We start from the raw sequence: 461373 nt of genomic DNA on the forward strand, positions 1-461373 counted from the left end.
CGGCGAGAGGCTGGTCGGGGACCAGCCGCGGTTGCCGGTGATCGAGACGGTGGAGAAGGACCGGCCGTGGTAGCTGTTGCGCATCGCCAGGATCTGGTTGGAGCGGCGGTACGTCGTCGCGAGCAGCAGGGCGGTGTCGTTGGCCTCGGTGCCGGAGGTGGTGAAGAAGACCCGGGCGTCGGGGATGCCGGAGAGGGCGGCGACCCGCTCGGCCAGCTCGATCATCGGCCGGTTGAGGTAGAGGGTGGAGGAGTGGATGATCCGCCCGGCCTGCTCGGACACGGCCTTGGTGACCTCGGGCAGGGCGTGGGCGGTCATCGTGGTGAGGATGCCGCCGAAGAAGTCGAGGTAGCGGTTGCCGTCGGCGTCCCAGACGTGGCGGCCCTCGCCGTGGGTGAGCTCGATGGGGTGCTTGTAGTAGAGCGCGAGCCAGTCGGGCAGGACGGTGCGGTGGCGGCTGTGGAGCGGGGTCGGGTTGGTCACGGCTGTACGAGCCCTCCGTAGGCGTCGGGACGGCGGTCGCGGTAGAAGGCCCACTGGTCGCGGACCTGCTTGATCAGGTCGAAGTCGAGGTCGCGGACGACGAGCTCCTCGTCCTTGTCGCTGGCGACCTCCCCGACGAACTGACCGCGCGGGTCGACGAAGTAGCTGGTGCCGTAGAAGTCGTTGTCGCCGTACTCCTCCTGGCCCACCCGGTTGATGGCGGCGATGAAGTACTCGTTGGCGACGGCGGAGGCGGGCTGCTCCAGCTGCCACAGGTACGCGGACAGCCCTCGGGAGGTGGCGGAGGGGTTGTAGACCAGCTGGGCTCCGGCCAGGCCCAGTTGGCGCCATCCCTCGGGGAAGTGGCGGTCGTAGCAGATGTAGACGCCGATCCGGCCGACGGCGGTGTCGAAGACGGGCCAGCCGAGGTTGCCCGGACGGAAGTAGTACTTCTCCCAGAAGCCTTTGACCTGGGGGATGTGGTGCTTGCGGTACTTGCCGAGGTAGCTGCCGTCTGCGTCGATGACGGCGGCGGTGTTGTAGTAGAAGCCCTCGCTCTCCAGCTCGAAGACCGGTACGACGATCACCATGCCGGTCTCGCGGGCGAGGTCCTGCATACGGCGTACGGTCGGGCCGTCGGGGACGGCCTCGGCCCAGCGGTAGTGCTCGGGCTCCTGGACCTGACAGAAGTAGGGGGCGTTGAAGACTTCTTGGAAGCCGATGATCTGCGCGCCCTCGGCGGCTGCCCGGCGGGCGTACACCTCGTGTTTGGCGATCATCGAATCGGTGTCTCCGGTCCAGGTGGCCTGGACCAGCGCGGCGCGGACGACTTGGGCCATGAGCTGCTCCTCGCGACGGGAACGCCGAGTTCTACGCACGTAGACGATATGCGTAGGGAGTAGAACGTAGGCCTCGTCACAGCGTGGGGCAAGACCGCCGTGCGCGGTTGGAGTAGTCGATCAAGTTACGTCACCACGCGGTCGTTTACCGTCACGGGTCGGCCCGTTATCGGGCGGTTGACATGCGTGGGGACCGCACGGGGAGCACGATGGAGCTATCCGACGCGCCGAGCAGGAGAAGGCCGTGGTCCTGATGCCCCACAGAGACACTGCGCCGGGCGGCAAGCGACGACTGGTTCGGGCGGCGGCGGCTGTCGTGCTGGCCGTTGGCGTGCTGGTACCGGCCGGTGGTTCCGCGACGGCCGCGACGGGGGCGCCCCCTGGCGCGGCCCCGTCCCTCACGCGGTACGACACGATCGCCGTGCAGACCCTCGACTCCATCGTGAACGGCGACTTCACCGCCGCCACGGCCAGGTTCGACCCGACCGTACGCAAGCTCCTGCCCCCGGACGCCCTCGCGCGGGCCTGGGTGGTCTACCAGGACCAGATGGGGCGCTACCGGTCGCACGGCGGCCCGATGGACACCTCCTCGGGCACGTTCACCGTGGTCAGCGTGCCGCTGAGCATGGAGCGCCGGGCCGGGGAGTTCCGCGTGACCTTCCACGAGGACATGAGCATCGCCGGCCTGTTCTTCCTCCCGGCAGGATTCCCGATCGCCTAGGTGTATCGACCCGCCGCGATGCCCGCCACCCGCAGGGCGTGGAGCAGGTCGCGGTGCCGGGGTCCGGGGAGCACCCGGGCCGCCCGGAGCAGCCGCGGCACGAACCACGGCGGATCGTGCCGGGCCAGGCCCGCCGCCTCCTCGGCGGTGCGCACGCGGACGAAGGCGCCGAGCAGGGCGTCCGCCTCACGGATCCGGCCGGCCCCGCCGAGGACCAGCGCCGCGGCCGCGACCTCGGCCGCCGGGCGGGCGACGCCCTGGCGCAGCAGGGCGTCGCAGTCGGCCTCCCGGCCGGCGGCGCCGAGGGCGGCCGCGGCCGCGGCGAGCCGCTCGGGCGGGAGCGAGGCCGCCTCCCAGAGCAGAGTGGCCCAGTCGGCCGCGAGGCCGGCCCGGGTCAGCTCGTCGGCCAGCGCGGGCAGCTGCTCGGCGGGCCGCGCCGCGGCCTCGCACAGCAGGGCGTGGGCCTCACCGCTGCGGCCCTGGGCGCGCAGGGCGAGCAGCGCGGCGGCGACGGCCCCCGGGGCGCCCGACGAAGCCCCCGCCGGGGGCACGCGCCGGGGCTCGGCCGCGCCGCCCGGGGCGTGCCCCCGGTCGGGGGCGGGCTCCGGGACCCCGAAGCGGGCCCCGCGCGGCGCGGGGAGTGCGGCGGCGGGACCGGAGCCCGGCGCGCCGTCCCCGCCGGGATGCCCCGGCGGCGGTGTGAAGGCAGGGGCCGCGGGAGCCGCCGAGCCGGCGTACCGCGCGCCCCCGGAGCGCCGCGCACCGCGCAGCCAGCGCCCCTCGGCCCGCCCGACGGGCGCCTCGCCCCGCACGACGTCCTCCCGGCCGCGGCCCGTTCCGGTCGCGCCACCCGCTGCGGAGCCCGGTCCGGCGCCCGGTCCGGCACTCGGCCCGACGTCCGGCGCCGCGCTCGACCCCGCGCCCGGTGCCGGATGGGGTTCCCGTTGGCCGGGTACTCCGGGCAGGGGGTCCGCGGGATCCTGGCCCCCGGGGGCCGCCCGCAGGGCTCGGAGGCGGGCCGCCAGGTCCTCGTGGCGGGCCGCGGCGCGGGCCACGTCGTCCTGGGCCCAGGAGAGTTCCCGGGCGAGGGCGTCCGTCTCGGCCCGGTCGGCGGTCCTGCCGAGCCGTACGGTCAGGCTCCTCAGGGCCGTCTGCGACTCGGCCCGCTGCGCGACCGCCGCCGCGAGCAGGGTCCGCAGCTCCCCCTCGCCGCCCGGCAGCCGGTCCCACACCGTGACGGCCGCCGCCCGCAGCTGGGCCGCGTACACGGTCTCCCGTGCCGCGAACTCCGCGCCGCGCGCCCCGGCCAGGTCCCGCAGCAGGGATTCCACCACGTCCCACGGGGGTATCGCCGCCCCGTCGAGACACGCCTTCAGACCCTGTGGATCCCGTCGCAGGAACTCCCCGTACCAGCCTGCCCCGGGATCCAGTCTCTGCGTCAATCCTGTTAAGTATCCAGAGAGTTGACTGATCGCCAGCGAAGTCGCGGTCTCCATGACCGCATTGGATCCCGCCTGTGTTACGGGCGGGCTACGGGCATCTCAAAGCTTGACGGCGATCGCGGTGTGCGGACGCTTCCCCCGGCGCGCCAGGGCGGCGGGCACGTCCACCACCCAGAACTGCCAGGTGTACTTGCGCGACATCAGCTTCCGCACCCGCCGCAGACCCGCCTCGTCGAGGAGCCGGGCCTCGCCCTCCCGGGCCTGCGCCCCCTCCTCGACGCGCCCGCGCATGTCGCAGGCGGTGACGGTGACGCGCCCGTTGTTGCGGATCCGCTTGACCTTCCACGAATCGCTGCGCGTCCACACGTACAGCTCACCCCCGTCGGCGACCGCCCACACCGGCGTCGCCACGGGCGTGCCGTCCTTGCGGAAGGTGGTGAGACTGACGTACCGCGCCCTGCCGAGCTCTTCGAGATCCATGACCGAACCCTAGGCCGTGTCAGGCCGGCGGGGCCTCTCCGTGACTGACCGTTTCCCAGGCCACGAACAGCTCGTCCGTCCCGGCCGGCCGGGTCTTCTCGACCAGGGCGCGGGTGTACGGGAGCTTCGCGCCGGTCCGCGTCTCGTAGTGGTGCAGGGCCACCTCCAGGTCGGGCCCCATGGTCCGCTCCACCTTGCCCCCGCACAGCCACGGCGGGACCTCGGCCCCGAGCTGGTACTTCGCGTGGAACTCCAGCGCGGTGCGCAGCCGGGCCGACTGCTCGCCGTACAGGTCGACGCCCTGGTGCCAGGCGGTCTCGGCGATGTGCGCGGACGCGGCGAGCGCGTAGCCGACGTGCATCAGGTTGCGGCAGGTCTCCTGGGCGATGCCGTCGACGTAGGTGCCCTGGTCGAACCAGTACGCCTTGACCTGGTCGGCGGTCTCGATGGCGGCGTACCGCGGAGCCGTCGGGCGCGGGCCGTCCATCCGGAGGTAGAAGTACGCGGGCACGCGCGCCCGGAAGCGGCCGAGGGACTCGCGGAAGACGTCCTGGTCCTCCAGGAAGACGGCGATGGAGACGGCGGCGTCGGTCATGGCCAGTTCCCAGTTGCCGTTGTAGGCGGGCACCTGGGCGCGGACGGCCGGCAGGTAGGCCCGCCGCAGCATCTCCTTGAACCGCGAAACCCGCGGCTCCTCCCAGTTCGGGTAGCCGGCGTGCATGATGTCGGCGGCCCGCGCCCAGCTGGATCCCGACCAGGCGGCCTGGAGCCGGGCGTTGTCCTCGCGGTGCGTCTTCATCACGGCCGACCAGGCGTCCATGATCTGTACGGCCTTGCGCGCGTGGGCGGTCCTGCCGTTCACCGACCACAGCAGGGCGTGGGTGTAGGCGGCGATCGCGTCCTGCCGTTCGTCGAGGCAGGACTGCGGTCCGCTGTTGAAGGGGCAGGGCACCACGTCGGCCGGGTGCGGGGTGTAGTCGAGCGAGGCGTAGCGGCTGGTCAGGAGCGCCCGGTACGCCGAGATCCAGGGCTCCTTGCCGGCCGCGACCATCTCCTTGGCCTGCCGGAGCTGGGCGTGGCCGACGACGACGCCCGGGTGGTGGAAGACCACGTCGCCGGCGCGGGGGCGGCCTTCGGGGACGGCGCACGCCGCGAGCAGCAGGCCGCTCGCGAGGAGCGCGCCGACGACGGCGAAACCGACTCGCTTGGATGCGTTCATGGCTGACACGCCTTCACGCTTGCCCCGCGGTCCGGACCTCCCACCGCCGATTGGGCCGTCTGGCCGCCGGGCCCGCCCGGAGGAGATCTCAGGCGGGGACGACGGCGCAGCGGCGCAGCAGGTCGTCGAGGGAGAGGCCGAGGGCCGCCGCGAGGGCGGCGACGGTGAAGAAGGCGGGGGTGGGCGCCCGGCCCGTCTCGATCTTGCGCAGGGTCTCCGCGGAGAGCCCGGCGCCGGCCGCGACCTCGACCATGCTCCGGCTGCCGCGGGCCTCGCGCAGCAGCACGCCGAGCCGCTCGCCGCGCTCGCGCTCTTCGGGGGTGAGGGGGGTACGGACCATGCGCCCATCCTACCCCGCCCGCCAATAACTATCCCGTTATTTTTATACCGGTATAGTTATTGGCATGGTGAAACTGAAGACGGACCGAGAGATCGACGAGATGCGTGCCGCGGGCCGGGTGGTCGCGCGCGCCCTGGCCGCCGTACGGGAGGCCGCCGACGTGGGGGTGGCCCTGCTGGACCTGGACCTGGTGGCCCGCGAGGTGCTCCGTGAGGCCGGTGCCACCTCACCCTTCCTGGGCTACCGGCCGCAGTTCGCGCCCGTCCCCTTCCCCGCCGTGGTGTGCGTCTCGGTGAACGACGCGATCGTGCACGGGATCCCCGGCGACTACCGGCTGCGCGGCGGCGACCTGGTGAGCGTCGACTGCGGGGCGGAGCTCGGCGGCTGGGTGGGCGACGCGGCGGTCAGCTTCACCGTCGGTCCGGCCCGCCCCGCCGACCTCCGGCTGATCGAGACCTCCGAGGCGGCGCTCGCCGCCGGGATCGCCGCCGCCGTGCCCGGCAACCGGATCGGCGACATCGCCCACGCGATCGGCGCCACCTGCCGAGCCGCCGGGTACGGCGTCCCCGACGGCTTCGGCGGCCACGGCGTCGGCCGCACCATGCACGAGGACCCGGGCGTGCCCAACGAGGGCCCGCCGGGGCGCGGTATGACACTGCGCCCCGGCCTGGTCCTCGCCATCGAGCCGATGCTGATCGCGGGCGGTACGGACGACTACGCCTGCGACGCGGACGGCTGGACCCTGCGTACCGTCGACGGCAGCCGCGCCGCCCACTCGGAGCACACGGTCGCGATCACCGCCGACGGTCCGCGGATCCTCACCGCCCTCTGAACCGCTCTTTCCTCCGAATCCCTACGGCCTCCCTTGCGGGTGCACCACCATCGCCGAACCGCCGCCCCGGCGGCTGGGCTCCGCCGCCGCCAGCCAGCGCCCGTCGCGCAGCCGCTGCACACCGGTCGCGGCGCCGATCTCCGGGTTCTGCCGGAAGCCCTGGCCGATCGCCTCCAGCTCCGCGCGCAGCGGGCTGTTCCACAGGCCCGGCTCCAGCTCGGTGGTGGTCTGGTTGCGCTGGCTGGCCCGCGGCGCGGCGATCGCGTCGACCAGCGGCAGACCCCGGTCCAGGTGGCCGATCAGGGTCTGCAGCACGGTGGTGATGATGGTGGCCCCGCCCGGGGAGCCCACCGCGAGCACCGGGCGGCCGCCCTCCAGCACGATCGTCGGGGACATGGAGGAGCGCGGCCGCTTGCCGGGGCCGGGCAGGTTCGGGTCCGGGACCCCGGGCGCGGCCGGGGCGAAGGAGAAGTCGGTCAGCTCGTTGTTGAGCAGGAAGCCGCGGCCCGGGACGGTGATGGCGCTGCCGCCGGTGGACTCGATGGTCAGGGTGTAGGAGACCACGTTGCCCCAGCGGTCGGCGGCCGTCAGGTGGGTGGTGTTCTCCCCTTCGTACGTGGTCGGGGCGGCCTGGCCGGTGCCGCCGCAGGCCGCCGGGTGGCGCGGGTCACCGGGGGCGAGCGGGCTGGTCAGCGTGCGGTCCGGCGCGATCAGGCAGCCGCGCGAGTCGGCGAAGCGCTGCGAGAGCAGCTCACGCGTCGGCACGTCCACCGCTGCCGGGTCGCCGACCCAGCGGCCCCGGTCTGCGAAGGAGATCCGGGAGGCCTCGATGAAGCGGTGCAGGTACTGGGTCTCGGACAGTTCGGAGAGGTCGGTCCGCTCCAGGATGTTCAGCGCCTCGCCGACGGTGGTGCCGCCGGAGGAGGAGGGCGCCATGCTGAAGACGTCCAGGCCGCGGTAGCTCACCCGGGTGGGTTCCTGCCGCTTGGTCGCGTACGCGCGCAGGTCGCCGGTGGTCAGGTCGCCGGGGCGGACCTTGCGGGTGGCCGCCGGGTCCACCGGGGGTGTGCGGACGGCCCGGACGATGTCCTCCGCGAGGGGCCCCCGGTAGAGGGCGCCGGTCCCCTTGCGGGCGAGTTCGGCGTAGGTGGCGGCCAGGTCCGGGTTCTTGAAGGTGGAGCCGACCACCGGCAGGGCGCCGCCCGGAAGGAAGAGCTTCGAGGTGGCCGGGAAGTCCTTGAAGCGGTCCTGGTTGAGCTCGGTCTGGGCGCGGAAGGTGCTGTCCACCGTGAAGCCGTCGCGGGCCAGTTTCTCGGCGGGCTTCAGCAGGGAGCCCAGTGGGCGGCTGCCCCAGGCGTCGAGGGCGCTCTTCCAGGTGGCGGGGGTGCCGGGGACACCGACGCCCCGGCCGCTGGTCTGGCCCTCCGCGAAGGGGATCGGCTGGCCGTTCTCCTGGAACAGCGTCTCGGTGGCCGTGGCGGGGGCGGTCTCGCGGCCGTCGATGGTGTGCACCCGGCGCGAGCGGGCGTCGTAGTAGACGAAGTAGCCGCCTCCGCCGATGCCCGCCGAATAGGGTTCGGTCACCCCGAGCGCGGCGGCGGTGGCGATCGCCGCGTCGACGGCGTTGCCGCCGGAGCGCAGGACGGCGATGCCCGCGGCGGAGGCGTCGGCGTCGACGCTGGCGACGGCCCCGCCGTAGCCGACGGCGACCGGCACCTTGGCCGGTGGGGTGGTCGTGGTGGGCGGGGCGGCGGCCCCGGTGGAGACGAGCGCTCCGGCGAGGGCGACGAGCGCTAACTGACGGGTGGCGGGAGCACGCATCCGGTTCCTCCGGTCGACGGCCTGTCAGGTCTGGTCGGCGCAGCGTAACTTCACCGCACCCCCCGCGTCAGGAGCAACGGCCTGCCGCTACCATCCGCCGCATGAACGACGACGTGCGCAACATCGTGCTCGGGGTGATAGCCACCGCCGTCAGCGGCGGGTTCGGCTGGTTCTCCCGGACCTACCTCTTGCGGCGCGCGCTCCGCCGCAAGCAGGCGTTCTTCGGGCTGCCGGCCGGCTCCGACTGCCTGTTCGTGGTCAACCGGCAGATGGGCGGGAAGGAGAACTCGGTGCACCGCAGCGACGCGTTCGCGCTGCTGGAGATCTCCGCACTGATCAAGGACTGCGGGGCGAACGTCCAGATCGTCACGCACGACGAGGCCCGCCAGGGCTTCGGCGAACGGGCCGAGTTCTGCGTCGGCGGACCCGCCTCCAACGCCCGCACCACCGCGCACCTGACCTCCATGCTCCCCGGCGTGCAGGTCGACGTCGGCCTCGCATCGGGCCATCCGGATCGCGGTGCCATCCGCATCGGCGAGGAGAGGTACCGCTGGGAGAAGGGGATGGTCGAGTACGTGCTGCTGGCCCGGCTGACGACCCGGCACGGCTCCCGGCCGGTGTTCCTGATCTCCGGGCAGACCGCCAACAGCAATCAGGCCGCGGCCCGCCATCTGGCCAAACACCATGAGCAGCTGGCCCGCAAGTACGGCCGCGAGTCGTTCTGCATCCTGCTGAAGGTCATCAACTCCGATGCCTACGGACCGGATGTGACGGAGCTGGTGGCGGACGTCACCGGGCCGGCCCGGACACCCGTACCGGCAGCCGTGTGATCCCGTTGATGAAGTTGGACACCAGCCGGCGCGGCGGTCCCGCCAGTTCGGGTACGGGCATGGCCGCGCACCACTCCTCGTAGAGGATGCGCAGCTGGAGCCGGGCGAAATGGGCTCCGAGGCAGACGTGCGGGCCGTCCCCGAAGGAGACGTGCGGATTGGGCGTCCGGGCGAGGTCCAGGCGGCCGGGGTCGGCGAAGACGCGCTCGTCGTGGTTGGCGGAGGCGTGGAAGACCACCACCTTGTCCCCGGCGCGGACGGGCTGCCCCGCCAGTACGGTGTCGACGGCGGCCGTGCGGCGGAAGCTGAGCACCGGCGGGTGGACGCGCAGGAGTTCGTCGACGGCCCGGTCGCGGGGGACGGATCCGTCCGCGAGCCGGCGGTAGGCGTCCGGGTTCCGGGCCAGGGCGAGCAGGCCGCCGGGGGCGGCGCTGCGTACGGTGTCGTTGCCCGCGACGGTGAGCAGGAAGAAGAACATCTCCAGTTCGGCCGGGTCGAGCCCGGCCCCGGCGAGGGCGGTCATCACGTCGTCGCCGGGGTGCGCCCGCTTGCGGTCGGCGAGTTCCCGGGCGTACGCGAACATCTCGCCGAGCAGGGCCGGGGAGCGCGGGTTGAGCGGTGTGCCGTCCGGGCCGAGGAGCGGCGCCGGGGTGTCGTCGGGGTCCTGGTACCCGATGATCCGTACGGTCCACTCCAGCAGCAGGGCCCGGTCGGCGGCCGGGACGCCCAGCAGGTCGGTGAGGTTCAGCAGCGCGTACTCGTCGGTGACGGCGCGTACGAGGTCGATGGCTCCGTCCTCGGCGTTCTCGCGGGCGGCGGCGAGCAGGGCGCGGGCGCGCTCGCGGACCCGACCGGCGAAGGCGTCGACGCGGGCGGGGGTGAAGGCGCGGGACACCAGCCGCCGCAGCCGGCCGTGCTCCGGCGGGTCCTGGTTGAGCATGGTGCGGCGCAGGAAGGGCAGGTCGGCCGGGTCGGGGTCGCGGATCTGGGTGGCGCCCAGCCAGGAGGAGTACGTCCGGTGGTCGCGCAGGACGCGGACGACGTCGGCGTGCCGGGTGACGGCCCAGAAGCCGGGGCCGGCGGGCCAGCCCTGGATCTCCGGCTCCGCCTGCCAGGACACGGGGTGCCGATCGCGCAGCAGCCGGTAGCGCTCGTGCGGGACGCCAGAGGCGTAGATGCGGGGGTCGAAGACGTCGGGGACGTCCGCGGCGTGATCCATGGGGTCACCGTGACGGGTGTGCGGCCCCGGCCGCAAGGGTGCGGTCGTGCGGGCGGTGCCGTGCCCGTCAGCGCTTCAGGTCGCAGTCGGCGGGGGCGAGGGTGGTGTCGGTGCCCTGCAGGGTGACCGGGCTGACGGTGTCCGGCACGGCGGAGAGGCCGACGGTGCACACGAGCTGCATCCGGGCCGGCGCCGGCAGGTTGCCCACGGCGAACGGCAACCGGACCGTCACCCCCTCGTGCGAGTACGGGCTCACCGCCAGCTCCTCGTCCATCCGGTCGGTGATCCTGGGCAGCCCCGTGGTGAGCCCGACCTCGCCGGCCCGGCCGCGGGGACCGTTCAGCAGCAGGCTCACGAGCACCACGGGATTGATGTGGTGGCCCTCGAAGCCGGTGATCGGGGACGGGACGAGGCGGTCGCCCTCCTTGGACAGGAAGTAGAGGACGGTGCTGTTGCCCCCGGGAACCTTGACCGTGGCGGCGTGCCCGCTGTCGATCACCCCGGTGCGTTTGATCCCGCAGCCGGTGAGCAGCAGGGCACAGCCCACCAGCACCGCGGCCGCGGCCGCCCTGGGCCTCGTCCTGCGCCGTGTCATGCGCGGGCCTCCAGCGGCATGTCGAGGGTGAAGACCGCTCCCCCGGCGGGCCCGTTGGCCGCGAGGAGGGTACCGCCGTGCAGGCGGACGTTCTCCAGGGTGATGGCGAGGCCGAGACCGCTGCCGGCGGAGCGGGTCCTGGCGGCGTCCGCCTTGAAGAAGCGGTCGAAGATGTGCGGCAGCACCTCGGGGGCGATGCCGGGGCCGCTGTCGGCGACGTCGATCAGCAGCCGTTCGCCGTCCTCGCCCGGCGCGGTCCGTACCGTGACGCGTACGGGGGCGCCGCCGTGCCGCAGGGCGTTGCCGACGAGGTTGGCGAGGACCACGTCGAAGCGGCGCGGGTCGAGCCGGGCGCGCACCCGCTCCGGCAGCTCGGTGACGATGCGGTCGTCGACCCAGTGGCGGCGCTCCAGGGTCTTGCGCACGGCTTCGGCGACGTCCACGTCGTCGAGGTTGAGCTCGGCGGCCCGGGCGTCGAAGCGGGAGATCTCCATCAGGTCCTCGACGAGGACGGCGAGTTTGCCCGTCTCGGCGCTGACCAGGCGCAGGGCCTTGGCGGTGTCGGCGTCGAGGCGTTCGGCGTCCTCGTCGAGGACCTCGGTGACGGCGAGCATCCCCGCGAGGGGGGTGCGCAGTTCGTGGGAGACGTCGGAGGCGAAGCGGCGGGCGCGGACCTCGGCGTCCTGGAGCTCGCGCACGGACTGTTCCAGGGCCCGGGCGGTCTCGTTGAAGGTGCGGGCGAGTCCGGCGAGTTCGTCGGCGCCCCGGACCTCGATCCGGGTGTCGAGGCGGCCGCTGCCGAGGCGCTGGGCGGCCCGGCGCATGTCGCGGACCGGCCGCAGGACGCTGCGGGCGGCCAGCAGCGCGGGGACTATGGCGATGGCCAGTCCCGGGACGGCGCCCTGCTTGGCGGCGTCGACCATCGCCTCGACGGTCTGCTTCTCGGTGGAGAGCGGGACGCTGGCGTAGAAGACGGCCCCGGTGGACACGGTGGAGCCGTTGTGCTCGAAGAGGGCGGGGACACCGACGGTGAGCCACGGGTTGCCGCGCTGGTCCTCGACCCGCTGGAAGGCGGTGTAGTTGTGGCGGCGGACCTTCTCGCGCAGGTTGTCGGTGATCACGCTGGAGGTCGGCGTGCCGGGGTTGGTGGAGACCCGTACGCCGCCGTACTCGCCGAAGATGATCCACGGGTGCGGTTTGCCGCGTTTGCCGAGCTCGATGACGATGCGCTGGAGCTCCGTCTGGTCGAGCGGGAGCCGGACCTCCTGCTGCTCGACCTGGTCCCGCAGGGTGCTGACGGCGGTGTCCTGGGTCTGCTTGAGGATCGCGTTGCGCGCCTGCTGGTAGGTGAGGGCGGCGGTGGTCACCGCGCTGATCGCGGCGACCAGCAGGAACGCGGCGATCAGTCGGGTGCGCAGGCCCAGCGGGGCTATCCGTCGCACGCGCGCGCCTACAGCGGACCGAAGCGGTAGCCGAAGCCGCGCACGGTCTGTATGTAGCGCGGGCTCGCGTCGGGGTCCTCGACCTTGGTGCGCAGCCGGCGCACACAGGCGTCCACGAGCCGGGCGTCGGCGTGGTAGCTGTGGTCCCAGACGTATTCGAGGAGTTGCTGGCGGGAGAAGACCTGCTCGGGCGAGGCCGACAGGTGCAGCAGGAGCTTGATCTCGCTGGGGGCGAGGGGCACGCGCTCGCCGTTCTTGGCGACGCTGAGCCCCGCGCGGTCGATGGTCAGCTCACCGTGGTGCTCGACCCCGGGGCGGCTGCCGACGGGATCGCTGAGCCGGCGCAGTACGGCCTTGATGCGGGCCTCGATGACCTCGGTGCGGGCGGGTTTGACGATGTAGTCGTCGGCTCCGGCCTCCAGGCCGACGACGATGTCGAAGTCGTCGCCGCGTGCGGTGAGCATGATGATCGGCACCTGACTGGTCTCGCGGATGCGGCGGCAGACCTGCACCCCGTTGATCCCCGGCAGCATCAGGTCGAGGAGGACGAGCTCGGGACGGAAACCGCCCATCAGCGCGAGCCCCTCCTCTCCGGTCCCGGCGGAGCTCACGTCGTGGCCCCGGCGGCGCAGGCCGAGACCGACCCCCTCACGGATGGAAGGGTCGTCCTCGATCAGCAGTACGCGTGGCATCCGGTCAGTATCCCAAAGCTGTGGCGGGGCCTTGCCTCCCGCTAGCGGCCGGTCTTGCGCCGCAGGGAGTCCAGCATGTCGGTGATCTCCGTCAGGCGCAGCGGCCCGGCGAGGACGACGACGACGAGCGCCAGTGCGACGGTTCCCGCCCCGACCGCGGCGAAGTTGCCGAACGGGTCGGCGGCGCGGGCGGCCGCGTACCCGGCGGCGGCCGCCGGCACGCAGGCGGCCAGCAGCCGCAGATGGGTCCGTACGGCGGTGGCGCGCCGCTGCGTACGGGTGCCCTCGCGCGGGCCGAGCCGTCGGGCGAGGGTGTGGGCAGTGACGGCGGCGCCCGCGAGGAAGGCGACGGAGGAGGCCGCGGCCATGCCGGTGACGGCCCAGCGCGGGGACAGCAGGAAGTAGGCGGCGGCCGACAGCCCGGCATTGAGCCCGGCGATGACCAGGTTCAGGAAGAAGGGGGTCCGGGTGTCGGAGAGGGCGTAGAAGCCGCGCGAGAGGACGTACTGCGCGGAGTAGGCGATCAGGCCGGGCGCGAAGGCGATGAGCATGCCCGCCATGACCTCGATGTCGGCGGCGTCGGTGCGGCCGTACTCGAAGACGCTGCCCATCACCCAGGGGGCGAGGGCCGCGAAGAGCGCGGCGGCGGGCACCACGAGGGCGGCGCTGGAGCGCAGGGCGTAGGAGATGTCGCGGCGCACGGCGGCGAGGTCGCCCTCGGTGGCGGCCGCGCTCATCCGCGGCATCAGGGCGGTCACGAGGGAGACGGTGATGATGCCCTGCGGGACGATCCACAGCTGGTAGGCGTTGGTGTAGGCGATGTAGCCGGCGCCGCCCGCGAGTCCGGCGTCCACGGCGTGCTGCCCGGTGGTGGTGGAGAGCCGGGTGACGACCCAGTAGGCGATCTGGTTGGTGAGGACCAGCATGACCAGCCAGCCGGCGTTGCGCAGGGGGCGGCCGAGGCCGCTGCCGCGCCAGTCGAAGCGCGGGCGCCAGCGGAAACGGGCGGCGCGCAGCGAGGGGACGAGGGCGAGGGCCTGGACGACGATGCCGACGGTGGTGCCGAGACCCAGGAGCCGGGTCTCGGCGGCGCTGAGGCCGGACGCTCCGTCGTGGGAGACGAAGAGGAAGAGCCCGAAGACGCCGATGATCACGACGTTGTTGAGGACCGGGGTCCACATCATCGCGCCGAACCGGCCGCGGGCGTTCAGCACTTGGCCGAGCAGGGTGAAGAGCCCGTAAAAAAGGATCTGCGGCAGGCAGTACCGGGCCAGGGCCACGGTGGTGCTCGCCTGAGCGCCGTCGTAGTCGGTGTACACCGAGACGATCAGCGGGGCGGCGAGGACCGCGGCGGCGGTGAGCGCCAGCAGGGCGGCGATGCAGGCGGTGAGCAGCCGGTCGGTGTAGGCGGATCCGCCGTCCGCGTGCTCCTTGGCGGCCCGGACGAGCTCGGGTACGAAGACGGCGTTGAGCGCGCCGCCGATGAGGAGCATGTAGATGATGTTCGGGACCGTGTTGGCGACGGTGTAGCTGTCGCCGAGGAATGCGGCGCCCAGGGCCGCGGCGACGACGGCGGAGCGGAGGAAGCCGGTGGCGCGGGAGACGACGGAGCCGGCCGCCATGAGGGCGCCGCTGCGCAGCACCGAGGTCTTCCCGGACGGCGCGTCGGCGGCTCCCGGGGCGGCGGCTGCCCCGGTGCCGGTCTCGGTGGCGGTTCCGCTCGCCGTCACCGGCGGGCCAGGTACGCCTGGAACGCCTTGTAGAGCGCCGCGTTGGCGACTCCGTCCATCGGTATCTCCCACTCTCCGAGCGTCTCGACGACCTGTCCGCCGGTGCCGAGCTTCCAGCGCAGCAGCCCGAAAGAGCGTTCGTCGGGGTCAAGGGTGGAGGGTACCCCGCGCATGTCGTACTCCTCCGCTCCGAGGGCGTGGGCGTCGCACATCATGCGCCACTGGAGGGCGTTGCTGGGCCGTACCTCGCGGCGGTGGTCGGCGGAGGCGCCGGTCTGGTACCAGACCCGCCTGCCCGCGGTGATCATCGTGTGGGCGGCGAGGATCTCCCCCTGGTGGACGCCCAGGTAGAGCCGCATGCGGCCGGGCGCCTCCTCGTTGAGGACCTGGTACTGCTGTTCGTAGTACGAGAGGGAGCGGCCGAGCCGGAAGCCGTCGCGCTCCTCGGTGATGCGCAGCAGCCGGTAGAACTCGGGCAGGTCGGCGAACGTGCCGATGACCGTCTCCACGCCGGACTTCGTGGCCTTGCGCACGTTGCGCCGCCACTCCTGGTTGAGACCCGACCACACCTCGTCGAGGGTGCGGCCGGCCAGCGGCACGCGGAAGACGTGGCGGGGCTGGGCGTCGCCGTCGTCCTCGCCGCCGCACCGCGTCCAGCCGCGGGTGCGCAGCCGGTCGGCGAGGGCGGCGCCCACCGGGTCGACCTCGGTGGCGAGGACGTCGGATATCTGCCGGCCCGGCCCGGAGGCGGCCTTGGCGGTGGCCGCGTCCCAGCGGCGGTAGGCGGGGGTGGGGCCGATGCGGACGGCGAAGGCGCCGGAGGAGCGCAGGTGGCGCATGAGCGGGGTCAGCCAGCGGTCGATGTGCGGGTCGGCCCAGTCGGCGACAGGCCCCTCGGGGAGATAGGCGAAGTATTTGCGGGTGCCGGGAAATTGCCGATAGAGAACGAGACCGGCACCCTGAATCCGGCCGTCCGGATAGTGCCAGCCGACCCTTTCCGAGCGCCAGAGGTCCTTTACCCGGGCCCAGGACGGGTACTGGAGAAAGCTCGCCCCGCCGTGCCGGGAAAGGAACGCCTGGTATTCCGAGACCGACAGGGCGCGCACCCGGAGCTCCCGGTCCTGGTCATGGTTCTGCTGGGCGGGGGTCACGAGCAGTGCGCACACGGCAGACGGCCTTCCTGTCGTCCTGACGGTCTCTCACAGGACTCTCACAGCCGCCCGTGACCGCCGTGCGCGGCGATTGTGACCGGACGATGACCGTTTCGCTGCGGTCGGTGTCACATAAGAAAGGACGAGGTTTTCCGCAGATCACGGAACCTAAAGTCGCGTCGTTGGCATCTCCTTTTGCGAACGCCACTCACCACCGCTCCTGGAAAGGGCCCTTCGTTGAGCCGTATACGCCGCACCGCCATGGCGGGCACCGCACTTCTGGCCGCCTCGCTCACCGCCTGCACGGGCGCGAGCGACGGTGGCGGCGACGACAAGGGCAAGGCCGAGCCGCCGAAGCCCAAGGCGGCCATGGCGGTCTCGGTGAACCTCACGGGCGATCAGGTCAAGGCGGGCCAGCCGGTGACGCTGACCGTCGCCGAGGGCAAGCTGGCCCAGGTGAAGGTGACCGACGCCAAGGGCACGGAGCTGCCGGGGAAGATATCCGACGACGGGAAGACCTGGACCTCGGAGCGCAACGCCCCGCCCGCCGCGGAGTACAAGGTGGAGGCGCAGAACACCGACAGCCAGACCGCCGCCACGTCGTTCAAGACCAGCGCCGCCGACAAGGTGAACAAGGTCTCGATCAACATCTCCAAGGGCAGCACGGTGGGCGTCGCCATGCCCGTGTCCCTCGTCTTCGACAACCCGGTGACGAACAAGGCCGAGGTCGAGAAGCAGCTCAAGGTCACCGCCTCGGACAACACCGAGGGCTCCTGGGGCTGGCTGAAGGACTACGACGGGAAGGACCGCGTCGACTGGCGGCCGAAGGACTACTGGAAGTCCGGCACGGACGTGAAGGTCGAGATGCACCTGAACGGTGTGGACTCCGGCAAGGGCGGCGGGCTGTTCGCCCGCGACTACAACACCGACTTCAAGATCGGCAAGGACCGCCGGGTCCAGGTCAGCCTGGACACCAAGAAGATGACGGTGACCGAGAACGGTCAGGCGCAGAAGGCGGTCCCGATCTCGGCCGGCACTCCGGGCGGCAAGAAGGCCTCCTGGTCCGGAAAGATGGTGATCATGACGAAGGAGGGCACCATCCGGATGGACTCCCAGACGGTGGGCCTGGACAACGCCTACGACAAGATGGTCGATTACTCGATGCGGCTGACCTGGTCCGGCATGTACGCGCACGCCGCCCCCTGGAACGCCCAGAACTTCGGCCGCGCCAACAGCAGTTCCGGATGCGTGGGGATGAGCGACTCCGACGCCGCCGAGTTCTTCGGACAGTCGCAGGTCGGCGACCTCTTCGAGGTCGTCGGCGAGGGTTCCAAGGGCCGGGCGGAGACCGGCAACGGCTACGGCGAGTGGAACCTGTCGTGGGACGAGTGGAAGGCCAAGAGCGCCCTGTCCGGCGCGCCGCAGAACGGCTGACGGACCCTCAGCGGCCGTCCTGCCCCCGCCCGTTCGGCGGCCGGCCCAGCGCAATCGCCCAATCGTTACCAGTGCGTAACTTACCCACGGGTTACTTTCGGTAACACACTCCCGTTACCGTCGGGTCACTTTGACATTGAACCCGGCGTACGCGAGGAGCGAGAGATGCGACGCACCACCACCGCCGCGGCCGTGGCGACCGTGCTGGCGGCAGTCACCCTGGGCCTGGCCCCCCACCAGGCCCAGGCGGCTCCCGCCAGCACCGCGGCGGCCGCCGCCGACGCCTCGTCGCAGGTGCGCTTCCACGACATCCCGGGCTCCGGCGGAATCACCCTCAAGGGCAACGTCTTCACCCCGGCCGGGGCCCAGAGCGGCCGGAAGTACCCGCTGATCGTGCTGCCCACCAGCTGGGGCCTGCCGCAGATCGAGTACATCGCCCAGGCCAAGAAGCTCGCCGACTCCGGCTACGTCGTGGTCAGTTACACCTCCCGCGGCTTCTGGCTCAGCGGCGGCGAAATCGAGGTGGCGGGCCCGCCGGACATCGCCGACGTCAGCGCCGTCATCGACTGGGCCCTCGCCAACTCCCCCGCCGACGCGGACCGCATCGGCCTCGGCGGGGTCTCCTACGGAGCCGGCATCAGCCTGCTGGCCTCCGCGCACGACCCCCGCGTCAAGGCCGTGGTCGCGATGAGCGGCTGGGCCGACGTCATCGAGTCCATCTACTCCGGCCGCACGCAGCACGTCCAGGCCGCCGGGATGCTCGGCGCCGCCGGATACCTCACCGGTCGCCCCGGACCCGAACTCAAGACCCTCCTCGGCAACTTCTTCGGCTCCCGGCTCGACCAGGAGCAGCCGATGATCGAGTGGGGCAGGAAGCGTTCGGCCTCCGAGCAGGTGGACCGGATCAACGCCAACGGCGCCGCGATCATGCTCGGCAACGCCTGGGGCGACACCATCTTCCCGCCCAACCAGTACGCGAAGTTCTACGAGCGGCTGACCGGCCCCAAGCGTCTGGAGTTCCGGCCGGGGGACCACGCCACCGCCGAGGGCACCGGCCTGCTGGGGCTGCCCAACGACACCTGGACCAACGCGCACCGCTGGTTCGACCGCTACCTCAAGGGCGAGCGCAACGGCGTCGACACCGAGGCCCCGGTCCAGATCAAGTCCCGCAGCAACGACGGGTACGAGGGCTACGCCGACTGGAAGTCGGTCGGCTCCGGAGGCACGGAGCGGCTGGCGCTCTCCGACAGCGAGCACCTCTTCGCCAATGTCGACTCCGGCGCCAACGGCGGCGTCATCCTCCTGTCCAGCGTCCTCGACCAGTTCGTGAAGGCGCCGCCGATCGCCTCCGTCCCGCTCCTCCCCCGGGCCTTCGCGGCCGTCTGGCAGTCGGAGCGCTACGACGAGGCGCGCCGGATCCGTGGCACCGCGAAGCTGCACACCACGGTCACCCCCACCAAGGGCGACGGAACTTTCGTCGCGTACCTCTACGACGTCGGCCCGCTCGGCATCGGCAAACTCGTCAGCAACGCCCCGTACACCTTCCACGGGAAGGCTCCGGGCCAGGCCTTCGGCGTGGACCTGGAGCTGTTCTCCACCGCCTACGACGTCCCCGCCGGCCACCGGCTCGCGCTCGTCGTCGACACCGTCGACCCGCTCTACATCGAGCACAACCCCATCGGGGCGCAGCTGGCCTTCTCCTCGCCGCGCACCGACCCCAGCTACCTGTCGGTGCCGCTGCGCGAACAGTGATCCCGCCCCCGGCCGTCAGTGCTTGAGGATCTTGGAGAGGAAGTCCTTGGCGCGGTCGCTCTCCGGGGCGGTGAAGAACTGCTCCGGAGTGCGGTCCTCGATGATCTGTCCGTCGGCCATGAAGACCACGCGGTTCGCGGCGGACCGGGCGAAGCCCATCTCGTGGGTGACCACGACCATGGTCATGCCCTCACGGGCGAGCTGCTGCATGACCTCCAGCACCTCGTTGATCATCTCCGGGTCGAGCGCGGAGGTGGGCTCGTCGAAGAGCAGGGCCTTGGGGCTCATGGCGAGGGCCCGGGCGATCGCCACGCGCTGCTGCTGGCCGCCGGAGAGCTGCGCCGGGAACTTCCCGGCCTGGTCGGACAGGCCGACCCGCTCCAGGAGCTCCCGGGAGCGCCGGTCCGCCTCTCCCCGCCTGCGGCCGCGTACCTTGACCTGCGCGAGCGAGATGTTGGCGAGGACGGTCTTGTGCGCGAACAGGTTGAAGGACTGGAAGACCATCCCCACCTCGGCCCGCAGCCGGGCCAGCTCCTTGCCTTCGGCGGGCAGCGCCTCCCCGTCGATCAGGATCGTGCCCGACTCGACGCTCTCCAGTCGGTTGATCGCCCGGCACAGGGTGGACTTCCCGGACCCGGAGGGGCCGATGACCACCACCACCTCCCCGCGGCCGACGGTGAGGTTGATGTCCCGCAGTACGTGCAGCGCACCGAAGTGCTTGTTGACGTCCCGCAGCTCGATCAACGGTTCGACGGCCATGTGCTGCCCTGCCCACTAGTCGGTGTCGGCCCCGGAGTGCCGCGGTCAGCGCAAACTATCCGGCCGCGGAAGGGCACTTCGCGCGGGAGGGGCTCCGACACGCCGGGGCGCCGGCCGCGTCAGCCCTCGGAGGCCTCCGCGTAGGCCTGGCTGAGCTCGGGGGATCCGGTCATCGCCCAGGACACGCCCGACTCGATCACGTTCAGCTCCCGGCCCGAGGCCAGCCGGATCACCGGCTGGCCGTTGGGCCACACCCGCCAGGACGCCCCCGGTACGGTCCGGATGATCACGGTCCCGAGGTAGAAGCCCGCGTCGTTGCCGAGCCAGGGCACCGCCTCGGGGTCGCGCCGCCAGCGCGGCATCAGCTGGTCCAGGGCCTCCAACGAGGCCTGGCTCTCGTCGAGTTCGAGCCCGGCCGCCCGTGCCTGGACGCGCAGCATCTCGCACTCCGAGAACAACTCGGCGACGCCCTCGGGGTCGTCCGCGAGGGCGGCGGCGAGACCCGCACCCTGTTCCGTTTCGCTTCGGTTCAGCCAGTTGCCCAGGAAAGGGATGTTCATACCGCCCAGCGTCGCACCAGGTTCCCCCGCTGACCACAGGGCGCGCCTGGATCCGTCGGCCCGGATGGCGGGCGGGCAGGATCCGGAGGGGACGCCTACCGGTCGAGGTCGAGGTCCACGACGACGGGGGCGTGGTCGGAGGCGCCCTTGCCCTTGCGCTCCTCGCGGTCGACGTAGGAGTCGGTGACGGCCTTGGTGAAGGGCTCGTTCCCGTAGACCAGGTCGATGCGCATGCCCTTGTTCTTGGGGAAGGCGAGCATCCGGTAGTCCCAGAAGGTGTAGGGACGGTCGTACTTCAGCGCGCGCGGGAACACGTCGGAGAGCCCGGCGGCGCGCAGCGCCTCCAGGGCGGCCCGCTCGGCGGGGGTGACATGGGTGAGGCCCTCGAAGACGGCCGGGTCGTACACGTCCTCGTCGGTCGGGGCCACGTTGAAGTCGCCGAGCACCGCGAAGGGCCTCGGGCCCGCCGCGTCCTCGGCGACGGCGGCGGCCAGGGAGCGGAACCAGTCCAGCTTGTAGCCGTAGTGGTCGTGCTCGACCTCGCGCCCGTTGGGCACGTACACCGACCAGACCCGGACCCCGCCGCAGGTCGCGGAGATCGCGCGGGGCTCCTGGACGCCCTCGTAGTCGGGTCCGCCGGGCAGCCCGGGGACCACGTCCTCCAGGCCGACCTTGGAGAGCAGGGCCACGCCGTTCCAGCGGCCGGTGGCGTTGACCGCCGATTCGTAGCCCAGCTCGCGCAGCGCGTCGTGGGGGAACTGCTCCGCCGAGCACTTGGTCTCCTGGACGCACAGGACGTCCGTGCCGGAGCTCTCCAGCCAGGCCAGCAGGCGCGGCAGCCGGGCGGTGATGGAGTTGACGTTGAAGGTGGCGATACGCATACGTGCCAACCTACCGCCCGGCACCGACAGTCACAGTTCGGCGGAGTCCCCCGCGGTGAGTCGCCCGTGGTCGGTGCCTCCGAGGGCGCCCAGGGCGTGGTCGTAGATCGGCCGGGCGATGTCGGAGAGGTAGGCGTCGTGGATGTCCAGGGCCCGGCGCGGCTTGACCTCGCGGAGGTAGTCGATCACCTCGGAGACCTTGTTCCAGGGGGCGTGGACGGGGACCATCAGGGTCTCGACGGGTACCCCGGGCACGGTCAGCGCGTCCCCGGGGTGGAACAGGGAACCGTCCACGAGGTAGCCGACGTTCGTGACGCGCGGGACGTCCGGGTGGATCACCGCGTGCAGTTCCCCGTGCACCTGGACCTCGAAGCCGGCCGCGGTGAAGGCGTCGCCGTGGCCGACGGTGTGCACCCGGCCGGGGTAGGCGGGGGCGAGCTTCTCGGCGACGCTGCGCAGGGTCCACAGCTCGACCGCCGGATCGGCGTCGAGGGCGGCCCGCAGCCGGCCCTCCTCGAAGTGGTCGGGGTGTTCGTGCGTGACCAGGAGGGCGTCCGCCCCCAGGCCCGCGTCCGGTTCGCTGAAGGCGCCCGGGTCGATGACGAGCGTGCGCCCGTCCTTCTCCAACTGGACACAGGAGTGCAGCCGCTTGGTGAGCTTCATGATCCCAGGCTAGGGGGTGTCACGGGGTGGTGGAGGAGACCACGTAGACCTTGAAGACCTTGGGATCGGTGAGGTCGACGGTGACGTCCCGGGTGGGCCGCGGGTCGGCCTGTTCGAGGGTGGTCCCCCGCCATTCGGTCTGCGGCTTCCAGTCCCAGCCGGCGATCGCGGTGTCGTGCGCGGAGACCGATACCCCGGGGGTCAGGTCCTCCCGGGCGATGCCGAGGGAGGACAGGAAGCCGTCCAGGTCCGCGGGGGTGACCGCGAACTGGACGTACAGCCTGCTGGTGCGCCAGTTGTTCGTCTCCAGGAACCCGACGCGCCAGGCCTTGTCGGGGACGGGGACCTCGTAGATGCTGCGCTGCACCTTGGAGGGCCAGCCGGGGCGCACCTTGGACGCGCCGACCTTGGCGGCCTTGTCGCGGCCGCTCTCGCGGCTCTGCTGGGTGGAGATCGCCAGGTAGCCCGCGGGGACGCCGACCAGCAGCAGGATGATGATCGCGGTGATCCAGCGGCGCTTGACGACGTGCCTGCGGTCCTCGGCGGTGGGCGTCGGGGTGCCTTCGGCGTCGGGGGCGGAGGCCTGGTGGGGCAGGGTGGGCGGGTTCACTGTTCGTCCTGGTCCTTGGGGACGGCGGCGGAGTCGCGCCGGCCCAGCTGCTGCGCGTAGCGCTCGTACCGTTCGTAGCGCTCGACCCGGCGGCGGGTGGCGCGGCGGAAGCGGCGGGCGACGAGCCGGGCGAGGTCGGCGGCGCCGACCATGCCCGCCTCGGGTCCGAGCTGGGCCTTGGCGATACGGGCCTCGGGGCGGTAGCCGCGGCCGGTGAGGTGGCGGCGGAAGGCGTCCCGGGCCGGGCCGATCAGCAGGTCGTCGGCCGCGCTGACACCGCCGCCGATGACGAAGCACGACGGGTCGAGGGCGGCGGCGAGGTTGGCGATGCCCACGCCCAGCCACTGGCCGATGTCCTGGAGCAGCTCGACGCACATGGCGTCGCCCTCGCGGGCCAGCTCGGTGATCAGCGGCCCGGTGATCTCGTGGACGTTCCCGCCGACCCTGGCGATGATGTTGTACGCGACCGGCGAGTCGGCGGCCGCCAGCTCGCGGGCCTCGCGGACCAGGGCGTTCCCGGAGCTGTACTGCTCCCAGCATCCGCGGTTGCCGCAGGGGCAGCGGTGGCCGCCGGGGACGACCTGCATGTGGCCGAATTCGCCCGCGACCCCGTACCGGCCGCGCTTGACCTGGCCGCCTTCGAGGATGGCCCCGCCGATCCCGGTGCCGAGCGTGATCATGACGAGGTGGTCCTCGCCGCGTCCGGCGCCGAAGCGCCATTCCGCCCAGGCGGCGGTGTTGGCGTCGTTGTCGACCATGACCGGGACCGCGAGCCGGGACTGGAGCGCGTCGCGCAGGGGCTCGTCGCGCCAGGCCAGGTGGGGTGCGAAGAGCACGCGGGAGCGGTCGGCGTCGACCCAGCCGGCGGCTCCGATGCCGACGGCGTGCACGTCGTGCCGGTCGGAGAGGTCCAGCACCAGCTCGACGATGGTGTCCTCGACGACCTTGGGGCTCTTGGACTTGTCCGGGGTCTCCGTGCGGATCTTCTCCAGGATGATCCCGTCGGCGTCGACGACGCCTGCCATCACCTTGGTGCCGCCGATGTCGATGCCGACCGTCGGGACGCGCGGGGCCGTCAGGTGCGACCGGCGCTCCCGGGTCCCGATGGTCCGCAGGACGGTGCCTCGCGCCGACCCCCGGTGGGTGAGCGTGAAGTCCCGGTACGTGCTCATCGAGTGGTGTCGTCCCTCTTGGGTGCGGTGGTTCGGGGGGGCCGGCCGGTCTCGCCGGCCGGACCGCTGCGGCCGGTGGGGCCGTCCGTCGCGGCCGTGGTCGGTGGGGTGCCTGCCCCTGATTCTGCCACTCGCTCCAGTTCGTGGCTCAGTTCGTCGAGCTCGGAGCCGCCCGCCATCTGCCGGGTGAGCTCGTCGAGCGTGATCGAGTCGCGGGTGTGGCTGCCCGCCATGGTGCCGCGCTTGAGCAGGACGAAACGGTCCCCCACCAGGTACGCGTGGTGCGGGTTGTGGGTGATCAGGACCACGCCGAGGCCCGCGTCCCGGGCGGCGGCGACGTACTTGAGGACCACTCCGGACTGCTTGACGCCGAGGGCCGCGGTGGGCTCGTCGAGTACGAGGACCTTCGCCCCGAAGTACACGGCGCGGGCGATGGCCACGCACTGGCGTTCACCGCCGGACAGGGTGCCGATGGGCTGGTCCACGTCGCGCAGGTCGATGCCCATGCGCAGCAGCTCGGTGCGGGTGGTCTCGCGCATGAGGTCCACGTCGAGGCGGCGCAGGGGGCCGCGGCCGCGGGTGGGCTCGGAGCCGAGGAAGAAGTTCCGCCAGACGGGCATCAGCGGGACGACGGCGAGGTCCTGGTAGACGGTGGCGATGCCGTGGTCGAGGGCCGCGCGGGGGTTGGCGAGGACGGTCTCCTCCCCCTCGATCTCGAAGGTGCCGGCGTCGTGCCGGTGCAGCCCCGCGATGATCTTGATGAGGGTGGACTTGCCGGCGCCGTTGTCGCCGAGGACACAGGTGATCTCGCCCGCGGAGACCTCCAGCGAGACCTCCTGGAGGGCGCGGATGTTCCCGTAGAACTTGCTGACGCCGGTCAGCTTCACCAGGGCGGGTGTGTCGGTCACGGTCACTTCGCCTCCGCCCGCTTGCGGACCCATGCGTTGAGCAGCGTGGCCAGCAGGAGCATGGCGCCCAGGAAGAACTTGAACCAGTCCGGGTTCCACTGGGCGTACACGATGCCGTTGCTGGTCATGCCGAAGATGAAGGCGCCGACCGCCGAGCCGATGGCGGAGCCGTAGCCGCCGGTCATCAGGCAGCCGCCGATGACCGCCGCGATGATGTAGAGGAACTCGTTGCCGACGCCCTCGCCGGACTGCACCACGTCGAACGAGAAGAGGATGTGCTGGCCGGAGATCCAGGCGCACAGGGCGACGCCCATGTAGAGCCCGATACGGGTCTTGACGACGGGCACGCCGGTGGCGCGGGCCGCGTCGGCCCCGCCGCCCACGGCGAAGATCCAGTTGCCGGCGCGGGTGCGCAGCAGGATCCAGGTGGCGACGGCGACGATGGCCAGCCACCACAGGACGGTGACCTTGAGGGTGACCGAGCCGATGGTCCACTGCGAGGCGAAGAGGGCGCGGGCGGAGGCGAAGCCCTCCATGTCGGCGATGGTCTTGGTGGAGACCGTGCCGGTGATCAGCTTGGTGAAGCCGAGGTTGAGGCCGGTCAGCATCAGGAAGGTGCCGAGCGTGATGATGAAGCTGGGCAGCTTCGTGCGGGTCAGCATGAACCCGTTGAAGAAGCCGATGGCCAGGGTGACCAGCAGGGACACGCCGACGCCGACCCAGACGTTCGCGGTCATCTGGTAGCTGAACATGGAGCTCACCAGCGCCGAGGTGGTGACCATGACACCGGCGGAGAGGTCGAACTCGCCGCCGATCATCAGCAGGGCCACGGGGGCGGCCATGATCCCGATGGTGGAGGCCGAGTACAGGATCGTGCTGAGGCTGGAGGCCTGCAGGAAGGTGGGGGCGGCGATCGAGAAGAAGACGAAGACGGCGGCGGCGCCGACCACCGAGCCGAGCTCGGGGCGGGCGAGCAGCCTGCGCAGGGCGGAGGTGGGTGCGAGCCGTTCGTCACGCCCGTCGGCGGGGGTCGTGGCCGTGCTCATCGGCTGCCCCGCTTGATGTACTCCTCCAGCTCGGCCGCCTCGGCGGCGGTGACGATCTGCGGGCCGGTGAGCACCGGGCGGCCGCCGCCGAGCACGTTCGCGTTGTAGCGGTAGAGCCAGAGCAGGTCGATGGCCTCGTAGCCCTGGAGGTAGGGCTGCTGGTCGACGGCGAAGCCGAGGGCGCCGGACTTCAGGTCGCGGGCGACCGAGGCGTTGAGGTCGAAGGTGTCGACCTCGGCCTTGCTGCCCGCCGCGTCCTTCGCCTTGACCGCGGTGGGCGCGAAGGGCGCGCCGAGGGTGACGATCGCGTCGATCGAGGGGTCGGCCTGGAGCTTGGCCTGGAGGGACGCCTGGACGGAGGGCATGTTGGTGCCCTCGACGTACAGGTTCTCCATGGTGCCGGAGAAGGTCTTCTTCGCACCGGCGCAGCGCTGCTCGTGGCCGACGTTGCCCTGCTCGTGCAGGACGCAGACGGCCCTCTTCCTACCGCGCTTGTTCAGCTCGGTGCCGACGGCCTCGCCGGCGATCCCCTCGTCCTGGCCGATGTGGGTCAGCGCCCCGTACTCGGCGGACTGGGCGGAGCCGGAATTGACCGTGATCACCGGGATGCCCGCCTTGGCGGCCTTGGCGAGGACGTCCTTGAGGGCCTCGGGCTTGGCCAGGCTGACGACGATCCCGTCGGCCTTCTGGTCGATGGCGTTCTGCACGAACTGCGCCTGCTGCTGTGCCTGGTCGTCGTGGGCGTAGACGAAGTTGATGTTGTCCTTCGCCGCGGCCTCCTTGGCGCCCTTCTGGACGATGTCCCAGAAGGTGTCGCCGTCGCCCGCGTGCGTGACCATCGCGAAGGTCCAGCGCGGTGTGGAGACGGCGGGCCGGCCCGCCTCGGCGGCCCTCGCGCGCTCCTCGGCGCGCTTGCCGCCCGTACTGCTGCAGCCCGCGAGCGAGGCCCCCAGTACCGCCGCGAGCACGGCGCCCACGACGCGTACCCCTGTCCGAACCCTAGCCACGTCGCCGCGCCCTTCCCTCGTCACCAATGCGGTCCGTCGTCGAGCCGGTCACCAATCCGGTCATTCCGGCTCCATTCCGGTCCAGCCGCTCAGTATCCGCCACAGTCGACCATGAAGGGTCATCGGGGCACGCCCGCGCAGGTTGACATGCGCGGGCGGATTGACAGGTTCCGCCGACAGGGTCAGGTTGAGTGCATGCGCATCGGGCTGATCGGAACGGGCCGGATCGGGTCCTTCCACGCGGCGGTACTGGCACGCCACCCGGAGGCGGGCTCGCTCCTGCTCGCGGACGCCGACCCCGCGCGGGCGGCGCGCCTCGCCGACCGGCTCGGGGCCACCGCCGCGCCCTCCGTGGAACAGGTCTTCACCTGGGGCGTGGACGCGGTGGTGGTGGCGTCGGCGACCGAGGCGCACGCGGACCTCGTGGTGCGGGCGGTCCGCGGCGGGCTGCCGGTGTTCTGCGAGAAGCCGCTGGCCCCTGACCTGAACCGGACCCTCGCGGCGCTCCGGGAGGTCACGGCCTCGGGCGGACTGCTGCAGGTGGGCTTCATGCGCCGCTTCGACGCGGGCTACGGCACGGCCCGGGACCTGGTCCGCTCGGGCGCCCTGGGGCGGCTGCACACCGTCCGCACGACGACGGCCGATCCGGCGCCGCCGGAAGCCGCGTACCTGGCGACCTCGGGCGGGCTGTACCGGGACTGCCTGGTGCACGACTTCGACATGGTCCGCTGGGTGACCGGGCGCGAGGTGGTCGAGGTCTACGCGGCCGGGTCGGACGCCGGTCCGGCGCTGTTCCGGGAGACGGGCGACATCGACACGGCGGCCGCCGTGCTGACGCTGGACGACGGGACCCTGGTCACGGCGACCGGCGCCCGGTGCAACGGCGCCGGGTACGACGTGCGGATGGAGCTGGCCGGGGAGCTGGACCAGGTCTCCGTCGGGCTGGACGACCGGACTCCGATCGCCTCCACCGAGCCGCACGGGCCGCCCCCGGCGAGCAAGCCGTGGACGGGCTTCCTGGAACGTTTCGCCCCGGCCTACGAGGCGGAGCTCTCGGCCTTCGTCCAGCTGGTGCGGGGTCAGGGCGCCAACCCGTGTGACGGCCGGGAGGCGCTGGCCGCGTTCCGCATCGCGGAGGCCTGCGAACTCTCGCGGCGGGAGCGGCGCCGGGTGCGGCTGGAGGAACTCCCGGACCTGCCGGCTCTGTAAGGGGGGCACGGGGCCACAGTACGGCGGGTGATCAGCGTCGGCTGCGGCGGTTTCCGGACAGGCTCAGGGCGTCCGCACGGCGCGCCGGCCCCAGGCGGTGCCGACGAGGACCAGGAGGGCTCCCGCGTAGCCGAGGAGCCCCGGCTCCTCCCCTCCGACGGCGATCCCGGCGACGGCGGCCCACAGCGGCTCGGTGCCCAGCAGCAGGCTGACCCGGGAGGGCGAGGTGCGGCGTACGGCCCACATCTGCACGAAGAAGGCGAAGAGGGTGCAGAAGACGGAGAGGAAGGCGAGCCCGGCCCACTGCGCGGCCCCGAAGCCGGCGGCCGCGGCCCAAGGGCTGTCCCCCGTGCCGGGTACGGCGGCCAGCAGGGCGAAGACGAGGACCGCGGCGCCGAGCTGGACGGTGGTCAGGGACAGCGCGTCGGCGTCCTGGACGGCCTCGGTCCGGGCCATCAGCAGCACGTGCAGGGTCCGGGCGAGGGCCGCGCCGAGGATGAGCACGTCGCCGGGGCTGGGGGCGGTGAACCCGGCGCCCTGCGTCAGCGCCACGACCCCGGCGACGGAGACGGCGGCGGCGCCGAGGAATCCGGGGGAGGGCGCCTGCTTCCTGACGGCTGCTTCGGCGAGGGGCGTGAAGATCATCGTCAGGCTGATGATCAGCCCGGCGTTGGTGGCGGAGGTGTGGACGACCCCGTAGGTCTCCAGCAGGAAGATCACACCGAGTACGAGGCCCAGCCCCGCGGCCCCGCGCAGCTGGGCGGGGCGCAGCGCGCGCAGCCGGGCCCACCCGGCGACGGCGAGCACGGGCAGGACGAGCGCGAACCGCAGCACGAGCACGGCGATCACGGTGTGGGTGGTGGTGATGCCCTTGGCGGCGAGATAGCTGCCGCCCCAGACGACGGCGACGGCCAGCACGGGCAGATCGGCGAGCCAGGCCCGGCGGGGGGCCTCGACGGCGGGCGAGAGCACGGTCAACGCGGGTCTCCGAACATCACGGGAGGGGTGGAGACATCGGCGGCTCGCACGGGTGCGGGCACACCGTACCGGAGCCGATCATGCGGGGCGACCCCTTTCCGGGCGGTGGCACGCGGACCCGTAGCATCGGCGGCATGGCTGATCTCTATGCCCTGGACCTGGCCTTCGACCTGCTCGACGGCACTCCGGACGCCGTGCTCGCGGAACTCCGGCGTCAGCTCGCGTCACCGGACGGCCTCCTGTCGACCCGCGGCCCGGCATGGCGCGTGGGCGGCGTGCTCGTCGGCGAGCTCGCACCGGCCGACCGCGGCGGCTGGGCCCTGACCACCCGCCAGGAGGTCCACGAGGAACAGCTCCCGGACGTGGAGGACCTCCTGCTGCTCCTGGCCCCGCACATCCGCCCGCCGGGCCCGGTCGGCCGGCTCCGCCACTACGAACACGAGGCCCCGGACCTGCTGGTCCTGCGCGAGGGCCGCGTGGTCCAGCTGGCACTGGACCCGCGGAGGGGATGACCCGGCCGGGGTTCAGGCGCCGACCGTTCCGAAGGCGGCCCGGCCCGTCGGGCGGTAGGTGTGCAGGGCCGTCCCGGCCGACGTCGTACGGGAGCTCGCCGTCTCGTAGGCCGTCGGCAGCCCGCCGGTCGGGAAGAGCCTGCGCCCGGCGCCGAGGACCACCGGAAAGACCAGCAGGTTCAGCTCGTCCACGAGGTCCCGCGCCAGCAGCCACTGCGCGAGCTGCCCGCTGCCGTGCACCTGCAGCTCACCGTCCAGCGCGTCCTTGACCCGTACCACCTCGCTCTGCAGGTGCTCCCCGTCGAGCACGGTGACCGGACCCCAGGCCGGCTCCGCGAGGGTCGTCGAGGCAACGTACTTGGGCAGCCGGTTGAGCTTGCCCGCGACGGGGTCGGCGGCGTCGTCGTGGTCCGGCCAGTACGAGGCGAAGATCTCGTACGTCTTCCGCCCGAACAGGAACGCCTCGGCCCGGCCGAACACCTCGGTGATGAACTCCCCCATCCCCTCGTCGGCGAACGGCGCGACCCACCCGCCGTACTCGAACCCGCCGCTGCGGTCCTCGTCGGGCCCGCCGGGGGCCTGCATCACACCGTCCAGCGTCACGAAGGTGGTCAGGGTCAGCTTGCCCATGTCTCTGCACTCCCGGCTCGATGGTCTCTACGGGTTCAGACTCCCGTCCGCCCGAAAACTCATCGGCACGCCACGCACCCGACCGCCCGAACGGCCGAGCGGCCGGGCGGCCGGGCGGCCGAGCGCCGCCGCCGGGTGAAGGCCCGGGTCGGATTCCTGCCAGCGGTGCCGGCCCCGCCCGGATTTGATTGAACCAGCAACCAATCGACACGGGAGGAACGACATGGACGGCAACAGCACCGTGGCGCTGGTGACCGGTGGGAGCAGGGGGATCGGGGCGGCCGTCGCGCTGCGGCTCGCCGAGGACGGGGCCGACGTCGCGATCACCTACGTCAGTGACGCGGAGGCGGCGGCCGAGGTCGTCGGGAAGGTCGAGGCGCTCGGGCGGCGGGCCCTCGCCGTACGGGCCGACGCCGCGGAGCCCGGCGCCGCGGGTGCGGCGGTGGAGCGGGTCGTGGCGGAGTTCGGACGGCTCGACGTACTGGTCAACAACGCCGGTGTGGGCGTGCTCGGGCCGCTGGAGGCGCTGACGCCGGCCGAGGTGGACCGCGTACTGGAGGTCAACGTGCGCGGGGTGTTCCACACGACGCGGGCCGCCGCCGCGCACCTCGGCTCCGGCGGGCGGATCATCACCATCGGCAGCTGCATGACCCAGCGGGTGCCGGGCCCGGGCGGGACGCTCTACGCCATGAGCAAGTCGGCGCTGATCGGGTTCAACCGGGCGCTCGCCCGGGAGTTGGGCGAGCGCGGGGTCACCGCGAACATCGTGCACCCGGGTCCGGTGGACACGGACATGAACCCGGCTGACGGACCGTACGCGGGACCGCAGGCGGCCCTGACGGCGCTCGGGCGGTTCGGGGCGCCGCGGGAGGTGGCGGCCGTGGTGTCGTTCCTCGCGGGCGAGGAGGCCGCGTACGTGACGGGCGCGGAATTCGCCGTCGACGGCGGGCACGCCGCCTAGCGAGGAGGCGGGCCCGTCGCACACCACGTGCGGCGGGCCCGTCCGCACGGGGCGCCACAAAACCGGTGGAGCCGCCCCGCTGTGCGCCGTTACCGTGCTGGCGAACACGTCGTCGAGGCAAGGACGCCCCGTTGTACACCCTGTGAGACCCCCCGAGTGCTGATTCGTCGCGCGTCGCGCCTGTGCGCCGCGCTCCTTTCTGCTGCGGTCTTCTCACTGGAACCGGTGTACTTCTGTGCTCAATACCTGGGTGGTCGCTCCCACCTGCCTGCCGCTCGTTCTCCGCCGATGCCACACGTGCGCGTCCGAGCGCTTCCGGGCGAACGGCAAATTTCGCGTCAACGCCCACCACAAGCTCCTCGACGCCTGGCTCCTCGTACTCTGCACCGCTTGCGGGGACACGGCGAAAATCACGGTCCTGGAGCGGGTGCACGTGCGCTCCGTACGACCCGGGCTGCTGGACCGGCTGCACGACAACGACCCCGGCCTGGCAGCCGAACTGCTCCAGGATCCGGTCGTGCGGCGCCGCAATCGCATCGCCCTCGACTGGGACGGCGCCTGGCGCCTCGACACCGGCGGATCGGACCACCTGGACCGCGAGGTGATCGACGTCTCGGTCCGCTTCGCGGCGCGGATCCCGGTCCGGCCGGTGCGATTGATATCCGAGGGGTGCGGTCTTTCACGGGCCGAGGTCGAGAGACTGGTCAAGGACGGGAAGCTCGTCTCGGCGGTCCGGCTGAGCGGCAAGCTCTCCGGGGACTTCACCTTCACGCTCAAGCGCTGACCCCTCCCCGGGGCCCAGCGCCTGCTGTGAAGTGCGACGGGCCGGACCGGGTGATGCCCGGGTCCGGCCCCTCCGCTCGTCTCTACAGGTCGAGCTGATACTGCCGTGTCGTGTGCGTGGGCAGGTAGCCGAGGCTGTCGCTGATGTGTCTCATGTGCGTGTTGCTGTCGGCGGTGTCGGTCAGGAGGCCGCCGAGGTCCGGGTAGTGCCCGCGGGCCTGGCGGATCGACTCGGCCTTCATCCAGCGGCCGAGGCCGTGTCCGCGGTGCTCAGGCAGCACGCCGGTGCCGTAGTGCTGGGCATCACCGGTGCCGCCGCCGGGCACGACGAGTTCGGTGAACCCGGCGATCGAGCCGTTGGAGGTGTCGACGGCGACGACGGTGTGCAGGTGGTCGCCGCGCTGTTCGACGGCCTTCGCCGCGGCCCGGACCCGGTCCACGTCCCAGGCCGTGGTGCCGTGGTCGGTGTCCTCCATGGGCATGTCGTCCATGGCGCGACGTGAGTCGGCGAAGGTCCGGGCGAGATCGTCGGGGACGGTTCCCCGCCAGGACGCCAGCCGGTAGCCGGGATGCGGACGCTCGATGATCTCTGCCAGGCAGGACATGTTCACATCGGCCAGGGGCAGGCGGGAGAACCTCAGGGTGAGGACCTTGCGGAAGCCGCGAGCCGGCAGGAAGTGGTCGCCGGGCGATCCTGCCCCGGCCTGCGCCACGACGCAGCGGCGGGTGTTGTCCCGGGCGGCGGCCACGGCGGTGTCGAGCAGCCGGGAGCCGACGCCCTTGCGGCGCTCCACGGGATGAACGTGGAGGGTCAGTTCGGCCAGGTGCGCTTGACCGCCGTCGAACAGGCGCAGAAAGGCCGTCCCGACGGGGTTGGCATCGGCGTCGGACGCCAACCACGCAAGGCGTCGGCTGTGCGCCCCATGAGCGGGGTCGGTCAGTGGGGTGATGTGGAGCGACAAGGTGTCTCCGTCGTGAGGAGGTGGCAGAGGTCCGTACGCGGGCTCAACTGCTGGGCGCTCCTGCGCATGTGCTCCACACCTCCTCGTCGACAGTGCCGGTCCGGATCGACAGGGACGGCCGGGCGAAAGTAGCCGGTCTGTCGGGGCCTCGGCAAAGGGTTATCCGAAGGCTGCTGCGACCGCGGGTTCACAGCCGCTCGTTCACGGGCGCGACCGGCGTGCCCCTCGCAAGAGCACCGGGAGCCACAGGAGACATGCCAGCAGGGGGACCGCGGCGTAGGCGGCCATGCCCGCACCGGAGCCCAGCCCGTCCATGAGCGCGCCGAGGACGAGATAGCCGGTGCCGATGAACGCCGACTCCACGAACGCGATCATCGACAGCAGGCTCGCCCGGTGGCGCGACGGCACGGCCTCGTTGAACACGTTGTCCACGAGCACGGCGGTGATCTCGGGAATCCCGGCCAGGGCCAGGAACGCGGCGATGGTGACCCAGAGGATGCCGAGGCCGCTGAGGCCGAGTGCCGCGGCGAGCGTCAGGAGGGACACCGGGACGACGACCCGATACCCGATGCGCCGGTCCGCGCGGTCCGACAGCAGCGGAGTGAGCCCGCCGGCGAAGAACCCCGCCGATATGACCACGCTGACCCCTGCGGTGCCCGCTCCCTGATCGGAGAGGGTCTTCTGCGCGAAGATGATGTACGGCGTCAAGGTCGCATGCATCAATCCGGACACCACGACAAGCGTCACGAGCGCCGGCGTGGCGACCCGAAGCACCGCCCGCCACGCTGTGGCGTCGCCGTGCTCCTCGGCTCCGTCCCGCTCGTCCACCGCGTCCGCGCCGCGGATCTCGGGCACCCGTGACATCAGCACCACCACGGCCAGGACGAGGCACGCCGCCGAACCGGCGTAGACGACTCCCCAGGAGAACTGCTGCAGTTGGCCGCCGAGGACGATGGCGACTCCCGAGGTGACCGTACCGAGCATGGTGAACCGGGACTTGATCGTGACGTAGCCGGCCGTTGCGCCACGACGTACGAGCAGGTCGTACAGCAGGGCGGTGTCCGAGCCGGATACGCATGCCATGCCCACGCCCTGGCCGATGAACAGCGCGAGGAACACCCGGTAGTCGGAGGTCGCCACCTGACCGAGGAGGCATCCGGCCACCAGCACCTGGCCGGTCACGATGCCGGCACGCCTGCCGATGCGGTCGGCGATGATTCCCGTCGGCAACTCCGCAAGTCCGCCGACCAGGTAGAGCAGCGTCTGAAGGAGGGCCACCTGCCCGGCGGAGAAGCCCCGCTGCTGCAGGAAAATGACGAACACACCACGCTGGAAGAGCGAGTTGGCGAGCACGGCGTAGACGTAGAACGGGCGCGTGACACTTCGTGCCGCGTCGTCGACCGCAGCCGATCCGCCCGGGGCCTCCGTGGTGCCGGTCACGCCGCGGGCTCCCTGGAGACTCCGGTGGTCATCGGTGTGGGGCCTCCGGCGCCGACCGGAACCTCCCGTCCGTACTGCGCGCAGGATAGGGGGCCGGCCATCCGCTCGTCGAGGACGAACCGGGCGGGCTCGGAAGGGCACGGGCCGGAACGGCGAAGCCCGCCCCGGGGGTGTCGGCCCCCGGGGCGGGCTCCACGCGCATCTCCTAGCCGCCGAGCTCCTGGTGACGGGCGGTCAGCGCGGCCGCGCCGGCTTCCGTCAGGGAGCCGTACAGGCGCAGGCGGGAGAAGCCGCCGTCCGGGAAGATGTCGATCCGGACGTGCGTGCCGACCGCCGGGGCGTCCAGGACGAAGCGGTGGTTGGTGTCGGGCTGCAGGCGGGTGCGCGGCAGGAACTCCGTCCACTCGCCCTCCTCCCCGGTCTTGACCGACAGCGAGGCCCAGCCGGCCGAGTTGCCCTTGAGGTACGCGGTGTCGATCTCGACGGCGCGGATCTCGGACTCGGCGACGAGCTGGTAGCGGATCCAGTCGTTGCCGTTGTCGCGGCGGCGCGCGGTCTCCCAGCCGTCGTCCATCTTGCGGGAGCGGCCCGGGTTGATGGTGTTGGTCGGCGGGGAGTAGAAGCGGTTGGAGGCGTCCTGGACGGAGCCGCCGTTCTCCAGGGCCGCCACGTCGAAGGAGCCGAGCGCGTCGAGCCACTTCGGGTCGGGCAGGACCTCGCCGTAGACGCGCAGGCGGGCGATGCCGCCGTCGGGGTGCTGGTTGACGCGCAGGTGGGTGAAACGCTGCTCCACGTCCACCTCGAAGCCGTTGGCCGCGTGGCCGCCGACCGCCGTGCGGGGCACGACGGTCGTCCACTTCACGTCGTCGCCCTGGAGCTCCTCCGGGGTCGGCGCGAGGGCGCCCGCCCAGTTGGTCGCCTCGACGGAGACGGCCTGCGGCATGTTGCCGCGGAAGTGCGCGGTGTCGACGACGATGCCGCGGATGACGCCGGGGGCGCCCAGGCGTACGAGCGCCCAGTCGTGGTCCTCGGCGGTCGGCCAGGGCTGGGTGGCGGAGACGCCGCGGCGGCGGCGGGTCTCCCAGCCGTCCATGACCTTGCCCTTGTGGCCGAAGTCCTCGGGGTCGAAGTGCGCGGCCTCGGAGATCAGCAGGTTCTCGCGCTGCGCGAAGAACTCGTCGTTGGCGGCGATGACACCGGCGCCCAGCTCACGGGCGGCGAGGTTCGCGTACTGGGTGAACGGGAAGTCCGCGGTGCGGTAGTCCGCGTACGGGTCGCCGCCTCCGTACGGGTTCGCGTTACCGGTGAAGGATTCAATCGCCACTGGTCAGTTCTGCCTTTCGAGGAGGAGGCCCGTGGGCTCGGTCGGGGTGCCGTGGTCGGCGATATGCGTGCCGCGCAGCCAGGCGGACTTCACGACGCCGTGCAGGGTCTTGCCCGCGTACGCCGTGACCTGGTTGCGGTGGTGGAGCTCGGCCGGGTCCACAGTGAACGTTTCTTCAGGGGCCAGGACGGCGAAGTCGGCGTCGCGGCCGACCTCGATCGCGCCCTTTTGGCCGAGGCCGGCGAGGGCGGCCGGGGCGGCGGACATCCAGCGGACGACGTCCTCCAGGGTCCGGCCGCGGCGGCGCGCCTCGGTCCAGATGGCGGGCAGGCCCAGCTGGAGGGAGGAGATGCCGCCCCACGCGGTGGAGAAGTCGCTGGTCTTCAGGTCCGCGGTGGAGGGCGAGTGGTCGGAGACGATGCAGTCGATCGTGCCGTCGGCGAGCGCGTCCCACAGGAGGTCCTGGTTGGCGGCCTCACGGATGGGCGGGCAGCACTTGAACTCGCTGGCGCCGTCCGGCACTTCCTCGGCCGTCAGGGTGAGGTAGTGCGGGCAGGACTCGACGGTGATGCGGACGCCCTCGGCCTTGGCGGCGGCGATCAGCGGCAGCGCGTCGGAGGAGGACAGGTGCAGGACGTGGACGCGGGCGTTCAGCCGCTTGGCCTGGGCGATCAGGTTGCCGATCGCGGTGTTCTCGGCGTCGCGCGGCCGGGAGGCGAGGAAGTCGGCGTACTTGGGGCCCGGGACGACGGGAGCGGCGTCCAGATGGTGCGGGTCCTCGGCGTGCACGATCAGCAGGCCGCCGAAGCCGGTGATCTCGGCGAGGGATGCCGCCAGCTGCTCCTGGTCGAGCTCGGGGAACTCGTCCACGCCCGAGGGCGACAGGAAGCACTTGAAGCCGTAGACGCCGGCGTCGTGCAGCGGGCGCAGGTCCTTGACGTTGTCGGGCAGGGCGCCACCCCAGAAGCCGACGTCCACGTGCGCCTTGGCGCGGGCGACCTCCTGCTTGACGCGCAGGTTGCCGGTCGTCGTGGTCGGCGGCAGGGAGTTCAGCGGCATGTCGAGGATCGTGGTGATCCCGCCGGCGGCCGCGGCGCGGGTGGCCGTCCAGAAGCCCTCCCATTCGGTGCGGCCCGGGTCGTTCACGTGGACGTGGGTGTCGACCAGGCCGGGGAGCAGGACGTCGTCGCCGAAGTCCTCCAGCCGGGCTCCGGCCGGTACCTCGGCGTCGTGCGCCAGCACGGCCGCGATCTTCCCGCCGGCGACGGCCACCGAAGCGGCGCGCGTCCCCTCGGGGGTGATGACGCGCGTCGAGCGCAGTACCAGTTCCACAGCCACGTCGGCCACCGGAACCTCCCCATCTACTTCCACAGAGCGAAATTCAACGTTCTGTTGACGGAGTCTTCCCGGCGATCGTGACCCAGTCAAGAGCGCCCGGACGGACCACTGACACACCGGGACCGCAATTGGAGGTTTCCACAGGATGGAATTAAGATTTCGCTATACAGAATGTAGCTACCACCACCGGGATCGAGCGGATAACTTCCCGAGGACGTCCCCCACCAGGACAAACCCTCTCTGACCGGCGACGACGACCTTGACCCCGACACTGGGGCAGACGCCGACCGCCGGGTAGGCTGCTCCCTTGCCTGCCAGCACCGAAAGGACCGCGCCGTGCCGACGTCCAGCGCCAGCACCACCGACGCTTCCTCGAAGACCCCCGCCGCCAGCGGTGGCGTCCAGTCCCTTGAGCGCGCCTTCGACCTGCTCGAACGTATGGCCGACGCCGGGGGCGAGGTCGGCCTCAGCGAGCTCTCCGCCGCCAGCGGTCTGCCTCTGCCCACGATCCACCGCCTGATGCGCACCCTGGTGGCCTGCGGCTACGTACGCCAGCAGCCCAACCGACGGTACTCCCTCGGCCCCCGTCTGATCCGCCTCGGCGAGTCCGCGTCGCGCCTGCTGGGTACCTGGGCCCGCCCCTACCTCGCCCGTCTGGTCGAGGAGACCGGGGAGACGGCGAACATGGCCCTCCTCGACGGTGACGAGATCGTCTACGTCGCCCAGGTGCCGTCGAAGCACTCCATGCGCATGTTCACCGAGGTCGGCCGCCGCGTGCTGCCGCACTCCACGGGCGTGGGCAAGGCACTGCTCGCCCACACCCCGGCCGACGAGGTACGGGCCCTGCTGGCCCGCACCGGGATGCCGGCGGCGACCGAGAAGACCATCACCACGCCCGAGGGCTTCCTCGACGCGCTGGAGCAGGTCCGCAAGGTGGGCTACGCGGTCGACGACAACGAGCAGGAGATAGGGGTCCGCTGCCTCGCCGTGTCGGTGCCGAACTCGCCGACCGCCGCCGCGATCTCCATCTCCGGTCCGGCGGGCCGGGTCACGGAGGCCGTGGCCGAGTCCTTCGTACCGATCCTGCAGGGCGTGGCCGCCGAGCTGTCGGTGGCCCTGGCCAACCAGAGCCCCGCGTAGGTCCGCGAAGGCCGCGCAGGTCCGCGAAAGGCCCCGGCCGCCCCTTGCTCCAAGGGGCGGCCGGGGCCTTTCCGTACGCCGCTCAGGGCACCGGGGCCGGGCACGGCGTCAGGCTGCCGTCCGTCATCGTCGCCGTACGGTCCATCCGCTCCAGGTGGGCGCGGTCGTGCGTGACCAGCACCGTGGCCGTGGAGCGCTCCCGGGTCAGGGTGACCAGCAGGTCGAGCACCGCCGCCCCGCGCTCGTGGTCGAGCGCGCTGGTCGGCTCGTCGACCAGCAGCACCGCGGGCTCGTTCACCAGGGCGCGGGCGATGTTGATCCGCTGCCGCTGGCCCCCGGAGAGCTGGTGGGGCCGTTTGTCGGCCTTGTCGGCGAGACCCACCGCGTCCAGCAGCTCCAGCGCCCGCCGGCGCAGCGCACGCGCGGGGCGGCCGGAGAGGTGCGCCATGACCTGGAGCTGTTCGGCGGCGGTCAGCGAGGCCAGCAGGTTGGGCTGCTGGAAGACGATGCCGATCTTCTCCCGGCGCAGGGCCGACTTCTCGGCGGGCCCGAGCGCCGTGGTGTCCTGACCCGCGACGACGACCCGCCCGGAGTCCGGGGTGACGAGGGTGGCGGCGACCGCGAGCAGGCTGGACTTGCCGGAGCCGGAGGGGCCGATGACCGCCGTCAGCGTGCCGGCGGGCACCTCCAGGCCGACCGCGTCGAGGGCGGTGAGCCGGCTCTCGCCGTCGGGGTAGGTCAGCGTGACGTCGTGGACGAGCAGGGTCATCGGGCGCTCCCGAGGGCGGTCAGCGGGTCGACGGCGGTGATCCGCCGGATGGACAGGGCGGCGCCCAGCGCGCCCAGCAGGATCATGATCGCGGCGGGGACGAGCACCGTGGCGGGGTCGAGGACGAAGGGCACGGGACCGCCGCTGATCAGCACGCCGAAGCCGGCGGCGAGCGCGGTGCCCAGCCCGGTACCGATGGCGAGCATCACGACGGCCTGGCCGAGGGCGTCCTTCAGGAGGTACGGGGTGGAGGCACCCAGTGCCTTCAGAACGGCGATGTCACCGCTGCGCTGGATCGTCCAGACCGTGAAGAAGGCCCCTATCACCAGGGCGGAGATGACGAACAGGAAGCCCCGCATCAGCTGCAGCGAACCGTTCTCGGCCTGGTACGACCCTATGGCGCCCAGGGCCTCGTCCACGGTCCCCGCCTTGGTCCCGGCGGCCTTGTCCGCCGCCCCGAGGTCCACGCCGCTGCCGCCGGAGACGGCGACGACGGTGGCGAGGGTGTCGATGGAGGTACCGGGGTTTCCGACGCGCTGCCAGTCGTTGAGGTCCATCCAGACGACCGGGGTGTGACTGTAGGAGGCGGTTCCGGACACGCCGGCCACGGTCAGCTCCAGCGGGCCGATCCTGAGCCTGGCCCCGGCGGTCGGGCCGCCCAGTTCCCTGGCCGCCTTCTCGGTGAGGACCACCTGGCCCTGGGTGAGGCCGGCGTTCCGGGGCGCGAGCCCTCCGGCGGGGTCCACCCCGAAGACCGAGACCGCGGCGGTACGCCCGCCCGAGACGGCGTTGGTGGTGCGGATGCCGAGCGGCTGCGCCCCCTTCACCCCGGGCTGCTCACGCCAGGCGAGCCAGGCGGACTCGGGCACCTGGGAGCTGGTGAAGGACACCTTCTGGTCCCCCGTGGGCGCGGCGAAGGCCAGGTGCGTGGCGGGCAGGCCGGTGATGGCCGAGATGTTCTCCCGGGCCAGGCCCGAGGTGAGCCCGGACAGCAGGCCCACCAGCAGCGTGATGAGCAGGACGACCGAACCCATGAGGGCGAATCGGCCCTTGGCGAACCGTAGATCTCTCCATGCGACGAACATGTCCCCCACCTTGGTCTTCCGCGTGGGCACAAGGCATCGCGCCACAGTAGGGATCCTCGTATCGAAGGGTGCGTCCGGACATCAAACTTTCGGTTGACCGGGGTCGGTCCGCCCCCGCTTACGCTGGTCCGGACATGACTGCTCCCGCTCCGCCCGTCTCCCCCGCCTCCCCCTCCCCCGCCACGCGTGCCCTGACGCCCGTGTCGAAGGTGCTGCGGCTGTGCCTGCACGCGCTGCTCCTCGGCCTGCTCGCGCTCGCCGCCGGGCGGGCCGTCGCCGACTCCGCGCCCCGGTCCGGCTGGGTGATCGCCGCCTGCGCGGTGCTCGCCGCCGTCTACGCGGGCGGCGTACGGGCCCCCGCGGTGCACAGCTCGCCGCGCGCCGGGGCGCTGTGGCTGGCCGGCCTCGGCGCGGTCTGGGCGGGCCTGCTCGTGGTCTCCTCCGACGGGCTGTGGATCGCCTTCCCGCTGTACTTCCTGGAGCTGCACCTGCTGCGGCTGCGCTGGGGGGTCGCGGCCGTCGCGGTGACCGCCTGCGCGGCCATCGGCGGGTTCGTCGCGCACAGCGGCGCGGCCACCCCCGGGGCCTTCCTCGGGCCGCTGCTGGGCGGGGCGGTGGCGGTGGCGACCGTACTGGGCTACCAGGCGCTGTACCGCGAGAGCGAGCGCCGCCGGGAGCTGATCGAGGAGCTGATCACCACCCGGGCCGAGCTGGCCGCGGCCGAGCGGGGCGCGGGGATCCTGGCCGAGCGGGAACGGCTGGCCCGGGAGATCCACGACACCCTCGCCCAGGGGCTGTCCTCGATCCAGCTGCTGCTGCGGGCGGCCGAGCGGGCACTGCCGCCGCAGGCTCCGGCGCTGGAGCACATCGCCCGGGCGCGCGGGGCGGCCCAGGAGAACCTCGCCGAGGCGCGCCGCTTCGTACGGGCCCTCACCCCGCCGGACCTGGAGCGCGGGTCGCTCGCGGCCGCGCTGGAGCGGCTGTGCGCGGGGATCCCGGGACCGCGCGTGCGGTTCTCGCTGATCGGCAGCCCGCGGGTGCTGCCCACGCCGTACGAGGTGGCCCTGCTGCGGATCGCCCAGTCGGCGCTGGCCAATGTGGTGCGGCACGCGCGGGCCGGGCGCGCCGAGATCACCCTGACGTTCATGGACGCCTCGGTCACCCTGGACGTCGTCGACGACGGGCACGGCTTCGACCCCGCGTCGGTGTCACCCGGCGCGGCGGGCTCCGGCGACGGGGGCTTCGGGCTGCCCGCGATGCGCTCGCGGGCCGAGACCCTGGGCGGGCTGTTCACCGTGGAGTCCGACCCCGGCCAGGGCACCGCCGTGGCCGTCACCCTGCCGCTGCCCCTGGAGCACCTGGAGCACGCGGACCGCGCGGAACACGCGGACCGTCCGGACGCCGTGGAGGCCCTGTGACCATCCGTCTCCTGCTCGCCGACGACCACCCGGTGGTCCGGGCCGGGCTGCGTGCGGTGCTGGACACCGAACCGGACTTCGCGGTGGTGGCCGAGGCTGCGACCGCCGAGCGGGCGGTGGAGCTGGCCGCCCGTGAACCGGTGGACGTGGTGCTGATGGACCTCCAGTTCGGTCCCGGTCCCGGTATGCACGGCTCCGAGGCGACGGCCCTGATCACAGCCCGCCCGGGCGGACCCCGGGTGCTGGTGCTGACCACGTACGACACGGACGCGGACATCCTGGCGGCGGTGGAGGCGGGCGCCTCCGGCTACCTGCTCAAGGACGCCCCGCCGGAGGAGCTCGCGGCGGCCGTACGGACGGCCGCGGCGGGCCAGTCCGCCCTGGCCCCGGCGGTGGCGCTGCGCCTGATGGACCGGATGCGGACACCGGCGGAGGCACTGACGAAGCGGGAGCTGGAGGTGCTGCAGCTGGTCGCGGACGGCCTGTCGAACCAGCAGATCTCCAAGCAGCTCTTCCTCAGCCAGGCCACCGTCAAGTCCCACCTGGTGCACGTCTACGCCAAGCTCGGCGTCGAGTCCCGCACCGCGGCGGTCGCGGCGGCCGCCACCCGCCGCCTGATCCGCACCCCGTAGGCCCCGTCCCGGTGGGGCTGGCCCCCGTAGCGGGACACCGGTAGGCAGGCGGGCGGAGCGGGGCGCCGCGGCGCGAGCATCGGGGAACCGAGTTCCCGATCCGAGAGCGAGCCTCCGATGCAGACCGCAGTCCTGGCCCGACCGGCCGCGCCGCCCGCCGAAGTCCGTGCGGCCTACGGGCTCTGGCTCACGGCTGTGGCCGCCGGAGCCTTCGAGACCGTGCTCGCGATCGGCCGGATGGCGGCCGACGGGACCGCCTCCGCCGGAGAGATCGGCGTGGGCCTGACCGTGCGGCTACCGTCTTCACCGTCGCCGTGCTCGTCGCGGGGAGGATGCGGGACGGTGCTCGCTGGGCCCGGATCATCCTCGCGGTCGGTCTCGGGGTGCTCGGTACGGCCTCGATGGTGGTGCAGCCGCTCGGGTACCTCGCCGACGGCGGTTCGCTGTCGGCCGCGCTGTCGCGGGCGGGCGCTCTCGACCTGGTGTTCGGCGCGAGCCGGGCCGTGCACGTGGGGGCGGTGCTCGCCGCCGTCGCCCTGATGTTCCGCCCGGCCGCGAACGCGTACTTCCGCGAGCGGCCGTAGCCGCCGGGTCCTACGCCACCCAGTACGGCCGATCCACCGCCGGGGCCAGCGGCACGCCCTCGTGGAAGGCCTGCGCGAGACGGCGTACGCCCTCGTCCAGGCGGTCCTCGGGCAGCGTGTACGGGATCCGCAGCCGGTGTTCGAAGGTGCCCGGGTCCACCCCGAAGCGTGCGCCGCGGCCGATGTGCACCCCGGCCGCGGCGGCCCGCTCGGCGAGGGCGGAGCTGACCGGCTCGCCCAGGTCGACCCAGAGCGAGAGGCCGCCCGGCGGGACCTGCCAGGACCATTCGGGGGTGTGCCGCTGGAGCGCCCCCACCAGGGCCTCGCGCCGGCTCCGCAGCTGCGCCAGCCGCTCGGGAAGGCTCCGTTCCATACCGGCCAGCAGCGGGAGTGCGACCAGCTGGTCGAGCACCGAGCCGGTCATGTCGGCCGAGACCCGCACGGCCGTCAGTTCCGTGATCATTTTCGCGGTGGCCCGGATCCACCCCACCCGCAGGCCGCCCCAGTGCGTCTTGCTCAGCGAGCCGATGGTGATCACGTGGTCCGCGCCGCCGCGCGGGGCGAGGGAGGCCGTCGGCGGGGGCGCGGGCACGTCCAGCGCGATGTCGGCGAGCGTCTCGTCGACGACGAGCCAGGTCCCGGTCGCCCGGGTCGCCGCGAGCAGCCGCAGCCGCTGCTCCGGCGGCATCAGCCGGCCCGTCGGGTTGTGGAAGTCGGGGATCACGTACGCCAGCCGGGGCACGGTCTGACGCAGGGTGGACTCGGCTATCTCCAGATCCCAGCCCCCGTCGGAGACGGCGATGGAACCGGTGCGCAGCCGGGCGTGGCGCAGGGCGTCGAGGGCGTTGGCGTAGGTCGGGTTCTCGGTCACGACCCGGTCCCCGGCCCGGCAGAGCAGGCTGACGACCAGCGAGAGGGCCTGCTGGGCCCCGGCCGTGACCAGGATCTGCTCGGGGCGCGTGGGGAGCCCGCGCCGGGTGAACCGGTCGGCGACGGCCGTGCGGAGCTCGGGCAGGCCGAAGGGGTGGTAGCCGGGGTCCCGGGCGAGCCGGGGCAGCCGGGGCGCGGCCCACGCGAAGGCGTCGGCGAGGCTGCCCTCCGGTGCGCCCATGGCCGCGATGGCGAGGTCGACGCCGGGTTCGCCGTCGGCGCTGTAGCCGCCTGCGCCGAGGAGGGCGTGGGCTCCGACCGGGCGGTGGCCGTCGGGGAGCTCGGTCCAGGTGCCGGAGCCGCGCCGGCTGCGGACGTAGCCGCTTTCGCGCAGCAGGTCGTAGGCGCCGGTGACGGTGGCCCGGCTGGCGCCGACCGCCTCGGCGAGTTCGCGTTCGGCGGGCAGCCGGACGTGCAGGGCGACGCGGCCGTCGAGGATCAGCGTGCGGACGGCGTCGGCGAGCGCCCGGTAGCCGGGGCGGGCCAGGACGTCGGCGGGCAGCAGGGCCGCGAGCTGACGGCTGCCGATGGTTCGGTCCGCTGTCTGGACCACTCGCCCGTTTGCCATGCCAACCTCCCCTGATTGGCTCTGACGGCCAGGCCAATCGAGGACCAGACTCGCTGTATTGGCCCTCGATTGGCAAGGAGATGCCGAGATGCTGACCGACCGTGACGAACGCGCCCTGCTGGCCGCCGCCGAGAACCGGATCGCCCGTCCGCTGCGGATCGGGGCCGCGCTGGCCGCCGTACGGCGCACCCTGGCGGGGCGGTCACCCGATCGCACGCAGGGGCGAGAATCGGTGCCATGTCATCCCACACGCACGCCGATCCACCCCTGATCCCGGATCCTCCGCCGGTCGCGGGCCTGCTCCTGGCGGCCGGCGGCGGCCGGCGGCTCGGCGGGCGGCCCAAGGCCCTGCTCCCCTACCGCGGCCGCCCCCTGGTCGAGAACGCGGTACGGGTCCTGCGCGAGGCGGGCTGCGGCCCGGTGCACGTGGTGCTCGGCGCCTCGGCGGCCGAGGTCCGCGAGCGCGCGGACCTGGCCGGGTGCGTGGTCGTGGACAACCCGGACTGGGCGGAGGGCATGGGCTCCTCGCTGCGGGTCGGCCTCGCCTCCCTCGCCGGTACGGGCGCCGGCGCGGCCCTGGTCTCGCTGGTGGACCAGCCGGGCATCGGTCCGGCGGCCGTGGCCCGGGTACGGGCGGCGTACCGCTCGCCCGCGAGCCTGGTGGCGGCGGCGTACGGCGGGGAGCGCGGCCACCCGGTGCTGTTCGGGGCGGACCGCTGGGCGGACATCGCGGCGACGGCGACGGGCGACAAGGGCGCGCGGGTGCATCTTGCGCGACATGCCGAAGAGCTCATGCTGGTGGAGTGCTCGGACATCGCGGAGGCCTTCGACATCGACACGCCGCCCGACCTGGAACGACTCCTCTGAGCACCGCGTGACGGCAATGGCACTCAGGGCCACCGGTAAGCGGAATCTGTCGACTCAGAGAATCTCGACATCAACAAACCATTGAACTTCCACTATGAGGAAATTACTATCCACTGGTCAGAAGCGCCCTGAACCACAGACGGCGCCCGCGACCGTATTCCGGAACTCTCCACACCCGGCGGCACTGCGTGCCGTCCTGCGCGAGCATTCCCCCGCGGCCGCCAGGCACCGCCGCTGAAGGAGTGACAGATATGTCCGCACCAGCGCCGTCCCCGCTGGCCATCGTCGACGCCGAGCCCCTGCCCCGGCAGGACGAAGTCCTCACCGAAGCGGCCCTCGCCTTCGTGGCCGAGCTCCACCGGCGGTTCGCCCCCCGCCGCGCCGAGCTCCTCGCCCGCCGCGCCGAGCGCCGTGCCGAGATCGCCCGGACCTCCACCCTCGACTTCCTCCCGGACACCGCACAGGTCCGCGAGGGCGACTGGAAGGTGGCGCCGGCCCCGGCCGCGCTGAACGACCGTCGTGTGGAGATCACCGGTCCGACGGACCGCAAGATGACCATCAACGCCCTGAACTCGGGCGCCAAGGTCTGGCTCGCCGACTTCGAGGACGCCTCCGCTCCCACCTGGGAGAACGTCGTCCTCGGCCAGCTCAACCTCATCGACGCCTACGAGCGCCGCATCGACTTCACCGACCCCCGCACGGGCAAGGCGTACGCGCTGAAGCCCGCCGACCAGCTCGCGACCGTCGTCATGCGGCCGCGCGGCTGGCACCTGGAGGAGCGTCACCTGCGCTTCGAGGGCGGCCCCGCCTCCGGCTCGCTCGTGGACTTCGGCCTGTACTTCTTCCACAACGCCAAGCGCCTGATCGACCTCGGCAAGGGCCCGTACTTCTACCTGCCGAAGACGGAGTCGCACCTGGAGGCGCGCCTCTGGAACGAGATCTTCGTCTTCGCCCAGGACTACGTCGGCATCCCCCAGGGCACCGTCCGCGCCACCGTCCTCATCGAGACGATCACCGCCGCGTACGAGATGGAGGAGATCCTCTACGAGCTGCGCGACCACGCGGCCGGCCTGAACGCGGGCCGCTGGGACTACCTCTTCTCCATCGTCAAGAACTTCCGTGACGGCGGCGAGAAGTTCGTCCTGCCGGACCGCAACGCGGTGACGATGACCGCCCCGTTCATGCGGGCGTACACCGAACTGCTGGTCCGCACCTGCCACAAGCGCGGCGCGCACGCCATCGGCGGCATGGCCGCCTTCATCCCGTCCCGCAAGGACGCCGAGGTCAACAAGGTCGCCTTCGAGAAGGTCAAGGCCGACAAGGACCGCGAGGCGGGCGACGGCTTCGACGGCTCCTGGGTCGCCCACCCCGACCTGGTCCCGATCGCGATGGCCTCCTTCGACGCGGTGCTCGGCGAGAAGCCCAACCAGAAGGACCGGCTGCGCGAGGACGTCTCGGTGGCTCCGGGCGAGCTCATCGCGATCGACTCCCTGGACGCCCGGCCGACGTACGAGGGCCTGCGCAACGCGGTCCAGGTCGGCATCCGCTACATCGAGGCGTGGCTGCGCGGCCTCGGCGCCGTCGGCATCTTCGGCCTGATGGAGGACGCGGCCACCGCCGAGATCTCGCGCTCGCAGATCTGGCAGTGGATCAACGCGGGCGTCGTGTTCGAGAACGGCGAGACGGCCACCGCCGAACTGACCCGCAAGATCGCCACCGAGGAACTGGCCGCCATCCGCGCCGAGGTCGGCGAGGAGGCCTTCACGTCCGGCAAGTGGAAGCAGGCCCACGACCTCCTCCTCCAGGTCTCCCTGGACGCGGACTACGCGGACTTCCTGACCCTTCCCGCCTACGACCAGCTGGTCGGCTGATACCCGGATTCGGCTGAAACGCACAGCGGCCGAAGCCTGCCGGCTCCGCCCCCGCCGCCTCACGGCGCGGGGGCGGAGCCGTTTGCGTACCACAACAGGAGGAGCGGACTCCCGAACGACCGGTCGGTCGTTACTCGTTCGTAACGTGACTGTACCTAGCGGTAACAAGTGGGCCCGTGTCACCTTTCCGATGCCACCGGCCGGCGGTACCCCCACTTCCCAGCCACGCGACGCAGTCGTCGCGACTTCGGCGTGGCCGAACGCAGGAGTTCCGCAGTGATCGGATTCCGCAACGTCAGCAAGGACCGGGACCGCAGTCGGGTGCGACGGCTGGCCGGAGCCGGAATGGTCGTGCCGCTCGCCGTCAGCGCGCTGCTGGCCGGCGGAGCAGGCACCTCCGCCGCCAGTCCGGGGACCGGACCCACCGCGGTGGTGTCCATGGGCGACAGCTACATCTCCGGCGAGGCCGGACGCTGGAAGGGCAACAGCCTGACCAACAGCGGCAGCCGCAACGGGACCGACCGGGGCTGGGTCAGCGGCAGCACCTACGACCCCGCCAGGGTCTACGGGACCACCGCCGGCGGCTGCCACCGCTCCGACTCCGCCGAGGTGCGCAGCGCCGGGGCGATCGCCGACGTCGCCGTGAACCTCGCCTGTTCCGGGGCGGTTTCGGACAACGTGTTCCGCGCCTCCAACGGCGGCGTCTCCTACAGGGGCGAGGCCCCGCAGGCCGATCAGCTCGCCGCGGTGGCCGCGAGCCACGACGTCAAGGTCATCGCGCTGTCCATCGGCGGCAACGACCTCGGCTTCGCCGACATCATCACGGACTGCGCGCTCGACTTCGTCCTCTGGAACTCGTACTGCTATGACGACCAGCAGGCCGGCGTCGACCAGAAGATCGACGCGGTCATGGGCAAGGTCGGCAAGTCCGTGGACGAGATCCGGGCCGTGATGCGCGCGGCCGGGTACACCGACTCCTCGTACCGGATCGTGCTGCAGTCCTACCCGTCGCCGATCCCGCGCGGCGCGGAGAACCGGTACACGCAGAGCGACTGGAGCCGGCTCAACTCCGGTGGCTGCCCCTTCTGGAACCGGGACTCCGACTGGGCGCGGGACTCGCTCGTGCCGCAGATCGCGAACCGGATCAAGGGCGTCGCGGCGGCCAAGGGCGTGCAGTTCCTCGACCTGCGGGACATGATGCAGGGCCGTGAGGTGTGCGCGAAGGCGAGCAAGCAGGTGACGTCCACGGTGCCGGCCTCGGCGAAGACGAGCGAGTGGGCGCGCTGGATCGACAACAACGAGACGCAGGGGCTGATCCAGGAGTCCATGCACCCGAACTACTTCGGCCAGCTGGCCGCGGGGCGCTGTCTGGCCCTGGTGGTCGCCCAGCCCGCGAGCTCCGGCTTCGGCTGCAAGAACACGGCGGGCGCGGACCAGACGGGCATGTTCCTCACCCCGGCCTCCTAGGCGGTCCCGGAGGCCCCTTGTACGGGATTCACCGGGCGAGGCGGCGCCCGGTGAAGCCCACCCGGCGCCCGTTCGGGTCAGTGGGACTGCGCGAACGGGCCTTCGGCGCGAGTCTGGGAGCGAGGGACAGGGCGACGGACCGCGGGCCGACGCGGCGCGCCGCGTCCCGAAGGAGCGTGATCGGCGTGGCCCGCAACCGCCGCCTGATCCTGAGCACGCCGTCCGAGGTCTGGCGGCTGCTGGCCGACGGGCACCGCTACGGCGAGTGGGTCACGGGCACCCAGCAGGTGCTCGCCGCGGATCCGCACTGGCCGCAGGTGGGGGCCCGGCTGAAGGTCCGGGTCGGCTCCGGCCCCTTCACCCTCGACGACACGTGTGTCGTCCGCCGCTGCGAACCGGAGCGCCGCCTGGAACTGGAGGCGAGGGCGGAACCGTTCGGCGCGGCACGGATCGCGATGCGCCTGGCCCCCTGGGGCGGGAGCACCCTCTTCACCCTCGACTGGCACCCCCTGCGGGGACCCGGCACCCGGATGCACGGGCTCCCCGTCGACTACATCGTCGCCATCCGCAACGGCATGATGCTCACGAAACTGGCCCGGATCGCGGTGCGCGAGCACGCCGACGCGCGGGCGCCGCATGGGGCGTCCCCCCAGTGACGCTCCCGGCGGGACGCGCGGGGGCGCGGATCGCCCGGATCACGGGCCGGGGGCCGTCAGGACCGACAGGATGTTGCCCGCCGGGTCCTTGAACCAGGCGATGGTGGGCATGCCGCCCTCGCCGTGCACGATGCCCTTGGCGTCCGCCTCGAAGCCCTCGTAGCGCTCGAACGCGACACCGCGCGCGGTGAGCTCGTCCACGACCCGTTCGACGTCGTCCACGGGGAAGTTCAAGATCGTGTAGGTCGCGGGCCGGTAGTCCTCCTTCGGGTAGACCATGACCGTGCTGTCTCCCGCGAGGTCGAGGCGGAGCAGGCCCATCTCCGCGTCCTCGGAGACGCTCAGGCCGAGGGTCGTGCCGTAGAACTCCTTGGCCCTGGCCAGGTCGTCGACCGCGAATCCGCTGAATGCCCTGCTGTTTTCGAACATGGCTGTTCCTTCGCTCCGAGGCACCCCGCTTCCCATGGTCCCTCCGGGACGGCCGGACGGCGATTCCGCACTCCGGCGCCCGGAAAACCGGGTGCTCGGCGGGTGCCCGGCTGGCATGCTCGGGCGCATGGCAGCCCGTGGCACACGTCCCAGTCTCTACATCTCCGTCGACATCGAGGCCGACGGACCCATTCCCGGACCGTATTCGATGATCAGCTTCGGGGCCTCGGTCGCGGGCCGCCAGGACGGCGCCTCGTATACGGCCGCCGACCCCGAGCAGCTCACCTTCTACCGGGAACTGCGGCCGATCAGCGAGGAGTTCGTACCCGAGGCGCTGGCCGTGAGCGGCCTGGACCGCGACCGGCTGGTGCGGGAGGGCGCCGATCCGGCGGAGGCCATGGCCGAGTTCCGCGCCTGGGTGCGGGAGGTGTCCGCGGGCGCGCAGCCGGTGATGTGCGGCTACCCGGCCTCCTTCGACTGGACCTTCCTGTACTGGTACCTGATCCGGTTCGGCGGGGACAGCCCCTTCGGCCACTCCGGCTGCCTGGACATGAAGACCCTCTACGCGACGAAGGCGCGGGTGCCGCTGCGCGCCGCGGTCAAGGGCCGGATGCCCCGCGAACTGCTCTCCCGGCGCCGCCACACGCACCACGCCCTGGACGACGCGATCGAACAGGCCGAGCTGATGAGCAACTTGATGCTGTGGACTCCCCCGGTGCCCGCCCGGGCCGCCGACCGGTCCCCGCTCGTCCGTCCCGCCGCAGGAGGTGCGTGAGTTCCCCGGTCCTCCACTCGGCCTGCCGAGCTAGGCACGACACGGACGCGGCAGCGCGTACGCCACACCCGCAGTGGGTGGCGTACGCGCCGCCGTGGCGTGCAGGGCGTGCGTCAGTGCACCGGTACCGGGTCCGCCGCGGCCCCCGAGGCCGCGGCCTTCCTGGCGCCGAGATGGTTGAAGGCCAGGTTCAGCAGGATGGCCACGACGCAGCCGGTGCTGATGCCGGAGTCGAGGACGACCAGCAGGTCCTTGGGGAAGGCGTGGTAGAACTCCGGCGCGGCGATGGGGATCAGGCCGATGCCCACGGAGGCGGCGACGATCAGGGCGTTCTCGCCCTTCTCCATGGCCGCTCCCGCCAGGGTCTGGATGCCGCTGGCCGCGACCGAGCCGAAGAGGACGATGCCGGCGCCGCCGAGGACCGGCAGCGGGACCACGCCGATGACGGAGGCGGCCATCGGGCACAGGCCCAGCAGGATCAGGATCCCGCCGCCCGCGGCGACGACGAAGCGGCTGCGCACCTTGGTCATGGCGACCAGCCCGATGTTCTGGGCGAAGGCGCTGCACATGAACCCGTTGAACAGCGGGCTGAGCGCGCTGCCGAGGGTGTCGGCGCGCAGACCGCCCTCGATGGTCCTCGCGTCCGCCGGACGGCCGACGATCTTGCCGAGCGCCAGGATGTCGGCGGTGGACTCGGTCATGCAGACCAGCATGACGATGCACATCGAGAGGACGGCGGCGACCTGGAACTGCGGGGCGCCGAAGTGGAAGGGGGTCGGGAAGCCCACGAGCGACGCGTTCTTGACGGCGTCGAAGCTGGTCATGCCGAGCGGGAGGGCGATGAGGGTGCCGGCGACCAGGCCGAGCAGGATGGATATCTGCTGGAGGAAGCCGCGCAGGAACTTGCGCATCAGCAGGACGATCACCAGGGTGACGGCGGCCATGCCGATGTTCCGCATGGAGCCGTAGTCGGTGGCGGTCCGGTTCCCGCCCTGGGACCAGTTGAAGGCGACGGGCAGGAGCGAGACGCCGATGAGGGTGATGACCGTACCCGTCACGACCGGCGGGAAGAAGCGGACGAGTTTGCCGAAGTAGGGGGCGGCGAGGAAGCCGACGATCCCGGCGACGATGATCGCGCCGAAGATGACGGGGATGGCGTTCTCCCCCTCCCCCTTGCCTATCGCGATCATCGGGGTGACACCGGCGAAGGAAACGCCGTTGACGAAGGGGAGTTTGGCGCCGATCTTCCAGAAACCGAGGGTCTGGAGGAGGGTGGCGAGCCCTGCGGTGAAGAGCGAGGCGCCCATCAGGAAGGCGGTCTCGGTGGCCGAGAGCCCGACGGCGGGGCCGACGATCATGGGCGGGGCGACGACACCGGCGTACATGGCGGCCACGTGCTGGAGACCGCTCGTGAACATTTTCAGCGGAGGCAGGGTCTCATCGACCGGATGCTTCTCCTCCGGTACTGCGACTGCATCTTTGCGAAACCTGGGCGCCTGGGCCACGGCTTCCTCCGTTCGGTTGAACACGCCGGCAGGGACGTGGTGTCTTGGAGGTGGTGCGAAAGCGGTGCGAGTCGAGCCTGTATGCGGTTGTGGGTGGTGCGAATACTTGTCCCAAGGGGTGCGGAAACGATTCGCCCGATGATCGGTTCCGCGCTGTGGTGCGGTTGGTGCGGCTCAGGACCCCCGGCGGGAGCCGGACCGGATCGTGAGCTGGAGGTGCCGCGGCAAGGGCGCGATACGCGCGCCGACCGGCTGGTCGCATGAGTCACCGATCCCGGGGCGCCTTCGGATCACCTCAGGCGCTACCCGGGAACGGCTGCCCACGGACCCCGCTCGGGTCCGCGGCTGCCGGCCGGGGGCCGTCCCCCCCGGCCGGACTCCGTGGGTCAGGCCTGCGCGGAGATCCGCGCGAGGCGCTGGGCCTCTTCCCGGGTGGACACCGCGATGGCGTCCTCGTCGGCGAAGAGGAGACGGTTGTTCTCGACGATCTGCTTGCCGCCCACGAACGACGCGGTGACCGGGGCCGCCGCACCGAAGACCAGGGCGGTGACCGGATCGGCGATCGAGGAGTGCAGGAAGGTGTTCAGGTTCCACAGGACCAGGTCGGCGCACTTGCCGACCTCCAGCGAACCGATGTTGTCGGCACGGCCGAGGACCTGGGCACCACCGTACGTACCGAGGCGCAGGGCCTGGCGCGCGTTCAGGGCGCGCTCGCGGTGGACCGGGTTCAGCCGGTTGATCAGCAGCGCGTTGCGCAGCTCGGTGTGCAGCTCACCGGACTCGTTGGAGGCGGTGCCGTCCACGCCGAGGCCGACCGGGACGCCGGCGGCGAGCATGTCCGGGACGCGGGCGATACCGGCGGCCAGACGGGCGTTGGAGGACGGGCAGTGCGCGACACCGGTCTTGGTGCGGGCGAACGCGGCGATGTCGGAGTCGTTCATGTGGACGCTGTGCGCCATCCACACGTCCTCGCCGAGCCAGCCGGTCGACTCGAAGTAGTCGGTCGGGCCCATGCCGAACAGTTCCTTGCAGAACTGCTCTTCCTCGACGGTCTCGGAGCCGTGCGTGTGCATGCGCACACCCAGGCGGCGGGCCAGCTCGGCGCCCTGCCTCAGCAGCTCGGTGGAGACCGAGAAGGGGGAGCAGGGGGCGACGGCGACCTGGGTCATCGAGTCGAAGGAGGCGTCGTGGAACTTCTTTACGGTCGCCTCGGTGTCGGCGAGCGCGCCTTCGAGGGTCTCGACGGCGTGGTCCGGCGGCAGGCCGCCGTCCTTCTCGCTGCGGTCCATCGAGCCGCGGGCGAGGGTGAAGCGGACGCCCATCTCGGACGCGGCGCGGATGATCGAGCCGGACAGGTCGCCGGAGCCCTTGGGGAAGACGTAGTGGTGGTCCATCGCGGTGGTGACACCGCCCTTGGCCATCGCGGCGAGGGAGCCCTGCGCGGCCGTGTACGTCATCTGCTCGTCGATGCGCGCCCACGTCGGGTACAGCGCGACCAGCCAGTTGAAGAGGTTGTGGTCGGTGGCCAGACCACGCGTGATCCACTGGTAGAAGTGGTGGTGGGTGTTGACCAGACCGGGGGTCACGAGGTGCCCGGTGCCGTCGATACGGCGAACGACGTTGTCGAGGTTCTCGGGGGCCTTGCCCGCACCGATGAACTCGATCCTGTTGCCGGCGACGACCACGTGGCCCGAGGCGTACTCGGTGTCGTTGGCGTCGACCGTCGCGATCGCACAATTCTCGATGACGATGCGCTCGACCGCGCTGTCAGGGGCTGCCGATGCTGCCATGGAACTTCCTCGTGCTTTCAGTGGCGATGCGGGCACGGCAAGGCCCAGGAGATTTGAGTGCCGGAGCCGGGGGCCTTGACAGCTGACAGTACTGCCGCCCCGTGTGATACGTCCGGGTGCCGATTCGGGAGGCTGGGACGTGTCGCGCGACCCCGGGGCCACTGCGGGGCCCCGGGACGCGCGGACCGCGTCAGAGGTTGGTCATGTCCACGGGGATGCGAGCGTCGACGCCGTCCCGGAGAACCGTCGCCTCGATCAGACCGTACGGACGGTCCGCGGCGAAGTACACCTCGTTGTCGTTCTTGAGGCCGAAGGGCTCCAGGTCGACGAGGAAGTGGTGCTTGTTCGGGAGCGAGAAGCGAACCTCGTCGATCTCCGAACGGTGGTTGATGATGCGCGAACCCATCTGGTACAGGGTCTGCTGCAGCGACAGGGAGTAGGTCTCAGCGAAGGCCTGCAGCATGTGCTTGCGGACCTCGGCGTAGGACTTCTCCCAGTTGGGCATCCGCTGCTCGTCGTCCGACCAGTTGAAGCGCCAGCGGGCCGACACCTGGGTGGCCAGGATGCGGTCGTAGGCCTCCTTCAGCGTCGTGTACTTGTCCTTCACGTAACCCCAGAACTCGGAGTTCGTGGAGTTCATGACGACGAGGTCCTTGAGGCCGGAGACGACCTCCCAGTTCGTGCCGTCGTACGTGATCTGGGTGACGCGGGTCTCCATGCCCTGGCGGACGAAGGAGTGGTTCACCTCGTCGGAGCCGATGAACTTGGAGTTGGCCTCCGAGGTGGCGATCCGGTCCCAGGCGTACTCCTCGATCCGGATGCGCGCGCGCTTGATCGGCTCCTGGCTGGTGACGAACCAGCGCGCCAGGTGGATGCCGAACTGCTCGGCGGACTCGATGCCGTACTCCTTGGCGAACGCGTACACCGTGTTCTTGGTGGTGTCCGTCGGGAGGCAGTTGGCGTTCGAGCCGTTGTAGTGGACGTCGTCCATGTCGCCGGAGAGGGCGACCGAGACGTTCAGGTCCTTGATGTGGTGGGTGTCGCCGTCCCGCGTGATCTTGACTACGCGGTTCTCTGCTTTGCCGTACTGGTTCTGGCCCAGAATGGTGGCCATGCTAGCTCCCTCGGTAAACGGAGTAGCCGAACGGGTTGAGCAGCAGCGGTACGTGGTAGTGCTCGCCCGGGTTCACCGCGAAGGTGATGGTGACCTCGGGGAAGAACGGACCGCTGTCCCTTACGCGGGGGGCGTCCTGCTGTGCCTCGGCGGCTTGCTTCTTGGAGAAGTACGTCTCGGTCTCGAAGTCGAGACGCACGTGTGTGGTGCCCTCCGGCAGGGCGGGCAGGTCCTTGCAGCGCCCGTCCGCATCGGTGGCGGAGCCGCCCAGGGCCGCCCACGCTCCACCGAGGCCCGTGCGGGCCGACAGGGAGATGGCGACGCCCTCGGCGGGCTTGCCGATGCTGGTGTCCAGGATGTGCGTGGACACCGACGCTGTGGTCTCGGTGCTCATGGTCACGCTCCTTCTGCGAGTTCGACGAGGCGGGTGAGGCGGATCTTGTTGATCTTGACGAGCTCGCCGCGGGCGGTCTCCCGCTCCTGCTCCGGCGAGTTGTCGATCCGGACCTTGACCGCGTCACGCATGAACTCACCGGTCGCACCGGTGGCGCAGATGAGGAAGACGTGGCCGAACTTGTCCTGGTAGGCCAGGTTCAGTTCGAGGAGCTCGTTCTTGAGCTCCTCCGAGGCGCCGGCCATGCCACGCTGCTCGCGGGCGGAGGTCGGGTCTCCCGGCTTCGGCCGGCCGATCGGCGCGTGGCCTCCCATCGCTTCGCCCAGGTCGTCCGCGGTGAGCTCCGCCATGGCGGCTTCGTTCGCGGCGAAAAGGGACTCTGCGGTGGCGAAGGGGCGCTGGGCGAGCATCTTGCTCCCCCACGCCGAACTGGCGCACACCTCGTGCAGCTCGGCCGTGGCCGCGCTGTCGTCCAAGGCGTTGAACCGGGTGAGACCCGGGGTCGGACTCGAAGTCACGGTAGGCCTCCGTGGCCTGTTGTTGCTTTGACGGGCTGCGCATAGCTAACGCCCTCGACAACACGGCGTCAACACTTTGTTGAAACTTCCCGTACACAAAAGCCGCCGCCCGGGTGAATTGGGCGGCGGCTCGTCACCGTGAGTCAGCTGACGCTCACTCCTGGCTGCCCTTGCCGGCCCCCTTCGGAGCGTTCGAATCCCGGTTCAGGTAGTTGTAGACGGTGAAGCGGCTGACGCCCAGGGCGCCCGCGACCGTTTCCACGCCGTGCCGCACGGAGAAGGCGCCCCGCGCCTCCAGTATCCGCACGACGTCCTGCTTGGACTTCCGGTCGAGCTGGGCCAGCGGTACGCCGTACCGGCGCTCCAGGGCCGCCAGGATGTGGTCCAGCGAGTCCGAGAGCTGCGGCAGGCGCACGGCCAGCAGGTCCTGGCCCTCCCAGGCGAGCACGACGTCGTCGGGCTGGGCCAGGGCCGGGTCCATCAGCTCGCCGCCCATGGCGTCCACCAGCGGCTTGACCGCGGCGACGAAGGGGTGGTCGCGGGGCTCGGTCATGACACCTCCTCCCCGATCACATTGACCTGGAGCGAGACACGCGTGGCGCCGGCCTCCAGGGAGTCGCGCAGCAGCGACTCCACCGCGGCCAGCACGCGGTCGGCCTCACCCTCGGCGGTGTTGCCGAACGGCCCGACGTCCACCGCGTCCAGCTGGGCCTTCTGGATGACCTCGCGGGCCGCCACGGCATGGGCAGGAGCCTCTTCCAGATCGAAGGGCTCGGTCGTGAACTCCACTCTCAATCGCACGCCGTCAAGCTACCCGGGCCCGAAGGGGCGGCGCGACAGCGCCCCCGCGAGGGGTGGCGGCCGGGTGACGGGCGGGGAGGAGTTTTCGGGAGTCCGCACTTGACATCCACGCGGAACCCCATGCAGTCTTCCATCAAGCAGAAAATAACTTCCGCAATACGGAAGGAGCGCACACCCCTCATGGGATACACGGACCAGCGCTTCGATGTGAACCTGTCGATCCTCTTCACGGAACTCCCGCTCCTGGAGCGCCCCGCGGCTGCCGCCGCGGCGGGCTTCACGGCGGTCGAGCTGTGGTGGCCCTGGATCGAGACCCCCACCCCCGCACAGGAGGAGCTCGACGCCCTCAAGAAGGCTCTTGAGGACGCCGGCACCCAGCTGGTGGGACTGAACTTCTACGCCGGCCAGCTGCCGGGCCCGGACCGCGGCGCGGTCTCGGTGCCCGGTGCGGAGTCGGAGCGCTTCAACGCCAACATCAACGTGGCCGCGGACTTCGCGGCCTCGGTCGGCTGCAAGGCGCTGAACGCCCTCTACGGCAACCGCGTCGAAGGCGTGGAGCCGGCCGTTCAGGACGAGCTCGCCCTGAAGAACCTGGTCACGGCGGCCCGGGCCGCGGACCGCGTCGGCGCGATCCTCCTGATCGAGACCCTCAACAAGCCCGAGTCGCCGCTCTACCCCCTGGTGAGCGCACCGGCCGGCATCGAGGTCGTGGACAAGGTGAACGAGGCCACCGGCCTCGGCAACGCCAAGTTCCTGCTCGACCTGTACCACCTGGCGATGAACGATGAGGACCTCTCCGAGGTCATCGAAAAGTACGCCGCCAAGACCGGGCACGTCCAGATCGCGGACAAGCCCGGACGCGGTGCCCCCGGCACCGGCGAGCTGCCCCTGGAGGAGCTGCTCGACCAGCTGAAGAAGGCCGGATACGAGGGCTACGTAGGCCTGGAGTACAAGGCCGCCGACGCTGCCGCCTCCTTCGCATGGCTGCCGGCCGAGGCCCGCGCCGCGAAGTAGTCGGACCAAGTCCGGGCGATCAGCCAGGCACTTCACGAACTTTTCGTACAAAGCATTAAGAGAAGGACCCTCATCATGAGCAACCTCCCCAAGATTGCCTGGATCGGTCTCGGAATCATGGGCTCCCCCATGGCCGAGAACCTCCTGAAGGCCGGCTACCCGGTCACCGGCTTCACCCTGGAGCAGGACAAGCTGGACCGCCTGGCGGCCGCCGGCGGCACCGCGGCCGGCTCGATCGCCGAGGCCGTGGCGGACGCCGACGTCATCGTCACGATGGTGCCCGCCTCCCCGCAGGTCGAGGCCATCGCCTACGGCGAGAACGGCATCCTGGAGAACGCGAAGTCGGGCGCGCTGATCATCGACATGTCGTCGATCACCCCGCAGACCTCGATCGACCTCGCGAAGAACGCCGCCGCCAAGGGCATCCGCGTCATCGACGCCCCGGTGTCCGGCGGCGAGGCCGGCGCCATCGAGGCCGTCCTGTCGATCATGGTGGGTGGCGAGCAGGCGGACTTCGACGAGGCCCTGCCGGTCCTCGAAGCCCTCGGCAAGGTCATCGTCCTGTGCGGTCCGCACGGCTCCGGCCAGACGGTGAAGGCCGCGAACCAGCTCATCGTCGCGGTGAACATCCAGGCGTGCGCCGAGGCCGTCGTCTTCCTGGAGAAGTCCGGCGTGAACCTCCAGGCCGCCCTGGACGTCCTCAACGGCGGTCTGGCCGGCTCCACCGTGCTGACCCGCAAGAAGGACAACTTCCTGAACCGCGACTTCAAGCCCGGTTTCCGGATCGACCTGCACCACAAGGACATGGGCATCGTCACCGACGCCGCCCGCAACGTCGGTGCCGCCCTCCCGGTCGGCGCGGTCGTCGCCCAGCTGGTCGCCTCGCTGCGCGCCCAGGGTGACGGCGGCCTGGACCACTCGGCCCTGCTCCGTGCCGTCGAGCGCCTCTCCGGCGCTCAGATCTGAGCACTCCCCCTCTCACGGGGGACCTGAGTTTCCGGATGGCGCCGGTGCTGACACCTGTCCTGTCGCGCCCAAGCGCCGGCGCCGTCCGGATTACCACTCACCCTTCAACTTCGTTCAACAAACTGTTGACGTTTAGTTCGTGCCGAATTTAGGCTGTTCCGCATGACGGAAGACACTTTCCGTCAGCAGTTACCCCGTACGGAAGGTCACCATGTCGAAGCGCACGCTGACGACCGAGTCCGGCGCCCCGGTCGCCGACAATCAGAACTCCGCCACCGCCGGCGTCGGTGGCCCGCTCCTGGTCCAGGACCAGCAGCTCCTGGAGAAGCTCGCCCGCTTCAACCGTGAGCGCATCCCGGAGCGCGTGGTGCACGCCCGCGGCTCGGCCGCGTACGGCTACTTCGAGGTGACCGACGACGTCACCGCGTACACCAGCGCCGCCTTCCTGAACACGGTCGGCAAGAAGACCGAGACCTTCCTGCGCTTCTCCACCGTCGCCGACTCGCTGGGCGGCGCGGACGCGGTCCGCGACCCGCGCGGCTTCGCGCTCAAGTTCTACACCGAAGAGGGTAACTACGACCTCGTCGGCAACAACACCCCGGTGTTCTTCATCAAGGACCCGATCAAGTTCCCCGACTTCATCCACTCCCAGAAGCGCGACCCCTTCACGGGCAAGCAGGAGCCGGACAACGTCTGGGACTTCTGGGCGCACGCCCCCGAGGCGACGCACCAGATCACCTGGCTCATGGGTGACCGCGGTATCCCGGCGTCGTACCGTCACATGAACGGCTACGGCTCCCACACGTACCAGTGGACCAACGAGCAGGGCGAGGCCTTCTTCGTCAAGTACCACTTCAAGACGAACCAGGGCATCCGCAGCCTCTCGGGCGAGCAGGCCGCCGAGCTCGTCGGCAAGGACGCGAACTCGCACCAGACCGACCTGCTGCAGGCCATCGAGCGCGGTGTGAACCCCTCGTGGACCCTGTACGTGCAGATCATGCCCGCCGCCGAGGCCGCGGACTACCGCTTCAACCCGTTCGACCTCACCAAGGTGTGGCCGCACAGCGACTACCCGCTGCAGCGCGTGGGCCGTCTGGTCCTCGACCGCAACCCGGACAACGTCTTCGCCGAGGTCGAGCAGTCCGCCTTCTCCCCGAACAACTTCGTCCCGGGCATCACCGCCTCGCCGGACAAGATGCTCCAGGGCCGCCTCTTCGCGTACGCCGACGCCCAGCGCTACCGCCTCGGTGTGAACCACACCCTGCTGCCGGTCAACGCCCCGAAGGCGACGAAGGCCGACAACTACGGCCGCGACGGCGTCATGGCGCTGCGCAACGGCTCGCGCCACGACAAGAACTACGAGCCCAACTCGTACCAGGGTCCGGCCGAGACCGGTCTGGCGCTGGGCGCCCCGAAGGCCGTCTCCGGCTACACGGGCACCCACGAGGCCCCGGCCCACACCAAGGACGACGACTTCTTCCAGGCCGGTGAGCTCTACCGCCTGATGTCGGAGGCCGAGAAGCAGCGCCTGGTGGCGAACATCGCCGGCGGTCTCTCGCAGGTCACCCTGGAAGACGTCATCGAGAAGAACCTGGCTCACTTCCACGCCGCCGACGCCGACTACGGCAAGCGCGTCGAGGAGGCCGTCCGCGCCCTGCGCGACGCCTGAGCCACCCAGATGTACCGGGGGCCTGACGGGAGGTCAGGCCCCGGGTGCTCAGCCCGACCCGTGGACCCGGATGAGGGGTGGTACACGGTGAGGGCAGGACGAGGACCGTGGCGAGCGTGCGAGCCAGTGCGGTGGTAATGGGTTCCGAGGCCCGTCTCTTGACCTGAGGGAGACGACGCCGGAGTTCTCGTCGCCCGCCCGCCACGGTCCCAGCCAATCCCGTCCTCCGCGTACAGGGGCTACGCACAGAGCCCCCTGCACACGGAGGGACCCACCTCCCCACACACTCCGCCCGGCGGTGCGAACGTCCTGTCGCGCCAGCCTCGCACCGTCGGGCGGTAACAACCAGAGCGCCGAGTCACGGACGGTCCCGTGACTCGGCGCTTTGTCGTGCGGCCAGTGTGCTGCGCCGGGCCGGGCCGGGCAGTCCGGCGCTGCTGGTCCGTTGATTGAATGGCCCCATGGATCTTCAGGTGTTCCGGGCCCTGCTGTCGGATGAGGGGCAGAGCCTGCTGGCGGCCCTGGGGGACGCGGGACCGGTCGGGGAACCGGCGCTGCGGCACGACCGGCCCCCCGCGTTGGTGGCGGCCGCCGAGGAGCAGGTACGGCTGCGCGGACGGGCCGCGGCGAAGCTCGGGGAGTTCGCCGCGCGGATGTACCTCACGCCCGACTTCGTCGAGCTCGCCTCCCCCCTGGCCGTGGCCGAGTACAAGCTGGACCGCGTCCTGGACGAGGTCGGCGTGGTGCTGATCGACGCGATAGGCCTGGGCAGCGGCCTGGACGCCCTCGTACTCAGCTGGTCGCACCACACCACGGCCGTCGACCCGGATCCGCTGACCGTCGAGATAGCCGGAGCCAACGCGCCCGTCGCGAACGCCTCGCTGTTCTTCCCCCACCGCGAGGACCTCGCCCGGTTCGACAGCCAGGGCGAGGCCGTCTTCATCGACCTGATGCGGCGTCCCGGGCCCGACGGCGCCCACGACCCCGAGTCGTACCGTCCGCCGCTCTCCTGGGCACTGGACCGCGTACGCACGACCGGCCTCGGCTGGGTCCGGCTCGCACCCGGCCTCGCGCCCGGGGCCGTACCCGATCTGGGCCGGGCCGACGAGGCCGAGTGGATCTCCCACGCCGGAACCGTCCAGGAGCTGGTCCTGTGGTTCGGCCTGCACCCGGAGCCCGCACCGGTCACCGTGCGCAAGGCCACCCTGCTGCCCGCCGGCGCCTCGCTCACTTCACGCGGTCTGCCCGAGCCGTCCGTGCGCCCCCTGGGCCGCTACGTGTACGTGCCGGATCCGGCGGTGGTCCACGCGGGCCTGGTCGCCGAGCTCGCCGAGGCCGTCGCCGGCGGGCCGCTCGACGGCGGCGGCACCCTCCTCACCTCCGACGAGCCCCGGTGGACGCCGTTCGCCACGGCGTACGAGGTCACGGAGGTGCTGCCGCGAGGCGGCGGCAGGCAGCGGGCGGCCGCCCCGGAGGCACCGGCGGAGTTCGCCGTCGCCGGGGCGGACGGCCCCACGACGGTCGTCGCCGTTCCCGTCCGGTTCCCGCGGGTGCCCTGAAGACCCGCGCCGCGCGCCGCAGGGACCACGCGAACGGCCCCCGCCCCTCCGGAACGGAGGAACGGGGGCCGTCGGGTGACGCGGGGGCGGATCAGACCTGCAGGGCCTTGATCGCGGTCGGGGCGTGGCCCGGCTCGGTCGCGAGCTCTTCGAACTCGGTGACGTCGCTCATGTCGACCGTCTTGCTCATCGCGATGTTGGTGATGCGCTCCAGGATGGCCTCGACGACGACCGGGACCTGGAACTCCTGGGCCAGCTTCTTGGCCTCCTCGAAGGCCTCGCCCAGCTTGTCCGGGTCGGTGACGCGGATCGCCTTGACACCCAGGCCCTCGGCGACCTTGACGTGGTCGACACCGTAGACACCCAGCTCGGGGGTGTTGATGTTCTCGAACTCGAGGTTGACCTCGAAGTTGATGCCCAGGCCGCCCTGCGCCTGACGGATCAGGCCCAGGTAGGCGTTGTTCACGAGGACGTGGACGTAGGGGACCTTGTGCTGGGCGGCGACCGCCAGCTCCTCGATCATGAACTGGAAGTCGTAGTCGCCGGACAGCGCGACGATCGGGGTCTCCGGCTCCGCGGTGGCGGCACCGATGGCGGCCGGGATGGTCCAGCCGAGCGGGCCGGCCTGGCCGCAGTTGATCCAGTTGCGCGGGCGGTAGACGTGCAGGAACTGCGCGGCGGCGATCTGGGAGAGGCCGATGGTGGTGACGTAGCGGGTCTCCGGGCCGAACGCCTTGTTCATCTCCTCGTAGACGCGCTGCGGCTTCAGGGGGATGTTGTCGAAGTGCGTGCGGCGCTGCAGGGTCGCCTTGCGGTCCTGCGCGGAGGCGGCCCAGGCGGAGAAGTCGGGCAGCCTGCCCTCGGCCTTGAGCTCCTTGGCGATCTCGATGAAGAGCTCCAGCGCGGCCTTGGCGTCGGAGGCGATGCCGAAGTCCGGGGCGAAGATCTTGCCCAGCTGGGTCGGCTCGATGTCGACGTGGACGAACTTGCGGCCCTTGGTGTAGGCGTCGAGGTTGTAACCGGTGTGACGGTTGGCCCAGCGGTTGCCGATGCCGAAGACGAAGTCCGACTCCAGGAACGTCGCGTTGCCGTAGCGGTGCGCGGTCTGCACACCGACCATGCCGGCGGCCAGCTCGTGGTCGTCCGGGATGGTGCCCCAGCCCATCAGGGTGGAGATGACGGGGACGCCGACCAGCTCGGCGAACTCGACCAGCAGGTCGGAGGCGTCGGCGTTGATGATGCCGCCGCCGGCGACGATCAGCGGGCGCTCCGACTCCAGCAGGAACTGCAGGGCCTTGGCGGCCTGGGCGCGGGTGGCCTGCGGCTTGTAGACCGGCAGCGGGGAGTAGGTCTCCGGGTCGAACTCGATCTCGGTCAGCTGGACGTCGATCGGGAGGTCGATGAGGACCGGGCCCGGACGGCCGGAGCGCATCAGGTGGAAGGCCTCCTGGAACACGCCCGGGACCTGCGCGGCCTCCAGGACGGTCGTGGCCTTCTTGGTGACCGGCTTGGCGATCGAGGCGATGTCGACGGCCTGGAAGTCCTCCTTGTGGAGCTTCGAGACCGGGGCCTGACCGGTGATGCACAGGATCGGGATGGAGTCCGCGATCGCGGAGTACAGGCCGGTGATCATGTCGGTGCCGGCCGGACCCGAAGTACCGATGCAGACACCGATGTTGCCCGCCTTGGCGCGCGTGTAGCCCTCGGCCATGTGCGAAGCGCCCTCGACGTGGCGGGCGAGGGTGTGCGCGATGCCGCCCACGTTCTTGAGCTCTCGGTAGAACGGGTTGATCGCTGCACCGGGGACACCGAACGCTTGTTCGACACCCTCGATCTTGAGGATCTCCACTGCAGCGGCGGCGGCTGTCATACGAGGCATCGAGTTCTCCTGCGGGTCTGGCGGTCAGGCTTTTCCGTAATCCGGAAGTTTTGTTCTGCTATACGGAACAAGCTAAGCGGCGACTCCTGCGACGTCAAGGCGGTAGGGCACCCCGGAAGACACCAAAAGCCGCATCTCGGTCGACGACTTGTACAAATCACTGATCCGCCGGCGGGAATCCCCCGGAAAAGGCGTGCGGCCTCGCCCCGGCGGTCGCCGGTGGTGGAGCATGGACCTACGCACAGCGACGGAGGGGGTCCAGGTCTCATGGCGGAAGCGGTACCGGTGCGCTGCCCGGCGTGCCTGCGCGAGAACGGTTACACCGCCCCGGTCTTCCCCTGCGCCTGCGGAAGCCCGGTCCATCCCCCGCTGGACCTGGCGGCGCCGCCGATTCCGCTGACCCACCGGACGTGGTCGGACACCTGGGTGAGCGTGCGCTGTACGACGTGCGGCCGGGAGAGCGAATGGCCGCATCCCGAGCTCGGATGCGGTGCGTGCGGGACGGTGGTGCTGATTCCGGTGCATCCGCCGGAGGCGCCGGGGACCCCGGCGGGTCCGACCGGCACGCCCGCTGCGGCCGCCGGTCCGGATCGGGGCAGCGCCGCAGGCGCAGGCGCAGGACGTGCGGGCGGACCCCCCGGTGGACCCTTGGGCGGGCACCCGGCGCACATCCCGCCGCCGCCGACCGCCCCGGTGCCGCGGCCCGCGTTCCGCCCGGTGACCATCCGTACGGCCCGCGACGCGGTGGCCACGGCCGCGCTGTACCTGCGCTGGCTCGGCTTCCGGGACGTGCGGCAGCCCGACGGGCGCCCGATCCCCGCAGCGACCGTGGACCTGCGGGCCCCGGGCCTGGTCGCCCAGGTGGACCCGACCACCGCGCCGGCCGGGCTGCGTGCGGTGGAGTGCGTCTGGCTGAACGGGCTCACCGCCTCGGCGACCAGCGTCTACTTCGCGCTCGCGGGGTACACGGAGGACGCCCGGGCCCGCGCGGACGATCTCGGGATACCGCTGTTCGTCATGGACCTGACGGGCATGCCGCAGCCGGTCAACGACCCGGCGGACGCGCTGGTCGGGCCGGACGCGTAGGCGGCCCCTCGCGCCGATCAGGCCCGCGAGTCCGGCAAGATCGGCATGATCGGCAGGCCACCCCCTAAGCTCGTAGGCATTGCCTGCTTCCTGCCCAGGAGAGTCCGATGAGCCTGTACGACATCCCCCTGACCACCCTGTCCGACGAGCCCACCAGTCTCGCCGCCCACAAGGGCAAGGCGATCCTCCTGGTGAACACGGCCTCGCAGTGCGGGCTCACCCCGCAGTACTCGGGACTGGCCCGCCTGCAGTTCACGTACGAGGAGAAGGGCTTCACGGTCATCGGCGTGCCCTGCAACCAGTTCGGCGAGCAGGAGCCCGGGACCGCCGAGGACATCCAGACCTTCTGCGCCGCCGGTTTCGGCGTCACCTTCCCGATCCTGGAGAAGTCCGAGGTCAACGGCGAGAACCGGCACCCGCTCTACGCGGAGCTGGTGAAGACCCCGGACGCGGAGGGCGAGGCCGGGGACATCCAGTGGAACTTCGAGAAGTTCCTGATCTCCCCCGCCGGCGAGGTCGTGGCCCGCTTCCGCCCGCGCACCGAGCCCGAGGCGCCCGAGGTCATCGCCGCGATCGAGGCGCACCTGCCCGTGTGAGCTCCCCTCAGTCCAGGTCGGCCTCGTGGTACTCCTCGGCCGACCCGGCCGCGGTGAGCTCCCGCAGTTCCACCCGGCGGATCTTGCCGGACACGGTCTTCGGGAGCTCGCCGAACTCGATGCGGCGGATCCTCTTGTACGGGGACAGCACCGCGCGGGAGTGCTCGAACAGCACCCGGGCCGTCTCCGGCCCGGGCTCCCAGCCGCCCGCGAGGGTGACGTACGCCTTCGGGACCGCCAGCCGCAGCGCGTCCGGGGCCGGGACGACGGCCGCCTCGGCCACGGCCTCGTGCTCCAGCAGGGCGCTCTCCAGCTCGAACGGGCTGATCTTGTAGTCCGAGGCCTTGAACACGTCGTCGGAGCGGCCGACGTAGGTGAGGTACCCGTCGGCGTCGCGCGCGGCGATGTCACCCGTGCGGTAGAGCCCGTCCGCCATGGCCTCGGCCGTGCGCTGCGGATCGTCGCGGTAGCCGGTCGTCACCCCGGCGGGCCGGGTGCGCAGGTCCACGCAGAGCTCGCCCTCGTCGGGGGACTCCTTGCCGGTGACCGGGTCCAGCAGGACGATCTCGTAGCCGGGCGCCGGGCGGCCCATGGAGCCGGGCTTGACGGGCACCCCGGGGAAGTTCCCGACCTGGAGGGTGGTCTCGGTCTGGCCGAAGCCGTCGCGGATGGTGATGCCCCAGGCCGCCCGGACCCGCTCGATGACCTCCGGGTTGAGCGGCTCCCCGGCGGCGACCGCCTCGCGCGGGGGCCGGGCCAGCTTGGTGAGGTCGGACTGGATCAGCATCCGCCACACGGTGGGCGGGGCGCAGAAGGTGGTCACGCCGTGCCGGTCCATCTCGGCCATCAGCCGCTCGGCGTCGAAGCGGGTGTAGTTGTGGACGAAGACGGTCGCTCCGGCGTTCCACGGGGCGAAGAGGTTGGACCAGGCGTGCTTGGCCCAGCCGGGCGAGGCGATGTTGAGGTGCACGTCGCCGGGGCGCAGCCCGAGCCAGTACATGGTGGAGAGGTGCCCGATGGGGTACGAGGCGTGCGTGTGCTCGACGAGCTTGGGACGGTCCGTGGTGCCGGAGGTGAAGTAGAGCATCAGCGGGTCGGTGGCGAGGGTCTCGCCGTCCGGCGTGAAATCGCCGTCGGCGGTGGCCGTGTCGGCCAGTCGCAGCCAGCCGTCGGGGACCTGGTCCCCGACGGCGATCCGGGTGTAGCCGCCCGGTACGCCGTCGAACTTGGCCGTGTCCTCCACGCGCACGACGACATGGCGCACCTGCCCGCGCTCGACCCGGTCGCGCAGGTCGGCCGGGCCGAGCAGCGGGGTGGCGGGGATGACGACGGCACGCAGTTTCATCGCGCCGAGCATCACCTCCCACAGCTCGCGCTGGTTGCCGAGCATGACCAGGATCCGGTCGCCGGGCGCGACGCCCTGCTCACGGAGCCAGTTGGCGGCGGCGCCGGACCGCAGGGAGAGCTCGGCGAAGGTGAGGGCCCTGCTGGTGCCGTCCTCCTCGACGATGCGCAGGGCGTCGGAGTCGTTCCCGGCGGCGATGTGGTCGAACCAGTCCAGGGCCCAGTTGAAGCGGTGGGGGCGGGGCCAGGTGAATCCGGCGTGGGCGGCCTCGTAGTCGCCGCGGCGTTCCAGCAGGAAGTCCCGCGCGGCCAGGAACTGGGCGGTGGCATGGTCCCGCGTACTCTCGGTCGTCATGACGGGCATCGTGCCGCCTCCGGTGTACGGACCACCAGTGCGGCGTCAGCCGCGAGTTGACCGTCCGGGGGGCGGTCCCGGGCGCCCGGGGGCCTTGCCGGCCCGTCCGGACGCGCGGGTCAGGGCTTGATCGGTCCGAACCGTACGGACGCGGCGCCGGATCCGCCGGACTCGCCCATCCCCGCCACCATCAGCTCACCCTCGGCGACGATCTCCTCCCGCGCCGCCTTGGGGACCGGCCCGAACAGCTCGACGGTGAGCACCCGCCCCTCCAGCTTCCACAGGCCGGCGAGGAACCCGTCCACGAGCAGGGTGCAGTGGGCCTGGTTCCCGGTCCATGTGCGCCCCTTGATCTCGGGGGCGACCACACGGGTGCGGTCGGCGTGCGAGAGCAGGAGGTTGTCGAACTCCGGGAGGAAGCGGGGCGGCGCCGGGGTGTCCGCGTCGGGGCGGGGGGCGTCGGGGACGTCGAAGAGCTCCACGCCGTTCTCGTCCTGGAAGACGAGGAGGTCCGGGCGCAGCCGCTCGAAGGCCTCGCGCAGCCGGGTCAGACCGGCCCAGGTCTGCATGTCCTTGACGGAGGCGGGCCCGAAGGCGGCGAGGTAGCGCAGCACGGCCTCGTCCACGGACTGCGCGGCACCGGCGGGCTTCCCGAGCCAGCTCTCGACGGTGGTGAGCCGGACCTGGCCGCTGCGCCCCCACACCCCGCGCGGGGTGACCTGGACCAGCGGCAGCAGGCAGCGGGCGGCGACGGACAGCGACTGCGGGTCGGCGTCGGGCCAGTCCCGCAGGAGCTCCTCGCGGATCTCGCCCATGGTGCGCGGCTCGCTCTCGACGAAGGCGCGGGCGCGCCGCGCGAGCCGGTCCAGGTCCACGCCCGCGAGCCCCTTGCGGAAGTAGGTGACCTCGCGGTCGCGGGCGGGCTGGACGAGGGGCCGCAGCGTCAGGGCGTCCTGGGCGGTGTGCGTGTGGATCGTCGACCGCATGGTGACCATCCGGACGACCTCGCGGGACTCCATGGGCCCGGCCAGATCGGCGGGCCGGAAACCGGCGAGCCGGGCGTGCAGCTGGAAGTACGGCGGCTTCACGTTCTGCGCCTGCAGCCCGAGGAGGTGCCCGACGGCGTCCCCCACGGTCGTCTCGGCACGGCTCAGCAGCAACTGGCGGGAGAGCGTGGCACGGTTCAGAGCGCGGGTGCCGAGTACGGGATGGGTCGTCCTGGAAGCCATGACAGCAAACTAACCCCCCTTGCGGACAGGTTCCGTCCGCAACTCGATGCCGGAGTCTCTCCGGCGATCACGCGGGGGCGGGAAGAGCCTGGTGTGCGGGGCCTCCGGAACCGGGTACCGTCGTTGTCATGTTCTTCCAGACGCCGATTCACGAGTGAGAGCGTGACGGGCCGCTGCCGCGCCCGTCCCCCACCGATGAATCCGTAGATCACTTCACATCATGACCCGGGAGAACCCGTGACCGACAGCAAGAACATCAACAACCCCGTGGGCCAGGGCGGCGGGCAGCGCAAGAAGCTGTCCCGCGCCGAACGGCAGAACAACGGCCCGCACCGCAACCTCGACCGCCGCAACGCCGCCGACCAGAAGGCGGAGCTGGTGCGCAAGATGCGCGAGAAGGCCGCCGCGGCCAAGGACGCCGAGCAGGCGGCCGACGACACCACCCAGAACTGACACCACGCCGCAAGACATCCCATCAGCAGGGCCCGGACCCGTCACCACGGTCCGGGCCCGGCCGCGGTACGGGCCCCTGTCGGCGAACAGCGATTATCGGCCACATGTTCGATATTCGTTTCGCTTGGCTCATGCCGTGACAGACGATCTGTCTGTTTCCTATGGGGGTGGGGTGAGCCATGTTCAGATCCGCGCGTCGCGGTGTCGTACTCACACTGGCATCAGCGTTACTGGCCGTATCCGGGGCCGCTGAGGCAGGGGCGGCCCAAGCGGCTCCCCGGGCCGCGCAGCCGCCGCCTTCGGCGGTGACGCGCTCCGCCGGGGACCTGCCGAAGCCGCCCCGGGCGATGTCTCTGGCGGAGCGCCGGGAACAGATGGACCGCGCCAACGGCGATCATTCGCCGATGCGGGGATTCGTACAACCGAAGCCCCCCAACCTCCCGGCCTCTCCGGCCGAGAAACCGGGCACACCGCTCAAGGCGGGGCCCGCCGCCAAGCCGCTGGCCGAGCGCAACAGCACGTCAGGGCTCGCGGCGGCGGGCGTTCCGAACCCCGACTGGGTATCGGCCTACGCGACCGCCTACCCGGCCACGCTGTCGATCGGCGGGCAGACGAAGTTCTCCTCGGTCGCGGCCTCGTCCGTCTCGGGTCTGTGGCTGTACGTCATGGACGAGCAGAAGAACCCGGTCCTCCAACAGGAGATCAAGCGGGCCACCGACGATCCGTCCGGCAAGTACGTGGAGAACGGCGCGTGGTGCTACGGCTGGTGGCCGTCCAGCTCCTACCCGGTGGACCAGTGCTTCTGGTGGAGCTCCAGCCTGCTCGGCGGCCATCTCCAGGACGGCAAGAAGTACTACGCCTGGATCTTCCTCATGGGAGCCGACGGCTCGTCGAGCCCCGGCGGGACCACCTCGCCGCTCGTCGAGGCCTTCTACACCCCTGACATTCCGGGTACCCAGGCCGGGCTGTGCACCTGCTACGGGCAGTCGTACCGGGCGGACCCGGTCAACACGGCGACCGGCATGTTCTACGACCGGAACACCGATGCGGCACTCCCGGGTGCCGGCACGCCCTTCTCCCTGGACCGCACCTACCGCTCCGACTCCACCACCGCCGGACTCCTGGGCCGGGGCTGGTCGACTCGCTTCGACTCCAAGCTGACGATCGCCGCCGGCAGCGGGGCAACGCTGCTGACGGCCGACGGTGCGCAGGTGGTCTTCAAGGAGCAGGCGGGCGGCGCCTACCGAACCCCGGCCGGCTCCACCCTGAAACTGGCCAGAACCGGAACGACCTACGTGGTCACCACCACCGACCACACCCGGCACACGTACAACGCATCGGGCCAGCTCACCTCCCTGACCGACCGCGGCGGTCAGGGTCTCACGCTCACCTACTCCTCGGGCCGCCTCACTTCGGTCACGGACGCGGCGGGCCGGAGCATCCCGTTCACGCTCGATGCGGCGGGACTGCTGACCAAGGTGGCGCTTCCCGACGGGACCGCGGTCTCCTACAGCTACACAGGGGGCCTGCTGACCTCCGCCACCGACCAGGCCGGCAAGGCCGTCACCTACACCTACGGCGCCGACAAGCGGGTGGCCACCGTCACCGGCCGCGGTGGCGGGAAGATCTCGAACACCTACGACGCGGCCGGCCGGGTCGTCTCCCAGACGGACGGCTCGGGCAGGACCACGACGTTCGCCTGGGACAACAAGCGCGAGTCCCACACCACCGACCCGAACGGCGGCGTCTGGACCGACGTGTACTCCGGCAACGTGCTGCTGGAGAGCACCGACCCGTACGGGAAGAGGGTCTCGTACGGCTACGACCGGAACCTGCGCCCCGTGTCGATCACCGATGCGCGCGGCAACACCACGGAGATGACGTACGACGCCGCCGGCCGCATGGCCACGCGGAAGTCTCCCGCCTCCGCCGGGCTCACGGAAAGCTGGACCTACGATGCGGCGGGGAACATCGCGGGCCACACCGACAGCCGGGGCAAGGCCACGGCGTACACCTACGACGCCGCCAACCGCCTCGCGTCGAGCACCGATCCGTCCGGCGGAAAGGTCGTCTACGCCTACACCGGCACGGGCGCGCTCGCGAGCCTGACGTCTCCGCGGGGCAAGGCCACCGCCTACGCCTACGACCCGGCCGGCAACCGTACGTCCGTCACCACACCGGCGGGCGAGAAGACCACGTTCCGCTACGACGCCGCCGGGCGGGTCACCGCGATGACCGACCCGCGGGGCAACGTCGCCGGCGCCGACCCGGACGCCTTCACCACGACGTACGCGTACGACCCGCGTGGTCTGCTCGGCTCCGCGACGGACCCCCTCGGCCGCACCACCACGTACGGCTACGACGACGCGGGCCGACTCACCTCGGTGAAAGACCCGGCGGGCCGGACCACCGCCTACGCCTACGACACGGCCGGACGGCTCACCAAGAGCACGAGTCCCGCGGGCAAGACCGCGACGCGCACCTACGACGCCCACGGCAACCTGACATCCTCCACGGACGCCCTGGGCAACAAGACCACCTACACCTACGACAAGTCGAACCGGCTGCTCAGCGCGGTCTCGCCCCGCGGCAACGCATCGGGGGCCAACGCCGCGGCCTACACGACCAGCTACGGCTATGACGAAAGCGGCAACCGGACCACGGTCACCGACCCGTCGGGCGCCGTCACGACCACCGCCTACGACGCGCTGAACCGTCCCGTCTCCGTCACCGACGCCCTGGGCCAGATCACGAAGACCGCCTACGACGGCAGCGACAACGTCCTGTCCACGACCGACCCGCTGGGGAAGGTCACCCGCCACACCTACACCGACACCGGGCTCGCCGCCTCCTCGACCGATCCGCTGGGCCGGGTCACCTCGTTCGACTACGACGCGGATGGAAACCAGACGAGCGTCACGACGCCGCTGGGACACAGGAGCACGTCGACGTACGACGCCGACGGGCGCCTGGCCACCCAGGTCGAGGCCCGGGGCAACGCCGCCGGGGCGGATCCGGCCAAGTTCACCACCACGTACGCCTACGACCCGGCGGGCAACCTGACCAAGGTCACCAACCCCCTGGGCAAGGCGACCGGCACCTCGTACGACGCGGCCAACCAGGTGGTGGCGTCGACGGACGAGCTGGGCAGGACGACCAGGACCGACTACGACGAGCTCGGGCGGATCGCGAAGGTCACCGGTCCGGACGGCGCGGTCACCAGCTACGCGTACAACGCGGCCGGTGACCTCGCCACGCGCAAGGACCCCAACAACCACACCACCACCTACGGGTACGACGACGCCGGACGGCAGACCTCGGTCACCGACCCGCTCGGCCGCAAGGACACCTTCGGCTACGACCCCGACGGCAACCGCACCACGGTCACGAATGCCCGCGGAGTCACGGCCACGGCGACGTTCGACGCCCGCGGCCTTGCGACGGCGGTCGGCTACGGCGACACCACGCCGCAGGCGTCGGCCACGTACGACGCCCTCGGGCGACGCAAGACGGTCACGGACGCCACGGGTACCCGGACCATGGGCTTCGACGCGGCCGGTCGGCTGACCGGAGTCACTCCGAGCACGGGCAAGGGCTCGTACAGGTACACCTACGACGACGCCGGGCAGCTGACCTCGCGGACCATCGACTACACCGCTCCCCAGCCGCTGGACTGGAGCGGCGCCGCGCAGACCTCCTCCGGGGACCTCAACGGAGACGGCTACACCGATGTCGTCCGTACCGACGCCACCAGCGGCGTCCGCACGTTCCTCGGACGCGCTGACGGCACCTTCACGACCGGGACGACCCGCAGCGGCTCGGGCACCGGCTTCCAGCAGATCCTCGCCCTCGAGTACACCGGAGACGGCAAGCTCGACCTGCTGGCCGTCGACAAGGCGACCGGCCACCTCCTGCGCTTCGACGGCGACGGCAAGGGCGGTTTCGCCGCCGCCGTCGACCTCGGAGCCGGCTGGGGAGCGATGACCCTCACGCCGGGCGATTTCAACAAGGACGGCAAGCAGGACTTCCTCGCCATCAGCTCCACCGCCAATGCCCTGTACTTCTACCCGGGCAACGGCACCGGAGGCTTCGCCGCCCGCACCGACGTCGGTCCCGGCTGGGGTGCCTACCGTGTCGTCCCCATCGAGTACAACGGTGACGGCAAGCTCGACCTCCTCGCCGTGAACCCGGCCGACGGGCACCTGTACTTCTACCCCGGCGACGGGGCGGGCACCTTCGGTACCCGTACCGACCGCGGCGCGGGCTGGGGCGCGATGCAGCTCGTGCCCGGCGAGTTCAACAACGACGGCAAGCAGGACTTCCTCGCCGTCGACACCGCCAACCACAAGCTGCGCTTCTATCCGGGCAACGGCACCGGCGGGTTCGGCACCTACATCGTCCAGTCCGACGACTGGACCCCGTACGGGACTCCGGCGGTGGGACGCTTCGGCTCCTCCACCAACCAGGGCATCGTGGCCCCGGACAACGCCAACCGGCTGCGCAAGTGGAACGGTGACGGCAAGGGCAAGCTGACCGGTGCCGCCGTCGCGACCGGCCCGGCAGGCGGCGCGAAGGTCAGCTACGGCTATGACGCCGACGGACGGCGCACCAGCCAGGCCGGTTCGGCGGGCACCGTCTCCTACGGCTACGACCCGGACGGCAGGCTCACGAGCACCACCCTGCCGACGGCCAACGGCCACGTCGAGAACCGCGCCTACGACAACGCGGGCCGGCTCACCTCCGTCACCAGCAGCAAGGGCGCCGCCGTCCTCGCCGGGTGGCAGCTCACCCTCGATGACGCCGGCCGGGCCACCCGGGTGGCAGCGACTCGTTCGGGCCAGCCGGCGAGCTACCAGTACTACGGATACGACAGCGCCGGCAGACTGCTCACCGACTGCACCTCGACCACGTCGGCCGCGAGCTGCCCGGACCTCACTGCCGCCACCACCTACACGTACGACTCCGTGGGCAACCGCAAGACCCAGACCAGGGCGGGCACCGCCACCACCTACACCTACGACGACGCGGACCAGCTCACGACCGCCGCCACGGGGTCCACTCAGCGCGGCTTCACCTACGACGCCGACGGAAACCAGACGTCGGACGGCACGAACACCTTCGGCTACGACGCGAAGAACCAGCTCACCTCGGTCACCGCCGGTGCGGACACGTACGCCTTCACCTACGACGCCGACGGCTACCGGACCAAGGCCGCCAAGGGCAGCACGGTCCTGCGCACCTCCTCCTGGGACGTCAGCGGATCCCTGCCCGTCATCGGGTCCGAGTACAACGCCGCCGGCAGCCGGACCGCCGAGTACCAGTACAACCCGCTCGGCCAGATCCAGACCGAGACCACCGGCGGCAGCGGCTACTTCCTCCACCACGACCAACTCGGCTCCGTCACCGACGTCACCGACACGAACGGCGCCGCGCGAATCCGCTACGGCTACACCGCGTTCGGTGAAGCCACCAGGACCGATGTGGCGGCCAACCCGCCCGCCACCCCGTTCACCTACACGGGCGCCTACACCGAGCCCGCCACCAGCGCGGCCGGCTACTACCTGAGGGCCCGCAACTACGACCCCACCACCGGCCGCCTCACCGGAACCGACCCGGCGGCCCTTCCCGCCGGCAGGCCGTACACCTCCGCCTACGCGTACGCCGACAACTCGCCCACCCGCTTCACCGACCCGACCGGCCACACTCCGGACGACCCCGGCGACGGCAAGGTCCATTCGGTCGGCGAGGCCGCCGGCATCATCGGCGACGGCCTCGTGGAAGGCGCCAAACTCCCCTTCCAGTTCGTCGCGGACGTCTACCACGCCCTCCGGGGCCAGAACGGCGGGGCCGGCGGGTTCCTCGACAAGTACCTCCCCGTCCGGCCGGCGTACCGGCTCTACAAAGCCGCCGAGATGTTCCGCGACCAAGGCTGCGAGGAGCTCTACGACGTCTACAGCCGGACTGCGGACGAACTGGCCCAGCAGGTCGTGGTCGCGGGCCTCGGTGGTCTGCGCGGCTGGCAGCGTGACGCGGCGATGCCCGTCGGAGGGGCCGGCCGCTACTACGGGCCCACCGCCGAGACACGTTTCGGTGCGCCGTACTACACCCCTCTTCACCCCGAGAGTTCGGCGAGGATCAACCCCGAGGGCGGGCGCAGGAACTGCGGCCTGTGCGCCATCGCCGGTGACGAGCTCATGGCGGGCAAGAACCCCGCGCCCGTCGCCGGGGCTCCCATGCCGCTGACACGCGCCCAGATGAGCGAGAGGACCGGCAAGCCCTGGGTCAAGATGAACGGAGCCACGCCGCTGGTGAATCAGATGCTCCGCTGGGGTCCTGGGGCCCGGGCCATCGTCGGGGCATGGCCCAAGACCGGGACGGGGCACTACTACAACGTCATCAACACAGATGGAAAAATCATCTTCCTCGACTTCCAGACCGGAAAGCCGAGGCCGTTCGCGGAGCGGTACGACGAGTGGTACCTCATGAGGATGAACTGACCGTGCTCACCATCGAAGAAGCCCTCGCGGCGGCGTCGGACTTCCTGACCGAGGACAGCCGGTCCTGGGACTCCACAGACGTGCGGATCATCCCTGAGGCGTGCTTCGTCGAGCAGGGGCGGCTCATCGCCCCGTACGACCACGCGGACTACCTGGACCGCGGGAAGGACGACATGCGCCTCGCAGGGAACCTGCCGATCGCCGTCGACCTGACCACGGGCGCGTGTTCGATCGTCACCTGGGACGAACTCGACGACTTCGCGGAGCGCGGCCTGCTGTAGGCCGGCCGTCACCGCGTACCGGATGTCGCCCCACACCCCGCTTCGCGGGTGTGGGGCGACGTCTGTTCCGGGTGTTACCGGTCCTCGGGGGCGGTCGTGATCTGTTCGATGACCTCCGTGTAGCGGGACCGCCTGTCGGGACGGGCGCGGACGGCGGCGTGTCCGAGGGCGGGGATCGCCGGCGCTCCCATGCCGATGAGCCCCTCGGCCGCGGTCCTGCGCACGACGGGATGGGAGTGCTCCAGCATTCCGGTCAGGGCGGGTATCGCGGGCGCCCAGTGCGCGCGGCAGAGAATCCGGATCGCGGTGCGCACCAGATCCGGCCGGGGGTCGTCCAGCAGGACCGCCGTGTGGTGGAGGTAGCTCTGCCGGTCCAGCACGGCCCGTGAAGTCCGGTGAGCGTGCAGGCGGATCCCGGGCTTGGGATGACGCAGCAACTCGCCGATCAGGTCCTTCAGGCGGGGGTCCTGATCCGGCTCGGGGCCGCTGTGCCCCTCGGCCAGGTGGGCGAGTGCCCGGCGTACCCGCACCGGGTCGCCGGTGCGGGCCTCGTCCAGCAGCTCCTGCCGGGACGGGGGGTGCGGCGCTTCCGGCGACGCGGCCCGCGCCCGGGCGCCGTTGCGGTCGCGGAGCGCCTCCAGCGCGGCGGCGTCCTGCCGTACGGCGTCCGGCCGGCGCAGCGGACCCTCGACGAGGAGCAGTCCGTCCGCGAGGTCGTCGCGTCCTTCGGCGCGCAGCCGCCGACAGGTCCGCGTCAGCGCGGGGGTGCGCAGCAGGGGACGCCCGCGGAGCAGGTCGAGGAATCCCCAGGCGCCGGCGTCGAGCCGGTCGCCGAGGTGCTCCGCCAGCACGTCGGAGGGGACATGGCGCAGCGCCTGCCCGGCGGCGGAGCTGCCGGCCGGCGGGTCGTGCTCCCACCATTCCAGCAGGAGCGGGACCAGCGGTTGCAGGTCCCCCGGGTCGAGCCGGCTCGCCGCCAGGGCGACCCTGCCGTGCAGGATGCCGTCCGCGCGGAGTTCGCTCGCGCCGATGGTGTTCAGGGCGCGGGCCAGGCCGGCATCGACGGGTACGTCGACCCGGCCTCGCAGGAACGCCCGGAGCACGGGAAGCCGGGCCTCGGGTTCGGGCCACTCCAGGAGCGCCAGGGCCGCGGTGTGCCGGTGGTCCGGAGCGGATGCCCGCAGCATGGCCAGCAGGCGCTCCCGCAGTGCGGTCGAACGGGGCTGGTCGAGGTCGTCGGCGTGCACGGTCCGCGGTCGCGGCGCGGGCGCCTGGGCGGTCTCGGCGATGGTCCAGGGCGGTGCGTCGAGCGGCTGGAGGTCCGTCATCCGGTCGACGAGCGCGGCGCGGGTCCCGGGGCCGGCCGAGGCGTAGGCGTCGATCAGCGCGCTCAGGCGCTCCCGGGAGCCGGGGGCGCGGTCAGCGTGCCGGTCCTGCTCCGGGCCGCTCGGCGTCCGCACCGCGGCGTCCGACGAGGCGGCCGCGGGCGGCCGAGGGACGTCGAACGCGTCCCGCAGCACGGCGGTCTCGGCCTGCCAGGGGTCGGCGCCCGACCGGGCCGACGCAAGTGCCTGTTCGAGGTCGGCGCGGACCAGCACCGCGCCGAGGCCGCGGAGCAGCGGCAGCGGGGACCGGCTCCCCGGTACGGGGGGCAGTGCGCGTACGGCATCGGCGACCGTCGGTTTCGCGGCCGCCGGCAGAGTCGGCGCGACCGCTTCGAGCACCGTGACGAGGTCGTTCCGGTCCTCCGCCGAGGCCTCGGCGAGCCCGTCGAGCAGGACCCGGGTGGACCGGGCGAAGGCGGTCAGTTCCCCGGTCGTCCACGGTGCGGGGCACAACCGGAGGACAAGCCTCAGTACGCGGCCCCGCGCGGCGGGTTCGGAGCCGGCCAGCCGCAGCCAGTCCGCCAGCAGGGGGCGCAGCACGCGCAGTTGCGCGGGGTGCGGCTGCTCGGGGCTGTCGGCGAGGCGTAGCGCGACCGAGGGGTTCCAGCCCTCGGCCGTCAGCGACCTGATGGCGCGGTCCGCTCCGGTGTGGGCCGCCGGACGCGGTGCGGCGGGCGGGGTGATGCCGTGCTCGGCCAGGGCCGTCGACAGCTCCTCGACCGTCCCGGAAGCGAGGCCGACCCGGCCTGATGCGACCAGCGCGAGCAGGGTCGGTGCGACCCGTGATCCCTGGGCGTCCAGCGCGAGGACCGAGCGCGCCGACAGGGTGCGGTCGAGGCCTTCCAGCAGCAGTTCGCGGGCGCGGCCGTTCTCACTGTGTTCGGCGGCGGCGAGGACGGTCGCCGGGTACGCGTCGCCGAGGACGGCGCGCAAGGCCTCGACGAGCGCACCGCGCAGGCCCGGATTGTCGTGACGCCCGAGCTCCAGGAGCAGTGCCGGTACCGCCGTGGGCGTGCCCGCGCGGGCCAGGACCCCGGCGGCGGTCTTCTTGATGTTCATGTTCGGATGGCCGAGACACGCGGCGATCGCGGTGGAGGCCCAGCGGGCCCGCGCGTGGCCGAGGGCGAGCAGCGCCTGCCGGACGGTCTGGACGTCCCGGGCCGCGGTCAGCGCGATCAAGGTCGCCGACAGCGCCTGCGCGTCGTCCCCGGTGGTGTCGCGGGCGAGCAGCGCGATCGCATGCTTGCGCACGTGCCGGTCGCGGTGCCGCAGCAGGTGGTGCACCCGCGCACGGGTGCGTGCGGAGGGGGTTCGGAGCAGGAGTTCGAGCAGGATCGCCTGCTCGGCGCTCGACAGTCCCGGCCGGTCCAGCAGATCCAGGCCCATGGTCGCGACGAGTGCGTGTCCGGCCTCGGCCGCGGTCGCCGCGTCGAGCAGGCAGGACGGTCTGATCCGCCCCCGCTCGTGGAGACGACGGCCCAGGCCGCGCACGGCGTCCACGATCTCCTGGGGTACCACCGGCTCCCCGGCCGGCGGTCCGCCTCCCGGTCTCGGGGCGGCTCCGCCCGGTTCCCGGGACGCCGCCAGCTCGGCCACGACGCGCAGGAGCAGGTCCGCGATGACCGGCAGGGTGCCGGCGCCGCCGTGGGCGGCCAGTGTGCACAGGGCCGCCACCGGTGCGTCCGGGTCCGGACGGGAACTCAGAAGGGCCAGTTCCCGCTCGTCCGGGCCACCGAGATCCGTCGCGATGCGAGCCGGCAGATCGGCGGGGTCGAGGCGGACGAGGAGGGCCTGCCGCTGTGCCGGATCGTGGGTCAGATGCCAGAGGATCTCAAGGGCCCGGTGCCGCACCGCGCGCAGATGCGGCGCGATCACACCCGCGCCCCGCGCCGTGGCGAGACCGAGCCCTTCCCTCAGCGCCGTCGCCGTCGGGGGCCCGCCGATGGCCTCCAGAGCGTCCAGGGCCGCGGCGGGAGCGGAGGGCAGGAGAGCGATCACGGCGTCCTCGGCATCCGCGTGGCGCAGCGCACGGATCGCGTCGAGGAACGGCCCCGGCACGGGGGCCGAGGGAAGAGCCCGTGTGATCGCGTCCCCGATCGGCAGCTCCCCCGCCCCCTGTCCGGCCAGGGCGACCAGCAGCGCGAGCCGCCGCGGCCAGCCCGGATCGTCGGCGGGCGCGTCCGTCAGGACCCGGAACACCGTCTGCCGGCAGGTGAACAGGATCGTCGCGACCTCGTGGGGCGCGATCGAGTGATCGGCCAGCGCCAGGCCGATGACGGTCGGGACGTGGGCATCGGCCGGGAAGTGCCCGCGCCGGTGGAGGCCGCGCAGGCAGGTCAGCGCCGGCCCGCCGAACAGCAGGGGGTCCCGTGCGGCGGCGGCCGACAATGCGCCGATGTCACCGCGGTCCGCCAGCTCACCGAGCAGTTCCATCGCGCGCCGTCGAAGGCCGGGCGGCAGCTCCTCGTCGTCGAGGACCTGCCACAGCAGGCCGCGGTGCCCGTGATGGGAGGCCGCCGCGAGCGCGGCATCGGCGACCCCGGGCCGTGCGCTCACCGCATCGGCGGCGAGGAAGGGGGTCAGGAGCCCCGGCGGGAGGGGGTCCAACGCGGCCCACGGCTCGCTTAGTTCACCCAGTACGCCGGCGACGACGTCCGCGCTGTCGGCGCCGAGCAGGCCGATCAGGTACGCGCGCACCCGTACGGGGGCCAGCAGGCCGGCGCGCAGCCCCTGCCGGGCCAGCTGGAGCGCCACGGCCTGCACCACCGGGTCACCGCTGCCCACCAGCTCGTCCACGAGCCGCTCGGGCCGGTACGCGCAGGTGACGGTCATGCCCCGCACGGCCTGGTACAGCAGTTCGCCCCGGGGCTCCTTCCGGATCACCGCCGGCTCGTCGAGGATCTCGGCGCGCAGCCAGGCGGTCTGTACGCGGGCCGGCAGCCCGGCCGTACGCCACGAAGGCCGGCGGTGCCCCCGGATGTACGGCCCCAGGCGTTCGTGGAGCCGCGCCTGGACGAGCGCCGCCTCCGGCGTCTCCTCCACCGATACCGGCAGCAGCTGCGCGAGTTCGGCCAGCTCCCGTTCGCCGACCGTCCGGTCCGGCGTGACGCGTTCGGCGAGGAGGACCAGCCCCAGGTGCCGCAGGCGGGGATCGTCGTGCCGGACCAGGTGTTCGAAGACGGCCGGTGTGCAGAGCCGCGCGTCAAGGCGGCCGGACAGCCGGCCGACGTCAGTTCGACGCACGGCATCGAGGAAGGACTGGTCTGCCTGCGTGATCATCGTCGGATGCTAACGGGGACGTTCCGCGCCCCACCACCGGGTTCCACCCGAGGGGGAGGCTGAGGGAGGGGACCGGTGCCGGGCTCCGGTCCCCTCCCGGGGGGCGGCGCAGGGGTCGCCGCCGGTTCAGCGGGCGATCAGCAGCCGCTCGTGTGCCAGCGGCAGGCGGTGATCAGCGCGGCGGCGTGCTCCTCGCCGCGGGCGTCCTCGGTGCGGACGTCCTCGGGCAGTACCTGGAGGGCATCGATGTCGAACTCCGCCATGGCGGTCTCCTTCTGTGGGATGGGACGGTGGTGAACACCGGCCCCGACGGGGCCGGCAGCCGGTGGCCGGAAGCCACCGGACACTCAGGGGTGGGCGGATCCGCCCTCGGGCAGCCACGCTCTCGGGCCGCCGTAGCGCAGCCGCAGGAGGAGCGACAGGCTCCCGGCGAGGCCGGTGGCGTACTCGGCCAGTACGCCCTTGCGGTTCTCGTCCGGTACCAGCAGCCGGCCGTCGCGCAGCACCGCCTGGGCCGCCATGTGCTCGACCATCAGCTCGGCCGCGGCCCGGTGGCGCGTGTCGCCCGTCAGCTCGGCGGCGTCGAGCAGGAACTCGGCGTTGCCCGCGAGCCCGTGGCAGGTGGCGGGTGAATCGGTCACCCTGCCCGCCGCGACGGCGGCGGCCGCGCCGTCCACCAGGTCGGCCAGACGCGCGTCGCGGGCGCCGGTGGCCGACCGGAGCCGGACCAGGAAGGTGCCCACGCCGGAGGACCCGCTGCACCAGTGCCTGGCCAGGTCCGGGGAGTCCGTCAGGTGCCGGGCCCGGTCGACCGGCCACAAGGTGCCCGCCGGTCCGCGGCGGGCGGCCTCGGCGAGCGTGGCGCCCGCCGCCACGGCGGCGGCGTGCAGCCGTTCGTCGCCCGTCGCCCGCCAGGCGAGGAGCAGGAAGGTGCCGACGCCGGCCACCCCGTGCGCGAACCCGTAGTGCCAGGCGCCCGCCAGACCGGAGTCGAAGTCCTCGGGCACCGGCCAGAAGATGCCCTCGGGCGTACGCCGGGCCGCTGCCAGCAGCCCTTCGGCGGCCTGCGCGGCCCGGTCGAGGAAGCGGCGGTCCCCCGTGGTGCGCCAGAAGTGCAGCTGGGTCAGGCCGGCGCCGGCCGCACCGTGGCAGACGTCCGGGTTGGGCCACTCCACGGGCAGCGCCAGGGCCAGCGCGGCGGCGCGTTCGGTGAGCGCCGCGTCCCGCAGCGCCCGGGCGGCGTCGAGCAGGGCCCAGGCCGTGCCCGAGCGGCCGAAGTGGAGTCCGGGCAGGCTGCCGGGCAGCGCCTCCTGCCGGTCCGCCGTCCAGAGCGCCGCCGTACGCAGCCCCGCGTGCAGGGCCTGCCTGGTGACCGGTGCTCCGTACGGGGAGCCGGCCGCGAGGTCGTCCGCGTGGCACAGGGCCCGGGCGAGCACGCCCACCGCGCCGGCCGAGCCGTGCTGGAGGGCCACCGGGTCGCAGGTCTCGCCGAAGGAGTCGGCGGCCCAGAGCCGGTCGGGGTCCGCCGGGCGCATGGTGGCCAGCAGGTGGGCGATGCCGTCGTGCAGCAGCCGTGCGCGCACCGCCGCGGGCTCCGCGGGCCCGGCCGACCGCGTGGACGCCGTCGCCCTCGCGGCCCCGGTGGCCCCCGTCGTGCGGGCGGGTGCGGCCCGCGTCGGCGGTTCCGCCGCGGCCGGGCCGGCGGTGAGGTACTGCCGGGCCCGCTCCAGGGTCCAGCGGTCCGCGGGCGTGTCCCGCATCAGCCCGCGGACCAGCGGCCCGTAGCGCCGTACGAGCGGCTGGTCGCGGCCCAGCAGATCCAGGAGCCGGGACAGCCGCTCCTCGTCCGGGCGGGCCCCGGCCGCGGGCCGGTCCTCCGCGAAGAGCGTATCCGCGCCGGTCAGGGCGTGCAGGACGGTGGCGCCCAGGGCGTACAGGTCCACGCCGGGACCGAACGCGGGGGCCACCGGGTCGGCGGCGCGCAGTTCGGGGGCGGTGTAGCCGGGGGTGGCGCCGAGCACCCAGCGTTCGCCCTCGCGGGCGGCCATCTCCAGGTCGATCAGCCGCAGCTCGCCGCCGGGGGTGACCATGATGTTGTTGGGGTTGAAGTCGTGCAGGGTGAGGCCGAGTTCGTGGGCGCCGCCGACGAGTTCCAGCAGCTGCCCGACGAGGGAGGCGGCGGTCGGCCCGTCGGGGCAGGCGGCCCCCTCCCGGATCAGCCGCTCGGCGACGGTCCGGCGCAGGGTCGCCCCGGGCACGGACTCGGCGACCAGGAAGGCGCTGCCCTGCTGCTCGAACACCTCGACGAGCCGGGGAACCCGGTCGGGGAACTGCCGGCCGAAACGCTGCAGGAGGGTCGCCTCCCGGCGCAGCAGGTCCCGTACGTCCAGCCCTTCGAGTCCCGCGCCCACATGGGGACGGGCCTGCTTGACGACCACCGGGGCGCCGGTGGCGATGTCCTCCGCCCGGAACACGCCTCCCTTGTTGGAGTGCTGGATCGCTCCGCGTACGAGGTAGCGCTCGTGCAGCAGCACCGGTTTCGCGGTGGCCGTGCTGCGGGCCGGCGCGGCCGGGCGGTCCGGGAACGGGTCGTCCGCCCAGGACGGCGGGCTGTACCAGGCGTTGCGCTCGTCGGGCACCGGGCGTCCCTCGGGGTCCCTCAGGCGGGCGGCGAAGGCGCCGTCGGCCGTGAGTTCGGGCTGCGCCGCGAACACCCCGTAGCGGTAGTAGACCTGACTGTCCGGCAGATAGCGCCGGTCGGAGAGCACGGCGGGTCCGGGCAGCCCCACGGTGGCCCGGTGCAACTCCTCGGCGAGCAGCCGGAACTGGGCGTCGTCGACCGGGTAGACCGTGAGGAACTTGCCGCCTCCGCCCCGGGCGAAGCGCCCCGAGACCAGGGCGGCGACCCGTGCGGGACTCGCCGCGAACTTGAACGGCGCCCGGTGGGCGGTCAGCACCTCGGCGGCCCGCGCCAGCACTAGCGGGGCCGAGAGCGGGGTGGCGGAGACGTGCAGTTTCCACCCCTGGGTGCGGCGGACGGCGTCGCCCGGCCGGACGTGGCACCAGAACTCGCCCGGTTCCACGGCCCAGTCCGGTGTCTCCCCCGCCCGTCCGGCTCCGCCCCGCGCGAGGACGGCGCGTACCAGATCGGGCAGCAGCGCCAGGTCCGCGGGGCCCTCGGCGCGGGTCCGCCGGGGCTCGCCGAGGGGCGGCCGGGACGCGGTCTCGGGCAGTGATGACACGTTCTACGACCTCGCACTTCGGACGGGGTACTTCGCGGGCGGAACCGATGGGACGGACCGGGGTGGGACGAGCGGGCCGGGAAGGATCCGGAAGAGACGGCCTCGGCCCAGGCCGAAAGAGACGGCCTAGTGGAGGGGCCGGATGTAGCCGTCGCCCCAGCTCGTGTCGAGAGGGTCCGCGGCGAGGACCACGGTCGCCCCGTCCCGCGCACGCCGGGCGTCCTGCGCAATCCCGTGGCTCCCGGAGCCCTCCCCCGGTCCGGCCCCCGCTTCGGCGGCGACCTGGGCTCCGCCGGCCAGCAGGACCGCGAGGAGGAGCAGACAGCGGAAGGCTCTGGACATGGGGCAGCTCCTGGATGGGGAGGGCGTGGATCGGGCGGCGTACGCCCGCGCCGGGCGGTTCGCGCCCTGGGCCGGCCTGGCGGGTCGTGGTGTGGCCCGGCCGGAGCTCAAGGCTCATACGGGTGTGCCCCCTTGGTCCAGGCCCGTGAGCTGGCAATAGCCTGCATGGCACGGAAGTAGCACGGCCGCATTGCGGGGGAAAACATGACCATCCATACGAAATCCATCGAACTGCCGCGGTTGGACGCCCGGGCCGTCGCGGTCTTCGAGTACGCGCTGTCGCGGGGCAGCCTCAAGAGATGGCCGCACGACGCACCCGAAAACCTCGGAATGAGCCCGCGGGACGTCGAGGACGCCTGCCGCACCCTGCTGTCGCTCCGACTGCTGCGCCCGGCACCCGACTGCCCCGAGGAGCTGATGCCGGTCAGCCCGGACGCGGCCGCGGCCGAGGCGGTCGGCCCGCTGGAGGCCCAGGTCGCACAGGCCGCCGCGCACGCCCAGTCCGTACGCGAGGACCTGCGCATGCTGATGCCCCACTACCGCGCCGCCCAGCGCGAACGCGACCACCAACAGGGCGTGGACGTACTGCCCGACCTCACGGCCGCCTCGGCGATGCTCACCCAGGAGTCGGCCCGCTGCCGGGAGGAGGTGTTCAGCATCCAGCCGGGCGGCGGCCGCGCCCCGCACCGCCTCGGGGACGCCATCGAACGGGACCTCGCGATGCTCCGCCGCGGGGTCGTGATGCGCACCCTCTACCAGCACTCGGCGCGCGCCAGCCTCTCCACGCAGGGGTACGTGGAGACGCTCACGGAGGCCGGCGCCGAGTACCGCACCGCCGCCGAACTCCCGGACCGGGCCGTGGTGTTCGACCGCTCGGTGGCCTTCCTGCCGCGGCGCGCCGACGGCGGCCCGGGAGAGGGAGCGGTACTGGTCCGGGACCCAGACGTGGTCGCGTACCTGTGCCGGGTCTTCGACCAGGCCTGGTCCGGCGCGACCCCCTTCCACGGCAGCAGCGAGGCCGCGTACAAGGAGGTCGGCCCGAGCATGCGCCGGGCGCTGGTCGGGCTGCTGGCCGAGGGCGCCAAGGACGAGGTGATCGCCCGGCGGATGGGCATGTCCCTGCGTACCTGCCGCCGCCACATCGCCGACCTGATGGAGGAGCTCGGCGCCGAGAGCCGCTTCCAGGGCGGGGCCCTCGCCGAACGCGCCGGACTCACCACGGCGGTGCGGCCCGCGGCCGAGTAGCCCGCCGCGGCCCGGGAGGGACGGCGGCCCGGGGCGCGGACGCGCGGCCGGGTGCGATCATCTTCTCCGAGCAGGTGGCGCCCGGAACGCAGTCCGCGTCGTCCACCCGGAACCGGATGGGTACTGATGACCGCCACCGCACCTTCCCCCGCCCCGGGCGAGGGCACCGCGCGCCCGCGTGCCGCCACGTTCGGCACCGTGACGGCGGCGCTGGCGGTGCCGCTGCTGATCGTGGCCGGTGCGGCGACCTCCCTGCACACGCAGGAGATCGAGTCCGACTGGGCCGAACGGCAGCGGAAGGCCTGCCGGGCCCTGCCCTTCCCGATGGCGGAGTACGCCGCCGGGTGGGCGGGGGCACTCCTCGGCGTGGCGGCGGTGGCGGTGTGCGTGCTGCTCGCGCGGCGGCTGCGCCGCCGGTACGGCCTGCGGCTCGGGGAGAGCTGGCCGGGGCTGCTCGCCGGCACCACCGTGTGGTTCAGCGTCCTCGCGATCCCGATGGAGCTGATCCAGCTGTACGTCGTCCACGCGGCCGCCGCGTCGGGGATCAACCTCGGCGACGGGTGTTAGCCGTCACCGCCACGGGCCCTTCCCGAATGAACGGGATAAACGGCCATTCAGGTTGAATCGGCGACAACGTCCGGCCGATCATTGCCCGCATGACTACCGGATCCGCGGCGCTCGACGTCTCACGCCTGCCCGACCACGCGCACGACTGGGCCCTGGTGGACGTCGAGACGTCCGGACTGATCGCACGGCGCGACCGGATCCTCTCGATCGCGGTGCTGACCTTCGGGGCGGACGGTGCGCCGGCCGGGGAGTTCACCACCCTGGTGAACCCCGGCTGTGATCCGGGCCCCGTCCACATTCACGGGCTCACCGCGGAACGGCTGCGCGGCGCTCCCACCTTCGACCAGGTCGCGGGGCGGATCGGCGCACTCCTGCAGGACCGGGTCCTGGTGGCCCACAACGCGCAGTTCGACTACGACTTCCTGGCCCACGAGTTCGCCCGCGCCCGGCTCCACCTCCCCGTCGCCCGGCGCCTGTGCACCCTGGCCTTGAACCGGCGTGTGGAGCCGCCCACCGCCGACTACAGCCTTGCCTCGCTGGCCGCTCACTACGGCGTGACGCAGACCAGGGCCCATGACGCGCTCGACGACACCCGCGTCCTCGCGGGAATCTTCCGCGCCTCCCTCTCCGAAGCCCTACGGCTGGACCTCCCGCTCCCCCTGGTCCCCTGCCCACCCCGGCAGGACCCGCGGTTCGCACCGAATCCGCCGAAGACCCCGTGCGCCTACCGGAACCCGGGCCGGCTGAAGCCCGGCGGTCCGCTCGTCCAGGGGATGAAGATCGCCGTGACGGGCGAGACGGACGTCGCCCGGGCCGAGCTGGTCGCCCGGTCGGTCGCGAGCGGCCTGAACGTGATGACGTCGGTCAGCCGTCACACCAGCGTCCTCGTCAGCAACGACGCGAACGCGCTCTCGGCGAAGGCCCGGCGCGCGATCGCCGAAGGCGTCACCGTCCTCGACGAGCACACGTTCCTCACCCTGCTGGCGGACGTGCGTCCCGGAACACCCCACGAGAAGCAGGGGTCGCGGGCACCCGTAGCCGCACAGCCTCCTGCCACCGTGCCCACGGCGCCCCGGCCCGCTGCGCCCCAGCCCGTCAGCGCACCCGCCGCCGACGTGCCCGCCGCCGACGTGCCCGCCGCCGGCGTGACCGTGCCCCGGCAGGCCGGGTCCGTGGCCACCCCCAAGCCGTTCGGCCGTCGAAGGGTCCTGGTGCTGGGCGGCTCCCACGAAGAGGCGGCCGCCTCCCGGGCCCGTGTCGTGGAGTTGGGCGGGGCCGCCGCGATCAACCTCTCGGCGAGCGTCACCGACATCGTGCTCCTGCCCGGTGGCGAGGGCGATCGCCGCATGGCCCGTATCACCTCGCTGGGGCTGCCGGTCCGCGAACCCGCATGGCTCGGGGCACCGGCCCCCGAGCCGGTCGGCGCCCACCCCGGCGGGGACGCGTCCACCGAGGTCCTCCCCCGCGGCGGGGTCCTCGACCTCCCTGCCCTCCCCACGGCCGGCCGCTGGCACGTCGGTGCCTCCTGGGCACGGCAGACGGACTGCGAGATCGACATGGTCGCCTTCGTCCTCGACGAGGACGAACAGGTCTCCTGCGACGAGGACTTCGTCTTCTACGGCGCGCCCGAGAGTCCCGACGGAACCGTCCGGCTCCTCTGCGACGGCCCGACCGAGCAGACGATCACCGTCGACCTCGGCTCGCTGCCCCCCGCCGCCCACAGGATCGTGATCGCCGCCGCCATCGACGGCGCCGCCACCTTCGGAGACGTCGGGGCCCTTCAGATCACCGTCACACCGGGCAGTGACGCGCAGGCCGCGGCGCAGGCCGCCCTCGACGGCACCACCAGCGAACGGACCCTTCTGCTCGCCGAGATCTACCGCCGGGGCCCGCGGTGGCGTTTCCGCGCCGTCGGGCAGGGCTACGACCACGGCCTTGAGGCACTCGTTCGCGGGTACGGCATCGAGGTCGCATAGCCCGGCGGGGCGTCCACCCGGGGCACGGCCCTCAGCAGTTCGGGACCCAGACGTGGGAGCGCGGCCGGACCTGACCGCTCAGGTTGGCCCGCGTCCGCACCTTCACGCAGCCCAGCGGCTCCTGCTGCGCGGGCCGGCCGTAGTAGAGGACGTCGACCTTCGTCGCCCCCTCGGTGACGTCGAACCCGTTGTTGAAGACGGAACGGGGCGCGCTGCGTGCCGTCCACGGGCAGGGGGCCGGGCCCTCGATCCAGTCGGCGCCGCCGTCGACCCAGGAGCACATCTCACCCCGGCCGTCCTCCTCCGAGAAGAAGCAGACCGCCCCGCGCCAGCACCGGTCGTATCCCAGCGCCGTTCCCGGGTCCCCGAGGTGGAACAGGCCCGAGCCCCATACGGCGCCCAGCCCCGCGAGCGCCGCCGCGCCGGCCGCGATCAGGGCGGCGCGGCGGCGCCGTCGCGGTCCGGGAACCCGCGGGCTCGGCGGGGCCTGCGGGTCGGGCGCCCGGTCGGCGGCCGCCGCCTCCACCCGGCACAGCAGCGACGCCGCGGTGTGCGCGGCCCGGTCCTCGTGGCTTCGGGCCAGGCAGTCGCGGACGATGCCGTGCCAGCGCTCCGGAAGTCCGGGCGACAGCCGCAGTTCCTCCTCGCCCCTGGCGTAGCGCAGCGCGGCGTCCCGGCGGGCGGCGGCGGTACGGCCGGGCAGGGGCAGCGCGCCGGTCAGGACCACATGGGCCAGTACGCCGAAGGCCCAGATGTCGGCCGTCGGGCGGATCTTCGTACCGCGTTCGCCGACCTCCGACCAGAGCAGGTCCGGCGGGGTGTAGTCGGGCGTGGCGAACGCCGGTGAGTAGGCGTGGGTGCCCTCCAGCTCCGCGGCCATGTTGAAGTCGCCCAGCCGTGCCGTGCCGTCGGCCATCAGCAGGACGTTGCCCGGCTTGAGGTCGCCGTGCACCCAGCCCGCGCGGTGCAGTTGGTCGAGGCCCTCGCAGACCTGCGCGAGCAGGGCGGGCCCGGTCCGCGGCACTCCGTCGGCCAGCAGGGCGTCCAGGGAGCCCCGTGCCTCCTCCAGGACGAGGACGGTGGCGCCGTCGAGTTCGGGCCGGCCGGGGTCGTCGACCGTGAGCACCTCGTACATCCGGATGAGCCGGGGTGTGCGCACGCGGCGCAGTACCTCGGTCTCGCGCTCGGCGAGCTCGCGCAGGTGCCGCAGTTGGCGCGGGGTACGGGTGCCGGTCGGCAGGACCTTGAGCGCGGCCCGGGCGGGCAGGTCCGGGTCGGGGACGGCGCGCCGGGCCGCGTACACGCTGCCGAAGGCGCCGGCCCCCAGCAGGTGTCCGACGATCCAGGGGCCGACGCGGTAGCCGGCCGGGACGGTGAGCGCGCCGGCGTCCCCGGCTCTCCCGGTCAGCGGGCGGTACCGGTCGGGGCGGCCGGCAGGGCCGCCAGGTCCTGCTCGCGGACGAGGTCGAAGCGCAGGGCCAGCGAGACCAGGGTCTCCTTCTTGCCGACCAGCCGCGGCCCCGGATCCACCGTGTCGGGGCCGGGCTTGAGGCGCAGTTTGACCGCGAGGTAGTCGATGTTCCACTGCACGGCGGCGCGGTTGGCCGCGGGCCAGGACGGTTTCAGCCGTTCGACGACCTGCTCGACGGTGGGCAGGGGTGCGTGCGGTTCGCCGCGCAGCCTCGGCTCGCAGAGTGCGGTGAGGACCAGGAAGTACCGGCTGGAGGGGTCGAGCGGGAAGGGGAGTGCGGTCGGCTCCCCGTCGGGCTCGCCCGTGCCGTCGCGGTCGGCGTAGTCGTGGCGCGGCGCCCAGACGTCCAGGGTGAGCAGTTCGGAGCCGGCGGGCAGGACGAGCCGCGAGAATTCGAACGGAACGGGTGCGTCCAGCCGGCCGGGGGCGATCTTGATGTGCTCCCCCGCGCCTTCGGGGTTCTCGACCACGTACGTCGCCGAGCGGGAGAAGTTGCTGAGCGACCAGTACGTGGCCGTGGCCGTGATCTCCCCCGCCGAACGCGAGACGCCGGCGTGGGGGACGTGCAGGGTGTGCGGGATGTGCGGGGTGTGCGGGTCACCGGTGTCGCGGGCGCTGCCGTGACGGACGGGTTCACGGCCCAGCCGGAGGGTCTGCCCCGGTGCCAGGCGGATCTGTCCGGCCGGGGACATGCCGGGCCCCGGAACCACGATGATGCTGTTCACGCTGCTTCCTTCCCCGAAGGTGCAGGGGAAGGTTAGCCAGCGGAATCAATCGTTCCCGCAACGATGGCCTGTCTTCAGCACTCTCCCCGCCACTGGAAGCGCTCGATGGTCCGGCCCCCGGCGGGCAGGTTCCCGCGTCCCTCGTCCCAGCCCCGGTGCAGGCAGGCACTTCCTCCCTCCCGGAAGTACACCTGGACGTGGTCGTAACCGGGCTGCGGTGTGCCGTTGTTGAAGAAGGATGCGCGCTGCCCGCACGTGCTGCGGGGCTCGTCGCCGGCGGACCGGCAGACGGTGCCCGTGCCGTCGGCCCCCGAGTAGAAGCAGACGTAGCCGGGCGGGCAGTCCCGCCAGGCGGGCGGCGGTGTGCCGGTGCAGTTGCGGCTGGTGACGCTCGGCCATTCCTTCGCGGCTCCCGCGTACTCGACCCCGTCGAAGTGGGCCGGGACGCGGTGGCTCTCGTCGGTGAAGTCGCCCGAGGCCAGGTAGCGCTGCTCGTAGTGCAGGTGGGACCAGTCCGAGGCGCCCGAGGTGCCGATCCGGCCGATCTGCGTGGACGGCTGGACGGCGTCGCCCTTCTTGACGTAGGTCGCCGGATCGTCCTTCAGGTGGTAGTAGGCCGTGAACCAGCCGTTGCCGTGGCTGATCTGGATGGTGTTGCCCGAGCCGTCGGTCCAGTACGTGGCGGACACCGTGCCGGCGGCGGACGGCAGGACGGGCAGGCCGTCGGAGCCGGTGTTCCGCTCCACCACGATGTCCAGGGCGGGGTTGTGGCCCCATGTGTTCAACTGCCAGTTGGTCCCGCACGGGAACGGCAGCTGGAACAGCGGCTTCGCCGCGGCGGAGGCCGGCACGGGAACTGGATCAGTGGCCGAGGCCGAGGCCGAGGCGGGCGCGGGCGCACCCCCCAGCACCAGTCCCGCCAGGCACATCAGCACCACCACCCGCAGCCTGCTCACATACCGCAGCACGTCTTCCCCTCCCGGGCCCTGTGGACGGCGCCCGGACGGGCGGTCCCCCGCGTCATGCTGGGGCCGGGCCCCGGGCGGCACCACCTCGTAGCTACGAGGACGGGGTGCGGGCCGCGAGATGCTAGGGCTCGATGAGCCCGACCCGGATCGCGTACCGGGTCAGCTCCAGCCGGTCGCGCATCCCGAGCTTCTGCAGCAGGTTGGCCCGGTGGCGCTCCACGGTCTTGGCGCTGATGACGAGGAGGTCGCCGATCTCCTTCGAGGAGTGGCCTTCCGCGACGAGCTTGAGGATCTCCTCCTCGCGCTCGGTGATCGCCCGGGCGGGCAGCGGATCGCCCTGGCGGGCGCGGTCCAGGTAGTTGCGGATGAGGGTGGTCTCGGCGCCGGGATAGATGAACGGCTCGTCCCGGATCGCCGCCCGGCACGCCTCGACCAGGTCGCGGTCGGCGACCGACTTGGGGACGTAGCCGGCTGCCCCGGCCTTGAGCGCCTCGAAGAAGTACTGCTCGTTGTCGTACATGGTCAGGATGAGGATCCGCAGCTCCGGCCGCAGCCTGGAGAGTTCCCGTGCGGCCTGCAGTCCGGTCATGCGGGGCATCGCCACGTCGAGGACGGCGAGGTCCACCTCTCCGGTACGGGCCAGGGCGACGGCCTCGGCTCCGTCGCCGGCCTCGGCGACCACCGTCAGGTCCGGCTCGGCGTCGAGGATGAGCCGGACCCCGCGCCGTACGAGGGCGTGGTCGTCGGCGAGCAGGACGCGGGTCGGCGCCCGTTCCGGGGTGGTCAAGGGGTCCCCTCCGTGGCCGCGGCGGCGGCCGTGTCGACGGCGGGTACGTCCAGCCGTACGTCGGTGCCGCCCTGCGGGCCGCTCCCGATGGTGAGGTCCGCGCCGATCAGCAGGGCGCGTTCCCGCATGCCCTGGATCCCCGCTCCCTCGGCGGCGGGGCCGATGCCCTTGCCGTCGTCGCGTACCAGCAGCCGGACCGCCCCGCCGGGCCGGGCCGACAGGTGCACCCCGACCTCGCTCGCGCCCGCGTGCCGGGCGGCGTTGGTCAGGGCCTCCTGGGCGACCCGGTAGACGACCAGCTCGGCCGCTTCGTCGAGCGGGGGCACGTGGGGGCCGATGACATGACGCACGGTCAGCGAACCGCTGGTGAACTCGGCCGTCAGCGCGCGCACGGCACTGTGCAGCCCGAGCTCCTCCAGTACTCCCGGGCGCAGCCTGCGGGCGATGCGGCGGATCTCGTCCAGGCTGGTGCGGGTCGTCTCCTGCACCTGGCGGAGCTCCTCCCGCAAGGGGGCCGGGGCGCGGTCGGCGGCGTGCTTGAGCTGGAGCAGGACCGCGGTGAGGGTCTGGCCGACCTCGTCGTGGAGTTCCTGGGCGATGCGCCGCCGTTCGGCTTCCTGCGCGGAGAGGGCGCGGGCGCTGCTGCCGGCCCGTTCGGCCTCCAGCCGGCCCAGCATGGCGTTGAAGGAGGTGGTCAGCTCGGCCACTTCGGCGGGGCCCTCCACCTGTGCCCGGCCGCCGGGGCGCAGCAGGTCGACCGCGCTCATCGCGCGGGTCAGCCGGCCGAGCGGTCCCAGACCGATCCGCAGCAGGACGGCGTTGGCGATCAGCATGGCGGCCAGCCCGGCGAGCAGGACCACGGCCTCCCCGAAGAGGACCGGGGTGGAGACGGTGACCGGGCCGAGCAGCAGCAGGACGGCGGTGACGAGGACGGCCGCGTTGAGCAGGAAGATCCGCCAGTACAGCGACACGGGCGTCCCTCCGCTCGTTCCGGGGTCCGCCGCTCCGGCGGACCGCTCACTTCCACTATCCCCGCCGACAGGTGCCCGCACCTGCGGTGACCTGCGGTGGGAACGGTGTCCCCGCTTCAGACTGTCGTGCGCCGGGGGCCTTGTCCATCCGTGCCGACACCCATATCCCGCCCCCTGTGCGAGGTGGCACCATGAGCCCCCGCGCAGCAGCCGGAACCGGCATCCGCCAGGGACTGCGCCTGCGCCGCACCACAGCCGAACACGAAGCAAGGGGGGACAGAGCCGTGCCCGCTCCACGGATGAGCACCACGCCGCTGCCCGGCATCGGGGTCCAGTACGACCTCACCACCCGCGAGAGGCGCCACCTGTCGGTGATCGCCCACCGCGACGGCACCCGTACGGTGAACGTGTACCGCGCGGACGATCCCGACGCGTGCGCCCAGTCCCTGCACCTGTCCGGGGCGGAGACCACCTCGCTGATCGATGCCCTGATGCCCGCTCACCACAGCCCCAACCTGCTGCACACCACCGACCTCGGGCTGGTCGCGGAACGCATCGAGCTGTCGGCGCACTCGTACTGGAACGGCCGGCTGCTGGGGGAGACCCGGATGCGGACGGAGACCGGGGTCTCGATCGTGGCGGTCCTGAGGCGGGCCGAGGCCCGGCCCTCCCCCGCGCCCGATTTCCGCCTCGCCGGCGGGGACACGCTCATCGTGATCGGCACCCGCGAGGGCGTCGACGCGGCCGCCTCCATACTCGGACGGGAGTGATCGCCTGTGCACTCCGCCGTCTTCCTGATCGAGTTCGGTGCGATCATCCTGGGCCTGGGTCTGCTGGGCAGACTCGCCGGGCGCTTGCGTTTCTCCCCGATACCCCTGTACCTGCTGGCGGGTCTCGCCTTCGGCACGGGCGGACTGCTGCCCATGGGCGCGAGCGAGGAGTTCGTGGCGATCGGCGCCGAGATCGGCGTCATCCTGCTGCTGCTGATGCTGGGTCTGGAGTACACGGCCACCGACCTGGTCTCCAATCTCAAGACCCAGTACCCGGCCGGGCTGGTCGACTTCACCCTCAACGCCGTACCGGGCGCGGTAGCCGCGCTGCTGATGGGCTGGGGGCCGGTGGCGGCCGTGGTCCTGGCGGGGGTCACCTGGATCTCCTCCTCCGGCGTCATCGCCAAGGTGATGGGGGACCTCGGGCGGCTCGGCAACCGCGAGACCCCGGTCGTCCTCAGCGTCCTGGTCCTCGAAGACCTGGCCATGGCCGTCTACCTGCCCATCGTCACCGCCCTGCTGGCCGGGGTCGGTCTCGCGGCGGGCAGCCTCACCCTGGCGATCGCCCTCGGTGTGGCGGGCGCGGTGCTGTTCGTCGCCGTCCGCTACGGCCGGCTCATCTCCCGGTTCGTCTCCAGTGACGACCCGGAGAAGCTGCTGCTGGTCGTCCTCGGTCTGACCCTGCTGGTCGCGGGCATCGCCCAGCAGTTGCAGGTCTCCGCCGCGGTCGGCGCGTTCCTGGTCGGGATCGCCCTGTCCGGTGAGGTGGCCGAGGGTACGCACACCCTGCTCAGCCCGCTCCGGGACCTGTTCGCCGCGGTGTTCTTCGTCTTCTTCGGCCTGCACACCGACCCGGCGAGCATTCCGCCCGTGCTGGTGCCCGCGCTCGCGCTCGCCCTGGTCACGGCGGGCACGAAGATCGCCACCGGGTACTGGGCCGCGAAGCGCGCCGGAGTCGGCGTCAAGGGCCGCTGGCGGGCCGGGGGCACGCTCGTGGCGCGCGGCGAATTCTCCATCGTCATCGCCGGTCTCGCGGTCACCGCGGGCATCGAGCCGGCCCTCGGGCCGCTGGCCACCGCCTACGTGCTGATCCTGGTGGTGATCGGTCCGCTCACCGCCCGCTACACCGAGCCCCTGGCCGCGTGGTGCACCGGGCGCCGTTCCGCGGGCGCCTCGCCGCTCGCCGCCGTACCGCCGCCCGTGAGGTCGCCGGAGGCCGCCGCGCGGACGGCCCCCGACCAGGATCCCGCCGGGCGTCCGTAGCGGTCAGGGCGGTGCCATCGGCTTGGCCCGGCGGGGCGTACGGGGCTCCGCGCCCAGGCGGTTGACCGCCAGCGCGGCCACGACCAGGCCGGCCGCGAGGACGAGCCCGTTGGGCAGGGTGGCCCCGGCCACCGCGGCCCAGAGCCCCAGGGCCACGGCCAGCCAGGCGCCCGCCCTGCGGTAGGGGCGCGGCCGGGGCCCGGTCCGCGGCCGGGGCACGGCCGAAGCCCCGGTGCCGACTCCGGGACGGCCGGTCCCCGCATCGTCGGATCGCGGCATGGCCCCGCTCCTTTCCATCGACCGGGCGAGGGCGCGGGTGGTTCCACGCCGACGCCGCGGGGGCGCAAGGGGTGTTCATCGTCCGGGGCGTGTCCGGGAAGCGGCGGCGCCGTGGGCCCGGGGCCGGGCGGGGCGTCTCCCGGCGGTGGCCGGGAAGGGACGTCGCGGACACCTCGAGCATGGCCCGGCCGGCCGGCCCCGCGCATCGGGGCCGGCACCCATCCTGCGCACCGGTCAGCAGATGCGCGGCAGCTGCTCCCCGATCGGCAGGTCGACCACGCGGGTGCCGCCGAGGGCGGTGCGCGCCACGACCAGGCCCGGGTGGGCGTCGACGGCCTCGCCGATCACCGCCGCGTGGCGGCCCAGCGGATGGGCGCGCATGGCGTCGAGGACGGCGTCGGCGTGCTCGCGGGGCACGAAGGCGACCAGCTTGCCCTCGTTGGCCACGTAGAGCGGGTCGAGTCCGAGGATCGCGCAGGCGTTCGCGACGGCCGCGGGCACCGGGACGCGGCCCTCGTGGATGACGACACCGGTGCCCGAGGCGGCCGCGATCTCGTTCAGGGAGGCCGCCAGGCCTCCCCGGGTGGGGTCGCGCAGGACGTGGAGGTCCGGGGTGACCGCGAGCATGCTCCGTACGAGGCCGCCCAGGGCCGCGCAGTCGCTCTGGATGTCGACGCCGAATTCGAGCCCCTCGCGGACGCTCATGATCGCCACTCCGTGGAGGCCGATCTCTCCGCTGACGATGACGACGTCACCCGGTACGACGCGCTGCGGGCGCAGGTCCACCCCGTCGGGGATGATCCCGATGCCGGCGGTGTTGAGGTAGATGCCGTCACCGTGGCCCGCCTCCACGACCTTGGTGTCGCCGGTCGCCACCTCCACACCGGCCGCCCGCGCGGCCGCGCCCATGGCCTCGGCCACGCGCGCCACGACCGACATCTCGACGCCCTCCTCCAGGATGAACCCGCAGGAGAGGTAGGCGGCTTCGGCCCCGCTCATGGCCAGGTCGTTGACCGTGCCGTTGACGGCGAGGTCGCCGATGGAGCCGCCGGGGAAGAACAGCGGCCGCACCACGTAGGAATCGGTGGAGAAGGCCAGCCGGACCCCGCCCAGGGAGACGGCCGCCGAGTCCCCGAGCTGGGCGAGCACGTCACCGCCGAAGGCGGGGGCGAACAGGTGCTGGACCAGCTCGGCGGAGAGCGCGCCCCCACCGCCGTGGCCCATGACCACCCGGGGGCGGTCGCGCAGCGGGGCCGGGCAGGTCCAGCCGGTGATGTCGAGTGCGGTGTCAGACAACGGGGCTCGCCTCCAGCGGGGCGCTCGCGGCGGTCTTGGCGGTCTTGGCGGCGGGCACGGTCCCCAGTTCCAGCCGCCGGTAGAGGTAGTACGCGGCGCAGGCGCCCTCGCTGGAGACCATCGTGGCGCCGAGCGGGCTGCGCGGGGTGCACAGCGTGCCGAAGGCCTCGCACTCGTGGGGTTTCAGCAGCCCCTGGAGCACCTCGCCGCTGCGGCACTCGGCCGGCTCCCGGGTGTTGATCCCGCTGACCGAGAAGCGGTGTTCGGCGTCGAAGTCCCGGTAGCGGGCGGACAGCCGCCAGCCGCTGTCGGGGATGACACCGATGCCCCGCCAGGCCCGGTCGGTCACCTCGAAGACGTCCTCCAGCATGGCGAGGGCGGCCGGGTTGCCCTCGGGGCGCACGGCGCGCGCGTAGGCGTTGTCGACGGTGTGCTCGCCGCGCTCCAGCTGCCGTACGGCCCGGCGCACGCCCTCCAGGATGTCGAGCGGCTCGAAGCCGGTCACCACGATCGGCACCCGGTGGCGCGCGGCCAGTTCGGGGTACTCGCGCACCCCCATCACGCTGCAGACGTGCCCGGCGGCGAGGAAGCCCTGGACCCGGCAGCTGGGCGACCTCATGATCGCCTCGATCGCCGGGGGCACCCGGACGTGGGAGACGAGCATGCTGAAGTTGGGGATGCCCAGCTTCTTCGCCTGGTGGACCGTCATGGCGTTGGGCGGCGCGGTGGTCTCGAAGCCGATGCCGAAGAAGACCACCTGGCGCTTCGGGTTCTCCTGGGCGATCCGCAGGGCGTCGAGCGGGGAGTAGACCACGCGTACGTCGCCGCCCTCGCTGCGCACCTGGAACAGGTCACGGCCGGTCCCCGGCACGCGGAGCATGTCCCCGAAGGAGCAGAAGACGACATCGGGCCGGGAGGCGATCTCCAGCGCCTTGTCGATGACCTCCAGCGGGGTGACGCACACCGGACAGCCCGGGCCGTGAATCAACTCGACCTGTTCGGGCAGGAGTTGATCGATTCCGTGCCGGATGATGGTGTGGGTCTGGCCTCCGCAGACCTCCATCAGGGCCCAGGGCCGGGTCACGGTGGCGTGGATGTCGTCCAGCAGCCGGCGGGCGAGGTCGGGGTCCTGGAACTCCTCGATGTACTTCACGGCTGGACTTCCTCCTGCGGTGCGGCGAGCGCGGGCGCGGGCGCGGGGTCGGAATCGGGATCGTCGGTGAAGGGCCAGGGATCGCCGCCGACCGCGGCGGCCTGCTCCCACGGGTCCCCGAACTCCTCCTGGAGCATGCCGAGCTGCGCGAACAGTTCGAGCGTCTGCTTGGCCGACTCCTCGTCGAGGCGCTGGAGGGCGAAGCCCACGTGGACGATGGCGTACTCGCCCACCTGGAGGTCGGGCAGGTACTCCAGGCACACCTCCTTCTGCACACCGCCGAAGTCGACGGTGGCCATGCGGGTGCCGTCCTTCTCCCCGATGTCGAGCACTCTGCCGGGCACCGCCAGGCACATGGGTTTCTCCTTGCTGTGGGTGGAGTCAGGGACTGTCAGGGGGTGCGCGGGCGCTCGTGCGACGCGGCGGCCACCATCAGCTGGCCGAGGGCCAGCCCGCCGTCGTTCGGGGGGACCCGGCCGTGCCGCAGGACGGTGAATCCGGCGGCGCCGAGGCGCCGGGCGCAGGCGGAGGAGAGCAGGGTGTTGGCGAAGACCCCGCCGGTCAGGGCGACGGTGTCCAGGCCGTGCCGCTCGCGCGCGAGCGCGCAGAGCGTGGCGACGAGTGCGGCGACGGAGGTGTGGAAGCGGGCGGCGATCAGCGCCGGGTCCGCGCCGGCCCGGACGTCGGCCACGACGGCGGCGAGTACGGGCGCGGGATCCGCGGTGAGCGGCCCGCCGCCCGGGCCGCCCGCCGCGCGGAGGCCGAAGGCGTAGCCGGGTCCGGGATCGGCTTCGCCCGCGGCGAGGGCCGCGCCCTCCAGCTCGATGGCGGCCTGCGCCTCGTAGCCGGCCAGGTGGCAGATGCCGGCCAGGGAGGAGACGGCGTCGAAGAGGCGGCCCATGCTGGAGGTCGGGACACAGTTCAGTCCGCGCTCCAACTGCCGCTCCAGCAGTGTCAGTTCGCCTGGCGGGCAGGCGGCGGTGCAGGGCAGGTCCGGGGTCCGTCCGATGCCCGCGGCCCGCAGATGGGACAGCGCCATGCGGTACGGGCGGTGCACGGCCGCGTCACCGCCGGGCAGTGGGACGTAGGCGAGGTGGGCGAACCGGGTGAACCCCGCGTAGTCGGCGAGGAGGACCTCGCCGCCCCAGACGGCGCCGTCGTCGCCGTAGCCGGTGCCGTCGAAGGCGACCCCGATCACCGGGCGGCCGGGACCCCGGCCGTGCTCCGCCATCGCGGAGGCGATGTGCGCGTGGTGGTGCTGGACCCGGACGAGCGGCCGGGCGCCCGCGGTGCGCTCCGCCCACCGGGTGGAGCGGTAGCCGGGGTGCCGGTCGACGGCGAGGAGCACGGGGGCGACGCCGGTGATGGACTCCAGCTGCCGCTCGGCGCCTTCGAGGGCGTACTGCGTGGCGAGGTCGTCCATGTCGCCGATGTGGGCGGACAGCCAGGCCTGGCGCCCTTCGCCGAGGCAGAAGGTGTTCTTCAGGTCCCCGCCCGCGGCGAGCGTCGCGGGGACCGGCACCGGCAGGGTCAGCGGGAGCGGGGCGTACCCGCGCGAGCGGCGTACGGTCAGCGTCTCGCCGTCGCACACCCGCACCACGGAGTCGTCGCACGGCACGTGGATGGGGCGGTCGTGCGTGAGCCAGCCGTCGGCGAGGCCGGCGAGCCGCTCCAGGGCCTCGTCGTCGTCGGTGACGATGGGCTCCCCCGCGAGGTTCCCGCTGGTCATGACGAGCAGCCGGGGCCCCGGCGGGTCCCCGGGCAGGCCGAGCAGCAGGTGGTGGACGGGGGTGTACGGGAGCATCACGCCGAGGTCGGGACAGCCGGGGGCGACCCCGTCGGGGCCGCCCGTACCGGCGCGTCGGCGCAGCAGCACGATGGGCCGTGCGCCGCCGGTGAGGAGGGCCCGTTCCTCGGGGCCGATGCGCGCGAACCGCTCGACGTCGGCGAGGTCCCGGGCCATCAGGGCGAAGGGCTTGTCCCCGCGCGCCTTGCGCCGGCGCAGCTCGGCCACCGCGCCCGCGTCGGTGGCGTCGCAGGCCAGGTGGTAGCCGCCCAGGCCCTTGACGGCGAGGATCGCCCCGGCGGCCAGGAGGCGCCGGGCTCCGGCCACCGGGTCGGCGCCGGCGCGCTCGCGGGGCGGCTGTCCGGTGAGCAGTCTGAGGCGGGGGCCGCAGGCCGGGCAGGCGACCGGCTGGGCGTGGAAGCGGCGGTCGGCCGGGTCCTCGTACTCGCGGGCGCAGTCGGGGCACAGGGGGAAGCGGGCCATGGTGGTGTGGGCGCGGTCGTACGGCAGCCCGGTGACGATGGTGAACCGCGGCCCGCAGTGGGTGCAGGTGATGAAGGGGTGCCGGTGGCGGCGGTCGGCCGGGTCGGCCAGTTCGGTGAGGCAGTCGGCGCAGGTGGCGACGTCCGGGGAGACGAGCGTGCGGGCGGGGCCGCCGGTCCGGGAGGCGATGATGGTGAATCCGGTGCCGCCCGCGACGGGGACCTCCCAGTGGTCGACGGCGTCGACGACGGCCAGCGGCGGCGCGTCCGCGGCGAGCCGTTCGCAGAACCGCACCACCGCCGCCGGGGCGCCCTCGACCTCCGCGACGACGCCCTCGGGGGTGTTGGTGACGTGCCCGGCCAGGCCCAGCCCGGTGGCGCGGGTGTAGACGTAGGGCCGGAAGCCGACGCCCTGGACCACCCCCCGGACGGTGATCCGGCGCCGCTGCACCGCCTCCATCAGCGGGTCTGCGCGACCGTGTGGACGTGCGGGTGATCGTGATCGTGATCGCGGTCGCGGTCGCGGTCCAGGTCGAGATCGAGGTCCTCGTCGTGATCGTGATCACGGTCGTGCTCGTGCTCGTGCGCGTGGTCGTGCGCGTGGTCGTGCGCGTGGCCGTGGTCGTGTGTGTGGCCCTGCTCGTGCTGCCGGCGGGCCATCACCGGCGTGTGCGTCCCCGTCCCCGCCCCGGCCGCCAGCGCCCGGTCGAGCAGGACGCCCAGGCCCTCACCCGCCCGCGCCGAGGTGAGTACCACCTCCACACCCGGGTTGACCTGCTCGACGTTGGCGCGGAAGGCGGCCTCGTCGAACTCGACGGCCCGCGCGATGTCGGTCTTGGTGACCACGACCAGCTGGGCCAGTCCGAAGGCGGTCGGATACTTCAGCGGCTTGTCCTCGCCCTCGGTCACCGAGGCGAGCACCACCCGCAGCGACTCCCCCAGGTCGTAGCCGGCCGGGCAGACCAGGTTGCCGACGTTCTCCACGAAGAGCAGCCGGGTGTCGCCGGGCAGCCAGCCGTCCAGGTGGCGGCCGAGCATCGCGGCCTCCAGGTGGCACAGCCCGTCGGTGAGGACCTGCTTGACCGGTACGCCCGAACGGGCCAGCCGCAGCGCGTCGTTCTCGGTGGCCAGGTCGGCCGTGAGCGCGGCCACGGGCACGCCCCGTTCCCGCGCGAGGAGCAGTTCGCGCTCCAGCAGCGCCGTCTTGCCGCTGCCGGGGCTGGAGAGCAGGTTGACCACCGTCGTACCGCGGGCGGTGAGTTCGGTGCGCAGGACCTGGGCGGCTTCGTCGTTCTTGGCGAGCACCGCCTGCCGCAGATCGACCACTCGGCACATGGTTCAGGCCTCCTCGGGAATCGGTTCGCGGGTACGGGCGCCGGCGGGGCCGTCTTCCCAGCGCACGCTGAGGATCTCCAGCTCACGGCCCGACAGCAGTTCCACCTCGGTGGCTCTGCCGCATCCGGCGCAGCACAGTTCGGGGGGCATTCCCACCGCCCAGGTGCCGGGGCAGGACCCGCAGCGGGCGCGGGCCGTCACGGACTCCGTGACGAGTTCGGCGCCTTCGAGGAGCGTTCCGGCACAGGCCAGTTCGAAACAGAAGGCCAGGGCGTCGGGGACCACCCCGGCCAGCTCACCGACCCGCAGCCGTACGGAGGTGACGGCCTGTGCGCCGCCCGCCCGGGCGGCCTCTTCCACCTGGCCCACGACGGCCATGGCGATCGACATCTCGTGCATCGGACTCCGTCCTGCCGGGGCTCATTGAACCGGCGGGACGGAGTCCGTGCGGTCGGCACGCCGGTGCGCGGCGCGCCCGTACGCCATTCGGGCGCCCGTGTCCGCACCCGCGTCCACGGCCGCGCCCGCGGCGGTGTCACATCCGGCGCATGCGCAGGTAGCGCCGGAGGTCGGGGAGGACCTGCAGCAGGACGGCGGTGAGGGCGGCGGCCACGGCCCCGCCGACGAAGGCCTTCTTCATGGGGTTCTCCTCAGTTCGCGGCGGGGCCGGCCGGTTTCGTCGCCGGTCCGGCCGTGGATCAGGTCCAGGGCCGTGCGTACGGCCTCCGGTACGGCGGCGGCCACGGGTGCGCTCAGTCCGATGCCCTCCTCGACACCGGCCGGTTCGCAGCCGAGCACCAGCGTGCGCCGCGGCGGGGTGGCGCCCGTCCCGGCGCACAGGGTGTCCAGCAGTGCGAGGACGGCGTCGGGGGACATGTGGTGGCCGTCGAGGACGGGCGTGGGTGCTGCCTCGGTGCCGGCGCCGGCACCGGCACCGGCACCGGCACCGGCGTCGGCATCCGCGTCGGCCTCGATGAGGTAGAGCGTGCCCGGCTCGCCTCCGCGTGCGGTGGCGTCCACCAGCAGGAGCGTGTCGTAGCCGTCGAGGAGCTGGTAGGCCAGGTGGACGCCGCGTACGCCGAAGTCCACCACCTCGACCCCGTCGGGCAGGGGGTGCTCGGCCAGCGCCCGCACGGTCTCGACGCCGAAGCCGTCGTCGCCGAGGAAGACGTTGCCGATGCCCGCGACGAGGACCCGGTCGTTCACGCGTCCTCCAGGGGGGTGACCTCGTCGGGCTGGAAGTAGAGGAACCTGCCCTGTTCCCGGCGGATGTCCGCACCCGGGTCGTCCTCCACGGTGACGGCGAGGTGCACTCCCCCGTCGACGTCGTGCAGCACGGCCTCGACCAGCGCGGTGCGGCCCTGGAGGAACAGGTCCTGGGCGTCGGTGCGGCGCAGTCCGGGGCGCAGCCGGACTCGGCTGCCGGGGCCCACCGAGGCTCCGTCGACCGTGATCCGGTCGCGGGCCGGGTCGGCGGTGTCCGTCCGGGCCGGGTCCCACCAGGGCGTGTCCGGCCTGAAGACCACGTCCTCGGCGGGGAGTTCCGCGAGGAGCGGAGGCTGCTCGGGGCCGGTGACCTCCCGCAGGGCGCGTACGGCGCCGTGCAGCCGCTCCAGCACCTCGGGGGGCATGGAGTCGGCGAGGTCGATCACGGCGGCCGCCCGGGGGTCCGTGCCGCGTGCCTCGCGCTTCTCCTGCTCGGTCAGGGCGGCCGTGCGCAGGGCGAGGATCTCGTCGATCTCGGTGGCGTCGTACATGGCGCCCGCGCTCTCGGGGGCGATGGCCGGATGGTCCTCCAGGATGATCGGGGAGGACAGCACCACGTCGGCGCGGCCGGGTTCACCCGCGAGCACCGGCCACGTGTGGCGGTTCTCGCAGGCGGCCACCGCCTCCCTGGCCCACTCGGGCGGGTCGGTCATGGACAGGAAGGATCCCGGGTCCAGGCCCAGCAGGAGATGGGCGGCGACCAGCGAGTGGGGCAGGGCGGCCTCGCGGTCGACGGCTCCGGACCCGGGGGGCGGGGCCCACGGGCTGGTGTTCTCCACCACCGCGCGGAGTCTGAACACCCGGTAGGCGCCGGGCAGTTCGACGGCGCGCAACCGCAGCACGCCCTCAATCTCCTCGGTACGGCGCACCAGGCGGCCCACGGTGCGCCCGTCCGCGTCCTGGACGGGTTCGGTGTCGACGCGGGCGGGGCGGCGGAAGGGGAAGGTGACGCCGTCGTCGCCCAGCAGCTCGGCGACGGGGACGCTCACCTCCACCCGCTCCTCGGCTCCCTCGTCCCAGGGCACCAGTACCCGGTCGGCCAGGTGCAGCTCGGCGACCTCGGTGAAACCGCCGCCGTCCGCGGCCTGTTCGACCGTACGCCGCTGCGCGTGCAGGAAGCGCAGCTCCAGGGCGAGGTCCGCCGCGCCCCGCGGTTCCATCAGGATCTCGGTCTGCTGGAAGACGTGCTCCTCGTGCGCGCGGCCCCATGCCGGGGGCACGAGGACGCCGAACTGCCAGCGCAGGCGGTTCTTCGCGGCCGAGGCCCGGTACGGGTAGAGCACGTACCCCTCCAGCAGGACCGCGTCGGCGACCTGCCGGGCGGCCTCGAAGCGGGGGTGGGCGGTGGTCGTCGTGGTCACGGGGCCGCCCTCTCGGTGAGGCGCGGCAGGATGGCCCCCAGCCGGACGGGCCCGGCACCGTCCCCGGGCGGGGGCGGCTGCGGCGGGGCGGCCGCGTCCAGCAGGGCCCGTACGGTCGCCTCCCACGAGGCGAGCGCGTGGCGGGAGCGGAAGGCGAGCAGCTCGTCCATGGTGTCGCGGGGCAGCCGGAGCCAGCCGCAGCCGGGGAAGTGCTGTTCGACCATCTCGCGCCAGACGGCCACGGGCATCCGGTACGCGGCTTCGCGGTCCCACGGGACGGGCTCGACGCGGAAGCCGGAGTCGCCGGTGAAGGCGGTGCCGGAGAACAGCATCAGCAGCGGTACCTCGCCTTCCGTCAGGGCTTCGAAGTACCGGGTGGCGCCGATGTCCATGTCGTAGGTGCAGGGCACGACCAGGTCGGTCTCGGTCTCGCCGGTGAAGCTCGGGACCATGACGGAGACCTGGGCGAACTGCACGGGCTGGAGGGTGTTGCCCCAGCGGGAGCGCTCGCCGAACAGGTCGGCGAGTCCTTCCGCCTCGGCCGGGCCGTAGCCGCGCCGGGCCGGTTCGATGCGGATCTGGCAGCGCAGGGCGATGGCGTGCACCCGGGCGCCCCCGGCCGCGGTGATCCGCAGCCGGAAGACGAGGGTCGGACCGGCGGCGAAGGCGTCGGCGCGGACCCCGGTGCAGGTGAAGGCGAATTCCGTCATCGGATCCCGTCCCTCCCGTCCTCCTGCGCCGTCGGGGGCAGGGCCCTGGCCCGCCGTTCCACCTGCTCGAAGAAGGTCTTCAGTGCGGCCCGGGCCTCGGACCCGCCGTCGAAGCCCTGCCACAGCAGCCGCATCCGCCCCACCAGCTCGTAGCAGATGTCGATCGGCACCAGATAGCAGTCGGTGCGGCCCTCCGAGCGGCGCAGCAGCAGCGCCTCGACGTCGGGTTCCAGGAGCGTGGACAGCCGGCCGGCGCCCAGGACGGTCTGCCAGGTCTCGGGGTCGAGTTCGCTCTCGGTGGCTCCGGCCGGACTCGGGTAGAGGGCGACCAGCCGGTCGAGGGCGGCGTTGCGGAAGAAGAACGCGACGCCGACCGGGATCTGGAGGAGTTCCCACGCGCCCTCGTCGAGCCGGTGTGCCGGGTCGGTGAGGTAGCGGTCCGGTACGGCCCGCATCCGTCCGGTGCCGGCGCCGGGCCGGTCGAAGAGCAGGGCGCAGGCGGTGCAGGCGCAGATCAGCGCACGCTGCTCGGTCTGCACCAGGTGGCGGTGGCCGTCCTGGGGCACGGCGACCCCGCACAGTTCGCAGGTCTCGGGCCGGGGCGGGCGCGGGCCCGCGAACCGGCGCAGCCCGCGCGGGGCGCGCGGGCCGTCGTGCAGGAGCCCGGGCCCGCTCACGGCACCCGCGCCGGGCTCGGGGGCCGGGTGCCGATCTGCAGGAGGGCGGGAGCGGGGGCCGCGGCGGGCTCCCGCTCCACGCTCGTCACCTCGGGGGCGAAGCAGGCGAGGGTGTCCTCCAGCGTCCGCGCGGCGCCGCCCTGGCCGCCGGAGCCCGAGCCGCAGCCGCAGCCGGTGGAGGCGGCGGGGCGCAGCCGCAGGACGCCGGTGTCCGCGTCGAAGCCGAGCAGTTCCACCGGTTCGCCGTGGGCGGCCAGGGCGCGGCCGATGCGGGTGTGCACGTCCTCGGGGTGCAGGCCGTGCAGGGAGAGCAGGCTCGCCACGAGTTCGTCGTCGTAGACGGGCTTGAGCGGCCCGGCCCCGACCTTCTCGACGATGCGGGCGAGCCCGGTGCCGTAGAAGTCCATGAGGACGCGCACCAGTTCCTCCGCCGCCGCGCAGGCGGCGCGGTCGCCGGTGGCGGCGAGCCGGTCGAGGACCTCCTCGACCCGGCGCCCGGCCTCGGGGCCGTCGATCGCGGCCCTCATCCGCCCAGTCCGCTCAGGCCGGTGGGCACGTGCATCGTCTTGACCGTCTTGCCGCCGCCGACGTACATGTGGACGCCGCAGGGCAGACAGGGGTCGAAGCTGCGGACCGCGCGCATGATGTCGATGCCCTTGAAGTTCTCCGGGCTGTTCTCCTCGAAGATCGGGGTGTTCTGCACCGCGTCCTCGTAGGGGCCGGGCGTGCCGAAGGTGTCGCGGGTGCTGGCGTTCCACGGGGTCGGCGGGTACGGGTGGTAGTTGGCGATCTTCCCGTCGCGGATCACCATGTGGTGGGACAGGACGCCGCGTACGGCCTCGGTGAAGCCGACACCCAGCCCCTCGTCCGGGACCTCGAACTTCTCCCAGGTCTGGGTGCGTCCGGCGCGGACCTCGGCGAGGCCCTTCTCGGCGCAGTGCAGGGCGATGGCGGCCGCGTAGGCCTGGAAGTAGGTGCGCGCGCGGTTGCGTTCCAGCGCGTTGCTCCACTTCGGGATCTTCCACTCGAAGCGGGTCTCGGGCTTGGTCATCGTGCGCGGCAGGGTGATCACGACGCTGTGACCGGTGGCCTGCACGTAGTCGGTGTGGACCAGGCCCGACAGGGCGGTGGACCACAGGCGGGCGATGGGGCCGCCGCCGGTGTCCAGGGCCAGGTGGTCCTTGCCGTCGAACCAGCGCGGCGACATGACCCAGCTGTACTTGTCGTCGAAGTTCCGCTTCTGCGGGGCCGGGATGGTGTGCTGGTTCCACGGGTGGCGCGGGTCGACCGGGTTGCCGAGCGGGTCGTGGGTGACGAACTGCTCCTGGCCCTGCCAGTCGTCGTAGTACGAGCTGCCGAGCAGGATGCGGATGCCGAGGTTGATCTCGGTGAGGTCGTTGGTGACCAGCTTGCCGTCCACCACCACGCCCGGGGTGACGAACATCTTCCGTCCCCAGTCGGTCATGTTGGCGTAGGTGAAGTCGCAGTACTCGGGGTCGTTGAGGGCGCCCCAGCAGCCGAGGAGGACACGCCGGCGGCCGACCTCCTCGTACCCGGGCAGGGCCGCGTAGAAGAAGTCGAACAGGTCGTCGTGGAGCGGGACGACCTTCTTCATGAACTCGCAGTACCGCATGAGGCGGCTCATGTAGTCCGTGAAGAGCTGGACGGAGGCGATGGTGCCGACGCCGCCCGGGTAGAGGGTGGAGGGGTGCACGTGGCGGCCCTCCATCAGGCAGAACATCTCGCGCGTGTAGCGGGAGACCTGGAGCGCCTCGCGGTAGAACTCGCCCTCGATGGGGTTGAGGGAGCGCATGATGTCGGCGATGGTCTTGTAGCCGTGCTCGCCGGCGTGCGGGGCGGGGGTGCGCTCGGCGAGCTCCAGGACGCCCGGGTTGGTCTCGCGGACCATCTTCTCGCAGTAGTCGACCCCGACCAGGTTCTCCTGGAAGATGTTGTGGTCGAACATGTACTCCGCGGACTCGCCGAGGTTGATGATCCACTCGGCGAGGTGGGGCGGCTTCACCCCGTAGGCCATGTTCTGCGCGTACACCGAGCAGGTGGCGTGGTTGTCACCGCAGATGCCGCAGATGCGGCTGGTGATGAAGTGCGCGTCGCGGGGGTCCTTGCCGCGCATGAAGACGCTGTAGCCGCGGAAGACCGACGAGGTGCTGTAGCACTCCGCGACCCGCTTCTGCTTGAAGTCGATCTTCGTGTGGATTCCGAGACTGCCCACGATCCGGGTGATCGGATCCCAGGCCATCTCCACCAGGCCGCTGCCGTCTGCGGCCGCCTTCGTCTTCGGTGTCATCGTTTCTGCCGTGACCCTTCTTCGGTGCGGGGAGCGGGGTTGGGGGGGTGCTTCCGGGGTGCCGTCACCACGGCGGGCGGTAGCCCGTGGTCAGGGCGCGGCCGGTCTGCCTCCACTTGGGTTCCTCGTCCACGGTGTGGGCGGTGACCGACCGGAGCCTGCGGATCAGCGCGCCGTACGCGCCGCTCGCCTTCGTGGAGACCTTGGCGCCGGGGGGTTCGTCCATGAACGGCATGAACTTGTCGGGGAAGCCGGGCATCGTGCAGGCGATGCAGATGCCGCCGACGTTGGGGCAGCCGCCGATGCCGTTCATCCAGCCGCGCTTGGGGACGTTGCACTTGACCACGGGGCCCCAGCAGCCGAGCTTGACCAGGCAGAGCGGGGAGTCGTAGGTCTCGGCGAACTGGCCCTGCTCGTAGTAGCCGGCGCGGTCGCAGCCCTCGTGGACGGTGGCCCCGAAGAGCCAGGTCGGGCGCAGCTTGTCGTCGAGGGGGATCATCGGGGCGGATCCGGCCGCCTGGTAGAGCAGGTAGGTCAGGGTCTCCGAGAAGTTGTCCGGCTGGATCGGGCAGCCCGGCACGCACACGATCGGGATGCCGGCCTTCGAGGTCCAGTCCCAGCCCAGGTAGTCGGGCACGCCCATGGCGCCGGTCGGGTTGCCCTCCATCGCGTGGATGCCGCCGTACGTGGCGCAGGTGCCGATGGCGACGACCGCGAGGGCTTTGGGGGCGAGGCGGTCGATCCACTCGCTGGTGGTGATGGGCTGTCCGGTCTCCGGGTCGTCGCCGAAGCCGCACCAGTAGCCCTCGGGCTTGATCTTCTCGTTCGGGATCGACCCCTCGACCACCAGGACGAAGGGATCGATCTCGCCCCGCTCGCCCTTGAAGAACCACTCGATGAACGTGTCGGCGCCGCCGACCGGGCCGCACTCGAAGTCGATCAGCGGCCAGTGGACGGCGATCTTCGGCAGACCGGGCAGCACGCCGGTCACGATCTCCTCGATGCTCGGCTGCATCGCGGCCGTCAGGGACACGGAGTCGCCGTCGCAGCTCAGACCCGCGTTGATCCAGAGAATGTGGATCAGCGGGTCCTCGACCGATTCCTTAGTCGCAGTGGCCATGGGACGGCTCCTCTGGGAGGTGATCGGGAAGGGGCGGAGGAGGCGGCCTGCCTCACCCACACCTTTCTTGCTAACAGCAGTCCGGCCCGGGCGCCGCGTCAGGTGCGGCCAGTCCAGTGACATCGCGCGGACTGACGGGCGACCCGCCCGGACGGCCCGGGGTGGACACTGGGCGCTCCTTGCGGACGAAGGCGCGGCGCAGGGCGTGGTAGGGGGCGCCGGGGTCGAAGAAGGTCCGCCGCATCTCGGCCAGCTCGGCCCGGCGGTGGTCGGCCAGCGGCCGCTCGGCCTCGTCGCGCTCACGCGCGGCCTTCTTCGCGGCGATGCGGGAGGCGGTGGCGGGCAGGGCGGCGAGACGGGCCGCGAGGCGATCCGTCTCGCCGGTGAAGGCGCCGGGCGGGCAGCGGAGCGTACGGTCGACCAGTCCGAGCCCGAGGGCGGCGGCGGCGCTCAGCGGGAGGGCCTCGGTGGTGAGGCGGTCCGCGAGGGCGGGCCCGACGCGGCGGGGCAGCGTGTACGTCCAGTACTCGGAGCCGTGCAGGCCCATCAGACGGTAGTGCGGGTTCAGGACGACGCCCGAGCGGCACCAGACCTCGTCGGCGGCGAGGGCCAGCATGACCCCGCCCGCGGCGGCGTTGCCGCCCAGCGCGCTGACCACGAGGCGGTCGGTGGTGGTCAGCACCGCCTCGACCAGGTCGTTCATGGCGTTGATGTTGGCCCAGGACTCCTCGGCCGGGTCGGCCGAAGCCTCGATGACGCCGAGGTGGATGCCGTTGGAGAAGAAGTCGCGGCCACCGCCGAGGACCAGGACGGCCGTGGGGCGGGTGAGGGCCGTCCGGTAGGCGTCCAGCAGACGGCGGCAGTGCGCGGTGCTCATCGCGCCGCCGGGGAAGGAGAACGACAGGAAACCGGCCTGCCCCTCCTCGTGGTAGCCGATGTCGGACCAGGCCCGGTGGTGGGGGCCGTGGGGGCCGCTGTGCGGGGGTGCGGGCACCTCGGGAAGCGGGGGCAGCCGGTCCGCGAGCGCCAGCGTGGCGGGCAGCCTGGGCGTGGCCGGACCGCCGGGCCTGCGCGGGGCGCGCAGCTCCGGGATCCAGACGGCGCCGTCGGTGGTGGCCCGGCAGAGCGCCCCGTCCCGGGTGGCCAGCAGCTCTCCGGGGCGCCCGCGCAGCCGCTCCTCGCGGTGCCCGCCGTGCAGGTACCAGTCGCCGCCGAGCAGTTCGTCGCGTACACCGGGCTGCGAGTCGGCGGCGCGCAGCGCGCGCAGGACCCCCTCGGTGGTGTCGCCCGCCCAGTCGATCCTGCGGTCCTCCTGGCGCAGGAGCGGCCGGGCGCGGCCGCCGGCCTGGGGCCGCGGGGTGTACGTCCCGGAGGCGAAGCGTTCGACCGCGAGCAGGACGGCCTCCAGGGCCGCGTCGGCGATCTCGCCGCGGTAGAGGTCGCTCTTGCCGACGGGCGGTACCGGGCATGCGACGCTCGCCCATACGTCGCCGGCGTCCATCTCCGCGTTGGCCTGCAGGACCGTCACCCCCCACCGGGACTCACCGTCCTGGATGGCCCGGTCGAGGGAGGAGGGGCCGCGGTCACCGACCGGTCCCGGGTGGACGACCAGGCAGGTGTGGGCGGCCCAGACCTCCTCGGGGATGGCGGTGCGCAGCATCGGGGCGATCACGAGGTCGGGGCGGTGGCCGCGGACGGCATCGGCCAGACCGGCACCGGGCAGGGCGAGTTCGACCGCGACCCGGTGGCCGTGGTCGCGCAGCTCGGCGTGGACTCGCTGCGTGAGGCTGTTGAACGCGCTCGCGACGAGCAGGACGTACAAGTGATCTCCCAGCGGCGGTCGGAGCCGCGTGTGCACGGTGTCCGGCCTGGTCGGCGGCCGTGGCCGGAAGATGACCGGCCGCCTGAGATGGTCGGGGAGATCCGGCCACCGACGGCTGAGGCCGCGCGGCGGCGTCACCCGAAAGCGCGGCTTCGGGCGCCCGCTCGGCCCTAGGCCGTGTCCGCATTGCCGGTTGGGGAGCCGTAGTCGCAGGCAGGCGAGGGTGACCAGGGATTTGCAGTGGCGGGCTCTTTTGCCGTAGCGGGTGGCGAGGGCCTTGTTCTGCTTGATCCGGTTGAAGCAGCGTTCGACGACGTTGCGGCTCCGGTAGGCCTTGGGACACCTTCCGCAGCTGTCCGGGCACGGAGCCCGCCGGTCAGCCCGCAATGGCCACCGCCGCCGCCGCGGCTCCTCCCGTTCGGGACCGGCAGTCGGGTGTCCTCACCGGAGCAGCCTCCGCCCGCCGGACCCGCCCCGGACCATCAAGCCGGAACACCATGGGGTCCCGGCCGCTGTTGCAGTGGCCGGGACCCCACGGCGTCAGGTCTCACTCCTTGCCTGACTCGTCTCCGTTGCCGGCTCGGTCGGCCTCGCGGCGGGCACGGCGAACCTCAAGGGCGATGGTCAGCGAGGCGCCGAAGATGGCGAGGACGTCGGCGGCGATGGAGAGGAACTCGTTCATGGTCTGCCCTTTCGGTTGGGTGGTTCGACCGCTGGGTGTTGCGGCGGCCGGGAGCAGACGATGGCCGGAAGTTGTTTTGTACGGACCTCCGGGGGCGGACATCGCAGGTAAGTTCCGGATGAACGGGCTGTTGTCCAGGACGGACTGAACAAACCAGCGGGGAACGACGGGGGCGAATCGATGGCGGAGACGAAGAAGCGCGGGCGCAGGTGGGCGCCGATCCACCCCGTCAACACCCATGCCGGACACCTCGCGCAGTTCCTGCGCCACCAGGTAGACACCTCCGGCAAGACCCTCGCCGTGCTGGCAGGAGAGGTCGGGTATTCGAAAAGCCAGGTGAGCAGTCTGCTGGGCGGGCGGATCCCGCCCCGGCGCTTTGTCATCGCGCTCATCTCCGCGACTGTGCCGAACCCGCTGCACGAGCGCCGGCAGGCCGAAGCCCTGAGGCTCTTGCACGACGCCGAGCACCCGCCCCGCACTTCGGCCTCCACGGTGCCGGCGCAGGCCGGCGCCGTCACTCTCGCGCAGACACAGGCCGATCAGATCCAGGTGTACGAGCGGCTCACACGCGCGCTGGAACAGGAAGGCGAACTACGGAAGGCGGCGGAGAACTCGGCCCGCCTGATCTGGGTGCTCCTGGGCATGGTCAACCGGCTCGACGACCGGGTGCGTGTCCTGTCCGGGGAGCGCGACCGGCTCGCCCGTCAGGTGGCGGGCGGAACCGTCGAAGCCGCCGAAATGCGGTTGATCCGGGCCGAGGAACAGAAGGCCAAGGCGGAGTCGGAACTGAGGCGGGCGGAAGAGAAGAAGAAGCAGGCCGAAAGCCTCGCCGACCGCCTCCGAGAAGAGATCGAGGTGCTCACCGACGAACTCGACCGGCTCCGCGGTGACGGACCCTCACCCCACGACGACCTCCCCCGCCAGGACGTCCGCTTGTATGAAGGACCCACGGGCGATGCGGAGGCCGACGACATCGACACGGCACTCGCCAGGGCTGCCGCGGTCAACGACGAGGACTCCGACACCATCGACCGGATCAGCACCGAGATCACCGGCGGTCCCGCCATGGTCGAGACAGTGCCCGTCATTGTTCCGGACAATGCCCCGACCAGCCCGGACGTGGCGAACAAACCGGCTGCACAGCTCAAGCAGGAAGCAGAAGCAGCCGCCGAAAGCGGCAACGCCGCCGAGGCCGCGTTCCTCTACGGCGCCCTCGCCACGCTCACCTCCGCCTACCTCGGTGCCCGGCACACCGACAGCCTCAACCATCGCGACTTCCACGCCGAGTGGACGGGTGAGGCCGGCGACCCGGCCACCGCACGCGACCTCCACGCCAACCTGATCGAAGACCACACCCACGCCCTCGGACCCGACCACGAACACACCCTGACCAGCCGCAACAACCACGCCTACTGGACGGGTGAGGCCGGCGACCCGGCCACCGCACGCGACCTCCACGCCGCACTCGTCACCGACCGCACCCGCATCCTCGGACCCGACCACGAACACACCCTGATCAGCCGCAACAACCACGCCAACTACACAGGCGAGGCCGGCGACCCGGCCACCGCACGCGACCTCCACGCCGCACTCGTCACCGACCGCACCCGCATCCTCGGACCCGACGACAACGACACCCTGCTCAGCCGCCACAACCACGCCCACTGGACGGGTAGGGCCGGTGCCCCGGCCACCGCACGCGACCTCCACGCCAACCTGATCGAAGACCACACCCACACCCTCGGACCCGACCACAAGGACACCCTGGACAGCCGCCACGAGCACGCCTACTGGACGGGTGAGGCCGGCGACCCGGCCACCGCACGCGACCTCTACGCCGCACTCGTCACCGACCGCACCCGCATCCTCGGGCCCGTCCACAAGGACACCCTGCTCAGCCGCAACAACCACGCCAACTACACGGGTGAGGCCGGCGACCCGGCCACCGCACGCGACCTCCACGCCAACCTGGTCGAAGACCTCACCCACGCCCTCGGACCCGACCACAAAGACACCCTGGACAGCCGCCACGAGCACAGGCGGTGGGAGAAGGAAGCGGGCAAACCGCCCCTGGCTGGCTAGGCTGGCCACAGCGGGTGTCGTCGATGTCCCTCGTGCTGCTGCCGCACTTGCAGGCCGTGGCGATGGGTGCGGCTGGCCGGATGGATCAGAGGCGTTTGCCCTGGTCCTCCGCGGTGAGCACGCCACCATGACGAGGAGAAGCTGCGCCTCGCCCTTGCCCAGGCCGGCCGTGTCCGTGACTGCCCTCAGCCGGCCTCACCGGACGTCGACGACGTCGGTGCGGTCGATGTGCCGGGTCGACGGGGACCATACCGCGGACGCGGGGTCGACGCGGCTGTGACGTTCGTCGAGGGGATCGGACCATCCCCGCAGGCGCGGGGTCGACTGGTCGTACATCGAAAGTATTTTCTGGGAGATCGTCAGGCTGCCCGGCTACGGTGCGGGCATGGTGATTGCCGCTGAGGGCGATGGCCCGGTCGGCGAAGACGTCGACGATCGGTAGGGCGGCGCGTTCGTAGCCGAAGGCGATCGCGGCGCGGCCCCGAACCCCCACCCCAACCGCGAGCGCGACCGCGACGTCGGTCAGGCCGGCGGCGAAGTCGGCCCTCGGCGCCGGGGACGGTCCTCGGTGGCCGAGCGGTCGCGTGGGGCCCGCCGCGGCGGAACCGGAGCTTGGTATGGACCTGACAAAAAGGGTCGGCTAGCGTAGCGCCCGACACTCTGTGAGAGCGCTCTCAAGCGTTCAATCCCCCACACCAGGAGGTCTCGTGAAACACACCACCCCCTTACGCGCCGCCGCCACCGCCCTGCTCCTGACCGTCGGCCTGGGCGCCGCCCCTACCGGCGTGGCGAGCGCCGTCCCGCTTCCGGAGCCCGCCGCGGCATCGTCCGCCGCAGCGCCGTCCGCCTCGGCCGGACTGCTCGACGCGATGCGCCGGGACCTCGGGCTCACCGCTTCCCAGGCCGAGGAACGGCTGGACGCAGAAAGGGCTGCGGCGGCCGTGGAGAAGACCGCACGGCAGGCCGCGGGTGGTGCGTACGGCGGCTCGTGGTACGAGCCTTCCACCGGCCGGCTCGTCGTCGCGGTGACCACCCGCGCGAAGGAGTCCGAGGCGCGGGCACTGGGCGCCGACACCCGCCTCGTCCGGCACAGCGCCGCCGCGCTGGACCGCGCCAAAGCGCGCCTGGACACTCTGCGCGCCCCCACCGGGGTGGCCGGCTGGCACGTCGACCCGCGGACCAACAGCGTCGTCGTCACGGTCGTACGCAGCGAGCGGGAAGCCCCCGCCGTACGGGAGTTCGTCGACCGGGCCCGGACCGGCGGCCCCGTCACCGTCGCCGAGACGGCGCAGGCGCCCCGTACGTACGCCGCGGGCACCGTCGGCGGCGACCCGTACTACACCGGCAACGTCCGCTGCTCGATCGGCTTCTCCGTGCACGGCGGCTTCGTGACGGCTGGGCACTGCGGGCAGGCGGGGGCCGCCGTGCGCGGCTGGGACGGGTCCGCGATGGGCACCTTCCAGGGATCCTCGTTCCCCGGCAACGACTACGCGTACGTCGGCATCCACAGCGGCTGGTGGACCGTACCGGTGGTGCTCGGCTGGGGCACCATCCCGGACCAGCTGGTACGCGGCTCCGCCGAGGCACCCGTGGGCGCCTCGATCTGCCGGTCGGGGTCCACGACGCACTGGCACTGCGGCACCGTCCTCGCCAAGAACGAGACCGTCAACTACAGCCAGGGCGCCGTCCACCAGATGACGAAGACCAGCGTCTGCGCCGAGGGCGGCGACTCCGGCGGCTCGTTCCTCAGCGGGGACCAGGCCCAGGGCGTCACCTCCGGCGGCTGGGGCAACTGCTCGTCCGGCGGCCAGACGTGGTTCCAGCCGATCAACGAAATCCTCGGCCGCTACGGCCTGACGCTGCACACCGCCTGACCCCGCACACGCCTGAGGCCGGCGGCGCCGCTCGTCGACGTGTCCGTGGTGTCGCGGACCAACGCCGGTGCACCGACCGACGGCTGCGCGGCGCCGGACACCAACGCGTGCACGAAGGACCGCGCGGAGTACCCGCGGTGGCCGTCCGGCCGACGATCACGTGCGGCTCCGATTCACCCCTCTGCGCATCAAGCCAGCCTTAAGAGATCGTTAAGCCGAAGACCATAAGAGAAAACCGCAGGTCAGAGGCGTGTGAAGAGTGACGCCTGACGTTGCCATGACGGTTACCCCTCCGTAATACTCGCCGTCACGGGTGCCATTGCGTCACGTGTGGGAGCGCTCTCATACCTCTCCTGTCACTCTTCACGACTCGCCCGGCCCTCCTCCAGACAAGGAACATGCCCATGGCTGCTGCTCATCGCGCACGCCGCCGCTCTCTCGGCGGAGTGGTGCTCCTCGTGGCCACCGCCCTGGTCGCGGCGGTGCTCATGTCCTTCACCCCTTCGGTCGCCCCGCACGCCGGTGCCGCGGTTGTCGCGCAGACCTGGTCCGACGAGTTCGACGGGGCGGCCGGCCGCGCTCCTGACGCCGCCAAGTGGACGCTTGAGACCGGCGGTTCGGGCTTCGGAAACCACGAGCTGCAGTACTACACCAACAGCACCTCGAACGCCGCGCTCGACGGCCAGGGCAACCTGGTCATCACCGCGCGGAAGAACACCGACGCCGGCCTCGGCTGCTGGTACGGGCAGTGCCAGTACACCTCGGCCCGGCTGAACACCGCCAAGACCTTCACCCAGGCGTACGGCCGTTTCGAGGCCCGCATCAAAATCCCCCGCGGCCAGGGCATCTGGCCCGCCTTCTGGATGCTCGGCAACGACCTCGGCAGCGTGGGCTGGCCCAACAGCGGCGAGATCGACATCATGGAGAACATCGGCCGCGAACCCAACACGGTGCACGGTACGGTGCACGGCCCCGGCTACTCCGGAGCGGGCGGCCTCGGCGCCGCGTACAGCCTGCCCGGCGGCCGCGCCTTCGCCGACGACTTCCACGTGTTCGCCGTCGACTGGAGCCCGAACTCCCTCGTCTGGTCGGTGGACGGCACGACGTACAAGACCCTCACGCCGGCCGACACCGGCGGCAACAAGTGGGTCTTCGACCACCCGTTCTTCGTCATCCTCAACCTGGCGGTCGGTGGGGACTGGCCCGGCAGCCCGGACGCCTCCACGTCCTTCCCGCAGACGATGACCGTCGACTATGTCCGCGCCTCCTCCGCCAGCGCCCCCGCCGCACGCCCGATGCGTGGTATCGGCGGCATGTGCGTCGACGTCGCCGGCGGCTCCGACGCCGACCGCACCCCCATCCAGTTGCACGACTGCACCGGCAGCGCGGCCCAGCAGTGGACCATCGGGGGCGACGGCACCGTCCGCGCCCTCGGCAAGTGCCTCGACGTCGCGGGCGGCTCCACCGCCGACGGCGCCGTCGTCCAGCTCTACACCTGCAACGGCACCAACGCCCAGAAGTGGACGTACACCGCCGCTCGCGACCTCACCAACACAGGTGCGGGCAAGTGCCTGGATGCCAAGGGCAACTCCTCCGCCGACGGCACCCGGTTGCAGACCTGGACCTGCACCGGCGCCGCCAACCAGAAGTGGACGGTCGGCTGACCCACCAGCCCCGCCGCCCTCCCTTCTCCCCCCGTCCCTGCGTCACACCGCTCCCCCGCCCGACCTCACGAAGAACGGACCCCACCGTGACGGCTCGCCACCAACGAACCATGCCCCGCAGAAAACTCCTCGCCGTCACGGCGGGCCTGGCTCTCGCCGTGCCCGCCGCGGCAGCCTGGCTCGAGATGAGCGCCAACGCCTCCACCACCGCCACGCTCCCCCTGGACCTGGTGAACGCCACCGGCAACAACACGGTGTACGCCTATGTGCTCGGCCGTGACCCCGAGGCCGGCGGCACCTGGGCCTTCATCCAGGCCAACGGCTCCAGCCTGTACCACCCGCCGGCTCCGGCCGACGATCAGACCCCGCTCGGGGTCGACTGTGCCATCCCGCTCAACGCGCCCGGCGCCGGAGCGCGGAGGGTGACGCTGCCGCGCCTGGACAGCGGCCGTATCTACTTCTCCGTCGGCACGAAGCTCACCTTCCTGGTGAACCGCGGCGGCGGTCTGGCCCTGCCGTCGGTGAGCAACCCCACCGACCCCAACACGAACGTCGCTCACGACTTCTGCGAATTCACCTTCAACAGCGACCAGTTGTACGCCAACATCACGTTCGTCGACATGGTCTCACTGCCGATCGCCTTCCAACTGGAGACCGGGCAGGGCACCCAGACGGTGCGCGGGCTGCCGGCCGACGGACTGTCCCGGGTCGCCGCCGCGCTGCGGGCCCAGTCCGCCGCCGACGGCAGCGACTGGAGCCGGCTGATCGTCACCGCGGGCGGCCGCGACCTGCGCGTACTCAGCCCCAACCTGGCCATCCGCGGCAACGGCGCCTTGTTCCGCGGCTACTTCGACGGCTACGTAGACGAGGTGTGGAACAAGTACCGCTCCACCGACCTGCGCATCGACACCCAGTTCACCTGGGGAACCGTCACCGGCCGGGTGAACGGCGACGTCCTCACCTTCCCCGGAGTCGGCAGCTTCGCCAAGCCGTCCACCCATTCGATCTTCTCCTGCAGCGACGCGCCCTTCACCACGGGCAACGACCTGATGGGCAATCTCAGCGCACGGCTCGCCGCCGCCTTCAACCGCACCACCCTGCTGGACAACCCCCACCAGCCGACCGCCGAGAAGCCCGCCGCCTTCTACACCCGGCCGCGCACCAACCACTACGCCCGCATCCTGCACAACACCACCCCCGACCAACTCGGGTACGCCTTCCCGTACGACGACGTTCACCCGGCCGGAGTCGACTTCGAGGGCAAGGTGCAGTCCGGCACCCCCGGCCGCTGGACCATCACGGTCGGCGGTGTGACCGGCGGCGGTACACCAGCCCCCACGCCGACCGCCACCGCCCCGGGCGGCGGGGTCAGCGCCTTCACCACCATCCAGGCCGAGGCGTTCAACGCCCAGTCCGGAGCACAGGTCGAGGCCTGCTCCGACGGAGGCGGCGGATCCGCCGTCGGCCATCTGTCCAACGGCGACTGGCTCAAGTTCTCGGCCGTCGCCTTCGGCTCCACCGGCGCCACCCGCTTCGACGCCCGCGTCGCTTCCGGAGCAGCCGGTGGAGTCAGCGGCCTGGTCCAGGTCCGCCTCGGCAGCCCCACAGCCACCCCGGTCGGCGGCTTCGCCGTCGCCAACACCGGCGGCTGGCAGGCCTGGCGCACCGTGCCCGCCGACATCCGCCGCACCACCGGAACCCACGACGTCTATCTGACCTTCGACAGCGGCCAGTCCTCCGACTTCGTCAACGTCAACTGGTTCTCCTTCGCCTAGGCCGTCTCGCTGAAGTGGTCCAGGAGCCGCTGCTGGAGACTGCTCAGCACCAGGCTGTGCTGCTTGAGCATCGAGAGGCGGTACGCGGCCGTGGGGGCGTACTCCTCGACCTCCTGCACGGCCGCGGCGATCACATAGCCGTTCAGCGCGTCCATGTTCCCCGCCGCGCCGTAATCCTGACCCGTGGGAAGCAGAGAGCGGTCCAAGGGGGTCTCGTCACTGGTGATCACGTTCGCGACCACCGACGGCTGCCAATCCCTGGCATTGGTGAGGGAGTGGTGCGTGTCGAACCGTACGGTGACCGTTTCACCTGCGGCGATTGCCACGCTGTACCGACCCTCTTCGTCGGTGAAGACGTGATCGATCTCCGAGAGGTCACTGCGATAGACGCTGACCTTGATCATGAAGATCGGACTCTGGTCGGAAACTGCTCGCACTTGCCCGAACATCCGGGTCTCCTCCCCGTCGGACTACCGCTGGAGACCACCCCTGCAATCCAGTCTGTCCGTGCCCCACCGCCGCCGCCAGTCGGACCGGTTCCGGCAGGACAGCCCCGAGTCGTCCCGTGCGGGGGCGTTGAACCGCCCCCGCACGGGACTCGCGGGCACCGGCACCGCGCGCGGCGTGTGCCGTTACGCCGAACGGCGCCGCCGGTTCATGGCGTACAGGGCTCCGCCGAGCGTCAGGGCCACGGCGGCGAGTCCGCCCGCGGCCAGCGCGGCGGATCCGGTGTTGGCCAGGTTGCCGCCGGTGCCGCCGTTCGGGCCCGGGATGTTGCCGGTGCCCGGGGCGGTGCTCGCGGAGGCCGAGGGCGAGGGCGAGGCGGAGGCCGAGCCTGACGGGCTCGGGGAGGCCGAGGCCGAGGCGGACGTCGACGGCTCGGGCTGCTGCCCGCCGGCCGGTGTCACGGTGATGGTGAGCCCGGCCGTGTTGTTGCCGAGGTCACGGTCGATGTCGGCGATCTTGAGATGGCCGGGACCGCGGTCGGCCTTGTACCGGTACTCGCCGTGGTACGTGCCCGGCTTGACCCACGACTCGATCTTGAAGATCCCCTTGACCGAGCCGCCGGTCCCGCCGAACACCCGGCGCCCCTCCGGGCCCGGGCGGCCACTGACGAAGCTGATGCCGGGCGGCAGTGCGAACTCCGCTTCCACCACGCTGTCTTCGAGGGCCGTGGTGGCGACCGAACCGGTGCCCTTGATCTGCCAGCCCGGGTCGAGCAGCACCTGGCCGCCGGCCGGGCCGCTGCCGACCGCCCCGGTCACGGTGAAGTCGGGCTGGTTCGCGGGGTTTGCGACCGGCACCTCGCGACCCCAGAAGCTCCACTCCTTGAACGGCTCGGACGGTGCGACCTTGACAGCGGCAGCGGTTCCCTTGACCCCGCCCTGCTCCGGCTTGTAGATCGGCCGGCCGCCCGGGGTCCAGGAGACGTAGAAGAGGTCCCGCCACAGCTCCGGGGTCGCGGTGACGTTCAGCCCCGTTTCGAGCCGGTAGTACTTACCCGGCTCGAAGGTGCCGGTGAAGCTGCAGAACAGGTATTCGTCACGGTACTCCCGTACGGGGTCGACCTTGAAGTGTTCGCAGTTCGACGGCCGTTCCTGGGCATTCAGTTCCAGGCCCGGCGGCAGGTGGACGCCCAGCTCCGCCCCTTGGACGGGCTTGTCGCCGGTGACCTTGAAGCCCAGACGGAGGCTCTGCTTCTGGCCGTTCTCGACCGTGGTGTCGAGCAGCTCCTCGGAGGTGACGAGACCGTCGAGCTGGGCCGGGTCGCCCGCGGGCCGGTTCGGGCCCTTCTCACCGACCGCGGGGACCGGCGCCCCCGGGCTCGGCACCGGCGCTGCCTGGGCAGTGGTCGCGGGGCCCAACACCACCGTACCGGCGGCCAGAGCCGCTCCGATCCGCCACGCTGAAGTGCTGTACTTGCGGTTCAACCGCATCAAGATGGTCCCCCTCGTGTCACGGGTCGGGCGTTCGAACACGCCCGACTCCTGTACGACCGTCAAGGGGCCTGATCGGTTGCCCGAATGATCAAGAAATCGGCGGGCGGGATCTCGACGACCGTTGCTCCGTAAGGGCGTTGGGCGCGCGCGATGTCCGCGCGGCCCGCCCGAACCGTCCCCGCCCGAGTCCCCGCCCGGCCGGACTCACGGGCGGACAGGGGGCCGGCGCACCGGGGTGGCCCATGCGGTCGCACCCCACAGCAGGCCCCACACCAGGAAATAGGGAGACCAGAGCAGCAGGTCCACGCGGGACAGACTGCGCGCGACCTCCATGTCGGACGGACCTACGTGAACGCTGCCCGTCAACACCATGACGTCACCGATGAAGCCGAACCCCAACACCCCGCACGCCCGCGACACCATGAGGCATCCGATGATCCACATCGGCACGGTCAAGAGCCGGCGTGGCAGCACACGTCCCCAGGGCCGCACCGTGGCGAGCGCCGCCAACGCGCCCACGACGACCAGGCCGACCGAGATCCAGTGGCCGGCGATCGTGCCGGGGGTTTGCGCGACGAGCTCCTCACGCGCCGACCGCGGCAATGGGGCACTGGAGATGAGCGCCGTGCCGCCCAGCGCCCAATAGAGTTTGAGCGTCCCGTAGCCGGCGAGGGTCCAGACACACGTCGCGTAGGCGGCCCATCGCCGTACGGACGGGGTGCGGCGCGTCGCAGGCCGCGTGTCCACCACCTCCTTCATGTCGTGTCCCGCCCCGTGTCCGCCGCGGCTGTGGTGTCCAGTCCCAGGCGACGGGTGCAGATCCAGGCCATGGCCAGCCAGAGGCAGAGGGCGGCGACGCCCTGGACCGCGGCCCACGGCGACCATCCACCGGGACCGGAAGGGAAGAGGACTTCCCGGACCACGTGGATCTGACTGACCGCCGCCAGTGCGCCCGTCGCCCACAGCCCGAGGAGGAGCAGCGGGCGCGGTGCCAGACCGCCCCACGGCCGTACGGCGGCGAGCGCGATCGCGGCGGAGAGCAGACCGAGCAGGGCCAGCGTCCACTGGGTGAGCGCGACGTCCGGCGTCTCGGCGTACTGCGAGGCGCTCACCAGTGGCCCACCGGGAATGCCCAGGCGCCCTCGGGTCGCGTAGTAGCCCTTCTCCACCACGTAGACCAGTTGGGCGAGAACGGACAGGTACGCGGGCCACGCCCATGCAAGGGCCACCGCGGTCGGGCGGCGCGCGGGCCGCCACCGCCGAGCGGCCTCCATCGCCTTCGTGTTCATGCGCCCGTCACCTGCCTTGGGCCAGGGAAGCTCGTCATGCGTTCACGATCACGCCGACACCCGCGTCCGGTCTTCATGCCCGGGAATGAGCCGTCTCCCCCGCGCGAGGGAGACGCGGAGGGAAGGCCCGGCAGGGCTCGGGGACGGGCCTATGCGGTGTAGTCCTCGATGCCGATGGCCTTCGACAGGTCCTTGTGGGCCGGGCCCGGTTCGCCCTGGCGTTCGCCCTGTTCCAGGAGGGCGGCGGCGATGGCGTCGAGTTTGCGCTGGATCGCGTGCTCGGCGCGGCGTTCGGAGTTCTTCAGCAGGGCCAGGAGCAGCAGGGCGACCGCGCCCATCGCGTCGCCGAGCAGGTGCTGCCAGCTCACGTCCAGGTGGGCGAGGTGGACCGCGACGAAACCGGCCACCAGCAGGACGCAGAACACGGAGAAGACGGGCGAGCTGGTGAAGTTCGAGGCCAGCTCCGCCAGCTTCTCGAACCGTCCGAGCCGCCCCTGGCCGCCCTTCTTCGCGGGATGTTCGAAGGCCATGTCCTGCACGTGCCCGCTCATGCCGCGTCCCATCCCCTCCGGGGCGGTCAAGCACCCGGCCGGGCGCTCACTTCGCCCGGACGGACGCCCACAGGCTGACGCTCCACACGTCCCCGTGGCCCGCGTGGCGGCCCCGCCCCTCCTCCTCGTCGTCCACGACGATCACCGAGACGCCGGTCGCCTCCGCCCGGTGCTCCAGGAAGCCGCCCTGGTCGCCGACCTGGAGTTCCGGGGCTCCGGGGACGCGCGCGAGTTCCTCCCGCACGGCCTCCCAGGCGACGTACCGGGGGAACTCGACCTTCATCGTCCGGGCCCATTCCTTCGCCATGGGCCGGCCGGACGCGAGCCGGTGCAGCTCGATGGAGCAGCCGGACATCACCCACTCGTCGCCCGGGTTGAAGTAGAACTCGACGAATCCGTAGTCGCGGCGCAGCGACGCGCCTTCCTCGTCGACCACGTCGACGAAGCGGTGGCGGACGGCCCGGTCGACCTCGCCGAGGGTGGAGCCGATGCCGATCCCGTGCAGGCGGCCGGTCCTGAGGAACGAGGCGAGGAATTCGATGCCGGTCACGGTCGCCTCTCCGTTGTGTCGATCAGTCCGTGCGCGTCCGCCGGCAGGGATCATCGCACGTTCCGTTTCCCGGCTGCCCTTGCACGCCGCGGTCCGGCGGTCGAGAGGCCGGGGCCGAGGACGGCGCCACGGTCCGGGTCCGGCTGTACCGCAGGCCCGGCGAACCGTCGGCGCCCGTGCTCGTGTGCACACCTGCCATGGGTACGAGGGCCGTCTCCTACACGCCCCTGACGGAGGCCCTCGTACGGGCGCAACGCCGAACTCGTCGCGCGTGTGCAGGACTTCGCGGACCTGCTCTGACACCCCCGCCGGATGTCAGCCGAGGCGGGCCGGGGACGCGGCGCCGGGGGCCAGCAGCCGCGGGGTGCCACTGCCGTCGGCGGGCACGGTCCACAGGTCCGTGCTGTCGGCCGCGCCGTCGGTGGGCAGCCCGTAGGCGAGCGTCCGGTCGTCGAGCCAGGCGGCCTGGTCGTCCACGCTGCGCTTCTCCGCGAGCGCGTGCTCGCGCAGCGTCCCGAGGTCCATCACGTGCTCGCGCCAGAGCGAGGCCCCGGCCCGGACCCGCTTCTTGTAGGCGATGCGCGTCTCGTCCGGGGACAGGGAGGGGCATTCGACGTTCTTGGCGAGGGTCTTGACGCTGCGTCCCGAGATCGAGCCCTTGACCAGGTGGGTCTCACCGCCGGTGGAGACGGTGGCGTAGAAGGTGTCGTCGTCCTTGGAGAAGGTGACCCCCCAGAAGTTCACGTCCTGCGCGCGGTGCTCCCGGCCGTCCATGTCGATGGCGAACTCCTCCAGGTTCGCCTCCAGCTTCCCGGTGCGGGTGTCCACGATCGCGGTACGGGTGGAGAAGAAGGCGGCGCCGTACGACTCGCCGGAGACGAAGACGGTCCAGGCGGCGAACCGGCCGCTGGGCGAGACCCGGGCGCGGCTGGGGGTGCCGGCGAGGGGGAAGCTGCGCAGGGTGCGCAGTTCGGAGTCGACGATCAGCGCCTTGTTGTCCTGGGCGAGCGCGCCCGGTGTGGAGCGCAGGCACACGCCGGTGCCCGCGGCGGCGTAGAAGCGCTGGCAGGTGAGTTCGGAGGCCGTGCGCCCGGACTCGGGCGCGTCGGCGGGCACCGAGGCGACGGCCCCGCGGTGCGGGCCCTGGCCGCCGTTGAGGAAGGCCAGGGAGCCGGGCCGGGTGAGCGTGACGGCCCCGGCGGCGACCGTCGGGCCGCCCGCCGACGGCTTGTCGTCGCGGGAGGCCGAGCGCAGCACGAGCGCGGCGGCGAGGCCCCCGAGGAGCAGTACCGCCACCGCGAGTACGAGCAGGCGCCGGGAGTTCGACAGCGTCATCTGGGGGGCCTCACGCGCTTCGGGTCGGTTCGGTTCGAGTCGGTTCGGGCCTCCTGCGGCGCCGCCGGGCGCAGGACGAAGCCGGCGACGGCGGCGCAGCACAGCAGGCCGGCCGCGGCGGCGGCCAGGGCCGGGCCGGTGCCCCAGAGGGTCCAGGCTCCGCCGAAGGCCAGTGAGCAGCCGAAGCGGGCCAGCGCCTGGCCGGTGCCGACCAGGGCCATGCCGGTGGCGCGCAGTTCCCCGGGGACGGTGGCGGCGACGGCGGCGGGCAGCACCCCGTCGGTGGCGGCGTAGAACATGCCGTGCAGGGCGAGGACGAGGAAGGGCAGGGCGGGCCAGGCGGGAGCCCACAGCAGCAGCCCGTAGCCGGTCAGCAGGAGGGCGTGCCCGGTGAGGAAGACGGTGCGCCGGCCGATCCGGTCGGCGAGGGCCCCGGCGGGCACGGCGAGCAGCAGGAACACGGCGGCGGTGCCGAGCGGCAGGAGCGGGAACCACTGGTCGCCGATACCGGTGCGGCGCTGCAGGAGCAGGTAGACGAAGGCGTCGCTGACGGTGGTCAGGCCCAGCAGGACGGCGCAGACGGCCAGATTGCGCAGCCGGGGCAGGCGCAGCAGGCCGAGCGCGTCGCGCAGCCGTACGGGGGCCGGCCGGTCCGCGTCGGGGACGGCGGTGGCGTTGGCGGCACCAGCAGCAGCGGTACCCGTGGTGGCCGTGGCCTTCGCTGCCGCCTTCGCCGGGGTCGGCGCCGGGGCTCCGCCGGACGGGACGAACAGCATGAGCACCACGACGCCCAGTACGGCGACGCAGGCGCTGACACCGAAGACGGCGTCGTAGCCGTCGACCGTGACGCTCAGGATCAGGAAGGCCGCGAGCGGGCCGAGCAGCGCCCCGGTGGTGTCCATGGCCCGGTGCACGCCGAAGGCGCGCCCTTGTAACTCGGGTGGTGTGGACAGGGAGATCAGCGCGTCGCGCGGGGCGGTGCGCAGACCCTTGCCGGTGCGTTCCAGCGTGAGGATCACGCTGATCGGGCCCAGGCTGTGGGCGAGCAGCAGCAGCGGTTTGCACAGCGCCGACAGGCCGTAGCCGATGCCGGCGATCAGCTTGTGGTTGCGGACCCGGTCGGCGAGATGGCCGCCGGTCAGCTGCACGAGGGCGCTGACCCCGTTGTAGACGCCGTCGAGCGCCCCGAAGCCGAGGGGGCTCAGCCCCAGACCGGCGATCAGGTACAGGGGCAGGACGGCGGTGACCATCTCGGACGAGATGTCGGTGATCATGCTGACCGCGCCCAGGGCGAGGACGGTCGAGGCGACCGCCGGAGCCCGGACGGATCCCCGGCCCGGAGCGGTCTTCGCACCCTCGGACGCGGGCGCGGAACGGTCCGCGAGGTACATGTTCTGGGGCTCCCGATGCCGACGGAGTCGAGTTCACTCGAACGTGCGAGTGGAACCCTAATGGGTGTACGGGCCAACGGTGGGGCGTATGAACAGATGTGGCCGCACGCCCCCGGGCCGGCCGGGAATCAGCCCTCCCGGCTGCTCTCGTCCCGCAGCCAGGTGGAGAAGTCCTGGTCGCGAATGGCCTTCCGGGAACCCCGGCGGGCGGCCAGCGCGGCCACCACGAACACCACCACCCCCGGCAGCAGCGCCGGCCGGGCCCACAGCAGGGCACGCAGATCGGCCGTTCCGGTCCGCGCGGTCTGCTCGGACGCCCGCTCAGCCACCTGCCCGGGCCCCTGCTGCGGCGTCCCGGACGGCGTCTCGGCCCGCCGCGCCGCCCGGAAACGCTCGTACTCCGCCGAGGAGGTCGCCGCACGGACCTTCCGCCGGATCAGATCGGACCAGGTCCGCGGCGGCCGGACGATCACCCGGGCCTCCTCGACCACGCGCCGCTCCCCCGGCCCGAAGGCGAGGGACGCGGCCAGGTCGTCGGCCATCAGCGGGGGCAGCGCGGCGATCCGCGCGTGCCCCGGCTCGGTCACGGCGATGACCCCGCGGCCGAACAGCCCCTCGCGGACGGCGGGCAGCCGCTGCCACACCCGGTAGTACGCCCGTACCGGCCAGGCGCAGCCGCCCAGCGGGATGTCCCGTCCGGGGGCGGCGGCGAGCAGCTCCGGACTCCGGCCGAGGACGCCCACCAGGGCCCGTACGTCGGCGGCCCCGACGACGACGTCGGCGTCCACGTACAGCCGGGGGAAGCCCCGCGCGTGCTCGTCGCCGGCCCGAAGTGCCAGGTGTTTGGAGGGAGTCGGGATCTCGACCACGCGGACGCGGTCGCCGCGCTCGCCCGCCACGCGGGCGGTGTCGTCCGTACAGCCGTTGCACACCACGACGATGTCGGGCCCGGACACCGGGGTGGTGTCGGCCAGGAGCGCGTCGAGGAGCCGGCCGATGACCCGGCCTTCGTTGTGGGCCGGTATCACGATGCTGGTCACCCGGGCAGTATGCACGGTCGAACACCCGCGCCAGGCGATTACGTCAACTCTGCCCGGGGGTACGCCCGGTGGACTAGATTGAGCGGCGCCGACCGGATTCGGCACGCTTCGGCGACGCCGGTGTCCGGCATCGGGCAAGGGTCTTGGGCGGTACGGGTTCGGCTGCTTGTGGGGAACAGGCGGCCGGGCCGGGGGGCGAAGCACGCGCATCACGTAGGGCATCGGTTGTGGGGGGCCATCACCGTTGAGCAGGTCATGCACCGGACGCGTGGGCGTCCGGGCTGCCGTCGACGGCATTTCCCTCCATCACACGCTTCCCGGCCACGAGTTGGCGACACGCCGTCCGGCGTGCGCAGAAGGAAGGGAAACGCCGTGAAGGACACCGCGAAGGACGCGGGGCAGAGCGCGGATCAGGGCTCGGGCGCCACCGGCAAGGGGTCCGCCCCCTTAGGTGTCGCCGTGGTCGGCGCGGGCTACTGGGGCCCCAATCTCGTCCGCAACTTCCAGTCCAGTGACCAGTTCCGGCTGCGCTGGCTCTGCGACCTGAACGTGGACCGGGCCCGGCAGGTGCTCGGCGCGTACTCCACGGTCCAGGCGACCGGCGACTACGAGGCGGTTCTCGCCGACCCGGAGGTCGACGCGGTCGCGGTGGCCACGCCGGCGGGCACACACCTCGACGTCGCGCTGGCCGCGCTGCGGGCCGGCAAGCACGTGCTCGTGGAGAAGCCCCTCGCCGCCACGTACGAGGACGGGCTGCGGCTCGTGAACGAGGCCGAGGACCGCGGTCTCACGCTGATGTGCGACCACACCTACTGCTACACGCCGGCGGTGGCGCGGATCCGTGAGCTGGTCCGCTCCGGCGAACTCGGCGAGATCCACTACGTGGACTCGGTACGGATCAACCTGGGGCTCGTCCAGAAGGACGTCGACGTCCTGTGGGACCTGGCCCCCCACGACCTGTCCGTCCTGGAGTTCATCCTCCCGGACCACGTGCAGCCGGTCGCCGTCGCCGCCCACGGAGCCGATCCCATCGGGGCCGGCCAGTCCTGCGTGGCCTATCTGACGCTCCAGCTGAACACCGGCGCCATCGCCCACGTGCACGTCAACTGGCTCTCCCCCACCAAGGTGCGCACCACCATGGTCGGCGGGTCCAAGCGCACCCTGGTGTGGGACGACCTCAACCCCACGCAGCGCGTCGCGGTGTTCGACCGCGGCGTGGACCTGAGCGCCCCGCAGGAGATCGGCGCGGACGAGCGCCGGGACATGCTCGTCTCCTACCGGACCGGCGACATGGTGGCGCCCGCGATCGGCGAGAAGGAGGCCCTGCGCAGCATGGTCGAGGAGTTCGCCGCGTCCATCAGGACGGGACGGCCGCCGCTGACGGACGGCCGGGCGGGCCTGAAGGTGCTGGACATCCTGGAAGCCGCCTCCCGGAGCCTGGAGTTCCGCGGAGCGGTCGTCGGACTGCGCACCGGGCGTTGAGCCTCCGCGGTCCGATCACACGCAAGACCACGACCGAAGATTCAGTGGGGGCAGGGCGTTGAGCAGCGTACGAGGCAAGAGGATTCTGGTCACCGGAGGGGCGGGCACGATCGGCTCGCACCTGGTGGACCTGCTGGTGGACAACGGGGCACGCGAGGTCGTGGTGCTCGACAACTTCGTGCGGGGGCGGACCGCCAACCTGGCCCGCGCCCTGCCGAGCGGGGTGGTGGAGGTCGTCGACGGCGACATCCGCGACGTGGCCGCCGTGCGCAAGGCGACCGAGGGCGCCGAGCTGGTGTTCCACCTCGCCGCCATCCGGATCACCCAGTGCGCGGAGGAACCGCGGCTGGCGAACGAGGTCATGGTGGACGGCACCTTCAACGTGCTGGAGGCGGCCGCGGCCGCCGGGGTGGGCAAGGTGATCGCTTCCTCCTCGGCCTCGGTGTACGGCCTGGCCGAGCAGTTCCCGACCACCGAGCGCCACCACCCGTACAACAACGACACCTTCTACGGTGCCGCGAAGGCCTTCAACGAGGGGGTGCTGCGCAGCTTCCACTCCATGTACGGGCTGGACTACGTGGCCCTGCGCTACTTCAACGTGTACGGGCCCCGGATGGACATCCACGGCCTGTACACCGAGGTACTGATCCGCTGGATGGAGCGGATCGCCTCGGGCGAGCCGCCGCTGATCCTCGGGGACGGCCTGCAGACCATGGACTTCGTCGACGTCCGGGACATCGCGCGCGCCAACCTGCTGGCCGCCGAGTCGGACCTGACCGACGAGGTCTTCAACGTCGCGAGCGGCACCGAGACCAGCCTGCTCCAGCTCGCGCACGGCCTGCTGGAGGCCATGGGCGCCGAGGGCCTGGTTCCCGAGCACGGCCCGGCCCGTGCCGTGAACGGCGTCACCCGGCGGCTCGCGGACACCTCGCAGGCCGCGGAGCGCCTCGGGTTCACCGCCGGGATCGACCTGCGCAGCGGGCTGCGGGACCTGGTGGACTGGTGGCGGGCCGAGCGCGCCGCCGACGCGGCGGCCGCGGAGGCGGGCCGATGAGCACCCCGGGGGCCGCCCCGGCCCGGATCCCGGTGATGGTGCCCTGGCTGGGCGAGGAGGAGGCGAAGGCCGCCGCCGACGCGGTGCTCTCCGGCTGGGTGGCCCAGGGTCCCCGGGTCGCCGAGTTCGAGCGGGCCTTCGCCGAGCGGGTGGGCGCCGAGCACGGCATCGCGGTGAGCTCGTGCACCACCGCCCTGCACCTGGCCCTGATCGCGCTGGACCTCGGTCCGGGCGACGAGGTGGTCGTCCCCTCGCTGTCGTTCATCGCCACGGCCAACGCCGTGCGCTACGTGGGCGCCCGGCCGGTGTTCGCGGACGTCGAGGAGGCCACCGGCAACCTCACCCCGGCCACCGTGGACGCGGTCCGCACGCCGCGGACCAAGGCGGTGATCGCCGTCCACCAGGGCGGGGTGCCCGCGGACGTGCACGCGCTGCGCGCGGTGTGCGCCGACTGGGACGTGGCCCTGGTGGAGGACGCCGCCTGCGGGATCGGCGCGACGGTGGGCGGCAAGTCGGTGGGCCACGGCGCGCTGCTCGCCGCCTGGTCCTTCCACCCGCGCAAGGTGATCACCACCGGCGAGGGCGGCATGCTGACCACGGACGACGCGCGGTGGGCGGAGCGGCTGCGGCGGCTGCGCGAGCACGGCATGAACGTGTCCGCCGCGCAGCGCCACGCTAGCAGCAAGCCGGTCGTCGAGAGCTACCTGGAGGTCGGCTACAACTACCGGATGACCGACATCCAGGCCGCGGTCGGCCTGGTGCAGCTCGGCAGGCTGGACGAGATCGTGGCCCGGCGGCGCTCGCTGGCCGCCCGGTACACGGAGCTGCTGAGCACGGTCCCGGGGCTGCGCCCGGTCGGGGACCCCGGTCACGGCCAGGGCAACTTCCAGTCGTACTGGGTGCTGCCGGCCGAGGACTTCCCGGTCGGGCGGGACGAGCTGCTCGCGGCGCTCTCCGAGGCCGGGATCTCGGCCCGGCGCGGCATCATGGCCTCGCACCTGGAGCCCGCGTACGCGGACCACGGCGCGGCGCCGCTGCCGGTGACCGAGCGGATCAGCCGCGACTCGCTGATCCTGCCGCTGTTCCACACGATGACGCGGGAGCAGCAGGACCGGGTGGTGGCGGTGCTGCGCGAACAGGCGGGCGGATGAGCGGCCCGCCGCGGCGGACCGAGGACCTGCTGATCGTCGGCGCGGGCGGGTTCGCCCGCGAGACCGCCCAGGCGGTACGGGACACGGCCGCCGCGGCGGCCGCGTCCGGCCGTGCCCCGCGGTGGCGCCTGGCCGGACACCTCGACGACGATCCCGGCCTGCACGGCCGGGAGGTCGACGGGGTGCCGGTGCTGGGCGGCAGCCACCTCGTGCACGAGCTGCCGGCGGCCCGGGTGGTGGTCTGCGCGGGCAGTCCGCGCGACTACGCCGTACGGGCCCGTCTGGTACGGCGTCTGGGGCTGCCCGGCAGCCGCTACGCCACGGTGGTCCACCCCACGGCGGTGGTCTCGGGGTCCTCGCTGCTCGGCGCGGGCTCGGTCCTGCTCGCGCACTGCGTGCTGACGGCCGCCGTCCGCCTCGGGTCCCACGTGGCGGTGATGCCGCACGTGGTGCTCACCCACGACGACCGGGTCGGGGACTTCGCCACGCTCGCCTCCGGGGTACGCCTCGGCGGCGGGGTGCGGCTGGGGCGCGGGGCGTACGTGGGCGCCGGTGCGCTGGTGCGCGAGGGCACGACGGTCGGCGCCTGGTCGCTGACCGGTATGGGAAGCACGGTCCTGGCCGATGTGCCGCCCGGTGAGGTGTGGGCCGGAAGCCCCGCCCGCCGGCTGCGCGCGGCGGGTGGCCCGGCGCTCGACGAGCTGCGGGCCGATGGCGAGGAGACGGCCGGCCGGTGGCCGGAGACACGGATGGGGAGCACTGTCGTATGAACCAGATACCGCTCGTCGACCTGAAGGCGGCGCACGCCGAGGTCGCCGGGGAATTACGGGCAGGATTCGACCGTGTGCTCGCCGACACGGCCTTCATCGGCGGTGCGGAGGTCCGCGCGTTCGAGCGTGAGTACGCCGACTTCGCGGGGGTCGGGCACTGCGTGGGGGTCGCCAACGGCACCGACGCCCTCGAACTGGCCCTGCGCGCGAGCGGGGTGGGTGTCGGCGACGAGGTGGTGCTGCCCGCGAACACCTTCATCGCCACCGCGGGGGCCGTGGCCCGGATCGGTGCCCGGCCGGTGCTCGCCGACTGCCTCCCCGACACCCTGCTGATGGATCCGCGGGCCGCACTGGAGGCCGTGGGACCGGCCACCCGCGCGGTCGTCCCCGTCCACCTCTACGGGCAGTGCGCGGACACCGCGGCGCTGGCGGCCGGACTCCCGGCGCACGTGAAGATCGTCGAGGACGCCGCGCAGAGCCAGGGCGCGACCCGGGACGGACGCTCCCCCGGCAGCGGGGGCATCGCCGCGACCAGCTTCTACCCGGGCAAGAACCTGGGCGCGTACGGCGACGCGGGCGCGGTGGTGACCGACGACGAGGAGAGCGCGGACCTGGTCCGGGCCCTGGCCAACCACGGCGGCATCGCCAAGTACCGCCACGACGTGGCCGGTTTCAACAGCCGCCTCGACGGTCTGCAGGCCGTGGTCCTGCGGGCCAAGCTGGCCAGGCTCGCCGAGGGGAACGCGGCCCGCCGTGCCGCCGCCGCCCGCTACGACGAGCTGCTGGGCGACCTCGCCGCCGCCGGGCGGGTCACCCTGCCGGTCACGGCCGAGGGCAACGTCCACGTATGGCACCTGTACGTGGTCCGGGTCGCCGGGGCGGACCGCGACGCCGTCGTCGGCAAACTCAACGCGGAGGGGATCGGCGCGGGCGTGCACTACCCGGCGCCGGTCCACCTGACCCCCGCCTTCGGTCATCTCGGCCACGGCCGGGGCGACTTCCCGCACGCCGAGCAGGCCGCGGACCGGATGCTCTCGCTCCCCCTCTTCCCGCAGATCACCGCCGAACAGCAGCGGCGGGTCGTGGACACGCTCCGCACCGCCCTGCGCTGACCCCACGCGCTCACGCAAACAATGAGGTCCAGATGAACAGACGGACAAGGTTGCTCCGTTACGGTTTCTTCACCGTGATCGCGGCCTTGATGGCCACGGTCCTGCCACCGGCCGCACCGGCCGGTGCGGCCGATCCCTGCGGTCCCACCACGAACGCGATCGTGTGCGAGAACTCCAAGCCCGGCACGCCGATGGAGGAGTGGTTCGCGCCCAGTGCGTACGGCGACATCAAGGGCTTCCCGGCCCAGACGAGCGTCCAGGCCGGCGAGACCGTGCAGTTCAAGATCCAGTCGCCGACCGCGTACAGGGTGTCGGTGTACCGCCTCGGCCACTACGGGGGCAGCGGTGCCCGCCTGATGTCGACCGCGGCCCAGGCCGCCCAGACGTACCCGGCGAACTTCCTGCCGGGCGGCAACCCCGCGACCTGCGCCAAGAAGCCCGCCACCGGCCTGGTCGACTGCGGGAACTGGCCCGTGACCGCGACGTGGACCGTGCCGGCGGACGCCGTGTCCGGGCTCTACGTCGTCAACTTCGACCAGGCGGACGGCAACGGCGTGATGCCGTACCCGTTCGTCGTCCGCAACGACGCCGGCCACTCCGACATCGTCGTGCAGACCAGCGACCAGACCTGGCAGGCGTACAACAACTACGGCGGCCAGGACCTGTATGACGGCGGCGGCCCCGCCCCGGACGGGCGGGCGTACGAGGTCAGCTACAACCGGCCCATGGACATCGGCGGGGACAACGGGATCTACGGTTCCGAGTTCCAGATGGTGGCCTGGCTGGAGCGCAACGGCTACGACGTGAGCTACATGTCCGGCGTCGACATGTCGGTCCGCGGCGGGACCCTGCTGCGCAACCACAAGGTCTTCCTGTCCTCGGGGCACGACGAGTACTGGACCCAGGAGCAGTTCACGAACGCGCTGAACGCGCGCAAGGCCGGGGTCCACCAGGCGTACTTCAGCGGCAACGAGGTCTTCTGGAAGACCCGCCTTGCGCCGAGCATCGACGGCGCGGGCACCGCCAACCGGACGCTGGTCTCGTACAAGGAGACCAAGCTGTCCTTCCCCCAGCCGAACGGCGTCCCCGATCCGAGCGGGATCTGGACCGGCACCTTCATGGACCCGGCCAGCGCCACGAACGGCCGGCCCTTCCAGCCGCAGAACCAGCTGACCGGCTCGATGTTCAGCGTCAACGGCTACCGCAGCGACGCGATCACCGTCCCGGGGACCTTCGCCAAGCAGCGGCTGTGGCGCAACACCACGGTCGCGAACCTCACCCCCTCGCAGACCGCCACGTTCCCCACCGGCACGCTCGGCTACGAGTGGGACAGCGACGTGGAGAACGCCAGCCGGCCGGCCGGGCAGATCACGATGTCCTCCACCACGGTGGACATCGAGGACGGCAAGCTCCTCAAGGACTACGGCAACACCTACGGCAACGGCACCGCGACACACAGCCTGGTGGCCTTCCGCGACCAGACCTCGCACGCGCTGGTCTTCGGCGCGGGCACGGTGCAGTGGTCCTGGGGCCTGACCAACATGCCGACGGGCAACCCGGACGACGCGGTGGTCACCGCGGACAAGCGGATGCAGCAGGCCACGGTGAACGTCTTCGCCGACATGGGCGTCCAGCCGAAGTCCCTGCAGAGCGATCTGATCGCCTCGACCGCCTCCACGGACACCGTGGGCCCGGCCGTGACGGTGACCAGCCCGGCGGCGAACGCCACCGTACCGGCGCTGCGGCCCGTGACCATCACGGGCACGGCCGCCGACACCGGCGGCGGTGTGGTCGCCCGGGTGGAGGTCTCCACCGACGGCGGCACGACCTGGAAGGCGACGACCGGGCTGGGATCCTGGAGCTACAAGTGGACCCCGACCGTCCCCGGCGCCGCGCAGATCAAGGTGCGCGCGGTGGACGACAGCGTCAACATCGGCGCCACCACGACGGTGCCGCTGACGGTGGGACCCCAGCAGTGCCCCTGCACGGTGTGGCCCGCCGCGGCCGTGCCGGGCACCGTGAACGCCGGTGACGGCAGCGCCGTCGAGCTCGGCGTCAAGATCCGCTCCTCGGTCGCCGGCTCGATCACCGGTGTCCGCTTCTACAAGTCACCCGCCAACACCGGCACCCACACCGGCAGCCTCTGGAGCAGCTCCGGCCAGCGCCTGGCCACCGGTACCTTCACCAATGAGACGGCCTCCGGCTGGCAGCAGCTGAACTTCGCCACGCCGGTCCCGGTCAAGGCGAACACCACCTACGTCGCCTCCTACTTCGCCCCGCACGGCGGCTACTCCTTCGACAACACCTTCGCCGCGGGCGATGCGGGCCTGGCCCCGCTCACCGCGCTGAAGAGCGGCACCGACGGCGGCAACGGCGTCTACCGCTACAGCGGCACGGGCGGGTTCCCGTCCACCGCCTCCTCCGGCAGCAACTACTGGGTGGACGCGGTCCTGGACACCGCGACCGCCAGCACCACCCCGCCCACCGTCACCGCCACCTCGCCGCAGTCCGCGGCGACCGGCACCCAGATCACGGCGGCCATGTCGGCCACCTTCAGCAACGCCGTCGACGTGGACACGCTGGTGTTCTCCGTCAAGGATTCCGGCGGCACGGCCGTTCCCGGCACCAAGGTGCTGGGCGCGTCCAACAGCGCGACCTTCACCCCGTCCTCCGAACTGGCCCTGAACTCCACCTACACGGCGTCCGTCCAGGCCGCCGACCTGTGGGGCAACGCCATGGCCGCACCGGTCACGTGGAACTTCACCACCAGCACGAGCCCGCCCGCGGTCAACTGCCCGTGCACGCTGTGGAACGCCGCCGCGGCACCGAGCACCGCCAACGTGGGTGACGACGCCAACTCCGTGGAACTGGGCACCCGGTTCCAGTCCGCGGTGAACGGCTACGTCACCGGCGTCACCTTCTACAAGGGCCCCGGCAACACCGGTACGCACACCGGCAGCCTGTGGTCCGCCTCCGGCACCCTGCTCGCCACCGGCACCTTCGGCAGCGAGACCGTCTCCGGCTGGCAGCAGCTGCAGTTCGCCACGGCGGTACCGGTCACGGCGGGCACCACGTACGTGGCCTCCTACCACGCACCGAACGGCAACTACTCGGTCGACGGCGGCTACTTCACCGGCGCGCACCGCTCCTATCCGCTGGTGGCCCCGGCCGACGCGGCCGGCAGCGCCAACGGGCTCTACAAGTACGGGGCGGCCACGGCCTTCCCCACGAACACCTTCGGCTCGGTGAACTACTGGGTCGGCCCGATCTTCACCACCACCGCACCGGCCGCCCTCCAGGAGGGGCTGTCCACGGAGGTGAGCGGGCAGTGAGCACGGTCAGCGTGGTGATCCCCTGCTACAAGTACGGCCACTTCCTGGCGGACTGCGTCAAGAGCGTGCTGGACGAGCAGGAGGGCGTCGACGTGCGGGTGTTGATCATCGACGACGCCTCGCCCGACGACTCCGCGGAGGTCGCCCGCGCGCTGGCGGCCGCCGACCCGCGGATCGAGGTACGGGTCCACGAGAGCAACAAGGGCCACATCGCCACCTACAACGAGGGCCTGCTGGAGTGGGCCGACGGGGACTACGTCGCCCTGCTGTCGGCGGACGACCGGCTGGTCCCCGGGGCCCTGGTGCGCGCCGCGGCCCTGCTCGACGCGCATCCGGAGGTCGGCTTCGCCTACGGCAGGCCGCTGCGCTTCCAGCACGGCGGGCCGCTTCCCGCGGCCCGTACCCGGAGCACCGGATCGGTCGTCTACCCCGGACGGTGGTGGCTGGACCGGCGGTTCCGGGAGGGCACCGGGTGCATCACCTCACCCGAGGTGGTGGTCCGCACGAGTCTCCAGCGCAAGGTCGGGGGCTACGACCCGGACCTGCCGCACGCCGGCGACATCGAGATGTGGATGCGGCTCGCGGCGCACGCCGACGTGGGCTACATCCGCGGGGCCGACCAGGCCTTCTACCGGGTCCACGGGAACAACATGTCCACCACGGACTTCGGCGGGCAGCTCGACGACCTGCGCCAGCGCCTGGTCGCCTTCGACTCGGTGCTCGACAAGTGCTCCGGGCTGCTGCCGGGGGCCGACCGGCTGGCGCTGTCGGCGCGGACCCGGCTCGCCCGGTACGCGCTGCGGCGCGCCTACCGGGCGTACGACCGGGGACGCACCGCGGTGGTACCGGTCGACGAGCTCGTGGAGTTCGCGGCCGAGTGCCTGCCCGCGGGCTACACGAGGCTGGCCGAGTACCGGGCGCTGCTCAGGCGCCGGCGCATCGGCCCGCGCGCCATGCCGTACCTCCAGCCGCTCGTCCTCTCGGCCGTGGCGGACCGGGGGCGCGAGTGGCTGTGGTGGCGGTCCTGGAAGCGTCGAGGGATTTGATGACGCGAACGCAGTGTTCAGCGGGCCGCCCCGGCGAGGGCGGCCCGCTCGGGCTCCTCGGCCCGGACCACCGGACCGGCGTCGGCGGCGGCTTCGTGCCGGCGCCGGCGCCGGCTCCGGCGTGTCAGGAGCCGGTCGGTCCACAGGGCCGCCACCACGCCGCCGACACCGCCCAGCAGGGCGGCCCCGGCGAGGCCCCGGCTCTTGTTGCCGGTCTGCACGGCCGCGGTGGGCGCCACCAGGAGCGTCACGCTCATCCGCGCGGAGTCCGGGACTCCCTGCTGTGTCTGCATGTCGCCCAGGTGCTTCGTGTAGACGTCGATGATCTTCCGGACCGCCGTGTCGGCGGCGACCGGGTCGGCCTGCTCCGCCTGGATCTGGAGCGAGGGGATCAGGTAGCGCGGGGTGACGCTGGTCCCGCTGTTGCGCGGGATCATCCGGTAGGTGCCGGTCACGCCCGCGGCGCGGAGCTCGTCGGCCCCGGCGGGCGAGTCCAGCTGCTGCACCGCCGCGTAGGAGACGGCGGCGAGCGGCGGTTGCAGATTGGCCAGCTGGTTGGGCTGGTTGTCCGTCACCGGCGGCTTGAGCACGACGATCGCCGTACTCAGGTACGTCTGCGTGGGGTGCAGGACCTGCACGGCTCCGGCGGCGGCGAGCACCGCGGCCACGATCAGGACGTACCAGCGCCGACGCAGCGCGCGGACCAACTCACCAGGCGACACAGAGATTCCTTCCGTTGTGACCGATCCTTCCAGGACATGGGTAGGTCCGCCATCAATTGCGGTTTCCCCGGGGGGTGTTCATGAGCATCGGTGAGATCGTGGCGGTGCTCCGGCGCCGTTGGTACGTGATGGTGCCGCTGACGCTGATCAGTCTGCTCGCGGGGGCTCACCTGTACCGTTCGGTGCCCGTGGCCTACCAGTCGCAGAGTTCGGTGGCGCTGCTCGACTCCACGGCGGTGGCCGAACTGGCCCCCGCCTTCGGCAACCCCATCTCGAACGCCGGCGGTTCGCTGGTGGTCACCGCGGATGTCCTGATCAGGACCCTGTCGGGGACGGACGCGGCGCGGGACCTCCAGGGCATCGGCGTGACCGACCCCTACACGGTCGGGTTCGCCGCGAACACCTCGGGGCCGATGCTCACGCTGACCGTCACGGGGACCGACCGGGAGAAGGTGCTGGAGGAGACCAACCAGCTGACGGCCTTCGCCGGGGAGACGCTCAACGCGCTCCAGGCCGCGGCCGAGGTCAAGCCCGCGTACATGGTGCAGACGGCCCCCGTGGTGCTGCCGCAGACCCCGGTGCCGCAGCTGAAGGGCCGCTACCAGCAGGTGCTGGGCGTCCTCATCCTGGGCACCACGGCCGCCTTCACCCTCTCCTTCCTGACGGACAGCCTGCTGGCGGCGCTGCGGCGCAGGCGCGCGGCCTCGGCCGCCCCGGCGCGGGGGCGCGGCCGCCGCAAGCCGTGGGGGCGGCAGCTGGACGCGACCGCCCTGCTGAGCTGCTATCTGGCGCTGGCCTTCTTCATCCCCTCGAACCTGACCCTGCCCGGCATGGGCGGGGTGGGCACCCCGGCCAACGTGTTCGCGCTGCTGTGCCTGTTCTGGTACCTGGCCGCCTGGATCACCGGCCGGATCCGGCCCGCCCCGGGCACCCGGCTGCCGCGGGTGGTGATGTGCCTGCTGGCCTTCTCCGTCCTGGCCTCGTACGTCGCGAACGCGATGCGCGGCAGCTCGCACAAGGAGGTCCTCGCGGCGGACCGCGGTCTGATCGGGCTGCTCGTGTGGGTGTCCCTGGTGGTGCTGGTCTCCGCGGGGATCCAGGACCGCGAGCGCCTGGACGTACTGCTGCGCCGGGCCGTGGTGATGGGGACGGTGGTGGCGGCCGTCGGCTTCTACGACTTCTTCACCGCGACAAACATCGCCGACAGCATCTCGATCCCGGGCCTGCAGTCCAGCGTCGCCCAGATCACCACCCTGGACCGGGGTTCCTTCACCCGGCCGCGGTCCACCACCGCGCAGCCCCTGGAGTTCGGCGGGATGCTCGCCATCCTGCTGCCCTTCGCCGTGCAGCAGGCCTTCGATCCGGTACGGCGGCACCTGCGCGCCTGGCGGCGCTGGGGGCCCGTGGTCCTGATGGGGGGCGCGCTGCCGCTGACGGTGTCGCGCACCTCCATCATCGGGGCGCTCATCGTGGTCCTGGTGATGGTGCTGCGCTGGAAGCCGGAGCGGCGGTGGGCCGCGATCGGGCTGCTGATGGGCTCGGTGGCCTGCTTCAAGGTGATCATCCCGGGGCTGATCGGCACCATCACCGCGCTCTTCGCCTCGTTCGTGACGAACTCCGACAGCAGCACCCAGGCCCGCACCGTCAAGTACAGCGCGATCGTCCCCTACCTCACCGAACGGCCGCTGTTCGGGCGGGGGTTCGGTACCTTCCTGCCCGAGCTGTTCTTCTTCACCGACAACCAGTACATGCTCACCCTGGCGGAGATGGGCCTCGTGGGGCTGATCGCCCTCCTGGTCCTCCTGTTCACGGGAATCCACCAGGGCGGTGCCATCCGCAGGCTGGCCCGCACCGAGTCCGACCGGGAGCTGGGGCAGGCCTTCTTCGCCTCGGCCCTGGTCTCCCTCGTCATCGCCGCCACCTTCGACGCCCTCAGCTTCCCGATGTTCGCCGGGGTGTTCTTCCTGACGATCGCCGCGGGGGGCAGCTATCTCGGGTTCATCCGGCGCGCGGCGCCGGAGCCCGCAACCGTGGAGTCCTCATGCAGTTCAGCCAGCCCGCCGCCCGCCGACCGGATCCGGGTTCCGGCCCCGTAGCGGTCCTCGTCGTCACCTGGAACAGCGCCCGGGTGCTCCCGGAGTTCCTCGCCTCGCTGCCCGAGGCCATGGCCGGGCTCGACTGGCGGCTGGCCGTCGCCGACAACGACTCGGCCGACGGCACCGTGGAGCTGATCCGTTCCCTGGCCCCGGACGCGACGGTCGTCCAGACCGGCCGCAACGCGGGCTACGCGGCCGGGGTGAACGCCGCCCTCGGAGCCGCCGGCGAGTGGGAGGGCGGCTTCCGGGCGGCCCTGGTCTGCAATCCGGACGTCCGGATGAGGCAGGGCTGCGCCAAGGTGCTCGTGGACGCGCTGGGCGCGGACGCGCCGGGCGGCGGCCGGGTCGGGATCAGCGTCCCGCTGCTGTACGAGGAGGACGGCCGTACGCTGCTGCTCTCGCTGCGCCGCGAGTCGCGGGTGACCCGGGCGCTCGGCGAGGCGGTGCTGGGCAATCGCCGGGCCGGGCGGTTCCCGAACTGGAGCGAGCTGGTCACCGATCCGGCCGCGTACGAGCGGGCCACGGTCGCGGACTGGGCGACGGGCGCGCTGATGGCCCTGTCCGGGGAGTGCCTGGAGGCGTGCGGGGCCTGGGACGAGTCCTTCTTCCTGTACTCGGAGGAGACCGAGTACTGCCTGCGGGCGCGGGACCGCGGGTTCGTCACCCGGCTGGAGCCCGCGGCCACGGCCACCCATCTGGGCGGGGACTCGCAGGTGTCACCCCGGCTGTGGACGCTGCTGACGCTCAACCGGGTACGGCTCTACGGGCGCCGGCACGGGGCGGCGGCGACCGCCGCGTTCCGGGCGGCCGTGCTGCTGCGGGAGACCTCCCGGGCCGCGCTCGGCCGGCCCGCCAGCCTGGCGGCGGCGAAGGCCCTGGCCGGCCCGTCGGCGCTGCGGGCCACGCCGGGGCCGTGAGACGGCGCCGGCCCGGCCCTGCCTCGTCGTCCGTCCTCAGCCAGCCGTGACGCGCAGATGGGCGAGCAGGGTGGCGCCGTCGGGGGTCGTGGCGAGGACACGGCCGGAGCGGTGCCAGTGGGTGACGGCCTCGGCGTGCCGGCGGATGCCCGGGGCCTGCATGCCGGCCTGGGGGAAGGACACGGTCGCGGTGGGCGCCGAACCGGCGCCCGCGCCCGTGTGGAGGAGGACTCCGGTGCCGTCGGGGCCGGGCACCGCGAGGGCCCAGTGGTCGCCGTCGGCGACCGGGCCGTGCGGCGCGACGCCCTCGATGCGCGCACCGGCGCCGGGACCGGCGGGCGTGCCCTCGGTGGTCCAGTGCAGGACGGTGCTGCTCGGTGGCCCGTCCGCCGGCTGCGGCTCGGCAGCGAGCAGGCCGCCGGAGGCGAGCGCCGCGGATCGGCCGGGACGGAACGCGTCCGGCCGGAGCCGGGAGCGGGAGCGCAGCTCCCAGCCGGGCAGGTCCCAGCGCCAGAGCTCGGCCGTCTGCGTGCCGTCGGGAAGCGGCGAGACCACGACACCCGTGCACCCGGCGGGGGTACGGGCGAGCCGGCCGGCCAGCCGCTCGCCGCGGCCGAGTTCGCGCCAGACCACGGTGGGCCGGGGCGCGAGGGTGTCCAGCACCGTGATGCCGTCGTCGTCGGCCGTGATCAGGTGCCGGCCGTCGAAGGACGGAACGATCTGCCGGGCGCTCAGCGTCGTCCAGCGCCGGACCGAGCGGGTGACGAGGTCGAGGCGGGAGACCTCCCGGACCCGGCCGTAGCCGGCCACGAGCAGCGCGGCGCCGCCGTGGTCGGCCAGCACCAGTTGGTCGGCGGGCACGTCCCAGCGGGCCTTGGTCCGGCCGTCGGCGGTGAGCAGCCGGACGCCCGCCTGCCCGCAGGCGACGAGGACGGCGCCGGAGCCGAGCAGCGCCGCGTCCAGTACCGGCAGCGTGCCGGGCCGCTCGGCGGCGGTGTACGCGGTGGAGTGCTCCGAGCGGGCCGCGCGCTGCGGCCTGGCCAGGTCGGCGGCGACCAGCGGGTCGGCCCGCTTGAGCAGGCGCTGGTGGCGGGGCCCCGCGTCCCGCTCGCCGAGGGCCGTGCCGAAGCCGCCGTCCCGGACGAGCGCGCGGGCCGCCGCGGTGGCGAGTTCACGGTCCGCCGCCGGGTCGGCCGCCGGGAGTTCCGCCAGGGCGGCGGCGAGCGCCGACCGTCCGGTGGCGGCCGGGTCCCCGTCGCTGTCCAGGACGGCCAGGGCGAGCGCCCTGGTCGCCTCTCCGGCGCCGAGCGCCAGCAGATACGGCAGCGCCCGGCTCCGGGTCGGCCCACCCAGAGCGACGGCGTCGCGCAGGTCGGCCGCCGCCGACGGGCGCAGCGCCTCGTCCGCCCAGAGCACCTCGGCGGCGCCCAGCCGGTCGCCGGAGTCCCGGCAGTGCGCTGCCCAGGCGGCGCGCAGTTCGCGGGCCGCCGCCGGGTCGTCGGCCGCGAGGCGATCGACGGCCGGGGCGAACGCGGCCCGGCGGTAGGCCGTCCGGACGGCGCGCTCCCGCTCGCCGGCCTGCCACCAGAGCCGGACCACGAGGTCCGCGGCGAGGTCGCGGCCCTCCGCCAGTTCGGCCGCCTGCACGGTGCGGCGGTGCCGGACCAGCAACGCGACCGCCTCGGCCGGGGCGCCCCGGAGGTCGGCGAGGACGAATGCGGCCTCCTCGACCCGGCCCGCGCGTTCGAGCTCCTCGGCGGCCCGCTGGTAGAGCGCGGCGAGGTGCTGGTGCACGGTGGGGCCGGACAGCGGGGAGGCCCCGCCGGACACGCCGACCCGGGGCGTGGGGCGCAGGGCGCCCTCGTAGCGGCGGGGCAGACCGAGGGTGAGCCAGGGCCGCTGCCCGCCCGGCCGGCCGTCCGTGAGCCGGATCGCGTCGCGCAGGGCGTCCTCCCAGCGGCGCTGCTCGAACGCCCTGGTCAGCTCGCGTACGTAGCGGGCGTGCCGGCCCTGGATCAGCGGGCCTGCCGTACGCATCGCCAGGCGGGCCAGGAGGGCGTCGAACAGCGGGCGGCGGGCGCGGCCGCGCGACCGGCCGTGCTCCGGTGCCGGGGTGGTGGCAGCGGCCGCGTCGGCGGAGCCCTCCGGGCCCGGTGCGGTGCCCCTGTGGCTCCGGCGGAGGCGGGCGGCTGCCGGGCCGGCGGCGAACGCGAGGAGCAGCAGGCCGGCGTGGAAGACGCCGCCCTGCGACCCGGCGACGACCAGGAGGGGCAGCACCACGAGGAGGACGACAGCGGCCAGGGCGAGCGGGTCGGTCCCGGACGACGGCCGCGTCCCCGGCCGTCTCGCGAACGGCGACGACGACCGGCGACGGGGGCCGGCCGGGGTGTCCTCGGTGAGCCGCCGGGCCCGCTCCGTGCGGGGTGCGATACCGGCGGCCGCGCGCAGGTCGGGCTCCGGCCGCCGCGGGAGGGACTCGGCGACGGGGTCGGCCTCGGGCTCGGCGGCGCCGACCGGCCGCGGGCGGTGGAGCGTGAGCCCGGACAGGTCGAGCCACGCGGCCGGTTCCACGTCCGGGAGCGCGGCCATCCGGTGAACGGCCGTCACGCCCCCCGCGCCCACCGCGATCTGCCCGGCGTCCGCGGCACGGGCGTCGGCTCCGACGGCGGCCTGTGCGCCGCGGTCCGTCCGTACGACGGGCAGTCCGGGGGCCCGGTCGGCACGGATCTCCACGGGTGCGGCCAGCATGAACAGCCAGCGGCCGTCGGGCAGTCGGCGCAGCTCGGCGCCGTCCTGCCAGGAGGCGACGGCGCGCGCGGCGGCCTCGGCCGGGCCGATCACGGGCACGTCGAGGACGAACCCGGTGGCGGTGACGGTGGCACGGAACGCCGCGCTCTGGCCGGCACTCACTCGGTGCCCCCGATCTGGAAGTGGATCCGGCCGGTGTTGGCGTCGCCGACCACGATCCGGCCGGGCCGGATCTCGGCGGCGATCAGCGGCAGGGTGGGGTGCACGGCCGGCGGCCCGGAGGCCCCGGAGAAGCGGGTCAGGGTCCGCACACCGTCGGCGCGCACGCCGCGCACCACGAGACCGCTGCGGCTGACGGTGATCAGCGCGGGCCTCCCCCCGTCGTGGACGAGGCCGATCACGTCGGCGTTCTCACGGAAGGAGATGCGGCACTCGTCCCCCGGCCCGGTCCGCACCTGCCAGGTCCGGCCGTCCTGCGACCAGGCCTGGGAGCCACCGCTGTGCAGGAAGTGGCGGGCGTCGCGGGCCTCCTCGTGCAGGGGCCCGCCGGCGAACAGCCGCGGCTCGCGGAACCGGTCGAAGTGCGGCCGGTCGTGCGCTCCCCGGCCGAGTGCGCCGTCGTCGGCGACGCTGCCGTCCGGGCGGATCCGCCGCCAGCGGCCGGCCAGCGGCAGCAGCAGGTCGGCGCCGTCGCGCAGCAGCGGCAGGACGGGGCGGGCGAACATTTCCTCCGGCACGGCGGCGTCGCGGTCGGTCCCGAAGGCGGCGAGGTCGGCGGTGTGGCCGCCGGGCTCGCCGAACGCCCGGCCACTGACGTACGGGACGAGCTCATCGCCCCGGACGTACAGGGCGATCAGGCGCCGGCCGATCCGGCCGGCGGCGAGCACCGGCCCGGGCAGGTCGTGACGGCGCGCCCGGACGGCGGTGATGACGCGGGCGTCGCCGTTCGGCAGGTTGGCGGCGAGCAGGGTGGTGGCCCGCCGGCCCCGGGCGAGCAGGGTGCGGGCGTCGGTGGTGAAGGCGGGCAGCGCCCGGCCGGCCTTGCCGTCGGCGTCGGCGTCGGCGTCGGCAGACGGCGGTCCGACGGGGGCGGGTTCGGCCCGGCGGAACTCGGCCCCGCGCAGGGTCCGTACGGCGATCTCGCTCGCGGGCAGCCGGAGTTCGGCCGTCGTACCGTCGAGCCGTACGACGACGTGGTCGGCGCCCCGGGCGGACCAGCGGGTGGGCTCACTCGTCAGGACTCGGGGGTGTGCCGGGAGCCGGTCGGCGAGGCGCGGCGAGGTCAGCAGCCAGGCCTGGTCGGCGGCGTCCAGGCCGGCCCGCGCGTGCTGCACGTCCGAGGGCGTCGGGTCGACCGGCCGGCGCGCGGCCAGCCAGGCCGGCAGCAGCTCGGCGAGATCGCCGGTGAGCCGGCGTCCGTACGGGTCGCCGAGGACGACGACGACCAGTTCGGTGCCGCGTGCGGCGGCCCGGCGGTGCAGGACGAGGAGTGCGGCGAGCTGGACCAGCCGGCCGGCGCCTGCCTGTGTGGGGCCGGCGTCGACCAGCACGGCGATCCTGCCGCGGGCCGCCGGGGTGCGGAACTCGGGTGCCAGGTGGAGCAGTTCGCCGTCGACGTAGCGGCGCAGGAACTCGTCCGGGTACGCGTCGGCGAGCAGCCACTCGGACGGCAGCAGCTGGTCCGGCCGGCCCGAGCGGGCGAGGCCGCCGAGGCCGTCGGGGTCGCCGAGGACGTCGGCGACGGGCTCGCGCTCGCCGACCAGGGCGTCCAGGTGGCGCAGCAACGGGCCGAAGGCGACGGCGAGTTCGGGGCTGATGGCCGAGAGGGTGCCGGCCCACGGGGCGAGGGCGGCGGGCAGGCGGGTGGTCGTCATCGGGCGCCGCCCCCGGCGTGGTCCGGGCCGGTGCCCTCCGGCCGGGTGAAGGCCTCCAGCGCGTCCGGGGAGGTGACCGGCGCGGGCGGGTCGGCGACCAGTGCACGGCCGGGGACGAGGACGCAGAGCTGGCCCTCGGCCGCGCCGACGGCCCGGCGCCACAGGGTGGCGGCCGGTGCGGGGCGGGCGGTGGTGGGGACCAGCAGGCCGGCGTCGCGACCCAGATAGCGGGCGCCGTCGGCCCAGGGCAGGTCCGCCTCCGCGCCGAGGACCAGCAGCGCACGGTCGGCGGCCGGCAGGCCCGGACCGTCGTCGGCGAGCACACCGAGGCGGGCGCCGTCACGGATCCGTTCCAGGGCCGCGGCGGCCAGGCCGGGCACCGCGTCGCCGACCGCGAGGACGGCGGAAGCCTGCAGCGGGGGCTCACGGCGCTCCCACCGGAGCGGAAAGGACGGCGACGGCGCGGGGGCGGGGGCGGACGCGGGGGCGGAGGCGGAGGCGGAGGCGGGCGGAGCAGGCCGGTCGGCGGTCACGAGGGGGCGACCGCCGCGACCAGCTCGGCCCGTATCCCGGCCAGCGCGGCCGGCAGGTCGGCCGGCTCGAAGCCCGCGTCGATCTCCCGCAGTGCGGCCTCCAGCCGCAGACGCGAGTCACGCCCCTCGGGGAGGGTCCGGTGCTCGGCGAGCAGGGCGGTGCCGGTGCGCGCCAGCCGCTCGGCGCGCGCTGCGGTGCTGCGGGACAGTTCCTCGGCGGCGTGTACCAGGCTGCGGTTGGCGGCCTTCTCCACCAGGTCGGCGAGGGTGTCGCGGGCCAGTGCCTGGGTGTCGGCGGTCGGGGCGATCAGCGGCAGCACCCACAGGTCGCGCGCGGATGCGGTGGTCCGGCCGTCCAGCACCGCGGCGGCCGCGACCAGCTTCTGCGAGCGCACGGCGCGGCGGTCGCTGACGGGTACCCCGGCGGCGCGCAGCCGGCGCAGCGCGGCACCGACCAGCGGGGTGACCTCGTCGAGGTCGCAGGCACGGGCGGCGGCGGCGAGCCGGTCGACGGCGGCGAGCAGGCCGCCGGGGCCGCCCGGCGCGGCGGACACGGCTGCGGGGCGGCGGCCGGCCTCCAGCAGTTCCTCCAGCCGGGCGTCGGCCACCGGCTCGACGAACACGCGGGCGAGGAAGCGGTCCGCGAAGGCGGCCAGGGCCGGGTCGTCGGGGAGGTGGTTGGCGGCGCCGACGCAGACCCGCAGCGGGCTGTCGAGGACGGTGCGGCCGCGGCGGAAGACCCGTTCGTTGAGCAGGCCGAGCAGGGTGTTGAGGACGGCCGTGGACCCGAGGAACACCTCGTCCAGGAAGGCGACCTCGGCCTCGGGCAGCATTCCGGCGGTCTCGAACTCGACCCTGCCCTCGCGCAGGCCCCGCAGATCGACGGGGCCGAACAGCTCGTTCGGCTCGGTGAACCGGCCGAGCAGGTACTCGAAGTAGCTGCCGCCGAGATGGGCGGCGATCCGGCGCACGGCTTCGGACTTGGCGGTGCCCGGCGCGCCGACGACCAGGAGGTGCTCACCGGCGACCGCGCAGAGGGTGACCACCTCGGCGACCGTCTCGCGGTCGACCAGGCCCCGGCCCGCGGCGGCCACGGCGGCGCCGACCGACTCGGCGTCCGCGGCGAGCGCCGACGGGTCCGGCGTGGCGGGGACGGGGGGCGTGGTGGTGCTGATCTCGGTCACGAGCACCGGAGTCTACGGGGGCCGAACCCGCGCTCACCAGCGGGTTTCCTCGCAGCCTGCCGGGCCGCCCGGACACTGGTCAGTCGCGGGGCCCCGGGCCGTCCCAGGCGGTGTAGAAGCTGTCCGGATTGACCAGGTAGCGGACGGTGGGGCGGGGCAGGTGGCGTACCTCGTGGCGTCGCGCGTAGCGGCGTACGAGTTCCCAGTCCTCGCGGGGCAGTACCTCGGGGGTGCGGCGCAGCCGGCTGAAGTACAGGGACCGGTTGCGGCGCGCCACGAACGCGTTGGTGTCCAGGAAGGCCTCGTGGGCGGCCCGGCGGCGGTCGAACGGCACCGAGAGGACGTCCCGGTCGGTGCCGTCCGGCAGCACCCTGCGCAGTGCGGTGTAGACGGCGTCGGGTCCGTCGGGTGCCTCCAGGGTGGCCAGGGCCTGCTCCAGGTGGTCGGGCTCCCAGAGGTTGTCGTCGTCGAGGAAGGCCACGTAGCGCGAGCGGGTGAGCCGGATGCCGACGTTGCGCACGACTCCGGCGGTCGCGGTGTTGCGGGTCAGGGAGACCGCGAACAGCCGCGGGTCGTCGGGCAGTTCGGGCAGGCCGGCGCCGTCGTCGACGACGATGACCACCTGGTCGGTGACCGTCTGGCCGAGCGCGGAGCGGACCGCCGCGCGCAGGGCCTCGGGTCGCCGGTGGGTGGGGATGACGGTGGCGACGAGGGCGGCCGGGGGCTCGCCGAGGGCCGCGGCGAGGCGGTGGGTCTCGGCGTCCTCCAGGCGGCGCAGCCGCAGGGCGGAGGGGGCCAGCAGGACCTTGTTCCTGGCTTCGAAGAGCACCAGCCAGCCGAAGGTCCGCTTGAGCAGTTCCCAGGGGGCCCGCGCGATCCGGCGCATCATGTCCTGTCGGTCCTCTCGGGGGTCAGGAGGCGGGTGGGGGTTCGACGGGCCTGCCGTCGGACATGCGGTTGCCCTTCCACACGTTCCCGGCGCCGCCCGCGTTCCAGGCGGTGGCGGCGCCGTAGGCCCCGGAGGCCGGGTGGTACTGGGTGGAGAAGACGTTGTTCGTGACCTGGATGCCGGTGGCGCCCGGGCCGCCGCCGTAGAGGGCGTACGCTCCCCCGGCCAGCCAGTTGCCGTCGACGACGACGGAGGAGACCGTTCCGGTGTCGGCGAACAGTCCCACGGCCGCGGTGGCGCCCCGGTCCACGGCAGTGGAGTTGAGCAGGGTGTTGCGGCGGACGGTCAGGCGGCCCTTGTTGCCGCCGCCGCTGATGACGGCGTCGGTGTGCTGCCATTCGCCGCCCTGGTTGCGGAACGCGACGATGTCGTGGACGTAGTTGTCGTGCAGGTCGCCCTGCCCCATGGACAGGGCGTTGCCGAACACCGAGATGTCGCACCAGCCGACCTCGATCGAGCTGCCGCCCATGTTGGAGACGGCGTAGTTCACGCCTCCGTTGTCGGGGCCCTTGCCCGGTACGGCGGTGATCGTGGTGTGCAGGACCTTCAGTCCGCTGAAGCCCGGGCGCAGGTTGACACCCCACCAGTTGGTGGAGGTGATCCTGCTGTCGATGATCGTGACGTCGTCGGCGTAGATGTCGAGGGAGCCGCGGATGTCCCAGCCCTTGATGACCGTGCCGTCCTGCTTGACGGACATGTTCCCGGTGTCGTGCCGTTCCAGCTCGATCCGCGGGCCGGTGGTGCTCGCGTCGGGGAATCCGCAGGTGCCGGGCGAGGTGCAGGCGGGGGTGGTGGGCGGTGGTTCGCTCGCCGACGGCGAGGCGGCCGGGGAGGGCGATCCGGAGGGGGTCGGCGAGGCCGGGGCCGAGGACGGGGCCGGGGCCGTGGTGGAGGGGGTGGCGGCTTCGGTGGTACCGGGCGCGGCCGCGTGCTCGCTCACGCCGGTGCGGTCGGCCTGGTAGAGGGTGAGGACGACGGCGAGCACCACTCCGGCGAGCAGCCACGCCGTCAGGCGCCTTCGGTGCTGTGTCACGGCTGTCTACCCTTTGAGTGAGGCGCGGCCGGGCAGGACGCACAGGACGTAGCAGAGGGTGCCGGCGGCTCCGGTCGCCAGGAGGGCGAGCACGCTGTCGCCCAGGTACCGCTCCAGGAGGAGGAGTACGCCGGCCATCACCGCTCCGCCGAGCAGCGGCCAGGCGCAGGCCCGGGCGACGGTGCCCAGGAGGATGCCGCCGCGGTGCAGGGCGAGGAGGAACACCGGGACCACGACGGCTCCGGCGACCAGGACGTGCCCCTGGGCCACTCCGACGATGCCGCCGGTGCGGGCGCCGATCACGAGGGCCGGGATCAGGACGACCAGCCAGAGTGCCTGGACGGCGATGAGGGAGCTGCGGCGGCCGATGGCGACCAGGCAGTCGTAGGCGAGTTCGCAGCCGATGCGGACCAGCCCGAGGGCCATCAGCCAGGGCAGGGCCCGGGCCGCGGGCAGCCAGCGTTCGCCGTAGACGAGTTCCACGACGGGGGCGGCGAGTGCGGCGAGCAGGACGCAGATCGGGACGGTGCCGGCCATCACGACGCCGAGGGCGCGGGCGAATCCGGCGGCCAGCGCCTGCGGGGAGTCGGCCAGCCGGGAGAAGCCGGCGAAGGAGACGCGGCGGGCCGCTTCGGAGATGATGCGGACGGGCCAGCCGGAGATGTTGAAGGCGAGCACGTAGAAGCCCAGGGCCAGGGGGTCCAGGGCCGAGCCGACGACCATGGTGTCCACGTTGACCACGCCGAGGGCGAGCATGCTGGCTCCGGCGAGCGGGAGGCCGAACTTCAGCAGGGCGCGGGCCTGTTCCCGGTCCCAGCCGAACCTCAGGGTGCCGGGTGCGGCGAGGCAGCAGCCGATGAGGGCGGCCACGTTGCCGACGACGGATCCCCAGGCGAAGCTCATCGCGCCCCAGCCCTGGACGGCCAGGACCAGGGTGACCGCGGTGCTCAGGACGAAGTTGAGTCCGTCGACGGCCATCCGCCGGCCCTGCGCGAACTCCCGGGTGAGGAAGCCGGCGGGAACCTGGGAGAGTCCGTCGAGGACCACGCACAGGCACATCACCCGCAGGACACCGGAGGCCTCGGGTGAGCCGAGCACCTCGGCGACCGCCGGGGCGACCGCGAACAGCACGGCGTACAGCAGGCAGCTGGAGGCGGCGCTGAGGGTGAGGACGGTGGGTGCGAAGCGGCGGGGGTCGCCCTCCCAGCGGACGATCGCCAGCGAGACGCCGAGTTCGTTGGCGGAGAGGAGGACCAGCAGGACGGTCTGGGCGATCCCGTACACGCCCCAGGCCTCGGGCCCGAGGAAGAAGCGGGCCAGGACGATGCCGGTGGCGAAGTTGCCGAGGCGCATCACCACGGTGTTGATCAGGCTCCACTTGGCGGCGGAGCCGACCTTGCGCCCGAGCGAGGGCGCCGCCGCCGGGGCGGTGCTCTCGGTGTCCGCCGCGGGGCCGGTCACGACGGTCCGGCCGTACGGGAGCCGGCGGCGCCGGAGCCGGCCGGGTGGGCGACGGTCATGCGCAGGGTGGCCGTCGGGTCGCCGGCGTCGGCGGCGACCGGTTCGCCGCCCTCCCCGGGGGCCGGCCGGTGCCGGCCGGACGACGCCCCCCGGCGCTTGCGGGCCTCCACGAAGAAGGTGGCCACCAGGCTGAGTACGAAGCCCAGCGCGCCCGCCATGATCAGGAACTGGAGCCTGGCCTTGGTCTGTGCCTCCGGCTTCTGGGGAGGCACGATCACGGTCATCCTGATCATGGCGTCGGGTGCCACCGACTGCTGGGTCTGGAACTCCAGCAGCCGCTTCTCGGCGTACGTGGTGAGGATCTGGTCCGACTTCAGCACGGCGGCCTGGTCGGTGCCGACGACGCTCAGCCACATGTAGGGGCCGAGCGCGTTGTCGGCGATCTTCGCCTCGTGCACCCCGGTGAGGCCCAGGGACTTGAGGTCGGCCTTGGCGTCGTCGGAGTTGAGGTTGCGGGCCAGGCCGTCGGCCATCCCGGTGAGCGAGGCCTGGGTGCTCAGGAAGGGGTTGCCGTCGAAGGCCACCGTGGCCTTCTTCGAGTTCAGCAGCGACACCGTGCTCTGTGACCGGTACTCCACCGGGACCAGCAGGTACACGGCGGCGGTGAGCGCCGCCGTGATGAGCAGTCCGGGCAGCAGCACGTACCAGCGTCTGCGCATGACCCGCCAGATCTCCGCGAGATCCATGGTCGTCTTCCCCTTCGCATTGCGTTTACAGCACGTGCTGTCGATCGGTGGCCGCCCCGCGCGGGACGAGGTCGGTGGGGCGCGGCCTGGTGTGCGCGGGCGGTCCGTCGAGCAGGACCGCGGCGATGCGCTCGCTCGCCCGGCCGTCCCAGAGTTCGGGGCAGCGCGGCGCGGGCGGATCGTCGAGGACCCGGTTCACGGTGGCCGTGATGCGCTCCGGGTCCGTGCCCGCCAGCACGTTCGTGCCCTCCTCCACGGTGATGGGGCGTTCGGTGTTCTCCCGCAGGGTCACGCAGGGCACCCCGAGGGCGGTGGTCTCCTCCTGGATGCCCCCGGAGTCGGTGAGGACCACGCGGGCGGAGTCCTGCAGGGCGATGAAGTCGAGGTATCCGGCGGCCGGGACCAGCCGGATGCCGCCCGGCACGCCCAGTTCTGCCAGCCGCTCGGCGGCCCGCGGGTGCACGGGCAGCAGCAGCGGACAGCGGTCGGCGATCTCGCCCAGGGCCTTCAGCAGGCCGCGCAGGGCCCCGGGGTCGTCCACGTTGGCCGGCCGGTGCAGGGTGACCAGGCCGTATCCGCCCCGGGTGAGCCCGTACCGGTCCAGGACGTCGGAGCGCCGGGCCCGGTCCAGGTTGGCCAGGAGGGTGTCGATCATGACGTTGCCGACGACGTGGATCTGGTCCTCCCGGTAGCCCTCCGCCCGCAGGTTGACGGCGGCGTCGGGCGAGGGGGCCAGCAGGTAGTCGCTGAGCCGGTCGGTGGCGACCCGGTTGACCTCCTCGGGCATGCTCCAGTCGCGGCTGCGCAGCCCGGCCTCCACGTGGGCCAGCAGGGGGCCGGCCTTCGCGGTGACCAGGGCGCAGGCGAGGGTGGAGTTGATGTCGCCGACCACCACGACCGCGTCCGGGGCCAGTTCGTCGATCAGTGGCTCGAACGCGGCCATCACCCGCCCGGTCTGCTGGGCGTGGCTGCCGGACCCGGCGCCCAGATAGCGGTCGGGCGGGCGGATGCCGAGGTCGCGGAAGAACACGTCGTTCATCGACTCGTCGTAGTGCTGCCCGGTGTGGACGAGGATCACCTCGGCGCCGCGGCGCTCCAGCGCGTCCATCACGGGTTTGATCTTCATGTAGTTGGGCCGGGCCCCGGCCACGCAGACGATCCTGGTCACGGGGTCAGAGCACCTCCACGGTGGGTCCGGAGACCCGGTTGCGGCAGTCGAGGACGTAGGAGGCGTGCTCGGTGACCATCTGGTAGTCGAAGGAGTCGTGGTCGGTGAGCAGGACCACCACGTCGGCGGCCGCCAGTTCCTTGCGGGTCGGCTCGACCCGCACGAGGCGGGCGTCGACCTTGATGCTCTCCACCACGTGGGGGTCGGCCGCACGGACCTTGGCCCCCATGTCGAGGAGCAGCTGTGCGATGCGGACGGCGGGCGACTCCCGGGCGTCGCCGGTGTTCTTCTTGTACGCGAGTCCCAGCAGCAGGATCTTGGAGCCGTTGACCGAGCGGCGCTTGGCGTTGAGCGCGTCGATCACGCGGCGCGTCACGTACTCGGGCATGTGGTTGTTGATGTCGTTGGCGAGTTCGACGAAGCGGAAGTTCTGGCCGAGTTCGCGCTGGACCCGCCAGTTGAGGTACGAGGGGTCGATGGGCAGGCAGTGACCGCCGACGCCCGGGCCGGGGGTGAACTTCATGAAGCCGAAGGGCTTGCTGGACGCCGCCTCGATGGCTTGCCAGACGTCGATGTCCAGGTGGCGGGCGAACATCGCGATCTCGTTGACGAGGGCGATGTTCACGTGGCGGAAGGTGTTCTCCAGCAGTTTGGCCAGCTCGGCCTCCTTGGGGGAGCGCACCGGCACGGTGGTGTCGACGAGCTCGCCGTAGAAGGCCTCGACGGCCTTCAGCGAGCGGGCGTCGACGCCGGAGACCACCTTGGGGGTCTGCTGGAAGCCCCAGACGGTGTTGCCGGGGTCGATGCGTTCGGGGCTGTAGCCGAGGTGGAAGTCCTCGCCCGCGGTGAGCCCGGAGCCGTTCTCCAGGATGGGCGCGAACAGTTCCTCGGTGGTGCCCGGGTAGGTGGTGGACTCCAGGATGACGGTGGCGCCCGGCCGCAGGAAGCGGGCCAGGGTGTGCGCCGACTCCTCGATGTAGCGCAGGTCGGGGGCGCCGTCCTGTAAGGGGGTGGGGACCGTGACGACGGCGACGTCGAAGCCGCCGCAGTCCCGGGCCAGTTCGCTGGGGCGGTAGGTGCCGCGCGCGAGCGCGCGGGCCAGCCGTTCGGAGGAGACGTCCTCCACGTACGACTCACCGGCGGCGAGGCTCTTGACCCGCCGGGTGTCCACGTCGTAACCGATCACCTGGTGTCCGACCTCGGCGGCCCGGATGGCCAGGGGCAGTCCGACGTATCCCTGTCCCACGACGACGACGCGCATCAGTAACTCCTGTTCGCGGAAGCGGAACCGGCAGACGGTGTGCGGTGGATGAGTTCCCGGACCGTCATGAGGAGGAAGGCAGCATTGGTGGTGAGGTAGCGCTTGCCGAGACGGCGCGGCTCCTGGAGGGTGCGGTAGAACCATTCGAGGCCCATCCGCTGCCAGACCAGGGGGGCCCGCTTGGTGATGCCGGCGAGGATGTCGAAGGAGCCGCCGACGCCGTGGACGACCTGCGCGCCGGTGCGCTTGCCGTAGCCGGCGGTGAAGATCTCCTTCTTGGGCGAGGTCATGCCGAGGAACAGCAGCCGTGCGTCGCTGTCGGCGATGGCGTCGGCGACGGACTCCTGGTCGTCGTCGCCGAAGTAGCCGTTGCGGCTGCCCGCCACCCGCAGCTTCGGGAAGCGTTCGGAGATCTGCACGAGCATCATCTGGAGGACGTCTTCCTGGGCCCCGAGCAGGTAGACGGGGATGTCCGCGACCTCGGCGGCGGCCAGGAGCCGCATGAACAGGTCGATGCCCGCGACCCGTTCGGGCAGCCGGACGCCCAGCACCCGGCCGGCCCAGACGACCGCCTGGCCGTCGGCCAGGACGAGGTCGCAGCCGGCGACCGCCTCGGCGAGGAGGGGGTCGCGCCGCATGTTGACCAGCTTCGCGGCGTTGACCATGCCGATCTCGATCTGTTCGCCGCGCCGCACCGCGTCGAGGCAGCGCTGCACGGTCTCGTCCATGGTCAGCGGGTCGAGCGGGACTCCGAAGAGCGACTGTCGTCGGGTCATCTCTGGGTCCCCCCGAGCCATGCGAAGAGCATCCAGCCGAACTCGTACGGCCGGCACTCGCGGTCCACCGCACCGGGGCGGAAGATCCGGTCGAGCGGTGCGAGCCGGGTGTGCGGTGCCACCCGGGTGGTGAGCCCGCGGGCGGCCCGGACGGCCTTCTTCGGGTCGCCGCGGTAGACCTTGCGCCAGGTGACGCCGAAGTCCTCGCGGATCATCGGCTCCCGCGGGTTCCCGGTGGGATCGGCGATCTCGGGAACGTCGGTCATCCAGCGCAGCCCGCGGCGGATCGCCGCTCCGAAGTCCGTGCCGCCGGCCTCGGCCAGGTCGAACAGGGCGGTCGGGGCCATCGCGTGCTGGTGCACGCTGTAGACCGGGTAGCCCTCGATCACGCCGCCCTCACGGGCGTCGTAGTGCCACCACCACTGTCCGCCGTCGCCCTGCAGCTCGCAGATGCGGGCGGCGCAGGCGTCGGCGGCCGCGAGGGCCTGCGGGTCGTCGCCGCTCGCGTGCAGCCGGGCCAGTGCCTGCAGCGGATAGGTCTGGTCGGCGAAACAGGCCACGTGGGACCGGTAGCCGGGGACCAGTCCGGGCGCGGTGGCGTGCGGGAAGAGCGGGCTGTCGCCGACCCTTGCCGTCAGCAGCCGGACGCGGGCCGCCGCGAGCGGCTCCTCCACGTCCAGCACGGCGCGCGCGGCCGCGAGCGCCGAGAGCACCCAGGCCGCCTCGACCGTGTACTGCGGCCGCCCGGGTACGTCCAGTGCGGCCACCCGGTCGAGGGCGTCGGACAGTTTGGGATGGCCGGTCTCCGCGGCGGCCCAGGCGATGAGTGCCGCGTCGCCGAGGTTCACGACCCCGGGCAGCCGCTCCACGAGCAGGCCCGTGAACTCCTCGGCGGTGCGCCCGCCGAAGAGGGCGCGCTGCCGGTCCTCGGGCAGGAAACGGGCCCCCAGCGCGGTGATCGCCGCGTACCGGGTGCTCGTACCGCGCTGTTCCAGGACGGGAGTTCCCTCGGGCGAGACGACCCCCGCCCGGGTGAACACGAAGGTCTCGGCCTCCGGCAGGTACATCTGCGGAAGCCCCGCCTCGGCCAGCGCGAGCAGCCGCTCGGCGAGCGCGTGCAGCGACCCGTCCTCCTGGGCCAGTGCTCCTAATCGTGTGGTGTTCATCGGGTCCCCACCCCGATTCCCCTGGTGCTCCCCGCACCCCGTATGTCCGAGCTGTACGGCTCCAACACACCTACCCCCTCTGATCTTCTCCTCGGACCGACCTGGCGGTCGTCACTCCGTGGAGGGGGACTGCGCATGACGGCGTCCGTGCCGGCGGCGACGTCACGCCGACGGCACGAACCGTCCGAAGGCCGCGTCTGGATCCCCCCAGCGATGCCTCGGACCGGGACACGCGTGATCGGCAGTGCCGGCAGGCGCGGGTCTGCCCGCGCCGGTCATGGCACTGCCCCGGTGCCTCGTCGTGCACAACCCCCCACTGAACATGGCCTGTTGCCTGCCCAGATCCCGTGTGCATGGACACGTTATGCCCGCGGATGTTCGTTGATTGCGGTTTTGAGGAAATGCCGGTTCTCTAAATTGCCGACATTCCGTCAGATTCGCTCGATGAGCGTGTCGTCCTTCTCGTCGTGCAGCGCTCCGCTGCGCGGGCACTCCCAGGTGCCCGGCTCTCCCTCGCGCTCCACCAGGCGGACTCCGGCCCGGCCCACCCAGCCGATCCTCCGGGCCGGCACACCCGCGACGAGCGCGAAGTCCGGCACGTCCTTGGACACCACGGCGCCGGCCGCGACGAGCGCCCAGCGTCCGACGCGCACCCCGGCCACACACACCGAACGGGCCCCGAGCGAGGCCCCCTCGGCGACCACGACCCCGGCGGCCTCCCAGTCGCCGTCTCGCTTGATCCGGCCCTCGGGATCGACCGCACGCGGGTAGAAGTCGTTGGTGAGCACCGCCGCGGGGCCGATGAAGACGCCGTCGCCGAGAACCGCGGGCTCGTAGACGAGTGCGTAGTTCTGCAGCTTCACGTGGTCGCCGATCCGTACGCCGGGCCCTACGTACGCCCCGCGCCCCACGATGCACCCGCGCCCGAGCCGGGCCTCCTCACGGATCTGTGCCAGATCCCAGATCGTGGTTCCCTCACCGAGTTCGGCGCTCTCGTCGACCTGGGAGGAGGGCTGGATACGGACACTCACGTCGCGGTCCCCTTACGGCTGCGAGGCATGCGGAGGTACGGATGCACGAGGTACGGATGTACGGAGTGCATGTGTACGAGGCGAGCATATGCGCCGACGGCTCGCCCCACCCGCAGATCAACCGACTGTTCACGCAACGCACTTGGTGCCGGTCCGCGACGGTGCGAGCGGCGTTCGGGAGCGGACGCCCGCACCCCGGTCACGGTCCGGCCGTTCCCGCTCACCGTTCGGTGCATTGGCGGGCGGAAAGAGGTGAAACCCGATCGGCGGTGCGGCGTTAGTGGGGTGGGCCGCCGTTTCGTCCGCGGCGCAGACGAGAGTACGAGGAGCACGATGACAGACCCGAGGCCGGCCGGACGTGGTCGGATGAAACTGGCAGCCCGATGCCGGGTGGCCACGGAGGCGCCCGCCTTCGGGATGGTCGTCTTCTGCGCGATCCTCTTCAACGCCGCGTTGATGGGGGTGGAGACGTACAGCGGGCTCGCCGGGGAGTACCGGCTCGCGCTGCAGGGCGCGGAGAACTGCTGTCTGGCCCTGTTCACCCTGGAGATGCTGCTGCGCGTGGGCGCCTGCGCCGACCGGCCGAAAGCATTCTTCCGCGACCCGTGGAACCTCTTCGACCTCGCGGTCGTGGCCTCCGCCTTCGTCCCCCTCGTCCGCGAGAACACCACCCTGCTGCGGCTGCTGCGGCTGGCCCGGGTCCTGCGCACCGCCCGCTTCCTGCCGCACCTGCGCATCCTGCTGATCGCCGTCGGCCGCAGCCTGCCGGGCACCGCCAGCTTCCTGTTCGTCGGCGCACTGGTGCTGTACGTGTACGCCATGGTCGGCTGGGTCTGCTTCGCGCGGTCGGACCCCGGGCACTACGGGTCGGTGGGCCGCGCGATGCTCACGCTGTTCCTGCTGACCACGCTGGACGGCCTGACCGACGCCGTCCGCGCGGGACTGCAGATCTCCCGGCTCAGCATCGTCTACTACGCCTCCTACGCGCTGCTCGCCTCCTTCGTACTGGTGAACGTACTGATCGGCGTCGTCCTCAACTCCCTCGACGAGGCCCGCGAGATCGAGGAGGAGGCGAACCGCGCCCCGGTGCCGGGCGCGGAGCCCGACGTGCGCGCGCGGATCGCCACGGCCCGCCGGGCCCTCGACGAGATCGAGGCGAGCCTGCCGGTGGCGGCCGAGCGGCCGGATCGTCCGGAGCGGCGGCTGGAGGCCTCGCACAGCGGGCCCTGAGCACCCGGCCGCCGCGTCGCCGGCTACGCCTCGGCGTCGAGCAGCCGGATGTCCCACGTACCGTCCGAGCGGCGGACGGAGGACCAGCGGTCCGGGGGCTCCACGGAGGGGAACTGGCCGACGAGCGAGTCCGCCTCGAAGAGCACGCCGTCGAAGCGGACCCGGCCCCGGAAGCTCGCCCCCGCGAAGTCCACCGGTGCTTCGAAGACGGCCCGGTTGGACAGGAGCCCGCCCTCCCACGCGGCGGACGCGAAGGAGACGGCGCCGGCGAAGCCCGCCTCGTTCAGCATGGCCAGGCCGCCGAAGACGGTGCGGGAGAAGTCCGCCGTCCCGGCCACCCGTACCCCGACCAGGTCCGCGGACGCCTCCAGCACGGCCCGGGCGAAGGAGACCTCGCCCAGGAAGGCGGCGTTCTTGAACCCCGCCGAACCGTGGAAGAGGGTCCGGCGGAAGGCGGCCGTGCGGTGGAAGCGGCACCGGTCGAAGTCACCGACGTGTTCGAAGACCGCGCCGTCGAAGCGGACCGGCCCGGCGAAGGTGGCTCCGGCGAAATCGGCCCGGCCCCCGAAGGCCGCCCGGACGAAGGACGCGCGGTCCGAGAACTCGACGTCCGACCGGTTCCAGCCGTCCGCGAACCGTGCCCGGTCGAAGGCGGCCGGCCCCAGCCTGACGGGCCCCGGGACGCCCGCCTGCAGCGCCATGAGGAGGCGCGGCAGCAGTCCGTGGTCGAAGGTGGTGCCCCGGAGGTCCACCGGGGCCCCCGGCGACAGTGTCCCGAGGTAGGTTTCCTGGCCCTCGACGTCCAGGTGTGCGAGGCACCGCCCGTGGCCCGGCAGCCGGATGCCGACGCAGACCCGCGGGTCGCCCGGTGAGACCTCCAGTCCGCACGGCGGCCAGTCGACGCCCTCGTCCAGGAGCCCGCCCGCCTCGGTCAGCACCTGCCCGAGCACCCCGGCGGGCGCATGGTCGTCGGAGCACAGCCAGCCCTCGTCGCCGCCGCCCACCCGGTGCAGCGCGAGCCGGGCGGGCGACCCGAGCACGTCGCCCAGTTCCTCGTGCAGGCGGTGGGAGACGGCGAGGACGAGCGCCCCGGGGCGCACCGGCCGTCCCAGCCGGTCCGCGATCGCGGGGTGCCGCACGAGCCGGACGCTCTCGTCCGCGCCGCCGCCCACGGCCACGCCGAGCGAGGGATGCGCGCCGTCCATGCGCCGGAATCCGTACCGGGTCATGACCCCGGGCAGTTCGCGCAGGAGCCGGCCCGCCTTGGCGTGGGCGCCCGGCGCGGCGAGCGCCACGAGCAGCGGAGCATCCCCCTCACCGCCGGTCAGCCGCCCCGTGACGCCCGTGTTCGTCATGAGCTCGGCCAGCATGGCGTGCGTCTCGGCCTTCGCGGAGCTCCCGGTCGGGTGCACGCCGTCGGCGCCGGGCAGCACCGCGAGGCACACCACGGTCTCCGCGTCCCGCACCCGTCCGGAACCCTCCAGCACCGCACGGAAGCCCGGTTGTTCCAGCAGGGCGTCGGCCAGCAGGAACACCATGCGGTCGGGCCAGACCGTGTGGACGACGCCGGCCAGCGCGCCGTCCGCGGAGACGGGTCCGCCCCGGAAGTGCGTCCAGCCCTCCGGCTCGGCGGAGAGCCGGACGAGTTCGCCGTTGCGTGCGCCGTCGTGCGGGGCCGTCTCACCCGTGAGCGCGAGGGGTTCCCCCTGGTCGGTGCGGCCGTCGATCCGCAGCCGGTCCGGGCGGACGCGGTCCCCCGCCGTCAGCCAGGGCAGCGGCTCCGCGCAGAGCGCCGGGTCCACCAGGTCCTCGTCGGCCTGGAGCAGCAGCATCCGGGGGGCCGCGTCGTCCCACCACACCGCCCGGCAGGGGATCTCCCGGTCGCCGGGGCGCACCCAGGCCACCGCGCCCGCCGGGGGCACCGCGTCCCCCACCGTGAGGACCAGCCTCGGCGTCAGCAGGGTGCCGACCTCCTGCGGCTCCGGCATCGCGTCGTGGCGGACCCGCACGACCCGGTCGGCCAGGCCCGCATCCCGCGGTGGCCGGGCCGCGAACGGGAGGGCCCCCTCGGCCACCCGGCGCACGCCCTCCCGGCCCGTGGTGACCCGGGTCGCGGAGAAGTCCGGGCCGGTGCGCCGGTTGCGGGACACGAACTCCCAGACGCGGCGCCGGACCAGCTCCCGTACGGCGGCCACGTCCCCGCGCAGTTGCGAGCCGAGCAGCACCTCCCGTACGCCCGGCAGGAACTCGAACTCCACCTCTCCCGCGTCCTGTTCGTCCTCCCAGGCCTCGAAGAGCCCGCCGAGGGCGACCTCGGCGAGGTGGCCGTGCTCCGAGTCGCGCAGCAGGGAGCGCCGGACCAGGGTCATCACGGGCAGGGTGAGCGGTACGGCGGCCAGGTGCGCGGCGAGCCGCTGGGCGGTCGGCGAGGCGTTCGCGCGGAACTCCTCCACCACCTCCAGGGCGCTGCGGCCGCCGGGGACGGGATCGTCCGGGACGCTCGCGGCGGCGGGCTCGGAGTCCAGGCGCAGGCAGGCGAGGCGCCGCCACCGGCCGTCCCCGGAGACCACCCGCACCAGCCGGGCCAGGCTGCCGGAGGCGACGCCGACCACCGGGACGACGGCCGGGGCGGCGGCGCGGCGGCGTCCGGCGCGGGCGCGGCGGGCGGCCGGGACGCGCTGCCAGGAGCGGGTGGCGGCGGCCGGCCGGTCGGCGCGGACGGCGAAGGGGGCGGGCCGGACGGCGCCGCGCGTCCAGAGCCGTTCGGGCAGGACGTTCAGTACGGCCACGGCGTTGTGCGCGCACCAGTGGCGGAGCATGCCCTGCACGGGTGCCTCGCGCCAGCCGCCCGCCACGGTGTCGGAGAGTACGAGGATCAGCCGGCGGCCCGCGGGGTCGGCCAGTTCCAGGGGGTTGCGGGGCGGGCCGCCGTGGCCGCGGGTGACCATCGCGGTGGCGCCGGGGCCGGTGCCGGTCAGCTGCCAGGTGCGTACGTCGCGGAAGACCCCGCTGCGGGTCAGGACGCGGCGGAGCTCGTCCACGTGGTCCGACCAGAGCAGCATGGAACGGTGGGTGTCGACGACCAGGGCCAGGTCCAGCCAGCGGCTCTCGGCGGGGCGCAGGACCGGGGTCGTCACCATCCGCTCGATGCTGCGTTCCACGGTGAGCTGCTCGTCCAGTTCCTCCCCCGGGCCGCCGATGGAGCGTCTGCCGACGGGTCGCAGGGAGCGCATCAGGGCGAGCGGGTCGTCGAGGGAGGCGGCCCGCGGCAGCCGCAGGGGGGAGCCCCGGCGTTCGGCGCCGCCGTCGTCGTCCGGCTTTCCGGTGGGATCGCGCCGGGCGGCCGGGAAGAGCTGGACGGACGGTTCGCCGCCGTCCGGGGCGCCCGCCCCGGGCGCGGGGCCGGGCTCGGGCGACGGGGTGCCGGGCAGGGGCGGCGGCCCGTCCGGCGGGTCGGCGCCCGGGGGTGCGGGCGGGCGGGCCTCCCGGCCCGGGTCGACCCGGGCCGCCAGCCACAGGATGTCGGCGATCTCCTCCGGCCCGATACCGGTGTTCGGGACGCTGCCGTCGGCGCCGTCGGCGAGGGCCGCGAGCAGCTGCTCGATCACGCCGTGGGCCCGGTCAGGTGCTGCATGACGGTGGCGAGGAAGCGTTCGCGGTCGGCGGGCGCGGACCAGGCCCCGGCGAGGCGGAGCTGGATGGCGTTGAGGAGCTGGTCGGTGGCCAGGTCGCCGTCCTCGCCGCGGTCGAGGAAGGCCTGGACGAGGTCCTGGTACTCCTCGCCGGATTCGATGTCGACGCCGAGCCGGCGGCGCACGATGCGGGCGAGCTTGTCCGGTCCGGGCGGCTCCAGGTGGAGGCGGACGCAGCGGCGCAGGAAGGCGGGCGGGAAGTCGCGTTCGCCGTTGCTGGTGAGGACGACGATGGGGAAGTAGCGGCACTGGACGCGGCCCTGCGTGATCCGTACGACCGCGTCGGGGTCGTCGTCGGTGCCGATGGCGACGGTCGGGTCCTCCTGGGCGAGGCGGGCGAGTTCGGGGATGAGGAAGCCGCCGTCCTCGAAGACGGTGAGGAGGTCGCCGGGGAGGTCGATGTCGCTCTTGTCGATCTCGTCGACGAGCAGCACGCGGGGGCGGTCCTGCGGGAGCAGGGCGGTACCGAGGGGGCCGAGGCGCAGGTACCGGGAGATCGAGGGCGCGGCGGGGCCGGCTGCGGCGGCGGGCCCGGGGGCACCGTCCGGTGCGGGCGGGGCCGCGGGCACGGGCAGGGCCGTGGCGGGGCGGGCGCCCGGGGTGCGCAGCTGTTCCAGCCCGGCCTCCTGGAGGCGGCCGATGGCGTCGTAGAGGTACAGCCCGTCCCGCAGTACGGTCCGGCTGGTGATCGGCCAGTGCAGTACGGGGCCCAGGTTCAGGTCGGAGGCGATGCTGTAGGCGAGCGTGGACTTGCCGACGCCCGGTTTCCCGGTGACGAGCAGCGGCCTGCGCAGGTGCAGGGCCGTGTTGACGACGTCCTTCTCCGGTTCGTCCGGTACGTAGCCCTCGCCGCGCCGCCAGGTCCGCTCCCAGGCCGCTCCCGCGCACCCGGGCGGCGCGTATCCGGGGTCGGGGGCGCCGGTGAAGTCCCGCCAGGGTGGCGGGAATCCGGCCTCCAGGCGGGCACGCCGGTCCGCGCCCTCACCGGTCCCGTGGTACAGCCACCAGTCCTTCACCACTGCCTCTGCCTCCATCTTCGGTTCCGCCGTCTGTCGGTGGTCGGGGTCAGGCCAGGGACCGGAGGCCCGGCATGTCGTCGGGATCGTCCCACAGGAGCACCAACTGGTCTCCCCCTGCGCCGGGTTGACGGGCGCGTGCGGCTCCCGCCGCGGCTCCGGCGGCCGCCCGGCGCACCTCCCGCAGCCGCGCGGGCAGGGCCAGTACGTCCAGTGCGCCGGGGTCGGGCCGGCCGTCCGGCCCGGCCGGGGCCAGCAGGTCGAGGAGTGCGGGTGCGGGCAGGCCGCCCCCGCGCCGCCATACGGCCACCGGGAGCCCGCCTTCGAGTACGGCTTCCAGCAGCCCGGCGTGCGGGGCGGTCGTGGTGTGCGCGAGGACGCAGGCGGGCGGCGGCTGCGCGGCCAGCTCCATCCCGAGCACGTCGGTGACCTCCTCGTCCGCGACGACCCGTACGGCGTCGGGATGCCGGCCGCCCCGGGCGTGCAGCCACCGCCAGGAGCCGTGCCACTCGGCCCGGGTGTCCGCCCGCTCCTGCGGGCAGCGCACCACCACCTGGTGGAGCAGGCCGAGCGCGCGGCGCCGGCCGGCCGGGCCGCGGGGCACCGGCCACTGGTCGAAGTCGGCGTCGAGCAGCTCGTACGGTACGTGGAACTCGATGCGGTCCACCGCCGCGTACGCCTGCCGCCCGGCTTCGCCGCCGTCCTGCGGCGCGGCGCCGAGGAGGGCGAGCTGCCGCAGGAGCTCCTCCCGTACCTCGCCGAGTGCGACCGGCGCCCCCTCCGACTCCCATATGTGCCGGATCCCGTCGCCCCGCAGCCACATCCGGGCCAGGTATCCGTCCTCCCCGCCCGGCGGTGCCTCCAGCCGGACGTGGACGACCGTGCTGCGGGCCGGGGGCGGGGGCGGGGGCAGCACCGGCAGGGCGAGGCGCTCGCGGGTGGCGCGCACCCAGTCGCCGAGCCGGGCCGCCCACCGCGCGTCGCCCGCGGCGGCGGCCCGGTCCGCGAGGAACCGTACGAAGGGCACCGCCAGCGGCATTCCGCCGCGCCCGCCCTGTCGCTCGTCCAGGTCCTGGACCACCTCCAGCAGGCCGTCCCCCGGCAGGCCGCCGTGGGCCGGGGTGGTGCAGCCGGCCGCCTTGAACGCCCAGGCGTAGGCCTCGTAGGCGCAGCGCGGCGGTTCGCGGCCCTCGAAGAGCTCGCCGAGCCCGTCCCAGGCCGCCTGGTCGAGCCTGGCGGCTCGGGGCAGCCCGGCCCGTGACAGGTCGTCGTCGAGGAAGGAGCAGGCGTCCCAGTCCCGGTCGACGATGAACTGCGGCAGCTGCCAGCCCTCGCCGCGCTCGCGCAGCTCCTGGAAGGCGCGGTGGATGCTGACGGCGGTGCCGGGCAGCCCGCTGACGCTCTCCCGTACCGACCGTGCGCCGAGTTCGCCGAGGAGGGCCTCGGTGAACCGGCCGGCGCCGCGCTCGGGGTCGTTCTGCGCGACCTCGCCCTCGCGGGAGGCGTAGAGCCGGAACTGGCGCCGGCCCGGCACCGATCTCCCGCCCCCGTAATCGGTGTTGCCGAAGTTCCACCGGGTGTCGCGGGGAGCGTCGACCCGGCAGGAGTCCACGAGTGCGGCCTGGAGCGCGAAGCGGCGCTGTTTGACGAGGTCGGTCCGCCACCAGCGCAGCGCCGAGTCGAGGTTGAGGTGTCTGATCTGGCTGGGGCGGGCGTCGGCGCAGGGCAGCATCAGCTCCTGGCCCGGCCCGAGATAGCCGTGTCCGGCCCAGAAGATCCAGAGCAGGTCGCCGTCGCACTGGGGGAGTTCGTCGAGCAGCGCCGATTTCACGTTCTCCTCGGTCGCCGGCCGGTACGCCGTGCGCAGGGCGGTCATGGCCGGGGAGTCCGTCCAGTCCAGGTCGCCCGGTTCGTCGAGCGGGGAGAGCAGCAGCCGCACGTTGCCGGGCGGCACCTCGGCCGGGCCGGTCAGCCACCGGGTGAAGCGCAGGGCGTCGCGGGCCGGACCGCGCAGGTTCCAGCGGTGGCTGATGTCGTAGCGCTCGATCCCGGCGACGAGCGCGAAGGTGCGCTGCGGCCCCAGGGCCGGGGGCAGGAAATCGGCGGGAGTCACCCGATCTCCGCCTCGGTCACCGCCTGTTCGATGCGCTCGTAGAGGGAGTCCTGTTTCCAGTAGGCGCTGTGGCAGGCCGGGAAGGGCTGGCGGCTGCGGACCTCGTGGTCGGTGACGCGCGGGTCGCCGGGGAAGACGGGTGCGGCGAGGTAGGAGAGCACGTCGTGCCGGTCGTAGACGTTGAGCCAGCGCGGGAAGCCGTACGGGAGTTTCGCGCCGGGTTCGAGCGCGGTCAGGGCGCCCAGTTCGTAGAGGTACGGCGCCTGGGAGCCGACGGTGACCAGCAGTTCGGCCCCGGGGACGGCCTCACCGCGGGCGGCGGCGAGGGAGAGGAGGTCCACCAGGGCGATCCCGCCGAGGCTGTGGCCGATGAGTACGGTCGGCCCGGGGTCGGCGGTGATCCGGGCGTGCAGGAAGTCCCGCAGCTCAAGGCCGCGGGACTGGTAGCGCAGGATGTCGCCGAGCACCGGGGTGGCGCCGACGGTGAGGGAGCCGCGCCGGGCGTCGAGGAGCGGCTGGGTGGTGACCCGCAGGGCGAGCCGGCCGAGGACGGCGGCCACGCGGGCCCCGGGGACCCGCCCGTCGCCGCCGAGGCGGGTGGTCAGCAGCTCGACGAGGCGGTCGCGTTCGGCGCCGGTGCAGTCGGCCTCGTCGGTGGCGCCGGCGAGGGCGGCGGCGGTCACGGCCCGGGCGAGGGCGGTGGCCAGCTCGCGGGCCTGCGGCTCGCCGGTGGCGCGGGTCGCGGCCCGGACCGCTTCGGCGGATCCTGCGGTGGAGTCCAGTGCGGCGGCGAAGCCCGCGACGAGGCCGGTGCCGTGCAGCAGGGCGCCGAGCTCGTCACCGGTCCGGGGCGGTGCGGGCGGTAAGCCCTCCAGCAGAGCGAGCACCCGGCCTCCGGCGGCCTGTACGCCGGGCATCGCGAAGACGTCGTCGTACCCGGCGTCCTCGGCGTACCCGGCGTCCTCGTCGCCGGGTACGTCCCGGCCGCCGGCGGCCGCCCAGCCCGCCTCGGCCAGGACCCGCAGCTCGCACAGCGGGTCGGCGAACAGCAGCGCCCACTCGGCCGTCTCCGCGTCCACGGGGTCGGGCGTGCCCTGCGGCCCGGGGCGCAGGCCCGGCACCGAGCGGCCGCCCGCGCCGAGGGTCGCGCCGAAGCGGTCGCCCCAGTAGCAGGAGTCGACGGCCGCTCCGGGGAATCTGGCCGTCAGCCGTTCGCGGACCTGGGCGAACAGCCTGTCGTGCCGCTCGCGCCGCACCCCCGTACCGTGGACAAAGAGAAATCGCATCGCAGCCCGGCCCCCCTCGCACAGTCGTCCCCCGCCCGGCACCATAGCCCGGCGGGGACAACAGGGGCCATGGAACGTCGAGTTCGGAAATCCGCGCGTGGACCGGGGGACCGCCTGCGGGGGTACCGGGGGGCAGGGCTGTGAGCACGGACACGTCCACGCTCCGGAACCGGGGCCGCCACTCCCCCATCGAACGAAGAGCCGGAAAGCGTCTGGGGCGGGAGCACTACATGGTCGACAGGGTTGACGAGCGGGAACGGCGGCGGGGCCGGGCCGCCCCGCGGGGCTCCATGGCCGTCGGCCTCCTGTGCACCGTGGTCCTCGCGGGCGTCGGCTACGTGGCCTGGGAGCTGCGCGGCATCGCCGCGAACCGGGCGGACGGCGATCCCGCGCGGGGCGTCTACCAGCAGGACCCCGAGCGTGCCGACAAGACCGCGGCCGCGGTGCTGGACGGGATCGTGCGGGAGGACCCGGAGCCGCCGACGGACGGCAGGGCCTTCTCCGCCGCCGGAGCGGTGGACTGGCGGTACGCCGGATGGCAGCCCTCCGACCCCCTGGAGGCCCGGCCCGCCCCGGCCGAGCCCGCCATCGGCGCGCTCTTCTCCCCCGGCGGCGACGGCGACCCCGACCACCACTGCTCGGCCGTCGTGGTCCACTCCCCGCAGGGTGACCTCGTCGCCACCGCCGCGCACTGCGTGTACACCGGCGGCTTCCGCACCAATCTCGCCTTCGCGCCCGGCTACCAGGACGGCGTGGCCCCGTACGGCATCTGGGTGCCGACCCGGATCGACGTGGACCCGCGCTGGACGCGGGACCAGGACCCCGACCACGACATCGCCCTGGTGCGGTTGCGGCGGCCGGGCAATCCCGGGCAGCGGCTGGAGGACGTCACGGGGGCCCTGACCATGGACTTCGGGACCGAACTGCCGGCGCCCGCCCGGGTCATGGGCTACCCGAACTACGCCGAGCAGCCGCTGGAGTGCCGCAACACCGCCGTCCCGGCCGGGCCGACGCAGGTGCGCCTGGACTGTGCGGACGTACCCAACGGCACCAGCGGCGGCCCGGTGACGACCGGCCGGGGCACCCTGATCGGGGTGATCGGCGGCCGCGACGGGGGCGGGGACGAGGAGACCTCGTACTGCGTCCGGTTCGGCGACGGCGCCCGCGCCCTGTACGAGCGCGCCACCACGTCCTGAGCGACGTCGCGGGACAGGCCGGCGGACGGCCCCGGACCACCCGCGGTTGTTAGGCTCGTCGGCACGGATTTCGGGCTTCAGGACGCACACCGACGGGACCGCACCATGTCTCCTAAGCAACAACGTGGCGAGGCCACCGTCGATCTGCTCCTGACCACCGCCCTGCGGGTGTTCGCCGAGTCCGGCCAGCAGGGTTTCACCGTGAACGCGGTCGTGTCGGCCAGCGGGGTGAGCCTGGGCAGCCTGTACCACCACTTCGGGAGCTTCGACGGTCTCGCCGCCGCCCTCTACATCCGGTGCACGGGCGAGCTGTGCGACGAGATGGTCGCCGCCCTCACCCGCTGCCGCACGGCCCGCACGGGGGTGCGCTCGTGGGTGACGGCCTACCTGACGTTCACTCAAGAGCGCCGGGACGTGGCGCTGTTCCTGCACGCCTCCGCCTACTCCGGCTATCTGGCGGCCCACGCCGAGGAGATCGGCGCGGCCAAGGCGGAGAAGTTCGCGGCCATCATGCGGTGGCTGGGGGAGCGCATGGAGCGCGGCGAGATCGCCCCGCTCCCGGCGCCCGTCGTCGAAGTGCTGGTCATGGGCCCGCTCACCGAGGCCGCCCGGCGCTGGCTGTCCAGCACCTACGAGATCGACCTCACCGAGGCCGCCCGCTACCTCCCCGACCACATCTGGCGCTCGCTGCGCCCCGAGCCCGTCTGAGTTCCCGCCCGGTCCGGCCCGGTCCCCGGCCGTGACGGTGGATGCGGTCGTGACGGCCGCGGGTTTCTGGGTGGTTGTCCGGCTCGTCGTCGCTCATGCCGCAGATTCTGCTGCGCGGGGGGCGCCCGGGGCAGGCCCGCGCCGGGGCGCCCGGAGGCGACCCGGGGGCGGGCGGACTCACTGCGGGACGCCCGCGCGATCCGCTCAGCGCGGCAGGGCGGCGTACGAGACTCCCGTGAGCTCCTCGGAGGCGGCCCACAGCAGCTCGCCGGTCCGGTCGTCGAGGGTCCACCCGGCCCGCCAGGACCGCGCGGGCGCCCCGCGCCAGCCGAACCGGGGGCCGATGAAGGCGTCCGGCCGGATCCCGGGCGCGGTGGCCGCGTAGAGGGTCGGCCGCGCGCCCGAGGAGGTGGGCTGGGCGAGGACCGCGTTGCCGAACGCGGCCACCCGCGAGTTGAGGGAGGGGCCCTCCAGCTTGGACGCTCCGGAGTGCAGGTTGCTGGAGGCGTATCCGGGGTGGGCGGCGACGGCGGTGATCGGTGAGCCGGCGGCCGTGAAGCGGCGGGACAGCTCGTGCGTGAAGAGCAGGTTGGCGGTCTTGGAGCGACCGTAGGCGATCCAGCGCCGGTAGCCGCGCTCGGCGCCCGGGCCTGCGAGACCGTCGCCGGCGAGGCCCGCGTCGTCGGGGTCGATCCTCCCCAGCACGTGGAAGCCGCTGGAGACGTTGACGATCCGGGCCCCCGGCGCGGCGGCGCGCAGCCGCGGCAGCAGCAGACCGGTCAGGGCGAAGTGCCCGAGGTGGTTGACCCCGAACTGCGTCTCGAACCCGTCGGCGGTCCGCCCGTACGGCAGTGCCATCACACCCGCGTTGTTGATCAGCAGGTCCAGCGAGGCGTGCCGCCGGCCGTACTCCGCCGCGAATTCCCGTACGGAGGCCAGGTCTGCCAGGTCCAGCGGCATGAACTCCACGTGCGCCGCGGGCACTTCCCCCCGGAGCCGGATCACGGCGGCCCGGCCGCGGGCCGCGCTCCGGCAGGCCAGCACGACCGCGGCGCCGTGCCGGGCGAGCTCGCGGGCGGTGACGTATCCGATTCCGCTGTTGGCCCCGGTCACGACGGCGCTGCGGCCGCTCTGGTCGGGGATGTGCGTGGCGTTGCGGCCCGGCATGGCGGCTCCCTCGTGAGGCAGTGGGTTACCGAGGGTAGCCCGAAGGGGTTCCGCGGGTGCCGCCAGGGCGGCACGGCAGAGGCCACCAGGGCTGCACCGCGGATGTCGCCAGGGCGGCGCGGGCCCCGGATCCGCAGGCCAGTAGGCTGCGGGTCCGCCCCCTTTCCCCCTCCCGTCCCCGAGGAACCGCGCAGTGAGCTCCCCGCCGCCCCCCATGCCCGTGACGGTCGTCGGCCTCGGCGCGGACGGCTGGGCCGGGCTCTCGGCCGCCGGCCGCTCCGCCCTCTCCTCGGCCGAGGTGCTGATCGGCGGGCCGCGCCAGCTGGACCTGCTGCCGGCCGCCGAGTGCGCCGGCCGGCGGGTGGCCTGGCCGAGCCCGCTGCGGCCCGCCGTACCGAAGCTGATGGCCGAGCACGCCGGCCTCCGGATCGCGGTGCTGGCCAGCGGTGACCCGATGTTCTACGGGATCGGCCGCGCCCTCGCCGAGGAGCTCGGGCCGCACTCCCTGCGGGTCCACCCGCACCCCTCCTCCGTCTCCTACGCCTGTGCCCGCCTGGGCTGGCCGGTGGAGGACACCGAGGTGATCACCGTGGTGGGACGCCCGGTGGCCCGGCTGGCGGCCGCGCTCCACGAAGGGCGCCGGGTGCTGGTGCTCAGCGCCGGAGCGGCCTCCCCGGGCGAGATCGCCGCACTGCTGCGGGAACGGGGCTTCGGCCCGACCCGGATGCGGGTGCTGGAACAGCTCGGGTCCGAGCGCGAGGACACGTACGAGGGCACGGCCGACGGGTGGGAGCACGCGCCCGGCGATCCCCTGAACGTGGTCGCGCTCGACTGCCGCCGGGACCCGGCCCACGGCGCTCCGCGCCTCGGCGCGACCCCGGGGCTCCCGGACACCGCGTACGAACACGACGGGCAGCTCACCAAGCGCCATGTCCGGGCCGCGACCCTGTGCGCGCTGGCCCCGGCCCCCGGCGAGCTGCTGTGGGACATCGGCGGCGGGTCCGGCTCCATCGGCATCGAGTGGATGCGTACGCACCCCTCGTGCCGGGCGGTGGCCGTGGAGCGCGTCCCGGAGCGGGCCGCACGCATCGCCCGCAACGCGGCGGCGCTCGGCGTCCCCGGCCTGCGGGTGGTCATCGGCGCCGCGCCGGACGCGCTGGCCGGGCTGCCGGCCCCCGACGCCGTGTTCATCGGCGGCGGGCTGACCGCGCCCGGCCTGCTGGACGCGGCCTGGGCCGCACTGGCCCCGGGCGGCCGCCTGGTGGTCAACACCGTCACCCTGGAGTCGGAGGCGGTGCTCGCCGAGCGCTACCGGCGCCACGGCGGCGAACTGGTCAAGCTCGCCGTCGCGCACGCCGTGCCGGTCGGCGGTTTCACGGGCTGGCGGCAGGCGATGCCGGTCACCCAGTGGTCAGTGACGAAGTCGGACGGGCCGGCCGCCGGGCCGGACGGATCGACCGAGGAGAAGGATCGAACATGACCGTGTACTTCATCGGTGCGGGCCCCGGCGCCGCCGACCTGATCACGGTGCGCGGTGCCCGGACCCTGGCCGCCGCCCCCGTCTGCCTCTACGCGGGCAGCCTCGTGCCGCGCGAACTGCTGGCCGAGTGCCCGGCGGACGCCCGCCTGGTCGACACCTCGCAGCTCAACCTGGACGAGATCGTCGCCGAGTGCGTACGGGCCCACGAGGCGGGCCGGGACGTGGCGCGGCTGCACTCCGGCGACCCGTCGATCTTCAGCGCGGTGGCGGAGCAGATGCGGCGGCTCGACGCGGCCGGCATCCCCTACGAGGTCGTCCCGGGCGTCCCGGCCTTCGCCGCGGCCGCCGCCGCCCTCAAGCGGGAGCTGACCGTCCCCACCGTCGGGCAGACGGTGATCCTGACCCGGATCGCCCAGCAGGCCACCCCGATGCCGCCCGGCGAGGACCTGGCCACGCTGGGCCGCAGCGGCGCGCTGCTGGTGCTCCACCTGGCCACCCGCTACGTCGACCGCGTCGTCGACGAGCTGCTGCCGCACTACGGCGCCGAGTGCCCGGTGGCGGTCGTGGCGATGGCCAGCCGCCCCGACGAACTGATCCTGCGCGGCACCCTGGCCGACATCGCCCCGCAGGTGAAGGAGCACGGGCTGGTGCGCACCGCCGTCATCGTGGTGGGCCGCACGCTCGGCGCGGAGCAGTTCCGCGACAGCCACCTGTACTCGCCCGAGCGCGACCGGCATGTCTGCTGAACCGGCTCCCCTGCCCGCCCACCACGTCCTGATCCTGGGCGGCACGACGGAGGCCCGCCGCCTCGCGGAGGCGCTGGCCCCCGATCCCTCGTGCCGGGTGACCACCTCGCTCGCGGGGCGGGTCGCCTCGCCCGTGCTCCCGCCGGGCGAGACCCGGATCGGCGGCTTCGGCGGGATCGCGGGCCTCGCCGCCTGGATCGTCGAGCACGACGTCACCCGCGTCGTCGACGCCACCCATCCCTTCGCGGAGCGGATGAGCTTCCACGCGGCCGAGGCCCAGGCGCTGACGGGCGTGCCGGTGCTGGCCCTGCGGCGCCCCGGCTGGACACCGCGGCCGGGCGACGACTGGACCTTCGTGGACTCCCTGGAAGAGGCGGCCGTGCGGCTGCCCGGCCTCGGCTCCCGCGCGTTCCTGACCACCGGCCGGATGGGCCTGCACACCTTCGCGCACCTCACCGGCACCTGGTTCCTGGTGCGCTCGGTGGACCCCCCGGCGGCGCCGGTGCCGCCGCGGCTGGACGTCCTGCTCGCCCGGGGCCCGTTCACCCTGGACGACGAGCGGGAGCTGATCGCCCGGCACCGGATCGACGTCCTGGTGACGAAGGACAGCGGCGGCTCGGCCACCGCCCCCAAGCTCACCGCGGCCCGCGAAGCCGGCATCCCGGTCCTCGTCGTACGCCGCCCCGCGGTCCCGGAGGGCGTACCGGAGACCGGTTCGGTGAGCGCGGCCCTGAACTGGCTGGGCAGCGCGGAAGCCTTCTAGCGGAGGGCTTCCGGCGGAGCGCTTCTTGTCACGAGCGCTCGCGGAGAGGGCCCGGTGCCCGGCGGCGGACCGCCCCCGGGTACCGGGCCCTCTCCTTCGGCTCACTCGGCCTCGCACGCGGAGCCGGTCACGCTCACGGGTAGCGGCGCGGGGTCCAGGTGATCCTCGATCCGTCGGCCCGCTCGGTGACCTGCGTCTGCGAGGAGCCGATCAGCAGGATCGTGCGCATGTCGACCTCGGACGGCTCCAGTCCGGCGAGCGTGACGATCCGTACCGACTGCTCGGGGCCGCCCACGTCGCGGGCGACGACCACCGGGGTCTCGGGCGGGCGCAGCTCCAGCAGCAGCTCGCGGGCCTGCGCCACCTGCCAGGTCCGGCTGCGCGAGCCGGGGTTGTAGAGGGCGAGGACCAAGTCGGCCGCGGCGGCCGCGCGCAGCCGCTCCGCGATGACCTCCCAGGGCTTGAGCCGGTCGGAGAGGGAGATCGTCGCGTAGTCGTGGCCGAGCGGGGCGCCGGCCGCGGCGGCCGCCGCGTTGGCCGCGGTCACCCCGGGCAGGACCCGTACCGGCACGTCCTTGTACTCCGCCTGCCCGGCGACCTCCAGCACCGCCGTGGCCATGGCGAAGACACCGGGGTCCCCGCCGGAGACCACGGCCACCCGCTTGCCGCGCCGGGCGAGGTCGAGGGCGAACTCGGCGCGCTCCGACTCCACCTTGTTGTCGGATCCGTGCCGGATCTGGCCCGGCCTGACGGGCACCCGGTCCAGGTACGTCGTGTACCCGACGAGCACCTCGGCGTCCGCGAGGGCGCGCCGGGTCTGCGGGGTGAGCCACAGCGGGCCGGCCGGTCCGGTGCCCACGACGACGACCTCGCCGGGGCCCGACGGCACGCTGCCCGGGTTGCCGATCCGGCTGGGGAGCACGGCGACGGCGAAGTACGGCACGCTGTCGGCTTCGATGTCGGCGAGGAGTCCGGTGCGCTCGCCCTCCATCGTGGCGCGCTCGACGTAGCGGGCCTCGGCGAGCCGGCCGCTGTTCTCCAGCGCGCCGCGGACGGCGGGGAAGGTCCGGCCGAGCTTCATCACGACCGCCGAGTCGGTGGCGGCGAGGCGGGCGGTGAGCTCCTCCTCGGGCAGGGTGCCGGGGAGGATGGTCAGCACCTCCTCGCCCTCGACGAGCGGGGTGCCGAGCCGGGCGGCGGCGGCGCTGACCGAGGTGACGCCGGGGATGACCTCGGCCTCGTAGCGGTCGGCGAGCCGCTTGTGCATGTGCATGTACGAGCCGTAGAAGAGCGGGTCGCCCTCCGCGAGCACGGCCACGGTGCGGCCGGCGTCCAGGTGCGCGGCGAGCCGGGCGGCGGCGGCCTCGTAGAACTCCTCCATCGCGCCCTGGTAGCCGCCGGGGTGGTCGGTGGTCTCGGTGGTGACCGGGTAGACCAGCGGTTCCTCGACGTGGTCGGCGCGCAGGTGCTTCGCGGCGATCGAGCGGGCGATGGAACGGCCGTGGCGGGCGCTGTGGTAGGCGACGACGTCCGCCTCGCCGATCACCTCGACGGCGCGCAGGGTCATCAGCGACGGGTCGCCGGGGCCGAGCCCGACCCCGTACAGACGGCCCTTGGCCTGTGCCTCGGGGGCGCTCATTCGGCCACGCTCGCAATGGCGTTGACGGCGGCGGCGGCCATCGCGCTGCCACCGCGCCGACCGCGCACGATCAGGTGGTCGAGCCCCGAGGGGTGGGCGGCGAGGGCGTCCTTGGACTCGGCGGCGCCGATGAAGCCGACGGGGACCCCGATGACGGCGGCGGGGCGCGGAGCGCCCTCCTCGATCATCTCCAGCAGCCGGAACAGCGCGGTCGGCGCGTTGCCGACGGCGATCACCGAGCCCTCCAGCAGCCCGCGGTCGCGCCAGACCTCCAGGGCGGCGGCGCTGCGCGTGGTGCCCATCTTCGCGGCGAGCTCCGGTACGGCCGGGTCGGAGAGCGTGCAGATCACGTCGTTGCCGGCGGGCAGCCGCTTACGGGTGACACCGCTGGCGACCATCTGCACGTCGCACAGGATCGGCGCGCCCGCCTCCAGCGCCGCGCGGGCGCGCAGCACGACCTCGGGCGTGAACCCGAGGTCCTGCGGGAGGTCGGTCATTCCGCAGGCGTGGATCATGCGCACCGCGACCTGGGCGACCGTGTCGGGCAGCCCGGAGAGGTCCGCCTCGGCGCGGATCGTGGCAAAGGACTGGCGGTAGATGGCCGCGCCGTCCTTCTCGTACTCAAACACGGTGTACTCGCTCATTTCTTCACTACGTCGGGGTCGGTGCGGGCGTCCGCGAGTGCCGCGGCAAGTTCGGAGGGCCGTACGTCGTCGCGTACGGGGCGGCCGGGCGCGGCGAGCCGGTATCCGGAGCCGGTGGCGACCAGGTCCACCCAGGCGGTGCCGCGCGGGTGTCCGCAGCGGCGCTCGCAGCCGGACCAGTGCACGGGCAGCGGACCCCGCGCGAGGTCGGCGACGGCGCGCGCGTCGGCGCGTACGTCCGCGCGGGACTTCGCGCACCCGGGGCGCCCGGTACAGGCGGTGACGGACTGCCAGGGGCTGTCGGGGGCGAGGACCAGCCCGGCGTCCTCGATCCGGCCGGCCCCGTTCCCGCCCACCGAGGGCAGGACGACGCTGCGCCACGGGGTGACGCGCAGCCGGCCGCTCCCGTCCTCGTCCGCGACCCGTACCAGGACCCGCCACTGGGCGGAACCGAGCCGGCCGAGCGGGGGCAGCACGCACAGGGTGGCGCGGCCGTCGTGCCCGGCCGACCGCCCCGGCCGGGGCGGGGCCGCGTACGGCCGGCGCGGGGCGCCGGCGGGCGTGGCGGCGATCCCGGCGGCGCCGAGGCGCCGGACGAACTCGGCGGTTTCCAGGGCGTGTTCGGCGGGGAGTTCGGAGACCCGCCAGGCCTGGGTGCCCGCGGCAGCGACGGCGTCGAGGAAGTACCGGGCGGCCGACAGGGCCGCCCGGGGGGTGTCCCGTCCGGCGAGCTCCACGGCGTCGGCGGCGCGGCCCAGCCGGACCAGCGCCCGGCCCTCGGGACGGCCGAGCACGGTCACGTCGGGGCCGAGCGAGGCCACGTCCCCGCGCCCGTCGTCGAAGGCGAACAGGAACCGCCCGGACAGCGCGGCCGCCCAGGGGCTCGCGCACAGCAGCCGGTCGAACTCCATGGCCCAGGCCAGCGCGTCGGGCCGGGCCGGATCCCGGGGTCCGTCCGGTCCGTCCGGGCCGTCCAAGCCGGACATGGGCGTGGCCACGATGTTCCGTACCCGCTCATGACTCGGTGCGGGAAGCAGCCCGGCCCCGTCCAGCAGCTCCGCGAGCCCGGCGCCGCAGCCGTCGGCGAGCCCGCGCAGCTGCACGTTGCCGCGCGAGGTCAGCTCCAGGTGCCCGTCACCGAACCGGTCGGCGGCGAGCGCCAGCGCCTCGGCCTGCCGCACGGTGAGCAGCCCGCCCGGCAACCGGACCCGCGCCAGGAACCCGTCGTCCGCCGCGTGCAGCCGCAGCGCGCCCGGGCAGGCGTCACCGCGCTCCCGTATGACGGGTTCGTCCCGCGATGCGGCGGAGGGGGGCTGGGGCATGGCCGCGAGCATACCCACGATTGCGACCCCCGGACCTGTGTCCGTCACCACCCCGACCAGCGATTCCGTCCCCGCCGCCGCGCACGCCACTCCCCCGGCCCCACCCGCCCCGCCGCCCGGTACACCCCCCCCCGCCGGCGTTTGAGGCGCGGGGCCCGGGGCAGAGCCCCGGCAACGGCGCCGCACCCACAAGCCGCCCCGCCCCACCCCTTCGGAGCCGGCCGCCACCCCGGCGGGAGCCACCAGCCACCCCACCCACCCCGGCGGGAGCCGCTCGCCCCTAAGATGACCTTCCGGCGGACCATACGGCCCGCCGTCGCCGAGGACGGCGACATGGGAGGAAGCCCGGTGCGATTCCGGCGCGGTCCCGCCACTGTGAACCCCGCGGAGCGATCCGGCGACCGGGGTGAGTCAGGAACTCCCGCTGTCCTCACACTGCCCGGGGCGCGGAAACCCCGAGGAAGGCCTGCCGCCGCATGATCCTGCTGCTGTCGACGTCCGACACCGATCTGCTCAGCGCCCGCGCAGCGAACACGGCGGACGGCCCCGTCCCGTACCGGTTCGCGAACCCCTCCCGTCTCCCCCTCGACGACCTGCCCGGCCTCCTCGACGGGGTCGACCTGGTCGTCGTACGCCTCCTCGGCGGCCTCCGCGCCTGGCAGGACGGCCTCGACCTGCTGCTGGCCCCCGGCCAGACCCGCCCGGTCGTGGTGCTGACCGGTGAACAGGCTCCGGACGCCCAGCTCATGGAGGCCTCCACGGTCCCCATCGGCATCGCGGCCGAGGCCCACGGCTACCTCGCCCACGGCGGCCCCGCCAACCTGGACCAGCTGGCCCGGTTCCTCTCCGACACCGTGCTCCTCACCGGCCACGGCTTCGAGCCCCCGGCGGCCTCCCCCACCTGGGGCCCGCTGGAGCGCACCCCGCAGCGCGCCGAGGGCCCGCGGATCGCGGTGCTCTACTACCGCGCCCACCAGATGAGCGGCAACACCTCCTTCGTACACGCCCTGTGCGAGGCGATCGAGGGCCACGGCGCCCAGGCGCTGCCGCTGTACGTGTCCTCCTTGCGCACGCCCGAGCCGGAGCTGATCGCCGCGCTGGAATCGGCCGACGCGGTCGTCACCACGGTCCTTGCGGCCGGCGGCACCAAGCCCGCCACCGCCTCGGCGGGCGGCGACGACGAGTCCTGGGACGCGGGCGCGCTCGCGGGTCTCGGCGTGCCGATCCTGCAGGCCCTGTGCCTGACCGGGTCGCGTGCCGCCTGGGAGGAGAACGACGAGGGCCTGTCCCCGCTGGACGCCGCCACGCAGGTCGCGGTGCCCGAGTTCGACGGCCGTCTGATCACCGTCCCGTTCTCCTTCAAGGAGCTCGACGAGGACGGCCTGCCCGCCTACGTGGCCGACCCCGAGCGGGCCGCCCGGGTCGCGGGGATCGCCGTACGGCACGCCCGGCTGCGGCACATCGACCGCCGCGACAAGAAGGTCGCGCTGGTCCTGTCCGCGTACCCGACCAAGCACTCGCGCATCGGCAACGCGGTCGGCCTCGACACTCCCGCCAGTGCCGTGGAGCTGCTGCGCACCCTCATCGCGGGCGGCTACGACTTCGGGCCGACCGAGGACATCCCCGGTCTGGTCTCCGGCGACGGCGACGAGCTGATCCGCGCCCTGATCGAGGCCGGCGGCCACGACCAGGACTGGCTGACCGAGGAGCAGCTGGCCCGCAACCCGGTCCGGATCCCGGCCGCCGACTACAAGCGGTGGTTCGCGGAGCTCCCGGCCGAGCTGCGCGACAGCGTGACCGAGCACTGGGGCGAGGCCCCGGGCAACATGTTCGTGGACCGCTCGGCGAACCCGGAGGGCGACATCGTCCTCGCCGCCCTGCGCCGCGGGAACCTGCTGATCCTGATCCAGCCGCCGCGCGGCTTCGGCGAGAACCCGATCGCGATCTACCACGACCCGGACCTGCCGCCGTCGCACCACTACCTGGCCGCGTACCGCTGGATCCAGGCGCGTGCCGAGGACGGCGGCTTCGGCGCCGACGCGATGATCCACCTGGGCAAGCACGGCAACCTGGAATGGCTGCCGGGCAAGAACGCGGGCCTGTCCGCGGCCTGCGCCCCGGACGCCGCGCTCGGTGACCTGCCCCTCATCTACCCGTTCCTGGTGAACGACCCGGGCGAGGGCACGCAGGCCAAGCGCCGCGTGCACGCCACGCTGGTCGACCACCTGGTGCCGCCGATGGCGCGCGCGGAGTCGTACGGCGACATCGCGCGCCTGGAGCAGCACCTGGACGAGTACGCGCAGATCTCCGCCATGGACCCGGCGAAGCTGCCGGCCATCCGGGCCCAGATCTGGACCCTGATCCAGGCGGCCAAGCTCGACCACGACCTGGGTCTGGAGGAGCGTCCGGACGACGACGGCTTCGACGACTTCCTGCTGCACGTCGACGGCTGGCTGTGCGAGGTCAAGGACGCCCAGATCCGTGACGGTCTGCACGTCCTGGGCGCCGCGCCGACGGGCGAGTCCCGGGTCAACCTGGTCCTCGCGATCCTGCGCGCCCGCCAGATCTGGGGTGGTACGACGGCCCTGCCGGGTCTGCGCGAGGCGCTCGGACTGGACGAGTCCAAGGCCACCCGTACGTCCGCGGACACGGTCGAGGAGCAGGCCCGCGCGCTGGTCCAGGCGATGGAGGACGCGAACTGGTCCCTCGACGCCGTGCCCTCGGTCGCGGCCGGGCACTCGGCGGACGTGGCGGCCGTCCTGTCCTTCGCGGCCCGCGAGGTGGTGCCGCGCCTGGCCGGCACCACGGACGAGATCGCGCACGTGGTCGCGGCCCTGGACGGCCGTTTCATCCCGGCGGGCCCCTCCGGCTCCCCGCTCCGCGGTCTGGTCAACGTCCTGCCGACGGGCCGCAACTTCTACTCGGTCGACCCGAAGGCCGTCCCCTCCCGCCTCGCGTGGGAGACGGGCCAGGCGCTGGCCGAATCGCTCCTCACCCGCTACCGCACCGACAACGGCGCGTGGCCGGCCTCGGTCGGCCTGTCCCTCTGGGGCACCAGCGCGATGCGCACGTCGGGCGACGACGTGGCGGAAGCCCTCTCCCTCCTCGGTGTCCGCCCGGTCTGGGACGAGGCCTCGCGTCGCGTCACCGGCCTGGAGCCGATCCCGCTGGAGGAGCTCGGCCGCCCCCGCATCGATGTGACGCTCCGTATCTCGGGCTTCTTCCGGGACGCGTTCCCGCACGTCATCGGCCTGCTCGACGACGCGGTGCGGCTGGCGGCCTCGCTGGACGAGCCCGCCTCGGACAACTACATCCGGGCCCACGCCCAGGCGGACCTGGCCGAGCACGGCGACGAGCGGCGCGCGACGACCCGTATCTTCGGCTCGCGCCCGGGCACCTACGGCGCCGGCATCCTCCAGCTGATCGACTCCCGCGACTGGCGCACCGACGCCGACCTCGCGGAGGTCTACACGGTGTGGGGCGGTTACGCGTACGGCCGCGGCCTCGAAGGACGCCCCGCCCGGGACGAGATGGAGACGGCCTACAAGCGCATCACGGTCGCGGCGAAGAACACCGACACGCGCGAGCACGACATCGCCGACTCGGACGACTACTTCCAGTACCACGGCGGCATGGTGGCCACGGTCCGCGCCCTGCGCGGCACGGCCCCGGAGGCGTACATCGGCGACTCCACCCGCCCGGAGACGGTCAAGACCCGCACCCTGGTCGAGGAGACCTCGCGCGTCTTCCGCGCCCGCGTCGTGAACCCCAAGTGGATCGAGGCGATGCGCCGCCACGGCTACAAGGGCGCCTTCGAGCTCGCGGCGACGGTGGACTACCTCTTCGGCTACGACGCCACGACGGGCGTGGTCGCGGACTGGATGTACGACAAGCTCACCGAGACGTACGTCCTGGACCCGACGAACCGCGCCTTCCTGGAGGAGGCCAACCCCTGGGCCCTGCACGGCATCGCGGAGCGCCTGCTGGAGGCCGAGTCGCGCGGCATGTGGGAGAAGCCGGACCCGCAGATCCTCGAATCCCTGCGCCAGGTCTACCTGGACACGGAGGGCAACCTGGAGGGCGAGTCCGAGTAGCCCTCACGGAACGGAGCACAGGCCGTCCCCCTCACCCAGCCACTGGGGTGAGGGGGACGGCTTCCCTCGTTCGGGCCCGCGCACCCCGAGCACGCGGACCCGGCACCGCGTACCTACGCCTTGACGGTCTGGTTCAGCGCGACGAGCGCCTGGGCCCAGCGGACGTACTTCAGCTGTCCGAAGTCGGCGACGGTCTTGACCCCGAACGCCTGGTGCAGCAGCTTGCCGTCCTCGTCGCTGACACCCTTCAGCGCGGCGACGGGAGCCGCGAGCACCTCGGCGAGCGGCTTGTCGGCCCACGCCTTGTCGAGCACCTTGTCCAGATCGATCGCCATGACCGTCCCTCTCGGAATACCGAAACGAATATCGGGGCAAACCTAACCCAATCCGACAATCACCCCACGCTCCGACACCCCGCCGGTGTGTCAGGAGATGTGCTCGATCCGCTTGCCGTCGACCAGGTACGCCGGAAGGTGCGGCAGTTCCGGGCCGAGCGGGAAACCCTGGTCGTGGGCGAGGCAGGCCATGGCGAGCGGCCCGAGCGCCACGTGGGCGCGCGGCGCCGCGGACCCTTCCCAGTAGCCGCCGTGTTCCGCGAGGGCCTCGGCGAGCGCTTCGCCGAAGGCGTCGTGGTCCCGCGTGAAGAGGCGGTGGAAGAGCGAGACCGGCTGGAAGTCGACGCGGTTGACGAACTCGTCCGGCGAGTGGGTCAGCGTCTCGGGCAGGGACGACTGCATGGTGGCGAGCAGCTTCTCCACGACGGCGTCGGCGGAGCCGCTCGCGGAGAGGTAGGTCTGCAGGGTGTCGATCCAATGCAGGACGTAGGCGTCGACGGTGTCGTCCTGCCGGAGCGTCTCCAGCGGGACCCCGCACAGCCGGGCGACCCGGTCGTGCGCGCGGCACACGAGCGCGACGTAGAGGGCGTCGAGCCAGGCGCGGGCGTCCGCGGGCGGGGCCGCGGGCGTGGCGGGCAACTGCACGGCGCCCTGCTCGCCCAGGTACCACTGCTCCGGCCCGGCTCCGGTGAACAGCGCGGAGCCGAGCCGCACCGACGACTCCCACGCGTCCCACGTGACGACGTCGGAGGCGTGGGGATCGGCGGCGCAGCGGACGTGGGCGAGCGCCAGCGCGGAGGCGAAGGCGTCGCCGAGCCCCGACGGCTCGTGCGCGAGCCGGGCTATCGACTCGGCGGTCGCGGTGGCGAGCCCGTCGGGTTCCGGGGCTTGCTCCGAGCCGGGGGTGGCGATCCGGCCGGCCCGGTCGAGGCGGACCAGCCCCTTCATCAGGCCGAGCAGCTGCTGCGGCGGCTGCAGCGACAGCGTGCGCGTGTCCTCGTCGACGACGGTGAGCGAGGTCAGGCCGCCCCGGTGCCACCAGTAGACGCGCGGCGACAGGGGCCCGGGCCCGTCCTCGTAGGCGCCCAGGGCGTACGCGGCCAGGTCGTTGAGGGCGTCCACCACCGAGCCGTCGGCGATCGGGTGGTAGGCCAGCAGGTGCCGGGTGGGGACGACGACGAGGGCGCCGGCGTGCGGCAGCGACTCGCCGGTGACCTGCCGTGCCAGTTCCCCCAGGTACAGCGCCTTGGAGGCCACGAAGTGCGAGTCGCCGAAGACGGAGTGCAGCGTGGCCCGCCCCTCGACGGGCACGTCCTCGTACGTGACGGGTGCGCGCAGCAGGTTGGCGCGCGCCGCCTGCCCCAGCCGATCGAGCCCGACGCGCTCCACGTCCCCGTCGGTGAGGACGCGCACGCTGGCCGGCCCGTCGAGGGCGTAGGCGAAGACGAGCCCGTCGGCGACGAGCCGGGCATAGCGCAGACTGGCGATCACCTCCGGGCTGAGCGAGTCATGGGCCAACAGCCGGGCATGCACCCCGCGCAGCAGCTCCTCGGCGCTCTCGCCGCCGTGACCGGTAGTGGATTCAGGGGAGTTGTCTTGATTCACCCCCCGAACCCTACGAGACGCCTGCGTATCTCCCGCAGCAGCCCCGACCCGCGGCGCAATCCCTCGAACGGGGGCATCGCCACCTGCGGGTGGTTCGAACGCCGGGTCTCCGCGCGGCTCATGGGGTCCGGAGTGTCGTCGCAACTGTGTGCGGGCATTCGTCCCCCGGGCCCCGTGACGCCGCTCTGAGCAGCCACGTTCTTGCGGCGTCAGTTCGCGGCCGCAGCGCCTCGGGAGGAATCTTGCGATCCGTACACGTTCATGTGGTGTTCGACCCGACACCGGGCGGAGGTGGCCGCGCATGAGGCTCCTCAAGCGGCCCGAAGCCACGGAGCCCGCCGTCTCCGAGAGCGAGCGGCACCTCTTCGGCGGGCCCCTGCGCTACGACGCCGGCTGGTCCAACCACGAATACGCCCCACTCGAAGGGCGGCTGCTGACCACCCTGCGCTCCATGCCCCGCATGGTCGGCGGGACCCTGCGCCTCGCCTGGGACACCGACCGGCCCGCCCTGCTCACCGTCGCCGTCGCCGAGGCCGGGCAGGGGATCACCTCCGCCGTCGGGCTGCTCGTCATCAGCGATGTGCTCGGTACGCTGCTGCGCGAGGGCAGCGCCGCGGACCGGCTGTACGCGGCCCTGCCCGCCCTCGCCGCCGGGGCGCTGGTCGCCGTACTGGGGGCCGTACTGGCCTCCCGTTCCACGGCGGCCGCCGGACGGCTGGAGCCCAAGGTCGAACGGGCCGCGTACGAGCAGTACCTGAGCGCCGCCGTCGAGGTGGAGCTGGAGGCCATCGAGGACGGGGAGTTCCGGCGGCTGCTGGACAGCGCCCAGTGGGGGCCGCCCTCCGCCCGCCGTACGGTCGGCGCGTGCGTGGCCACCCTCGGCGGGGTCATCTCCCTGGTCGCCACCGCCGGGGTGCTGACCGTACTGCACCCCCTGCTGCTGCCGATGCTGCTGCTGATCGCCGCCCCGCGCGGCTGGGGCGCGATGCGGGTGGCGCAGCGCCGCTACCTGTCGATGATCACCTGGGTGGAGCACGTCCGGGCCGCCCGGCTCATCGGCCAGCTGCTGATCTCCCGTACGTCGGCCCCCGAGGTACGCGTGCACGGCGTCGGCCGCTACCTGCTCGGCCACTACCGCAACATGGCCGAGGTCGCCGAGGGCGAGGCCACCCGCCTCGCCAAGGACAAGGCCGCCACCGAACTGCTGGCCGCCGCACTCTCCGGCGTGGCGGCACTGGTCACCTACGGGGCGATGGGGTGGCTCATCGTCTCCGGCCGGATGGACCTCGCCGTCGCCGGCACCGCCGTGATCGCGGTGCGCACCGGTTCGGCGAGCCTGGGGGCGCTGGTGGCCACCACCAACACCCTGCACGAGGAGTCCCTGTACGTGCGGGACCTGGAGCGGTTCGTCGCCGAGGCGGCCCGCCGCGCCATCCCGTCCGGCGGCGCCCCGCTGCCCGAACGGCTCGCGGCGGTACGGCTCCATGACGTGGACTTCAGCTACCCGGACCGGGACGAGCGCGCCCTCAGCGGGGTCTCCCTCACCATCGAGGCGGGCCAGGTGGTCGCCCTGGTCGGGGAGAACGGCTCCGGCAAGAGCACCCTCGTCAAGCTGCTGGCCGGTCTGCACCTGCCCGACTCGGGTTCGGTGACCTGGGACGGGGTCGAGGTACGGGACGCCGACCGGGAGCAGGTCTTCGACCGGGTCGCCCTCCTCACCCAGGACTTCGAGCGCTGGCCGGTGACCGCCCGGACCAACATCGCCATCGGCCGCCCCGATGCCGGCGACCGGGAGGCGCACGCAGCCGCCGACGCGGACGACCGGGTGCTGGCCGCCGCCCGGTACGCGGGGGCCGACCGGATCGTGGAGAAGCTGCCGCGCGGCTACGAGACGCTGCTCGCCCGGGTGTTCAGGGGTGCCTCGGAGCTCTCCGGCGGGCAGTGGCAGAAGTTCGGCCTCGCCCGCACCCGGTTCCGCGACGCCCGCGTCCTGGTCGTGGACGAACCCACCTCGGCGCTCGACCCGGAGGCGGAGATCGCCGCCTTCGACAGCATCCGCGGCCTCGCCGGCCCCGAGCGCGCGGTCGTCCTCGTCACGCACCGGATGTCCGGGGTCCGGTTCGCCGACGTCATCTACGTGCTGCACGAGGGGAGGCTCGTCGAACAGGGCGGCCACGAGGAGCTGCTGGCGCAGGGCGGCCGGTACGCCGCCATGTACGCGATGCAGGCGGCGCAGTTCGGCCACGGTCCGCGGCACCGGCCGCCTTCGATCCCCCGGCAGTCCGCCGCACCGCAGAACGAAGACTCCGCCACCTGAAACGGGCGGGTGCCCTCCCCGGTGGTGTTCGAGGAGGGCACCCTGTGTCGTGCGCAGGTGGTGACGCTGTCGGTCATCCGATGGTGAGGAAGGTGCTCCAGCCGTCTTCGTCGCGTCCGGTGGCGCCGCCGTAGGTGGTGGTGCCGCCCTGGAAGTAGTACTGGTATCCGTCGTAGGTGCTGACGCCCCAGATGTCGGGGATGCCGTCGCCGGTGTTGTCCTCGGTGCCGAGGACCATGGGCCAGTCGGTGCGGTTCCAGGCGGTGGTGGCGTAGGTGTAGTCGACGCCGCCTTCGGCGTTCGCCGCGTACTGCAGGGAGGTCAGGTCCGCGCCCGCGATGGCGCCCGCCTTGCCCTTGCGCAGGGCCATGGTGCGGTTGGCGTTGGCGTTGTCGCGGAAGAGGAGGTCGGGGATGTTGTCGCCGGAGACGTCGCGGACACCGACGATGTCGCGGGCGGCCCAGCCGGTGGCCATCTTGCGGTAGGAGGCGAAGCTGGATCCGGTGTAGCCGGAGAACGCCCAGAAGCCGTCGGCGTCCAGCGCGAACAGGTCGGGCAGGCCGTCACCGTCGACGTCCTCGGAGACCACGATCTGCCGGAAGGTCGCCGGGTCGGGTGCGGACGCCGGCAGCTGCATCTCGATCCGGCGGCCCGCGTCGAACTGGCCGGTCCCGGTGCCGGGGTAGATGTACAGCTTTCCGTCGGGCATCCGGGCGATCATGTCGGTGATGCCGTCACCGGGATGCCAGTCGGTGGCATGCCCGATCAGGGCCGGGATCGTGGACGCGGGGTCCTTGAAGTGGCCCGGGGCGACGGGCTTGCCGTTCTGGACGGCGCCGGGGATGAACGCGTCGGTGTCGCCCTGGCGGTCACCGGCGTAGGTGCGCAGGTTGCCGTCCTTGTCGATGGCCAGGAGGTCGGCGAACTGGTCGCCGGTGACGTCGCCGGGCTTGTCGGTGCCGATGCGGGGGCTGACGTAGAAGAGGTATTCGGTGGGAACGGAGACGTTGCCCGCCTGGTTGACGGTACGGACGTACAGGACGTTGGGTCCGGCGGTGTCGACCTGGAGCTTGACGGAGGCGAGGTCACCGCTGGCGGGGACGGCCTTGTTCTCCCAGGACGGCTTGTTCAGGGACCACTGGTACTCGCGGATGGTGCCGGCCGCGGTGCCGTTGCCGCGGATCTCGACGACCTGGTCGGGGGTGGAGGCCGGGTTCACGCTCCACTCGGCGGCGTCGGGGCCCGGGGCGGGGAAGTGCGCGGAGGAGACGGCCGGGTTGGCGGGCGCGCTGTGGTCGACGGTGAAGGTGCACCATCCTCCGCCGCCGGAGTCGGCGGGGCCGGAGCCCGCGGACCACCAGCCGTCCCAGTCCTGGGTCCGGGAGAGCCAGAAGTACTTGCGGCCGGAGGTGAAGGAGGCCCAGGGGACGGACTTGGTGACCACTCCGTCGCTGTTGGGCCACAGCCACTCGTTGGCGATGTTGGTTCCGTTCTCGGCGTCCCAGACCTCGATCTGGACCTGCTTGAGGTTGCCGTCCCGGTCACTGCCCTTGGACTGGAAGGACACGTCCGTCTTGCCGATGCTGGTTCCGGTGCCGCTGGTCAGGCACGGGCCGCCCGGGGAGGTGTTCATGTTCGACGCGAGCGGGATGTCGGGCCGGGTGTTGTAGACGACCTCGATGTACGGGGCGCTCTCACCGTTGGCGAGGAGCTTCTTCCAGTAGTACGAGTCCGACTCGTTCGGCGCCTTGAAACCCAGCGAGAGGGCACCCCAGTTGGCGCTCGCGGCCTGGGTCACCAGGCCCTTGATGTCGGGGGCGACCCAGTTGTCGGGGCAGGAGGAGTTGTAGCCGTAGCCGGCCATCTCGGTGGCGACCTTGTTTCCCCACCAGCCCGTGGTGTTGTTCCACGTCGAGGACGAGGACACGAACGGGGTGGAGTAGATGTCCATGGCCTTCTGACTGCACGACCACGAATAGGTCTGCAGGGCGCGGACACTCGCCGACTGGATACCCGCACCGTACAGTTCGGGCCCGAAATAGAAATTGAACACCGAACGGGAAGTGCCGCCGGAATCCGACTCGTAGCCGACGCGGGCCTCGTTCGTGCCCGACGCATTGTAGTTCTGGCCGTTGTAGAAACTCGAATCGCCGGCCGTCTTGTAGAGCAGCGACCAGGCGTGCTTGTGACCCTTGTACGAAGGATCGACGAAGACCGGATACACGGTGTCCGCGGCGTTCAGCAGCGCCGCATCCGGCTTCAGGGACAGCGTGTTGTCCCTGAAAGAGGCCGCGGCGACCGACAGGTGCGCGCGCTCCGCACCGGCCAGACCCGCCAGCCCCAGCGTCGGATGCTCCTTCGCGGCAGCCGGGGCCTTCCACGCGGGCACGTCATCGGTCGTGGCGACCTTCCCCGACGAATCCCACATCAACGGCGACGGCGACCCCGCCACCTCCTCGCCCTTCGCATCCCGGGCGGACAGCGATCCGGACGCGGCATCGAGCTGGAACTGCAGATCAGGGGAAGCGAGCCGGTAGTTGACCTCGGCCAGCAGCGGATCCGCGGCGGCCTGCCTGTCCTTCACGACCAGCAGGTGCGAATAGCCGCCGTCCTGCGCCGTCATCAGCAGATCGATGCCCGGCCGCACATTCTCGTACAGCGCCCGCGGACCGTCGATCACCGGCGCCGGCAGCACACCCGGCCACGACACCGACATGTCATGCCCGTCGACATTAAGACGCACCAGCTCGGTCCACACCTGACCCGGCGCATCCACCGCCGGAGCGGACCGCACCACACCACGCGAAGACCGCCCGGCACCCGGCGTTCCCGCACTGAAGACGACCGACCCGTTCACCGCCTTCGCGGCGAACCCGCCCTCGACCTGCTGCAGATCGGTATCGATCGCCTTCCACACATCCCCGACCCTCGCCCGGACTGCGGAGCTGGAGATGTGCTTCTTGAACAGACCGTCCGGCTGCGCCCACGTCGTCGTATTCGCACTCCGGTCGGCCGTCACCTCGACGTCCTTGCCCGTCTCGGCAGCCAGCTTCCGCGCCTGCGGCGCCGCCACCGGACCACCCGCCCCGCCGGACGCCTTCCCCTTCGGCTTCTCGCCCCCACCCAGCTGCACACCCACGGGCACGGCAACAGCCACCGCGAGCAGAGCAGCCAAGCCGCCCACCGCTCTGCGGCGCCGGTACCAGCGACGCTCCGAAGCAGCGGGTGGTGTTTCTGTCACGTCTGTTGGCGGACTGGAGTCCACGGATTCGCTGACAGCCATCTCTTCTGTTCTCTCCCCCCGCGGGCGCACGCTTCCGCAACCCTCGGTACTTGCTGGTCTTTCGGCCATCGGCCCATGAGGCTCGGGGTCCGCTCCCCCGCTCGGCCGTCACGCGATGAACGCGCGAGCTGAGCATGAGCCATACGACGCCGGTCGTCACGCCGCAGCGCACCCCAACCGACCACCACATAATGCAAGTTCGGGTGGATTGTCCCAAGGTATACGGATGGCAAAGTGATAAACGCCACACGGGCATATCCGAAGTGGCGTTCAGGTCGCGCCGGACCTCAGAATCACGTGGCTACTAGTCAGTTTCCTGTCACACACGCGTCTTTGTCGCGGTGGCAGATCGTGGGGGGTTCACATGTCGCCGTTGTCGGCTGACAGTCTTCGCCTGCCCGGAATCAGAAAGGCCCGCGCGAGACGCATGGGCCTTGCCGGGCGCACCAGCATCACGGTCTCCGTGATGCTGGTTGCTTCTCTTCTGCCCATTCAAGCGTGGGCCGCGCCACCGGGCGACCGCGCCGGAGTACAGCTGCCGGGCCTCCAGGAGGACCTCAAGGCCAAGCTCGACAAGGTCGAGGCCGCAAAGCTGCAGGGCTGGGCCGGCGCCCCGGTGCAGCCCCCGGCCGGGTACGAGCCCTCCAAGGTCACTCCCCCGGCGGCCGGTTCGGCGAATGTCGCCCTGACCCCGGCAGGCGGGCCGCAGTTGGTTCAGGCGGGCAGTCTGCCCGTCAGCATCGGCAAGGCGTCCCCTACCGAGAGCAACCCGACTCCGCCCGACCCTTCGGGCACCTGGTCGGTGGCGGTCGAGGCCCGCACAGCCACCGAGGCGGCCGGCATCGACGGCGCGATCATCAAGGTCACGCCCCCGGCCGAGGGCTCCACCCCGGTCGACGTGCAGCTCGACTACAAGCAGTTCGAGGACCTCTACGGCACCGAATGGGCCACGCGCCTGGAGCTCAAGCAGCTCCCCGCGTGCTTCCTCACCACGCCGGAACTTCCCGAGTGCGGTACTGCAAAAGAGATTCCGAGCAGCAACGATCCGGCCACCGGGACCGTCCGCGCGACCGTCGACCCGGCCACCGCGCCCGGTCAGGGCCTGCGCACGATGGCTCTGAGCGGCGGCGGCGGTCCGACCGTGCTGGCCGCAACGGACTCCGCCTCCGGCGCCGGCGGCACCTACAAGGCCACCTCCCTCTCCCCCTCCGGCAGCTGGACCGCCGGCAGCAGCGGCGGTGGCTTCTCCTGGAACTACCCGCTGACGACCCCGGCGCCGCCCGCGGGTCCGGCGCCGAAGATCTCGTTCGCCTATTCCTCCCAGGCCGTCGACGGCAAGACCTCCGTGACCAATGGTCAGGCGTCCTGGATCGGTGACGGCTGGGACTGGGAGCCGGGCTACGTCGAGCGCCGCTACCGGTCCTGCTCCGCCGACCTGAAGGCCGCTCCGGGCAAGCCGAACAACGACAATGCCACGGACAAGAAGAAGAGCGACCTGTGCTGGGCCGGCGACAGCGTCGTGATGTCGCTCGGCGGTGGCACGACCGAGTTGGTCCACGACACCGCGACCGGCAAGTGGGTCAGCGCCACCGACGACGGCGCGCGCGTGGAGCGCCTGACCGGCGGCTCCAACGGGGCGAAGGACGGCGAGTACTGGGTCGTCACCACCCGCGACGGCACGAAGTACCACTTCGGCCGCCACGACGTGGACGGCGCCGGTACCCGCGCGGTCACCAACTCGGTGTTCACGGTGCCGGTGGTGGGCAACCACTCCGGTGAGCCCTGCTACCAGGCCGCCTACGCGAACTCCTTCTGCCGCCAGGCCTGGCGCTGGAACCTCGACTTCGTCGAGGACGTACACGGCAACGCCATGGTCATCGACTGGGCACAGGAGAAGAACCGCTACGCCGCGAACGAGAAGGCCCAGGAGAAGAACGCCGACAAGGTCTCCTACGTCCGTGGCGGATACCCGACGCAGATCTCCTACGGCCTGCGGACGAGCAACCTGTCCGCCGTCCCGCCGGCCCGGGTGGACTTCACCGTCGCCGAGCGCTGCGTCCAGGAAGGCGCGACCAAGTGCACCGACACCGAGTTCGAGTCCAAGAACTACGGTGACAAGCAGGCCTGGTGGGACACCCCGGCCACCCTGCACTGCAAGGCCGACGCCAAGGACTGTTACAACGCGGCGCCGACCTTCTGGTCCCGCAAGCGGCTGACGGCGGTCACCACCTGGGCTCAGCGCACCCAGGGCTCCACCGACCTGTCCAAGGTCGACCACTGGTCGCTGACGCAGTCGTTCCCCAAGCAGCGTACCGACACGCACCCGCCCCTGTGGCTGGAGTCCGTCACCCGCACCGGCTACGGCACCACGAAGGACGCGGGCGGCAACCAGAGCAGCACCGTGCTGCCGCCGGTCTCCTTCCTGGCGAACGTCGTCGACATGCCCAACCGCGTCGCGAAGAGCGCGAACGACGCGACCCCGGACTTCGACCGCCTGCGCGTGGAGACCGTCCGGACCGAGTCCGGCGGCGAGATCCACGTCGACTACTCCGCTCCCTGCCCGGTCGGCACCTCGCACCCCAAGCCGGAGGAGAACAAGAGCCGGTGCATGCCGGCGCACTGGTCCCCGGACCCGGATCTGGAGAAGCCGCCGCTGGAGTGGTTCAACAAGTACGTCGTCGACAAGGTCGTCACGAAGGACCGCGTCTCCCGCCAGCCCGATGTCACCACCAGCTACACCTACGAAGGTGACCCGGCCTGGGCGAAGAGCACCGACGAGTTCACCAAGCCGGAGCTGCGCACGTACAACGAGTGGCGCGGCTACGAGTCGGTGGTGGTGAAGAAGGGTGTGACGGCCAACGCCGGCAAGGCGGACGCCACCGAGCAGTCCCAGACCCGCACCCGCTACTTCCGCGGCATGTCCGGCGACGCCGGCCGCCCGAAGATCACCGTCAAGGACTCCACGGGTACCGAGGAGCTCGGCGAGGACCTGCTCCAGCACCAGGGTCAGGTCGCCGAGACGATCACGTACACCAAGGCGGACGGCGCGGTCGACAGCCGTGAGCTGAACTGGCCGTGGAGCCAGAAGACGGGTTCCCGGACGCGTGACGGCACCACCCCGCTGGAGGCCTTCCGCACCAGCACCGAGCGCACCGACACCATCGAGTCGACGAGCGGAGGCGGCACTCGCAAGGTACGCACCCGTGCCACCTTCGACCCGGGCTACGGTTCGCTGCTCACCAACCAGACCGAGGTCCTCACGCCCAACGGCACCGGCGGCTGGAACGCGAGCGAGCAGACCTGCACGACGTACACGTACGTGCACAACACCGCCAAGTACCTGATCGGGCTGCCCCAGCGGGAGCGCAACACGGCCGGTGACTGCACTCAGGCCGCGACCGGAGCCGTGCTCTCGGACAGCCGCACCTCCTACGACGCCCTGAACGCGTTCGGCTCCGAGCCGGCCAAGGGCCTGGCGTTCCAGATCGACACCCTCGACGCGGCCGGCACCGGCTGGGTCACCGAGCAGCGTGCCGAGTACGACGCGCTGGGCCGCGCCGTGAAGACCCTGGACGCCGCGGGCAACGCCGACACGGTCACCTTCACCCCGGCCACCGGCACCGTCTTCAGCACCAAGGTGACCAACGCGGCGGGCCACTCCACGACCACCGTGACCGACCCCGGCCGCGGCACGGACCTGGAGACCACCGACGCCAACGGGCGGAAGGTCACCAAGACCTTCGACGACATCGGCCGGAAGGCGGCCGTCTGGACTCCCTCGCAGAAGCCGGCCACCGACAAGGCCGCTGCGACCTTCCAGTACCAGTTCGACGCGAACATGCCGCCGACCGTCACCACGAACCGTCTTCGGGACAACGGCACCTACCAGACCTCCGTGGAGATCTACGACGGCCTGATGCGGCTGCGGCAGACCCAGGGTGAGGCGGTCGGTGGCGGCCGGATCATCAGCGACACCCTGTACAACGCCAACGGCACGGCCCGGCAGACCAACAACGGCTACTACGCCGAGGGCGAGCCGGACACCAAGATCTTCGTCCCGGAGACCGTCTTCCAGATCCCCAACTCGACGAAGGCGGCGTACGACGGCCAAGGCCGGACGGTCCGCACCACCACGCTGTTCGAGGACGTGCCGCAGTACTCGACCGTGACCCGGTTCGAGGGCGACTGGACGCTCACCCGGACCGGAATGTCGGCGGACGGCACCACCCCGCTGAAGGGCAGCCGGGCGTCCAAGACCTGGACGGACGCCCTCGACCGCACCACCCAGACCCACAACTACACGGCCACCGACCTCACCACCTGGACCAAGACGGAGTACGAGTACGGGGCGCGCGGACAGCTGTCCAAGGTCACCGACGCGGGCGGCAACAAGTGGACGTACACCTATGACGCCCGCGGGCGGATGACCGGGGTGAACGACCCGGCCACCGGCCTCGCGGCCTACGGGTACGACGTCCTCGACCGGCAGGTCTCCACCGAGGACTCCGCCGGACGCAAGACGTTCACCCACTTCGACGTCCTGGACCGCGCGACCTCGACGGTCGAGGACAGCGTGGACGGCCCCAAGGTGGCCTCCTGGACGTACGACACGCTGACCGGCGCCAAGGGCTACCCGGTGTCGGCGACCCGGTACAACAACGGCCTGGCCTTCACCTCCGAGGTGACGGGCTACGACGCGGAGTACCGCCCGACCGGCACCAAGGTCACCATCCCGGACGGGCCGGCCACCAAGGGCCTGGCGGGCACCTACGCCTACGGGGCGACGTACACGCCCACCGGCAAGATCCAGTCCACCACCCTCCCGGCCACCCCGGGCGGCCTCGCGGCCGAGAAGCTCATCAGCCGCTACGACGCGGACGGCTCCCTGATCTCCAAGTCGGGCCTGCTCTGGTACACCTCCGGCATGGTGTACAGCCCGTTCGGGCAGGTGCTCCGGACGTCGTCCGGCGGCGCCCCGAACCGGCTGTGGACCACCAACCTGTTCGACCGCAACTCGGGCCGCCTGAAGGACTCCATCGCGGACCGGGAGACCAGCAGCCCCAACCGGGTCTCGCAGCTCAGCTACGCCTACGACGTGGTCGGCAACCCGACCTCGATCACGGACACCCAGCCGGGCAACCGGGTCGACCGGCAGTGCTTCGCGTACGACCCGCTGGGTCAGCTCACGGAGGCGTGGACGGGCAAGACGGCGGGCTGTGAGGGCCCGACCGCGGCCGATGTCACGGCCGGTCCGGACGGTGACGGCTACTGGCAGTCCTACCGGTTCGACCCGACCGGCAACCGGACCTCGCTGGTCGACCACCACCTGACCAACCCGGCCCTGGACACGACCACCACCTACACCTACGGCGTGGAGACCCCCGGTCCCCAGCCGGTGGTCAAGACCAAGCCGCAGGCCCTGACGAAGGTCGAGAAGAAGCAGGGCTCCACCCTGCTGTCCCAGTCCTCCTACACCTACGACGCGGGCGGCAACACCAAGTCCCGCACCATCGACGGGAACACCCAGGCCCTGGAGTGGGACCGCCGCAACAAGCTGACCTCGGCCACCAGCCCGGGCATCGGCGCGGTGGCCGTGACCGGTCTGTCGGGCAAGTGCCTCGATGTCGCCGGCGCCTCCGGCGCGGACGGCACCGCCGTCCAGCTCCACACCTGCAACGAGACCCGGGCGCAGCAGTGGAAGTTCACCGGTGACACCGTCCGTGCGCTGGACAAGTGCCTGACCGCGCTGAACGGAAAGGCGGTGCTGTCCACCTGCAAGGGCGGCAGTGATCAGAAGTTCGTCCACCGTCCGGCCGACAACACCCTGTACAACGCGGCGGCCAACGCCTGCGTGGACGTCCCGAACGGCAATGACGCCGACGGCACCGACCTGCTGATCTGGGCCTGCGCAGGCGGCCCCAACCAGCAGTGGAAGCCGTCCGACACGACCACCACCTACCTCTACGACGCCGACGGCAACCGGCTGATCGAGGAGACGGGCAGCTCCCGCACCCTCTACCTGGGTGAGACGGAGGTGACGGTCAACAAGGCGGGCCAGGCCGTCAACGCCATCCGCGGCTACACCACCCCGGGTGCTCCGACCACGCTGCGCCAGACGGACGGCAAGACGACCGGCCACAGGCTGACGGTCCTGCTCACCGACCACCACAACACCGCCACCGTCGCGGTCGAGCAGAAGGCCGGACAGGCTGTCACGCGCCGCAAGTTCGACCCGTACGGCAACCAGCGCGGCGCGATGGCCACGACCTGGCCGGGCTCCCGCGCCTTCCTCGGATCGGGCAGGAACGACAGCAGCACCGGCCTGACCCACATCGGCGCCCGCGAGTACGAGGCGTCCAACGGGCGGTTCATCAGCGCCGACCCGATCGTCGACATCACCGACCCGCTCCAGATGAACGGGTACGCCTACGCGAACAACAACCCGCTCGCCAACAGCGACCCGTCCGGGCTCTGGAGCCTCAAGGGTCTGCTGAGGGGCGCCAAGGACGTGGCCAAGGGCGCGTACCACGGGGCGATCGACTGGGTCTCCGAAGTAAACCAATCCGCCCACATGTGGGTCGGCGACTGGGAGGGCGCCCGCAAGATCCAGAACGATCGCGAGAATCCCGGCCCCTGGAGCGGTACGCAGTTCCTGAAGGACCTCGGCGGCAAGCCTTCCACGAGCAGGGCGTACCGGTGGTCCTACACGATCACCAAGATATTCATGCCGATCCTCCCCGGGGCCGGCATGGCGATGAACGCCGCGAGCGCGGGCACGAAGATCGCGACCAAGGGGCCCAAGATCTTCAAGGCCGTAAAGGCCGGCCCCAAGTGGGGAGAGTACTTCCCCGCGGCAGTATTGAGGGATCGTCGTCCGGGGACCCCTCACGAAATCTCCATGATCACCATGCCGCCCAGTGGGCACAAGTATCTTGCGGACGCCCTCGCGGACCTCGACGCCAAGGTCGCCGGCTTCGCGATGGAGGAGACGTCCAAGAGGTACCCGCGTCCGATCAGGGGCCGCACCTTCGTCGGAGGCATCCACACAGTGACCGGAGAGCGGGCCATGGCCAGCTCGGGCGGACTCCTTCCGGGGCGCGGGTACTGCGCCGAAGGCAACGTGGTCCGTCTGCTGGGTGGAGACCCCATGCATGTAGTGTTCACTAACGCTGTCACGGTGACGAGGTCGAAGGGCGGTGAGCGCGTGTTGGAACACATGCCGGTGTGCCCCCAATGCCAGGGGGATTTCCCCAGCGCAAAGCAGTTCATCGGCAACATCCAGCCCTCCACGAGACCGTTGCCCGGTCAGACCCGGGTGCCGTGGGAAATCGCACAATTCGAAGGACGCCGCAAGCCGTGAGATCGCTGGAACTGGTCCGGATCGAAGCCGGACTGCACGACTGGGCCGCGATCACGTGCGGTTGTTCCTGGGGACCCAACCGGTATTCGTCGGAGCACATTCCACTGGAACTCATCAGACGGCTGGAAGGCAACCCGGAGGATCTGGGCACCGATTGGGTAGACAACCACGCCCGTATCCAGTCGAACCTGATGGATCCGGCCGTCGCAACCGCCTCCCTGGCCCTGGCCGCTCTCGCGGGGCGCCCGCCCGTCGGAGTCCGCAAGGACCTCCTCTACATCCTGGGCGTCCTGTCGGCCGGTGAGCAGGATGACGTCGCCGAGGCCTGCCTGGACGTGGCGCGGCAGGGCGTCTGGCTCTACTACGAGGAGCTGGCGGCGTTCGAGATGGTGGGCGCCTCGGCGGAGGCGTACGAGCTGCTGTCCCTCATGGACGAGCAGGCCGAACGACTCGCGGCCTACCACCGCGTCTACCGCGACAGGCTGCCGTCCGACCTCAGGTGACCGGACCGCACAACAGTGAGGCCCCCGCGCTCGTGGAGCGCGGGGGCCTCACCCGTTTCCGGTGGAGGTCCCCCGCTCGCTTATCTCCTGCGAGGTCCCCGCGCCGGTCGATGGGGGCCGCGTCACCTGAAGCGGTGAAATCACCCTTGTCCCACGGGCACCAGGGGTAGGGCACTGCTGATCTCGTGCGGGGGGCCGGGCCGGAACCGGGCCTCCGTACCCATGGACGAAAGGCCGAGCCCGCCGTGACGCAGCCGTTCCAACTGCCGGATTTCTATGTGCCCTATCCGGCGCGACTGAACCCCCACCTGGAGGAAGCGCGGACCCACACCAAGCGGTGGGCGCGCGGCTTCGGGATGCTGGAGGGTTCCGGCGTCTGGGAGGAGAGCGACCTCGACTCGCACGACTACGCCCTGCTCTGCTCGTACACCCACCCCGACTGCGACCGCGACGCGCTGGCGCTGGTCACCGACTGGTACGTGTGGGTGTTCTTCTTCGACGACCACTTCCTGGAGATGTTCAAGCGCTCGCAGGACCGCGACGGCGCCAAGCGGTACCTCGACCGGCTGGCCGCCTTCATGCCCATGGACCTGTCCGACGGCTTCCCCGAGCCCACCAACCCGGTGGAGGCGGGGCTCGCGGACCTGTGGCGGCGGACCGTGCCCGCGATGTCCGCGGAATGGCGGGAACGGTTCTCCTTGTCCACGAAGAACCTCCTCGACGAGTCCATGTGGGAGCTCGCCAACATCGACATCGGGCGCGTGGCGAACCCGCTCGAATACATCGAGATGCGCCGGAAGGTGGGCGGCGCCCCCTGGTCGGCGGGTCTGATCGAGTACGTCTGCGCCGAGGTTCCCGCGCGCGTCGCGCACGCCCGCCCGCTCTCGGTGCTGCGCGACGCGTTCGCCGACGCCGTGCACATCAGGAACGACATCTTCTCCTACCAGCGCGAGGTCGCCGACGAGGGTGAACTCTCCAACGCCGTCCTGGTGCTGGAGACCTTCCTGGGCTGCACCACGCAGGAGGCCGCCGAGGCCTCCAACGACCTGCTCACCTCCCGCCTCCAGCAGTTCGAGCAGACCGCGCTCGTCGAGCTCCCGCAGCTCTTCGCCGACCACGCGCTGGACCCGGCGGAGATCGCCGCCGTCCTCGCCTACGCCAAGGGCCTGCAGGACTGGCAGTCCGGCGGCCACGAGTGGCACATGGTCTCCAGCCGCTACATGAACAAGGAGGCCAGGCCCACCGCCCCGGCCACCCTGCCCTTCCTGCCGTCCGGCCCCGGCACCGCCGCCTCGCTCGACCTGAGGTCCGTGTTCACGCGCCGTTCGATGGAGCTGCGCCACCGCTCCTTCACCCACGTCCCCTTCGAGCCCACCGGCCCCTCCGTCATCCCCGACATCTACATGCCGCACCGGCTCGCCCTCAGCCCGCACCTGGCGCACGCGCGCGAGGAGTCCGTGGCCTGGTCCCGGCGGATGGGCCTGCTGGACCCGCAGCACGGCGACCCCGGTTCGGCCATCTGGACCGAGGAGCGGCTGCGCGGCTTCGACTTCGCGCTCTGCTCGGCCGGGATCGATCCCGACGCCACGCCGGAGCAACTGGCCCTCAACGCCTGCTGGCTGACCTGGGGCACGTACGGGGACGACTACTACCCGGTGGTCTTCGCGAGGAGCAGGAACCTTCCGGCTGCCAAGGCGACCACCGCCCGCCTGATCGCCATGCTCGCGGTCGACCACGCCGAACAGCCGGAGCCGGCGACCGCGATGGAGCGCGGCCTCGGCGACCTGTGGAAGCGCACCAGTGCCACCATGTCCGCCGGGCAGCGCGCCGAGTTCCGGGCGACCTTGGTGAGCATGCTGGAGAGCTGGCTGTGGGAGGTGGACAACCAGATCCAGAACCGCATCCCGGACCCGGTGGACTACGCGGAGATGCGCCGCCACACCTTCGGCAGCCACCTCACGATGTACCTGTGCCGGCTCGGGCACCGGGGCCGGGGCATCCCCGAGGAGATCTACGCCACCGGGACCGTTCGCTCCCTGGAGAACGCGGTCGCGGACGCCGCCTGCCTGATCAACGACATCTACTCCTACCAGAAGGAGGTGGAGGTCGAGGGCGAGGTCCACAACTACCTCCTGGTCACCAGGAACTTCTTCGACATCGACTACCCGCAGGCCCTGCACATCTGCCATGAGCTGATGACCCGGCGGACCGAGGAGTTCGAGCACATCGTGGCGAACCAGCTGCCGCTGCTCTGCGACGACTGGAAGCTCGGCCGGCAGGCCAGGCAGGCCCTGGACGCGTACGTGGGCGAACTCAAGGACTGGCACGCGGGCATCCTCAACTGGCACCGGCAGATCAGCCGTTACCGGCCCCAGGACCTGCGGGCGCAGCCCGACCGGCTGTCCACCGCCATCCTGGGCCCCGGATTCGGCATGGCGGCCGCCCGGATCTCCGCACCCTCCTGATCGCGGCGTTCGGGGGCGGCCCGCCCGTCCCCGACACGGCCGCTCCTCAGAACTCGTCGCTCGTGTGCGGCAGTACCGGCGTGCGCAGGGCCGCGTCCAGCGCCGCCGCCGCGCCGGGCGTGTGCTCCCGTACCAGCCCGGCGGCGACGAGTTCCGCGACCCGGGTCCCGCCGAGGTAGCAGGCCGCCAGTTCGCGTACGTCCAGGGACAGGTCGGCGGCGGAGTCCGCGCGCTCGTACGTGGCTCCGCCCGGCCCGGCCCGCAGCCGGAACCGCCCGGCCTGGGCGGGCATCCGTACGTCGTCCACCTCCAGCACCACCTCCACGGGCGCCGCCCAGGACCGCCGCGTCAACGCCGCGCGTACGTCGACCAGGCGCAGCCAGAGCGCCGGAAACTGGGCGGTGACCCGCACCTGGTCCCGGTCCGCGGCGAAGTGCAGCAGCGGGTCGTCGACCGGACGGCCCCACGCGCGGACCCTGCCGGTGAGGTCGAGGGAGGTCACGCACTCCCAGAGCGCGGCGGCGACCGCCGGGGTGTCGGCCTCCAGTTCGTCGACCCGGACCAGGCCGGGCGCCGGGGCGAGCCCTGCGCCGTCCTGCGGCTTCGTGCGGTAGAGCACGTATCCGGCGATCGGCTGGTCCGCGTCTCCCAGGACGATGATCCGCGGCGGGCTCAGCTCCTCGTCCTCCTCGTCCTGTTCGGCCAGCCACTCCTGCGACCAGCGTTCCGCGCTGCGGGTGGGGCGGCCGGCCCGCCCGGCCCGGGCCGCCTCGTGGAAGGGTCCGACGACGGCGACGGCCTCCTCCGGGTCGACGAGCCGCAGCGGGCGCCGGTCCGGGGCGATGCGCAGGGCCAGCGGGCGGGTGGAGTCGATCTCGACGGTGACGCCGGTGGTGGCGCTGCCGTAGCCGAAGCGGCCGTAGATCGCGGCCTCGGAGGCCCAGAGGGCGGCGAGCGGGCTGCCGGCGGCGGCGGTCCGCCGCAGCATCTCGTCCATCATCCCGGTGAGCACGCCGCGCCGGCGGTGGGTGGGGGCGACGGCGACGAAGGTGAGCCCGGGGCAGGGAAGGTCCGCCCCGGGCACCGAGAGCCGGAAGTCGTGCGCGGCCATGAAGCCGGCCAGGACCGTCCCGTCGTAGGCGCCGATCCGGTCGCACCGCGCGAGCAGCGCGTGGTGTCGCTCCCGGGCCTCCTTCTCGGGCCGGTCGTGGAAGACCAGGTACGCGAGCTCCAGAGCACGGTCGATGTCGGCCTCGGGTACCTCGCGGATGTCCACCATGATCGCGAGATTAATCGGTCATCACGGGACCGGTCACCTCATAGCGGCCGGGCGGCACGTCCGGCCGTCTCGCGCGCCGCGCCTACCGGGCGGCGGGACCGGTCCAGCCGGCGGGGACGTGGCCGAGCCGGACGCGCTGCGGGTGGTCGCCGACGGCGACGGAGACCCGCTTGGTGCCGGTGGCGAAGTCGATGGCCGTCACCCGGTCGGCGCCGCTCTCGGAGATCACGCAGGCGCTCCCGTCGCCGGAGACCGTGGCCCAGTACGGCTTGGCGGCGGGCACGAGCGGCCCTTCGGCGAGGGTGGCGCGGTCCACGACGGTCGCGTAGTCGTCCATGGTGCCCGCGATGCAGAGCTTCGACCCGTCGGGGCTCATGGACATGCCGTGGTGGCGGGAGTCGTTGACCCAGGTGGTGCGGTCCGTACTGGTGGCGGGGTTCATCGGGAGGGTCTTGAGGCGGGTGATCCGGTCGGAGGGGACGTCGTACTCCAGGAAGCCGTTGAAGAAGGACACCTGGAAGTAGAGCTTCGACTCGTCGGGGCTGAAGGACACCGGGCGCACGGCGTCGGAGAGGTCCCGGCGGCCGAAGGCGTCCAGCCGCTCCCGCATGTCGATCACCCGGACCGTGCGGAAGGTCCGGGCGTCGACCACGGTGATCTTGCGGTCGCCCTTGGTCCAGTCCAGCCAGGGCGCGTCCAGGGCGGTGTTCACCTCGCCGATGGAGCTGTTCCACAGAAAGCGGCCGTCGCGGGTGAAGGTGTTCTCGTGCGGCTTGTCCCCGGTGCCGAAGGAGCCGACCTGCCGCCCGGTGGTGATGTCCAGGACATGGACGGCGTTGGAGGTGGAGGCCGAGACGGCGACGCGGGTCCCGTCCGGGGAGACCGCCATGTGGTCGGAGCGGTACCCGGACACCGGGAAGCGCCAGTTGACGCGCCCGGAGGCCACGTCGATGGACACGACGTCGGCGAAGCTGGGACGGGAGACGACGACGGCGGAGCCGTCCGGGCTGGTGAACATGTCGTCGACGAACTGGTCGTGGCCCTCGCCCGCGCTTTCCCGGATGCCGAGGAAGAAGGCGAGCTTCACCGGGTTGAGGTAGATCTCGCGCAGCCGCTCCGCCTTGTCGGGGACCACGTCGATCCGGCCGACCTTGGCGAGATCGCCGGTGGAGGCGAGGACGTCGGCGGTCCCCTCCCAGTTGTTCCCGACGAACAGCACCTCGCGCAGGCCGTCGCCCGGAGCGGGCGCCGCCGGGGCCGGCGTGAAAGCGGTGAGCAGGGTGGCCGCGGCCAGCAGGCCCAGGGTTCGCACGGTACGCAACATCCGCTCAACTCCGCTGCAGGGAAGGGATGGAGAGGGTGCCTCCTATTACCGGCGGGTAAAATAAGGGGAACGCCACAAGGGCGCAACCCCCACGGGGTGCGCCCTTTCCTCACGTTCGGCCGTCACGCCTTCAGGCGACGGAACCGATCCGGTCGAGCATCGTGTGCGAGAGGTCCGGGTGGATCGGGATGTGCGCGCCGGTCAGGGCCGCCCCGGTGCCGCCGCGGCGGTTCGCGACGATCTCGGCGGCGATGGACAGCGCCGTCTCCTCCGGGGAGCGGGCGCCGAGGTCGAGACCGATCGGGGAGCGCAGCCGGGCCAGTTCGAGCTCGGTCACGCCGACCTCGCGCAGTCGCTCGTTGCGGTCCTCGTGGGTGCGGCGGGAGCCCATGGCGCCGACGTAGGCGACGGGCAGCCTGAGGGCCAGTTCGAGGAGCGGGACGTCGAACTTGGCGTCGTGGGTGAGCACGCACAGGACGGTCCGGCCGTCCACGGTCGTGCTCTCCAGGTAGCGGTGGGGCCAGTCGACGACGATCTCGTCCGCGTCGGGGAAGCGGGTCTTCGTCGCGAAGACGGGCCGCGCGTCGCACACGGTCACCCGGTAGCCGAGGAACTTGCCGATCCGTACGAGGGCGGAGGCGAAGTCGATGGCGCCGAAGACGATCATCCGAGGGGGCGGGACGCTGGACTCGACGAGCACCTTCAGCGGCTCGCCGCAGAGCCTGCCGTCGGCGCCGATCTCCAGGACGCCGGTCCGGCCGGCGTCGAGCATGGCGCGGGCCTCCTCGGCGATGGTCCGGTCGAGCTCGGGGTGCCCGCCGAGGCCGCCCTGGTGGGGGCCTTCGGTACGGACGAACACGGCGCGGCCCATGAGCTCCGCCGGGCCCTGCGCGATCCGGGCCACCGCCGCGGCCTCGCCGCGGGCCGCGGCGGCCAGGCCGGCCGCGAACACCTCCCGCGCGGGACCGCCCACGCGGACCGGGGTGACCAGGATGTCGATGATTCCGCCGCAGGTGAGGCCCACGGCGAAGGCGTCGTCGTCGCTGTACCCGAAGCGCTCGTGAACGGTCTCGCCGTCCTCCAGCGCCTGCCGGCACAGCTCGTACACCGCACCTTCCACGCATCCGCCGGAGACCGAGCCGATGGCCGTGCCGTCGCTGTCGACGGCGAGAGCGGCCCCCGGCTGCCGGGGCGCGCTCCCGCCGACCGCCACGACGGTGGCGACGGCGAAGTCACGCCCCTGCTCGACCCACCGGTTCAGCTCTTCGGCGATGTCCAGCATGGGGGGCCTCCTCGGAGAGGTTCGGTTCCAGTATCGGATACGCGCGAAGGGCACGCGTATCGGATACGTGGAGGTGCGGTTGCTTGACGATCAGGCCGTTCGGGGTCAGCCGACCCCGAGCCAGCCCTCGATCGGGTTCAGGGCGAAGAACACCAGGAAGATCCCGGTCAGCGCCCACATGAAGCCGCCGATCTCACGGGCCTTGCCCTGAGCGACCTTGATGGCGACGTAGGAGATCACACCGGCGGCGACGCCGGCCGTGATCGAGTACGTGAACGGCATGATCACGACGGTCAGGAAGACCGGGATCGCGGTCGCGCTGTCGGCCCAGTCCACGTGGCGGGCGTTCTGCATCATCATCGCGCCGATGACGACCAGGGCCGCGGAGGCGACCTCACCCGGGACGATCTGGGTGATCGGGGTGAAGAAGAGGCAGGCGGCGAAGAACAGGCCGGTGACCACGGAGGCGAGGCCCGTGCGGGCACCCTCTCCGACGCCGGTCGCGGACTCGACGAACACGGTCTGGCCGGAGCCGCCCGCGATGCCACCGATGGCGCCACCGGCGCCGTCGATGAAGAGCGCCTTGGACAGGCCCGGCATGCGGCCCTTGTCGTCGGCCAGCTTGGCCTCGGTGCCCACACCGATGATGGTGGCCATGGCGTCGAAGAAGCCGGCGAGCACCAGCGTGAAGACGATCATGCCGATCGTCATGTAGCCGACGTCGCCCCAGCCGCCGAAGGAGACGTCGCCGAAGAGCGAGAAGTTCGGCATCGAGACCGCGGAGCCGTCGAGCTCCGGCGGGCCGTTCTTCCACGCCTTCGGGTCGATGTCGACGACGGCGTTGAGGATCGCGGCCAGGACGGTACCGCCGACGATGCCGATCAGGATCGCGCCGGGCACCTTGCGGGCCTGGAGCATGAAGATGGCGACCAGGGTGATGCAGAAGAGCAGCACGGGCCAGCCGGACAGCTCGCCGACCGCACCGAGCTGGACGGGGGGACCGAACTCGGGACCCTTGCCGACGAAACCGGCCTTGAAGAAGCCGATCAGGGCGACGAAGAGGCCGATGCCCATGGTGATCGCGTGCTTGAGCGCGAGGGGGATCGCGTTCATGATCATCTCGCGGAGGCCGGTGACGACCAGGAGACAGATCACGACACCGTAGACCACACACATGCCCATGGCCTGCGGCCAGGTCATCTGGGGGGCCACCTGCGAGGCCAGCACGCCGGACACGGAGAGACCGGCGGCGAGGGCGAGCGGCACCTTGCCGACGAAGCCCATGAGGAGCGTCGTGACGGCGGCGGCGAACGCGGTGGCGGTGATGATCGCCGACCCGTCCATCACCGTGCCGGCGACGTCCTTGCCCGACAGGAGCAGGGGGTTGAGCAGGAGGATGTACGCCATCGCCATGAAGGTCGTGATACCGCCACGGACCTCGTTGCCGACGTTCGAGCCTCTGTGCGTTATATGGAAATAGCGGTCGAGCCAGGACCGTCCGGCGGGCGGCTGAGAGCCGTCGCCGGCCTCCTCCGCGGTGGTCTTGGGCTCTACTGACGATTGGGTCATGGTGCCTAACTCCCAAGGTTCAAAGGGGCACCCGCTTGGAGATTGGAGATGCGGGATTTGGGATGCTGCGTTTGGCTGCACGACCCGGGGTGACGGCCCGAGGCGACGCGAATGTTCACTGCGTGTACTGCGGGTAGTGCGGGGGTGACCGCTGGTACTACGGGGGTTCTTGCAGGGGTACTGCCAGGTGAAGGGACCGCGAGCGGTGCGGTGCTTCGTATGTCCTCCGGGCGGTATGCGGTGAAGTGTGACGTTCCCATGCACACCGCCCGGAGAGTCTGAGGGGTCCGGGGACCTCGCGGCCCCCGGACCACGCCGTCCTAGAGGGTCCCGGTAAGGGCTTCCGGACGGATCGGCGTCTTGTTGATCTCCAGACCCGTCGCCTGCCGGATCGCCGCGATGACGGCCGGGGTGGACGAGAGGGTCGGGGCCTCGCCCATACCGCGCAGGCCGTAGGGGGCCTTCGGGTCGGCGAGCTCCAGGACGTCGACCGGAATGGTCGGGGTGTCGAGGATGGTCGGGATCAGGTAGTCCGTGAAGGAGGGGTTGCGCACCTTCGCGGTCTTCGGGTCCACGATGATCTCTTCCATGATCGCGACGCCGAGGCCCTGGGTGGTACCACCCTGGATCTGGCCGACCACGGAAAGCATGTTGAGCGCCTTGCCGACGTCCTGCGCGGTCGCCAGCTCGACGACCTTGACGAGGCCGAGCTCGGTGTCCACCTCGACGACCGCGCGGTGCGCGGCGAAGGTGTACTGGACGTGGCCGTTGCCCTGGCCGGTGACCAGGTCGAAGGGCTCGGTCGGCGCGTGGCGGAATTCGAGTTCGAGGTCGATGGCCTCGTCCTCCAGGATGTCGGCGATGTCCGCGAGGACCTCGCCGCCGTCGGTGACGACCTTGCCGCCCTCGAGGAGCAGCTCGGCCGTGGCCCACGCCGGGTGGTACGAGCCGTTCTTGCGGCGGCCGATCTCCAGGAGGGCCTCGCGGACCGCCTCACAGGTGTTCTTCACCGCGCCACCGGTCATGTACGTCTGCCGGGAGGCGGACGTGGAACCGGCGGAGCCGACCTGCGTGTCGGCCGGGTGGATGGTCACCTGCGTGACGCCCAGCTCGGTACGGGCGATCTGCGTGTGGACGGTGATGCCGCCCTGGCCGACCTCCGCCATGGCCGTGTGGACCATCGCGACGGGCTCGCCGTTGATGACCTCGAGGCGCACGCGGGCGGTCGAGTAGTCGTCGAAGCCCTCGGAGAAGCCGACGTTCTTGATGCCGACCGCGTAGCCGACGCCCCGGACGACGCCCTCGCCGTGGGTGGTGTTGGAGAGACCGCCGGGCAGCGCGCGGACGTCCGCGTTCTCGCCGGCGGACTCCCACTGGCGCTCGGGCGGCAGCGGGCGGGCCTTGACCCGGCGCAGCAGCTCGGCGACCGGCGCCGGGGCGTCCACGACCTGGCCGGTGGGCATGACCGTGCCCTGCTCCATGGCGTTGAGCTGGCGGAACTCGACCGGGTCCATGCCCAGCTTCGCCGCGAGCTTGTCCATCTGGGCCTCGTAGGCGAAGCAGGCCTGGACGGCGCCGAAGCCGCGCATCGCGCCGCAGGGCGGGTTGTTCGTGTAGAGCGCGATCGCCTCGATGTCCACGTCCTCCAGGACGTAGGGACCCACCGAGAGGGAGGAGGCGTTGCCCACGACCGCCGGGGAGGCGGACGCGTAGGCGCCGCCGTCCAGGACGATCTTGCACTTCATGTGCGTGAGCTTGCCGTCCTTGGTGGCGCCGTGCTCGTAGTAGAGCTTCGCCGGGTGGCGGTGCACGTGGCCGAAGAACGACTCGAACCGGTTGTAGACGATCTTGACCGGCTTGTTCGTGGCCAGGGCCAGCAGGCAGGCGTGGATCTGCATCGAGATGTCCTCGCGGCCGCCGAAGGCACCGCCGACGCCCGAGAGCGTCATACGGACCTTCTCCGGCGGGAGGCCGAGGACCGGGGCGATCTGCTGGAGGTCCGAGTGCAGCCACTGGGTGGCGACGTACAGCTCGACACCGCCGTCCTCGGACGGTACGGCCAGACCGGACTCGGGGCCGAGGAAGGCCTGGTCCTGCATGCCGAAGGTGTACTCGCCCTCGACGATGACGTCGGCGCGCTTGCGGGCCTCCTCCACGTTGCCGCGGATGATCGGCTGGCGGTGCACGATGTTCGGGTGCGGGACGTGACCGATGTGGTGGTCGTCGCGGCCCTCGTGGATCAGCGGCGCGTCGGGGGCGAGGGCGGAGGCCTCGTCCGTGACGAGCGGCAGCTCGCGGTAGTCGATCTTGATCTTGGCGGCCGCGCGGCGGGCGGTCTCCGGGTGGTCGGCGGCCACGAGGGCGACCGGCTCACCGTGGTGACGCACCCGGCCGTTGGCGAGGACCGGGGTGTCCTGGATCTCCAGGCCGTAGTTCTTCATCTCGGCCGGCAGGTCGTCGTACGTCAGCACCGAGTACACGCCGGGCATGGCGAGCGCCTCGGAGATGTCGATGGAGACGATCTCGGCGTGTGCGACGGTGCTGCGCAGCGTCTGGCCCCAGAGCATGTCCTCGTGCCACATGTCCGAGGAGTACGCGAACTCGCCGGTGACCTTGAGGGTGCCGTCCGGGCGGAGAATCGATTCGCCGATGCCGCCCTTGTTGTGCTTCTGGGTGACGTTCGTCGGCGTACCGGCGGGCACGGTGCGGGTGTTCTGCGCCATGGTCAGACCGCCTCTCCCTGACGGGCGGCCGCGAGGCGGACCGCGTCGAGGATCTTCTCGTAACCCGTGCAGCGGCAGAGGTTGCCGGACAGGGCCTCACGGATGTCCTGGTCGGACGGGGAGGAGTTCTCCTCCAGCAGCGCGTCCGCCTGGATCAGCAGACCCGGGGTGCAGAAACCGCACTGGACGGCGCCGGCGTCGATGAACGCCTGCTGGATGTTCGAGAGTTCCACGCCCTCGCCGGTCTGCGAGTCGCCTGGCCTGGCCTGCCACTGCTTGGCGGCGTCCAGGGACACGCCCTTGCTGCCGCAACCGCCGCCGGTGCCGCAGGCACCACCGTGGCCGTGCTCGTCGCGCTGCTTGGAGAACTCCGCCAGACCCTCGACGGTCACGACGTCGCGACCCTCGACCTGACCGGCCGCGACCAGACACGAACAGACCGGCACGCCGTCGAGACGGACGGTGCAGGAACCGCACTCGCCCTGCTCGCAGGCGTTCTTCGAACCCGGCAGACCCAGGCGCTCACGCAGGACGTAGAGAAGGGACTCGCCCTCCCACACGTCGTCGGCTTCCTGCTGACGGCCGTTGACCGTGAAATTGACGCGCATGATTACGCAGCCCCTTCAAGCGAGCGGCCGTTGCCGGTACCGCGGTACTGCTCCCAGGTCCAGACGAGCTGGCGGCGAGCCATGATGCCGACCGCGTGACGGCGGTACTTCGCCGTGCCGCGGACGTCGTCGATTGGGTTGGCCGCGCCGGAGGCGAGGTCACCGAACTGCTTGGCGATCGACGGGGTGATGACCTTGCCGGACTCCCAGAAGCCGCCCTCTTCGAGCGCGGCGTTCAGGAACTCCTCGGCGGCCTTGGCCCGGATCGGGGTCGGCGCGGCCGAACCGATACCGGTGCGGACCGTGCGGGTCTCCGGGTGCAGCGCCAGACCGAACGCGCACACCGCGATGACCATCGCGTTGCGGGAGCCGACCTTGGAGTACTGCTGGGGGCCGTCCGCCTTCTTGACGTGAACGGTCTTGATGAGCTCGTCGGCGGCGAGCGCGTTGCGCTTCACACCGGTGTAGAACTCGTCGATCGGGATGAGGCGGGAGCCGCGTACGGACTCCACCTCGACCTCGGCACCCGCCGCGAGCAGCGCCGGGTGGGAGTCACCGGCCGGCGAGGCGCAACCGAGGTTGCCGCCGACACCGCCGCGGTTGCGGATCTGCGGGGACGCGACCGTGTGCGAGGCGAGCGCGAGTCCCGGAAGCTCCGTGCGGAGGTTCTCCATGATCTGCGTGTACGGAACGGAGGCGCCCAGGCGAACCACGTCCTCGCCGACCTCCCACTCCCGCAGCAGACCGATGCGGTTCAGGTCCAGGAGGTACTCCGGCCGACGGTGGTCGAAGTTGATCTCGACCATCACGTCGGTGCCACCCGCAATCGGCACAGCCGAGGGGAACTCGGCCTTTGCGGCGAGCGCCTCCTCCCAGCTGGCGGGGCGAAGGAAGTCCATGAGCGGCTCTCTTCTTCTTCATCGTGTCGTTTACTTCAAGCCAGGAGGCCTGAGAGTCCTCGACTGGTCGTTCACGTGCTGTTAACGCGGTGTGGACCCAGTACACAAGCCGCTCGCCGCCCGGTGCAGTCACTGAAACCATGAAGGAGTTGGCTGACGGCCTCCCTCGTCTTGTAGATTCGTATGAAAGGCAGGATGCGACGACCTGCCCGATTTCCAACGGCAACATTCGAGACAGATCGGCGGCGACATCATGCGGCTGCGCGCACTGCTGGAAACCGAGGCGCTGGGGCTGCGGCTGCTCGGCGGCGAGGGTGAACTCGACCGGACGGTCCGCGGGGTCATGACGACCGACCTGCGCGATCCCAGCCGATATCTGTCGGGGGGCGAACTCGTCCTGACCGGCTTGGCATGGAGACGAAATTCAGCCGACTCCGAGCCATTCGTACGAATTCTGGCGAGCGCGGGCGTCGCCGGGCTCGCCGCGGGCGAGGCGGAGCTGCAGGCCATTCCCGATGATCTTGTTTCGGCCTGCGTCCGCAACCGGCTGCCGCTGTTTGCCGTGAACGAGGACGTTGCATTCGCCACGATCACGGAGTACGTCGTCAGGCAGGTCTCGGGCGAGCGCGCCGGAGACCTCGCGGCCGTCGTGGACCGGCACCGCCGGCTGATGACCTCGGGTCCGGCCGGCGGCGGCCCCGACGTGGTGCTCGATCTGCTCACCACCGACCTCGATCTCCGGGCCTGGGTGCTGTCCCCCACCGGCCGGCAGATCGCCGGGGCGGGCGAGCCGCTGGCGCCGGGCGTGTGCGCAGCACTGGCGGGCGAGCACCTTGCGGCGGTCCGGACGGGCCGCAGGGGGCCGCATCGGATCTCCATCCAGGGTATTACCTACTCGCTCTTCCCGATCAGGGGACACGGGCGCGGAGCCGCCGGTCCGGGCGCCCGTGACGTGCGCGAGACGGTGCTCTCGGACTGGCTGCTGGCCGTCGAGGCGGACGCGGGCGACTGGCCCGCCGAGCGGCTGGATCTGCTCCAGGGCGTCACTCAGCTGATCGCCGTGGAGCGCGACCGGCGCGACGCGGCGCGCACGGTGCGCCGCCGGCTCGCACAAGAAGTCCTCGAACTGGTCCAGACGGGTGCCCCGCCCGCCGAGATCGCCGCCCGTCTGCGGGTCGCGGCCCCGGTGCTGCTGCCCGGACTGGGCGCCGCCCCGCACTGGCAGGTCGTCGTGGCCCGGGTGGACTGGGACGGCGGGGACATCCCCGGCGGCCCGGTGGCCCAGTCGCTGCTGGAGGAGATCCTCGTCGACCCGTCGGTCTCGGGGCCCGAGCCCTCGGACCGGATCGCCGTGGCCCATGCGGGTGACGAGGCCATCGCCCTGGTCCCGCTGCCCTCGCTCGCCGGGGACGCCGGGGAGGACAAGGGCCCGGATTCCGCCCTGCACGCCGACGAGCTGCTCGCGGTGGTACGGGACCCGCTGGCGGCCGGCCTGGCCGACGACGGCCGGCTCACGCTGGGCGTCAGCGCGGCCGTGCACTCCGCCGAGGGGCTGCGCGGGGCGCTGGAGGAGGCCCGGCACGCCCGCCGGGTGGCCGCGGCCCGCCCGGGGCGGGTCTGCGCGGCGGGCCACCACGAACTGGCCTCGCACGTGCTGCTGCTGCCGTTCGTCCCGGACGACGTCCGCCGCGCCTTCACGGCCCGGCTGCTGGACCCGCTGCGGGACTACGACCGGCGCCACCGCGCGGAGCTCATCCCGACGCTGGAGGCCTTCCTGGACTGCGACGGTTCCTGGACCCGCTGCGCGACGCGGCTGCACCTGCACGTCAACACGCTGCGCTACCGGGTCGGGCGAATCGAGCAGTTGACGGCGCGGGACCTGTCCCGGCTGGAGGACAAGCTCGACTTCTTCCTGGCACTGCGCATGAGCTGAGAAGATCCGCCCCGCGGCCGCAAGGGTTCGGCCACGGGGCGGCTGATGATCCGTCCGGACTTTGTGAAAGAGTTCACCCAACCCCTTGGCCGATGCCGCAGATCCGTGCTCTCATTTCGCCCCAGGGCTCAACGATGTGCTGCTGGCTTGCTTTGGGGAGGGCAATGTGGCGGACACCGCCATGTCGGGTGCCGGAACGACCGGAGGAGACGACCCCCTCCAGCGGGCGATATGGCGGCTGCGCTCGCGCGGCTGTTGGACGGATGCGGCGGCGCTGCTGACGCCGCACGTCGGCAAGGCCGGTGGCGCCGGGGCGGCCGTGCAGCGGACAGCGCTGCTGGTGGAGCGCTGCCTGTTCACCGGGCAGGGCTGGGCCGAGGCCGAGGACGCGCTGCGGATCGCCGAGGCCGTCTCCCAGGACGACGACGACCGGGGCGCGGCCGCGTGCGAACGGGGTCAGCTGGCGTACGCCGCCACCGTGCTCGGCGTACGCGACCGGGCCGACGAGGCCCGCTCCGCGCTGGGCAGGGCCGCGGCCCTGCTGTCCCCGCAGTCGAGGACCCGCCCGCTGCTGGACTTCCGGCGGGGGCTCGTCGCCGAGCACCTGGCGGATGCCCCGCAGTCGGCCCGTCCGGCCTACCACCGGGCCCACGCGGGGGCGGAGGCGCACGGGGACACCCTGCTGCTGTCCTTCACCTGGCGGCACCTGGCCGCGCTGGCGCTGCGGGACGGGGAGGTGGCCGAGGCGCGCAAGGGCTTCGCGGAGTCCCTGCGCATCCGGGAGGACCTGGGCTTCCTGATCGGCACGGCCCCGGCGCTGGCGGCGCTGGCGGAGGCCGAGCCGGAACCGGAGGCCGCCCGGCTGCGCGCGGAGGCCCGCCGCCTGTTCCACCTGCTGGGCGGCATCCCCACCTGGCTGGCGGACCAGCTCCACCACCCGGACCCGGCACCGTCGCCCGCGGCGTAGCCTCCGGCCGTTGCGGCCTCGTCGGCGTTCGGGGCCCGGGGCCCGGGGTGGAACCCCGGCCTTGGGCCCCGCCGGCGAGCGGGGCCCGGGGTCAGGCGCAGGAGCCTGCGAAGTGTTCGCGCACCAGGGCTTCCACCACCGGCAGGTCCCGCGCGACCAGCGCCTCCAGCAGCGCCGAGTGCTCCGCCGCGTCGGCGACGAGATCGGCCCGCCGCACCCGCGGAGCGCCCGGCAGGGGCCACTGCGCCCGGCGGTGGAGCTCCTCCGCCACCTTCACCAGCTGCGCGTTGCCGGCCAGCCGCAGCACCGCTCCGTGGAACGCCCGGTCCGCCTCCGCGTACCCCGGGAGGTCACCGGCGGCCGCGGCCTCGACCGTCAGGTCCGCCGCCGGGCGCAGGGCCTCCCAGGCCTCGGCGGGCTCCGTGCGGGCCAGCCGGAGCATCACCGGGACCTCCAGCAGCGCCCGTACCTCGGCCAGCTCGGCGAGCTCACCCGGGGTGCGGGAGAGCACGCGGAAACCCCGGTTCGGGAGGCATTCCACCGCCCCCTCCACGGCCAGCTGCTGCATCGCCTCGCGCACCGGGGTCGCGGAGACCCCGAAACGCTCTCCCAGCGCCGGGCCCGAGTAGATCTCCCCCGGCACCAGCTCGCCGTCGATCAGGGCCGCGCGCAGCGCGTCGAGCACCTGTCCGCGCACCGAATGGCGCAACACCTTCCGCCTTTGTGCCGGTACCCGGGCGTGGGCCGTTTCGCGCACTCGGTCCTCCTCCGGGTTTCGACCTCTCCCGAGGATAGGTGACGTCGTACGCGTCAGTAGGTTACAGACCGGTCCGGATCGAGTAAGGTAAGGCTTACCTGTTAATGATCGTGTGATTCTGTGATTCGGTGGCCCGCCATGACCGTCACGACCCTCCCGGCCGTCACATCCGCCCCGCCCGGCTCCGCGGTGGCGGATGCGTTCGCCAGGCTGGCCGAGGCGTACGGCGGACTGCGGGTGATCGAGCGCACCGCGCACGAACCCGTCCCTCGCGGTGCGGGATGGGTCGGCGCGGACGAGCTCGCGGCCGGCGGGCCGGCCCTGGACGCCTTCCTCGCCTGGGACAACGCCCAGGTCCTGCGGGACTACGGGACCCAGGCCCGCCCCGATGTGATCGCGGGCTTCGGGCTGCACCGGTACGCGTGGCCGGCCTGCCTGCTGATCACCCTCCCGTGGTTCCTGCACCGGCGGGTCCCGCGCCTCCCGGTCACCGGGGTGGCCTTCCACCGGACCCTCGGCCGGATGAGCGTGCGCGTCGGGGAGTTCGCCTGCCTGCCGGACGATCCGGCGGCCGCCCTCCCGGGGGCCCGTGTCGTGCCCGACGAGGAGGCGCTGCGCGACGAGGTGCGGGCCGCGGTGGCCGAGCACCTCGGGCCACTGCTGGAGGGGTTCGGCCCGCGCATGCGGCGCGGGCGCCGCGCCCTGTGGGGCATGGCGACCGACGAGGTCGTCGAGAGCCTCTGGTACATCGGCAGCCTGCTCGGCGAGGAGCGGCGCGCCATGGCCGAACTGGAGGCGCTGCTGCCCGGCTCGACGGCCCCGTACACCGGGGGCGCGGGGTTCCGCACGCTCACCGGACCCGCCGGCGAGGAGCTGCCCACCCGGGACCGGGCCGGCTGCTGCTTCTTCTACACCATCCGCCCCGAGGACACCTGTGTCACCTGTCCGCGGACCTGTGACGCCGACCGGATCGCCCGCCTCGCGGCGGCGGGCGCCTGAACCCACCCCGTACGGCTGACCGCAATCGAACACAACTGGGCTCATACGGGCACCAGTTCGAGTCACAACACCCTATCCGGCGGGCCCCACCCCCCGATGGCGTCCACTTGCCCCGAAACCCGCGTGCACCACTCTCCGGCTACGCCACTATGGCGCCCGGAAAGCCGCACGGCCGCATAGCCGCATACGCGAGGCAAGGGACATCCGCATGAGACTGACCGACATATCGCTGGACTGGCTGCTGCCCGGCAGCCTGTTGATCCTGGGCGTACTTGCGGCAGTTGCGGTACTGGCCCGAGGCAAGCGCGAGAGCGAGAAGGCCGCGGCGGACGACAGCTGGGAGCGCAGCGAGGAACGGCGGCGGCGCAAGGAAGCCGTCTACGGGAGCGCTTCGTACGTTCTGCTCTTCTGCTGCGCGGCGGTCGCCGCCGCGCTCTCCTTCCACGGACTGGTCGGCTTCGGCCGACAGAACCTCAACCTCTCCGGAGGCTGGGAGTACCTGGTCCCCTTCGGTCTCGACGGCGCCGCCATGTTCTGCTCGGTACTCGCCGTCCGCGAGGCCAGCCACGGCGACGCCGCCCTCGGCTCGCGCATGCTCGTCTGGCTGTTCGCCGGCGCGGCCGCGTGGTTCAACTGGGTGCACGCACCCCGGGGCCTGGGCCACGACGGGGCCCCGCAGTTCTTCGCGGGGATGTCCCTCTCGGCGGCCGTCCTCTTCGACCGCGCCCTCAAGCAGACCCGCCGGGCGGCGCTGCGCGAACAGGGCCTGATCCCGAGGCCGCTGCCGCAGATCCGGATGGTCCGCTGGCTGCGGGCCCCCCGGGAGACCTTCGGCGCATGGTCGCTCATGCTGCTGGAGGGGGTGCGCACCCTCGACGAGGCCGTGGACGAGGTGCGCGAGGACAAGAAGGAGCGGGAGCAGGACCGGCACCGCAGGCGCGACCAGAACCGGTTGGACCGGGCGCGCATCAAGGCGCTGGGCCGGCAGAACAGGGCGTTCGGGCGTTCGCGCGGCCGTCAGGTCGAGCTCCCGGAACTGACGCAGGGAGCGGGCTCCGCGCCGGTCGGCGCGGAGCCGGCCATACCGGAATCAGGACAACTGCCCCTGCGACGCCGGCCCTCCCTGCAGGCCGTCAACCCGACCGACTCCCTTGACGTGACCGGCCCCCGGACGGTGGACCTCACCGCCGAGGACGACACCCAGACCATTCCCCGGCTGGACTCGCTGGAGCGCAAACTGAAGGACCTGGAGCAGCAGTTCGGCTGACCTGGTCCGTGAAACTCGGGGAAACCCCGTGGGGCCCGCCTGTTCAGGCGGGCCCTGCGTCATGCCGTGCGTCGAGCTCGAACCACACGACCTTGCCGCTGCCCAGGGCGAGCGCGTCCACGCCCCATTCGTCGGCGAGTTCCTGTACCAGCACGAGTCCCCGGCCGTGCGTACCGTCGTCGGCGGTCGGTACGTACGGCCGGGGACGGCGTGCGGCGTAGTCCCGGACCTCCACGCGTAAGCGGGTGGCGGCGAGGCTCGCGTGCACCTCGGCACCCCGGTCGGTATGGACGAGCGCGTTGGTGACGAGCTCGGTGATCAGCAGTTCGGCCACCTCGGCGGCGTCGGTCCGGCATCGGTGGCGCATCAACTCCCGCAGAGCCCGGCGGACTTCGCCGCCCGCCTTCAGGTCGGCCCGGCGTACGCTCCGGGTGATCCGCAGCGCGTCCACCGCTTCCCCGTCCCCGTCGGCGGACGGCTCACCCGGCACCGGCCTCCCTCTCCCCCACAGCTTCCCGGTCTTCGCCCCCACCCGCACGGCGATGTCCCTCCCGTGTCCTTGCTCTCGAACAGGTCTACGGGATGCATGCCCCCCGGGCGGTCCCGCACTCCTGCGGGCTTACGGGCGGGGCACGTCGCGGGGGTCGGAACAGGCCGTCCGGATCATGTGATCCACTCCTCCGTCCCCCACGATCCTGCCGACGGACCGTACGAATCCGGTCACCGTTCCGGCGCCGGTCTTCGGAGGAATCGACAGGGCGCCCAGGTCCGTGACCACGTCCGCCGGAGCGGGCCCCGGTGCCGGACTGCCCCCTTCAAAGCCCCTGTGAGCTGCTGGGGCCGCTCCACGCGGACCCCGTACGCACCGGCCGCACGCGCGAGGCCCGCGACGTCCGGGTTCCTGTTCGTCGCCCCCCGGGAGGGCAGGCCGGAAACCGACGTCTCCGACTCGGCCGTTCCGAGTGATGAGTTGTCGAAGAGGACCACTTCGGCGAGCGGGTCGTACTGCACCAGGGGGAGGAAATCTCCCACCGGCATCGAGAAACCACCGTCGCCCGACATCGACACCACTTGACGGTTCCGGTCGGCGAAGGAGCCCACGATGCGCCCTTGCGGTTCGGGGAAAGATAGCGCGCCGCCCCCCACATTGCACATGCCGGCGGCGACGGCGGGAACGGCGGTCCGACCCGGACCGGCGGCCCGACCGACTTCACCCGAATGGAGTAACCAAACGCGCCACCCACATGGGTGAAGATCAAGCTGAGTAGTGCCCCAACCGAGGCAATCCGCGAAAGGGAAACCACATGCGCATTCGACGAATTCTGGCCGCCGTCATCGCCACGGCAGCCCTCGCCGGACTCGGCCTCACAGGCGCTGCCACCGCGTCCGCCGCCCCTGCCACCCCCACCGTCGCCGTCACCGAAAACCCCACCCCTGGTGAGTGCATCGACGGCGGCGGAAAGGTCGGGGCGAACAACATCTGCGAGGGCGGAACGCGCAACGGGGAGCTGGTCGACTGAATCTCACGGTGCGCCCCGCGGCCACGCGCGGCGGGGCGCACCGGCGCGCGCATGCTGCACCAGCGAGACACCGGGGCCACGGGTGCGCCGGTCACGCCTCCCAGACGGCGGCGGCCGTGCGGTCGTCGGCGTACCCCTTGAGGCGGAGCTGGGTGTCCGCGAGGAAGGCCGCGAGGCCGGGCGGCTCCTGTCCGGCCCAGCGGGCGGCGAGCTCCGCCGGGAGGGCGGCCTCCTCCCGCATCGGTTCGGCCAGGCCCCCGGAGCACAGCAGCAGGGTGTCCCCGGGCCGGGCCACGGCCGCGCGGAAGCGGAACCCGACCTCCGTGTCCTCGGCCGACCCGGCGGGTTCCAGGTCCTGCCACTGCCCCGAGCGGAGCCGGAACAGGCCGCCCGCGCCGGCGCCGAAGCACACCCGGGTGCGGCACTGCGGATCCACCGGGAGCAGCAGCCCTCGCAGTCCTGCGGTGTACGCCGGCTCGGCGAGCCCGAGCTCGGCGGCGCGGGCCCGCAGTCGCCCGTAGCCCCGGTCGGTGAGGCGCTGGAGGCCCGAGCGCAGGGCGTCGCGGCGCCCGGCGCGGATGTCGTCGGCCAGCCGCTCCTGGCTCCGCCCGACGGCGGCCGCGACCGTGCGGCACAGCTCGGAGGCGGCCTCGGCGGCCCCGGGGGCGGCCCGGTCCCCGCCCGCGAGGGCGACCAGGACCAGCGCGTCGTCGCCGCTGCCGAAGCGGGCGGTGAGCAGGAAGTCGCGGCGGGCCTCGCCGCGGTAGCGGGCGGAGTCCCCGCGCAGGGAGGCGGCGCGCAGGGTGTAGGAGCCGTAGCGGGCCCCTTCGAGGACGGTGTCCGGGGTCAGCTCGTCTACGGCGGCCGGGTCGGCGGGCGGGAGGGCCCCCGGTTCGGGGGCGTAGGTGGGGGCGCGGTCGCCCAGGTGGGAGACCTCGGGCCGGACCGCCGCCGGCCCGGCCGCCACCGGCTCGGGTCCCCGCCCGGGCTCCGGCCGCGGCGCGGGTTCGGCTTCGGGTTCGGGTTCGGCCGCGGGGGCCTGCCGCGGCTGCGGTGCCGGATCGGGCCGGGTCCCCGGGCTCGGCGCGCGGGGGTTCCGGACCGGCAGCTCGGGCCCGCGCACCGGTGGTACGGCCACTCCCCCGAGCGCGTACCCGGTGGCGTCGCCCGCCCGGGGATCCCGCGGCGGCGGGAGGGTGGGCAGGGTCGGGGCCGGCGCCGGATCCCCCTGGCGGGGGCCGGGCAGCAGCGGCTCCGGGGCGCGCGGAGGTTCCGGCGGTCCCGGGTCCGGTGCGAGGTCCGGGGCCGGGCCCGTGGCAGGGGCCGTGGCCGGTGCCGATGCCGGTGCCGGGTCCGTCGTCACGCCCGCCGCCGAACGGAACCGGTGGTCCAGGGTGTCCCCCGGATCGGGTTCCGCTGCCGCGTCGGGGCCCTCGTAGAGCTTCTGCCACCAGTCGTCCGCGCCCTGCTGACTCATGGCTTCATTCTCGGCCCCCCACGGGGGCGGAAAACGCCGAATGCGGGAAAAGGGCCCACCGGACCGCCGTCCGGTGGACCCCTCGCGTTCAGCCCGTACGGATCAGCGCACGTCGTACGCCCGCACGACCGTCTGGGTGACCACGGCGCCCTTCGCGTCGGCCAGTTCGACCTTCAGCGACACGGACTTGCCGGAGGCTCCGGCGTGGTCGACGACCGCGCTCCACCGGCCGCCCCGCTCGCTCACCTTCGCCTGCGTCCAGCTCTCGCCGTCGTAGGAGTACGACAGCTTCGCCGACTTCAGTGCGCCGGGCACGTAGCCCGCGTGGCCGGTGGCGCCCAGCCCGACGATCCGGCCGTCCGCCGCCGCGACCGTCTTCCTCCCGTCCAGGGGGGCCGTGTAGCGCGGGAAGAGGATCGCCAGGCCCTGCGAGTACGCCGAGGCGTCGAGCTTCGTGGAGAACCCCCACGTGGTCTGCACGGCGGTGGAACGCTGCCAGACGCGGGCGGGCGGGCCGATCTTCTCGATGGACTGCGTCAGTTCGTAGCGGCCCTCCTCGGCCGGCACCTCGAAGACCCCGAACGGGTACCAGCTCTCCCCGACGACCTCGCCGCCCCGCTTGAGCACGAGCGAGCCGATGTCCCCGAAGGAGCCCGGCTGGGCGGCGTGGCCGCTGTCGCCCCACATGGCGGGGGCGAACCCGATCAGGTTGCCCTGCCGCTCGGCGGCGAGGGTCTCCTTGCCCGCGAGGTCGCGCGGCGCGACCGGGCCGGTGATCCCGTCGTACCACGTGGCCGCGTTCCGCTGCCCCTTCGCGTAGGTGCGCTGCTCGCCGACCATGAACTCGCCCCAGGGGAAGCTGCTGGAGAGCAGCTGGTCCCAGGCGGTGTCCCCGGCGGAGTGGTACTCGGTCCGTGTTCCCGGTGCCGCGACGGTCTCCGTCCCGCCGAAGTAGACGGCGGTGCCGATCGGCCGGTACGCCGCGGCCAGGTCGATGAAGTCGGCCGCGACGCCCATGGAGTTGTAGGTGGACTCGGTCCGCCCGAGGTCGCGGTCGCGTACCCGGTAGGTGTGGCCGCCCACTTCCCCCTTCTCGGGGAGGGCGAGGGAGTAGACGTACGGGCTCCGTGCCGTGGCCTTCCAGGAGAGGGTGACCTTGCCGGTCGCGAGCCTGGCCAGCAGCGCCTTCGCCTCGGTGCTCTCGATGGTCAGCGCGGGCAGCGCGCCGCCCGCGTAGCCGGTGAAGCCGGTCCAGCGGCCGGGGGCCTCGCGGTGGGCGAGGACCGCCTTGGCGCCGGCGGCCTTCGCGTTCTGCGCGACCTCGTACAGTGCGCCGTCGGCCGCCTTCACCAGGACGACCGCGCCCCGGGCGCCCGCCGCGGCGAGTTCCCCGGGGGTGCCGGAGCCGGCGTCGACCAGCCGTGCGCTGCCGGTCCCGTCGAGGTTGTCGCTGCCGGTGGAAGCGGTGATCGGGTGGAGTGCCGGGCCGCCGACGGCCTTCAGCTCGGAGACGAGCGGCGCGGCCGCCCGCCAGTAGGACGCGAACTCGAAGCCGCCGTCCTTGGCGCGGCCCTCGACGGAGGCGTAGAAGCCGCGGATGGTGCGGCCGCCCATGGCGGTGCCCGCGTGCAGCCAGACGTCGTCCCAGCTGCGGGCGAATCCGAGGGTGGTGTTGCGTGCCTCGACCGGCTGGTCGGCGGCGATGTCCAGGCGCCCGGCCCTACGGGCGTCCAGGACGACGGTGGTGTCCTTCTTCAGTTCGACCTGGGGGCGGCCGAGGTAGGTGAGGGAGTCGATCAGCCTGTCTCCCTCCCCCTGTCCCGCGTCGGGGGTGGCGACGAAGGCGGAGAGGAAGTACGCGCCCGGGCGCACCCGGTAGACCTGGTCCACGGCGCCCTCGTTGAAGCGGCGTTCGCCGGTGGCGTCGTCGGTGCCGATCACGTCCAGCGAGGAGGGTCCGGAGGCCGGCCTGCCCGCCCGGTCGACGAGCTTGACGCGCAGGGTCACGGTCTCGGGCTCGATGGAGAGCGAGAAGGGGGTGGAGACGCGCACGCCGTTCGCGGTGGCGACGACGCGTCCGGTGACGTCCCCGTACTGGGAGCGTTCCAGCCTCGCCGCCGGGTCGAGGGCGAGCGGCACCTTGACGGTGGCGCCGGCCGCGACGGTGACCGTGCGCCGGTCGAGACGGGCGACCTGCCCGCGGACGGGCGAGCCGTCGTTGCCGGTGACCTTCTCGACGGCCAGGGCCAGGGTGACGGGGCTCTTGCCCGTGTTGGTGTACGGGACCTCGGCGGTGGTGCGGTCGCTGCGGTCCTGCGGCCAGTTGTACACGCCGCCCTGGACGGCGGGGGCGCCGGTCACGGTGGTGTCGATCGCGGCCTTCACGTCGAGGCGGCCGCCGCCGGTCTCCCGGACGTCGCCGGGGATCCGGGTGTCGGCGGAACCTACGAGGGCGGCCTTGATCTGCTGTCCGCTCCAGTCGGGGTGGCGCTGCTTGACGACGGCGGCGGCGCCCGCGACATGCGGGGTGGCCATCGAGGTGCCGGACATGGACTGGTAGGCGTACACCCCGCGGCCGCCCGCGGCGGCGGCGGAGATCCCGACGCCGGGGGCGGCGATCTCGGGCTTGAGGGTGTGCTGGAGTCCGGCCGGGCCGCGGCTGGAGAACGGGGCCGTCGTGTCGTCGCGGTCGACGGCGCCCACGGTCAAGGCGGAGGGCGCGCAACCGGGCGAGGAGACGGTGTTGTTGCCGGGGCCGGAGTTGCCGGCGGCGACGACGAAGAGCGGGCCCTGCCGGGAGAGTCGTTCGGCGGCGGCGGCGAGCGGGTCGTCGCATGCGGTCTGCGTGGGGTCGCCGAGGCTCATGGAGACCACGTCGGCCTTGGCTTCGACGGCCCATTCCATGCCCGCGATGATCCACGAATCGAGGCCGTAGCCACCGTCGTTGAGGACCTTGCCGCTGAGCAGTTCGGCGCCGGGGGCCACGCCCTTCCTGGCGCCGCCGCTCTCGGCGCCGGAGCCGCCGACGGTGGAGATGGTGTGGGTGCCGTGGCCCTGCCGGTCCGCGTCGGTGTCGGAGTCGGTGAAGTTCTTCGACGCGGTGACGCGGCCCCGGAGGTCGGGGTGGTCCAGGTCCGTTCCGGTGTCGAGGACGGCGACCTTGGTGCCCTTGCCGTCGTACCCGGCGGCCCAGGCGGCGGGAGCGGCGACCTGCTGCGTGGAACGCTCCAGGTTCGCGCGGACCTTGCCGTCCAGCCACAGCTTCTTCAGCCCGCCCGCCACGGAGCGCGTGTGAGGGTCCGTACCGGTGACATCGGACCAGAAGGCGGCGGCCTGCTCCTTGTCGGCGGTGAGGGCGACGGCGCCGATGGAGGTGAGGACGAGGGAGCGGTCGGCGCCGCGGGGCGCGGGCGGGGCGCTGCGCGCCACGTTCACGGATGCGTCGTAGACCGCGATGAGCGGCAGCTTCTTGGTGTGCGCGTCGTCGTAGCCCTGCCGGACGAGACCGGTGACGTTGAAGAGTTCGGGGTCGGCCTTTCCGGCGGCGAGCGCCTTGACCGCGTCCTGCGGGTAGACGTACAGGTCCTGGCCAGACTGCCGGGTCTGTACGAGCGGCTGCGAGCCGTCCGGGCGCGGCATCGCGGTGGCGGCGGTGCGGCCGGCCGTGTCGGTGGACACCAGGATCCGGTCGCCGGTGACCAGGGTCACCGTGACGGGGGCCGTGGGCTGCTCTCCGGCCGCCGCACTGCCGACGATCGGTCTCTTCCCCGCTCCGGACGCCCCGTCGGCCGGCTGCGCCGCCGACGGGCCGACGGCGGTGGCGGCCAGGACGGCCGCGGCGGCCGCTCCCAGTGCCGTACGCGATATCGGACGCATCGCTCTCCCCAGGTGAATTCCGGCCAACTGCTGCATTGCACGGCGAAGCGCCGCGTAAATGGCTTCTGGCCGGCGGATGTTGGTGCTGCGGTGGCGTCACCTTGGCAGAGTGGCGCCGGGTGCGGCGATGATGTCCGCGGCGGGTTTGCGCCGTGGCCGCTTCCCGCCAGGCGCGTGTCGAAAGGTGGGTGGACGGGTTGCTGGGTGCCATAGGCCTGGACGAGGGCCAGGAGTCGGCGTACCGCGCGCTGGTCGCGCTGGGTGCCGCGGAGGTACCCGATCTCGCGCACCGGCTGACGCTGCCGGTGCCGCACACCGAACGGGCCCTGCGCCACCTGGAGCGGCACGGGCTGGCCGCGCAGTCCTCGGCCCGGCCCGGGCGCTGGGTGGCGGCCCCGCCGGGGGTGGCCCTCGGGGCACTGCTGACGCAGCAGCGGCACGAGCTGGAGCAGGCGGAGCTGGCGGCGGCGCTGCTGGCGGAGGAGTACCGGGTCGAGGCGAGCGAGCCCGCGGTGCACGACCTCGTGGAGGTGGTGCAGGGCGCGAGCGCGGTGGCGCACCGCTTCCACCAGATCCAGCTGGGCGCGGAGAAGGAGGTCTGCGCGCTGGTGACGGGGCGGCCGCAGGTGGTGACGGGCACGGACAACGAGGCGGAGGACCGTGCCTCCGTCCGCGGGGTCGACTACCGGGTGGTCATCGAGCGGGAGGTACTGACCCTGCCGAGCGGGATCCGGGAGGCGTCGACGGCGCTGGCGCGCGGCGAGCAGGTCCGGGTGACGGCACAGGTCCCGACGAAACTGGTGATCGCGGACCGGACGCTGGCCATGGTCCCGCTGACGGCCCGCGGGGCGGAGCCGGCCGCGTTGGTGGTGCACGCGTCGGGGCTGCTGGAATCGCTGACCGGCCTGTTCGAGGCGGTGTGGCGGGAGTCGCTGCCGCTGCGGCTGGGGGCGGCCGGTTCGGCGGAGGAGGCCGGGGGCAGCCCGGACGCCACGGATCTGGAGATCCTCTCGCTGCTCCTGGCGGGTATGACGGACGCGAGTGTGGCCAAGCACCTGGAGCTCGGGTTGCGGACGGTGCAGCGGCGGGTCAAGGGGCTGATGGAGCTGTCCGGGGTGACGACGCGGCTGCAGCTGGGCTGGCACGCGTACGAGCGGGGCTGGGTGGCCCGATAGCCCCTGGTCGGTCAGGCTGAGCGCATGGATCTGCCTCAGCTGCTGCTGGTGGGGCTGGTGCTGCTGCTCGGGGTGGTCGGAGTGCTGATCCCGGGTGTGCCGGGCACCTGGCTGGTGTGGGCGGGGCTGCTGTGGTGGGCGCTGCACGTCCGCACGGCGACGGCGTGGTCCCTGCTGGTCGCGGCGACGGCCCTGCTGCTGGTGGTCCAGGTGGTGAAGTGGCTGCTGCCGCCCCGGCGGGTGCGCGGGCTGGGCATCACGTCCCGGATGGTGGCGTTCGCGGGGACCGGGGCGGTCCTGGGCTTCGTCCTGGTGCCGGTGGTCGGGGCGGTACCTGGCTTCGTGGGCGGCATCTACCTCTGCGAGCGGCTGCGCCTGGGCACGCACGGCGAGGCCTGGGCGTCGGTGCGCGCGGTGATGCGGGCGGTGGGGACGAGCGTGCTGGTGGAGCTGTTCGCGTGTCTGCTGGTGGTGGGGGCGTGGGTGGGGGCGGTGGTGGCGCAGTAGGCGTCCGCCGGGTGTGAGCACCGGCCCGGATGCGGCTGCTGCTGCTGCGGACCTCGCGATCGGTGGCTAGGCTCTCAGCCCCTGACACGATCGGTCGTGGAGCCGCCATGGACAGGCCCGTTCCGGGCAAGCCGGTCTTCCTCGCCCCGCCGCCCGCCGGCCCGGTGGGCGACGGGCGGGCACGCGTCGTGTGGACGCTGCGGGACCCCGGCCGTGACCTGGACGCGCAGGTGGTCCGGCTGGGCGCGGGAGCCGGCCTCGACGAGCCCACCGAGGCGGTGCTCCCCGAGGCAGTCCTCCCCGAGGCGGTTTCGGGCGTGCTGCTCGTGGTGGTCGGGGGCTCGGGCGAGGTCCGCACGCCCGACGGCGCGCTGGCGCTCGCCCCCGGTTGCGTGGCCTGGCTGCCGAGCGGCACGAGGTGTTCCGTACAGGCGGGGGACGGGGGCCTGACGTACACGACGGCCCACCGCCGCTCCCCGCCCCTGACGGTGGCCCCGGCTCCGCGGCTCGTGTCGGACGCCGGCGAGCCGGCCTGCCTCCTGCACCTCGTCTGCGACGCGTGCGGACGGCTGGCCGCCGAACGCGACGCCCGGTACTGCACCCGGTGCGGCGCCCCGCTCGCCGACGGGAACCCGGTGGCCGGGTAGCCCGTTCAGTCGATCGGTTTGTTGTTGTAGCTGCCGTCGACGCAGATCCACGAGCCCTGGGCCGATTCGTACTCCACCGTTCCGCCGCCGTCCATGCACGTCTGCCCGTCGATGGCGGGCACGGCGGCCTGTGCGGCGGGAGCCAGGGCACCGAGAGCGGCGAGCACCACGGCGGCGACGAACCCGAGAAGTCGTGTACGCATCAGGACCTCCACAAGGGCGAGCGACACGGTCGTCACCAGCCTCGCCCCGCACGAGGCCGAGGCGCGCACCCTGTTACTCCATTCGAGTGAAGCCCTCATCCCCGTCATTGCACGGGAGACGCTCCCAGGAGCCGCACTCCGGGGGCGTCCGCCCCACGGCGGGAGCAGGCTGATGCCATGGAGACCAAGCCCGCTGTGGTCGTCGAGCCACCGGATGGCAACGGCTTGCGGAAGGTCGTGATCGACGGCAAGCCCGCAGGCAAGGTGTGGAGCCACCACGAACTGCAGAAGGTCCTGGAGCGCGCCCGCGTGGCCCCCGATGCCGACATCGAATGGCGCGGCGGAAGCTGCATGGTGTGGCCGGCGCACAGTTGGGGACGGCGGATCGCCGGCACCGTCATGGCGGTCGGCTTCGTGGCGACCGCGGCCATGTGCACCTGGATCGGCATGAAGGACTCCCTCGACGCCCTCACCTTCGCCGGCCGGGTGACCGGATTCCTCTTCCTCTTCATGGCGATGGTGGAACTGGTCGCCTTCGCGGCCGGATTCGACTTCTGGCGCAACCACAGGAAGGCCTACTCGGGTCCGATCCTTCTCCTCGGCGCGGTGGTCGAGTTCTTCGTCGGTTCCGTGCTGATCCTGATGTACATCGCCAACAGGGACAGGCCGTCGGGCGAACTGTGCCTGCTGCTCTGGATCGGCATCGTGGTCTGCGCCTCGTGGTCCTTGTGGTTGCTCTGCCGCCGCCGGGTGTGGAAGGTGCTCCGCTATCCGGGGCGCATAGCGATCGGCGCGATCGTCTCCACCGTCCTCGTCGTCACCAACCTGGCGTACACGCAGATCTACCTTCCTTCCATGTCACGTCCGCTGGTGCAGGGTTCGGCCGAGATCGGAATGCCGACCCTGAACCGGGAAGGAACGAAGATGTACCTGCGGGTGCGTCTGCGCCTCAAGAACTCCGGCGAGGTTCCCGTCCACATCCTCGGCAGCATCTACTGGATCCAGCTCAAGCTCGCGAGCGACCCGAAGGACCGGTACAGGTTGCTCAAACCCGGTGAGCTGGTCAAGCCGCCGGGGCAGGAGCTGAGTCCGGCGGAGGAGTTCTCGGAGGATGTGGTCGTCGAGATCGCGAACCCCGGACGGCAGAACTACGAAGCGGTCACCGCCCAGGTCGAGGCCTACGCGTTCAGGCAGGACCGGATGACCATCGACGCCGCGTACAAGAACTCCGGGGAGTGGCGCGGAAAGCTCAAGAAGGAGGGGAAGGACGAAGACCCTCCCGGGCCCCCGTCCCCGCCGAAGGAGAAGGAGTACTTCAGGTACCAGTCCGCGATCTCCCAGAGCAGTGAGCTCCTGAACCTGACCCGGGGCCGCGAGCGGGTGACGGTCTGGTGGCTGTACCGCCGCCGGCCGGTCGTCTACGTGGACGTGGCGAGTCCGGACAACCGCAAGCCCCTCAACCTCAACGACCCCAAGGAGCAGAGGCGGGCCGTGGACCGGTACGGCCTGGCCTTCGTGCGCGGCTCGATGACGCAGACGCCGTACACGGAACTCCTGAAGGAGGCCCAGACGCACCGCCCGCTCTGACTCTGACTCTGACTCTGACTCTGACTCTGACTCTGACCGCACCATGACCTAGGTCGGTAGCCCGATGCGGGGACCGGCGGGGGCTGCGAGGCTGATCCGCATGACGGACTTCAAGGGCTTCAGCGAGGCCGAACTGGCGTACCTGCGTTCCCAGCACCTGGGCCGTCTGGCCACGGTGGACGCGGCCGGGCAGCCGCAGGCGAATCCCGTGGGCTTCTTCCCGCAGGAGGACGGGACGATCCTGGTGGGCGGGATGGCGATGGGCACGACGAAGAAGTGGCGCAACCTGCAGGGGAACCCCCGGCTGTCCCTCGTCGTGGACGACCTGGTGAGCACCCGGCCGTGGCGGGTGCGCGGCATCGAGATCCGCGGCCGCGCCACGCTGGAGACGGGCCCGCACGAGCTGGGCCCCCACTTCAGCCCGGAAGTGATCCGCATCCACCCGGAACGCGTCCACGCGTGGGGCCTCTGACGGCCCATGCGGTTGCTTGACGCAGGTGAAGCCGTCGGGGACCTCGGATGAGCCCGAGCACGACGGATGTCGTCATCTGAGCCCTCATGGGCTCGCCGTGCACGAGGTCGTGGTGTCGGATGCGGATGCCGTGGTCCCCGATCCCGTTGAGGTCGCCGGGCACAGCTGGCTGACCGAGCCGGAGCTGCGGTCGGCCCTGCTGGAATGGTGCTTCACCCCGGACAGTCACGAAGCCATCAGCCGGTATCTCACGTTCCGGTCCGCGTCATCCTGACCTTGCCGGCCTTGCTTGCCTGGTCAGAGCTCGGGGGTGACGACAACCGGCCCGCTCAGGCGCGAAGTCGGGGATCCGGGCGGTCGTCCGGGGCTGGTGGGTTGCGGTGAACGGGCCCCCGCGAGTCCTCGCGCGGCGCCCGCTTCTGACGCTCCGTTTAGGGGGCAGGGGCGACAGTAGGGCCGGGAGCTCGTGACGCCTTGAGGGGGGAAGTGCCGGTGCCCATGCGGGTCAGGGGCCGCTTCGTCGTCGATGCCGTGGGCCGCGCCGTTGCCGCGGCCACGCACGCCCTTTCGCCGCATCGGCGACCGGTGACCCGCTTACGTCTCACCTGCCTCTACGGCGGGGTGTTCATGATGGCCGGCACGACGCTGCTGACCGTGGTCCACCTGCTCGCGGTGCAGGCCGTGAGCAAGGGCAACGATCCCATCCTGGAGGTGCGTTCGGAGTCCGTGATCGTTCTGGCGCCCGGCGGCTGTCCGGACACGCCGGACAGCGGGACGCCGGACAGCGGGCAGGCGCCCTGTCCGGCGCTCGCGCGGCAGCAGCCCCAGGACTCGCTGGTGGCGGCCACCGCGCTGGTCCTGGCGGCTCTCGTCCCCCTGTCGGCCGTCGCGGGGTACGTGACGGCCGGGTACGCCCTGTCGCCGCTCCGGCGGATCACCCACCGCGCCCGGCGAACCTCCCGGCAGTCCCCCTGAGGGCTGTCCGGGCGGGGTCCCCGGCCGTGCCTCAGATCCGGCCGCCCCGCTTCGCGGTGTGGTTGGCCCGGCCCTCGGCCGACTTCAGGCGCCAGTCGCGGCGGATCTCCGACCGCAGCCGGGCATCCGTCTTGGCAACGATCCGCTGGTTCTCCCGCAGGAGCTTGCGGTAGCTCTCCAGCCGGCGGTCCGGGAGCTCGCCCGACTCCAGCGCGGCCAGCACCGCGCACCCCGGCTCCGCCTCGTGCGCGCAGTCGTGGAAGCGGCACTGCTCGGCGTACTCCTCGATCTCGGAGAAGACCTGGCCGACGCCGGTCTCGGCGTCCCAGAGCCCGACGCCGCGCAGTCCGGGCGTGTCGATCAGAACCCCGCCGCCCGGCAGGGCGAGCAGGTTGCGGGTGGTGGTCGTGTGCCGGCCCTTGCCGTCGACCTCGCGGGCCGCCTGCACCTCCATGACCTCGGCGCCGAGCAGCGCGTTGGCCAGGGTGGACTTGCCGGCGCCCGAGATGCCCAGCAGCACGCTGGTGCCGTCGCCGACGATCGCGGCCAGGACGTCCGTACCCTCCCCCGTGACGGAGGAGACGGTCAGCACCTGGACGCCCGGCGCGGTGGCCTCCACGTCCTGGACCAGGTGCCCGAGCGTCGCCGGGTCCGGGACCAGGTCCGCCTTGGTGAGGACGACCAGCGGCTGCGCCCCCGACTCCCAGGCCAGGGCCAGGAAGCGCTCGATGCGCCCGAGGTCCAGCTCGACGGCGAGGGAGACCGCGATGATGGCGTGGTCGACGTTGGCGGCGAGGATCTGCCCCTCGGACCGCTGCGAGGAGGTGGACCGTACGAAGGCGGTCCGGCGCGGCAGGTACGCCTTCACGTAACGGGGGTGCCCGGCCGCCTCGACGGCGGCCCAGTCCCCGGTGCAGATGACCCGGAGCGGGTCGTGCGGGGTGACGAAGGCGGTGTCGGCGCGGACGATGCCGTCCGCGGTCATGACATCGCACTGGCCGCGGTCGACGCGTACGACGCGGCCGGGCAGGAGGCCCTGCTCGGCGTACGGGGCGAACTCGGCCTCCCACGCTTCGTCCCAGCCGAAGGGGGCGAGGGCGTGCGGGAGCGAGGTGTGCGGGAGGGACGGGAGAGCGGAGAAAGACAAGGGAAACCCTTCACAGGGTGGCCCCGGCCGCGGGCGCTCGCTCGGTGGCGGCGCGCGAAGAGGTGTGAGGTCAGCCGGAGACCACGGAAGTGACATTGATGGTCTTCTGAGTGCGGGCAGCGCCCTGCGCGATGACAGTCATCAACGAACTCACCTCCGGGTCCATGCACATGCTGAGCGTCCTCCACCGGTCGGCGGGAACGGATCCACCGTAACAAGCCCGCTCCCGCCGGGGCCACTTCTTTTTCCGGGGGAGCTTTCGCGCGTGGCGCCGTCAGCCGGTCCGGGGTTCGCGCCCGCCGCTGCCGCCCGCGGCCCAGGGCCCGTCCGGGTACGCCGCCTGGGCGCGGCCGGTGCCCGCCTCAAGGTCCATGCTGTGGGGCGATCCGGGGTCGCGCAGGGCGTCCGGCACCTCGCACCGGCCGCTTCCGGCCGCGCACCGGACCTTGAAGCGGGTGGCCGGGGGCACGGTGAGTGCCAGGCGGCCGGAGCCGACGCGGGCCGTCACCTCGTCGGGCGGGGTGACGAAGGCGGCGACGGCGCGCCCCGAACCGACCCGGATCTCGGCCCGGTCCGAAGCGAGGCCGGTGGCGTGCAACTGGCCCGAACCGACCTTCGCGCGCAGGGCGCCGCGCAGCCCCTCGATGTCGACGCTGCCGGAGTCGGCCTCCGTGTCGACGTCGCCGCCCAGTCCGCTGAGCGCGATCCGGCCGGAACGCGTCGTCACCTTCACGGGGATGTCCACGGGTACGGTCACCGCCAGCCTGACCGAACAGCCGACGCCGGCGGCCGGCCAGAAGCCCTCGCCGGCGCAGCGCGGGGTCAGCCGCAGGGTGTCGCCGAGCCGGCTCTGCTCGATGGTCGGCGGCTTGAGGGACCAGCTGACGGCGGCCTGGTAGCCGACCTCGTGGTCCGCGCGGGGGGTGACGGTGATGTCCGCGTCGCCGCCCACGATCTCCAGCGCGGTCACCGGGCGGCCGTCGCTCGCGCCGTGCAGGGTGCCGCTGCGCGTGTTTCCCCAGGACCACGCCTGCCAGGTGGCCGGGGCCACCACGAGGACCGCGCTGAGCAGGGCGGCGGTGATCCAGGCCAGGCGGTGCGTGCGGCGGTGCGTGCTCCGCCGCTCGTCGGCCGGGGTCACGGCGTGCCGTCCAGGAAGCGCAGGACGGCGAGGACCCGGCGGTGGTCCCCGTCGGCCGGCGGCAGGTCGAGCTTGGTGAAGATGCTGTTGATGTGTTTGGCCACGGCGCTCTCGCTCACGACGAGTTCGGCCGCGATCCCGGCGTTGGAGCGGCCCTCGGCCATCAGGGCCAGCACCTCGCGCTCGCGCGGGGTGAGCCGGCCCAGGGGGTCCGGGCCACCGCCGCGGCGCAGCAGGAGCTGGGCGACGACCTGCGGGTCGAGTGCGGTGCCGCCCGAGGCGACGCGGCGCAGGGCGTCGATGAACTCCTCGACGTCGGCGACCCGTTGCTTGAGCAGGTAGCCGATGCCCGCACGGGTCTGGGTGGCCAGCAGGTCGGCGGCGTAGCGTTCCTCGACGTACTGCGAGAGCAGCAGCACCGCGGTGTCCGGGCTCTCCTGGCGGATCATCAGGGCGGCCCGGACGCCCTCGTCGGTGAACCCGGGGGGCATCCGCACGTCCACGAGGGCGAGTTCGGGGCGGTGTTCCCCGACGGCGGCGAGCAGACCCTCGGCGTCGCCGGTCTCGGCGAGCACCTCGAATCCGGCCATTTCGAGGACTTTGACCAGTCCTATGCGCAGCAGGACGGAGTCCTCGGCGATCACAGCCCGCACGGCAGCTCCACGGTGATGACGGTGGGACCCCCGAGGGGGCTTTCGATCATGATGGTTCCGTCGACGGACCCTACGCGTTTGCGCAGGCCGACCAGGCCGGTGCCGCGGGCGGGGTCGGCGCCGCCCACCCCGTCGTCGGTGACGGTGATGCGCAGCAGGTCCCCGCCACCGGGCCCGCCGGGCACGGGGCCGCGTACGACGTGGACCCGGCAGTGGTCCGCCCCGGCGTGTTTGGCGACGTTGGCGAGGGTCTCGGAGACCACGAAGTAGGCGACGGCCTCCACGGTGGCACCGGGCCGCGCGGCGATGTCCACGGTCAGTTCGACGGGGAACGGCGCCCGGGCGGCGATGCCGGAGAGCGCCGCGTCGAGCCCGCGGTCCTCCAGTACGGCCGGATGCAGGCCCCGTACCAGGCTGTTCAGCTCCTCGATGGCTTCCTTCGCCTCGCGGTGCGCCTCGTCGATGACGGCCTTGGCCTCGGGCGGCAGGTCGGGGAGGGTGGCGCGGGCGATGCCGAGGTTCATGGCGAGGGCGACCAGGCGCTGCTGGGCTCCGTCGTGCAGGTCCCGTTCGATCCGGCGGCGTTCGAGGTCGGCGGCGTCCAGCACCCCGGCCCGGCTCTCCGCGAGGTCCTCGACCCGCCGCTCCAGTTCGCGGGCCCGGTTCGGGCCGAGGAGGGCGGCCGCGGCGACGGCGTCCAGCCGGGCGAAGAGGGCGGCGAGCCAGGGCGCGGCGAGCAGCAGCAGGACGCCGGCCGCGGTGATGGCGTCGTACTCGTTGGTCCAGCCGGGAGTCCGGGTGTCGGCGGGCAGGATCCAGAACCAGCCGTAGACGCAGGTGGCGGCGGTCCCGAAGGCCCAGGCGAGGACCACCAGCGCGCCGGCGAGGGCGGCGAGCGGGCTGACCAGCAGGTGGTAGCCGTACTGCCGCCAGGTCGACTCGGAGCGCAGCCGCCGGGCCAGCGCGCGCGGGGTGAACCGGCCGCCCTCGTGTACGACCTTGGGCACGTCGAGGCCGAGCAGGGCCCAGAACCGGCTGCGTTGGAGTCGGGTCAGCAGCGGGCAGAGCGCCAGGACGAGGAGCAGCGGGAGCGTGCCGGTCCCGGGCGCCGTGACGGCGTAGGTGAGGCCGAGGAGCACGGGCAGGGCGGGCGGGATCGCGGCCGCGGTGAAGGCCGTGTTGCGCCAGGCCCATGCCGACCACGGCGCGTGCGCCGTGATCCAGGTGTACGTACGCCTCGGCGCGCCCCCGCGAATTGCCATGGCCCATACGGTAATCGCACTGCTCAGGGGTCCGACATCATGCGGGCACCCGCCCGGGGGTGTACCTGGCACCACCTCCGATCCGGACCATGGGGCCAATGACCCGGCGGGCCCGGGCGACGAGGCTGGTGGTGTGCCCGGGGGACGGACCGCCGGGCGGGAAGGACACCCTCGCCATGGCTCTCGTCGTGCCGCAGGCCCGCACTTGGCGCGCCACCCGCACCACCCGCCCCGCCCGCGCCCTCCGCACCCCTCGGACGGCCACCGTGCTCACCGGCGCCGGACTGGCGCTGCTGCCCTGGGTCGTGGTGCTGGCGAGGACGATGCCGCAGACCACCGAGGTCTCCCACTGGTCCACGGCGTGGATCGGCCTGGACCTGATGCTGGCCGCCGGGCTGACCGGGACCGGGGTGCTGCTGCGCAGGCGAGATCCCCGGGCGTCCCCGCTCGCGGCGGCGACGGCCGCGCTGCTGGTGATGGACGCCTGGTTCGACGTCACGACCTCGGCCGGGACCGGCGGTCAGGGGATGGCGCTGCTGCTGGCGGCGGGCGCCGAACTGCCGTTGGCGGTCGCCTGCGCGGTGGTGGCGGGGCGCCGGCCGCGCTGACGCCCCCCGGCTCCCGCACACCGGCGGCCGGCGCGGCCGGTGTCCGATTCGTTCAAGACGGGCGCCCGGTGCGCGCCTAGCCTGCTGACATGACTCCTCGACTCGACCTGATCGGCATGGTGGTCTCCGACATGGCCGCCTCACTCGCCTTCTACCGCCGCCTCGGGCTGGACATCCCGGCCGAGGCGGACGCCCTGCCGCACGTGGAGGCCGTCCTGCCCAGTGGCCTGCGGATCGCGTGGGACACGGAGGACACCGTCCGCTCCTTCGACCCGTCGTGGACCCCTCCCACCGGCGACGGCCGCCGGGACCTGGCCTTCCTGTGCGACTCCCCCGCCGAGGTGGACGCGCTCTACGCCGAACTGACCGGCGCCGGGCACACCGGGCACCTGAAGCCCTGGGACGCCTTCTGGGGCCAGCGCTACGCCGTCGTCCTCGACCCGGACGGCTCCGGGGTCTCGCTCTTCGCCCCGTCGGCCCCGGCGGCGTAGGCCCGCAGGGTCGTCCCGGCCAGCGCCCGCACCTCACGGGCGAGATGCGCCTGGTCGGCGTACCCGGCGACGCAGGCGACCTCGGCGTACGGCAGGCCCGCGCGGGCCAGGGCCAGGGCGCGGCGCAGCCGCAGGATGCGGCCGAGCGTGCGCGGACCGTATCCGAAGGCGGCGAGCGAGCGCCGGTGCAGCTGCCGCTCCCCGAGGCCGGCCGCGCGGGCGATCGCGGCCACCGCCTCCCCCGCGCCCAGCCGGGCCACGACCTCGGCGGCCAGCGGGTCGGGCGCCGCGGCCGTGGCCGCGCGGGTGCGGGCCAGGGCTTCGAGGCCCTCGCGCGCGTCCCCGTAGGCCTCGACCAGCCCGGAGGCCCGGCGCGTCTCGCGGGCGGGCCAGAGGTCGGCCAGCTCGACGCGCCGGTCCCGCAGCGCGTGCGCCGGTACGCCGAGCAGCGCGGGCGCGGTGCCGGGCGCGAAGCGGATCCCGGCGAAGGCGCCGCCGGGGATCTCGCCGGCCGGATGCGGCCCGGTGTCGGGCCCGGCCACCAGCAGCCGCCCGTCGACCCACAGCAGGTCCATGCAGCCGTCGGGCAGCACCGCCGAGCCGCCGCGCGCGGTGGTGCGCCACAGCACGGCTCCGGGGACGTCCCGGGACGGAGCTTCCTCGTACACCACTCCAGGTTAAGGACCGGGCGTCTCTTTCGGATCAGGCCCGGCGCGCCTCGGTGGGGCGGGAGGGTACCGGTGGAGGATCGGTGGGGCGGTGGATGCGGCCGATGCGGGCCGCATCCACCGCGTCCACGCTGACGACCCCTGTCCACGCTGACCACCCCTGTCCGCCGTGTCCGCCGCACGCCCTTTCCCCGCCCCGTGATGAGGTCCGGCCGTGAATCTCCCCGACGACGACCCGCCGCCGCGTCCTGACGGCGTGAGCGGCGGCCGCTACGGCGAGGCGGTGTTCCGCCCGGAGCTCGCGGGCGAGGACGAGCGCATCGACCTCGGCGCGCTCGCCTACGACGACTTCACGCTGGCCCGGCTGCGCGCGCTGGGCGCCGGACCGGGCTGGCGCTGCCTGGACGTGGGCGCGGGAACGGGCACGGTCGCCCGGCTCCTCCTGGACCGGGCCGGGGTCTCGGAGGTCCTCGCCGTCGACCGGGACACGGCCTTCCTCAGGGCGCACCCGACGCCGGGGCTCACTCCCCTGGAGGCGGACATCACCGCCCTGGACTTCAGTCCCGGACGGTTCCGGCTGGTGCACGCCCGGTTCGTGCTGATGCACCTGCGGAACTGGCCGCGGATGATCGGCAAGCTCGCCTCCCTGGTCGCCCCGGGCGGGGTCCTGGTCCTCGGCGACGCGGTCGACCTGACCACCCCCGCAGCGCCCACGACCACGTACGGCCGCGTGATGCGGGCGATGTGGCAGGGGCTCGGGGACAGCCTGGGCACCGACGTGTCCTGGGTGCCGGACTATCCCGCGCACCTGCGGGAAGCCGGTCTGCTGTCCGTGGGGGCCGAGATCCTGGTCCCGCCGCTGCTGCCGGGCAGCCCCATCAGCCGGTTCTGGGCCGGTACGTGGGAGCGCGCGCGGGGGCCGATGACGGCCACCGGGCTGGTCGACGACGCGGCGATCGACGCGGCGATCCGCTACCTGGACTCGCCGGACTGCGCCGCGCTCTCCCCCGGCCTGCTCACCGCCTGGGGCGTGAAGGGCCCCGAGTGATCGGCTGTGGCCCGGTGCGCTCAGTGCTTGCGCAGCCGCGAGTGGTAGTCCTCCGGCGGCAGGAACTTCGACCACCGCTCCGGGAACTCCGACGGCATCCCGTCGTCCTCGTCGTCCTCCGACTCGCCCTCCGCCATCGCCCGCCAGGCGGCGGCCCGCGCGATCAGCTGGGCGGCCTCCGCCTCGCGGACCCGCTCGTTCGCCTCGCGCGCCGCCGCCGTGGCCACGGAGGGCCAGACGCGGTCGATCGCGGCGTTGACGGCGGCCCCGACCAGTACCGCGAAGGCCGAGATGCCGATCCACAGCAGGACGGCCACGGGCGCGGCCAGGGATCCGTAGATCGTCGGCCCCTCCACCGTGTTGGTGAGGTAGATCCGCAGCAGGAACGAGCCCAGCACCCACATGGCGAGGGCCACCAGCGCCCCGGGCACGTCCTCGATCCACGGCGAGCGCACGGGCACGGACACGTGGTAGAGCGTCGTGAGGAAGGCGATGGACAGCAGGGTCACGGTCGGCCAGTACAGGACCGCGATCACCTCGGTGCCCCAGGGCACCAGCCGGACGACCGCGTCCGGGCCCACCACCATCAGCGGCAGCACGATCGCGCCGATCAGCAGGGCGATGATGTAGAGCAGGAAGGCCAGCAGCCGGGTCTTGACGATGCCGCGCTGGCCGTCGAGGCCGTACATCACGGTGATGGTGTCGATGAAGACGTTGACGGCGCGCGATCCCGACCACAGGGCGAAGGCGAAACCGAGCGAGATCAGGTCGGGGCGGCCGCTGCGGGTGACGTCGTCGAGCAGGGGCCGCGCGATGTCGTTGACGCCCCGGTCGGACAGGACCGTGCCGACCGCCGCCAGGATGTTCTCCTCGATGCTTTCGACCGTACGGGTGTCCGTCCAGCCGTCCACGTAGCCGAGCAGACCCAGCAGGCCCAGGAAGAGCGGGGGCAGTGAGAGCAGCGTGAAGAACGCCGCCTCGGCCGCGAGCCCGAGGATCCGGTACTCGATGCACGAGTTGACGGTGTCCTTCAGCAGCAGCCAGCCCATCTTCCGCATCGAGACGTTGCGGTAGAGGGCGCGGGCCCGGTGGAGCCGTCCTGGGATCCGCTCGGGTGTTTCTTTTGCTGGCTGCACGTCCTTACGGTATCCGCATGGCAGCCACCACCCACACAGTCAGCAACCAGGCCCCGCCCCTGGTGGGGTACGACGTCTACGGCGGCGATCGGGCCCTCACCGAGGGCATCGAGCGTCACCTGGCCTCCGCGGATCCCGAACTCCTCGGCGAGGTAAGGGAGGAGCTCACCGACCTCGGGCGCGCGGCCGGTTCCGCGCAGGCCCAGGAATGGGGTGTGCAGTCGAACGAGAATCCGCCCAAGCTGCGGACGCACGACCGCTACGGGAACCGGATCGACGAGGTCGATTTCCACCCGGCCTGGCACCGGCTGCTCGGGCACGCCGTGACCTCGGGGCTCACCGACGCCTGGGGGCGTCCGGCCGGGCACCTGCGCCGGGCCGCCGGTTTCTTCGTCTGGTCGCAGGCCGAGGCGGGGCACGGCTGCCCGATCTCGATGACGCACGCCGCCGTGCCGGCGCTGCGCACCGATCCGGTGCTCGCCGCCGAATGGGAGCCCCGGCTGACCTCGCACGTGTACGAGCAGGGGCTGCGGCCGGCCGCCGAGAAGGGCGGTGTGCTCTTCGGCATGGGGATGACGGAGAAGCAGGGCGGCAGCGACGTACGGGCGAACACGACGGCCGCGGTACCTCTGGACGCTTCCGGCGAGTACCTGCTGACCGGGCACAAGTGGTTCTGCTCGGCGCCGATGTGCGACGGCTTCCTGGTGCTGGCGCAGGCTCCGGGCGGGCTGACGTGCTTCCTGGTGCCGCGGGTGCTGCCGGACGGTACGCGCAACGTCTTCGCGATCCAGCGGCTGAAGGACAAGCTGGGCAACAAGTCGAACGCGTCGAGCGAGGTGGAGTTCGACGGGACCTGGGCGCGGCGGGTCGGCGAGGAGGGCCGCGGGGTGCGGACCATCATCGAGATGGTCGCGGCGACCCGGCTGGACTGTGTCATCGGCTCGGCCTCGCTGATGCGGCAGGCCCTGACGCAGGCGGTGCACCACGCGGAGCACCGCTCTGCCTTCGGAGCACCGCTCATCGACCAGCCGCTGATGCGCAACGTGCTCGCCGACCTCGCCCTGGAGTCGGAGGCCGCGACCACCCTGACCCTGCGCCTGGCGGCCGCCAACGACGCCGGGACCGAGCAGGAGAAGGCCTTCCTGCGCCTCGCCGTGCCCGCCGCCAAGTACTGGGTGACCAAGCGCTGTACGCCGATGGTGGCGGAGGCCCTGGAATGTCTGGGGGGCAACGGCTACGTAGAGGAGTCGGGGCTGCCCAGACTGCTGCGCGAATCCCCGCTGAACTCCATCTGGGAGGGCTCGGGCAACGTGCAGGCGCTGGACGTACTGCGCGCCCTCCAGCGCGAGCCGCAGGCGCTGAACGCCTTCCTCCAGGAGGTCGGCCTGGCCCGGGGCGCGGACCACCGGCTGGATTCGGCCATCAAGGACCTGCTGACGGATCTCGCCGATCTGGAGGGCATCGAGGCACGGGCCCGCCGGGTCGTCGAGCGCATGGCGCTGGTGCTCCAGGGATCGCTGCTGGTGCGGTGGGCCCCGCCGGAGGTCGCGGACGCCTTCTGCGCCTCGCGGCTGGGCGGCGACTGGGGCACGGCCTTCGGCACGCTGCCGCACAGCCTGGACCTGCGCGCGGTGGTGGAACGGGCGCGGATCGCGGACTAGGGGAGAGCCCCCGTCGGGCTCCATGGCGGTCCCCAAACCGTTCCCGGCCGGGATCCGGGCCCGTCACCGGTACAGGGGCGGCGCCGCGCCGACTCGGCACCACCCCTGATCCGAAGCCCCGAGGAGGAGCCGGCACGCCGCTCTGCGGCGTCCGGACAGTTTCGGTCGGCCGACCGGGACTTGGCGAGAGTTGCATACCGTTGCAACCTTTGAGTCGGCAGTCGTCCCCCGGGGTGCCCGGGAGGCGGCACACGCGGGCCGCCCGGGCGGCCCGCGCCGTACGTCCTGTTCGCACGGGGAGGTTCCGGTGGCCGACACCACAGGCAGCACGGTCGATGCGGCACGCGTCTCGGCCATGGACGCGCGGGCCGCGGCACGTCTGCTCAAGGGGGTGCGGGCGGCGGCGCTGGCCGGGGACCGGCCGCCGGCCGCGCCCCGGCCGGAGATCGCCGAGTCCTGGCGCCGGATGCTGGCCCGCGGGGTGCACCCGGACCGGGACGCGCGCTCGCGGATGCTGTCGGCCGCCGAGACCGAGGAGCGGCGGCACGCGTCGCCGCTGCGGGAGATCCTGCCCGTGCTGCGCGAGGGGCTGCTGCCCGCCCTGGACGAGTCCCTGCACATCATGGTCGTCGCGGACGCGGACGGGCGGCTGCTGTGGCGGGAGGGCCACTCCTCCATCCTGCGCAAGGCGGACCGGCTCGGTTTCGCGGTCGGGGCCGACTGGGACGAGGCCGTCGTCGGTACGAACGGGGTGGGCACGGCCCTGGTGGCCGGGCGCCCGGTACAGGTGTTCTCGGCCGAGCACTTCGTCTCCAGCCACCACGACTGGACCTGCGCCGGGGCGCCCGTACGGGATCCGCGCGACGGCAGGCTGCTGGGCGTGGTCGACGTCAGCGGGCCGCTGGCCACCATGCACCCGGCGACGCTGACGTGGGTGAGCTCGGTGGCCCGGCTCGCGGAGCGGGAGCTGCGGCTGCGGCACCTGGAGTCGCTGGAGCGGCTGCGGACGGTGGCCGCCCCACTGCTGGCCCGGCTGCCGGGGCGGGCGCTGGCCGTGGACCCGAACGGCTGGACGGCGGCGGTGACGGGCCTGGCCCCGGCGGAGCGGATCCCGCTGCCGAAGGCCTTCGGGCCGGGCCGGGTGTGGGTGCCGCGGCTCGGGGAGTGCGTGGTGGAGCCGCTGCCGGGCGGCTGGCTGCTGCGGGTGGCCCAGGACCGGCACGGCACGGCGGCGACCCGGATCGTCCTGGACCTCAGCCGGGCGGGATGCTGGTCGGCGACGGTGTACGGGCCCTCCGGGAGCTGGTCGCAGGAGCTGAGCCCGCGCCATGCGGAGCTGCTGTTCCTCCTGGCGGAGAGCCCGCGGGGGCATTCGGCGGCGGAGCTGGCCGGGGAGCTGTTCGGGGACCCGACGCGCACGGTGACGGTGCGGGCGGAGCTGTCCCGCGTACGCCGTCACCTCGCGGGCGTGCTGACGCACCGGCCGTACCGTTTCGCGGAGGACGTGGAGGTGGAGCTGATCCGGCCCGAGGACCCGGCCGCACTGCTCCCGCACTCGACCGCGCCCTCGGTGGTGCGGGCCCGCCTGGGCCGGACGGGGCCCGGCATGATTCCCTGAGCTGCATGAGCACCATCACTCTCACCACCTGGTCGCTGGAGATGACCTCTCCGGCGGACCTCGTCCCGGCGGCTCCGGCGGGCCCGGAGATATCCATCGCGCGGGCGGAGGTCCCCTCCCCCGAGTTCAGCCGCTTCCTGTACGCCTCGGTGGGCGGCGACATCCACTGGACGGACCGGCTGTCCCTGACCCGCGCCCAGTGGGTGGAGCAGCTGGGCCGGCCGGGGGTGGAGACCTGGGTGGCGTACGACCGGGGCACGCCGGCCGGGTACGTGGAGCTCGACCCGCAGGACGACGGCGTGGTGGAGATCATGTACTTCGGCCTCCTCCCCGACTTCCGGGGCCGCCGCATCGGCGGGCACCTGCTGTCGGTGGGCATCGCCCGGGCCTGGTCCCTGGCGGAGCGCTGGCCGGAGCTGGAGCCGACCCGCCGGGTCTGGGTCCACACGTGCAGCCAGGACGGCCCGACGGCGATGAGCAACTACCAGCGGCGCGGCTTCAAGATCTTCAAGACGGAGACGGAGTCCAAGGCGGACACCCCGACCCCCGGCCCCTGGCCCGGCGCGTAGCCCCTCCGGGGCCGGCCGGCCGGACACACCGGGTGCGGCGCCGCCGCGGGGGCGCCGCCTCCGAACCCCCGCGCCTCGAACGCCGGCACGGCTTGATCTCAGCGGAGCCCCGGGGACGGCGGAGCCGGCCCCGGTACGTGACCCCCGTCACGTCGTCCCATCATTCGAGACGAGTTCGTCCGAATCGTGGACAGTAGTGGACTCCTCCAATCGGCACATGACACGCTTCCGCCATGAATGGAGCTGGAATTGCCTTGGTGAGTCGGCGGCACGTCGACCTCGGCCGCATGTCCAGCGCCATCTGTCCGGCGCGCTGACGGAACCAGCCACGCCGCACATCGCCGCTGTCCCCGCCGCCGCGGACGCGCCGATCACCCGCCAGCCCCCTGAGGCCGTAGTACCGCTCTGCCTGCCGGCAACCCCGGCGCGGAGCGGGAAATCAGCCACACCCGCTCGGAGCCGCCGAGCCCGCAGGGGAGCGCCGCAGCCTCCCCCTGCCCTTGCCGAGCCGCCGAAGAAGGACGTACCGCCATGGCCGCCACCCCCGAAACGCCCGCAGCCGCACCCGCAGCCGCCGCGCGCCGCAAGACCGGCCGTCACCGCGGCGAGGGCCAGTGGGCCGTCGGACACCACACGCCCCTCAACGGCAACGAGCAGTTCAAGAAAGACGACGACGGTCTCAACGTGCGGACACGCATTGAGACGATCTACTCCAAGCGCGGCTTCGACTCGATCGACCCCAACGACCTGCGCGGACGTATGCGCTGGTGGGGCCTCTACACCCAGCGCAAGCCCGGGATCGACGGCGGCAAGACCGCGATCCTGGAGCCGGAGGAGCTGGACGACGAGTACTTCATGCTGCGCGTCCGCATCGACGGCGGCCGGCTGACCACCGAGCAGCTCCGCGTGATCGGCGAGATCTCCGAGGAGTTCGCCCGCGGCACCGCCGACCTCACCGACCGCCAGAACGTGCAGTACCACTGGATCCGGATCGAGGACGTCCCGGAGATCTGGCGCCGGCTGGAGGCCGTGGGCCTGTCCACCACCGAGGCCTGCGGTGACACGCCCCGCGTCATCCTCGGTTCGCCCGTCGCCGGCATCGCCCTGGACGAGATCATCGACGGCACCCCCGCCATCGACGAGATCTACCGCCGCATCGTCGGCAACAAGGACTTCTCCAACCTGCCCCGCAAGTTCAAGTCCGCGATCTCCGGCTCGCCGCTGCTCGACGTGGCGCACGAGATCAACGACATCGCGTTCGTGGGCGTGAACCACCCCGAGCACGGTCCCGGCTTCGACGTCTGGGTCGGCGGCGGTCTCTCCACCAACCCCAAGCTGGGTGTGCGCCTGGGCACCTGGGTCTCGCTCGACGAGGTCCCGGACGTCTACGAGGGCGTCATCTCGATCTTCCGCGACTACGGCTACCGCCGCCTGCGCAACCGCGCCCGCCTGAAGTTCCTCGTCGCGGACTGGGGCCCGGCCAAGTTCCGCCAGGTCCTGGAGGACGAGTACCTGAACCGGAAGCTGACCGACGGCCCCGCGCCCGAGCAGCCCACCGGCCAGTGGCGCGACCACGTCGGCGTCCACCAGCAGCAGGACGGCAGGTTCTACGTCGGCTTCGCGCCCCGTGTGGGCCGCGTGGACGGTGCCACCCTGACCAAGATCGCGGACGTGGCGGCACAGCACGGCTCCGGCCGGCTGCGCACCACCGCCGAGCAGAAGATGATCGTGCTCGACATCGAGGCCGACCAGGTCGACTCGGTGGTCGGGGCGCTGGAGGCGCTGGACCTGCGGGTCAAGCCGTCCCCGTTCCGCCGCGGCACGATGGCCTGCACCGGCATCGAGTTCTGCAAGCTGGCCATCGTCGAGACCAAGGCGCGCGGCGCCTCCCTGATCGACGAGCTGGAGCGCCGCCTGCCGGACTTCGCCGAGCCGATCACCATCAACATCAACGGCTGCCCGAACGCCTGCGCCCGTATCCAGGTGGCGGACATCGGTCTCAAGGGCCAGCTGGTCCTGGACGACGACGGCAACCAGGTGGAGGGCTACCAGGTCCACCTGGGCGGCGCCCTCGGCCTGGAGGCGGGCTTCGGCCGCAAGGTCCGCGGCCTCAAGGTCACCTCGGCCGGTCTGCCCGACTACGTCGAGCGGGTCGTCAAGCACTACGAGGAGCAGCGCGAGGACGGCGAGCGCTTCGCGGCGTGGGTCGCCCGCGCGGACGAGAAGAGCCTCTCGTGAGCGAGCGCGCCGCACCGTTCTACTGCCCCTACTGCGGCGAGGAGGACCTGTTTCCCAACGAGACGGGTCACGGCGCGTGGGAATGCAGGGCCTGCAACCGCGCCTTCCAGCTGAAGTACCTCGGGCTGCTGGCCCGGGGCGTTCGGTCGGATTCGGCGGGATCAGCGGGATCAGCGGGAGGGGACGGGATATGACCACCACTCAAGACGTGCGTCTCACGGCCGGGGAGCTCAAGGCCCTGGCCGAGCAGGCGGGGCGGGACCTGGAGGACGCCTCCGCGCCGGAGATCCTGCGCTGGGCGGTCGACACCTTCGGCAAGGAGTTCGCCGTGACCTCCTCCATGGAGGACGCGGTCGTCGCCCACCTGGCCTCGCGGGTCCTCCCCGGTGTGGACGTGGTCTTCCTCGACACGGGCTACCACTTCGAGGAGACCATCGGCACCCGTGACGCGGTCGAGGCCGTGATGGACGTCAACGTCATCACGCTGACCCCGCGTCAGAGCGTCGCCGAGCAGGACGCCGAGTACGGGCCGAAGCTGCACGATCGCGACCCCGACCTGTGCTGCGCGCTGCGCAAGGTCAAGCCGCTGGAAGAGGGCCTGACGGCGTACACCGCGTGGGCGACGGGCCTGCGCCGCGACGAGTCCCCGACCCGGGCGAACACCCCGGTGGTCGGCTGGGACGAGAAGCGGCAGAAGGTCAAGGTCTCCCCGATCGCGCGGTGGACCCAGGACGACGTGGAGGCGTACGTCGCCGAGCACGGCGTACTCACCAACCCGCTGCTGATGGACGGTTACGCCTCCGTCGGCTGCGCCCCCTGCACCCGGCGCGTCGCCGAGGGCGAGGACGCGCGGGCCGGCCGGTGGGCCGGGCGGGGCAAGACCGAGTGCGGACTGCACGGCTGATGACGACCGGCGAAGAACCTACGGAGACGAAGCAGATGAGCGTGAGCGACCAGGGCGCCACCGTGTGGCTGACCGGGCTGCCGAGCGCGGGCAAGACCACCATCGCCTACGCGCTGGCCGAGCGGCTGCGCGGCGAGGGCCACCGGGTGGAGGTGCTCGACGGGGACGAGATCCGCGAATTCCTCTCCGCGGGCCTGGGCTTCACCCGCGAGGACCGGCACACCAACGTGCAGCGGATCGGCTTCGTCGCCGAACTCCTCGCGAGCAACGGGGTCAAGGCGCTGGTGCCGGTGATCGCGCCGTTCGCGGACAGCCGCGAGGCCGTCCGCAAGCGGCACGCCGCCGAGGGCACCGCGTACCTGGAGGTCCATGTGGCCACCCCGGTCGAGGTCTGCTCGGAGCGTGACGTCAAGGGCCTGTACGCCAAGCAGGCGGCGGGCGAGATCTCCGGTCTGACCGGGGTCGACGACCCGTACGAGGCGCCGGAGTCCCCGGACCTGCGTATCGAGTCGCACACGCAGACCGTGCGGGAGTCGGCTTCGGCCCTGCACGCGCTGCTCACCGAGAGGGGTCTGGCATGACGACCGTCGCACACGTCCACGACGAGACGGATGCGCCCTACGCGCTGTCGCACCTCGACGCCCTCGAGTCCGAGGCCGTGCACATCTTCCGGGAGGTGGCGGGCGAGTTCGAGAAGCCGGTGATCCTCTTCTCCGGCGGCAAGGACTCCATCGTGATGCTGCACCTGGCGCTGAAGGCGTTCGCGCCGGCGCCGGTGCCCTTCACCCTGCTGCACGTCGACACGGGCCACAACTTCCCCGAGGTGCTGGAGTACCGCGACCGCACGGTCGCCGAGCACGGCCTGCGCCTGCACGTGGCCTCCGTCCAGGAGTACATCGACGCGGGCAAGCTGCGCGAGCGCCCGGACGGCACCCGCAACCCGCTGCAGACCGTGCCGCTGACCGAGGCGATCCAGAGCCTGCGCTTCGACGCCGTCTTCGGCGGCGGCCGGCGCGACGAGGAGAAGGCCCGCGCCAAGGAGCGGGTGTTCAGCCTGCGCGACGAGTTCTCCCAGTGGGACCCGCGCCGCCAGCGCCCCGAGCTGTGGCAGCTCTACAACGGCCGCCACGCCCCCGGCGAGCACGTGCGCGTCTTCCCGCTGTCCAACTGGACCGAGCTGGACGTGTGGCAGTACATCGCCCGCGAGGGCATCGAGCTGCCGGAGATCTACTTCGCCCACGAGCGCGAGGTGTTCCTGCGCAACGGGATGTGGCTGACGGCCGGCGAGTGGGGCGGCCCGAAGGAGGGCGAGACGCCCGAGACGCGTCTCATCCGCTACCGGACCGTCGGTGACATGTCCTGCACCGGCGCCGTCGACTCCGACGCCGCCACGCTGGACGCCGTGATCGCCGAGATCGCCGTCTCCCGCCTCACCGAGCGGGGTGCCACCCGCGCCGACGACAAGATGTCCGAGGCCGCGATGGAAGACCGCAAGCGCGAAGGGTACTTCTAGACATGACCAGCACCACCGATCAGGTCGCCGGGCTCGACGACCTCGCGGCGACCACGCTGCTGCGCTTCGCGACCGCCGGTTCCGTCGACGACGGCAAGTCCACCCTGGTGGGCCGGCTGCTGCACGACTCCAAGTCGGTCCTGACCGACCAGATGGAGGCCGTCGAGGCCGTCTCCGCCCAGCGCGGCCAGGAGGCCCCCGACCTCGCGCTGCTCACCGACGGCCTGCGGGCCGAGCGGGAGCAGGGCATCACCATCGACGTCGCGTACCGCTACTTCGCCACCGCGCGCCGCCGGTTCATCCTGGCGGACACCCCCGGGCACGTGCAGTACACCCGGAACATGGTCACCGGCGCCTCCACCGCCGACCTGGCCGTGGTCCTCGTCGACGCCCGCAACGGCGTGATCGAGCAGACCCGCCGGCACGCGGCGGTCGCCGCGCTGCTGCGCGTCCCGCACGTGGTCCTGGCCGTCAACAAGATGGACCTGGTGGGCTACCAGGAGTCGGTCTTCGCGGCCATCGCCGAGGAGTTCACCGCGTACGCCTCGGACCTGGGCGTCCCGGAGATCACCGCGATCCCGATCTCGGCCCTGGCCGGTGACAACGTGGTGGACGCGTCCGCCAACATGGACTGGTACGGCGGCCCCACGGTGCTGGAGCACCTGGAGACCGTCCCGGTCAGCCACGACCTCACGGCCTGCCCGGCGCGTTTCCCGGTGCAGTACGTGATCCGTCCGCAGTCCGCCGAGCACCCCGACTACCGCGGCTACGCGGGTCAGATCGCCTCCGGCGTGCTGCGCGTCGGCGAGGCCGTGACCGTCCTGCCGTCCGGCCGGACCTCGGTCATCGAGGGCATCGACGCGCTCGGCGAGAGCGTGGACATCGCCTGGGCCCCGCAGTCGGTGACGCTGCGGCTGAAGGACGACATCGACATCTCGCGCGGCGACCTGATCGCGCCGTCCGCGAACGCCCCGGCCACCACGCAGGACGTCGAGGCGACGGTCTGCCACGTGGCCGACCAGCCGCTGGCCGTCGGCGCCCGGGTGCTGATCAAGCACACGACGCGCACGGTCAAGGCCATCGTCAAGGAGATCCCCTCGCGGCTGACCCTGGACGACCTGTCCCAGCACCCGGCCCCCGGGCAGCTGGTGGCCAACGACATCGGCCGTGTCGTCGTCCGTACCGCCGAGCCGCTCGCGCTCGACCCGTACGCCGACTCGCGCCGCACCGGGTCCTTCCTGCTGATCGACCCGGCCGACGGAACCACCCTGGCGGCAGGCATGGCGGGCGAGTCCTTCGCCTCCCGCGCCGAGACGACCGTCCAGGCCGACGAGGAAGGCTGGGACTTCTGACCCATGCTTCCTGACATCTACTCCACCTTCGCGAAGGAAGGCGGCCGCGTAGGCAGCGGCGCCCTCGGCAGCGGCCAGGGAGGGGTTGCGCGATGTGCGCGATGACGTACGCGCACCGCATGCGCGCCCACACCCCCCACGAGCCGTACCCGACCTCGTTCCGCAAACGAAGACGTGCGTCATGAGATGACGCCGTCACGAGAGGAAGTCCTCCCGTGCCTGCCACCGCCAGCACCCGTCAGACGCGTGCCACCCGTACGACCCTCCGCCGCGGCATCGTCGCCGCCGCCGCCCTGCCGCTCCTGATCGGTGCACTCGCCTCCTGCGGTTACGGCTCCGAGGCCAAGAAGGACGAGCCCAAGGCCGCGGACGCCGCCGCCACGAACGGCGCGAAGCTCTCCGCCTCCGAGGTACGGATCGGCTACTTCCCGAACCTGACGCACGCCACCGCTCTGGTAGGCCTCCAGGAAGGCCTGATCGAGAAGGAACTGAACGGCACCAAGATCAAGCCGCAGTCCTTCAACGCCGGCCCGTCCGAGATCGAAGCCCTCAACGGCGGATCCCTCGACATCGGCTTCATCGGCCCCTCCCCGTCGATCAACGGCTACGTGAAGTCCAAGGGCTCCAACCTGCGGATCATCTCCGGATCCGCCTCCGGCGGCGTGAAGCTCGTCGTGAACCCGGACAAGATCAAGACCCTGGACGACCTCAAGGGCAAGAAGATCGCCACCCCGCAGAAGGGGAACACGCAGGACGTCGCGTTCCTCAACTGGATCTCCGAGAAGGGCTGGAAGGTCGACCCGGAGTCCGGCAAGGGCGACGTCTCCGTCGTCCGCACGGACAACAAGGTCACCCCGGACGCCTTCAAGCAGGGCTCGATCGACGGCGCCTGGGTGCCCGAGCCCACGGCCTCCAAGCTCGTCTCCGACGGCGGCTCCGTCCTCCTCGACGAGACCGCCCTGTGGCCCGACAAGAAGTTCGTGATCACGAACATCATCGTGTCCCAGAAGTTCCTCAAGGAGCACCCGGACGTCGTCGAAGCCGTACTGCGCGGCACCGTGAAGACCAACGACTGGATCCACGCCAACCAGGACAAGGCGAAGGCCTCCGCCAACGCCAAGCTGCAGGCGGACAGCGGCAAGGCCCTCGACGCCAAGATCATCGACCCGGCATGGCCCGGCATCGCCATCACCGACGACCCGCTGGCCTCCACGCTCAAGACGCAGTCGGAGTGGGCGGTCAAGGCCAAGCTCATCGAAGAGCCCGACCTGGCCGGCATCTACGACCTCACGCTCCTGAACAAGGTACTGAAGGCCGCCGGCAAGCCCGAGGTCTCCGACGCCGGCCTCGGCGCCAAGTAACCCCGCAATCCAGCAATCCCAGGAGGTGACGACCATGGCCACCACGCTTGCCAAGGCTGCCGAGGGCTCCGTCGCGGAGCGCACCCACGCCGCCCGCATCGAACACGTCTCGAAGTCCTTCTCCGGCCCGGCCGGATCGCAGCTCGTCCTGGACGACATCAGCCTCGATGTCGCTCCCGGCGAGTTCGTCACCATCCTGGGTGCCTCGGGGTGCGGGAAGTCCACGCTGCTGAACCTGGTGGCGGGTCTGGACAAGCCGTCCGCGGGGGCCATCGAGACCCCCGGCGGCCGTCCGGCGCTGATGTTCCAGGAGCACGCCCTCTTCCCGTGGCTGACCGCGGGCAAGAACATCGAGCTCGCCCTGCGCCTGCGCGGGGTGGCCAAGGCCGACCGCAAGCCGGAGGCCGAGCGCCTGCTGGAGCTGGTCCGCCTCGGCGGCTCGTACGGCAAGCGCGTGCACGAGCTGTCGGGCGGCATGCGCCAGCGCGTGGCCCTGGCCCGGGCGCTCGCCCAGGACAGCCAGCTGCTGCTGATGGACGAGCCCTTCGCGGCGCTCGACGCCATCACGCGCGACGTGCTGCACGGCGAGCTCACCCGTATCTGGGCGGAGACGAACCTCTCGGTCCTCTTCGTCACCCACAACGTGCGCGAGGCCGTCCGCCTCGCCCAGCGCGTGGTCCTGCTCTCCTCCCGGCCCGGCCGGGTCGCGAAGGAATGGACCGTGGACATCCCGCAGCCGCGCCGCATCGAGGACGCGGACGTCGCGGAACTGTCCCTGGAGATCACTGAACACCTGCGTGGGGAGATCCGCCGCCATGGCCAGCACTGACATCACTACGAAGGCCACGGGCAAGAGCGACGACCTGGCCGGCCTGGAGGCGGGCCTCGACGCCCTCGACGCGGTCCAGACCCACCGCACCCCGGTCCGCGAGATCCTCGTCAAGAAGGTCTTCCCGCCGGTCCTGGCCGTCGGCCTGGTACTCGTGGTCTGGCAGGTCCTCGTCGCGACGCACGTCACCGAGCCGACGAAGCTGCCCCCGCTGTCCGCGGTGTGGGACAGCCTGTCCGACATGTGGCTCAAGGGCACGCTGCTGGAGGTCGTCTGGACCTCCGTCTCCCGCGGCCTGCTCGGCTTCCTCCTCGCCCTGGCCATCGGTACGCCGCTCGGCCTGCTCGTCGCCCGGGTGAAGTTCGTCCGCGCCGCGATCGGCCCGATCCTGCAGGGCCTGCAGTCACTGCCGTCGGTGGCCTGGGTGCCGCCGGCCGTCCTGTGGTTCGGCCTGAACGACGCCATGATGTTCACGGTGATCCTGCTGGGCGCCGTCCCGTCCATCGCCAACGGCCTGGTCTCCGGCATCGACCAGATCCCGCCGCTCTACCTGCGGGCCGGCCGCACCCTGGGCGCCACCGGACTGGCGGGGGCCCGGCACATCGTCATGCCGGCCGCGCTGCCCGGCTACCTGGCCGGCCTGAAGCAGGGCTGGGCCTTCTCCTGGCGCTCGCTGATGGCCGCCGAGATCATCGCCTCCTCCCCCGACCTGGGCCTGGGCCTGGGCCAGTTGCTGGAGAACGGCCGCAACAACATCGACCTGCCCGGTGTGTTCCTCGCGATCATCCTGATCCTGGTGGTCGGCATCGCCATCGACCTGCTGATCTTCAGCCCGGTCGAGCGGTGGGTGCTGCGCAGCCGCGGCCTGCTGGCGAAGAGCTGATCGCCGTGTCCCGCGCCCTCCTGGTCATCGCCCACGGCAGCCGCGACCCGCGGCACGCCACGACCGTGCACGCCCTCACCGGGCGGGTGCGGGCGCTGCGGCCGGGGCTGCGCGTGGAGACGGCCTTCCTGGACTTCAACACCCCGTCGGTGGGGCAGGCCCTGTCCTCGCTCTACCTGTCCGGTGTGCGGGAGGTCGTGGCGCTCCCGCTGCTGCTGACCCGCGCCTTCCACGCGAAGTCCGACATCCCGGCGGCGCTCGCCGAGTCGACCTCGCGGCTGCCGGGGCTGTCGGTACGGGTGGCGGACGTCCTCGGGCCGTCCCCGCTCCTGCTGACCGCCCTCGAACGCCGGCTCTCCGAAGCCGGCCTCACCCCGGCGGACCGCGCCACCACCGCGGTGGTGCTCGCGTCCGCCGGATCCACGGACCCGGAGGCGATCGCAGTGATCGCTGAAACCGCGCGGGAGTGGCGGCGCACCGGTTGGTGTGCCGTGCGGCCTGCGTTCGCCTCCGCCGCACTGCCCCGTACGGAGGACGCCGTACGGGCCCTGCGGGCCGAGGGCTTCGCAAGGGTGGCGGTGGCCCCGTACGTCATCGCCCCCGGCCGCCTCCCGGACCGCATCGCGGCGGGCGCGCAGGCCGCGGGCGCGGACGTCGTCGCGGAGGTCCTGGGCGCCGCGCCGGAACTGGCCCGGCTGCTGCTGCGCCGCTTCGACGCGGCCGCGACGGCGCCGGCCCGACGGCCGGCCCTGACGGCCTGAGGCCGACGGGGCCCGGCCCTCAGGCGGCGGCCGCCTTGCGGCGGCGGGCCGACAGGGTACGGGCGTACAGCAGGTGGACGATCGCCTCGGCCGTGAGCAGCAGGACCGCCAGCCAGGGGGCGAGGGCGTCCGAGGCCACCGCCACCAGGACCGGGATCGCGATGCCCGGCACGGCCCAGACCGCCACGGACGAGGGGCTCCGGCCGAAGCGCAGGGCGATGACGGCGTGGGCCGCGTGGTAGAGGGCCAGGCCGCCGGCCAGGGCCCACACCGCGCCCTCGGCGAGATGCGCGTGGCCGGACTCCTCGACCGCGGTGGCCAGTCCGGCCGCCATGCACAGGATCGCGGCGGTCACGAAGTAGTGCAGGAAACCGGCGACGTCGCGTGCCAGCAGGTACGCCCGCGCGGCTCCGGCCGAGCCGAGCATGAGCTCCGCCGTCGTCGAGCCGAAGTCGAAGTACGACCACCACAGCGCGGCCAGCAGGGCGAACCCGAGGACCGCCACCACCGCCGCCCGGGCGGTCCACGCGTCGTCCATCGAGGTCACCAGGCCCAGCACGGACTCCCCGAGCACGATGATGACGAACAGTCCGACCCGCTCGACCAGGTGCCCGGTGTCGAGCCGCCCGGGGACACCGCGGCCCCGGGCGGTGAGCAGCAGGACCATCTCGGCGGCGATCAGGACCGCCCACACGGCGTACTGCCAGGGCGGGGGGACGGCCGCGGAGGCCGCCCACAGGAGCCCGGACAGCAGGCAGTAGCTGAGCGGCCGCCAGCGGGGGACCCGGTTCGGCGCGGGGAAGCGCGTGGCGGGCCACCACAGTCCGAGGAGGACGAGGCGGGTTCCCGCGTACCCGAGGGCGTACACGGCGCCGCGGGTGGTGTCGGCCTCGGGGACCGCCGCGGCCATGGCGGCCAGGCAGAGCATGGCGAAGAGCATCAGCAGCCGGCGGCGGGCGCCGTCGTCCTCGAAGAGGTTCGCCGAGACCGTCAGGTTGATCCACATCCACCACGGCGGGAAGAAGAGCGCGAAGAAGACGGCGAAGTCCCGCAGTCCCGGGTCGCCGTGCAGCTCGTGCGAGAGCTGGGCGGCGAAGGCCACGAAGACGAGGTCGAAGAAGAGCTCCAGCCAGCCGGCGTGGCGGCTCTCCCGCCCGTGCGGCGCCGCCGCGTCCAACGCGCTCACCGGGGGCGTCCGTCCCTGGTCAGGGCAGGGTCCAGATCTGGGTGGTCACCAGGTAGAAGACCAGCACCCAGAAGGCGAGCAGGGCGGCGACGATGCCGATGCCGATGAGGTTGGTCCTGGTGGCCGGTTCGTCCGGATTCGGCCGCAACCATCTTCTGAGCAGCGGGTTCACGTAGTAGGGCATGGTCACGAAGCTCATGACGAAGCTCGACAGCAGGTTGCCGACAAGCAGTCCGAGCCACAGGGGCATCCCCAGCGGGGAGGTGGCGAGCGCCAGCAGGACGACGGTCGGGTAGAGGCCGACCCAGACCGCGACGGCGGTCTTGGTGACCGAGGGCGGGGGTCCTTCCCGGCCGTTCTCCTCGAAGGCGAACCAGCTGCCGAAGGAGTTGTCGACGGTGCGCAGGTCGAAGTCGAAGTCCTTCCCCTCGGCGAGGACCTTGCGCCTGCGGTCCGACGTCAGCCAGGCGTCGAGGTGCTCGGCGTTGTCGAAGCGGTACAGCGTGGTCCACTCGTCCTGGAGGCCGTCGACGGGCGGGAAGAACTCGCTGCCGCGGAAGCCCTCGAACCGGCTCTCCTCCTCGGACATACGGCGCTGCCACGCGAGGAAGTCCTCGACGTGCTCCGGGCGCACGCGGTGGGTGATGACGACGGTCACCGAGGCATCGTGCGACGGGGTGTGGCCGCTGACCACCTGCTGGGTGCCGGGTCCGTCGAGGTAGCGGTCGCCGACTTCCAGGAGCTGCTGCCGGGTGGAGCTGTTGATCCACGCCTGCAGGTGGGGTACCGAGTCGAAGCGGTAGACGATGATCCACTCGGGCTGGAGGGAGGTGGGCGGGGCGACCTCGACGCCGAGGTATCCGGCGTAGGCGGAGGCGGCGGCGTTGACGCCCTGCTGCCACTCCTCGTACTCCCGCTCCCGGCCGGGCAGCACCTTCTGCGCGATGATCGCCGTGGCCTCGGCGTCCGCTGTGTGGCCGTTCTCGGTGTTCATGTGCTCAGGCCTTCGAGAGCGGCTGCTTCTCGCCGAGCCGGCTGTAGATCCGGTCGGGTGTCAGCGGCAGCGTCCGGTAGCGGATTCCCGTGGCGTCCTGGAGGGCGTTGGCGAGGGCGGGGGCCACCGGGTTGATGCTGCATTCGGCCATCCCCTTCGAGCGCATCGGCCCGACGGAGTCCGCCGAGTCCACCAGGAGGACCTCGGTGCGCGGGACGTCGGCGTAGGTGGGGATGCGGTAGTTGCGGAGGTTCGGGTTGGCCATGACCCCGTTCGCGTCGATGCGGAAGTCCTCGGTCAGCACGAAGCCGATGCCCTGGGCGACGGCGCCCTCCACCTGTCCCCGCACCTGGGCGGGGTTGATGAGGACGCCGGCGTCGACGGCCTGGACGCTGTGCAGGACACGGATCTCGCCGGTCACCCGGTGGACCGCGATCCGGAATCCGTGCGCGTTGGAGACGGCGCTGCGCGGCGATCCGTAGGCCTTGCGGGCGGCGGTGAAGCGGATGCCGCGCGCCCGTGCGGACGCGACGAGTTCGGCGAGCGAGACGCGGTGGTCCCCGCAGACGACGCCGTCGTCGTCCATCGAGCACATCACGGGGTGGATGCCCGTCCGGGCGGCGGCGAACTCCACGATGCGGTCGCGCACCGCGCCGGCCGCTCGCAGGACCGCGTTGCCGGACACGAAGAGGCCGGCGCTCGCGAAGGCCCCGGTGTCGAATCCCGTGCGGTCGGTGTCGGACTGCACCAGACGGATCCTCGACGTGGTGGTGCCCAACTGCTGGGCCGCGATCTGGACGTGGGCGGTCGAGGTGCCCTCGCCGAACTCGACCGTGCCCACGGCGACCTCGTACATGAGGTCGTCGCCCAGCGTCACCCAGGCCTCGGAGATGTGTTCGGTCGGGGGCGCGGTCTCGTGCAGGGAGGCGGCGACGCCGGCCCCGACCAGCCAGTCCGGGCCGAGGTGCGGGTCCTGGCCGGCCGTGCGGGCCAGGGCGAGGTCCACGAGGTCGAGGCACTTCGCGAGGCCGTCCTCGGTGAACATCACGTCGTCGGGGCCGTCGTGCATGGCCACGAGCGGATCGCCCGGCCGCACCATGTTGCGGCGGCGCAGCTCGAACGGATCCATGTGCAGGGCGAGGGCCAGTTCGTGCATGGCCGATTCCACGGCGAAGGCCGGCTGCGTCATCCCGTACCCGCGCAGCGCCCCGCTCGGAACGGTGTTGGTGTAGACGGAGTACGCGTCGTACTTCTTGTTGGGGCAGCGGTAGATCATGACGGCCGCGCCGCCCGCGAACAGGGTTTCGCCGCCGTGGTTCCCGTAGGCGCCCGTGTTGGACACGTTGCGGACCTGGAACGCCGTGAGCGTGCCGTCCGCCTTGGCTCCCAGCTTGACGGTGAGGGTCATCGGATGCCGCGGCGAGGCCGTGGTGAACTCCTCCTCGCGGGTGTACTCGAAGCACACGGGCCGGCCGGTGTCCAGTGCGCCGAGTGCGGCCAGGTCCTCCGAGATGACTTCCTGTTTGCCGCCGAACCCGCCGCCCACGCGCTTGCAGAACACCCGGAGCTGGTCGGGGCGCAGCGCGAACAGGTGGGCGAGCTTGACCTTGGCGATGGAGGGCGACTGCGAGCTGGTGCGGACGTTGAGGCGTCCGTCCTCCATCCAGGCGATGGAGCCGTGGGTCTCCAGATGCGCGTGCTGCACGCGCGGTGTGGAGTACGTGGCTTCGTGGATCACGTCGGCCTCGGCGAACCCGGCGTCGACGTCGCCGATGTGCGAATGGATCTCGAGGAGGATGTTGCGGACGGGGTCGCGGACGAAGGGGTCGTCCGCGCCGTGGATCTGCGGGGCCCCGTCGGCCATGGCCGCTTCGGGGTCGAACACTGCGGGCAGCACCTCGTACTCGACGGCGACCTTCCGGCAGCCCTCCTCCGCGGCCCCGGGCGTGTCGGCGAGGACCGCGACGACCCGCTGGCCCGCGAAGCGCACCGTGTGGTCGAGGATGTAGGTGTCGTCGGGGTCGACGAGGTGGTCGGTGTGGATCGCCGTGGTGAAGGCCCTGCGCGGCACGTCCTCCCAGGTGTAGACCCGTCGTACGCCGGGAACGGCGAGGGCGGCGCTCTTGTCGATCGAGACGATCCGGGCGTGGGCGTGCGGCGAGTGCAGCACCTTGAGGTGCAGCATGCCCTCCATCCGGGTGTCCATCGTGAACTCGGCGCGACCGGTCACGACATCGTCGGCCGCGGGTGCGCCGACGCTCGTTCCGACCGCTCTCCCCGGCTCCGCGCTCTCCACGCCGACGACGCCCCGCACGGCGTCCTCGATCCCCCGGTAGCCGGTGCAGCGGCAGAGGTTGCCCTTCAGCGCCCGGGGCAGGTCGGCCTTCTGGGCCTCGGTGAAGGTCGCCGAGGTCATGATCATTCCTGCGGTGCAGAAGCCGCACTGGAATCCCGGGGCGTCGCGGAACTGCCGCTGCATGGGGTGCAGGCCGCCGGGCGAGCCCAGCCCCTCGATGGTGGTCACCTCGTGGCCGTCCGCGCGGAAGGCGGGGGTGATGCAGCTGTGCACGGGGCTGCCGTCCAGCCATACCGTGCAGGCACCGCAGTCTCCGGCGTCGCAGCCCTTCTTGACGCCGTGGTGGCCGAGCGAGCGGAGGAAGGTGCGCAGGCACTGGCCGGGGGCCGGCTCCTCGTCGAAGGTGCTGCCGTTCACCCGGTACGTCATGGCGTGCCCCCTGCGGAGAGTTCACGGCGGATCTCCTCGGCGTAGTGCTTCGTGAGATGGCGCCGGTGGGCGGGAGTTCCGTTGGGATCGTCGAACCAGACGTCGGTGGGGATGACGTCGATGCTCTGCTGGAGGGTCGGGGCGTCGGGCAGGGTGTCGAACACCATGCGCACGGGACGGGTGGTTCCGGCGGTGACGGTGAGCATCAGGTCGCTGCGCCCGGGCGTGCGCGTGCCGATGAGGAACACCGTCGAGCGGCCGAGGCGGGTGAGGGTGAAGCGGCGGTGCGTGGCGTGTTTGCGCAGGGCGTGGGCGGGGATCTCGACGCGCCGCAGGAGCTCCCCGGGTGTGAGGGTGTTCCGGTGGTCGCCGGTCACGAAGTCGAGGGCGTCGACGGTACGCGTCGTCCCGTCGGGGGCCCACAGTTCGTACCGGGCCTCCAGCGCGACCGCCATCGTGATCATGGGGCCGGCCGGCAGCGACATGCAGATGTTGCCGCCGACGGTCGCCGCGTTCCAGACCTTGAACGAGGACAGGAACGCCTCGCAGCTCGTCGCGATGAGCGGGCCCGCGGTCCAGTCGGCGGGGGGCGTGAAGGCGTAGAGGTCACGGATGGTGCAGGTCGCGCCGATCTCCAGGCCCTTGTCGCTCGGCACGAGCGGGGCCCAGCGCAGGGAGGTCAGGTCGACGAGGCGGCGCAGGTCCGGCTGCTCCGCGGAGAACAGCCATGTCCCGCCCGCGAGCCAGGCGTCGCCCTCGCGCCAGTCCGCGCCCGGCCGGTCCGGCGGGCGCCGGACGACTTCGGTGATCGTGTTGAGGTCCACGGGATCGATCTCCCTCACGACGGCGGTCGTGTCACGGACCGCCCGCCGGCGACGCGCGCGGGAGCCCGGGGGCGAAACCCGGGTCCGGGCCCGGGTCCGGGTCCGGGTCGGATACGGCCGCTGCGGTCGAGGCACTTCGACGAGGACCGGCGGACGGAGAGACTCCCCTTCAGCGTATCCCCGACCACGCCCGCCCCGCCCGCCGTGGGCGGTGAACGGCGGGGCGCTCCGGCAGCGGGCATCACGGGGCACCGCGGGGCGCGGCGCGCTCGGCGGGGGCGGCCGTCAGAGGCGTGCCGTCGCCTCGTCGGCGAGGGCCGTCAGGTCCGCGACGGACATCGCGCCGGGCGGCAGGCCTTCCCGGGCGAAGATGTTCGCCGCGTGCCGCAGGACGTCGTTGACCGGTGTCGGCACCCCGTGCAGCCGGCCCAGCAGGGAGATCTCCCCGTTGAGGTAGTCCGCCTCCACCGAGCCCGTGCCCCGCGCCAGGCTCTGCCAGGACGAGCCGCCCCGCACACCCGCCGGCTGGTTCACCTTGCCCTCCCGCGCCAACGCCTGTTCGGCGTCGGAGGCGTACGGGATGGCCGCCGCCCGGAAGGCGGCCTTGCCCTCGCGGACGGCCCGCAGCAGCAGCGCCGCCTTCGCCGGGTCCGGCTCCGGGCCGGTCGTGGCCTGGATCGCGTTGCCCAGGTTCCCCAGCAGCTTGGCGTACTTCCAGCGCATCACGTCACCCACCGCCGGCGCCCCGAAGCCCGCCTTGCCCAGGTCCGCGGCCACGGCCCGGGCCAGGTCGTCGGTGCCGCCCGCCGCCCGTCCCACGTGCAGGACACCGGTCAGCGGCGCGCACAGCGCCGAGACCACGCCCGGCTCCAGGAAGGTCGCGGGCAGCCATACGCACACCCCGTACACGCGCGCGAAGCGCCGTAGGGCCAGCCGCTCGCTCTCCACGCCGTTCTGCGCGCACAGCACCGGCAGCCGCTGCGCGGCCGTACCGCCGCCCGCGACCTCCGCGTCGCCCCACGCGTCGAGCGCGGCGACGGCGTCCTGGGTCTTCACGGTCAGCAACAGCACGTCGTCGGGGCGCAGTTCACCCAGTTCGCCAGGCCCGGTGACGACCGGCAGCCGGTGCACCCGGGTCCCGTCGGCCGTCGTGAGCCGCAGCCCCTCGGCCCGCAGGGCCTGCGCGTGCGCGCCGCGGGCGACGAGTACGACCTCGCCGCCCGCCTCCGCGAGCCGTCCGCCGATGGTGGCGCCGACCGCGCCCGCGCCGATGATGATGTAACGCATGCCACGAGCCTGGCACATCCGGGCCCCCGTGTTACCGCCGGGGCATGAGGAACCGCCGCGGCGGCACTCAGGGCAGGCCCCGCGGCGCACGGCCCGGCACGAGGAGGCCGGCCCCGGGCCGGGCGGCCCGCCCCGGGTCAGGCCGCGGTCAGCTCCACGAGCTTGGCCACGGTGTTCCAGTTGCGGGTGGTCACGTCGATGCCCTTGACGACGGCGGGCCTGGCGAGGGCCTCGGCGAGCTTGGAGCGGCCCAGGCCCTCGGGGACGTGGAGGTACAGGACGCGCTCGCCGATCCGGTACTCCTCGGGGAGGTACGCCGCCCCGTCGAGCGCGGCGAAGCGCTCCGGGCCGGGCTGTTCGGAGCAGAAGGTGACGTGCAGCTGCTTTCCCTCCAGCTCCGCAGCCGGGAAGGGACAGGCCTCGGCCACGGCGCGCAGGTACGCGCCGTCCAGCGCCAGGCATGCCACGCGGAAACCGAAGTGGGCCTCGATCGCCGCCTCCAGCTCCCGGGCGAGGACCGCCGGGTCCTGCTGAGCGCTGGTGAAGACGGCGTTGCCGCTCTGCAGGTACGTCTGCACATCTCCGTGGCCGAGTCCTTCCAGCAGCGAACGCAGCTCCGCCATCGGGACCTTCTTGTTCCCGCCGACATTGATCCCGCGCAGCAGGGCCGCGTACTTCCTGGTCGGCATCGCCTTCTTCGTCATGGGCGCACCCTAGAGCCCGCCTACGACAATTCGGCCTCGATGAGGTCGGCCGCCCGACGGGTGCCGCCCTCGGTCGCCATCTGCGCGCGGACGGCCTGGGCGCGGGCGGCGACCTCGGGGTCGGCGACCAGTCGGAGGACCGCCTCGCGCAGGGTCGCGGCGTCGGCCTCCGCCATCGGGACGTGCCGGGCCACGCCGAGCGAGACGAGCATGTCGGCGTTGCCGAACTGGTCGACGGCCTGCGGGACGGCGACCATCGGGGTGGCGGTGGCGAGTCCCTCCTGGCTGCCTCCGGCGCCCGCGTGGGTGATGAACGCGTCGGCCCGGCGCAGGATGTCCAGCTGGGGAACCCAGCGGTGGACCTCCACGTTGGCGGGGACCGGGCCCAGGTCGGCCTCGTCGGTGAACGCGCCGATCTGCAGGACGAGGTACCAGTCGGGCAGGTCCGCGAAGGCCTCGATGCAGGCGCGGTAGAAGGCCGGCTGCTTGGTGAAGGCGGAGCCGAGCGAGACGAGCACGATCTTCCTGCCCTCGGCGGCCGGGGGCACGGGCCAGGTGCCCTGGGTCGCGCTGCGGTCGCCCTGGCAGGCGCCGACGAAGGTGTGGACGGACGTGTCGACGCGGTCGGCGTGCGGCTGGAGCACCTTCGGGATCAGCACGAGCCCGCGGCGCGGGCGGCCCTGGAAGCGGTCGACCTGGTCGCCGAGGCCGTTCTCGGTCAGCCAGGCCGCGAAGGCCGCGTAGTACGCCCGGCCGCGCTCGGAGGCCTTCAGCTCGGCGAACATCGGCTCGGCCACCTCCTGCTCGTATCCCTCCCAGGCGACCAGGTTCGGGGAGAGGGACACGGCGGGGACGCCCCAGCGGTGGGCGAGCACGGGCGCCGGGTAGGAGGTGATGTCGTGCAGGACGAGGTCCGGCTCGTCGCCCTCGAAGGCGGCGGCGAGCTGCGGAAGCGCCTGGACCGCGTCGTTCAGGAACGGCTCCAGGTTCTCGATGAGCTCGGTGCCCCAGGCCTCCGGCTCGTCGTCGGTGGGGAGGGTGGAGGTGTAGATCACGGGCGTGGCGCCGGTCTCGGCGACCTTCTCGGCGAAGGAGGCGGGGATGGCGTAGCTGACGCGGTGGCCCCGGGCCACGAGTTCGCGGATCACCTCGATGCTCGGGTTCACGTGCCCGTGGGCGGCGATGGAGAACATGGCGATGTGGGCGGGCTTCGCTGCGGTCATGATCGAACCGTAAACGAGACGATACGTCTCGTGCAACTTCTTTCGGGCGGCCTCAGGGCGGATCCGGCGGACCCGACGCGCCGTTCGGACGCGATGGGCCGAACGGGTTGTCCGCGCCCGTCATGCGGTCGACGTCGACGTCGAGGGAGTTGAGCCAGGCGAGCGCGGCGAAGAACCGCGGCGAGGAGACCCCCGGCGGACCGTCCGTGGCGGGCCCGCCGGGCACGGGCGGTCCGTTCCGCGGATCCGCGGCCTCCCCCGCCCCCGCGCCCGCCCACTCGGCGGCCTTCCGCATCCGGGTGGCCACCCCGGCCGCCCGGTGGTCCAGCCGGACACCGTTCGCCGGCCCGACGGCCGGGCCGCCGCGGACGAACAGCCGCCGCGAGCCCCACAGCACGTGGTGGCCCGACATCATGGCCGCCTGCCAGTCCGTGGCCGGGTCCTCGGTCGTCGTCCGCGGCTCGCTCTGATGCTGGGCGAACGCGGACTCCGCCATGGTCAGCGCGTGCTGGAGCGGCCGGTCGTCGGGGACGTGCCCCGGCCCTCCCTCCACCACGGCGGCCGTGGCGCGCTCGACCGTCTCGGCCTCCGTCGTCAGCAGCAGGGCGACCGCCCGGTGCAGCTCCCGCTGCGCCCCCCGCGGCCAGGCGAGCACGCCGAACACCACACCGATCAGGCTGCCGATGATCACGTCCAGGATCCTGACCTCGGCCAGCTGCCAGGTCACGGGCGCCAGCTGGGCGAAGACGAAGGCCACCGTGAGGGTGAACAGCCCCTGGGCCCAGCCCACGCCCCGGACCGGCCCCACCCGGAACGCGGTGAACATCACGAACGGCAGGGCGATCGCGTAGACGGTGGTGTGGCCGGCGATCAGGGCCAGCAGCAGGCCCGTGACCAGGGCGCCGAGCATGGTGCCGGTGATCGCCACGCGTACGGTCGCCCGGGTCTGGGCGGCGGTGGTCCGGGTGAGGCTGAGGACGGCCAGCATCGCCCAGAAGCCGTGGGGCAAGGAGTCCACGCCCGCGACCGTACGGGCGGCGGCCAGCGCGAGGCTGATCCGGACGGCGTTCTGGAAGTACACGGAGCGCGGCCCGGCGTGGCCCGCCAGCCGGTGCCACCACAGGCGCGGCGCACGCTTGCCCGCGTACCAGAACCGGCCCGAGTCGACGTCCTCGGGCACCCGCGCGTGTCGGCCCCGTACGGCCAGCTCGGCGGCCGTCGCCAGGGCCACGGCCGCGTCCGTCACCTCCAGCACCGCCGCCCGCCGACGGCCCCGCGGGGCCGTCGTGGGTGCCTCCCGCGCCGCCGAGGCGGCGGCCTGCTCCCGTACGCGCCGCAGGACGTCGGCCGCCTCGGTCGTGTCGGCCGTGCCGTCCAGCAGGTCGGCGGTCTCGGTGACGGCCCGGCCGACCGCGGTCAGCACCTCGGCCTCCTGCTCCATCGGCACCGGGCCCGGGGGCGGGGGTGGCGGGGGCAGGTTCACCAGGCGGGCCAGGAGGGTGCGGGCGGCCAGGCCCACGTGGGACAGGGCGCGGTCCCGCAGGCCGGGCCCGGCGGGACGGTCGGCCTCGTCGACCCGGAAGGGCCGGAGCGACCCGCCGGCCTCCTTGGCCGTCTCCGCGGCGGCGGCGGACAGCGTGTACGGGGCGCGGCCCAGCTCGGCGACGCAGCGGGCGGCGGTGTCGGCCGCCTCGGCCGCCATCCGACGGTAGGTGGGCCCGCGCTTCTCCGGCAGGAGGAACACTTCGGCGAGGATGAGCAGCAGCAGGCCGAAGGTCGCCCCCGCGAGCCGTTCGAGGAGGGTGTCCGGCGCGTACGGCGGGAAGCACGGCAGGATGTAGAGCAGCTGCAGCCCCGGGGCCGCGCCCGCCGCGCGGGGCCCGGCCGCCGCCACGAAGGCCAGGAAGAAGCCGATCAGGAGCATGCCGGCCACGGCGCTCCAGGTCCGGATCGCCAGGTAGGTGCCGATCGTCAGCAGCAGCCAGGCCGTGGGGGTGGCCCTGGCCATGACCGCCGCCCGCTGGCGTCCGGTACCGGGGATGTGCGAGAGGGCGGCCATCGACACGGCGGCGAACAGCGCGTACGTCGCCGCCGCCGGCCGGTCCAGCGCGTAGAGGCAGACGAAGAACGAGGTGCACGCGGAGAGGGTGGTGCGCAGGGCGCGCCGCGTCACGACCGAGGGGCCCCGGTCGGCGCGTCCGGCATGTTCGGCGCACATGACTCCAGGATCGGGCCACCTGCCGGAAGCCACCACATACTGACGGGCGACAGTGGTTCCGCGGTGAGGGGCGAGAGCAGCGGTATGGACGAGGCACGGGCGAGGGACGTACTGGCGGCAGCGGGCCTGACCGGGGGCGCGCCCGGGGCGGCGGAGCTCCTCGCGCTCGGCGAGAACGCGGTCTTCGCCGTCGGCGAGCTGGTGGTGAAGGTGGGCCGGGAGGCGGGCCTGCTAGAGCGGGCCGAACGGGAGCTCGCGGTGGCCGGCTGGTTCGCCGCGTCCGGGATCCCGGCGGTCCGCGCGGCCGAGCCGAAACCGCGGCTGGTGGACGGGCACCCGCTGACGCTGTGGCACCGGCTCCCGGACGCGGTGCGCCCCGCGGGGCCCGGAGACCTGGCGGTGCTGCTGCGCCTGGTGCACGCCCTGCCCGAGCCGGCGTTCGCGCTGCCCGCGCGGGACCTGCTGGGCGGGGTCGAGCGCTGGCTGCGGCTGGCGGGGGACTGCGTCGACCCGGCCGACGCGGCCTATCTGCGGGACCGCCGGGACGGCTACGCCGGTGAGCTGGCGGCCCTGACCCCGAGGCTGTCGCCGGGCCCGGTCCACGGCGACGCGCTGCCCCGCAACGTCCATGTGGGCCCCGACGGCCCGACCCTGGTCGACCTGGAGACCGTCTCGGCCGATCTGCGCGAGCACGACCTGGTGGTGATGGCGCTCTCCCGCGACCGGTACGGCCTGCCCGCCGAGGAGTACGAGGCCTTCGTGGCGGCGTACGGGTGGGACGTCCGCGACTGGGAGGGCTGCGCGGTCCTGCGCGGCGCCCGGGAAACCGCCAGCTGTGCCTGGGTGGCGCAGCACGCCCCCGTGAACCCGAGGGCACGGGCCGAATTCCGCCGCCGCGTGGCCTCGCTCAGGACCGGCGACCGCGAAACCCGGTGGCACTCCTTCTAGGCCGTGGCGGTGCGGTGGGTCCCTCCGGTGCCCTGTGGACCGGGCCCCGTCGATCACGGCCGGGCGGTCTTCCACGGCGTCGGGTCACTCCGGGCCGCCTGCGGGCGCCCGCCTCCGGGGAATGAGCGGCCAGGCCGGCTCGACGACTGCCGTCGGATCCGCGGTACGCCGCAGATAGGCCTGCAAGGAGACCGACTGCTCGGCCGCCGCACGCACCTGGAGTTCGTGCAGCTCCGCCAGGGGCATCCGGCCCACGGGCCGGTGCTTCTCCCCCATGCGTCGCACCACGCGGGCGGCGGCCACGGCGTCGGCCCTCGCGTTGTGCGCGTCGTCGAGCGACACCCCGTAATGCGCGCAGAGCGCGTGGAGGGCCCGCTTGCCCTTGCGGTACTTGTCGATGTGCTTGTCGATCACCAGTGGATCGATGACGGGCGAGAGCGCACTGCCCAGCCGGTCGCTGATCGACTCGACCTCGTGCCGCCGGCACTCGCGGTCCAGCAGCGACAGGTCGTAGCGCGCGTTCATCACGACCAGGGGCGTCCCCGAGCGCAGCCCCTCGGTGACGACCTGCGCGATCTCCTCGACGGCCGATGCGGCCGGTACCCCGTGCTCGCGGGCGTGTTCCGTCGAGATGCCGTGGATCGCCGACGCCTGCTCGGGTATGGCCACCCCGGGATCGAGCAGCCAGGTCCGTTCGGCCGCCACGGCCCCGGCCGAGTCCAGGCGGACGACCGCCGCCGTCACGATGCGGTCGGTCTCGACGTCGGTGCCCGTGGTCTCCAGGTCGAAGGCCAGGAGCGGCCCGCTGATCCAGCTCATCGCGCAGCCGCCGTTCCGGCGTGGGCTTCCGGTCGGCGCCGTGCTCCACCGCGGGAGGCCCGGGACGTACCCGGCGTGCGTGAACGCATCGCCGCGTCGTACGCGACCACCACCGAGCCGCCGTGCCGGTCCCCCGTGCCGTGCCAGTCCTCCACCCTGTGCCCCTCCCCCGTACACCTTCGGTCAACGGGTTTCAGCCTGCCACGGGGCACTGACAGCCAGGCCGCCGGGGCCGCCCCGCCGGGTGTCAGGAGACCGGCCGGGAGTCCTCCCACATCGATTCGAACTCCTCCCGGTAGGTCGTGAACAGGCCGTGGTCCGCGTCCTTCGGCACGCCCCGGCCGCCGCCCCGCAGCACCAGGACGGGCGACTCCATGCCGCGCGCCCGCCTCAGGTAGGACTGCACCACCGCGATGCCCGAGGCCTGCCCCTCCACCAGGTAGGCGGTGAACCGCGGGGTCTCGTCGAAGACGTGGATCTCGAAGCGGGAGGGGTCCCGCAGACCCGCCCGGACGCGGCGGACGTGCAGGATGTTCATCTCCACCGAGCGGCTCAGCTCGCCCTTGCGCAGCCCCAGCTCGCGCTCGCGCCGCTTGACGGCGCTGCTCGCCGGGTTCAGGAACAGCAGCCGCACCCGGCAGCCGGCCTCCGTGAGCCGGACGAGTCTTCGGCCCGAGAAGTTCTGGACCAGGAGGTTGAGCCCTATGCCGATGGCGTCGAGCCGCCGCGCGCCCCCGAAGAGGTCCTCGGCCGGGAGCTGGCGCTGGAGCCGTACCCGGTCCGGGTGGACCGAGACGACGTCCGCGTACCGGTCGCCCACCAGGTCCTCGACGGCGTCGATCGGCAGCCGGTCCGCGGCGGGGCTGCCGGAGACCCCGCCCAGTACCTCCAGCAGGCGCGCCGAGGCGCGCTCCGCCTGTTCCAGCACGGGCCGCGACAGCGCCCGGTTGCGGGAGACGACGTTGCGGGTGACCTCCAGCTCGTCCAGGGCCAGCTCGATCTCGCGCCGGTCGTCGAAGTACGGCTCGAAGCACGGCCAGTGCTGGACCATCAGCTCGCGCAGCTGGGGCAGGGTCAGGAAGCTCAGCACGTTGTCGTCCGCCGAGTCGAGCAGATAGCCCTTGCGCCGGCTGACCTCGCGTACGGCGACGGCCCGCTGCACCCATTCCTGTCCGGCGGGCCCGGCGGCGGCGACGACCCAGTCGTCGGTGCCGTGCACCGGTTCGTAGATCGGCCGGAGCACCGCCCCGACCACCGCGCGCAGCCGCTGTTCGATGAGATTCAGCCAGATGTACGCACGACCGGCCCGCTGCGCCCGGGTCCTGACCTCGCTCCAGGCCTCCGTGCCCCAGTCCAGCTCGACGCCGGTCCCCTCGTTCCCCGCGTCCCCGGCCGCCGCCGGTCCGCCCGCCAGGGAGACCGCCCCGGCCGGGATCCCCGCGGGCGTCCCGCCGGGGACACCACCTGGGGCGTCCGCCGGGCCACCCTCGTGACTGCTGTCACCAGGGGGCAGCTCCAGACCTCCCGAGCTCACCCGTGCACCGCCTTCTGCGTCTGGACGCCCGTCTCCAGTGATCACGGAAGGGTACTCCGCGCGCGCGGCCCGATGCAGCCCGACGGCCCTTACCGGGACGGTCCGTTGACCCATTATCCGATGCGCAGACAGTCCTCTGACCCGCATATCGGCTCTGCGGGTCACCCGGTAGGACCACTGCCAAGTCCGCGCTTGGGGCCCCTCTTTCGGGGAAGATCTGGCAGGGACGTGGTCCATGCCGGGTCAGCCGGGACATCTTCGGGCAATGAGGGAAGAGTCGTTATCTATGCAGGTCTGGCCGGGACAGGCGTATCCGCTGGGTGCCACGTACGACGGCGCCGGCACCAACTTCGCGGTCTACTCGGAGGCCGCCCGACGCATCGAGCTGTGCCTCCTGCACGACGACGGGTCGGAATCCGCCGTGGAGCTGCGCGAGACGGACGCCTTCGTCCGCCACGCGTACCTGCCCGGCGTCATGCCGGGCCAGCGCTACGGGTTCCGCGTGCACGGACCGTACGAGCCCGAGCGCGGGCGGCGCTGCAACGCGGCGAAGCTGCTGCTGGACCCGTACGCCCGGGCCGTCAGCGGCCGGGTCAGCTGGAACGAGGCGGTGTACGGCTACCACTTCGGCCGGCCGGACTCGCGCAACGACCTCGACTCCGCCCCGCACACGATGAGCTCGGTGGTGGTGAACCCGTACTTCGACTGGGCCAACGACCGGCCGCCGCGCCACGAGTACCACCACACGGTGCTGTACGAGGCGCACGTCAAGGGTCTGACGATGCACCATCCGGACCTCCCCGAGGAGCTGCGCGGCACCTACGGGGCGCTGGCGCACCCGGCGGTCATCGGCCACCTCGCCAAGCTCGGGGTGACGGCGCTGGAGCTGATGCCGGTGCACCAGTTCGTCAACGACCACCGTCTGGTCAACGACGGGCTGAGCAATTACTGGGGTTACAACACCATCGGATTCTTCGCCCCGCACAACGGCTACGCGTCGGGCGACCGCGGCCAGCAGGTGCTGGAGTTCAAGTCGGCGGTCCGGGCGCTGCACGAGGCCGGTATCGAGGTGATCCTCGACGTGGTCTACAACCACACCGCGGAGGGGAACCACCTGGGCCCGACGCTGTCCTTCCGGGGACTGGACAACGCCTCGTACTACCGGCTGGCGGACGATCCGCGGCACTACACGGACACCACCGGCACCGGGAACTCGCTGCTGATGCGCTCCCCGCACGTGCTCCAGCTGATCATGGACTCGCTGCGCTACTGGGTCACCGAGATGCATGTGGACGGGTTCCGCTTCGACCTGGCGGCGACGCTGGCCCGCCAGTTCCACGAGGTGGACCGGCTGTCCTCGTTCTTCGACCTGGTCCAGCAGGATCCGGTGGTCAGCCAGGTGAAGCTGATCGCGGAGCCCTGGGACCTGGGTGAGGGCGGCTACCAGGTGGGCAACTTCCCACCGCTGTGGACCGAGTGGAACGGCAAGTACCGGGACACCGTACGGGACCTGTGGCGCGGGCAGCCGCGCACGCTCGCGGAGTTCGCGGGGCGCCTGACGGGCTCCTCGGACCTCTACCAGGACGACGGGCGGCGCCCGCTGGCGTCGATCAACTTCACCACCTGCCACGACGGTTTCACCCTGAACGACCTGGTGTCCTACGACGAGAAGCACAACGAGGCCAACCGGGAGGGCAATCGGGACGGCGAGACCCACAACCGCTCCTGGAACTGCGGTGTGGAGGGACCCACGGAGGATCCGGAGATCCTGGAGCTGCGCGAACGCCAGATGCGCAATTTCACGGCCACCCTGATGCTGTCCCAGGGGGTGCCGATGCTCAGCCACGGCGACGAGTTCGGCCGGACCCAGCAGGGGAACAACAACGCCTACTGCCAGGACAACGAACTGTCGTGGGTGCGCTGGCCCGAGCCGGGCAAGCCGGCCCCGTCGCTGCTGGAGTTCACCCGGCGGATGGTGTGGCTGCGCCGCGACCACCCGGTCTTCCGGCGGCGCCGGTTCTTCCACGGGCGGCCGGTGGAGGGCACGCACGACGAGCTCTCCGACATCGCGTGGTTCACCCCGCACGGGGAGGAGATGCGGGCCCGGGACTGGCAGGCGCAGCACGCGCGGGCGCTGACCGTCTTCCTCAACGGGGAGGCGATCTCCGAGCCGGGCACCCGCGGGGAGCGGATCACCGACGACTCGTTCCTGCTGATGTTCAACGCGGGCGCGGAACCGCAGGACTTCACGGTTCCGGCGGGGCACGGCGCGCAGTGGCGGCTGGTGGTGGACACGGCGCGGGCGGACGTACAGCCACCCGGCACCGGGCCGCAGTACGCGGCGGGCGACCGGGTGGCGCTGACGGGGCGGTCTCTGGTGGTGCTTCAGCGCCCGGCGTAGGCGGCGCTCCCGTCCGGCGCCGGGGAGGAGCCGGCCGGCGGGCCCGGAACGCTCACCTCGGCGGCGCTCACCTCGGCGGTGCTCACGTCGGTGGCGCTCGCCCCGGCGGTGTGCGTCCGGGCGGCGGGCACCTCGGTGACGAGGGCGAGGAGCAGGCAGAGGGCGGCCGCGCCGACGGCCACGGCGAAGGCCCCGGCGGGGCCGTAGGTCTCGGCGAGGCGCCCGCAGACGACGAGGGCCGCGGCCTGCCCGGCCACCAGGCAGCTGGCGGCGAAGGCCATCGAGGTGGAGAGCCGGGCCGGTTCCACGGCCCGCTCGGTGAGCGCGAACGCGGTGATCAGGTGGGGTGCGTAGGCGGCGCCCAGCACGGTGACGACGGCGTACAGCGGCCACAGTCCGTCGGTGACGAGCAGGGGCGCCGAGAGCACGAGGGCCGCACCGGTCGCCACGCGCCAGCGCAGCCGCAGCCCGAACCGGGCGGGCAGCGCGCCGAGGGAGATGCCGACGACCGCGCTGACGACGCCCATGGCGGAGTAGACGACGGCGGCCTGGTCCGGGACCCCGAGCCGGATGGTGAGCGCGGTGATGCCCGCCTGGCAGGCGCCGAACATCGCGCCCTGGAGGGCGAGTGAGCAGCGTACGGCGCGGACCACCCCGGGCGGCCGGACCCGGGTGCCCGGGGCCCGGTCCGACGCGGGGGACCCGGCCGTGACGGCGGCGGTCGGGTGCAGCGCGTACACGGTGCCGAAGACGGCGACGAGGCCGGCCGCGCCGGCGAGGGCGACGGCCGGGTGCGCGAGGAGCGCGGCGAGTCCGACCAGGGCGGGTCCGAAGACGAAGGAGACCTCGTCCAGGGTGCCTTCGAGCGCGTGGACGGCGCCGACGACGCTCTCGTCGGACCCGGCCCGGTGGGCCAGGGCCACCGAGCGCGTCCGGGCGAGCGGTCCGATCAGCGGTACGGAGGCGCCGGTGAGGGCGCCGATCGCGGCGAGCGGGACGGTGGCCAGGTGCGTGAGCGCCCCGGCGACCAGGGCGGCCGTGGCCACGGCGTTGACGGCGGCCGCGGCCAGGACGACGCGGCGCTGCCCGTGGCGGTCGGCGAGCCAGCCGAGGACGGGTCCGAAGAGGACCTGCCCGATGGACAGGGTGCCGCCGACCGTGCCCGCGACGGCGAGGGAGCCGCTGGTCTGGGCGACCAGCAGGAAGCTGCCGAACTGGGACATCGCGACGGGCAGTCGGGCGAGGAAAGAGACGAGCGGAAGTAGGGGCCCGGTCAGGGCGATGACTTTTCGATAAGTGTTGACGGTTCCAACCACTTGATCGACATTAACCCGGCGCAGTCACTCGGATGCATTGGGTAATGGCACGGAATCCGGCAGGTTGGGTACGTACGTTCTCATGAGCCAGCCGCACGCGACCCCCGAATCGGAATCTGACGTTCCGACCGTAGTCACTCCGACGTCGACCTACCGCCTCCAGCTGCGCCCCGAGTTCCCCTTCGCGGCGGCCGAGGCAGCCGTCCCGTACATCGCCTCCCTCGGCGTGTCGCACCTGCACCTCTCCCCGGTCCTGGAGGCGGTGCCCGGCTCGACGCACGGCTACGACGTCACCGACCACTCCCGCGTGCGGGCCGAGCTCGGCGGTGAGCCGGGCCTGCGGGCCCTGGCCGCGGCCGCCCGGGCGCACGGGCTCGGACTGGTCCTCGACATCGTGCCCAACCACATGGCGGTGCCGACCCCGCTGCGGCTGAACCGGCCCCTGTGGGAGGTCCTGCGGGAGGGCCCCGCCTCGCCGTACGCCCGCTGGTTCGACATCGACTGGGAGGCGGGCGGCGGCCAGGTGCTGCTGCCGGTGCTCGCCGGGCCGGCGGAGGAGTGCGAGCTGCGGGCCGACGGCGGGGTGCTGCACTACGGGGAGCAGCAGTTCCCGCTGCGGGAGGGCACCTCGGGGCTGGCGCTGCCCGAGCTGCTCGCCGCGCAGTGGTACCGGCCGGCCTGGTGGCGCGAGGCCCGCACCTCGCTCAACTACCGCCGCTTCTTCACCATTTCTGAGCTGATCGGGATCCGGGTGGAGGACCCGGAGGTGTTCACGGCCACCCACGCGAAGGTGCTGGAGCTGGTCCGGGACGGCGTCGCGGAGGGGCTGCGGATCGACCACGTGGACGGCCTGGCGGACCCTGAGGAGTACCTGCGGCGGCTGCGGGCGGCGGCGGGCGACGGCTGCTGGGTGGTGGTCGAGAAGATCCTGGCCCGCGAGGAGCGGCTGCCGTCCGCCTGGCCGGTGGCGGGGACCACCGGCTACGACGCCCTGCACCGGGTGGACGGGGTGTTCACCGACCCCGAGGGCGCCGCGGAGCTGGCGGCCCGGTACGGGGAGAGCACCGGGCTGCCGCGGTGGCCGGAGGCGGCCCGGGCCTCGGCCCGGGAGGTGCTGACCGGTGACCTGGCCGCCGAGCTGGGGGCGCTGGAACGGCAGGCGGGACCGGAACTCGCCGGCGCCGTCGCCGAGTTGCTGATCGCCTTCCCCGTCTACCGGCCCTACCCCGGCGAGAGCGACCTGCCGCCCCGCGCCGTGGAGCAGGCGGCCGCGGCGGCCGGTCCGGACGCGGTGGCCGCCGTACGGGACCTGCTGCTGCGGGATCCGGCCTTCGCGGCCCGCTTCGCCCAGACCTCGGCGGCCCTGCGCGCCAAGTCCCTGGAGGACCGGGCCTTCTACCGGTACGCCCCGCTGCTGTCGGCCACCGAGGTCGGCGGGGAGCCGGGGCGGCCGGCGGTGTCGGCCGCGGAGTTCCACGCGTACTGCGCGGACCTGGCCCGGGAGTGGCCCGCGGCCGGGACCGTCCTGTCCACGCACGACACCAAGCGCAGCGCGGACGTGCGGGCCCGGATCTCGGTGCTGTCCCAGGCGCCGGAGCTGATGGGCCGCCCCGGGGGGCCCGACCCCCAGCTGGCCTGGGTGGCCCGGCAGACCTCGCTGGGCCTCGGCCCGGTCCCCGGGGCCGGGCCCCGGCTGGCCGACGCCCTGCTCAAGGCGGTGCGCGAGGCGGCCCTGCGCACCAGCTGGACCGAGCCGGACGAGGAGTACGAGGCGGGAGTGGCCGGGTACGTCCGGGCCCCGCTCGACCTCCCGGCGGAGCTGGCCGGGGCGGCGCGGGCGAACCTCCTCGGCATGACCCTGCTGCACCTGGCGATGCCGGGGGTCCCGGAGGTCTACCAGGGCGCCGAGACGGAGTACCGGGCCCTGGTGGACCCCGACAACCGGCGCCCGGCCCGCTTCCCCCGCCGCACACTGGCCCGGCTGGACGCGGGGGCGGCGCCCGAGGATCCCGCCGAGGAGAAGCTGGGGCTCACGGCCGGGCTGCTGCGGCTGCGCCGGGACCGGCCCGAGCTGTTCCGGGGGTACGCGCCCGTCCTGGCCCGGGGTCCGGCCGCCGACCACCTGCTGGCGTTCACCCGGGGCCCCGGGCTGCTGGTGGCGGCCACCCGGCTGTCCCACCGGCTGGCCGCGTCGGGCGGCTGGCGGGACACCCGGCTGCCGCTGCCCCCCGGCACCTGGACCCGCCTGGCCCCCTTCTCCCCGGGGGCGGAGCCCGCCGTGCCGCACAGCGGTTCCGCCGAGGTGGCCGCCCTGCTGGACGGCCACCCGGTGGGTGTCTGGCTGCGCCGCTGATCCGGCGGGCCGCGCCGGTACGCCACTCAGCGGGGTGGCGGGCCCGGCTCCGGTACCCCGCCCTGGCCCCGCTCGGCCCGGGCTCCGACCAGCTCCGCGAAGGCGGCCGCGGCCCCGGTCAGCGGGACCCGGGAGAACACCGCCAGGGGCCGGTGCCACGGCGGGTCGAGGGAGAGCAGTACGCAGTCCTCGCCGACGGCGCCGCGGACCATGTGGGCCGGGGCCATGACGACGCCCACCCCGGCGGCCGCCATCCGGACGGCCGTGGAGGTGTGCTCCGTGCGCAGCACCGTGTGCGGGGTGAAACCGAGTGCCCCGCAGGCCCGGTCGAGGACGAGGACACCGTCGACCAGAGGTTCCATCGCGCACCGGATCCAGTCGCGGTGGGCGAGTTCGGCGAGGCCCACGGCCGCACGGCCGGCCAGCGGATCGTCGAAGGGGACGACGATGACCAGCTCCTCCCGGCCGATCCGCAGCAGCGGCCCCGCCCAGCCCGCGGGCTCGGGGCCCACCGCGAGGTCGGCGACGCCGCGTTCCAGCTGCTCCTCCAGCGCCTCCGTGGCGCCGTACTCCCGCAGCACCAGGGACACCCCCGGGTGCAGGGACCGCCAGCGGGCGGCGACCCCCGGGAGCAGGCCGACGGCCAGCGCGTGCACGGTGGCGATGTGCAGTTCCCCGCCGGTCACCCCGGCGGCGGCGCGGGCGGCGCGCTCGGCCTGGCGGGCGCTGCGGACGGCGAGTTGCGCGTGCGGGAGGAAGGCGCGGCCCATGGGGGTGAGCCGGACCCCGCGGGGCATCCGCTCCAGCAGCGCGCCGCCCACCGACCGCTCCAGGGCCTTGACCTGGTGCGACAGCGCGGGCTGCGTGACGTGCAGGCCGTCGGCGGCGCGGGTGAAGGAGGACTCCTCCACGACGGCCAGGAAGTACTCCATTTGACGCAGGCTCATGACCGCGAAGCATAAAGATCCTTCATGACCTTCAGAAGATCATTTCCTTGGACCCGGTCCGCCGGGCGGTGGAGGCTGGTGTCATGACCAACGACAGCACAGTGGATGTGATCGTGATCGGCGGCGGCACGGGCGGCTACAGCACCGCCCTGCGCGCCTCGGCGCTGGGCCTGAGCGTCCTGCTCGCGGAACGCGACAAGGTCGGCGGAACCTGCCTGCACCGGGGCTGCATCCCCAGCAAGGCCATGCTGCACGCGGCGGAACTCGTGGACGGCATAGCCGAGGCGCGCGAACGCTGGGGGGTCCGGGCGAGCGTGGAGTCGGTGGACTGGTCGGCCCTGACCGCCACCCGGGACGACATCGTCTCCCGCAACCACAAGGGTGTGGAAGGGCACTTGGAGCACGCCGGCGTACGGGTGGTCCGCAGCGGAGCCCGGTTGACGGGGCCGCGCACGGTACGGACCGGGGACGGGCGGGAGTTCTCCGCCGCCCGGGGGATCGTGCTGGCCACCGGGTCCCGGCCGCGCACCCTGCCCGGCCTGGAGCCCGACGGCAGCACGGTGGTGACCAGTGACGACGCGCTGTTCGCCCCCGGTCTGCCGGCTTCGGTGCTGGTGCTGGGCGGCGGGGCCATCGGGGTGGAGTACGCGTCCTTCCACCGTTCCATGGGCGCCGCGGTGACCCTGGTCGAGGCGGCGGACCGGCTGGTGCCGCTGGAGGACGCGGACGTGTCCCGGCATCTGGCGCGCGGGCTGAAGAAGCGCGGGATCGACGTGCAGACCGGGGCCCGGCTGGAGGGGGCCGAGCGGCTCGCCTCCGGGGGTGTGCGGGCCACCGTGCGCACGGCCCGCGGGGAGCTGCGGGAGATCGGGGCGGAACGCCTGCTGGTGGCGGTCGGGCGGGTCCCCGTGACCGACGGCCTGGACCTCGCGGCGGCCGGACTGGCCACCGACGAGCGGGGGTTCGTGGCCCCGGCCGACTGGTCCCGGCTGGAGACCGCCGTCCCGGGGATCCACGTGGTGGGCGACCTGCTGCCGCCGCCCTCGCTCGGGCTGGCGCACGCCTCCTTCGCGGAGGGCCTGCTGGTGGCGGAGACCCTGGCCGGGGTGGCGAGCGCGCCCGTGGACTACGCGGCGGTGCCGCGGGTGACGTACTCGGCCCCGCAGACCGCGGCCGTCGGACTGACCGAGGCGCAGGCGCGCGAGGAGGCGTACGACGTGGTGGTGAACACCATGCCGCTGACGGCCGTGGCCAAGGGCATGGTGCACGGGCAGGGCGGCACGGTGAAGGTGGTCGCGGAGCGGGACGGGCGGGTGCTCGGTGTGCACCTGGTGGGGCCGCACGTCTCGGAGATGATCGCGGAGAGCCAGCTGATCGTGGGCTGGGACGCCGAGCCGGGCGATGTGGCACGGCACGTCCACGCCCACCCGACGCTGTCGGAGGCGGTCGGGGAGGCCTTCCTCAGTCTGGCGGGCCGCGGGCTGCACCAGCAGTAGCCCGGCCGCCGGAACGCCGTGGCAGCGGTCGCGGCCGCAGGCCTTGGCCAGGGGTTTTCTCGCGGATCGGGGGAACTGCGGAGCCCGCGGAGCAGTAGGCGGCGGGCCCCGCGGGCATGGCATCCCTTGTGACTCTCCTCCGTGACATGTGCTACCCCACACCGCGGGAACTCGGGCTCGCCGGCCGCGCTCTGGCGGACGAACACCCCGGCGAGGTCCGCCTCCGCCAGGCCGGCGCGTCCCGGGCCGGGCAGCCGCTGTGGGTACTGTCCGTCGCCGCGACGGGCGGCACCCCGCGCGGGGCCGGCCGCAACGTCCTCGTCGTCGCCGGCGCGCACGCCAACGAGCCCGTCGGCGGCGCCACCGCCCTCTCCCTCGCCCGGCGCGTCCTCGACGACCCGGCGCCGCGGGCCGGCTGCGGCTGGCACTTCCTGCTCTGCGCCGACCCGGACGGCGCGAACCTGCACCGCACGCCCCGCCCGGACTCACTGCTGGACTACCACCGGAACTTCTTCCGGCCGCCCGGCCCCGAACAGCCCGAGTGGGCCCCGTCCTTACTGCCTCCGGACCGGCTGCCGCCCGAGACCCTGGCCCTGACGGCGCTCATCGACGAGCTGCGGCCCGTGCTGCAGGTCTCGTTGCACGCCACCGATCTCGGCGGCACCTGGGTACAGCTCACCCGGGACATACCGGGCCTCGCCGAGCCGTTCGCCACATCGGCCGCCGAGCTGCGGATCCCGGTGGAGAACGGGGCCTCGGACGCGGCCGGCTGGCCCTCCCCCGGACCCGGGATCTTCGTGATCCCGCAGCCGGGCAGCGAGGCCGCCGGGGCCTTCCACCCGGAGGACACCCGGCTGAGCACCTGGTACCACGCCCACCGCTACGCCGGTACGACCGCCATCGTCGAAGTCCCCATGTGGGCCTCCGACCTGGTGGACGATCCGGCCCCGCACCCGGACCCGCGCGGCGCCCTGCGGATGCTGGCCGAACGGCTCACCGCGGACGCCGCGCTGGTCGCCGCGGTGCGCGACGGCGGCGCCGTACGGCCGGGCCCGCCGCCGTACGGCGACCCGGCCGCGGCACCGCTGCTGCGCGCGGTGGACTGGACGCTCGCGCTGATCCCCCGGGTCGCCGCCGCGTGGACGGCCGGGGCTCCCGCGGAGGCCACGGCCGCGCACGTCGCCAGCATCGACGCCTTCGGACGGCGGCTGTCGCTGCGCGCCGCCGCGATGCTCCTGCGGGTGCTGCGCGCCCAGGGGCACCCGGCGGCGCCCGGCCTGGACCGGCTGGTCACCGGGTGGTGCGACGACTTCGCGGCCCGCTTCGGGGCCCGCTGGGTCCCGGTGGCCACCCAGGTGGAACACCAGTCCCGGACCGTCCTGGCCGCCTACGACCGCCTCGTCGCGGCGGGGCGGCCGGGCTGAGCGGGGTCAGGGGGTCCGGCGGATCACGGCCGGCCCCAGGCGGGTGTCGGGGCCGGGCGGCGGCAGGGCCACCGGCCTGGCTCCGTCGTGGTCCTCCTCGGCGTCGTGGAGGGGGCGGCTGCCTTCGGCCGCGTCCGCCAGCCACTGCCAGACGTACGGCCGGCGCGCGTCCGGGCCCGGGGCCGGCTCCGCGCCGGAGATCCACGTCGTGAGGGTGAACCGGTGGTCCGGGAACCGACCGCTCGGACACGTGGACGGCACGACCTCGTGGAAGGCGCCGGACGGGAAGAAGGCGATGGTGTCGTGCTCGGGCTCGATCTCGCGGTAGGACTCCCCCGGCCGCGCCCTGCCGTCGACCACCGCGGTGTCGTACAGGCGGAGTTGGCCACCGCCGAAGCCGCGGGGGCGGCGGTGCAGGTAGTACACCGCGGACAGGGCCGTGCTCACGTCCCGGACACGTGAGGCGTCCGTGTGGACGCCGAAGTGGCCGCCTTCCCCGTGCGCCGTCAGGACGGTCAACGACTGCGCGAGTGGGGCCCGGTGGCCGAGGACCTCCTGGACGAGCGGCAGGCAGTCGGCCAGGTGTGCGCTGAACACCCGGCTGGTCACGGGAAGGACCAGCGAGTCCCGCCCCTTGCGGGACACCTGTCCGGTCAGGGGGTCGAGGACGGTCCCCGCCGTGAAGTCGTCCTCCCGCGATATCGCGTACTCCAGCAGGGCGGCGGCGCGCTCCGCCCCCAGGAAGTTCTCGAAACGGCAGACCGGTGCCGGTACCGCGAGCGCGGGGGACCACTGGTCGGAGGGCGGCAGTACGCGGGGGCTGATTTCCATCGGCGTGGCCGGTTCCATCGTGTATCCGCTCATAGCCCGGAACCGTACGACGGCGGCCGCCCGCGCCGAAGGAGCACGAAGGGGCGCACAGGAGTGCGCCCCGCACGCCCGCGCCGACCGTGCGAGGGGCCACGGCCGGCGACACGGTCAGCGGGAAACGGAACCGGGTCCGGGGGGTGTACCGCCCTCGGGCCGAACCGGCTCCACCGCGAGGGCGTAGCGGCGCTTGGGTCGTCCGGCGGCTCCGAGCCGGTCGTAGAAGCGGATCGCGCCCTCGTTCCAGTCCGGGGTCTGCCACTGGACCTCGCCGAGGCCACGCTCACGCGCCAGTTCCCGCACGCCGTCCATCAGCGCGGCGCCGAGGCCGTGGCCGCGGGCCTCCTCCGCCAGGTAGAGGCCGTCCATGTGCAGGTAGTGCCGGGCGTCCCAGAAGGAGAACTCGGCCGAGCAGGCGGCGTATCCGACGACCGTGCCGTCCGGGGCGCAGGCGAGCAGCACCCACAGGCGGGCGTCCTCGGCGAACAGCCGCGGGCCGAGCCGCTCGGCGAGGTCCGGCGGGCGCGGCGCGGATTTCTCGTACGCCACGTGCTCGTGGACGAGTTCGACCAGCCGGGGCAGGTCCCCGACGCGTGCGCGGCGGATGACGGAGGTGTGTTCCATGCCCGCCATCCTGCGTGCCCGCCCCCGGCGGCGGACCGGCGGGGCGCCCTCAGCTCGACGAGAGCCGGAAGGTCATGTTCCCGAAGCTGACCTGGTCTCCGTCACGGACCACCGCGGAGCCGGTCACCCGGTGTCCGTTGACCGTGGTCCCGTTGGTGGAGCCGAGGTCCTTGAGGACCCACACCCCGTCGCGCAGGCTGAGCTCCGCGTGCGCCCGGGAGACCGTCTCGTGGCTGAGCCGCAGCCCGTTGCCGGGATCGCGGCCGATCCGGAGGACCGCCGCGCTCGGGTACGGCAGCAGCAGCTTGGGCAGCCGCTCGGCGGCCCAGGCACGCCGGACCCCGACGGACACGGCCGAGACCCGGCCGACCCAGCCGAACAGCCGACGGGTCCAAGGGCTTTCGGCCGCCTCCCGGGACTGGAGGTCTGCCGTGAGCACGGCGAGGTCCTCGGAGCGGCGGGCGACCAGGGCGAGTTCCATACGGCGCAGGAAGGTGTCGTGGGACAGCTTCCCGAGGGCCGCGCCCTCCCTGAGCTGGCCCAGCGCCCGGTCGCGCTCGGCGTCGGACAGCCGCGGCGCGGGGAAGGCGGGAATCTCGAAACTGGACGTCACAGGGTGATTGTCGGCCCGTCGGGGCCGGAGTGTCCAGAACTCCCCCGCCACGCCCGGAATGATGGGCACGATACGCATGCAGGGCACCGCCGACGACGAGGGGACCGTCCGTGCAGTTCGAGGTGTGGGCACCACTGACAGGTCACGTCGCCATGCTGCTCGACGGGGCGACGTACGACATGGCACGCGACCCGGACCGGGACGGCTGGTGGACCGCCGAGGCCCCGGCCGCCGACGGGAGCCGCTACGGATTCCTGCTCGACGGCGACGGCCCGCGGCCGGACCCGCGCGGGCGGCGGCTGCCCGACGGGCCCGACGGCCTGTCGGCGGTGGTCGACCTGGAGGCGCTCTCCGCCCGGCCGGCGGCCGCGCCGCACACCCGGCTCCAGGACGCGGTCCTGTACGAGCTGCACATCGGCACCTTCACCCCCGAGGGCACCTTCGACGCGGCCGCCGCCCGGCTCGGGCACCTCACCGCGCTCGGCGTCACGCACGTGGAGCTGATGCCGGTCTGCCCGTTCTCCGGCCGGCACGGCTGGGGGTACGACGGGGTCGCGCCCTGGGCGGTGCACGAACCGTACGGCGGCCCGGCCGGCCTGGCCCGTTTCACGGCCGCCGCGCACGAGGCGGGGCTGGGCGTGGTGCTGGACGTGGTCCACAACCACCTGGGCCCGTCCGGCAACCACCTGCCCGCCTTCGGCCCGTACTTCACCGACACCCACCACACCCCGTGGGGCTCCGCGGTGAACCTGGACGCGGCCGGCTCCGACGAGGTGCGCGCCTACCTGCTCGGCAGCGCGCTGGCCTGGCTGCGCGACTACGGGATCGACGGGCTGCGGCTCGACGCCGTGCACGCGCTCGCCGACGACCGGGCGCTGACCTTCCTGGAGGAACTGTCCGCGGCCGTCGACGAACTGGCCGCGGACACCGGCCGCCCGCTGTTCCTGATCGCCGAGTCCGACCGCTGCGACCCGCGCACCACCGCCCCCCGCGCCACCGGGGGCCTGGGCCTGCACGCCCAGTGGAACGACGACTTCCACCACGCCCTGCACTGCGCGCTCACGGGCGAATCCCAGGCGTACTACGCCGACTTCGCCGCGGCTCCGCTCGCCGCCCTCGCCAAGACCATGACCCGGGTCTTCTTCCACGACGGGACCTGGTCCGCCTTCCGCGGCCGTACCCACGGCCGTCCGGTGGACCACCGCCGGACCCCGGCCCACCGTTTCCTCGGCTACACCCAGACCCACGACCAGATCGGCAACCGGGCCCTCGGCGACCGGCTCTCCGCCTCGCTCTCCCCCGGGCTGCTGGCGTGCGCCGCGGCCGTGGCCCTGACCGGGCCGTTCGTGCCGATGCTGTTCATGGGCGAGGAGTGGGGGGCCAGGACGCCCTGGCAGTACTTCACCGACCATCCGGACCCGGGCCTGGCCGAGGCGGTACGGTCCGGCCGCCGCCGGGAGTTCGCGGCGCACGGCTGGAAGGCCGAGGAGATCCCGGACCCGCAGGACCCGGCCACCCGGGACCGCTCCTGCCTGGACTGGGCGGAGCCCGAACAAGGCGGCCACGCCCGCCTGCTGGACTGGTACCGCACCCTGATCGCGCTGCGGCGCACCCATCACGACCTGCGCGACCCGGACCTGGCGTCGGTCCGGGTCGCCCATGACGAGGAGCGTCGCTGGCTCACCTTCCGGCGGGGCGACGTCCGGGTCGCCGTGAACCTCTCCCCGGACCCGGTGACGATCGCGCTGGGCCGCAACGGGGTACGGGTGCTGGCCGCCTGGGAGCCGGTCGAGCACCCGGGTCCGGACGGGCGGATCCACGTACCGGGTCACACGGCGGTCGTCCTGGCGCCGTGACGCTCACTCCACGACGGCCAGTTCCCGCGGGGCGTTGTTCAGGCGGCGCCCGCCGTCCTCGGTGACGGTCACGATGTCCTCGATGCGGACGCCGAACCGGCCCGGCAGGTAGATGCCCGGCTCCACGGAGAAGCACATGCCGGGAACCAGCGGCTGCTCCTCGCCCTCGACCATGTACGGGGGCTCGTGGGTGGTGACGCCGATGCCGTGGCCGGTGCGGTGGATGAAGCGGTCCCCGTAGCCGAACTCGGTGATCACGGCGCGGGCGGCCCGGTCGATGTCCTGGCAGGAGACCCCCGGCCGGACCGCGGCCACGCCGGCCTGCTGGGCCTCGCGGACGATGTCGTGGACCCGCTGCTCCTCGGCGGTGGGCTCGCCGACGTGGACGGTACGGGAGATGTCGGAGCCGTAGCCGTACCGCAGGCCGCCGAAGTCGAGGACCACCATGTCGCCGCGGCGGATCACGCGGTCGCCGGCCTCGTGGTGCGGGTTGGCACCGTTGGGGCCGGAGCCGACGACGGTGAAGTCGACCTGGGAGTGGCCGTGCGCGCGCAGCAGGCCGGCCAGGTCCTCGGCCACGTCGGTCTCCCGGCGGTCGGCGAAGGGGAGGTGGATGATCTGTGCGTAGGCGGCGTCGGCGGCGGCCCCCGCCGCGGCGAGGCGCTCCAGCTCCCGCTCGTCCTTGACCGCGCGGAGCATGGGCAGGCAGTCGGTGAGCGGCGCGTAGGAGCTGTTCGGCAGTTCCCGCTGCAGGCCGAGGAGGTGCAGGGCCCAGGTGTTGTCGCTCACCCCGAAGCGCCCGCGGAAGTCGAGCAGCGGGGCGGTGACGGCGTACGGGTTCTTCCCGTCGGCCCAGTCCCGCAGGGTCAGCGCGGTGGCGCCCGGGGCCTGCTCCGCGTCGGGTGCCTCCAGCGCGGGCACGATGAGCACCGGGTCCTGCCCGGCGGCCAGCACGAGGAGGGTCAGCCGCTCGGTCTCGGCGGTGGGCCGGTATCCCGTGAGGTGCGTGAGGTCGGGGCCGGGGGCGATCAGAAGGCCGGCGAGTCCCGCGTCGGCGGCGGTCTGGGCGGCTGCGGCCATCCGGGCGGCGTAGTCATCGGCCGTGAAGGGTGCGGGTTCACGTGTCATACGGGTGATCCTGCCGTGAGCCGCGCGGCGAGGGCGGCGGCCACGCCGGTCGCCTCCCGGCGGGGGAAGCCCCGTACCGTACGGCGGCCCGCCTCCCGGCGGGCCCGGGCCTGCGGCGACGGCGCGGCACGCACCCCGTCGTCCGGGCCGGAGGCCGATATCGCGTCGCAGGACCACCCCTCTGATCGGCTATGCTGTGCTTGCACATCGAACGGGCGGTTCCACCGCCCTTCGTGGTGGGTGTAGCTCAGTTGGTAGAGCACCTGGTTGTGGTCCAGGTGGCCGCGGGTTCAAGTCCCGTCACTCACCCTTTCGATCCCGTGGGGCACGAGGTTTCCTCGTGCCCCACGGGATTTTTCGTGTGCCCGGCCGGTCCGGCCGGGTCGCTAGATCCGGAGGAAGGCCTCCACCTCCGTGACGAAGGCCACCGGGGTCTCGTGCGGCGGGTAGTGGCCGGAGCCCGGGACCGTCACGATCCGGCAGTCCGGGTACGAGGCCTGCCAGGTGTCGCGCATCACATCCGGGGTGATCGCGAGGTCGTACTCCCCGACGAGGACGAGCACCGGGACGGTGTTGCCCTTCACGGCGGCGGACAGGTCCAGCGGCTGCCAGCTCGCGAGGTAGCCGGCGAAGGCCTCGGGACGCGAGACGGCGAGGGAGTGGGCGACCATCCGGTCGAGCCAGTGGCGGCTCGCACGGTTGCCGGTGACCAGGTCGAGGATGACGTGGCGCTTGCCGGGGTCGGTGGCGGCGCCGTGGAAGAGGGCGTGGGTCGCGTCGTCCATCGCGTAGGGCGCGGCCGGAACCGGGGCGAGCCCGATCAGCTTCTCCACCCGCTCGGGGGCCCGGACGAGGACCTGCTGGGCCGCCTTGCCGCCCATGGAGTGGCCGAGGAGGGAGAAGGTGTCCCAGCCGAGCTGGTCGGCGAGTTCGAGGACGTCGTCGGCGATCTCGGCCAGGGTGTGGCGGCCGGGGACGTCGCGGCGGTCGCCGTAGCCGCGGTAGTCGAGGAAGACGTAGCTGAAGCCCTCGGGGTCCAGGTGGTCCAGTACGGAGCCCCAGTTCGCGGAGGTGCCGAACCAGTCGTGCAGCACGATGACGCGGACGGGTCCGGTGCCGATCCTGCGGTGGGCGATGGCCATGTGTTCTCCCTCGGTGACGTGGCGAAGAAACCGACGCCGGAGGTCTGCCCACCGGATCCGCCATCACACCGTGAACCCGACCCCGCGCCCGCACGGGGTCTCCTGCTGCGGCGCGCCCGCAGCCACCGTCCCTGGGACCTCCCGGTCCTGGGACGGCGGCTGCTGCGCGCACCGGAGGACCGGATCAGACGGTCTTGATCGCCGGGTCCGAGACGCCCGCGGCGCCGGTCTCCACGTGTCCGGCGAAACGGCGCAGGAAGGTGGCGTCGGCGTCGGAGACGACCTTCACGTCGTACCAGCGGGACGACGCGGCGAGGTCCACCGTGTGGGAGACCGTCGCCCCGGCCGCCACCCGGAGGGTCTGGGCCGCGCCGCCGTAGGCGTTGGTCACCGTGAGGTTGACGGCCGCCGTCCCGGTGTTGGTCAGGGTCAGCGCCAGGTTGCCGGTGGCCGCCTGGTGGCGGGCCGTGGCCTCGGGGCCGGCCTTCTTCGCCGGGCCCTTCCAGGTGCGCAGGAAACCGTTCGGACCCCACACCGTGAGGTTGATCTGGTTTCCGGTGGAGCTGCTCGTGGACCAGGTGTCCGAGAGGGTCTTGCCCGCCTCGACCGTGTAGGGCCAGGGGCCGTCCGTGCGGTTGCCCGAGGTGCTGTGGAAGTGGGCGCCGAGGGTCGGGCCGGACGCGAAGGTGAGGGTGAACTTGCCGGTGGAGGTGGTGCGGGCGCCGTCCACGTAAGGGCTGTAGCCGAGCGCGCGGGTCGGCTTGCCGCCGGCCTCCTGCCGGGGCAGCGTGCCGGTCGCCGGCGGGGTCGGGTGGTAGGAGGGGTGGCGGTTCTTGTCCGGCGGGACGTACCCGGCCGTGGACGGGAGCGCGGCGGGCGCGGCGTCGGACCGGGTGAAGTCGAAGGCCGACGTCAGATCGCCGCAGACGGCACGGCGCCACGGGGAGATGTTGGGCTCCTGCACCCCGAAGCGCTTCTCCATGAAGCGGATCACCGAGGTGTGGTCGAAGGTCTCGGAGCAGACGTAGCCGCCCTTGCTCCAGGGGGAGACCACGATCATCGGGACGCGCGGGCCGAGCCCGTACGGTCCGGCCGCGTAACCGCCGCCGCCCGCGTAGAGGTCCTTCGACACGTCGGCCGTGGACAGGCCCCAGGCCGAGGAGGCCGGCGGGTACGGCGGGACCACGTGGTCGAAGAAGCCGTCGTTCTCGTCGTAGGTGATGAAGAGGGCGGTCTTGGCCCACACCGCCGGGTTCGCGGTCAGCGCGTCCAGGACCTGCGAGATGTACCAGGCGCCGAAGTTCGTCGGCCAGTTCGCGTGCTCGCTGAACGCCTCGGGGGCCGCGATCCAGGAGACCTGGGGCAGGGTGCCGCCCACGACGTCCGCGCGCAGCCGGTCGAAGTAGCCGTCGCCCGCCTTGACGTTCGTGCCGGTGCGGGCCTTCTCGTACAGGGCGCTGCCGGGCTGGGCGTTGCGGTAGTTGTTGAAGTAGAGCAGCGAGTTGTCGCCGTAGTTGCCGCGGAAGGCGTCGTTGATCCAGCCCCAGGAGCCGGCCGCGTTCAGACCGTCGCCGATGTCCTGGTAGACCTTCCACGAGACCCCGGCGGACTCAAGCCGCTCCGGGTAGGTCTTCCAGCCGTAGCCGGCCTCCTGGTTGCCGAGGACCGGGCCGCCGCCCACCCCGTCGTTGCCCGTGTGGCCCGTCCACAGGTAGTAGCGGTTCGGGTCCGTGGCGCCGATGAAGGAGCAGTGGTAGGCGTCGCACACCGTGAAGGCGTCGGCGAGGGCGTAGTGGAACGGGATGTCGTTCCGGGTCATGTACGACATGGTCGTGGCCGTCTTGGCCGGGACCCACTTGTCGTACTTGCCGTTGTTGTAGGCCTGGTGGCCACCGGCCCAGTCGTGGTCGAGGCCTTCCAGGAACTGCATCCCGAGGTCCTGGACCTGCGGGTTGAAGGGGAGGACGTCCTTCGTCCCGTTCGACTGGTGGAAGACCGGCTTGCCGTTGTCCTGGAGGACCGGCCGCGGGTCGCCGAAGCCCCGGACACCCTTCATCGCGCCGAAGTAGTGGTCGAAGGACCGGTTCTCCTGCATCAGGACGACGACGTGCTCGATGTCCTGGATCGTTCCGGTGGTGCCCTGCGCCGAGATGGCGGCGGCCCGCGCGATGCTGTCGTTCAGCATCGTGAGGGCGGCGGTGCCACCGGCTATCTGCAGGAACCTGCGACGGTTGAGTTCTGCCATGGGGTGACGACCTCTGCGGGTGAGGGGGGAGTCGAGGGGCGCCCCAAGGACAGCGGTCCCGGGGTACCGGCCGGATATCACTTCGTGACACTGCGCCGTACACCTGGAGAACGGAAAGAGCTCCCGGACACTCTCCGGCCTGCCGCTGTCGCCGCCCGTGGGAGGGTACGGGGAATCCCCCGCCGCGCAACAGAGCGCCTCTTCGGGCCACTCGGGCGCACGACCGGTCCCGCCCGGCGGCCGGCGGTCCCCGTACTCAGGCGGGCGGTACCGCCCGCCGACCTGAGCTGAGCATCCGTACTCAGGCTCCGGCCCGGCCGGCCGGTCATCGTGGGGGCATGTTCATTCAGCCGTATGATCCGCTGCCGCGCGCCGGGATAACCGCCGTCGGCAGCCTGCTGCCCGAAGAGGTGCTGTCCTCCGACGACCTCCAGCGGGAGGTGGCGCACCGCAGTGGCCTGAAGCTGCCGCCGAGGCTGCTGACACAGGCCACCGGGATCGTCTCGCGGCGCGTGGCGGGCGAGGGCGTGTACGCCTCCACCCTCGCGGTGGGCGCCGCCCGCCGGGCCCTGGCCGCCGCCGGACTCGGCCCGCTCGACGTGGACCTGCTGCTGTTCGCGTCCGCCTCCCGCGACCTGGTCGAACCGGCCACCGCGCACATCGTGCAGGCCGAACTGGGCTCGCGGGCCCATGCCCTGGACGTCACCAACGCCTGCAACAGCTTCGTCAACGGGATCGACCTCGCCCGCTCCATGATCCTCGCCGGCCGGGCACGGCGGGCCCTGGTGGTCACCGGCGAGACCCCGAGCCGGGCGGTGCGCACGGACCCGGCCGATCTCGCGGAGCTGCGCGACGGCTTCGCCGGATACACCTTCGGCGACGCGGGGGCGGCGGTGGTCGTGGAGGCCGTGGAGCGCGGCGGGATCATCGACGTGGACACCGAGACCCATTCGGAGCACTGGGAGGTCGGGGGCATCCCGGGCGGCGGCTCACGGCACCCGCGCGGGGACGAGTACACCTACTTCCGCGGCGACGGGCACGAACTGCGGGGCGTCTTCGAGAAGGTGGGCACCGCCGTCGTCGACCGGACGCTGCACCGCACGGGGATGGAACCGGACGGCTTCGCCAAGGTGCTGGTGCACCAGGTGACCGTGCCGTACCTGGAGCGGTTCGCGGAACTGACCGGGGTGCCCGCGGGCAAGCTGGTGGTGACGGTGCCCGAGCTCGGCAACGTCGCGAGCGCGAGCATCGGAGTGCAGCTGGACCGGATCTTCGGTGAACTGAGCCCGGGTGAAAGGGTTCTGTTCGTGGGGCTCGGCGGCGGTATCAGCATCATGACGATGGTCTGGGAGAAGTCGTGACGGCCGCGGCCGCGCCGATGTGGGTGGTCGTGCCCGCGCACGAGGAGGAGGACCGGCTGGCCGACACCCTGCGGGCGCTCGCCGCGCAGCGGGACCGGGACTTCACCCTGCTGGTCGTCGACAACGCCTCGGCGGACGGTACGGGGGCCGTGGCCCGGGCGTTCGCGGCCGGCGCGCCCTTCCCGGTGGAGGTGATCGAGGAGCCGGAGAAGGGGGTGGGTTCCGCCGTGGACACCGGCTTCCGGTACGCGATCGGCCGGGGCGCGGTCCTGCTCGCCCGTACGGACGCCGACTGCCTGCCCCGGCCCGGCTGGACCGGGGCCGCGCGCACCGCGCTCACCCGCAGTCCCGGGCTGGTGTGCGGGCGGATCGTGGCCCGCCGCGACGAGCACGGCCCGCTGGGCCGGGCCGGGTTCGGCGTGCTGGTGTCCCTCGCCGCGCTCTTCGGCCGGCTGCGGCCCGCGCACGCCCGCCGGCGCGGCTACCGGGCGCCGTACCGCATGCACGCCGGGAACAACATGGCCATCACCGCCGAGCTGTACCTGACCGTCGGGGGCATGCCCCGGCGCCCCTCGCCGACCGACCGGCTCTTCCTCAACGCCGTACGCCGTCACACCGACCGGATCACGCACTGCCGGGAGATGGTCGTGGAGAACTCGACGCGGCGCCTGCGGGCCTACGGGGTCGCCGGCACCGCCCGCTGGTACCTCGACCAGGGCAGCGGCACGCACGGAACGGACGACCCCCGCTGATGCTGGACCACCTCGACCACGCGCTGCGCAGCCGCCCCGAGCGGCCCGCCGTGCTCACCGCCACCCGCGGCGGCGCGCCCCGGGTACGGGCCACCCGCGGCGAACTCGTGGAGCTGGCCGACGCCTTCGCCGCGGCCCTGCACGCGCGCGGGCTGCGCGCCGGGGACACCGTCGGTGTCGCCGTGCGCCCCGGGCCGCGCGCCCTGGCCGTCCTGCTCGCGCTGTGGCGGCTCGGGCTGCGCGGAGCCGTCCTCGACCCGGGCGCCGGGCCCGACGTACTGCGGGCCCGTCTCACGCTGGCCCGGCCGGCGCTGGTGCTGGCCGACGCGGCCGCGCAGGCGGTGGCGGGCTGGGCCCGGCCGCTGGCCCGGCGCGCCCGGCTCGCGCTGCCCGACCTGGCCGGGCTGGGGCCGGTGGCCACGGTCGGTCCCCGGCTGCCGGGCTGCGCGCCCGCGCTGGACCTGGGCGCGCCGCGTCAGGGGGTGCCCGCGCCCGGCGCGGACCTGGACGCGGAGGCCGACGCGGTGATCGTGTTCACCTCCGGGACCACCTCGGCGCCGCGGGCCGTCGTCCACACCCGGGCGAGCCTGGCCGCCGGGATGTCCACGGTCTCCGCCCTCTTCGACGCACGCGGGGACCGGCCGGTGCTCGGCGGCACCTTCTTCGTCCTGGTCCCCTCGCTTGCGCGCGGCGCGGCCGTCGCCCTCCCGGCGGGCAGCCCCCGGGTGCTGGCCCGCCAGCTGCACCGGCTGCGGCCGCAGGACACCTATCTGACCCCGCCCCGGCTGCGGGACGCGCTGGGCGCGGACGCCCGCTTCCACGGCCGGGTGTGGACGGGCTCGGCGCCGGCCGGCGCCGGGCTGCTGGAACGCGTACGGGCCGCGGGCGCGGCCGAGGCCTGGGGGGTGTACGCGCTCACCGAGCTGTTCCCTGCCGCCGCGGTCGAGGCGCGGGAGAAGTCCGCCTTCGAGGAGGCCGGGGAGCCCGGGGACCTGGTCGGGGCGCCGCTGCCCGGCGTACGCGCCGAGCCGGACGGGAGCGGGCAGCTGCTGCTGTCCGGCCCCGCGGCGCGCCACCGCTACCTCGGGGAGGAGCCGGACGCGTGGGTGCGTACGGGCGACCGGGCGCGGCTGGACGGCGCGGGGCGCATCGTCCTCGAGGGCCGGAGCAAGGACATGGTGCTGCGCCGGGCGGAGAACATCTACCCGGGGCTGTACGAGCCCGCCCTGCACGTCCCGGGGGTGGAGCTGGCCGTACTCGTCGGGGTCCCGGCGGGCGACGGCGACGAGCGGCTCGTCGCCGTGGTCCAGGCGTGCCGCGGCACGGACGAACAGGCCCTGCGCTCCGCCCTGTCGGAGCCGTTGCGGCGGATGGGCACGGCCCGGCCCGACGCCCTGCTGCTCGCCCGGATCCCGCTGTCGGGGCGCTCGCGCAAACCGGACCGGGCGGCGACGGCGGCGCTGGCGGCGCGCCGGCTGGGGGTGTCCGGCCGATGACCTCCTCCGTCTCGCAGGCACGCGCCCGGCGCCGGGACCGCCGGGTCTACCTGCGCAGCCACCCCTTGCTGTTCGGGCTGCTCGCCGCGACGCGCGGGCGTCCGGTGCGCCGGCTCGGCCGGACCCTGCTGGTGCACGGCCCGGAGGCCTACCGGGAGGCCCTGACCCGGCTGCCGCTCGACCGGACGGCGGCCGGTACGACGGGCGCCGCCGCGCGCGCCGCGCTGCGCGACGGCGGGGCCGGGGCCGGGGGTGTGCTCTTCGACCAGGAGGGCGCCGGGCACCGGGCGGACCGCCGGAACCTCGCGGGCTCGCTGGGCTCGGCGGGGGTGGAGGACCTCCGCTCGCTCTGGCGGCCGTTGCTGGTGCGCCGTCTCGCGCCGCTGGGCCGGGGCGGGGAGGTGGACCTCGTCGACCTGGCGCGGGAGCTCTCCGGGTCGGTGGTGTGCGCCCTGCTGGGGTCCGGCGCGGACCCGCGGGCGGTCGCCGAGGCCGCGGCCGCCGCCGCTGCCGCCGCCGTACGCAGCCATCTGCCGGGGCCGCGCCGCCCGCGCGCCGAGGCCGCCGCGGCCCGCGCGGCCGACCGGCTCCGGCTGCTCCTGGGGGCCTCCGACGGGGCCCTGCCGGCGATGGTGGCGGTGGCGGCCGTCAACACCACCGTCGCCGCGCTGCCCCGGGCGGTCGCCTGGTGCGCCGACGCGGGGCTGTGGGGGCAGGCGGCGGACGAGAACCTGCGGCCGGTGCTCGCGGACGAGCTGCTGCGGGTCACCGCGGCCTCGCCGCTGCTGCCCCGGGTCGCCGCGGCGGACGGGGCCGTGGGCGGCTGCCCGGTGCGCGGCGGCGACCGGCTGCTGCTGGTCGCCCGGCACGCGGCCGGGGCGCACCGGCGCGACCCGGACGCCCTGCGGCCGGCCGGCCCGGCCGTGGACCGGCTGGTGTTCGGCGCCGGACCGCATGCATGCCCCGGGGCCCGGACGGCCCGGGCCCAGCTGGCCGACGTCCTGGACACGCTGGCCCCGTACCGGCCGGTGGTGACGCGGGCCCGGGTGGACCGGGGAGCGGCGCTGCCCGGCTGGCGCGTCCTGACCGTACGCGCCGGGACCCGCGGGGGCGGGGCATGATCGCGGTCACGGGCGCGAGCGGCTTCTGCGGCGGGCACGTCGCGCGCGCCGCCGCGGCGGCCGGGGCCGAGGTGGTGTGCCTGGGCCGCAGGCCGGGCCCGGTGGGCGCGCACCGCTTCTGGGACGCCGCCGCAGAGCCGCCGGACCTGTCGGGCGTGGAGCTGGTGGTGCACTGCGCGGCGGCCGTGGGCGATCCGGCCCCCGGCTCACGGGCGGCGGCGCTGATGCGCGCGGTCAACGTGGACGGCACGGACCGGCTGCTGCGGGCGGCGGGCGGGCGGCCCGTGGTGTGGGTGAGCAGCGCCAGCGTCTACGACCCCCGGCGGGGCCGCGGGATGGTCGGCGAGGAGCACCCGCGCGCCGGGCAGTTGAACGCCTACGGCCGCACGAAGGCGGAGGGCGAGGCCCTGGCGCTGGCCGCCGGGGCCGTGGTGCTGCGGCCGCGGGCCGTCTACGGGCCGGGCGACACCACGCTGCTGCCGCGGCTGCTGGCCCGGGTCCGGGCGGGCACCCTGCTGCTGCCCGGCCCGGACGTGACGCTCAGCCTCACCGCGGTGGAGAACCTGACGCGGGCCTGCCTGACGGCGGCGGCCTGGGCCCCCGGCGCGTACAACATCGCGGACGCGGAGCCGTACGGCCGGGACGCGGCGGTCGGCGCGGTCCTGCGCGCCCACGGCGTCCGGGCCCGGATCCGGCACCTCCCGCTGCCGGTGGCCGGCGCGGCGGCCCGGATCGCGGAGGCCGTGGCGGCGGCGACCGGGGCCGAGCCGGCCCTCAGCCGCTACGCGGTGGACCAGTTGGCGCACCCGGTGGTCCTGGACCTCGCCCGGGCCCGCGCCCAGGGCTGGAGCCCGCACCGGAACCTGGCGGACCACCTGGCCTCCCTGCCGCGTCAGACCGAGGCCTCGGAGTGATCGCGCGCCGCGCGCCTCCAGGTCCGGAAGGTGTGCGCCGCGAGTACCAGGGCGGCGACGACCGCGGCGACACGGATCACGTGCCAGGTCGCCACGACGACCGGTGCCTGTCCTCTCGTCTCCACGTCCAGCCGCATGGAGGTCTCGTAGAAGGCGATGAGGGGAACGACCAGCCGGAACGGGAGGCCGCCGATACCCGGTGTGCGCGCGATGTTGCCCAGAAGTCCCACCGGCGCGCCGAGGACGAAAGCCGCTGCCCCCCAGAACAGGATCATCGAGGAGGATCCGCTCAGCGAACCGGTCACCGGACCGCCGGTCACCTCGACCCCGATGGGCGCGGCGGGGCTCAGGGCCTTGAAGACGTAGTAGACGACGACGCCGACCGCCAGGGCCGAGGAGGACAGCAGCGCCGACTCGATCCTGGACCGGCGGACGTAGCCCACCAGGAACGCGAAACAGGCCCAGGGCCACCCTGCGGCGAACACGGCGTTCAGCGCGGCACACACCGGATGGTCGAATTTCCCGGCCAGGGGACCGGACAGGCCGAGTGCCACACCCGCCCCGAAGGCCGCCGCCACCGGCGCGATGCGCTCACGCGATAAGTGCACGATCTCTGTGCTCCTGTTCTGTGGATCCGCGGGCGAGCGCGGTGATGTCCGGTCGGGCTCAGCCGGTGACCGGCGCCGGGGCCTGTGCCTTGGCGATGAGCAGGTCGAGCAGCGCGAGCAGGGAGCCGCGGACGTCCGTGCGGGAGCGGGCGTCGAGCATCAGGACGGGCGTGTTCGGATCGCGCAGGTGCAGTGCCGCCCCGATCTCCTCGGCGGTGTAGGGCTGTTCGCCGTGGAAGCAGTTCGCACCGACCACGAAGGGCAGTCCGCGGCTCTCGAAGAAGTCCACGGCCGGGAAGCTGCGGTCGAGGCGCCGGGTGTCGACCAGCACGATCGCCCCGAGCGCCCCGTTCAGCAGGTCGTCCCACATGAACCAGAAGCGTTCCTGGCCCGGGGTGCCGAACAGGTAGAGGACCACCCCCGCGTCGGTGAGGGTGAGCCGGCCGAAGTCCATCGCCACGGTGGTCACCGTCTTGGACTCGATGCCGTCGAGATCGTCGACGCCGATGCCGGCGGACGTCAGCCGCTCCTCGGTACGCAGCGGCTCGATCTCGGAGATCGTCTCCACCAGGGTCGTCTTCCCGACCCCGAACCCACCGGCGACGAGGATCTTGACCGGGGCCGGTTCCTGCGGGGCGGTCGTGTCATATCCGGGCAAGGCTGTCCCTGATTCTCTGGAGCAGGTGGACGTCGGTGGTGTCGGCGACCGCCAGGGGCGGCCGGTGGTGGATCAGCCCGCGTTCGGCGAGTTCGCCCAGGAGCAGCGTCATGGGGGTGAGGCGGATGTGCATCCGCGCCGCTATCTCGGCGACCGCCCGCCCGCCCGGCGGCGCGCACATGGCGAGGATCTCCTGCCACTCGGTGGGCAGGGTGCCGTCCACGTCGCCGCCGGACGCCGCCGGACGCCGCCGTGATGGTGGTGTCCATGGTGAGGGCGGTGTGCGCGGCGGCCGTACGCCCGTCGGTGAGGGCGTACAGCCGCGTCCGGCGGCGGCCTGCGGTCGGTGGCGGTGGCTGTGGCTCGTCCTGCGGCATTACGCGGACGGCTGGCCGCGCTCGGGGGTCCCCAGCCACTCGCCGAGTGCCTGGGCGGTCCGTACAGCCTCGCCGCCCAGCTCCCCGAGCCGCGCCTTGCGGGAGGTCACCACGATGAGCGTGCTTCCTTCGCCGCATCCGACGATGCACAGGTACCGGTCGTCCATCTCGACCAGCTGGCGGATGACCCGGCCGCCGTCGATCTCCCGGGATATCGCCTTCATCGTGGAGGCAATGCCGGAGGCCGCGGCCGCCATGCGCTCGGCCTGGGGCTCGTCCAGCAGGTAGGCGCTGAGCTTGATGCCGTCGTTGGAGAGCAGTACGGCCCCCTGGACGCCGGCGATCCTGCTCAGGTTGTTGTCGAGGACGCTGTAGATCGCGTCGTTGGCTGCCGTGGTGTTCGGTGAGGTGGTCATGGCTGATCCCGTCGGAGCTCTTCTTCCACTGTCTGGGTCCCCTGTTCGTAGTCCGCCCAGGCATCGGCCACCTCTTCGGGTGTCGCGGTGTCGGGCCGGACGACGCTTTCCTGCGCGCGGGGCTCGCGCAGCTGTTCGGACATGTGGGTCTGCGGGACGCGCTCCGGGAGGGCCGGGCGGACCGCGACGGCGGGTACGAGTGCGGCCACGGCCGCGGGCACCGGCACCGGCGCGGCCGCGGGGGTCTTCGCGCGGCGGCTCGGCAGCCCGGCGCTCGTGTGCACGACCGGCTCGGGCGCGGGGGCGGGTCCCGGGGCGGGCTCCAGCTCGCGGACCGCGGGCCGGCCCGGCACGGAGGCGGCCTGGAGCGGGGCCGGGGCCGCCGGTACGCGGGCCGCCGGGGCCGGGAGCAGCTCCAGGACCCGGGCCTGCGGCCCGATCTCGCGCGGGGCCCGCGGGTCGGTCGCCACCAGCAGCTGGCCGGGCAGGATGACCACCGCCGAGGTGCCCCCGAACACCGAGCGGCGCAGGGTGACCGTCGCGCGGAGCTGGTCGGCGAGGTGCCCGACCACGAAGAGGCCGAGCCGGTGCGCGTTCTGCGCCAGCACGGAGTACGGCGGGGCCTCGTGCAGGCGCCCGTTCATCTCCTCGTAGCGCTCCGTGCTCACGCGCGGCCCGCGGTCCTCGATTTCGATCGACAGCCCGTCCGTGACCAGTTCGGCGCGGATGACCACCTTGGACTTCGGCGGGGAGAACCGGGTGGCGTTGTCCAGCAGCTCCGCGAGCAGGTGGCTGATCTGGCTGATCGCGCTCGGTTCCACGCTGGTCTCGTCCAGGGCCTGCCGCTCGATCCGCCGGAAGTCCTCGACCTCCGCGGCCGCTTCACGCAGCAGGTCGGCGACGCGCATGGGCTCGGTGTGCGGGTCGGGGACCTCGCCGCCCGCCAGGATGAGGAGGTTCTCGATCTGGCGCCGCATGCCGACCGTCAGCTGGTCGGCCCGCATCAGCTCGGCGAGCAGCGCCTCGTCGTGGCCGAAGGTGTCCTGGAGGTCCTCGGTGAGGCTCAGCTGACGGCTGACCAGGTTTCCGGTGCGCGCGGCGATGCCCGAGGCGAACAGGCCGAATCCGTGGCGCTCGGCGGCGAGCTCGCGGTGCCCGTCGACGGACACGGCGACGGCCCGGGCGAAGGCGTCGCTGACACGTCCGACCTCGTCCCGGTCCCCGGTCACGGCCGGCAGGGCCCCGGGGTCCACGGACTGGCCGCGCCGGAGCCGGGCGACGACGTCGGGAAGGGTCTCCTCGGCGACGGTCACCGTGCGTTCGTGCAGCTGGTCCAGACGGCGGAGCACCGACCGGGTGGTGAAGACGACCACGACCACGACGGCCAGCAGGCCGCCGGCGCTGCCGCCGATCAGCCAGGCGACGTCGCTCTGCAGCTCCGCGGCCTTGGCCTCGCCGCGGGCGAGCACCGAGCGCGCCAGGTCGATGTTGAGCGTGGTCATCTGCACGGAGTAGTTGGCGTGCGCGGACGACCAGCCGCCGACCTCGGCGGGCAGCTTGATGCCCGAGACGATGTCCTTGTGCCCGGAGAGGACCGCGCTCTCGATACGGGTCTTCGTCTGCCAGTCGGCGGAGCCGACGACCCGCTCGTAGGACTGCTGGTCCCGGGCCGCCAGGTACGGCACGATCAGCGCCTCGTGCAGGTAGCGCTGGGCGCCCAGGGCGTTGACGAACTGGTCGTAGCCGACGAAGCTCAGCTCCCCCGACGGCCCGGCCAGGGCCAGGACGGTGTCCTCGCGCGCCACCATCTCGGTGGCCTGGAGCATCGACACCACGGGGCGGCTGGCCTGGGCGAGTTCGGCGTCCTCGGCGTGGCTGAACTCCTGCTGGTACACCTGGATGACCTTGCCGATCACCTCGGAGTAGTAGGCAAGCGTGCTGTCGGCGGCGCCGCTGCGGGTGTCCGCGCGGCGGCGGTACTCGGCCAGTTTGTCGAGTTGCCGGGTCACTTCCCCGAAGGAGCGTGAAGGATCGACCGCCAGGCGGCGGAACTCGTCGGCGGCCAGGTCGGTCGCGTCGCGCCGGCCGCGCAGTTCGCCCTCGGACCCGTCGTTGCCCGCCCAGCGGGCGGCGGTGGCCGTCCGCTCGGCCTGCATGTCGACCATGAGGGTGTACAGCGGTGCGCCGACCTGCTCGGCGGCCGCCACGTCGGACCGCAGCTTCTGCGACTGGGCCAGCAACCGCTGGGCGGTCACGGTCACTTGAGTGCCCATCGCGACGGTGGGGACCACGGCCAGCCAGATGAGCAGGGTGCGCAGGCGCACGGTACGCCGCCGACGGGTCGTCGACTGCCGTCGTATGCCTTCGGGTTCTATGGGAGACATCGGTCCTCGCGAGCGGGGGACGGCGGGAGGCCGATCATAACCAGACATGGCGGAGTTTCGGATAGGTCTCTTCCGAAGCCGAAGTGGCTACTTGCGGCAAATCATCGCAGGCCAGAGATCGGATCGAAATCGAACCGCGATGCACTCGACACCAAGGAGGTGTCTTCTCGGTCAGGACGCGGTCACGGGACCGGCGTTGCTTCGGAGGCGATCGTCCCGGCAGGCCCGCGCGGGCGGCACGGGGCGCCCTCCGCGCGTCGCGGGACGCGGAACCGGGACGGCCCCCACCGGGGTCCGGTGGGGGCCGTCCTGTCGTACGTGCTCCGGGGCCGCGGCCGGGGCCGCGGACCGCGCCGTCAGCCCTCCGTCGGGGACAGGCGCAGGGAGATGCTGTTGATGCAGTACCGCTGGTCCGTCGGGGTCGGGTAGCCCTCGCCCTCGAAGACGTGGCCCAGGTGGGAGCCGCACGTCGCGCAGCGGACCTCCGTGCGGACCATCCCGTGCGAGGTGTCCGCGATCAGCTCGACCGCCTCCGAGTCCTTCGGGTCGAAGAAGGACGGCCAGCCGCAGTGCGAATCGAACTTCTCCGACGAGCGGAACAGCTCGGAACCGCAGCCGCGGCAGGAGTAGACGCCCTCCGTCTTGGTGTCCGTGTATTCACCGCGGAAGGCCGGCTCGGTGCCCGCCAGGCGCAGTACCTGGTACTCGGACGGGGTCAGCTCCGCCTGCCACTGCTCGTCCGTCTTCTCGACCTCGTAGGACATGACTCTTCCGCTCCCTCGTACCTTCAGCTCGACAGCCGGGCGAGGATGGCCGGACCGAGGTCCGTGACGTCGCCCGCGCCCATGGTGAGAACGAGATCACCGGGCTTGGCCATTCCCGCGATGGCGTCGGCGACGGCCGCCTTGTCGTGCTCGGCGGTGACGTCGGCGCCGGCCGCCCGGGCCGCCGCGATGATGAGCTCGCTGGTGACGCCGGGGATCGGGTCCTCGCGGGCCGGGTAGATGTCGAGGACCAGGGAGGCGTCGGCGAGGGCCAGGGACTGGCCCATCTCCTTGCCGAGCTCCTGGGTGCGGGAGAAGAGGTGCGGCTGGAAGACGACGAGGATCCGGGAATCGCCGGCGGCTCCGCGGATGGCCTCCAGGTCGGCGGTCATCTCGGTGGGGTGGTGCGCGTAGGAGTCGATGACCTGGACGCCCGCAGCCTCGCCCTTGAGCTGGAGGCGGCGCTTGACTCCGGTGTACTTGCCGAGCGCGCTCGCCAGGTTGTGCGCCGGGATGCCGAGCGCCACGCCCGCGGCGAGGGCCGCGACGGCGTTGTGCGCGTAGTGGCGGCCGGGCACCGAGACGGTGAAGGTGAGCATCCGGCCGTCCAGGACCACGGTGACCTCGCTGGTCAGACCGCGCGGGGTGATCTTGGTGATGCGGACGTCCGCGCCCTCGTCCTCGCCGTACGTGACGACGTTCAGGCCCTCCCGGCCCGCGACCCGGCGGGCGATCTCGGCGGCGCCCTCCTGGCCGTGGGCGACGACGAGGGTGCCGCCGGGCACGATCTTGCCGACGAAGGTCTCGAAGGACTCGTAGATCTCCTCGATGGAGGCGTAGTTCGCGTGGTGGTCGAGCTCCGCGTTGAGGATGATCGCGACCTGCGGGGTGTACTTGTGGAAGGTGCGGTCGCTCTCGTCCGCCTCGGCGACGAAGATGTCGCCCTCGCCGTGGTGGGCGTTGGAGCCGGGGGCGTCCAGGTCGCCGCCGATGGCGTACGAGGGGTCCAGGCCCAGGGCCGAGAGGGACACCGCCAGCATCGAGGTGGTGGTGGTCTTGCCGTGCGTGCCGGCGACGGCGATCGGCCGCAGCCCGTCCATCAGGGCGGCCAGCGCGTCGGAGCGGTGCACGACGGGGACGCCGAGCTCGGCGGCGCGGGCCAGCTCCGGGTTGTCGGCGCGGATGGCGCTGGAGACGACCACGCAGGTGGAGTCGGCGGCGAGGTTCTCGGCGGCGTGTCCGCCGTGGACCGTGGCGCCGTGGGCGCGCAGCGCCTCGGCGGTCTCGGAGTCACCACGGCTGTCGCTGCCGGCCACCTGCGCGCCGCGCTGGGCCAGGATCTTCGCGATGCCGGACATGCCGGCGCCGCCGATGCCGATGAAGTGGGGCCGTTCCATGGCGGTCGGCAGGCCGGGCTTCATTCAGGTCGCTCCAGGATCGTGTTGCTTGCGGGTGCGCGTGAGGCTCTGACTGGCCCCAAGCCTATTCGTTGTGGGCGAAGAGCTTGAGCACGGGAACGCCGACCTTGTGGCGGGCGCGGGAGGCCCAGTCCCGGTGGAAGAACTCCTCCACGAAGTGCGGGGCGGTCAGGACGATCACCTCGTCGGCCCCGTGCTCGTCCACGACGGACTTCAGTTTGTCGAGCGGGTGGTCCTCGATGATCTGCCCGACGGCCTTGGCGCCCTTGGCGCGCAGGGCGTTCAGGGAGTGCGCGAGGGCGTGCGCGGCGGGGCCGAGGGCGGCCTCGCCCTCGGGTTCGCCGCCCTCACGGATGGCCTCCGGGAGCTCACCGAGCGCTACGTCGTCGATGGCGCGCAGCAGTCGGTCCTGGTCGCCCCGGGGTTGCATGAGGACGATGAAGGAGACCGCGTCGTCCCCGTGCAGGGTGGTGACGAAGTCCACGTCCACCGCGGTCAGCGGCTGCTCGATCATCAATACGCTCGTGAACAACGGACGCCCTCTCCTTCATGGGCCGAGGCCGGCCGGCCGGCCCCTGCGGAAACCATCCTGCCCCGCTGTCGCACGGGGCCCTGCGCAGACATTCCTGCCCAGTTATGTGCCCAGCGGAAGCAAAGCGGAACGACAAATTCCGCGCCTTGTCAGATCCGACGGTAGCTCGTGAAGAGGAACCCGGCCTCTTCCAGTACGCAGGCGGGCGCGAGCCGGTGCGGAACCGTGACGGAGGGGCCTCCGGCGATCCGCTGGGCGCCTCCCGCCACGAGCATCGGGGAGATCGTCAGGCACAGCTCGTCCAGGGCGTCGGCGGCCACGAACTGGCCCAGGAGCCGGGGCCCGCCCTCCGTGAGCTGGCGGCGCAGCCCCCGCCCGGCGAGTTCCCGGACCGCCCGAGCCGCGTCCACGCCCGCGCCGTCGCCGGCCACCACCACCTCGGCCCCGGCCCGGGCCGCCTCGGCCACCCGGTCGGCGGGCGCGGCGGCCCCGGTGACCACCAGCGTGGGCACCAGCGGGGAGGTGAACAGGGGCAGCGAGAAGTCCAGGTCCATGCTGGCGGTGACCACGGCGATGGCGGGGGCCGGGCCCTGTCCTGAGGCGGCGCGGCGGGCGGCGAAGGCCTCGCGGGCGCGGGCCGGGCGGTAGCCCTCCTGGCGAACCGTTTCCGCGCCGACGACCACCACATCGGCCAGCGCCCGCAGGGTGCCGAAGATCCTCATGTCCGTCTCGCCGGAGATGGGCTGCGAGCGGCCCTCGTGCTGGGCGCCCCCGTCGAGGGTGGAGACCATGTTGGCCCGCAGCCAGTGGCCGTCCGCCTTCAGCGCGGGGTAGGCGTAGGCCTCCGCCAGTTCGTCGAGCGACCACTCCCGGTCGGCCCGGTCGGCCCGGTCCTGGGGCGAGGCTGATGTCTGATCGGTCACAGGGAACAGGCGTCGCATCGGTGCAGTGTGCCACGCCCCGTAGAGTTGAGAGCTGTGTCGACATCTCTCTCCACCTCCGGTTACACCTCCGGCCGGCCCCCCATAGCCGACGCGGGGCCCCAGGCCCTCTGCGCGCGCGAGCCGCGGGTGCCCGCCGAACGGCTGGTGGCCGAGATGGTGCCGCCGCCGCGGTTCGACTCGGTGCGCTTCGACACGTACGACCCGGACCCGACCCAGCCCAGCCAGTCCGAGGCCGTCACCGTCCTGAGCGGCTTCGCCGCCGGTCTGGGCGGCGCGCACGCCAGTGGCGCCGGCAGGAAGCGCTGGTTCTCGAAGAAGCCGGCCGCCCCCGCCGCCCCGCGCGGGGTCTATCTCGACGGCGGCTACGGCGTCGGCAAGACCCACCTGCTGGCCTCCCTGTGGCACGCCACCCCGGCCGAGCCCGCGCTCAAGGCCTTCGGCACCTTCGTGGAGCTGACCAACCTGGTCGGCGCGCTCGGCTTCCAGCAGACCGTGCAGACCCTGGGCGGACACCGGCTGCTGTGCATCGACGAGTTCGAGCTGGACGACCCGGGCGACACCGTACTGGTCTCCTCGCTGCTCAGCCGCCTCGTCGAGCAGGGTGTGGCGCTGGCCGCCACCTCCAACACGCTCCCCGGCAAGCTCGGCGAGGGCCGCTTCGCCGCCGCCGACTTCCTGCGCGAGATCCAGGGGCTGTCGGCGCACTTCCGGCCGCTGCGGATCGACGGCCAGGACTACCGTCACCGCGGACTGCCGGAAGCCCCGGCGCCGTTCTCGGACGAGCAGGTCACCAAGGCGGCGTACGCGACCGAGGGCGCGAGCCTGGACGACTTCCCCGGCCTGCTCGAACACCTGGCGCGGGTCCACCCCAGCCGCTACGGCGCGCTGACGGACGGCCTCACGGCGGTCTGCCTGACCGACGTCGGCCCCGTGCCGGACCAGTCGACGGCGCTGCGGCTGGTGGTACTGGCCGACCGGCTGTACGACCGCGAGGTCCCGGTGCTGGCCTCCGGGGTCCCCTTCGACAAGCTGTTCAGTGAGGAAATGCTGAACGGCGGCTATCGGAAGAAGTACTTCCGCGCCATATCGCGGCTCACCGCGCTGGCGCGCGACGCGAAGCCCCTGGTCTCCCAGTAGGTTTGGGGACGCCGGGCCCTTTCGGGAGCCCGGCCGTTTCCCACATCTTCGAAGGGACCACCATGGCCACCACGCGTACCGCGCACACCGTCTGGGAAGGCAACCTGCTCAAGGGCGCCGGCACGGTCAGCCTCGACTCCTCGGGCCGGGGCTCGTTCGAGGTCTCCTGGCCCTCGCGCGCCGAAGCCGCGAACGGCAAGACCAGCCCGGAAGAGCTGATCGCCGCCGCGCACTCCAGCTGCTACTCGATGGCCCTCTCGCACGGCCTGGACGGCGCCGGCACCCCGCCCACCCGCCTGGAGACCAAGGCCGACGTGACCTTCCAGCCGGGCGAGGGCATCACCGGGATCCACCTGACGGTCCGCGCCGAGGTCCCCGGCCTGGACGCGGAGGGCTTCGCCGCCGCCGCCGAGGACGCCAAGAAGAACTGCCCGGTCAGCCAGGCCCTGACCGGTACGACGATCACCCTGAGCTCCGAACTCCTCTGATCGCTCCCGCTTGCGCCCCGGCGGGGGTGCGGGCCGCACACGGCGGCCCGCACCCCCGTCAGGCGGTCGCCAGCTGCGGGATCAGGCGCATCGCGTTGTCGTGGTAGACGCCCCGCAGCTGCTCCGGGGTGAAGGCCGGGTCGGCTTCGAGGGCGGGCAGAGCCAGGTCCATGACCGTGTCCGCGGGGGCCGCGGGCCAGTCCGTGCCGAAGAGGATGTGGTCGGCCGGGACGTGCTCCAGCAGGGTCGCGGCGGGCGCCATGGGGCCTGCCGTGTCGTAGTAGAAGCGGCTCAGGTGGTCGCGGACGGCTGCCGGTTCGACGCGCGGTTCGCAGAACCGCCCGAGGGCCTGCAGGCGCGTCGCGATGTACGGCAGGAAGCCGCCTGCGTGCGGCAGGACGACGGAGATGTCCGGGAAGCGGTCCAGCGTCCTTCTGCTGATCATGTTCACGGCGGCCCGCGTGGTGTCCAGCAGGAAGTCGCACATGAAGTTCGGGATACCCGGAACCGTCGGCGCACCCGGCGGGCCGCCCACGCCGGGCGGGGTGTCCGGAAGGTTGTGCGGGTGGGTGTCCACCACGGCGGAGAACTCGTTCAGCTCGTGGAACAGCCGGTCGTAGGCCGGATCACCGAGGTAGACGCCGCCGTAGTTGGCGGTGACGTTCACCCCGACGGCACCGAGCTGCCCGAGCCCGCGGCGCACGGCCCAGGACGAGGCCTCCGGGTCGTCCAGGAAGAGCGGCACGTAGTACGAGAAACGTCCCGGATGCGACTGCGCCACCTCGACCATCGACTGCAGCGTGATGTTGACGGCTTCGCGCAGCTGCGCCGACGACCGGTAGCGCGCCGGCAGCATCGGCTTGAGGACGGCGGTCGTGATGCCCGCGTCGTCCATGAAGCGGATGGCGTCCCCGATGTCGAACCGGCTCCACGGGGGCAGCCGTTCCGGGTTGATCAGTTCGTGGTGCGCGGCCCAGTCGCGCCACTGCGGCGCGCAGAAGTGCTGATGCATGTCGATCTTCGGATGGACCGCGCGAGCCGCGTCCGTGCCGGGCGCGGAGGAACCCCGCCCGACCCGGATGACCTCGCTGGTGCCCACCGCCGCGATCCGCAGTTCGTCCGCCGGCGTGCCCAGGAGGCGCAGTGCGGAGGTGCTCACGGAATCGGTCATGCCAATCCACCGCCCATCGGGTCTGGGTTACCTGCCGGAGGCCACGGAGGCCAAGGACGCCTCGCCCGGGTCCGCGTCGGGGCGGAACGGCTCCAGGACGATCCGGAGGTGTTCGAGGCCCCGGAACGCCGGCACCGGTCCCTTGAGCCACGCCTTCCCGGTCTCCCGCGCGTCGGCGAGCTCCATGTCCGGGAACTCCCGCAGGAGGGTCGCGAGCGCGATCTCGAGTTCGAGCCGCGCCAGCGGCGCCCCCAGGCAGTAGTGGGTGCCGTGCCCGAAGCCCAGGTGTGTGCCCTGCAGGCCCTCGCGGGTCACGTCCAGCTCGTCGGGGCGGTCGAACTTCTCGGGGTCCCGGTTGGCCGCGGAGATCGCGATCTGCACGAGGGAGCCCTCGGGGATCCGCGTGCCCCGGATCTCGGCGTCCTGCGCCGCGTACCGGAAGGTCGAGGTCTCCACCGAGCCCTCGAAGCGCAGCATCTCCTCGACCGCCCGCGGGATGAGCGCGGGGTCCTCGCGCAGCAGGGCCGCCTGATCGGGGCGCAGCAGCAGGTTGAGGACGGAGTTGCCGATCTGGTAGGCGGTGGTCTTGTGGCCGGCGAAGAACAGCACCCACAGCGACGCGACCAGTTCGGGGTCCGCCAGCTGTTCGTCCCCCTGCAGGAGGTCGCTGAGGAAGGAGTCCGACGGGTGCGCGCGCGTGTCCGCGATGAGCCGCTCCAGCCGGTGCTGCAGGCGCTCTTCGGCCGCCTTCAGCTCCGCCTTCCTGCTGGGGTCGAAGCGGGAGCGGGTGACCACCGCGAACTGCTGCAGGATCTCCGGGCGGTCCTCCTGCGGGATGCCCATCAGTTCGCACAGGACCGCGATGGGCAGCGGGAACGCGAACGAGGCCATCAGGTCGACCGTGCCCGCCCGGCGGCATTCCCCGAGGATGTCCTCGGCGATCTCGGTGATCCTGGGCCGCATCCGTTCCACCCGGCGGGGGGTGAAGGCGCTGCGCAGGACGCGGCGCAGCCGCGTGTGCCGGGGCGGGTCCGAGAAGAGCACGTTGTCGTCGAGCGCGTCGAAGAAGCTGCCGTACACGGCGTGGTAGGTGTCGATGGCGCCGTGCATGTTCTTGCTGAACCGGGGGTCCGAGAGCGCGTCACGGGCGTCGTCGTGACGGGTGATCAGGTACGTGTCGATCCCGTGGGGAGGGGTCAGCCGGCACACCGGGTCCCGCTCGCGCAGTGCGGCGTACATCGGGTGGGGGCACTGCCGGTACTCCGGCGCGCCCCTGGACACGGCCGACACGATGTCGTGCAGCCCGCCGCCGTCCGGTGCCGCATCCTGCTGCGCCATGGTCCGTACCCTCCGTCGCACTCGCCTGCTGGGGACATCACCGGTTCCCCGTCCGGGTATCCCGCGAAACGGCGCCGGTCCCGATCGGGTGAGCCGCCGGTACCGGGTGCCGGGGCGGTCCGGGTACGGGTCCCGGTGCGGGTCCCGCCGACCGTCAGCCGATCGGCGGTCGCCCGTCCGGGCCGAGTGTGTGGCGGGCCCGGCGGCCCGGGGAAGGGCTGCAGGTGCCCCCAGCCAGCCCGTCGCAAGGAGCCCGCGCATGGCCCGCAGTCTCGCCCTGGCCCTCACGGCAGCCGCCTCGCTCACCCTGGCGGCCGTCACCGCTCCCCTCGCCGCCGCGGACCCGGGCCCCGGCCGGGCCCAGGGCGACCGGGCCCGCACGTACGCGGCGACCGCCCGGTACCAGGTCCACGCCAACGCCGTGGCGGACGGCTACAAGCCCGACCAGTACTGCGTCGTCGACAAGGCGGGCGGCCCGGGCGCGCTCGGTTACCCGCACTTCAATCACAAGTACGACAACTCCCTCGACCCGGCGAAGCCCGCCGCACTGTTCTACGAGGACGACGGACGCGGCGGCAAACGGCTCGTCGGGGTCCAGTGGCTGGTCTACGACCGCGACCAGAAGCTGACGACGGACGACGACCGCCCCACGATGTTCGGCACCGCCTTCAAGGGTCCCAAGCCCGGCAACTTCCCCGGTCAGCCGGTGCATTACGCCCTGCACCTGTGGCTCTGGAAGAAGAACCCCGACGGCCTGTTCGAGACCTTCAACCGGGCCGTGACCTGCCTGCCGGGCACCACCCGCCCCAAGCCGTCCCTCTGATGCCGCCCCGGGAGACGCCGGTGCCCGTCACCCGGCGCAGCCTGCTCGCCGCGGGCGGGATCGTCTTCAGCGGGGCGCTGGGCGCCCTGTTCGCCGGTGGTGGCTCCCGGGCCGCCGCCCGGGCCCCGCGGACCCCCCGCACCGACCGCGGGTACGGGCCGCTGGTGGCCGATCCGCGCGGGCTCCTCGACCTGCCCGCCGGGTTCACGTACCGGGTGCTCTCCCGGGCCGGCCGTCCGTTGCTCTCCGGCGAGGGCCCGGTGCCGGCCAACTGCGACGGCATGGCCGCCTTCGAGGCCGGGGGCGGCCGCGTGCGCCTCGTGCGCAACCACGAGAACCGCACCACCGCCGCCCTGCGCGTTCCCGCCGTCCCGGGACTGACCTACGACCCCCAGGCCCTCGGCGGCTGCACCGCCCTGGAGCTCGACGCGGCCGGGCGGGTCACCGGCGAGCGCGTCGCCCTCGCCGGTACCGCCGTCAACTGCGCGGGCGGCCGCACCCCCTGGAACACCTGGCTGAGCTGCGAGGAGACCGAGGACCGGGCGGGCACCTCCGGCTACACCCGCGACCACGGCTACGTCTTCGAGGTGGACCCGGCCGACCCGCACCGCTCGGGCGCGGTCCCGCTCACCGCGATGGGCCGCTTCGCGCACGAGGCCGTCGCCGTGGACCCGTACCGCGGGGTCGTCTACGAGACCGAGGACGCCTTCGTCCGGCCGTTCGGGCTGTTCTACCGGTTCCTGCCGGAGCGGCCGCTGGGCGGGCTCGGCTCGCTGCGGGCGGGGGGCCGGCTGGAGGCCCTGCGGGTGCCGGGGCTCGCGGACCTGTCGGTGGTGGACGAACCCGGAGCGGAGTTCCCGGTGGAGTGGGTGCCCGTACCGGACCCCTCGGCGGCCGGGACACCGATCCGGCTCCAGGACTTCGGGCCCGGCGGGATCACCCACGCGCAGAAGCTGGAGGGCTGCTACTGGGGCGACGGCGGCGTGCACTTCGTGTCCAGCTTCGCCCGCAGCGGCGAGGGCGCGGCCGCCGACCACCACGGGCAGGTGTGGTTCTACGATCCGCGGCGCGCCCTGCTGCGCCTGGACGTGCGCTTCGGCCCGGCCGCCGACATCGCGCTGCCCGGGGACTCGCCCGACAACATCTGCCTGGCCCCGGACGGCGGACTGATGGTGTGCGAGGACGGCGGCGGCGCGCAGTACGTCTTCGGGGTGACGGTGGGCGGCGAGGTCTACCCGATGGCCCGCAACGCCGAGGACATCGGAGGCCCGGGGGCCCCGGAGTGGGGGGAGTTCGCGGGAGTCACCTTCTCGCCCGACGGCCGGACGATGTACGTGAACGCCTACGCGCCCGGCACCACCTTCGCGGTGACGGGGCCCTGGCACTGATCTCGCGCTCCCGTTCGGTCTGCCGGAGGATCGTACGGAACCGACGGGATTGGGGTGGTCAGGCATGGCCGGGAAGAAGAACGGGAAGCGGAAAGCGGCGAAGTCCGGGAAGCGGCAGGAGAAGCGGGAGAAGGCGGCCGGGCACGGGAAGCGGTCCCGGGGTGACGGTCCCGGGGCCCGGCCGCTGCGGGAGCTGTTGCGCGTGACCCCGGGCGAGCGTCCGGACCTCGGCCGCCTCGACCCCTCCTCCACGCCCGGCGGCCCCGCCGGCAAGGCCGCCGGGGTGGCGGCCACGGCGCTGCTGGCGCAGCCGCTCGGCTCCCTCCAGGAGCGGCTCTACGCGGCGAGCACCGCGGGTGACCGGCGCCGGGTCCTGCTCGTCCTGCAGGGCATGGACACCAGCGGCAAGGGCGGCACCCTCAAGCACGTGATCGGCCTGCTCAACCCCTCCGGCTGCCGGATCAAGGCCTTCAAGGCGCCCACCGCGGAGGAGCTGGAGCGCCCCTTCCTCTGGCGGATCAAGCAGGAGCTCCCGCGGGCGGGCGAGATCGGCATCTTCGACCGTTCCCACTACGAGGACGTGCTCATCGCCCGGGTCCGCGAGCTGGTGCCGCGCAACCGGGTGCGTGCCCGGTACGCCCAGATCAACCGGTTCGAGAAGGCGCTCGCCGACGACGGGGTGACCCTGGTGAAGGTCTTCCTCCACATCGGCCACGAGGAACAGCGGGACCGGCTCCTGGAACGGCTGGACAACCCGGACAAGCACTGGAAGTTCAACGTGGGGGACATCGAGGAGCGCACCGTGTGGCCCGCCTACCAGGAGGCGTACGAGGTGGCGCTGGAGCGCTGCTCCACCGATGAGGCGCCCTGGTACGTGGTGCCCGCGGACCGCAAGTGGTACCGCAACTGGGCCATCAGCACGCTGCTGCGCGAACATCTGGAGGACATCGATCCGCAGTATCCGAAGGGGGACTTCGACGTCGAGGAGTGCCGCAGGCGGCTGCTGGCGGGGTGAGTCCCGCCCCACCGCCTGTCGTTCATTCTTCTGATCAGTTAGTCATATAGTTTGCGTACGTGACCAATTCCGTACGAAAAGTAGCTGCCGCAGCCGCCACGGCCGTGCTCGGCGCCGCGCTCGCGGGATGCGGGGGCGGCGCCGGCACGCCGGACGCCGGCCGCGAGGCCCGTATGGGCACGCCCGCCGCCTCGGCGTCCACCTCGGCCCGGGCCTCCGCCCCCGGATCGCCCGCCGCGTCCCCGCAGCCCGGTGCACCCGCCAAGCCCCCGACGATGGCGCCCGGCCCGAACGGCCTGACCCCCGTCTTCGAGCGGGCGAAGCAGCGGACGGACAAGACCGTCGCGCTGACCTTCGACGCCGACATGACCTCCGACCAGGGGCCGCGCGCCGCGGGCGGGGAGCACTTCGACAACCCCGCGCTGATCTCGACCCTGCGCACCCTCAAGGTGCCGTCGACGATCTTCATGACGGGCCGCTGGGCCGAGGAGTACCCGGACCAGGCCAAGTCGATCGGCACCGACCCGAACTTCGAGATCGCCAACCACTCGTACAGCCACCACGCCTTCACGTCCCCCTGCTACGGGCTGCCCGCGCTCGACGCCGCGGCCGCCCGGGCCGACGTGGACCGGGCCTTCGCCGCCTTCCGGCAGGCGGGCGCGGTCAACACCGTCCCGTACTTCCGCTTCCCCGGCGGCTGCTACGACGACCAGGCGCTGCGGGCCGTTTCCACGGCCAAGGTCACGGCCGTGCAGTGGGACGTGGTCAGCGGGGACGCCTTCGCCAAGGACCCGGACCCCGTGGCCGAACAGGTGCTCGCCGGGGTGAAGCCCGGCTCGGTCGTGGTCATGCACTGCACGCGCAGCGCCGCCCCGGTCACCGAGGAGGCCGTCCGGCGGATCGTCCCGGAGCTGCGCAAGCGCGGCTACCGCTTCGTGAAGGTCTCCGAGCTGATCGGCACGTAGGGGGTGTCCGGCGGATCAGCGCCGGTGTGCTCGGGTCGCCTCGGCGACGACGTGCGGAGAACTGCCGCCCGAGTACTGGTAGGAAACTTTCCTTCCTGTTAGTGTCCCGGGCGGCGGCCCGGCGCGGTGCCCACCCCCATGGGCATGACGCGCTCAGCGAGAGCTCTGACCCGGCCGCCGTGGCGCCGCACCCGCCCGGGTGCGGCGCCCCGCGCCACTGTCCAGCTCTCGCCGCCCCCCTCAAGGCAGGGAGTTCCAGGTATGCGCCTGAACGCCTCCGCTCACCCCCCTCTGTTACGCGGCAGCCTTCGCACCCTCCTCCTGACCGCCCTCACCGGCCTCGCCGCACTCACGCTCGTCGGCGGGCTCCTCCTGGCCTGGCCCGGCCGGGCCGGGGCCGCCGCCGACCCCCTCATATCCCGCGGGAAGCCCGCCACCGCCTCCTCCGCCGAATCCTCCTCACTGGGCGCCAGGAACGCCTTCGACGGAGACCCCGCCACCCGCTGGGCCAGCGCCGAGGGCAAGGACCCGCAGTGGATCCGGGTCGACCTCGGCGCCGGGGCCACCGTCTCGCGGGTCCGGCTCACCTGGGAGGCCGCCTACGCCAAGGCGTACCGCGTCGAGATCTCCGCCGACGGTGCCGCCTGGACCGCGCTCGCCACCGAGACCGCCGGCAACGGCGGCGCCGACGACTGGACCGGCCTGTCCGGCAAGGGCCGCTACCTGCGCGTCCAGGGCACCGCGCGCGGCACCTCGTACGGCTACTCGCTCTTCGAGGCCGAGGTGTACGGCACCCTCGGGGACGGGCCGCCGCCGGGCGGCTCCTTCACGGTCGTCGCCGCCGGGGACATCGCCGCGCAGTGCACGGCCTCCGACAGCGGCTGCGCGCACCCGAAGACGGCGGCGCTCGCGCAGCGGATCGACCCGAAGTTCTATCTGACGATGGGCGACAACCAGTACGACGACGCCCGGCTCTCCGACTACCGCGCCTACTACGACAAGAGCTGGGGCGCCTTCAAGGCCAGGACCCGCCCGGTCCCTGGCAACCACGAGACGTACGACCCGGCCGGCCCGCTCGCCGGGTACAAGTCGTACTTCGGGAGCATCGCCTACCCGCAGGGCAAGAGCTACTACAGCTTCGACGAGGGCAACTGGCACTTCGTCGCCCTCGACTCCAACTCCTTCGACCAGGCCGCCCAGCTCACCTGGCTGAAGGCCGACCTCGCCGCCAACACCCGGCCGTGCGTCGCCGCCTACTGGCACCACCCGCTGTACTCCTCCGGCGGGCACGGCAACGACCCCGTCTCCAAGCCGGTCTGGAAGATCCTCTACGCCGCCAAGGCCGACCTGGTCCTGAACGGGCACGACCACCACTACGAGCGGTTCGCCCCGCAGGACCCCGAGGGCCGGGCGACCGCCGACGGGATCGTGGAGATCGTCGGCGGGATGGGCGGCGCCGAGCCCTATCCGATCGAGGAGGTCCAGCCCAACAGCCAGAAGCGGATCAGCGGACCGTACGGCGTCGTGAAGCTGGACTTCACCGACTCCGGCTACGGGTGGACCTACGTGGCCACCGACGGCCAGGTCAAGGACACGAGCCCGAAGTACAGCTGCCACTGATGTACCTGGCCGCCAACGGCCGCCCGGACGCGCCGCCCCGGCCCCCAGGGGCCCGGCGGCGCGTCCCCGCCGCCGTCCTCGCGCTCGGCGCGGTCAGCCTCGTCACCGACGTCTCCTCCGAGATGGTCACGGCGGTGCTGCCGCTCTACCTCGTCCTGGGCCTCGGCCTGACCCCCCTCCAGTTCGGCTTCCTGGACGGGATGTTCAACGGAGCCACCGCCCTCGTCCGGCTGCTCGGCGGGCGGCTCGCCGACCGGCGCGGCCACCACAAACGGGTCGCCGGCGCCGGCTACCTGCTCTCCGCGCTCTCCCGGCTCGGACTGCTGCTCGCCGGGGGCGCCCCGGGCGCGATCGCCGCCGCCCTGGCCGCCGACCGGCTGGGCAAGGGCATCCGTACCGCCCCTCGCGACGCCCTCATCTCCCTGAGCGGGCCTCCGGAGAGCCTCGGCCGGTCCTTCGGCGTGCACCGCGCCATGGACACCACGGGCGCGCTGCTCGGGCCGCTCGCCGCGTTCGCCGTGCTGTGGGCCACCGCCGACGCCTACGACGCGGTGTTCGCCGTCAGTTTCTGCACCGGTCTGCTCGGCGTGCTCCTGCTCGTCGTGTACGTCCCGGCGACGCCCGGGCCGGCCGCCGCGCCCCGGGCCGGAGCCCGCCCGCCCCGGCGCCCGGTCCTGCGCGACCCCGCCTTCCGCCGCGTGCTGTACGCCTCCGCCCTGCTCGGCGCCACCACCATCGGCGACGCCTTCCTCTACCTGCTGCTCCTGCGCGGACTCGACCTGCCGCCCGTCCTGTTCACGCTGCTGCCGCTCGGGGCCGCGGCCGTCTACCTCCTGCTCGCCGTCCCCGCGGGCCGGATCGCCGACCGGACCGGGCGCCGCGGGGCCTTCCTGCTCGGGCACTGCGCCCTGCTCGGCGCGTACGCCCTGCTGCTCGCCCCCGTCTCCGCGCCGACCGTCGCGGGGGTGCTCACCCTGCTGGGCTTCTTCTACGCGGCCACCGACGGGGTCCTGATGGCGCTCGCCGCTCCCGCGCTGCCCGCGGCGGGCCGCGCGGGCGGGCTCGCGGTGCTGCAGACCGGCCAGGCACTGGCCCGGCTGCTGGGCGCCGCCGGATTCGGGGCGGCATGGACCCTCTGGGGGCAGCGACCCGCCCTCTGGGCCGCGGCCCTCGCGCTGGCCGGGGCGCTCGCGGCCGCCTCACGCATCCTGCCCGCCACTCCCCCGAACTCCTCGGCCGCCCCGGAGGTCCCGTGAATCCCCCGTCCCCCCGGCTGCGCCTCGCCCTCGTCGTCACGGCGGTCCTGCTGCTGGCGAGCGGCTCACTCGGCTACGTCCTGCACGCGCGGCACCGTGAACGGCCGCCCGCACAGGGGTCCGACGCCTCCTTCACCGTCGAGGAGCCGGGCCTCTACTTCCGGGACTCGGCGGGAGGGCGGATCGCCCGTCAGGACGGCCCCGGCCGGCCCCGGGTCACCGGCGGTCCCTCGTGCGACCGCTTCCACACCGCCGGGGGCCACGCCCTGTGCCTGCGCAGCCTGCCCGGGGTCCCGGCGCGTACCGAGGCCCTCGTACTCGACCGGCGCCTGCGGGAGGTCCGCAAGGTGACCGTGCCCGGCATCCCGAACCGGGCCCGTGTCTCGGCCTCGGGCCAGGTCCTGTCCTGGACCACCTTCACGACCGGCGACTCCTACAACACCGCCGCCTTCTCCACGCGGACGGCGATCCTGGACCTGCGCACCGGCTATCTGGTCAAGTCGATCGAGCAGATCCCGCTGACCTTCGGCGGGGCCCGCCACCACGACTCCGACGTCAACTACTGGGGCGTCACCTTCGCCGCCGACGACAACCGCTTCTACGCCACCGTCTCCACCCGCGGCGCCACCCACCTCGTCGAGGGCGATCTGCGCGCCTGGTCGGCGAAGGCACTGCGGGAGAACGCCGAATGCCCCTCGCTGTCCCCGGACGGCACCCGCGTCGCCTTCAAGAAGAAGGTCTCCGACGCCCCCCGGAGCCCCTGGCGGCTGTACGTCCTCGACCTGGCGACGATGCGCGAACACCCGGCGGCCGAGCCGCACGGCGTCGACGACCAGGCCGCGTGGCTGGACGACGCGACCCTCGCCTACGCCCTGCCGGGCCGGGACGGCCGTGCGAGCGACATCTGGACGGCCCCGGCGGACGGCACGGGCGAGCCCCGCCTCCTCGTCCCGGGCGGCTCGTCCCCCGCGAACGTCGGCTAGGCCGTCTCTTCCGGATACCGGCGGAGACGGCCCAGACACCCGCTAGCGCCGCCGCGCGGCGGCCAGCAGCAGGGCGCCCGCCAGGGCGGTGAGCGGCAGTGGCACCGTCCCCGAGCGTCCCGCCGTGACCAGGGCGGACACGGCGCTGCGGGCCGGGGAGCCCGTGACGACCAGCCGCAGCAGCGTGGACCTGCCGCCGCCGTTGCCGCCTTCGACGCGGACGAGGGCGCCGCGCGGGAGTTCCGGTGTGATCCCGCGCAGCACCCAGGGGCGGCGGCGTCCGTAGCGGCGGCCCACACCGCTCAGCCTCAATGCGCGGTGACCGTCTCGACGGCCTCGCTCGGGCGGACGATGACGAAGCCCTCGCCGCTCAGCTTCAGCTGGACGGCCTCGCCGGAGCCGCCGCGGATCATCGAGCCGACCGACTGGGAGCGGTGCAGGCCGGTCTCCAGCCGGGCGCTCCAGCCGACCACGGCGTCCGTGTCCACGTAGACGGGGGCCTGGGCGGTGACCGGGATGATGATCGGGTTGCCGTCGCAGACGACGGCGAGCTTGCCGGTGCCGGTGAAGAGGCTGTTGAAGAGGCCGCCGCCGGTCATGCCGGCGCCCTTCACCATCTTGATCTCGTAGGACAGGGTCGGGTCGAAGCAGAGCACGTTGCGCCCGTTGATGGTGAGGGCGTCACCCGGCTCGAAGTCGATGATGAAGCAGTTGCCCGCCCGGTGGGCGAACCAGGCCTCGCCCTGGCCGCGTACGGACATGAGCGCGAGGCCCTCGCCCGTCACGGCGCGCTTGAGCATGCCGCCTATGCCCTGTCCCTTGCGTTCGAACTGGAGGTTGCCGCGGAAGGCGACCATCGAGCCCTGGCGGGCCAGCATTTCACCGTTGACGTTGTACTTCACCGACTTGGCGTTCTGCAGGGTCATGCCGGGGGCGACGGCCGCCTGGGCCAGGTTCTCGGACGCGAAAAGATCACTCTTCATGGCGTCGATCCTCGCCCGGGCCGGCCACCCGGGGCATCATCCTGAAGGCGGAGGCTGGCATCCTTGGCGGGATGAGCAGCCAGCACACCAACAACATCTCCGACGTCCCCGCGGTCGGGGCGGACAGCGCCTTCCGGCAGGAGCACGTACTGCGCGACGAGGCCCCGCAGTTCGTGCTGCCGCTGGTGGTACGGATCGAGAAGGCCGAGCCGCCCGCCCGGACAGACGCCCTGGAGACGGCGGCCCGCGCGGTGCTGGTCCTGCTCACCGACGAGCGGGCGCACGGCGAGGGCGAGTGGGCCCGGGCGGTCCGCGACTGGCAGGACGCCCGGATCCGCAAGGTGGTCCGGCGGGCGCGCGGGGCGGAGTGGCGCAAGGCGGAGACCCTGCCGGGCGTCACCGTGCAGGGGGTCGCCGCGCAGGTACGGGTCTTCCCGCCGGTGCCCCTCGACGGCTGGCCGAAGGAACTGGCCAAGCTGCAGGTGTCGGGCACCGATCTGGACGACCCGGAGCCGGTCGCCGCGAGCGCGGAGCCCGGGCTGCCCGTGCTGTGGCTCAACCCCGGCCTCGACATGTCGGCCGGCAAGGCCATGGCCCAGGCGGGGCACGCGGCACAGCTGGCGTGGTGGGAGCTGGCGCCGGCGGAGCGGACCGCCTGGCAGGATTCCGGTTTCCGGCTGGCGGTACGGACGGCCCCGCGCGAGCGGTGGGCGGAGCTCGGCGGGAGCGGGCTGCCCGTGGTCCGGGATGCCGGATTCACCGAGATCGCGCCGGGCAGCGCGACGGTGGTCGCCGACCATCCGGCGCTGCGCGCCCGCCTCTGAGGGTCCGGCCCCGACGCGCTTCGCCGGCCGGCGGGAACCTCAAATGTTCCTCTGAACGTCCCCTCCTGCGATTGGCGCGACTCCGTCGGGGCCATGACATCGGCACACGGTACAAAGAGAGGGGGCGAGGGGACATGAAGCCCATGGCACACCTGGGGGTGGGCATCGGCTGGCGGCCGGAGATCGCGGACGCCGTCGAGCGGCTTTCCGGCCTGGACTGGGTCGAGGTGGTGGCCGAGAACGTATGCCCGGGCCACCTGCCCGAGTCCCTGCTGCGGCTGCGCGAGCGGGGCACGCTCGTGGTGCCTCACGGGGTCTCGCTCGGCCTCGGCGGCGCGGACCGCCCCGATCCGGCGAAGCTGGCGGCGCTCGGCGAGCGGGCGGTGGCGCTGGGGGCGCCGCTCGTCACCGAGCACATCGCCTTCGTACGGACCTCCTCGCCGGTGCTGGAGGCGGGGCACCTGCTGCCCGTGCCGCGTACCCGCGACGCGCTGGACGTGCTGTGCGAGAACGTGCGGATCGCGCAGGACGCCCTGCCCGTCCCGCTGGCCCTGGAGAACATCGCCGCGCTGTTCTCGTGGCCGGGCGAGGAGCTGACGGAGGGGCAGTTCCTCACGGAGCTGGTCGAGCGGACCGGTGTCCGGCTGCTCATCGACGTGGCGAACCTGCACACCAACCGGATCAACCGGGGCGAGGACCCGGCCGCCGTGCTGGACGCGATCCCGCTGGAGGCGCTGGCGTACGTGCACGTGGCGGGCGGCGTCGAGCGCGGCGGCGTCTGGCACGACACCCACGCGCACCCGGTCCCGCCGGTGGTGCTCGACCTGCTGGCCGAGCTGCGCTCCCGGGTGGAACCGGCGGGCGTCCTGCTGGAGCGGGACGACGACTTCCCGGCGGAGGCCGAGCTCGCGGGCGAGCTGGCCGCGATCCGCGCGGTGGTGACGGCAGGACCGGCCGCGCCCGGGAGGCCGGCCACCGCGGGGTCCGGCCCGGCAGTGACCGGACCGGGCACCGAACCGGGCACCGAACCGGGCACCGAACCGGGCACTGAACCGCCGGGTGCCGAGCCGCGCCCGGTCGAGGAGTCGACCCGGACCCGGGTGGCGCTCGGACAGGCCGCGCTGCTGTCGGCACTGGTGGCCGGAACCCCCGTACCCGAGGGCTTCGACCGCCGGCGCATCCGGGTGCAGGCCCGGGCGCTGGCCGCCAAGCGGGCCGACGTGGTGGCGAAGCTGGCTCCCGAGCTGCCGGTGATCCTGGGCGGCCCGGACGCGTACCGCGAGGTCTTCCTCTCCTACGCCAAGGGGCGCCCGATGACCTCCGGGTACCGCCGGGACGCGCTGGACTTCGCCGAGGACCTGCTGATCCGGGACCTGCCGGCCGATCCGGCCGCCCGCCGCCGGCTCACCGCCTGGTGGCAGGACCGGGCCGGGGCCAGGCCGCCCCGCCGGATCGTGCGCTGGGCCCGGACGCTCGTGGGGAGAGCCGCATGAACCTGCTCGCCGTGGCGATCTGGATCGCCGTCGTCCTCTCTTCCGCCCTGCTGATGCTGGGGCTCCGCCGGAGCCGGAGCCGGTCCCGGTCCGTGCCCGCCGGGCCCGCGTCCGGCCTGCACGACCTGTCCGAGGCCGCCTTCGTGGTGGGCGGCCCCGGCACCGTGGTGGACGCCGCACTCGTCTCGATGCTCGCCGACGGCCGGCTGGTGGCCGGCGGTCCGGGCATCGTCCAGGTACGCCCCGGGGCGCGGGCCGCCGACCCCGCCGAGCGGGCCGTCCTCCAGGCCCACTCGGGGGCGCCCTCGGGCTGGCTCTACCAGGTGCGCTACGCCGCCATGTGCGACCCGGCCGTCCAGGAGATCGGGGACGCCCTGGCCGAACGCGGGCTGATCGTCCCGCCCGGGTCCGGGCAGCGGCGCTGGCGGCGCTGGGGGCTGACCCAGGCGATCGTGTGCATGGTCCTGTTCCCGGTCTCGCTGGTGCTGACCTTCGTGTCGCTGGCCCTGCAGTCCGGCTCCGGGGTGCCGTTCATCGTGAAGGTGCTGTTCGCCCTGGTGGGCGGTATCACCGTCGGGCTGGTCTGCGCGGCCCGGGCCAAGGGCCGGGTCACGACGGCGGGGGCGCGGGCGCTGCGCGCGATCCGCTCCGCCCACCTGAACGACCGGACCCCGCAGGTGCAGACCGCGCTGTTCGGGCTGCGCGGTCTGCGGGACCCGTACCTGCGGCAGCAGTTGGTGCCGGCCGTGCGCGGGACCCGGCTGGCCGCGGCCCAGTCGCGCACCCGCCCGCACGGCATGCCCCACTCCGCGCACGCGCACTCGTCCTCCCACTCGTCCTCGGCCGATGTGCTGCCGATCGTCTGGTGCGCCGCGAGCGACGGCGGGAGCGGGGGCGGCTCGGGCTGCGGCGGTGGGTCCGGCTGCGGTGGCGGCTCGGGCTGCGGCGGTGGGTCCGGCGGCGGATCCAGCTGCGGCGGGAGCAGTTCCAGCTGTGGGAGCAGCAGCTCCAGCTGTGGGAGCAGCAGTTCCAGCTGTGGGAGCAGCAGTTCCAGCTGTGGCAGTTCGTCGAGCTGCGGCAGTTCGTCCAGCTCCAGCTGCGGAAGCAGCTCCTGACGGCCGGGCCTACGGCAACCGGGGGCGGAATCGGCGGCAACGGGGCCATCGGCTCCGACACCGGCCGGTGATCCTTTACAAGCGCGCGGCCCCGGACTCTCATCGGTTCATCGGATGAGAGGAAGGGGCCGCCATGCGGAGGGGACACGCGGGCCGGGCGGCCGCCACGGCGGCGCTCTCCCTCCTCCTGTGCGCCCCGGCCCACGCAGCCCGGGCCGCCTCGCCGGGCCCCCTCGGCGGAACGGCCGCCGAAGCCGCAGGCGCCGCCCTCACCGCCCGCCGCGCCGCGGCCGCGGCCGTATCCGGTGGCGGGCTCGACTTCGGCCGCTGCCCCGGCGTCGAGGAACTCCCCGCCCCGGTCCGGTGCGCCACCCTGCCCGTCCCGCTCGACTACGCCCGTCCCGACGGCCCGCGGATCTCCCTCACCGTCAGCCGGGTCCCCGCCACCGGCGCCCGCGGCGCCGCCCGCCAGGGCGCGCTCGTCCAGAACCCCGGCGGCCCCGGAGCCTCCGGCATGTACTTCCCGCTCCTCGCCGGCCTCCCCGGCTGGGAGCGGATCGCCGCCGCCTACGATTTCGTCGGCTACGCCCCGCGCGGCGTCGGCCGCTCCGCCCCGCTGTCCTGCCAGGACCCCGCCGCCGCCCGGACCACGGGCCCCACCCGGGAGCCGGCCGACCCCTCCCCGGCGTACAAGAGACGGCGCCTCGCGGCCGCCCGGGCCTACGCCCGCGGCTGCGCGCGCCGGGCCGACGCGGCCCTGCCGTACTACACGACGCTCAACAACGCCCGCGACCTGGACGTCCTGCGGGCCGCGCTCGGCGAGCGGAAGCTGAGCTTCGTGGGCGCCTCGTACGGCACCTACCTCGGGGCCGTCTACGCCACCCTCCATCCGGGCCGCGTCCGCCGGATGGTCCTCGACTCGGCGGTCGATCCCGACCCGCGCCGTATCTGGTACCGCAACAACCTCGACCAGTCGACCGGCTTCGAGCGCCGCTGGTCCGACTTCCGCGCCTGGGCCGCCCGCCACCACGCCACGTACGGGCTCGGCGCCACCCCGGCGGCCGTGCAGGCGAGCTACGAGCGCGTGCGGGACGCGGTGGCCCGAAGGCCCGCGGGCGGGGTCGTCGGCAGCGGCGAACTCCGGGCCGCCTACCTCCAGGCCGTGTACTACGACGACGTGTGGCCGGACCGCGCGGCGGCCCTCACGGCCTTCCTGCGCGGCGATCCGGCCCGGCTGACCGCCCAGGCGGCCCCGGACCCGGACCCGGACGCGGCTGCCGAGGCGGAGAACGCGACGGCGGTGTACACGGCGGTGCTGTGCAACGACGCCTCCTGGCCCGGGGACTGGGAGACCTGGGACCGCGACCACACCGAGCTGGCGCGCGGGGCCCCCTTCGAGACCTGGGCCAACGCCTTCCTGAACCTCCCGTGCGCGTCCTGGCCGGTGCGTGACCGGCAGCGGCCGGTGGCGGTCGGGGCCCAGCCGGAGCGGCTGCCCGGCATCCTGGTGGTCGCGGCGGAGCGGGACGGGGCGACCCCGTACCCGGGCGCGCTGGAACTCCAGCGTCGGCTCGGCGCCGGGGCTTCGCTGGTGACGGAGACGGGGGCCGGCTCCCACGGAGTGGTCGGCGGGCTCAACGGCTGCGTGGACCGTCACGTGGAGCGGTATCTGCTCACGGGCGCCACCCCGGGGTGGCGTGTCACGTGTGCGCCGCATCCGGAGCCCGCACCGGTGTCGCTGGACGACCGGGCAGCGAGCGCCCACAGGGCACTGCTGCCGCCAGTCGTCTGAACTTCCGGGCGGGGTCTCCGGCTGCGTCGTTTCGGGGGCAGGGGCCGTCTTTCGGACCAGCCTCCCGATCCACCGGAGGAACTCACCTGACGGTGTGGTCGTCCTCCGGTCCTTCCCCCCAGGGGAGGTATCAGGCGAGCCCGGCCACCAGATCGGCGACGGACTTGCGGCGCCCGGTGTAGAAGGGCACCTCTTCACGGACGTGCATACGGGCCTCGGAGGCGCGCAGGTGACGCATGAGGTCGACGATGCGGTACAGCTCGTCCGCCTCGAAGGCCAGCAGCCACTCGTAGTCGCCCAGCGAGAAGGAGGCGACGGTGTTGGCGCGCACGTCCGGGTAGCCGCGGGCCATCTTGCCGTGGTCGGCGAGCATGCGGCGGCGGTCCTCGTCGGGCAGCAGGTACCAGTCGTAGCTGCGCACGAAGGGGTACACGCTGACGTACTCGCGGGCGACCTCGTCGGCCAGGAAGGCCGGGATGTGCGACTTGTTGAACTCGGCCGGGCGGTGCAGGGCCATGTTCGACCACACCGGCTCCAGGGCGCGGCCCAGCCTGGTGCGGCGGAACAGGTTGTAGGCGGTCTGCAGCTCGTCCGCCGTCTCGGCGTGCCACCAGATCATGACGTCGGCGTCGGCGCGCAGGCCGGAGACGTCGTAGGTGCCGCGGACGGTGATGTCCTTGGCGCCCAGCTGGTCGAAGAGCTCCTGGACCTCGTCGGCGTAGCCGGTGCGGTCCTCGGGAAGAACGTCCTTCAGCTTGAAGACGGACCACAGGGTGTAGCGGATGACCTCGTTGAGGTCCTTCGCCTTCTTCCCCGCGTTGGGAATCTTCTCTGGTGCAGTCATGTGCCTATTGTCCCGTGCGCTGATCAGTGGTCTGTGCCAGGGGTGCCGTACGCGCACCGAGCGCGGCGATCACCGCGTCCGCGGCCTTGCCGGCACTCGCGATACAGGCCGGGATGCCCACTCCGTCGTAGACCGCGCCGCAGACCGCGAGGCCCGGCAGGGCTGCCACGGCCGTGCGGATCCGGGCGACCCGGTCGAGGTGGCCGACCGGGTACTGGGGCAGTCCGCCGTCCCAGCGGGTGACCGTGGAGGCGACCGGCCGGGCCGTGAGGCCCACGGCCGCGCCGAGGTCGGCGAGGGAGACGTCGACGAGCTCGTGGTCCTCGCGCCGCAGATCGGCCTCGTCGGCGTAGCGGCCGACCGAGGTGCGCAGCAGGAAGAGGTCGGGATCGGTGCCGGCCCAGGCCCACTTGTTGCTGGAGAAGGTGGAGGCCTTGATGGTCCGGCCGTCGACGGGCGGTACGAGGAACCCGCTGGAGCCGCCGCCGGACACGGCCTCCGGGAGCTCGGAGCGGCGGAAGGCCATCGTGACGAGCGCCATCGAGGCGTACTCGACCCCGCGCAGCTCGGCGGCCGCGGCCGGGGCGAGCCCGTCCAGCAGCCGGGCGGCGGCCCCGGCCGGGGTGGCCAGGACCACGGCGTCGGCCTCGACGACCTCGGCGCCGGCCACCACCCGCCAGCCTTCGGGCGTACGGACGACCTCGCGGACGGGGGCGTCGGTGACGAGCCGGGCCCCCGCGGCACGGCAGGCCTCGGCCACGGCGACCGGGAGCCGTCCGATGCCGCCGTCGATGCCTGCGAAGACCGGGCCGGCGGGCTGGGGCGCGGCCTCCGCCCGGCGCTGCAGTTCGCGTACTCCGTCGCCCAGGAGGGTGTGCGTGCGGGCGGCCTCGAAGAGCTGGGGCACGGCGGCCCGCATGGAGATGCGGTAGGCGTTGCCCGCGTAGACGCCGCCGAGCAGGGGTTCCACCAGCCGGTCGACGACCTCGTGGCCGAGGCGGGCCGCGACGTACGCGCCGACGGCCACGTCGTCGCCGATCTCGGTGGGCGCCAGCGTCCGCTCCGCCTCGATACGGGCCAGCCCCTCGGCCGAGAGCACCCCCGAGGCGGCGAGCGGTCCCAGGTCGCCGGGGACGCCCATGACGTGGCCGCGCGGCATCGGGCGCAGCGCGCCGCGGGTCCACAGCCGGGCGGTGGCGGTGGCGGGCGCCTGCACGGCGTCGCCGAGGCCCACGGCCTCGGCCAGGGCCACGGCTTCGGGGCGGCGGGCGAGCATGGATTCGGCGCCGAGGTCGACGCGGGCCCCGGCGAGCTCACCGGCGTACAGCTTGCCGCCGAGCCGGGGTCCGGCCTCCAGCAGGGTGACGCGGACGCCTTCGGCGAGCAGCCGGTGGGCTGCCGCGAGGCCCGCGATTCCGCCGCCGATGACGACGGCGTGGCGCTGGGGGGCCGTGGCCCGGGGGGAGCCGCCCGGCCGATCCGTACGCATGTCCGCTTCGTGCATGGACACATCGTCTCAGACCGATCACCGAGGCCGGACCGTGACCGCATCGGGATCACCCCGGGACCGTGGATTCGAAACCCGCGACGGGACTCTGGACGTCGAACCGGCAACACCAGCCGATCCTCGGGGGTTTACAGCGATGCGCAGTTTCGACAGACACCGTTCCGCGGCGGCCCTGGCCGCCCTCGCGCTGGCCGGGGCGCTCGCGCTCACCGGCTGCGGCGCGAGCGGCCAGGGCACCGCGAGCGACAAGGCGGCGGTGGCGCCCGCCGCCGACGGCAAGGCTCCGGAGGGCGCCGCGGCCCCGGCGCCGGCCGCGTCCGCGGGCGCCGCGGGCTCCGGCGCCGGCAAGAACGCCGCGCCGCCGGCCGTGGTCCGCCCGAACGTCATCCGGACGGCGACGCTCGGCATCGAGACGGCGGACGTCCAGAAGACGCTCGCCGCGGCCCGCACGGCGGCCGACGAATCGGGCGGCTACGTCGGCAACGAGTCCACCAAGCGCGGCGAGGACGGCCGGATGACCTCGACGCTGACCCTGCGGGTGCCGGGCGAGCGCTACGACGCCGTGCTCGGCGCCATGGAGGGCAGCGGAAAGCTCCTGCACCGCAAGGTCGACGCGCAGGACGTCACGGAGAAGGTCGCCGACATCGGCAGCCGTGTCGCCTCGCAGCAGGCCAGCGTGGCGCGGGTGCGGGAGATGATGGGCAAGGCCTCGGCGCTGAGCGAGGTGGTGATGCTGGAGAGCGAGCTGTCGCGCCGCCAGTCCGACCTGGAGTCGCTGCTGGCGCAGCAGACGGCGCTGAAGGACCAGACCTCGCTGGGCACGATCACGCTGGAGGTCTCGGAGCCGGCGGCCGCCCCGGCGCCGGAGAAGAAGGAGAAGAAGAAGGAGCCCACCTTCCTGGGAGCCCTGGGCGGGGGCTGGGACGTCTTCACCCAGGTCGTGCGCTACCTGACGGTGGCGGTGGGCGCGGTGCTGCCGTTCGCGCTGACGGCGGTGGTGGGGCTGCTGCTGTTCCGGCTGTACCGGCGGTGGCGTCCGGCGACGCCGAAGCCGGCCCCGGTGCCGTGGCGGGCGACGGTGCCGGCGGCCCGGACGGCTCCGGACACCGAGGCCGGCGTACAGGACTGAACGCACGTTCGGCCGTAGCGTGTTCACCATCCGACGGTGGTGAAGGGGCGGTACGGACGATGGCTGTGGAACGACTGGTGGTGGTGGGCGGTGACGCGGCGGGGATGTCCGCCGCGTCACAGGCCCGAAGGCTGAGGAGCCCGGCGGAGCTGGAGATCGTCGCCTTCGAGCGCGGGCACTTCACCTCCTACTCGGCGTGCGGGATCCCGTACTGGGTCGGCGGTCGGGTCGCCGAGCGCGACGACCTGATCGCCCGTACCCCCGAGGAGCACCGCGCCCGGGACATCGATCTGCGTACGCGCACGGAGGTCGTGGAGCTCGACCTCCCCGGGTCCCGGGTCCGCGCCCGCGATCTGGACACGGGATCCGAATCCTGGACGGAGTACGACAAGCTGGTCCTGGCGACGGGCGCCCGCCCCGTCCGCCCCCGGCTCCCCGGCATCGGCGCGCACGGGGTCCACGGCATCCAGACCCTGGACGACGGCCAGCGCCTGATGGACACCTTGCACCGTGCGGAGGGCCGCCGGGCCGTCGTGGTCGGCGCGGGCTACATCGGCGTGGAGATGGCGGAGGCCCTGGTGGGGCGGGGCTTCGAGGTCACCGTCCTGCACCGGGGCGAGCAGCCGATGGCCACGCTGGACCCGGACATGGGCGGCCTGGTGCACAGCGCGATGAACCGGATGGGGATCCGTACGGTCTCCCGCGCCGAGGTGACGAAGGTCCTCACCGACGAGGAGGGCCGGGCCCGGGCGGTGGCCACGTCGGCGGGCGAGGAGTACGAGGCGGACGTGGTCGTGCTCGGCATCGGCGTGGAGCCCCGCACCGCGCTCGCCCGCGCGGCCGGTCTCCCGCTCGGCCCTTCGGGCGGCATCCTCACGGACCTCTCGATGCGGGTCCGGGGCCACGGGAACATCTGGTCGGGCGGCGACTGCGTGGAGGTCCTGGACCTGGTCGCGGGCCGCACCCGGCACATCCCGCTGGGCACCCACGCCAACAAGCACGGCCAGGTCATCGGCTCGGGCGTGGGCGGCGGCTACGCGACCTTCCCCGGGGTGGTCGGTACGGCGGTCAGCAAGGTCTGCGACCTGGAGATCGCCCGTACGGGGTTGCGCGAGCGGGACGCCCTGGAGGCGGGCCTGCGCTTCGTGACGGCCACCATCACCTCCACCAACACGGCCGGCTACTACCCGGGAGCGGCGGAGATGACGGTGAAGATGCTGGCGGAACGCCGTACGGGCCGCCTCCTCGGGGTCCAGATCGTCGGCGGCGCGGGCGCCGCGAAGCGGGTGGACATCGCGGCGGTCGCCCTCACGGCGGGCATGACGGTGGACCGGATGGTGTCCCTGGACCTGGGCTACGCCCCGCCTTTCTCCCCGGTCTGGGACCCCATCCTGGTGGCGGCCCGCAAGGCGGTCGCGGCGGTCCACTCGGCGGGCGTCTGACCGCCCCGCGCGCGGGGCGGTTCCGGGCGGACCGGCTCCGGGAGGCGGCCCGTCCGGCTCAGCGGGCCGTCTTGGTGTGGACGTAGTCCACCAGGCGGGTCAGCGCCTCGGGGTCGGTCGTCGGCAGGACGCCGTGGCCGAGGTTGAAGATGTGGCCCTCCAGGCCGGCGGCGGCCGCGAGGACCTCGTCCGTCTTGGCCTCGACCGCCTCCGGGGTGGAGAAGAGCACGGCGGGGTCCAGGTTGCCCTGGAGCGCCTTCCCGGGGCCGACCCGGCGCACGGCCTCGTCCAGCGGGACCCGGTAGTCGACGCCCATGACGTCCGCGCCGGCCTCTCCCATGAGGCCGAGGAGCTCGCCCGTGCCCACGCCGAAGTGGATCCGCGGGACGCCGTAGGAGGCGACCGACTCCAGGACCTTCGCGGAGGCGGGCATCACCGAGCGGCGGTAGTCCGCCGGGGCGAGGGCGCCGACCCAGGAGTCGAAGAGCTGGACGGCGGAGGCGCCGGCCTCGATCTGGACCTTCAGGAAGGCGGAGGTGATCTCCGCGAGGCGGTCCAGGAGGTCGGCCCACAGCTGCGGGTCCCCGTACATCAGGGCCTTGGTGTGCTCGTGGTTCTTGGAGGGGCCGCCCTCGACCAGGTAGCTCGCGAGGGTGAACGGCGCGCCCGCGAAGCCGATCAACGGCGTGGAGCCCAGTTCACCCGTGAGCATGCCGATCGCCTCGGTGACGTACGAGACATCCTCCGGGGTGAGGTCGCGCAGCTGTGCGAGGTCCTCACGGCGGCGGATCGGCTGGGCGACGACCGGGCCGATGCCGGGCTTGATGTCCAGGTCGACGCCGATGGCCTTCAGCGGGACCACGATGTCGGAGAAGAAGATCGCCGCGTCCACCTTGTGGCGGCGCACGGGCTGCAGCGTGATCTCCGTGACCAGGTCGGGCCGCATGCAGGACTCCAGCATCTGCGTGCCCTCGCGCACCTTGCGGTACTCGGGAAGCGAGCGCCCCGCCTGCCGCATGAACCACACCGGGGTGTGCGGCACCGGCTCCCGCCGGCACGCCTTCAGGAAGGCGGAATCGTACGTCTGACTCGGCTGGCCCGTGGGGCGGGTGTTGGCGCTCACGACCCAAATCTTCGCACGTACGAAGAAGTGTCCGACCCAGCGAGGGTGTCCCTGCGCCGCACGGGCGCTCGTTCCGCCTAGTCTTCCCCGCATGGCTGCGGCTCAGGGACGATTTTCAGATGGCGCCGAGGGTACGGACAGCGCGAAGGAGAGCTCCGTCCCGCTCCCGTTCCGACGGGCGGTCGACGGCTTGAAGAAGGCCCGGCTGCGTCCGGGGATCGAGATCGACCCCACGAAACCACCCCAGAGACTGGCGCCGCACGCCTACGCGCTGGAGGCCGCGGTCGTGGACGGCGAGGAGGACCTGGCCGACGGCCGGCTCATCCTGCTCCACGATCCGTCCGGGCACGACGCCTGGCAGGGGACCTTCCGGCTGGTGACGCTGGTGCGCGCGGAGCTGGAGCCGGAGATGGCCGCGGACCCGCTGCTGCCCGAGGTGTGCTGGTCCTGGCTGACGGGGGCGCTGGAGGCGCGCGGGCTCGCGTACGGGGAGGCGAGCGGCACCGTGACCATGGCGGGCTCGCACTACTTCGGCGGGCTCGCGGAGCGGCGGCCGGCCACGCAGATCGAGATCAGGGCCTCGTGGACGCCGCGCGAGGGCGTGGGCGGGGTGCCGGACACCTCGGCGCACCTGTCGGCGTGGTGCGAACTGCTGTGCCAGATCGCGGGACTGCCCCCGGTGGGTCCGACGGACACGGCGACGGGAGTGGTCTCCCTGCCACAGCGTCGCGGTCCGCACCACCCGTAGCCACAGGGCCGAACGGCCGCCGCGATCGGCACGCGACGCGGCGCGATGCCGCGCGACGCAGAACGACTGATCGAAGAACTGGGCGGACGGTCGAAAGGCGGCGCCCGTTGCGGGCTTCTGATCAACCGATGATCGATCGTGCGTCCGAATTGCCCGAATTGTTACTCACCAAATCGTGATCATTCCCTAAAGCCGGGCGGGTGACGTGCCGAAGGAGTGGGAGACCATCCGCACGGTTCGCACCGGCTTCCCTCCCCGAGCCGGCCGTCCCGCCACTCCCCCAGGAGGCCTAGGTGTCCGTTCTTCTCGAGCAGCCCGCAAGCCTGGTCGCCTACCGCCCGAACAAGCCGACGGCCATGGTCGTCGTGGCCGACCCGCGCGTCCGCTCCACCGTGACCCGCCATCTGTGGGCCCTCGGAGTACGTGACGTGATCGAGGCGTCGTCCATCGCGGAGGCCCGCCCCCGCGTCGGCAGCCCGCGCGACATCTGCGTGGCCGACGTACACCTGCCCGACGGCTCCGGTCTCACCCTGCTCTCCGAGACCCGGGCCGCCGGCTGGCCCAACGGCCTGGCCCTGTCCGCCGCCGACGACATCGGTGCCGTGCGCAACGCCCTCGCGGGCGGCGTCAAGGGCTACGTCGTCACCGGTACGCGGACCAACATCGGGCTCCCCACCCGGCCCGGCGCCGCCCCCATCGGCGCCGCCGCCGCCCGTATGCACCGCCGCCCCCCGGGCGCCCCGAGCCACCCGGGCGGCTACCGCGAGCTCTCCGGCCGCGAGGTCGAGGTCCTGCGCCTCGTCGCGGAGGGCCAGTCCAACAAGGCCATCGGCGTCTCGATGGGCCTGTCCGCCCTGACCGTCAAGTCCCACCTCGCCCGGATCGCCCGCAAGCTGGGCACCGGTGACCGTGCCGGCATGGTCGCCGTGGCGCTGCGTACCGGGATCATCCACTGACCGCGGGCCGGCGCCCCCGGATATCCGCCCCGGGAGCCGCTGCCGGGAAACCTCCCGGGAGACCCCCGGAATACCCCGGGAAAACGCCCCGCATACCGCCCGCGCCCGTCGACGGAACGTTCCGGCGACGGGCGCGTCGTATACACGGATACCCTTGAGCGGTGACCGACGCCCAAGATCCCGCAGCAGACCTGCGCACCACCACCGGGGGCGGCCCCTCGGACGACGTCGTTGTTCCGCCCGGTGGGCTGCCGACTCCCTTGCTGGAGCCCCGTGAGGGGATTCCTCCGGTGGTCGCCGACGCGGACGCCCTCGCCGAAGTGGTCGCGGCCTTCGCCGCGGGCACCGGCCCCGTCGCCGTCGACGCCGAACGGGCCTCCGGATACCGCTACGGCCAGCGCGCCTACCTGGTGCAGCTGCGCCGTGAGGGTGCGGGGTCCGCCCTGATCGACCCGGTGGGCTGCCCCGACCTGTCCGCACTGGGCGAAGCCCTGTCCGGCACCGAATGGATCCTGCACGCCGCCACCCAGGACCTGCCCTGCCTGCGCGAAATAGGCATGGTGCCCACCTCCTTGTTCGACACCGAGCTGGCCGGCCGCCTCGCCGGCTTCCCCCGGGTCGGGCTCGGCGCGATGGTCGAGAGCGTGCTCGGCTACGCGCTGGAGAAGGGCCACTCCGCCGTCGACTGGTCGACCCGCCCGCTCCCCGAGCCGTGGCTGCGCTACGCCGCCCTGGACGTGGAGCTGCTGGTCGACCTGCGGGACGCGCTGGAGAAGGAACTGGACCGGCAGGGCAAGCTCGAATGGGCCCACCAGGAGTTCGACGCCATCGCCTCGGCACCGCCCGCCCCGCCGCGCAAGGACCCGTGGCGCCGTACGTCCGGCATGCACAAGGTGCGCCGGCGCCGGCAGATGGCGGTCGTACGGGAGCTGTGGGAGTCCCGGGACCGGATCGCGCAGCGGCGTGACGTGTCGCCGGGCAAGGTGCTGGGCGACGCCGCGATCGTCGAGGCCGCTCTCGCCCTGCCGGCCAACGTGCACACCCTGTCCGCCCTGCCCGGCTACGGGCAGCGGATGGGCCGGCGCCAGCTGGACCAGTGGATGGCCGCCGTGGACCGGGCGAAGGCCCTGCCCGAGAACGAGCTGCCGCAGCCCGGGGCGACCCCGGCCGGTCCCCCGCCGCCGCGCTCCTGGGTGGACAAGGACCCGGCGGCTGCGGCCCGGCTCTCGGCGGCCCGTGCCGCCGTCTCGGCCCTGGCGGAGGCGCTGAACCTGCCCCAGGAGAACCTGATCACCCCGGACACGGTCCGCCGGCTGTGCTGGGAGCCGCCGCAGCGGCCGCAGGCGGACGCGGTGGCGGAGGCCCTGGCGGGCTACGGCGCCCGGCCGTGGCAGGTCGAACTGGTGACTCCGGTGCTGGTCACCGCCCTGTCGGCCACCGTGTAGGAGATCACCGGCGATCACCGACGTGCCCTGGTCCGCGACGCGCGGACCAGGGCACGTCCGGATCAGAGCGCTTGCTCGGTGTAGTCGCCGTCCGTGTCCATGTAGAAGGTGCCCTTCGTGTGGCCGTCGATCTCGGTGTGCTTGAGCCACTTCCGGGACAGGTGGTGGACGTGCTTGACCACCCGCTCCCAGGGGATCTGGTGGCCCGCGCAGGCGACCTCGAAGTGCATCTTCCTCGGCCCCGGGATGGCCTTGTAGAGCTCGGTGACCGAGAGGAAGGGGTTGGTGCCCGGAGCGCTGTTCACCGTCTTGTCGTGCTCGCCGACGACGATGAGCACCGGCACCTTGTGGCCGAGGACGTTGTCCACCTTGGCACCGGCTTTGGTCCAGCCCCACCAGAAGGGGTTGCGGAAGCGCAGCACGCCCGAGGGGACGCCGGACACCGGCGGCCCCCAGTTGCGGCCCACCACGTCGTTCTCCATGATCGCCGCCCACACGGTGTCGACCATGCCCTCCTCGCGCTGCTCGTCGCCGCAGCCGAGTTCCTTGTCCCAGGCCTCACCGAAACCCTGCCGGCCGGTGATGTTCATCGGGAAGTTCCACAGGGAGGGCGGCGGCGGCAGCGCGTCCGGCCGCGCCCACTTGGTGCCGGGCTTGCTCTCGGGTCCGTCCGGCCGGAAGACCGGGGCGAGGAGGAACAGGCTGGAGACGTTCTCCGGGTGCTGGATGGCGTACGGGCCCAAGGCCACCGAGGCGGCGGACCAGCCGAAGAGGGCGACCTTCTCCACGCCGCGCTCGGCCTTGATGTACTCCACGACGGTGTGGACTTCGGCCCAGTCTCCGGCGGAGTCGCCGAGGTGCTTGGCGTACGGGGGCGTACAGGGGCCCGGCAGCGGGTGACCGTCGAGCAGGAGCTTCGACTGCTGGGTGGCGTTGGTGTTGCAGGGCTCGTTCATGACCGCCGGCCGCGGCGAGCGGCCGTGGCCCTGGAGGTCCATGGCGAAGACGTCGAAGCCCGCCTTGGCGAGGAACAGCATCCAGTTGTACTCGCCGGTGCCCAGGTCCGCGCCGGGCAGTACGGGGACGCTGCGGCCGTGCAGCATCAGGACGGCCGTGCGCTTGGTGGGATTCTTCGTCCCGTCACGCTCCCGGACGAAGAGTTTGATCACCTCGCCCTCGTTGACGGGGAGTGTGGAGGGGTGCTTGACCTCGTGGTCGATCGTCTTGATCGGCATGGCCGGGGTCTCCGTTCGGGTCGGCCGGGGTCCGGGGCGGGCGCCCGGGACGAGGCCAGAATCCGGAAGCGGGTGCGCCCCACGCCATTGACGTGACCGTGACGAGCGGACGGCCGACCCGATCGTGTCACCGCCCGCGCTCCGATCGGACGGGCGTGAGGAGGGGGCGCACGGGGTCCCGGCGCGGGGTGCGGAGTGTGACCTTCGCCGCTCCTCCGGGAGAGGGTGTGCACATTGGTTACCCGCAAGTAGCATGGTCGGGTGAGCGGGCGCTCAGCGACTTACCCGAGCGCCCCCACGCGCAGCAGTGCACACCCGCACCTGGAGGAGAGCCAACGTGCCTCGTACCGTCAGGGACGTCGTCTTCGTCGACGGCGTCCGCACCCCGTTCGGCAAGGCGGGCCCGAAGGGCATCTACCACGAGACCCGCGCCGACGACCTCGTCGTGAAGGCGATCCGGGAGCTGCTGCGCCGCAACCCGGACCTGGACCCCAAGAAGATCGACGAGGTCGCCATCGCCGCGACCACGCAGATCGGCGACCAGGGCCTCACGCTGGGCCGTACCGCCGGCATTCTCGCGGGCCTCCCGCAGTCCGTACCGGGCTACTCCATCGACCGCATGTGCGCCGGCGCGCTGACCGCCGTGACCGCCGTCGCGGGCGGTGTGGCCTTCGGTGCCTACGACGTCGCCCTCGCCGGCGGTGTCGAGCACATGGGCCGCCACCCCATGGGCGAGGGCGTGGACCCGAACCCGCGCTTCGTCTCCGAGAAGCTGGTCGACGAGTCCGCCCTGTTCATGGGCATGACCGCCGAGAACCTGCACGACCGGTACCCGACGATCACCAAGCTCCGCGCCGACGAGTACGCCGTGCGCTCGCAGGAGAAGGCCGCCAAGGCGTACGCCGACGGCAAGATCCAGCAGGACCTGGTCCCGATCTCGGTGCGCAACACCAACGAGGCGGCCGGTGAGACGGGCTGGGGCCTGGTCACCACCGACGAGCCGATGCGCCCGGGCACCACGCTGGAGAACCTGGCCGGCCTGAAGACCCCGTTCCGTACGCACGGCCGGGTCACCGCGGGCAACGCCGCCGGTCTCAACGACGGTGCCACCGCCGCGATCATCGCGTCCGAGGACTTCGCCCGGGAGAACAACCTCCCGGTCAAGATGCGCCTGGTCTCGTACTCCTTCGCGGGTGTCGAGCCCGAGGTCATGGGCTACGGCCCGATCCCGGCCACCGAGAAGGCCCTGGCCCAGGCCGGCCTGACGATCGAGGACATAGGCCTCTTCGAGGTCAACGAGGCCTTCGCGGTCCAGGTCCTCGCGTTCCTGGAGCACTACGGCATCGCCGACGACGACGCCCGCGTCAACCAGTACGGCGGCGCCATCGCCTTCGGTCACCCGCTCGCCTCCTCGGGCGTGCGCCTGATGACGCAGCTGGCCCGTCAGTTCGAGGAGCAGCCGCACGTCCGCTACGGCCTGACCACCATGTGCGTCGGCTTCGGCATGGGCGCCACGGTCATCTGGGAGAACCCGAACTTCAACGCCGAGGGAGACTCCAAGTGAGCACCACCGCTGAGCTCCTGAAGGGCGCGGCCGAGCTGTTCCCGGACGAGGTCGTCACGTCCGCGCACGTCCGCCACCTGGACCTGCCGTTCGGCGCCGGGCGCTTCGCGCTCATCACGCTGGACAACGGCTTCGACCACACCAAGCCGACCACCTTCGGCCCGCAGTCCCTCGCCAACCTGAACGCGGCGATCGACCAGGTCGAGCAGGAGGCCATCGCGGGCTCCATCGTCGGCGCGGGCATCACCGGCAAGCCGTTCATCTTCGCGGTCGGCGCCGACCTCAAGGGCGTCGAGCTGCTGAAGAAGCACGACGAGGCGCTCGCCATCGGCAAGGGCGGCCACGACGTCTTCAAGCGCCTCTCGGCGCTGGCGGTCCCGACCTTCGCGTACTACAACGGCGCGGCCATGGGCGGAGGCGTCGAGGTCGGTCTGCACTGCTCCTACCGCACCGTCTCGAAGGCCATCCCGGCCTTCTCGCTGCCCGAGGTCTTCCTCGGCCTGGTTCCCGGCTGGGGCGGCTGCGCCATCCTGCCGAACCTGATCGGCGCCGAGCGCGCGGTCTCGGTGATCATCGAGAACTCGCTCAACCAGAACAAGCAGCTGCGCGGCAAGCAGGTCTTCGACCTGGGCATCGCGGACGCGCTGTTCGAGGGCGCGGACTTCCTGGAGCAGTCGCTCCTGTGGACCGCGAACGTCCTGAACGGCACCACCGAGGTCGTCCGCGACGAGATCGACCGCGGCGAGGCCTGGGACGCGGCCGTCGCCAAGGGCCGCTTCATCGCGGACTCCAAGGTGCACGGCGCCGCTCCGGCCGCCTACCGCGCGCTGGACATCATCGCCGCGGCCAAGTCGGGCGACCTGCAGGCCGGCTTCGACGCCGAGGACACGGCCCTGGCCGACCTCATCATGGGCGGCGAGCTGCGCTCGGGCATCTACGCCTTCAACCTGGTCCAGAAGCGCGCCAAGCGCCCGGCCGGTGCCCCGGACAAGTCCCTGGCCCGTCCGGTCACCAAGGTCGGCGTCGTCGGCGCGGGCCTGATGGCCTCCCAGCTGGCGCTGCTCTTCCTGCGCCGCCTGGAGGTGCCGGTGGTCCTCACCGACATCGACCAGGAGCGCGTGGACAAGGGTGTGGGCTACGTCCACGCCGAGATCCAGAAGCTGCTCGGCAAGGGCCGCATCAACCAGGACAAGGCCAACCGCCTGACCGCCCTGGTGACCGGTGTCCTGGACAAGGCCGAGGGCTTCGCGGACGCGGACTTCATCATCGAGGCCGTGTTCGAGGAGATGTCCGTCAAGCAGAAGGTGTTCGCGGAGGTCGAGGCGGTCGCCCCGGCGCACGCGATCCTCGCCACCAACACCTCCTCGCTGTCGGTGTCGGAGATGGCCTCGAAGCTCCAGCACCCGGAGCGCGTGGTCGGCTTCCACTTCTTCAACCCGGTCGCGATCCTCCCCCTGCTGGAGATCGTCCGCGGTGAGCAGACCGACGACGCCTCGCTGGCCACGGCCTTCGGTGTCGCCAAGAAGCTGAAGAAGACCGCGGTCCTCACCAAGGACGCCCCGGCGTTCGTCGTGAACCGCATCCTGACCCGCTTCATGGGCGAGATCCAGAACGTCATCGACGAGGGCACCCCGGTGGTCACGGCGGAGAAGGCCATCGAGCCGCTCGGCCTGCCGATGTCCCCGCTGGTGCTCCTGGAGCTCGTGGGCCCGGCGATCGGTCTGCACGTCTCCGAGACCCTGAACCGCGCCTTCCCGGAGCGCTTCACCGTCTCCCCGAACCTTGCGGCGGTCGTCAAGGCCGGCAAGCGCGGCTTCTACGTCTACGATTCCGGCAAGCCGGAGCTGGACCCCGAGGTCGCCGCGCTCCTGGTCCAGGGCGATGTCGTCCTGACCGAGGAGCAGGTCCGCGACCGCGTCCTGGACGCGGTGGCGCAGGAGATCGGCCTGATGCTGGAGGAGGGTGTCGTGGCCGAGGCCCAGGACATCGACCTCTGCCTCATCACGGGCGCCGGCTGGCCCTTCCACCTGGGCGGCATCACGCCGTACCTGGACCGTGAGGGCGTCTCGGAGCGCGTCAACGGCAAGAAGTTCCTCGCCCCCGGCCTCGCGAGCATCCCGGCCTAGTCCGGGTCTCCGAGGGCTGTTCCACGGCTCGGCCCGCCCCTCCAGGGGGGCGGGCCACAGCCGTTCGAATACCTGTCTAAGATTCACCCCCATGACGGAAAAGCACGCGCGGCCCAAGCGCCGCCGCCGCGTTCTGCGGATCACCCTGCTGCTGGTCGCCGTGCTGATCCTGGGCACGGCCGGGGCCGGCTGGTGGGCCTACAGCCACCTGAACTCCAACATCGACAGCGTCGACCTGGACCAGGCGATCGGTGACAACCGGCCCAAGAAGGTCGTCGCGAACGCCCAGAACATCCTGGTGCTCGGCTCGGACTCGCGGGCCGGGGCCAATGCCGATCTCGACCACGGCGATGTCAGCGGCGCCCGCTCGGACACCGCGATGCTGGTGCACATACCCGAGGGCCGGGCCAAGGCGACCGCGGTGAGCATCCCCCGCGACACCCTGATCACCCGGCCCGAGTGCAAGGACGGCAAGGGCAAGACCCTCCCGTCCGCCAAGCGGGTCATGTTCAACTCCGTGTACTCGCTCGCCGGTCCGGCCTGTGTGGTCAACACGGTCGAGCAGATGTCCGGCGTCCGCGTGGACCACTTCGTCGAGGTCGACTTCGCCGGTTTCAAGGGCCTGGTCGACGCGCTGGGCGGGGTCACCGTCACCCTGGACAAGCCGATGAGCGGCGCCAAGGGCGGCCTCAAGCTGGACGCGGGCACGCACCGGCTGAACGGCACCGACTCGCTCAAGTTCGTCCGTACCCGGTACGGCTACGGCGACGGCAGCGACCTCGGCCGCATCGGGCTGCAGCAGCAGTTCATGATGGCCATGCTGTCCGAGATCAAGAAGCAGGACGCCCTCGGCAACCCCGCGCGGCTGTACAAGCTCGCGGACGCCGGGACCAAGTCGCTGACCACCGACTCCGACCTCGCCTCGCTCACCGCGCTGTCCGACTTCGCGCAGAGCATGAAGGGCGTCGACCCGGACACGATGGAGACCATCATGCTCCCGGTCGCCTACGACAAGGTGGACCCGAACCGCGTGATCGTGGCGGAGCCGCAGGCCACCCAGCTGTGGGAGGCCCTGCGCACCGACCAGAAGGTCCCGGCCTCGGCGAAGAACTCCCCCGCCAAGGGCTGAGCGGCCGAGCCGCCGAGTCTTCGGCCACCGCACGCCGCGGCGGGCCCGTACGGGAATCCCTCCCGTACGGGCCCGCCGCGGCGTGTGCGGGGTACGGCCGACGCTCAGAACTCCGCGTTCTGGCCGACCTTGTGCAGACGGCTGTTCCGGTAGCCGTAGGCGAAGTAGACGATGATGCCGATGACCATCCAGATGCCGAAGCGCAGCCAGGTCTCGGCCGGCAGGTTGAGCATCAGCCAGAGGGAGGCCGCGATCGACACGATCGGGACGAAGGGCACCCACGGGGTGCGGAAGGACCGGTGCAGGTCGGGGCGGGTCTTGCGCAGGACGATCACGCCGAGGGCGACCACCACGAAGGCGAACAGCGTGCCGATGTTCACCAGTTCCGCAAGCGTTTCCAGGCTGGTGAAGCCCGCGACGACGGCGATGATGCCGCCGAGCAGCATGGTCGCCCGGTACGGGGTGCGGTACTTCGGGTGGGTGACGGAGAAGACGCGCGGCAGCAGTCCGTCACGGCTCATCGCGAAGAACACGCGGGTCTGGCCGAGCAGCAGGATCATGCACACGGTGATCAGGCCGACGGCCGCGCCGAGGCTGATGGCACCCGAGAAGAACGGCTGGTTCACCGATTTGAACGCTTCGGCGAGCGGCGCGGTCGGGGACATCTCCGAGTACTTCTGCATGCCGGTGACCACCAGGGTCACGGCGACGTAGAGCACGGTGCAGACCAGCAGCGAACCGAGGATGCCACGCGGCATGTCCCGTTGGGGGTTCTTGGTCTCCTCGGCCGCCGTCGCCACCACGTCGAAGCCGATGAAGGCGAAGAAGATGAGCGAGGCCGCCGTGAAGATGCCCATGACGCCGAAGTTCGTGGGCTCGTAGCCGAACATCAACTGGACCAGCGGCGAGTGCCAACCGCTGACGCCCTCGGCCCGTGGCTGGGCCGGCGGGATGAACGGCGAGTAGTTGTCGGCCTTGATGAAGAACAGGCCCGCGACGATGACCAGCAGCACGACCGTGACCTTGATGGCGACGACGACCGCGGTGATGCGGGCCGAGAGCTTCGTCCCGACGACCAGGATCCACGTCAGCACCAGGACCAGCAGGAACGCCAACAGGTCGAAGTGTCCGCCGGGGACATCGGGGCCGGACAGGGACGTCGGAAGCGTCCAGCCCAGGTTGGTGTCCATGAGGTGGCGTACGTACCCGGACCAGCCGACCGCGACGACAGCCGTACCGAGTGCGAATTCCAGCACCAGGTCCCAGCCGATGATCCAGGCGGGCAGCTCGCCGATCGAGGCGTACGAGAACGTGTACGCCGACCCGGCCACCGGGACGGTGGACGCGAACTCGGCGTAGCAGAGCGCCGCGAGGGCGCAGACGATGCCCGCGGCCACGAAGGCCAGGGCGGTGGCGGGACCGGCATTGTTCCGGGCGGCGATGCCCGTGAGGACGAAGATGCCGGTGCCGATGATGACGCCCACACCGAAGACCGTGAGGTCCCACGCGGAAAGCGACTTCCGGAGCGCGTGTTCCGGCTCCTCCGTGTCGCGGATGGACTGCTCCACCGTCTTGGTACGGAATGGGCTGTTCAGATCCTTGCTCACCGACGCCTCCGAGAGGTGACGCCGCACGAACGGCCGGAAGGCCCACTCCTCAAGAGTGATCTCCCGGCCCGTGACGTGCAACCGCGCGTCGATCTACGAACGGCGCGCGCGGCGAGTTCCGGACTAGTCGACGGCGGCGGCCGGCTCGCTGTCGTAGCGGCCGTCCAGCTTGGCGACGAGGCCGGTGACCTGCCGGGCGATGTCCGGCGCGGTCAGGCCGATCTCGGCCATGATCTCCTTGCGGAGGGCGTGGTCGAGGAAGCGCTGCGGGATGCCGAAGTCGCGCAGCGGTACGTCGACGCCCGCGTCCCGCAGGGCCTGCGAGACGGCGGCGCCCACACCACCGGTGCGGCCGTTGTCCTCGACGGTGACGACCACGCGGTGCCGGTCCGCGAGCGGGGCCAGGGCCTCGTCCACGGGCTTGACCCAGCGGGGGTCGACCACGGTCGTGGAGATGCCCTGCTTGTCCAGCAGGTCGGCGATCTCCAGGCACATCGGGGCGAGTGCGCCGACCGACACGAGCAGTACGTCCGGACGGGTGACCTCGGCGCCCGGGGCCCGCAGGACGTCCATCCCGCCGATCCGGCCGACGGCCGGGACGGCCGGGCCGACGACGCCCTTGGAGTAGCGCACGACGGTCGGGGCGTCCTTGACCTCGACGGCCTCGCGCAGCTGGGCGCGCAGCTGCTCGGCGTCGCGCGGGGCGGCGAGCCGCAGGCCGGGCACGACCTGCAGGATCGACATGTCCCACATGCCGTTGTGGGAGGCGCCGTCGTCACCGGTGACACCGGCGCGGTCCAGGACGAAGGTGACCCCGCACTTGTGCAGGGCCACGTCCATCAGGACCTGGTCGAAGGCGCGGTTGAGGAAGGTCGCGTACACCGCGAAGACCGGGTGGACCCCGCCGGTGGCCAGGCCCGCCGCCGAGGTGGCGCCGTGCTGCTCGGCGATGCCCACGTCGTAGATGCGGTTCGGGAAGGCCTCGGCGAACTTGTTGAGGCCGACCGGGTGGAGCATGGCGGCGGTGATGCCGACGATGTCCTCGCGCTCGTGGCCGAGCTTGACCATCTCGTCGGCGAAGACGGAGGTCCAGCTCGCCGCGGCGGTCTTCACCGGCAGGCCGGTGTCCGGGTGGATCACGCCGACCGCGTGGAAGCGGTCCGCCTCGTGCTCCAGGGCCGGGGTGTAGCCGCGGCCCTTCTGGGTGAGGCAGTGCACGATGACCGGGCCGCTGAAGCGCTTGGCGCGCTGCAGGGCGGACTCCAGGGCCTCGATGTCGTGGCCGTCGATGGGCCCGATGTACTTGAGCCCGAGGTCCTCGAACATGCCCTGCGGGGCGATGAAGTCCTTGAGGCCCTTCTTGGCGCCGTGCAGGGTCTCGAAGAGCGGCTTCCCGACGACCGGGGTGCGCTCCAGGATCTCCTTGCCGCGGGCCAGGAAGCGCTCGTAGCCGTCCGTGGTGCGCAGGGTGGCCAGGTGGTTGGCGAGGCCGCCGATGGTGGGGCCGTACGAGCGCTCGTTGTCGTTGACGACGATGACGAGGGGGCGGTCCTTGGCGGCGGCGATGTTGTTCAGCGCCTCCCAGGCCATGCCACCGGTCAGCGCGCCGTCGCCGATGACGGCGGCGACGTGGTGGTCCTCGCGGCCCAGCACCTCGTTGGCCTTGGCCAGGCCGTCGGCCCAGCCGAGCACGGTGGAGGCGTGCGAGTTCTCGATCACGTCGTGGTCGGACTCGGCGCGCGAGGGGTATCCCGACAGGCCGTTCTTGGTGCGCAGGCCGGCGAAGTCCTGGCGGCCCGTGAGCAGCTTGTGGACGTAGGCCTGGTGGCCGGTGTCGAAGAGGACCTTGTCCTTGGGCGATTCGAAGACCCGGTGCAGGGCGATCGTCAGTTCGACCACGCCGAGGTTGGGGCCGAGGTGCCCGCCGGTCTTGGAGACGGCGTCGACGAGGAAGGACCTGATCTCTGCCGCGAGCTGGTCGAGCTCCTCCTGGCTGAGCCGGTCCAGATCGCGCGGTCCCTTGATGCGGGTCAGCAGCACCCGTGCCTCCTTGCAGTTGCTTGCTGGTCTGTCGAGTCTAATGTTCCGCCCCCGGCCCCGGTCATCGGGCCGTCCCGAGGGCGTCACACCTTTGTCATACATGTACGCGCGACCTGACGGCCACACCTCACATACGGACGTATACCCGTACATGAGTACCCCGTTCAGGCACGCACGGATGCCCGGCGCCACGAGAAGTGGCGCCGGGCACTGTGACCGGTCTTACCGCCGGACGTCACTCCGGCGGGCAGTCGGACGCGCGATCAGGCGCGGCCGGCCGTCTTCTGGGTCTTGCGCGTCACCGAGTCGATCACCACGGTCGCCAGCAGCACCGCGCCGGTGATCATGTACTGGATCGGCGTCGCAATGCCTTCCAGGGCCAGACCGTACTGGATCGAGACGATGACCATGACGCCGAGGAGGGCGTTCCAGGTCCGGCCCCGGCCGCCGAAGAGGCTGGTGCCGCCGATGACGGCCGCCGCGATCACGTTCATCAGCAGGTCGCCGGCGCCGGCGCTCTGGTTGGCCGCCGCGATCTTGGAGGCCCAGAACAGACCGCCGATGGCGGCGAAGGTGCTGGAGATCGCGAAGACCGTGATCCGGATGCGGGTGACGTTGATGCCCGCGCGGCGGGAGGCCTCGACGCTGCCACCCAGTGCGAAAACGTTTCGCCCGAAGGTCGTGCGGCGCAGCAGGAAGTCCGTGACCACCAGGGCCAGCAGGAAGAGCACCACCGCGAGCGGCAGGCCCTTGTACTGGTTGAACAGCACGGCGGGACCGAAGGTGCACAGCGCGAGCAGGCCGGTGCGCAGCAGGATCTCGGCGAGCGGCCGGGAGGGCATCCCGGCGGCCTCGCGGCGCCTCGCGTCGAGGAAGGAGGCCAGGAAGTAGCCGACCACCGCGAGCGCGGCCAGCCCGTAGGCGACGGCCACGTCCGAGAAGAAGTACGTGGTCAGCTGGCCGACCACGCCGTCGGAGTCGATGTTGATCGTGCCGTTGCTGCCGAGGATCTGGAGCATCGCGCCGAGCCAGAAGAGCAGGCCCGACAGGGTGACGGCGAAGGCCGGGGCCCCGACCTTGGCGAAGAAGAAGCCGTGGATGCAGCCGATCAGGGCGCCTCCCACCACGGCCGCGAGGATGGCCAGCCATTCGTTCACGCCGTGGGTGACGGCGAGGACGGCGACGATCGCGCCCGAGACACCGCTGACCGAGCCGACCGAGAGGTCGATCTCGCCGAGCAGCAGCACGAAGATGATGCCGATGGCGATCATGCCGGTGCCGGTCATCGTGATCGCGATGTTGGTGAGGTTCTCCGGGGAGAGGAAGTTCGAGTTCAGCCCCTGGAAGATCGACCAGATGACGATCAGACCGATGACGACCGGGAGGGATCCCAGGTCGCCCGCCTTCATCTTCCGCTTGAACTCGCCCACGTACCCGGCGAGGCCCTCCTCGCGGACGAGGAGGCGGGGGTCCACGGCCGGGATCGCGTCGTGCGCGGCCGCGGGGTTGACCGGGTCGACGTGCTCCTGCTGGTCGACGGGGCCCTTGTCCAGTGGGCCGGTGGCGGGGTTCTGGGTGCTCACTTGCCGGCCTCCGAGGTGCGGGCCGCCCGGCGGGTCACGGCGTTGTCCGTGGCACCGGTGATGGCGGAGATGATCTCTTCCTGCGAGGTGTCGGCGACGTTGAAGACACCGTTGTTGCGGCCGAGCCGCAGGACCGCCACCTTGTCGGCGACGGCCTTCACATCGGCCATGTTGTGGCTGATGAGGATGACGGCGTGGCCGCGCTCACGCAGCCGCTCCACCAGGTCGAGAACCTGTGCGGTCTGCTCGACGCCGAGGGCCGCGGTGGGCTCGTCGAGGATGACGAGCTGGGGCTCGCCCAGCATGGAGCGGGCGATGGCCACGGTCTGGCGCTGACCGCCGGAGAGTGACGCGATGGGAATCCGGACACTGGGGATCCGGATGGACAGGGTGGTCAGGAGCTCGCGGGCGCGCCGCTCCATCTCCACCTCGTCGAGGATGCCGAAGCTCTTGAGCTCCCGGCCGAGGAAGAGGTTGCCGACGACGTCGATGTTGTCGCACAGCGCCAGGTCCTGGTAGACCGTCGCGATGCCCAGGTTCTGGGCATCGTGGGGCTTGCCGATGGAAACCGGGCGCCCCTCCCACTCGATGACACCTTCATCGATGGGGTGCACGCCGGCGATCGTCTTGACCAGCGTGGACTTTCCGGCACCGTTGTCGCCGACGAGGGCGACCACTTCACCGGAGTGGATCTCGAGTTCTACGTCGGTGAGGGCCTGAACGGCGCCGAACCGCTTCGAGACCCCTCGCAACGCCAGCACGGGCGCAGCGGACACATGAACCATCTCCTTCGCCGCCTGACCGGCGGGGATGTCGTGCAGAAGAGCAGGAGCAGGGCGAATGGGGGAGGAACGTTTCTGCCCGGCGCCCCGCCGGGTGGCGGGGAGAGAGAGGCGGGGCGCCGGTCAGGCACGGGGGGCCGCCTCCGGGGGAGGCGACGGGGGCCGCTACTTCAGGCCGGCGGCGGCGCAGGCCGCCGCGTACTTGTCGGTGCAGATCTCGTCGACCGAGTACACGCCGTCCTTGACGACGGTGTCCTTGATGTTGCTCTTGGTCAGCGAGACGACCGGGATCAGGACCGAGGCGACGCCCTTGGCGGTCGGGCTGTCGACCGTGGACGTGGACTCGGGCTTGCCGCCCTTGGCGAGAGCGACGGCCATCTTCGCGGCGGCCTCGGCCTCGGGGGCGTACGGCTTGTAGACGCTCATGAACTGCTCGCCCGCGACGATCCGCTGCACACCGGCGAGTTCGGCGTCCTGACCGGTGACCGGCGGCAGGGGGGACACGCCGGCGGCCTTGAGGGCGGTGATGATGCCGCCTGCCATGCCGTCGTTGGCGGAGTAGACGCCGATGACCTTGTCCTTGCCGAGCGCGGACAGCGCGGCCGCCATGTTGGTGTTGGCGTTCTCCGGCTTCCACTCGACCGTGTCGTACTCCTTGCCGACGTTCACCTTGCCGTCGAGCTCGGAGTGCGCACCGGACTTGAAGAGCTTGGCGTTCGGGTCGGTGACCGAACCGTTCATCATGACGATCTGGCCGTCCTTGGCCTTGTCGCCCAGCGCCTCCAGCAGGGCCTTGCCCTGGACCTTGCCGACCTCTTCGTTGTCGAAGGAGGTGTAGGCGTCGATCGGGCCCTCGGCCAGGCGGTCGTAGGCGACGACCGGGATGCCGGCGTCCTTGGCCTTCTTGACCGAGCCGGCGATGGCCTTGGAGTCCACCGCGTCGATGATCAGGACGTCCACCTTGTTGGTGATCATCGTGTCGACCTGCGAGTTCTGCGTGGTCGCGTCCTGCTTGGCGTTGGCGTAGACGACCTCGCCCTTGCCGCCGGTGAGCTCGGCGATCTTCTTCTCGATCAGCGGCTTGTCGAACTTCTCGTAACGCGCGGTCTGGTTCTCCGGCAGGAGCAGACCGACCTTGATCGCATCGCCCTTGGCAGCGCCGGAGGACTCCTTCGTCGTGTCGCCCGCCTCCTTCGCACTGCCACAAGCGGCGAGCGAAACGGCCATGGCACCAGCGGCAACAGCTACGGCGGCTCTGCGCATACGCGTGTTCATTACTTGAACCTCCCTGACGAGGCCGCAGCGGCGCGGCCGAGGTGGATGTGAGTCAACCCCGGCCGCGTTTTGCCGTCAAGGAGTGAATTCTTAACGAGATGACAACGGTGCCATTCGTTATCTACCTGAAGACAAGACGGCTGGAGCTCGCACTCCACTTCCATGATCTGACAAAAGTGTCGAATCGCCCATTTCGCTGAGGACGAGCGCCAGTGCGCCCAGCACCTCGGCCCGCCCGCCCAGGTTCCCCGTCAGCACCGACAACTGCCGGGCCGCGCTGGGGATCGCGTACCTTCCCACCGATTCACGGATGGGAGCGAGGACGAGTTCACCGGCTTCCGCCAGCGATCCGCCCAGGACCACCCGGCTGGGGTTCAGGAGGTTGCACAGACTGGCGACGCCGCTGCCGATGTGCCGGCCCACGTCCGTGATCACCCGGCGGCAGCCCGGGTCCCCCTCGCGGGCCAGTTCGACCACCCGCTCCATCGTCAACTCCGGCCCGTGCGTGCCCTGGAGCAGTGGCAGCACGTACCGGGCGGCCGTGAAGGTCTCCAGGCAGCCGCGGTTGCCGCAGCGGCACACCGGGCCCGACTCGTCCAGGGTGATGTGCCCGATCTCGCCCGCCGTGCCGCCGGGTCCGCGGTAGATCTGGCCGTTGATCACGAGGCCCGCGCCGACGCCGCTGGCCACCTTGATGTAGGCCAGGTCCTTTACTCCCCGCCCGCTCCCCCAAACGAGTTCGCCGAGGGCGCCGAGGTTCGCGTCGTTGTCCACGTACACGGGCACCCCGAGGCGCTGGGACAGCTCCTGGCGGGGGTTGATGCCCGCCCAGCCCGGCAGGATCGCGGTCGAGCCAAGGGTCCCGGACTCCACGTCGATCGGGCCGGGCACGCCGAGCCCGACGCCGATGACCTTCTCCAGCCCCACGCCGATGTCCGCGATCAGCCGTCCGACCAGGGCTTCCGCGCGGTCGAAGCCGTCCGCCCAGGACGCGTCGACGTCCAGCGGCTCGGATTCCTCGGCCAGCACCTGGTGGGCCAGGTTCCCCACCGCCACCCGCAGGTGGGTGTGGCCGAAGTCGACACCGATGACGATCCCCGCGTCGCCGCTGAGCGAGACGCTGCGCGCCCGGCGGCCACCGGCCGAGGTGTCGGTGACCTCGACGGTCCCGCCGTCCTTCAGCTCCCGGACGATGTTGGAGACCGTGGCCGCCGACAGTCCGGTGGCGCGGGCGATCTCCGCCTGGGTCAGCGATCCCGCGAGCCGCACCGCCCGCACGACCCGTTCGAGATTCGCGCGATGCAGCGACGACTGCGATCCGGGAGTCTGCACGACTCATCCACTCCTGCCCATTAGCGACGGCCAGCCGTCGCCCCCCGGCCGGGTCGCGTCACGGCTTCAGGCTCCGAGACCCCGGCATCTCTCCAACTTGTGAACCTTAAGTCGAGCCTTTACGCATCCACACGTCAAGAGGCTGACACGGCACGAATCGGCTGGTACTGGACTAAAGGGGGAGAGAAGCGGCCGTTGGATCGTGCTACGGTCGCTGGGACGCCGGTCCTCTGCGGCCCTTACGGCCGGACCTGGCGTCGCACAACGGCCGCGCTACGCAAGGAGGTGTTCGGGATGAGTCCCGATCGAAGTCCTTGCGGCGCCCTCGTCGGCTGACCTTGCTACCGGCCGACCTGTGACCGGCTGACCTCTCTCCGGGTACGCACGGCAGCGGTGGACCGCCGTCCCCCGTGCGCGCTCGTGTTCCGTTCGCGAACTCTCGCGTTCCTTCCTTCCACATTCCCTTCCTTCCGCATGCCCTGCCAACTCCGCCGGGCGTGCGTCATCCATGCCCGTCGGCGTGCCGGCGGCCCCTGGGGGCCTCCGCGCGCCGACCGCTGATCACTCCACGTGACCGCTCGGCTTCGTGCTGCCCGGACACCGTGGAGGGAGGTATTCGTCATGACCATGCTCACCCCCCGTACTCCGACCACGCTCGCACCGCCGGGCCGCTCCCGCCGCGAGCGCAAGGCCGCCGAGCTCCAGGCGCGCACCCGCGCCGTCGGCGGGCGTCTCGCCGGGATCAGCGCCCGTTCGGGCGTCCAGGTCCTGCAGGAGGTGGACACCTCCCCGGCCGGCCTCACCTCCTCCGAGGCGGCGCTGCGCCTGGAGCGGCACGGCCCCAACACCGTCGCCCACGAGCGGGCCCCCCGCTGGTACCTCCAGCTGGCGAAGGCCTACGCGAACCCCTTCATCGCCGTCCTGGTCTTCCTGGCGGCGGTCATGTACGCGCAGGACCCCGCGGACCCGGGCGTCGTCATCCTCAGCGTGATGGTGGGCGTCAGCGGGCTGCTGCGCTTCTGGCAGGAGTTCCGTTCGGGCCGCGCCGCCGACGCGCTGAAGAGGCTCGTCACCACCACGTGCGCGGTGCAGCGCCGGGCGGGCAGCGGCTCTGCGCCCACCACCTTCGAGGTGCCCATGGAGCAGGTGGTCCCCGGCGACGTGGTCAAGCTGGCGGCCGGTGACCTGATCCCCGCCGACCTGCGGATCCTCACCGCCAAGGACCTCACCGTCAGCCAGGCCGCGCTGTCGGGCGAGTCCCTTCCGGTGGCCAAGGCCGACACCCGTACGCGGGACCTCGGCCAGCGGGAGACCACCGACCCGGTGGAGGCCGACAACCTGGTCCTGACGGGCACCTCGGTCACCTCCGGCACCGCCACCGGGATCGTCGTCGCCACGGGCGCCGACACCTACTTCGGCTCGATGGCCGGCTCGCTCGTCGGCGAGCGCCCGCAGACCAACTTCGACACCGGCGTGCGCAAGGTCAGCTTCCTGCTGATCCGCTTCATGCTGGTGATGGTCCCGGTGGTCTTCATGGTCAACGGGCTCACCAAAGGCGACTGGGACGAGGCCTTCCTCTTCGGCGTCGCCGTCGCCGTCGGGCTGACCCCCGAGATGCTGCCGATGGTCGTCTCCGCCAACCTGGCGCGCGGCGCGGTCGCCATGTCCCGGCGCAAGGTGGTCGTCAAGCGGCTCAACGCGATCCAGAACCTGGGCGCGATGGACGTGCTCTGCACGGACAAGACCGGCACCCTCACGGAGGACCGGATCGTCCTGGACCGCTACCTGGACGTGCACGGCGACGAGGACGGCGAGGTGCTGGAGTACGGCTACCTCAACGCGCGGTTCCAGACCGGTCTGAGGAATCTGATGGACCAGGCGGTCATCGATCGCGTGGACGAGGCCGAGGAGGTTGTCGTCGACGCACGGTTCTCGATGGTCGACGAGATCCCCTTCGACTTCGCCCGGCGCCGGATGTCCGTGGTCCTCGACCGCAACCACCTCGTGGGCGACCTCGGACACCACGAGCACATCATGATCACCAAGGGTGCGGTCGAGGAGGTCCTGGACCGCTGCACGCACATGGCGGACCGCGGCGAGAGGGTCGAGCTGACCGAGCGGCTGCGGGGGCACGTCACCCGGACCGCCGAGGACGACAACCGGCAGGGCCTGCGCGTCCTCGCCGTCGCCACCCGCACGATCGACAGCCCCCGCGACACCTACACGGTCGCGGACGAGGACGGGCTGACGCTCGTCGGCTTCCTCGCCTTCCTCGACCCGCCGAAGGCCGACGCCGCCCGGGCCCTGCGGGGCCTGGCCGACATGGGCGTCTCGGTGAAGGTCGTCACCGGCGACAACGAGCTCGTGGCCGCCCGTGTGTGCGCCGACGTCGGCATGGACGTCGGGCAGGTGGTGCTCGGCCCCGGGACCGACGGCCTCGACGACACCGAACTGCGCGCGCTGGCCGCCCGTACGAAGGTCTTCGCCAAGGTCAACCCGGTGCAGAAGGCCCGGATCGTCCGGGCCCTGCAGGCCGGCGGACACACCGTCGGGTTCCTCGGCGACGGCATCAACGACGCCGCCGCGCTGCGCGACGCCGATGTCGGCATCTCGGTGGACACCGCCGTCGACATCGCCAAGGAGTCGGCCGACATCATCCTGCTGGAGAAGGACCTGACCGTCCTGGAGCAGGGAGTCGTCCAGGGCCGGACCACCTTCGGCAACACGATCAAGTACATCAAGATGACGGCGTCGTCGAACTTCGGCAACGTCTTCTCGGTCCTGGTGGCGAGCGCCTTCATCCCCTTCCAGCCGATGCTCGCGATCATGCTGCTGGTCCAGAACCTGGTCTACGACCTCTCGCAGCTGGCGACCCCCTGGGACCGCATGGACGAGGAGTACCTCCGCAAGCCCCGCAACTGGGACGCCAAGGGCATCGGCCGCTTCATGGTCACCATCGGACCGGTCAGCTCCGTCTTCGACATCTCGATGTTCCTGATCATGTGGCACGTCTTCGCGGCGAACAGCGAGGCGGGCCAGTCCCTCTTCCAGTCCGGCTGGTTCGTCGAGGGCCTGCTCTCGCAGACCCTGATCGTCCACATGATCCGCACCCGCAAGATCCCCTTCCTGCAGTCCCGCGCCTCCTGGCCGGTGATGGTGACGACCGTCCTCGCGGTACTGGCCGGGCTCTGGCTGCCCTTCTCCCCGCTGGCTCCCTCGCTGGGCTTCGTGGCCCTGCCCGCGAGCTACTTCCCGTGGCTGGCCGGCGTACTGCTCGCCTACTGCACGCTCACCCAGCTCGTGAAGACGTGGTACATCCGCCGCTTCGGGACCTGGCTGTAGGAGCCCGCCGACGGGGACCCGAAGAATGAATTGAACACGTTCAGCCCGGCTGGCAGTATGGATCCAGGACGCCGCCGGCCGGGCCGGCGCGTTCGTTCGTCGTGCGGCGAGGGGGGACGGGCGTGCATCAGAAGCGGTCGTACGGGCGGGTCGTGGTGGTCTCGACGCTGGTGGGATGCCTGGAGGTCGCCCTCACCGTCGTGGTGGCAGTGCTGTACGTACAGACGCAGCCGCCGCCGGACCGGGCGCCCGACTACGCCGAGATCGGGGGAAGCCTGGTCGGCCTCGCACCTCTCACCGGTGTCGTCTCGTTCCTTCTGTCGCTGGTCCTCGTCCTGCCGGCGGTCGCGCTGGCCGACCTCCTCGGCCGTCTGATCGGCAGGCACGCGGCCTGGTGGTCGGCGCCGCTGATCGTCGCGGCCCTGCTGGCGCCGCTCGTCTTCGGTGTCGCGGCGTACAACGACGCGCAGACGCGGGGCACTCTGGTCTTCTGGGCCTCGGCCACGGCCTCGCTCTCGGCGGGCGCGCTGATCGCCCTGCCGCGGTTCGAGGGACTGCTGGGGCGGGTGGCGCTGTGGGGCACGGCGGTGGTGGCGGGGACGGGCCTGTTCGGCGCGCTCGGGCTGGCCGTCGGCCTGCTGCCCGCGTACGAGCCTCCGAGGATCGGTCCGCAGACCATGGTCGGCGCGTGGTTCGACCACACGGGCAACACCCTGGTCTTCACCTCGGACGGCCGCGTCACCGCCTCCGGCGTCGGAGGGCGCGCGGCCGTCGACCACCCGAGCGACCCGTCGCCGAGCTGCTCGGGCTCCGGGACCTGGTCCTACGAGTCCGGCCGGGACGTCTGGGCCCAGAAGGTCCGCGTGGACGTCCCGGGGTGCAGCTGGCCCGCGTGGGGCGTCGACGGCACCGCCCGGGAGCCCCGGATCCACCAGCACATCGGCGGCCCGGGTTCCGGAGAGCTCTACCGGCTGCGGAAGGCCTCCGGCGGCTCCTGACGCGGGACGCCGGGGCCGCCGGGGCCGCCGGGGCGCTACTTCAGCGTCGCCGAGGTGAGGCCCGCCTGGATCTGCCGCTGGAAGGACAGGTAGACCGCCAGCATGGGGATGATCGCGATGGTGGCGCCGGCGAACAGCACCGGCAGGTCCGTCTCGTAGCCCATCTGGTACTGCAGCTGGATGAGCCCCTGCGTGAGCATGTAGCGCTCGGGCTCGCCGCTCGTCTGCGGCTGCATCAGCACGGCGGGCAGGATGTACTGGTTCCACTGGCCCAGGACGTTGAAGATCCCGACGCTGATCAGGCCGGGCTTGGCCATGGGCAGCATCACCTGGAAGAAGATCCGGGTGTCGGAGGCCCCGTCGATGACCGCCGCCTCGTGTATCGCCGTGGGCAGCGTGCGGAAGAAGGAGTGCATGAAGAAGACGGTGAACGGCATCGAGTAGGCGACGTACACCAGGATCAGGCCCTGGTAGGTGTTCAGCATGTCGAAGCGCTTGACCATGAAGAACAGCGGTACGAGCGCCAGGAACACCGGGAACATCGCCCCGCTGACGAAGAAGTAGTAGATGACCCGGTTGCCCGTGAAGGGGTAGCGCGCCAGCACGTACGCGGCCATCGAGCCGAAGAGCATGGTCAGCGGGACCGAGAACACGAGCACGATGAGGGTGTGGGCGAAGTAGCCGCCGATGCCCTTCTCCCAGGCCCGGCCGAAGGCGTCGAGGTGCCAGTTGCTGGGCCAGCTGAGGGCCGAGCCGCCGATCTGCGCGTCCGTCTTGAAGGAGCCGAGCGCGAGCCAGATCAGGGGCAGCACGATCATTATCGCCCAGAGGACGAGGAAGCCGTGCGAGAAGACGTTGAGGACCACGCCCTCGGAGCGTCGTTTGTCCCGCTCCCCCGTCCGGCCCGTGCGGCCCGACCGCTCCGGTGCGTCTTCGCCCGGAGCCTTGGTCACTGTGGACTGTGCAGCCATCGTGGAACTCCGCTCAGAACTCGATGCGCTCGCGGCGGGTGGCGCGCAGCGTGACGATGGAGAGGATCATGGTCAGGGCGAGCATGACCACGCCCATGGCACAGGCGTAGCCGCTCTTGCCGAAGTACAGGAAGTTGCGCATCAGCACCGTCGACATGACCTCGCTGTGGTGGTCGGGTCCGCCGCCGAACTGGCCCGAGGTCATGGTCGACACCAGCACGAACATGTCCATCGCGGCGATGCCCAGATAGACCGCGGCGGTCTGCACAGAGTCCCACAGCAGGGGCAGCGTGACCTTGAAGAAGGTCTGGGCGCGCCCGGCGCCGTCGAGCAGGGCGGCCTCGTAGATGTCCTTGGGTACGGACTGCATGGCCGCCGAGAACAGGACGAGGTAGAAGCCGACTCCGTGCCAGACGACCACGAACAGCAGGGCCCACAGGACGAAGTCGGGTTCGTTCAGCCATTCGACCGGGTGCTGCGCGTCGATCAGGCCGATCCTGGTGAGGAAGCCGTTGAGCAGGCCGCCCTCGTCGCTGCGGTAGATCGCGCCGAAGAGCACGGAGAGGATGGCGAGGGAGAGCACCTGCGGGAAGAAGTAGACGACCTTGTAGACGCGCGATCCGCCGACGCCCCGCACGCCGCCGGCCCCGCTGCGCCCGCCCGCGTTCACCATGAAGGCGAAGAAGAGGGCGAGCAGGATGGTGACGACCGGGACGAACACCAGGAGCAGCAGGTTGTGCCAGAGGGCGCCGCGGAAGACCTCGTCCTTCAGCAACGTCGCGTAGTTGTCCGTGCCGACGAAGTCGAACGTCGGGGACTGGCCGCTCCAGTTGGTGAAGGAATAGCCGAACGTCTGTACGTACGGCCAGATGACGAAGGTCAGGTACAGCGCGAGAGGCGCGATGAGGAAGCCGGTGATGAAACCGGCCCGCCCCTTGCTCCGGGCTACTTGGCTCATGGTGTCCGTCCCAGCGGTGTCAGACGCGCTTGTTGTTCTTGGCGTTCGGGTCCTTGGCGGCCTTGTCCACCGCGGCCTGGGCCCGCTTGATCCATTCCTTCGGCTGGATCCGCTGGGCCATCAGCTCATTGGACGCGTTCTGGATCTCGCTGTCCATCTCGCTGTACCAGTCGGGGTAGCGGTAGCTGAAGGTGTTGCCGCCCGCCGCCTTGAGCGCGTCCACCGCCGACTGGGTGCCCGGCCGCAGCTTGACGCTCGGGTCCACGCCGTCCTTGACGACGGTGAGCGAGTTGGCCTGCTGGGCGAAGATCGTCGACCACTCGCGGGACAGCATGGAGCGGAGGAACTCCAGGCCCGCGGCCTTGTTGGCGGCCTTCTCCGGGACGATGAAGGGCTCGTCCACACCGGCCCGGATGGCTTCGAAGGGCAGCTTGCTGTCGGCGAGCAGCGGCATCGGCAGGAACTTCATGTCGAAGTCCTCCGGGGTCTGCTTCAGCTGCTCGTTCTCCAGCCAGGAGCCGGAGGGGATGAAGGCGGCCTTGTACTGGTTCCAGGCGGTCTGGGACTCCGTGTGGGTGAGGCCGTTGGTGCCCGGCATCAGCAGGCCCTTCTCGACCACCTCGTAGACCGCCTCGACGGCGGCGAGCGCGGCCGGGTTGCCCTCGAAGGCGTTCGGCTCCAGGTTGTCGATCGCCTTCATGGCCTCCAGACCGCCCTTCTTGGCGATCAGGTCCATGATGACGACGTTGATGTAGTACGGGAACTTGCCCTGGTGGGCGAGGCCGCCGATGCCGGCTTCCTTGGCCTGGGTGCAGACGGCCAGGAACTCGTCCCAGGTCTTCGGCGGCGTCCAGCCCTTGTCCTTGAAGAGCTTGCCGGAATACCAGAAGCCGAACACCGCGTAGACGTACTTCAGCACGACGAACTTGCCGCCCTGCAGGCCCTGTTCGTAGGCGCCTTCGACCAGGGTGTCGCGCACCTTCTTGCTCGGGTCGTCGAGGGAGGGCGCGTCGAGCACGGCGGTGAGGTCGGCGAGCTGGTCGCCCTTGGCGAGCACGTCCAGCTTGATCTGCTGGGCGCCGGAGTCGTCGACGACGTCCGGCGGGTTGCCGCCGTTGAAGCGCGGCTGGAGCTTGGCGGTGATCTCCTGGGTGCCCAGGTGGGAGCTGGTGGTGCCCCACTTCTTGTCGAACGCGGCCTCCCAGGCCTTCGCGTAGTCGTCGCCGAACCCGCCCTTGAAGACGACGACGTCCAGCTTGCCGCCCTTCCCGACGCCGAACGGGTTCTCCTTGGTCACCGGCGCTTTGGCCGGCCCCTTCGTGGAGTTCTCCTCACCGCCGGAGGCGCAGGCGGACAGGAAGCTCATCGTCGGCACCGTGATCAGTCCGAGTGCTGCTGAGCGCTTGATCAGGTCGCGGCGTCCGAGGCCCTCACCGGTGGATCCCATGCTCATGTCCTCGCCTTCGTCAGAAGTGTGAAGGAGGCCGGAGATTCACGGTGGTTGCCGTGCATGCGGACATCACCACAGGTCCCCGCCCGTCCCCCGGCCCGGAGCCACTCGTCTCGCGGTGATCCGGACGGGCACAGGTATAGTCCACTCCCGCTCGTGTGAGCAAGATCATGCACATTTATGGCCACCAGTTTTTCCGAGTTGAGACCTGTCCGTCACATGGACACGCCGCCGGACAAGCGGAAGGGCCGTACCCCCTTGACGGGGATACGGCCCTTTGGTGCCGAGCGGCGATGCCTGGATCAGCCGCGGATGAGGTTCCGGAGCACGAACTGCATGATGCCGCCGTTGCGGTAGTAGTCCGCCTCACCCGGCGTGTCGATGCGGACGACCGCGTCGAACTCCACGCCGGTGTCGGTGGTGACCTTGACCGTGCGCGGGGTGGTGCCGTTGTTCAGCTCCTCCACGCCGGTGAAGGAGAAGGTCTCCTCGCCGGTCAGACCCAGGGAGGCCGCGGTGGCACCCTCCGGGAACTGCAGCGGCAGGACGCCCATGCCGATCAGGTTGGAGCGGTGGATGCGCTCGTAGGACTCGGCGATGACGGCCTTGACGCCGAGCAGCGCGGTGCCCTTGGCGGCCCAGTCGCGGGACGAGCCGGAGCCGTACTCCTTGCCCGCCAGGATCACCAGCGGGATGCCGGCGGCCTGGTAGTTCTGCGAGGCGTCGTAGATGAAGGAGACCGGCGCGCCCTCGACCGTGAAGTCGCGGGTGAAGCCGCCCTCGGTGCCCGGCGCGATCTGGTTGCGCAGGCGGATGTTGGCGAACGTGCCGCGGATCATGACCTCGTGGTTGCCGCGGCGGGAACCGTACGAGTTGAAGTCGCGGCGCTCGACGCCGTGCTCGGTGAGGTACTTGCCGGCCGGGGTGTCGGCCTTGATCGCACCGGCCGGGGAGATGTGGTCGGTGGTGACCGAGTCGCCCAGCTTCGCCAGCACGCGCGCGCCGGCGATGTCGGAGACCGGGGTGGTCTCCATCGTCATGCCCTCGAAGTAAGGGGGCTTGCGGACGTAGGTCGACTGCGGGTCCCACTCGAAGGTGTTGCCCGTCGGGATCGACAGCGCCTGCCACTGGGCGTCGCCCGCGAAGACGTCCTGGTAGGACTTGCTGAACATGTCCTCGCCGATGGCGTTCGCCACGACGTCGTTGACCTCGGCCTCGGACGGCCAGATGTCCTGGAGGAAGACCGGCTTGCCCTCGGTGTCGGTGCCGATGGCGTCCTTGGTGATGTCCACCTTCATGGAGCCCGCGATGGCGTAAGCGACGACCAGCGGCGGGGAGGCCAGGTAGTTCATCTTGACGTCGGGGTTGATGCGGCCCTCGAAGTTGCGGTTGCCCGAGAGGACCGAGGTGACCGCGAGGTCGTGCTCGTTGATCGCCTTCGAGATCTCCTCGTCCAGCGGACCGGAGTTGCCGATGCAGGTGGTGCAGCCGTACCCGACGAGGTTGAAGCCCATCTTGTCGAGGTACGGGGTCAGGCCGGCCTTGTCGAAGTAGTCGGTGACGACCTTCGAGCCCGGGGCGAGGGTGGTCTTGACCCACGGCTTGCGGGACAGGCCCTTCTCGACCGCCTTCTTGGCCACGAGCGCCGCGGCGACCATGACGTAGGGGTTCGAGGTGTTGGTGCAGGAGGTGATCGCGGCGACGGTGACGGCGCCGTGGTCGATCTCGAAGGAGGTGCCGTCGGCCAGGGTGACCTGGGTCGGGCGGCTCGGCACGCCGTTGGTGGCGGCCGGGGCGTCGGAGGCCGGGAAGGACTCCTTGCCCGCCTCGTCGTCGTCCTCGACGTAGTTGCGCACGTCCTGCGCGAACTGCTGGGCGGCGTTGGCGAGGATGATGCGGTCCTGCGGGCGCTTCGGGCCGGCGATGGAGGGGACGACCGTGGAGAGGTCGAGCTCCAGCTTCTCGGAGAAGTCCGGCTCGGCGGCCGGGTCCAGCCACAGGCCCTGCTCCTTGGCGTACGCCTCGACGAGCGCGACCTGCTGGGCGTCGCGGCCGGTCAGGCGCAGGTACTTCAGGGTCTCGTCGTCGATCGGGAAGATCGCGGCGGTGGAGCCGAACTCCGGCGACATGTTGCCGATGGTGGCGCGGTTCGCGAGGGAGGTCGCGGCGACGCCCTCACCGTAGAACTCGACGAACTTGCCGACGACGCCGTGCTTGCGCAGCATCTCGGTGATGGTCAGCACGAGGTCGGTGGCGGTGGTGCCGGTCGGCAGCTCGCCCGTCAGCTTGAAGCCCACGACGCGCGGGATCAGCATGGAGACCGGCTGGCCGAGCATCGCGGCCTCGGCCTCGATGCCGCCGACGCCCCAGCCCAGCACGCCCAGGCCGTTGACCATGGTGGTGTGCGAGTCGGTGCCGACGAGGGTGTCGGGGTACGCCTGGCCGTTGCGCACCATGACCGTGCGGGCCAGGTGCTCGATGTTGACCTGGTGGACGATGCCGGTGCCCGGGGGGACGACCTTGAAGTCGTCGAAGGCGGTCTGGCCCCAGCGCAGGAACTGGTAGCGCTCCTTGTTGCGGCCGTACTCCAGCTCGACGTTCTGCGCGAAGGCGTCCTTCGTGCCGAACTTGTCGGCGATGACCGAGTGGTCGATGACCATCTCGGCGGGCGAGAGCGGGTTGATCTTCGCCGGGTCGCCGCCGAGGGCCTTCACGGCCTCGCGCATGGTGGCGAGGTCCACGACGCAGGGCACGCCGGTGAAGTCCTGCATGATCACGCGGGCCGGCGTGAACTGGATCTCCTCGCTGGGCTGGGCCTGCGAGTCCCAGTTACCGAGCGACCGGATGTGGTCGGCGGTGATGTTCGCGCCGTCCTCGGTGCGAAGCAGGTTCTCCAGCAGGACCTTCAGGCTGTAGGGAAGGCGGGCGGAGCCCTCGACCTTGTCCAGCTTGAAGATCTCGTACGACTCGTCGCCCACCTGCAGCGTGCTGCGGGCGTCGAAGCTGTTCGCCGACACGACAGTCTCCTTCATGCATGAATTCGCGCGTATTACCGCAATCCTGCCGCCACGCCCCTTGGCCAATCCGCTAAGGTAGGGCTAAGTTAGGTAACCCTTACCAGCGGGGGCGGCTGCGGTACGCCTTCGGCAGATATCTCGATGTCGAGATAACTCTAGTACATGTCCGGGGGGAGGGACGAGGCGCGCACCCGCAGTCCCGCCGGGACCGTCAGCTGACCAGGCGGTTCCGCATGCCCGGATTCGATCAGGTTGACCAGGACAGACACCGCCGAAGCGGCGATCCGTTCCGGATTCAGGGTGACGGTGGTCACGGCGGGTTCGGTCGCGGCGTACGCCGGATCCTCGCTGGCACAGACCAGCAGCAGCCCGCCGGGCCCCGGGCCGCCGGGTGTGCCGGGTATACGGAAACCGTGGCGCGCGGCGGCGGCCAGCACCTGCCGGCCTCCCGGGTCGTACACGCAGTACACGGCGTCGGGGCGGTCCGGCCCGGCGAAGGCGGGGTCGAAGGCGTGCCCCGCCGTGTCGTCCGGGTCGAACGGGACCAGGAGCGGAGCCAGGCCGCGCTCGGCGCACCACTGTTCGTAGGCGCGGGTGACGGCCCCGGTGTAGAACTCCCGGCCGTAGCCCGAGTGCAGCGCGATCCGCCGGGCCCCGGACGCGGCGAGGTGGTCGAGCACCTCCCGGGTGGTGGCGGTGTGGTCGTTGTCCACCCACACGTCCCCCGGCCAGGGGTCGGGCGGCCGCCCGTCGAAGACGACCGGCAGACCCCGCGCCCGCAGCGCCCGCAGCACCGGGTCGCCGGCCGGGGTGTCGAGGAGCAGCATCCCGTCCACGGCGAGGGTGTGCCACAGCGGCTCGGCGCCCCGGTCGGCGGGCAGGGTGGTCAGGGCGTACCCGCGCGCGTGCGCGGCCGAGGTCGCGGCGGTGATCAGGCGGGAGAAGTAGGCGATCCCCACGAAGTCCCAGGCGTCCCCCGCGTACGTGGTCACCGCGACGCCGAGGCTGCGGGTGCGCGGGCCGCGGCGGGCCCCGTAGCCGAGCGCGCCCGCCACCTCGCGGACCCGGCGCCGGGTGGACGCGCCGAGGCGGCCGGTGCCGTTGAGCGCGTGCGAGACCGTCGCGGTGGAGACCTCGGCTGCGCGCGCGATGTCGGCGAGGGTCGGTCCCGGCGCGGGTGGGTGCTCTGGCACGCGGCCATCGTACGGATTTCGTCGGTGGGGGCGGCTTCTGGTTAAGCGGTTAATCAAACAGTGTCCTGGCCACACCAACGTTTGGAGTGGCCATGACCTCTTCTTCGCACCTTTCCCGCCGGGGACTCCTCGCGGCCGCCGGGATCACCGGGGTCGCCGGGGCGGCCGGTCTGCTGGGAGCCGCTCCGGCCTCGGCCTCCCCGGCGCCCTCGGCCTCTTCCTCCACCGCGCGCGGTTCGGCGGCCCTGGTCGTCCACAACGCCTCGGTGTTCACCGGGACCGGCGGCCGGGCGCACGTCGAGGCGGTCGCGGTCGGCCGGGACGGCAGGATCCTGGCCACGGGGACGAACGCGGCACTGCGCCGGCACGTGGGCCGGGACACCGAGGTCGTCGACGCACGCGGCAACACCGTCATGAGCGGCATCCACGACGGCCACGTCCACCCGCTCGGCGCGGGCGAGCGCTCGCTGTCCCCCTCGCTGGAGGGCGCGGAGACCACCCTGGCCGAGCTCCAGGAGATCCTGACCGGCTTCCTCGCCGACACGGGCGGCGCGGGCGCGGAGCCCGACCGCTGGCTGGTGGTCGAGGACTGGAACCCGGTCGGGCTGCTCCCCACGGGCACCAACCCGCACCACACGATGCTGGACGCGCTCCCGACCCGGCGGCCGATCGCCCTCGTCGGCGGCGACGGGCACAACCTGTGGGCCAACCAGCGGGCCCTGGACATCGCCGGGATCACGGCGGCCACGCCCGACCCGGTCGGCGGCAAGGTGGTCAAGGGCGCGGACGGGCGGCCCACGGGCGTCCTCAAGGACGACGCCCAGGGCCTGGTGCGGCGGCACGTACCGGAGCCCACCCGGGCCGACCTGGTCGCGGCCTGCGCCAAGGTGCTGGAGCTGGCGGCCGCCTCCGGCGTCACGACGATGATGGACGCACTGGTGGGACGGCACGAACTGGAGCTGTACCAGGCGCTGTCGGCGGCGGGGAAGCTGCCGCAGCGGATCGTCCCCGCGATCCGGCTGGAGGCGGAGCAGACGAAGGACCCGGCGGGCTCGCTGGCGTACGCGCGGGGCCTGCGGCGGGAGTTCTCGGGCGTGCGGGGGCTGCGGTTCGGGATGGTCAAGGTGTTCCTGGACGGGGTCATCGAGTACCCGGCGCAGACCGCCGCGCTGCTGAAGCCCTACCTCGACGGGCAGGGCAGGCCCACCGGCAACCGGGGTGAGCTGTACACCTCGGCGGCGGACTACGGGCGGCTCAGCGCCGCCTTCAACCGGGCGGGCTGGCAGATGCACGCCCACGGGCTCGGCGACCGGGCGGTACGCACCGCTCTGGACGGGTACGCGTACGCCAAGCGGGTGACGGGCCTGCGGGACGCCCGCAACGCCGTGGCGCACCTGCAGCTCGTGGACCCGGCGGACCTGCGGCGCTTCGCCCAGCTGGGGGTCACGGCGTGCATGCAGCTCCAGTGGGCGGCGAAGGACACCTGGACGATGGAGGCGCTGCTGCCCTACATCGGACCCGAGCGGCACCGGTGGATGTACCCGGCGCGGAGCCTGGAGAAGGCGGGGGCGCGGCTGTCGGGCGGCTCCGACTGGCCGGTGGACGCCCTTCAGGTGTGGAACCAGCTGCGGACGGCGATCGACCGCCAGGGCGCCTTCGGCGCGGGCCCGCTGTACCGCGAACTGGAGGGCCTCGGCCGGGAGGCGGTGCTGCGGATGCACACGTCGGGGACGGCGTGGCAGCTGCGCCAGGAGGAGCTGACGGGCACGGTGGAGCCGGGCAGGGCGGCGGACCTGGTGGTGCTGGACCGGGACGTGACGCGCTGCGCGGTGGCCGACATCAGCGGGACGGGGGTACGGATGACCCTGGTCGGCGGGCGCGTGGTGCACGACGCGGATTCGGCGTCAGGGAAGGCGGCCTCGGCGCGGGTGGCGGGCGCCGCTTCGGGCCCGCGCCCGGCCTCGTACGCGACGGTGCACGCCGGGGGGCGCCACCACACCTGCAAGCACTGAGCGGGACGCCGCCGGACGCGGCCGGCGGCGGGCACGGCCGGCGGCGCCGGGCTCAGCCCTCTGCGAGGCCGTGCCGGGCGGCCCACGCGTTGAGGGCGGCGGCGATCTCCTCGGGCCGGTCCTCGGGGCAGAGGTGCGCGGCCCGGCCGCAGTACTCGGTCTCCAGCGCCGAGACGTTCTCCTCGCACCAGGCGACCGTCTCGGGGCCGGTCATCAGGGCCGGCGAGCCGTCGAAGGTGAGCAGCAGCTTCGGCACCTCCGGGCTGTCGGCCAGCCAGGCGTCGTACTCCTCGACGACGGCGTGCACATCGGCCGGAGCGCCGTCGATCGGCAGCGAGCGGGCCCAGCGCAGCAGGGGCAGCCGGCTCTCGCGGGTCGGGTAGGGGGCCGCGTAGACGGCGTGGTCCGCCTCGGGCATCGGGCGCAGCACCGTCTGCCCGATGCTGTCCTCGATGAAGATGTTCCGGTCCAGGACCATCTCCTCCCCCACGCCCGGGGTGCGGATCGCCTCGAACCGGGCCCGCGCGGCGGGCGGGTACTGCGCCCAGGTCAGCGGCCGCACGATCGTCTCCATGAAGGCGATGCCGCGGACCCGCCCGGGGTGGCGGGCGGCGCGGTCGAAGGCGAGCGCGCCGCCCCAGTCCTGACCCACCAGCACCACCTCGTCGAGCCCGAGGGCGTCGAACCACGCGTCCAGGTAGCGGGCGTGGTCCTCGAAGCGGTACGCACCGCCCGGCTTTCCGGAGCGGCCCATCCCGATGAGGTCCGGGGCCAGGACGCGGACCCCGCCCCCGATCCGGGGCAGGACGCCCCGCCAGAGGTGGGAGGAGGTCGGGTTGCCGTGCAGGAACACGAAGGGGACACCGCCGGTCCGGGCGCGGGCGTCACCCCGGTCCTCGTAGTACATCGTCGAGTCGAGTACGTCGATCGTGGGCATGGGAGGCCCCTTCCGGCAATCGTTGGCCTGACTAACGTTGGCGGCACGAACGAAGTTATATCGTTAGTGCCACTAACGCAATGGGTAACATCGCCCCATGACCACGGAAGAGAACGGCCCCCTCGTCCCCGCACGACTGCGCGAACTGCCCAGCCGGCTGCTGGGGCAGGCCTCCACCCACGCGCAGCGGCTCGTGTCCGAGGGGCTGAGCGGGGCGGATGCCCGCACCTGGCACTACGCGGCCCTGGTCGCCCTGGAGGAGTCCGGACCGGCGAGCCAGGCCACCCTCAGCGCCCGCACCGGCATCCACCGCAGCGACCTGGTCGCCGTCATCAACGAACTCGCCGCACGCGAGCTGGTGGAGCGGACCCCCGACCCCGAGGACCGCAGGCGCAACGTCGTCACCCTCACGCCGCCCGGCCGGCGGCAACTGCGCAAACTGGAACAGATCCTCACCGCGGTCCAGGACGAACTGCTGGCCCCGCTGACCGCCCAGGAGCGGGAGCAGCTCACCCGCCTGCTGGGCCGGATCGTCGACCATCACGCGTACGGGGACCCGGTCATGAGGCCCGATGGTCGGTAACATTCACTCAATTCACCCATTTGTCCCACCCGACGCGGGAGTCATCTCATATCTGAGATAGCGTGCCCCCATGGCAGACGACTACCTCGTACGCATCGGCAAGCTCATCCGTGACGCCCGGCAGCACCGGGGCTGGACACAGAGTCAGCTCGCCGACGCCCTCGGCACCAGCCAGAGCGCAGTGAACCGGATCGAGCGCGGCAACCAGAACATCAGCCTTGAGATGATCGCCCGAATCGGTGAAGCGCTCGACAGCGAGATCGTCTCCCTGGGCTACGCCGGCCCGATGCACCTGCGCGTGGTCGGCGGCCGCCGCCTCTCCGGCGCCATCGACGTCAAGACCAGCAAGAACGCCTGTGTCGCCCTGCTCTGCGCCTCGTTGCTCAACAAGGGCCGTACGGTGCTGCGGCGGGTGGCCCGCATCGAAGAGGTCTACCGCCTCCTGGAGGTCCTCAACTCCATCGGCGTGCGCACCCGCTGGATCAACGACGGCGTGGACCTGGAGCTGATCCCGCCGGCCCGCCTCGACATGGAGGCCATGGACGCGGACGCGGCCCGCCGGACCCGGAGCATCATCATGTTCCTGGGCCCGCTGCTGCACCGGACGGAAACCTTCCGCCTGCCCTACGCAGGTGGCTGCGACCTCGGCACCCGCACCATCGAGCCGCACATGATCGCCCTGCGCCGCTTCGGCCTGGACATCACCGCGACCGAGGGCATCTACCACGCGAAGGTCGTACCGGGGATCTCCCCGGACCGCCCGATCGTGCTGACCGAGCGCGGGGACACGGTCACCGAGAACGCGCTGCTGGCCGCGGCCCGGCACGACGGCGTGACCGTCATCCGCAACGCCTCCTCCAACTACATGGTCCAGGACCTGTGCTTCTTCCTGGAGGCCCTGGGCGTCCGGGTCGACGGCGTCGGCACCACCACGCTCACCGTCCACGGCGTCCCGAGCATCGACGTGGACGTGGACTACTCCCCCTCCGAGGACCCGGTCGAGGCGATGAGCCTGCTCGCCGCCGCGGTCGTCACGGAGTCGGAGCTCACCATCCGCCGGGTGCCGATCGAGTTCATGGAGATCGAGCTCGCGGTCCTGGAGGAGATGGGCCTGGACCACGACCGCTCGGCGGAGTACACCGCCGACAACGGCCGCACCCGCCTGGTCGACCTCACGGTCCGCCCCTCGAAGCTCGAAGCCCCGATCGACAAGATCCACCCCATGCCGTTCCCCGGGCTGAACATCGACAACGTCCCCTTCTTCGCCGCCATCGCCGCCGTGGCCCAGGGCCAGACCCTGATCCACGACTGGGTGTACGACAACCGGGCCATCTACCTGACGGACCTGAACCGCCTCGGCGGCCGCCTCCAGCTCCTCGACCCCCACCGCGTCCTGGTCGAGGGCCCCACGCGCTGGCGCGCGGCGGAAATGATGTGCCCGCCGGCCCTGCGCCCGGCGGTGGTCGTCCTCCTGGCGATGATGGCCGCCGAGGGCACCTCGGTCCTGCGCAACGTCTACGTGATCAACCGCGGCTACGAGGAACTGGCCGAGCGCCTCAACTCGGTGGGCGCGCAGATCGAGATCTTCCGCGACATCTAGGAGCCGGTACGGGCGCTGACGCGCCGTCAACCGGGTGAGCCCACACGTGAGGCCCCCTCACTCCTCATGGAGGGTGAGGGGGCCTCAGTCCTGCGGCCCGCGGTGGCGATGGAGGCCGTCGCGCTCGGCGCCGGCCGTCGGCGAGCCGCGCACGTCGACCCGGACGCCCCGCGGCCGATCCTCGAAGGGGACGGCTACGCCTGGCAGCCCGTGACCGCCGTCGAGAACCACGCCGCCGCCCTGCGGTTCCTCCACCCGCCCCTTCCGGCCCCTCCCTCGCGACCGGTACCGCCGGGCGGCCCGACGGCCCCGGGCACCGGCCGCCACCGCCGAACCTGAGCAACACACCCGGCCCCGGAGGCAACTCGACGGAAGAGGCCACGCGACACAGTCCGGGCCGATAGCTTGCGAAGCCCCCCGCCCTGACAGGTCTCGTCGGCGCGGGGCTTCGCCGTCTCGGATGCCGTACACACCGGCACCGCTTCGGCACCTTGTGTAATCTCGGCGCGCCCATGACACGGATTGCCAGAAGGACGGCCTGTGACCTACCCGCCTCCGTACCCTTACCCGCCCGCGCCCGCCCCGGACCGGCGGCGCTGGTGGCAGCACCCGGCGCTGATCATCCCGCTCCTGGTCATCCTGCCGCCCGTCGGCATCGTCCTCGTCTGGACGAGCCGCTGGAAGAGCGCTCCGAAGATCCTCAGCACCATCGTGGCCGGGGCCTGGATGATCGCCCCGTTCCTGGGTGACCCGCCGGAGAAGACCGGGGCCGACGCCAAGCCGAAGGCCGCGGCCGTCGCACCGGCCGCCCCGTCGGCGTCGCCGGCGCCCAGCCCCTCCGGGCCCCCCGACTTCGTCGGGAAGAACCTCAAGGACGCCCAGAGCGCGGCACAGACAGCCGGGTTCCACTCGATTTCGCACGACGCGGGCCCCGGTGACTCCGGGCAGTGGTCCGACGGCAACTGGAAGGTCTGCTTCCAAGTCCTCGCGGACAAGCCGGTCGGCAAGCAGCCCACGATCGACTTCGCCGTGACCCGGAACGAGTGGCCGTGCCCGGCCAAGGACGGCGACCCGATCCCGTATCCCAAGATGCCGAAGGTCGTCGGCCAGGACTACGCGAAGGCGCAGGAGACCCTGAAGCCCCTCGGGCTCCAGAAGATCGAACCGCAGAGCGCCTACACCGACGTCACCCTCCCGGGAGACCCGGCCAGTTGGACCGTCTGCTTCCAGGAACCGGAAGAGGGCAAGGAGGTCCAGTACCCGAAGACCACGACGGCGTACCTGTCCCTGACCGCCCCGGGCACCGACTGCCCGGCCGCCAAGTACACCAAGCTGCACCCCGACCCGACCCGGCCGCCGGTCGGCGACGATGACGACAACGACGGCTCCGGGGGCTCGTCCTCCACCGGCGGCTCCTCCGGCAGCGGCGGCAGCGGCGGCAGCGCAGGCACCATCACTCCCGGCGCCTTCTGCTCGAACTCGGGGTCGACGGGCGTCAGCCAGAAGGGCGTCGTCTACACCTGCCGGGACAGGCACTGGCGCCGCTGAAGGACCCTTCGACGCGAGGGCGGCCGGCGGCGGACCGCGCCGACCGGACCGGGGCCCGCCCCCGGTCCGGTCGGCGCCCAGGCGGCGAACCTTTCGTCTCCGTCTCATTTTTCGTCAACACTGGTCGCAGATTCAACCTTCTGGGTATCTTGATCGCCGTTCAAGGAGCACTCACGACCCAGGAGTTCCCGATGGCCATGTCGCCCCGCAGCAAGCCGAAGACCATGAGAACGCGCTACAGGGGCGCCCTCACCGTCATCGCCGCCGTCCTGACGCTCGCCGCCTGCGACCCGGCCACCCCGGCCGGCACCCCGAGCACCAGCGCCGCCGTCACGGCCAGTACGAGCGCCGGCCCGTCCGCGGTCGCGACCAGCCCGAGTCCGAGTGAGAGCCCCACCCCGAGCGCCGCCCCCACCACGGCCGCGCCGACCCCCGCGGCCACCACCGAGGCTCCGGCGGCGAAGCCCACCGCGTACGACCCGCCCCCCACCAAGGCCGCTCCCGCTCCGCCGGCTCCCACCCGTACCCGTACGCAGGCACCCGCGCCCGCGCCCACCAAGGCGGCCACCGACTGCTATCCGCGTTCCAACGCCGGCAACTGCTACAGGGCCGGTCAGATATGCCGGAAGGCGGATGTCGGCAGCTCCGGGCGGGACGCCAACGGGCGCGCGATCCACTGCCGTCACGACGACAGCGTGGGCCAGCGCTGGGGCTACTGACCCGTGCCGCCCAGGCCCGGGAACCTGCACCGGGCCTGGCCGCCGATTCCTACGCGGCCTGCGGAGTGAAGGCGCGCATCTCGTCCCCGTCCGGACCGACGATGCCGAAGGTGCTCTCCGGTACCTCGTTCCAGGCTCCGGGGAGGTCACCGAGGGGTTCGGACACGACCAGGCGGGTCTCGTCCGAGATCTCCTGGAGGAACTCCATGTCGGGGTGCAGTCGCCGCAGCGCCTCCACCCGGCTGCTGTAGAACAGCGATCGCGACTCGCCCTGGCTGGAGTAGCGGAAGGCCCAGAGGTGTTCGCCGTCGCTGATGGCGAGCGTCATCTGGAGCGGGTACTCCACACCGTGCTCGTGGCCGACGCGCTCCACCACGCCCGCCATCCTGGCCACCGCCCCCGGCGGGTCCCCCTCCAGGCCGAGGGTGAGCGCCAGGTGGAACATCACCTCGGAGTCCGTCGTCCCCTCGACGTAAGGGAACAGCTCGGGGTCGATGAGCAGGGTGAGGTCCCGCCGCATGCGGTGGAATTCGGCGATGGACCCGTTGTGCATGAACATCCAGCGGCCGTGCCGGAACGGGTGACAGTTCGTCTGCTGCACCGCCGTACCGGTCGACGCCCGGATGTGGGCGAAGAACAGCGGGGAGCGGACGTGGTCCGCGATCTCCCGCAGGTTGCGGTTGTTCCAGGCGGGGCCGATGTCCCTGAGGATCGCCGGGCTGCCCGTGTCCTCCTCCGTGTACCACCCGACGCCGAATCCGTCGCCGTTCGTGGTCTCCACGCCCAGTCTGGAGTGCAGGCTCTGGTCGATCAGCGAGTGGGCCGGTTTGTAGAGGATGGTTTCGAGCAACTGGGGTGTTCCCGAATACGCGAGCCATCGACACATGAGCGATCACCTCGGGGTGCAACACGCACGGTAGCCCTATCCATTGTGGCTTCACCCTTGGGTGATCGCCACGCCAGCGGACCCTGATCAGGCTACTGTTCGACGCGTGGGGCCTTTGTCCTCGCCGGTGGGGGCGCGGGCGAGGCGGAATCGGGCTCCCGTAGGACGAAGGGGGCGGCCATGGCGGTCGGATCGAACTCGGGCACGGACACCGGAACAGGCACAGGCGCAGGCACAGGCACGGACGCGGAGGGCGATCCGGGGATTCCGGGACTCGCGGGGGTACCGCTGCTCGGATCGCTGTTCGATCTGAGGTCCGACTCCCTCGGCACCTATCTGCGGGCCCGGCGGCAGCACGGTGACACGGTGCGGATCACCGCCGGTCCGCCCGGGATGCGCGCCGAGTTGTACTGCGTCTTCTCCCCCGAGGGCGCGCAGCAGGTACTCGCCTCCGACGCGGCGCGCTTCCGCAAGGACAACCACTTCTACCAGGAGGTCCGGGACTCCTTCGGCAACGGGCTGCTGACCAGTCAGGACGAGGACTACCTGCGCCAGCGCCGGCTCGTGCAGCCGCTGTTCACCCGCCGCCGCGTGGACGGTTACGCCGATGCGATAGCCGCCGAGACCCGGTCCGTCGTCGACTCCTGGGGCGGGGCTCCCGACGGCGTCGTCGACGTCTCCGACGAGATGACCCACCTCGCCCTGCGAGCCGTCACCCGCATCCTGTTCGGCACCGACGGCGACGCCGCCGCCGACGTCATGGCCAAATGCGTTCCCGTCATCACCGAATACGTGCTGCGCCGCGGCTACTCCCCCGCCAACATCCCGCGCCACTGGCCCACTCCCGGCAACCGGCGGGCGGCCGCCGCGATGGACAAGCTCTACGGGGTGTGCGACGAGATCATCGCGGAACGCCGGGGCGGCGCCGCCCCGAGCACCGGCGGGGCCGTCGACGAGGCTGCCGCCGGGGGCACCGGCGCCGGTGAGACCGCCGGTGAGGCCGCCGTCGAGGACCTGCTGACGCTGCTCGCCGCCGCCAGGAGTTCGGACGACGGGGAGTTCGACGCCTCCGAGCTGCGCGACCAGGTGCTGATCTTCCTGCTCGCCGGGCACGAGACGACCGCCACCTCCCTCTGCTTCGCCCTGCACCTGCTGGCCCTCCACCCCGAGCAGCAGGACCGGGCCCGCGCGGAGGTCTCCCGCGTCCTGGGCGACCGTACGCCCGGGGCGGCCGACCTGGAGCGGTTCCCCTACCTCACCCAGGTCCTCAAGGAGGCCATGCGGCTGTATCCGCCCGCTCCGGTCATCGGCCGCAAGTCCGTCGCCGCCACCCGGATCGGGGAGTACACGATCCCCGCGGGCGCGGACGTGATCGTGGCGCCGTGGGTGACGCACCGCGACCCCGCGTACTGGCCGGACCCGGACCGCTTCGACCCCGAGCGCTTCACGCCCGAGGCGGAGGCGGCACGGCCGCGCTACGCGTGGTTCCCGTTCGGCGGGGGTCCGCGCGCCTGCATCGGGCAGCACTTCTCGATGCTGGAGTCGGTGATCGCGCTGGCCATGATGCTGCGGGCCTACGAGTTCGAGGCCGTGGACACCGGGATACCGGTGAGCGCCGGAGTCACCCTGCGGACGACCGGCCCGGCGCGCTGCCGGATCCGCCGCCCGGACGGGTGGCGGGCGTAGCGGCCCGATCGCCGCGCTGCGGCCGTTTATCGAGGTGCGCGCAGGTCAGGGCGGGTCGTAGGGTCGATGCCCGTGGAACCACTCACCGAGAAACAGATCCGCTCGTCCTTCGTGAACTGCACCAAGGGCGAGGCGGCGCGGCTTCGGCTGCCGCTCGACTTCCTCGAACTGCCCTGGAATGACCTGGACTTCCTGGGGTGGGTGGACCCGGGGGCGCCCCTGCGGGCCCATCTCGTACTGCCCCGGGAGGACGGTGACGGCCCGTTGGGCATCTCGCTGCGCGTCCCGGCCGTCGGCCGCACCAGCGTGGTGAAGTCCAGCCTGTGCCAGATCTGCCTGACGGGCCACGCCTCTTCCGGGGTCACCCTGCTCGCCGCCCCGCTGGCGGGTGCCCGCGGCCGTGAGGGCAACACGGTCGGCACGTACATCTGCGCCGACCTCGCCTGCCCCTTGTACGTACGCGGCAAGCGCCTGCCGAAGCTGCGCGCCGGGCGGTACGAGGAGTCCCTGACGCTGGACGAGCGGCTCGCCCGGATGTCCGACAACCTGAACGCCTTCGCGGCCCGCGTCACCGCGGCGGCGTAGGGAGCCCTTCGCGCTCACGTCCTGTCGGCCGCCGGCTTGTGGTTGCCCTGCAGGCGGGCGAGGTCCGAGGGTCGGACCTGGATGACGAAGAGCGCGATCAGTGCTCCGACCAGGGTGAACAGGGACGCCACGACGAAGGCCGCGCTGATGCCCGAGGTGAGGACCTGGTCTCCCCACGGTTTCGGGAGCTGCCCGGTGCGCTGGAAGAAGGCCTTCTGCACCGGGCCGGCGGTGCTGAGGAATTCCGGTATCTGCTGCTTGGCCTCGTTGCGGCTCGCCGTGCCGTAGACGGTCACCAGGATCGACAGGCCCAGCGAGCCGCCCACCTGCTGCATCGTGTTCAGCAGGCCGGAGGCGGCGCCCGACTCCCGGTCGGTGACGTTGGACAGGGCCATCAGCGTCAGCGAGACGAACTGCAGGCCCATGCCGAGGGCGAAGAGCAGCATCGGACCCAGGATGCTGCCGAGGTACGTCGAATCGACGTCGGTCTGCGTCAGCCAGGCGAGGCCGGCCGCCGAGGACAGCGCGCCGGTGACCATGAAGGGCTTGGGGCCGAACTTCGGCAGCAGTCTCGCGGTGATCGCGGCGCCGACCGCGATCACGGCGCTGACCGGCAGGAAGGCGAGGCCGGCCTGGATCGGGCTGAAGCCCAGCACGATCTGCACGAAGAGGGTCAGGAAGAAGAACATGCCGAAGATCGCGCAGGCGAGCATGAGCATGATGCCGTAGGTCCCGGCCCGGTTGCGGTCGGCGAACATGTGCAGCGGGGTGATCGGTTGCGGCGAGCGCCGTTCGTTGAGGATGAAGAGGGTCAGCAGGACCACGGCGGCGCCGAAGGAGCCGAGGGTGACCGGGTCGCGCCAGCCCTCCTGGGACGCCCGGATGAAGCCGTAGACGAGCGAGACCATGCCGAGGGTGGACAGCAGCGCGCCCGCGAAGTCGAAGTGTCCCGGGTGGCGTTCGGACTCGCGCAGGACCTTGGCGGCCAGCACCGCGATCACGATGGCGATGGGGACGTTGACGAAGAGCACCCAGCGCCAGTCGAGCCATTCGACGAGGATGCCGCCCGCGAGGAGGCCGATCGCGCCGCCGGCGGCCGAGACTCCGGCGAACACGCCGAAGGCCCGGTTGCGGGCCGGGCCTTCGCGGAAGGTGGTGGTGATCAGGGCGAGGGAGGTGGGCGAGGCGATGGCGCCGCCGACGCCCTGGAGGGCCCGTGCGGCCATCAGCTGGCCCTCGTTCTGGGCGAGTCCGCCGAGGAGCGAGGCCAGTCCGAAGAGCAGGACGCCGAAGATGAAGACGCGTTTGCGGCCGAGGATGTCGCCGGTGCGGCCGCCGAGGAGCAGCAGTCCGCCGAAGGCGAGGGTGTAGGCGTTGACGACCCAGGAAAGGCTCTCGGTCGAGAAGTTGAGAGCGGTCTGGATGTGCGGCAGCGCGATGTTCACGATCGTGATGTCGAGAACCACCATGAGTTGGCAGGAGGCGATGACGAACAGGGCGAGTCCGCTGCCGCTTCCCTGGACCTTGCCTTCGGTCCCGCTGTTGCTCGGCGATGCGTTCGGATCCACCTTTTCGACGCTAAGCCCGCGCCTCTGGGGTCACCACTCGAACAGCCTAGTATCGGTGACATTTCACATGTCACACTACGATCATGGATGACTTCCTCAGGCTCTCCGCGAGCACGGCCCGCTTCACCTACGGCGCCCCGCGCGCCTTCTCCTTCGGGGACGACGGCCGGCTGCTCTGGTTCCTCCGGTCGACCGGCCCCACCGACGCCTTCGACTCGCTGTGGGTGCTCGACACCACGACCGGCGCCGAGACGCGGCTCGCCGATCCCCGCGCACTGTGCCCCGAGCCCGGCCCGCTCCCCGAGGCCGAGCGCCGGCTGCGCGAGCGCAGCCGCCTCGTCGCCGCCGGAATCGGCTCGTACGCCCTCTCCGGCGACGGCCTGCACGCCGTGTTCGCGCTGTACGGGCGGCTCTTCCGGGTCGCCGCGGGCGGAGCCGGGGCGCCCGAGGAGATCCCGGCCGCCGGACCGGCGCTGGACCCACGGCCGAACGCCGACGGCTCGCGCACCGCGTACGTCGCCGACGACGTCCTCCACATCGCCCCGGGCGGCCGGATCAGCCCCGACGACGGAGCCCGCTGGGGCCTCGCCGAATTCGCCGCCGCCGAGGAGCTGGACCGGCACCGCGGCCACTGGTGGTCCCCGGACGGGGTCACCCTGCTGGCCGCCCGCGTCGACGAGTCGGCCCTCCAGCGGCGCTGGTTCGCCGACCCGGCGCACCCGGAGCGGCCCGGCGAGGACTTCGCGTACCCGGAGGCGGGCGGGCCCAACGCCGACGTCCAGCTGTGGGTGCTCGGCGAGGGCGGGGCGCGGATACGGCTCGACTGGGACGCCGGCACCTACCCGTACGTGTCCGACGCGGGCTGGGAGTCCGCCGACGAGATCCTGCTGACCGTCCAGGACCGGCTCCAGCAGAACGTGCTGCTGCTCTCCGCCGACCCGGCCACCGGCCGCACCCGGGAACTGTCCCGCACCACGCACCCGCAGTGGGTGGACCCGCTGGTCCCCGGAACCCCGGCCCGCCTCGCCGACGGGCGGATGCTGACCTCCGCCGACACCCCGGGAGGCGCCGCACGCGGCCTCGCCGTGGACGGCGAACCCCTCACCGGGGAGGCGATCCAGGTCCGGGCGGTGGCCGGGGTCCACGACGGCCGACTGCTGATCGAGGCGGGCCTGCGCGACCCGTCCGAACAGCAGGTACTGCTGCTGGACCCGGCCACCGGTGAGCTGACGCCCGTCGCGGACGGGCCCGGCGTGCACACCGTGGCCGCCTCGGCCGGGACCCTGCTGCTGACCACCGCCGACGCCGACGGGGTACGGCGCACCGTACGCACCCCCGACGGGCGCGAGTTCACCCCCGCCGACCTGTCCGAGCCGCTGCCCTACCGGGTGGACGCGATCCTGGAGCGGGTCACCGAGCACGGTGTCCCCACCGCCCTCGTCCTGCCCCGCGGCCACGTGCCCGGCCGGAAGCTGCCCGTCCTGATGGACAGCTACGGCGGCCCCGGCATGCAGGACGTCAGCGCCGACCCGCGCCGTCGCCAGCACCGCCAGTGGTGGGCCGACCAGGGCTTCGCGGTGGTGACCGTCGACAACCGCGGGACCCCGTACGTCTCCCCTTCCTACACGCACGCCATGTACCGCGGCTTCTCCGAGGTCACCCTCGACGACCAGGTCGCGGCCCTCCACGCGCTCGCCGCCCGCCACGGCGACCTCGACCTGGGGCGGGTCGGGGTGCGGGGCTGGTCCTACGGCGGCTACCTGGCGGCCATGGCGGTCCTGCGCCGCCCGGACGTCTTCCACGCGGCGGCGGCCGGGGCCGCGCCGACGGACTTCCGGCACTACGACACCGCGTACACCGAGCGGTACCTGGGCCTCCCCCAGGAGCACCCGGACGTCTACGAACGGGACTCCCTCATCCCCGACGCCCCGAAACTGTCCCGCCCCCTGCTGCTGATCACGGGCCTGGCCGACGACAACGTCCACCCGTCCCACACCCTGCGCCTGTCCCAGGCCCTGACGGACGCGGGCCGCCCGCACCAGCTCCTGGCCCTCCCGGGCGTCACGCACATGACCCCGGGCGGCACCCGGGAGAAGCTGATGGCCCTGGAACTGGAGTTCTTCCGCCGCGAACTGGCCTGAGCACCGCCCCCCGCTCCCCGCCGGCCCCGTCCCCGGCGGGGCGTGCCCGGCCGGGCGCTCAGGGCTGCGGGGCGAAGACCATCCGGATCAGCGCGGTGAGGACCACGGCCGCCGCAGGCGCGTACCACCAGCGGCGCAGCCTGCCCGTGTTCACGCAGACCGCCGTGACCGCGGCGGCCAGGAGCTCCACCGCCAGACCGAGCCCGGCCATCAGGCGGACAGTCTGCGTCACCGACCGGTCCCAGGGCCCCTCGGACTCGGTGAGCAGCGCGTTGAGAAGGAAGAAACCCGCCACGGTGTGCAGCACCAGCAGGACGGCAGCCCCTGCGGCCGTCGCCACCCAATGGCGTCGGGTGGGCACCTGCACCTGCTGCTCAGTCATTCAGCGCCCGCCTCGCGTCCTCGATGTTCATGCCGAAGCCACGACCGTAGGCCTGGGCATCGTCCGTACGCCAGCCCGGGCCGCCGTTGTACCGGGCCGCCAGTTCCTGGTACTGCGCAGGGGTCATCCGGTCGGCGGGTACGTTCGCGAACGAGCTCTCCGCCTTGAGCTGGGCGAGGTACTCGGAAGCGATGTAGATGTTCGTCGACGGGTTCTGCGTGGCCTTCTGGATCTCGTCCCGCTGGTCCCGCGTGAGGTTCTCGGGATCGTATCCGAGCACCTCCGCGGAGCGACGCAGCTGGATGGCGATCGGCCCCATGGACGTCTGGTCCGCCTCACCCGGCAGTCCGACCTGCTCCGCCACCCACTGAAACTCGGGCCAGACCTCGTACTGGCTCCGCCGGTAGTTCACCGCCATGTTGTCGGCCCACTTGGGGTCGCCCTGCACCTCCTGCCAGGCGATGCCCGCGACCATGTCGGCGGGCAGGCCCGTATACGCGGCCGCATCGCGGATGTGCGCGCGGTTGGCGCGGATCCACTCGCGCCGGTCCTCGTCCGAATTCGACGGCAGCCACTTGTTCTGGTCCATGGCGGGGGGCAGTCCGTCCAGCCGGGACCGGATGTCCCGGAGCTTGGGGGACACCGTCTCTTTGCCGACGTTCGGGGCGATGCCGTCGACCCGGGGGCCGGCGCCGGAGAGCGCGGCGTTGGGGTCGTGTGCGGCCTCTCCCACCTCCTGCCTCATCGCGGGCATCCCGGCCAGGAGGACCGAAGGGTGCGGCAGGTCACCGCGGAAATCGGGCAAGTCACGCTGGGCCTTGTCGAGTCGGGCCACACACGTGGTACGCGCCTCGTGCTCGATGCGTTCGGCGTCGCCGAAGGCATCCTTCGCCCCGTTGTACTGCTGCTCCGCCTCTTCACGGATCTCGTCGACGTCGATCGTGATCTCCGCCAGCCAGTCGAGGACTCCGGTGCGCTTGCGGAGGTCCTCCCACTGCCTCATCGGCTCGGCCCGCTGCGCGGTTTCGGTCACCGGACTGGCCACCCGCGCCATGACCCTGGAGAGGGCATGCTCGCTCGACAGACCGCTCTCGTAGCGCCCTTTGGCCCGGCCTACCGCCTCGGCGTAGTCCACAAGCGCGGCGTGGACACTGCGGAAGGCGCCTGACAGGGCGGTGGCCAGCATCTCGGCCTCGCCCAGCCGCTTGACGTAGAGCTTTTCGGCTTCACTGACCCAGTGGGTGCGCGTCGCCTTCAGGAACGCCGAGTCGGCCGAGTCCAGCAGCAGGTGGAGCCTGCGGTACTCCTGGGCGGTGCGTTCGATCAGGGGAGGACTGCACAGTTCGAGGAACTCCACCTCGGCGCGGTAGGTCATGCCGGTCACCTGTCCTCGGACGGTATGAACCGGCCGGTCTCGAGAACCGCGCGGAACGCGCCTTCCGTGGCGAGGTCGGTCTGCGCGTAGTCGCCTCCCGCCACCTTCAGCTTGGTGGCCAGCGCGGCCAGGAGCGAAACGGTGTCCAGGTACTGGTCGTTGCCGAACCGCGCGAAGGAGTCCAGAGCGGTGGACACCTCCTGGTGCGATCGGGGCACCCGGGCCATGACCGTCATCTCGCCGTCGGGCCGCCCCGCGTACAGAAGCCCCGCCAGTTCCACGAGGAGATGCGAATTTCCGTTGATGGACGCGGCGTTCGCCACATATCCGTCGCTACTTGATGCCATGTCCGCCCCTAGATCATTTGCGTTGAATGATGTTATGGGACGCTGCGCGAACACCTGGGCAACGGAAGGACCCGGGCCGATCGTGTCGGCCCGGGTCCTCCTCTCTCTTCCCATGGGTCCCCGTCAGTCACCAGGGAAGTGGCAGGCCACCTCGCGGGAGGCGGCGGGGCGCAGGAGCGGGCGGTCGGTGCGGCAGATCTGCTGCGCCTTGGGGCAGCGCGGGTGGAAGGTGCAGCCCGGAGGTGGAGCGGCCGGGCTCGGCGGGTCGCCGAGCAGCACGATCCGCTCCCGCCGCCGCTCCGCCGCCGGGTCGGGCAGCGGGACGGCGGACAGCAGCGCCCGGGTGTACGGGTGCTGCGGGTTCTCGTAGAGGGACTTCTTGTCCCCGATCTCGACGATCCGGCCGAGGTACATGACGGCGACCCGGTCGCTGACCCGTTTGACCACCGACAGGTCGTGGGCGATGAACACGTAGGCGAGGCCCAGTTCGGCCCGCAGCCGCTCCATCAGGTTCACGATCTGGGCCTGTACGGAGACGTCCAGTGCGGAGACCGGTTCGTCGGCGACGATCAGCCGGGGGCTCGTGGAGAGCGCGCGGGCGATGCCGATGCGCTGGGCCTGGCCGCCGGAGAACTCGTGCGGGTAGCGGTCGATGTGCTCGGGGATCAGCCCGACGAGCTCCATCAGCTCGGCGGCCCGGCGGCGGGCGTCGCCCGCGCTCCACCCCTGTACCAGCAGCGGGTCCGAGATGATCCGGGCCACGGTCTGGCGGGGGTTGAGGGAGGAGTGCGGGTCCTGGAAGACCATCTGGATGTGCTTGCGCAGCGGGCGCATGGCGGACGGGGAGAGGCGGCTGATGTCCTTTCCCTCGAAGGCCACCCGGCCCGAGGTGGGCTCCAGCAGCCGCACCAGCATCCGGCCGGTGGTGGACTTCCCGCAGCCCGACTCCCCGACCAGGCCGAGGGTCCGGCCGGCGGCCAGGTCGAAGGACACCCCGTCGACCGCGCGCACGGGCGCCCCCCGGCGCCCGGTCACGGATCGCCGGCCGGGGAAGGTCATCGTGAGGTCCTGTACGGACAGCAGCGGTGCGGCCGGGTCGGCCCCTGCGGCGGCCCCGGCGGCGGCCTGGGCCGCGGCGTTCGCGGAAGGATCGGCTCCGACGGTCATCGGGACACCCCCGGGGCGGTCGAAGGGAACCCGGGCGCGGAGCCGCCCGGTGAGGTCGCGGCGGATCCCGCGAAATGGCACGCGGCCAGCCGCCCCCGCGCACCGTACGGGGCGGGTTCGGGCCGCTCGTCCGAGCAGCGCGCCCTCCGGCCGTCCGGGCCGGCGGCGGCCACGGGGCAGCGCGGGGCGAAGGCACAGCCGGGGGCCGGCGCGAGCAGGGACGGCGGGGAGCCGGGGATGAAGGGCAACGGCTGGTCGTCGGCGGTGTCGAGGCGGGGCAGCGAGTCGAGCAGGCCCCGGGTGTAGGGGTGGGCGGGGTCGGCGAACAGCTCGTCCACCGGGGCCTGTTCGGCGGCCCGGCCGCCGTACATGACGAGCACCTCGTGGGCGACGCGGGCGACGACGCCCAGGTCGTGGGTGATCATCACGACGCCGAGGCCGCGCTCCTGCTGGAGCCGGGCGATCAGTTCCAGGATCTGCGCCTGCACGGTGACGTCCAGGGCGGTGGTCGGCTCGTCCGCGATCAGCAGGTCGGGCTCGCAGGCCAGGGCCATGGCGATCATGGCGCGCTGGCGCATGCCGCCGGAGAACTGGTGCGGGTACTCCCCTGCGCGCCGGGCCGGTTCCGGGATCCCGACCTCGCCGAGCATGTCGACGGCGCGCTTGCGGGCGGCGGCCCGCCCGGCCTTGAAGTGCACCCGGAAGTGCTCGGCGATCTGCTCGCCGACGGTGTAGTAGGGGTGCAGGCTGGAGAGCGGGTCCTGGAAGATCATGGCCATGCGGCGGCCGCGGATCCGGGAGAGCTCCCGCTCGGACAGGGTGGTCAGTTCCTGTCCGGCGAGGGCGACGGAGCCGCCGACCTCGACCCGGCCCCGGTGCAGGCCCATGACGGCGAGCGAGGTGACGGACTTGCCGGAGCCGGATTCGCCGACGATGCCGAGGGTGCGGCCGGCCTCGACGGTGAAGCCGATCGAGTCGACGGCCCGTACGGTGCCGCGCTCGGTGGTGAAGGTGACGCGCAGATCGCGTACGTCGAGGAGCGGAGCGGCGGTGTCGGCTGCCATCAGTACCTCACTCTCGGGTCGATGACGGCGTACAGGAGGTCGACGAGGAGGTTGGCGACGACGATGAAGAAGGCGGCGAGCAGGGTGACGCCGAGGACCACGGGCTGGTCGGAGCTGACCAGGGCGCCGTAGAACAGCCGCCCGATGCCGGGGAGTCCGAAGATGGACTCGGTGATGACGGCTCCGGCAAGGAGTCCGCCGAGGTCCATGCCGAAGATGGTGAGGATCGGGGTCATGCCGGAGCGCAGCCCGTGTTTGACGACGACCGTGCGCTCGGGCATGCCCTTGGCGCGGGCGGTACGGATGTACGGCTCGGCCATCGCCTCGATCATCGAGCCGCGGCTCTGGCGCGCGTACATGGCGGCGTAGAGCAGGGCGAGCGCGATCCAGGGCAGGGCCAGGTTCGAGGCCCAGGCGAGCGGGTCGTCGGTGAAGGCCTGGTAGGTGGGGTAGGGCAGGAGGCCGGCGACGCGGATGACGCCGTAGATGAGCATCACGGAGGTGAAGTACACCGGCAGGGAGGCGGCGGCGACGGCGCCGACCATCAGGGCCTTGTCGGTGGCGGTGTCCTTGCGCAGGGCGGCGGTGACCCCGGCGCCGAGGCCGAGCAGCAGCCAGAGAGCGGCGGCGCCGACGGCGAGGGAGGCGGAGACCGGGAGCCGGTCCATGAGCAGGTCCCACACGGGCAGCGAGTTCTCGTAGCTGTAGCCCAGGCAGGGGAAGCCGCAGTCGACGGCGTACTGGCCGGTGCCCAGGGTGCGGCCGGTGAAGATGCCGGTGAGGAAGTCGGTGAACTGCCGCCACAGGGGCTGGTCGAGGCCGAGGTACGTGCGTACGTCGGCCAGGCGCTCGGCACTGCAGGTCTTGCCGCAGGCGGCCGCGGCCGGGTCGGCGGGCAGGACGTAGAAGATGAGGAAGGTGACGGCCGCGATGGCCAGGAGCACGCCGGCGAGCGCGAGCAGGCGGCGGACGAGGTAGAGGATCAACTGCGGCCGCCCCTCGGGTCGAGGATGTCACGCAGGGCGTCGCCGAGGAGGGTGAAGGCGAGCACGGCGAGGAAGAGGAAGACGCTGGGGATGACGAAGTACATGGGGTCGGTCTCGTAGTACGCCACGGACTCGGCGATCATCTGGCCCCAGGAGGGGGTGGGCGGGCGGACGCCGACGCCGAGGTAGCTGAGGGCGGCCTCGGTGCTGATCATTCCGGGGATCAGCAGGGTGGTGTAGGCGATGACCGGGCCCGAGACGCCCGGGAGGATCTCGCGGGTCAGGATCCGCCAGGGGCCGGAGCCGCCCACGCGGGCGGCGTCGACGTACTCGCGGTGTTTGAGGGACAGGGTCTGGCCGCGGACCACGCGGGCGACGCCGGGCCAGCCGAAGACTCCGATGACGGTGGTCATCAGGACGATCCGGTTGACGTCCTTGGCCACGGACAGCATCGCGATCATGAAGATCAGCGAGGGGAAGGACATGGTCAGGTCCATGAGCCGGGACAGGACCGTGTCGGTGCGGCCGCCGAAGTAGCCGGCGGCGATCCCGGCGGCGGTGCCGGCGACCACCACGATGGCGGTGGCGGCGAAGGCGATCAGGAGGGAGACCTGCGCGCCGTTGATCACGCGCGCGAACAGGTCCCGGCCGGTGACGGGTTCGACTCCGAGCCAGTGCTCGGGGCTGATCCCGCCGAGGGTGCCGAGCGGCTGGCCGCCGAGGTAGGGGTCGATGGCGGTCTTGTCGAACTCGTCCGGGGACCAGCCGCCGAGGGCACCCAGCCAGGGGGCGGTGACGGCCATCAGGACGAAGAGGACGACGACGCCGAGGCTGACGCGGACGGCGGGGCGGCGGCGCAGCTCCCGCCGGGCGAGCTGCCAGGGGCTGCTGCCGGGCGCCGCCGCGGGCCGGACCGCGCCGCCGGGGGCTGGGGCCGGTGTGCTGCCAGGGGCGCGGGCGGCGTTCGGGGCCGGGGGGCCGTCGGGGCCCAGGGGTGCCCGGTCCTCGGGGACCGGTGCGGTGGTGGTCATGGTGTCGAGGGCTCCGGATTCCTCAGCCCTGGCCCTTCGAGGGGTCCTTGAGGCCGACGGTTCCGTAGTCGATGGTGCCGGTCCACACGGGGTGGCCGAAGGCGCCCGCGATGTTGGTGCCGACGAGGAGCGGCTTGCGCTCCAGGAGGAGCGGGACGTTCGGGGACTTGGCCATCAGGGCCGCGTCGAGGTCGATCCAGGCCTGGTTGGCCTGCTTGGCGTCGGCCATGGCGTTGATCTCGTCGATCCGCTTCATGGTCGCCTCGTCGCGGAACTGGCTGTAGTTGCCCTGGTTGCCCTTGTCCTTGATGGTGCGTCCGTCGAAGACGAACGGGATCCAGGTGGAGCCGGAGGGGTAGTCGGGGCACCAGCCGGTGAGGGTCATGTCGGGGGTGGTGGAGAGGTCTCCGATGACGTCGTAGTAGGCGCCCGGGTCGACGGTGTCGACGACGACCTCGATGCCGGCGCGGGACAGGCCCTGCTGGATGGCCTCCGCCTTGCCCTTGTCGCCGGTGGAGACGGACAGGGACACCTTCAGGGACTCCTTGCCCGCGGCCTTGAGGAGTTCCCTGGCCTTGGCCGGGTCACCGGCCGGGGCGATCTTCAGTACGTCGGCCTGCTTGCCGCCGGAGAGGGCCGGGGGCAGGTAGGCGGTGGCGATCTCGTTGAGGGCGGGGCCGCCGCCCGCGGTGATGACGGCCTCCTTGTCGACGGCGTACTGCATGGCCTCGCGGACCTTCGGGTCGTCGAACGGGGCGCGGGAGTTGTTCAGGTGGAGCATCTCCGTACAGCCCTGGGACTCGGCGAGCAGCCGGGCCTTGACCTCCGGCTTGGGCAGCACCTTGGGGGCGCTCTCGGGGCGCATGTCGGCGTACTGGACGGTGGAGGCGTCGGCGCCCTCGCCCGCGATGATCCGGTCGTCGATCTGGCCCCCCTTGAGGCCCATGACGACGACGAACTTGTCGGGGTAGGCCTTGCGGACGGTGTCGGTCCCCGGGTCCCAGTGCTCGTTGCGGACCAGGACCAGCTTCTTGTCGCGGTCGTACGACTCGATCTTGTACGGGCCGGAGGAGAACGGGCGGGCGTCGTACTGGGTGCCCTTCTCCTGCGCCTGGGGCACGGGGGCGAAGGTCGGCAGGGTGGCGGTCGCGGAGAACTCGGCGACCGGGCGCTTCAGTGCGAAGACGATCGTGCGGTCGTCGGGGGTCTTGACGGAGTCCAGGTGCTGCCCTTGCAGCGGGCCCTTGTAGCCCTCGGTCCCGGCCAGGTACTGGGCGGCGTAGTCGGGGCCGCCGGTGAGGTCGGGGCTGAAGGAGCGCTCGACGTTGTACTTGATGTCCTGGGCCCTGACCGGGGTGCCGTCCTCGTACTTCACGCCCTCCTTGAGGGTGAAGGTCCAGGTGCGGCCGCCGTCGGACGGGGTGCCGAGGTCGGTGGCGAGGTCGGGGACGAGCTCGCTGCCGGCCTTGCCGGGCTCGGCCTTGAAGGTGACGAGCGTGCGGTAGAGCAGCCGGGTGCCGAAGTCCATCGTCGGCATCGTCCAGTTGCGGGCGGGGTCGAGGTGCGCGAAGTCCTGGTTGGACAGGACGGTGAGGGTGCCGCCCTTGACCGGGGTGCCGCCGAGGATCTTGCCGTCGTTGGCGGCGGCGGGGTTGGAGGCGCCTGAGCCGGCCGTGCCCTTCTTGGTGCCGGAGCAGCCCGAGGCGCCGAGTGCGAGAGCTGCCACCAGGGCGGTGGCGAGGGCGAGTTGGGTGCGCTTGGTCATGGTCACTCCAGTGAAGGGCCGCGCTCTAGGATGTGACCGGTAACATAGTAATGTGAAATTGCACTGACAAGGGGTAGGTGCCTCCGTTATCCAGCCGTGTCCAAACCGGCCGGACGGCGCGTCGGCACGGCGGCCGACCCGGCGGGCGGGAACATGCCCGATGTGATCACCACGACCAAGGCCGCGCGACGGAACCGGAGTTCGGCGCGGCGGGACACGGCGCCGCGGGAGCCGGGGCGGCGGGACTTCCTCACCGCGATGGGGGCCGCGGCGGCGACCTTCGCGCTCGGGGTCCCCGCACGGGCCACCGACGCCGCCCGGGACGCCGCCACGGCCGTCGAGTACGTCGACGTCCAACTCCTCGACATCACCGACCTGCACGGTTTCCTGCAGGGCGCACCCGGCAGCAACTCCGTCATCGTCGGTAACGGCGGCCGCAGCTACACCGTCGGCGGCGTCGCGTACATGGCCGCACACCTCGAACGGCTCCGCGACGGGCACCCCAACTCCCTCTTCTTCACCCCCGGAGACGCCTTCTCCGGCTGGGAGTTCGACGCCGCCGCCTTCGCCGACGAGCCGACGATCGAGGCCCTGAACCGCATGGGACTCGACTTCGCGACGGCCGGGAACCACGAGTTCGACAAATCGCCCGCCATGCTCCGGCGCCACATGGAGCAGGGCATCCCCTTCCCGGTCGAGGGCCGCGACACCTCCTTCACCGACTCCTCCGGCCTGCGCTTCCACGGCGCCGACTTCCGCTACTACAGCGCCAACCTCGTCCGGAGCCAGGACGGGGAGACGGTCCTGCCCGCCTACAACATCGAGCGGGTGCGCACCGCCGACGGCCGGGAGCTGCCCATCGGGTTCATCCACCTCACCGCCGTGGGCAGCGAGCGCTTCCCCGGCTCCTTCCAGCCGGGCCTCGCCACCCTCGACGACGTCGCCACCGCCGACCGCTACGCCGCGCTGCTCAAGAGCCAGGGCGTGAACGCGATCGTGCTCAGCCTGCACGACGGGGCGGTGGCGGGAGCCGACTTCAACAGCGGCGTCGACCCCTCGGGGCCGGCCCTCGACCTCGCGCTACGGGTCTCCCCCGACATCGACGTGATCGTCACCGGGCACTGGCACACCCGGTTCAACATGATGGTCCCCGACCCGAACGGGGTCCCCCGCCCGTTCGTCGAGGCCGGCTGCTACGGCCAGGTCGTCAACGAGATCAACCTGCGGCTCGACCCGCTCACCGGCCGGGTGATCCGGGAACTGACCGTCTCCACCAACCACCCCAACACCCGTGACATCGCACCGCATCCGGAGCTGGCGGAGGTCGTCGCCCACTGGGCGGGTCAGGCGGCCGAGCGCGACCGGACCCCGATCGGACGGCAGACCGGCTCGTTCCTGCGCGCCCGGAACACGGCCGGCGAGAGCACCATGGGCAACCTGGCCGCCGACTGGGCGCTGTGGGCGGGCAGCAGGCCCACCGATCCCGAGAACGACGCCAACATCCACCCCAACGTCCCGGCCGAGCTCGCCGTGGTCGCCGCGGCACCCCGGGTCGGCCAGGCGGTCATCGCCGGGGACCTCGTCCTCGATCCCGCCTCGGGCGGCGCCGTCACCTTCGGCAGTGCCTGGCGGGCCATCGGGTTCGGCGATCCGATCGTCAGCGCGTGGGTGAGCGGACAGCGGATCCACGACGCGCTGGAGGAGCAGTGGACGACGGCGGAGAGCGGCGAGCTGCGCTTCGCACCCTTGGCCGTCTCCCGGAACGTGCGCTACAGCTTCGACGCGCGGGGCCCGGTCGGGGACCGGGTGCACCCCGCCGAGGTGTTCGTCGACGGCGTCGCGCTGGACCTCGGCCGCCGTTACCGGCTCGCGGCACCCTCGTACACGCTGCTCGCGAGCGACGGCTATCCGGCCCTCTCCGAGTTCGCGGAGCCCTACCGCCACCAGCGGGACTTCGAGAGCTTCGTGGCGTACGTGCGGGAAACGGCGGTGCTGTCCCCACAGCCCCGGGGACGGGTCACGGCGGCGGCCGCGAGCGACGCGACGGGCGCGGTGGGCACCGTGGTGGACCCGCCGGTGCCGCTGCTGCCGGACGGCACCCCGGTGCCGCGCCCGGAGGCGGCGATCATCTCGGCGGACCGGCCGCGGCCGACCCGTGACGGCGGCCGCGCGCCCTGCTGATCGGCCCGCGACTCCCTCCGGCCCACCGGGCCCTCGGGCCTACTGGACGCCCGAGCCGAGGCCTCCCGGGACGCGGCCGACCGGTTCGTCGCGGCCCTGGGCCCAGAGGGAGCGCACGTGGCCGAGGTGGCGGAGCATGCACTCCTGCGCCGCCTCGGCGTCGCCGCTCAGCATCAGGTCGAGCAGCTCGATGTGCTCCTCCGCCGAGGAGACCAGCTTGCCTGCCTCGTCCAGGCCGGTCAGGCCGTAGAGCCGGGACCGCTTGCGCAGGTCTCCGACCGTCTCGACGAGGCGGTCGTTGCCCGCGAGGGCCAGCAGGGAGAGATGGAAGCGGCGGTCGGCCTCCAGGTAGCCGATGAGGTTGTGCTCGCGCGCGCTGGTGACGATCTCCTCGGCGATGGGGCGCAGCGCCTCCAGCTGCTCGGCCGTGGCGATCTCCGTGATCCGGCCGATGGTCGGTACCTCGATCATCGTGCGCAGTTCGGTGAACTGGTCCAGGTCGCGCTCGCTGACCTCGGTGATCCGGAATCCCTTGTTGCGGACCGGCTCGACCAGCCCCTCCCGGGCCAGGTCGAGCATGGCCTCGCGGACCGGTGTGGCCGAGACGCCGAGTTCGGCCGCGAGGCCCGGTGCGGAGTAGACGCTGCCGGGGCGCAGCTCGCCCGCTATCAGCGCGGCTCGCAGGGCGTGGCCGACCTGGTCGCGGAGGCGTTCCTGGGCCTTGATGAGACTGTGCTGCTTCAGGTCACCCATTGCATTTCCTCCGAGACCCCCGTACACCGCCGACGAGCAGGGCAACAGCGTACAATGTCACGTTGCGCTGCTCACACTCCGGCGGCCTCGTACAGCGCGACCGCCACAGCGAGATCCTCCCAGGCCATGCCCACACTCTTGAAGAGCTGTGGACAACTCCGCGGCCCGCCCGCCGGCATCCGGCCGCCCACGAGGTCGGCGAGGGTTCCGGTGATGTGACCGGGTCCGATGGCCCCCTCGGCCTCCGGGACCAGGAGGTCCCCCGCCTCGCGCAGGGCCGCCGCCCGGGACTCCACGTACACCGCCGCCCGTCGCACAAGGGCGGTGTCCGTCTCCCGGGCGGTCGGCTCGTGCGAGCCGACGGCGACGACGGTGGCACCCGGGCCGACGAGGCGCCCGTCGAACAGCGGTTCCCGGGCCGTGGTGCAGCAGATCACCAGATCGGCCTCGGCCACGTCCTGCGGGGTGCCGGTCCGGGCGGCCGGACCCAGGGTGCGGGCGTGCCCGGCGAGCCGTCCGGCTCCCTCCCGGTCGCGGGCGACCACCACGACCTCGGCCACCTCCCGCTCCGCCAGGGCCGCTTCCAGGTGCCCGTACGCCTGCGGCCCCGAGCCGAAGAGCACCACGCGCAGCGGCCGTCCGACCGGGGCCAGGTGGCGCAGCGCCAGGGCGGAGACCGCCGGGGTGCGCAGGGCGGTCAGTGCCGCGCCGTCGAGCAGGGCCAGCGGGCGCAGGGTGGGCCCGTCCAGCAGCAGGTAGGAGCCGGTGATCCGGGGCAGCCCGCGGGCCGGGTTCCCGGGCGCGACCCCGGCGATCTTGACTCCGGCGTACGAGCCGGACGCGGCCGGCATCAGCAGCAGTTCGCCCCCGCCGGGCACCCCGATCGCGGAACGCGGCGGGCAGCTCTCCGGGTCGAGGCCGCCGAGCAGGGCGGCGGCCACGGCGTCGGCGGCCGCGGCCGGACCGATCAGCGCGGCCAGCCGCCCGGCGTCGAGCTGCGGGATGCCCGTCACAGGAGGAATCCGCTGCCGAGCGCGTCGTGCGGGTCGGCCACGAAGGCGTGTTCGCCGGTGCGGTGGGCGGTGCCGGTGACCTCGGTGACCCCGCCGTCCAGCATCCGCCCGGTGAACACGGTGCCCGTGACCGACTCGTGCAGCAGATCCTCGCCGGGGCCGAGCCGCCCGTCCTCGGCGAGCAGCGCGAGCCGTGCCGAGGTGCCGGAGCCGCAGGGCGAGCGGTCGATCTGCCCGTCGGCGAAGACGGTGACGTTGCGCTGGTGCGGCCCGAAGGGGGTGTCGGGCAGCTCCTCGTACAGGATCACCCCGTAGACCCCGGACAGCAGCGGGCCGTCCGGGTGCCAGGTGGCGGGATGGGTGGCCAGCGCCGCCCGGATCTCCTGTCCGGCCCGCGCCAGGGCCGGCAGCGCCGCCCGGGAGACGTCCAGGCCGAGGTCGCGTGCGCGGACGGCGGCGTAACAGGCCCCGGCGTGCGCGATGTCCGCCTCGGCGAGCCCGAACGAGGTGGCGACGGGCACCTTGCGGGCGCCCACCCGGGCCGGGACGTTGCGGAAGGTGACCCCGGTGGTGCGGCCCCCGCCGCGGTGGACGGTGGCGGTCACCCGTCCGGACGGCACGTCGATGCGCACCGGCACGTCCCCGTCGTCCGGGGCGGCGACCCGGCCGGTGTCCACGGCCCAGACCCCGAGGGCCATCGTGCCGTGGCCGCAGGCGGTGGAGTAGCCGTCCTTGTGCCAGAACAGCACGCCGAAGTGGGCCCCGTCGTCGTCGGCCGGGACCACGAACCCCCCGTACATCCCGGCGTGCCCGCGCGGCTCCTGTACGAGCAGGCGCCGTACGTCGTCCAGCGCGCCCCGGCGCGGCGCGGTTCCGGAGCCGCCCGGGCCGATGACGGTGGCGCAGCGCTCGGCGACGGTGTCCCCGGGCACGGGCGGCATGCCCTCGCCGGCGGTGTCGGCGATCCGGAAGGGCTCGCCGGCGGTGTGGTAGTCCACCGTGCGGACGGTGATCACAGCAGGAACCCTCCGGGGAAGGGGTCGGTCGGGTCGAGGAAGTACTGGGCGGTCCCGGTGATCCAGGCCCGTCCGGTGACGGTGGGGACCACGGCGGGGAGGCCGCCGACGGTGGTCTCCCCGACCAGCCGGCCGGTGAACTCGGTTCCGATGAAGGACTCGTTGACGAAGTCCGTGCCGAGCTCCAGCAGGCCCCGGGCGTGCAGCTGGGCCATCCGCGCGCTGGTCCCCGTACCGCAGGGGGAGCGGTCGAACCAGCCGGGGTGGATGGCCATGGCGTGCCGGGAGCGGTGGGCGTCGGAGCCGGGGGCGGCGAGGTAGACGTGCTTGACCCCGGCGATGGAGGGGTTCTCGGGGTGGACGGGCCGGTCCGGGCCGGCGTTGATGGCGTCCATCACCGCGAGCCCGGCGGCGAGCAGGTCGTTCCCACGGGCGCGGTCGAAGGGCAGTCCCAGGGCGTCGAGTTCGACGAAGGCGTAGAAGTTGCCCCCGTAGGCCAGGTCGTAGGTGACCGTGCCGAAGCCGGGGACCTCGGTCTTGAGGTCCAGGCCGACGCCGAAGGCGGGGACGTTGGTGAGGGTGACGGCGGTGGCCGCCCCGTCCTCGACCCGGACGTCGACGCTCACCAGCCCGGCCGGGGTGTCGAGCCGGACGGTGGTGACCGGCTCGACGACCGGCACCATGCCGGTCTCGACGAGGACGGTGGCGACCCCGATGGTGCCGTGCCCGCACATGGGGAGCAGGCCCGACACCTCGATGTAGAGGACGCCGTAGTCGGCGTCGGGGCGGGTCGGGGGCTGCAGGATCGCGCCGCTCATCGCGGAGTGCCCGCGCGGCTCGTACATGAGCAGGGTCCGGACGTGGTCCATGTGCTCGATGAAGTGGAGGCGCTTCTCGGCCATGGTGGCGCCGGGGACCACCCCGACTCCCCCGGTGACGACCCGGGTCGGCATGCCTTCGGTGTGCGAGTCCACCGCGTGGTAGACGTGGCGCGTGCGCATGAGCGGTTCCCCCCGGTGACTAGTTGAGGCCCTCGGCGAGGGCCTTCTCGGTGGCGGCGCGGACGGCCGCCTCGGTCTCGCCGGTGAGCGGGAAGCGCGGCGGGCGGGTGGCTCCGCCGGGGCGCCCGGCGAGGTCCATGGAGAGCTTGATGGCCTGGACGAACTCGGTCTTGGAGTCCCAGCGCAGCAGGGAGTGGAGGGACTTGTAGAGCGGCAGGGCGGTCTCCAGGTCCCCGGCGACGGCGGCCCGGTAGAGCTCGGCGCAGGAGCGCGGCAGCGCGTTGGGGTAGCCGGCGATCCAGCCGACGGCGCCCGCGAGGGCGAGTTCGAGGAGGACGTCGTCGGCGCCGATGAGCAGGTCGAGGCCGGGGGCGAGCTCGGCGATCTCGTACGCGCGGCGCACGTCCCCGCTGAACTCCTTGACGGCGACGATGGAACCGTCGGCGTGCAGCCGCGCGAGCAGGGCCGGGGTCAGGTCCACCTTGGTGTCGATGGGGTTGTTGTAGGCGACGACGGGCAGCCCGGCGCGGGCGACCTCGGCGTAGTGCGCGCGTACGGTCTCCTCGTCCGCGCGGAAGGAGTTGGGGGGCAGTAGGAGTACGGAGCCGGCTCCGGCCTCGGCCGCCTGCTCGGCCCAGCGGCGGGCCTCGGCGCTGCCGTAGGCGGCGACGCCGGGCATGACGCGGTCGCCGTCGCCGGCCGCCTCGACGGCGGTACGGACGACGCGCGCCCGCTCCTCGTCGGTGAGGGTCTGGTACTCCCCGAGGGAGCCGTTGGGGACCACGCCGTCGCAGCCGCTGGCGATCAGCCAGGCCACGTGTTCGGCGTACGCGTCGTGGTCGACGGTGAGGTCCTCGCGCATCGGGAGCGCGGTGGCGACCATGATTCCGTGCCAGGGGCGGGTGCGGGGCGCGGGGGTGTGCGCGTGGGTCATGTGAGAGCTCCCTAGAGTGGTGTGTGACATTTTACTAGTGGGTGCGGCGCGGCCACAAGGGCCACGGCGCCCCGATCAGCGCTCGGCGGACGGACGTTCGGCGAGGTGGCGCAGCGGGACCGGGCACGACAGCGGTCGCCGGTCGGCCGCCGGCTCCTGCCCGGCCAGGGCCGCGACGGCGGGACCGCACATCCGGCCCTGGCACCAGCCCATACCGGCCCGGGTGAGGAGTTTGACGGTACGGGCGTCCCGCGCGCCGAGGTCGTCGGCCGCCTCGCGGATCCGCCCGGCGGGCACCTCCTCGCAGCGGCAGACGACGGCGTCGTCCCGGAGCCATCCGGTCCACCCCTCGCCGGGGCGGTGGGCGGCGGCCATCGCGTCGGCGAAGGCACGCAGCCGTGCGCGGCGGCGGGTGAGGCGGGCGAGGCGGCCGCCGGGCAGCGCACCCGCGACGGAGTGCGCGGCCAGTTCGCCCTCGATCATCGCCAGTTGGGCCCCGCCGATGCCACCGGTCTCGCCCGCCGACCAGATGCCGGGGACGGAGGTGCGCTGCTCGGCGTCGAGGACGAGGGCGACGGTGCCGTCGGGGGCCTGCCGGGTGGCGCAGCCCAGGCCGGTGGCCAGCTCCAGCTGGGGCACCAGCCCGTGGCCGACGGCGAGGGCGTCGCAGGGGATGCGGCGGGCGGTACCGGACAGCGGCCGCCAGTCCCGGTCGAGCCGCGCCACGGTGACGGCCTCGACCCGGCCGGTGCCGTGCGCCTCGGTGACGGCGTGCCGGGTGAGGAGCCGGACGTGGTGACGGGCCAGCGCCCCGCCGTAGCCGGCCGCCTCGACGAGCTTGCCGGGGTTGCGCAGCAGGGCGGGGACCCGGCCCGCGTACGCGGTGTAGGCGCCGGCCTCCACCACGGCGGGCACGGCGGCTCCGGCGGCGGCGAGCGACCCGGCCACGGCGAGCAGCAGCGGCCCGCTCCCGGCGACGACCACCCGCTTGCCCGGCAGGACCAGCCCGCCCTTGAGCATGGCCTGCGCCCCGCCGGCCCCGACCACCCCGGGCAGGGTCCAGCCGGGGAAGGGCAGTTGGCGCTCGTAGGCGCCGGTGGCGATGAGCACGGCCCGGGCCGTGACGGCGGCGGCCCGCTCCTCGGGGGCGTGTCCGGCGACGGCGTGCAGGGTCCACTCGGCGGTGGGCGCGCCGGCGCTCGGGACGACCGTCCACACGTGGTGGCCGGCGAGGTGGGTGATCCGGCCGGCCGACTCGTGGGCGCGCAGGGCGGCTTCGCGGGTCGCGAACGCGGCCCAGCCGTGGTGCAGGGCCTCGGGGCGGGCCGCGCCCAGGCCCGGCGCGGGATGGCGGTAGAACTGACCGCCGGGGCGGTCGCCCGCGTCGAGGAGGGCGACCCGGAGCCCCAGCCCGGCGGCGGTGACGGCGGCGGCCAGCCCGGCCGGTCCGGCCCCGACGACGGCCAGGTCGACGACGCCGACGGGGCCGGCGACGGCGGGCGCGGCCGGTTCGGCGGCGTCGGACGGCCGCGTGGACCGGGACGGCTCCGCGGAGCGGAAGGGCTGGGCGGGGTCAGACGGCGAGGTCGGCACGGCCGGTTCCCTCCTGGGTGGTGACGGCGTCCGCGGGCCGGGCGGGGACCAGGCAGGCGCGCTGGTTCGGCAGGCCGTTGACGGTGACGAGGCAGTCGTGGCAGCTGCCGATCCCGCAGAAGGCCCCGCGCGGGGTGCCCCCCTCGCGCGTGGTCCGCCAGGACATGATCCCGGCGCCCCAGAGCACGGCGGCGATGCTCTGGCCCTCCTGCGCGGGCAGTTCACGGCCGTCGAAGGTGATCCCGTAGGTGGCCGCCGGGGTGCCGCCTACCAGTGAGCGGGGGCTGCGCATCAGTGGTGCTCCTCGGGAACGTCGGTGCGGGTCGGGCCGGTGCCGAAGCGGTCCGGGCGGAACGGGTGCGCGGGCAGCGGCGGTTCGGCCCCCGTCAGGGCGGCGGCGATCAGCGCTCCGGTGGCGGGCGCCAGGCCGATGCCCGCACCCTCGTGGCCGCAGGCGTGCAGCAGCCCGGGGCGCCGGGGGTCCGGGCCGATCGCCGGAAGGTGGTCGGGCAGGTAGGGGCGGAAGCCGTGATAGGCGCGCATCACCCGGACGTCGGCCAGTACGGGGAAGAGCGCCGCGGCCTGCCCGGCGAGACGCCGCAGGGCTTCGGTCGAGAGGGTGCGGTCGAAGCCGACCCGCTCGCGGGTGGCGCCGATCAGGACCGGGCCGGACGGGGTGCCCTCGACCACCGCCGAGGACTGCAGGGCGGCGGAGCCGCTGGCGACGTCCGCGATGTAGTCGGCGGCGTAGACCTTGTGCCGGACCACCCTCGGCAGGGGTTCGGTCACCAGGACGAAGCCGCGGCGCGGAAGGACGGGCAGGGTGACCCCGGCCAGCGAGGCGATGCGGCCGCCCCAGGTACCGGCCGCGTTCACCACGGCCGGAGCCGGGAGTTCGCGGCGCGCCGTGCGCACCCCGCGTACGGCGCCCCGGTCCAGCAGGACCTCCGTCACCTCCTCCCCCAGGTACACCGGGGCACCCGACGCGGCCAGCAGCCGGGCCGCCGCCTGCGCGGGCTGGACCTGGGCGTCCTGCGGGTAGTGGAATCCGCCCGCCAGGCCCGGTGCCAGGTGCGGCTCCAGGTCGTGCAGGGCGTCCGCCGCCACCTCGACCGCCTCGACCCCGGCCGCCCGCTGGCCCTCCGCGAAGTGCCGCAGGGCCTTCACGGTGGTCTCGTCGGGGGCGACGACGAGCCCGCCCTTGGGCTCGTACTCGATCTCCCGGGGGAGGACCGCGGCGAGTTCGGTCCACAGCCGGGTGGACAGCAGGGCGAGGTCGAGTTCGGGTCCCGCCTCCTTGTCGGACACGAGCAGATTGCCTTCGCCGGCACCGGTGGTGCCGCCCGCGACGGGGCCCCGGTCGACCACGGCCACGGAGAGTCCGGCGCGGGCCGCGTAGTAGGCGCAGGCCGCCCCGACGACGCCGGCGCCGATGATCACGGCGTCCAGGGAGTGTCTCTTGAGCACGGCAGTAATATGTCACATTCTTTAAAGCCTGCCCAGACGCCCGGACCGGTCCCGCACCCCCCTCGGATGCGGGACCGGTCCGGCGCCGGGCCTGCGCCGGTCAGCTGCGGAGGGGGCCCTCACAGCTGTAACTGGACGTACCCGCGACCTTGTTGCTCCAGATCTCCACCGGGCCGAAGGAACAGTTCATGTCGGCGAGGTTGTTGGAGGCCGCGCCCGCCCGGTCGAGGATGAAGTAGTCGACCGTCTCCGACATGTCCTTGAAGACCTGGTCGTCGCTGCGCCAGTTCTTCAGGTTCGCGGTGATCCGGCCGGTACAGGTGAAGCGCCGCTTGCCGGGGTCGCCGTTCTCCACGCAGTCCGGCGTGTTGGAGGTGGCCGTGGCGAACGAGGACTTCACCGAGGCGAGCGCCGCGTCGCGCAGCCGGTCGTTCGCGGTGAAGGAGGTGTTCGGCACGTAGAGCTGGTCGACCTTGGCGATCTGCGCGTCGAGGAAGCGGTCGTAGTCGCGCTGGAGGTAGGTGTCCGCGCCCATCCGGTACCGCCAGGCGTCGTACGCGTTGACGTCGTCGGCCCGCAGGTGCGTGTACATCTCGCGCAGCAGCGCGGGCTTCTCGGTCCACAGGAACTCGAAGAAGGTGCCCGCGTAGCTGTAGAAGCGGAAGCCGTCGCCGTCGTAGGTGGCGTTCAGCAGCTGCTCGACGCTCATCCGCGGGCCGCCGCCGGCCGTGTCGCTGATGATGCTCTTGACCAGGGACTTGCGGACGGCGATGCCGTTGTCGCGGGTGGCGCCGTCGAAGAACTCGGCGGTGCCCTCGTCCATGGCGGTCGTCCGGTCGCCCTGGTACCACTCCCCCTCGCCGAAGGAGCCGGGCACCGCGAAGCGGCCGTTGAGGTAGTGCGTGTACTCGTGGCGGAAGAGCTCCTCAAGGGTGAGGGAGGAGTCCTGCGGGACGCGGCGCTGGTAGGTGTAGAAGGTGGCGCCGTTCTCGATGTAGATGCCGCCGTTGTTGGTGTCGTAGCCGGTCAGGATCGGGTGGTAGTTCACGTAGTCGGCGCGTGAGGCGTAGAGCACGATGTTCAGCGTGGAGTTGGGGTCGCCCGCGAGCGGCTGGTCGGTGCCGAGCACCCGGTGGTACTGGGCCTTCACCTGCTTGCTCGCGTAGTACAGCTGGTCGACCGTGGCCCGGTCCAGGGCGGTGCGGACCTTGATGCCGCCGTTGTCGTAGGTGTAGGTGTAGGGGAAGAGCTGCTTCTCGATGTCCTCCTTGCACACCCCGTACGGCTTGCAGGCCTCGTAGACGTTCAGCCACGAGACGAGCTTGGCCCACGGCTCGCTGCCGTCGCCGAAGGCGGCGCGGACGGGGCCCAGCATCGCGCCGAGGTCGGCGACGACCCGGTCCCGCAGGCCCTCGACCTGGCCGAAGCGGGCGTACTCGCTCAGGGCGTCACGCACCACCCAGGCGTTGCCGGTGCCCTTGAGGTGCGTGTAGGCGGCGAAGGCCTTGAAGGTGTCGCGGTAGGAGGGGTCCGCGGCCACGGCGGCGTGGAAGGCGGTGTCCTGGTTGCCCGGGTAGACACCGAGGTAGGAGACGGACAGGGCGGACAGGGCGGCGCCCGCCCAGCCGGCGTCGAGGTGGGTGGCCGGGTGGGCCGGGTCCATGGTGGCCAGGACCTTCTTGATGAGGCCGAGCTGGTGCTGGCGCAGCCCGGGCGCGCTGCCGGCGTAGAGGGCCTCGCGCAGGGTGCGGGCGTTGGTGGCGGTCACGTCGAAGGTGTGGGCGGCGCCACCGAAGTCGGCGATGGCGCGGCGCATGGCGTCGACGGTGGGGGCGTCGGTGACGTCGATCTCGGAGCGCGAGTAGTCGTGGTAGGCGACCGCGTGCAGGTACGTGAACATCTCCTCCAGGTGGGAGGAGTTACGGCCGTCGTGGGCGGCGGCCAGGCTGGATATCCGGCGGGAGACGGCCTGCACGTGCGCGTCCGACATGACCGGTGCCAGGCGGGCGTCCCAGGTCCAGATGAGGCCGCGCAGGCAGCCGTCGGCGAGGACGGCCTGGTCCGCGAGGAAGTCGGCGAACTGCTCCGGGGTGAGACCGGTGATCCCGTCGAGGGTGCAGGGGACGCCCGCGGCGACGCTCTTCGCGGTGGGGGCCGCCTGGACCGCCTTGCCGCGCTTCTGCAGGTCGTCGGCGGGCGCGGCGGCCGTCGCCGCGCCGGGGACCTGCCCGGTGATGTTCTGCCCGCCGGGGGCCGGGGCCGGCACCGGGGTGTTCTCCTTCGGATCGGCCAGGCGGTCGACCTCGTCGAACGGGTTCCCCGTGGGGCCGGGGGCGGGGGCGGCCTGTGCGCCGGTGAAGGTGGCCGGGGCCGTGAACCCGGCGGCCTGGGTGGTGGCCTGCCCGGCGGTGGCGAGGAGGGTCACGGCTACGGCGGAGGCGAGAAGGGAAGAGCGCACAGCTCTGTGCTTGAGCACCGAGAACTCCTGATTGGAGAGGGTGAGGTGGGGGGTGGTGCGTGAACTGCCCTGCGTCACACGGCGTTTGACGGGGGTTAACGTGCCGCGATGTGAGCTGTAACATAGTAATGTGAAATTGCACTGACAAGCCCTGTGCGCCCACCAGTTCGCATCTTTCTTGAGGGAGTCCTCGTGACCGACGCCTCCACCCACCTCAACACGGGCAGTCACGACCGTCCGGTGTCACCGGAGTTGTCCCGGTTCATGGCGGGCGCCTGGGCCGCGACCCCGCTGCCCGACTCCGCCCGCGTCCCCGGCCACGACGTCACCCCGGCCCGCCGGGCGCGCCTCTCGGCCCGCTTCCCGGGCGAGCGTCTGATCATCCCGGCCGGGGAGCTGAAGGTCCGGTCCAACGACTGCGACCACCGCTTCCGCCCGCACAGCGCGTACGCCTGGCTGACCGGCCTCACCGGCGAGGACCAGGCGGGCCACGTCCTGGTCCTGGAGCCGTCGGGCCCGCACGCCCACGAGGCCGTGCTGTACCTGCGGCCGCGCTCGCCGCGGGCCGGCGGCGACGGGGAGTTCTACCGGGACCGCCGCTACGGGGAGTTCTGGGTGGGCCGCCGGCCGGACCTCGCGGAGGCCGAACGCCTCACCGGCATCCGCTGCGCCCACCTGGACGGGCTCGGCTCACCGGCCGGCCGCGACGCGGCCACCGACACCGAACTCGCCTCCGCGCTCTCGGAGTTGCGCCTGGTGAAGGACGCGTGGGAGGTGGCCCAGCTCCAGCTGGCCGTCGACCACACGACGGCGGGCTTCGAGGACGTCGTACGGGCCCTGCCGCGCGCGCTGGCGCATCCGCGCGGGGAGCGGTGGATCGAGGGGGTCTTCGGCCTGCGCGCGCGGGCGGAGGGCAACGGCACCGGGTACGAGACGATCGCGGCGTCCGGCGCCCACGCCTGCACCCTGCACTGGATCCGCAACGACGGCCGGCTGAACGGATCGGAGCTGCTGCTCCTGGACGCGGGCGTGGAGACGGACACCCTCTACACGGCGGACATCACCCGCACCCTCCCGCTGTCGGGCCGCTTCTCCCCCGTCCAGCGCCAGGTGTACGAACTGGTCCTGGCCGCCCAGGAGGCGGGCATCGCGGCACTGCGCCCGGGGGCGAGCTTCGGGGACTTCCACCGGGCCGGGATGCGGGTGATCGCGGAGGGCCTGGCGGAGTGGGGCGTCCTGAAGGACGCGGAGGGCGACCTGCACCGGCGGTACACGCTGTGCAGCAGCGGCCACATGCTGGGGCTGGACGTGCACGACTGCGCGAAGGCGCGCGCGGAGACCTACCTGGAGGGAGTCCTGGAGGAGGGCCAGGTCCTCACCGTGGAACCGGGCCTGTACCTCCAGCCCGACGACGAGACCCTCCCGGCGGAGCTGCGGGGCATCGGCGTCCGCATCGAGGACGACCTGGTCATCACGGCGAACGGCGCCCGCCTGATGTCCGGCGGACTGCCGCGCACGGTGTCGGGCATCGAGGAGTGGATGGGCCACCTCCTGGAGGCCAGCCACCCGGCAACACCCTGACGAACGCCGTTGCCTGGGCGGCACGCTGACCCCGGGCGTGGTGCGGGCCGGTCCGCGGGGCCGCTTCGGCTCGCGCCGTTGCCCGGGCGGGGCGGGGTCCGGGCGTGGTGCGGGCTGGTCCGCGGGGCCGGGCAGGGGTGTCTCCTCGGCTCGCGCCTGCGGCGGGGCCAGGCCTGTACGGCCTGGGTTGCGCGCTCGTCCTGCGGGGACACCCCTGCCCGTCCCCGCTCCCCCTGCGTCGGGCCGGGCACTGTCGAAGGCTCGCTGTGGGGTGGGGACACGGCGGAGTGTCCCCGCAGGACGAGCGCGCAACCCAGGCCGACACAGCACCACACGGCCGCAGGCGCGAGCCGAGGAGACACTCCGGCGGGGCACCACCCCACACCACCAGCCCCGCCGGCGATTGAGGCGCGGGGCCCGGGGCCGCGCCCCGGAAACCACCGCCCCGGCGCGGGCCGCTACGCAAGCACCGCGACCCCGTCGAGTTCCACCAGGGCCTGGTCGTCCCAGAGGCGGACCACGCCGATGACAGCCATCGCCGGATACTCACGGCCCGCCAGCCTGCGCCAGATCCGGCCCAGTTCGGCCGCATGCACCCGGTACGCCGCCACGTCCACCGCGTACACCGTCACCCGCGCCAGGTCCGCCGGCGTGCCGCCGGCCCCGGCCAGGGCCGCCAGGAGGTTGGCCAGGGCGATCTCGAACTGCTCCGGCAGGCTCTCGCCCACCACCTTGCCCGCGCCGTCCAGAGCGGTCTGGCCCGCCAGGAACACCAGCCGGCTGCCGGTCGCCGCGACCGCGTGCGAGAAACCCGTCGGGGGCGACAGCTCCGCCGGGTTGATCCGGTCCAGGCTCATCGCGCCGCCACCGCCCCGTACAGCTCCTTCGCGATGATGGTGCGCTGCACCTCGCTCGCCCCCTCGTAGATCCGCGGTGCCCGCACCTCCCGGTAGAGGTGTTCCAGCAGGTGCCCGCGCTGGAGGGCGACCGCGCCGTGCAGTTGGACCGCGTGGTCGACCACGTACTGGGCCGTCTCCGTGGCCAGCAGCTTCGCCATCGCCGCCCGGCGCGGGACGTCGCCCGCCCCCCGGTCGTAGGCCCCGGCCGCCGCGTACACCAGCAGCCGGGCCGCCTCCGTGCGGGTGGCCATCTCGGCCACCCGGTGCGCCACCGCCTGGAGATCGCTCAGCGTGCCGCCGAACGCGGTCCGGTCCGCCGTGTAGGCGAGCGTCGCGTCCAGCGCGGCCCGGGCCATGCCCACCGCGAAGGCCCCGACGCTCGGCCGGAAGAGGTTCAGGGTGTCCATCGCGACGCGGAAGCCCTGCCCGGGTTCGCCGAGCAGGTCCCCCGGGCCGACCGGCACCCCGTCGAAGGTGAGGGAGCCGATGGGGTGCGGGGAGAGCATGTCCAGGGGCGCGCCGGAGAGTCCGGGGCGGTCGGCCGGGACCAGGAAGGCCGAGACCCCCTTCGCCCCCGGTCCCTCGCCCGTTCGGGCGAACACGGTGTAGAAATCCGCCTCGGGGGCGTTGGAGATCCAGCACTTCTCACCACTGAGCCGCCAGCCGGCCCCGGCCGCCCCGGCCCCGCCCGCACCGGCAGCCGGGTCCGGCGTCGCCGCCAGTGCCAGTGCCGCCGCGTCCGAGCCCGCGCCCGGCTCGCTCAGCGCGAAGGCCGCCACCGCCCGCCCGGCCCGCACCTGCGGCAGCCACCGCTCCCGCTGCTCCTCGCTCCCCGCGCGCAGGACCGGGTAGGCCCCGAGCCCCTGCAGGGCGAGCGCCGTCTCGGCCTCCGTGCAACCGTAGGCGAGGGATTCCCGCAACAGGCACAGATCCAGCGCGCCCGAGGCGAACACCCGCTCCAGCAGACCGAGCTCGCCCAGCTCCGCCAGCAGCGGCCGGTTGACCCGCCCCGGTTCCCCCTTCTCGGCCAGCGGCCGCAGCCGCCGCACCGCCAGTGCGCGCAACTGCCCGCACCACTCCTCCTGGTCCACCCCGAGCGCGAATCCGGTCATCCGAATATCCCCGCATCTATCGCGTCCTGTTGACTGCCGTCACCATCACGATACGCTCCTGGAAGGAGCTTCCGGCCGTGGCCGGGAGAACCACCGCACGGCCGGCTCCACCCCACCCCGGACCGCTGCAAGGGGGGCGACCCGCCTTGGACCTCAAGCCTTCCGCTCACACCGACACCTTCGCCCGTGACCATCTGCCACCCGCCGGCACCTGGCCGGAGCTCGTCTTCGATCTGCCCGAACTGGCCTATCCGGACCGGCTGAACTGCGGGGCCGAGCTGCTCGACGCCACGATCGCCCGGTTCGGTCCGGCGGGTGCCGACCGCCCGGCCTTCCGGAGCGGCACGGGCGAGGTGTGGACGTACGGCGGGCTGCGCGAGCGTGTGGACCGCCTGGCCCACACGCTCACCACCGACCTCGGCGTGGTCCCCGGCAACCGGGTGCTCCTGCGCGGGCCCACCGGCCCCTGGCTCGCCGCCTGCTGGCTCGCGGTGATGAAGGCGGGCGCGGTGGCCGTCACCGTACTGCCCCAGCAGCGCGCGCAGGAGCTCGCCACGGTGTGCGCGATGGCCCGGGTGGGGCATGCCCTGTGCCACGCGGACGTACTGGACGATCTGGTCAAGGCCGAGGTGCCGGGGCTGCGGATCACCGTGTACGGGGGCCGGGACCCGGGGGACCTGCTCCGGCTGGCCGAGAGACATCCCGACCCCTTCCCGGCCGCCCCGACCTCCGCGGACGACGTCGCCCTGATCGCCTTCACCTCCGGGACCACCGGGCGGCCCAAGGGCTGCATGCACTTCCACCGCGACCTGCTCGCGGTCGCCGACACCTTCTCCCGCAGTGTGCTGCGGCCCCGCCCGGACGACGTCTTCGCGGGCAGCCCGCCGCTCGGCTTCACCTTCGGCCTCGGCGGGCTGGTCGTCTTCCCGCTGCGCGCCGGGGCCTCGGCGCTGCTGCTGGAGGAGGCGGTGCCGCGCCGGCTGCTGCCGGCGCTCGCGGAGCACCGGGTGACCGTGCTGTTCACCGCGCCGACCGCGTACCGGACGATGCTGGACGCGCTGGGCCCGTACGACGTGGGCATGTACGACCTGTCGGCGCTGCGCCGCTGCGTCTCGGCCGGGGAGAACCTGCCCGCCGCCACCTGGCACGCCTGGTACGAGCGCACCGGTCTGCGCATCATCAACGGCATCGGGGCGACCGAGCTGCTGCACATCTTCATCTCCGCCGCCGACGGGGACATCCGGCCCGGTACGACGGGCCGGGTGGTCCCGGGCTGGGAGGCCCGGGTGGTGGACCGGGCCGGCCGTCCGGTCCCGGACGGCGAGCCGGGTCTGCTGGCCGTGCGCGGCCCGGTGGGCTGCCGCTACCTGGCCGATCCCCGGCAGGGGGAGTACGTACAGGGTGGGTGGAACCTGACCGGTGACACCTACGTACGCGATCCGGAGGGCTACTTCCGCTACGTCGCCCGCGCCGACGACATGATCGTCTCGGCGGGCTACAACATCGCGGGTCCTGAGGTGGAGGAAGCCCTGCTGCGCCATCCGGACGTGGTGGAGGCGGCGGTGGTGGGCCTCCCGGACGAGCGGCGCGGGCAGATCGTGGTGGCGTACACCGTGGCACGCGACGGCGCGGTGCTGACGGAGGAGGTCCTGCGCACCTTCATGCGGGCGGAGCTGGCCCCGCACAAGTGCCCGCGGTCCTTCGTCTTCCTGCCCGCCCTCCCCCGTACCGCGACGGGCAAGCTGCAGCGCTTCCGGCTGCGCGGTCCCGGCGCCCGGTCCGATCCGCCCGACAGGATCTAGAGTGAACTCGTGGTCGAGCAGCACACTCCGCGATCCCTGATCGTCACGTTCTACGGAGCCTACGGGCGGGCCTTCGAGGGCCCGGTGCCGGTGGCCGCGCTGATCCGCCTGCTGGGCGCGGCCGGCGTGGACGCCCCGTCGGTCCGCTCGTCGGTGTCCCGGCTGAAGCGGCGCGGCTTCCTGCTGCCCGAGCGCGCGGCGGACGGCTCGGCGGCGTACGGGCTCTCCGAGGAGGCACGGCAGCTGCTGGACGACGGCGACAGCCGGATCTACGGCAGCCCACGGCTGTCGGACGAGTGGCTGGTGGCGGTGTTCTCGGTCCCTGAGCAGGAACGGAACAAACGGCATCTGTTGCGCTCACGGCTGGCCCGGCTCGGTTTCGGCGCGGTGGCGCCGGGTGTGTGGATCGCCCCGGCCCGGCTGTCCGAGGAGACCGCGCACACCCTGGAGCGGCTGCACCTGACCCCGTACGTGGAACTGTTCCGCGGCGCCCACCTCGGCTTCGCCCCGACCGCCGAGGCGGTGGCCCGCTGGTGGGACCTGGCGGCCCTGGCAAAGCAGCACGAGGAATTCCTCGACCTGCACGAACCCGTGCTGCGCGCCCTCCGGTCGGGCCCCGGGCCGACCCCGGAGGAGGCCTACCGCGGCTACCTCCTCGCGCTGGACACCTGGCGCCGCCTGCCGTACGCGGACCCGGGCCTGCCGCGCGAGCTGCTGCCCGCGGACTGGCCGGGCGACCGGGCGTCGGCCGTCTTCGACGAACTCCACTCCCGGCTGCGGGACCTCGGAGCCGGCTTCGTGGAACCGTAGCGGAGGATGCCGCGTCACGACCTGTCGTGACGCATCCCGATCTTCCTCCGCACCCGTCGCGGCCCCCGCACCCGCTGTGGCCCGTGGCCCCGCCGCAGCCCACGGCCCCGCCGCCGCGGCCGCCGTCCGGGCCGTGGGCCACGGCTCTGCTGCTGGTGTCGGCGGCGTTGGCCGGGGCCGCGGCCGCGTGCTGCGCCGTCGCGCTCGCCTCCCGCGCCCGCGCGTACTGCGACGCGGGCTGGGAGGCGGGCGGCCGGTTCGAGATGACCTTCCTGCTGGTGCTGATGGTGCCGGGATGCGCCGTCCTCGCGCTGCTGACCGCGTTCCTGTCGCGGCGGCTGCCCCTGTGGGCGCGTCCCGTGCCGACCCTGCTCGTGCTGGTGTCGGTGGTGCTCGTGTTCTTCGCCACGCAGGGGACGCTGGACGGCTATCCCGGCGACCTGGAGCGGTGCGGGCCCGACAACGTGCCGCCGTGGTGGCCGGGTTGGCTGCCGGCCTGACGGAAATCCCGGTGCGGTCCGACTCCCCGACCCGCCAGGATGAGTCATGACCTGGACCTTCACCACAGATCTGACGGCCTATCTGGCCGCGGCGGGCCCGGCCGCGGCCGCACTGCCCGTCTCCAACACCCTGCTGCTGACCGTGGCCGACGGGCTGCGGCGGCGCGGGCCCGGCGCCTACGGCGACGGCACCCCCTTCTTCGGGTGGTGGACGGGGGCCGACGGCGTCGTCGCCGGCGGTCTGCTGTGCACCCCACCGTTCCCGGTCGTGCTCGGCGTGCTGCCCGGGGAGGCGCTCCGGGCGCTGGGGTCCGCGCTCGCCGGCGAACCGCTGCTCGCCGGGGCCCGCGGGTTCAACGCCCGCCGTCCGGACGCGCAGGTGCTGGCCGAGGCCTGGGGGCGGCCCACCAGGATCGCCGAGGAGGTGCGCCTGTACCGGCTGGCCGGCCTGGTCGCCCCGGATCCCGCTCCGGCCGGGCGGCCCCGGCCCGCCACCGGGGCGGACCTCCCGCTGCTGATGGAGTGGATCACGGCCTTCTACGCGGAGGCGGGCGTTCCGGGCCGCGCCTCCGAGGCCACGCTGCGCGACCGGATCTCCTACGGCGGGTTCCGGCTGTGGGAGCACGCCGGGACTCCCGTCTCACTGGCCGGTTTCTCCCGGCCGATCGGCCCGGCCTCCCGCGTCGGCCCGGTCTACACCCCGCCCGAGTTCCGTGGCCGCGGCTACGCCGCCGGGGTCACGCACGCGGTGAGCGAGGCGGCGTACGCGGCCGGCGCCGGCGAGGTGCTCCTGTTCGCGGACCTGGCGAACGCCACCAGCAACGGCGTCTACCTGCGCCTGGGCTACGCCCCGGTCGAGGACCGGGCCGAGATCGTCCCCGCGTGAGACGGCGTCAGCCGCGGCCCGTGGGCGGGGTGCGGCTGCCCGCGCGGTACGGGGCCGGCCAGGGGGCGCCCGGGCCTTCGTAGGACTGCTCGGCCGCGGCGTGCAGGGTCCAGTGGGGGTCGTAGAGGTGGGGGCGGCCGAGCGCGCAGAGGTCGGCGCGGCCGGCCAGCAGCAGGGAGTTCACGTCGTCCCAGGAGGAGATGGCACCGACCGCGATGACGGGGACGCCGAGCGCGTTGCGGATCCGGTCGGCGTACGGGGTCTGGTACGAGCGCCCGAACTCGGGGGCCTCGTCCGCGACCACCTGGCCCGTCGAGACGTCGATGGCGTCCGCGCCGCGGGCGGCGAACGCGGCCGCGATCCGCACCGCCTCCTCGGGCGAGGTGCCTCCGGGCGCCCAGTCGGTGGCCGAGAGTCGGACCGTCATCGGGCGGTCCCCGGGCCACACCGCCCGGACCGCGTCGAAGACCTCCAGCGGGAAGCGCAGCCGGTTCTCCAGGGAGCCGCCGTACGCGTCCGTCCGGTGGTTGGTCAGGGGGGACAGGAAGCCGGACAGCAGGTAGCCGTGGGCGCAGTGCAGTTCCAGCAGGTCGAATCCGGCGTCGGCGGCGCGGACGGCGGCGGCGGCGAACTCGGAGCGCAGCGCCGCCAGGTCCTCGGTGGCGAGGGCGCGCGGGAGCGCCGAGACGCCGGTCCGGTAGGGCAGTGCGGAGGCGGCCACCAGCGGCCAGTTGCCCTCGGGCAGCGGGTCGTCCATGCCCTCCCACATCACCCGGGTCGAGCCCTTGCGGCCCGCGTGCCCGAGCTGGACGCCGAGGGCGGTGCCGGGCGCGGAGGTGTGGACGAAGTCGGCGATCCGCTTCCAGGCCGCGGTCTGCTCAGGGGTGTAGAGGCCGGTGCAGCCGGGGGTGATCCGGCCCTCGGCGGACACGCAGACCATCTCCGTCATGACGAGGCCGGCTCCGCCGAGGGCCCGCGCGCCCAGGTGGACGAGGTGGAAGTCGCCGGGCACGCCCTCCTCGGCCGAGTACATGTCCATCGGCGACACGACGACCCGGTTGCGCAGGGTCAGGCCCCGCAGGGTGAAGGGCGTGAACATGGCGGGGGTGCCGTCCGGGCAGCCGAAGTCCCCTTCCACCGCGCGCGTGAAGCGTGCGTCGCGCAGCCGCAGGTTGTCGTGCGTGACCCGGCGGCTGCGGGTGAGGAGGTTGAAGGCGAACTGCCGGGCGGGCTGGTCGACGTATCCGGCGATCTCCTCGAACCAGTGGCGGCTCGCGGCGGCGGCGCGCTGGGTGCTGGCGACCGCCGGGCGGCGGGCGGCCTCGTACGCGGCGAGGGCGGCGGGGACGTCGTCGGGGGCGGCGGCCACGGCCTCGGCGAGCGCGAGCGCGTCCTCCACCGCCAGTTTGGTTCCGGAGCCGATGGAGAAGTGAGCGGTGTGCGCCGCGTCGCCGAGCAGGACCACGTTGCCGTGCGACCAGCGCTCGTTGACGACGGTACGGAACCGGGTCCATGCGGAGCGGTTGCCGTGCAGCGGGCGCCCGCGCAGGGCCTCGCTGAAGATCTTGGCGCAGCGGGCCGCCGACTCGTCCTCGTCGCACAGGTCGAAGCCGGCCGCCCGCCACACCTCGTCGCGCATCTCCACGATGACGGTGGAGGCGTCGGCCGAGTAGGGGTAGGCGTGTAGTTGCATGACCCCGTGCTCGGTCTCCGCGATCTCGAAGCGGAAGGCGTCGAAGGCGAAGTCGGCGGCGAGCCAGATGTACCTGCAGCGTCCGCCGGTCAGCGTCGGCCCGTAGTGGTTGGCGCCCGCCTCCCGGATCGCGCTGTGCACCCCGTCGGCGGCGACCACCAGGTCGTACGAGGCGGCGAGCCCGGCCACGGCGGGGGCCTCGGAGCGGAAGCGGAGGCGGACGCCGAGGCCGGCGCAGCGCTCGTGCAGGATCTCCAGCAGGCGGCGGCGCCCGATGGCGGCGAAGCCGTGGCCGCCGGAGGTCAGCAGCCGGCCGCGGTGCACGATGTCCACGTCGTCCCAGCGCACGAACTCCGCGCTCAGGGCGGTGTGGACGACGGTGTCGGCCCGCTCGATGCCGCCGAGGGTCTCGTCGGAGAGCACCACGCCGAAGCCGAAGGTGTCGTCCGGTGCGTTGCGTTCCCAGACCTCCACCGTGTGGCCCTGGCGGGCCAGCAGCGCGGCGGCGTACAGCCCTCCCGGTCCCCCGCCGACGACGGCGACCCGCATGGCGCCCGGAGTCATGTGGCTACCTGCCCTTCCACTCCGGCGGCCGCTTCCCGGTGAAGGCCGCGTGGAACTCCGCGTAGTCCTGGCCGTGCATCAGCAGTGCCTGCGTGTTGGCGTCCAGTTCCACGGACGCGGCCAGGGGCATGTCGAGCTCGGCGGTGAGCAGCGCCTTGGTCTGCGCGTGGGCGAGGGCCGGGCCCGCGGCCAGGCGCGCGGCGAGTTCGGCGGCCCGTACGTGGGCCTTGCCCTCCTCGGTGAGTTCGCTGAGCAGGCCGATCCGCTCGGCCTCGGCCGCGTGGACGGGTTCTCCGAGCATCAGCAGGCGGGTGGCGTGGCCGAGGCCGACGATCCGGGGCAGCAGGTAGGCCGCGCCCATGTCCCCGCCGGAGAGGCCGACGCGGGTGAAGAGGAAGGCGAAGCGGGCGGTGGGGTCGGCGATCCGGAAGTCGGCGGCGAGCGCGAGGACGGCGCCGGCCCCGGCGGCCACCCCGTGCACGGCGGCGATCACCGGGAAGGGGCATTCGCGGATGGCGCGCACCACCTGGCCGGTCATCCGGTTGAAGTCGAGGAGCTGGGCGGTGTCCATGGCGAGGGTGGCGCCGATGATCTCGTCCACGTCCCCGCCGGAGCAGAAGCCGCGCCCCTCGCCGCCGAGCACGAGGGCGCGTACGGAGCGCTCGCGGGACAGCTCCGCGAGCAGGTCGCGCAGGTCGGCGTAGGCGCCGAAGGTGAGCGCGTTCAGCTTCTGGGGGCGGTCGAAGGTGACGGTGGCGACGCCGTCCTGCCGGATGACCCGGAGGTGGTGCCACCGTTCGGTCGCTGGTGTGGAACCGGTGAAGGGGCTCACCCGACCGACGGTATCACCAGATCGTGACTGCCGTCACAGAAGCGCGACATATTCGCCCGGTCGGCCGGACGCTGTCGCGCCGGGGCGCCCTGCGGGATGGGAATTCGACTTCGTATCGTTGAAACCTGGAGTTCACCCTGCTCCGCCCGGTCCCGAAGCCCGCCCCGGTCCCCGCCCCAGTGGACCCACACCCCGGAACGGATGGCCCTTCCTTGTCCGACGCCTCCGCCTGGCGGATCGCCCTGCCCCACACGGCGGCCGCCGTACCCATGGCCCGCGCACTCGTCCGCACCGCGCTGGCCGACGCCGACCCGCCCGCCGACCGGGACACCGCGGAACTCCTGACGGCGGAGCTGGTCGCCAACGCCGTGGCGCACACCGGTCCCGGCGCCCCGATCGAGCTGGTCGTGGAGCTGCTGGCGGACGGATGCCAGGTCGAGGTCCACGACGGCGAGCCCTGCCCGCCCGCCGGCCTGTCGGCCCGCCCGGACGCCGGCCGGCCCGACCCCTGGCGCGAGCACGGCCGCGGCCTGCTGCTGATCCGGAGCCTGAGCTCCGACTGCGGCCACCGCCCCACCGCGCACGGCAAGGCCGTGTGGTTCACCCTCCCCGCGCAGCGGACCGGCCCCGCCGGAACGTGACGCGGCGCCCGGCGCGAGGCGTGACGCGGGGATGACGCGGTGTATGACTATGCGTCACGCCGAGCGGACCGGCCGGGACGGCCGAGGGTGGCGACGAGCACGGCCTTGATGGTGTGCAGCCGGTTCTCGGCCTCGTCGAAGACGATGGAGTGCTCCGACTCGAACACCTCGTCCGTCACCTCCAGGGAGTCGAGCCCGTGCCGCTCGTGGATCTCCCGCGCCACCTTGGTACCGAGGTCGTGGAAGGCCGGCAGGCAGTGCATGAACTTCACGTCCGGGTTCCCGGTGGCGCGCAGCACGTCCATGGTCACCGCGTACGGGGACAGGGCCGCGATCCGCTCGTCCCAGACCTCCTTGGGCTCGCCCATGGACACCCAGATGTCGGTCACGACGAAGTCCGCCCCGGCGACCCCCTCGGTGACCTCCTCGGTCAGGGTGAGCCGGGCGCCGCTCTCCGCCGCGAGCTCCCGCGCCGCGGCCACCACCGACTCGGCGGGCCAGTAGGACCGGGGCGCGACGATCCGCACGTCCATGCCCAGCAGCGCACCGGTCACGAGGTAGGAGTTGCCCATGTTGAAGCGGGCGTCGCCGAGGTAGGCGAAGGCGATCCGGTTCAGCGGCTTGGCGGTGTGCTCGGTCATGGTGAGCAGGTCGGCCAGCATCTGGGTCGGGTGCCAGTCGTCGGTGAGGCCGTTGAAGACGGGGACGCCCGAGTGGGCGGCGAGCTCCTCGACGGCCTGCTGGCTGTCCCCCCGGTACTCGATCCCGTCGAACATCCGGCCGAGCACCCGGGCGGTGTCCTTGACCGACTCCTTGTGGCCCATCTGGGAGCCTGCGGGGTCGAGGTAGGTGGTGTGCGCGCCCTGGTCCGCGGCGGCGATCTCGAAGGCGCAGCGGGTCCGCGTGGAGGTCTTCTCGAAGATCAGCGCGATGTTCCTGCCCTGGAGCAGGCGCTGCTCGACCCCGGCCTTCTTGGCCGCCTTCAGGTCGGCGGCGAGCTCGATCAGACCGCGGAACTCGGCGGCCGAGAAGTCGAGCTCCTTGAGAAAACTGCGGCCGGCGAGGTCGGTGGCCATGGGGTCGCTCCAGCATCACGGTGACAGGCAATGCTGGAAGTCTATACGATGCCCTGTATTGATATACGGACGGGTCCGCCGCCGGGCGGGGACCTGCCGCCGGGCCCGGGACGGCCGGGCCGGGCCCGGCGGCCTCTCCCCCGGGCCCGGCCCGGCTCAGACCGCGTCCCGCTCGACGGGACAGCTCATGCAGCGCGGCCCGCCCCGGCCCCGCCCCAGCTCGCTGCCCGGGATCTCGATCACCTCGATGCCCATCTTGCGCAGGTGTGTGTTGGTCGTCACGTTCCGCTCGTAGGCCACCACCACCCCCGGCTCCACGGCGAGCACGTTGCACCCGTCGTCCCACTGTTCGCGCTCCGCCGAGTGCACGTCCTGCGTCGCGGTCAGCACCCGGATCGAGTCCAGACCGAGCGCCCCGGCGATGGCCCGGTGCATGTGGTCCTCCGGGTGGTCGGTCACCTTCAGCTCGTGCGGGCCGCCGCCCGGCTCGATGGTGTAGGAGGGGAGCATCCCGAGCCCCGCGTACTGAGTGAACGTATCTCCGTCGACCATCGTCATCACCGTGTCCAGGTGCATGAAGGCCCGGGACTTGGGCATGTCGAGCGCCACGATGGACGTCGCCGAACCGGCGGCGAACAGGCCCCGCGCCAGCATCTCCACCGCCTGCGGGGTGGTGCGCTCGCTCATCCCGATCAGCACCGCGCCGTTGCCGATGACCAGGACGTCCCCGCCCTCGATGGTCGAGGGGTAGTCCGCCTGCCCCTGCGACCAGTAGTGGAAGGCGCCGGATGTGGTGAAGAGCGGGTGGTGCTTGTAGATCGCCTCGAAGTGCACTGTCTCGCGCTGCCGGGCGGGCCAGCGCATCGCGTTGATGGACACCCCGTCGTAGATCCAGGCGGAGGTGTCCCGGGTGAAGAGGTGGTTGGGCAGCGGGCCCAGCAGGAATCCGTCCAGGTCCAGCGCGTGGAAGCGCACCGAGACCGGCTCGGCGTGCCGCTCCAGGAACTCCCGCTTGGTCATCCCGCCGACCAGCGCCTCCGCCAGCTCGGCGGAGGTCAGCCCGTCGAAGGCCGATCTCAGGTGGTCGGTGGCGAGCGGCCCGTACTCCTTCTCGTCGAAGACCCGGTCCAGTACGAGATGTCTCGCCTCCGGGATGTCGAGGGCCTCGCACAGGAGGTCACCGAAGAGGTGGACCTCCACGCCCCGGTCGCGCAGCACGTCCGCGAATCCGTCGTGCTCCTGGCGGGCCCGGCGCACCCACAGCACGTCGTCGAAGAGCAGTGCGTCCTTGTTGCTCGGTGTGAGCCGCTTCAGCTCCAGGTCGGGCCGGTGGAGGATGACGCGGCGAAGCCGCCCGGTCTCGGAGTCGACATGGAATCCCATGCCGTACACATTCCCAGACCGAACGGCTTTTTGACGTGGCGTCCGCTCAGCGAGGGGTACCGAGGCCGAGAAGCGCCGAGGGGGCGCCGGTGAGCTCCGGGGCGGTCAGGCCCAGTTCGGGCGCGGTCAGGTTCGGCACCCCGGAGTTGGAGGCGTCCGGCATCGTCAGCAGGCCGCCGGCGACGAGGGCGGGGGTGCGGGCGAGCAGGTCGGTGGCCGGCGCCTCGACGGAACCCTCGCCGTCCGTCTCCGGCTTGCCCAGCAGGTTCGGCACCGGGGAGGTGACGAGGGTGCTGCCGAGCTCGGTGCCGATCGGGACCGACGGGAGCAGTGGGGTCGGGAGCATGTTCCCCTTGTGGAAGCGGGGCGACTCGGGCGCTCCCGTTACCGGCACCGGCACGCTGGTGCCCACGCGCGGGGTGTCCACGCCCAGCGTGGTCTTCACGGCGTCCAGCGGGACACCGACCGGCACCGACTGGGCCATGGCCGGGGTGGCCGCACCGGCCGCAGCCATACAGGTCATGAGTGCCGCAATGCTTCCGCGCGCGGTCATCTTCATAGGTGACGTTCCGTCCTTCCAGGGTCGCGGACATTCCGCTGCCCTGGTTGAACGATCCCGCCGGTGGTTTTCCCGGCGTTCTCCGGGAAAGTTCCCCCATACGACCTAATTCGAGGCCGTACGGGGGCCATCCCTTTACGGGCCGTGCTGACGCGGCCGGGCCTCGTTCCCGGACCGGTACCCGCTCACAGCCGCGGGTCGACCGGCTCCGACTCCAGCGCGAGCACCGCGAAGACCGGCTCGTGGACCCGCCACAGCGGCTCGTCGGCCGCCAGCCGGTCCAGCGCCTCCAGCCCGAGCGCGTACTCGCGCAGGGCCAGCGAGCGCTTGTGTCCGAGGAACCGCTCGCGCAGCCGCTCCAGGTGGTCCGGGCGCGTGTACTCCGGACCGTAGATGATCCGCAGGTACTCGCGCCCGCGGACCTTGACCCCGGGCTGGACCAGCCGGCCCCGGCCGTCCTTGGCGTACGCCTGGAGCGGCTTGACGACCATGCCCTCGCCACCGCCGGCCGTCAGCTCCAGCCACCAGTCGGTGCCGGCCCGTACGGAGTCCTCGTCCGCGGTGTCCACCAGGATCCGGCCGGTGCGGCGGAGCAGTCCGGTACCGGCCGCCTCGTCGGCCGCGACCAGCCGGTCCAGCCAGAACAGCTGCTCGTCGTGGGGCACCGCGGCCAGCGACCGCCCGGCCACCGCCAGCAGCTGGAACGGCGCGAACCGTACGCCGTCCAGCCCGTCGGTGGTCCAGCAGTAGCGCCGGTAGGAGTCGGTGAAGGCGGCCGCGTCGGCGGCCCGGCCGCGCTGGCGCTCCAGCAGCTCGCCCGTGTCGACGCCCCGGGCGGTGGCCGCCTCCAGGGCGGCGATGGCACCCGGGAAGACGGCGCCGGAGGCCGCGCCGACCGCGGCGTACTGGTTGCGCAGCAGGCCGGTGGACTTCAGCGACCAGGGCAGGAGTTCCCCGTCGAGGAGCAGCCAGTCGGTGTCGAGCTCCTCCCAGAGGCCGGCGTCGGTGACCGCCGAGCGCAGCCGGGCGAGGACCTCCTCGGTGACCGCCGGGTCCTTGAAGAAGGGCCGCCCGGTGCGGGTGTAGACGGAACCCGTCGGACCGTCGACCCCGAAGCGGGTCCGGGCCGCGTCGGCGTCCCTGCAGACGAGGACGGACGCGCGGGAGCCCATGTGCTTCTCCTCGCACACCACTTGGGCGATGCCGTCCTTGCGGTACTGGGCGAAGGCCTCGGCCGGGTGCTCCAGGTAGCCCTCCTCGCGGGAGGTGGCCGTGGGCGCCATGGTCGGCGGCAGGTACGGGACGAGGCGCGGGTCCACGGCGAAACGGCTCATGACCTCCAGGGCGGCCGCCGCGTTCTCCTCGCGCACGTTGACGTTGCCCAGGTGACGGGTCTCCACGACCCGGCGGCCGTAGACGTCGGCCAGGTCGAGCGGGCGTCCGTCGTGTCCGCCGGGCGCCTCGGCGACGAGCGGCTTGACCGGCTCGTACCAGACCTTCTCGGCCGGTACGTCGACCAGTTCGCGCTCGGGCCAGCGCAGGGCGGTCATCCGGCCGCCGAAAACGGCGCCGGTGTCGAGGCAGATGGTGTTGTTGATCCAGGTGGTGTCGGGGACCGGGGTGTGGCCGTAGACCACGACGGCCTTGCCCCGGTAGTCCTCGGCCCACGGGTAGCGCACGGGCAGGCCGAACTCGTCGGTCTCGCCGGTGGTCTCCCCGTAGAGGGCGTGCGAGCGGACCCGGCCGGACGTGCGGCCGTGGTACTTCTCGGGCAGCCCGGCGTGGCAGACCACCAGTCTGCCGCCGTCGAGGACGTAGTGGCTGACGAGGCCGCGGATGAACTCCCGCACCTCCTGGACGAACTCTTCCGGCTCCGCCTCCAGCTGCTCGATGGTCTCGGCGAGGCCGTGGGTCCGCTGGACCTTGGAGCCCTTCAGGTAACGGCCGAGCTTGTTCTCGTGGTTCCCGGGCACGCACAGGGCGTTGCCGGACTTGACCATGCCCATGACGCGGCGGAGCACGCCGGGGCTGTCGGGGCCGCGGTCGACGAGGTCGCCGACGAAGACGGCGGTGCGGCCCTCGGGGTGGACGCCGTCCTCGTAGCCGAGCTTGGCCAGGAGGGTCTCCAGCTCGGAGGAGCAGCCGTGGATGTCACCGACGATGTCGAAGGGGCCGGTGAGGTGGGTGAGGTCGTTGAACCGCTTCTCAAGGACCACCTCGGCGGTCTCGGCCTCGTCGACGGAGCGCAGCACGTGGACCTTGCGGAAGCCCTCGCGCTCCAGGCCGCGCAGCGAGCGCCGCAGGTCGCGGCGGTGCCGCTGGATGACGGCGCGGGGCAGGCCGGCCCGGTCGGGGCGGGCGGCGTTGCGTTCGGCGCAGACCTCCTCGGGCATGTCCAGGACGATGGCGATCGGCAGGACGTCGTGCTCGCGGGCGAGCTGGACCAGCTTGCGGCGGGCGTCGGCCTGGACGCTGGTGGCGTCGACGACGGTGAGGCGGCCGGCGGCGAGGCGCTTGCCCGCGATGTAGTGCAGGACGTCGAAGGCGTCGCGGCTGGCGCTCTGGTCGTTCTCGTCGTCGCTGACCAGGCCCCGGCAGTAGTCGGAGGAGATGACCTCGGTGGCCTTGAAGTGCTTGCGGGCGAAGGTCGACTTGCCCGATCCGGTGGCCCCGATCAGGACGACGAGGGACAGGTCGGTGACGGGAAGTGTGCGCGTACGGGGGGTCTCGGTGCTGGTCATGCTGCCTCACCCTCCTTCGGGGTCTCGGTGGTGCCGGTCGTGTCGGTGGTGCCGGTCGTGCCGGTCGTGCCGGTGCCGTCGTGCTGGGTGAAGACGGCCATCTGCGTCGGCGGCCCGACCTCGGGGTCGTCGTCGCCGACCGGCACGTACCGGACGCCGTAGCCGTGGCGCCGCGCGACCTCGTCCGCCCAGGCGCGGAACTCCTCGCGGCTCCACTCGAAGCGGTGGTCGCCGTGGCGCACGTGCCCGGCGGGCAGGGTCTCCCAGCGGACGTTGTACTCGACGTTCGGAGTGGTGACGAGGACCGTACGGGGGCGGGCCGAGCCGAACACCGCGTACTCCAGCGCGGGCAGCCGCTCCGGGTCCAGGTGCTCGATGACCTCGCTGAGCACGGCCGCGTCGTAGCCGGCCAGCCGCTTGTCGGTGTACGCGAGCGAGCCCTGCAGGAGTGTCAGGCGCGCGCTCTGCCGCTCGCCCATGCGGTCCAGCCGCAGCCGCCGGGCGGCGATCTGCAGGGCCCGCACGGACACGTCCATGCCGACGATCTCGGAGTACACCGGGTCCCCGAGCAGGGCCTGGAGCAACTGCCCCTGGCCACAGCCGAGGTCCAGCACCCGCTGGGCGCCGGCGGTCCGCAGGGCGGTGAGGATCGCCTCGCGCCGCTGCACGGCGAGCGGCACGGGCCGCTCCTCGGTGTCGCGGGTCTCGTCCACCGCGTTGTCGAGCTCCTCGACCTCGCTGCCGTCGGCCTCGGCGAGGCGGACCAGTTCCAGGCGCTCGATGGCGTCCTGGGTCAGCCGCTTGTGGCGGGCCAGGTAGCGAGAGGTGATCAGCCCGTTCTCGGGGTGGGCGGCGAGCCAGCCGTCTCCGGCGCGCAGCAGCTTGTCGACCTCGTCCGGGGAGATCCAGTAGTGCTTGGCGTCGTCGAGGACCGGCAGCAGCACGTAGAGCTGCCGCAGGGCGTCGGCGAGGCGCAGCTCGCCCTCCAGGACGAGCCGTACGTAGCGGGAGTCCCCCCACTCGGGGAACTGCTCGTCGAGCGGTACGGCCTCGGCCTGTACGAGGTCCCAGCCGAGCGGGCCGAACAGCCGCTGTACGAGCCCGGCCCCGCCGCGGGCGGGCAGCACCGGGATCTCGACGCGCAGCGGCCGGGCCTGCTCCGGGAGCTCGGGGCGGGCGGTGCACTGCCCCTTGAGCGCGGTGCGGAACACCCCGCTGAGCGCGACGGCGAGCAGCGAGGACGCGGCGTACGGCCGGTCGTTCACGTACTGCGCGAGCGCGGCGTCCGGCGCCCCGCCCCGGCCCTTGCCCCGGCCGCGCCGCACGAGCGCGACGGGATCCACCTCCAGCAGCAGGGCCGCCGTGCACCTTTCGGCCGAGGCCTCGGGGTAGAACACGTGGGCGGTGCCGTGTGAGGTGGAGAACGCCTGCGTCTTCCCGGGATGCTTGTGCAGCAGGTAGCCCAGGTCGGTGGCGGGTCGGTCAGGGGAGCCGGTGGAGGAGATCGTCAGGAACACACGACCGATTGTCGCTGGTCGTCCTTGCTGTACGCCTCTCGTTTTCGCAGGTGCTATCTGGGGGACGGCGAGACGCGCGGTATGCGGCTGATGGCCGGGTTGCAGTCTCCGAAGACCACGCGCCGGCCGTCCGGGGCCGCCTCCACCAGGACGAGGCCGGTCACGGGCAGGGCTTGCAGACGGGTCGGTTCGACCGTGAACTCATAGAGCCGGGACGTGGTCTCGCCCGTGGTGGTCGAGGTGGCGGCGGAGCTGTTCACGGTCTCCTGCCAGCTGCGGGAGAGCGAGGTTCCGCTCGCGTGTGTGGAGCCCTGGCCCGGCCCCCCGCCGGTGGTGCGGGTGAAGGACTCCCCGATCTGTTCGCCGTAGCTGCCCCCGCGCCCGGTCGTGAGGGTCTCGCCGACCTGCCTGGTCAGCTGGTTGACGGTGAAGCTGTGCTCGCGGCCGATGAACTCGGCGGCCGCCTTCGCCTCCTCGCCGTTGCCCATGCGCATGAACACGGTCGCGCTGCCCGAACCGCCGGCGACGTGCAGCGCCCCCTCCCGCAGGTGCTCCAGGAGCAGCACCAGACGGACGCCGGCGGCCCGGGCCTGCCGGTCCAGAGCCTCCAGTGCCCCGCGCCCGAGGTGATCGGCCCCTGCCACGACCAGGGTGCCCGTGCCGGGCGGGAAGGCCCGGGTGCGCAGCGCGTGGAGCAGCCGGAAGAACAGGATCCGGTCGGCCAGGTCCTTGCGCCGGGGGCCGGGGCCCTCGGTGGCGAGGACGGTGAGCCGCCCGGGCCGCCACCATGCGTGGACCGGCAGGTCCCGCACTTCGGCGGAAGGGGACCCGGCGGGGGTGTCCGCGTCCAGGGAGTCCGCGTCCAGGCAGTCCCCTGCGAGGGACGCGAGCTGCTCCTGCACGTAGTGCAGTTCGTTCTGCCGGCGTTCGCCCCGGCCGACCGAGTCGACGGCTTCGGTGAGGAGGGCGACCTCGTGGGGTGCGAGCGGTCCGGACCCGTCGGCGCGCGGTTCGTACAGGCGCAGCAGCACGGCCAGGCCCGCGGCGAGCCGGCCGTAGGTGAGCGGTGCGTCGAGGCGCCGGGCGACGGTGCGGATCAGGCTCGCGTCGACGGCGTGCAGATCGGTGTCGGTTCCGGGCGGCCGCAGGGTGGCGAGGGCCCCGGCCAGGGACTCGGCCAGGTCCCCGGGGCCGGACTCCGCGCCCAGATCGGTACGCAGCGCCCCCGCGGGGAACGGCACGTGCGCGACGGGGATGCCGCGGCGTGCGGCGAGGTCCGCGAGCTCCAGCGCGACGGCCTGCTCCGTCATGTCGACGACGAGGAGCGCCTGCCCGGCGGCGAGCACCGGGCCCCCGAAGGTGGTCAGCAGGCCGGCCCAGCCGTCGCCGGTCCCGCCGACGACGTCGATCCGGGCGGGGCCCGAGGCGAGCGCGAGCGGGTACCAGGTGTCGGCGGTCGCGGCGCGGCGGAGCTGGGCCTGCCGGTCCTCCTGCAGCATCCGCTGCCAGGCGGCCACCCGCTGCTGGTGCGCCGCCCACCGCCGTTGCCGCTCCTCGACCGCCCGCTGCCGCGCCCGGTCGTGCTGACGAGCGGGACGGGTGCCGAGCGTGACGGCCAGGAACAGGACGGCCAGGACGGCCGCGACGATCAGGCCGACCGTGAGCAGCCCGCAGGCGAGGATCGCGAACACCACTCCCACGTTCTGGGGCCCGCTCAGCCGCAGGGCGCGCCGGTTCTCCAGCTCGGCGAGCTCCGGAAAGTACGGCTCGGCCCACACCGGCGGGCTTCCCGCCTCAGGATGCGCGACGAGCCCGGGCGGCTCGACGAACTCCCACCCCCACCTCTCGGGGCCCGTGAAGACTCCTTCCGCCAGGTCTCCACCGGCCGGACGCCCCCCAGCGGTCACGCCTCCTCCTTCGGCCTCTCTCTCGGAGGGGTCGGTCATTCGGCCTTGCGGATGACGACCCGCCAGTTCCCGGAGGGGTCGTCCACCCGGTCCAGTACCCAGGTTTCGTCGTGGACGGGGAAGGTGTCGCCCGGTTCGAGGGTGTACTGGCGCTCCTCGCCGTCGTCCACCCCGAGACGGACGGTGAGGGGATACCCGGGACGGGCATCCACGTGGATCACTCCGAAGAAGGCGCCGCCGGCCTTCCTCTGAACTCCGTGCCTGATCGAGATCTCAGCGGTCATCCGGTCACTCCAAGGTGGTGTAGGGCGGGTCGATGTATTTCCTGAACTCTGTCACCGTCAAGGGCTCGGGGTGCTGCCTGTTCCAGGGATTGCGCAGGTGGAACCGTCCCTCGTCGTCGACCGCGGTCACTTCGTACGCGTGCGCGTCCACGAGGCCCTTCTCCATGGAGGCACCGTTGAACTCCTCCAGGGGGTGGGTGCCGACGATGACCGGCTTCCCCTCGGCAAGCCTTTCCCGGATGTCACCGACGAGTTGCTCGTCGGGGCTCTGCCCGGCGGCGTCGACCTGGTGGGGGAAGTCCACGACCACTGCGGGCTCCCCCGTCAACTGAGTGAGCATCTCGGCCTGTTCCCAGGCATTGGATCCCACATCGAGCCGGGCGTAGCCCTCGGGCGTCTCCGTGAAACCGTGGTCGCTCTGCCACTCGTCCCTGCGGTCCTGTCCCCACGTCTGGTCGCTTCCCGCGAGCGCCTTCTCCATGACGGGTCCCCATGCCGTGCCGTTGTCCGCGGAGTTCGCGAAGGCGGGCTCGTCGGGCTGGTCGTCGAACACCGGAAGATCGGGCGTCACGGTCAGCTCGAGCCGGCGCCCCGTCGGTTCGAACCTGTCGAGCGACTCGTTGAACGTCGTCTCGTTCAACGTGACGGCGTAGTTGCCGTCCTCGGTCTCCCGCACACGCTCGCGTATCGCCTCGGGACGATGATGGGCCACTGCGGCGAGCGCGGTGATCGCGCCGCAGTCCCCGAGGACACCCTGCACGGCCTGATTCCGCGAGGGGTCCCCGTCGAACAGGGGCTTCCGCGTGCCGTCGGCACGGTCGAGCGGGGTGCCGTAGCGGTCCGGGATTTCGTCGTCCGGGCCGTCCTCCGTGTAGGCCGGACGGTCGACCGTGCCGGCCAGCGGGCCGGAATCGCCCCCGTCGGGCTGCCCTTGCCCATCGGCAGCGGAGGCGTCAGGGTCGCCGGAGGCCTCGGGTACCGGTTCGTCCGCGGCGGTCGCGGTCTCCGGTTCCGGCGGGGCGTCCTGCGATGCCGAACCCGTGTCGGCGTCGGAGGTGGGCTCGTCGGGCGCGGAAGGCTCCCCCGGGGCGTCCGACTCCGAGGGACCCTGGTCGGGTTCACCGTCGACCGCGGCGACGCGGCCGTCGACGGACACGCTCGCGGCGCTTTCGTTCACGGCGTCCACGACAGTCTCCGTGACGTCCTTGGCGACGGCGACCACGGTCTCGGTGACCGTCACCGCGCCCTGGACCAGGGCCGCCGTCGTATCGGCCGCCTCGTCAGCCGGGCTCGCCGATGCGCCGTCGGCCGGCCCCTCCTCGCCGGACTCGGCCACGGCCTGTTCCTGACCGGGTGTCCGCCCGTCCTGCCCGTCCGCCTCGGTCCGCTCCGGTGACGAACGTCGCGCGGCCGCGTCGGACCGCGCGGGATCGGAGGCCTCTTCACCGGACTCCGGGCGCGCGCGATCCGCGCCGGGCTCCTGTTCAGGCCCTTGCTCGGGCTCCCGCTCAGGCGACTCGGGCAGACGTTCCGCATCCTCTTCAGGCGCCTCGGGCTGCTGTTCAGAGCGCTGCTCAGGCGCCTCGGGCCGCCCTTCCGGCTCGTGCTCCGCCGCCGGCTCAGGCTGCTGTTCCGGGACCTCTTCAGGCTCTGTCTCGGGCTCGGGCTCCGTCTCGGGCTCCGCTTCGGGCTTGGAGTCGGGCGCTGGTTCTGGTGCCGGTTCCGGCTGGAGGGCGAGTTCCCGCTCGCGCTGTTGCTCCTGAACGGTTTCCGGTGCTTCGGGCTCGACCGGTGCGTCCGGCCCCGGCTCTTCCGCGTGCGGATCCTCCGGTTCGTCGTCGCGGGAGTCGCCCTCGTCCACCGCGTCCTCAGGATGGAGAGCCGCCTCGGCCGTATGGTCGTCGGCGCCGTCGTCGTCCAACGGCTGCTCGTCCTCGGCGCCGTCGGCGTCGGCGTCGGCGTCGGCTCCCGTGTCGGCCGTCGTCCCGGCCTCCGCGGCGGCATCCCGCGACTCGCCCTCCCTGCTCGCCCCCAGCTCCTCCCGGGGCGGAGAAGGAGGTGGCGGCGGGGGCGGGGTGTCGGTGGCGGCGCTGACCTCGCTCACGATCGGGTCTCCCTCCCCCGGGCGCATTCCTGGGCCACCCGTTCCGCCGTCTCCGCCACCACCGCGTTCAGCCGCGGCCCGTCCTCGCAGGCCTGCCGGAAGGCCCGCTTCACGTGCTCCTCCGTCGTGCCGCCCGTCACCGCCGCCACCGCGTCGCGCAGGCCGCTCCGCTCGACGTCGCCGACCCGGCCGTGGGCCCTGTCCGCCCCGTACCCGGGCCTGGCACGTACCTGGAGGCGGTGCTCCGCCCCCGAGGTGCCGGTCAGGATCAGCCCGCGGGCCTCCCAGTGGGCCGTACGGTCCGCGTAGGCGTGCGGTCCCTGCGGGTTGTCCCTCACCGCTCGGCGGATGACGTCCAGGACGTCGCGGAAGCGGTAGTTGGCGTACGTGTAGCGGCGCGGGTCGCCCACCGGTGGGGCCGTTCCGCGCAGGGCCGCGGACAGGACGGCGTACAGGCGTTCCGCGAAGTCCGCCGGGTCGACCTCGTCGCGCATCACGGATTCACGGGCGGCCACGGCCCGCTCCACCGCGTACACGAGGGTGCATTCCAGGTCCCGTTCGGTGAGCGCCTGCAGCGAGGCACGGACGGCGGCGGCCGGGCCGGGGGCCTCCTTGCCCATCGCCTGCGCCGAGGCGGCCACGTCCGCCCAGATGAGGTGGAGGGGTGCCACCGAGCGGTGGTGGGCGTCGTTCATCGTGCGCAGCGTGCACGGCTCCCTGCGGCACGAGGCCCCGCAGAGCGGGCTGCGGCTGCCCAGCAGCGGAGGTTCCGTCGACGCTTCCTTCGTGCTCTCGTCGTGCTCCCCGTGCGGAACCGCCGTCAGCACGGGCCGGTCCATGCCGTCGGAGGCGACGGCCGCGTGCCCGGGCGGCAGGGCGACGACGTTCTCGCTCTGTTCCTGGTGGAGGTTCATCGTGGCGCCGACCGCCCGGCGGTCGTCCTCGGCCGGCAGCCGGTGCATGACCTTCAGCGCACTGTTCTTGATCACATCGGGAAGGATCTTGCTGGGGATCTGCTCCACGACGACCACGCCTTCGCCGTACGCCCGGATCTCGGCGAGCAGTGAGGCGAAGAGTTCGACGGCCGCGGCGGCGGGGCCGCTGTCCACGTTCTTCAGGAGCCGGTGCGCCTCCTCCACGACGAGGACGTGGCGCAGCGGCACCCCGCCGGCACCGTGGTGGACCCGCAGGTGTTCGACGATGCGGATGAGCACGGCGCCGATGAGGAAGGCCTTGTCCTGGTCGCTGGTGATCGTTTCCAGTTCGAGGACGACGTTCCCGGCCAGCAGTCCGGCGATGTCCAGGGGATGGCCGCCCTCGAAGAACCGGCCCGGCGTGCCCACGCGCAGCGAGCCCATGCGGACGTCGACGAAGCCGCGGACGTCGGCGGTGATCTCCTTGCCGTACCCGATCATTTCGACCACCTGGCGGGCGGTCGCCTGGAGGTCACCGAGATTCGGGTAGACCGCCGTCCGGGGTTCGTCCGGCTCCGCCAGCTCGAACTTCGGCTTGTGGAGCGGGCGCGGTTCGCCCGTGACGAGGTCCCAGCCGGCGGCCGTGTAGCACTGGGAGAGCGCTCGGGCCAGTACCTGCGGGAAGGGCTCGGCCGCCTGGAAGGCCGCTTCGAACAGGGCCCGTACGAGGTCCACGTGGCTCTGGAGCGGGAAGCCCGGTTCCGGCTCCAGCGGGTTGAGCGAGGCCGGTGCGACGTCGACGTCCCCCGGCCGGATGACGGTGACCCGCCGGGCGGACTCCGGGCCGTCGCAGGCGGCGAGGCGCCCGGCCATGCGGGCGTACTCGGCCTTGGCCGGCTCGACCGCCAGCCAGGGGACCGGCCGTGCGTGCGTGGACAGGGCGGTGAGCAGGCTCCGTACCGTCTGGGACTTGCCGGAGCCGGTGGCTCCGCACACGAAGGCGTGCCGGTTGAGGGTGGACCGGGAGACGTGGAGCCGGTCGGCGGCCGAGAGGGACTCGTCGAGGATGTCGCCGATCAGGAAGCCGTCCGGGGCTGCCCCGGTCTCCCCCGTGTCCTCGGAGGTGACGTCGAAGCGGTTCGGGGCGACGGTGCGGATGCCCGGCAGCTCCCGTGCGGGCGGCCGGGCCAGCGCCGCGACCAGTTCCGCGGGTGCCACGAAGGGGACGCTGCCCGGGGGGCCGGACCCGGCGGCCGGCTGCGGGGTGAGGGCGGTCAGTGCCTCGGCGAGCGGGACGGGGCGCCGTGCCGGTACGAGCACGTACGGCAGGTCGTCGAGGTCGCCCGCTCCGCACAGCAGGGCCGCCGAGGCGAGCGCCGACTCCGGCCGCTCGGCACCGACCAGTACGCGTACGTTCCACACGCCGGTGGCGAGCGCCCTGGTCAGCTCGCGGTAGCGGGCCTCGGCCCGCTCGGCGGCGATGCGGTCGGCGGCGGAGTTCTCGCGCTGTCGCAGTCGGGGCAGCTGGACGGAGAGCGCGGCGCGCTCCTGCTCCAGCCGCTCGTACGGGACGGGCTCGGCCAGGACCAGCCAGGCGAAGGCGTCGGGCAGGTGGGCGACGGCGTCGTCGAAGGAGCCGCGCCGTTCCGTCGGCAGGGTGCGCTCGTCGTCGCCCAGGCGCAGCGTGTCGTGCGCGCCGGGGCAGGGCAGCCAGAACGGCATCCGTGCCAGCAGGGCCGCGGCCTCGCCCGGCGGGAGGTCGCGGGCCGTGGCTCCGGGCGGGTAGCGCACGGGGCGTACCGCGTCGTCCGCGGCGGGTTCTTCGCCGGCGGCCGGGAAGAAGGGCGCGCCGCCGACGAGGAAGTGCAGCGGCAGGTGCGTGCCTGGGCGGATCCACGCCGCGGCGATCCCCGCCGGGCCGCCCTGCCCGCGGTGGGAGAGCACCGCGTGGGCCGCCGTCACGGCCGCGGTCAGCTGGGCGGCCGTACGGTCCTCCGTGCGGTCCTCGGGCCGCCGGGGCACGGTGAGCAGGCGGTGGAAGCGGTACGCGCCGAGCGTGGCGGGCAGTGCGGCGGGCAGTGCCGGACCGGGCCCGGCACCCGTACTCACGTCAGGCTCGCGCGCGGTCGGGCGGACAGCCGGGGCATGAAGTTGATCCCGGGGTTGCAGTCGCCGAACACCACGCGGCGGCCGCCCGGGCCGGCCTCGACGAGGATCAGCCCGGTCGTCGGGAGGGACTGCAGCTGGGTGGGTTCGACCGTGAACTCGTAGACGCGGCTGAGGTTTTCACCGGTCGTGGTGGAGCGTGCGGTGGAGGTGTTGGTCGAGTCCTGCCAGCTGCGGGAGAGGGACGTCGAGAACGACCTCGAACTCCCCCAGGTGCTGCCCGAGATGCCGCCTCCCGTGTTGGAGCCGTCCGATTCGGACACGCCCCGCTGGTAGCCGTAGCTGCTGCCGCGGCCTTCGGTGAGGGTCTCGCCGACCTGCCGGGTCAGCTGGTTGACGAGGAACTTGTGCTCCTGGCCGATGAACTGTGCGGCCGCCTTGGCCTCCTCTCCGTTGCCCATCCGCATGAACACGGTCGCGCTGTCCGATCCGCCCGCGACCTGGACGGCGGCCTCCCGCAGGTGCTCCAGCAGGAAGACGAGCCGGACTCCGGCGCTCCGCGCCTGGCGCGCCATGGCTTCCAGTGCCTCGCGTCCGAGGTGGTCGGCTCCGGCGACGACGAGCGTGCCGGTTCCGGGGACGACGGCGCGCTTGCGCAGGGTGTGGAGCAGCCGGAAGAAGACGAAGCGGTCGGTCAGGTCCTTGCGGCGGTGGACGAGGTCCTCGGTGGTGACGACGGTCAGGCCGCCGGGCCGCCACCAGTCGGCGGCGCGGGTGTCGGCGGGGGCCGGCTCCGCCCTGGTGAGCAGTTCCGTCTGGGCCCGTACGTAGCGCAGCTCGTTCTGGACGCGTTCGCCCTGGCCGACGAGGTCGATGGCCCGGGTGATCGCCTCGACCTCCGAGGGGGCGAGGACGCCCGGCGCCTGTGGGTCGGTGTCGTAGACGCGCAGCAGGACGCGCAGGCCGGCGGCGAGCCGGGCGAAGGTCACGGGTCCTTGAAGCAGGTCCGCGACGGCCTGCACCACGTCCACGTCGATGGTGTGGAGGTCGATGTCCGCGCCCGGCGGGCGCATGCTGCCCAGTGTTTCCGCCAGCGCTTCGGCCAGTTCCTCGGAGGTGAACTCCTCGCGCAGGTCGAGGTCGAGCAGGGCTCCGGGCATGGGGACGTGGTGGACGGCGACGTCGCGGCGGGCGGCGAGGCCGGTCAGTTCGAGTGCCACGGCCTGCTGGGTGAGGTCGAGGACGACGAGGGACCGGCCGGCGCCGAGGAGGGGTCCGCCGACCGTGGCGAGCAGGCTCGCCCAGCCGTTGCCCGTGCCGCCGAAGACGTCGATCCGGCTGGGCCGGGAGGCGAGGGCGAGCGGGTACCAGGTATCCAGTGTCGTGTTGTGCCGCAGATGCTCCGCGTGGTGTGCTGCGAGCCGGCTCTGCCAGGCGTGGTAACGCCGCTCGTAGTCACTCCGGGCGCCGGCCCGGTTGGCCTCCAGGCGGCGGCGGGCGGCCCGCAGTCTGGCGCTCGGCGAGGTGGCGATCAGCAGGGCGATGACGAGGACGGCGACCGTCAGCCCGAAGGCCGCTCCGCCGATGGCCAGGCCCAGGCCACCCGCCAGTACGGTGATGCAGCCGGAGCCCCTCCTCTTGGCCGTCATGGCCCGCTCCTGCATGGCGCGGACCTCGTTGCCGGAGGGCTCGTTGTAGACGGGCGGGTTGTTGGCGTCACGGTGGACGGGCGGCTGGGGCGGCTGGACGAACTCCCACCCCCAGCGCTCCTCGCCGGTGAAGACGCGCAGCGCCAGTTCTGCTCCGGCCCTGCCGTCGCTCGCGTCGTCGGTTTCGGCAGCACTCATCACACGCCCCCCGTTCGATGTCGGAGCATCGTGGCCCGTACGGGTGGCACCTGTCAGCTCCCGTGCCGCACGGGGAGGCGTTCATTGACTCGAACTCGACTGCCGATGACTCAACTTGATTGGTCGTCAGTCATGTCTCCCGTACGGGACAGTTCCGCGGCGAGCGCCGTGATGCGGTCGGGTCCGATGCGGCAGCACCCGCCGACGAGGCGGGCTCCGGCGGTGCGCCAGGCCCGGGTGGGCCAGGGGGCGGGGTGGTCGGGGGTGCGCCAGGTGCGGGTGGCGGCATTCCAGACGGAGCCGTCGTTGGGGTAGGCCAGGAGCGGCTTGCGCGTCGTGGCGGCGGCCGCTTCGAGGGCGGGCAGGACCTCCGCGGGGTCGCAGCAGTTCACGCCGAGCGCGATGATCTGCTCGGAGCCTGCGGCGCGTGCGAAGGCCGCCGGGAGCGGGTCGCCGGAGCGGGTGCGGCCGTCGGCGACGGTGTAGCTCAGCCAGGCCGGGGCTCCGGTCTCCGCGAGGACGGTGAGCAGGGCCTCGGCCTCGTCCGGGTCGGGGACGGTCTCCAGGGCCAGGACGTCGGGCCCGGCGGCGAGCAGGGCCTCGATGCGGGGGCGGTGGAAGTCGGCCAGCCGGCGCACGCTCAGACCGTAGCGGCCGCGGTACTCGGATCCGTCCGCGAGGACCGCTCCGTACGGGCCGACCGAGGCGGCCACCCACACCTCGTGGTCGGCGGTCTCGGCGGCGCGGGCCGCGAGGTCCACGCTGCGCCGGAGCAGGGCGGCGGCCCGCGGGTGGCGGGGGTCGACCTGGTAACTGGCGGTGATCAGCACCTGGGCGCCGGCCCGGGCGTACGCCGTGTGGGCGGCCTCCACCTGGTCGGGGCGCTCGTCGAGCACCCGCCCCGTCCACAGGTCCCCGGACAGGTCGCAGCCCTGGGCGGCGAGCTGGTTGCTCAGCCCGCCGTCCAGGAGCACGGACCCGCGGCGCAGGGCTTCGGCGAGCGGACCGGACGCACGCGGCATGGTCTTCCTTCCTCCGTCGGAGCTGTCGGAGCTGTCGGAGCTGTCGGAGCTGTCGGAGCTGTCGGAGCTGTCAGTGCGGGGAGAGCTGGGAGAGCACCTGGGCCGAGATCAGCTCCAGGTGGTCCAGGTCGTCGAGGTCGAGCAGCTGCAGGTAGACGCGGGAAGAGCCGGCGGCGGCGTAGGCGCCGATCTTCTCCACGACCTCGGCCGGCGAGCCGGCCAGGCCGTTGGCCTTGAGCTCGTCGACGTCCCGGCCGATGGCGGCGGCCCGGCGGGCCACCTCGGCGTCGTCCTTGCCCACGCACACGACGAGGGCGTTGGAGCAGCGGAGGTCGCCGGGCTCGCGACCCGCCTCCTCGGCCGCCTCCCGGACCCGGGCGAACTGCCGCTCGCTGTCGGCGATCGACGCGAAGGGCATGTTGAACTCGTCCGCGTACCGGGCGGCGAGCCGCGGGGTGCGCTTGGCCCCGTGGCCGCCGACGAGGACGGGAACCTTGGCCTGTGCGGGCTTGGGGAGCGCGGGCGAGTTCTCCACCTGGTAGTGCCGGCCCGCGTAGTCGAAGGTGGCGCCGGCCTCGGTGGCCCACAGGCCGGTCACGATGGCCAGCTGCTCCTCCAGCCGGGACATCCGGTCCGCCGGGAAGGGGATCCCGTAGGCCTTGTGCTCCTGCTCGAACCAGCCCGCGCCGAGGCCCAGTTCGACACGGCCGCCGGACATCTGGTCGACCTGGGCCACCTGGATGGCGAGGACTCCGGGCAGCCGGAAGGTGCCTGCCGTCATCAGCGTGCCGAGCCGGATCCGCTTGGTCTCCCGGGCCAGGCCCGCCAGGGTGATCCAGGCGTCGGTGGGGCCGGGCAGGCCGTCGGCGGATCCCATCCGCAGGTAGTGGTCGGAGCGGAAGAACGCGTCGAAGCCCAGGTCCTCGGTGGCCTTGGCGACGGTCAGGAGGGTGTCGTAGCTCGCACCCTGCTGGGGCTCGGTGAAAATGCGAAGATCCATGCCTCCCATCCTGCACTTCCCGCCCCGGCAGGGTGAATCTTCGTCAACCGGACGGTCCACCCCCGGGCGCGCCAGTGACCAGCCCGGACGGAGATCGTTGGCTCGGACGGAGCCGGACCGCCCGGCCCGCGCGCCGGCGGCGTCCTGCCGGTGCGTCCACCGCCCCCTTCCGCCCCGGAAGGGCCAGGGCCGAGGAGGCCGCCATGTCCCACGAGGCCGTGCCGGAGACCCGCCGACACACCGGACCGACCGGACAGGCAGCGCAGGCAGCACACGACCAGGCAGGTCGGGAGCCCGCGGTACCCGCCCAGGGCGGCGGCGCGCCGAAGGGCCTGCTGCAGCAGATGGAAGAACTGATGGCGGCGCTGAACGCCGACCTGTCCCAGCTCGACGCCGATCTCCAGGCCTCCACGGACCGCACCCCCGAGGGCGGGCTCCCGTCCCACCGGGCGTCCTGACCGCGCGGGTCCCGCCGAGCGCGGCGGGACCCCACCCGTACCGCCCTCAGGCCACGCCCGAGGCCGACCCCCGCTCACGGACCGCCATGCGGCGCAGGATCGCCCGCACCCGGTCGCTCGACTCGTCGGCCGCGTCGATCGACTCTATGCACTGCCAGTACAGGGCCTCGTCGTCCGTTCCGCAGGCCACCCCGACCAGGGCTATCCCTACTTCACCCAGCAGCGCCTGGAGTCCGAGCAGCGCCTGCCGGACATCCGACACCCCGCTCAACTGCGCGGCCCGCGGCGGATATTCGGGCGCACTGCCCTCACCGCGCAGGGCGGCCCGGTCGAGCACCCCGCAGCCTCTGCCTCCCGCTTCCCCCAGTCCCCGTGCCTCCGATCTGAGCTCCGGCGGTCCGGTGACCGCCAGATAGCTCCCTATGCCCTGCGCGAGCGCCTGGGCCTGCCAGGCCTCGCCCACGATGTCCCACGCGACCCCACTCTGTGCCAGCGCGTGCCGGCCGGCCGCGATGAGCCGTACCGCATCCATATGCCGTCCCCCGTCCGCACGACATCCCGCCATCCTCACCACTACCCAGAGTGAGGGCAACGGGCCAGTAAAGCCAGGGGTATTCGGAAAATGTGGACACAAACGTGATTGTGGATGAGTCCATCACTCCGAAGAGTGACGATTCGGTGCCGATGTACCCGGCACGGGAAAGCGGAGTTCGTTCCTCTCGATCTTCGCGGCGAGCGCATCCAGCACATCCACCCCGAGAACCTCACAGAACTGCAGCAGATACGCGAGCACGTCGGCCACCTCATCGGCCACGCGGTGGGCGGATTCCGGCTTCTCCATGACCTTCGCCGACTGCTCGGGGGTCAGCCACTGGAAGATTTCGACCAGTTCGGCCGCCTCCACGCTGAGCGCCACCGCCAGGTTCTTGGGCGTGTGGTACGGCTCCCAGCCGCGCGCGGCCGCGAACTGCGCGAGCCGGCGCTGCAGCCGGTCCAGTCGCTCGGGCTGTTCCTGCGTCTCGTTCATGCCTTCAGGTCTACCATCGCGACGCCCGGGAGGTCGCGGGCGGCCGTCGCGGTCGCCTCCCCCACCGCCGCCACCAGCCGGATGTGGCCGCGGCCGCAGGACAGCAGGGCCAGGCGCAGCAGCTCGGCGTTCTGCCGCGGGTCGAGGCCCCGGTCGAAGCCGTCGGCCAGCACCGTCAGGGCCTGCCGTGCGGAGAGCAGTTCGGCCGCCGGGTCCATGGCCAGCACCCCCGGCCCGGTCAGCAGGACCAGCGCCAGCGCGAGGAAGCGCAGTTCGCCCGCGCCCAGCCGGGCCAGCTCCGTCGCGGGCCGCCCGGGGCCGCGGTCCAGTACCGCCGCGACGGGGCCGCCGCCCGCCGGGGTCCGTACGCCGAGCCCCTCGACGGGCCCGGCGCAGCCGGTGCGGGCCGCCTGCGCCAGCATCGCGTGGCGGGTGCCGCATTCGCTGCGGGTCCGGCGCAGCACATCGGCCAGGTTGGTGCAGTCACCCAGCAGCCGGCCCTCGCCCGGCGGGACGGCGGCGCGCATCCGGTCGGGTCGGGGGTCGCACGGGAACACCGCGCGCAGGGCCACGACCACCTGCTCGGCGGCGGTCAGGACCTTGCGCTGGCCCGCGGTGGATCCGGCGACGCGCAGCGGGAGCAGTGCCGTGCCGAGCCGGTCGTCGGGCAGCGGGGCCCGGGTGACGCCGATGGCGCCGCCGGTCAGCCAGGCGGCCTGGACCGAGCGCCGCCCGGGGTCGCGCAGCGCGGTGGCGAGCAGGATCTGCCCGTCCTGCGAGAGCCGTTCGCCGACGATCCGCAGCGTGGGCTCGGCCTGGACGGCGAGGTCGAGCCGGACCGGCCCGGCGGGTCCGTCCACGGTGCAGCCGAGGCGGAATCCGCGCCGGCGCTGCGCGTCGGGGACGGCCCGGTCGGGGATGCGGGCGCGCGGATCCGGGAAGGCCTCCTCCAGCGTGGCCCCGGAAGCCAGCACGGCCAGGGCCTCGTAGGCGGCCAGCGCCTGGGACTTGCCGCTGCCGCTCGGCCCGGCGAAGAGGGTGAGGGGGCCCAGCGGGAAGACGGCCGAGCGGTGCGGCCCGAAGGCGGAGAGCCTCAGCTCGGTGACCACGGGCCTCGGCTGCCGCGACTGCCGCTGCGCGGGCTCGGCAGGACTGCCGCAGACGCGGGGGCCCGCCTGCGACGGCTCGACCGGGTCGGCGACCCCGGAGGCCGAGGATGCCGCAGAGGTCGCGGAGGCCGAGGATGCCGCGGAGGTCGCGGAGGTAGCGGGAGCCCCGGAAGCCACGGCCGTGGTCGGTGCGTCGGGTGGGGTGCGTGGGGTCGGTGGCGCCGTGGCGGGCCGGCCGCCGTCCGGTCGTCCGGCCTCGTCGGGGCAGTCGGTTCGGGTGTCGGCTAACGCGAGGGTGGCGGCGGTGCGCCCCGCCGTCGCGTCCGAGGTGACGTCCATGCGCGGGACGGTACGGCTCGCCGGACCCCCCGTGGCTCCGGCGAACCGTTCCCTCGCGGGGACCTTCCTACGATCGGGGGACGGCCGCGGCCGCGATCCCCTCGACCTCGGTCCCCACCGGCGCGAGCAGGAAGACGTTCCGGTCCACCCGGTGCATCCCGCTGCCCAGGCCGAAGACCACGCCGCTGCTGAAGTCCAGGATCCGCTTGGCCACTTCGCTGTCCGCCCCGGTGAGGTCGAGCAGGACCGGGATCTGTGCGATCAGGTACTCCGCCACCTCCCGCGCGTCGGCGAAGATCTGAACTCTGATCACCACGAAGCGCCGCTGCTCCGCCGCCGACGCCCCGGGCGCGGTGGGAATCGTGCGGTGGTCCACCCGGGAGGGCCATTCGTTGCGACTGCGCAGGGGGACCACCTGCGCGAGCCCCTCCCACTGTTCGTCGGTGACGTCGTACCTGCTCACCGGGCCGCCTCGGCCGTGCGCTTCATGTGCATCCCCCCATCCTCTCGCGTTTCACCCGTTCAGCCCAACAACGACACGAGCGTGCCGGGTACTCTCGGAGAGCCGGATAGGTTAGGTTAGGCATACCTAAGTCACTCGGACGAGGAGAGATCCGCATGCGCCTGTTCGGTGCCCCCGCCACCCCGGCCGACCGGCCCACCGATGCCGAGCGCATCCGGTCGATCCTGACCGCCGCCCACTCCATGACCGTGGTCACCGACGGCCTGCGCTCCGAGGTCCGCCACCTCGACGGCAGCGACCCGATGGGACGGCTGCACCTGCACCCCGCCGAGCCCGGCGGGGAGGCCGAGTACCGGCCCGCGATCCGGCTGGAGTTCACCGACATCGCGCCCACCCCCGTACGGGACCGGGTGCGCGCCCGCGTCACCGTGCTGGGCCGGCTGCTCACCCCCTACGCCGACCTCGCCGAGGGCTCCGGCGCCGACTCCGCCTGCATGGAGTTCGACCGGGCCGTCCTGGAGACCCCTGAGGGCCGCACGCACGTCGGCCTGGACGAGCTGGACGCGGCCTGCCCCGACCCGCTGTCCCCGTACGAGGCGGGCATGCTCACGCACCTCCTCGACGACCACCAGGATCTCGTCACCCTGCTGCTGCGCCTGGTCCGGCCGCTGCCCACCGCCACCGTGCTCCGCGCGCTGCCGGTCGCCATGGACCGGTACGGGATCACCCTGCGGCTGGAGGAGCGGCGCGGCCACCGCGACGTACGGCTGCCCTTCCCCTCGCCCCTCGACGACGTCGAGCAGGCCGGTGCGCAGATCCAGGCGCTCTTCAGCGCGGCCCGGCGCAGTTCGCACCGCAACACCCTGCCCGCCTGACGGACCGGAATACCCGGCCGGCGGCCCGCGTTGGTGACGATCATGAAGGCCATCGCATACAGCGCATACGGAACTCCCGCCACGCTCCAGCTCGTTGACGTGCCGCGGCCCAAGGTAGGGCCGGGCGAGGTGCTCGTCCGGGTCAAGGCCGCCGGCGTCAACCCGGTGGACTGGAAGCTCGCCGCCGGATATCTCGACCCGATCCTCGAAGTCCGCTACCCGGTCATACCCGGCTGGGACGTGGCCGGAGTCGTCGAGGCGGTCGGCGAGGACACCTTCGACTACGCCGTCGGCGACGAGGTCTACGGCTACGTCCGCAAGGAGTGGGTCGAACTCGGCACCTACGCCGAGCTGGTGTCCGCCCCCGTCCGCACCCTCGCCCGCAAGCCCCGCCAGCTGACCTTCGAGCAGGCCGCGGGCATCCCGCTGGCCGGCCTCACCGCCTACCAGTCGCTCACCCGTGCCGGCCTCAAGGCCGGGGAGACCGTGGTCATCCACTCCGCGGCCGGCGGCACCGGATCCCTCGGCGTGCAGATCGCGGTCGCGCTCGGCCTGCGGGTCATCGGCACGGCGGGCGCGCACAACCACGACTACCTGCGCTCCCTCGGCGCGGAGCCCGTGCTGTACGGGGAGGGGCTGGCGGACCGGATCCGCGCGCTCGCGCCCGAAGGCATCGACGCGGGCCTCGACTTCTACGGCGACGACGTCATCGAGACGCTGCAGTCCCTGGTCAAGGAGCGCCACCGGGTGGTCTCCATCGCCGACTACAACGCGGCCGCCAAGGGCGCCCACCAGCTGTGGGTGCGCCCCGACACCACCGACCTGACCTTCCTGGCGGAACTGGCCGACGCGGGAAGGCTCACGGTCAACGTGGAGCACGCGCTGCCGCTCGCCGAAGCCGCCAAGGCCTGGGAGCTGAGCGCCTCGGGCCGCACCCGCGGCAAGATCGTCCTGACCGTCTGACCCGCCCCCGGGACGCACGTGCGCACCGCCGGAGCACGGGGCTCCGGCGGTGCGCACCCGCTCAGGACGTGATGGGCGGGGCGGCCCGGCCCAGCGGCGGCCCGATCGCCCGCAGCGACCCGGGCGTCCGCCCCTCGCCCCAGCCGATGTGGCGCCGGTAGCTGCCGAGCAGCCCCCGGCTCGCCAGGCCGGCCTCGTCCCGTACGGCGGGATCCTCCGGCAGGGGGCGGGTCAGCGGGGCCACGAACAGCGCGTCCACCGGGCAGTTCGCCTCGCACAGGAAGCAGGTCTGGCAGTCCTCCTGCCGTACGAGCAGCGGGATCCCCTCGGGACCGCGTTCGAAGACATCCGTCGGGCACACCTCCACACACTTGTCGCACGCGATGCAGCGCTGCGCCGAGACGAGTTCGATCACGCCGCCACCCCTTCCTTCGCGGCGGGCCGGGTCCACACCCGGTCCAGCCCGCCGACCAGGATCCGGTGATGCTGGGAAGGGTCCTGGTCCGGGTGGTCGAGGCGCCTCGCCATCCCCCGGCTCTCGGACCGGGCGAGGGCCGCCGCGTACATCCACCGCGCGTGCGCCGTCATCGCCGCCGCCTGCCGGGCCCGGACCAGGTCGGCCCCCTCGCCGTGCAGGCCCGCGCGCAGCCGTGACCAGGCCGCGTCGAGGGTGCGCAGGGAAGCCGCCAGGACGTCGCCGTGCCGGAGGTAGTTCTTGTCGTAGGGGAGCACCTCCTGCTGTACGAGCGCCACCGCCTCGCGGTGTCCCGGTCCGGCGGCCGCTCTCCCCGTCGGGCGCAGGCCCGCACCGCCCGCGCCGGTGAGGGGGCGGGCAGCGGCCCGGCCCGGGCCGAGGGACAGGGCGTGCCCGGCGGCGCCCCGGCCCGCCCAGCTGCCCGAGGAGATGGCCCAGGCGGCGTTGTGGCTGCCGCCTCCGGTGAAGCCCCCGCAGATCTCCTCGCGGGTGGCCGCGTCCCCGGCCGCGTACAGCCCGGGCACGCCGGTCGCGCAGTCGTCTCCGGTGATGCGGATGCCGCCGGTGCCGCGGACGGTGCCCTCGGCGAGCAGGGTGACGGCGAAGCGGTCGGTGAAGGGGTCGATGCCGAGCCGGTCGAAGGTGAGGAAGAAGTTGGGCTGCGCGAGGCGCATCGCGGCCCGGGCGGGCTCGTCGGCGCGGTCGAGGCGCGCGTACACCCGGGCGCCCGTGAGGAGTTCGCGGGCGATCACCGACCGGCCGCCCTGGCTGGCCGCGCCCTCCAGGACGTGGCCGTCCTCCCGGTAGAAGGTGGCGAAGGAGTAGAAGGCGGTCTTGGTGACGGAGGTGCCCTCGGGGGCGATCCCGTAGGCGTTGGAGAACTCCATGCCGGAGAGCTCCGCCCCGGCCTCGGCGGCGAAGAGGGCGCCGTCGCCGGTGTTGGTGTTGGTGCCGAGGGCTCCGCTGAGGAAGGCGCAGCCGCCGGTGGCGAGGACCACGGCGCCGGCCCGGACGCGGTAGGACTCGCGCAGCTGGCGGCGGTAGCCGGCGGCTCCCGCGACGGCCCCGTCCGCGTCGGTGAGCAGCTCGGTGACCGGGCTGTGGTCGAGGACGCGGACCCCGGCCCGGCGGATCCGGATGCGCATCCGCCGCATGTACTCGGGGCCCTGTAGGCCGCCCCGCAGCGACTGCCCGTCCGGGCCGGTGGGGAACGGGTAACGGCCGTGCGTGGCCAGCTCGTTCATCCGGTCGTAGGTCTCGTCGAGGACCCGGGCCATCCAGCGGCGGTCGGCCAGGTACCCGCCGAGGCCCTCCCGGGAGGCCATGGCGGCCTCCCGGGCGGCGGGCTCGGGCGGGACGTACCAGACGCCGGTGCCGCCCGCGGCCGTGGCACCGCTCGTACCGCAGTAGCCCTTGTCGGCGAGGACGACCCGGGCCCCGGCCTCGGCGGCCTTGAGGGCGGCCCAGGTGGCGGCCGGTCCGCCGCCGACGACGAGGACGTCGGCGGCGTACTCGGTCATACGCCCTCCCTGGTGTACCGGTTGACGGGCCGGGCGAGGCCGTAGTTCTCGCGGAGGGTGCCTCCGGTGTACTCGGTGCGGAAGAGCCCGCGCCGCTGGAGGATCGGCACGACGTGGTCGACGAAGGCCGTCAGGCCGGTCGGGAGGACCGGCGCCATGATGTTGAAGCCGTCGGCGGCGCCCCGGGTGAACCACTCCTGGAGCTGGTCGGCGATCTGCTCGGGGGTGCCGGCGACGACGCGGTGGCCGCGGCCGGCGCCGAGGCGGGCGATCAGTTCGCGCAGGGTGAGGCTGTCGCGGCGGGCGAGCTCGGCGACGAGGGTGAAGCGGCTCTTGTTGCCGTTGACGTCCCGCTCCTCGGGCAGGTCCGGGAGCGGGCCGTCCAGGGGCAGGCCGGTGAGGTCCACGTTCAGCATCCCGGAGAGCTGGGCGAGACCGTACTCGGGCACCTGGAGGTCGGTGAGCTGCTGCTCCAGGGCCTTCGCCTCGGCCTCGGTGGATCCGATGACGGGGGCGATGCCGGGCAGGACGAGGAGGTCGCTCTCGGTACGGCCGTACGTGGCGAGGCGGGACTTGAGGTCCTTGTAGAAGGTCTGGCCGTCGGCGAGGGTCTGCTGGGCGGTGAAGACGGCCTCGGCGTACTGCGCGGCGAACTCCTTGCCGTCCTCGGAGGAACCCGCCTGCACGAGCAGCGGGTGGCCCTGCGGGGAGCGCGGGACGTTGAGCGGTCCGGCGACGCCGAAGTGCTCGCCGCGGTGGGCGGCGGGGTGCAGTTTGTCGGTGTCGGCGTAGATGCCGCGCTCCTTGTCGAGGACGATCGCGTCGTCCTCCCAGCTGTCCCAGAGCTTGGTGGCGACGTCCAGGAACTCGCGGGCGCGCTCGTAGCGGAGGTGGTGTTCCAGGTGTTCGTCGCGGTTGAAGTTGCGTGCCTCGTCGACGGTGCCGGAGGTGACGATGTTCCAGCCGGCCCGGCCGCCGCTGATGTGGTCGAGGGAGGCGAACTTGCGGGCCAGGTTGTAGGGCTCGTTGAAGGTCGTGGAGACGGTGGCGATGAGCCCGATGTGCTCGGTGACGGCGGCGATGGCGGAGAGCAGGGTGAGCGGCTCGAATCCGCCGAGGGCGTTGTGGCGGGCCTTGCCCCAGAGGGCGACCCCGTCGGCGAAGAAGATGGAGTCGAGCAGTCCGCGCTCGGCGGTACGGGCCAGGTCCTGGAAGTACCGCAGGTCGGTGATCAGCTCGGGCCGGCTGTCGGGGTGCCGCCAGGCGGCGTCGTGGTGGCCGGCGTTCATCAGGAAGGCGTTGAGGTGGAGGGTGCGGTTCGCGGTCATGGCTGTTCCCTGTGTTCGGTGGCGTCGCGTGATGTGGCGGCCTGGACGGCGCGGGGCGTCAGGCGGGGACGCGCCAGGTGCTCAGGCGGCGTTCGATGGTGACCAGCAGCAGGTTGAAGGCCACGCCGATGGCGGAGATGGTGATGATGCCCGCGTACATCTGCGGGATCGCGAAGTTGTACTGCGAGGCGTTGATCAGGTAGCCGAGGCCTGCCTTGGCGCCGATCATCTCGGCGGCCACCAGGACGAGGATGGAGACCGCGCCGGCCAGCCGGATGCCGGTGAAGATGGCCGGTACGGAGGCCGGCAGGATCACCTTCTGGAAGAGCCGCGGGGTGGACAGGTCCATCGAGCGGGCCAGTCTGACGAGGGTGGGGTCGGCGTTGCCCACCGCGCTGATGGTGTTCAGCAGCACCGGCCAGAGGCAGGCGTAGACGACGATCGAGACCTTCGAGGTCTCGCCGATGCCGAGGAGCAGGACGAAGACGGGCAGCAGGGCCAGTGCGGCCGTGTTGCGGAACACCTCCAGCAGCGGGCCGAGCAGCGCGGCGACCGGCCGGTACCAGCCGATGAGCAGACCGAGCGGGACCGCGACGACGACGGCGATACCGAAGCCGCCGAAGGAGCGGGCGAGGCTGGCCCGGGTGTGCTGGCCGAGCTGGCCGTTGCCCAGGAGGTCCCACCAGGCCGTGGCGACCTCGCTGACCGGCGGCAGGAAGGTGGCGTCGACCAGGCCGAGGCGGGGCGCGGTCTCCCAGAGGGCGAGCAGGGCGACGAGGGCGGCCGAGCGGAGGGCGGTGGCGCGCAGCCACCGGCCCAGGGCCCCGGCGGCCTTCCGGACGGGGGACGCCGGGGCGGGTCGGGCTCCGCGCCCGGCGCCCAGGGCGGGGGCGGCCTTCGGTTCCGGCGCGGCGTCGGGCGCGTCCGGTCCATGGGTGGGGGCGGGGGCCGGGGCGGGGGCCTCCTGGGCCTGCGGAACGGTCGCCAGGGCGGTTGGGGCCGCCCTCGTCGCCCGGTCGGCGGCCGCGGGGGCCGCGGGGGCTGCGGGAGCCGGGTCCTCGCGTACCGCGTCCTGCCCGGCCGGGGCTTCGGTGGGTGTGGTGATGTCGGTGCTCATACGGTGGCCTCCTCCTTCTCCAGTTGCTGGGCACGGGCCACCTCGTCGTGGAGCAGGGTCCAGACCTCGTGGCGGTAGCGGGCGAACTCGGGGCTGGAACGCAGCTCCTCACCGAGGAAGCCGTCGCCGCGGGCCCCGAAGGAGACCGGGACGATCTCCTTGACGCGGCCCGGGCGGGAGGTCATGACGGCCACCTTCTGGCCGAGGTAGACCGCCTCCTCGATGCCGTGCGTGATGAAAACGATGGTCTTCCCGGTGCGCTGCCAGATGCGCCGCAGCTCGTCCTGGAGGGACTCGCGGGTCTGCGCGTCGAGGGCGGCGAACGGCTCGTCCATCAGCAGCACGTCGGGGTCGTACGCCAGCGAGCGGGCGATGGCGACGCGCTGGCGCATGCCGCCGGAGAGCTCGTGCGGGTGCCGGTCCTCGAAGCCGGTGAGACCCACGAGGTCCAGGAACTCCCGTGCCCTCGCCGTGCGTTCGCGGCGTGGGACGCCGGTCGCCTCCAGGCCGAACTCGACGTTGCCGAGCGCCGTGCGCCAGGGCAGCAGGGCGTACTGCTGGAAGACGATGCCCCGGTCCAGGCCCGGCCCGGTGACCGGCTTCCCGTCGAGCAGGATCCGCCCGGACGTCGGCCGGGTCAGCCCGCCGAGCAGGTCCAGGAGGGTGGACTTGCCGCAGCCGCTGGGGCCCACGACGACCACGAACTCCCCCGCCCCGATCTCCAGATCGATGCCGTCGAGAGCGGTGAACTGCTCCCTGTTCCTCTTGTTCTTCCTGTCCTTCGTCGGGAAGGTCTTGGTCACGTCCTCGAACACGATCTTCGCCATGGCGGATCAGCCCTTCCCGAAGTCGTTGAACTCGTTGGTGTAGAGGTCCGCCGCCTTCAGCTGCCCCGCCTTGATGTCGCCGCGCTCGCCGAGCCAGTCCAGCCAGAGCTGGAACTCCTTGTCCTCGATCCGGCCGCCGTGCTCGGCGACCCCGTACGAGCGCCAGTACTGGAGGGTCGCCGTGTCCTCGTTGCGGCCGCGCTTCTTGACGATCTCGGTCTGGCGCGCGATGACCTCCTCGCGCGGGGTGGTGCGGGCCCACTCGATGGCCTTGGCCACGCCGGTCACGAAGGTGCGTACGGTGTCCGGGTTCTCCCTGATGAACCGCTCGGTCATGATGTAGGAGCCGGCGCTGAACTTGCCGAGCAGGTCGAAGTCGCTGAACAGCGGTCTGATCCCGCCGGCCGCCACGGCCTTGTCGCGCAGGATGCCGCCCAGCACGCCCACGTCGATCTGCTTCTGCCGCAGTACCTGGTCGGTGTTGACGGGCGGTACGACGAGCGACTCCACCTTGGACGAGTCGGCCTTGGCGAGACCGTTGCGGCTCAGGTAGATGTCGAGGACGGCCTGGGAGTGCGCGCCCAGGGTGTTCATGCCGACCTTCTTGCCGAGCAGGTCGCGGGCGGAGCGGATCGGGCTGTCCTCCAGGACGTAGTAGCCGCTGTACGAGGCCTCGTCGACGCCGTAGTAGGAGATGACGGCTTTGATGGGGGCCTTGCTGGAGGCGAGTTTGACGATCGCGCCGTTGAAGGCGCCGCCGAAGTGGGTCTGGCCGGTGGCGGCGGACTGGATGTCCTGCGGGCCGCTGATGGTGTTGCCGACCCACTCCAGCTTGAGGTCGCCCAGGTACTGCAGGTCGGCGGCGAGTTCGGGGAGCGTGACGGCGCCGACCGAGCCCTGGTACTTGAGGGTCTTGACCTGCGCGCCGGAACCGCCGCCGCCCGCGGTGGCCGTGCCGCAGCTCACCGCGGCCGCCGAGATGCCGAGCAGGGCGAGGAACTGGCGTCGGGAGGTGGTGGTCGAGGTGAAGGCTGCGGGCATGACGGTTCCTTGTCGGTACGGGTCGCGGGGTGGCGGCGCTGTTACGGGGTGGCGGTGAGGGCGGTGACGGCGGCGGTGACGGAGGTCGCGGCGGGGGCGGCGTGCGTGGAGCGAAGCGCCGCGGCGAACTCGTCGACGGCCTGGTAGAGGTCCAGTTCGGCTTCGGGCCGCAGCCGGTCGGGGCCCGAGCCGCGCTCGACGGAGGAGTCCAGGACGAACCGGCCGGCCGTGACGTGCCGGGCGCCGAGGGCCGCGAGTACGGGGCGCAGGGCGTAGTCGATGGTCAGGACGTGGGCGAGGCTGCCGCCGGTGGCCAGCGGCAGGACCGTCTTGCCGTCGAGACCGTCCTGCGGGAGCAGGTCGAGGAAGGCCTTGAGCAGTCCGGTGTACGAGGCCTTGTAGACCGGGGTCGCGATGACCAGGCCGTCCGCCCCGGCTACCGCTTCGAGCGCCCGGCGGATCTCGGGCTCGCCGCGGCGGGCGGCGAGGAGGTCGGCGGCGGGGAGCTCACGCACGGACAGGTGCGCGGTCTCGAAGCCGGAGTGGGACAGGCGGCGCAGTACGTGGTCGGCGACCACGGCGGTACGGGAGTGGGCGGAGGGGCTGCCGGTGATGGCGAGCAGGTTGGGCACGGGGGCTCCTTGGGTGTCGTACGGGGAGCGGGACGGGGCCCGGCGGGGACGGGGCCCGCGGGACGGGGACCCGCGGGGACGGGGACCCGCGGGGACGGGCGGGACGGGGCGGCTCCGGCCGGGCCGCCCCGGCTCCGGTCAGGCGGAGGTGGAGGCGCCGGAGGCGATGCCGAAGGAGGGGTCCGGGACGGCCTCCGGGCTGATCAGACGGGAGGGCTCGCCGTCGGGGCCGACCGGGACGTCGCCGTCGACGGTGACGCGGCGCAGGGTGCGCTCGTGGTCGTCGGAGTCGTCCACGCCGTAGTGCTGGGTGGCGCGGTTGTCCCAGATCGCGACGTCGCCGGCCCGCCACTGCCAGCGGACGGTGTTCTCGGGGCTCTCGATGTGCGACTGGAAGAGGTCCTGGAGGGTGCGGGAGTCGCGGCCGGTGAGGCCGTTGATCCGCTGGACGAAGTTGCCGAGGAGCAGGGTGCGTTCGCCGGTCTCGGGGTGGACGCGGACCACCGGGTGCTCGGTCAGGAACTTGGTGGAGGTGAACACCTCGCGGTACTGGGCCAGGGCCTCGGGCAGGGCGTCGGGCTTGAGGGCGGCGTAGTCGTACTCGTTGGAGTGGACGGCGCGCAGGCTGTCGGCGAGGGCGCGCAGCGGGGCGGGGAGGTTGCTGTAGGCGGTGGCGGTGTTGGCCCAGAGGGTGTTGCCGCCGTACGGGGGGATGGTGACGGCGCGGAGGATGGAGAAGGCGGGGTAGGCGGGGACGAAGGTGACGTCGGTGTGCCACTGGTTGGCGCGGGCGCCGTGGTGGGAGTCGATCCCGAGGGCGTAACGGCCGTCCGCGGAGGGGACGGTGGGGTGCGCGACGGGCGCGCCGAGCAGCTGGGCGAAGGCTTCGTGACCGGCTTCGTCGAGGTGGTCCTGGCCGCGGAAGAAGACGACCTTGTGGGCGAGGAGCGCGGACCGGATCTCGGCGACGGTGCCGTCGGGCAGGTCGCCGCCGAGCCGTACGCCGCCGATCTCGGCGCCGATGCGGCCGCCGATCTTGGTGACGGTGGTGGTGGCGGTGGTGAGGGCAGTGGCCATGAGGACTCCCTGGTCAGGGCGGCGGGGATTATTTCCGCAGCGGAAGAAACAGTGATGTGGGCATCCCGCTCGGGCGGGCCGGACGGATACGGGCGCGGAGGTGCGGCGGAGCGGGTTCCGGGCGGCGCCGGGCGGGCCGGCCCGGTACGGGTGTGCGGCGGATCAGCCGCGGGACGGACGGGGACGGGGACGGAGCGGCTGTGAGGCGGCCGGTTCGGGAAGTGGGTGCCCGAGAGCGCGGAGGCCCCTCGGGCGACCCCGCCCCCGAGAAGGAACCCCCGGCGTCACCCCGCGACGGGAGCACCTCGGTGCGCGGGATCCGCGAGGACGTCCGCGCGGGCCGCCCTTCCCGTGGATCCCCGGTACGGGACGTCGGGAAGGGGCCTCCCGGGCACCTTCGGAGCAGGACGCCCCGGCCCGGCGGCCCCGGCGGAGGCACCGCCGTCCCGGGGAGCCCGGGTACGGGACCTCAGGAGGGGGCTGTCGGCAGGAGCTTCCGAGGGGGCCGGCCGGTGGGCACTCGACGAGCGACACCTCGGGAGAACCCGGAGCAGGTCCGCGGCAGGGGGGCGGGGGGGCCGATCCCGTTCCGGGGCACCACCCCTGGAGGTGTCCCGGAACGGGAAGAGGTCGGGCGGGCGCCCCGGTCAGGCGCGGCCGGGGGCCGGACAGCGGCCCGGACACTCTCCCGGCTCGGTACAGACGCCGGTGGTGTGGAGCCGCGGGGCGAGGAGTGCGTTCGCGGACATGTCCCGGAGCGTGTCAGCGGCTCCCGGCCCGGGTCAACCCCCGCCGTGGCCGCCCGGTGCCCCCCGGGTCCAGCCCTCCGCACCCGCCGCGACCTGCGCATTCGCCCGTACGCCACGCCTGCGGGCGGCCGAAAAGCGTGGCTGGATTTCATGGTCCCGCAATGCGGCCGCCATGCGTTCGCCCGGCTCGGCCGAACCGTCACCGGCGCCGGCACGGGAACCGGCATGATCGGGAGACACCCCGACCCCCGAGGAGAACCGCGTGACGCGTATGGCCGGTGACAGCCGGGCCGCCGCCAATGCCGCCGCCGTGCTGCGGACGGTGCTCGACCACGGCCCGGTCGCCCGCAGCGCGATCGCCCCGCTGTGCGGGCTGAGCCCCGCCGCCGTGTCCCGGCAGACCACCGGCCTGCTCCGCGCCGGGCTGCTGCGCGAGCTGCCCGGGCCCGGCGGCGGCGTGGGCCGGCCGCGGATCCCGCTGGACCTGCACACCGGCGCCGTCGGCGGGCCGGTCGCGGCCGGGCTGCACATCGGGGTGCCGCATTCGACCTTCAGCCTCGTCGACCTGCGGGGGCAGCTGCTCGCCCGCCGGAGCTTCCCGCACGAGGGGCGCCCCGCGGACGGGCTGTCCGCCGCGATCGCCTCCGGACTGCGCCGCTTCCTCCACGCCCACGAATCCGGGCGGCCCCTTCTCGGGGTCGGCGCGGCCCTGGGCGGATGGGTCGGCCCGGACGAGGGGACCGTCGTACGGCACCCCGCGCTGGGATGGACCCGCAAGCCGCTCGCCGCCGAGCTGTCGACCGCGCTCGGGCTGCCGGTACGGGTCGACAACCACGCCCGGGCCGTCGCACGGGCCGAGATCCTCTTCGGCCGGCCCGAGGCCCGCCGGAGCCTGGTGCACCTGTTCATCGGCCGCGTGGTCGACGCCGCCTTCGGGATCGAGGGCACCGTCCACCAGGGTCCGGGCGCGGCCGCCGGCGACGTGGCCCACCTGCCGGTGCCGCGGTCGGCCGCCGCGTGCGCGTGCGGGCGTACCGGCTGCCTGGAGGCGACCGCGTCCGACACCGCGCTCGGCGCCGAGGCCGTGCGCCGGGGCATCGTGCCGGACCCGTCGGTCAACCTGCTGGTGGACGCGGCGGCCACCGGCGACCCGCGCGCCGACCGGCTGCTGCGCGAGCGCGCCCGCGCGGTGGGCCGCGCGGCGGCCCTTCTGTTGGATGTCTTCAATCCGGCGGTCATGGTCGTGACCGAGCTGGCGAGCGTCCTCGACGAGGGATATCTGGAGGAGATCCGGGCCGCCGCGATGGAGCTCTCGCACGTCTGCGACGATCCCGAGCGGATCGTGGTCCCGCACGCGGGGCCCGCCGTACTCCCCGAGGCGGCGGCAACCGTGCTGCTCAGCCAGGTGTTCCAGGATCCCTTCGGCACGGCCCGAGAGGGCGAGATCACACCCACCGGTATGGTGCCAGCTGAGCGCGCTCCCCTACATTCGAGCCATGACGGTCCTGCCTGACGACGGGCTCTCCCTGGCCGCCGAGTTCCCTGACGCGACGCATGAGCAGTGGCAGCGCCTTGTAGAAGGCGTACTGCGCAAGTCGGGCAAGGAAGTCTCCGGCGAAGCCGCAGAAGACGCGTTGTCCACCCCAATCGAGGACGGGCTCACCACGCGCCCGCTCTACACCGCGCCGCCCGACGGGGCGGCTCCCGACACCGGTTTCCCCGGCTTCGCCCCGTTCGTCCGCGGGGGCAGGCCGGAAGGCACCACCGCGAACGGCTGGGACGTGCGCCAGCGCCTCGCGGGCACCGACCCGGTACGCGTGAACGAGGCCGCCCTCGCCGACCTGGAGAACGGGGTCACCTCCCTCTGGCTCACCGTGGGCCGGGGCGGTCTCCCCGTCGAGGGCCTCGGCCGGGCGCTGGACGGCGTCTACCTGGACCTCGCCCCCGTCGCCCTGGAGGCCGGCGCCCAATACGCCGAAGCCGCGCGTGCGTTGCTGCGTCTGTTCACCGAGCGCGCGGTGGCCCCCGAGGCCGCTCGGGCCTCGCTGGGCGCCGACCCCCTGGGCCACGAGGCCCGCACGGGTGAGGCCCTGGACGCGGCCGACGCCGTCGGGCTGGCCCTGGAGGCCGCCGCCGGCTGGCCCGGGGTGCGCGCCCTGACCGTGGACGCGCTGCCGTACCACGAGGCCGGTGGCAGCGCCGCCGAGGAACTGGGCCTGTCCCTGGCCACCGGTGTCGCCTACCTGCGCGCCCTCACCGGGGCCGGGCTGAGCACCGCAGCGGCGCTCGGGCAGCTGGAGTTCCGCTACGCCGCCACCGCCGACCAGTTCCTGACGATCGCCAAGCTGCGCGCCGCGCGCCGGCTGTGGGCCCGCATCGCCGAGGCCTCGGGGGCCCCGGAGGCGGGTGCCCAGCTCCAGCACGCGGTGACCTCGCCGGTGATGATGACCCGCCGCGACCCGTGGGTGAACATGCTCCGCACCACCGTGGCCTGCATGGCCGCGGGAGTGGGCGGTGCGGACTCGGTGACCGTGCTCCCCTTCGACAACGAGCTGGGACTGCCGGACGCCTTCGCGCGCCGGATCTCCCGCAACACCTCCACCATCCTGCTGGAGGAGTCGCACCTGGCCCGGGTGATCGACCCGGCGGGCGGCTCGTACTACGTCGAGCGCCTCACCGACGAACTCGCCCACGCCGCCTGGGGGTTCTTCCAGACCCTGGAGAAGGCCGGCGGTCAGGCCGCCGCCCTGCGTTCCGGGCTGGTCGCCGAGCGGCTCGCCGCCACGTGGGCCGAGCGCTCGAAGAAGCTGGCGAAGCGCCGCGAGCCGATCACGGGCGTCAGCGAGTTCCCGCTGCTCTCGGAGAAGCCGGTCGTGCGCGAGCCCGCGCCCGCCGGCCCGGCGGGCGGGCTGCCCCGCGTCCGGCGCGACGAGGCGTACGAGGCCCTGCGCGCCCGCAGTGACGCGCACCTGGCGGCGACCGGAGCGCGGCCGAGGATCTTCCTCGCCGCCCTGGGCCCGGCGGCCGCGCACACCGCGCGCGCCACCTTCGCCTCGAACCTCTTCCAGGCGGGCGGCATCGAACCGGTGCACGATCCGGTGTCGGTGGATCCGGCGACGGCCGCCGAGGCGTACGCGGCGAGCGGCGCGGACGGCATGGCCGTGCTCTGCTCCAGCGACGCGCTGTACGAGGAGCAGGCCGCGGCGGTGTCCGAGGCCCTGCGCGCGGCGGGCGCCACGACCGTGTTCCTCGCCGGCCGGCCGGGCACGGCCGGGGCTTCCGTGGACGAGTACGTCTTCGCCGGCTGTGACGCCGTCGCCGTGCTGTCCTCCGTACTCGACCGGATGGGCGTGCAGGCATGAGCATCCCCGATTTCTCCGAGCTGGCGCTCGGACCCGCCGCCTCCGGTGGCGTCACCGAGGAGCAGTGGCGCTCCTCGGTGAAGGAGTCCACCGGGACGGCCGCGGCCGACCTGCTGTGGGAGACCCCCGAGGGCATCGGCGTCAAGCCGCTCTACACGGGCCGGGACACCGAGGGCCTGGACTTCCTGAAGACCTACCCGGGTGTGGCCCCGTACCTGCGCGGCCCGTACCCGACGATGTACGTGAACCAGCCCTGGACGATCCGGCAGTACGCCGGTTTCTCCACGGCCGAGGAGTCGAACGCCTTCTACCGGCGCAATCTGGCGTCCGGCCAGAAGGGTCTGTCGGTGGCCTTCGACCTGCCGACGCACCGCGGCTACGACAGCGACCACCCGCGGGTGACGGGCGATGTCGGCATGGCGGGCGTGGCGATCGACTCGATCTACGACATGCGGCAGCTGTTCGACGGGATCCCGCTGGACAAGATGTCGGTGTCGATGACGATGAACGGCGCGGTGCTGCCGGTCCTCGCGCTCTACATCGTGGCGGCGGAGGAGCAGGGCGTCTCCCCCGACAAGCTCGCCGGGACCATCCAGAACGACATCCTCAAGGAGTTCATGGTCCGCAACACCTACATCTATCCGCCGAAGCCCTCGATGCGGATCATCTCGGACATCTTCGCGTTCACCTCGCAGAAGATGCCGCGGTACAACTCGATCTCCATCTCGGGCTACCACATCCAGGAGGCCGGGGCCACGGCCGACCTGGAGCTGGCGTACACCCTCGCGGACGGCGTGGAGTACCTGCGCGCCGGGCAGGCGGTGGGGCTGGACGTGGACGCGTTCGCGCCGCGCCTGTCGTTCTTCTGGGCCATCGGCATGAACTTCTTCATGGAGGTCGCGAAGCTGCGCGCGGCCCGCCTGCTGTGGGCGCGGCTGGTCAAGCAGTTCGATCCGAAGAACGCCAAGTCGCTGTCGCTGCGCACGCATTCGCAGACCTCCGGCTGGTCGCTGACCGCGCAGGACGTCTTCAACAACGTCACGCGCACCTGCATCGAGGCGATGGCCGCGACCCAGGGCCACACCCAGTCGCTGCACACCAACGCCCTCGACGAGGCGCTCGCGCTGCCGACGGACTTCTCGGCGCGCATCGCCCGCAACACCCAGCTGCTGCTCCAGCAGGAGTCGGGGACCTGCCGGTCGATCGACCCGTGGGGCGGCAGCGCGTACGTCGAGAAGCTGACGTATGACCTGGCGCGCCGCGCCTGGCAGCACATCGAGGAGGTCGAGGCGGCCGGCGGTATGGCGCAGGCCATCGACGCGGGCATCCCGAAGCTGCGCGTGGAGGAGGCCGCGGCCCGTACGCAGGCGCGGATCGACTCGGGCCGACAGCCGGTGATCGGCGTCAACAAGTACCGCGTGGAGAACGACGAGGCGATCGACGTCCTCAAGGTCGACAACTCCTCGGTGCGCTCGCAGCAGATCGCCAAGCTGCGGCGGCTGCGCGAGGAGCGCGACGAGGCGGTCACGCAGGACACGCTGCGGGCGCTGACGAACGCCGCCGGGCGCGGCGACGGCAACCTGCTGGCGCTGGCGGTGGACGCGGCGCGCGCCAAGGCCACCGTCGGTGAGATCTCGGACGCACTGGAGAAGGTGTACGGGCGGCACGCGAGCCAGATCCGTACGATCGCGGGCGTGTACCGAAGCGAAGCAGGGGAGTCCCCGTCGGTGGAACGCACCCGTGCGCTGGTGGACCGGTTCGAGGAGGCGGAGGGCCGTCGTCCGCGCATCCTGGTCGCCAAGATGGGCCAGGACGGCCACGACCGCGGCCAGAAGGTGATCGCGACCGCGTTCGCCGACCTGGGCTTCGACGTGGACGTCGGCCCGCTGTTCCAGACCCCGGCGGAGGTGGCCCGGCAGGCCGTCGAGGCGGACGTCCACGTGGTGGGCGTGTCGTCGCTGGCGGCCGGCCACCTGACCCTCGTACCGGCGCTGCGCGAGCAGCTGGCGGAGGAGGGCCGCGAGGACATCATGATCGTCGTGGGTGGGGTGATCCCGCCCGCCGATGTCCCGACGCTGCTGGAGATGGGCGCGACGGCGGTGTTCCCGCCCGGAACGGTCATCCCGGACGCGGCCCACGACCTGGTGACGCGGCTGGCCGCGGACCTGGGCCACGAGCTGTAGGCCGGCCGCGATGGCGAGGATCGACATCGAGGCCTACGCGAAGGGGGTGCTCGACCGGAAGCGCGCGTTCATCGCGCGCGCGATCACGCTCGTCGAGTCGACCCTGCCCGCGCACCGGGTGCTGGCGCAGGGCCTGTTGACGGAGCTGCTGCCGCACGCGGGCCGGGCCCGGCGGATCGGCATCAGCGGGGTGCCGGGGGTGGGCAAGTCCACCTTCATCGACGCGTTCGGCACGATGCTGACGGGACTCGGCCACCGGGTGGCGGTGCTCGCGGTGGACCCGTCGTCGACGCGGACGGGCGGCTCCATCCTGGGTGACAAGACCCGGATGGAGCGGCTGTCGGTGGACCCGGCGGCGTTCGTGCGCCCGTCGCCCTCGGCGGGCACGCTGGGCGGGGTCGCCAAGGCCACCCGCGAGTCGATGATCGTGATGGAGGCCGCGGGTTACGACGTGGTCCTCGTCGAGACGGTCGGCGTGGGCCAGTCGGAGACCACGGTGGCGGGCATGGTCGACTCCTTCCTGCTGCTCTCCCTGGCCCGTACGGGCGACCAGCTGCAGGGCATCAAGAAGGGCGTCCTGGAGCTGGCCGACGTCCTGGCGGTGAACAAGGCGGACGGCCCGCACGAGCGGGACGCGAAGGCCGCGGCCCGCGAACTGGCGGGCGCGCTGCGGCTGATGCACCCGGTGGACGCGGCCTGGACACCGCCCGTACTGACGTGCAGCGCGCGGGAGTCGACCGGGCTGGACGAGGTGTGGAGCCGGCTGGAGCAGCACCGGACCCTGCTGGACGCGGGCGGCCGGCTGGCGGCGAAGCGGGCGGCCCAGCAGGTGGAGTGGACCTGGTCGATGGTCCGCGACGAGCTGCTGGAACGGCTGCGGGCGGACCCGTCCGTACGGGAGCTCGCGCCGGACCTGGAGTCCGCGGTCCGGGCGGGCACGGTGACGCCGACATCGGCGGCGGACCGGATCCTGGCGGCGTTCGGGAACTGACACGGCGGGACGGGGGCCGGTGGGCGCCGTCCCGTCAGTCGTGACGGGGGCCGGACGGGCGGGCCCGAGCGGACCGGCGCGTGCCGTCGCCCGCGCCTCCCCGGCGGATCATGCCCCGACGAGCACCGAGCCGCCCGCGCCCAGCGCCTCGCGCAGGATGCGGGCCTGCTCGACCTTGTTGTCCGTGGCGAGCAGCGCGGACAGGACCGCGATGCGGGCCTGGCCGGCGCGCAGGGTGCCGGTCGGGACGGCTCCGGCCGCCACGAGGTCGACCGCGCCGCCGTGCGTGTAGATCTCGGTGACCGGTCCGGCCATGACCCGGGTGGTCAGCGCGACCAGCACCCCGCGGCCGACGGCGGCCCGGACGGCCTCCACGATCTCCGGGGTGGCGTTGCCCGCACCGGTCCCGACGAGGACGACGCCGCGGGCGCCGGCCTCGACGGCGGCGTTCAGCAGGACCGGGTCGCCGTCGGCGTGGTGCACCACCACGTCCACGCGCGGCGGGAGCTCAGGCATCGCGGGCAGCGGGAGCGCCGCCGGGCGCTGCGGGGTGCGCAGGACGGTGACCTTGCCGAAGCCGATCTTCCCGAGGAGTTCCTTCGACGGGTCGGCGAACGCGTCCAATTCCACGGCCTGCGTCTTCACGGTGCCGCGGGCGGCGTGCACCCGTCCGGCGAAGGAAATCAGTACGCCGAGCCCGCGCGTGTTCGCGGCGGTGAGCAGGGCGTCGTAGAGGTTCCCCGGTCCGTCCCCGTCGGCGGTGCCCATGGGGCGCTGGGAGCCGGTGAAGACCACGGAGCGCGGGTCGTGGTGGTGGAGGTCGAGGAGGAACGCCGACTCCTCCAGGGTGTCCGTGCCGTGCGTGACGACGATGCCGTCCACGCCGGGGTCGGCGAGCACCTCGTGCACGGTGCGGAGCAGGGTGAGCTGGTGTGCGGTGGTGAGCCGCGGGCTGTTCACGCTGAACAGGTCGACCAGTTCGACGGTGATGCCCTCGGGGAGTGGTGCGGTGGCGATCACCTCGTTCCCGTCGGCGTCCGCTGCGAAGCCGGAACCCTGCCAGCGGCTGGCTATCGTCCCGCCGGTGCTGATCACGACGATCCGTCCCATCGGCCGTGGCCGCCCTTCACTCGTGTCACTCGTGTCACTAGTACGTCACTCGTACATATGTACTCAAAGCAGCAATGATAGAGCGATCTACGCGCAATGTGATTGCGTATTCCTCCAGCCCTGTTCATAAACGCTGGGTGATAATTGCGTCATGGACGCCATTGATCGGGATATCTTGCGCGAGCTCCAGGCCGACGGCCGCCTGAGCAACCAGGAACTCGCCCAACGCGTGGGACTCACCCCCTCCCCCTGCATGCGCCGGGTGCGCCAGCTGGAGCAGGACGGGGTCATCCAGGGCTACCGCGCCGTGATCTCCCCCGAGGCGGTGGACCGCGGCTTCGAGGTGCTCGTCTCGGTCGAGGTGCGCCGCGACCGGGAGGCGGTCGAGGCCTTCGAGGCGGCCCTCCAGGACATCCCGGACGTCATCGAGGCCTACCGGCTCTTCGGCAGCCCCGGCTGCCTGCTGCGGATCGCCGTCGCCGATCTGCGGGCCTACGAGCGCCTGTGGATCGAGAAGCTCACGGCCCTCACCGGCATCACCGAGGTCAACTCGCAGATCATCATGAAGCGCATCAAGGAACCGAACGGCCTCCCCGTCGGTCACTGACGTGGGGCGAACCCGCGAACCCGCGTGCCCGCGAAGCCGCGAACCCGCGGGCACGGAGCGAAAAAACAGAGGAAGCAGCACCACATGGAACCCCTCGGCGCCGGAGATCCGATCCGGCTCGGCCCGTACCGCGTACTCGGCGTCCTCGGCGAAGGCGGCATGGGCAAGGTGTACTTCGGCCGGGAGGACGGCGGCCGCACCGCGGCCGTCAAGGTGCTGCTGCCCGAACTCGCGCACGACACGCACCTCGCCCAGCGCTTCCTGCGCGAGGCGCACACCGCCCGGGCGGTCACCAGCGGCGGCGTCGCCCGCGTCCTGAACGCGCGGACCGACGACCACGACGGCCGGCCCTGGATCGCCACCGAGTTCCTGTCCGGACCCACCCTCGACGACGCCGTGCGCCGGTACGGGCCGTTCGGAGCCGACGGCGTCCGCGCCCTCGCCGCCTCGCTCGCCGCCACCCTGGGGGACATCCACGCGGCGGGGCTGGTCCACCGCGACCTGAAGCCGGCCAACATCGTGCTCACCTCGGCGGGACCGCGCGTCATCGACTTCGGCATCGCGCGCCCCGAGCACGGGCTGACGCTCACCACCACCGGCCAGGTGCCGGTCACGCCGGGGTACGGCGCCCCCGAGCAGGTGCTCGGCCGGCGCGTCGGCCCGGCCGCGGACGTCTTCTCGCTGGGCGCGGTCCTCGCGTACGCGGCCACGGGACAGCGCACCTTCGACGGGACCCATGTGGCCGCCGTGCAGTACGAGGTGGTGCACGGGGAACCGCGACTGGACTCCGTTCCGCCCGAGTTGCGGCCGCTGATCGCGCCCTGCCTCGCCAAGGACCCCGCGCACCGCCCGACCCCCGAACAGATCGCGGGCGCCTTCGCCCCGCCGCCGGGAGCGGACCGGATCTGGCGCGCCGGAGCCCTGGCCGAGGACATCGAGCGCCGGGGAGCCGAGGCCGACCGGCAGGCCACGGTCGTCGGGCAAGGGCCCGGGGCCGGTACCGGGCCGTCCCGCCGACGGCTGCTGCGCACCGCGCTCGCGGCCGGGGGCGTACTCGCCGCCTCGGGCGGGGCCACGGGCGCCTGGTGGCTGCTGCGCGAGGAACCGCGCAAGATCCCCGCGGCCGGGCTGGCCCAGAAGGCGGAACCGCTCGACATCCTCGCCGGGAGCCACGGCACCGCCCCGCGCGAGCTGTGGGGGCCGCTGCCCGTGGCGGCCCAGGCCGTGGACGGGGTGGTGACGACCCCGCTGCCCGTGCTCGACGTGGTCGTCTTCGCCGCCGCCGGCGGCGGTCTGGCGGCCCGGCTGACGACCGACGGCAAGGAGAAGTGGCGGCTGCCCGGCGTCCGTCCGGCCGCCGGACTCGTCGCCCTGCCCGAGCACCGGTTCGCGACCGCGGGCTCCGACGGGGCGCTGCTGGGCTTCGAGGCCTCCACCAGCAGGCAGGCATGGTCGGTGAAGGACGCCGACACCGGCCGCGTCCTGGCCGCGGACGAGTCGGCGGTCTACCTGGTGACGCGCGGCGGGAAACTGCGCGCCGTGGACATCGCCGGGCGCCGGATCCGCTGGACGGTACCGCTCCCCGAGGCCGCCGTGGAGGCACCCGGGCCGCGGGCCGCGGCCGGAAACGGCCGACTCGTCGTCTTCGGCGCCGACGGCGACGTCGTGGCCGTCGACACCGCGTCCGGAGCGACAGCCTGGCGGCTCGGCGACCAGTCCAGGTCCGCCCTGCAGCCGCTCGTCGTGAACGACGTCGTCTACCTCGGCGGCCGGAGCCTGACGGCCCTGAACCTCAGAACGGGCACCGCGGTGTGGAAGGAGAAGGAGACCGACGCCACCGAAGCACCGCAGAAGGGGGCGGGCGGCTGGGGCCCGGCGGTCTCGTGGCGCGACCAGGTGTTCGCGATGGACGGTACGGCGCTGTGCCAGGTGTTCACCGAGCTCGGCGGGGCGCTCCCGCTGGAGCGCGGGGCGAAGGGCCCGCAGCCGCACAATCCCCCGGTCGTGGAGGCCCGTACGATCTGGGTCGTCCAGGGGGACGGCCGGGGCGTCGCGGCCCACTCCGTCGTCAGCGGCCGCCGGTACTGGACGTGGTCGGCCGCATCGCGGGGGCCCTGGGGCATGTCCAGCGCGGGGAACCGCGTCTTCCTCGTCAACGACGGGAAACTCACGGCCATGCCCACCATCGACTGAGCCCCTCGGACCGGCCGTACCGGGCCGCCGGGCCGCCTGACGCTCCGCCTGACGCACCGTCGGCCGGCCTGTCGGCCGCGCATCCGGCCGCGCCGCCCGGTTCCACCCGGTTCCCCCGCTCCGACCTGCACGGCTTAGGCTCGGGACTCAGCAACCGACCCGGGAGACCCCGCGCATGGAACGCCTTCGGCAGGACGACCCGTCACACGTCGGGCCGTACGTGATCCTGGCGCGGCTCGACAGCGACTCCGCCGAACGCACCGTCCCCGAACGCCGCTACCTCGGGCGCACCGCCGACGGGCAGCGCACCGTCCTGGTCTGTGTGCCCCGGGTCGGCGCCGATCCGTCCAGGTGGGCGATCGAGGCCGAGGGCGCCCGGCGGCTGTCCGTGCCCCGGTTCCTGGGTGTCGCGGAGGTGGGCGGCACGGCCGGGTTCCCCTGGTACGCCGCCCCGTACACGCCCGCGCTGCCGCTGCCGGCCGTACTCGCCGCCTACGGCGGGCCGCTGCCCGAGGAGACCGTCCGCAGGCTCGGCGCCGCGCTCGCGGAGGCGCTGGCCGCCGCGCACGCCCAGGGGGTGACGCATGCGGGGCTGTCACCGGCCGCCGTCCTGGTCACCGCGGGCGGGCCGCTGCTGACCTGCTTCGGCGCCGTACGGGCCGCGGCTCCCGACGGGGTGCGGCGGGCCGGGCTGCCCGGGCTCGATCCGGGCTGCCTGGCCGTGGAGCAGGCCTCGGGCGGACGGCCGCGGCCGCTCGGGGACGTCTTCGCCCTGGGCGCCGTCCTGGCCTACGCGTCGACCGGTCACACCGTGCCCGAGCAGAGCGAACTGCCGCCGGGCCTGCGGACGCCGGTCGGATCCTGCCTGTCGTCCGATCCGGCGGTCCGGCCGCAGTCGGCGCAGGACGTGCTGCGCGCACTCGTGTCCCCCGGAGCGGGCGCGCCTCCTGCGCAGGACGCGTATCCGGCGGCCGGCACGGTCCTCGACCACGCGGCCGTACCCCTGCCGGGCCGGGTGGTCGCGGCGCTCGCCGCCCAGTCCGCCGCACTGCTCGCCGTGGAACTCCCGTCCCCGCAAGGGGCGTTCGCCACGGCCCGGAAGGTTCACTGACCCGATGTCCGTCCCGGCCCGGCACGCTCCGCGCGCCCCCCTCGCCCCCCTCACCCACGACGATCCGCAGCGGCTCGGCGATTTCGGGCTGCTCGCCCGGCTCGGCAGCGGCGGCATGGGCACGGTCTACCTGGCCCGTTCGGCGGCGGGCCGGACGGTCGCGCTCAAGACCGTGCACGCCCGGATCGCCGCCGACCCCACCTTCCGTTCCCGGTTCCGGCTGGAGGCGGACGCGGCCCGGGTCATCGGCGACCGCTACGGGGCCCGGGTCTTCGCCGCGGACGCCCTGGCCGCGACGCCCTGGCTGGCCACCGAGTACGTCATCGGGCCGCAGCTCGACGAGGCCGTCGGGCTCGCCGGCCCGCTGCCCGAGCCCTGTGTCCGCGCCCTGGGCGCGGACCTCGCCCGGGCGCTGGGCCAGTTGCACCGCTCCGACGTGGTGCACCGGGACCTCAAGCCCTCCAACGTCATGGTCACCGCCGCCGGGCCCAAGGTCATCGACTTCGGTATCGCGCGGGCCCTCGGCGACGTACGGCTGACCCGTACCGGGGCCGCGGCGGGCACGCCCGCCTTCATGTCGCCCGAGCAGGCCGGCGGCCTCGAACACTCGCCGGCCGGTGATGTGTTCGCCCTGGCCGGTGTACTGGTCTTCGCGGCGTCCGGACACGGCCCCTTCGGCGGCGGCCGGCCCGCGGACCTGCTGTACCGGGTGCGGTACGCGGAGCCCGACCTGAGCGGCGTACCGGCGGCGCTGGTTCCCGTACTCACCCGCGCTCTGGGCAAGGACCCGGCGCAGCGGCCCACGTCGGGCGAGCTGGCCGAGCTGCTGGCGCCCGGCGACGGGCCGTTCGCGGACGCGCTGCCGCAGCCGGTGCTCGCGGAGATCGCCCGGCGCGCCGCGGCCGTGTGGCAGGAGCCGCCGCACCGGCTGCCGGCGCCCGCCGGAGAGCCGGCCACGGTCGCCGCCGACGGCGGCAGCGGCGGCACGTCGCGCCGCAGGCTGCTCGCCGTCGGGGGCGGGGTGGCCGGTTCGGTGGCGCTCGCGGCGGGAGGCGGGCTGTGGGCCTGGCTCGGCGGCCGCGGCGATGAGGAGAAGAAGGCGGAGGCCGGGCCGCCCGCCCTGAAGCCGCCGCCGGAGGCACTGTGGCAGGTCGACAACAACCGGCCGCTGGTGGACGGTGTGCCGGTGCGGGTGGGCGGCACGATCGTCATGGCCGCGGGGGTCACGACCGTCGGCCTCTCCCCGGAGGACGGCAAGGTCCTGAGGGAGTTCCAGGGGTACGACGGCGCCTGGCGCACGGCCACCGACGGAACGGCGCTGTACGGGGTCAGGAGACCGGACGCCGCGGACAAGGCGCTCGCGGTGGTGCCGCTGCCCCTGGACACCTCCGGCGAGCAGGCGCCGCTCGTGCGGCTGCCCGCCTTCGACGGCGGCCAGGTGCTCAACCAGATCCTCGGCGTGGCCGGGGACACCGTGTTCCTCTGCGCCAAGGCGGCGGGCAGCCAGCAGTGGTTCGTGGTGGCCGCCCAGCTGAAGTCCGGCAAGGAGCTGTGGCGGCAGCCGACGACGGCGCCCTCCGCGGACGCCGTCAAGCGGCAGCACCCGCTCCCGGTCCGGGCCAAGGCGGTACCCGGCGGTGTGCTGCTGTGGCAGCGGGCGGAGCAGGGTGACGCCCTGCGGGTGTCACTGCACGACGCGGGCAGCGGCGCCGAGCGCTGGAGCGCCGCGCTGTCGGCGCTGGGCGCGACCCCCCACGAGCTGGTCACGGACCAGGAGCACGTCTACGTCGGCGCGGAGACCCTCCAGGCGCTGCGGCTCGCCGACGGCACGGTGGCCTGGTCCTTCGGAAAGGACCGCGACGTCGGCAAGGTGATCGCCCAGCGCCGGTACGGCCTTCCGGCGCTCCGGGACGGGGTCGTCCACGCCGTGGAGGGCACCCGTGGCATCGTCGCCGTAGACGCCCGCAGCGGCGCGCTGCGCTGGGCGGAGACCGCCCGGGAGGGGATGGACCCGAATCGCGAGATCGCCCCGGTGGTGACCGCGACCCACGTCTACAGCATCGACGCGGCCGGCCTGCGGGCCGTCGACTCCCGCTCCCACCACGCGGTCTGGCGCTACGAGACGAACGCCAACCTGCTGGCAGCGGACGCGGACGGCAAGCAGCTCTACCTCCGTGAGGAGCGCGTGATGATCGCCGTGCCGGCGCGGTAGCCCTGCCCCCGGGCGGGGTCGGGTCGTCCGTTCGGTCGTGGCGCTCGTCGCGCCCCCTCTGCTCCACGGGTGTCGCGGGGCGGAGCTCCGGCGTCAGGCTCCGGGCGCTCGCTGGACGGTGATGTCGCCGAGGCCGGTCCTCACGTGCACCTTGACGGTCTCCGCGCCCGCCGCGGGGCCTTCGGCGGAACCGAGGGCGCTGTGGACCGTTCCGGCCTGGGAGTTGATGTCGAGCCAGGCGGCGGTCCCCTGGCGGATCCCGACCTCGACGTCGCCCGCCTTGGTCTGGAGCTCCACCGTGCCCCGCGCCACTTCCTCGATGCGTACGTTGCCGTTCGAGCTCTTCGCCGACACGGATCCCTGCGCGCGGCCGACGGTGATGTTTCCGTTGGCGACCTTCAGCCGCAGTTCCCCCGCCACGTCCTCCAGCCACGTGTTGCCGTTGGAGTTCTTGATGTCGGCCTTGCCGCCGACCGTCCGGACCCGGACGTCGCCCGATCCGGTGGTGATGTCGGCGTCGCCCGTCGCCGTGTCCAGCCGGACGTCCCCGTGCTGCGTCTTCAGCCGCACCGGGCCGGCCTGGTCGAGCCGGATGTCGCCGGCGCTGGTGCGGATCTCGCACTCGCCCAGCGTCCCCTTGCAGGTGATGTCGCCCAGCTCCAGCGTTCCGAGGAGGCGCGAGCCCTGGGGCAGTGCGACGTCGACCGTGACCGAACCGCGTGCACTGAACAGCCCGCGCGCCCTCGGGGTGCGGATCGTCAGCGTGCCGTCGCCGAACTCGACCCTGGTGTCCTCGGCGGCGCGGACGTCGTCCTTTTTGCCGGCGGTGCGCGGGCGGATCTCGACGACCGTGTCGGTGCGGTCCGTAGCGCTGATCCGGGCGACTCCCACCTCGACGTGGATGGTCGCGGTGATGGGCCCCTCGGTCTCGTAAGAAGGCATGGCTGTCCCGTCCTCGTGAGTCATGTGAAGAAGTCGCGAGAGTGATCGGCCTCTCGCACGCCGACGTGGCACCCCGGGGCCGACGCGGCCCCGCCGCTGCCCGGCCTAGCTCACCCAGCCCGTGAAGCTCTTGCCGCCGCTGCCGCGCCGGGGTGCCGGACCGTCGGACTGCCGTCCTCCGCCGGGTTCCAGGGCGCCCGAGACGGCCCTGACGATCCAGGCGTTGAGCGAGAGCCCCTCTCGCGCGGCCGCCTGCTCCGCACGGGCCTTGACGTGGCCGGGGAGTCGGAGGTTGATACGCGCGGTGCTGCCGTCCTCCCCTTCCGGCACGGGCGGAACGGCGGACGGGGCGTGCATCTCCTCGAAGCCCTGTGCCGCGAAGGGCTCCTCCCTGGGCGGCGCGGTGACGACGAACTCGGGTTCGAGGCCGCGCAACCGCACGTCGACCGAACCCGGGGCGAGCTCGCGGGTGACCTCACCCATGGCGTCCGACAGGGCCTTCAGCAGGATGAGTCTGGTGGCCGACTCCAGCGGCGCGGTGATGCGCTCGGCGAGGGCGCGGGCATCTTCACCACCGGCTTCGGCTGCTACCGCGAGCTCGTTGCGAAGGCTGGCGACATAGGGCGTGAGGTCCATGCCCCATAGCATGACACACAGATGGCGCCATGGCGAGCCAATCTGGCGCCACATGTGCCGTCGTTCCTGACATCGCAGGTCAGCGCGTGTGCCACGACGGAAGAGGATGGCGCCGAGGTGGCACCACACCGACGGCGGGGGCCCGGCCGCGGCCGGGCCCCCGCGCCGCGTCACGAGGTCCAGGAGACCTCCGGGCGGGCGGCGCCTTCGGGGAGGGACCATACGGCGCCGGGCGTCCGGTCGGCCGGGGCCGGAGGTTCGGTGGTACGCGTGACGGCGAGGAGCGCCGTGACGACCGCCGCCAGCTCCGCCGGGGTCGGGGTTCCGCTCAGGACCCGCAGGAAGGGGTCCGTGTCCGCCGCGCTCACTGGGGCTGGTTCCCGTGCTTGCGGCGCGGCAGCTGCGTGTCCTTGCGGCGCAGCACCGCGAGGGCGTCGACGAGGCGCGAACGGGTCTCCCCCGGGTCGATGACGTCGTCCACCAGGCCGCGCTCGGCCGCGTAGTACGGGTGCATCAGCTCGGCCTTGTACTCCTTGACGAGCTGCTGCCGGGTGACCGCGGGATCCTCGGCCTGCGCGATCTGCCGGCGGAAGACCACATTGGCGGCGGCCTCGGCGCCCATGACGGCGATCTCGTTGGCCGGCCAGGCGAGGGAGATGTCGGCGCCGATGGAGCGGGAGTCCATGACGATGTAGGCGCCGCCGTAGGCCTTGCGCAGGATGACCTGGATGCGCGGGACGGTGGCGTTGCAGTACGCGTACAGGAGCTTGGCGCCGTGCCGGATGATGCCCCCGTGCTCCTGGTCGACCCCGGGCAGGAAACCGGGCACGTCGACGAGCGTGACCAGCGGGATGTTGAAGGCGTCGCAGAGCTGCACGAACCGGGCGGCCTTCTCGCTGCTCTTGATGTCCAGGACACCCGCGAGGGCGGCGGGCTGGTTGGCGACGATGCCGACGACCTGCCCGTCGAGGCGGGCGAGGGCGCAGATGACGCTGTGCGCCCACTCCTGGTGCACCTCGAACGACTCACCGTCGTCGACGATCTCCTCGATGACCGCCCGCATGTCGTACGCCTGGTTGGCGTCGACCGGGACGATGTCGAGCAAGGCGTCGGTACGGCGGCCGGCCGGGTCCGACGAAGGGGTGGCTGGCGGCAGTTCGCGGTTGTTGGAGGGCAGCAGCGAGAGCAGGAACCTGACCTCCTCCAGGCAGGTCTCCTCGTCGTCGTACGCGAAGTGCGCGACGCCGGAGGTGGCGGCGTGCGCGTCGGCGCCGCCCAGCGCGTCCTGGGAGATGGCCTCTCCGGTGACGGCCTGGATGACGTCCGGGCCGGTGATGAACATCTGCGAGGTGCCGCGCACCATGAAGACGAAGTCGGTGAGCGCGGGCGAGTAGGCCGCGCCACCGGCGCAGGGCCCCATGATGACGCTGATCTGCGGGATCACTCCGGAGTTGCGTACGTTGCGCTGGAAGATGCCGCCGTAACCCGCGAGTGCGGTGACGCCCTCCTGGATACGGGCGCCCGCACCGTCGCACAGGCCCACGATCGGGGCTCCCGCCGACGCGGCCAGATCCATGATCTTGTGGATCTTCTGGGCGTGCGCCTCGCCCAGTGCGCCGCCGAACACGCGGAAGTCGTGCGCGTAGGCGAAGACCGTACGGCCGTGAACCGGACCCCAGCCGACGATGACGCCGTCCGTGTAGTGCCGCTTGTCCTCCAGCCCGAAGCCGGTCGCGCGGTGCCGCCTGAACGGCTCGACCTCAGTGAACTCACCTCCGTCGAAGAGGAGTTCCAGTCGTTCGCGGGCTGTGAGCTTGCCCTTGGCGTGCTGCGCCTCGGTGGCCTTCGGGCTCGGTCCCGCGTGGATCCGGGCGCGCAGCACCTTGAGTTCGCCGAGCCGCCGCATCATCTGCGGTGGCGCGTCCGGTACTTCCTCGTCCTGCGGCCAGACGGCGGCCGTCAGCGGACTGTCCTCGATGATGCTCATCCGCAAGTCCCTTCTCGGATCAGTGGCCGCGCAGACTCGCCCCGGCGCCTTGAGGAAGCCTCGAATTCCGGGTGTACCGGCGCCTGCGCCCCGCACTCCACCGGGACGCGAGCCGGACACGAGCCGGGCGCGAGCCGGACACAGAGGGCCCTCCACCTCGTGCGGCGAGCCTGGTCCCACTCCCGTGTCCGTTGACCGAAAGGGCCTTTGGCCATGTCCGCACTCGCACGCTGGTGCTTCCGACACCGCTGGTCGGTCGTCCTGCTGTGGTTGATCCTGCTCGTCTCCGCCGTGGGCGCCTCGTCCGCGCTGGGCAGCAAGTACGCCAACGACTTCAACCTGCCCGACACCGATTCCTCCCGCGCCCTGAAACTGCTCGACCAGGCGTTCCCGAACCAGAACGGTGAGACCGACACCATCGTCTGGCACGTCCGCGAGGGCTCCGTACGGGACGCCGCCCCCAGGGAGCGCGTCGAGCAGATGCTCGCCACCGTGGCGAAGCTGCCCGACGTGGCGAGCGTCGAGAGCCCCTTCGCCGAGGCGGGGGCCATGCAGATCAGTTCCGACGGCCGCACCGCCTACGCGCCGGTCACCTTCTCGAAGGGCGGCGACAAGCTCACCGCGGAGCAGATGAAGGAGTTCGTGGCCACCGCCCGGGCGGCCGAGCAGGGAGCCGGGCTCCAGGTCGAGGCCGGCGGCAGCGCCGTCAACCTGGCCGAGGACGAGGGCGGGCACACCTCCGAGCTCGTCGGCGTCCTCGCCGCGGCCGTCGTCCTGTTCCTCGCCTTCGGCTCGCTGTTCGGGATGCTCCTGCCGCTCGTCACGGCGATCTTCGGCGTGGGTACGGCCGTCTCGGTGATCGGGCTGCTCAGCCACACGATGACCGTGGCCGACCTCTCCTCCGTCCTCGCCACCCTCGTGGGCCTCGGCGTGGGCATCGACTACGCCCTGTTCGTGGTCACCCGGCACCGCAAGGGCCTCCTCCTGGGCCTGGACCCGGAGGAGGCGGCCGTACGCGCGGTGAACACCTCGGGCCGGGCCGTGATCTTCGCGGGCGGCACCGTGTGCGTGGCGCTGCTCGGCATGTTCACGATGCGGCTCACCTTCCTCAACGGCGTGGCCCTCGGCTCGGCCCTCACCGTGGTCCTCACCGTGGTCGCCTCGATCACCCTGCTGCCCGCGCTCCTCGGCATCCTCGGCATGCGCGTCCTCAGCCGCCGGCAGCGGCGCCGGCTCGCCGCGGACGGCCCCGCGCGGACCGGTGCGGCCGGCGCCGCCGAGCGCTGGTCGGCGCTGGTGCAGCGGCGGCCGTGGCCGCTGGCGGCGCTCGCCGTGCTGCTGATGGCCGCCATCTCGCTCCCCACGCTCTCGCTCCGCCTCGGCTCCTCCGACCAGGGCAACAACGCGGAGGCCACCACCTCACGCAGGGCGTACGACCTGCTCGCCGACGGTTTCGGTCCCGGCTTCAACGGCCCGCTCACCATCGTCGCGGAGACTCCCGCCGCCGGGGACCACGAGGCCCTGGACTCCCTGGTCGGCCGGCTCAGGGAGGTACCGGGCGTCGCCGAGGTCGCGGCCCTGCCGGCGAAACCCGACGCGACGGTCGGCGTCGTCCGCGTCGTACCGACCACCTCCCCGCAGGCGGAGGAGACCGACCGGCTCATCGACCGGCTGCGCGCCGACGTGATCCCGCCCGCCGAGCGCGGTACGACCCTGCGCGCCTACGTCGGCGGCCAGACCGCCCTGTTCAAGGACTTCGCGACCGTACTCGGGCACCGGCTGCCGCTGTTCATCGGGGTGATCGTGGCCCTCGGGTTCGTCCTGCTGCTGCTCGCCTTCCGGTCCGTCGTCGTACCGCTGACGGCCGCCGTGATGAACCTCGTCGCCGCGGCGGCGTCGTTCGGCCTGCTGGTGGCACTGTTCCAGTGGGGCTGGGGCGGTGAGGCCGTCGCCGCGGGCCGCGCCGGACCCATCGAGGCGTTCCTGCCCATGATCATGCTGTCGCTGCTCTTCGGACTCTCGATGGACTACCAGGTGTTCCTGGTCAGCCGCATGCACGAGGAGTGGGTGCAGTCCGGGGACAACGCCCGCGCGGTGCGGGTCGGTCTCGCCGAGACCAGCCGGGTCATCAACTCCGCGGCCGTCATCATGATCTGTGTCTTCAGCGCGTTCGTGCTCACGGGTGAGCGGCAGATGGCGATGTTCGGGATCGGGCTCGCGGGTGCGGTCGCGATGGACGCCTTCGTCCTGCGTACCGTGCTGGTCCCGGCGCTGATGCACGTACTGGGCCGGGCCAACTGGTGGCTGCCGGCCTGGCTGGACCGGTGGCTGCCGCACGTGGCGGTGGAGCCGGCCGAGGAGCCCGTGCTCACCGCGCCCGAGGACCGGCGGCAGCCGGTGGGAGCGGGCGACCACGCCTGAGCCGGGCCCCGCGGAGCATGACGAAGGCCCTGTCCCCCGCTGGTCGGGGACAGGGCCTTCGTCAGACGGCCTGGCGGCGGACGGCGTCGAGGAGCAGCGCCTGGCGCAGTGGGCCGTCCGTGTCGATGTGGTGGCCCGTGCGGACGGCGTGGGCGAAGGCCCGCAGGGTGGCCACCGCCTGGTCCGCCGGTTCGAGGACGAACTCCTCGTGTGCCCCGCCGCGTTCCAGCCGGATGACCGGCCGGTGGTCCGCGGGGGGCGTGAAGGCCCGGTCCACGGTGATCCTCCCTTCACTGCCGCAGAGCGCGTAGGTGTTGCGGTAGGCGTGCCGCATGCCGAAGGCGAGGCGGGCGAGTACCCCCGAGCCGGTGCGCAGCAGGGCCGCGCCGCCGGTGGCGACCTCGTCGCCGGGTGCCCGTACGAGGGCCGCGCCGGCGACCCGCGGGTCCTCGTCGAGCAGGTGGAGCGCGGCCCGTACGGGGTACACGCCGACGTCCCACAGGGCGCCGCCGCCGAGCTCGGGGCGGAGTCTGATGTCCTGCTCGGGCAAGGACGGGATGGAGAACTCCGCATCGAACGCGCGGAGTTCCCCGATGGCGCCGGACGCCACGAGCTCGCGTACCCGCGCGTGCTGGGGGTGGTGGACGAACATGACGTTCTCCATGAGCACGAGCCCGCGGGCGCGGGCGAGGGCCAGGAGACGGCGGGTCGCGGCCGGGTCGAGGGTGAGCGGCTTCTCCGCGAGTACGTGCTTGCCCGCGCGGAGGGCCGCCTCCGTCCAGTGCTCGTGCAGGGCCGCGGGCAGCGGGACGTACACGGCGTCGATGTCGTCCCGGGCGAGGAGTTCCCCGTACCCGGAAACGGGCCGGGCCCCGAAGGGCCCGGCGGTCGCTCTGGCCTTCTCGGGGTCCCGGCTGGCGACGGCGGCCGGCACGGTCTGCGGCAGTGCGGCCATCGCCGGCAGCATGCGGCGCCGGGCGATGTCGGCGCAGCCGAGGACCCCGATGCGGACGGGTGGGGTCAACGCGAGGGTCCCCCCGTCTGCTCGGGGCCCACCGGATCGAGGGAGATCGCGTGGAGACAGGCGATCAGGGTGCGCGCCTGGACGTTGACGTAGTGGGAGTGCTGGACGAGGGTGCTGAGCTGGCCCGGTGTGACCCAGAGGTAGCCGGGGGGCTCCTCGGTCAGGTCGGTGTCGACGACCATGTAGCGGGCCTCGGCGTTGAGGAAGCGTCCGCCCTCCTCCGAGTGCACGGCCTCGTAGCGGATCCGGCCGGGGTCGGCGGCCAGGACGGCGTCGAGGAACCGGGGGCGGTCGTCGCCGTGCAGATGGGCGTAGTTGCCGGGGGTGTACTGCACGGTCGGTCCGAGTTCCACGGTGTCGAGGAAGCCCCCTTCGACCCTCGCGTGGACCAGTACGTGCGGTACCCCGCCGATGTGGCGGGCCAGGAAGGCGGTGACGCCGCGGCCCACCGGCTCGAACAACGGCTGGCTCCAGCTCGTCACTTCCCGGTTGCCGGCGTGCACCTTCAGGCCGACGACGTCGAAGTAGCGGCCCTCCCGGTGGGACACGGCCGACTCCCCGCGTATCCAGTCGGGCAGTGATGCGAGGGGGACCCGCTCGGCGACCACGTCGTGCCGGGAGCGTTCCGCGGTGAACCAGGAGCGCACCTCCGTGTCGGTGTGCAGTCCCCCGGTCCCGGCGGCTCCGCTCTCGACGGGTACGCACGCCAGCACGGTGCGCGAGTCCATGTTGACGACGTTGTCCCGCAGCAGGAGCTCGCCGATCTGACCGAGGGTGAGCCAGACGAAGTCGGGGTGCTCGGGCACCTCGTCCACCGCCTCGACGATCATGTTGCGGTTGCTCTTGTGGTAGAACCACGAGCCGTGCTCGGACTGGAGCACGTCCGCGACGACCCTGCTGCGGCCCAGGTCGGTGAAGTACTCCAGGTACTTCACGTCGGCACCCTGGTGGACCTTGGTGTAGTTGCTGCGGGTGGCCTGGACGGTGGGTGACAGCTGGAGCAGGTTCGGGTTTCCGGGTTCCATCTTGGCCTGCATCAGGCAGTGCAGGACCCCGTCGAACTCCTTCACCAGGATGCCGAGGATGCCCACCTCGGGCTGCTTGATGATCGGCTGGTACCACTCTTCCCGCCGGGCGTGGTCGTCCGTGGTGACGTGCAGCCCCTCGACGGTGAAGAAGCGGCCGCTGCGGTGGCCCAGGTTGCCGGTGAGGGGGTCGAAGGACCAGCCGTCGAGCCGGTCCAGGGCGACCCGCTCGATGCGGAAGGAGTGGGCCTCGCGCCGCCCGTCGAGCCAGCCCGCGAAGTCGCCGGTCGCCAGGTGCGCGCCCGAGCGGGCCGCGGCCGACCGGGCGAGCCGCACCGCCAGGTCCGGGTCGGTGCGCGGCTTGAGTCCGGGCGGGGCGGGGAGGTCGGTCATGAGCGGCAGGAGCTCGGGAGGGGCGGTGAGCGTGGTCATGCGGTGCCTCCAGTCGTGGGGTTGCCGTGATCAGCGGCCGCCGGTCACGGTCAGGGATTCGCCGGTGATGTTGCCGTTGGCCGCGGAGCCCAGGAACAGCACCGCGCGGGCCACGTCGTCGGGATCGCTCAGGCGGCCCGTGGGGGTGGCGGCCGTCTCCCGCGCCCGCACGGCCTCGGGCAGCCCGGAGTTGACGCGTTCGGTGGTGGTCAGGCCGGGACAGACCACGTTCACCAGGATTCCGTCCTGGCCCACGTCCCACATCAGGCTGCGGGCGAGCCCGTGCAGGCCCGCCTTGGCCGAGCCGTAGAACTCCTGGCCCGGGTTGCCGCCGAGCGCGTTGTGCGAGGAGATCAGGACGATCCGTCCCCAGCCGCGCCGGCGCATGCTCCGTACGGAGTGCTGCACGGTGCGGATCACGGGGGCGAGGTTCGCCTCCACGACGGGCAGCCAGTCGTCCTCGGGAACGTCCTCGAAACGGCTGCCCGGTGCCCGGCGCACGCCCCACCGCACCGCGTTGGCCACGAGGACGTCCACCGCGCCCCAGCGGGCCTCTACCTCGGCGACGGCCCGGGCCGGCGATCCGGGTTCGTCGAGGGCGTAGCGCACGGCGAGGGCCCTGTCCTCGGCCGCGCCGAGTTCGGCGGCGAGCTTCTCGGCGGCCTCCCGGTCGGAGCGGAAGGCGACGGCGACGCGGGCGCCTTCGGCGGAGAACCGCCGGGCGATGGCCGCGCCGATGCCGCCGGTGGCACCGGTGACGAGGACCGCCTTCCCCCGGAGGCCGTGCGGGTCGGGGGCCGGCCGGACGGACGCCGGTGCGCCGGGGCCGGGCCCGCCGCTCACGAGTGGGCCTCCACGAACTCCCGTACGCTCTCGACGACGTAGTCGATCATCTCGTCCGTCAGGCCCGGGTAGACGCCGACCCAGAAGGTCTGCTCGGTGACGACGTCGCTGTTCGTGAGGTCGCCGACGACGCGGTGCGGCTGGTCGATGTACGCGGGGTGCCGGGTCAGGTTCCCGGCGAACAGCCGGCGCGTGCCGATCTTGCGGCCCTCCAGGAAGTCCACGAGGGCGGCCCGGGTGAAGGGCGCCCCGGGGTCCACGGTGAGCACGAAGCCGAACCAGCTCGGATCGCTCCCCGGGGTCGCCTCGGGCAGGATGAGGTGCGGTACGCCCTCTAGGCCCTCGCGCATGCGGCGCCAGTTGTGCCGGCGGGCGTCGATGAACGAGTCGAGCTTGGTGAGCTGGCTGAGCCCGAGGGCCGCCTGGAGGTCGGTGGCCTTCAGGTTGTATCCCACGTGCGAGAAGATGTACTTGTGGTCGTAGCCCGCCGGCAGCGTGCCCATCTGGTAGTCGAACCGCTTGAGGCACTTGTTGCTCTCGCCCGGCTCGCACCAGCAGTCGCGGCCCCAGTCGCGCAGCGACTCGACGATGCGGGCCAGCGCCAGGTTCGAGGTGAGGACCACACCGCCCTCGCCCATGGTGAGGTGGTGCGCCGGGTAGAAACTGACGGTGGCGAAGTCGCCGAAGGTGCCGGTCAGCTTCCCGTCGTAGGTGGCACCGACCGCATCGCAGTTGTCCTCGATGAGGAACAGGTCGTGGTCGGAGGCGAGCTGGGCGATCTCGGCGACCTCGAAGGGGTTGCCGAGGGCGTGCGCGATGATGATGGCGCGGGTCTTGGGGCCGATCGCGGCCTCCACCCTGGCGGCCGTCGTGTTGTAGGTCTTCAGCTCCACGTCGACGAAGACGGGGATGAGCCCGTTCTGCAGGATGGGGTTGACCGTGGTCGGGAAGCCGGCGGCGACGGTGATCACCTCGTCGCCGGGGCGCAGCCTGCGGTCCTGCAGCAGGTGCGAGGTGAGCGCGGAGACGGCGAGGAGGTTCGCGGACGAACCGGAGTTGGTGAGGTGCGCCTTGCGGTGCTTCATCCGGCGGGCGAAGGCCGACTCGAACTTCCGCGAGCTGCGGCCGGCCGCGATCCGCATCTCCAGTGCGGCCTCGACCAGGGCGACCCGGTCCTCCTCGTCGAGAACGGCGCCGGACGGCCAGATCTCGGTGCTCCCCGGGACGAACCCCCGCCCGTCCTCCATGTCCTGGTGGTACTTCCGGACCTCGTCGAGAACAAGCGCCTTGTGTTCGCTCATCCCACCGTCCCTTCTCGTGGAGAGCCGCGCGGCGCGGCTGCCGTGTGTGTGCCGAGGCTTGCGTGGGCCGCTTGAGGTGAACTCGACGGCACCTGGGGCAGGGAGCGCGGCGGCCGGCGGTCCCGTCGGGACGGCCGGGCCCGGCGCCACGGTCGCGGCCACCGGGGCGCCCGTCTCCTTGAGCAGGGCCGACAGGGAGCCGTCGAGCGGGCGGGAGGGGCGCCAGCCGAGCAGCTCCCGGGCCCGGGTGACGTCGGCCCGCTGCCACGTGAGGTCGCCGCGGCCGCCGGTGAGGGGGCCCTCCTCGGCCACCGGGACGGCGAGGCCGCTGAGTTCGACGAGCCGGTCCACCAGCTCCCGTACGCCGACGGCCTGCCCGCTGCCGATGTTGATGACCTGGCCGGAGACGCCGGGCGCACCGGCGGCGGCGACCACGGCGTCCGCCACGTCACGCACGTCGACGAAGTCGCGACGGGCGCGGAGCGGAGCCAGCCGCAGCGCGGGAGGGGCGCCGGCGGTGCGGGCGGCCCGTGCCAAGTGGTGGGCGACGCCGCCGAGCAGGCTTTCCGGTGGGGCGCCGGGGCCGGAGACGTTCGCCACGCGCAGCACCACCGCGTCCGCCTCGCCCGCCCTGGCGGCCTCCAGGACGGCCTGGGTGCCGAGCAGCTTCGTCCGTCCGTACGGACTGACCGGCGCCGTCCGCACGTCCTCCGTGATCCACTCCCCCGGCGGGACGGGCCCGTACTCGTGGACGGATCCGAGGTGTACGAGTCTGGGCCGGCGGGCCAGGGGCCGCAGGGCCCGGAGGATGTGCCGGGGCAGTTCGGCGTTCAGCTCGCCCATGCGTTCCTCGGTCACGCCCCAGACCGCCCCCACGGCGTTGACCACGGCGTCCGCTCCGGCGAAGAGCCGGGTGAGCTCGGCCTGCGGCGCCGCGAGGAGGTCGAGGGCGAGGAACGCGGCATCGGTGGGTCCGCAGTCGCCCGGGCCTCCGGGGCCGGGAGCGCTCGGGGCGGGGGTGCGGCGGGACACCTGGAGCACCCGCGCTCCGGCGGCGGAGAACGCCGCGTGGAGATGCCGTCCCACGAATCCGGTGGCGCCGAGCACCACGACCACCGGCCGCTCCGAGGGGCGTGGCCCCGGCCCGTCCCACGGGTCCTTCTGCGCCACCGCGCCCCTCCTTCGACCGGATGCCGGAATCGGCCCGAGCGTGCACGCACCGCCTCAAGTCCCGCTGGAAGCCGGCTGCCCGTCCCGGACGGCCACCTGCTCCCGCAGCGCCTTCTTGTCGGTCTTGCCCACGGGGGTCAGGGGCAGCGCCGGGAAGAGCTCCAGCCGTTCGGGCGTCTTGTAGCGGGCCACCCGGCGGTCGCGGAACAGGGTGCGGATCTCGCCCAGGGTGAGTGCCGCGCCCGGGTTCAGGCTCACGCACAGGCACACCCGCTCCCCGAGTTCCGGGTCCGGTACGCCGATCACCGCGGCCTGGTGGACCTGGGGCAGGCTGTCCACCAGGTTCTCCACCTCCTTGGCGTTGACCTTCTCCCCGCCGCGGTTGATCAGATCCTTGATCCGGCCCTGGACCACCAGGTGTCCCGAGGGGAGCCGGGAGACGACGTCGCCCGTGCGGTACCAGCCCTCCGGCGTGAAGGCCCGCCGGTTGTGCTCGGGTGCGCGGTGGTAGCCGCGGATCGTGTACGGACCGCGCACCCACAGCTCGCCGGCCCTGCCGTCCGGCACCGCCGCGCCGTCCGCCCCGACCACCCGCACCTCGTCCCAGGCACTGAGCGGCCGCCCCTGGGTGGTCACGACCAGCTCGTCGGGGTCGTCGTCCCGGGTGTAGCAGAGCAGTCCCTCCGCCATGCCGAAGACCTGCTGGAGGCGGCAGTCGAGGCCGGGGCCGATCCGCCGGGCCAGTTCCGGACCGAGCGGCGCGCCGCCGACCTGAACGGTGCGCAGCGTGGCCAGGTCGGCGCGGTCCGCCTCGCCCCGCTCGATCGCCGCCATCCACCGCTGGGCGACGGCCGGAACCGCTGCCGTCACGGTGACGCCCTGCTCGCGTATCCACCGGAACGCGGCGCGGGGCTCCGCCGACCGGGCGAGTACCACGCGCCCGCCCGCGTGCAGCGTGCCCAGGACGCCGGGGCAGGCGAGGGGGAAGTTGTGCCCGACGGGGAGCACGGCCAGGTACACGGTGTCCGGGCCGAACCCGCACGCCTCGGCGCTGAGCCGGGCGTTGCACAGGTAGTCGTCATGGGTGCGGCCTATGAGCTTGGGGGTGCCGGTGGTTCCCCCGGAGAGCAGGAACAGGGCCACGTCCGCCGGATCGGGGGCCGACCCGTCCAGCCGGCGGCGCCGTTCGGCGGGCGCCGGGCCCGGCCTCGCGAGGTCGCTCAGCGGCACGCTGTCCGGGTGGCGCGGTGCGCCGGCCACGAACACCCGGCGCAGCCACGGGCTCCGGTCCACCAGCCGGTGGGCGAGCGCCTCGTGGTCGTACTCGCGCCAGACGCCCGGCACGATCACGGCGGCGGCCCGGGCGGTCCGCGCCAGCTCGGACAGCTCGTGTTCCCGGTGCGCGGGCAGGGCCAGCACCGGGGCGACGCCGATCCGCGCGCAGGCCAGTACGGCGACCACGAGCTCCCAGCGGTTGGGCAGCTGGACCAGGACCGTGTCGCCGCGCAGCAGGCCGTGCGCGGCGAGTCCGTCGGCCAGCGCGTCGGTGCGCAGGGCCAGTTCGGCGTAGGAGATCGGGCCGTGCTCGTCGACCAGGGCCGTGCGGTCCGGGTCTCGGTCGGCCCACTGCCAGGGGAGGTCGCCCAGGAGCCGTCCCTGCCAGAGGCCGGCGCTCCGGTAGGCGTCGGCCGCCTCCGGGGGCCAGGGGGCGGTCCCCGGCGGGGCCACGGTCAGCGGGGTCATTCAACTCTCCTTCGCCTCGGCGGGTGCGTGGCGGGACCTTCGGCGGGGGCGCTCGTCCGCAGGTCGAGCGCGGCTCGACCCTGCGGTCTCCGGAGGATCCGCCGGGATCCGATCCGGTATCCGCTTGCGCGGTCCGCTCTCCTCCGGTAGTAATTGAACATCGACCAATTGGTCACTGTTCAAGTCGCTGTTCCCCTCTGTCGTCGTTCCCTCCGCCCCGGCGGCCGCGTGCCGTCCCGGACCAAGGAGATCTGCATGGCCACCCCGACGGTCGCCGCCGAGGCGCCGAACCCCATGGCCGACACGGCCAAGACGTCACCCCGGGTCGTATGGGCCCTGGTCGGCGTGCTGCTCACCGCGTTCCTGGGAGCCCTCGACCAGACGGTCGTCTCCGTCGCCGCGTATCCCGTCGCCCAGGGGCTCGACCCGGAGAACGGCATCCGGCTGATGCCCTGGCTCATCACCGCGTACATGCTGGGATCCACCGCCACACAGCCCCTCTACGGCAAGATCGCGGACGTCTGGGGCGCCAAGCGCGTCTTCGTCACGGCGACCGCGGTCTTCCTGGCCGCCTCAGCCCTGTGCGGCGCGGCCGCGTCGATGGAGCAGCTGATCGCCTTCCGCGCGGTCCAGGGCATCGGGGCCGGCGGTCTCTACAGCGTCTCGCTGATCCTCATGGCCCGGGCCGTCCCCGCCCGCCAACGCGCCAAGTTCCAGGGGGTCGCCGGGCTGATCATCGCCCTGGCCACCGTGTTCGGTCCGCTGATCGGCGGCTTCCTCACCGGCGACCACACGCTGTTCGGCGTCGCCACCTCGTGGCGCTGGCTCTTCTACGTCAACCTGCCCATCGGCCTCGTCGGCCTCGCCATGGTGATCACCCTGCTCGAACTGCCGGTCGAGCGCCGCAAGCACAGCATCGACTACCCGGGCGCCGCCCTGATCGCCGCCGGCACCTCCGCCTTCCTGCTGATGACCACCTGGGGCGGGGACCGCTACGCCTGGTCCGACCCGGTGATCCTGGCGCTCGGCGGCGCCTCCGCCGTCCTCCTCGCCCTGTTCGCCTGGCGGCAGACCCGGGCGAGCGAACCGCTGATGCCCCTGCGGCTGTTCCGCGAGCGCACCGTCGCCGTCGCCACCCCCATGCTCTTCGTCGTCGGCTTCGCGCTGATGGGCGTGATCACGTACGTCGCCCTCTACTTCCAGCTCGTACGCGGCTACAGCGCGACATCCACCGGCCTGCGGATGATGCCGATGATCGCGGGCATCGTGCTCACCTCGATCGGCTCCGGCATCGTGATCTCCGCACGCAACGGCCGGTACAAGATCTTCCCCATGGCCGGCACGCTGCTGGCCGCCGCCGGACTCGCGGTACTGGGACTCCTGAAGGCCGACAGTCCGTACGGGCTCCCGGCGACCGGCCTGTTCCTGCTCGGCCTCGGGCTGGGGCTGCTGATGCAGGTCCTGGTACAGGCCGTGCAGAACTCCGTGCCCTCGCCCGACCTCGGCACCGCCACCACCACGGCCACCTTCTTCCGCACGATGGGCCAGTCGTTCGGCGCGGCCGTCTTCGGCGCGGTCCTGGCCGGCCGGTTCGCCGCGAAGCTCGCCGACAGCTCCGTGGCACAGCTGAGCGGTGGCGGCGTCGAGCCCGAGCACCTCGTCTCCCTCCCGGAACCGGCCCGTTCCACGGGACTCGGGCTCTACGTCGACTCCATGGACACCGTGTTCCTGTGCGCCGCGGTGGTCATGCTGATCGCCTTCGCCCTGTCCTTCTTCCTGCGCGAGATGGAACTGCGGGAGATCGACGACATCGAGGCGATCGCGAGCGAGCTGGGAGACACCCGGCTCCTCGACACGGAGACGGGCTCCGCACCGCAGGCGGGCTCCGCACCGCAGGCGGCCCGGCCCGCCGCCACGTCCGGATGACCGAGCCGCCGCACGCGAAAGGGGTGGGTGCCGGAGAGGACTCTCCGGCACCCACCCCTTTCACCGGGATTTCACGCCCAGTCGGGGCTGTGCACGATCTCCACCACGGCAGCCCCGATGGACAGGCCCGGGCCGACTCCGATCATCAGCACCCGGTCCCCGGCACCGAGCGCGCCCGCCACAGCCATCCGCTCCAGGGTCAGGAACTGGTCACCGGCGCCGAGATGGCCCATCCGGCTGCCGAACTCCCAGGCCGAACGGGACATGGGCAGCCCCAGGGGATCCATGAGGCGCTCCTTGGCGTGCGCCCGGGCCGTGTTGACGGACACCACCCGGGTCACGTCCGTCAGCTCCGTGCCGGACTCGTCGAGGACCCGGGCGAGCAGTTCGTCGCGGGCCTTGCCCAGCAGGGCCGGTACGTTCGCCGCCTCGGCCGTCGCGCGGAACTGTCCGGCGCGCCGGCCGAAGTCCAGCGGACGGCCGACAGTGGCGCCCGGGGGGAAGAGGGCCTCGTCGCCGCGGTGCAGCTGCTCCAGCTCGGGTACCGAGACCGTCGCCACCGACCGGAGCCGGGCGAAGCCGGGGCGCCGGGTGAGCAGGACCGCGCTGCCCGAGTCGCCGAGGTACGAACCGGGGTGCGCGGTCCAGCGGTCCACCAGGGCGGAGTTGAAGTTCTCGGCGGCGGTCAGCAGCGCGCTGCCGCGGGCCGCGTCCGCGCGCAGGTGGGAGATGGCCAACTCCAGGCCGGTGAACATGCCGTTGCAGCCCTGGCGCAGCTCCACGGCCATGGCGTGCGGGTCGAGCCCGAGCTCGCGCTGGATGTACGACTGCGGCAGCCAGCCGTCCGGTCCCTGGTGGAAGACGGACACGTGGAACAGCAGGTCCAGGGTGGACGGATCGGCGCCGGCCCGCTCGAACGCCTGCCGGGCCGCGCGTACGGCCATCTCCGGCGGGGGGAGCTCGCCGGCGACCAGAGCGCCGGTCAGCCCGTCGGGGAGCGGGCTCCCGCCCTCTCCCGCCGGTCGTTCGGCGAAGGGCGGCAGAAAGGCTCCGATCCCCCCGATGTACACGTCGTCGATCCGCACGGTCTCCTCCTCGGTCGCCGGTCCGGCCCACTGCCGGTCGGCCGGCCGAGTCTGCTCCGGCGGCCTCGAGCGGCCCTTGAGACCGGGCTGTCACGATGCGTCGGCCCGCACCGTTCACCGCGACCCGCACACCTACGATGACGTGCCACGATGACAAGCAGAACGGGCCGTACGAGAGAAATGGCGGATTGACATGCCCTTGCAGCGTTCCGAAGTGGTCGACATGGCCCTGAAGCTGCTCGACGACATCGGCCTGGACGCCCTCAGCACGCGACGGCTCGCCGGGGAGCTCGACGTACGGCCCGGGGCGCTGTACTGGCACGTCGCCAGCAAGCAGGATCTGCTCGACGCGCTGACGGAGAAGATCCTGGACGGGCTGCCGGAGCTGCCCACCGCGCCGGGCACGAGCTGGCGCGACGAGGCGCGGGGGCTGGCCGGGGGGCTGCGCGACGCGCTGCTCGCGCACCGCGACGGTGCGCGGCTGCTGGCCGGGGCGGTGTCCTCCGGCCCCAACCGGCTCGCCATCGCCGACCGGATGATGGGCGCGCTGAGCCGTACCGGCGCCCCGCTGGACGCGGCGGCGTACGGCAACGACACGGTGATGAGCTACATCACGGGCTTCGTGCTGCAGGAGCAGAGCGAGTCCCTGGACACCGCGGAGGTGGACGAGAGCCAGCGCGAGGCCCTCTTCGACGCCGAGCGCTACCCCTACCTCGCGGTCTGGGCCCGCTCCTGGACGCCCGACAGCCGTCGGCTGAGCTTCGAGGCGGGGCTGGACATCCTGCTGGAGGGGCTGTCGGTGTACCTGGCACGCGAGGCGGAGAAGGCGCCGCACCCGCGCACCGGCCCGGGGGCGTCGTCGAAGTAGCGCCGGCCGTGGCGGGTCCGGACGGGAGTGGACGCCACGGGGACGGGGAGGCACCCGCCGGCAGGGCAGGCGGGTGCCGGTCGGATCAGGCGCGGGCCGCTCGTTCGCGGGCCGCGGCCGCCCTGCTCCCGGCCCGGTGGAGCTGTGCCTCGTACCCGTCGGGGCAGACGGCGACCTGGGGACCCGGGCGGTGGACGAGGATGCGCTCCAGGGCGGCGATGCCCTCGGCGGTCGCGAGCCAGCCACGGACGGCGCCCGCGGCGGCCTCGGTCTCCGCGGGCGGCGCCGCCATGCCGAACACCTCGCCCCACAGGGTCCAGTTGATCGCGACGACCTGGCGGGCGTCCGTGTCGGCCGCTGCGGCGTAGGAGTCGAGAAAACGGTTCGCGGCGATGTACGCCCCGTGGCCGTAGGCGCCGCTGAGGTTCTGGACCGAGGAGAAGAGGACCAGGAACCGCGCGTCGGGGCAGAGTTCGTCCAAGGCCAGGGTGCCCGCGGTCTTGGGGGCCATGACCCGGCCGGCCAGTCCGGGCTCGAGCAGGTGGAGCCGCGTGTCGTCCACCACGCCCGCGAGGTGCAGTACACCGTCGATCCGGCCCGTTTCCGCGCGCGCCTTGCCGATGACCTCCGCGAGCCGGGGGCGGTCCGCGACGTCGCAGGCGAAGGCGAGGACCTTGGCGCCGGAGGCGCGCAGCCGGGCGAGTTCCTCGGCGGGCCGGTGCCGTCCCGCCCCGGCGCCTTCGGGGGCGCCTTCGGGGGCGCCACCGCCGTCCGGAAGGTTCCGGCCGATGAGGACGACCGACGTGTCCGGTACCTCCGCGATACGCCGGGCCAGCGCGAGGCCGATCGCCCCGAAGCCGCCGGTGATCACGTAGGTGCCCCCTGGCGTGAACGGTGAGTGCGCCGGTGCCGAGTGGGCGAACGGCACGTACTCCAGCGCCAGTCGGCGGCCGGCGCGCCAGGCCACCGCCCCTTCGCCCCGGGCCGCGACCTCGGCGGCCAGTGCGGCGGCGATCGCCCCGTCGCCCTCCGTGGTGTCGACGTCGGCCGTGCGCACGGACAGCCGGTCGGCTTCGAGGCCGAGCGCCAGCGCCGGGCCGTCCGCCACCGCCTGGTACGGCCGGGCGGTGTCACCGGGTACGGCCCGGTGCGCCCGGTCCGTCGCGATGATCAGGCGGACCGCGCGGTCCGGTCCTGCCCCGGCGGGCCGGCCGGCGAGCGCGGCGCCCAGCGCCTGCAGCCGGGCGAAGGTCCGGTACGCGGCGGCCGCGTCGCCCTCCGCGCCCGGCCCCTCTCCCAGGGCCCAGGCGCACAGCACCGCGTCCGGGGGCCGGGAGGCGAACTCCTCCTCGATCAGCGCGGCCACCGACGCGGGGTCGTCGGGGTGGAACCGGTCTCCGGCGACCGCGGCCGAAAGCCGCGCCCCGGTCTCGGCGCAGCGGTCCGCGACGACCTGCGCGAGGCTCCCTTCGGGCAGCAGCAACAGCAGGCGTTCCTGCGCGGGCGCGGGCGCCGCCGGGCCGGTATCGGGACGTTCGCGCCAGCTCGGCACCAGGAAGGGCGCGTCGAGCGTCGCGCTGGAGGGGTACGTGTCCATTCCGTCACCGCATCCGCAGGATCGCGCAGGAGAGGTCCACGCCGGGGCCCACGCCGACCATCAGCACGTGGTCTCCCGACGACAGGCGGCCCGCCGACATCAGGTGGTCCAGTCCGACGAACTGGTCGCTCGCACCGAGGTGGCCGACCGTACGGCCGAAGCCGGTGGTCGACTTGGACCCGTCGATGCCGAGCGGGGCGAGCATCCGCTCGTCGACGCGCTGCGGCGCCATGTTCATGTGGGTGACGGCTGTGATGTCGGAGAGCTCCAGTGCGGCATCGGCCAGGGTCTGCTTCAGCACGCCGCTCAGGGCGTCGTTGATGCGGGTGCCGACCTCCATGAGGCTGGCACCGGTCGTGCGGTAGTGGGCGGTCGGCACCTTGAAGTCCATCACCGTGCCGACGGTGGCCCCCGGCGGGAACAGCGGGATGCCGCTGCGGCGCATCTCCTCCAGGTCGGGGAGCGCGGCCTGGCCCAGGGCGAGCAGCTCGGCCACGCCCGGGCGCTTGGACAGCACGACCGCCGCCGCGCCGTCGCCGAGCACGCAGCCGGGGTGGGCCTGCCAGCGGTCGACGAGCGGGGCGGAGAAGTTGTCCGCGGAGGTGATGAGCACGGCCTCGCAGGGCTTGGACCGCAGGTAGGCCGCGGCCATGTCGACAGCGGTCAGCATGCCGTTGCAGCCCTGCCGGATCTCCAGGGCGGGCACGTCCGTACCGAGGACGTGGCGCTGGATGTAGTGCGGCGGCGACCAGCCGTCGGGGCCCTGGTGGAAGACATTGACGTGGATGAGCAGGCCGATGTCGGCGGCTTCGTGTCCCGAGCGCTCAAGGGCCCGGCGGCCGGCCTCCACGGCCATGTCCGGCGCGGACATGTCGTCGGCGACCCGTACGGAGATCTGTTCGTGCTCGGCGCGCTGCTGTTCGGTGTAGCGGCCCAGCCGGACGGCCTCCTCCGCAGTCATGACGCGGTCGGGGAGGTACACCCCTGTTCCCGCCACGTGAATCTGCTGAACTGGCATCTCGTCATCCCTCTCGTGAAGCTCGGTGTCGAAACGGTCGTACGGGGGCCCGGCGGGTACGCGCGTGCGTGAGGTGCGGCCGGGTTCAGCGGGCGGCCAGCGCGGCGAGCGCCGGAACCAGTTCGGCCGGCGACGGCTGTGCGGCGTTCTCCTCGGCGAGCCGTACGGCGGCGTCCCGGTGCGCGGGGTCCGTGAGCAGTGCGTCCAGCGCGTCGGCCACGAGCTTGTCGGCGTGCTCGTCCCCGGCCACCACGTGGTGGGGCAGGGTGCGGCCCGCGCCGGTGGCCGCCAGCCGGTCGGCGAGCAGCATGGGGGCCGGGCGCTGCGGGACCACGAGCTGCGGCACCCCGTACGCCGCCGCGGTCAGGGCCGTGCCGGCTCCGCCCTGGTGGACGATCGCGTCGCAGTGCGGCAACAGCAGCTGCAGGGGCATGGACTCGACGACCCGGGTTCCGTCCGGCAGCGCCGGCAGCAGCTCGCGCTGCGCGGCGGTCACGGCGACCACCGGTTCGGCACCGAGCCCGGCCACGGCGGTCACGATGCGGCGCAGCGGCTCCAGCCCCGCGGCGCCCAGCACCTTGGCGGCGGTGACGCCCCAGGTGACGCACACGCGGGGGCGGACGGCCGGATCGTCGGCCCAGGAGGGCACCTCTCCGGCGCTGTTGTACGGAACGAAGCGCATGGGCAGCCGCGGCAGGGCGGAGCCGAGGTTCATGCTCGGCGGGCAGGGGTCGAGCAGGGCCGCGGGGTCGACGGGGGCGTCGAGGCCGAAGCGGGCGAACAGCGCCGCGTACTCGGGCAGCGGTTCCTCGCCGAGCGCGCGGTTCTCGTAGCGCAGGACGCCGGGGCTGCCCCACAGCTGTGCCACGACGGGGATGCCGGCGACGGCTCCGGCCACGGCTCCGGCGAAGGTCGACACGTCCGACACGATCAGGTCGGGCCTCCACCGCTCGACGACGGCGACCAGGTCGTCGACCATGCGCTCGGCGATGACGCACTGCTTGCGGCCGAGCGCGGCCAGCAGCTCGACCTGTGCCGGGGACAGCCGGTCCGGGTGTTCGGGCCAGTCGGCCGGCCACTGCTCCTGCTTGTGCCAGGCGGCGAGCTTCCCGCTCGCGGACATGCCGGTCAGCTCCTCGTCGGAGCCGACGGCCGTCGCCGTGAGCCCCGCCCCGACGATGCCGGGTACCGCCGACGGCATCCCCGCGAACCGGACCTCATGGCCTGCGGCGCGGCAGGCCCACGCCATCGGTACCAGGGGGTACAGGTGCGAGGGCGACGACCAGGTGGTGAAAAGTACACGCACGCGAAACTCCGTCCATCTCCACAGGGGTCACATTGCCGCCGATGCTCCAGGGAACGGGTCCGGCCGCCCTGGAGCCGCACTTGAGGCGACTCCGGGGCGGCCGCGGCCGGTGGATCGGTGCTGCGCGGGACGGGGAAGGGGGGTCTCAGCGGGAATCGGGGCCGGTGCCGACGGCCGGCCGGCCGGTCTGGGCGGGCAGCTCAGCGGAGGCGGGGAGAGAGCCGGCGTCCGGTGCGGCCGCGGGCCCGGCCGGCTGCCCGCCGGCCTGCCCCTCGTCCACGGCCGGGTCGTCCTCCAGCTCCTCCAGGTTCATCTCCCGCAGGAACAGCCCGAGTACGGCGGCGATCAGCATGATCGCCCCGGCGATGAGGAAGACGTCCGTCGCCGCGTCCGTGTACTGGACCAGGTAGGTGTGGCGGGACGCCTCCGGCAGGGCGCCCAGGTTGCCGAGGTGCGCTCCGCCCGTCGTGGAGTTCAGCCGGGCCGAGAGGATCGCGCCGAAGAGGGCCGCGCCGAAGGACTGGCCGAGGGTCCGGAAGAAGGTCGAGGTCGTGGTGGCCACGCCCAGGTCCGTGCGGGGGACCGCGTTCTGCACGACGAGGACCATCAGCTGCATCAGCAGGCCCACGCCCAGGCCGATCAGGAAGATGTAGGTGCACAGAAGCG

At 72.7% G+C, this 461373-nt stretch carries 380 protein-coding genes, 1 tRNA gene, 3 pseudogenes and 1 riboswitch (2 of these 385 cut by a window edge); of the genes and pseudogenes, 151 read left to right on the forward strand and 233 right to left on the reverse strand.

The window, feature by feature from the left end; all coding sequences use genetic code 11:
* Together Sspor_RS10925 and Sspor_RS10930 are read right to left on the reverse strand one after the other, a co-directional pair.
* A protein-coding gene (locus Sspor_RS10925) for an aspartate aminotransferase family protein (RefSeq protein WP_202198884.1) crosses the window boundary here: on the reverse strand, positions 1–483 show its start. Its footprint begins 813 nt before the window's first position; the window shows 483 of its 1296 coding nt (coding positions 1–483); its start codon is at positions 481–483; its stop codon lies beyond the left edge, outside the window.
* Positions 480–1322 carry a nitrilase-related carbon-nitrogen hydrolase gene (locus Sspor_RS10930; RefSeq protein ID WP_202198885.1) on the reverse strand — a complete coding sequence of 281 codons (843 nt, stop codon included), beginning with the start codon at positions 1320–1322 and terminating at the stop codon, positions 480–482. The genes Sspor_RS10925 and Sspor_RS10930 overlap by 4 nt, the downstream gene beginning before the upstream one ends.
* 316 nt (positions 1323–1638) lie before the next feature.
* Here Sspor_RS10930 and Sspor_RS10935 point away from each other — a divergent pair, with 316 nt between their 5' ends.
* Positions 1639–2043, forward strand: coding sequence for a DUF3887 domain-containing protein (locus tag Sspor_RS10935; protein WP_202198886.1), 405 nt, complete (start codon positions 1639–1641; stop codon positions 2041–2043).
* On the opposite strand, the gene Sspor_RS10940 is transcribed toward Sspor_RS10935, so the two are convergent.
* The 4 genes from Sspor_RS10940 to Sspor_RS10955 form a co-directional block, all read right to left on the reverse strand.
* A complete protein-coding gene (locus Sspor_RS10940) occupies positions 2040–3485 on the reverse strand; it encodes a hypothetical protein (RefSeq protein WP_202198887.1) in 1446 nt (481 codons plus the stop codon). The genes Sspor_RS10935 and Sspor_RS10940 overlap by 4 nt on opposite strands.
* A gap of 99 nt (positions 3486–3584) precedes the next feature.
* Positions 3585–3965 (reverse strand): PPOX class F420-dependent oxidoreductase, encoded by a 381-nt coding sequence (locus Sspor_RS10945; protein WP_202198888.1) that lies wholly within the window; start codon positions 3963–3965, stop codon positions 3585–3587.
* Between the two features lie 19 nt (positions 3966–3984).
* Positions 3985–5184: an alginate lyase family protein gene (locus Sspor_RS10950; RefSeq protein WP_202198889.1), complete on the reverse strand. Its 1200-nt coding sequence runs from the start codon at positions 5182–5184 to the stop codon at positions 3985–3987.
* Between the two features lie 88 nt (positions 5185–5272).
* Entirely contained in the window at positions 5273–5524 is a 252-nt protein-coding gene (locus Sspor_RS10955; protein WP_202198890.1) for a helix-turn-helix domain-containing protein, read from the reverse strand.
* A 64-nt stretch (positions 5525–5588) separates the two neighbouring features.
* Here Sspor_RS10955 and map point away from each other — a divergent pair, with 64 nt between their 5' ends.
* On the forward strand, positions 5589–6356 hold the full coding sequence (gene map, locus Sspor_RS10960) for a type I methionyl aminopeptidase (protein WP_202198891.1): 768 nt from the start codon (positions 5589–5591) through the stop codon (positions 6354–6356).
* A 21-nt stretch (positions 6357–6377) separates the two neighbouring features.
* Here map and ggt read toward each other — a convergent pair whose 3' ends face one another.
* Positions 6378–8177, reverse strand: coding sequence for a gamma-glutamyltransferase (gene ggt, locus Sspor_RS10965; RefSeq protein WP_202198892.1), 1800 nt, complete (start codon positions 8175–8177; stop codon positions 6378–6380).
* 101 nt (positions 8178–8278) lie between these two features.
* On the opposite strand from ggt, the gene Sspor_RS10970 reads away from it, so the two are divergent.
* Entirely contained in the window at positions 8279–9007 is a 729-nt protein-coding gene (locus Sspor_RS10970) for a hypothetical protein (RefSeq protein ID WP_202198893.1), read from the forward strand.
* On the opposite strand, the gene Sspor_RS10975 is transcribed toward Sspor_RS10970, so the two are convergent.
* The 6 genes from Sspor_RS10975 to Sspor_RS11000 form a co-directional block, all read right to left on the reverse strand.
* Complete coding sequence (locus Sspor_RS10975; RefSeq protein ID WP_202198894.1) at positions 8967–10226, reverse strand: cytochrome P450; 1260 nt, start codon at positions 10224–10226, stop codon at positions 8967–8969. The two genes, Sspor_RS10970 and Sspor_RS10975, sit on opposite strands and share 41 nt — an antisense overlap.
* Before the next feature lie 67 nt (positions 10227–10293).
* Positions 10294–10821, reverse strand: coding sequence for a hypothetical protein (locus Sspor_RS10980; RefSeq protein ID WP_202198895.1), 528 nt, complete (start codon positions 10819–10821; stop codon positions 10294–10296).
* The gene (locus Sspor_RS10985) at positions 10818–12263 is read right to left on the reverse strand and encodes an ATP-binding protein (protein ID WP_202198896.1); all 1446 of its coding nucleotides are present in this window, start codon (positions 12261–12263) and stop codon (positions 10818–10820) included. Before Sspor_RS10985 ends, Sspor_RS10980 begins: the two co-directional genes overlap by 4 nt.
* A gap of 8 nt (positions 12264–12271) precedes the next feature.
* Positions 12272–12955 carry a response regulator gene (locus Sspor_RS10990; protein WP_202198897.1) on the reverse strand — a complete coding sequence of 228 codons (684 nt, stop codon included), beginning with the start codon at positions 12953–12955 and terminating at the stop codon, positions 12272–12274.
* Positions 12956–12996: 41 nt separating this feature from the next.
* Positions 12997–14685, reverse strand: coding sequence for a murein biosynthesis integral membrane protein MurJ (gene murJ / locus Sspor_RS10995; RefSeq protein WP_237403801.1), 1689 nt, complete (start codon positions 14683–14685; stop codon positions 12997–12999).
* Positions 14682–15851, reverse strand: a complete 1170-nt coding sequence (locus Sspor_RS11000) for a lipid II:glycine glycyltransferase FemX (protein ID WP_202198899.1) — start codon at positions 15849–15851, stop codon at positions 14682–14684. Before Sspor_RS11000 ends, murJ begins: the two co-directional genes overlap by 4 nt.
* A 246-nt stretch (positions 15852–16097) precedes the next feature.
* Between Sspor_RS11000 and Sspor_RS11005 the strand changes: the two genes are divergently transcribed.
* Both Sspor_RS11005 and Sspor_RS11010 read left to right on the forward strand, forming a co-directional pair.
* Positions 16098–17270 (forward strand): L,D-transpeptidase, encoded by a 1173-nt coding sequence (locus tag Sspor_RS11005; RefSeq protein WP_202203597.1) that lies wholly within the window; start codon positions 16098–16100, stop codon positions 17268–17270.
* 165 nt (positions 17271–17435) lie between these two features.
* Positions 17436–19022, forward strand: coding sequence for a CocE/NonD family hydrolase (locus Sspor_RS11010; RefSeq protein WP_202198900.1), 1587 nt, complete (start codon positions 17436–17438; stop codon positions 19020–19022).
* A 15-nt stretch (positions 19023–19037) separates the two neighbouring features.
* Here Sspor_RS11010 and Sspor_RS11015 read toward each other — a convergent pair whose 3' ends face one another.
* The 9 genes from Sspor_RS11015 to Sspor_RS11055 all read right to left on the reverse strand — a co-directional run bounded on the left by Sspor_RS11015 (position 19038) and on the right by Sspor_RS11055 (position 26628).
* On the reverse strand, positions 19038–19781 hold the full coding sequence (locus tag Sspor_RS11015; protein WP_202198901.1) for an amino acid ABC transporter ATP-binding protein: 744 nt from the start codon (positions 19779–19781) through the stop codon (positions 19038–19040).
* Between the two features lie 119 nt (positions 19782–19900).
* A complete protein-coding gene (locus tag Sspor_RS11020) occupies positions 19901–20341 on the reverse strand; it encodes a DUF6278 family protein (protein ID WP_202198902.1) in 441 nt (146 codons plus the stop codon).
* A 95-nt stretch (positions 20342–20436) separates the two neighbouring features.
* On the reverse strand, positions 20437–21222 hold the full coding sequence (locus tag Sspor_RS11025; RefSeq protein ID WP_202198903.1) for an exodeoxyribonuclease III: 786 nt from the start codon (positions 21220–21222) through the stop codon (positions 20437–20439).
* 30 nt (positions 21223–21252) lie between these two features.
* Complete coding sequence (locus Sspor_RS11030; RefSeq protein ID WP_202198904.1) at positions 21253–21885, reverse strand: MBL fold metallo-hydrolase; 633 nt, start codon at positions 21883–21885, stop codon at positions 21253–21255.
* Positions 21886–21904: 19 nt separating this feature from the next.
* Positions 21905–22495, reverse strand: coding sequence for a hypothetical protein (locus tag Sspor_RS11035; protein WP_202198905.1), 591 nt, complete (start codon positions 22493–22495; stop codon positions 21905–21907).
* On the reverse strand, positions 22492–23667 hold the full coding sequence (locus Sspor_RS11040; RefSeq protein ID WP_202198906.1) for an ROK family glucokinase: 1176 nt from the start codon (positions 23665–23667) through the stop codon (positions 22492–22494). Before Sspor_RS11040 ends, Sspor_RS11035 begins: the two co-directional genes overlap by 4 nt.
* Positions 23664–24608, reverse strand: a complete 945-nt coding sequence (locus Sspor_RS11045) for an ATP-binding cassette domain-containing protein (protein ID WP_237403802.1) — start codon at positions 24606–24608, stop codon at positions 23664–23666. The genes Sspor_RS11040 and Sspor_RS11045 overlap by 4 nt, the downstream gene beginning before the upstream one ends.
* The gene (locus Sspor_RS11050; RefSeq protein WP_202198907.1) at positions 24578–25621 is read right to left on the reverse strand and encodes an ABC transporter permease; all 1044 of its coding nucleotides are present in this window, start codon (positions 25619–25621) and stop codon (positions 24578–24580) included. Before Sspor_RS11050 ends, Sspor_RS11045 begins: the two co-directional genes overlap by 31 nt.
* Positions 25618–26628 (reverse strand): sugar ABC transporter substrate-binding protein, encoded by a 1011-nt coding sequence (locus Sspor_RS11055; protein WP_443744680.1) that lies wholly within the window; start codon positions 26626–26628, stop codon positions 25618–25620. Before Sspor_RS11055 ends, Sspor_RS11050 begins: the two co-directional genes overlap by 4 nt.
* A gap of 195 nt (positions 26629–26823) precedes the next feature.
* Here Sspor_RS11055 and Sspor_RS11060 point away from each other — a divergent pair, with 195 nt between their 5' ends.
* Entirely contained in the window at positions 26824–27837 is a 1014-nt protein-coding gene (locus Sspor_RS11060) for a Gfo/Idh/MocA family protein (RefSeq protein ID WP_202198909.1), read from the forward strand.
* 63 nt (positions 27838–27900) lie between these two features.
* Here Sspor_RS11060 and Sspor_RS11065 read toward each other — a convergent pair whose 3' ends face one another.
* Positions 27901–28815: a DMT family transporter gene (locus Sspor_RS11065; protein ID WP_202198910.1), complete on the reverse strand. Its 915-nt coding sequence runs from the start codon at positions 28813–28815 to the stop codon at positions 27901–27903.
* A 134-nt stretch (positions 28816–28949) separates the two neighbouring features.
* Here Sspor_RS11065 and Sspor_RS11070 point away from each other — a divergent pair, with 134 nt between their 5' ends.
* Positions 28950–29327, forward strand: a complete 378-nt coding sequence (locus Sspor_RS11070; RefSeq protein ID WP_202198911.1) for a hypothetical protein — start codon at positions 28950–28952, stop codon at positions 29325–29327.
* A gap of 12 nt (positions 29328–29339) precedes the next feature.
* On the opposite strand, the gene Sspor_RS11075 is transcribed toward Sspor_RS11070, so the two are convergent.
* Positions 29340–29957 carry a dihydrofolate reductase family protein gene (locus Sspor_RS11075; protein ID WP_202198912.1) on the reverse strand — a complete coding sequence of 206 codons (618 nt, stop codon included), beginning with the start codon at positions 29955–29957 and terminating at the stop codon, positions 29340–29342.
* Positions 29958–30180: 223 nt separating this feature from the next.
* On the opposite strand from Sspor_RS11075, the gene Sspor_RS11080 reads away from it, so the two are divergent.
* Positions 30181–30918 (forward strand): SDR family oxidoreductase, encoded by a 738-nt coding sequence (locus Sspor_RS11080; RefSeq protein ID WP_202198913.1) that lies wholly within the window; start codon positions 30181–30183, stop codon positions 30916–30918.
* A gap of 235 nt (positions 30919–31153) precedes the next feature.
* A complete protein-coding gene (locus Sspor_RS11085; RefSeq protein WP_202198914.1) occupies positions 31154–31702 on the forward strand; it encodes a DUF1062 domain-containing protein in 549 nt (182 codons plus the stop codon).
* 82 nt (positions 31703–31784) lie between these two features.
* On the opposite strand, the gene Sspor_RS11090 is transcribed toward Sspor_RS11085, so the two are convergent.
* The 4 genes from Sspor_RS11090 to allB all read right to left on the reverse strand — a co-directional run bounded on the left by Sspor_RS11090 (position 31785) and on the right by allB (position 36765).
* Positions 31785–32663, reverse strand: a complete 879-nt coding sequence (locus tag Sspor_RS11090; protein ID WP_202198915.1) for a GNAT family N-acetyltransferase — start codon at positions 32661–32663, stop codon at positions 31785–31787.
* A 201-nt stretch (positions 32664–32864) separates the two neighbouring features.
* A complete protein-coding gene (locus tag Sspor_RS11095) occupies positions 32865–34103 on the reverse strand; it encodes an MFS transporter (protein ID WP_202198916.1) in 1239 nt (412 codons plus the stop codon).
* Between the two features lie 205 nt (positions 34104–34308).
* Positions 34309–35427 (reverse strand): allantoicase, encoded by a 1119-nt coding sequence (alc, locus tag Sspor_RS11100; protein WP_202198917.1) that lies wholly within the window; start codon positions 35425–35427, stop codon positions 34309–34311.
* 3 nt (positions 35428–35430) lie between these two features.
* Positions 35431–36765 carry an allantoinase AllB gene (allB, locus tag Sspor_RS11105; RefSeq protein WP_373318900.1) on the reverse strand — a complete coding sequence of 445 codons (1335 nt, stop codon included), beginning with the start codon at positions 36763–36765 and terminating at the stop codon, positions 35431–35433.
* 336 nt (positions 36766–37101) lie between these two features.
* Here allB and Sspor_RS11110 point away from each other — a divergent pair, with 336 nt between their 5' ends.
* Positions 37102–37905 carry an IclR family transcriptional regulator gene (locus tag Sspor_RS11110; RefSeq protein ID WP_202198919.1) on the forward strand — a complete coding sequence of 268 codons (804 nt, stop codon included), beginning with the start codon at positions 37102–37104 and terminating at the stop codon, positions 37903–37905.
* A gap of 82 nt (positions 37906–37987) precedes the next feature.
* Here Sspor_RS11110 and Sspor_RS11115 read toward each other — a convergent pair whose 3' ends face one another.
* Positions 37988–38674 carry an ABC transporter ATP-binding protein gene (locus Sspor_RS11115; protein WP_202198920.1) on the reverse strand — a complete coding sequence of 229 codons (687 nt, stop codon included), beginning with the start codon at positions 38672–38674 and terminating at the stop codon, positions 37988–37990.
* Positions 38671–39759 carry an ABC transporter permease gene (locus Sspor_RS11120; RefSeq protein ID WP_202198921.1) on the reverse strand — a complete coding sequence of 363 codons (1089 nt, stop codon included), beginning with the start codon at positions 39757–39759 and terminating at the stop codon, positions 38671–38673. Before Sspor_RS11120 ends, Sspor_RS11115 begins: the two co-directional genes overlap by 4 nt.
* A gap of 134 nt (positions 39760–39893) precedes the next feature.
* Here Sspor_RS11120 and Sspor_RS11125 point away from each other — a divergent pair, with 134 nt between their 5' ends.
* The 3 genes from Sspor_RS11125 (at position 39894) to Sspor_RS11135 (ending at position 42393) form a co-directional block, all read left to right on the forward strand.
* Positions 39894–41177 carry a sensor histidine kinase gene (locus Sspor_RS11125; protein ID WP_202198922.1) on the forward strand — a complete coding sequence of 428 codons (1284 nt, stop codon included), beginning with the start codon at positions 39894–39896 and terminating at the stop codon, positions 41175–41177.
* A complete protein-coding gene (locus Sspor_RS11130) occupies positions 41174–41809 on the forward strand; it encodes a response regulator (RefSeq protein WP_202198923.1) in 636 nt (211 codons plus the stop codon). Before Sspor_RS11125 ends, Sspor_RS11130 begins: the two co-directional genes overlap by 4 nt.
* A gap of 332 nt (positions 41810–42141) precedes the next feature.
* Positions 42142–42393, forward strand: a complete 252-nt coding sequence (locus Sspor_RS11135) for a hypothetical protein (protein WP_202198924.1) — start codon at positions 42142–42144, stop codon at positions 42391–42393.
* 10 nt (positions 42394–42403) lie between these two features.
* Here Sspor_RS11135 and yczR read toward each other — a convergent pair whose 3' ends face one another.
* On the reverse strand, positions 42404–43891 hold the full coding sequence (gene yczR, locus Sspor_RS11140; RefSeq protein WP_202198925.1) for a MocR-like transcription factor YczR: 1488 nt from the start codon (positions 43889–43891) through the stop codon (positions 42404–42406).
* Between the two features lie 88 nt (positions 43892–43979).
* Here yczR and Sspor_RS11145 point away from each other — a divergent pair, with 88 nt between their 5' ends.
* From Sspor_RS11145 to Sspor_RS11165, 5 genes are all read left to right on the forward strand, one after another.
* A complete protein-coding gene (locus Sspor_RS11145; RefSeq protein WP_202198926.1) occupies positions 43980–44162 on the forward strand; it encodes a hypothetical protein in 183 nt (60 codons plus the stop codon).
* Positions 44129–44758: a nucleotidyltransferase family protein gene (locus Sspor_RS11150; RefSeq protein ID WP_202198927.1), complete on the forward strand. Its 630-nt coding sequence runs from the start codon at positions 44129–44131 to the stop codon at positions 44756–44758. Before Sspor_RS11145 ends, Sspor_RS11150 begins: the two co-directional genes overlap by 34 nt.
* A gap of 251 nt (positions 44759–45009) precedes the next feature.
* Entirely contained in the window at positions 45010–46629 is a 1620-nt protein-coding gene (gene aceB, locus Sspor_RS11155; RefSeq protein WP_202198928.1) for a malate synthase A, read from the forward strand.
* Between the two features lie 276 nt (positions 46630–46905).
* Positions 46906–48096 carry a GDSL-type esterase/lipase family protein gene (locus Sspor_RS11160; protein WP_237403803.1) on the forward strand — a complete coding sequence of 397 codons (1191 nt, stop codon included), beginning with the start codon at positions 46906–46908 and terminating at the stop codon, positions 48094–48096.
* Between the two features lie 185 nt (positions 48097–48281).
* The gene (locus Sspor_RS11165; RefSeq protein ID WP_202198929.1) at positions 48282–48752 is read left to right on the forward strand and encodes an SRPBCC family protein; all 471 of its coding nucleotides are present in this window, start codon (positions 48282–48284) and stop codon (positions 48750–48752) included.
* Between the two features lie 39 nt (positions 48753–48791).
* On the opposite strand, the gene Sspor_RS11170 is transcribed toward Sspor_RS11165, so the two are convergent.
* Positions 48792–49181 carry a VOC family protein gene (locus Sspor_RS11170; RefSeq protein ID WP_202198930.1) on the reverse strand — a complete coding sequence of 130 codons (390 nt, stop codon included), beginning with the start codon at positions 49179–49181 and terminating at the stop codon, positions 48792–48794.
* Positions 49182–49308: 127 nt separating this feature from the next.
* Here Sspor_RS11170 and Sspor_RS11175 point away from each other — a divergent pair, with 127 nt between their 5' ends.
* Positions 49309–49956, forward strand: coding sequence for a 3'-5' exonuclease (locus Sspor_RS11175; RefSeq protein WP_202198931.1), 648 nt, complete (start codon positions 49309–49311; stop codon positions 49954–49956).
* A gap of 113 nt (positions 49957–50069) precedes the next feature.
* Here the strand turns inward: Sspor_RS11175 and Sspor_RS11180 are convergent, their stop codons facing one another.
* From Sspor_RS11180 to Sspor_RS11210, 7 genes are all read right to left on the reverse strand, one after another.
* The gene (locus Sspor_RS11180) at positions 50070–51461 is read right to left on the reverse strand and encodes a nucleobase:cation symporter-2 family protein (RefSeq protein ID WP_202203599.1); all 1392 of its coding nucleotides are present in this window, start codon (positions 51459–51461) and stop codon (positions 50070–50072) included.
* 386 nt (positions 51462–51847) lie between these two features.
* Positions 51848–53251 carry an 8-oxoguanine deaminase gene (locus Sspor_RS11185; RefSeq protein WP_202198932.1) on the reverse strand — a complete coding sequence of 468 codons (1404 nt, stop codon included), beginning with the start codon at positions 53249–53251 and terminating at the stop codon, positions 51848–51850.
* Positions 53252–53441: 190 nt separating this feature from the next.
* Positions 53442–54365, reverse strand: a complete 924-nt coding sequence (gene pucL / locus Sspor_RS11190; protein ID WP_202198933.1) for a factor-independent urate hydroxylase — start codon at positions 54363–54365, stop codon at positions 53442–53444.
* A 1-nt stretch (position 54366) separates the two neighbouring features.
* Positions 54367–54759, reverse strand: a complete 393-nt coding sequence (gene uraH / locus Sspor_RS11195; protein ID WP_202198934.1) for a hydroxyisourate hydrolase — start codon at positions 54757–54759, stop codon at positions 54367–54369.
* A 2-nt stretch (positions 54760–54761) separates the two neighbouring features.
* Positions 54762–55277 (reverse strand): 2-oxo-4-hydroxy-4-carboxy-5-ureidoimidazoline decarboxylase, encoded by a 516-nt coding sequence (gene uraD, locus Sspor_RS11200; RefSeq protein WP_202198935.1) that lies wholly within the window; start codon positions 55275–55277, stop codon positions 54762–54764.
* Positions 55278–55431: 154 nt separating this feature from the next.
* Positions 55432–55830, reverse strand: a complete 399-nt coding sequence (locus Sspor_RS11205; RefSeq protein WP_202198936.1) for a helix-turn-helix domain-containing protein — start codon at positions 55828–55830, stop codon at positions 55432–55434.
* Positions 55827–56078: a thiamine-binding protein gene (locus Sspor_RS11210; protein ID WP_202198937.1), complete on the reverse strand. Its 252-nt coding sequence runs from the start codon at positions 56076–56078 to the stop codon at positions 55827–55829. The genes Sspor_RS11205 and Sspor_RS11210 overlap by 4 nt, the downstream gene beginning before the upstream one ends.
* Before the next feature lie 180 nt (positions 56079–56258).
* Here Sspor_RS11210 and Sspor_RS11215 point away from each other — a divergent pair, with 180 nt between their 5' ends.
* The 4 genes from Sspor_RS11215 (at position 56259) to Sspor_RS11230 (ending at position 61286) form a co-directional block, all read left to right on the forward strand.
* Positions 56259–57092, forward strand: a complete 834-nt coding sequence (locus Sspor_RS11215; RefSeq protein WP_202198938.1) for a TIM barrel protein — start codon at positions 56259–56261, stop codon at positions 57090–57092.
* Positions 57093–57167: 75 nt separating this feature from the next.
* Entirely contained in the window at positions 57168–58058 is an 891-nt protein-coding gene (locus tag Sspor_RS11220; protein ID WP_202198939.1) for a 2-hydroxy-3-oxopropionate reductase, read from the forward strand.
* Between the two features lie 211 nt (positions 58059–58269).
* Complete coding sequence (locus tag Sspor_RS11225) at positions 58270–59727, forward strand: catalase (protein ID WP_030390353.1); 1458 nt, start codon at positions 58270–58272, stop codon at positions 59725–59727.
* Between the two features lie 461 nt (positions 59728–60188).
* Complete coding sequence (locus Sspor_RS11230; RefSeq protein WP_202198940.1) at positions 60189–61286, forward strand: DUF8688 domain-containing protein; 1098 nt, start codon at positions 60189–60191, stop codon at positions 61284–61286.
* Between the two features lie 91 nt (positions 61287–61377).
* Here Sspor_RS11230 and gcl read toward each other — a convergent pair whose 3' ends face one another.
* A complete protein-coding gene (gcl, locus tag Sspor_RS11235) occupies positions 61378–63165 on the reverse strand; it encodes a glyoxylate carboligase (RefSeq protein WP_202198941.1) in 1788 nt (595 codons plus the stop codon).
* Positions 63166–63432: 267 nt separating this feature from the next.
* Here gcl and Sspor_RS11240 point away from each other — a divergent pair, with 267 nt between their 5' ends.
* Positions 63433–64251, forward strand: coding sequence for a hypothetical protein (locus Sspor_RS11240; protein WP_202198942.1), 819 nt, complete (start codon positions 63433–63435; stop codon positions 64249–64251).
* Positions 64252–64358: 107 nt separating this feature from the next.
* A complete protein-coding gene (locus Sspor_RS11245) occupies positions 64359–64847 on the forward strand; it encodes a glutathione peroxidase (RefSeq protein ID WP_202198943.1) in 489 nt (162 codons plus the stop codon).
* A 7-nt stretch (positions 64848–64854) separates the two neighbouring features.
* On the opposite strand, the gene Sspor_RS11250 is transcribed toward Sspor_RS11245, so the two are convergent.
* Together Sspor_RS11250 and Sspor_RS11255 are read right to left on the reverse strand one after the other, a co-directional pair.
* Complete coding sequence (locus Sspor_RS11250; RefSeq protein ID WP_237403804.1) at positions 64855–66546, reverse strand: AMP-binding protein; 1692 nt, start codon at positions 66544–66546, stop codon at positions 64855–64857.
* 119 nt (positions 66547–66665) lie between these two features.
* Positions 66666–67775, reverse strand: coding sequence for a winged helix DNA-binding domain-containing protein (locus Sspor_RS11255; protein WP_202198945.1), 1110 nt, complete (start codon positions 67773–67775; stop codon positions 66666–66668).
* A gap of 237 nt (positions 67776–68012) precedes the next feature.
* On the opposite strand from Sspor_RS11255, the gene Sspor_RS11260 reads away from it, so the two are divergent.
* The 3 genes from Sspor_RS11260 to Sspor_RS11270 all read left to right on the forward strand — a co-directional run bounded on the left by Sspor_RS11260 (position 68013) and on the right by Sspor_RS11270 (position 75006).
* A complete protein-coding gene (locus Sspor_RS11260) occupies positions 68013–68228 on the forward strand; it encodes a DUF6243 family protein (RefSeq protein WP_202198946.1) in 216 nt (71 codons plus the stop codon).
* A gap of 404 nt (positions 68229–68632) precedes the next feature.
* Positions 68633–74725 carry an FG-GAP-like repeat-containing protein gene (locus Sspor_RS11265; protein ID WP_202198947.1) on the forward strand — a complete coding sequence of 2031 codons (6093 nt, stop codon included), beginning with the start codon at positions 68633–68635 and terminating at the stop codon, positions 74723–74725.
* A gap of 2 nt (positions 74726–74727) precedes the next feature.
* Positions 74728–75006 carry a hypothetical protein gene (locus tag Sspor_RS11270; protein WP_202198948.1) on the forward strand — a complete coding sequence of 93 codons (279 nt, stop codon included), beginning with the start codon at positions 74728–74730 and terminating at the stop codon, positions 75004–75006.
* Positions 75007–75080: 74 nt separating this feature from the next.
* On the opposite strand, the gene Sspor_RS11275 is transcribed toward Sspor_RS11270, so the two are convergent.
* From Sspor_RS11275 to Sspor_RS11290, 4 genes are all read right to left on the reverse strand, one after another.
* Positions 75081–79670, reverse strand: a complete 4590-nt coding sequence (locus Sspor_RS11275) for a HEAT repeat domain-containing protein (RefSeq protein ID WP_202198949.1) — start codon at positions 79668–79670, stop codon at positions 75081–75083.
* Between the two features lie 137 nt (positions 79671–79807).
* Complete coding sequence (locus Sspor_RS11280; RefSeq protein WP_189745961.1) at positions 79808–79933, reverse strand: ALQxL family class IV lanthipeptide; 126 nt, start codon at positions 79931–79933, stop codon at positions 79808–79810.
* A gap of 84 nt (positions 79934–80017) precedes the next feature.
* Complete coding sequence (gene lanL / locus Sspor_RS11285) at positions 80018–82912, reverse strand: class IV lanthionine synthetase LanL (protein WP_202198950.1); 2895 nt, start codon at positions 82910–82912, stop codon at positions 80018–80020.
* A gap of 126 nt (positions 82913–83038) precedes the next feature.
* The gene (locus Sspor_RS11290) at positions 83039–83254 is read right to left on the reverse strand and encodes a hypothetical protein (protein ID WP_202198951.1); all 216 of its coding nucleotides are present in this window, start codon (positions 83252–83254) and stop codon (positions 83039–83041) included.
* A 204-nt stretch (positions 83255–83458) separates the two neighbouring features.
* Here Sspor_RS11290 and Sspor_RS11295 point away from each other — a divergent pair, with 204 nt between their 5' ends.
* The 3 genes from Sspor_RS11295 (at position 83459) to Sspor_RS11305 (ending at position 87042) form a co-directional block, all read left to right on the forward strand.
* Positions 83459–84499, forward strand: coding sequence for a helix-turn-helix transcriptional regulator (locus Sspor_RS11295; protein ID WP_202198952.1), 1041 nt, complete (start codon positions 83459–83461; stop codon positions 84497–84499).
* 126 nt (positions 84500–84625) lie between these two features.
* Positions 84626–85066, forward strand: coding sequence for a hypothetical protein (locus tag Sspor_RS11300; protein ID WP_202198953.1), 441 nt, complete (start codon positions 84626–84628; stop codon positions 85064–85066).
* 89 nt (positions 85067–85155) lie between these two features.
* On the forward strand, positions 85156–87042 hold the full coding sequence (locus tag Sspor_RS11305; protein WP_202198954.1) for a TerD family protein: 1887 nt from the start codon (positions 85156–85158) through the stop codon (positions 87040–87042).
* Positions 87043–87073: 31 nt separating this feature from the next.
* Here the strand turns inward: Sspor_RS11305 and Sspor_RS11310 are convergent, their stop codons facing one another.
* From Sspor_RS11310 to Sspor_RS11325, 5 genes are all read right to left on the reverse strand, one after another.
* A complete protein-coding gene (locus tag Sspor_RS11310; protein WP_237404291.1) occupies positions 87074–88450 on the reverse strand; it encodes a serine/threonine-protein kinase in 1377 nt (458 codons plus the stop codon).
* The gene (locus Sspor_RS40510) at positions 88447–89238 is read right to left on the reverse strand and encodes an FHA domain-containing protein (RefSeq protein WP_237403805.1); all 792 of its coding nucleotides are present in this window, start codon (positions 89236–89238) and stop codon (positions 88447–88449) included. The genes Sspor_RS11310 and Sspor_RS40510 overlap by 4 nt, the downstream gene beginning before the upstream one ends.
* Positions 89239–89312: 74 nt before the next feature.
* Complete coding sequence (locus Sspor_RS11315) at positions 89313–90206, reverse strand: peptidoglycan DD-metalloendopeptidase family protein (protein ID WP_202198955.1); 894 nt, start codon at positions 90204–90206, stop codon at positions 89313–89315.
* Positions 90207–90327: 121 nt separating this feature from the next.
* The gene (locus Sspor_RS11320) at positions 90328–90993 is read right to left on the reverse strand and encodes a response regulator (RefSeq protein ID WP_202198956.1); all 666 of its coding nucleotides are present in this window, start codon (positions 90991–90993) and stop codon (positions 90328–90330) included.
* Positions 90990–91964 (reverse strand): HAMP domain-containing sensor histidine kinase, encoded by a 975-nt coding sequence (locus Sspor_RS11325; protein WP_202198957.1) that lies wholly within the window; start codon positions 91962–91964, stop codon positions 90990–90992. Before Sspor_RS11325 ends, Sspor_RS11320 begins: the two co-directional genes overlap by 4 nt.
* A 299-nt stretch (positions 91965–92263) precedes the next feature.
* Between Sspor_RS11325 and Sspor_RS11330 the strand changes: the two genes are divergently transcribed.
* Positions 92264–92734 (forward strand): cation:proton antiporter regulatory subunit, encoded by a 471-nt coding sequence (locus Sspor_RS11330; protein ID WP_189745948.1) that lies wholly within the window; start codon positions 92264–92266, stop codon positions 92732–92734.
* 6 nt (positions 92735–92740) lie between these two features.
* Positions 92741–93997, forward strand: coding sequence for a cation:proton antiporter (locus tag Sspor_RS11335; protein WP_237403806.1), 1257 nt, complete (start codon positions 92741–92743; stop codon positions 93995–93997).
* A gap of 3 nt (positions 93998–94000) precedes the next feature.
* Here the strand turns inward: Sspor_RS11335 and Sspor_RS11340 are convergent, their stop codons facing one another.
* The 18 genes and pseudogenes from Sspor_RS11340 to Sspor_RS41075 form a co-directional block, all read right to left on the reverse strand.
* Positions 94001–94276 carry a hypothetical protein gene (locus Sspor_RS11340; protein ID WP_202198958.1) on the reverse strand — a complete coding sequence of 92 codons (276 nt, stop codon included), beginning with the start codon at positions 94274–94276 and terminating at the stop codon, positions 94001–94003.
* A gap of 234 nt (positions 94277–94510) precedes the next feature.
* Positions 94511–95572: a hydrogenase expression/formation protein HypE gene (hypE, locus tag Sspor_RS11345; RefSeq protein ID WP_272934833.1), complete on the reverse strand. Its 1062-nt coding sequence runs from the start codon at positions 95570–95572 to the stop codon at positions 94511–94513.
* The gene (gene hypD, locus Sspor_RS11350) at positions 95565–96725 is read right to left on the reverse strand and encodes a hydrogenase formation protein HypD (RefSeq protein WP_202198959.1); all 1161 of its coding nucleotides are present in this window, start codon (positions 96723–96725) and stop codon (positions 95565–95567) included. Before hypD ends, hypE begins: the two co-directional genes overlap by 8 nt.
* Positions 96722–97081, reverse strand: coding sequence for a HypC/HybG/HupF family hydrogenase formation chaperone (locus Sspor_RS11355; RefSeq protein ID WP_202198960.1), 360 nt, complete (start codon positions 97079–97081; stop codon positions 96722–96724). Before Sspor_RS11355 ends, hypD begins: the two co-directional genes overlap by 4 nt.
* A 35-nt stretch (positions 97082–97116) precedes the next feature.
* Positions 97117–99453: a carbamoyltransferase HypF gene (gene hypF, locus Sspor_RS11360; protein WP_202198961.1), complete on the reverse strand. Its 2337-nt coding sequence runs from the start codon at positions 99451–99453 to the stop codon at positions 97117–97119.
* Positions 99453–100328: a hydrogenase nickel incorporation protein HypB gene (gene hypB / locus Sspor_RS11365; protein WP_202198962.1), complete on the reverse strand. Its 876-nt coding sequence runs from the start codon at positions 100326–100328 to the stop codon at positions 99453–99455. Before hypB ends, hypF begins: the two co-directional genes overlap by 1 nt.
* Before the next feature lie 3 nt (positions 100329–100331).
* Entirely contained in the window at positions 100332–100727 is a 396-nt protein-coding gene (locus Sspor_RS11370) for a hydrogenase maturation nickel metallochaperone HypA/HybF (protein WP_202198964.1), read from the reverse strand.
* A 136-nt stretch (positions 100728–100863) separates the two neighbouring features.
* Positions 100864–100968, reverse strand: coding sequence for a DUF6893 family small protein (locus Sspor_RS41545; RefSeq protein ID WP_372499766.1), 105 nt, complete (start codon positions 100966–100968; stop codon positions 100864–100866).
* Positions 100965–101534 carry a hydrogenase maturation protease gene (locus Sspor_RS11375; RefSeq protein WP_202198965.1) on the reverse strand — a complete coding sequence of 190 codons (570 nt, stop codon included), beginning with the start codon at positions 101532–101534 and terminating at the stop codon, positions 100965–100967. Before Sspor_RS11375 ends, Sspor_RS41545 begins: the two co-directional genes overlap by 4 nt.
* Positions 101531–102955, reverse strand: coding sequence for a hypothetical protein (locus tag Sspor_RS11380; RefSeq protein WP_202198967.1), 1425 nt, complete (start codon positions 102953–102955; stop codon positions 101531–101533). Before Sspor_RS11380 ends, Sspor_RS11375 begins: the two co-directional genes overlap by 4 nt.
* Positions 102952–103665 carry a DUF6084 family protein gene (locus Sspor_RS11385; RefSeq protein ID WP_202198968.1) on the reverse strand — a complete coding sequence of 238 codons (714 nt, stop codon included), beginning with the start codon at positions 103663–103665 and terminating at the stop codon, positions 102952–102954. The genes Sspor_RS11380 and Sspor_RS11385 overlap by 4 nt, the downstream gene beginning before the upstream one ends.
* Positions 103662–104342, reverse strand: a complete 681-nt coding sequence (locus Sspor_RS11390; RefSeq protein WP_237403807.1) for a DUF5947 family protein — start codon at positions 104340–104342, stop codon at positions 103662–103664. The genes Sspor_RS11385 and Sspor_RS11390 overlap by 4 nt, the downstream gene beginning before the upstream one ends.
* A complete protein-coding gene (locus tag Sspor_RS11395) occupies positions 104339–104869 on the reverse strand; it encodes a NifU-related iron-sulfur-binding protein (RefSeq protein ID WP_202198970.1) in 531 nt (176 codons plus the stop codon). The genes Sspor_RS11390 and Sspor_RS11395 overlap by 4 nt, the downstream gene beginning before the upstream one ends.
* On the reverse strand, positions 104866–106650 hold the full coding sequence (locus tag Sspor_RS11400) for a nickel-dependent hydrogenase large subunit (RefSeq protein ID WP_202198972.1): 1785 nt from the start codon (positions 106648–106650) through the stop codon (positions 104866–104868). Before Sspor_RS11400 ends, Sspor_RS11395 begins: the two co-directional genes overlap by 4 nt.
* Before the next feature lie 64 nt (positions 106651–106714).
* Positions 106715–107770 carry an NADH-quinone oxidoreductase subunit B family protein gene (locus Sspor_RS11405; RefSeq protein ID WP_202198974.1) on the reverse strand — a complete coding sequence of 352 codons (1056 nt, stop codon included), beginning with the start codon at positions 107768–107770 and terminating at the stop codon, positions 106715–106717.
* Between the two features lie 70 nt (positions 107771–107840).
* Positions 107841–109592 carry a hydrogenase maturation protein gene (locus tag Sspor_RS11410; protein ID WP_202203603.1) on the reverse strand — a complete coding sequence of 584 codons (1752 nt, stop codon included), beginning with the start codon at positions 109590–109592 and terminating at the stop codon, positions 107841–107843.
* 195 nt (positions 109593–109787) lie between these two features.
* Positions 109788–109925 (reverse strand): annotated as a pseudogene (locus Sspor_RS11415) (IS5/IS1182 family transposase); the annotation flags it as partial.
* A gap of 214 nt (positions 109926–110139) precedes the next feature.
* Positions 110140–110274, reverse strand: coding sequence for a hypothetical protein (locus Sspor_RS41075; RefSeq protein WP_266816209.1), 135 nt, complete (start codon positions 110272–110274; stop codon positions 110140–110142).
* A 180-nt stretch (positions 110275–110454) separates the two neighbouring features.
* Here Sspor_RS41075 and Sspor_RS11420 point away from each other — a divergent pair, with 180 nt between their 5' ends.
* Entirely contained in the window at positions 110455–112356 is a 1902-nt protein-coding gene (locus Sspor_RS11420; RefSeq protein ID WP_202198975.1) for a tetratricopeptide repeat protein, read from the forward strand.
* A gap of 195 nt (positions 112357–112551) precedes the next feature.
* On the opposite strand, the gene Sspor_RS11425 is transcribed toward Sspor_RS11420, so the two are convergent.
* Positions 112552–112692: a hypothetical protein gene (locus Sspor_RS11425; protein ID WP_202198977.1), complete on the reverse strand. Its 141-nt coding sequence runs from the start codon at positions 112690–112692 to the stop codon at positions 112552–112554.
* Positions 112693–113063: 371 nt separating this feature from the next.
* Here Sspor_RS11425 and Sspor_RS11430 point away from each other — a divergent pair, with 371 nt between their 5' ends.
* From Sspor_RS11430 to Sspor_RS11440, 3 genes are all read left to right on the forward strand, one after another.
* Positions 113064–114230, forward strand: a complete 1167-nt coding sequence (locus tag Sspor_RS11430; protein ID WP_202198979.1) for an alpha-lytic protease prodomain-containing protein — start codon at positions 113064–113066, stop codon at positions 114228–114230.
* 404 nt (positions 114231–114634) lie between these two features.
* Positions 114635–115894: a glycoside hydrolase family 16 protein gene (locus tag Sspor_RS11435; protein WP_202198981.1), complete on the forward strand. Its 1260-nt coding sequence runs from the start codon at positions 114635–114637 to the stop codon at positions 115892–115894.
* Between the two features lie 110 nt (positions 115895–116004).
* Complete coding sequence (locus tag Sspor_RS11440; RefSeq protein ID WP_202198983.1) at positions 116005–117669, forward strand: glycoside hydrolase family 64 protein; 1665 nt, start codon at positions 116005–116007, stop codon at positions 117667–117669.
* Here the strand turns inward: Sspor_RS11440 and Sspor_RS11445 are convergent.
* From Sspor_RS11445 to Sspor_RS11485, 9 genes are all read right to left on the reverse strand, one after another.
* Complete coding sequence (locus Sspor_RS11445; RefSeq protein ID WP_202198985.1) at positions 117666–118118, reverse strand: carboxypeptidase regulatory-like domain-containing protein; 453 nt, start codon at positions 118116–118118, stop codon at positions 117666–117668. The two genes, Sspor_RS11440 and Sspor_RS11445, sit on opposite strands and share 4 nt — an antisense overlap.
* 183 nt (positions 118119–118301) lie before the next feature.
* Positions 118302–119600 carry a hypothetical protein gene (locus tag Sspor_RS11450; RefSeq protein ID WP_202198987.1) on the reverse strand — a complete coding sequence of 433 codons (1299 nt, stop codon included), beginning with the start codon at positions 119598–119600 and terminating at the stop codon, positions 118302–118304.
* Between the two features lie 213 nt (positions 119601–119813).
* Positions 119814–120368 (reverse strand): DUF3995 domain-containing protein, encoded by a 555-nt coding sequence (locus tag Sspor_RS11455; RefSeq protein WP_202198989.1) that lies wholly within the window; start codon positions 120366–120368, stop codon positions 119814–119816.
* Complete coding sequence (locus Sspor_RS11460) at positions 120365–120898, reverse strand: hypothetical protein (RefSeq protein WP_202198990.1); 534 nt, start codon at positions 120896–120898, stop codon at positions 120365–120367. Before Sspor_RS11460 ends, Sspor_RS11455 begins: the two co-directional genes overlap by 4 nt.
* A gap of 149 nt (positions 120899–121047) precedes the next feature.
* Positions 121048–121428 carry a hypothetical protein gene (locus tag Sspor_RS11465; RefSeq protein ID WP_202203604.1) on the reverse strand — a complete coding sequence of 127 codons (381 nt, stop codon included), beginning with the start codon at positions 121426–121428 and terminating at the stop codon, positions 121048–121050.
* A 67-nt stretch (positions 121429–121495) separates the two neighbouring features.
* Positions 121496–121999, reverse strand: a complete 504-nt coding sequence (locus Sspor_RS11470) for a hypothetical protein (protein WP_202198991.1) — start codon at positions 121997–121999, stop codon at positions 121496–121498.
* A 315-nt stretch (positions 122000–122314) separates the two neighbouring features.
* Complete coding sequence (locus tag Sspor_RS11475) at positions 122315–123334, reverse strand: TolB family protein (RefSeq protein ID WP_202198992.1); 1020 nt, start codon at positions 123332–123334, stop codon at positions 122315–122317.
* The gene (locus Sspor_RS11480; protein ID WP_202198993.1) at positions 123331–124725 is read right to left on the reverse strand and encodes an MFS transporter; all 1395 of its coding nucleotides are present in this window, start codon (positions 124723–124725) and stop codon (positions 123331–123333) included. The genes Sspor_RS11475 and Sspor_RS11480 overlap by 4 nt, the downstream gene beginning before the upstream one ends.
* 128 nt (positions 124726–124853) lie before the next feature.
* Positions 124854–125765, reverse strand: a complete 912-nt coding sequence (locus Sspor_RS11485; protein WP_202198994.1) for a glycosyltransferase family 2 protein — start codon at positions 125763–125765, stop codon at positions 124854–124856.
* 372 nt (positions 125766–126137) lie between these two features.
* On the opposite strand from Sspor_RS11485, the gene Sspor_RS11490 reads away from it, so the two are divergent.
* The 7 genes from Sspor_RS11490 to Sspor_RS11520 are packed head-to-tail and all read left to right on the forward strand — an operon-like array spanning position 126138 to position 135712.
* On the forward strand, positions 126138–127247 hold the full coding sequence (locus tag Sspor_RS11490) for a Gfo/Idh/MocA family protein (protein WP_202198995.1): 1110 nt from the start codon (positions 126138–126140) through the stop codon (positions 127245–127247).
* Positions 127248–127305: 58 nt separating this feature from the next.
* The gene (locus tag Sspor_RS11495; RefSeq protein ID WP_202198996.1) at positions 127306–128301 is read left to right on the forward strand and encodes an NAD-dependent epimerase/dehydratase family protein; all 996 of its coding nucleotides are present in this window, start codon (positions 127306–127308) and stop codon (positions 128299–128301) included.
* A complete protein-coding gene (locus Sspor_RS11500) occupies positions 128298–129452 on the forward strand; it encodes a DegT/DnrJ/EryC1/StrS family aminotransferase (RefSeq protein WP_202198997.1) in 1155 nt (384 codons plus the stop codon). The genes Sspor_RS11495 and Sspor_RS11500 overlap by 4 nt, the downstream gene beginning before the upstream one ends.
* A complete protein-coding gene (locus Sspor_RS11505; RefSeq protein ID WP_202199009.1) occupies positions 129449–130222 on the forward strand; it encodes a NeuD/PglB/VioB family sugar acetyltransferase in 774 nt (257 codons plus the stop codon). The genes Sspor_RS11500 and Sspor_RS11505 overlap by 4 nt, the downstream gene beginning before the upstream one ends.
* Positions 130219–131334, forward strand: a complete 1116-nt coding sequence (locus Sspor_RS11510) for a DegT/DnrJ/EryC1/StrS family aminotransferase (protein WP_202199011.1) — start codon at positions 130219–130221, stop codon at positions 131332–131334. Before Sspor_RS11505 ends, Sspor_RS11510 begins: the two co-directional genes overlap by 4 nt.
* 32 nt (positions 131335–131366) lie before the next feature.
* Positions 131367–134666 (forward strand): DUF4082 domain-containing protein, encoded by a 3300-nt coding sequence (locus Sspor_RS11515; protein WP_202199013.1) that lies wholly within the window; start codon positions 131367–131369, stop codon positions 134664–134666.
* Entirely contained in the window at positions 134663–135712 is a 1050-nt protein-coding gene (locus Sspor_RS11520; RefSeq protein ID WP_202199015.1) for a glycosyltransferase, read from the forward strand. Before Sspor_RS11515 ends, Sspor_RS11520 begins: the two co-directional genes overlap by 4 nt.
* A 17-nt stretch (positions 135713–135729) precedes the next feature.
* On the opposite strand, the gene Sspor_RS11525 is transcribed toward Sspor_RS11520, so the two are convergent.
* Positions 135730–136434, reverse strand: a complete 705-nt coding sequence (locus tag Sspor_RS11525; protein WP_202199016.1) for a Wzz/FepE/Etk N-terminal domain-containing protein — start codon at positions 136432–136434, stop codon at positions 135730–135732.
* 80 nt (positions 136435–136514) lie between these two features.
* Here Sspor_RS11525 and Sspor_RS11530 point away from each other — a divergent pair, with 80 nt between their 5' ends.
* Together Sspor_RS11530 and Sspor_RS11535 are read left to right on the forward strand one after the other, a co-directional pair.
* Positions 136515–138530: an O-antigen ligase family protein gene (locus Sspor_RS11530; RefSeq protein ID WP_202199018.1), complete on the forward strand. Its 2016-nt coding sequence runs from the start codon at positions 136515–136517 to the stop codon at positions 138528–138530.
* The gene (locus Sspor_RS11535; protein ID WP_202199019.1) at positions 138476–139447 is read left to right on the forward strand and encodes a glycosyltransferase; all 972 of its coding nucleotides are present in this window, start codon (positions 138476–138478) and stop codon (positions 139445–139447) included. Before Sspor_RS11530 ends, Sspor_RS11535 begins: the two co-directional genes overlap by 55 nt.
* A gap of 36 nt (positions 139448–139483) precedes the next feature.
* Here the strand turns inward: Sspor_RS11535 and Sspor_RS41080 are convergent, their stop codons facing one another.
* The 13 genes from Sspor_RS41080 to Sspor_RS11600 form a co-directional block, all read right to left on the reverse strand.
* Positions 139484–142357, reverse strand: a complete 2874-nt coding sequence (locus tag Sspor_RS41080) for a bpX6 domain-containing protein (protein ID WP_202199021.1) — start codon at positions 142355–142357, stop codon at positions 139484–139486.
* Entirely contained in the window at positions 142354–144069 is a 1716-nt protein-coding gene (locus Sspor_RS11545; RefSeq protein WP_202199022.1) for a hypothetical protein, read from the reverse strand. Before Sspor_RS11545 ends, Sspor_RS41080 begins: the two co-directional genes overlap by 4 nt.
* Entirely contained in the window at positions 144066–144602 is a 537-nt protein-coding gene (locus Sspor_RS11550) for a bpX5 domain-containing protein (protein WP_202199024.1), read from the reverse strand. Before Sspor_RS11550 ends, Sspor_RS11545 begins: the two co-directional genes overlap by 4 nt.
* Positions 144599–145786, reverse strand: a complete 1188-nt coding sequence (locus Sspor_RS11555) for an AAA family ATPase (RefSeq protein ID WP_237403809.1) — start codon at positions 145784–145786, stop codon at positions 144599–144601. The genes Sspor_RS11550 and Sspor_RS11555 overlap by 4 nt, the downstream gene beginning before the upstream one ends.
* 79 nt (positions 145787–145865) lie before the next feature.
* Positions 145866–146675 (reverse strand): glycosyltransferase family 2 protein, encoded by an 810-nt coding sequence (locus Sspor_RS11560; RefSeq protein ID WP_237403810.1) that lies wholly within the window; start codon positions 146673–146675, stop codon positions 145866–145868.
* A gap of 22 nt (positions 146676–146697) precedes the next feature.
* On the reverse strand, positions 146698–147768 hold the full coding sequence (locus tag Sspor_RS11565; protein WP_202199026.1) for a hypothetical protein: 1071 nt from the start codon (positions 147766–147768) through the stop codon (positions 146698–146700).
* 6 nt (positions 147769–147774) lie between these two features.
* Positions 147775–149229, reverse strand: coding sequence for an oligosaccharide flippase family protein (locus Sspor_RS11570; protein WP_237403811.1), 1455 nt, complete (start codon positions 149227–149229; stop codon positions 147775–147777).
* Positions 149226–149975 carry a YveK family protein gene (locus Sspor_RS11575; RefSeq protein WP_202199028.1) on the reverse strand — a complete coding sequence of 250 codons (750 nt, stop codon included), beginning with the start codon at positions 149973–149975 and terminating at the stop codon, positions 149226–149228. The genes Sspor_RS11570 and Sspor_RS11575 overlap by 4 nt, the downstream gene beginning before the upstream one ends.
* A 25-nt stretch (positions 149976–150000) precedes the next feature.
* Entirely contained in the window at positions 150001–151143 is a 1143-nt protein-coding gene (gene wecB, locus Sspor_RS11580; protein WP_202199030.1) for a non-hydrolyzing UDP-N-acetylglucosamine 2-epimerase, read from the reverse strand.
* Between the two features lie 4 nt (positions 151144–151147).
* Positions 151148–152404: a nucleotide sugar dehydrogenase gene (locus Sspor_RS11585; protein ID WP_202199038.1), complete on the reverse strand. Its 1257-nt coding sequence runs from the start codon at positions 152402–152404 to the stop codon at positions 151148–151150.
* On the reverse strand, positions 152404–153180 hold the full coding sequence (locus tag Sspor_RS11590; protein WP_202199040.1) for a WecB/TagA/CpsF family glycosyltransferase: 777 nt from the start codon (positions 153178–153180) through the stop codon (positions 152404–152406). The genes Sspor_RS11585 and Sspor_RS11590 overlap by 1 nt, the downstream gene beginning before the upstream one ends.
* Positions 153177–154346: a hypothetical protein gene (locus tag Sspor_RS11595; protein WP_202199042.1), complete on the reverse strand. Its 1170-nt coding sequence runs from the start codon at positions 154344–154346 to the stop codon at positions 153177–153179. The genes Sspor_RS11590 and Sspor_RS11595 overlap by 4 nt, the downstream gene beginning before the upstream one ends.
* 431 nt (positions 154347–154777) lie before the next feature.
* Positions 154778–155377: an acyltransferase gene (locus tag Sspor_RS11600; protein WP_202199043.1), complete on the reverse strand. Its 600-nt coding sequence runs from the start codon at positions 155375–155377 to the stop codon at positions 154778–154780.
* Positions 155378–155743: 366 nt separating this feature from the next.
* Between Sspor_RS11600 and Sspor_RS11605 the strand changes: the two genes are divergently transcribed.
* Entirely contained in the window at positions 155744–156607 is an 864-nt protein-coding gene (locus Sspor_RS11605; RefSeq protein WP_237403812.1) for an ion transporter, read from the forward strand.
* 23 nt (positions 156608–156630) lie between these two features.
* On the opposite strand, the gene Sspor_RS41085 is transcribed toward Sspor_RS11605, so the two are convergent.
* The 4 genes from Sspor_RS41085 to Sspor_RS11625 are packed head-to-tail and all read right to left on the reverse strand — an operon-like array spanning position 156631 to position 164714.
* Positions 156631–160215, reverse strand: a complete 3585-nt coding sequence (locus tag Sspor_RS41085; RefSeq protein WP_202199044.1) for a pentapeptide repeat-containing protein — start codon at positions 160213–160215, stop codon at positions 156631–156633.
* Positions 160212–161333 (reverse strand): AAA family ATPase, encoded by a 1122-nt coding sequence (locus Sspor_RS11615; protein WP_202199046.1) that lies wholly within the window; start codon positions 161331–161333, stop codon positions 160212–160214. Before Sspor_RS11615 ends, Sspor_RS41085 begins: the two co-directional genes overlap by 4 nt.
* A gap of 31 nt (positions 161334–161364) precedes the next feature.
* The gene (locus tag Sspor_RS11620) at positions 161365–163428 is read right to left on the reverse strand and encodes a VMAP-C domain-containing protein (RefSeq protein WP_202199048.1); all 2064 of its coding nucleotides are present in this window, start codon (positions 163426–163428) and stop codon (positions 161365–161367) included.
* Positions 163425–164714 carry an RBBP9/YdeN family alpha/beta hydrolase gene (locus tag Sspor_RS11625; RefSeq protein WP_202199050.1) on the reverse strand — a complete coding sequence of 430 codons (1290 nt, stop codon included), beginning with the start codon at positions 164712–164714 and terminating at the stop codon, positions 163425–163427. Before Sspor_RS11625 ends, Sspor_RS11620 begins: the two co-directional genes overlap by 4 nt.
* A 230-nt stretch (positions 164715–164944) precedes the next feature.
* On the opposite strand from Sspor_RS11625, the gene Sspor_RS11630 reads away from it, so the two are divergent.
* Together Sspor_RS11630 and Sspor_RS11635 are read left to right on the forward strand one after the other, a co-directional pair.
* A complete protein-coding gene (locus Sspor_RS11630) occupies positions 164945–165910 on the forward strand; it encodes a trypsin-like serine peptidase (protein WP_202199052.1) in 966 nt (321 codons plus the stop codon).
* A gap of 105 nt (positions 165911–166015) precedes the next feature.
* Complete coding sequence (locus Sspor_RS11635; RefSeq protein ID WP_202199053.1) at positions 166016–166618, forward strand: TetR/AcrR family transcriptional regulator; 603 nt, start codon at positions 166016–166018, stop codon at positions 166616–166618.
* A 204-nt stretch (positions 166619–166822) separates the two neighbouring features.
* Here the strand turns inward: Sspor_RS11635 and Sspor_RS11640 are convergent, their stop codons facing one another.
* Complete coding sequence (locus tag Sspor_RS11640; protein ID WP_202199056.1) at positions 166823–167785, reverse strand: oxidoreductase; 963 nt, start codon at positions 167783–167785, stop codon at positions 166823–166825.
* A gap of 214 nt (positions 167786–167999) precedes the next feature.
* On the opposite strand from Sspor_RS11640, the gene cbiE reads away from it, so the two are divergent.
* The 3 genes from cbiE to Sspor_RS11655 are packed head-to-tail and all read left to right on the forward strand — an operon-like array spanning position 168000 to position 170774.
* Positions 168000–169265, forward strand: a complete 1266-nt coding sequence (gene cbiE / locus Sspor_RS11645; protein WP_202203609.1) for a precorrin-6y C5,15-methyltransferase (decarboxylating) subunit CbiE — start codon at positions 168000–168002, stop codon at positions 169263–169265.
* A complete protein-coding gene (cobM, locus tag Sspor_RS11650) occupies positions 169262–170011 on the forward strand; it encodes a precorrin-4 C(11)-methyltransferase (RefSeq protein WP_202199057.1) in 750 nt (249 codons plus the stop codon). The genes cbiE and cobM overlap by 4 nt, the downstream gene beginning before the upstream one ends.
* Positions 170001–170774, forward strand: coding sequence for a cobalt-precorrin-6A reductase (locus Sspor_RS11655; protein ID WP_202199058.1), 774 nt, complete (start codon positions 170001–170003; stop codon positions 170772–170774). Before cobM ends, Sspor_RS11655 begins: the two co-directional genes overlap by 11 nt.
* Positions 170775–170907: 133 nt before the next feature.
* On the opposite strand, the gene Sspor_RS11660 is transcribed toward Sspor_RS11655, so the two are convergent.
* Genes Sspor_RS11660 through Sspor_RS11670 form a run of 3 tightly spaced genes read right to left on the reverse strand, consistent with a single transcriptional unit; the run spans position 170908 to position 174379 of the window.
* Positions 170908–172413, reverse strand: coding sequence for a precorrin-2 C(20)-methyltransferase (locus tag Sspor_RS11660; protein WP_202199059.1), 1506 nt, complete (start codon positions 172411–172413; stop codon positions 170908–170910).
* A complete protein-coding gene (locus Sspor_RS11665; RefSeq protein ID WP_237403813.1) occupies positions 172410–173057 on the reverse strand; it encodes a precorrin-8X methylmutase in 648 nt (215 codons plus the stop codon). Before Sspor_RS11665 ends, Sspor_RS11660 begins: the two co-directional genes overlap by 4 nt.
* Positions 173054–174379 carry a ferredoxin-like domain-containing protein gene (locus Sspor_RS11670; RefSeq protein ID WP_237403814.1) on the reverse strand — a complete coding sequence of 442 codons (1326 nt, stop codon included), beginning with the start codon at positions 174377–174379 and terminating at the stop codon, positions 173054–173056. The genes Sspor_RS11665 and Sspor_RS11670 overlap by 4 nt, the downstream gene beginning before the upstream one ends.
* Before the next feature lie 302 nt (positions 174380–174681).
* A riboswitch (cobalamin riboswitch) is annotated at positions 174682–174813 on the forward strand.
* A 42-nt stretch (positions 174814–174855) separates the two neighbouring features.
* Here Sspor_RS11670 and cobN point away from each other — a divergent pair.
* Entirely contained in the window at positions 174856–178473 is a 3618-nt protein-coding gene (gene cobN / locus Sspor_RS11675; protein WP_202199060.1) for a cobaltochelatase subunit CobN, read from the forward strand.
* A gap of 113 nt (positions 178474–178586) precedes the next feature.
* Here the strand turns inward: cobN and Sspor_RS11680 are convergent, their stop codons facing one another.
* Positions 178587–178808 carry a hypothetical protein gene (locus Sspor_RS11680; protein WP_030715088.1) on the reverse strand — a complete coding sequence of 74 codons (222 nt, stop codon included), beginning with the start codon at positions 178806–178808 and terminating at the stop codon, positions 178587–178589.
* A gap of 90 nt (positions 178809–178898) precedes the next feature.
* Positions 178899–180413: an immunity 49 family protein gene (locus tag Sspor_RS11685; RefSeq protein WP_202199061.1), complete on the reverse strand. Its 1515-nt coding sequence runs from the start codon at positions 180411–180413 to the stop codon at positions 178899–178901.
* Positions 180414–180714: 301 nt separating this feature from the next.
* Between Sspor_RS11685 and Sspor_RS11690 the strand changes: the two genes are divergently transcribed.
* The gene (locus Sspor_RS11690) at positions 180715–182730 is read left to right on the forward strand and encodes an ABC transporter ATP-binding protein (protein ID WP_202199062.1); all 2016 of its coding nucleotides are present in this window, start codon (positions 180715–180717) and stop codon (positions 182728–182730) included.
* 73 nt (positions 182731–182803) lie between these two features.
* Here the strand turns inward: Sspor_RS11690 and Sspor_RS11695 are convergent, their stop codons facing one another.
* Complete coding sequence (locus tag Sspor_RS11695; protein ID WP_202199063.1) at positions 182804–185905, reverse strand: FG-GAP-like repeat-containing protein; 3102 nt, start codon at positions 185903–185905, stop codon at positions 182804–182806.
* 574 nt (positions 185906–186479) lie between these two features.
* Here Sspor_RS11695 and Sspor_RS11700 point away from each other — a divergent pair.
* The 3 genes from Sspor_RS11700 to Sspor_RS11710 all read left to right on the forward strand — a co-directional run bounded on the left by Sspor_RS11700 (position 186480) and on the right by Sspor_RS11710 (position 196341).
* A complete protein-coding gene (locus Sspor_RS11700) occupies positions 186480–193373 on the forward strand; it encodes a ricin-type beta-trefoil lectin domain protein (protein WP_237403815.1) in 6894 nt (2297 codons plus the stop codon).
* On the forward strand, positions 193370–193876 hold the full coding sequence (locus Sspor_RS11705; protein WP_202199064.1) for a hypothetical protein: 507 nt from the start codon (positions 193370–193372) through the stop codon (positions 193874–193876). Before Sspor_RS11700 ends, Sspor_RS11705 begins: the two co-directional genes overlap by 4 nt.
* A gap of 245 nt (positions 193877–194121) precedes the next feature.
* Positions 194122–196341 carry a terpene synthase family protein gene (locus Sspor_RS11710; protein ID WP_202199065.1) on the forward strand — a complete coding sequence of 740 codons (2220 nt, stop codon included), beginning with the start codon at positions 194122–194124 and terminating at the stop codon, positions 196339–196341.
* A gap of 46 nt (positions 196342–196387) precedes the next feature.
* Here the strand turns inward: Sspor_RS11710 and Sspor_RS11715 are convergent, their stop codons facing one another.
* The 7 genes from Sspor_RS11715 to Sspor_RS11745 form a co-directional block, all read right to left on the reverse strand.
* The gene (locus Sspor_RS11715) at positions 196388–197620 is read right to left on the reverse strand and encodes a GNAT family N-acetyltransferase (protein WP_202199066.1); all 1233 of its coding nucleotides are present in this window, start codon (positions 197618–197620) and stop codon (positions 196388–196390) included.
* An 82-nt stretch (positions 197621–197702) separates the two neighbouring features.
* Positions 197703–198944, reverse strand: coding sequence for a YncE family protein (locus Sspor_RS11720; protein ID WP_202199067.1), 1242 nt, complete (start codon positions 198942–198944; stop codon positions 197703–197705).
* Positions 198945–199074: 130 nt separating this feature from the next.
* Positions 199075–200226, reverse strand: a complete 1152-nt coding sequence (locus tag Sspor_RS11725; RefSeq protein ID WP_202199068.1) for an XdhC family protein — start codon at positions 200224–200226, stop codon at positions 199075–199077.
* Positions 200227–200331: 105 nt separating this feature from the next.
* Positions 200332–201795: an NCS2 family permease gene (locus Sspor_RS11730; RefSeq protein ID WP_202199069.1), complete on the reverse strand. Its 1464-nt coding sequence runs from the start codon at positions 201793–201795 to the stop codon at positions 200332–200334.
* Positions 201796–202115: 320 nt separating this feature from the next.
* Positions 202116–204518, reverse strand: coding sequence for a xanthine dehydrogenase subunit D (gene pucD / locus Sspor_RS11735; RefSeq protein WP_202199070.1), 2403 nt, complete (start codon positions 204516–204518; stop codon positions 202116–202118).
* 2 nt (positions 204519–204520) lie between these two features.
* Positions 204521–205126: a (2Fe-2S)-binding protein gene (locus Sspor_RS11740; RefSeq protein WP_202199071.1), complete on the reverse strand. Its 606-nt coding sequence runs from the start codon at positions 205124–205126 to the stop codon at positions 204521–204523.
* A 2-nt stretch (positions 205127–205128) separates the two neighbouring features.
* A complete protein-coding gene (locus tag Sspor_RS11745; protein WP_030715117.1) occupies positions 205129–206025 on the reverse strand; it encodes an FAD binding domain-containing protein in 897 nt (298 codons plus the stop codon).
* A gap of 253 nt (positions 206026–206278) precedes the next feature.
* Here Sspor_RS11745 and Sspor_RS11750 point away from each other — a divergent pair, with 253 nt between their 5' ends.
* Positions 206279–207958 (forward strand): PucR family transcriptional regulator, encoded by a 1680-nt coding sequence (locus Sspor_RS11750; protein ID WP_202199072.1) that lies wholly within the window; start codon positions 206279–206281, stop codon positions 207956–207958.
* 181 nt (positions 207959–208139) lie between these two features.
* Positions 208140–208925, forward strand: a complete 786-nt coding sequence (locus Sspor_RS11755) for a hypothetical protein (RefSeq protein WP_202203613.1) — start codon at positions 208140–208142, stop codon at positions 208923–208925.
* A gap of 91 nt (positions 208926–209016) precedes the next feature.
* On the opposite strand, the gene Sspor_RS11760 is transcribed toward Sspor_RS11755, so the two are convergent.
* On the reverse strand, positions 209017–209682 hold the full coding sequence (locus Sspor_RS11760) for a GntR family transcriptional regulator (protein ID WP_237403816.1): 666 nt from the start codon (positions 209680–209682) through the stop codon (positions 209017–209019).
* A gap of 138 nt (positions 209683–209820) precedes the next feature.
* Between Sspor_RS11760 and Sspor_RS11765 the strand changes: the two genes are divergently transcribed.
* Positions 209821–210681 (forward strand): (2Fe-2S)-binding protein, encoded by an 861-nt coding sequence (locus Sspor_RS11765; RefSeq protein ID WP_202199073.1) that lies wholly within the window; start codon positions 209821–209823, stop codon positions 210679–210681.
* A gap of 208 nt (positions 210682–210889) precedes the next feature.
* Positions 210890–211948: a DUF2637 domain-containing protein gene (locus Sspor_RS11770; protein ID WP_202199074.1), complete on the forward strand. Its 1059-nt coding sequence runs from the start codon at positions 210890–210892 to the stop codon at positions 211946–211948.
* 43 nt (positions 211949–211991) lie between these two features.
* Here Sspor_RS11770 and Sspor_RS11775 read toward each other — a convergent pair whose 3' ends face one another.
* A complete protein-coding gene (locus Sspor_RS11775) occupies positions 211992–212438 on the reverse strand; it encodes an ATP-binding protein (RefSeq protein ID WP_237403817.1) in 447 nt (148 codons plus the stop codon).
* A gap of 129 nt (positions 212439–212567) precedes the next feature.
* A pseudogene (locus Sspor_RS11780) lies at positions 212568–213127 on the reverse strand (thiamine pyrophosphate-dependent enzyme); the annotation flags it as partial.
* A 125-nt stretch (positions 213128–213252) separates the two neighbouring features.
* Here Sspor_RS11780 and Sspor_RS11785 point away from each other — a divergent pair.
* Positions 213253–213468, forward strand: coding sequence for a hypothetical protein (locus Sspor_RS11785; protein WP_202199075.1), 216 nt, complete (start codon positions 213253–213255; stop codon positions 213466–213468).
* A 91-nt stretch (positions 213469–213559) separates the two neighbouring features.
* Here Sspor_RS11785 and Sspor_RS11790 read toward each other — a convergent pair whose 3' ends face one another.
* Both Sspor_RS11790 and Sspor_RS11795 read right to left on the reverse strand, forming a co-directional pair.
* On the reverse strand, positions 213560–214945 hold the full coding sequence (locus tag Sspor_RS11790) for a protein phosphatase 2C domain-containing protein (RefSeq protein ID WP_202199076.1): 1386 nt from the start codon (positions 214943–214945) through the stop codon (positions 213560–213562).
* A gap of 102 nt (positions 214946–215047) precedes the next feature.
* Positions 215048–218821 (reverse strand): S8 family peptidase, encoded by a 3774-nt coding sequence (locus Sspor_RS11795; protein WP_202199077.1) that lies wholly within the window; start codon positions 218819–218821, stop codon positions 215048–215050.
* A gap of 197 nt (positions 218822–219018) precedes the next feature.
* Between Sspor_RS11795 and Sspor_RS11800 the strand changes: the two genes are divergently transcribed.
* From Sspor_RS11800 to Sspor_RS11810, 3 genes are all read left to right on the forward strand, one after another.
* Positions 219019–219996 carry a helix-turn-helix domain-containing protein gene (locus tag Sspor_RS11800; RefSeq protein ID WP_202199078.1) on the forward strand — a complete coding sequence of 326 codons (978 nt, stop codon included), beginning with the start codon at positions 219019–219021 and terminating at the stop codon, positions 219994–219996.
* 24 nt (positions 219997–220020) lie between these two features.
* The gene (locus Sspor_RS11805) at positions 220021–220503 is read left to right on the forward strand and encodes a DUF456 domain-containing protein (protein ID WP_202199079.1); all 483 of its coding nucleotides are present in this window, start codon (positions 220021–220023) and stop codon (positions 220501–220503) included.
* Between the two features lie 107 nt (positions 220504–220610).
* Positions 220611–221150 (forward strand): hypothetical protein, encoded by a 540-nt coding sequence (locus Sspor_RS11810; RefSeq protein ID WP_202199080.1) that lies wholly within the window; start codon positions 220611–220613, stop codon positions 221148–221150.
* A gap of 5 nt (positions 221151–221155) precedes the next feature.
* On the opposite strand, the gene Sspor_RS11815 is transcribed toward Sspor_RS11810, so the two are convergent.
* Positions 221156–221353: a hypothetical protein gene (locus tag Sspor_RS11815; RefSeq protein ID WP_202199081.1), complete on the reverse strand. Its 198-nt coding sequence runs from the start codon at positions 221351–221353 to the stop codon at positions 221156–221158.
* Positions 221354–221530: 177 nt separating this feature from the next.
* Here Sspor_RS11815 and Sspor_RS11820 point away from each other — a divergent pair, with 177 nt between their 5' ends.
* The 4 genes from Sspor_RS11820 to Sspor_RS11835 all read left to right on the forward strand — a co-directional run bounded on the left by Sspor_RS11820 (position 221531) and on the right by Sspor_RS11835 (position 224387).
* Positions 221531–222940: a hypothetical protein gene (locus Sspor_RS11820; protein ID WP_202199082.1), complete on the forward strand. Its 1410-nt coding sequence runs from the start codon at positions 221531–221533 to the stop codon at positions 222938–222940.
* Between the two features lie 100 nt (positions 222941–223040).
* The gene (locus Sspor_RS11825; protein WP_202199083.1) at positions 223041–223412 is read left to right on the forward strand and encodes a PPOX class F420-dependent oxidoreductase; all 372 of its coding nucleotides are present in this window, start codon (positions 223041–223043) and stop codon (positions 223410–223412) included.
* 97 nt (positions 223413–223509) lie between these two features.
* Complete coding sequence (locus Sspor_RS11830) at positions 223510–223686, forward strand: NUDIX hydrolase (protein WP_237403818.1); 177 nt, start codon at positions 223510–223512, stop codon at positions 223684–223686.
* A 311-nt stretch (positions 223687–223997) separates the two neighbouring features.
* On the forward strand, positions 223998–224387 hold the full coding sequence (locus Sspor_RS11835; RefSeq protein ID WP_202199084.1) for a hypothetical protein: 390 nt from the start codon (positions 223998–224000) through the stop codon (positions 224385–224387).
* Positions 224388–224418: 31 nt separating this feature from the next.
* Here the strand turns inward: Sspor_RS11835 and rsgA are convergent, their stop codons facing one another.
* From rsgA to Sspor_RS11855, 4 genes are all read right to left on the reverse strand, one after another.
* A complete protein-coding gene (rsgA, locus tag Sspor_RS11840; protein WP_237403819.1) occupies positions 224419–225534 on the reverse strand; it encodes a ribosome small subunit-dependent GTPase A in 1116 nt (371 codons plus the stop codon).
* A 274-nt stretch (positions 225535–225808) separates the two neighbouring features.
* Positions 225809–226675 (reverse strand): DUF4097 family beta strand repeat-containing protein, encoded by an 867-nt coding sequence (locus Sspor_RS11845; protein WP_202199086.1) that lies wholly within the window; start codon positions 226673–226675, stop codon positions 225809–225811.
* Positions 226672–227328, reverse strand: coding sequence for a response regulator transcription factor (locus tag Sspor_RS11850; RefSeq protein WP_202199087.1), 657 nt, complete (start codon positions 227326–227328; stop codon positions 226672–226674). Before Sspor_RS11850 ends, Sspor_RS11845 begins: the two co-directional genes overlap by 4 nt.
* The gene (locus Sspor_RS11855; RefSeq protein WP_202199088.1) at positions 227316–228590 is read right to left on the reverse strand and encodes a sensor histidine kinase; all 1275 of its coding nucleotides are present in this window, start codon (positions 228588–228590) and stop codon (positions 227316–227318) included. The genes Sspor_RS11850 and Sspor_RS11855 overlap by 13 nt, the downstream gene beginning before the upstream one ends.
* Before the next feature lie 89 nt (positions 228591–228679).
* Between Sspor_RS11855 and Sspor_RS11860 the strand changes: the two genes are divergently transcribed.
* Positions 228680–229198 carry a hypothetical protein gene (locus Sspor_RS11860; RefSeq protein WP_202199089.1) on the forward strand — a complete coding sequence of 173 codons (519 nt, stop codon included), beginning with the start codon at positions 228680–228682 and terminating at the stop codon, positions 229196–229198.
* A gap of 89 nt (positions 229199–229287) precedes the next feature.
* On the forward strand, positions 229288–229689 hold the full coding sequence (locus Sspor_RS11865) for a VOC family protein (RefSeq protein WP_202199090.1): 402 nt from the start codon (positions 229288–229290) through the stop codon (positions 229687–229689).
* Here Sspor_RS11865 and Sspor_RS11870 read toward each other — a convergent pair.
* Positions 229620–230357 (reverse strand): helix-turn-helix domain-containing protein, encoded by a 738-nt coding sequence (locus tag Sspor_RS11870; RefSeq protein WP_202199091.1) that lies wholly within the window; start codon positions 230355–230357, stop codon positions 229620–229622. The two genes, Sspor_RS11865 and Sspor_RS11870, sit on opposite strands and share 70 nt — an antisense overlap.
* A gap of 214 nt (positions 230358–230571) precedes the next feature.
* On the opposite strand from Sspor_RS11870, the gene Sspor_RS11875 reads away from it, so the two are divergent.
* The gene (locus tag Sspor_RS11875) at positions 230572–231405 is read left to right on the forward strand and encodes a class I SAM-dependent methyltransferase (protein WP_202199092.1); all 834 of its coding nucleotides are present in this window, start codon (positions 230572–230574) and stop codon (positions 231403–231405) included.
* Between the two features lie 20 nt (positions 231406–231425).
* On the opposite strand, the gene Sspor_RS11880 is transcribed toward Sspor_RS11875, so the two are convergent.
* Positions 231426–232541: a YihY/virulence factor BrkB family protein gene (locus Sspor_RS11880; protein ID WP_202199093.1), complete on the reverse strand. Its 1116-nt coding sequence runs from the start codon at positions 232539–232541 to the stop codon at positions 231426–231428.
* A 17-nt stretch (positions 232542–232558) separates the two neighbouring features.
* On the opposite strand from Sspor_RS11880, the gene Sspor_RS11885 reads away from it, so the two are divergent.
* From Sspor_RS11885 to Sspor_RS11940, 14 genes are all read left to right on the forward strand, one after another.
* On the forward strand, positions 232559–234202 hold the full coding sequence (locus tag Sspor_RS11885; protein WP_202199094.1) for an acyl-CoA dehydrogenase family protein: 1644 nt from the start codon (positions 232559–232561) through the stop codon (positions 234200–234202).
* 355 nt (positions 234203–234557) lie between these two features.
* Positions 234558–235820, forward strand: coding sequence for a GAF domain-containing protein (locus tag Sspor_RS11890; RefSeq protein ID WP_202203616.1), 1263 nt, complete (start codon positions 234558–234560; stop codon positions 235818–235820).
* 5 nt (positions 235821–235825) lie between these two features.
* Positions 235826–236389, forward strand: a complete 564-nt coding sequence (locus tag Sspor_RS11895) for a GNAT family N-acetyltransferase (RefSeq protein WP_202199095.1) — start codon at positions 235826–235828, stop codon at positions 236387–236389.
* Positions 236390–236622: 233 nt separating this feature from the next.
* Positions 236623–236706, forward strand: a complete 84-nt coding sequence (locus Sspor_RS41550; protein ID WP_312847410.1) for a putative leader peptide — start codon at positions 236623–236625, stop codon at positions 236704–236706.
* A gap of 214 nt (positions 236707–236920) precedes the next feature.
* A complete protein-coding gene (locus Sspor_RS11900; protein ID WP_202199096.1) occupies positions 236921–238627 on the forward strand; it encodes a nitrite/sulfite reductase in 1707 nt (568 codons plus the stop codon).
* Complete coding sequence (locus Sspor_RS40535; RefSeq protein WP_237403820.1) at positions 238624–238821, forward strand: DpnI domain-containing protein; 198 nt, start codon at positions 238624–238626, stop codon at positions 238819–238821. The genes Sspor_RS11900 and Sspor_RS40535 overlap by 4 nt, the downstream gene beginning before the upstream one ends.
* The gene (locus Sspor_RS11905) at positions 238818–239531 is read left to right on the forward strand and encodes a phosphoadenylyl-sulfate reductase (RefSeq protein ID WP_202199097.1); all 714 of its coding nucleotides are present in this window, start codon (positions 238818–238820) and stop codon (positions 239529–239531) included. Before Sspor_RS40535 ends, Sspor_RS11905 begins: the two co-directional genes overlap by 4 nt.
* A gap of 35 nt (positions 239532–239566) precedes the next feature.
* Positions 239567–240112, forward strand: a complete 546-nt coding sequence (gene cysC / locus Sspor_RS11910) for an adenylyl-sulfate kinase (RefSeq protein WP_202199098.1) — start codon at positions 239567–239569, stop codon at positions 240110–240112.
* Positions 240109–241044: a sulfate adenylyltransferase subunit CysD gene (cysD, locus tag Sspor_RS11915; RefSeq protein ID WP_202199099.1), complete on the forward strand. Its 936-nt coding sequence runs from the start codon at positions 240109–240111 to the stop codon at positions 241042–241044. Before cysC ends, cysD begins: the two co-directional genes overlap by 4 nt.
* 2 nt (positions 241045–241046) lie before the next feature.
* Complete coding sequence (locus Sspor_RS11920; RefSeq protein WP_202199100.1) at positions 241047–242396, forward strand: sulfate adenylyltransferase subunit 1; 1350 nt, start codon at positions 241047–241049, stop codon at positions 242394–242396.
* Positions 242397–242611: 215 nt separating this feature from the next.
* Complete coding sequence (locus Sspor_RS11925) at positions 242612–243757, forward strand: ABC transporter substrate-binding protein (RefSeq protein ID WP_202199101.1); 1146 nt, start codon at positions 242612–242614, stop codon at positions 243755–243757.
* Between the two features lie 34 nt (positions 243758–243791).
* On the forward strand, positions 243792–244586 hold the full coding sequence (locus Sspor_RS11930; RefSeq protein ID WP_202199102.1) for an ABC transporter ATP-binding protein: 795 nt from the start codon (positions 243792–243794) through the stop codon (positions 244584–244586).
* Entirely contained in the window at positions 244573–245469 is an 897-nt protein-coding gene (locus Sspor_RS11935) for an ABC transporter permease (protein WP_202199103.1), read from the forward strand. Before Sspor_RS11930 ends, Sspor_RS11935 begins: the two co-directional genes overlap by 14 nt.
* Positions 245469–246230, forward strand: a complete 762-nt coding sequence (locus Sspor_RS11940; RefSeq protein WP_372499841.1) for a sirohydrochlorin chelatase — start codon at positions 245469–245471, stop codon at positions 246228–246230. Before Sspor_RS11935 ends, Sspor_RS11940 begins: the two co-directional genes overlap by 1 nt.
* Before the next feature lie 19 nt (positions 246231–246249).
* Here the strand turns inward: Sspor_RS11940 and Sspor_RS11945 are convergent, their stop codons facing one another.
* The 8 genes from Sspor_RS11945 to Sspor_RS11980 form a co-directional block, all read right to left on the reverse strand.
* The gene (locus tag Sspor_RS11945) at positions 246250–247416 is read right to left on the reverse strand and encodes a low temperature requirement protein A (RefSeq protein ID WP_202199105.1); all 1167 of its coding nucleotides are present in this window, start codon (positions 247414–247416) and stop codon (positions 246250–246252) included.
* A 19-nt stretch (positions 247417–247435) separates the two neighbouring features.
* Entirely contained in the window at positions 247436–248410 is a 975-nt protein-coding gene (locus Sspor_RS11950; RefSeq protein ID WP_202199106.1) for an antibiotic biosynthesis monooxygenase, read from the reverse strand.
* A 4-nt stretch (positions 248411–248414) separates the two neighbouring features.
* On the reverse strand, positions 248415–251135 hold the full coding sequence (locus Sspor_RS11955) for a molybdopterin-dependent oxidoreductase (RefSeq protein ID WP_202199107.1): 2721 nt from the start codon (positions 251133–251135) through the stop codon (positions 248415–248417).
* Positions 251132–251959, reverse strand: a complete 828-nt coding sequence (locus Sspor_RS11960; protein WP_202203617.1) for an FAD binding domain-containing protein — start codon at positions 251957–251959, stop codon at positions 251132–251134. The genes Sspor_RS11955 and Sspor_RS11960 overlap by 4 nt, the downstream gene beginning before the upstream one ends.
* Positions 251960–252244: 285 nt before the next feature.
* Positions 252245–253246, reverse strand: coding sequence for a ketopantoate reductase family protein (locus Sspor_RS11965; RefSeq protein ID WP_202199108.1), 1002 nt, complete (start codon positions 253244–253246; stop codon positions 252245–252247).
* A gap of 137 nt (positions 253247–253383) precedes the next feature.
* Positions 253384–253950 carry a DUF1697 domain-containing protein gene (locus Sspor_RS11970; RefSeq protein WP_237403821.1) on the reverse strand — a complete coding sequence of 189 codons (567 nt, stop codon included), beginning with the start codon at positions 253948–253950 and terminating at the stop codon, positions 253384–253386.
* Positions 253951–253970: 20 nt separating this feature from the next.
* The gene (mgt, locus tag Sspor_RS11975; protein WP_202199109.1) at positions 253971–255173 is read right to left on the reverse strand and encodes a macrolide-inactivating glycosyltransferase; all 1203 of its coding nucleotides are present in this window, start codon (positions 255171–255173) and stop codon (positions 253971–253973) included.
* Positions 255174–255225: 52 nt separating this feature from the next.
* Positions 255226–257391 (reverse strand): FUSC family protein, encoded by a 2166-nt coding sequence (locus tag Sspor_RS11980; protein ID WP_202199110.1) that lies wholly within the window; start codon positions 257389–257391, stop codon positions 255226–255228.
* An 84-nt stretch (positions 257392–257475) separates the two neighbouring features.
* Between Sspor_RS11980 and Sspor_RS11985 the strand changes: the two genes are divergently transcribed.
* The gene (locus Sspor_RS11985; RefSeq protein ID WP_202199111.1) at positions 257476–258339 is read left to right on the forward strand and encodes a phosphotransferase enzyme family protein; all 864 of its coding nucleotides are present in this window, start codon (positions 257476–257478) and stop codon (positions 258337–258339) included.
* 84 nt (positions 258340–258423) lie between these two features.
* Here Sspor_RS11985 and Sspor_RS11990 read toward each other — a convergent pair whose 3' ends face one another.
* Both Sspor_RS11990 and Sspor_RS11995 read right to left on the reverse strand, forming a co-directional pair.
* Positions 258424–259158, reverse strand: coding sequence for a 3'-5' exonuclease (locus tag Sspor_RS11990; protein ID WP_202199112.1), 735 nt, complete (start codon positions 259156–259158; stop codon positions 258424–258426).
* A gap of 247 nt (positions 259159–259405) precedes the next feature.
* Positions 259406–260692, reverse strand: a complete 1287-nt coding sequence (locus tag Sspor_RS11995) for a DUF5919 domain-containing protein (protein ID WP_202199113.1) — start codon at positions 260690–260692, stop codon at positions 259406–259408.
* Between the two features lie 286 nt (positions 260693–260978).
* Here Sspor_RS11995 and glgX point away from each other — a divergent pair, with 286 nt between their 5' ends.
* Positions 260979–263093: a glycogen debranching protein GlgX gene (gene glgX / locus Sspor_RS12000; protein WP_202199114.1), complete on the forward strand. Its 2115-nt coding sequence runs from the start codon at positions 260979–260981 to the stop codon at positions 263091–263093.
* Here glgX and Sspor_RS12005 read toward each other — a convergent pair.
* Positions 263078–264409, reverse strand: coding sequence for an MFS transporter (locus tag Sspor_RS12005; protein ID WP_202199115.1), 1332 nt, complete (start codon positions 264407–264409; stop codon positions 263078–263080). The genes glgX and Sspor_RS12005 overlap by 16 nt on opposite strands.
* A gap of 82 nt (positions 264410–264491) precedes the next feature.
* Here Sspor_RS12005 and treY point away from each other — a divergent pair, with 82 nt between their 5' ends.
* Positions 264492–266762 carry a malto-oligosyltrehalose synthase gene (treY, locus tag Sspor_RS12010; RefSeq protein WP_202199116.1) on the forward strand — a complete coding sequence of 757 codons (2271 nt, stop codon included), beginning with the start codon at positions 264492–264494 and terminating at the stop codon, positions 266760–266762.
* Between the two features lie 26 nt (positions 266763–266788).
* On the opposite strand, the gene Sspor_RS12015 is transcribed toward treY, so the two are convergent.
* Positions 266789–267709: a LysR family transcriptional regulator gene (locus Sspor_RS12015; protein WP_202199117.1), complete on the reverse strand. Its 921-nt coding sequence runs from the start codon at positions 267707–267709 to the stop codon at positions 266789–266791.
* Between the two features lie 83 nt (positions 267710–267792).
* On the opposite strand from Sspor_RS12015, the gene lpdA reads away from it, so the two are divergent.
* Positions 267793–269205, forward strand: a complete 1413-nt coding sequence (gene lpdA / locus Sspor_RS12020) for a dihydrolipoyl dehydrogenase (RefSeq protein ID WP_202199118.1) — start codon at positions 267793–267795, stop codon at positions 269203–269205.
* Positions 269206–269333: 128 nt separating this feature from the next.
* On the forward strand, positions 269334–270629 hold the full coding sequence (locus Sspor_RS12025) for a M14 family zinc carboxypeptidase (RefSeq protein WP_202199119.1): 1296 nt from the start codon (positions 269334–269336) through the stop codon (positions 270627–270629).
* Positions 270630–270635: 6 nt separating this feature from the next.
* On the opposite strand, the gene Sspor_RS12030 is transcribed toward Sspor_RS12025, so the two are convergent.
* The 3 genes from Sspor_RS12030 to Sspor_RS12040 all read right to left on the reverse strand — a co-directional run bounded on the left by Sspor_RS12030 (position 270636) and on the right by Sspor_RS12040 (position 272733).
* On the reverse strand, positions 270636–271493 hold the full coding sequence (locus tag Sspor_RS12030) for a 2OG-Fe(II) oxygenase (RefSeq protein WP_202199120.1): 858 nt from the start codon (positions 271491–271493) through the stop codon (positions 270636–270638).
* A 114-nt stretch (positions 271494–271607) separates the two neighbouring features.
* Positions 271608–272120: a GNAT family N-acetyltransferase gene (locus Sspor_RS12035; RefSeq protein ID WP_308445537.1), complete on the reverse strand. Its 513-nt coding sequence runs from the start codon at positions 272118–272120 to the stop codon at positions 271608–271610.
* Between the two features lie 49 nt (positions 272121–272169).
* The gene (locus Sspor_RS12040; RefSeq protein ID WP_202199122.1) at positions 272170–272733 is read right to left on the reverse strand and encodes an FHA domain-containing protein; all 564 of its coding nucleotides are present in this window, start codon (positions 272731–272733) and stop codon (positions 272170–272172) included.
* A gap of 110 nt (positions 272734–272843) precedes the next feature.
* On the opposite strand from Sspor_RS12040, the gene treZ reads away from it, so the two are divergent.
* Positions 272844–274589 carry a malto-oligosyltrehalose trehalohydrolase gene (treZ, locus tag Sspor_RS12045; protein WP_202199123.1) on the forward strand — a complete coding sequence of 582 codons (1746 nt, stop codon included), beginning with the start codon at positions 272844–272846 and terminating at the stop codon, positions 274587–274589.
* Positions 274590–274592: 3 nt separating this feature from the next.
* On the opposite strand, the gene Sspor_RS12050 is transcribed toward treZ, so the two are convergent.
* Positions 274593–275717, reverse strand: coding sequence for an aminopeptidase P family protein (locus Sspor_RS12050; RefSeq protein ID WP_202199124.1), 1125 nt, complete (start codon positions 275715–275717; stop codon positions 274593–274595).
* Between the two features lie 236 nt (positions 275718–275953).
* On the opposite strand from Sspor_RS12050, the gene Sspor_RS12055 reads away from it, so the two are divergent.
* A tRNA-His gene (locus Sspor_RS12055) sits at positions 275954–276026 on the forward strand.
* Positions 276027–276103: 77 nt separating this feature from the next.
* On the opposite strand, the gene Sspor_RS12060 is transcribed toward Sspor_RS12055, so the two are convergent.
* Together Sspor_RS12060 and Sspor_RS12065 are read right to left on the reverse strand one after the other, a co-directional pair.
* Complete coding sequence (locus Sspor_RS12060; protein ID WP_202199125.1) at positions 276104–276859, reverse strand: alpha/beta fold hydrolase; 756 nt, start codon at positions 276857–276859, stop codon at positions 276104–276106.
* A gap of 184 nt (positions 276860–277043) precedes the next feature.
* The gene (locus Sspor_RS12065) at positions 277044–279104 is read right to left on the reverse strand and encodes a phosphocholine-specific phospholipase C (protein ID WP_202199126.1); all 2061 of its coding nucleotides are present in this window, start codon (positions 279102–279104) and stop codon (positions 277044–277046) included.
* A gap of 338 nt (positions 279105–279442) precedes the next feature.
* Here Sspor_RS12065 and Sspor_RS12070 point away from each other — a divergent pair, with 338 nt between their 5' ends.
* Genes Sspor_RS12070 through Sspor_RS12090 form a run of 5 tightly spaced genes read left to right on the forward strand, consistent with a single transcriptional unit; the run spans position 279443 to position 284748 of the window.
* The gene (locus Sspor_RS12070) at positions 279443–280465 is read left to right on the forward strand and encodes a 3-oxoacyl-ACP synthase III family protein (RefSeq protein WP_202199127.1); all 1023 of its coding nucleotides are present in this window, start codon (positions 279443–279445) and stop codon (positions 280463–280465) included.
* A complete protein-coding gene (locus tag Sspor_RS12075) occupies positions 280462–281217 on the forward strand; it encodes a glycosyltransferase family A protein (protein WP_237403822.1) in 756 nt (251 codons plus the stop codon). The genes Sspor_RS12070 and Sspor_RS12075 overlap by 4 nt, the downstream gene beginning before the upstream one ends.
* Positions 281217–282713: an AMP-binding protein gene (locus Sspor_RS12080; protein ID WP_202199128.1), complete on the forward strand. Its 1497-nt coding sequence runs from the start codon at positions 281217–281219 to the stop codon at positions 282711–282713. Before Sspor_RS12075 ends, Sspor_RS12080 begins: the two co-directional genes overlap by 1 nt.
* Complete coding sequence (locus Sspor_RS12085) at positions 282710–283834, forward strand: cytochrome P450 (RefSeq protein ID WP_202199129.1); 1125 nt, start codon at positions 282710–282712, stop codon at positions 283832–283834. The genes Sspor_RS12080 and Sspor_RS12085 overlap by 4 nt, the downstream gene beginning before the upstream one ends.
* Complete coding sequence (locus Sspor_RS12090) at positions 283831–284748, forward strand: NAD-dependent epimerase/dehydratase family protein (protein WP_202199130.1); 918 nt, start codon at positions 283831–283833, stop codon at positions 284746–284748. The genes Sspor_RS12085 and Sspor_RS12090 overlap by 4 nt, the downstream gene beginning before the upstream one ends.
* On the opposite strand, the gene Sspor_RS12095 is transcribed toward Sspor_RS12090, so the two are convergent.
* The 9 genes from Sspor_RS12095 to Sspor_RS12135 form a co-directional block, all read right to left on the reverse strand.
* On the reverse strand, positions 284727–285356 hold the full coding sequence (locus tag Sspor_RS12095; RefSeq protein WP_202199131.1) for a hypothetical protein: 630 nt from the start codon (positions 285354–285356) through the stop codon (positions 284727–284729). The genes Sspor_RS12090 and Sspor_RS12095 overlap by 22 nt on opposite strands.
* Positions 285357–285414: 58 nt before the next feature.
* On the reverse strand, positions 285415–286014 hold the full coding sequence (locus Sspor_RS12100) for a GTP-binding protein (RefSeq protein ID WP_202199132.1): 600 nt from the start codon (positions 286012–286014) through the stop codon (positions 285415–285417).
* On the reverse strand, positions 286001–286237 hold the full coding sequence (locus tag Sspor_RS40540) for a DUF742 domain-containing protein (RefSeq protein ID WP_237403823.1): 237 nt from the start codon (positions 286235–286237) through the stop codon (positions 286001–286003). Before Sspor_RS40540 ends, Sspor_RS12100 begins: the two co-directional genes overlap by 14 nt.
* 153 nt (positions 286238–286390) lie before the next feature.
* The gene (locus Sspor_RS12110) at positions 286391–286807 is read right to left on the reverse strand and encodes a roadblock/LC7 domain-containing protein (protein ID WP_202199133.1); all 417 of its coding nucleotides are present in this window, start codon (positions 286805–286807) and stop codon (positions 286391–286393) included.
* Positions 286804–289191 (reverse strand): sensor histidine kinase, encoded by a 2388-nt coding sequence (locus Sspor_RS12115; RefSeq protein ID WP_202199134.1) that lies wholly within the window; start codon positions 289189–289191, stop codon positions 286804–286806. Before Sspor_RS12115 ends, Sspor_RS12110 begins: the two co-directional genes overlap by 4 nt.
* Before the next feature lie 356 nt (positions 289192–289547).
* Entirely contained in the window at positions 289548–289955 is a 408-nt protein-coding gene (gene msrB, locus Sspor_RS12120) for a peptide-methionine (R)-S-oxide reductase MsrB (RefSeq protein WP_202199135.1), read from the reverse strand.
* A 23-nt stretch (positions 289956–289978) separates the two neighbouring features.
* Complete coding sequence (gene murC / locus Sspor_RS12125) at positions 289979–291376, reverse strand: UDP-N-acetylmuramate--L-alanine ligase (RefSeq protein ID WP_202199136.1); 1398 nt, start codon at positions 291374–291376, stop codon at positions 289979–289981.
* A 61-nt stretch (positions 291377–291437) separates the two neighbouring features.
* Entirely contained in the window at positions 291438–291905 is a 468-nt protein-coding gene (locus Sspor_RS12130) for an indole-3-glycerol phosphate synthase (RefSeq protein WP_202199137.1), read from the reverse strand.
* 149 nt (positions 291906–292054) lie between these two features.
* The gene (locus Sspor_RS12135; protein WP_202199138.1) at positions 292055–292846 is read right to left on the reverse strand and encodes a pyrimidine reductase family protein; all 792 of its coding nucleotides are present in this window, start codon (positions 292844–292846) and stop codon (positions 292055–292057) included.
* Between the two features lie 84 nt (positions 292847–292930).
* On the opposite strand from Sspor_RS12135, the gene zapE reads away from it, so the two are divergent.
* Positions 292931–293986 (forward strand): cell division protein ZapE, encoded by a 1056-nt coding sequence (zapE, locus tag Sspor_RS12140; protein ID WP_372499840.1) that lies wholly within the window; start codon positions 292931–292933, stop codon positions 293984–293986.
* Between the two features lie 62 nt (positions 293987–294048).
* The gene (locus tag Sspor_RS12145) at positions 294049–294474 is read left to right on the forward strand and encodes an OsmC family protein (RefSeq protein WP_202199140.1); all 426 of its coding nucleotides are present in this window, start codon (positions 294049–294051) and stop codon (positions 294472–294474) included.
* Between the two features lie 58 nt (positions 294475–294532).
* On the opposite strand, the gene Sspor_RS12150 is transcribed toward Sspor_RS12145, so the two are convergent.
* Both Sspor_RS12150 and Sspor_RS12155 read right to left on the reverse strand, forming a co-directional pair.
* Positions 294533–295645, reverse strand: coding sequence for an amidohydrolase family protein (locus Sspor_RS12150; RefSeq protein ID WP_237403824.1), 1113 nt, complete (start codon positions 295643–295645; stop codon positions 294533–294535).
* Between the two features lie 27 nt (positions 295646–295672).
* Positions 295673–296983, reverse strand: a complete 1311-nt coding sequence (locus Sspor_RS12155) for a cytochrome P450 family protein (protein WP_202199141.1) — start codon at positions 296981–296983, stop codon at positions 295673–295675.
* A gap of 259 nt (positions 296984–297242) precedes the next feature.
* Between Sspor_RS12155 and Sspor_RS12160 the strand changes: the two genes are divergently transcribed.
* The 7 genes from Sspor_RS12160 (at position 297243) to Sspor_RS12190 (ending at position 305033) form a co-directional block, all read left to right on the forward strand.
* Positions 297243–297806, forward strand: a complete 564-nt coding sequence (locus Sspor_RS12160) for a hypothetical protein (RefSeq protein WP_202199142.1) — start codon at positions 297243–297245, stop codon at positions 297804–297806.
* Positions 297806–299194 (forward strand): alkaline phosphatase PhoX, encoded by a 1389-nt coding sequence (locus tag Sspor_RS12165; RefSeq protein ID WP_202199143.1) that lies wholly within the window; start codon positions 297806–297808, stop codon positions 299192–299194. Before Sspor_RS12160 ends, Sspor_RS12165 begins: the two co-directional genes overlap by 1 nt.
* A 64-nt stretch (positions 299195–299258) precedes the next feature.
* Positions 299259–300209: a PPK2 family polyphosphate kinase gene (locus Sspor_RS12170; protein WP_202199144.1), complete on the forward strand. Its 951-nt coding sequence runs from the start codon at positions 299259–299261 to the stop codon at positions 300207–300209.
* Positions 300210–300268: 59 nt separating this feature from the next.
* Positions 300269–301174 (forward strand): polysaccharide deacetylase family protein, encoded by a 906-nt coding sequence (locus Sspor_RS12175; RefSeq protein WP_237403825.1) that lies wholly within the window; start codon positions 300269–300271, stop codon positions 301172–301174.
* Positions 301175–301435: 261 nt separating this feature from the next.
* Positions 301436–302794 carry a discoidin domain-containing protein gene (locus Sspor_RS41090; RefSeq protein WP_202199145.1) on the forward strand — a complete coding sequence of 453 codons (1359 nt, stop codon included), beginning with the start codon at positions 301436–301438 and terminating at the stop codon, positions 302792–302794.
* On the forward strand, positions 302794–304050 hold the full coding sequence (locus Sspor_RS12185; RefSeq protein ID WP_202199146.1) for an MFS transporter: 1257 nt from the start codon (positions 302794–302796) through the stop codon (positions 304048–304050). The genes Sspor_RS41090 and Sspor_RS12185 overlap by 1 nt, the downstream gene beginning before the upstream one ends.
* Positions 304047–305033, forward strand: coding sequence for a TolB family protein (locus Sspor_RS12190; protein ID WP_202199147.1), 987 nt, complete (start codon positions 304047–304049; stop codon positions 305031–305033). The genes Sspor_RS12185 and Sspor_RS12190 overlap by 4 nt, the downstream gene beginning before the upstream one ends.
* 42 nt (positions 305034–305075) lie before the next feature.
* On the opposite strand, the gene Sspor_RS41555 is transcribed toward Sspor_RS12190, so the two are convergent.
* Together Sspor_RS41555 and Sspor_RS12200 are read right to left on the reverse strand one after the other, a co-directional pair.
* Complete coding sequence (locus Sspor_RS41555) at positions 305076–305330, reverse strand: hypothetical protein (protein WP_372499762.1); 255 nt, start codon at positions 305328–305330, stop codon at positions 305076–305078.
* Between the two features lie 11 nt (positions 305331–305341).
* The gene (locus Sspor_RS12200; protein ID WP_202199148.1) at positions 305342–306016 is read right to left on the reverse strand and encodes an AIM24 family protein; all 675 of its coding nucleotides are present in this window, start codon (positions 306014–306016) and stop codon (positions 305342–305344) included.
* Positions 306017–306087: 71 nt separating this feature from the next.
* Here Sspor_RS12200 and Sspor_RS12205 point away from each other — a divergent pair, with 71 nt between their 5' ends.
* The 4 genes from Sspor_RS12205 to Sspor_RS12220 all read left to right on the forward strand — a co-directional run bounded on the left by Sspor_RS12205 (position 306088) and on the right by Sspor_RS12220 (position 311240).
* On the forward strand, positions 306088–306840 hold the full coding sequence (locus Sspor_RS12205) for an aminoacyl-tRNA hydrolase (RefSeq protein ID WP_202199149.1): 753 nt from the start codon (positions 306088–306090) through the stop codon (positions 306838–306840).
* 134 nt (positions 306841–306974) lie between these two features.
* The gene (locus tag Sspor_RS12210; RefSeq protein ID WP_202199150.1) at positions 306975–308333 is read left to right on the forward strand and encodes an MbnB/TglH/ChrH family RiPP precursor modification enzyme; all 1359 of its coding nucleotides are present in this window, start codon (positions 306975–306977) and stop codon (positions 308331–308333) included.
* Complete coding sequence (locus tag Sspor_RS12215) at positions 308330–309448, forward strand: TIGR04222 domain-containing membrane protein (protein WP_202199151.1); 1119 nt, start codon at positions 308330–308332, stop codon at positions 309446–309448. The genes Sspor_RS12210 and Sspor_RS12215 overlap by 4 nt, the downstream gene beginning before the upstream one ends.
* 133 nt (positions 309449–309581) lie before the next feature.
* Positions 309582–311240, forward strand: a complete 1659-nt coding sequence (locus tag Sspor_RS12220) for an alpha/beta hydrolase (protein ID WP_202199152.1) — start codon at positions 309582–309584, stop codon at positions 311238–311240.
* A 130-nt stretch (positions 311241–311370) separates the two neighbouring features.
* On the opposite strand, the gene hemQ is transcribed toward Sspor_RS12220, so the two are convergent.
* On the reverse strand, positions 311371–312084 hold the full coding sequence (gene hemQ, locus Sspor_RS12225; protein ID WP_202199153.1) for a hydrogen peroxide-dependent heme synthase: 714 nt from the start codon (positions 312082–312084) through the stop codon (positions 311371–311373).
* A gap of 4 nt (positions 312085–312088) precedes the next feature.
* Positions 312089–313588 carry a protoporphyrinogen oxidase gene (hemG, locus tag Sspor_RS12230; protein WP_202199154.1) on the reverse strand — a complete coding sequence of 500 codons (1500 nt, stop codon included), beginning with the start codon at positions 313586–313588 and terminating at the stop codon, positions 312089–312091.
* A gap of 139 nt (positions 313589–313727) precedes the next feature.
* Between hemG and Sspor_RS12235 the strand changes: the two genes are divergently transcribed.
* Complete coding sequence (locus tag Sspor_RS12235; RefSeq protein ID WP_202199155.1) at positions 313728–314720, forward strand: DUF4349 domain-containing protein; 993 nt, start codon at positions 313728–313730, stop codon at positions 314718–314720.
* Positions 314721–314779: 59 nt separating this feature from the next.
* On the forward strand, positions 314780–316162 hold the full coding sequence (locus Sspor_RS12240) for an FAD-dependent oxidoreductase (protein ID WP_202199156.1): 1383 nt from the start codon (positions 314780–314782) through the stop codon (positions 316160–316162).
* 58 nt (positions 316163–316220) lie between these two features.
* Here Sspor_RS12240 and hemE read toward each other — a convergent pair whose 3' ends face one another.
* Positions 316221–317285 carry a uroporphyrinogen decarboxylase gene (gene hemE / locus Sspor_RS12245; protein ID WP_202199157.1) on the reverse strand — a complete coding sequence of 355 codons (1065 nt, stop codon included), beginning with the start codon at positions 317283–317285 and terminating at the stop codon, positions 316221–316223.
* Positions 317286–317376: 91 nt separating this feature from the next.
* Here hemE and Sspor_RS12250 point away from each other — a divergent pair, with 91 nt between their 5' ends.
* The 3 genes from Sspor_RS12250 (at position 317377) to Sspor_RS12260 (ending at position 320434) form a co-directional block, all read left to right on the forward strand.
* Complete coding sequence (locus Sspor_RS12250) at positions 317377–318033, forward strand: DUF3000 domain-containing protein (RefSeq protein WP_202199158.1); 657 nt, start codon at positions 317377–317379, stop codon at positions 318031–318033.
* Positions 318034–318326: 293 nt separating this feature from the next.
* Positions 318327–318989: a helix-turn-helix transcriptional regulator gene (locus tag Sspor_RS12255; RefSeq protein WP_007267191.1), complete on the forward strand. Its 663-nt coding sequence runs from the start codon at positions 318327–318329 to the stop codon at positions 318987–318989.
* Between the two features lie 161 nt (positions 318990–319150).
* On the forward strand, positions 319151–320434 hold the full coding sequence (locus tag Sspor_RS12260; RefSeq protein ID WP_202199159.1) for an HRDC domain-containing protein: 1284 nt from the start codon (positions 319151–319153) through the stop codon (positions 320432–320434).
* 62 nt (positions 320435–320496) lie between these two features.
* Here the strand turns inward: Sspor_RS12260 and Sspor_RS12265 are convergent, their stop codons facing one another.
* On the reverse strand, positions 320497–321669 hold the full coding sequence (locus tag Sspor_RS12265) for an alpha/beta fold hydrolase (RefSeq protein WP_202199160.1): 1173 nt from the start codon (positions 321667–321669) through the stop codon (positions 320497–320499).
* A gap of 337 nt (positions 321670–322006) precedes the next feature.
* On the opposite strand from Sspor_RS12265, the gene Sspor_RS12270 reads away from it, so the two are divergent.
* From Sspor_RS12270 to Sspor_RS12280, 3 genes are all read left to right on the forward strand, one after another.
* On the forward strand, positions 322007–323233 hold the full coding sequence (locus tag Sspor_RS12270) for a thiolase family protein (protein WP_202199161.1): 1227 nt from the start codon (positions 322007–322009) through the stop codon (positions 323231–323233).
* Positions 323230–325359 (forward strand): 3-hydroxyacyl-CoA dehydrogenase NAD-binding domain-containing protein, encoded by a 2130-nt coding sequence (locus Sspor_RS12275; protein ID WP_202199162.1) that lies wholly within the window; start codon positions 323230–323232, stop codon positions 325357–325359. Before Sspor_RS12270 ends, Sspor_RS12275 begins: the two co-directional genes overlap by 4 nt.
* Positions 325360–325450: 91 nt before the next feature.
* Positions 325451–326488 (forward strand): LCP family protein, encoded by a 1038-nt coding sequence (locus Sspor_RS12280; protein WP_202199163.1) that lies wholly within the window; start codon positions 325451–325453, stop codon positions 326486–326488.
* Positions 326489–326592: 104 nt separating this feature from the next.
* On the opposite strand, the gene Sspor_RS12285 is transcribed toward Sspor_RS12280, so the two are convergent.
* From Sspor_RS12285 to Sspor_RS12310, 6 genes are all read right to left on the reverse strand, one after another.
* Positions 326593–328095 carry an amino acid permease gene (locus Sspor_RS12285; RefSeq protein ID WP_202199164.1) on the reverse strand — a complete coding sequence of 501 codons (1503 nt, stop codon included), beginning with the start codon at positions 328093–328095 and terminating at the stop codon, positions 326593–326595.
* A gap of 123 nt (positions 328096–328218) precedes the next feature.
* A complete protein-coding gene (dxs, locus tag Sspor_RS12290) occupies positions 328219–330135 on the reverse strand; it encodes a 1-deoxy-D-xylulose-5-phosphate synthase (protein ID WP_202199165.1) in 1917 nt (638 codons plus the stop codon).
* Positions 330136–330398: 263 nt separating this feature from the next.
* Positions 330399–331688 (reverse strand): sugar ABC transporter permease, encoded by a 1290-nt coding sequence (locus tag Sspor_RS12295; RefSeq protein WP_202203622.1) that lies wholly within the window; start codon positions 331686–331688, stop codon positions 330399–330401.
* Between the two features lie 26 nt (positions 331689–331714).
* Positions 331715–332503, reverse strand: coding sequence for an ATP-binding cassette domain-containing protein (locus tag Sspor_RS12300; RefSeq protein WP_030008680.1), 789 nt, complete (start codon positions 332501–332503; stop codon positions 331715–331717).
* A 162-nt stretch (positions 332504–332665) separates the two neighbouring features.
* Entirely contained in the window at positions 332666–333775 is a 1110-nt protein-coding gene (locus tag Sspor_RS12305; RefSeq protein WP_202199166.1) for a sugar ABC transporter substrate-binding protein, read from the reverse strand.
* 117 nt (positions 333776–333892) lie between these two features.
* On the reverse strand, positions 333893–335107 hold the full coding sequence (locus tag Sspor_RS12310) for an ROK family transcriptional regulator (RefSeq protein WP_033217679.1): 1215 nt from the start codon (positions 335105–335107) through the stop codon (positions 333893–333895).
* A 621-nt stretch (positions 335108–335728) separates the two neighbouring features.
* Here Sspor_RS12310 and mgtA point away from each other — a divergent pair.
* Both mgtA and Sspor_RS12320 read left to right on the forward strand, forming a co-directional pair.
* Complete coding sequence (mgtA, locus tag Sspor_RS12315; protein ID WP_202199167.1) at positions 335729–338449, forward strand: magnesium-translocating P-type ATPase; 2721 nt, start codon at positions 335729–335731, stop codon at positions 338447–338449.
* 122 nt (positions 338450–338571) lie between these two features.
* Entirely contained in the window at positions 338572–339447 is an 876-nt protein-coding gene (locus Sspor_RS12320; RefSeq protein ID WP_202199168.1) for a hypothetical protein, read from the forward strand.
* A gap of 35 nt (positions 339448–339482) precedes the next feature.
* Here the strand turns inward: Sspor_RS12320 and Sspor_RS12325 are convergent, their stop codons facing one another.
* The 5 genes from Sspor_RS12325 to Sspor_RS12345 form a co-directional block, all read right to left on the reverse strand.
* Positions 339483–340418 carry a carbohydrate ABC transporter permease gene (locus Sspor_RS12325; protein ID WP_202199169.1) on the reverse strand — a complete coding sequence of 312 codons (936 nt, stop codon included), beginning with the start codon at positions 340416–340418 and terminating at the stop codon, positions 339483–339485.
* Positions 340419–340431: 13 nt separating this feature from the next.
* Positions 340432–341376 carry a carbohydrate ABC transporter permease gene (locus tag Sspor_RS12330; RefSeq protein WP_202199170.1) on the reverse strand — a complete coding sequence of 315 codons (945 nt, stop codon included), beginning with the start codon at positions 341374–341376 and terminating at the stop codon, positions 340432–340434.
* A 19-nt stretch (positions 341377–341395) separates the two neighbouring features.
* On the reverse strand, positions 341396–342823 hold the full coding sequence (gene ngcE / locus Sspor_RS12335) for an N-acetylglucosamine/diacetylchitobiose ABC transporter substrate-binding protein (RefSeq protein WP_372499839.1): 1428 nt from the start codon (positions 342821–342823) through the stop codon (positions 341396–341398).
* Between the two features lie 305 nt (positions 342824–343128).
* Positions 343129–345843, reverse strand: coding sequence for an aconitate hydratase AcnA (acnA, locus tag Sspor_RS12340; RefSeq protein ID WP_272934834.1), 2715 nt, complete (start codon positions 345841–345843; stop codon positions 343129–343131).
* A 155-nt stretch (positions 345844–345998) separates the two neighbouring features.
* Entirely contained in the window at positions 345999–347036 is a 1038-nt protein-coding gene (locus tag Sspor_RS12345) for a LacI family DNA-binding transcriptional regulator (RefSeq protein ID WP_237403826.1), read from the reverse strand.
* 92 nt (positions 347037–347128) lie between these two features.
* Here Sspor_RS12345 and Sspor_RS12350 point away from each other — a divergent pair, with 92 nt between their 5' ends.
* Positions 347129–349048 carry an amidohydrolase gene (locus Sspor_RS12350; protein ID WP_202199173.1) on the forward strand — a complete coding sequence of 640 codons (1920 nt, stop codon included), beginning with the start codon at positions 347129–347131 and terminating at the stop codon, positions 349046–349048.
* 52 nt (positions 349049–349100) lie between these two features.
* Here Sspor_RS12350 and Sspor_RS12355 read toward each other — a convergent pair whose 3' ends face one another.
* Positions 349101–349985 carry a haloalkane dehalogenase gene (locus Sspor_RS12355; protein ID WP_202199174.1) on the reverse strand — a complete coding sequence of 295 codons (885 nt, stop codon included), beginning with the start codon at positions 349983–349985 and terminating at the stop codon, positions 349101–349103.
* Between the two features lie 97 nt (positions 349986–350082).
* Between Sspor_RS12355 and Sspor_RS12360 the strand changes: the two genes are divergently transcribed.
* From Sspor_RS12360 to Sspor_RS12380, 5 genes are all read left to right on the forward strand, one after another.
* A complete protein-coding gene (locus Sspor_RS12360) occupies positions 350083–350568 on the forward strand; it encodes a MarR family winged helix-turn-helix transcriptional regulator (RefSeq protein ID WP_202199175.1) in 486 nt (161 codons plus the stop codon).
* A 70-nt stretch (positions 350569–350638) separates the two neighbouring features.
* Positions 350639–352168: a helix-turn-helix domain-containing protein gene (locus tag Sspor_RS12365; protein WP_030760747.1), complete on the forward strand. Its 1530-nt coding sequence runs from the start codon at positions 350639–350641 to the stop codon at positions 352166–352168.
* A 66-nt stretch (positions 352169–352234) separates the two neighbouring features.
* Positions 352235–352507, forward strand: a complete 273-nt coding sequence (locus tag Sspor_RS12370; RefSeq protein WP_202199176.1) for a DUF6087 family protein — start codon at positions 352235–352237, stop codon at positions 352505–352507.
* A gap of 201 nt (positions 352508–352708) precedes the next feature.
* Positions 352709–353716 carry a PASTA domain-containing protein gene (locus tag Sspor_RS12375; RefSeq protein WP_202199177.1) on the forward strand — a complete coding sequence of 336 codons (1008 nt, stop codon included), beginning with the start codon at positions 352709–352711 and terminating at the stop codon, positions 353714–353716.
* 191 nt (positions 353717–353907) lie between these two features.
* Positions 353908–354435, forward strand: coding sequence for a hypothetical protein (locus Sspor_RS12380; protein WP_202199178.1), 528 nt, complete (start codon positions 353908–353910; stop codon positions 354433–354435).
* Positions 354436–354484: 49 nt separating this feature from the next.
* On the opposite strand, the gene Sspor_RS12385 is transcribed toward Sspor_RS12380, so the two are convergent.
* Positions 354485–355321, reverse strand: coding sequence for a class II glutamine amidotransferase (locus tag Sspor_RS12385; protein ID WP_202199179.1), 837 nt, complete (start codon positions 355319–355321; stop codon positions 354485–354487).
* A 180-nt stretch (positions 355322–355501) separates the two neighbouring features.
* Between Sspor_RS12385 and Sspor_RS12390 the strand changes: the two genes are divergently transcribed.
* Entirely contained in the window at positions 355502–357007 is a 1506-nt protein-coding gene (locus tag Sspor_RS12390) for a cytochrome P450 (RefSeq protein ID WP_202199180.1), read from the forward strand.
* A 72-nt stretch (positions 357008–357079) separates the two neighbouring features.
* On the forward strand, positions 357080–357592 hold the full coding sequence (locus tag Sspor_RS12395) for an FBP domain-containing protein (RefSeq protein ID WP_202199181.1): 513 nt from the start codon (positions 357080–357082) through the stop codon (positions 357590–357592).
* Positions 357593–357606: 14 nt separating this feature from the next.
* Here the strand turns inward: Sspor_RS12395 and Sspor_RS12400 are convergent, their stop codons facing one another.
* Entirely contained in the window at positions 357607–359160 is a 1554-nt protein-coding gene (locus Sspor_RS12400) for an MFS transporter (protein WP_202199182.1), read from the reverse strand.
* An 83-nt stretch (positions 359161–359243) separates the two neighbouring features.
* Here Sspor_RS12400 and Sspor_RS12405 point away from each other — a divergent pair, with 83 nt between their 5' ends.
* Complete coding sequence (locus Sspor_RS12405; RefSeq protein ID WP_202199183.1) at positions 359244–361301, forward strand: S9 family peptidase; 2058 nt, start codon at positions 359244–359246, stop codon at positions 361299–361301.
* Positions 361302–361359: 58 nt separating this feature from the next.
* Here Sspor_RS12405 and Sspor_RS12410 read toward each other — a convergent pair whose 3' ends face one another.
* From Sspor_RS12410 to Sspor_RS12445, 8 genes are all read right to left on the reverse strand, one after another.
* Positions 361360–361683, reverse strand: a complete 324-nt coding sequence (locus Sspor_RS12410) for a hypothetical protein (RefSeq protein WP_202199184.1) — start codon at positions 361681–361683, stop codon at positions 361360–361362.
* Positions 361676–363058: a lysozyme family protein gene (locus Sspor_RS12415; protein ID WP_202199185.1), complete on the reverse strand. Its 1383-nt coding sequence runs from the start codon at positions 363056–363058 to the stop codon at positions 361676–361678. The genes Sspor_RS12410 and Sspor_RS12415 overlap by 8 nt, the downstream gene beginning before the upstream one ends.
* Before the next feature lie 5 nt (positions 363059–363063).
* Positions 363064–363405 carry a hypothetical protein gene (locus tag Sspor_RS12420; RefSeq protein ID WP_202199186.1) on the reverse strand — a complete coding sequence of 114 codons (342 nt, stop codon included), beginning with the start codon at positions 363403–363405 and terminating at the stop codon, positions 363064–363066.
* 123 nt (positions 363406–363528) lie between these two features.
* Entirely contained in the window at positions 363529–364464 is a 936-nt protein-coding gene (locus tag Sspor_RS12425; RefSeq protein WP_202203624.1) for an ABC transporter ATP-binding protein, read from the reverse strand.
* 104 nt (positions 364465–364568) lie between these two features.
* A complete protein-coding gene (locus tag Sspor_RS12430) occupies positions 364569–365636 on the reverse strand; it encodes an ABC transporter ATP-binding protein (protein ID WP_202199187.1) in 1068 nt (355 codons plus the stop codon).
* Positions 365636–366622, reverse strand: a complete 987-nt coding sequence (locus Sspor_RS12435) for an ABC transporter permease (RefSeq protein ID WP_202199188.1) — start codon at positions 366620–366622, stop codon at positions 365636–365638. Before Sspor_RS12435 ends, Sspor_RS12430 begins: the two co-directional genes overlap by 1 nt.
* Positions 366619–367653 carry an ABC transporter permease gene (locus tag Sspor_RS12440; protein WP_237403827.1) on the reverse strand — a complete coding sequence of 345 codons (1035 nt, stop codon included), beginning with the start codon at positions 367651–367653 and terminating at the stop codon, positions 366619–366621. The genes Sspor_RS12435 and Sspor_RS12440 overlap by 4 nt, the downstream gene beginning before the upstream one ends.
* A gap of 22 nt (positions 367654–367675) precedes the next feature.
* Positions 367676–369418, reverse strand: a complete 1743-nt coding sequence (locus tag Sspor_RS12445; RefSeq protein ID WP_202199189.1) for an ABC transporter substrate-binding protein — start codon at positions 369416–369418, stop codon at positions 367676–367678.
* 258 nt (positions 369419–369676) lie between these two features.
* Between Sspor_RS12445 and Sspor_RS12450 the strand changes: the two genes are divergently transcribed.
* Positions 369677–371599, forward strand: coding sequence for a bifunctional metallophosphatase/5'-nucleotidase (locus Sspor_RS12450; protein WP_237404297.1), 1923 nt, complete (start codon positions 369677–369679; stop codon positions 371597–371599).
* Positions 371600–371638: 39 nt separating this feature from the next.
* On the opposite strand, the gene Sspor_RS12455 is transcribed toward Sspor_RS12450, so the two are convergent.
* The 9 genes from Sspor_RS12455 to Sspor_RS12495 form a co-directional block, all read right to left on the reverse strand.
* On the reverse strand, positions 371639–372352 hold the full coding sequence (locus tag Sspor_RS12455; RefSeq protein ID WP_202199190.1) for a GntR family transcriptional regulator: 714 nt from the start codon (positions 372350–372352) through the stop codon (positions 371639–371641).
* Between the two features lie 71 nt (positions 372353–372423).
* Positions 372424–373365: an ornithine cyclodeaminase family protein gene (locus tag Sspor_RS12460; protein ID WP_372499758.1), complete on the reverse strand. Its 942-nt coding sequence runs from the start codon at positions 373363–373365 to the stop codon at positions 372424–372426.
* Positions 373362–374381, reverse strand: a complete 1020-nt coding sequence (locus Sspor_RS12465) for a proline racemase family protein (RefSeq protein ID WP_237403828.1) — start codon at positions 374379–374381, stop codon at positions 373362–373364. The genes Sspor_RS12460 and Sspor_RS12465 overlap by 4 nt, the downstream gene beginning before the upstream one ends.
* Positions 374378–375382, reverse strand: coding sequence for a proline racemase family protein (locus Sspor_RS12470; protein ID WP_202199191.1), 1005 nt, complete (start codon positions 375380–375382; stop codon positions 374378–374380). The genes Sspor_RS12465 and Sspor_RS12470 overlap by 4 nt, the downstream gene beginning before the upstream one ends.
* Positions 375383–375401: 19 nt before the next feature.
* Positions 375402–376316 (reverse strand): dihydrodipicolinate synthase family protein, encoded by a 915-nt coding sequence (locus Sspor_RS12475; protein ID WP_202199192.1) that lies wholly within the window; start codon positions 376314–376316, stop codon positions 375402–375404.
* A gap of 75 nt (positions 376317–376391) precedes the next feature.
* Positions 376392–377909, reverse strand: coding sequence for an FAD/NAD(P)-dependent oxidoreductase (locus Sspor_RS12480; RefSeq protein ID WP_202199193.1), 1518 nt, complete (start codon positions 377907–377909; stop codon positions 376392–376394).
* On the reverse strand, positions 377890–378201 hold the full coding sequence (locus Sspor_RS12485) for a (2Fe-2S)-binding protein (protein WP_202199194.1): 312 nt from the start codon (positions 378199–378201) through the stop codon (positions 377890–377892). Before Sspor_RS12485 ends, Sspor_RS12480 begins: the two co-directional genes overlap by 20 nt.
* Positions 378201–379376 (reverse strand): NAD(P)/FAD-dependent oxidoreductase, encoded by a 1176-nt coding sequence (locus tag Sspor_RS12490; protein ID WP_202199195.1) that lies wholly within the window; start codon positions 379374–379376, stop codon positions 378201–378203. The genes Sspor_RS12485 and Sspor_RS12490 overlap by 1 nt, the downstream gene beginning before the upstream one ends.
* Before the next feature lie 100 nt (positions 379377–379476).
* Entirely contained in the window at positions 379477–381852 is a 2376-nt protein-coding gene (locus Sspor_RS12495; RefSeq protein WP_202199196.1) for a collagenase, read from the reverse strand.
* A gap of 174 nt (positions 381853–382026) precedes the next feature.
* Here Sspor_RS12495 and Sspor_RS12500 point away from each other — a divergent pair, with 174 nt between their 5' ends.
* Entirely contained in the window at positions 382027–383415 is a 1389-nt protein-coding gene (locus tag Sspor_RS12500; protein ID WP_237403829.1) for an aminopeptidase P family protein, read from the forward strand.
* Positions 383416–383873: 458 nt separating this feature from the next.
* Here the strand turns inward: Sspor_RS12500 and Sspor_RS12505 are convergent, their stop codons facing one another.
* Positions 383874–384272, reverse strand: a complete 399-nt coding sequence (locus Sspor_RS12505) for a RidA family protein (protein WP_202199197.1) — start codon at positions 384270–384272, stop codon at positions 383874–383876.
* On the reverse strand, positions 384269–385426 hold the full coding sequence (locus tag Sspor_RS12510) for an acyl-CoA dehydrogenase family protein (protein ID WP_202199198.1): 1158 nt from the start codon (positions 385424–385426) through the stop codon (positions 384269–384271). The genes Sspor_RS12505 and Sspor_RS12510 overlap by 4 nt, the downstream gene beginning before the upstream one ends.
* A gap of 146 nt (positions 385427–385572) precedes the next feature.
* On the opposite strand from Sspor_RS12510, the gene Sspor_RS12515 reads away from it, so the two are divergent.
* The 4 genes from Sspor_RS12515 (at position 385573) to Sspor_RS12530 (ending at position 389424) form a co-directional block, all read left to right on the forward strand.
* A complete protein-coding gene (locus Sspor_RS12515; RefSeq protein WP_202199199.1) occupies positions 385573–387228 on the forward strand; it encodes an AMP-binding protein in 1656 nt (551 codons plus the stop codon).
* Between the two features lie 9 nt (positions 387229–387237).
* Complete coding sequence (locus tag Sspor_RS12520; protein WP_202199200.1) at positions 387238–388038, forward strand: PaaX family transcriptional regulator; 801 nt, start codon at positions 387238–387240, stop codon at positions 388036–388038.
* Positions 388039–388121: 83 nt separating this feature from the next.
* Positions 388122–388538, forward strand: coding sequence for a hypothetical protein (locus Sspor_RS12525; RefSeq protein WP_202199201.1), 417 nt, complete (start codon positions 388122–388124; stop codon positions 388536–388538).
* 46 nt (positions 388539–388584) lie between these two features.
* Entirely contained in the window at positions 388585–389424 is an 840-nt protein-coding gene (locus Sspor_RS12530) for a GNAT family N-acetyltransferase (protein WP_202199202.1), read from the forward strand.
* 7 nt (positions 389425–389431) lie between these two features.
* Here the strand turns inward: Sspor_RS12530 and Sspor_RS12535 are convergent, their stop codons facing one another.
* Both Sspor_RS12535 and Sspor_RS12540 read right to left on the reverse strand, forming a co-directional pair.
* Positions 389432–391681: a bifunctional salicylyl-CoA 5-hydroxylase/oxidoreductase gene (locus tag Sspor_RS12535; RefSeq protein ID WP_202199203.1), complete on the reverse strand. Its 2250-nt coding sequence runs from the start codon at positions 391679–391681 to the stop codon at positions 389432–389434.
* Positions 391682–391685: 4 nt separating this feature from the next.
* On the reverse strand, positions 391686–392513 hold the full coding sequence (locus tag Sspor_RS12540) for an enoyl-CoA hydratase family protein (RefSeq protein WP_202199204.1): 828 nt from the start codon (positions 392511–392513) through the stop codon (positions 391686–391688).
* Positions 392514–392725: 212 nt separating this feature from the next.
* Between Sspor_RS12540 and Sspor_RS12545 the strand changes: the two genes are divergently transcribed.
* Complete coding sequence (locus Sspor_RS12545; RefSeq protein WP_272934835.1) at positions 392726–393154, forward strand: ATP-binding protein; 429 nt, start codon at positions 392726–392728, stop codon at positions 393152–393154.
* A gap of 47 nt (positions 393155–393201) precedes the next feature.
* On the opposite strand, the gene argF is transcribed toward Sspor_RS12545, so the two are convergent.
* From argF to Sspor_RS12605, 12 genes are all read right to left on the reverse strand, one after another.
* Positions 393202–394230, reverse strand: a complete 1029-nt coding sequence (gene argF, locus Sspor_RS12550; protein ID WP_202199205.1) for an ornithine carbamoyltransferase — start codon at positions 394228–394230, stop codon at positions 393202–393204.
* A 156-nt stretch (positions 394231–394386) separates the two neighbouring features.
* Complete coding sequence (locus Sspor_RS12555; protein WP_202199206.1) at positions 394387–395613, reverse strand: arginine deiminase; 1227 nt, start codon at positions 395611–395613, stop codon at positions 394387–394389.
* A 46-nt stretch (positions 395614–395659) separates the two neighbouring features.
* Positions 395660–396136: a hypothetical protein gene (locus tag Sspor_RS12560; RefSeq protein WP_237403830.1), complete on the reverse strand. Its 477-nt coding sequence runs from the start codon at positions 396134–396136 to the stop codon at positions 395660–395662.
* A 221-nt stretch (positions 396137–396357) separates the two neighbouring features.
* On the reverse strand, positions 396358–398913 hold the full coding sequence (locus Sspor_RS12565; protein ID WP_202199208.1) for a polynucleotide kinase-phosphatase: 2556 nt from the start codon (positions 398911–398913) through the stop codon (positions 396358–396360).
* Positions 398910–400430: a 3' terminal RNA ribose 2'-O-methyltransferase Hen1 gene (locus tag Sspor_RS12570; protein WP_202199209.1), complete on the reverse strand. Its 1521-nt coding sequence runs from the start codon at positions 400428–400430 to the stop codon at positions 398910–398912. Before Sspor_RS12570 ends, Sspor_RS12565 begins: the two co-directional genes overlap by 4 nt.
* A 53-nt stretch (positions 400431–400483) precedes the next feature.
* Positions 400484–402337, reverse strand: coding sequence for a hypothetical protein (locus Sspor_RS12575; protein WP_202199210.1), 1854 nt, complete (start codon positions 402335–402337; stop codon positions 400484–400486).
* Between the two features lie 35 nt (positions 402338–402372).
* Positions 402373–402621: a DUF6406 domain-containing protein gene (locus tag Sspor_RS12580; protein WP_202199211.1), complete on the reverse strand. Its 249-nt coding sequence runs from the start codon at positions 402619–402621 to the stop codon at positions 402373–402375.
* A 4-nt stretch (positions 402622–402625) separates the two neighbouring features.
* Positions 402626–404725, reverse strand: coding sequence for a hypothetical protein (locus Sspor_RS12585; protein WP_202199212.1), 2100 nt, complete (start codon positions 404723–404725; stop codon positions 402626–402628).
* Positions 404722–407748 carry a helicase HerA domain-containing protein gene (locus Sspor_RS12590; RefSeq protein ID WP_202199213.1) on the reverse strand — a complete coding sequence of 1009 codons (3027 nt, stop codon included), beginning with the start codon at positions 407746–407748 and terminating at the stop codon, positions 404722–404724. Before Sspor_RS12590 ends, Sspor_RS12585 begins: the two co-directional genes overlap by 4 nt.
* A complete protein-coding gene (locus tag Sspor_RS12595; protein ID WP_202199214.1) occupies positions 407745–409592 on the reverse strand; it encodes a hypothetical protein in 1848 nt (615 codons plus the stop codon). Before Sspor_RS12595 ends, Sspor_RS12590 begins: the two co-directional genes overlap by 4 nt.
* 110 nt (positions 409593–409702) lie before the next feature.
* Positions 409703–410614 (reverse strand): homocysteine S-methyltransferase, encoded by a 912-nt coding sequence (gene mmuM / locus Sspor_RS12600; protein ID WP_202199215.1) that lies wholly within the window; start codon positions 410612–410614, stop codon positions 409703–409705.
* Positions 410615–410684: 70 nt separating this feature from the next.
* The gene (locus tag Sspor_RS12605) at positions 410685–411614 is read right to left on the reverse strand and encodes an LLM class F420-dependent oxidoreductase (protein WP_202199216.1); all 930 of its coding nucleotides are present in this window, start codon (positions 411612–411614) and stop codon (positions 410685–410687) included.
* A gap of 218 nt (positions 411615–411832) precedes the next feature.
* On the opposite strand from Sspor_RS12605, the gene Sspor_RS12610 reads away from it, so the two are divergent.
* Positions 411833–412072 carry a hypothetical protein gene (locus tag Sspor_RS12610; RefSeq protein WP_373318901.1) on the forward strand — a complete coding sequence of 80 codons (240 nt, stop codon included), beginning with the start codon at positions 411833–411835 and terminating at the stop codon, positions 412070–412072.
* Positions 412073–412118: 46 nt separating this feature from the next.
* Here Sspor_RS12610 and Sspor_RS12615 read toward each other — a convergent pair whose 3' ends face one another.
* The 4 genes from Sspor_RS12615 to Sspor_RS12630 all read right to left on the reverse strand — a co-directional run bounded on the left by Sspor_RS12615 (position 412119) and on the right by Sspor_RS12630 (position 415010).
* Positions 412119–412604 (reverse strand): DUF6099 family protein, encoded by a 486-nt coding sequence (locus tag Sspor_RS12615; RefSeq protein ID WP_202199217.1) that lies wholly within the window; start codon positions 412602–412604, stop codon positions 412119–412121.
* Between the two features lie 123 nt (positions 412605–412727).
* Positions 412728–413099, reverse strand: coding sequence for a nucleotide pyrophosphohydrolase (locus tag Sspor_RS12620; RefSeq protein ID WP_202199218.1), 372 nt, complete (start codon positions 413097–413099; stop codon positions 412728–412730).
* Entirely contained in the window at positions 413096–414547 is a 1452-nt protein-coding gene (locus tag Sspor_RS12625) for an AAA family ATPase (RefSeq protein ID WP_237403831.1), read from the reverse strand. Before Sspor_RS12625 ends, Sspor_RS12620 begins: the two co-directional genes overlap by 4 nt.
* Before the next feature lie 67 nt (positions 414548–414614).
* Entirely contained in the window at positions 414615–415010 is a 396-nt protein-coding gene (locus Sspor_RS12630) for a cell division protein SepF (RefSeq protein WP_030012729.1), read from the reverse strand.
* 155 nt (positions 415011–415165) lie between these two features.
* Between Sspor_RS12630 and Sspor_RS12635 the strand changes: the two genes are divergently transcribed.
* Both Sspor_RS12635 and Sspor_RS12640 read left to right on the forward strand, forming a co-directional pair.
* Positions 415166–415885, forward strand: coding sequence for a DUF2470 domain-containing protein (locus Sspor_RS12635; RefSeq protein WP_202199219.1), 720 nt, complete (start codon positions 415166–415168; stop codon positions 415883–415885).
* Between the two features lie 42 nt (positions 415886–415927).
* Positions 415928–416848: an NADP-dependent oxidoreductase gene (locus tag Sspor_RS12640; protein WP_202199220.1), complete on the forward strand. Its 921-nt coding sequence runs from the start codon at positions 415928–415930 to the stop codon at positions 416846–416848.
* A 61-nt stretch (positions 416849–416909) separates the two neighbouring features.
* Here the strand turns inward: Sspor_RS12640 and Sspor_RS12645 are convergent, their stop codons facing one another.
* The 8 genes from Sspor_RS12645 to Sspor_RS12680 all read right to left on the reverse strand — a co-directional run bounded on the left by Sspor_RS12645 (position 416910) and on the right by Sspor_RS12680 (position 424865).
* Positions 416910–417263 (reverse strand): 4Fe-4S dicluster domain-containing protein, encoded by a 354-nt coding sequence (locus Sspor_RS12645; RefSeq protein ID WP_237403832.1) that lies wholly within the window; start codon positions 417261–417263, stop codon positions 416910–416912.
* Entirely contained in the window at positions 417260–418843 is a 1584-nt protein-coding gene (locus Sspor_RS12650) for an FAD-dependent oxidoreductase (protein ID WP_202199222.1), read from the reverse strand. Before Sspor_RS12650 ends, Sspor_RS12645 begins: the two co-directional genes overlap by 4 nt.
* Positions 418840–420171 (reverse strand): LLM class flavin-dependent oxidoreductase, encoded by a 1332-nt coding sequence (locus Sspor_RS12655; protein ID WP_202199223.1) that lies wholly within the window; start codon positions 420169–420171, stop codon positions 418840–418842. Before Sspor_RS12655 ends, Sspor_RS12650 begins: the two co-directional genes overlap by 4 nt.
* Before the next feature lie 58 nt (positions 420172–420229).
* Positions 420230–421288, reverse strand: a complete 1059-nt coding sequence (locus Sspor_RS12660) for an ABC transporter permease (protein ID WP_237403833.1) — start codon at positions 421286–421288, stop codon at positions 420230–420232.
* On the reverse strand, positions 421285–422115 hold the full coding sequence (locus Sspor_RS12665; RefSeq protein ID WP_202199224.1) for an ABC transporter ATP-binding protein: 831 nt from the start codon (positions 422113–422115) through the stop codon (positions 421285–421287). Before Sspor_RS12665 ends, Sspor_RS12660 begins: the two co-directional genes overlap by 4 nt.
* A 6-nt stretch (positions 422116–422121) precedes the next feature.
* A complete protein-coding gene (locus Sspor_RS12670) occupies positions 422122–423156 on the reverse strand; it encodes an ABC transporter substrate-binding protein (protein WP_202199225.1) in 1035 nt (344 codons plus the stop codon).
* A gap of 41 nt (positions 423157–423197) precedes the next feature.
* Positions 423198–423788, reverse strand: coding sequence for an NADPH-dependent FMN reductase (ssuE, locus tag Sspor_RS12675; RefSeq protein ID WP_202199226.1), 591 nt, complete (start codon positions 423786–423788; stop codon positions 423198–423200).
* Positions 423789–423926: 138 nt separating this feature from the next.
* Positions 423927–424865: a TauD/TfdA dioxygenase family protein gene (locus Sspor_RS12680; RefSeq protein WP_202199227.1), complete on the reverse strand. Its 939-nt coding sequence runs from the start codon at positions 424863–424865 to the stop codon at positions 423927–423929.
* A 1020-nt stretch (positions 424866–425885) separates the two neighbouring features.
* Between Sspor_RS12680 and Sspor_RS12685 the strand changes: the two genes are divergently transcribed.
* From Sspor_RS12685 to meaB, 4 genes are read left to right on the forward strand one after another with little or no spacing between them, the layout of a single operon-like run.
* Positions 425886–427127: an ROK family transcriptional regulator gene (locus tag Sspor_RS12685; RefSeq protein WP_202203633.1), complete on the forward strand. Its 1242-nt coding sequence runs from the start codon at positions 425886–425888 to the stop codon at positions 427125–427127.
* On the forward strand, positions 427111–428976 hold the full coding sequence (locus Sspor_RS12690) for a methylmalonyl-CoA mutase family protein (RefSeq protein WP_202199228.1): 1866 nt from the start codon (positions 427111–427113) through the stop codon (positions 428974–428976). The genes Sspor_RS12685 and Sspor_RS12690 overlap by 17 nt, the downstream gene beginning before the upstream one ends.
* The gene (gene scpA / locus Sspor_RS12695; protein ID WP_202199229.1) at positions 428973–431159 is read left to right on the forward strand and encodes a methylmalonyl-CoA mutase; all 2187 of its coding nucleotides are present in this window, start codon (positions 428973–428975) and stop codon (positions 431157–431159) included. Before Sspor_RS12690 ends, scpA begins: the two co-directional genes overlap by 4 nt.
* A gap of 10 nt (positions 431160–431169) precedes the next feature.
* Positions 431170–432150: a methylmalonyl Co-A mutase-associated GTPase MeaB gene (gene meaB, locus Sspor_RS12700; protein ID WP_202199230.1), complete on the forward strand. Its 981-nt coding sequence runs from the start codon at positions 431170–431172 to the stop codon at positions 432148–432150.
* Between the two features lie 108 nt (positions 432151–432258).
* Here the strand turns inward: meaB and Sspor_RS12705 are convergent, their stop codons facing one another.
* Positions 432259–433260 (reverse strand): asparaginase, encoded by a 1002-nt coding sequence (locus Sspor_RS12705; protein WP_202199231.1) that lies wholly within the window; start codon positions 433258–433260, stop codon positions 432259–432261.
* 151 nt (positions 433261–433411) lie between these two features.
* Between Sspor_RS12705 and Sspor_RS12710 the strand changes: the two genes are divergently transcribed.
* The 4 genes from Sspor_RS12710 (at position 433412) to Sspor_RS12725 (ending at position 439383) form a co-directional block, all read left to right on the forward strand.
* Entirely contained in the window at positions 433412–433867 is a 456-nt protein-coding gene (locus Sspor_RS12710) for an Lrp/AsnC family transcriptional regulator (RefSeq protein WP_030713058.1), read from the forward strand.
* Positions 433868–433951: 84 nt separating this feature from the next.
* The gene (locus Sspor_RS12715; protein WP_202199232.1) at positions 433952–436060 is read left to right on the forward strand and encodes a serine/threonine-protein kinase; all 2109 of its coding nucleotides are present in this window, start codon (positions 433952–433954) and stop codon (positions 436058–436060) included.
* A 175-nt stretch (positions 436061–436235) separates the two neighbouring features.
* The gene (locus Sspor_RS12720; RefSeq protein ID WP_202199233.1) at positions 436236–437171 is read left to right on the forward strand and encodes a protein kinase family protein; all 936 of its coding nucleotides are present in this window, start codon (positions 436236–436238) and stop codon (positions 437169–437171) included.
* Between the two features lie 4 nt (positions 437172–437175).
* Positions 437176–439383, forward strand: coding sequence for a serine/threonine-protein kinase (locus tag Sspor_RS12725; protein ID WP_202199234.1), 2208 nt, complete (start codon positions 437176–437178; stop codon positions 439381–439383).
* A gap of 93 nt (positions 439384–439476) precedes the next feature.
* Here Sspor_RS12725 and Sspor_RS12730 read toward each other — a convergent pair whose 3' ends face one another.
* The 4 genes from Sspor_RS12730 to Sspor_RS12745 form a co-directional block, all read right to left on the reverse strand.
* Positions 439477–440325, reverse strand: a complete 849-nt coding sequence (locus tag Sspor_RS12730) for a DUF4097 family beta strand repeat-containing protein (protein WP_202199235.1) — start codon at positions 440323–440325, stop codon at positions 439477–439479.
* Between the two features lie 105 nt (positions 440326–440430).
* The gene (locus Sspor_RS12735) at positions 440431–440961 is read right to left on the reverse strand and encodes a YlcI/YnfO family protein (RefSeq protein WP_202199236.1); all 531 of its coding nucleotides are present in this window, start codon (positions 440959–440961) and stop codon (positions 440431–440433) included.
* 170 nt (positions 440962–441131) lie between these two features.
* Positions 441132–441329 (reverse strand): acyl-CoA carboxylase subunit epsilon, encoded by a 198-nt coding sequence (locus Sspor_RS12740; protein WP_202199237.1) that lies wholly within the window; start codon positions 441327–441329, stop codon positions 441132–441134.
* Positions 441326–442948: an acyl-CoA carboxylase subunit beta gene (locus tag Sspor_RS12745; protein ID WP_202199238.1), complete on the reverse strand. Its 1623-nt coding sequence runs from the start codon at positions 442946–442948 to the stop codon at positions 441326–441328. The genes Sspor_RS12740 and Sspor_RS12745 overlap by 4 nt, the downstream gene beginning before the upstream one ends.
* A gap of 213 nt (positions 442949–443161) precedes the next feature.
* Between Sspor_RS12745 and Sspor_RS12750 the strand changes: the two genes are divergently transcribed.
* The gene (locus Sspor_RS12750; protein WP_202199239.1) at positions 443162–445369 is read left to right on the forward strand and encodes an MMPL family transporter; all 2208 of its coding nucleotides are present in this window, start codon (positions 443162–443164) and stop codon (positions 445367–445369) included.
* 61 nt (positions 445370–445430) lie between these two features.
* On the opposite strand, the gene Sspor_RS12755 is transcribed toward Sspor_RS12750, so the two are convergent.
* The 6 genes and pseudogenes from Sspor_RS12755 to Sspor_RS12780 all read right to left on the reverse strand — a co-directional run bounded on the left by Sspor_RS12755 (position 445431) and on the right by Sspor_RS12780 (position 452907).
* Positions 445431–446393 (reverse strand): Gfo/Idh/MocA family protein, encoded by a 963-nt coding sequence (locus tag Sspor_RS12755; protein WP_202199240.1) that lies wholly within the window; start codon positions 446391–446393, stop codon positions 445431–445433.
* Complete coding sequence (locus Sspor_RS12760) at positions 446390–447850, reverse strand: NDP-hexose 2,3-dehydratase family protein (RefSeq protein WP_202199241.1); 1461 nt, start codon at positions 447848–447850, stop codon at positions 446390–446392. The genes Sspor_RS12755 and Sspor_RS12760 overlap by 4 nt, the downstream gene beginning before the upstream one ends.
* Before the next feature lie 30 nt (positions 447851–447880).
* Positions 447881–448693, reverse strand: coding sequence for an SDR family NAD(P)-dependent oxidoreductase (locus tag Sspor_RS12765; RefSeq protein WP_202199242.1), 813 nt, complete (start codon positions 448691–448693; stop codon positions 447881–447883).
* Positions 448690–449994: a lipopolysaccharide biosynthesis protein RfbH gene (gene rfbH, locus Sspor_RS12770; RefSeq protein ID WP_202203634.1), complete on the reverse strand. Its 1305-nt coding sequence runs from the start codon at positions 449992–449994 to the stop codon at positions 448690–448692. The genes Sspor_RS12765 and rfbH overlap by 4 nt, the downstream gene beginning before the upstream one ends.
* Before the next feature lie 219 nt (positions 449995–450213).
* Positions 450214–451164: pseudogene (locus Sspor_RS12775) on the reverse strand (NAD-dependent epimerase/dehydratase family protein); the annotation flags it as partial.
* 54 nt (positions 451165–451218) lie between these two features.
* Positions 451219–452907, reverse strand: a complete 1689-nt coding sequence (locus tag Sspor_RS12780; protein WP_202199243.1) for a (2,3-dihydroxybenzoyl)adenylate synthase — start codon at positions 452905–452907, stop codon at positions 451219–451221.
* Positions 452908–453162: 255 nt separating this feature from the next.
* On the opposite strand from Sspor_RS12780, the gene Sspor_RS12785 reads away from it, so the two are divergent.
* Positions 453163–454833 carry an MFS transporter gene (locus Sspor_RS12785; protein ID WP_202199244.1) on the forward strand — a complete coding sequence of 557 codons (1671 nt, stop codon included), beginning with the start codon at positions 453163–453165 and terminating at the stop codon, positions 454831–454833.
* A 71-nt stretch (positions 454834–454904) separates the two neighbouring features.
* Here Sspor_RS12785 and Sspor_RS12790 read toward each other — a convergent pair whose 3' ends face one another.
* The gene (locus Sspor_RS12790; RefSeq protein WP_202199245.1) at positions 454905–455918 is read right to left on the reverse strand and encodes a ketoacyl-ACP synthase III family protein; all 1014 of its coding nucleotides are present in this window, start codon (positions 455916–455918) and stop codon (positions 454905–454907) included.
* A 193-nt stretch (positions 455919–456111) separates the two neighbouring features.
* On the opposite strand from Sspor_RS12790, the gene Sspor_RS12795 reads away from it, so the two are divergent.
* The gene (locus Sspor_RS12795) at positions 456112–456786 is read left to right on the forward strand and encodes a TetR/AcrR family transcriptional regulator C-terminal domain-containing protein (protein WP_202199246.1); all 675 of its coding nucleotides are present in this window, start codon (positions 456112–456114) and stop codon (positions 456784–456786) included.
* An 85-nt stretch (positions 456787–456871) separates the two neighbouring features.
* Here the strand turns inward: Sspor_RS12795 and Sspor_RS12800 are convergent, their stop codons facing one another.
* From Sspor_RS12800 to Sspor_RS12815, 4 genes are all read right to left on the reverse strand, one after another.
* The gene (locus Sspor_RS12800) at positions 456872–458383 is read right to left on the reverse strand and encodes a KR domain-containing protein (protein WP_202199247.1); all 1512 of its coding nucleotides are present in this window, start codon (positions 458381–458383) and stop codon (positions 456872–456874) included.
* A 4-nt stretch (positions 458384–458387) separates the two neighbouring features.
* The gene (locus Sspor_RS12805; RefSeq protein ID WP_202199248.1) at positions 458388–459401 is read right to left on the reverse strand and encodes a ketoacyl-ACP synthase III family protein; all 1014 of its coding nucleotides are present in this window, start codon (positions 459399–459401) and stop codon (positions 458388–458390) included.
* 85 nt (positions 459402–459486) lie between these two features.
* On the reverse strand, positions 459487–460707 hold the full coding sequence (locus Sspor_RS12810) for a nucleotide disphospho-sugar-binding domain-containing protein (RefSeq protein ID WP_202199249.1): 1221 nt from the start codon (positions 460705–460707) through the stop codon (positions 459487–459489).
* Positions 460708–460852: 145 nt separating this feature from the next.
* Positions 460853–461373 carry the 3' portion of an MDR family MFS transporter gene (locus tag Sspor_RS12815; protein WP_202199250.1) on the reverse strand. 1138 nt of this gene lie beyond the right edge of the window, so 521 of the gene's 1659 nt are visible here — the last part of the coding sequence; the start codon falls outside the window, past its right edge — the gene reads right to left on this strand; it ends in the stop codon at positions 460853–460855.

The organism is Streptomyces spororaveus (genome assembly GCF_016755875.1).
Lineage (GTDB): Bacteria > Actinomycetota > Actinomycetes > Streptomycetales > Streptomycetaceae > Streptomyces > Streptomyces spororaveus.

What these genes read in the sequence shown, in the direction of transcription:
- Sspor_RS10930 (WP_202198885.1), bottom strand. Translation starts at nt 1,322, where the DNA reads ATGGCCCAAGTCGTCCGCGCCGCGCTGGTCCAGGCCACCTGGACCGGA.
- Sspor_RS10945 (WP_202198888.1), bottom strand. Translation starts at nt 3,965, where the DNA reads ATGGATCTCGAAGAGCTCGGCAGGGCGCGGTACGTCAGTCTCACCACC.
- Sspor_RS10950 (WP_202198889.1), bottom strand. Translation starts at nt 5,184, where the DNA reads ATGAACGCATCCAAGCGAGTCGGTTTCGCCGTCGTCGGCGCGCTCCTC.
- Sspor_RS10955 (WP_202198890.1), bottom strand. Translation starts at nt 5,524, where the DNA reads ATGGTCCGTACCCCCCTCACCCCCGAAGAGCGCGAGCGCGGCGAGCGG.
- map (WP_202198891.1), top strand. Translation starts at nt 5,589, where the DNA reads ATGGTGAAACTGAAGACGGACCGAGAGATCGACGAGATGCGTGCCGCG.
- ggt (WP_202198892.1), bottom strand. Translation starts at nt 8,177, where the DNA reads ATGCGTGCTCCCGCCACCCGTCAGTTAGCGCTCGTCGCCCTCGCCGGA.
- Sspor_RS10970 (WP_202198893.1), top strand. Translation starts at nt 8,279, where the DNA reads ATGAACGACGACGTGCGCAACATCGTGCTCGGGGTGATAGCCACCGCC.
- Sspor_RS10975 (WP_202198894.1), bottom strand. Translation starts at nt 10,226, where the DNA reads ATGGATCACGCCGCGGACGTCCCCGACGTCTTCGACCCCCGCATCTAC.
- Sspor_RS10980 (WP_202198895.1), bottom strand. Translation starts at nt 10,821, where the DNA reads ATGACACGGCGCAGGACGAGGCCCAGGGCGGCCGCGGCCGCGGTGCTG.
- Sspor_RS10990 (WP_202198897.1), bottom strand. Translation starts at nt 12,955, where the DNA reads ATGCCACGCGTACTGCTGATCGAGGACGACCCTTCCATCCGTGAGGGG.
- Sspor_RS11005 (WP_202203597.1), top strand. Translation starts at nt 16,098, where the DNA reads ATGGCGGGCACCGCACTTCTGGCCGCCTCGCTCACCGCCTGCACGGGC.
- Sspor_RS11010 (WP_202198900.1), top strand. Translation starts at nt 17,436, where the DNA reads ATGCGACGCACCACCACCGCCGCGGCCGTGGCGACCGTGCTGGCGGCA.
- Sspor_RS11015 (WP_202198901.1), bottom strand. Translation starts at nt 19,781, where the DNA reads ATGGCCGTCGAACCGTTGATCGAGCTGCGGGACGTCAACAAGCACTTC.
- Sspor_RS11020 (WP_202198902.1), bottom strand. Translation starts at nt 20,341, where the DNA reads ATGAACATCCCTTTCCTGGGCAACTGGCTGAACCGAAGCGAAACGGAA.
- Sspor_RS11025 (WP_202198903.1), bottom strand. Translation starts at nt 21,222, where the DNA reads ATGCGTATCGCCACCTTCAACGTCAACTCCATCACCGCCCGGCTGCCG.
- Sspor_RS11030 (WP_202198904.1), bottom strand. Translation starts at nt 21,885, where the DNA reads ATGAAGCTCACCAAGCGGCTGCACTCCTGTGTCCAGTTGGAGAAGGAC.
- Sspor_RS11040 (WP_202198906.1), bottom strand. Translation starts at nt 23,667, where the DNA reads ATGAGCACGTACCGGGACTTCACGCTCACCCACCGGGGGTCGGCGCGA.
- Sspor_RS11045 (WP_237403802.1), bottom strand. Translation starts at nt 24,608, where the DNA reads ATGGGTCCGCAAGCGGGCGGAGGCGAAGTGACCGTGACCGACACACCC.
- Sspor_RS11050 (WP_202198907.1), bottom strand. Translation starts at nt 25,621, where the DNA reads ATGAGCACGGCCACGACCCCCGCCGACGGGCGTGACGAACGGCTCGCA.
- Sspor_RS11060 (WP_202198909.1), top strand. Translation starts at nt 26,824, where the DNA reads ATGCGCATCGGGCTGATCGGAACGGGCCGGATCGGGTCCTTCCACGCG.
- Sspor_RS11070 (WP_202198911.1), top strand. Translation starts at nt 28,950, where the DNA reads ATGGCTGATCTCTATGCCCTGGACCTGGCCTTCGACCTGCTCGACGGC.
- Sspor_RS11075 (WP_202198912.1), bottom strand. Translation starts at nt 29,957, where the DNA reads ATGGGCAAGCTGACCCTGACCACCTTCGTGACGCTGGACGGTGTGATG.
- Sspor_RS11080 (WP_202198913.1), top strand. Translation starts at nt 30,181, where the DNA reads ATGGACGGCAACAGCACCGTGGCGCTGGTGACCGGTGGGAGCAGGGGG.
- Sspor_RS11115 (WP_202198920.1), bottom strand. Translation starts at nt 38,674, where the DNA reads ATGACCCTGCTCGTCCACGACGTCACGCTGACCTACCCCGACGGCGAG.
- Sspor_RS11120 (WP_202198921.1), bottom strand. Translation starts at nt 39,759, where the DNA reads ATGTTCGTCGCATGGAGAGATCTACGGTTCGCCAAGGGCCGATTCGCC.
- Sspor_RS11125 (WP_202198922.1), top strand. Translation starts at nt 39,894, where the DNA reads ATGACTGCTCCCGCTCCGCCCGTCTCCCCCGCCTCCCCCTCCCCCGCC.
- Sspor_RS11135 (WP_202198924.1), top strand. Translation starts at nt 42,142, where the DNA reads ATGCGGGACGGTGCTCGCTGGGCCCGGATCATCCTCGCGGTCGGTCTC.
- yczR (WP_202198925.1), bottom strand. Translation starts at nt 43,891, where the DNA reads ATGGCAAACGGGCGAGTGGTCCAGACAGCGGACCGAACCATCGGCAGC.
- Sspor_RS11145 (WP_202198926.1), top strand. Translation starts at nt 43,980, where the DNA reads ATGCTGACCGACCGTGACGAACGCGCCCTGCTGGCCGCCGCCGAGAAC.
- Sspor_RS11150 (WP_202198927.1), top strand. Translation starts at nt 44,129, where the DNA reads ATGTCATCCCACACGCACGCCGATCCACCCCTGATCCCGGATCCTCCG.
- aceB (WP_202198928.1), top strand. Translation starts at nt 45,010, where the DNA reads ATGTCCGCACCAGCGCCGTCCCCGCTGGCCATCGTCGACGCCGAGCCC.
- Sspor_RS11170 (WP_202198930.1), bottom strand. Translation starts at nt 49,181, where the DNA reads ATGTTCGAAAACAGCAGGGCATTCAGCGGATTCGCGGTCGACGACCTG.
- Sspor_RS11175 (WP_202198931.1), top strand. Translation starts at nt 49,309, where the DNA reads ATGGCAGCCCGTGGCACACGTCCCAGTCTCTACATCTCCGTCGACATC.
- Sspor_RS11185 (WP_202198932.1), bottom strand. Translation starts at nt 53,251, where the DNA reads ATGGCAGCATCGGCAGCCCCTGACAGCGCGGTCGAGCGCATCGTCATC.
- pucL (WP_202198933.1), bottom strand. Translation starts at nt 54,365, where the DNA reads ATGGCCACCATTCTGGGCCAGAACCAGTACGGCAAAGCAGAGAACCGC.
- uraH (WP_202198934.1), bottom strand. Translation starts at nt 54,759, where the DNA reads ATGAGCACCGAGACCACAGCGTCGGTGTCCACGCACATCCTGGACACC.
- Sspor_RS11205 (WP_202198936.1), bottom strand. Translation starts at nt 55,830, where the DNA reads ATGACCGAGCCCCGCGACCACCCCTTCGTCGCCGCGGTCAAGCCGCTG.
- Sspor_RS11215 (WP_202198938.1), top strand. Translation starts at nt 56,259, where the DNA reads ATGGGATACACGGACCAGCGCTTCGATGTGAACCTGTCGATCCTCTTC.
- Sspor_RS11220 (WP_202198939.1), top strand. Translation starts at nt 57,168, where the DNA reads ATGAGCAACCTCCCCAAGATTGCCTGGATCGGTCTCGGAATCATGGGC.
- Sspor_RS11225 (WP_030390353.1), top strand. Translation starts at nt 58,270, where the DNA reads ATGTCGAAGCGCACGCTGACGACCGAGTCCGGCGCCCCGGTCGCCGAC.
- Sspor_RS11230 (WP_202198940.1), top strand. Translation starts at nt 60,189, where the DNA reads ATGGATCTTCAGGTGTTCCGGGCCCTGCTGTCGGATGAGGGGCAGAGC.
- gcl (WP_202198941.1), bottom strand. Translation starts at nt 63,165, where the DNA reads ATGCCTCGTATGACAGCCGCCGCCGCTGCAGTGGAGATCCTCAAGATC.
- Sspor_RS11240 (WP_202198942.1), top strand. Translation starts at nt 63,433, where the DNA reads ATGGCGGAAGCGGTACCGGTGCGCTGCCCGGCGTGCCTGCGCGAGAAC.
- Sspor_RS11245 (WP_202198943.1), top strand. Translation starts at nt 64,359, where the DNA reads ATGAGCCTGTACGACATCCCCCTGACCACCCTGTCCGACGAGCCCACC.
- Sspor_RS11250 (WP_237403804.1), bottom strand. Translation starts at nt 66,546, where the DNA reads ATGACGACCGAGAGTACGCGGGACCATGCCACCGCCCAGTTCCTGGCC.
- Sspor_RS11255 (WP_202198945.1), bottom strand. Translation starts at nt 67,775, where the DNA reads ATGGCTTCCAGGACGACCCATCCCGTACTCGGCACCCGCGCTCTGAAC.
- Sspor_RS11265 (WP_202198947.1), top strand. Translation starts at nt 68,633, where the DNA reads ATGCGGGGATTCGTACAACCGAAGCCCCCCAACCTCCCGGCCTCTCCG.
- Sspor_RS11275 (WP_202198949.1), bottom strand. Translation starts at nt 79,670, where the DNA reads ATGATCACGCAGGCAGACCAGTCCTTCCTCGATGCCGTGCGTCGAACT.
- Sspor_RS11280 (WP_189745961.1), bottom strand. Translation starts at nt 79,933, where the DNA reads ATGGCGGAGTTCGACATCGATGCCCTCCAGGTACTGCCCGAGGACGTC.
- Sspor_RS11290 (WP_202198951.1), bottom strand. Translation starts at nt 83,254, where the DNA reads ATGTCCAGAGCCTTCCGCTGTCTGCTCCTCCTCGCGGTCCTGCTGGCC.
- Sspor_RS11295 (WP_202198952.1), top strand. Translation starts at nt 83,459, where the DNA reads ATGACCATCCATACGAAATCCATCGAACTGCCGCGGTTGGACGCCCGG.
- Sspor_RS11300 (WP_202198953.1), top strand. Translation starts at nt 84,626, where the DNA reads ATGACCGCCACCGCACCTTCCCCCGCCCCGGGCGAGGGCACCGCGCGC.
- Sspor_RS11305 (WP_202198954.1), top strand. Translation starts at nt 85,156, where the DNA reads ATGACTACCGGATCCGCGGCGCTCGACGTCTCACGCCTGCCCGACCAC.
- Sspor_RS11330 (WP_189745948.1), top strand. Translation starts at nt 92,264, where the DNA reads ATGAGCACCACGCCGCTGCCCGGCATCGGGGTCCAGTACGACCTCACC.
- Sspor_RS11340 (WP_202198958.1), bottom strand. Translation starts at nt 94,276, where the DNA reads ATGCCGCGATCCGACGATGCGGGGACCGGCCGTCCCGGAGTCGGCACC.
- Sspor_RS11355 (WP_202198960.1), bottom strand. Translation starts at nt 97,081, where the DNA reads ATGTGCCTGGCGGTGCCCGGCAGAGTGCTCGACATCGGGGAGAAGGAC.
- hypF (WP_202198961.1), bottom strand. Translation starts at nt 99,453, where the DNA reads ATGGAGGCGGTGCAGCGGCGCCGGATCACCGTCCGGGGGGTGGTCCAG.
- hypB (WP_202198962.1), bottom strand. Translation starts at nt 100,328, where the DNA reads ATGTGCCGAGTGGTCGATCTGCGGCAGGCGGTGCTCGCCAAGAACGAC.
- Sspor_RS11370 (WP_202198964.1), bottom strand. Translation starts at nt 100,727, where the DNA reads ATGCACGAGATGTCGATCGCCATGGCCGTCGTGGGCCAGGTGGAAGAG.
- Sspor_RS41545 (WP_372499766.1), bottom strand. Translation starts at nt 100,968, where the DNA reads ATGAAGAAGGCCTTCGTCGGCGGGGCCGTGGCCGCCGCCCTCACCGCC.
- Sspor_RS11385 (WP_202198968.1), bottom strand. Translation starts at nt 103,665, where the DNA reads ATGACGGAATTCGCCTTCACCTGCACCGGGGTCCGCGCCGACGCCTTC.
- Sspor_RS11395 (WP_202198970.1), bottom strand. Translation starts at nt 104,869, where the DNA reads ATGAGGGCCGCGATCGACGGCCCCGAGGCCGGGCGCCGGGTCGAGGAG.
- Sspor_RS11400 (WP_202198972.1), bottom strand. Translation starts at nt 106,650, where the DNA reads ATGACACCGAAGACGAAGGCGGCCGCAGACGGCAGCGGCCTGGTGGAG.
- Sspor_RS11405 (WP_202198974.1), bottom strand. Translation starts at nt 107,770, where the DNA reads ATGGCCACTGCGACTAAGGAATCGGTCGAGGACCCGCTGATCCACATT.
- Sspor_RS41075 (WP_266816209.1), bottom strand. Translation starts at nt 110,274, where the DNA reads ATGAACGAGTTCCTCTCCATCGCCGCCGACGTCCTCGCCATCTTCGGC.
- Sspor_RS11420 (WP_202198975.1), top strand. Translation starts at nt 110,455, where the DNA reads ATGGCGGAGACGAAGAAGCGCGGGCGCAGGTGGGCGCCGATCCACCCC.
- Sspor_RS11425 (WP_202198977.1), bottom strand. Translation starts at nt 112,692, where the DNA reads ATGTACGACCAGTCGACCCCGCGCCTGCGGGGATGGTCCGATCCCCTC.
- Sspor_RS11435 (WP_202198981.1), top strand. Translation starts at nt 114,635, where the DNA reads ATGGCTGCTGCTCATCGCGCACGCCGCCGCTCTCTCGGCGGAGTGGTG.
- Sspor_RS11440 (WP_202198983.1), top strand. Translation starts at nt 116,005, where the DNA reads ATGCCCCGCAGAAAACTCCTCGCCGTCACGGCGGGCCTGGCTCTCGCC.
- Sspor_RS11445 (WP_202198985.1), bottom strand. Translation starts at nt 118,118, where the DNA reads ATGTTCGGGCAAGTGCGAGCAGTTTCCGACCAGAGTCCGATCTTCATG.
- Sspor_RS11455 (WP_202198989.1), bottom strand. Translation starts at nt 120,368, where the DNA reads ATGAAGGAGGTGGTGGACACGCGGCCTGCGACGCGCCGCACCCCGTCC.
- Sspor_RS11460 (WP_202198990.1), bottom strand. Translation starts at nt 120,898, where the DNA reads ATGAACACGAAGGCGATGGAGGCCGCTCGGCGGTGGCGGCCCGCGCGC.
- Sspor_RS11465 (WP_202203604.1), bottom strand. Translation starts at nt 121,428, where the DNA reads ATGGCCTTCGAACATCCCGCGAAGAAGGGCGGCCAGGGGCGGCTCGGA.
- Sspor_RS11475 (WP_202198992.1), bottom strand. Translation starts at nt 123,334, where the DNA reads ATGACGCTGTCGAACTCCCGGCGCCTGCTCGTACTCGCGGTGGCGGTA.
- Sspor_RS11480 (WP_202198993.1), bottom strand. Translation starts at nt 124,725, where the DNA reads ATGTACCTCGCGGACCGTTCCGCGCCCGCGTCCGAGGGTGCGAAGACC.
- Sspor_RS11500 (WP_202198997.1), top strand. Translation starts at nt 128,298, where the DNA reads ATGAGCACCCCGGGGGCCGCCCCGGCCCGGATCCCGGTGATGGTGCCC.
- Sspor_RS11505 (WP_202199009.1), top strand. Translation starts at nt 129,449, where the DNA reads ATGAGCGGCCCGCCGCGGCGGACCGAGGACCTGCTGATCGTCGGCGCG.
- Sspor_RS11510 (WP_202199011.1), top strand. Translation starts at nt 130,219, where the DNA reads ATGAACCAGATACCGCTCGTCGACCTGAAGGCGGCGCACGCCGAGGTC.
- Sspor_RS11515 (WP_202199013.1), top strand. Translation starts at nt 131,367, where the DNA reads ATGAACAGACGGACAAGGTTGCTCCGTTACGGTTTCTTCACCGTGATC.
- Sspor_RS11530 (WP_202199018.1), top strand. Translation starts at nt 136,515, where the DNA reads ATGAGCATCGGTGAGATCGTGGCGGTGCTCCGGCGCCGTTGGTACGTG.
- Sspor_RS11535 (WP_202199019.1), top strand. Translation starts at nt 138,476, where the DNA reads ATGCAGTTCAGCCAGCCCGCCGCCCGCCGACCGGATCCGGGTTCCGGC.
- Sspor_RS11545 (WP_202199022.1), bottom strand. Translation starts at nt 144,069, where the DNA reads ATGACGACCACCCGCCTGCCCGCCGCCCTCGCCCCGTGGGCCGGCACC.
- Sspor_RS11560 (WP_237403810.1), bottom strand. Translation starts at nt 146,675, where the DNA reads ATGATGCGCCGGATCGCGCGGGCCCCCTGGGAACTGCTCAAGCGGACC.
- Sspor_RS11575 (WP_202199028.1), bottom strand. Translation starts at nt 149,975, where the DNA reads ATGGATCTCGCGGAGATCTGGCGGGTCATGCGCAGACGCTGGTACGTG.
- Sspor_RS11585 (WP_202199038.1), bottom strand. Translation starts at nt 152,404, where the DNA reads ATGCGCGTCGTCGTCGTGGGACAGGGATACGTCGGACTGCCCCTGGCC.
- Sspor_RS11590 (WP_202199040.1), bottom strand. Translation starts at nt 153,180, where the DNA reads ATGACCCGACGACAGTCGCTCTTCGGAGTCCCGCTCGACCCGCTGACC.
- Sspor_RS11595 (WP_202199042.1), bottom strand. Translation starts at nt 154,346, where the DNA reads ATGAACACCACACGATTAGGAGCACTGGCCCAGGAGGACGGGTCGCTG.
- Sspor_RS11605 (WP_237403812.1), top strand. Translation starts at nt 155,744, where the DNA reads ATGAAACTGGCAGCCCGATGCCGGGTGGCCACGGAGGCGCCCGCCTTC.
- Sspor_RS11615 (WP_202199046.1), bottom strand. Translation starts at nt 161,333, where the DNA reads ATGGAGGCAGAGGCAGTGGTGAAGGACTGGTGGCTGTACCACGGGACC.
- Sspor_RS11625 (WP_202199050.1), bottom strand. Translation starts at nt 164,714, where the DNA reads ATGCGATTTCTCTTTGTCCACGGTACGGGGGTGCGGCGCGAGCGGCAC.
- Sspor_RS11630 (WP_202199052.1), top strand. Translation starts at nt 164,945, where the DNA reads ATGGTCGACAGGGTTGACGAGCGGGAACGGCGGCGGGGCCGGGCCGCC.
- Sspor_RS11635 (WP_202199053.1), top strand. Translation starts at nt 166,016, where the DNA reads ATGTCTCCTAAGCAACAACGTGGCGAGGCCACCGTCGATCTGCTCCTG.
- Sspor_RS11640 (WP_202199056.1), bottom strand. Translation starts at nt 167,785, where the DNA reads ATGCCGGGCCGCAACGCCACGCACATCCCCGACCAGAGCGGCCGCAGC.
- cbiE (WP_202203609.1), top strand. Translation starts at nt 168,000, where the DNA reads ATGCCCGTGACGGTCGTCGGCCTCGGCGCGGACGGCTGGGCCGGGCTC.
- cobM (WP_202199057.1), top strand. Translation starts at nt 169,262, where the DNA reads ATGACCGTGTACTTCATCGGTGCGGGCCCCGGCGCCGCCGACCTGATC.
- Sspor_RS11655 (WP_202199058.1), top strand. Translation starts at nt 170,001, where the DNA reads ATGTCTGCTGAACCGGCTCCCCTGCCCGCCCACCACGTCCTGATCCTG.
- Sspor_RS11660 (WP_202199059.1), bottom strand. Translation starts at nt 172,413, where the DNA reads ATGAGCGCCCCCGAGGCACAGGCCAAGGGCCGTCTGTACGGGGTCGGG.
- Sspor_RS11665 (WP_237403813.1), bottom strand. Translation starts at nt 173,057, where the DNA reads ATGAGCGAGTACACCGTGTTTGAGTACGAGAAGGACGGCGCGGCCATC.
- Sspor_RS11670 (WP_237403814.1), bottom strand. Translation starts at nt 174,379, where the DNA reads ATGCCCCAGCCCCCCTCCGCCGCATCGCGGGACGAACCCGTCATACGG.
- cobN (WP_202199060.1), top strand. Translation starts at nt 174,856, where the DNA reads ATGATCCTGCTGCTGTCGACGTCCGACACCGATCTGCTCAGCGCCCGC.
- Sspor_RS11680 (WP_030715088.1), bottom strand. Translation starts at nt 178,808, where the DNA reads ATGGCGATCGATCTGGACAAGGTGCTCGACAAGGCGTGGGCCGACAAG.
- Sspor_RS11690 (WP_202199062.1), top strand. Translation starts at nt 180,715, where the DNA reads ATGAGGCTCCTCAAGCGGCCCGAAGCCACGGAGCCCGCCGTCTCCGAG.
- Sspor_RS11700 (WP_237403815.1), top strand. Translation starts at nt 186,480, where the DNA reads ATGCTGGTTGCTTCTCTTCTGCCCATTCAAGCGTGGGCCGCGCCACCG.
- Sspor_RS11715 (WP_202199066.1), bottom strand. Translation starts at nt 197,620, where the DNA reads ATGGTGGACATCCGCGAGGTACCCGAGGCCGACATCGACCGTGCTCTG.
- Sspor_RS11720 (WP_202199067.1), bottom strand. Translation starts at nt 198,944, where the DNA reads ATGTTGCGTACCGTGCGAACCCTGGGCCTGCTGGCCGCGGCCACCCTG.
- Sspor_RS11725 (WP_202199068.1), bottom strand. Translation starts at nt 200,226, where the DNA reads ATGCTGGACATCGCCGAAGAGCTGAACCGGTGGGTCGAGCAGGGGCGT.
- Sspor_RS11730 (WP_202199069.1), bottom strand. Translation starts at nt 201,795, where the DNA reads ATGACCCAATCGTCAGTAGAGCCCAAGACCACCGCGGAGGAGGCCGGC.
- pucD (WP_202199070.1), bottom strand. Translation starts at nt 204,518, where the DNA reads ATGGCGCAGAACACCCGCACCGTGCCCGCCGGTACGCCGACGAACGTC.
- Sspor_RS11740 (WP_202199071.1), bottom strand. Translation starts at nt 205,126, where the DNA reads ATGCGCGTCAATTTCACGGTCAACGGCCGTCAGCAGGAAGCCGACGAC.
- Sspor_RS11745 (WP_030715117.1), bottom strand. Translation starts at nt 206,025, where the DNA reads ATGGACTTCCTTCGCCCCGCCAGCTGGGAGGAGGCGCTCGCCGCAAAG.
- Sspor_RS11750 (WP_202199072.1), top strand. Translation starts at nt 206,279, where the DNA reads ATGCGGCTGCGCGCACTGCTGGAAACCGAGGCGCTGGGGCTGCGGCTG.
- Sspor_RS11755 (WP_202203613.1), top strand. Translation starts at nt 208,140, where the DNA reads ATGTCGGGTGCCGGAACGACCGGAGGAGACGACCCCCTCCAGCGGGCG.
- Sspor_RS11765 (WP_202199073.1), top strand. Translation starts at nt 209,821, where the DNA reads ATGACCGTCACGACCCTCCCGGCCGTCACATCCGCCCCGCCCGGCTCC.
- Sspor_RS11770 (WP_202199074.1), top strand. Translation starts at nt 210,890, where the DNA reads ATGAGACTGACCGACATATCGCTGGACTGGCTGCTGCCCGGCAGCCTG.
- Sspor_RS11785 (WP_202199075.1), top strand. Translation starts at nt 213,253, where the DNA reads ATGCGCATTCGACGAATTCTGGCCGCCGTCATCGCCACGGCAGCCCTC.
- Sspor_RS11790 (WP_202199076.1), bottom strand. Translation starts at nt 214,945, where the DNA reads ATGAGTCAGCAGGGCGCGGACGACTGGTGGCAGAAGCTCTACGAGGGC.
- Sspor_RS11795 (WP_202199077.1), bottom strand. Translation starts at nt 218,821, where the DNA reads ATGCGTCCGATATCGCGTACGGCACTGGGAGCGGCCGCCGCGGCCGTC.
- Sspor_RS11805 (WP_202199079.1), top strand. Translation starts at nt 220,021, where the DNA reads ATGGATCTGCCTCAGCTGCTGCTGGTGGGGCTGGTGCTGCTGCTCGGG.
- Sspor_RS11810 (WP_202199080.1), top strand. Translation starts at nt 220,611, where the DNA reads ATGGACAGGCCCGTTCCGGGCAAGCCGGTCTTCCTCGCCCCGCCGCCC.
- Sspor_RS11815 (WP_202199081.1), bottom strand. Translation starts at nt 221,353, where the DNA reads ATGCGTACACGACTTCTCGGGTTCGTCGCCGCCGTGGTGCTCGCCGCT.
- Sspor_RS11820 (WP_202199082.1), top strand. Translation starts at nt 221,531, where the DNA reads ATGGAGACCAAGCCCGCTGTGGTCGTCGAGCCACCGGATGGCAACGGC.
- Sspor_RS11825 (WP_202199083.1), top strand. Translation starts at nt 223,041, where the DNA reads ATGACGGACTTCAAGGGCTTCAGCGAGGCCGAACTGGCGTACCTGCGT.
- Sspor_RS11855 (WP_202199088.1), bottom strand. Translation starts at nt 228,590, where the DNA reads ATGGCAATTCGCGGGGGCGCGCCGAGGCGTACGTACACCTGGATCACG.
- Sspor_RS11860 (WP_202199089.1), top strand. Translation starts at nt 228,680, where the DNA reads ATGGGGCCAATGACCCGGCGGGCCCGGGCGACGAGGCTGGTGGTGTGC.
- Sspor_RS11865 (WP_202199090.1), top strand. Translation starts at nt 229,288, where the DNA reads ATGACTCCTCGACTCGACCTGATCGGCATGGTGGTCTCCGACATGGCC.
- Sspor_RS11885 (WP_202199094.1), top strand. Translation starts at nt 232,559, where the DNA reads ATGGCAGCCACCACCCACACAGTCAGCAACCAGGCCCCGCCCCTGGTG.
- Sspor_RS11890 (WP_202203616.1), top strand. Translation starts at nt 234,558, where the DNA reads ATGGACGCGCGGGCCGCGGCACGTCTGCTCAAGGGGGTGCGGGCGGCG.
- Sspor_RS11895 (WP_202199095.1), top strand. Translation starts at nt 235,826, where the DNA reads ATGAGCACCATCACTCTCACCACCTGGTCGCTGGAGATGACCTCTCCG.
- Sspor_RS41550 (WP_312847410.1), top strand. Translation starts at nt 236,623, where the DNA reads ATGAATGGAGCTGGAATTGCCTTGGTGAGTCGGCGGCACGTCGACCTC.
- Sspor_RS11900 (WP_202199096.1), top strand. Translation starts at nt 236,921, where the DNA reads ATGGCCGCCACCCCCGAAACGCCCGCAGCCGCACCCGCAGCCGCCGCG.
- Sspor_RS11905 (WP_202199097.1), top strand. Translation starts at nt 238,818, where the DNA reads ATGACCACCACTCAAGACGTGCGTCTCACGGCCGGGGAGCTCAAGGCC.
- cysC (WP_202199098.1), top strand. Translation starts at nt 239,567, where the DNA reads ATGAGCGTGAGCGACCAGGGCGCCACCGTGTGGCTGACCGGGCTGCCG.
- cysD (WP_202199099.1), top strand. Translation starts at nt 240,109, where the DNA reads ATGACGACCGTCGCACACGTCCACGACGAGACGGATGCGCCCTACGCG.
- Sspor_RS11920 (WP_202199100.1), top strand. Translation starts at nt 241,047, where the DNA reads ATGACCAGCACCACCGATCAGGTCGCCGGGCTCGACGACCTCGCGGCG.
- Sspor_RS11930 (WP_202199102.1), top strand. Translation starts at nt 243,792, where the DNA reads ATGGCCACCACGCTTGCCAAGGCTGCCGAGGGCTCCGTCGCGGAGCGC.
- Sspor_RS11935 (WP_202199103.1), top strand. Translation starts at nt 244,573, where the DNA reads ATGGCCAGCACTGACATCACTACGAAGGCCACGGGCAAGAGCGACGAC.
- Sspor_RS11950 (WP_202199106.1), bottom strand. Translation starts at nt 248,410, where the DNA reads ATGAACACCGAGAACGGCCACACAGCGGACGCCGAGGCCACGGCGATC.
- Sspor_RS11955 (WP_202199107.1), bottom strand. Translation starts at nt 251,135, where the DNA reads ATGACGTACCGGGTGAACGGCAGCACCTTCGACGAGGAGCCGGCCCCC.
- Sspor_RS11965 (WP_202199108.1), bottom strand. Translation starts at nt 253,246, where the DNA reads ATGCGTTACATCATCATCGGCGCGGGCGCGGTCGGCGCCACCATCGGC.
- Sspor_RS11970 (WP_237403821.1), bottom strand. Translation starts at nt 253,950, where the DNA reads ATGACGAAGAAGGCGATGCCGACCAGGAAGTACGCGGCCCTGCTGCGC.
- mgt (WP_202199109.1), bottom strand. Translation starts at nt 255,173, where the DNA reads ATGACCGCAGCGAAGCCCGCCCACATCGCCATGTTCTCCATCGCCGCC.
- Sspor_RS11980 (WP_202199110.1), bottom strand. Translation starts at nt 257,391, where the DNA reads ATGTGCGCCGAACATGCCGGACGCGCCGACCGGGGCCCCTCGGTCGTG.
- Sspor_RS11985 (WP_202199111.1), top strand. Translation starts at nt 257,476, where the DNA reads ATGGACGAGGCACGGGCGAGGGACGTACTGGCGGCAGCGGGCCTGACC.
- Sspor_RS11990 (WP_202199112.1), bottom strand. Translation starts at nt 259,158, where the DNA reads ATGAGCTGGATCAGCGGGCCGCTCCTGGCCTTCGACCTGGAGACCACG.
- glgX (WP_202199114.1), top strand. Translation starts at nt 260,979, where the DNA reads ATGCAGGTCTGGCCGGGACAGGCGTATCCGCTGGGTGCCACGTACGAC.
- treY (WP_202199116.1), top strand. Translation starts at nt 264,492, where the DNA reads ATGAGCCAGCCGCACGCGACCCCCGAATCGGAATCTGACGTTCCGACC.
- Sspor_RS12015 (WP_202199117.1), bottom strand. Translation starts at nt 267,709, where the DNA reads ATGAGCCTGCGTCAAATGGAGTACTTCCTGGCCGTCGTGGAGGAGTCC.
- lpdA (WP_202199118.1), top strand. Translation starts at nt 267,793, where the DNA reads ATGACCAACGACAGCACAGTGGATGTGATCGTGATCGGCGGCGGCACG.
- Sspor_RS12030 (WP_202199120.1), bottom strand. Translation starts at nt 271,493, where the DNA reads ATGAGCGGATACACGATGGAACCGGCCACGCCGATGGAAATCAGCCCC.
- Sspor_RS12035 (WP_308445537.1), bottom strand. Translation starts at nt 272,120, where the DNA reads ATGGAACACACCTCCGTCATCCGCCGCGCACGCGTCGGGGACCTGCCC.
- Sspor_RS12050 (WP_202199124.1), bottom strand. Translation starts at nt 275,717, where the DNA reads ATGACACGTGAACCCGCACCCTTCACGGCCGATGACTACGCCGCCCGG.
- Sspor_RS12060 (WP_202199125.1), bottom strand. Translation starts at nt 276,859, where the DNA reads ATGGCCATCGCCCACCGCAGGATCGGCACCGGACCCGTCCGCGTCATC.
- Sspor_RS12065 (WP_202199126.1), bottom strand. Translation starts at nt 279,104, where the DNA reads ATGGCAGAACTCAACCGTCGCAGGTTCCTGCAGATAGCCGGTGGCACC.
- Sspor_RS12070 (WP_202199127.1), top strand. Translation starts at nt 279,443, where the DNA reads ATGTTCATTCAGCCGTATGATCCGCTGCCGCGCGCCGGGATAACCGCC.
- Sspor_RS12080 (WP_202199128.1), top strand. Translation starts at nt 281,217, where the DNA reads ATGCTGGACCACCTCGACCACGCGCTGCGCAGCCGCCCCGAGCGGCCC.
- Sspor_RS12085 (WP_202199129.1), top strand. Translation starts at nt 282,710, where the DNA reads ATGACCTCCTCCGTCTCGCAGGCACGCGCCCGGCGCCGGGACCGCCGG.
- Sspor_RS12090 (WP_202199130.1), top strand. Translation starts at nt 283,831, where the DNA reads ATGATCGCGGTCACGGGCGCGAGCGGCTTCTGCGGCGGGCACGTCGCG.
- Sspor_RS12110 (WP_202199133.1), bottom strand. Translation starts at nt 286,807, where the DNA reads ATGACCACCTCACCGAACACCACGGCAGCCAACGACGCGATCTACAGC.
- Sspor_RS12115 (WP_202199134.1), bottom strand. Translation starts at nt 289,191, where the DNA reads ATGTCTCCCATAGAACCCGAAGGCATACGACGGCAGTCGACGACCCGT.
- msrB (WP_202199135.1), bottom strand. Translation starts at nt 289,955, where the DNA reads ATGTCCTACGAGGTCGAGAAGACGGACGAGCAGTGGCAGGCGGAGCTG.
- murC (WP_202199136.1), bottom strand. Translation starts at nt 291,376, where the DNA reads ATGAAGCCCGGCCTGCCGACCGCCATGGAACGGCCCCACTTCATCGGC.
- Sspor_RS12135 (WP_202199138.1), bottom strand. Translation starts at nt 292,846, where the DNA reads ATGCGACGCCTGTTCCCTGTGACCGATCAGACATCAGCCTCGCCCCAG.
- Sspor_RS12145 (WP_202199140.1), top strand. Translation starts at nt 294,049, where the DNA reads ATGGCCACCACGCGTACCGCGCACACCGTCTGGGAAGGCAACCTGCTC.
- Sspor_RS12150 (WP_237403824.1), bottom strand. Translation starts at nt 295,645, where the DNA reads ATGACCGATTCCGTGAGCACCTCCGCACTGCGCCTCCTGGGCACGCCG.
- Sspor_RS12155 (WP_202199141.1), bottom strand. Translation starts at nt 296,983, where the DNA reads ATGGCGCAGCAGGATGCGGCACCGGACGGCGGCGGGCTGCACGACATC.
- Sspor_RS12160 (WP_202199142.1), top strand. Translation starts at nt 297,243, where the DNA reads ATGGCCCGCAGTCTCGCCCTGGCCCTCACGGCAGCCGCCTCGCTCACC.
- Sspor_RS12165 (WP_202199143.1), top strand. Translation starts at nt 297,806, where the DNA reads ATGCCGCCCCGGGAGACGCCGGTGCCCGTCACCCGGCGCAGCCTGCTC.
- Sspor_RS12170 (WP_202199144.1), top strand. Translation starts at nt 299,259, where the DNA reads ATGGCCGGGAAGAAGAACGGGAAGCGGAAAGCGGCGAAGTCCGGGAAG.
- Sspor_RS41090 (WP_202199145.1), top strand. Translation starts at nt 301,436, where the DNA reads ATGCGCCTGAACGCCTCCGCTCACCCCCCTCTGTTACGCGGCAGCCTT.
- Sspor_RS12185 (WP_202199146.1), top strand. Translation starts at nt 302,794, where the DNA reads ATGTACCTGGCCGCCAACGGCCGCCCGGACGCGCCGCCCCGGCCCCCA.
- Sspor_RS12200 (WP_202199148.1), bottom strand. Translation starts at nt 306,016, where the DNA reads ATGAAGAGTGATCTTTTCGCGTCCGAGAACCTGGCCCAGGCGGCCGTC.
- Sspor_RS12205 (WP_202199149.1), top strand. Translation starts at nt 306,088, where the DNA reads ATGAGCAGCCAGCACACCAACAACATCTCCGACGTCCCCGCGGTCGGG.
- Sspor_RS12210 (WP_202199150.1), top strand. Translation starts at nt 306,975, where the DNA reads ATGAAGCCCATGGCACACCTGGGGGTGGGCATCGGCTGGCGGCCGGAG.
- Sspor_RS12215 (WP_202199151.1), top strand. Translation starts at nt 308,330, where the DNA reads ATGAACCTGCTCGCCGTGGCGATCTGGATCGCCGTCGTCCTCTCTTCC.
- Sspor_RS12220 (WP_202199152.1), top strand. Translation starts at nt 309,582, where the DNA reads ATGCGGAGGGGACACGCGGGCCGGGCGGCCGCCACGGCGGCGCTCTCC.
- hemQ (WP_202199153.1), bottom strand. Translation starts at nt 312,084, where the DNA reads ATGACTGCACCAGAGAAGATTCCCAACGCGGGGAAGAAGGCGAAGGAC.
- hemG (WP_202199154.1), bottom strand. Translation starts at nt 313,588, where the DNA reads ATGCACGAAGCGGACATGCGTACGGATCGGCCGGGCGGCTCCCCCCGG.
- Sspor_RS12235 (WP_202199155.1), top strand. Translation starts at nt 313,728, where the DNA reads ATGCGCAGTTTCGACAGACACCGTTCCGCGGCGGCCCTGGCCGCCCTC.
- Sspor_RS12240 (WP_202199156.1), top strand. Translation starts at nt 314,780, where the DNA reads ATGGCTGTGGAACGACTGGTGGTGGTGGGCGGTGACGCGGCGGGGATG.
- Sspor_RS12250 (WP_202199158.1), top strand. Translation starts at nt 317,377, where the DNA reads ATGGCTGCGGCTCAGGGACGATTTTCAGATGGCGCCGAGGGTACGGAC.
- Sspor_RS12265 (WP_202199160.1), bottom strand. Translation starts at nt 321,669, where the DNA reads ATGCCGATCAAGACGATCGACCACGAGGTCAAGCACCCCTCCACACTC.
- Sspor_RS12280 (WP_202199163.1), top strand. Translation starts at nt 325,451, where the DNA reads ATGACGGAAAAGCACGCGCGGCCCAAGCGCCGCCGCCGCGTTCTGCGG.
- Sspor_RS12300 (WP_030008680.1), bottom strand. Translation starts at nt 332,503, where the DNA reads ATGGTTCATGTGTCCGCTGCGCCCGTGCTGGCGTTGCGAGGGGTCTCG.
- Sspor_RS12305 (WP_202199166.1), bottom strand. Translation starts at nt 333,775, where the DNA reads ATGAACACGCGTATGCGCAGAGCCGCCGTAGCTGTTGCCGCTGGTGCC.
- mgtA (WP_202199167.1), top strand. Translation starts at nt 335,729, where the DNA reads ATGACCATGCTCACCCCCCGTACTCCGACCACGCTCGCACCGCCGGGC.
- Sspor_RS12325 (WP_202199169.1), bottom strand. Translation starts at nt 340,418, where the DNA reads ATGGCTGCACAGTCCACAGTGACCAAGGCTCCGGGCGAAGACGCACCG.
- Sspor_RS12330 (WP_202199170.1), bottom strand. Translation starts at nt 341,376, where the DNA reads ATGAGCCAAGTAGCCCGGAGCAAGGGGCGGGCCGGTTTCATCACCGGC.
- ngcE (WP_372499839.1), bottom strand. Translation starts at nt 342,823, where the DNA reads ATGGGATCCACCGGTGAGGGCCTCGGACGCCGCGACCTGATCAAGCGC.
- Sspor_RS12350 (WP_202199173.1), top strand. Translation starts at nt 347,129, where the DNA reads ATGACCTCTTCTTCGCACCTTTCCCGCCGGGGACTCCTCGCGGCCGCC.
- Sspor_RS12355 (WP_202199174.1), bottom strand. Translation starts at nt 349,985, where the DNA reads ATGCCCACGATCGACGTACTCGACTCGACGATGTACTACGAGGACCGG.
- Sspor_RS12360 (WP_202199175.1), top strand. Translation starts at nt 350,083, where the DNA reads ATGACCACGGAAGAGAACGGCCCCCTCGTCCCCGCACGACTGCGCGAA.
- Sspor_RS12365 (WP_030760747.1), top strand. Translation starts at nt 350,639, where the DNA reads ATGGCAGACGACTACCTCGTACGCATCGGCAAGCTCATCCGTGACGCC.
- Sspor_RS12370 (WP_202199176.1), top strand. Translation starts at nt 352,235, where the DNA reads ATGGAGGGTGAGGGGGCCTCAGTCCTGCGGCCCGCGGTGGCGATGGAG.
- Sspor_RS12380 (WP_202199178.1), top strand. Translation starts at nt 353,908, where the DNA reads ATGGCCATGTCGCCCCGCAGCAAGCCGAAGACCATGAGAACGCGCTAC.
- Sspor_RS12385 (WP_202199179.1), bottom strand. Translation starts at nt 355,321, where the DNA reads ATGTGTCGATGGCTCGCGTATTCGGGAACACCCCAGTTGCTCGAAACC.
- Sspor_RS12390 (WP_202199180.1), top strand. Translation starts at nt 355,502, where the DNA reads ATGGCGGTCGGATCGAACTCGGGCACGGACACCGGAACAGGCACAGGC.
- Sspor_RS12405 (WP_202199183.1), top strand. Translation starts at nt 359,244, where the DNA reads ATGGATGACTTCCTCAGGCTCTCCGCGAGCACGGCCCGCTTCACCTAC.
- Sspor_RS12410 (WP_202199184.1), bottom strand. Translation starts at nt 361,683, where the DNA reads ATGACTGAGCAGCAGGTGCAGGTGCCCACCCGACGCCATTGGGTGGCG.
- Sspor_RS12415 (WP_202199185.1), bottom strand. Translation starts at nt 363,058, where the DNA reads ATGACCTACCGCGCCGAGGTGGAGTTCCTCGAACTGTGCAGTCCTCCC.
- Sspor_RS12420 (WP_202199186.1), bottom strand. Translation starts at nt 363,405, where the DNA reads ATGGCATCAAGTAGCGACGGATATGTGGCGAACGCCGCGTCCATCAAC.
- Sspor_RS12425 (WP_202203624.1), bottom strand. Translation starts at nt 364,464, where the DNA reads ATGACCTTCCCCGGCCGGCGATCCGTGACCGGGCGCCGGGGGGCGCCC.
- Sspor_RS12430 (WP_202199187.1), bottom strand. Translation starts at nt 365,636, where the DNA reads ATGGCAGCCGACACCGCCGCTCCGCTCCTCGACGTACGCGATCTGCGC.
- Sspor_RS12440 (WP_237403827.1), bottom strand. Translation starts at nt 367,653, where the DNA reads ATGACCACCACCGCACCGGTCCCCGAGGACCGGGCACCCCTGGGCCCC.
- Sspor_RS12445 (WP_202199189.1), bottom strand. Translation starts at nt 369,418, where the DNA reads ATGACCAAGCGCACCCAACTCGCCCTCGCCACCGCCCTGGTGGCAGCT.
- Sspor_RS12450 (WP_237404297.1), top strand. Translation starts at nt 369,677, where the DNA reads ATGGGGGCCGCGGCGGCGACCTTCGCGCTCGGGGTCCCCGCACGGGCC.
- Sspor_RS12455 (WP_202199190.1), bottom strand. Translation starts at nt 372,352, where the DNA reads ATGGGTGACCTGAAGCAGCACAGTCTCATCAAGGCCCAGGAACGCCTC.
- Sspor_RS12470 (WP_202199191.1), bottom strand. Translation starts at nt 375,382, where the DNA reads ATGCGCACGCGCCACGTCTACCACGCGGTGGACTCGCACACCGAAGGC.
- Sspor_RS12475 (WP_202199192.1), bottom strand. Translation starts at nt 376,316, where the DNA reads ATGACCCACGCGCACACCCCCGCGCCCCGCACCCGCCCCTGGCACGGA.
- Sspor_RS12485 (WP_202199194.1), bottom strand. Translation starts at nt 378,201, where the DNA reads ATGCGCAGCCCCCGCTCACTGGTAGGCGGCACCCCGGCGGCCACCTAC.
- Sspor_RS12505 (WP_202199197.1), bottom strand. Translation starts at nt 384,272, where the DNA reads ATGAGCCTGGACCGGATCAACCCGGCGGAGCTGTCGCCCCCGACGGGT.
- Sspor_RS12510 (WP_202199198.1), bottom strand. Translation starts at nt 385,426, where the DNA reads ATGACCGGATTCGCGCTCGGGGTGGACCAGGAGGAGTGGTGCGGGCAG.
- Sspor_RS12530 (WP_202199202.1), top strand. Translation starts at nt 388,585, where the DNA reads ATGACCTGGACCTTCACCACAGATCTGACGGCCTATCTGGCCGCGGCG.
- Sspor_RS12535 (WP_202199203.1), bottom strand. Translation starts at nt 391,681, where the DNA reads ATGACTCCGGGCGCCATGCGGGTCGCCGTCGTCGGCGGGGGACCGGGA.
- argF (WP_202199205.1), bottom strand. Translation starts at nt 394,230, where the DNA reads ATGGCCACCGACCTCGCCGGCCGCAGTTTTCTCAAGGAGCTCGACTTC.
- Sspor_RS12555 (WP_202199206.1), bottom strand. Translation starts at nt 395,613, where the DNA reads ATGGGATTCCATGTCGACTCCGAGACCGGGCGGCTTCGCCGCGTCATC.
- Sspor_RS12560 (WP_237403830.1), bottom strand. Translation starts at nt 396,136, where the DNA reads ATGACCTGTATGGCTGCGGCCGGTGCGGCCACCCCGGCCATGGCCCAG.
- Sspor_RS12565 (WP_202199208.1), bottom strand. Translation starts at nt 398,913, where the DNA reads ATGACCAGCACCGAGACCCCCCGTACGCGCACACTTCCCGTCACCGAC.
- Sspor_RS12580 (WP_202199211.1), bottom strand. Translation starts at nt 402,621, where the DNA reads ATGACCGCTGAGATCTCGATCAGGCACGGAGTTCAGAGGAAGGCCGGC.
- Sspor_RS12595 (WP_202199214.1), bottom strand. Translation starts at nt 409,592, where the DNA reads ATGAGTGCTGCCGAAACCGACGACGCGAGCGACGGCAGGGCCGGAGCA.
- mmuM (WP_202199215.1), bottom strand. Translation starts at nt 410,614, where the DNA reads ATGCCGCGTGCGTCCGGTCCGCTCGCCGAAGCCCTGCGCCGCGGGTCC.
- Sspor_RS12605 (WP_202199216.1), bottom strand. Translation starts at nt 411,614, where the DNA reads ATGGATCTTCGCATTTTCACCGAGCCCCAGCAGGGTGCGAGCTACGAC.
- Sspor_RS12615 (WP_202199217.1), bottom strand. Translation starts at nt 412,604, where the DNA reads ATGGATGCGGTACGGCTCATCGCGGCCGGCCGGCACGCGCTGGCACAG.
- Sspor_RS12620 (WP_202199218.1), bottom strand. Translation starts at nt 413,099, where the DNA reads ATGAACGAGACGCAGGAACAGCCCGAGCGACTGGACCGGCTGCAGCGC.
- Sspor_RS12625 (WP_237403831.1), bottom strand. Translation starts at nt 414,547, where the DNA reads ATGGACGTCACCTCGGACGCGACGGCGGGGCGCACCGCCGCCACCCTC.
- Sspor_RS12635 (WP_202199219.1), top strand. Translation starts at nt 415,166, where the DNA reads ATGCGCCTGTTCGGTGCCCCCGCCACCCCGGCCGACCGGCCCACCGAT.
- Sspor_RS12640 (WP_202199220.1), top strand. Translation starts at nt 415,928, where the DNA reads ATGAAGGCCATCGCATACAGCGCATACGGAACTCCCGCCACGCTCCAG.
- Sspor_RS12650 (WP_202199222.1), bottom strand. Translation starts at nt 418,843, where the DNA reads ATGACCGAGTACGCCGCCGACGTCCTCGTCGTCGGCGGCGGACCGGCC.
- Sspor_RS12655 (WP_202199223.1), bottom strand. Translation starts at nt 420,171, where the DNA reads ATGACCGCGAACCGCACCCTCCACCTCAACGCCTTCCTGATGAACGCC.
- Sspor_RS12660 (WP_237403833.1), bottom strand. Translation starts at nt 421,288, where the DNA reads ATGAGCACCGACATCACCACACCCACCGAAGCCCCGGCCGGGCAGGAC.
- Sspor_RS12665 (WP_202199224.1), bottom strand. Translation starts at nt 422,115, where the DNA reads ATGGCGAAGATCGTGTTCGAGGACGTGACCAAGACCTTCCCGACGAAG.
- Sspor_RS12670 (WP_202199225.1), bottom strand. Translation starts at nt 423,156, where the DNA reads ATGCCCGCAGCCTTCACCTCGACCACCACCTCCCGACGCCAGTTCCTC.
- Sspor_RS12680 (WP_202199227.1), bottom strand. Translation starts at nt 424,865, where the DNA reads ATGGCCACTGCCCTCACCACCGCCACCACCACCGTCACCAAGATCGGC.
- Sspor_RS12685 (WP_202203633.1), top strand. Translation starts at nt 425,886, where the DNA reads ATGGCCGGTGACAGCCGGGCCGCCGCCAATGCCGCCGCCGTGCTGCGG.
- Sspor_RS12690 (WP_202199228.1), top strand. Translation starts at nt 427,111, where the DNA reads ATGACGGTCCTGCCTGACGACGGGCTCTCCCTGGCCGCCGAGTTCCCT.
- scpA (WP_202199229.1), top strand. Translation starts at nt 428,973, where the DNA reads ATGAGCATCCCCGATTTCTCCGAGCTGGCGCTCGGACCCGCCGCCTCC.
- meaB (WP_202199230.1), top strand. Translation starts at nt 431,170, where the DNA reads ATGGCGAGGATCGACATCGAGGCCTACGCGAAGGGGGTGCTCGACCGG.
- Sspor_RS12705 (WP_202199231.1), bottom strand. Translation starts at nt 433,260, where the DNA reads ATGGGACGGATCGTCGTGATCAGCACCGGCGGGACGATAGCCAGCCGC.
- Sspor_RS12710 (WP_030713058.1), top strand. Translation starts at nt 433,412, where the DNA reads ATGGACGCCATTGATCGGGATATCTTGCGCGAGCTCCAGGCCGACGGC.
- Sspor_RS12715 (WP_202199232.1), top strand. Translation starts at nt 433,952, where the DNA reads ATGGAACCCCTCGGCGCCGGAGATCCGATCCGGCTCGGCCCGTACCGC.
- Sspor_RS12720 (WP_202199233.1), top strand. Translation starts at nt 436,236, where the DNA reads ATGGAACGCCTTCGGCAGGACGACCCGTCACACGTCGGGCCGTACGTG.
- Sspor_RS12725 (WP_202199234.1), top strand. Translation starts at nt 437,176, where the DNA reads ATGTCCGTCCCGGCCCGGCACGCTCCGCGCGCCCCCCTCGCCCCCCTC.
- Sspor_RS12730 (WP_202199235.1), bottom strand. Translation starts at nt 440,325, where the DNA reads ATGCCTTCTTACGAGACCGAGGGGCCCATCACCGCGACCATCCACGTC.
- Sspor_RS12735 (WP_202199236.1), bottom strand. Translation starts at nt 440,961, where the DNA reads ATGGACCTCACGCCCTATGTCGCCAGCCTTCGCAACGAGCTCGCGGTA.
- Sspor_RS12745 (WP_202199238.1), bottom strand. Translation starts at nt 442,948, where the DNA reads ATGAGCATCATCGAGGACAGTCCGCTGACGGCCGCCGTCTGGCCGCAG.
- Sspor_RS12750 (WP_202199239.1), top strand. Translation starts at nt 443,162, where the DNA reads ATGTCCGCACTCGCACGCTGGTGCTTCCGACACCGCTGGTCGGTCGTC.
- Sspor_RS12760 (WP_202199241.1), bottom strand. Translation starts at nt 447,850, where the DNA reads ATGACCACGCTCACCGCCCCTCCCGAGCTCCTGCCGCTCATGACCGAC.
- rfbH (WP_202203634.1), bottom strand. Translation starts at nt 449,994, where the DNA reads ATGAGCGAACACAAGGCGCTTGTTCTCGACGAGGTCCGGAAGTACCAC.
- Sspor_RS12780 (WP_202199243.1), bottom strand. Translation starts at nt 452,907, where the DNA reads ATGACCCCGCTGACCGTGGCCCCGCCGGGGACCGCCCCCTGGCCCCCG.
- Sspor_RS12785 (WP_202199244.1), top strand. Translation starts at nt 453,163, where the DNA reads ATGGCCACCCCGACGGTCGCCGCCGAGGCGCCGAACCCCATGGCCGAC.
- Sspor_RS12795 (WP_202199246.1), top strand. Translation starts at nt 456,112, where the DNA reads ATGCCCTTGCAGCGTTCCGAAGTGGTCGACATGGCCCTGAAGCTGCTC.
- Sspor_RS12800 (WP_202199247.1), bottom strand. Translation starts at nt 458,383, where the DNA reads ATGGACACGTACCCCTCCAGCGCGACGCTCGACGCGCCCTTCCTGGTG.
- Sspor_RS12805 (WP_202199248.1), bottom strand. Translation starts at nt 459,401, where the DNA reads ATGCCAGTTCAGCAGATTCACGTGGCGGGAACAGGGGTGTACCTCCCC.